A 461,373-nucleotide genomic window follows, 5' to 3' on the forward strand; every position below is an offset into this window, starting at 1 on the left:
TTGGGTACCAATAACCCGGAAGTTTCTTATAAATTTTATGCGCCGCTAATGGACGTGCTGGGATATCCTCTGGATGGTCGAAGTGAGAAAGGCGCCGCCTGGGGCACGTTTAAAAATAATAATTCCACAGGGCTATGTGTTGGCCTTCCCTTTAATCAACGTCCGGCAACATTTGGCAATGGCGTGATGGTGGCACTTAATGCCCCCTCCGTTGATATAATTAACAAGCTCTATGCCTTAGCGTTAGAAAACGGTGGCGAGGATGATGGTCCTCCTGGCTACCGCCCACACTATGGTGATGATTTTTACAGTGCTTATGTCCGCGATCCTGACAAGAACAAAATTGCTTTTGTTTTTTACGATCCGACAAAAAAATAAAGCCCACTGTATTTGATATGTGCCTGCTCTGCCTCAACGTTTATCGTCTGCGACCTTTTATGGCTCTACAGGCCATCCGTTGATTCATTAACTTAGCTGAAACATCCTGACACTCTGCATGAATAAGCAAAGTGTCAGGATGTTATCTCAGTGTGAAAATAAACATCACATTGTAACAGACCAGGATTAATACCAGGAAAACGCTATTATTCTGATTTATTGGAATTCTGTGCAATCAGACGCAGATACTCATTGTTTTTAAACGCAATCATAATAAGTTCAAACATGACGCGACAGCCAACCAGACTAAAAGCCGTGCCAAATAATCCTGCAATGATTTGACCATTAAATATAGAAATCACGCCAACAACGGCCACTAAAACCATAAAAATCCAGTATAAAAACACCATGATTTTAGGAGTCAGCAGACTATCGAAACCCAGAATTACTTTCATTTGGCTATCCTTAATAAATAAAATTTGAAGAAAACTGCAAGAACAACATATATTATCTATTTCAAAATGTAAATACTGATTTATTAGTCTGGCTACTATTCTATTTCGTTCTATTGCGAGACAATTGAAGGTAAGAATTTTCCGTGAATAGCGTGATAATGATTTCAGGATTATAATATTAGCTAAGCATGGGATATAATTTCATGAAATAAATATTGGCATTTATTATTAACTAATTATTAATATTCATCTTACCGTTTCCTCTGCTGGGTAGAATAATCTGAAGGTAAAACGATAAGGGAGCCATGGGGAAGAAAACCGACCTATGAGGCAGATGTTTGTCTGTCCAGATAATAGAGAACCGGGCACGTGGCCCGGTTCGTCAGTCAGCTAAGAGAGCGTTGAGATTAATGCGCGGCTTCCGGCTTGTGCTTCTGCGCACTCTGGAAGCCATAGGTCAGTTCATTTTTCTCTTTATCCAGTGCCACGGTCACCTGTCCGCCGTCCACCAGCGAGCCAAACAGCAGTTCGTTTGCCAGCGGTTTTTTCAGGTTATCCTGAATCACACGCGCCATTGGACGTGCGCCCATTGCCCGATCGTAGCCCTTCTCAGCCAACCAGTTGCGCGCTTCCTGGCTGACTTCCAGGGAGACACCTTTCTGATCCAACTGAACCTGCAGCTCGACAATGAACTTATCGACAACCTGATGGATCACCTCAGTAGACAGGTGTTCGAACCAGATAATATTGTCGAGACGGTTACGGAACTCCGGCGTAAATACTTTCTTGATTTCACTCATCGCATCAGTGCTGTTGTCCTGATGAATCAGGCCAATCGATTTACGCTCAGTTTCGCGTACACCGGCGTTGGTGGTCATGACCAGCACCACGTTACGGAAATCGGCTTTACGCCCGTTATTATCCGTCAGCGTGCCGTTGTCCATCACCTGCAGCAGCAGGTTAAAGACATCCGGGTGCGCTTTCTCGATTTCATCCAGCAGCAGTACCGCATGAGGATGCTTGATGACCGCATCCGTCAACAGACCACCCTGATCAAAACCCACGTATCCCGGAGGCGCACCAATCAGGCGGCTGACGGTATGACGTTCCATATACTCGGACATGTCAAAACGCAGCAGTTCGATTCCCAGCGCTTTGGAAAGCTGTACCGTGACCTCTGTTTTCCCGACACCGGTCGGCCCGGCAAACAGGAAGGAACCCACCGGCTTATGCTCGTGTCCCAGACCCGCGCGGCTCATCTTGATGGCTTCGGTCAGCGCCTCAATGGCTTTATCCTGCCCAAAGACCAGCATTTTCAGACGGTCGCCAAGGTTTTTCAGCGTATCGCGATCGCTTTGTGACACGCTCTTTTCCGGAATACGCGCAATACGCGCGACCACAGACTCGATATCCGCCACGTTAACGGTTTTCTTGCGTTTGCTGACCGGCATCAGACGCGCACGCGCACCAGCTTCGTCAATGACGTCAATCGCTTTATCCGGCAGATGACGATCGTTGATATATTTCACCGCCAGCTCAACCGCCGCACGCACCGCTTTCGCGGTATAACGCACGTCGTGGTGCGCTTCGTACTTCGGCTTCAGGCCGTTGATAATCTGTACGGTCTCTTCCACCGACGGTTCAGTAATATCAATTTTCTGGAAGCGACGGGCTAACGCACGGTCTTTCTCGAAAATATTGCTGAACTCCTGATAGGTCGTGGAGCCAATCACGCGGATCTTACCGCCGGAAAGCAGCGGTTTAATCAGGTTTGCGGCATCCACCTGGCCGCCCGATGCTGCACCCGCACCAATAATGGTGTGGATCTCGTCGATAAACAGAATACTGTTGGTATCCTGCTCCAGCTGTTTCAGCAGCGCTTTAAAGCGTTTTTCAAAGTCACCGCGGTATTTGGTGCCCGCCAGCAGCGAACCGATATCCAGTGAATAAATCGTGCAATCGGCCATCACTTCCGGCACGTCGCCCTGCACGATACGCCAGGCCAGTCCTTCGGCAATCGCCGTTTTCCCGACGCCGGATTCCCCGACCAACAGCGGGTTATTTTTACGCCGACGGCACAGCACCTGAATGGCACGCTCCAGTTCTTTGTCGCGGCCGATCAACGGGTCAATACCGCCAACACGGGCAAGCTGGTTAAGGTTTGTCGTGAAGTTCTCCATACGTTCCTCCCCGCCAGCTTGCTCTTCGGTATTGGGCTGACTGCCGGGATCGGATGACTGACTCGGCTCATCTTTGCGCGTACCGTGAGAAATAAAGTTGACTACGTCAAGACGGCTGACCTCATGCTTACGCAACAGGTAGGCCGCCTGAGACTCCTGTTCGCTAAAGATGGCAACCAGCACGTTGGCGCCAGTCACTTCACTACGCCCGGAGGACTGAACGTGGAAAACCGCACGTTGCAGAACGCGCTGAAAGCTCAGCGTCGGCTGCGTGTCGCGTTCTTCTTCGCTGGCAGGCAGTACGGGTGTGGTTTGTTCTATGAAGGCTTCGAGTTCCTGACGGAGCGCCACGAGGTCCACGGAACACGCTTCCAGCGCTTCGCGGGCCGATGGGTTACTGAGCAGCGCCAGTAACAAGTGCTCGACGGTCATAAACTCATGACGGTGCTCGCGCGCTCTGGCGAAAGCCATGTTTAAACTGAGTTCCAGTTCTTGATTGAGCATAGGCACCTCCCCCAATTTTTATGCCTGCATTCAGGCTTTTTCCAGCGTACACAGCAACGGATGCTCGTTCTCCCTTGCATACGTGTTCACCATCGCCACTTTGGTCTCCGCGACCTCTGCGGTGAATACACCGCAAATGGCTTTACCGTGATAGTGAACCGCAAGCATCAGTTGCGTTGCACGTTCTACATCATAAGAAAAGAATTTTTGTAACACGTCAATAACAAACTCCATCGGAGTATAATCATCATTGACTAATATCACTTTATACATAGATGGCGGTTTAAGCGCGTCACGCACTTTATCTGCCGCCAGCTGGTCAAAATCCAGCCAGTCGTTCGTCTTACCCATTGTCAGTCGTCATCTTCAGTTACGGTTACCGGCAGAACAGTCTGCCGCTGACAAGAGCGGATGTGCACACTCAATCTACCTCAATTGATAGATAACTATCATCTATCACTGGCATCCGCGACATCTGTCACATTCCCGCCAATAGCGTTAACTGCTTCAAATTTTTGATTCATTTTTACCCACTGCCCCCCGTCAGATGCTTGACGCCCCGCCTGATTTCTCTAAATTGTAGTTTCGAGAGTTGGCGAGGTTTTGAACAACCCCCACTCCACCACCGGTTCATTCCATCTTACTTATATAAGATTTACGAAGGATGTCGAAGCATGGAAACGGGTACTGTTAAGTGGTTCAATAATGCCAAAGGGTTTGGTTTCATCTGCCCTGAAGGCGGCGGCGAAGATATTTTCGCTCACTATTCCACCATTCAGATGGATGGTTACAGAACGCTAAAAGCCGGACAGTCTGTCCAGTTTGATGTTCACCAGGGGCCAAAAGGCAATCACGCCAGTGTCATCGTGCCTATCGAAGCAGAAGCTGTTGCATAGCTCTTCTGTCTCATTGTGTACATCCCGCAGATAAAATGCCAGCCCGATCGGCTGGCATTTTTATTTCCCGCAACGTTACTCTCGCGCCAACGCATCGACCGGATCCAGTCGCGCCGCGTTGCGCGCCGGTAACCAGCCGAACAGAATACCGGTAAAGGTAGAGCACAAAAATGCCGTCAGCAGCGCTACCGGCGAGAAGCCAATCTCCCAACCGGGCAGGAACAGCTGCAGCGTGAAGGCGATCAGCATCGACAGGCTGATACCCAGCGCGCCGCCGACCAGGCAGACCAGCACCGCTTCAATCAAAAATTGCTGCAACACATCGCTGGCGCGTGCGCCAACTGCCATCCGGATACCTATCTCCCGCGTACGCTCCGTGACCGACACCAGCATAATGTTCATCACGCCAATCCCGCCGACCACCAGTGAAATCACCGCCACCAGCGTCAGGAACAACTGAAGAGTACGTGTGGTCTTTTCGGCGGTTTTCAAGACACCGTCCATATTCCAGGTGAAGAAATCCTTTTTGCCATGACGCAGCGTCAATAGTCGGGTGAGTTGCTGTTCGGCCTGCGCACTATCGAAGCCCTCCTTCACCCGCACGGTGATCGAGTTCAGCCACGACTGCCCCATAATGCGCCCGGACATCGTGCTGTAGGGCAACCAGACGCGTAGAATTTTGCTGCTGCCAAACATCGACTGCTTCTCTTCTGCCACGCCAATCACCGTCGCAGGCATGTTGCCCACGAGGATCACTTCGCCCACCACGTTCGCCTTATGCGGGAATAACTGACGTCGGGTGTTGCTGTCGAGCACCACGACCTGCGCGCGGCCATTAAGCTGTTCGCGGTTAAAGGTGGTTCCTTCACTGAAGGTCATGCCGTAGACGTTAAAATAGTCGCCGCTCACCCCGTTTGCACTGGCGGCAACATCGGTGTTGCCGTAGCGCAAGCGCAGATTCTGCGACACGGCGGGCGTGGCGGAGGTTACCCATGGCTGTTTCTGGATAGCGGCGAGATCGTCGTATTTCAGCGCCTGCTGGTACTGCGGGTCGTCGTCACCAAAATCTTTGCCGGGGTAGATATCAATGGTGTTGGTCCCGATGGCGCGGATGTCCGCCAGCACCAGTTGCTTCGCCGCATCACCGACGACCACAATCGACACCACCGACGCGATACCGATAATAATCCCGAGCATCGTGAGCAGCGTGCGCATTTTGTTGGCCGCCATCGCCAACCACGCCATCGTAAGCGCTTCACGGAATCCGCTGATAAACTGACTCCAGCCGGACGCCGTTTTCACCGTCGGTTCCTGAATCCCCTGTCCCTGAACGGCACGTTTTGCGGGCGGATTACGCACAATTTCGCCATCATGAATTTCAATCACCCGTTCCGCCTGGGCCGCGACCAGGGGATCGTGGGTGACGATAATCACCGTGTGCCCGCGATCGCGCAGCTGATGCAGGATAGCCATCACTTCTTCACCGGAACGGCTGTCGAGCGCGCCCGTGGGTTCATCGGCGAGGATCACCTGTCCGCCGTTCATCAGCGCGCGGGCAATACTGACGCGCTGCTGCTGACCGCCGGAAAGCTGCGAGGGTTGGTAATCGACGCGATCGCCCAGGCCAAGCCGCTGGAGCAGTTCCTGCGCACGCACCAGACGCTGTTTCCGCTCCGTTCCGGCGTAAACGGCGGGGACTTCGACGTTTTGCGCCGCCGTCAGGTGAGACAGCAAATGATAGCGCTGGAAAATAAAGCCGAAATGCTCCCGGCGCAGCTGCGCCAGCGCGTCACGATCCAACGTTGATACATCGCGTCCTGCCACCCGATAGGTGCCGCTGGTGGGTTTATCGAGGCACCCCAGGATATTCATCAGCGTGGATTTGCCAGAGCCAGACGCCCCCACGATCGCCACCATTTCGCCGGCATTGATCTGTAGCGTGATGCCTTTCAGCACCTCCACCTGTTCTTCTCCGGAGGGGTAACTGCGACGAATATTGCTCAGCTCAAGCAATGCCGTCATTGTACGGCTCCCGGTTTACCCTCGCCCGTCACCACTTCATCCCCGGCTTCCAGCCCTTTCACAATCTCCACGTCGGTGTCATTGCGCGCGCCAATTGACACCTCACGTTCACGGGTTTCGCCGTTACGCAGCAGAGTCACCTTGTAGCGATTGTCCCCGACCGGATCGCCCAACGCGGAAAGCGGGATCGTCAGAACGTTTTTTACATCGGTTAGCTGAATGTGGACCTGCGCGGTCATCTCCAGTCGCAGAATGCCTTTTGGATTGGGCACTTCAAAACGGGCGTAATAGAAAATGGCATCATTGACCTTTTCCGGCGTCGGCAACACATCTTTCAGCGTCCCTTCGTAACGGGTTTGCGGATCGCCCAGTACGGTAAACCAAGCCTTTTGTCCCGGTTTAAGGTGAATCACATCGGCTTCAGAAACCTGCGCTTTCACCAGCATCGTGCTCATATCCGCCAGCGTCAGAATGTTCGGCGCTTGCTGCGCGGCGATCACCGTCTGACCTTGTAGGGTGGTAATCTGCGTGACTTCTCCAGCCATCGGCGCGACGATGCGGGTGTAGTCGAGATTGGTTTTCGCGGTATCCAGAGACGCCTGATTACGCTTGATCTGCGCATCGATGGTGCCGATTTGCGCCTGCTTCACCGTCATCTCCGTCGCGGCGGTGTCCAGATCCTGTTGCGATACGGCCTGGGTTTTTGCCAGCTGCTGCTGGCGAGAGAGCGTTACCCGCGCCAGTTTCCACTCAGCTTCGGCCTGCTGGCGTTGGGCGCGCAGTTCCATTAGCGTCGCTTCCACCTCTTTGATCTGGTTTTGTGCCTGTTCAGGGTCGATAACGCCAAGCAACTGGTCTTTCTTCACCTTGTCGCCAATCGCCACCGACAGCGTTTTGAGCTGACCGCTCACCTGCGCCCCCACATCCACTTTACGCAGCGCGTCGAGTTTGCCGGTTGCCAGCACGCTTTGCTGCAGATCTCCCGGACGCACAATCAGCGTCTGATAATTTGGCACTGGCGCATTCAGCGTCCGCCAAAGGGCAAATGCCCCCAGGATGAGAATGAATATAAGCAGCAGATAGCGCTTTTTAATTTTATTTCCCTTAATACCCATAGCGATCCTGATGGTAAGTTTTCAGCTGAAATTCAACAGTATCTAAACAAACCGCAAGCGGAAAGGACAGCGCTCAGGGCATTGACGATTGGTTAAGATTCAGCGTGTTTCAATTTTCGCAATCATCGCATTGCGGATTATGATCATGTCACAGATTACTGATAATACCTTTTACACTTCAGACGTTGCGTCTCCTTTACAATTATTTATGCGCCTGACGCGTGGTCAATTACTGCCGGGTAAATTCTGGCGGAAAGCCAGCTTTCGCCGTAAGTTTTTAATTCGCTCGCTGCTGATGCCAAGAGCCACCCGTCAACTGCTGGAAAATCTGACCCAGTGGCCTGAGCTGAATACGTTACTGACACGGCAACCCCGGTTACCTATCCGTCTGCATCGCCCGTATATGGCCGTAAATATTAAGCGCGATACCGCGCTGACTGCGCTCTGTAGCCATTACGATCTGCTGCGTCAGTTGTTCAGCCGCGAACAACTGGCCTGTTATTTAAGTCAGGGCGGTCTCAACCTGGCAAAAATTGAGGCTAAAGATGGTACGCCATTCCAGCTTGATTTAGTCAGTCTGGTCTCGCTGGATAAAGAAGGGGAAAGTACCGTTGTGATCCGCGACGATCGGATGCGTATTCTGGCAGAAATTACGTTCACATTCTGCACGTTAAACGGAAAACGCACCCTGTTTATCGGGGGCTTGCAGGGCGCGGCCAATGATGTCCCGCATGATGTGATCCAGCAGGCCACCAAAGCCTGTTATGGCCTGTTCCCCAAAAGAATGGTGATGGAAGCGCTGTGTCAGTTTGCGCACATCGCCGGGGCGGAGCAGATTCTGGCGGTCAGCAACGCGGTACATGTTTATCGCAGTTGGCGCTATATGGATAAAAAAACGCAAATGCATGCCGACTACGACGCCTTCTGGACGTCACTGGGCGGTGAAAAGACCGAGGGGGAATACTTCTCTCTGCCGCTGACCATTGCACGGAAAAGCGAGGCGGATATTGCCAGCAAAAAACGGGCTGAATACCGCCGTCGCTATGCGCTGCTCGACAGCGTCGTCACGCAGGTTCCGCAGCGGTTACAGAGTTAATCCGCTCGACCGCGCGCCAGCCACAGCACCCGGGAGAACATATGTCTCAGCAGCGTCGGCACCGCATCCACACCCCGCCGCCCGGCTTCCATCGCCACTTCGATGGCTAAGTCGGGCTTCGATGAGCGATGGATCGCCTTCGAAATGATTTTACGCATATTCATCGGCACGTTTTCCGGGATTTGCGCCACCCGGTGAAAGACATCGGAAAATCCTTGCCGGTACATAAAGTGTTCCATATCCAGCGCGGGTAGCGTGGTCAGGTGCTCTCGCTCTTCCTCCCGGTCGTTATTCAGCAGGCTTCGCACCGTGGCGGCATATTTTTTCCCGGCTTCATCACCATCCACCAGCACATGCCACTCAATGCCCATCCGCCGGGCGAATTTCACCAGCGGCTTGAGACCGGACTGCGCAAATTCGATCACCTTAATCCCTTCGGCGTCAAAATGATGGCCGCACTGGCGGGCCAGTTCGTTAATCACCCAGGTTTCTGTTTCTCCTTCCACCAGCAGCCAGCAGCGGGCAAACAGCGAAGAGGCGCGGTTAAAGCGAATGTGAAAGGCAATGCGTCGGCCATCCTCGGCGCTCAGACCACCCGGCCCCAGACGCCAGGCCGCTACGCGCGAAGATTCACGCACCAGACGACAGACATGCTCCACGGGGGTCAACGAGAGTAATTCGCCCGAGTTAGTGGTCGTGATACGCTGAAGCGGCAGCAGATTCAGCAACTGCCACGCCACTGACAGCATAATAGGATGCAGGCGCGTTTCCGGGTCTTCCACCAACAGCAACGGCCTGGCATCTTTATGCAATCTGACCGTGCCCTTCGCCTGCAATAGCGTGGAGAACAGTCCCAGCAGAATCACCCGGTGAGTACGCCCGCCAGGTTTGTCAATCATCCGGTTGATGATATCGAGATAGCGCCAGCTTCGCTGTTCGTTGGCGGAGCGTCGGCGCATTAAGCGGTGGCGGGACTGTGAAGTACCCTGCTCGGTAAAATAGTGCTCCAGCAGTTGCACCATCGCCGAAAGCCCCTGGCGAATCTGTCCGTCGGTGAGATTCTGCGGGCGCATCGCCAGTTCCCGGGCGAGAAAATCCAGTTGCCGGGCGGTGACTTCCACATCGTCAACCTCCGGCACCGTACCGTTACGGATGCGGCGCATAAACCGTGCATCGCGTAAGCGCAGCACCGGCATCAGGCGCACCAGATGTCGCGCCTGTTCGTTGATATCGTCCACCGCCAGCGGGTGCCCGTCGCCGTCGAGAAAACTGCGCAGCGTCATCACGCTGCCGTCTTCTCCGCATTCGCCTTCAAGGCGATAAAAGATGCGCTGAAAGCCATCGTGGCACGGCGCCCAGCACGCCTCCAGCGACCGGTAGCGTCGAACCCGGTAGCGACCGGGTTGCGATTCACGAAACGTCAGCACGATATGCAGGTGATGTTCACGGCCTTTCATATCGCCAGGAGGAAACCAGAAATCGTCACGGTCAAAATGATACAACTCTGATTCGGGTGACAGCAGCAGCGTTAACGCATCCAGTAAACTCGATTTACCCCAGGCGTTCTCACCAATCAGGACGTTGTTCTGCTCGAGCATCAACGACAGTCGATTGATACCGCGAAATCCCACTATCTCAACGCGTTCGAGAATCATGTTTCCTCCAGAAAACCTTCACTTTTCCTTTAAGCTCCTCGCAGTATAACTGCAAAAGCCGGCGCGGGACGTGATATGGACATTATTACGCTGGCTAACTGTACGAAGGGTGAACGATTTATTCTTTTCTCTTTCATTCGTAATAGAGAGCAGGCATGTTTGGCAGGACATAAATAAATCCGTTTGCGTTAATTCTCCTTCATATGACTATGCGCTACACTTTCCCCTAAGAGAAATCTATGGAAGGAATGACGCCGCATTGCCCTAAATCAAACTAACAGGCTTTATTTGACTAGAGAACGGATGACGATCGTTTTTAAAATAGCGAGCTATTTATTTTGTCGTCATTCAGGCGAACAGTAAATATCAATTACCGCAACGCTTTTGCGGTTATTTTTACATTGAGGTGGATATGTTTAGAAAATTAGCAGCCGAATGTTTTGGTACATTCTGGCTTGTTTTTGGTGGCTGCGGCAGCGCCGTACTGGCAGCAGCGTTTCCGGAATTAGGTATTGGTTTTGCGGGTGTCGCACTGGCATTCGGCCTGACCGTATTAACCATGGCTTTTGCCGTTGGTCATATTTCCGGCGGGCATTTTAACCCGGCAGTGACATTAGGCTTATGGGCCGGCGGTCGTTTCCCGGCAAAAGACGTCATTGGCTACATTATTGCCCAGGTGGTGGGCGGTATTATTGCCGCAGCGGTACTGTATCTGATTGCCAGCGGTAAAACCGGCTTTGATGCGACGGCCAGCGGTTTCGCCTCCAACGGTTATGGCGAGCATTCACCGGGTGGTTACTCCATGCTGTCTGCGATCGTTATCGAAATCGTGCTGACTGCTGGTTTCCTGCTGGTGATTCACGGTGCCACTGACAAACATGCACCGGCGGGCTTTGCGCCAATCGCTATCGGTCTGGCATTGACCTTGATCCACCTGATCAGTATTCCGGTGACCAATACGTCTGTTAACCCGGCGCGTAGCACCGCGGTCGCCATCTTCCAGGGCGGTTGGGCATTAGAACAACTGTGGCTGTTCTGGGTGATGCCGATTATTGGCGGTATTCTCGGTGGCCTTATTTACCGTACGCTGCTCGAAAAACGCGATTAATGAGAAAACGTCCGACGGCATATGCCCGCCGGACCAAACACTCTTCAGCCGGATAAGGCATCGTCCCTGTCCGGCTTTTATTTTGCATCTTTACTGAACCCGCGTTATTGGGTAGTGTCATGGCGCTGTCTCGCTAATTCAAAGGACCCGGCTGTTCATGTTTTCAGGACTACTCATCATTCTGCTCCCGCTGATAGCAGGTTATCTCATTGTGCTTCGGCACACCGCGGCATTAAAACTGATCAATCGGCTCTTAAGCTGGATGGTTTATCTGATTCTCTTTTTTATGGGGATCAGCCTGGCCTTTTTAGATAACCTGGCGAGCAACCTGCTGGCGATATTTCACTATTCCGCCGTCAGTATTACCGTTATTTTACTGTGTAATATTGCCGCATTACTGTGGCTGGAACGCACGTTACCCTGGCGTCACCATCACCAGCAGGAGAAACTGCCCTCCCGTATCGCGATGGCGCTTGAGTCGCTGAAGTTGTGCGGCGTGGTCGTGATCGGCTTTCTGCTGGGCTTGAGCGGTCTGCCCATTTTGCAACACGCCACAGAGGCGAGCGAATATACGCTGATCCTGTTACTGCTGTTGGTCGGGATCCAGTTACGCAATAGCGGTATGACGTTAAAGCAGATCGTCCTGAACCGGCGTGGCATGATTGTGGCGGTCGTGGTCGTCGCCAGCTCCATGATTGGCGGCCTGATCAACGCGCTGATTCTCGACCTGCCAATGAAAACCGCGCTGGCGATGGCGTCGGGGTTTGGCTGGTACTCCCTGTCGGGTATTTTGCTGACCGAATCCTACGGTCCGGTGATCGGCAGCGCCGCGTTCTTTAACGATTTGGCGCGCGAACTGCTCGCGATTATGTTGATCCCGGGACTGGTGCGCCACAGTCGCTCTACCGCGCTGGGACTGTGTGGCGCCACATCGATGGACTTTACCCTGCCGGTGTTACAGCGTACCGGTGGGCTGGAGATGGTTCCGGCGGCGATTGTCCACGGCTTTATCCTCAGTTTGCTGGTGCCCATTTTGATGGCCTTTTTCTCCGCTTAACTCCCTCTCTGGCGGTAGGGTTCTGCCGCCAAAATTGAGCTAAATCAATCTCCCTGTAAATTGTATCAGAAATACCTTTTCTCCCTTTACGCACAGGCATAACCTTAAACATGTATATTAAATATAACTTTAAAAGGTGTGACCATGTTTTGTGTGCAATGTGAACAAACCATCCGTACTCCGGCAGGAAACGGCTGCTCTTACGCGCAGGGTATGTGCGGTAAAACGGCTGAAACCTCTGACCTGCAAGATCTGCTGATTGCCTCCCTACAAGGCCTATCTGCATGGGCGGCTAAAGCGCGTGAATATGGCATCATTAATCATGACGTCGATAACTTTGCGCCGCGTGCTTTCTTCTCCACGCTGACCAACGTTAACTTCGATTCCCCGCGTATCGTCGGCTATGCCCGCGACGCTATCGCGATGCGTGAAGCGCTGAAAGCCCAGTGCCTGAGCGTTGACGCCAATGCGCACTGCGACAACCCCATGGCTGACCTGCAACTGGTGAGCGACGATCTGGGCGACCTGCAACGTCAGGCTGCCGAATTTACCCCGAATAAAGACAAAGCCGCCATTGGCGAGAATATCCTCGGCCTGCGTCTGCTGTGTCTGTACGGCCTGAAAGGTGCGGCGGCCTATATGGAACACGCACACGTTCTCGGTCAATACGACAACGACATCTACGCGCAGTACCATAAAATTATGGCGTGGCTGGGCACCTGGCCTTCCGATATGAACGCTCTGCTGGAGTGCTCAATGGAAATCGGCCAGATGAACTTCAAAGTGATGAGCATTCTGGATGCGGGTGAAACCACCAAATACGGTCACCCGACGCCAACACAGGTCAATGTCAAAGCCACTGAAGGCAAATGCATCCTGATCTCCGGCCACGACCTGAAAGATCTGTACAACCTGCTGGAACAAACCGAAGGTACCGGCGTTAACGTCTATACCCACGGTGAAATGCTGCCGGCGCATGGCTATCCGGAACTGCGTAAGTTCAAACATCTGATTGGTAACTACGGCAGCGGCTGGCAGAACCAGCAGGTCGAATTTGCCCGCTTCCCGGGGCCTATCGTGATGACCTCAAACTGCATCATCGACCCGACCGTGGGCAGTTACGACGACCGTATCTGGACCCGTAGCATCGTTGGTTGGCCAGGTGTGAGCCACCTGGAAGGTGACGACTTCGGTCCGGTTATCGCACAAGCGCAGCAAATGGCGGGCTTCCCGTACAGCGAAATTCCGCATCTGATCACCGTCGGTTTCGGTCGTCAGACGCTGCTGGGCGCGGCGGACACCCTGATCGATCTGGTGAGCCGTGAAAAACTGCGTCACATCTTCCTGGTTGGCGGCTGCGACGGCGCGCGCGGCGAACGCAACTACTTCACCGATTTCGCCACCAGTGTACCGGACGACTGCCTGATCCTGACCCTGGCCTGCGGTAAATACCGTTTCAACAAGCTGGAGTTCGGCGATATTGAAGGTCTGCCACGTCTGGTCGATGCCGGTCAATGTAACGACGCTTACTCCGCCATCATTCTGGCCGTGACGCTGGCAGAAAAACTGGGCTGCGGCGTGAATGACCTGCCGCTGTCTCTGGTGCTCTCCTGGTTCGAACAAAAAGCGATTGTCATTCTGCTGACCCTGCTCTCCCTGGGCGTGAAAAACATCGTGACCGGTCCGACCGCGCCAGGCTTCTTCACGCCAGATCTGCTGGCGGTACTCAACGAGAAATTTGGTCTGCGTTCTGTGACCACCGTTGAAGAAGACATGAAGCAATTGCTGAGCGCGTAAGGAGTTAAGACATGACAATGCCAACGAATCAGTGCCCATGGCGGATGCAGGTTCACCACATCCATCAGGAAACGCCGGATGTATGGACAATTTCGTTGCTGTGCCACGACTATTATCCGTATCGCGCCGGGCAGTATGCACTGGTGAGCGTGCGTCATTCAGCGGACACGCTGCGCGCTTACACCCTCTCTTCAACGCCGGGCGTCAGCGAGTACATTACGCTGACCGTTCGTCGGATTGATGATGGTGCGGGCTCAAAGTGGTTAACCCGCGACGTGAAGCGCGGCGACTACATCTGGCTGTCCGATGCGATGGGCGATTTCACCTGCGAAGATAAAGCCGATGATAAGTTCCTGATGCTGGCGGCCGGTTGTGGCGTCACGCCGATCATGTCGATGCGTCGCTGGTTGGCAAAGTACCGTCCGCATGCGGATGTCCAGGTTATCTTCAACGTGCGTTCGCCGCAGGATGTCATTTTCGCCGAGGAGTGGCGTCAGTATCCGGTCACGCTGGTGGCGGAAAATAACGCCACCGACGGTTTCGTGGCCGGTCGCCTGACCACGGAACTGCTGCAACGTGTTCCTGACCTGACGTCTCGTACCGTGATGACCTGTGGTCCGGCACCGTATATGGATTGGGTCGAGCAGGAAGTGAACGCGCTGGGCGTGACGCGCTTCTTTAAAGAGAAGTTCTTCACCCCGGTGGCAGATGCAGCAACCAGCGGTCTGAAATTTACCAAACTACAACCGGCGAAAGAATTTTACGCGCCGGTCGGTACGACGCTGCTGGACGCGCTGGAAAGCAACCAGGTGCCGGTGGTTGCCGTCTGCCGCGCCGGTGTCTGCGGATGCTGTAAAACAAAAGTCGTGGATGGAAATTACACGGTGAGCAGCACCATGACGCTAACAGAGGCGGAAATTGCCGACGGCTACGTGCTGGCCTGCTCCTGCCATCCGCAGAGTGACCTGGTTCTCGCCTGACAGCAGATTGCCGCATGACGCTGCGCTTATCCGGCCTACGAGAACAATGGTAGGCCGGATAAGGCATTTACGCCGCCATCCGGCAATTTCTCACCGCCACGCCGAATTGCCAGCAACCGAAAACCGTCCCGCCCCTAAAAAAGCCACCGCCAGCGCGCCGATAAAGAAATAGACCAGGCTTTCAATCGCCCATGCCCCGGTTTTATCCAGCGCCCAGGTTTCATTGATCCCGACCATCAGCCACGCCACAATCATGGTGAACGCCAGTACCAGCGCCGCCGGACGCGTCAGGATCCCGAGAATAATCAGGCAAGGCGCAATCACTTCGCCCACCAGCACACCGTACGCAATAAAGCCCGGTAGCCCTTTGGCAATCAGCATTCCGCTGATGCCATCAATGCCGGCAAACAGCTTATGCAGCCCGTGAAACAGCATTAATCCCCCAACCGCCAGGCGTAATAAAAACTTGCCAAAATCCTCGTGCGTCAGCATCCGATTCACTGCATTTAACAATGTTGTAAGCATCTGAGTTTACTCCTGGTTCGCCCTGATTTTTTTTCACGCTACGCGTTATCCCCCCTGAAAGGAAGCTGCTGAAAATAAGGGGGTGCCACGCAGCGTAATCAGTATCTTCATCTAAACTTGTAACCGGTATCACAATTAAGGAGATGGAAAACCATGAAACAAACGGTTGCCGCTTTTATTGCTAAAACACTGGAACAGGCGGGTGTGAAACGTATCTGGGGCGTGACGGGCGATTCGCTGAACGGCCTGAGCGACAGTCTTAATCGCATGGGAACGATTGAGTGGATGTCGACCCGTCATGAAGAGGTGGCCGCCTTCGCGGCGGGTGCGGAGGCACAGCTAACCGGCGAACTGGCGGTTTGTGCAGGCTCCTGCGGCCCCGGTAACCTGCACCTGATCAACGGCCTGTTTGACTGTCATCGCAACCACGTCCCGGTGCTGGCTATCGCCGCCCACATCCCTTCCAGTGAAATTGGCAGCGGGTATTTTCAGGAAACGCACCCGCAGGAACTGTTCCGCGAATGCAGCCACTATTGCGAGCTGGTTTCCAGCCCGGAGCAGATCCCTCAGGTACTGGCGATTGCCATGCGCAAAGCGGTGCTCAATCGCGGCGTCTCGGTAGTGGTCTTACCGGGCGATGTGGCGTTAAAACCCGCGCCAGAAAGCGCCAGCACCCACTGGTATCACGCGCCGTTACCGATCGTCACGCCAGCGGAAGAAGAGTTAAGAAAGCTGGCCCAACTGCTGCGTTATTCCAGCAATATCGCCCTGATGTGCGGCAGCGGCTGTGCGGGGGCGCATAAAGAACTGGTCGAGTTCGCCGCCAAAATTAAAGCCCCCATCGTTCACGCCCTGCGCGGCAAAGAGCATGTCGAATACGACAACCCATATGATGTGGGAATGACCGGGCTTATCGGCTTCTCTTCCGGCTTCCATACCATGATGAACGCCGACACGCTGGTGCTGCTCGGTACGCAGTTCCCCTACCGCGCGTTCTATCCAATCGATGCCAAAATCATTCAGATTGATATCAACCCTGCCAGCATCGGCGCGCACAGCAAGGTCGACATGGCGCTGGTCGGCGATATCAAAGCCACGCTGACGGCGCTTCTGCCGCTGGTGGAGGAGAAAACCGAGCGTAAGTTCCTGGATAAGGCGTTGAGCGATTATCGCGATGCGCGTAAGGGCCTTGATGACCTCGCCAAACCCAGCGAAAAGGCGATTCATCCACAGTACCTGGCGCAACAAATCAGCCATTTCGCCGCCGATGACGCCATCTTTACCTGCGACGTCGGTACGCCGACGGTGTGGGCCGCCCGCTACCTGAAAATGAACGGCAAGCGCCGACTGCTGGGCTCGTTTAACCACGGCTCAATGGCTAACGCGATGCCGCAGGCGCTGGGTGCTCAGGCCACCGCCCCGGGACGTCAGGTGATCGCCCTGTGCGGCGATGGCGGATTCAGTATGCTGATGGGGGATTTCCTGTCGGTGGTCCAGATGAAGCTCCCGCTTAAAATCGTGGTTTTTAACAACAGCGTGTTGGGCTTTGTGGCGATGGAGATGAAAGCGGGCGGTTATCTCACCGACGGCACGGCGTTGCACGACACCAACTTCGCCCGCATTGCCGAAGCGTGCGGCATCACCGGCATTCGGGTGGAAAACGCCGCCGACGTTGATGAAGCGCTGCAGCGTGCCCTGTCGATTGACGGTCCGGTGCTGGTGGATGTGGTTGTCGCAAAAGAAGAGCTGGCCATTCCGCCGCAGATCAAACTGGAGCAGGCCAAAGGTTTCAGCCTGTACATGCTGCGTGCCATCATCAGCGGTCGCGGCGATGAGGTTATCGAACTGGCAAAAACCAACTGGCTCAGGTAAAACAATGCACATCGCCTTTCAAACAATAGGGATGTGCAATGATAGATCTACGCAGTGATACCGTCACCCGTCCGGGTCGCGCCATGCTCGAAGAAATGATGGCCGCCCCGGTCGGAGACGACGTGTACGGAGATGACCCTACCGTTAACGCGCTCCAGCAATACGCCGCTGACCTTTCTGGTAAAGAAGCGGCGTTATTTTTACCCACCGGTACCCAGGCCAACCTCGTGGCGCTACTCAGCCACTGCGAGCGCGGCGAAGAGTATATCGCCGGTCAGGGGGCGCATAACTATCTGTATGAAGCCGGTGGCGCGGCAGTGCTCGGCAGCATTCAACCGCAGCCCATTGACGCCGCGGGCGATGGTACGCTGCCGCTGGATAAAGTCGCCGCAAAAATTAAGGCCGATGACATCCATTTTGCCCGTACCCGCCTGCTGAGCCTGGAAAATACACACAACGGCAAAGTGCTGCCGCGTGAGTATCTGCGCGAGGCGTGGGAGTTTACCCGTGAGCGCGGTCTGGCGCTGCACGTTGACGGCGCGCGTATTTTTAATGCCGTCGTGGCCTACGGGTGTGAACTCAAAGACGTCGCGCAGTATTGCGACTCCTTTACCATCTGCCTGTCAAAAGGGCTGGGAACGCCGGTGGGATCGTTACTGGTCGGCAGCCGCGATTATATCAAGCGCGCCACGCGCTGGCGCAAAATGACCGGCGGCGGCATGCGTCAGGCCGGTATCCTGGCGGCGGCCGGACTGTATGCCCTGAAAAATAACGTTGCCCGTCTGCAGGACGATCATGACAACGCGGCCTGGCTGGCAGAACAACTGCGGGAAGCCGGGGCGGACGTGATGCGTCACGACACCAACATGCTGTTTGTCCGCGTGGGTGAAGCCAACGCGGCGGCCCTGGGCGAGCACATGAAGGCACATGGCGTGCTGATCAACGCGTCGCCGATTGTCCGTCTTGTGACCCACCTGGACGTCTCACGGGAACAGCTTGCCAATGTTGTCGCCCACTGGCGCACGTTCCTGAATCGTTAAGGAGAGAGATGTGCCGCAACGCATAGTGGTTCTTGGCGCCAGTGGTTACATTGGTCAGCATCTGGTGCAGGCGCTCAGCCAGCAAGGACACCAGGTGCTGGCGGCGGCACGTCGCATTGAGCGACTGGAAAAACAACAGTTACCCAACGTCAGCTGTCATAAGGTCGACCTGAACTGGCCGACGCATCTTTCTTCTCTGCTGACAAATGTCGATACCGTCTACTATCTGGTGCATGGTATGGGAGAAGGCGGCGATTTTATCGCCCATGAACGTCAGGTCGCGCTTAACGTACGTGACGCCCTGCGGGAAACGCCGGTCGGGCAGTTGATTTTTCTTAGCTCCCTGCAGGCACCGGAGCACGAGCAGTCCGACCATCTGCGGGCCCGGCAGATAACCGCCGATACCCTGCGTGAATCTGGCGTGCCGATGACGGAACTGCGCGCCGGGATTATCGTCGGTGCCGGTTCCGCCGCTTTTGAAGTGATGCGCGACATGGTCTACAACCTGCCGATACTGACCCCGCCGCGCTGGGTTCGTTCGCGCACCACGCCCATTGCGCTGGAAAATCTGCTGTACTATCTGGTGGCGCTGCTGGAGCACCCTTCCCCGACGCATCGGATCCTCGAAGCCGCCGGGCCGCAGGTGCTCAGCTACCAGGAGCAGTTCGAACATTTCATGGCGGTGAGCGGCAAACATCGCTGGCTTATCCCCATCCCCTTTCCGACCAGTTGGATTTCAGTCTGGTTCCTGAACGTCATCACCTCGGTGCCGCCGACCACCGCGAAAGCGTTGATACAGGGCCTCAGACACGACCTGCTGGCCGATGACAGCGAGCTACGGGCATTGATACCCCAGAAGCTTATCGCCTTTGACGACGCCGTACGCAGCACGCTAAAGGAAGAAGAGGAACTGGTGAATTCCAGCGACTGGGGCTATGACGCACAGGCGTTTGCCCGCTGGCGACCTGAATATGGTTTTTTCGCCAAACAGGCCGGATTTACCGTGAAGACGCACGCCAGCTTGTCGGCATTGTGGCGAGTCGTGAACCGTCTGGGCGGCAAAGAGGGCTATTTCTTCGGCAATGCCTTGTGGAAGATCCGCGCGGCGCTGGATCTGTTAGTCGGTCATCGGCTGGCAAAAGGTCGTCCTGAACATGAACTGCTTCAACCGGGCGATGCCGTAGACAGTTGGAAAGTGATTATCGTCGAGCCGGAAAAACAGCTCACGCTGCTGTTTGGCATGAAGGCGCCGGGGCTGGGACGGTTAAGTTTTACCCTTGAAGATAAAGGTGACCATCGCGAGATTGACGTCCGTGCCTGGTGGCATCCGCATGGTATGCCGGGGCTATTCTACTGGCTGCTGATGATCCCGGCGCACCTGTTTATTTTCCGGGGGATGGCAAAAAAAATTGCCAGACTTGCAGAACAAATCACAGATAAATCGTAAAAACTTACTGTATTGTTTCACGTTTCCCATTGCATACCGACGTAATTCACGGAAGAATGCGCACGACGTTTTATTAAACACAGTGGACTGATATGAAGGTACTGGTTACCGGCGCAACCAGCGGCTTAGGACGAAACGCGGTTGAGTTTTTGCGCAACAAAGGCATCAGCGTCAGAGCGACCGGTCGCAACGAAGCGATGGGTAAACTGCTCGAGAAAATGGGCGCGGAGTTTGTGCATGCGGATCTGACCGAGCTGGTCTCTTCGCAGGCGAAAGTCATGCTTGCAGGCATTGATACGCTGTGGCACTGCTCAAGTTTCACCTCCCCCTGGGGAACCCAGGAAGCCTTTGATCTGGCAAACGTTCGTGCGACCCGCCGTCTTGGCGAATGGGCCGTCGCATGGGGTGTGCGTAACTTTATCCATATCTCCTCCCCGTCGCTTTACTTCGATTATCACCATCATCGCGATATCAAAGAAGATTTTCGCCCGCATCGTTTTGCTAACGAGTTTGCCCGCAGCAAAGCCGCCGGAGAAGAGGTCATCAGCCTGCTGGCCCAGGCCAATCCGCAGACGCGGTTTACGGTGCTACGCCCGCAAAGCCTGTTTGGTCCGCATGACAAAGTGTTTATCCCCCGTCTGGCGCACATGATGCACCACTACGGCAGCGTGCTGTTGCCGCATGGCGGCAGCGCGATGGTTGATATGACCTATTATGAGAACGCTGTCCACGCTATGTGGCTGGCGAGTCAGACACTGTGCGACACCCTGCCTTCGGGTCGGGTGTACAACATCACCAACGGTGAGCCCAGAACCCTGCGCAGTATCGTGCAAAAACTGATTGATGAACTGAACATCCACTGCCGGATCCGCTCAGTGCCCTACCCGATGCTGGATATGATCGCTCGCAGCCTGGAGCACTTTGGTAATAAGTCAGCCAAAGAGCCGGCGTTAACCCACTATGGGGTGTCGAAGCTGAATTTCGACTTTACGCTGGATATCAGTCGCGCCGAAGAGGAACTGGGGTATAAGCCGAGGGTGACGCTGGATGAAGGCATTGTGCAAACCGCCGCGTGGCTACGCGACCACGGAAAACTGCATCGCTAGCCCTGCCCGTACTTCTCCAACAGCGCCTCAGCAATCGCCTGCGTTTCGGCATCGGCAACGCCGTTCCATAGCGTCGGGCGGAAATGCATCTGGAACGCCATCACCACGCGCTGCTGCTCACGTGCGGTCATTTCAGGCTTCACCTCATAACCATAACGCGACAACAGGTCCAGCAGTGATGCCATCTCAACAGGGGCGTTCGGTGCCCGTCCGGCAAGATAGAAATTGACCCGCTGCGCATCAGGCCAGGCGCCAATACCCTGCTCTGCCAGCGCCTGCCAGGGAAACCGCGGGCCGGGGTCGTCTTTTCGCTGCGGGGCGATGTCCGCATGCGCAACCACGTTCTGCGGCTTAATGTCATAACGGGCGATAATGTCTTTCGCCAGCGGTATCAGTGCCTGAATCTGCGCGGTTTCAAACGGGAAAAAATACTTTCCACCCGCCGATTTTTGCCAGCCGCGATTTTCCAGTTCAATGCCAATTGAGGTGTCGTTAATGCGCGTCGCACCGCGCCAAAAGCTGATGCCCGCATGCCACGCCAGATCCTGTTCCGGTACCAGTTGCCAGATACGCGGTATACCCCGATGTAACGGCGGCACCGCCGGGATCAGATAATGCGAGCTGACGTTTTTATCCGTCAACGTCGCCAGCGAGCCATCGAAATCGTCCGCCGTATAGTGGATCACTAACACTTTGATGCGAGGATACGCCGCCTGCGCCTGATGACGGGTATCGAGCTGGTAGCCTTCTCTGTCAACAATCCCCTTTTCACCCGTACACCCCGTTAACAGCAGTGCCAGGGCCACCAGCCACAGCCATGTCTTCATCGGCGGGTTTTCACCGCAGTCCCGCTCACGCTGACCATCAGCATGCTGCTGTCTTTGCCGACCGTTTCGTAATCGATATCAATGCCGACCACCGCGTCAGCACCCAGCGCTTTCGCCTGCTCACCCAGTTCTGCAAAGGCAATCTCACGCGCTTTACGTAACTCTTTTTCATAAGCGCCTGAACGACCGCCGACGATATCGCGAATACCGGCAAAAAAGTCCCGGAAGATGTTCGCGCCCAGAATGGCTTCGCCGGTGACCACACCGCAGTATTCCACGATGCTCTGTCCTTCAAGCGTGGGGGTTGTCGAAAATTGCATGATGTCTCTCCTGGTTACATTCAGCACATTATCAGCGCCATACACTATCATTGAAAGGATATAATTGATTATCGTAGATGACTGTTATCTTAGAAGACTCATGGCAGAAAGCTTATAAGGAAATCACTATGCGCTATTCGAAACTCTCCCTGCTTGTCCCCTGCGCGCTGCTGCTCAGCGCCTGCACCACCGTCACGCCAGCCTACAAAGACAATGGGCCGCGTACGGGTGCCTGTGTGGATGGCGGCCCGGACAGTGTGGCTCAACAATTCTATGACTATCGTATCCAGCACCGCAGTAATGATATCACCGCCCTGCGCCCTTACCTGAGCGACAACCTGGCGAAACTGCTGTCGGATGCCAGTCGGGACAGTGCGCATCGTCAACTGATGAGCAGCGATCCGTTCTCCAGTCGCGCAACGCCGCCGGACAGCGCCAGCGTTGCCAGCGCCTCGACCATACCGAATAGTGATGCACGCAACATTCCGCTGCGCGTTGCACTGAAACAGGGCGATCAGAACTGGCAGGATGAAGTGCTGATGATCCGCGAAGGTCAGTGCTGGGTCATTGATGACGTGCGTTATCTGGGCGGCAGCGTGCATGCCCCTGCCGGTACGCTTCGCCAGTCGGTAGAAAACCGTTAATCCCGCCGCTTTACCGCGATAAAAAACGTAACCCCCGTAAATTGTCTGGCATTCTGCATGGAATGCCGACAATTGTTCTTACCGCGCTTTGCCCTCGCTATTTTGTGCTATGTTTAAGGGGAAATGCGCGCTATATTTAACTTTTAAAGCATAAATATTGCATAACTATTCTGTCAAAGGTACTATCTGCGGCTTCAATAGCTATCAGACGGCCAGTATACGAGTATCAATGAGTATTCAATTAAACGGCATTAACTGCTTCTACGGCGCGCATCAGGCGCTGTTCGATATCACGCTGGATTGCCCGCAGGGTGAAACACTGGTGTTACTGGGTCCAAGCGGGGCCGGTAAAAGCTCACTGCTGCGGGTACTCAATCTACTAGAGATGCCGCGTTCAGGTACGCTCAGCATTGCGGGAAACCAGTTCGACTTCCGCAAAACGCCGTCAGATAAAGCGATTCGCGAACTGCGTCAGAATGTCGGAATGGTCTTTCAGCAATACAATCTGTGGCCGCACCTCACCGTGCAACAGAACCTGATTGAAGCGCCCTGCCGCGTGCTGGGCCTGTCAAAAGATCAGGCGTTAGCTCGTGCGGAAAAATTGCTGGATCGCCTGCGTCTGAAACCTTACAGCGATCGTTTTCCGCTGCATCTTTCCGGCGGTCAGCAACAGCGTGTGGCCATTGCCCGTGCGCTGATGATGGAGCCGCAGGTGCTGCTGTTTGATGAGCCCACCGCCGCGCTGGATCCAGAAATCACCGCGCAAATCGTCAGCATCATTCGTGAACTGGCGGAAACCAACATTACACAAGTGATCGTAACGCACGAAGTGGAAGTGGCGCGTAAAACCGCCAGTCGCGTCGTGTATATGGAAAACGGTCATATCGTCGAGCAGGGTAATGCAAGTTGCTTTGCCGACCCGCAGACCGAAGCATTTAAAAACTATCTCTCTCACTAAGATTCGGGACAACACAATGAAAAAAGTTCTGATTGCCGCGCTTATCGCAGGCTTTAGCCTTTCTGCTACAGCAGCCCAGACCATTCGTTTTGCGACCGAAGCGTCCTATCCTCCGTTTGAATCGATGGACGCTAATAACAAGATTGTCGGCTTTGATGTCGATCTGGCCAATGCGCTGTGTAAAGAGATCGACGCGACCTGTACCTTTACCAACCAGGCGTTTGACAGCCTGATTCCCAGCCTGAAATTCCGTCGTTTCGATGCGGTGATGGCCGGGATGGATATCACGCCTGAGCGTGAAAAACAGGTGCTGTTCACCACCCCTTACTATGACAACTCCGCACTGTTCATTGGTCAGCAGGGTAAATTCGCCAGCATTGATCAGTTGAAAGGTAAGAAAGTGGGCGTGCAGAACGGCACCACTCACCAGAAATTCATCATGGATAAACACCCGGAAATCACCACGGTTCCGTATGACAGCTACCAGAATGCGAAACTGGATCTGCAAAACGGCCGCATTGACGGCGTATTTGGTGATACGGCGGTGGTCACAGAGTGGCTGAAAGACAATCCGAAGCTGGCCCCGGTTGGCGACAAAGTGACGGATAAAGATTACTTCGGCACCGGCCTCGGCATCGCCGTCCGCCAGGGCAACGCGGAACTGCAGCAGAAATTCAACACTGCGCTGGAAAAAGTGAAGAAAGATGGGACTTACGAGACCATCTATAACAAATGGTTCCAGAAGTAAGCCTTGATGAACGAATTTTTCCCACTTGCAAGCGCCGCCGGGATGACCGTCGGCCTTGCCGTTTGTGCACTGATCCTCGGCCTGGCGCTGGCGATGCTGTTCGCCGTCTGGGAGTCAGTGAAATGGCGTCCTGTCGCGTGGACGGGTTCCGCGCTGGTCACCATTTTACGCGGCCTGCCGGAAATTCTGGTGGTGCTGTTTATCTATTTCGGCTCCTCTCAACTGCTGCTGATGCTCTCTGATGGCTTTACTGTCAACCTGGGCGTGGTGCAGATCCCGGTACAAATGGAGATCGAAAACTTCGACGTCAGCCCCTTCCTGTGCGGCGTGATTGCCCTCTCTCTGCTCTACGCGGCCTATGCGTCACAAACGCTGCGCGGCGCGCTGAAAGCCGTACCGCTGGGTCAGTGGGAGTCCGGTCAGGCGCTGGGACTGTCGAAGACCGCCATTTTCTTCCGGCTGGTGATGCCGCAGATGTGGCGTCACGCGCTGCCAGGGCTGGGCAACCAGTGGCTGGTATTGCTGAAAGATACTGCGCTGGTGAGCCTTATCAGTGTCAACGACCTGATGCTGCAAACCAAGAGCATTGCCACGCGAACTCAGGAACCGTTTAACTGGTACATTATTGCGGCGGCGATCTACCTGGTGATTACGCTGGTGAGTCAGTACATTCTCAAACGCATTGACCTGCGCGCGACACGTTTTGAGCGGAGACCGGGCTGATGCTTGAGTATTTACCTGAACTGCTTAAAGGGCTGCACACCAGCCTGACGCTGACGGTTGCGTCCATTGTCGTCGCCCTGATTCTGGCGCTGATTTTTACTATCGTTCTGACGCTTAAAACGCCGGTTGTGGTCTGGCTGGTTCGTGGCTATATCACGCTGTTTACCGGTACCCCGCTGCTGGTGCAGATTTTCCTGATCTACTATGGACCGGGGCAATTCCCGACGCTGCAAGAGTATCCGGTTCTGTGGCATCTGCTGTCGGAGCCGTGGCTGTGCGCGCTGATTGCGCTGTCGCTCAATAGTGCAGCCTATACCACGCAGCTGTTCTACGGCGCGATCCGCGCAATTCCGGAAGGCCAGTGGCAGTCCTGCGGCGCGCTGGGGATGAGCAAGAAAGACACGCTGGCGATCCTGTTGCCATATGCCTTTAAACGCGCCCTCTCCTCGTATTCCAACGAAGTGGTGCTGGTGTTCAAGAGTACCTCTCTGGCTTATACCATTACCCTGATGGAAGTGATGGGATACGGTCAGCTGCTGTATGGTCGCACCTACGATGTGATGGTGTTCGGCGCAGCGGGCGTCATCTACCTGGTAGTCAACGGCCTGTTGACGTTAATGATGCGTCTTATCGAGCGCAAAGCGCTGGCTTTCGAACGCCGCAACTAAGCATTATATTGCATAAAACACAATTCAAAAGACGGACAAGTTTATAACCTGTCCGTCTTTTTTTATTTTTAACAAAATAGTTAATCGTTTTTATTGCATATAAATTCAATTGCTGGCATTGTAAATCCATGCCGCAGAAACGGCGCCTCATCATAACGGGAGTCCAATCATGAAAAAGTTAGTTCTGGCCGCATTACTTGCCTCTTTTGCCGTCGGCGCCTCTGCCGCTGAAAAAATCAGCTTCGGCGTCTCTGCGACCTATCCACCGTTCGAATCTATGGATGCGAATAACCAAATCGTCGGTTTCGACCTCGATCTGGCAAAAGCCTTGTGCAAACAGATGCAGGCAGAATGTACTTTCACCAACCATGCGTTTGACAGTCTGATCCCGGCACTCAAATTCAAGAAATATGACGCGGTGATTTCCGGTATGGATATCACGCCGGAGCGGAGCAAGCAGGTGGCGTTTACAGCCCCCTACTATGCCAACTCGGCGCTGGTAATTTCGAAGAAAGGGACTTACAAAACCTTCGCCGATCTGAAAGGCAAACGTATCGGGATGGAAAACGGCACCACCCACCAGAAGTACTTGCAGGATAAGCATCCGGAAGTGAAAACGGTGGCCTATGACAGCTATCAGAACGCGTTTATCGACCTGAAAAATGGCCGTATTGATGGCGTGTTCGGTGATACCGCGGTGGTGAACGAGTGGCTGAAAACCAACCCACAACTGGGGCCAGCAACCGAGAAAGTGACCGATCCGCAGTACTTCGGCACTGGTCTCGGCATCGCGGTTCGCCCGGACAACAAAGTGCTGCTGGAGAAACTGAATGCGGCACTGGTGGCCATTAAAGCTGACGGGACTTACCAAAAAATCAACGATCAGTGGTTCCCGCAGTAAGTCGAGTCGCTGGTGGTAGAATGCCTGATGACGCTACGCTTATCAGGCCTGGAATATCTGCACCGCTCATAGGCCGGATAAGGCGCCAGCGCCGCCATCCGGCAAACCGTGACTAGTCCCTCAACAACAATGTCAGCACTTCATAATGCGCGGTATGTGGGAACATATCGAACAGCTGTACCCGTTCAATACGGTAGCCCGGCAACGCGGCAATGTCTTTTGCCATCGTCTGCGCATTACAGCTCGAATAAATAATGCACTGCGGCGCCATCTGTCCCAGATAATCGCAGAGCGGTTTGCCGATACCGCGCCGCGGCGGATTCACCAGCACCAGTTCCGGCACCGCCCCTTGCCCGGTGGCAAACTGCGTGGAATCCAGCGCCTGAAAATGAAGATTGGTTAAGCCCAGTTCCAGCGCAGATTGTCTGGCACAGGCAATGGCTTCCGGCGCGATTTCAATTCCAGTCAACTGCATGTCCGGCGTCGCGCAGTGCAGGCCAAAACCACCAACGCCGCAGAACAGATCCCACATGTGGTTCACCGGCAGCTGTCGCACCCAGTCACGCGCCGTCGCATACAACAGGCTAGCCACCGCCGGATTGGTCTGGAAGAAACTTTGTGGGCGAATCCACAGCGGCACGTCGTTAAACCGCTCCGCCAGCGCCTGCTGTTCGGTCAGGAAGATTTCCGTCTCCCCTTCCATAATCGCCATATGCACCGGCTGGAGATTAACGCTGATGACCTTCAGCTGCGGCAGTTGCGTCTGCAACCACGGCAGCGCAGCGCGTAACTGCGCCAGTTTGCTTTCGGAACGCAGCACAAAGCGCAGCATCATACCGCCATCAAACTGGCTTTCCGTCAGCAGGAGGTACTTCAGTTCCCCACGCTTGCGCGCCACGTTATAAGGGGTTAATCCGGCGCGCGCAATAAACGGTTTCAGCACGGCAAACACTGGCGCAAACGAGGCGGGATAGAGCGGGCAATCGCACAAATCTTCCGGCGTCCCGTCGCGGTGCAGCATCCCCAGCAGCGGTTTCTCCACGCTGCCACTGACCACCATTTTCGCTTTATTACGAAACGCCTTTTCCGGGCCGCTAACCGGTGCGCACCATTCTCCGACCGAAAAACCGGCAAGCAGATTTTTCAGATCGGCGGTTTTGGCGGCGTGTTGCTCGCCAACGGGCTGCGTTATCCACTGACAGGAGCGACAGCGACCGGCGTCATAGAGTGCGCACTGCATACAGAAACCTTTATCTAAACAGGGGCGAGGATTATACACATTATTGTAAGCGGAAGAAGCGACGACTGGCCGCGGGCACAAACAGTAATAACAGCACCAGCATATCGGGCAATTTTTGCATCACCAGCGTACGCAGAATCTCCCGCTTTGACTCACCGGCAATGCTGAACAGCTCGGGATAGCCGTAGCCCAGCGAGGCCGCCCACAAATAGCCTGCGGCAATCACCTGTGTGAGGAGATATAGCCACCGCGCCCAGTTGCGCCCTTTCACCAATGAAAATGCGCAGCCTATCTCAACAAACACCAGCACCAGACTGCCCAGAAAAACCAGCGTCAAATTCCAGGTTTGTACGCTGCGATGGATAAACTCAACCAGTCCGCGGACGCCGAGCGTGTTAAAGATCATCAGCAGGTCGAGCCCACGGATCATAATAATGGCGAGCGCCGCCACCTGAACCAGCGCAGGCACGTTCAGGCGGGCATGTGATGAGGATGATTTTTTAAAAAATCCCAACGAGTCGTCTTCCATGAAAACAATGCCGCGACGAGCGCGGCATTGTGTAGCCAGGTTGACCGATTTTAGTGTCTTCAGTCGCGTCTTGCACGTTGGATATCGCGGATCCGCTGTTTTTCCGTACGAGCCATCAGATACCAGGCGATAAAACCGACAATTCCGACCACGCCGAGGATCAGCGTCGCCAGGGCGTTGATTTCCGGATTAACGCCCATCCGCACGCTGGAGAAGACCAGCATGGGTAACGTGGTTGCGCCCGGCCCGGAGACAAAGCTGGCAATGACCAGATCGTCCAGCGACAGCGTGAATGCCAGCAGCCAGCCGGAGACCACCGCCGGCATAATCATCGGCAGCGTAATCACAAAGAACACCTTCAGCGGCGTCGCCCCCAGATCCATCGCCGCTTCCTCAATGGAGCGATCCAGTTCGCGCAGGCGCGATGAAATCACCACCGCCACATACGCCGTACAGAACGTGACGTGCGCCAGCCAGATGGTCAACATTCCACGATCCGACGGCCAGCCAATCGCGTGGCCCAGCGCAACAAAGAGCAGCAGCAGTGAGAGCCCGGTGATCACATCGGGCATAACCAGCGGCGCGGTTATCATAAAGGCAAAGCCGTTCGACCCGCGAAAGCGGCCAAAGCGCACCATCACCACCGCGGCAATGGTGCCGAGTATCGCCGCCATGGTCGCTGCACAGGCGGCGATAGTCAGACTCAGCCCCACCGCGCTCATCATCGCGCTGTCGCGGAACAGTTCGCCGTACCAGCGCGTTGACCATCCTGCCCACACCGTGACCAGTTTGGAACTGTTAAACGAGTAGATGACCAGCATCAGCATCGGCGCGTACAGGAAAGTAAACCCGAGCACCAGAATCACAATACGCCAGGGTGAACGAATTACCGGTAAGTTGTTCATCCGTGGACCCCTCCGCTTTTTTGCTGATGTTTGTGGAACCACATAATCGGTACGATCAACAGCAGCAGCATGACAATCGCGACCGCAGACGCCACCGGCCAGTCGCGGTTGTTAAAGAACTCTTGCCACAGCACGCGCCCAATCATGATGCTGTCCGGCCCGCCGAGCAGTTCCGGGATAACAAACTCCCCAACCGCCGGAATGAACACCAGCATAGAACCGGCAATAATGCCGCCTTTGGTCAACGGGACAATCACGCTAAAGAAGGTTTTCAGCGGGCGCGCGCCCAGATCCAACGACGCTTCCACCAGCGAATAGTCAATCCGCGTCAGTGCGGTATAAATCGGCAGCACCATGAACGGCAGATAGGCGTATACAATGCCGATATACACCGCCAGATTGGTGTGCAGAATGGTCAACGGCTGGTCGATCACCCCCAGCCACAGCAGAAAGTTATTCAGCACGCCATTATTTTTCAGGATCCCCATCCACGCATACACGCGGATCAGAAACGAGGTCCACGATGGCAGGATCACCAGCAGCAACAGAATATTACGCGTTGACGGCTTGCTGTGCGCCACCGCCCATGCCAGCGGATAGCCCAGCAGCAGACAACAAAGCGTCGAAATCCCTGCCACCTGTAGCGACTGCAAATAGGCGTCAAAGTAGAGCGGATCGTCCGTTAGCTGCAGGAAGTTACCGAGATTAAGGGTGACAGACAGTTGGCCGTCGGCCCACGCCATCAGTTCGGTATACGGCGGGATCGCCCGCGCCATTTCCGCGAGACTGATTTTAAAGACGATCAGAAAAGGCAGCAGAAACAGCAGGATAAGCCAGACGTAAGGCAGCGCAATGACCAGCTTGCGCCCGTGTTTCATCTGCACGCGCGCCAGCCAGAGCGTAAAGCCGCCCGGCTTTTCCACGCGTGCCGGAGGTTTAAATGTACTCATCTTCGCTCCTTAAACCGTCAGCACCACACAGCTGTCCGCATCCCAGCACAAACGCACCTCATCGCCCCAGGTCGGCAGACCTTTGCGATAACGGTGGGCATTCTGCAACTGAGCACTGATCATCTGTCCGCTTTTCAGGCGAACGTGATAAATGGAGAGATCGCCAAGATAGGCAATGTGCACCACTTCTCCCACGGCGAAGTTAAATCCGTCGGCGGGCGGCTCGTCGCACAGCATGATTTTTTCCGGGCGCAGCGCCACGTGCACCGGCACGTTGTCCACCACCGACGCATCCGGATCGACCTTCAGTGGATGCACCAGACCTGGGGAATACAGCACCAGACCGTCATCCTGCCGCTCTTTGATAACCCCCTCAAAAACGTTGACCGAGCCGATAAACTCCGCGCTGTAGCGGGTGGTCGGATGCTCATAAATCTCTTCAGGCTCACCGATTTGCACGAACTTGCCACGGTTCATGATGGCAATACGCCCGGCCATGGTCATCGCCTCTTCCTGATCGTGCGTCACCATCACGCAGGTCGCGCCGACGCGCTCAAGAATATCGACCACTTCAAGCTGCATACGGTCACGCAGTTTTTTATCCAGTGCGCCCATCGGCTCGTCGAGTAACAGGAGTTTGGGACGTTTTGCCAGACTTCGCGCCAGCGCCACGCGCTGACGCTGACCGCCGGAAAGCTGATGCGGTTTGCGTTTGGCGAACTCCTGCATATGCACCAGACCCAGCATCTCTTCAACCCGGCTGGCGATTTCCGCTTTCGGCAATTTGTCCTGCTTCAGGCCAAAGGCGATATTCTGTTCCACCGTCATATGAGGAAACAGCGCGTAGGACTGAAACATCATGTTGATGGGCCGCAAATAAGGCGGCACCTGGGACAGGTCGACGCCGTCCAGCATGATTTGTCCGGTAGTGGGTTGTTCAAACCCTGCCAGCATGCGCAGCAGCGTGGATTTTCCACAGCCGGATGCGCCCAGCAGGGCAAAGATTTCGCCTTTATAAATAGTCAGACTCACGTCATCAACCGCGTGCTGACCGTCGAAAGATTTGGTCAGATTGCGGATTTCGAGGAGCGGCGTCAGCGCTTTACGGGTTTTCGCCTGCGGGCGTGGGGTGGCATCATTCACGGGGTGCTCTCCGGCAGAAACAAATCATGGTGCAAACGCACCCAAAAGGTGCGTTTTGCCGGGCAGCGCAGCGCATACCCGGCGCTTCAACGGCGGATTATTTACCGCTCTTCACCTTGGTCCAGGCACGCGTACGGACGCGGTCAATCTTCGGATCCTGAACTTTCAGGGTAAACATTTTCGCGCGCACGTCGGCTGGCGGATAAATGCCTGGATTATCACGCACTTCAGGGCTCACCAGCGCCGTCGCCTCTTTGTTAGCATTGGCGTAGAACACGTGGTCAGAGATATGGGCAATCACGTCCGGGCGCAGCAGATAGTTGAGGAACTGATAGGCCTCGTCTTTATTTTTAGCATCTGCCGGCATCGCGAAGACGTCAAAGAAGGCCATTGCCCCTTCCTTCGGAATTGAGAAGGAGATATTGACGCCATTTTTCGCCTCTTTCGCCCGGTTAGCCGCCTGCCAGACATCCCCTGCCCAGCCAATCGCCACGCAGGTATCGCCGTTAGCCAGGTCGTTGATGTATTGCGAGGAGTGGAAGTAACGGATATTCGGACGCAGCTTAAGCAGCAGATCGGTGGCAGGCCCCGTGTAATCGTCCGCTTTGGTGCTGTTCGGATCTTTACCCAGATAGTTCAGCACGGTAGCAAACACCTCTTCCGGCGCATCGAGGAAAGAGACGCCGCAGCTCTTCAGCTTTTCGAGATTTTCCGGCTTCAGCACCAGATCCCAACTGTTGACGGGCGCATCAGCACCGAGTACCGCTTTCACTTTATCGACGTTATAGCCAATACCGGTGGTCGCCCACATATACGGCATGGCGAATTTATTGTCCGGGTCATGTTTGGCGACCAGTTTCAGCAGTTCCGGATCGAGGTTTTTCCAGCCCGGTAGTTTGCTCTTATCCAGCGGCTGAAAGACACCTGCCGTCAACTGACGCTCAAGGAAGCTCGCGGAAGGCACCACCAGGTCAAAACCGGTGCTGCCGGCCATCAGTTTGCCTTCCAGCACTTCGTTGGAGTCAAAGACGTCATAGACCACTTTGATACCGGTCTCTTTCTCAAAATTAGCCACCGTATCCGGCGCTATATAATCAGACCAGTTATAGATATGGAGTGTTTTTTGTTCCGCAGCGAGCGTGCCGACAGAGACGGCCATCAGAGCACCCGCAACCAGACCCGATAGCCATTTTTTATTTAAGGCGGTCATAATCTCTTTCCTTATCAAAGTTCGTTAACAAACGAACCAAAAAGTTGCACTCAATGCTATGCAAGAAACGTGCATAGTTTGTCATTCGGCAAAAACCAGGAAGAGTGGACGCTCCCCCGACCGTTATTGCTCGCTGTAATTAAGCTTCGCAAGAATAACTTTAGCCAGGGTTTCAGGCTATAGCCCAGATTAAAAAACGCCTTTTATCAATTTTTTATGCAATTTATGTCTATGTGATAAAGCGAAACGGCGGGAAAGGAGGTGAATAATTCTTTAAAGAAAGGTTAAATGCAGTATAAAAGAACGTAAACCGCAGCCGCTCTGGCAGCGACTGCGCTATACGGTCAGACTTCAAGTTGAAATCAGTGAAGAAAATGGCTCTCAGCGCTACTTTTTTGCGTGTCTTCTTCGGCGGTAAACAGCATCTGGTGCGCGCCTGCTTCCAGAATGACCATGGATATCTGCTCTTCGCTCTGGCGTACGAACCATTCGAACTGCGCGTAAGTCACCCCCTGCATAACGGATAAAGACTGGCAAACCACCAGCTTTGGCAGATTATCATCCTGCATATCCAGAAACGCTTTTACGGTGAGGGAGCTGGCATTAATGGCAGACAGATCCGCCGCCAGTGGCAGTAACGCAGAAGGCCTCACTTCCGCCATCGCAGAAAACAGCAGCGTATTGTCGACGAGATCTAATTTTGCATCATAGATGCCGTCAAAATTTTGCATGTGAGGTAAATGCAGTGCCTGACAGGTATCACATTCAAAAAAACTCATGCCCAGGTCGTCGAGCCATTGCCGCAACGTATCCAGAGTGGGAACGACCAATTCTGTCATAATAATGTGCTACCTCTTACGATGAAAAAATACCGGCACAGCTTACGCAAAAAGCGTTCGTCATTCCACGATCATCGGCGATATTAAGACTAGCCGCCCGTTTTGAGACAAAATTCAGCCGTCGCGTGGCGTTCGATCCACTGAATCATCCGCCCGGCGATATCGATGCCGGTGGTTTTTTCGATCCCTTCCAGACCCGGAGACGCATTCACTTCCATCACCAGCGGGCCGCGCTCGGCGCGTAAAATATCGACACCGGCGACGTCAAGCGCCATCGTCTGTGCGGCTTTTATCGCAATCTCTCGCTCACGGGGGGTAATGTTGGCAATGCAGGCCACGCCGCCGCGATGAAGATTAGAGCGAAAATCGCCGTCCTTCGCCCGTCGCTCAATGGCGGCAACCACCTCATCACCCACCACCAGGCAGCGAATATCGCGACCTTTGGCCTCTTGAATATATTCCTGCACCAGAATATGGGCGTTAAGCCCCCGAAAGGCATCCACGACACTCTCAGCGGCCTGACGGGTTTCTGCTAACACCACGCCAATCCCCTGCGTTCCTTCCACCAGCTTCACCACCAGCGGCGCACCGCCGACCATATCGATCAAATCGCTGGTGTCATCGGGCGAGTGCGCAATGCCGGTAATCGGGAGATCGATGCCCTGCCGCGCCAGCAACTGCAACGAGCGCAGTTTATCGCGCGCGCGGGTAATCGCCACGGATTCATTTAGCGGATAGCTACCCAACATCTCAAACTGGCGCAGCGCCGCCGTGCCATAAAAGGTGATAGCCGAGCCGATACGCGGGATGACGGCATCAAAATGAGGCAACTTGCGTCCTTTATAGTGAATCGAGGACGCAGCCGGATTGATGTTCATATAGCAAGAAAGCGGATCGAGTATTTCGACCAGATGGCCACGCTTCATCGCTGCTTCACGCAGGCGCTTACACGAGTAGAGCGTTCCATCCCGGGACAATATGGCAATTTTCACCCTGCACCTCTCTGCATAACCCGATCAAAAAAAATCCCGAGTATCATACACAGCGGCGGAATTTTTAGCGCGTGGCCCAACCCTGTTTATGCAAATATTCCAGGATAAAGGGACGATTTTCCTTAATCAGCGTGCGGCGAATATGATCGCTCCAGGTGTCACGGCGATTATTGCTGCCGCGGCTGAGATAATATTGCGCGAGCTGTTCGTCATAGTCCGCCAGCGCGTCTGTGTCGAGCGGCTGATAGTGGTTCTCATGCATCACAATCGCCGCAGGCAGGCGCGGCTTCAGATCCGGATTATCGGCAGGCCAGCCCAGACACAGCCCAAACAGCGGCAATACGTGTTTTGGCAGCGCCAGCAATTCAGTGACGGCCTCGATGTTATTGCGCAGTCCACCGATATAGACACCGCCCAGCCCCAGCGATTCCGCCGCCGTCAGCGCGTTTTGCGCCATCATCGCGGTATCCACCACCCCCAGCAGCAGTTGCTCTGCAAGACCTAATTGCGCTTCAGGGCAAATCTGCAGATGGCGATTGAAATCCGCGCAGAAGACCCAAAACTCAGCAGCCTGCGCGACGTGCTGCTGCCCCCCGGTTAATGGTACCAGCGCGTCACGTAGCGCCGGATCCGTAATACGAATTATTGACGTGCACTGCAAAAAACTGGAGCTGGACGTCGCCTGAGCGGCGGCCAGAATCGCCTCTCGCTGTTCAGACGTAATCGGTTGATCGGTGAAATGACGAATCGAACGGTGATGACGCAGAAGGTTAATGGTTGGAGTCATTCTCTTTTTCTCTGTCTGAATGGGATGAATTAGATGGGGCCTTCATTAGCTGTGGCGCGAGCCGCTGCGCGACTTGCCAGACAAACGCCAGCGCGGCGGGGATCATCAACAGTACACCCAGAAAAAGCATGACAACGACCGCGAGCGAGGTGTTAAACGGTGCGGGTAGTGTCAGGTAGTGGTTCAGCGACAGCAAAGCCAGCGCCAGAAGCACCATCCCCACTATTTCCAGGATCAATACACTTTTCGGTAACGCGCCAATTGTACGCACAGGAAGCCCTCTTTTGTGAGACATAGTGTAAGGCGTTCAGCGTGAATGTATTTAACAGATATAGACTAAATGTATTGAAGTAAAAGGTGCAACCTACTGTTCAAGGCTGACGATTGGCGTCATCATAGCAGTCATTCGCCGTCAGGCTTTGAGTTCGAGGAGAGAGACTACAATGTTCACCGTTATTTTTGGTCGCCCGGGTTGCCCTTACTGTGTTCGCGCAAAAGAACTGGCAGAGAAACTGAGCAACGAGCACGAAGATTTCAACTATCGCTACATCGACATCCACGCGGAAGGTATCACCAAAGCGGATCTGGAAAAGACCGTTGGCAAACCGGTTGAAACCGTACCGCAGATTTTTGTTGATCAGAAACACATTGGCGGTTGTACCGATTTTGAAGCCTGGGCGAAAGAGAATGTGAATCTGTTTGCTTAACCGCAGTGACAGATGCAAAAACGCCCTCTCAGGAGGGCGTTCGTTACTTTAACGCTACCGCGGTCTGAACAGACTGCTGATGAACAGGAAACACAAGGCACCCAGCGCACACCAAAACACCGCGCTGAATAACCATGCCATCTCCTGCCACAGCGAGCGAGTGGGCGTAAAGAAAAACCGCATGAGTAGCAGGCAACAAGGCGCTGCAACCATCGCACCGAGAAGCGGTTTGACTATTTCCCGACGTTGAGAGCAGTAGCTGGCCACCGCACCTGGCAACGTAAAAAACAGTAGCCCCATTTCTGGATGCCCGGTTGCCCGGAATGCCCCCCTCATGTGCATTGCCAGTGAAAGGCAGACGACCACAAAGAGCACAAAGCAGCAGACCGCGCTTGCCCAACCATGTTTATATTTCAATCATTTCTCCTGACACTGTCTCTATCAAGCACACTTTTCGCCAATGGCGTCCAGTCAGATAAAGCCGTTCAGCATTCCGTGCTAAAATACGCCAACACGATTCTTATAGCCGTTGATACGTAATGAGATTAAACTAGCCAAATATATTGTTGTGTTGCTTATATTCGGGGTGTGGATATGTCACAATCCCCTTAATTGATGGCAAAAACAGTAGCCCAAATTACTATTTCTTTCAACAGCTTACTCGTAAACAAGAAGTTAGTCTCCGTGAATATAAACGTCGCCGATTTGTTAAATGGGAATTACATCCTGTTATTATTTGTTGTACTGGCTCTTGGCCTGTGTCTCGGTAAATTGCGCCTGGGTTCTGTCCAACTGGGTAATTCCATTGGCGTTTTAGTCGTCTCTCTCTTATTAGGGCAACAGCATTTCACTATTAACACCGATGCACTAAATCTGGGCTTCATGCTGTTTATTTTTTGTGTCGGCGTCGAAGCGGGTCCTAACTTTTTTTCCATTTTTTTTCGGGATGGGAAAAATTACCTGATGCTGGCTCTGGTAATGGTCGGCAGTGCGCTGCTGATCGCCCTGGGGCTGGGTAAGCTGTTTGGCTGGGACATCGGCCTAACGGCCGGTATGCTGGCTGGCTCAATGACGTCCACCCCGGTTCTGGTCGGTGCTGGCGATACGCTACGCCATTTTGGGATGGAAAGTGCACAGCTTTCCCGGGCGCTGGATAACCTGAGTCTGGGCTATGCGCTAACTTACCTGATTGGTCTGGTCAGTCTGATCGTCGGCGCACGCTATCTGCCTAAATTACAACATCAGGATCTGCAAACCAGCGCCCAGCAGATTGCCCGTGAACGCGGTCTGGACACCGACACGAACCGGAAGGTGTACCTGCCGGTCATTCGCGCTTACCGTGTCGGTCCTGAACTGGTGGCCTGGACCGACGGAAAAAACCTGCGTGAGCTTGGCATTTACCGCGCGACCGGTTGCTATATTGAACGCATCCGGCGCAATGGTATTCTGGCAAACCCGGATGGCGATGCGGTATTGCAAATGGGCGATGAGATTGCGCTCGTCGGTTATCCGGATGCCCATGCCCGTCTCGACCCCAGCTTTCGTAACGGCAAAGAGGTCTTCGACCGCGACCTGCTCGACATGCGGATCGTTACGGAAGAGATCGTGGTGAAAAACCACAATGCAGTGGGACGCCGTCTTGCCCAACTGAAGCTCACCGACCACGGCTGCTTCCTGAACCGCGTGATTCGTTCGCAGATTGAAATGCCAATTGATGACAACGTGGTACTCAACAAAGGCGACGTATTGCAGGTCAGCGGCGACGCGCGTCGCGTGAAAACAATCGCAGACCGTATCGGCTTTATCTCAATTCACAGCCAGGTGACCGATCTGCTGGCCTTCTGCGCATTCTTCATTATTGGTCTGATGATCGGCATGATCACCTTCCAGTTCAGCAACTTCAGTTTCGGCATTGGTAATGCGGCAGGGTTGCTGTTCGCCGGGATCATGCTGGGCTTCCTGCGAGCCAACCATCCCACGTTTGGTTATATCCCGCAGGGCGCGCTGAATATGGTGAAAGAGTTCGGCCTGATGGTCTTTATGGCGGGCGTTGGCCTAAGCGCGGGCAGCGGCATCGGCCATGGTCTGGGGGCGATCGGCGGTCAGATGCTGATTGCCGGGCTGGTCGTCAGTCTGGTGCCGGTGATCATTTGCTTCCTGTTCGGTGCCTATGTTCTGCGCATGAACCGGGCACTCCTTTTTGGTGCCATGATGGGGGCACGTACCTGCGCACCGGCGATGGAAATCATCAGCGATACCGCGCGCAGCAACATTCCGGCACTCGGTTACGCGGGCACCTACGCGATAGCCAACGTGCTGCTGACGCTGGCAGGGACACTCATCATCATCATCTGGCCAGGCTTAGGATAAAACTGAAGTTGCCCCTTAAGCGAAAATTTTTTGCAGATACGTAGAACTTTTCCTCAAGGCGTCAGTCATAACTATTGCCACTGCTTTTCTTTGATGTCCCCAATTTGTGGAGCCCATCAACCCCGCCGTTTTGGTTCAAGGTTGATGGGTTTTTTGTTGTCTGAAATTCATCCCCCGTCCTTGCACCCCGCCATTCATCACCCATACTTCCTGATTATCGGCCCGTGAAGGTGAATGCCTTATGTTGCTTAAAAACAAAGTCGCTGTGATTTTTGGCGGTAGCGGCGCTATCGGAAGCGCCGTGGCGCGGAATATGGCGCGTGAAGGGGCGCGGGTTTATCTGGTCGCTCGCGGTCAGGAAAAACTGGATCGCGTGGCGCATGAAATTCGTGCCGCAGCAGGAACCGTTGATACCGCCCTCATCGATGTTCTCGACGAGCAATCGATGAGGACGCAAGTAGCAGAACTGGCGAGCAGGAGCGGCGGCTTCGATATTGTCGTCAATGCCACCGGTTTTATGCACGACCAGGGTAAGGAGGTCGCGGAATTAACCCTGGACGAGTTTATGCAGGGGATCCGCCCCTTCCTCACCGCTCAGTTCACTATCGCAAAAGCCGTTACGCCACATATGGGAGGTCAACGCGCGGGGGTGATTCTCAGCGTCGTCGCGCCCGCAGGTGCGATGGCGATCGCAGGCCATTCAGGTCACATTGTGGGCTGTGCAGGAGCAGAAGCGTTTGTTAAAGCTCTGGCTGCCGAACTCGCCCCCAGAAATATCCGCGTCATCGGTATTCGTTCCCATGCGATCGTCGATGCCGTTAAGGCCGGTTCTTATACCGGTGAGATTTTTGCCGCAAAGGCGCAGGAAATGGGATTAACAACAGAAGAATGGCTGGGAGGGGCAGCGCAAAGCACAATGCTCAAACGCCTGCCAACGCTTGCAGACATCGCCGCGCTCATGAGCTTTCTGGCCTCGGATAACGCCAGCGCCATGACGGCAACCATTGTGAATATGACCGCCGGCGCCACGACAGGATAACGGAACCTCACCCGGCGATACGTTTAACCATCAGTAGGATCTCTTCGCGCGTCATCGGTGTCCGGTCGGTCACAAAATGCAGCGTCATCCCTTCAATAAAGGCGTCCAGCGCACGCGCAGTACCCGGTTCGAACCACCGGGAGAGCGTTTGCTGGCTGCGCTGCATCCAGTTTTGCATCACCGTTTTTAACGCAGGTTTGCGATTGGCAAAGGCATACAGTTGATACATCAGTTCCATATTATCCGGCGTGGTAACCTGAGAACTGTAGATCATGTCGGCGATCGCGTGACACGCCCCCTCTTCGTCCGGAACCTGCGTAAAAAAGTCCTGATACTGCACGGACATCGTCTGCGTAAACTGCGTGAATGCTTCGGTCAGCAACTCTTCGATGCCGGAAAAATAGTAGGTCAGCGATCCCAGTGGCACGCCGGCCATCGCGGCGATTTTTCGGTGCGTCACTGCATGAATGCCATGCACTTTCACTGCTTCCAGCGTCGCGGCAACGATTTTCTCTCGCCGCTGCGGATCGTTAGCACGTCGCACGTTTATTCCTCTCAACAGGTTTATGTACAAATGTACACAAGCTTGATAATGTTGTCTTCTCTCTTTTATGCCGATCTGGAATTATGACTGCCATCTCTTCACGCAAAGCCCTGCAACGCCGAACCTGGGCACTTTTTATGTTCTTCTTTTTGCCCGGCCTGCTTATGGCCTCCTGGGCCACACGTACGCCAGCCATTCGTGACACGCTCTCGGTCTCGACGGCGGAAATGGGGGCGGTGCTGTTTGGCCTCTCAATAGGTTCGATGAGCGGTATCCTTTGTTCGGCCTGGCTGGTGAAACGATTTGGCACGCGCAAAGTGATTCGCACTACGATGTCCTGCGCGATTGTGGGGATGCTGGTGCTGAGTCTGGCGCTATGGTTGACCTCCCCACTGTTGTTTGCGCTGGGTTTAGGTGTGTTCGGTGCCAGTTTTGGCTCCGCGGAAGTGGCGATCAATATTGAAGGGGCGGCCGTCGAACGGGAGATGAACAAAACCGTGCTGCCGATGATGCATGGATTTTACAGCTTCGGCACGCTGGCGGGCGCGGGCGTCGGGATGGCACTGACGGCCTTTGGCGTCGCGGCAACCACCCATATTGTGCTGGCCTCGCTGGTGGCGATTGCGCCGGTTTTTATTGCGATCAAAGCCATTCCCGACGGAACAGGCAAAAACGCCAGTGACGGTTCTCATCCCGAAGAGAAAGGCGTTCCCTTCTGGCGTGATATTCAGTTGCTGCTGATTGGCGTTGTGGTGCTGGCGATGGCGTTTGCTGAAGGCTCCGCCAACGACTGGTTACCGCTGCTGATGGTGGACGGCCACGGGTTTAGCCCAACGTCAGGTTCACTGATTTACGCGGGCTTCACGCTCGGGATGACCGTCGGGCGCTTTACCGGCGGCTGGTTTATTGACCGCTACAGTCGCGTGGCGGTGGTGCGCGCCAGCGCCCTGATGGGAGCGCTTGGAATCGGTTTGATTATTTTCGTCGACAGCGCCTGGGTGGCAGGCGTCTCCGTGGTACTGTGGGGCCTGGGGGCATCGCTCGGCTTCCCGTTAACGATTTCAGCGGCCAGCGACACGGGGCCGGATGCGCCCACGCGCGTCAGCGTCGTGGCAACCACCGGCTATCTGGCATTTCTCGTTGGCCCTCCGCTGCTGGGCTACCTCGGTGAGCACTACGGCTTACGCAGCGCCATGCTGGTGGTGCTGGCGCTGGTGCTGCTGGCCGCAGTTGTCGCCAGAGCCGTTGCTAAACCACATTCAACTACGCAATCTGCGATGGAGAAGGGATAAATGGGTATTAAGTTAATTGCAGTCGATATGGATGGCACCTTTCTGAGCGATCAAAAGACCTATAATCGCGAACGTTTTCTGGCGCAGTATCAGCAGATGAAGGCACAGGGTATTCGTTTTGCGGTCGCCAGCGGCAACCAGTATTACCAGCTTATCTCTTTCTTTCCCGAGATTGCCCATGAGATCTCCTTTGTCGCGGAAAACGGCGGTTGGGTGGTGAGCGAAGGTCAGGATATCTTCAATGGCGATCTGGCGAAGTCCGACTTTACCGCCATTGTCGATCATCTGTTGACCCGTGCCGACGTAGAGATCATCGCCTGCGGTAAGAACAGCGCGTATACCCTGAAAGCGTACAACGACGAGATGAAAGCCACTGCGGGTATGTACTATCACCGCCTTGAGTTCGTGGATGACTTCGACAATATCAATGATGTGTTCTTCAAATTTGGCCTCAACATCTCTGACGATCGGATCCCGGAAGTTCAGCAAGCCCTGCACGACGCCATTGGCGATATCATGGTACCCGTTCACACCGGCTATGGCAGCATCGATCTCATTATCCCCGGCGTACACAAAGCGAACGGTCTGCGCCTGCTCCAGCAGCGTTGGGGAATTGATGATAACGACGTGGTGGTGTTTGGCGACGGCGGCAACGATCTTGAAATGCTACGCCAGGCGGGCTTCAGTTTTGCGATGGAAAATGCGGCGGATGTGGTGGCGAAGGCCGCGAAATACCGCGCAGGCTCGAACAACAAAGAAGGTGTCCTGGACATCATTGATTGCGTGCTGAAGAACGACGCGCCGTTTAATTAACGCCTGCCAGGTCTAAAATAGCGTCATTCACCAGGCCGGATAAGGTGTTTACACCGCCATCCGGCTTTATTGCCTGATAGCGGGCACCATTACCCTTCCCGCGTATTTCCGACCTGTTTATCTTTCAGGAAGATAAACATCAGCAGCAGCCACAGGATACCGTTTGCCAGGTTAAACAGGCTGAACAGGCCGTTTCCTCCGCCCAGCCAGGCGTATTTGCTCAGCTCAATTCCGACGGTAAAGATCAGCATTTGCAGCATCCCCATCGCCGCAGAAACCGTGCCTTTACTCATGTCGCTGGCGAACAGCGTGAGGCGCACCAGTCCGGCGTTTGCCACGCCGATGCCGAAAGCGTAAACGCTCAGTCCTGCCGTCATCCACAGGTAGGCGTGAGACGCGACCACCGTTGCCGCTGCGGCGATAACCAGCCCGAGCACAATCGGCCAGCCGCCCATGATGATGAGCGAACGCACCGTACGTCGCGAGGTCAGGCGCGCCAGCACCAGATTCCCTGCAATCAGCGCACCAAAAATCGGTACCTGTAGCAGGCCATACTCGTAGCTACTGAGCTGCTCACCGCTGATGATGATAATCGGCGACTGGGCAATCCAGGCCAGCAGCGGCAGGCTGACAAATCCCAGCGCCAGCGCGCCGGCGACAAAGCGACCATTCTTCAGCACCAGTTTGTAATCGCTGCCCAACGCCTTCAGGGACAGCGGTTCGCCGATTCGTGTGGCCGTCTCCGGCATCGCACGCTGCAGGCCAAAGAAGGCGACTGCCGCCAGTGCCGCGAACAGCACAAACATGCCTTCCCACGGCAGGACATGCACCCAGGCGGCCCCCACCAGGGGTCCCAGCAGCGGCGCTATTAGCGCGACGTTCGCCATCAGCGCCGTGATTTTGATACACACCGCCTCTTCAAAGGACTCCTGAATGGCCGCATAGCCCACTGCGCCAATGAAGCACAGGCTGATACCCTGCAAAAAACGCAGCAGCGTAAACTGTTCAATGCTTTGCGCCAACAGCGTGGCCAGACAGGTCACAATAAACCACACTACGCCCGCTAACATCACCGGACGGCGACCTATTCGATCCGACAACGGCCCTAGCAGCCATTGCAGAAACATCCCCCCGGCCAGATAGGCGGTCATGGAGGTCGGAACCCAGTCTATTCCCGCCTGAAATTGTTCCACCACCGCCAGCATGCCGGGTTGGATCATATCGTTGCCAATGTAGGTGGAAAATTCGTAGAGCACCAGACAGAGAGGGAAAAGCAGCGCCTGACGTCCAAGACGGGCACCTTGTTGTAAACGGTTTTGCATGCAATCTCTTCGACAGTAAAAATCGCGCAAAGTGTAATGAAAGTGCCTCACCTGAGATAGTGAATTATGTCTGGTAAAGGCAAAATGCGCACATTTTTACACGCTCATTGAAAATCCGCCCCTGGGTTTAAGGTTAATCTAAGTTACTGCTGCTACTCTGGGGTAAATCGCGAGCGGTGTCTGAAACACCTTCAATTTACAGGTAAATAAGACTATCCCTCTTTACCCCGAGGATGGACACTTTTATTCTCGCCCTGCCTGGATATTCATTAAACGTACTGAGTCTGAATGCTATGCTGGAAAATATTAACTATTCGCTGTTCTACTTAATCAATGCCACGCCGGACTCGGCATCGTGGATGATTTCCCTTGCCATTTTTATCGCCAAAGATCTGATTAACAGCGTCCCGCTGTTAGCCGTTGTCCTCTGGCTGTGGGGACCGCGCGAACAGGTTTGCGCACAGCGGCAGATGATCGTCAAAATGGCGATGGCGCTGGTGGTCAGCCTGCTGGTGTCCTGGGTAATGGGACATCTGTTCCCGCACGACCGTCCGTTTGCCGATCACATTGGCTATAATTATCTCCAGCATGCGGCTGATGACTCGTTCCCCAGCGATCATGGCACGGTGATTTTCACCTTCGCGCTGGCGTTTTTGCTCTGGCATCGTCTCTGGTCCGGCGTTCTGCTGATGGCGCTGGCCGTGACCATCGCCTGGTCCCGAGTGTATCTCGGCGTACACTGGCCGCTCGACATGCTCGGCGGACTGCTGGCGGGGATGATCGGCTGTCTGAGCGCGCAGATTTTGTGGCAAAAATTCGGCCCGGCCCTCTATCGTGGCCTGCAATATTGTTACCGTATCTGCTTCGCCCTGCCGATTCGTAAAGGCTGGGTGCGTGACTAAACGAAGGAAAAAAGAGTAATATTAGGCACTCTGTAGCGGACAGAGCGCTTAATTATTCATCCAGGGGAATTATGGAAACACGTCGCGAAGAGCGTATTGGTCAATTGCTGCAGGCGCTGAAACGCAGCGATAAGCTCCATCTTAAGGAAGCCGCGACCCTGCTGGGCGTCTCTGAAATGACCATTCGTCGCGACCTGAATAACAACAGCGCGCCGGTGGTGCTGTTAGGTGGTTATATTGTGCTGGAACCCCGCAGCGCCAGCCACTATCTGCTCAGCGATCAAAAGTCCCGTCTGGTGGAAGAAAAGCGTCGCGCGGCGCAACTGGCAGCAAATCTGGTGCAGCCACATCAAACGCTGTTTTTTGACTGCGGCACCACCACACCGTGGATCATCGAAGCTATCGATAATGACATCCCGTTTACTGCTGTCTGCTATTCCCTGAATACGTTTCTGGCGTTGCAGGAAAAACCGCTCTGTCGGGCGATCCTCTCTGGCGGCGAATTCCACGCCAGCAATGCGATTTTCAAACCGCTTGATGCCAGGGAAACGTTAAACACGATCTGTCCGGATATTGCCTTCTACTCGGCGGCGGGCATCCACATCAGTAAAGGGGCGACCTGTTTTAATCTGGAAGAGTTGCCGGTGAAACACTGGGCGATGTCGATGGCTCAGTACCACGTGCTGGTGGTTGATCACAGCAAATTTGGTAAGGTCCGTCCGGCGCGGATGGGGGATTTAAAGCACTTTGACGCGGTGATCAGCGACAGTTGCCCTGACGATGAATTTGTCAGCTTCGCCAAAGCACAGCGGATTACGCTGATGTACTAATTGCCGCTTGCCGGACAGGCGTCAGCGCTATCCGGCAATCCACAAACGCTTAAGAGAACCAGCTACCGAACCACTGATGGAATTTCATCAGCACGAAATCCCACATCCGGCCAAAGAACCCGCCCTCTTCTACCGCTTCCATCACGATCAGCGGACGCTGTTCAATCGACTTGCCGTTCAGTTGGAAATCAATGGTCCCAACCACCTGGCCTTTTTTCAGCGGCGCGGTGAGTTGCGGTTCGGTCAGCGTAAAGCTGGCTTTCAGGTTTTTCAACTGACCACGCGGAATGGTCACGGAACCGGCTTCACCCGCCCCCAGGTTCACCTCACTCTTGTCACCAAACCAGACGCGCTGGGTCACAAAGGTGGCATCCGGTTTGATAGGCGTTACGGTCTCAAAGAAGCGGAAGCCCCAGGTCAGCAATTTTTCTGATTCATTAAAACGGATACGGTCGGTTTTGGTGCCCAGCACAACCGAAATAAGCCGCATATCCCCCTGGGTGGCCGACGCGACCAGGTTGTATCCGGCTCCCGCCGTGGTGCCTGTTTTCATGCCATCAACGTTAAGGCTGGAACTCCAGAGCAGACGGTTACGGTTGGGCTGGCGAATCTTGTTAAAAGTGAACTCTTTCTCTTTATGAATCGCATACTCTTCCGGTACATCATGGATCAGCGCTTTACCCAGCAGCGCCATGTCGCGCGCGGTGCTGAACTGGCCCGGCGCATCCAGACCGTGTACCGTCTGGAAAGTGGTGTTTGTCAGCCCGAGCTTTTTCGCATAGCCGTTCATCAAACCGATAAACGACTCCTGGCTGCCCGCAACATAGTCTGCAAGCGCGATACAGGCGTCGTTGCCGGACTGAATAATCACGCCTTTATTGAGATCGGAAACCGCCACCTGATCGCCAGGTTTCAGGAACATGACCGAGGAGCCGCGCAGCGCCGGGTTACCGGTCGCCCAGGCGTCTTTGCCTATCGTCACCATGTCGGTCAGTTTAATTTTCCCTGCTTTTAGCGCCTGTCCCACCACATAGCTGGTCATGATTTTCGTCAGACTGGCAGGATCCAGCTTCTCATCGGCATTGCCTTCTGCCAGTACCTTACCGCTGGAGTAATCCATTAAAATCCACGCGCGCGCATCGACGCCTGGCGCGTCAATCGTCTGTTCCGCCGCCATCACCGTTGGCGCGAAGAGAAATAAAAGTGCTGAACCCGCTGCGAAATTACGAAGGGAAGAAACGTATTGCGTCATAAATGCCACCCGAGTATCCATTCAAAAAATATACGTCATACCACCGTATAATAAGTGCGGTGAGTAATAACGCACTAAGAAGCGTAAGGGAACCGTAAGTTGGTAAAGTTTTTAAAGTTTATGCAATAACCCCTCGCTACGCTGCAACTGAGAGGAATTTTTTGTTGGCTGTTGCGTAAATGTTGGGTTTATCTCACCATGTGGAGTGAACGCAGCCCTGAGGCTGTCCATTTTTGAGGGGTAATTATGATTACGCTGTGGGGCAGGAATAACTCAACCAACGTCAAGAAAGTGTTGTGGACGCTCGAAGAACTGGAATTGCCGTTTAACCATATCCTGGCGGGAGGACAGTTTGGCCTGAACCACGACGCAGACTATCTGGCGATGAACCCAAACGGTCTGGTGCCTTTGCTGCGTGATGATGAAAGCGATCTGCTGCTGTGGGAATCCAACGCCATCGTACGTTATCTGGCTGCACAGTATGGACAAAAACGTCTGTGGGTCGAGTCTCCGGCGCGTCGGGCGGAAGGCGAAAAATGGATGGACTGGGCTAATCAAACCTTGAGTCCGGCGCACCGCGTGGTGCTTTTTGGTTTAGTGAGAACGCCGCCGGAACAGCGCGATCGCGCCGCCATTGATGCGGGAGCGAAGCGCTGCGACGAGCTGTTTGCAATCCTCGATGCAGCACTGGCTAACCAGCCCTGGTTTTCAGGTAACGAGTTTGGCACCGGTGATATCGCCATCGCCCCGTTCGTCTACAACCTGTACAACGTGGGGCTGACGTGGACGCCGCGTCAGCATCTTGAGCGCTGGTACCAGCAACTCAGCGAACGCCCGGCATTTCGTAAAACGGTCATGATTCCGGTCAGCTAAGTCATTCAGGTGCGCGGTCTGCTGCCGCGTGCCTGTGTTCCGTCAAAATCATCATTCACGCTTATCATTTTTTTCTTTATATTTCATCACATTATCCTTCCACGACTCCCTCTCAGAATACGGTACTGAATTCGTGAAGCGCTTTGCAGAAAGTCGCTGCGGCCATTGCCGCAAATTCGAAACTCATAAACATTAGCGAGCAAACTATCTGCATGGAGACCAACGATGCCACAACAATGGAGTACCGCCCGGGCGCAGTCCTGGTATCAACATCATGGATGGGCGTGCGGGTTCAATTACCTGCCACGAACCGCCGTCAACTGGAACGAGATGTGGCAGGCCGACACTTTCGATTTACCGGTCATTGAGCAGGAACTCGCCTGGGCGGAACGCTACGGCTATAACGCCTTACGGACCAACCTGCCGTTTATCGTCTGGCAGCACGACCGGGAGGGGTTACTGTCACGGATTGACGCGTTTCTGGAAGTCGCCGCGCGTCACCAGATTCAGGTGATGATGACGCTGATGGACGACTGCGGCTTTTCTGGCGATGAACCGTGGTTCGGTCCGCAAAAAGCGCCTACGCCGGGAGTGCATAACAGCCAGGCGGCGGCCAGCCCAGGCAGAGCCATCGTGATGGATCCCGACCAGTGGCCGCAGGTTGAAGCTTACGTTCACGATATCCTCACGCACTTTTCCCGCGACACGCGCATTGCAATCTGGGATTTGTACAATGAACCCGGCAACCGGGGGATTTTCCTCTCCCCGCAAGAGTATGCCGAAGCGGATGTGGCGCTGGAAGAGTATGCTCTGCAATTGGTGCGAGCCGTTTTTCGCTGGGCGCGCAGCGTGGATCCGTTGCAACCGTTAACCGTCGGTGCATGGCATGTGGATCATGAACGCTGGGGAACGCTTAAGCACCCGATCGACGTCGCTGCGCTGGCGCTCTCGGATATCATCAGCTATCACGCCTACGTGCCTGCCGCCAGGCAGTCGGACATTTTGCGCGCCCTTTCGCAGTTTAATCGCCCGGTGCTGTGTACCGAGTGGCTTTCACGCCATACCCACTGCGTGTTCAGCGAACAGCTTCCCCTTTTTAGCGCTTTTGATACAGGTTGTTATCACTGGGGACTGGTGCAGGGAAAAACCCAGACCTGGATCCCCTGGCCTGGTGTGAATCAATCTCATCCGGTTCCGCAATCACTGTGGTTTCACGATGTTCTGAAACCGGATGGCACGCCCTGGTGTGAGGAGGAAATGCAACTGGTGAAACGGCTTACGGATTCCCGGCGGAACGGGGACTGACTTTAAGTAACTCGCCGTCGGACTCGTCGGTTAACACGTACAGATAACCGTCAGGCCCGACGCGTACATCACGGATCCGCTGCCTCCGTTCTCCCAGAATACGTCCGTCTTCAGTCACCTTATTGCCGTCAACGCTCATCACAATCACATCCTGATCCTTCAGTGCACCAATAAACAGTTTCTTGTGCCATTGGGGGAACGTCTCGCGGTTATAAAATGCCATTCCGCTGACGGCAGGTGATTTCTGCCAGTAGAAAATGGGCTGTTCGGTGCCTGCTACCTTTTCGCCCTGCGCTTCCGGGATCTTAAGCCCGCTGTAGTTGATACCCCAGGTCGCCAGCGGCCAGCCATAGTTTTTCCCTTTTTCAGGGATATTGATCTCATCCCCGCCGCGCGGCCCGTGTTCGTTCAGCCACAGCACATCGCTCCACGGATTCATCGCCATCCCCTGCGGGTTGCGAATGCCGTAAGACCAGATTTCCGCACGCGCCCCCGGCTGATTGACAAACGGATTGTCCTGCGGGATTTTCCCCTGTTCGGTCAGACGCACCACTTTACCCTGCAATTTATCGAGATCCTGCGCGGTCGACCGCTGGTTGTTTTCTCCCAGTCCAATGAACAGGTAGCCCTTGCCATCAAAAACCAGCCGCCCACCGAAATGGTTGCCGGTTGACAGTTTTGGCATCTGGCGGAAGACGGTCTGGAAGTTTTCCAGTCGCGAAAGATCGTCGCTAAGTCGACCATAGCCCACCGCGGTTCCTGCCTTACCCTGCGTATCGGCCTGCGCAAAACTGAGCCAGACGCGTCGCGACTGGCTAAAGTCCGGCGCCAACGCCACGTCCAGAAGGCCGCCCTGACCGTTCGCCCAGACCTTAGGTACGCCAGGGATCGGATCAGAAAGCCCTTTACCTGCCTGCCAGTGGCGCAACTGTCCGCCCTTCAGGGTGATAAGCATGCCGTTGTCGCCTGGCAGAAAGGCCAGCGCCCACGGATGGTCAAGTTTGGTTTGCAGCACCTCGACATTAACCCCAGGCGTTTCAGCCTGCGTAAACCAGGGAATAATGCACAATGGAATTAAAGGGATAAGCGAGCGACGCATAACGCCTCCTTGTTGACTCTGGTTAAAGCGTAGTCAGCGAGGAACGTCAGGTGGGCATTTTTACAAAAACTTAACGATGAAGGGGGGAGTCGCCTCCCCCCGAAAATCAGGCATTTTCAAGCGTTGAATGAGCCTGCAAACTCTGAATGCTCAGCGTTAAGGCTGTCAGGCAGGTATTGAGTTTTTCTGCATTGACGGCAATAAAAGTCGGACAGTCGTGGTGTCCGCTCATCAGGCACACCGCCGCAGCGGCGAGTGCACCTTCGGCATGGTGCAATGCATCCCACTCTTCTTGATCGAGATGCAGATTCAAGCGCAACGATTTATCGTGCAGCTCGCGGTTCAGTTCGAAAAAGTTCTCACGTAGATGATCATTCTCGCTGACTGACATGTATCCTTTCGCCATCCTTAGCTGCAGATACGCAGCGAGGTCGATCCTGGCGTTGATGAGCTTATTCAGCAGATCGGTTCTCAGTCTGTCAACGAACATACTTCGTTCCTCCTCTTCCAGCCATGGTGCAACTTAATAGTATGGCTATTTTTTGTACAAAAGGATGCCTGGGATCAACAATTCACTCAGAATTAACATTATTTACATACTAGTTATAAGCCGATGCAGCTTTCCCCTCACCGATCGGGTGAGATAGCAATACAATTTTTGTGCGGAACTCTGTAGAATCCCTGCCCTGAACATTCCAATAACTGAACAATTTTTAAGCTATGAGCAAAGTAACCCACCAGCCGAAAATCGGCTTCGTTTCCCTCGGCTGTCCGAAAAACCTCGTCGATTCGGAACGAATCCTGACTGAACTGCGTACCGAAGGCTACGATGTTGTCCCGAGCTACGACGACGCCGATATGGTGATCGTCAACACCTGCGGCTTTATCGACAGCGCAGTGCAGGAATCACTGGAAGCCATTGGCGAAGCGCTGAATGAAAACGGTAAGGTGATCGTCACCGGCTGTCTGGGTGCGAAAGAAGATCAGATCCGTGAAGTCCATCCGAAAGTGCTGGAAATCACGGGTCCGCATAGCTATGAACAGGTTCTGGAACACGTCCACCACTACGTGCCGAAACCGAAGCACAATCCGTTCCTGAGCCTGGTGCCTGAGCAAGGCGTGAAGCTGACTCCACGCCATTATGCCTACCTGAAAATTTCTGAAGGTTGCAACCATCGCTGCACCTTCTGCATCATTCCCTCGATGCGTGGCGATCTGGTCAGCCGTCCGATTGGCGATGTGCTGAGCGAAGCAAAACGTCTGGTCGATGCGGGCGTCAAAGAGATCCTTGTAATTTCACAGGATACCTCCGCCTACGGCGTAGACGTGAAGCACCGCACCGGGTTCTATAACGGTGAGCCGGTGAAAACCAGTATGGTCAGCCTGTGCGAACAACTGTCAAAACTGGGCATCTGGACGCGTCTGCACTATGTCTACCCGTATCCGCATGTCGACGATGTCATCCCGCTGATGGCGGAAGGCAAGATCCTGCCATACCTGGATATCCCACTTCAGCACGCCAGCCCGCGCATTCTCAAACTGATGAAGCGCCCTGGCTCGGTCGACCGTCAACTGGCACGCATTAAACAATGGCGCGAAATCTGTCCGGAACTGACCCTGCGCTCGACGTTTATTGTCGGTTTCCCGGGGGAAACGGAAGACGATTTCCAGATGCTGCTCGACTTCCTGAAAGAAGCGCGTCTTGACCGCGTAGGCTGCTTCAAATACAGCCCGGTAGACGGCGCAGGTGCCAATGAACTGCCGGATCAGGTACCGGAAGAGGTTAAAGAAGCGCGCTGGAACCGTTTTATGCAACTGCAGCAGCAGATCTCCGCTGAACGCCTGCAGGAGAAAGTGGGTCGCGAAATTCTGGTGATCGTCGATGAAGTCGACGAAGAAGGCGCGATTGGCCGCAGTATGGCCGACGCACCGGAAATTGACGGCGCAGTCTATCTGAACGGTGAAACCAACGTGAAACCGGGCGACGTGATCCGCGTGAAAGTGGAAAACGCCGACGAGTACGATCTGTGGGGCACGCGCGTTTAATGTTTTAACGCCCTGTACTTCAGCCCTCTTCATACAGAAGAGGGCTATTGCAAGGCGCCCTTATCGTCCGAGCGCTTTTTCCATCTTCGCCACCAGCGCATTATCAATTTTAAAATAACACACGGTGACAGCCAGTAACGCATGCAACACGCCAGGAATCACCGTCGAGAGCAACGTGATACCCGTCAGCGAAGCTGTCGTTTGATTTTCCATTCCTGAGCGATAAGAAACCGCCATCAGTGTCAGGCTAATAATTACGCCTGCTATTGCCCATGCCAGCTTGACAAAAAAAAGATTGAACGCGAAATTCATCCCCGAGGAACGTCGCCCCGATTTCCATTCGCCGTAGGTATCAGCGAAAGTCACAAGCGTAAAATGCATCGGCAAAATAAATCCCAGAACCATGCAGCAGATAAACACCAGTATCAGCCACAGCGTGGCGGCATTCCCTGGAACAAACCAGACGATAAAATGCGCGACTGCCAGCACCACGTTGACCCAAAAATAGATGCGGCGAATTTCAAAATGCCGCGTCAAATATTGAACCAGTACCGACCCAATAATCCCACCAAGCGTTGCCATACCAAAAAATAATGAGGTGTAAGTTGCATCCCCATGCAACACATAAGTGATGAAATACATTGCCGCACCGCCTTTAGTATTGAAGATGCTGATAATCAGCAACGACATGACAAAAGTCAGCAAGAGCTGTTCGTTATGACGAATGCTTTTTAAACTCTCCTTAAGGTTGAAGGTGTGACGAGTGCGCGTGGCGCTCCGCTCTTTTACGCCGTAAAAGCAGACTAAAAACATCAGAATCGCCAGCAAGGCTAATACGCCAACGCCCCACTGATATCCCTGAGCCTGATCCCCGCGACCAAAGTATTTCACCATCACCGGCAAGCCCACAGAGACCGCAAATCCAGCGACACCACATAATGCAAAGCGCCAGGATTGACACGAGACAAGCTCCACCGGATTTGAGGTGATTTTTGTGACCAGCGCGCAATAAGGAACATTATTGAGCGAATAGAGCACAGACAATGCAAAATAGGTCGCTATGGCGTAAACCACTTTCCAGTGATAAGCCAAATCAGGGACGCTGAAGGTCAAAAACGCAATAAGTCCAAGCGGCACTGCCGTCCAGAGAATAAAAGGGCGAAACTGTCCCATTTTTGTGGATGTCCGGTCTGCGGCAATACCAATAAGCGGATCGGAAATCGCGTCAATGACTCTCAGGACCAGAAACAGCGTCCCGACAATGGCGGGCGTTAAACCAAAAATATCGGTGTAGAAAAAGGTCAAAAAATTGGAGATCAATCCAGTGACAATCGTTCCCCCCGCATCGCCGAGTCCATAGCTGACTTTTTCCGCGATCGAGAGTTTTTCCGGGACAACGAGTCCCTCAGCTTGTTCTGTATTATCTGAGAGTTCACTCATTTTCCTCTCTCCATGCAGTCAGTAATGCCAGGATATCGGCTCCTTCACGAACAAACAGCGGCAGCACATCGATAGGTGCTTCCACACTGACTTCTTGCCCCCCTTCATAACGCGCGCCTGAATTGGCATCTATCCATATCGTGTCGCCCGGCAACCAGACAAGGCGACGGGTCTCTCCTGCGTGAACCACCGGGGCCACCAGCAGTTCTTCGCCAAACAGATACTGATCTGTCACTTCCCAGGCGTTGGCATCCTGCGGATAGTGATAAAACAATGGGCGCATGAGCGGTTCGCCTGTTTCATGCGCCTGCGCCATCAATTTGCGCAGCCATGGGCGTAAACGTTCCCGAAGAGACGCATAACGGCGGAGAATGGCAAAGGTGGCGTCGCCAAAACTCCAGAGCTCGTTCCCTGCCCCCGTATTACACTGGGCAATGCCATCGCGATGTGCGCTCTCAGGCTCTGTTATCGGGTCACGATGCCCGTGCATACGTAAAACGGGACTAAATACCGCCCACTGGAACCAACGAATCAACAACTCGTGGAACGCAGGATCGTCAACATCACCACCGTGAAAACCCCCGATATCTGTTGTCCACCAGGGAATCCCCGCCATCCCCATACTTAATCCCGCGCAAATCTGGTTACGCATGGACTCAAAAGAAGAGTGAATATCCCCTGACCACACCAACGCGCCATAGCGCTGACTGCCAGCCCAGGCACAGCGCACCAGATTAACAGGGGTTTCCAGCCCCGTATCACGCAGCCCTTCATAGAACGCTTGCGTATAATGCAGCGGATAAATATTGCCAGTTTCTACTGTATTGCCAATGTGATAGCGGTAGTTATCAAAGTCATATACCCCGAATTCAGGTTCAGCTTCATCAAGCCAGAAGAGGTCGATGCCTTGATCAAAATAGTTCTTCTTGCAAACCTGCCAGACGAATTTTCTCGCGTCGGGGTTTGTGGGATCGAAAAAGCGTGTGTTGCCCAAAAAATCGAAATTGATATTGAGCCCTTTGCGCGTATTGACTAAAAAACCCTGCTCGTTCATGTGCGCATAGTTTTCGCTTTTTACGTCAACGGTTGGCCAGATGGAGACCATGAGTTTCGTCCCCATCGCGTTTAACTCCGCAGTCATCGCGGCGGGGTCTGGCCATTCTCGCGCATCAAAACGCCAGTCTCCCTGCACTGGCCAGTGGAAAAAATCAGCAACGATTACCGCCAGCGGAATTCCTGCATCACGATACTGGCGCGCCACCGACAGCAGTTCGTCCTGAGTACGGTAACGCAATTTCGATTGCCATAAACCCAGTGCAAATTCCGGCATAAGTGGAGGGGTTCCGGTCACTGCCGCATACTGGCGAACAATCTCCGCCGGGGTATCTCCTGCGGTGATCCAGTAATCAATTCGCCTTGCGGCTTTCGCGCTCCAGCGTGTTTCATTGCGAGCAAAAACTACCTCACCCACTGCCGGGTTGTTCCATAAAAAACCGTACCCCAGGCTCGATACCATAAACGGTACACTGGCCTGTGAATTGCGCTGCGCCAACTCCAGTGCGCAACCTTTTAAATTAATAAACGGCTGCTGGTACTGCCCCATTCCGCCTATTTTTTCTTGTGGTCTGGATTCGAAACGCACGTTAATTTCCACGGCGTTTCCGGCAAGCGGTTTACATTCCCTTCCCGATATTTTTAAGGCGCTTATTTTCTTTTTTTGCTGTTGCCCGACATTCCAGAATTGTTCGCCATTATCCCGTTGTCGCCATAATTCCTCGAGCAGGCAATCATGATGTTGATTATAAAAAGTAATACGACCTTGCAAATCAACCGTCGCGCTCATTTTGCCGTTGATGATGGTCAGTGCGCTCTCTTCTTGTATAAATTTGACATCGCAATCAGGTGCAGGAAGCAGCGCCCATAAGGGTGGCGTGCTGGTATCTGGCTGGATCCCAGACAATATGCGCAGGCTGTTCTCTCCCCACGCCATGATTTTAAGATACTGCCCGTTCCACGCCCAACATAGCGTATTCTCTTTTATTTGTAAGGTATTCATTAAGCCCTCGGATAAATTTTTACAGGATTTAACATTGATTCCGGAAACGTTTCCGATCCTGTTTAAAATCTTTTCTTCTGTCAATGGGCAACACTCACCAGGAGCCAAAATGAAATGAATAATGTGATCGAAGATTTAATTTTGACGGCTTTTTAATTCAGCGCGTTATATTTATGAGAAGATTATCTCAATTGGCTAATGTGAGCAGAATAAGATATATATACAGTCATGTTTTCCATGTCGTATAAAGGGAACAAATGAATATCAAAGAGTTGGCGAAAAAACTGGATCTTTCCATTGCCACCGTTTCCAGGGCGTTAAACAGCCACCCGGAAGTGAGTGCAGCCACACAAAAACGCGTACGCGACGCGGCGACCCTGTATGGTTATTCTCCCAATGCCGCCGGGCGAAACTTACGTAAAGGGAAAGCGAATACGGTGGCTTTGCTTTTGCCTCCTGGTGACAGAGACAACTTTTACACGGCTCCATTTTTCATGCGTGTGGCGGCCAGTTTACAGCGAGAATTACGCACGCAAGATATCGATACCATTTTGCACCTCGCCCTTGACGAAGCCGATGAGAAATTGTGGTTGCGCAAGATCATTGAGCAGCGTAAAGCCGATGCCGTGATCCTGACCAATACGACCCTCAATGACTCCCGCATCGACTATCTTAATCAACAGCAGTTTCCATTTGCCACTCTGGGACGCAGTAATGCGCTTAACGGCAATTTCAACTGGGTGGATCTGGATTTTGCCACCGTGGCGGAAACCGCTGTCGAGCAGGGATATCAGGCTGGCTATGCTCGCCATGCATTAGTTACGCTGGGAAATGACAGCATGCAGGGACAGATATTCACCGAGACATGGCGCAATGCCCTATCTGCTCGCGGACTGCCCGTTAATGAATCGTGGGTCTATTATGGTGATATCAGTGAAGCAGCGGGTTTTGACGCGTTACGCTATTTCCATTCGCTTGCTGTACCACCCGAATACGTCATTTTCTTGAGCGATCTCCAGATGCTGGGCGCTACGTTCTGTGCACAGGAGTCAGGCTGTCACTATCCGTTTTTTGCCGGTGTATTCAGCAGCGATATCTCCTCATTTCTCCCCCAGAAACCGACGGGCTTCGAGATCCCCTATACGCAACTGGGTGAGAATCTGGCTAAAGCGACCTTAAATGCCATGCAAAACAACCCGAATGCGGTGCAGTCATTACCTGCGCTCACGCTGGTTAATCAGCGTGAGCATAAAATGGCTTAGCCCTTAATCTTCGGATCCAGCGCGTCGCGCAGGCCATCGCCGAGCAGATTAAATGCCAGTACCGTCAGAAAGATGGCCACTGCCGGGAACAGCGCCACGTGCGGTGCTATTACCATATCTGCCCGCGCTTCATTTAGCATCGCGCCCCACTCCGGCGTCGGCGGTTGTGCGCCCAGCCCCAGAAATGACAGGCTTGCCGCTGAGATTATCGAGGTGCCAATGCGCATGGTAAAAAAGACCACAATCGACGAGACGGTTCCTGGCAGGATATGGCTGAAAATAATCGTCGCATCGCTGGCACCAATGCTGCGCGCCGATTCGATAAACGTCTGCTGCTTCAGTACCAGCGTATTACCGCGTACCAGACGGGCGAACGCCGGGATGGAGAAAATCGCCACCGCGATAATCACGTTTGCGATGCCGCTACCCAGCACCGCCACCACGGCAATCGCCAGCAGGATCCCTGGAAACGCAAACAGCACGTCGCAGATACGCATGATTACCCGGTCCCACCAGCCTTCATAGTAGCCCGCCAGCAGTCCCAGTACGGTGCCAATGGCCGCGCCAATCAATACCGCAAACACGCCTGCCGCCAGCGAGATTTGCGCGCCAACCAGCACGCGGCTGAAGATGTCTCTGCCCAACGAATCCACGCCGAACCAGTGCATCATCGACGGTCCGTCATTCAGCCTGTCGTAATCGAAATAGTTTTCTGCATCGAAGGGCGTCAGCCAACGAGCGAAGACTGCCACCAGGATAAGCAACAGCACAAACAGACCTGCAATCAGCGCCACATGCTGACGACGAAAACGTCGCCAGAATTCGTGCCACGGCGTGCGCACCCGTTCGGGTTTCACCATCGGCATGGCATTTAAAATCGCCTGACGGCGCCAGTTAAGTAATCGCATCCTTACTTGTACCTGATAGCCGGGTTAATGGCGGCATACAGCACATCCACCACTAAGTTGATAAGAATAAATTCCAGTGAGAACAGGAGGACTTCCGCCTGAATCACCGGATAATCACGCATCTCCACGGAGTCCACCAGCAGTCGTCCGAGACCAGGCCAGTTGAAGACCTTTTCGACCACGATAGAACCGCCGAGCAAAAAGCCGAACTGTAACCCCATCATGGTGACGACAGGGATCATCGCATTGCGCAGTCCGTGTTTGAGCACCACCCATGTTTCACTGACCCCTTTCGCCCGGGCGGTGCGCATATAGTCTTCATTAAGCACATCGACAAACGAGGCGCGGGTAAAGCGCGCCATCACCGAGGCCACCGCCGCACCGAGAGTGACAGATGGCAGAATATAGTGCTGCCAGCTATCGGCCCCGACGGTCGGCAACCAGCCTAACTCCACGGAGAACACCTGCATCAACAACATCCCCAGCGCGAACGCCGGAAAGGAGATCCCGGTAACGGCCAGCGTCATGCTGAGGCGATCCGGCCAGCGATTACGCCATACCGCCGCGACAATCCCCGCCGCCATACCGAACAGAACGGCCCAGATCATACTGGTCAACGTCAGCCACAGCGTAGGCATAAACCGGCTGGCGATCTCCTCCGAGACAGGTCGGCGAGAAACCATCGAGAGTCCAAAATCGCCCTGCAACACATTCGTCATGTAATGCCAGAACTGGACGTGCAGCGGCCGGTCGAGACCGAGCTGCTGACGAACCAGTTCAATCACCTGCGCGTCGGCTTCCGGCCCGGCAATCAGCCGCGCCGGGTCACCCGGCAACAGGTGGACAAATAAAAACACCAGCACCGCAACAATGAACAGGGTCGGAATCAACCCCAGCAGGCGCTTGATAATATAGTTAAGCATCAGGTTTCCGCTGTGGCTTATTTCAAATCTGCATCATCAAAGCTGAACCCCGTATCTGGCATGATCCAGAAACCGGTCAGTTTGTTACTGTGCGCCGAGACCAGTTTTTCCACCACCAGCGGGATCCACGGCGACTCTTTCCAGACGATATCCTGCGCCGCTTTGTACAGCCGCGCTTTCTCTTGCGGATCGGTTGTTTTCAGCGCATCGGCAAGGTCGGTATCAACCTGCGGATTGCTGTAAAACGCGGTGTTAAACAGCGTTGGCGGCCAGTTTTGCGAAGCAAACAGCGGCGACAGCGCCCAGTCCGCTTCACCGGTCGAGGCCGACCAGCCGGTGTAGAACATTCTCACACCGCTCTCTTTCTGTCCTTTCCCTTCAACTTCAGACGCGCGCTGACCGGCATCCATCGCCGTCACCTGCACTTTAACCCCCACCTGCGCCAGCTGCTGCTGGGTAAACTGCAACACTTTCTGGGCGGTACTGTGATTGTGCGATGACCACAGCGTAGTGCTAAAACCGTTCGGGTAACCCGCTTCTTTCAGCAGTTCACGTGCTTTTGCCGGATCGTAAGGCCAGGCCGTGAAGCTTTGCGCATACGCAATCGACGGCGGCACCACGCCGGTCGCCGGGGTCGCGTATCCCGCAAACGCCACTTTCACCAGCGCCTGGCGGTTGATAGCGTAGTTTAACGCCTCGCGGACTTTCGGATTGTCGAACGGCTTTTGCGTCACGTTCATACTGATGTAACGCTGCATAATCGACGGACTGGCGACCAGTTGCAGATTTTTGTTTTTCTCTAACAGCGCCGCCTGCTCGTAGGGGATCGGGAAGGCAAACTGTGCTTCTCCGGTTTGCAGCATCGCCGCACGGGTGTTGTTATCGGTGACCGGGCGCCAGGTGATGCTATCCAGCTTCGGCAATCCCGACTGCCAGTAACCGGCAAATTTCTTCACCTTCACAAAATCGGTTTGATTCCAGGTATCCAGCACGTAAGGACCGGTGCCTACCGGGTGGAAGCCAATCTCTTTCCCGTATTTCTCCAGCGCGGCCGGTGAGATCATCGCTGTCGCCGGGTGCGCCAGGATATTAATAAACGCGGAGAACGGCTGCTTCAGGGTGATTTTTACCGTTGCGGGATCGACGGCCTCTGTTTTGGCGATGTTCTTATACAGGTTATAACGCTTGAGGCTGTTGGCGGGATCGCTGGCACGGTCGAGGTTAATTTTCACCGCCCCGGCGTTAAAGTCGGTACCGTCCTGGAATTTTACCCCCTGACGCAGTTTGAGGGTATACACCAGACCGTCGTCAGAGACGGTGTAACTCTCCGCCAGCACGTTCTTCAGCTTCATCTCTTTATCCAGACCAAACAGTCCCTGATAAAACGACTTCGCGACCTGCTGCGATAACGTGTCATTCGCATCATACGGATCGAGCGTGGTGAAGTTGGACCCCACCGCCACTACCACATCTTTCGCGGCAAACGCCGGGGACGCAGCCAGCGCGGTCGTCGCGCCTAATGCCAGCAGCCAATGTCGGGCGAGCAATTTTGTCATCTTTTTTCTCCTGAACCCTGCCTGAATGTTATAAGCGCGATAGCGCATTTTCTCGTTGTGGACGCGCGACATAATGTCCGGGCCCGACTAACTGCAATGAAACAGGTGCTGGCGCTTCACCGCGCCGGTAAATGTTGCTCGGCAGCTCATCCGACAGCAGCACCCGCTGCGGTCGGGGATGTCCGGGGTCGGCAACCGGAACCGCCGCCATGAGCTTACGGGTATACGGATGCTGCGGATCCTCAAACAGCGCGGCGCGCGGACCAATCTCCACAATCTGCCCCATGTGCATCACCGCAACGCGGTGGCTGATCCGCTCAACAACGGCCATGTCATGCGAGATGAACAGCCAGGCGATCCCCAGTTCCCGCTGCAAATCGAGCAACAGGTTGATGATTTGTCCGCGAATCGACACATCCAGCGCGGAGACCGATTCATCGGCAATAATGACTTTAGGATTGAGCGCCAGCGCGCGGGCAATGCAGATCCGCTGACGCTGCCCGCCGGAAAACTCATGCGGGTAGCGCCACGCATGTTCAGGTTGCAGCCCGACGCGCTCCAGCAACCACGCCACGCGATCGGCCGCCGCCTTACCCTGCAATAAACCGTGGACGCGCAGCGGCTCCATGATGGAATACCCCACGGTTTGCCGTGGGTCGAGCGAGGCGTAAGGATCCTGAAAAATAAACTGAATATCGCGGCGCAAAGGCTGTAATTGACTGTCGGACAGCGTATCGATTCGCTGACCGTTAAAAATAATCTCGCCGGACTGCGATTCCACCAGGCGCAGTAGCGCACGTCCGGTCGTCGATTTGCCGCAGCCCGATTCGCCGACCAGCGACAGCGTCTCACCGGGCCAGAGATCAAAGCTGACATTTTCCACCGCGTGTACTTCGCGGGTCACTCGATTAAGAACGCCGCTGCGTAACGGAAAACGGGTGACCAGGTTGCGAACCTGCAAAATGGGCTCTCCCTCAACCACCGTATTTTGATCGACGGGTCGCTCCTGCTTTTCCGGCGCACTCAGGGAGATAACCGGGAAGCGGCGCGGATAAGGCAGACCTTTCATCGCCCCGAGTTGTGGTACCGCCGCTAATAACGACTGCGTGTAGGGATGCTGCGGCGAGCGGAAAATCTGTTCCACACTGCCGGTCTCCACGCCCTCCCCCTGGTACATTACCAGCACACGGTCGGCGACATCCGCCACCACGCCCATGTCGTGAGTAATGAAAATCACCCCCATCGACATCTCTTGTTGCAGAACTTTGATCAGTTGCAGGATCTGCGCCTGAATCGTGACGTCCAGCGCGGTTGTCGGTTCATCGGCAATCAGCACCGCCGGACGACAGGAGAGCGCCATCGCAATCATCACCCGCTGGCGCATACCGCCGGAAAGCTGATGGGGGTAGCGCGAAAGAATTGCTTTCGCCTCTGGAATGCGAACCTGATCGAGCATCCGCTTGGCCTCCGCCATCGCCGCTTCACGCCCCGCCCCTTGATGCAGGCGGATGGACTCGGCAATTTGCTCTCCTACGGTAAACACCGGGTTGAGCGACGTCATTGGCTCCTGGAAGATCATGGCGATATCGGCACCCCGCACCCGCTGAAGCTGCGACGTGCTCTGTTCGCCCAGTTCAATCACCTCACGGTTACGGCGGCGCAGCAGCATCTGCTCACACTGAACCTCACCACCAGACTGTTCAATCAGTCGCATCAGCGACAGCGCGGTGACCGATTTTCCCGAACCGGACTCACCGACAATCGCCAGCGTCTCGCCGCGCCTGAGACGAAACGACAGGTTCCGCACCGCCTCAGTACGCTGCTGGTCCTGTTGAAAGGCAATATTCAGATTGCTGACAGCCAGCACGTCGCTGACGTCAAGCGCATCACTGTGTGGCAACGGTGTCCCCTTTTTCCCGGTAGATCCCGGTCGTTGGTGTATCCCCGGCATAACCCCAGGCGCGATACATTCCTTCGCAATTAAACGGCAAGGCCACATTTCCCTCATGATCGATGGCGATAAGCCCGCCACTCCCACCCAGCGCCGGTAATTTCTCCATTACCACCCGCTCGCAGGCCTCCGATAAGCTCAGACCACCGTAGTCCATCAACGCGGCAATGTCATAGGCGGCCAGCGCGCGGATGAACACTTCACCCGTACCGGTGCAGGAAACCGCCACGCTGGCATTATTGGCATAACAACCCGCGCCCACGAGCGGACTGTCGCCGACGCGCCCCGGTAGTTTGTTGGTCATGCCTCCTGTCGATGTCGCCGCCGCCAGATTGCCGTGGACATCCAGCGCCACCGCGCCCACGGTGCCCATTTTTTTGCCTTCATCGAGCGGTGCGCCGCTGTGATCCAGCACGGTTTCGCCGCTCGAACGCGCGGCCAGCAGTTGTTCATAACGTTCAGGCGTTGAAAAGAGATCCGCAGAGACAAGTTCCATCCCCTGCCTGGCCGCAAATTTTTCTGCCCCCGCACCAATCATCATGACATGCGGGCTGTGCTCCATCACCAGTCGGGCAGCGAGAATCGGGTTACGCAAATGGCTGACTCCCGCCACTGCCCCGGCTTTCAGGGTATTGCCATCCATGACGCAGGCATCCAGTTCATGGGTCTCGTCACGGGTATACACCGCGCCGATCCCGGCATTAAACAGCGGGCACTCTTCAAGCAGTCGCACGGCTTCGGTGACCACGTCCAGCGCGCTTTCTCCCGCTTCCAGCATCTTTTGCCCGGCGTCGACAATGTCGGAAAGCGCCTGGATATAGCGTAATTCCTGCTCCTGGCTCATCTGCGCGCGGGTAATCGCCCCGGCGCCGCCGTGAATTGCAATAACTGCTTTGCCCATGTTTGTCGTCCGTCTTCTACAAATATCAGAATTTTGTAGACTTATTGATTCGATTTTTGACTATAGAAAGATGCGATTAGCATGTAAAGCGTTCACATTCTTTCTAAGTCCGAGGTGGCATACAGTCCCCTCGTGTTTTCTGACATAATAGGCGGATTCGATTTTGCCCCGCAGGAGTGTTTTCATGGAATTTACCGCCGGACTGATGCCGCTGGAAACGGCGCTTACCGAAATGTTATCGCGTGTTACCCCACTGACTGCCGTTGAGACGCTGCCGCTGGTGCAGTGCTTTGGCCGTATTCTGGCGACCGACGTGGTTTCGCCGCTCGACGTGCCGGGTTTCGATAACTCGGCGATGGACGGCTATGCGGTGCGACTGGCCGATCTCGCCAGCGGACAGCCGCTGTCGGTCGCCGGTAAAGCGTTCGCCGGTCAACCGTTCCAGGGAGAATGGCCTGTGGGGAGCTGCATTCGCATTATGACCGGCGCGCCGGTACCGGCGGGATGTGACGCCGTGGTGATGCAGGAGCAGACGGAACAGACTGATGACGGCGTGCGTTTTACCGCCGACGTCCGCGGCGGGCAAAACATCCGCCATCGTGGCGAAGACATTAAACAAAATGCGGTGGTTTTCCCTGCCGGTACGCGCCTGACCACCGGCGAACTGCCGGTGCTGGCATCGCTCGGTATTGCCGACGTCCAGGTCGTGCGGAAAGTCCGCGTCGCGCTGTTCTCGACCGGTGATGAACTGCAGCTGCCGGGACAACCGCTCGGCGAAGGCCAGATTTATGATACCAACCGCCTGACCGTGCATCTGATGCTGCAACAGTTGGGTTGCGACGTGATCAATTTAGGCATCATCCGCGATGACCCGCACGCTCTGCGCACGGCGTTTATCGAAGCCGACAGCCAGGCGGATGTGGTGATTAGCTCCGGCGGCGTGTCGGTGGGTGAAGCCGATTACACCAAAACCATCCTTGAAGAGCTGGGCGAAATCGCCTTCTGGAAGCTGGCAATCAAACCCGGCAAACCGTTCGCCTTCGGCAAACTGAGCAACAGTTGGTTCTGCGGATTGCCGGGTAACCCGGTGTCAGCGGCGCTGACGTTCTACCAACTGGTTCAGCCGTTGCTGGCGAAGCTGAGCGGCAACGCGGCCAGCGGGTTACCTGCACGCCAGCGTGTGCGTACCACCTCACGGCTGAAGAAAACGCCGGGTCGTCTCGATTTCCAGCGCGGCGTGCTCCAGCGCACCGCCAACGGCGAGCTGGAGGTGAGCACCACGGGTCATCAGGGTTCACACGTCTTCAGTTCCTTCAGTCAGGGGAACTGCTTCATTGTGCTGGAGCGCGATCGCGGTAACGTTGAAGCCGGTGAATGGGTGGAAGTCGAGCCCTTCAATGCGCTGTTCGGAGGCCTCTGATGGCGGAACTCAGCGATCAGGAGATGCTGCGTTACAATCGGCAGATAATCCTGCGCGGCTTTGACTTTGACGGGCAGGAAGCGCTGAAGGAAGCCAACGTGCTGGTTGTCGGTCTCGGTGGGCTGGGCTGCGCGTCCTCGCAGTATCTGGCGAGCGCTGGCGTCGGCCACCTGACGCTGCTCGATTTTGACACCGTGTCGCTGTCGAATCTACAGCGCCAGACGCTACACAGCGATGCGACCCTCGGCCAGCCGAAAGTGGAATCGGCGCATGCGGCGCTGAGCCGTATTAATCCGCACGTGGCTATCACTGCGGTTAATGCGCTGCTGGACGAGACCGCCCTTCGGACACTTATCGCCGAACACGATCTGGTGCTGGACTGCACCGATAACGTCGCGATTCGTAATCAGCTCAATGCCGGTTGTTACGCGGCAAGAGTCCCGCTGATTTCTGGCGCGGCGATCCGCATGGAAGGTCAGGTTACCGTCTTTACCTACAAAGAGGGTGAGCCCTGCTATCGCTGCCTGAGCCGTCTGTTTGGTGAAAATGCATTAACCTGCGTGGAGGCGGGGGTGATGGCGCCGCTGATTGGCGTGATTGGGTCGCTACAGGCGATGGAAGCCATTAAGCTGCTGGCGCATTATGGTCAGCCAGCGTCGGGGAAAATCGTCATGTACGACGCCATGACCTGCCAGTTCCGCGAAATGAAGCTGATGCGAAATCCGGGCTGCGAGGTGTGTGGGGAAGCCTCATCCTGATCGGATTGTAAGCCGGATAAGCGTCGCGCCATCAGGCAATGACGGCGCGAATTGCCGGATGATGGCGTTGCCTTATCCGGCCAACAACGACAACTTACAGCGACGAACGCCCAAAGGCGCTCTGCCAGTCGTGCTCAAACTTCGCCACCGCCGCATCGACAGCCGGAGAGCTAATCAACTGTTGGGCAACGTCCAGCGGTAAGGTGATGGATTCACAGCCCGCCAGCAGACAATCCAGTGCCTGACGCGGCGTCTTGAAACTGGCTGCCAGCACTTTGGCATGCGGCGCGTGCATCTTCAGCAAATTCTGCAAATCGGTAACGGTCTGAATGCCATCGCCACCCTGCGCATCCACGCGGTTGACGTAAGGCGCAACATACTCCGCCCCCGCCAGTGCCGACAGCAGGCCCTGTGCCGCACCGTACACCGCCGTTCCCAGCGTCGGAATACCTTCCTCTTTAAGCAACTTGATCGCCGCCAGACCTTCCGCCGTGACGGGCACTTTCACGACGATATCAGGAATGATCCCACGCAGTTTACGCGCATCACTCACCATCCCTTCTGCCGTTGTCGCCATCACCTGAGCAAATAAACGCCCCTGCCCCCCCATTGCTTCATGCAATTGTGGCAGTAAGACGTCCAGCGTTTTTTTACCCGCCGCAACAATACTGGGGTTTGTGGTCACGCCCGCCAGCGGGAAAATTCGCGCCAGTGCTTTCACCGCGTCAACGTCGGACGTATCCAGATAGAGTTCCATAATCATTCCTCAACGACTAGTTTGCATAAAAGAAAGATACCACGGCAAAACCTCTCGGTTAGTTGACGCACGTCAACATAACTTTCATTCGAAAGTTATTTAATCTTTATACGAAACACGAGAGGCCGTTTATGATTTTCAATATTCAGCGCTATTCTACTCACGATGGCCCCGGTATCCGCACCGTGGTGTTCCTTAAAGGATGCTCTCTGGGCTGTCGCTGGTGTCAGAATCCGGAAAGCTGGGCACGCACGCAGGATCTGCTGTTTGACGCACGTCTGTGCCTCGAAGGCTGCGAGCTTTGCGTCCAGGCGGCACCGGGCGTTATCGAACGCGCGCTGAATGGCCTCCTTATCCATCGCGAAAAACTGACTGACGCGCATCTTGCCAGCCTGATCGACTGCTGCCCTACTCAGGCTCTGACCGTCTGCGGCGACGTTAAAAGCGTCGATGAGATTATGACCACCGTCCTGCGCGATAAACCTTTTTATGACCGCAGCGGCGGCGGTATTACGCTTTCCGGCGGCGAACCGTTTATGCAGCCAGAGCTGGCGGCATCACTTTTAAAAGCAAGCCATGAGGCGGGCATTCATACCGCGGTCGAAACCTGTTTGCATGTGCCGTGGAAATACATTGAACCGTCACTGTCCTGGATCGATCTGTTCCTTGCGGATTTGAAACACGTCGCCGACGCGCCGTTTAAGCAATGGACGGATGGCAGCGCGTCACGCGTGCTGGAAAACCTGAGAAAGCTCGCCGCCGCCGGGAAAAAAATCATCATCCGCGTTCCGCTGGTTCAGGGGTTTAACGCCGATGAAGAAAGCATTAAAGCGATTACCGATTTTGCCGCCGATGAACTGCACGTTGGCGAGATTCACTTTTTGCCCTACCACACGTTAGGCATCAACAAATACCACTTACTCAGCCAACCCTACAACGCGCCGGACAAGCCGCTGGATGCACCCGATCTGCTCGCCTTTGCGCAGCAGTACGCCTGCACGAAAGGTTTGACCGCGACATTACGAGGATAATCTCATGACCCAACTGAAACTGGATACGCTCAGCGACCGAATCAAAGCGCACAAAACCGCGCTGGTGCACATCGTCAAACCGCCGGTCTGTACCGAACGCGCGCAGCATTACACCGAAATGTACCAGCAGCATCTGGACAAACCGATTCCGGTACGCCGCGCGCTGGCGCTGGCGCATCATCTGGCAGAGCGGACCATTTGGATCAAACACGACGAGCTGATCGTCGGCAACCAGGCGAGCGAAGTGCGCGCCGCGCCGATCTTCCCGGAATACACCGTCTCGTGGATTGAAAAAGAGATAGACGCCCTGGCGGACAGACCGGGTGCGGGTTTTGCGGTCAGTGAAGAGAACAAACGCGTGTTGCATAGCGTTTGTCCGTGGTGGCGCGGCCAAACCGTTCAGGATCGCTGCTACGGCATGTTTACCGATGAGCAAAAAGGGTTGCTGGAAACCGGTATTATCAAAGCCGAAGGCAACATGACCTCCGGTGACGCGCACCTGGCGGTCAACTTCCCGCTGCTACTGGAAAAAGGCATTGACGGCCTGCGGGCAAAAGTCGCGGAGCGCCGTTCACGCATTAACCTGACCGTTCTCGACGATCTGCATGGCGAGCAATTCCTGAAAGCTATTGATATTGTGCTGATTGCCGTCAGCGATCACATCGCCCGCTTCGCCGAACTGGCGCGTAAAATGGCGAGCGAAGAGACACGCGTCAGCCGCCGTAACGAGCTGCTGGCGATGGCGGAAAACTGCGATCTTATCGCTCACCAGCCGCCGCAGACTTTCTGGCAAGCGCTGCAGCTGTGCTACTTCATCCAGTTGATTCTGCAAATTGAGTCCAACGGTCACTCGGTGTCGTTCGGGCGCATGGACCAGTATCTTTATCCGTACTACCGCCGCGATGTGGAACTGAACCAGTCGCTGGACCGCGAACACGCCATTGAGCTGCTGCACAGCTGCTGGCTGAAACTGCTGGAAGTGAACAAAATCCGCTCCGGCTCGCACTCTAAAGCCTCCGCAGGCAGCCCGCTGTATCAGAACGTTACCATTGGCGGACAAAACCTGGTCAACGGTCAGCCGATGGATGCGGTCAATCCGCTCTCCTACGCGATCCTCGAATCCTGTGGGCGTCTGCGCTCCACCCAGCCTAACCTCAGCGTGCGTTATCACGCCGGGATGAGCAATGATTTCCTCGACGCCTGCGTACAGGTGATCCGCTGCGGCTTTGGTATGCCAGCCTTTAACAACGATGAAATCGTGATCCCGGAATTCATTAAGCTCGGTATTGAGCCGCAGGACGCCTACGATTACGCGGCGATTGGCTGCATCGAAACCGCCGTGGGCGGCAAGTGGGGCTACCGCTGCACCGGCATGAGCTTTATCAACTTTGCCCGCGTGATGCTGGCTGCGCTGGAAGGTGGTCGGGACGCCACCAGCGGGAAAGTTTTCCTGCCACAGGAAAAAGCGCTCTCCGCCGGTAACTTCAACAATTTCGACGAGGTGATGGCGGCGTGGGATACCCAGATCCGCTACTACACGCGCAAATCGATTGAGATCGAGTATGTGGTCGATACCATGCTGGAAGAGAACGTGCACGATATCCTCTGCTCGGCGCTGGTGGATGACTGCATCGAGCGGGCAAAGAGCATTAAGCAAGGCGGGGCGAAGTATGACTGGGTATCCGGCCTGCAGGTCGGTATCGCGAACCTCGGCAACAGCCTGGCCGCGGTGAAAAAACTGGTCTTTGAACAGGGGGCAATCGGTCAGCAACAGCTGGCGGCTGCACTGGCAGATGATTTTGACGGCCTGACCCACGAGCAGTTGCGCCAGCGTTTAATCAACGGCGCGCCGAAGTATGGCAACGATGATGACTCCGTCGATACCCTGTTGGCCCGTGCTTATCAGACCTATATCGATGAACTGAAGCAATACCATAACCCGCGTTATGGACGCGGCCCGGTCGGCGGTAATTACTACGCGGGTACGTCGTCTATCTCGGCAAACGTGCCGTTCGGCGCAGCGACCATGGCGACGCCTGATGGTCGTAAAGCCCATACCCCGCTGGCTGAAGGGGCAAGCCCGGCATCCGGTACCGACCATCTTGGTCCCACGGCGGTGATTGGCTCCGTCGGCAAGCTGCCTACCGGTTCGATTCTGGGCGGCGTGCTGTTGAACCAGAAGCTGAACCCGGCCACGCTTGAGAACGAGTCCGACAAGCAGAAACTGATGATCCTGTTGCGAACTTTCTTTGAAGAGCACAAAGGCTGGCACATTCAGTACAACATCGTCTCGCGCGAAACCCTGCTGGACGCGAAAAAGCATCCGGACCAGTATCGTGATCTGGTGGTCCGCGTAGCCGGTTATTCCGCCTTCTTCACCGCGCTTTCACCGGACGCGCAGGACGATATCATCGCCCGTACCGAACATATGTTGTAATCCCCATGGCCCGGTGGCGCTAACGCTTACCGGGCCCACAAGCCTCTCTCCGTAGGCCGGATAAGGCGCAGCCGCCATCCGGCGCTTTTGCTTTCATTCGAAATTAAATTTGTGCTTTAGGTCACATTGTTATTAGAATGTTGCTAGCCACAGTAATATTCTGGAGAGAAATGTATGACCGTAAAAGTTATCGTCACTGATATGGACGGAACTTTTCTCAATGACGCCAAAAAGTACGATCACGCACGTTTTATGGCGCAGTACCACGAGCTAAAGAAACGCAACATCGAGTTTGTCGTCGCCAGCGGCAATCAGTACTTTCAGCTCATCTCTTTCTTCCCCGAACTCAAAGACGAGATCTCTTTCGTTGCCGAAAACGGCGCGCTGGTGTTTGAGCATGGCCAACAGCTTTTTCACGGCGAACTTACCCGTCATGAATCACGGAGCGTGATCGGCGAACTGCTCAAGGATAAACAGCTCAACTTTGTCGCCTGCGGTCTGCAAAGCGCTTACGTCAGTGAACACGCCCCGGCGTCCTTTGTTGCGCTCATGGCAAAGCACTATCACCGCCTGAAGCCGGTGAAGGACTATCACGACATCGACGACGTGCTGTTTAAGTTCTCTCTGAATCTGCCGGATCAGCAGATCCCGTTGGTTATCGACAAGCTGCATACGGCGCTGGACGGCATTATGAAACCTGTGACCAGCGGTTTCGGCTTTATCGATCTGATCATTCCGGGGCTCCACAAAGCCAATGGCATCAGCCGGTTGTTGAAACGCTGGAACCTTTCACCGAAGGAGGTGGTCGCCATTGGCGACAGCGGCAACGATGCAGAAATGTTGAAAATGGCGCACTACTCTTTCGCCATGGCGAATGCCACCGACAGTATCAAAGCGCTCTCCCGCTATCAGACGGATGACAATAACCATCAGGGTGCGCTGAACGTGATCCAGGCTGTGCTGGATAACACGGCCCCCTTCAACGTGTAATGCCTGAATGCGGCGACTGGAGAATATTTTAATCCGGATGCCGCATTCAGATTATTATTATTAATATTAGGATTTTTGATAATAATAATGGAAAGTTTTTTTGTTATTCCTTTATATAGATATCTTCAGGCTGGTAAAATTCTTAATTCTTTTGGATTAGCATCGCAACAGGTTTCTTTTATAACACTCGACCTCTGGCAACTACTTTACAGCAATAGATAGCTTTATATTTTTACGGATAACCAATATCACCGTAAGCCAAAAAAATTCATTATTAACTCATTGATAAACATACAAAACAATCACAACGCAATTAAAGTGATGTCTATTTTATTTTCATACACACACAAATCATTTAGACTATTAATTGACAAACAGAAACCTTTGTTTGCCCCACTTATTAAATGTTAAATTTTTTATTATAATTTAATCATTATGGACAAGTTAACATGGATTACACTCTGAAATTACACCAGGCCAGGAATTTCACGTTTCTTTCGGGAAATTTTAATAAAACTTTTCTCGCTAGCGCCATTTTATTGGCAGCCCACTCTGCTTACGCAGATGACTGTAATAACCTGGCACTTCAAGCTGGAGTGAGTTGCGTACAAAACGGTAACCAACTGAATATTGATATTCATGCAGATATCGACAACCCTACCCCATACCCTGCCTACTCATTCAACGCTCAGAACGGGATGCAGTCTGATAAGGTCGTCATCTCTCTGGACGCGGGTAAGACGCTCACGGCCGCTCAGAATGGGATACAGGCCCAAGGCAATCCCCTTGCTCTTGATGAAATAGAAGTCAGCACATCGGGAAACATCTATACCGGTAAGGTAACCGACAACGATGCGGCGGATCCGCTTGCACCGATTACGGGCCCTTCTGGTGGCATAATTTTTGATAAAACCAATATCCGGGATACGCAGCACGCTGGGATTTATCTGGCCGGCGCATCCGGCGGGCTGTTAGCTATTGGTTCAGTTCTTCAGCAGTCCGGAAGCCAGATCGTTAACAACAGCGCGAGTAAAGATACCGCAGCTATCTATTCGCAGGCGCTGGAATCGCGGATTACCAGCTCAGGCGTGATTCGTTCCCAGGTCGGTGATGCCATTCGCATAGAAAGCACCCCGCCTGAATATACCTGGTCCAGCGGCGGTTACATCATTGTCGATCCGCAGGGCGTGTTTGATGTTCACCTGAAGGCCGACAGCGTTGTCGAGGGGGGGAGCGAAGGCGCGGGTATCAAAACCACGGGGGGAACGCAGTCCACTGTGCAAATCGATCAAGGTGCCACGCTTGGCGCGCTATCCGATGTGGCAATCGACGTGGCAGGTTTTGACGGTTTTTATTTGCGCGATCCCGCCATGCCCAATTTGCCGCTAGACAGTACTCATTATAGCGGAGCAGAAACCCGCATCATTAACGCAGGGGCCATGACGGGCGTCGTACGCCTCTCCAGCGGTCGGGATACGGTGATTAACGACGCTACGGGTGTCTGGAACGTGCGGCAGTGGTTTGATTCGGATCGCGACGGTATCCGGGATACCGTCGCGCCTGTAGCGACCAGTGATTTTGGCGGAGGCACAACGGAACTTGTCAACCGTGGCGTAATTTCCCTCACCGCGCGCCCGGACGGGACAGCCAATCATGCGTTATTTGATAACCTGGCGACGTTTCGAAATCAGGGTAGCCTGCAGTTAACCAATAATGTCGCTGGCGATCGCTTTACCCTTAACGGGGATTATGTCGGAGACGGCGGCGTTATTGCGCTTGATACGGTTCTGGGTGACGATAACTCACTGACCGACCAGCTCATTATTAACGGCTCAACGTCAGGCCAAAGCGTGCTGTCCATCAATAATCTCGGTGGCACCGGGGCACAAACCCGTGAAGGCATTAAAGTCATTGAGGTCAATGGCGATTCATCAGGGGTGTTCACGCAGAGCGGGCGTATTGTCGGAGGAGCATATGAATACTATTTACACAAAAATAGTCTCAGCGTTCAGGACGGCGACTGGTACTTGCGCTCCGAACTGCCTTCGGTCACGCCGGATCCCCAGGATCCTGAACCCGTGCAACGTCCGGAAATCGGCAGCTATATGGTTAACCACATGGCCGCCAATACCCTCTTCCAGACACGTCTTCACGATCGCCTCGGTGAAGCGCAGTATACCGATGCGTTAACCGGGGAACAGACAACCAGCCTGTGGCTTCGTCAGGTCGGTGGGCATAACCGCTCTCAGGACAGTTCTGGTCAGTTTAAAAACCAGGGAAATCGCTATGTCGCGCAAATTGGCGGTGACATTGCGCAGTGGAGTTCCGATCAACGGGATCGCTGGCATCTGGGTATCATGGCGGGCTACGCCCGGCAAAGTAACAATACCGAATCCAGATACTCACACTATCAATCCAAAGGCTCGGTCAAAGGCTATAGCGCGGGTTTATACGGAACCTGGTATGCCAACGATGAGAAAAAAACCGGTAGCTATGTCGACAGTTGGGCGCTCTACAACTGGTTTGATAACGAAGTGAAAGGCGATCAGCTGGCGTCCGAGAAGTATAAATCTCGCGGCATTACCGCCTCGGTAGAAGCGGGTTATACTTTTGAATTAGGCAGCAGAGAAACGGATGCAGTGGGATATTACATCCAGCCTAAAGCCCAGCTTATCTGGATGGGCGTCAGATCCAGCGATCATACTGAACGCCAAAGCAGCGGCGGTTCACGTGTCTCATTCGAGGGCGATGGTAATCTTCAAAGTCGATTGGGTGTCCGTGCCTATCTGCAAGGACACAGCACGGTAGACAAGGGCAAAAATCGCGAGTTCCAACCCTTCATCGAAGCAAACTGGATCCATAACACCCGTGATTTTGGGGCCAGTATCAATGGCCAGGGCAATGAAATTGCCGGCACCCGCAATATTGGTGAAGCCAAAATCGGGGTTGAGGGACAACTCTCCCGACAACTGGATATGTGGGGTAACGTGACGCAGCAAATAGGGAACAGTGGTTACAGTGATACTCAGGCAATGATAGGGATCAAATACCGTTTCTAGCCAGTAGCAGGGCCCTGGCAGACGGATAATATTGTCCGTCTGCCTCCCTGACGATTTATACCAAACGCATTTGATAACAGGAATGGTCATGCAACCACGCGTTTTAATTGTCACCACCGAAGCCCCTGATGTGCTGTTCAGTGGCCTGGGTTTTTTCAATCAGCATTTCTGGCAGGAATTAACGCGCCGTCGCTACCCCTTCAGGGTGTTATACCTGAACAATCAGAAAACCCGGGCGTCAACACTGGCTGATTATGAGATTGCCGTTGAACCTACATTGCCTTTTGACTCCTCCCTGGAATCACTGAGCCTGAATGTGGCATGGAGTACCGCGCAAAAAATTCAGCCCATACTCAATGAGTTCAAGCCCGATATTATCTCAGTGCACGAAAACTCACCTCTGTTACCGTTTTACTTTGAGTTACACAGAGTGCAATTCACGCTCCATTCCAGCTATATCGGCATGCAGCACTATCTGACCCGAACCCAGAAAGGTATGCAGCATTACTGGGAACAGCGAATCGCGGTACGTCAGAGTGGCGCGGTAGTGCTTCACAGCGACTGGGCGCACCGTTCAATTATTCAGCATGTCTCCGCCGATATTGTCCCCCCCGATATCTTCCCTATCGGTGTCGATTTCGCCGATTACCCGGAAAAAAAAATCCGCCATCCGCAAGGTAAAGTGGTCATCAGCTTCTTTGGGCGATTCACCGATATTGTGAAAAACTTCCAGATTTTTCGTGAGTCGATCAATACGCTGCCAGAAGCCTATCGCAACCGGGTTGAGGCCAGGGTTTATGGGCCAGAGAAGATCCCTGACTACATGGAAAAAGAAGGCTTTAAAGGTCTGACATTTGTTCAGGGTGAGGAAAAAAAACGGGCTTTTGCGGAAACTGACATTGTGGTCTTCCCCAGCATTCAGGAGAGTTTCGGTATTGTCGGACTGGAAGCCTTGCTCTCAAACTGCGCACTGATCGCGACGCCAGGACTGGGTATGGATGCATACATGCCTTCTGATTACGCCTGCGAACCTACCGTTGCCGCGCTACAGCAGCGCATCGTCCACTATCTCTCACATACTGAACAACTCTGGCGCGATCAGGATAACCAGGTGTTTCGCCAGAGCGTAAATCATCCGGAATTAACGCTCAGTAACATGACGGAATCCTATATTGAAGTCTGGAAAAAGTTGCACCAAAAGTTAGTCAGCTCAGCGACTGCCGCGAAGTAAGCTGTTCCCCTGCCCTTTATGGCGCCGTCGGGCGCCACAATCCAATCATCAGACCTCTGGTATGCGTTGTCCTGGACAAATGGCGCGACGATCTCACCAGCAAACATTTAAACTTGCATTAACTTTTTTATAACTTACATTATCAACTGTAAGTTAAATAAGTTTCGAATGAAAGTTATGCGAGGTGGTTATGGCTTTTACCTTCACAAGCGACACATTACCGGTCGATCACAAAGCGGCTATCCGTCAGATGAAGCAGGAACTGCGGGCGCAGCTTGGCGACGTTGATCAAATCTTCGGCCAGATTAGCGATGCCATTGCCACCCGCGTGGCGGAAATCAACGCGCTCAAAGCACAGGGCGCGCCGGTCTGGCCTGAGCTGTCCTATGCCGATATCAACGCTGGCACGATCGCAGCGCAGCAGCGTGAACAGATCAAACGCTGCGGCTGTGCGGTTATCAAAGGTCACTTCCCGCGCGAGCGGGCGCTGGCCTGGGATCGGTCGATGCTGGACTATCTGGACCGCAACCGCTTTGACGAGGTGTATAAAGGGCCTGGCGATAACTTTTTTGGCACCCTCAGCGCCTCCCGTCCGGAGATCTATCCGATCTACTGGTCGCAGGCGCAAATGCAGGCGCGGCAGAGTGAGGAGATGGCGAACGTGCAATCGTTCCTCAACCGTCTGTGGACCTTTGAAAGCGAGGGCAAGCAGTGGTTTAACCCGGATGTGAGCGTGATCTACCCGGACAGGATCCGCCGCCGTCCGCCGGGCACCACCTCAAAAGGGCTGGGTGCGCACACCGATTCCGGCGCACTGGAGCGCTGGTTGCTGCCGGCGTATCAGCGCGTTTTCGCCAGTGTCTTTAACGGTAATCTGGCGAAATACGATCCGTGGCATGCCGCTCATCGCACCGAGGTGGAAGAGTATACCGTGGATAACACCACCAAATGTTCGGTGTTCCGCACCTTCCAGGGCTGGACCGCGCTGTCGGATATGCTGCCCGGTCAGGGCTTGCTGCATGTCGTGCCCATTCCGGAAGCCATGGCGTATGTGCTGTTACGTCCGCTGATGGATGATGTCCCGGAAGACGAACTGTGTGGCGTGTCGCCGGGCCGGGTGCTGCCAATATCCGAACAGTGGCATCCCCTGTTGATTGAGGCGCTCACCAGCATTCCGCCACTGGAAGCCGGCGATTCCGTCTGGTGGCATTGCGATGTGATTCACTCCGTGGCGCCGGTCGACAATCAGCAGGGATGGGGAAATGTGATGTACATTCCCGCCGCTCCCCTGTGCGAGAAGAATCTGGCCTATGCGCACAAAGTAAAAGCGGCGCTGGAAAAAGGGGCTTCGCCAGGCGATTTCCCGCGTGAGGATTACGAAACAGACTGGGAAGGACGCTTTACGCTGGCGGATTTGAATATCCACGGCAAGCGCGCGCTGGGGATGGCGTAACGCTAAATCGTGACAGGTGTGGTCAACACACCTGTCACATGAAAGGCAATGGGGAAATTAGCCGTCAATGCCTTTACTGCGCAGATAATCTTCGTAGTTACCGCTGAAGTCCACCACGCGATCGGGGGTTATCTCCAGCACGCGGGTTGCCAGTGAACTCACGAATTCACGGTCGTGAGAAACGAAGATCAGGGTTCCCTGATACATCTCCAGGGCCATGTTCAGCGATTCGATGGATTCCATATCAAGGTGGTTGGTCGGTTCGTCCATCACCAGAATGTTTGGCTTCTGCATCATCAGCTTACCGAACAGCATACGACCCTTTTCACCACCCGAAAGTACCTTCGCCGGCTTTTTGATGTCGTCCTGGCTGAACAGCAGACGACCGAGGATGCTGCGCACCGCCTGTTCGTCATCGCCTTCTTGCTTCCACTGGCTCATCCAGTCGAAGACCGTCAGATCGTTTTCAAACTCATATTCGTGATCCTGCGCGTAGTAGCCAATGCGCGCGTTTTCAGACCATTTCACCGTACCGCTATCGGCGTCCAGATCGCCCACCAGCGTTTTCAGCAGCGTCGATTTACCCACGCCGTTGGTTCCCAGTACCGCCAGCTTTTCACCGACTTCCAGCAGCAGGTTGACCCCTTTGAACAACGGGCCGTTATCAAAGCCTTTGCTGAGCGCTTCCACTTCCAGCGCGTTACGGAACAGTTTCTTGTCCTGCTCGAAGCGGATGAACGGGTTCTGACGGCTGGACGCCTTCACTTCGTCGAGTTTGATTTTATCAATCTGACGGGCGCGAGACGTCGCCTGACGAGATTTAGAGGCGTTAGCGCTAAAACGGCTGACAAAGGATTGCAGGTCGGCAATCTGCGCTTTTTTCTTGGCGTTATCCGCCAGCAGACGTTCGCGCGCCTGCGTCGCGGCGGTCATGTATTCGTCGTAGTTGCCCGGATAAATACGCAGTTCGCCGTAGTCAAGATCCGCCATGTGCGTACACACCATGTTCAGGAAGTGACGGTCGTGCGAAATGATGATCATGGTGCTGTCACGTTCGTTCAGCACCTGCTCCAGCCAACGGATGGTATCGATGTCCAGGTTGTTGGTCGGTTCGTCAAGCAGCAGAATATCCGGATTGGAAAACAGTGCCTGCGCCAGCAGTACACGAAGCTTCCAGCCAGGGGCAACTTCGCTCATCGGGCCGTAGTGTTGCTCTACCGGAATCCCCACGCCGAGCAGCAGTTCACCGGCGCGCGCTTCAGCAGAGTAACCGTCCATCTCGCCGTATTTCACTTCCAGATCGGCCACTTTGTAGCCATCTTCTTCGCTCATCTCCGGTAACGCATAGATGCGATCGCGTTCTTGCTTCACTTCCCACAGCTCACCGTGGCCCATGATGACCGTGTCGAGCACCGTGAACTCTTCAAAAGCGAACTGATCCTGGCGCAGCTTACCGATACGCTCGTTGGGATCGAGAGAAACGTTACCCAGCGTCGGTTCGAGGTCGCCGCCGAGAATTTTCATGAAGGTGGATTTACCGCTACCGTTAGCGCCAATCAGGCCGTAACGGTTGCCGCCGCCAAATTTGACGGAAATGTTTTCGAACAGCGGCTTACTGCCGAACTGCATGGTGACGTTGCTGGAAACTAACACGGACGTATCCTAAAGAATATGTGACAAACCTCATATTATGCCACAAGTCTTAAATAAGATCGCGCCCTGTAGCAAACGACTACACTGGGGGAACAGGAAAAAAATGTGATTTCGTACACATCTGAATTCCCTGTTAACAGGAATGCACATATAATGCGCTCCCAACACTACAGAATTCTCAACCCAACAGCCTGCCAGGCAATGAATCTCGCATAACATGAATATGAAATTAACAACGTTTTTCGCGGCAGCACTCGCGGTAGTCGGCTTTTGCAGTACCGCATCCGCTGTCACCTATCCTCTGCCAACGGATGGTAGTCGCGTCATTGGTCAGAATCAGGTCATCACCATCCCGGAAGGTAACTCGCAGCCGCTGGAGTATTTTGCTGCTGAATACCAGATGGGGCTTTCCAACATGCTGGAAGCCAACCCGGGCGTGGATACCTTCCTGCCGAAAGGCGGCACCGTGCTGAACATTCCGCAGCAGTTGATTCTGCCGGACACCGTGCATGAAGGCATTGTGATCAACAGTGCGGAAATGCGTTTGTACTACTACCCGAAAGGCACCAATACCGTGATCGTCCTGCCAATCGGTATCGGCCAGTTAGGTAAAGACACGCCAATCAACTGGACCACCAAAGTAGAACGTAAGAAAGCCGGCCCGACCTGGACGCCAACGGCGAAAATGCACGCTGAATATCGTGCCGCAGGCGAACCGCTGCCCGCTGTCGTGCCTGCCGGTCCGGATAACCCGATGGGTCTGTACGCCCTGTACATTGGCCGTCTGTACGCCATTCACGGTACTAACGCGAACTTCGGTATCGGCCTGCGCGTGAGCCACGGCTGTGTGCGTCTGCGTAACGAAGACATCAAATTCCTGTTCCAGAATGTGCCTGTTGGAACGCGCGTACAGTTTATCGATGAGCCGGTAAAAGCAACGACGGAGCCAGATGGCAGTCGTTACATCGAGGTTCACAACCCGCTGTCGACCACCGAAGCGCAGTTTGAAGGCGGCGAAATCGTACCGATCACGCTGTCGAAGAGCATTCAGAACATCACTAACCAGCCTGATGTTGACCAGAGCGTGGTGGAACAGGCGGTTCAGAACCGTTCAGGGATGCCCGTTCGTCTGAACTGATTGTTTTGGATTCATCAAGTTAATGAAAAAGGGCTCATCCACTGAGCCCTTTTTTAATGGTAGCGCCAGGCGGTAAGAAAGGTTTGAACCGCCGAGTGCGCAAGTTGCTCCAGCACACGGCTATCCATTGGTTGTTGATCAATCAATGCGGCTGGTAATGGGTATCCCATTACCGCACCGAGAAAGGCGGTCGCCTGAAGTGTCGGGTTATCAAGCTGTATTCTCCCCTGCTCCTGATATCGCTTCAGTATCTCTGCCAGCGCCTGTAATACGCGTCCTGTTGGACGCTGCTTAAGCGTGGCGTAAAGCTCCGGTTTCTGTACCAGAACCTGAATTAACAAACGCTGGAAATGGATATGCTCAGGGGCATAGAAGTGTTCTTGTACCACTTTCGCGAAGCCGAGTAGTAATGCTGGCAGACAGTCCGCGTTATCCGTCATCATCTGCTGGAGCGGCGGCTGCATCCTGTCATTGAGAAAGGAAAACGCTTCAACCAGCAGCGCGTCTTTCCCCCCTGGGAAATGGCTATACAGTGTAGGCCTGGAGATCCCGGCAGTGGCGACGATGGTGTCTAACGACACATCAAGTCCCTGTTCAAGAAAAAGATCGCAAGCAGCCTGTAAAATGCGAGGGCGCGCTTTCATCGGACGCCCACGTTGATTTGCCATTAAAACTGTCCTTAATGATTTATCGATGAAATCTTACGTCTTCAGATACCGTAACCCTTGTCGAATAAGGATGAAAAACAGCGGCACAAAAAGCAGCGTTAATACCGTACCTGAAAGCATTCCCCCAATGACGGCGGTACCGATCTCTATTCGGCTGGCTGCGCCCGCCCCGGTAGAGAGTACCAGAGGGATAACGCCTGCCACAAATGCCAGTGAGGTCATGATAATGGGACGCAAACGTAACCTTGCGCCCTCATACGCCGCTTGTGTGATATCAAGACCGTCGGCGATACGCGACTGAGCAAACTCGACAATCAAAATCGCGTTTTTTGCCGACAATCCCATGGTGGTCAATACGCCAACCTGGAAATAAATATCGTTATTGAATCCGACGAGCATTGAGGCAGTCACCGCCCCCAGAATTCCCAGTGGGATTATCAACATGACAGCCAGTGGAATTGACCAGCTTTCATACAAAGCGGCAAGACAGAGAAAAATAAAGATGAGTGACGCCATGTACATCCAGAGAGTCTGCGCGGACGACGCTTTTTCTTGATACGACAAACCACTCCATTGCAAACCCAGACCGGGCATTTCCTCTACCTTCTCTGCCATCACGTCCATCGCATGACCGGAGCTGGTGCCTGCTGCGGCATTCCCCTGAAATTGAACCGCGGGCAAACCGTTAAAACGTTGCAGCATCTGTGGACCCGTTGTCCATCTGAATGACGCGAAACTCGCGATAGAGGCCATATTGCCACTCGCGCCTTTCACAAACCAGGCGGCAAGATTCTCAGGGTTTGCCCGCCACTCGGCATCCCCCTGCATATACACCCTTTTAACACGTCCACGATCGATAAAATCATTGATATAAACGCCCCCCAGGGCAGCGGAAAGCGTTTCATTGATATCAGCGTGAACAACGCCTTGCGCACCGGCTTTCAGTGGGTCAATTGCAACCTGTAGCTGTGCCTTTTCTTCCAGGCTGTTAATTCTGACCGCAGTGAGATGTTCACTGACACTGGCCTTGCGTAAAAGCGCCTGCTGCGCCTGCAACAGCGCCTCATATCCGCTGGCCGATTGATCCTGAAGCCACATTTCAAATCCGCTGGACTGTCCAAGCCCGCGGACCGTCGGTGGGGACATCGCGTTAATTGATGCCAGAGGTACCGTTTTGAAGTATTGGTTCGCACGGGAAATGATCGCTCTGGCACTATTCTGTTCCCCGCTTCGCCTGTCCCAGTGCTTTAATTCCGCAAAAGCCATTCCGACATTTTGGCCGCTACCCGCATTATTGCGCCCCGTGACCATGAAGATAACACTGAGATTATCTTTCTCTTGCGTCAGAAAATAATCGGTAATGGAATCACCCACGCGTTGGGTCATAGACAGTGGCGATCCGGTAGGGAGCGCAAACTGAATCATCACCGCCCCCTGATCCTCATCAGGAAGAAAACCTGTCGGCAATCGTTGATATTCCCACACCATAAACAGCACCAGTAACGTCGCCATAATGCATGAACGTAAGGGGCGCGAAACTATCCGTCGCAGCGTGGCTAAATAACGCTGCTGGCTCTTTTCCACCCCCTGGTTAAAGCAGATAAAAAAGGCCCCTTTCTTCGGCTGCTCTTTTTTCAGCAAATGAGCACAAAGGGTCGGCGTCAATGTTAATGCCACCAGCGCGGAAAGTGCCATTGCCGCCGCAATGGTTATGGTGAACTGACGGTAAATTATTCCCACTGAACCGCCAAAAAAAGCCATTGGAACAAAAACGGCAGCTAACACCAGTGCGATACCAATCAGCGCACTGGTGATTTCCCTCATTGAATGCAATGTCGCTTCCTTAGGCGTCATATCTTTTTCGGCCATCACTCGCTCAACATTTTCGACAACCACGATAGCGTCATCGACTAACAGACCAATCGCCAGCACCATGGCAAAAAGAGTCAGAGTATTCATGTTGTAGCCCAGGACACTTAAAATGCCGAACGTACCGAGCAGGACGACCGGTACAGTGATCGCAGGAATAAATGTGGCGCGCCAGTTTTGCAAAAACAGATACATCACCACAATCACAAGGATGATCGCTTCAATTAACGTCCATACCACGCCTTCAATGGAAACGGTCACGAACGGCGTACTGTCACGCGGGTAAGCGCTGATCACCCCTTGCGGAAACTGTACACTGAGACGCTCCACTTCAGCGCGAACATTTTCAGCTGTCGCCAGGGCATTCGCCCCTGAAGCTAACTGAATGGAAATCCCGGCGGCCGGATAGCCGTTGAGAGTCGTCTGGTTCTGATAATTTTCTGCCCCCAACTCTATGCGGGCAACATCACGTAAATAGATGACAGAACCATCACCATTAATACGAACGACAATGTTTTCAAATTGTTTGACCGTTTCAAGTCGCGACTGCGCCATCACGGTCGCATTGAGATATTGCCCCTCTACTGCAGGCAATGAGCCTATCTCGCCCCCGGTGACCTGGGCGTTCTGAGCTTCAATAGCAGCCCGGATATCAGATGGCATCAACCCATAACTGGTGAGCTTGTAAGGATCCAACCAGATGCGCATCGCATATTGCGCGCCAAAAACGGTGGTTTCGCCAACGCCATCAACCCGACTGAGAGGATCCTGCAATGTGCTAATGAGAAAATCGTTAATATCCAGACTGCTTAGCTGCCGGGTTTCATCATAAAGCGCGACCACCATCAGGCTATCCCCCTGCGATTTGGTCACGGTAATTCCTTGCTGCTGCACTTCCGGCGGCAGGCGTGTTATCGCCTGGTTGACCGCGTTTTGTACCTGGACCTGTGCCATATCGGGGTTTACCCCCTGATTAAAGCTGAGGCTGATTCGGGCCTGGCCAGCAGAACTGCTGCTTGATGAGAAATAGAGCAGCCCGTCAATCCCTTTGATCTGTTGTTCCAGAACCTGGGTGATGCTGTCCTCAACGGTCTGTGCAGATGCCCCTGGGTAGTTCGCTGTGATATTCACGCCCGGAGGAGCAATATCGGGATACTGCTCAACGGGTAACAGAAACAGCGCAAGCGTTCCTGCGGCCATGATTGAGATAGCCATCACTGCGGAAAAAACAGGTCGGATAACAAAAAAACGTGCCAGCATGAGCCACTTCCCCCATCAGGGTCCGCTGAACAGAGGCCGCACAAGCCAACAATCTTGTGTCCATTATCTGCTCAGCTTGTTTAATCACCATTTATTTACTTTACAGTAAAGTAAATAAATAGATCAAACAAATCCATTCAATCAGGAGATGGATTTGCTTTTGTCAGAATGGAGTGGCAATCGCGACTAAAACTTAAGCAGAACAAATCCTACAGCCGCAGCCCATATCAACATGGGTACCGAATAGAGATGGAAGCGCCACCAGATGCGTCGATCATTCGCCATCCGCAGGGCAATCAGATTCGCCAGCGAACCCGGCAACAGGCCGAATCCACCCACGTTAACCGCCCAGGCCAACAGCACGCCAGGAGGGACATAGTTCAGCAGTAAGATAGTGCTGGGAACATTACTGATCGCTTGCGACAGGCCAATTGCCGTCAGCCACAGTCCGGGTTCAGACAACGTACCAACATGACTTAGCACCCCCTGCAACGCCGGCAGTTGGGTTAGCAAATGGACATCAATAAACATGGACATAAACACCAGCAGCAGCGTCCAGTCAACACTCAACAGCACGCGGCGTGCCAGCAACAGGAAACCGAGGGCCACAATCGCCAGCCCAACCAATTCCTGCTTAAGCTCCAGCGCCGTCAGAAAAACGATGTACAGTCCCAGACAGCCCCACACCAGCCGGGGTAGCCACTCTGGCTGACTTGTCCCGGTATGGTATTGCAGCGGTTTATTGGGGAAGCAAAACCAGCAGAGCACCAGCAGCGTCAACATCATCGCAACGGCCAGCGGTGCCATCTGACCGATAAACGCAACAAAGGAGAGACCAGAACGCCCCCACATCAGGATATTTTGCGGATTCCCGATGGGTGTAAGTAAGGAACCCGCATTCACCGCCAGCGCTTCAAAAATAATGAGACGGTTGACCGGTATTGCGCACAACTTTTTCAGGGTAATGGTCAGAGGGACGACGATAAATAATGCGACATCGTTCGTCAGGAACGTCGAAAGCAGCGCCGCCGCCAGCACCATGAACATCGACAGACGGCGCTCCGTCGCAAGACGCCGGGTCATTTTACGGCCCAGGACATCAAAGTAACCGCTCAGCTCGACGCCTTTGGTCAACATCATCAGACCACTGAGGGTAATAATGGTGTGCCAGTCAATTGCGCCGGGCCAGGTCTGTGGCGTGAACGGAACCCACACACTCAATCCAACACCCACCACTATCAGTAAATGGAAAAAACGGTCGCGTTTCAGCGCCCGTAAAAAAGGCAGGCTCATTCAATAGAGTTTCCGTGCTGTTGCGTAAAATGACGGAAGGCTTCCAGCGTTTCCTGGCTTACGTGGTGCTCCATCCCTTCCGCATCACGTCGGGCTATCTCCGGGCTTACGCCCAGTACCAGCAGGAAGTTTTCCACAATCTGATGGCGTTCACGACTTTCCTGCGCCAGCTTCTCCCCTTCCGGGGTTAAAAAAACGCCGCGCCAGGGGATCATTTCTATCAGTCCCACCGAGGCCAGACGCTTAAGCATCTTGGCTACCGTCGGTTGGGACACCCCGAGACGGGCCGCCATATCCACCTGACGCGCTTCGCCGACTTCAATAATCAGGTCAGAAATCAACTCAACATAGTCGTCGATCAGTTCGCGGCGATGAGCCTCTCGCACCTGACGAAACCCTTCAACGTGTTCCTCAACGTTCACTAACTGCGTCACTTTTTTTGTTGTTGGCATACCTGCGCGACGACTCATTCTGCTTCCTCATTCCTGTGACGCATTAACAGCATCTAATTGGAGAGCGCTCATTGTAAACCAGAGTTGCCCGGGCACAAAAAATTAACGTTTTAGCAATAGCTATATAATATAGCCTGTGCTATATCTGTATGTAATGCAGTCATCCCTCATGGACAGAGGGACCAGAAAGTCAGGAGGTCAATATGAACGAATTCAAGAGGTGTATGCGCGTGTTTAGTCACTCTCCCTTTAAAGTCCGGTTAATGCTGCTCTCGATGCTGTGCGATATGATCAACAGCAAACCAGAGCAGGATAAACCCTCAGAAAAATAATGCGGCGTCGCGGTACGCCGCTTCATCGGGTTGTCATATTCAGCCGTTACACTCCTGTTCATGTCAAAATAGCCCCTCTTTTTGTCGGATTTGCTAACCCCTTCGCAAAACAATTTCTTTCTGCCAGTTGACCTTCACATTCACACGCTCTATCTTCTTGCAGCCCTGCCTAACTTGCGGCTCGCAGATGCGGACCTCTTCCCCTCTTCACGCACTCTCAGCAGGTAATGACCCTTGGCGCCAGGGTAAGCACATGGCGTTTTTGCGATAGTGGTATATGAATTTAACCCTTAAAGACTCGCTTCTTGCCCGCAGCCGGGCCCTTAGCCCGTGGACTGGCTTTTATGTTTTGCAGTCCCTGCTGATAAACCTGGCGCTGGGCTATCCGCTTAGTCTGCTGTATACCGTTGCCTTTACCTGCATATTACAGTTGCTCTGGCGGAGTGCGCCGAAAGCGCAAAAGGTTCTGATCGGCGTTTGCTCGCTTGTCGCAGCCTTCTACTTTCCTTTCGGTCAGGCTTATGGGTCGCCAAATTTTAATACGCTGCTGGCGCTGCACTCGACCAACATGGAAGAGTCCACTGAGATCCTGACGATTTTCCCCTGGTACAATTACCTGATGGGCGTGTTTATCTTTGCCCTTGGCGTGATTGCCGTGCGTCGCAAACCCAGCGAAGAGAAAAAGCGCTGGAATAAATATGACACCCTGTGCCTGCTGTTCAGCGTCGTCGCTTTTTTTGTCACCCCCGTGCAGAACCTGGCCTGGGGCGGCGTGTTTAAATTGAAGGATACCGGCTATCCGGTGTTCCGTTTCGCCAAAGACGTCATCGTCAATAACAAGGAAGTGATTGACGAGCAGGAACGCATGGCGAAGTTCGCCAGCATGAAAGACACCTGGACCGTCACCGCCGTGAAGCCGAAGTATCACACCTACGTGGTGGTGATCGGTGAAAGCGCGCGCCGTGATGCGCTGGGGGCGTTTGGCGGTCACTGGGATAACACCCCGTTTGCCAGCAGCGTCAACGGCTATCTGTTCGCCGATTACGTCGCGGCCAGCGGGTCAACGCAAAAATCACTCGGACTGACCCTTAACCGGGTTGTCGACGATAAGCCACAGTATCAGGATAACTTTGTCACGCTGGCAAACCGCGCCGGTTTCCAGACCTGGTGGTTCTCGAATCAGGGACAAATCGGCGAATATGACACCGCCATCGCCAGTATCGCGAAGCGGGCTGATGAAGTGCATTTTCTGAAAAGCGGCGACTTCGAAGCTGACAAAAACACCCAGGACGACGCGCTGTTAAAAATGACCGCGCAGGTGCTGGAAACCGAACGTACCCAGCCGCAGCTGATTGTACTGCATCTGATGGGTTCTCATCCGCAGGCTTGTGACCGCACCAAAGGGAAGTACGACACGTTCGTACAGTCGAAAGAGACCTCCTGCTATCTCTACACCATGACCCAGACCGACGACCTGCTGCGAAAACTGTACGATCAGCTTCGCAACAGCGGCGGCAGTTTCTCGTTGGTGTACTTCTCCGATCACGGTCTCGCCTTTAAAGAGCGTGGGAAGGAAGTGCAGTATCTGGCGCATGACGACCAGTTCCAGCAAAACTTCCAGGTCCCGTTTATGGTGCTCTCCAGCGATGATAAAGCGCACAAGGTCGTCAAAGCGCGGCGCTCCGCCAACGATTTCCTCGGTTTCTTCTCACAGTGGACAGGGATCAGCGCAAAAGAGATTAAGACGAAGTATCGTTTTATCTCCGAACAGAAGGCCGGACCGGTGTATATCACCAACTTCAAGTTGCAGAAGGTGGATTACACTCACCTGGGAACCGACATTTTTAGCACCACATCGCGCTAAACCGTCGTGAAAAACAGCCAAAAAAAATCCGCCCCTTGAGGCGGATTTTTTATATCACCGAAGTGATTAGAAGCGGTAACCAACGCCTGCGATCCAGGTGCCAACGTCAACGCTACGAATACGGCTCTGCTCGTAAGAGAAGTCCAGCGCAACGTTTTCGATCGGGTTGAACTGCAGACCTGCGCCATAAGAGAAACCATAGTCGCTGGTATCATCTTTATGGGTCGGGTAGTTGGTGTCCTGGAATTTACCGTAACCGACACCCACAACACCGTAGATGCTTGCCCAGTCGTTCAGACGGTAAGCCGGACCCGCAGTGATGCCGTAGTACTGAGTTTTGTTGTAATCGCCTGCACCGTTAGTACGATCTTTTTCGGTGTAAGTGAAGGAACCGATTACGCCCAGCGGGTTGTTGTCCTGCTCATAGCGATACTTCAGGTTGAAACCGTTCATTTTGTTCGCCGCGCCCTGAGCATCGCTCTGAGCATAACCACCGGTAACGGTAGAAGTCGCAGCGACAGCAGAACCTGCGGAGATAGCCAGAACAGCGGCCAGTGCTGAAAGACATGCAATTTTTTTCATAACCACCTCAAATGTGCTTCAAATAAGTCCTAAGTGTTAAATATATCAAAAATTGATGAGAAACTCTTTGCGATTAGTGATGTCTAACGGGCCATTTCGTGTAACAGAACGTTTCAACGAGCCGCTATCTCTTTCAATTAACATCACTTTTCTGGATTTTCGTCCCATTATTACGCGCATAATAAAGAACATTCATCCAGATTATTCCTAATTCGCCAGCGTATTAATCCATCAACCTGCCGCTATTTTACGGTTTTCCGGGAATTTTTTTTCAACGAAGACTCAACCGCAGGAGGTTATTTCCATTACACTGCCTCTTTTACTTTTCTATACACAAGTCAGGCAAGTTGCTGGATGCCGTGTATCTACAGTCATTGTCGGGAGAAAGGATGCCAGGGTCGTCACGTAAAACGCCAGTTTGGTTGCCCATTTTAGTACTGCTTATCGCCATGTCCTCGATCCAGAGCGGCGCATCGCTGGCAAAATCACTGTTCCCGCTGGTTGGCGCGCCCGGCGTGACCGCCCTTCGTCTGGCCCTGGGCACATTGATCCTTATTGTCTTCTTCAAACCCTGGCGTCTACGTTTCGCCAAAGAGCAGCGCCTGCCGCTGCTTTTTTACGGCCTGTCGCTGGGGGGAATGAACTACCTCTTCTATTTGTCGATTCAGACGGTTCCGCTGGGGATCGCGGTCGCTCTGGAATTTACCGGGCCGCTGGCGGTCGCCCTGTTCTCGTCTCGACGCCCCGTTGATTTTATCTGGGTAGTGCTGGCCGTTCTCGGGCTCTGGTTCCTGCTGCCGCTGGGGCAGGACGTTTCGCATGTCGATTTGTTCGGTGCCGCCATGGCGCTGGGTGCGGGTGCCTGTTGGGCTATCTATATTCTTAGCGGTCAACGCGCCGGTGCTGAGCACGGCCCAGCCACCGTCGCGGTAGGCTCGCTGATTGCCGCTCTGGTTTTCGTTCCACTTGGGGTGGCACAGGCCGGAGAAGCGCTCTGGCACTGGTCGGTGATTCCGCTGGGTCTGGCGGTTGCGGTGCTGTCGACAGCGCTCCCCTACTCGCTGGAAATGATTGCCTTAACCCGTCTGCCTACGCGCACCTTTGGTACGTTGATGAGTATGGAACCGGCGCTGGCCGCGGTGGCGGGCATCCTGTTTCTGGGCGAAACGCTGACGCCAGTCCAACTGCTGGCGCTCGGCGCGATTATTGCCGCCTCAATGGGCTCGACGCTGACCATTCGGCGGGAGAGCAACATAAAAGAAGTTGATGTAAATTAATTTTACATTTCTGCATGGTTTGCATAACCATGCAGAATATCTTCCCGCTGTTTTCCTGATATTTTCCTGATATTTCTCCACGGTTCATCGGCTTCGCCTCGCCTATTTATTCTCATTCCGATGTCACAGTGAGAATATTGATATCTCAATCTTTTACGTACGCAACCATATGAATAGTAATGCAATTAAATGCAGATGTTGTTAAGTGCTATTAAAGCGATAGGCAGAGCCAGAAAAGCAGGAACGATAACCGGTGCTATACTGAATCCCGTAAATTACTGGGACATAACATCAAGAGGATATGAAATTATGAGTACCGCTAAATTGGTAAAAACAAAAGCGTCCAATCTGCTTTATACCCGTAACGATGTCTCCGACAGCGATAAGAAAGCAACAGTTGAGTTGCTGAATCGTCAGGTGATCCAGTTTATCGACCTGTCGCTGATCACTAAGCAGGCCCACTGGAACATGCGCGGTGCGAATTTTATTGCCGTTCATGAGATGCTGGATGGCTTCCGTACGGCACTGACCGATCATCTCGACACCATGGCAGAGCGTGCCGTGCAGCTGGGTGGCGTTGCCCTGGGCACCACGCAGGTTATCAATAGCAAAACGCCGCTGAAAAGCTATCCGCTGGACATCCATACCGTCCAGGATCACCTGAAAGAACTGGCAGACCGTTATGCTGTAGTGGCAAATGATGTCCGTAAAGCCATCAGTGAAGCGAAAGACGAAGATACCGCAGATATCTTTACCGCCGCTTCCCGCGATCTCGATAAATTCCTGTGGTTCATCGAATCCAACATCGAATAATCGCATCATAAGTATTCCCTCTATAACCCTCGCCACGGCGGGGGTTTTGCACTTTTATGGTGCACAACATCGCTTTTCCCCCGCTGTAAAGTAAAATATTTGTAATAATCACCTCACACAATCGTTAACGAAAGATTGTTTTATCAACGATCTTTGCGCTAAATAGGCAAACCATTCGCACACCCTTTGTGGTGCACTAAATCAGTGCCCCACTATGGTGCAAAAAGCGAGTTTTGCTCCGCTAACTGTGCAAAAGAGTGCGATACCCTCTTGTGAAAACAAGGGGTTGCAAAATTGGCACGATTCTTTCATTACACTTATCGTTCTCGCAGGGGATCGCCCCGTGGATAAAAAAGGAAATGCTATGAAGTCTGTATTAAAAGTTTCACTGGCAGCACTTACCCTGGCTTTTGCGGTGTCCTCTCATGCCGCGGATAAGAAACTGGTTGTCGCGACCGACACCGCGTTCGTCCCGTTTGAATTCAAACAGGGCGACAAATACGTTGGCTTTGATGTGGACCTGTGGGCCGCCGTAGCAAAAGAACTGAAGCTGGATTATGAACTGAAACCGATGGATTTCAGCGGCATTATCCCGGCACTGCAAACGAAGAACGTTGACCTGGCGCTGGCGGGCATCACCATTACTGACGAGCGCAAAAAAGCGATCGATTTCTCTGATGGTTACTACAAAAGCGGCCTGTTAGTGATGGTGAAAACCAACAACAACGACGTGAAAAGCGTAAAAGATTTGGACGGTAAAGTCGTCGCAGTGAAGAGCGGCACCGGCTCCGTTGATTACGCGAAAGCCAACATCAAAACGAAAGATCTGCGTCAGTTCCCGAACATCGATAACGCGTACATGGAACTGGGCACCAACCGCGCAGATGCTGTTCTGCACGATACGCCAAACATCCTGTACTTCATCAAAACCGCGGGTAACGGCCAGTTCAAAGCGGTTGGCGAATCACTGGAAGCACAGCAGTACGGTATCGCATTCCCGAAAGGCAGCGACGAACTGCGCGAGAAAGTGAACGGCGCGCTGAAAACGCTGCGTGACAACGGTACCTATAACGAAATTTACAAAAAATGGTTCGGTTCTGAACCTAAATAATAAGACGTTTTGCCTTCAGATGTTGCCCGGGGGCGCTAAGCGTACCGGGCATTTGATTTTTTTCACCACGGTAACAGGAACAACATATGCAGTTTGACTGGAGTGCCATCTGGCCCGCCATTCCGATCCTGCTTCAGGGTGCCAAAATGACCCTGTGGATCTCCATCCTTGGTCTGGCTGGCGGGATCATCATCGGCTTGCTGGCGGGATTAGCCCGTACCTATGGTGGTTGGATAGCCAATCACGTTTCTCTTGTCTTCATTGAGATCATCCGTGGCACGCCGATCGTCGTCCAGGTGATGTACATCTATTTTGCCCTACCGATGGCCTTCCCGGACTTGCGTATCGACACCTTCAGCGCCGCTGTTATCACTATCATGATTAACTCCGGCGCCTATATCGCCGAAATCACCCGTGGTTCAGTTCTGTCGATCCATAAAGGGTTTAGCGAAGCCGGTCTGGCATTGGGGCTTTCCCGTCGCGAAACCATTCTCCACGTGATCATGCCGCTTGCGCTGCGCCGTATGCTGCCGTCGCTCGGTAACCAGTTAATCATCAGTATCAAAGATACGTCGCTGTTTATCGTGATCGGCGCAGCCGAACTGACCCGTAGCGGTCAGGAGATTATTGCCGGTAACTTCCGCGCCCTGGAGATCTGGACCGCGGTGGGGGTTATCTATCTCATTATCACGCAGGTCCTGAACATCGTGCTTCGTAGTCTGGAAAGAAGGATGAAAATCCTGTGATTGAATTTAAAAACGTCTCAAAGCATTTTGGTCCAACCCAGGTGCTGCATAACATCGATCTGAACATTAAGCAGGGCGAAGTGGTGGTGATTATCGGACCATCAGGCTCCGGTAAATCCACGCTGTTGCGCTGTATTAATAAACTCGAAGAAATCACCTCCGGCGATCTGTTCGTCGATGGGCTGAAGGTTAACGATCCGAAGGTGGACGAGCGCCTGATTCGTCAGGAAGCCGGAATGGTGTTCCAGCAGTTCTATCTTTTCCCTCACCTGACCGCGCTGGAAAACGTCATGTTCGGTCCACAACGCGTGCGGGGGACGAAGAAAGACGCGGCCGAAAAGCAGGCGAAAGAGTTGCTGGCGAAAGTGGGTCTGGCCGAGCGCGCTCACCACTACCCTTCTGAACTTTCCGGCGGTCAACAGCAGCGTGTGGCCATCGCCCGCGCCCTGGCGGTAAAACCGAAGATGATGCTGTTTGATGAGCCTACCTCTGCGCTCGATCCAGAACTGCGTCACGAAGTATTGAAAGTAATGCAGGATCTGGCGGAAGAAGGGATGACGATGGTCATCGTCACGCACGAAATCGGCTTCGCCGAAAAAGTCGCCTCACGTCTGATCTTCATCGACAAAGGCCGTATTGCCGAAGACGGCCATCCGCAAACCCTGATTGAAAACCCGCCCAGCCAGCGCTTGCAGGAGTTTTTGCAACACGTTTCCTGACGGTCCACCTCCCTTCCGCCTGGAAGGGAGGTTTTTCTACGACTCTTCCCATTTCGAATCGCCGCTCCTCCAGCAACTATACTTATCTTTTTGTTCTGTTTTCTCACTGGAGGAGTCATGCGGTGGATCCTGTTCATCCTCTTTTGCCTGCTGGGCACACCCGCCCAGGCGGTGACCATCCCCGGCGTCACGACCGGTACAGACGCTGACGCACAAACCACTCCTGCGCCAGAACCTGACGTCGAGCAAAAGAAAGCCGCTTACGGGGCGCTGGCCGATGTACTGGAAAATGACACCTCGCGCAAGGAGCTGATTGACCAGTTGCGCAGCGTTGCGGCCACGCCGCCGCCGGACCCGGTGCCCAAAATCACGCCGCCGGTGGTGGTTGAAGAAAAAACCGTACTGGAGAACGTCACCGAACTCAGCCGCCATTACGGCGAAGCGCTGTCTGACCGCTTCGCCCAACTCTATCGCAACATCACCGATGCGCCTCACAAACCGTTTAACAGCCAGACCTTTAATAATGCCCTTAGCCACTTTCTGATGCTGGCCGCGGCGGTGTTCGGCTTCTACTGGTTGATTCGTCTGTGTGCGCTACCGTTGTATCGCAAAATGGGTAACTGGGCGCGACAAAAGAACCGTGAGCGCAGCAACTGGCTCCAGCTACCGGCAATGATCGTTGGCGCCTTTATTATCGATCTGCTGCTACTGGCGTTGACCCTGTTTGTCGGTCAGTTATTGAGTGACAGACTGAACGCAGGCAGCCGCACCATCGCGTTTCAGCAAGGGCTGTTTCTGAACGCCTTTGCGCTGATCGAATTTTTCAAAGCCATTCTGCGGCTGATTTTTTGTCCAAACGTGGCGCAACTACGACCCTTTAATATTCAGGATGCCAGCGCCCGTTACTGGAACCGGCGATTAAGTTCACTCAGCAGCCTGATTGGCTATGGACTGATCGTTGCGGTTCCCATTATTTCTAATCAGGTGAACGTGCAGGTTGGCGCAATGGCCAACGTGGTCATCATGCTGTGTATCACGCTGTGGGCGCTGTATCTGATCTTTCGCAACAAGAAAGAGATTACCCAGCACCTGTTGAATCTGGCAGAACGATCGCTGGCCTTCTTCAGTCTGTTTATCCGCGCCTTTGCGCTGGTCTGGCACTGGCTGGCGAGCGCCTATTTCATCGTCTTGTTTTTCTTCTCGCTGTTCGACCCTGGCAACAGCCTGAAGTTTATGATGGGGGCGACGGTGCGCAGTCTGATGATCATCGGCATTGCGGCCTTCGTTTCCGGGATGTTCACCCGCTGGATCGCCAAAACGATTACTCTCTCCCCGCATACGCAGCGCAATTATCCTGAACTGCAAAAACGGCTTAACGGCTGGCTCTCTACCGCGTTGAACGTGGCGCGGATCCTGACGGTATGCGTTGCCATCATGCTGCTGTTAAACGCATGGGGGCTGTTTGATTTCTGGAACTGGCTGCACAACGGCGCCGGAGAGAAGACGGTCGATATTCTGATCCGTATTGTGCTGATCCTGTTTTTCTCAGCGGTGGGCTGGACGCTGCTTGCCAGCCTGATCGAAAACCGGCTGGCCTCCGATATTCATGGTCGTCCTCTGCCCAGCGCACGTACCCGCACGCTGTTAACGCTGTTTCGCAACGCGCTGGCGGTGATCATCAGCACGATCACCATCATGATTGTGCTCTCGGAAATTGGCGTTAACATCGCCCCACTGTTGGCCGGGGCCGGGGCGCTGGGGCTGGCGATTTCATTTGGTTCGCAAACGCTGGTGAAAGATATTATTACCGGGGTCTTTATTCAGTTCGAGAATGGCATGAACACCGGGGATCTGGTGACTATCGGACCGTTGACCGGGACAGTAGAACGGATGTCGATTCGTTCCGTTGGCGTGCGCCAGGACACCGGGGCGTACCATATTATCCCGTGGTCATCGATCACCACCTTCGCCAACTTTGTCCGCGGCATTGGGTCGGTGGTCGCCAATTACGATGTGGATCGCCATGAAGATGCCGATAAAGCCAATCAGGCGCTGAAAGAAGCAGTCGCTGCGGTGATGGAAACCGAAGAGGTTCGTGGGCTGATCATTGGCGAGCCGTCATTTGCCGGGATTGTCGGATTAACCAACACGGCATTTACGCTGAGGGTATCGTTCACCACGCTGCCGCTGAAACAGTGGACGGTCCGCTTCGCGCTGGACAGCCAGGTGAAAAAACATTTCGACCTCGCTGGCGTTCGCCCGCCGGTGCAAACTTATCAGGTACTGCCCGCCACGCCAACGACACCGACAACGCCGACCGCACCGGCGCCGCTGCCACCCGGCGAGCCGACCCTCTAGCGTTTACGCGTGCTAAAACGGCGGCGCTGGTCGTCATCCATAAAGGTCCAGGCGATAAAGCGACTCTGCTTTTGTCCCTGGGCCATCTCTTTTTTCACCACCCTGACCGCCCCCACGTCTGTCAGCGCACGATAAAGTGGCGGCAGGTTTTCACCGCGAGACACCAGCGTAGTAAACCACATGACCTGACGGCCAAAGGCCTGGCTTTCAGCAATCATCGTTTTGATGAATGCCACTTCGCCACCTTCACACCACAATTCCTGCTGCTGACCGCCGAAGTTCAACGCATCGTCTTTGCTCTGTCCGAGGTTGCGGCGTTTGCGCTCGCTCCCTGCCCGGGCAGACGCGGCAGAGTCATGAAACGGCGGGTTGCACAGCGTTGCATCATATTGCTCATTCTTATGAATGATGCCGTTAAAGATAGCCGCAGGGGTTTTCTGCCGACGCAGGCGAATCGAACGCGTCAGTCCCGGATTGGCACTGATAATCGCCTGCGCGCTGGCGAATGCCTGCTCATGCGTCTCGCTGCCCGTAAAGCGCCAGCCATACTCATGCACGCCAATCAGCGGATAGATACAGTTCGCGCCGACACCGACATCCAGGATAGTGGCCTGGGTTGGCACACTTCCCGACGTCTCAGCAAGAAGATCGGCCAGGTGGTGGATGTAATCTGCACGCCCTGGCACGGGCGGACACAGAAACCCTTCAGGAATATCCCAGTTTGCCACCCCATAGAAATGCGCCAGCAGCGCCTTGTTCAACGCTTTTACCGCCAGTGGATTGGCAAAATCAACGCTTTGCTCGCCTGCGGGAGTCAGGACGAGATACTGCGCCAGCTCAGGCGTGCCTTTGCAGAGCGAGGCAAGATCGTAGCGGCTGTGATGACGGTTACGCGGGTGTAGGCCCGGTTTCTGGGGGGACATAGCATTCTCCTTTTAACAGCGGCGTAAGATACCCGCATAACGCAACGCGGTAAACCAGGTTGATGAGAAACAACCGCTTCGCTGCGGCGTATCAGAACGAAAAATGGGGCGAAGCAGCATAAATCACCCGAAAATCAGTGATATGCATGTCATTGATTTGTCAACATACGTCAATATTTATCGTTCAAATTTTAAGCAGATCATCATCGATTTTTTACGCCATTTCCGCCGCACTGACGACCTAAACTTATCAGGCACTACACGTTGTTTCACTGAGGAGAGCATCATGAAAAAATGCCTCGCATTACTCGTCGCTACCACGCTTGCCGGTGTGGCATTCGCGGCATCAGCAGTACAGCCTCTCAATAGCCCCGATACTGGTCAGCTACGCGCGTCAGGTACCGTCTCTGCGACTGGCGCAACCAACCTGAGTGACCTGGAGGATAAACTGGCGGAAAAAGCGCAAGAACAAGGCGCGAAAGGCTTTGTGGTTAATTCCGCAGGCGGTAACAACCAAATGTACGGTACAGCTACCATTTACAAGTAATCTTCCCCACGACCTGCCCGATAGCGACTTCGCTTATCGGGCAATACCTCCCTTGACTGAGCAATTTTTGACCCCATCTCGGTTATAATAATCCCTGTCATAAAGCGTGAGGAGAATATCGCTATGGCCTCCGGTTGGGCAAATGATGACGCCGTGAACGAACAGATCAACAGTACAATTGAAGATGCTGTCGCCCGTGCAAGAGGTGAAATTCCGCGCGGTGATAGCCTGTATGAATGTGAAGAATGTGGCGACCCCATACCCGAAGCGCGTCGACAGGCGGTGCCCGGTGTAAGACTGTGCCTCAACTGCCAACAGGAGAAAGATTCAAAAAATGCATCTTACACGGGATATAATCGCAGAGGTTCAAAAGACAGCCAGTTACGCTGACCTATTTTTACAGAGATATAAAGAACATGCCGTTTCGCTTACGCTCACGTTAAATCGCATTCTGCGTAGCAAAACGTGCCGTTCACCGCTCAACTGTAAAGCGAACGTCGAAGAACCGTAAATTCATCTCGCGAATTAATTAATAATCAATAAGTTATTTGTCATTCAAATTATTTGATGGATGTTGTCAATTCTCTTCGATTTTATCTCTCAAGCAAAAGCGTGATACTTATCACATCGACGAAACATCGTCTTCCTTAAAGAATAACCTGCGAGAGATTAACAATGAAAACTATCAAATACGCTATTGCCGCTGTTGCCCTGTCTACCCTGTCTTTTGGCGTTTTCGCTGCCGAACCTGTCACGGCTGCTCAGGCGCAAAGCATGAATAAAATCGGTGTGGTTTCTGCAGAAGGCGCAACCACGCTGGACGGCCTGGAAGCAAAACTGGCTGAGAAAGCCGCTGCAGCTGGCGCGAGCGGTTACAGCATCACCTCTGCCAACAACAACAACAAAATGAGCGGTACTGCTGTTATCTACAAATAAGTTTTACCCCGTCTGCTGCCAACAGACACCCTGCTCCAACCCTCATTGAACCTGAATTACCCTTATTTGCCCGTCCGCCACTGGACGGGCTTTTTTTTATCTGTCGTGCTAAAAACTGTCGTTCACCCGCGCCAGTCCTTCCTCGAGTGTTGACACTGCTGCCGTTGCCACCAGGCAACAGGCCATCTGGATTTTCAACGATGCCGGTACCGGCTCGCTTCCCGCCAGACAGCGTTCGATCCAGCGCGCAGTCGTCTCGGGATCCTTTGCCGCAGGCAGCGGTACGGGTTCGTCGGGCATTTCGCTTTGTCGGTTCTGTAACACCCGCGAGCCGGTACTATCAATCAGGCTAATCTGCGGACAACGCTGCGGGTTGGCGTAGACCTCACCTTCAGTTCCGTGCATCAACAGCCCACGCCCGCCAATATCACTAAAGAATTTCGCTACGCGCGGCACATATTCCGGATGTGACACGCTGGCAAGACGCAGCGCGGCGTCCTCAGCAAACGGTGTCGCCAGCTTCGCCAGCGTATGTGCGCTGTTACGCACGCCCAGTCGCCAACGCATTGCCAGCTGTTTTTCCAGCGGCGGGCAGAGCGTACTCACCGGAATAAAGACCGGCTGATGTCCATCCAGCTTCGCCTGCGCTTGTCCAGCATGCCACGTCGGTGCAATCCCCATCAACTCAAAAATGGTTTCCGTTAGCACGCGGGTCGGATCTTCACTCACCCCATGCACCACCACCGGGAAACCCAGTTTGTGTAATAAAATGGCCAGCAGCGGCGTCAGATTCGCCTGTTTACGCGCGCCGTTATAGCTGGGAATGACAATCGGCATCGGTTTCGCAACCGGAGGGGTTAGCTTAATAGAATGGTTTTGCATCGCCTCATAAAAGCCCAGCATTTCGGCTTCCCCTTCCCCTTTAATACGCAGCGCAATCAGCACGCCGCCCATCTCCAGTTCAGGCACGTCCCCGTTGAGCATGTGGGTATACAGACCGCGGGCGGTGTCCAGGTCCAGATCCCGGGCGTGGTTTTTGCCCCGGCCGATCTCTTTAATAATTTTGCGGTAATCCATCGAAAACTCCTTGCCTCACACTCACGTTATTTACGCCGACGGCGCGCGGGTTTCGCTTTTTCTTTTGCCTTTACTATAACGTCTGGCACAGCGGGTTGCTCTATGGGAAAAACAGGTAATGCATCCAGTAAACGCTTGCCATAATTTTTGGTCAACAGACGCTTATCATAAATCACCACTTCTCCCCAGCACCCGTGGCTACGGATCAGGCGTCCCACCTGCTGAATGAGATTAAACGAGGCGGCGGGCAGGCTTTGCACCTCAAACGGATAGCGATTGAGGCTTTTGAGCCATTCGCCTTCGGTGATCACCACCGGGCTGTCAATGGGCGGGAACGCTATTTTATGAATATGCACCTGGCTGAGCAAATCCCCTTTCAGATCCAGCCCCTCGGCGAAAGATTGCAGCCCAATCAACACGCTACGCTCGCCGTTCTCTACTCGCTTACGGTGCAACTCCACCAACCGATAGCGCGGCTGGTCACCCTGGACCAGCAACAGCAGACGCAAATCCGTGACGTGTTCCAGAAATCGCTGCATTGCCCGTCCGCTGGCAAACAATACCAACATGCCAGTGTGCTTTTTGCTTTCCAGTTGTTCGCGAAAATAGGCGGCCATCTCCGCGATATGCTGCTCTTCGGTATCAATTAGCGGCTCATAGCGCATCTGCGGAATTATGATTTTGCCCTGTTCAACGTGGTTAAACGGCGAATCGAGCGCGACAAAACGGTCTCCGGCTTTCTCCTTCAGACCGCTCATCTCCTGCAGGCGTGAAAAACTGTTAAGCGAACGCAGCGTGGCGGAGGTGACGATAATATGCGGCACGCTGCGCCAGAGTAGCCGCTCCAGCTGATCGCTCACGCGGATCCCCACACAGTGAAACCAGACGTGAGGCTGCCCGTCGCGCACATCGCGCGTCGTCCATTTCGACACCGGCGCACCGGACGACTGGGCCAGTGAGGCCAGCCGCCACAGTTTGCTTTGTGCCTCAAACATCCCCAGCGCACGGTTCATCTGCAAAATAGCCCGGTGCAGACGCACAACATCGTGGCTGCCGGTTTTCTCGCTGAGATCGTTTAAAAATAGCTCCGCCAGACCGCGCAGCGTTTCGGTGAGCTTCGCCAGACGCTGGCAAATCTCCATCACTTCATCCGGCAGTGTTCCCATCGCAAAGCGATGTTCCGCCTCCTGCCTGGCGGGCATGTACAGATTGAGAATGCTATTAAGCGAGGCGATAAGCTCATACAACTCTTCGCAATGGGCGTTCAGACGCTCCGGATTCGCCAGCGGCGGCGTGGTTTTGGGACGAAACTGCTCCATGCAGGTCGCCACCAGTTTGCTGAACAGATCCAGCTGCAGGCGATACCAGGGTGCGGTAATTTCGGCACTCATTTCCAGCGCATCGCGGGCGACGTCCGGCAGGTGATGGCCTTCATCCAGCACCAGCAGCAGGTTTTTCGGATCCGGCAGCACTGCTTCACTTTCCATCGCGGCCATCACCAGCGCATGGTTTGCCACCACCACTTCCGCTTCCTGAATCTCACGACGCGCCACAAAGAACGGGCACTCACGATAGTAATGACAGTTGCGGTTCAGGCAGCTGGCTTTGTCGGTGCTCAATCGCCGCCAGAGGTCGTCATCAATGGCGATATCCGTATGATCGCGCAGGCCGTCCCACTTGTAGCTGTCGAGGGAGTCTTTCAACTTTGCGCAACGCTTCTGTTCTTCCTGGTTGTTCGGCGTGAGTTCATCATCAAGAAACGCGAGCAGATCCTGCTGCGTGGGTTCAGTACTGGCCAGCGCCGTCAGATTTCGAGGACACACATAGCGACCGCGACCAAACGCGGCGGTAAAGCGAAGATCGGGAATGATTTTGCGCAGTAATGGCAGATCTTTACTGTAGATCTGATCCTGCAACGCCACGTTGGCGGTACTGACCACCAGCGTTTTTTGCTCTTCCCGCGCAATGGCAATACCGGGAATGAGATAAGACAGGGTTTTCCCCACCCCGGTGGGTGCTTCAATCGCCAGATGACGCCCTTCTTCTCCGGTCAGCGTTTTCGCGACATCGGCAATCATCTGCCGCTGCGGCGCACGGGGGATAAAGTCGGGGATCTGTTCCTGAAGCGCCTTATACCAGGCGGCGATTTGCGCTTTGAGCGCAGCGGTTAATGCCATGAGAAAACCTGAAATACTGTATAAACAGCCACTATTGTGGCACATTTCAGGCCTGGAACGTACCTTTTTTGCCGGTTCTGGAAAGCGCTTCGCAACCTGGAGGCGAATTGCCGGATGGCGGCTTGCGCCTTATCCGGCCTACGTTTAAGCATACTCCGGGCCGGATAAGCGCGTAGGCCTGATAAGCGCAGCGCCATCAGGCAGCTGCGCTATGACTTAATAGTACCCCAGCAGCTTCCACCACAACATGCCAACCGCGAAGATGATGATCACATTAAACGTCACCACGCACAGGTTGATTCGGTAAAACCGCGGTCGCTCGAAATAGCCTTGCGCAAAGTAAATAGGGCCGGGTCCACCACCGTACTCCGTGTTCCCCCACATCAGGTTACTGAAGATACCGAAGCAGATTGCCACCATCATCGGCGGCGCTCCGGCCGCAATCGCCGTTGCGGCAAACGGCGCGTACAGCGCGGCAACGTGCCCCGTGGCGGTGGCAAACAGATAGTGGACATAGATGTACAGGACCCCGAGCACGATAAAGGCTTCCATCGCGCCGAATCCCTGAATCCCGCTGCCCAACTTCACCGTCATCCATTTGATGAATCCCAGATCCGCCAGACCCGTCGCCAGGCTGATGATCACGCTAAACCAGATTACCGTATCCCACGCGGCATGGTCATTAAGGAGACTTTTCCAGCTTACCGCACCGGTCGCAAACAAATAGGCCGCCAGACCCAGCCCGACCGACGTCGCGGAGATCCCGGTGATCAGGCTGGTTCCCCAGCCTACCAGCGCCAGCACAAAGCCTACCGCCACTTTTTTCTCATTACTGCTCATTCCGCCCAGTTCGCTGAGCGACTGTTTGCCCATCGCTTTGGCTTCCGGAGTGTGCTTCAGTTCCGGATCCAGCAGCTTGTAGACCAGCAGCGGCATCAGGCAAAAGCAGACCATCGCCGGTACTACGGCGGAAATAAACCATCCGCCCCAGGTGATATCCAGACCCAGCGTGGATTTTGCCAGGCTTGCTACCAGCGGGTTTGCCGCCATCCCCGTCAAAAATATCGCCCCGGTGATCGGCGTGAACTGAAAGCAGACCATCGTTAAGAAATCACCAATCCGTTTACCGGTCGCGCCGGGTGCCGAGCCGAGTACGTCGTTGATTGAACGGGCGATGGGGAAAATAATCCCACCAGAACGCGCCGTCACGGAAGGCATTGCCGGAGCCATAATCAGGTCGGAAACGCCGAGCGAATAGGCAATTCCCAGACTGCTTCCACCAAACAGCGACAGCATTTTATAAGCAATGCGTTTCCCCAGTCCGGAGGTCACAAATCCCAGTGAGAGCACGTAGGCGCAGAATATCAGCCACACGGTGCCAGAGGCAAAGCCCGACAGCGCCTTTGCCTCGGTCAAGGTTTTACTAAAGATAACCACGCAAAGCGCAATCAGCATGACCGCCCCCGAAGGGAGCGGTTGGGTCAGGATAGCCGCAATGGTCGCGGCAAAAATCGCAAACATATGCCAGGCCGCCGGCGTTAGCCCGTCAGGGACGGGAATAAACCAAATGACGGCGCCAATCACCAGCGGGATCAGAAATGAGATAACTTTCTTTCCCGCGACAGAATTCGTAGACATAGCAATATCCTTATTCCGTTAACACGAGAACGTTCATTTCCGTGACTGATACTTGGCCAGCACCTGATCGACCATTTCAGGCGCCATTCCCAGGTAATTTGCCGGATCGGTCAGTTGGTGAATCAGTTGCGGATCCAGTCGCTGTGCAACTGTCGGCATGGCGTTCAGCACGTCTGCCAGGTGACCGCCCTTCTCATTGACGATACGACAGGCGTCATAGACGACATCGTGGGCATCCTGGCGACCGATGTACGGAGCCAGTCCCATCATCACGGCTTCTGCCACAATCAGTCCATTGGTCATTCCCAGATTGCGCAGCATCGCCGCTTCATCGACCTCCAGTCCCGCCAGCATAAAGTTGGCCTGATGCAGCGCGCCTGCGCTCAACACGAAACTTTCCGGGATCGCAATCCACTCCGCATGCCACGGCCCGGTCGCGCGTTCCAGATCCTGAACCATCGCATCCAGCATCAGTCCGGCCTGTTGACGAACGCCTTTTGCACAGGCCAGCATCAGTTCGCTGGAGATAGGGTTGCGTTTTTGCGGCATGGTGCTGCTCGCACCGCGTCCTTTTACGAACGGTTCATACAGTTCGCCAAACTCGTTCGACGCCATCAGCATCACGTCATACGCAATCTTCCCTAACGAACCGGTCATGACCGCCAGCAGGTTCACCGCTTCGGCAAAGCCGTCGCGCGCCACGTGCCAGGTGGAAGTGGGAACATTGAGGCCCAACTCTTCCATCAGCGCTTTTTGTACCGCCAATCCTTTATCGCCCAGCGACGCCAGCGTGCCGGCAGCCCCGGCAAATTCACCGACCAGCACGCGGGGACGCGCCTGTTGCAGACGTTCGGCATGGCGTTCAAACATGTCCAGCCAGATGGCGGCTTTATAGCCAAAAGTCACCGGCAGCGCCTGCTGTAAGTGGGTGCGTCCGGCCATCGGCGTATCACGATAGCGCAGCGCCAGGTCAGCCAGCGTCGCACGCAACCGGTCCATGTCCGCCTCGAGCAGTTCAAAGGCATCACGAATTTGCAGAACCACCGCCGTGTCCATAATGTCCTGCGTCGTCGCTCCCCAGTGCACGTAGCCGCCAGACTCGCCAGCCTGCTTTGAAATCTGGTGAACGAGCGGCAGGATCGGATAACCGACGATTTCCGTCTCATGGCGCAGCAAATCGAAATCCAGCGTATCGGCATTGCACTTCTCGGCGATCTCTTTGGCTGCCGCTTCCGGGATCACCCCACATCGCGCCTGCGCTTTGGCGAGCGCGACCTCCACTTCGACATATTTGCGAATGAGTTCGTAGTCATCAAACACCGCACGCATTGCCGGTGTACCAAAAGAATCTCTAAATAAAACAGAATCCATTACATTCGAAGCCATAAATCCCCCGGTTTAATCCGATAGTGATAAGATGTGTGTCTGCCCCGGTTTACACCTCAGCCGGGACAGCTTAAATGTCCGAACATAAAACAATGTCCGTACATTTTAAATGTACGGACATTTATAATAATCATGATGAATGTATGGAATAGCCCGTACACATTTTTGTGACTGTGATCATTAATTATTTGATGAAACTGCGATGAAAGAATCTCTGTACAAGCGGATAGCCCGTGAACTGGCCCATCAAATCTCGACGGGAACTTACCCACCGGGTTCACTGTTTCCGACAGAAATGGAACTGTGCGAAACCTGGCAGGTGAGCCGTCACACCATGCGCGAAGCGTTGCGGGAATTAACGGAACAGGGGCTGATTTCGCGGCGTAAAGGCGCAGGTACGCGCGTATGTGAACCGCAGGCGAGCGGGGTTAACCATCCGCTGTCGCATCTGGAAGATCTGCTGCTGTTGGCGAAGAACAACCTGCGGGTGATTAAGAAGATCGATGAGATTGTGGCGGATATTGAGCTTTCTCAGCTGATAGACTGTCCGCCAGGCTCACGCTGGCTACATATCGCCAGTATTCGCGAGGATGCGCAAAACCCGGACGCCCCCATTTGCTGGACGGACAGTTACGCCAGCACCGATTACTCCAGGCTGCGCACGTTTATCCGTGACGATCCGCACTCGCTGATTAGCGATCTGATCGAAACGCACTACGGGATTAAGAGCCACGAAGTACATCAGACGATCACCGCCGTTGGTGTGCCAAAGAAAATCGCAAAGATACTGAATGTCGAGCCCGATTCTCCGGGGATGCGCATCGTGCGACGCTATCGGGATCGAGACGGAAAGGTGTTCGAGACCACGATTTCAATTCACCCGGCGGGAAGGTATACCTGCTCTATCGTGTTGAAATCGCAGAATTCGGGGGAATGAGGGGGAATTTTGCATACCCTTTTAAAGTGAATATGACACCACCTGTAACAGGTTCCGTTCACCTCATGTTCGCAGCTTGTCTGGCACCCTTGCTCCTGTGAACGTGTTAAGGAGGCTCGTCGCCGCCTCCTTAACAATCCAGGCTCCCGGCAGGAAAATTGTCGCTTCGCGAATTATTCTCACCATCCATGGGGCTCCCCCCTTCGGGGCCAGCACAAGTGCTGTTCAAAATTGCTCCCGGCAATTTTGTCCTCCGCTTATTCCTTCAGGCTATCGGGTCGGGTGCGACTCAGCATCCCTGCTTCGCGCGCCCTGAACCCGCATCCCTGCGGGTTCCCCCGGCCTTACGGAAACACGTCGGCAATTTTCAGCCGGACCACTCCACACCTGACCCTCTCAGCGGTTTGCTTTTTTGGCAGCAACATAAATTTATCCGGGAGGGAGGATGTTGAAGCGATGCCGTTGATCCGGCCTGAAAATCGATGAGGCGTTGACGGCTGACCGGGTCCGCCCGCAGGGAAGCGGGCGGAGGGGACGGCCTGCAGGGATGCAGGCTCGACCCCGACCCGACAGGCAGACGGCATAAGACGAATGCACCACGAAGTGGCGATTTTCCTTGCCGGGAGCCAGGGTTGCAAGGGAGGCGGCGGAGAGCCTCCCTTGCACGTTCACGTGTGCTGTAGTTTCAGAGAATCACTGAATACAAAGTGAACGTAAAATTTCTCAGAGTATCAGGTTCCCCTGACCCCTTACTGTACTGGCGTAATTCTGCGTGGACGACGCGGCGGACGGGGCTTTTCGCCAGCCGGTTTCGCATCGCCTGTGCGGCGTGAAGGTTTAGCGCCGACTTTTGGCGCGCCACCGTCCTGACGACGCGGCTGCTGAGCGCGACCCGCGCCCTGCCCTTGCCCCTGACCACGGCCTCGACCGCCGCCGCCGCCACGCTGCTGGCGACCATTCTCGATCGGCTCTGCTTTAATCGATGGATCCGGCTCATAGCCTGGCATGGCAATACGTGGGATCTCTTTTTTCAGCAGTTTTTCGATATCACGCAGCAGTTTGTGTTCATCAACACAGACCAGCGACAGCGCCTCACCGGTAGCCGCCGCACGCCCGGTACGACCGATACGGTGCACATAATCTTCCGGAACATTCGGCAGCTCGTAGTTCACCACGTGCGGCAGTTCTTCGATATCCAGACCACGCGCGGCAATATCCGTTGCCACCAGCACGCGAATTTCACCTGATTTAAAATCAGCCAGCGCACGGGTACGCGCCCCCTGGCTCTTGTTGCCGTGGATCGCCGCACTGCGAATGCCATCTTTGTTCAGTTGTTCCGCCAGATGATTGGCGCCGTGTTTGGTACGGGTAAACACCAGCACCTGCTGCCAGTTCCCCTGGCCGATCATCTGCGATAACAGCTCACGTTTGCGTTTCTTATCCACAAAATGCACGTGCTGCGTGACCTGTTCTGAAGCCGTGTTGCGGCGTGCCACCTCAATTTCCAGTGGGTTATGCAGCAGCTTTTCGGCCAGCGCCTTGATCTCATCAGAGAATGTCGCAGAGAACAGCAGGTTCTGACGCTTCGCTGGTAGTTTCGCTAACACACGGCGAATATCGTGAATAAAGCCCATATCCAGCATACGGTCCGCTTCATCCAGCACCAGAATCTCAATCTGGTCCAGTTTCACCGCGTTCTGGTGTTCCAGGTCCAGCAAGCGGCCCGGCGTTGCAACCAGCACATCGACGCCGCCGCGCAGTTTCATCATCTGCGGGTTAATGCTCACGCCGCCAAAAACGACCAGCGAACGGATGTTCAGATACTTGCTGTAATCACGGACGTTTTCACCAATCTGCGCCGCCAGTTCACGCGTCGGCGTCAGGATCAGCGCCCGTACCGGACGGCGCGCTTTGTTGTGCGGCTGTTTAGTAATAAGGTGCTGTAACAGTGGCAGCGTAAAGCCTGCCGTTTTACCGGTACCAGTCTGCGCACTCGCCATCAGGTCGCGACCTTCCAGCACGGCAGGGATTGCCTGCTGCTGAATAGGGGTAGGTTCACGGTAACCCTGCTCGGCAATGGCGCGCAGAATATCAGGGTTCAAACCCAGGGAATCAAAAGACATAACTACTCCGAACCGCCCCGACCGTTCCCGGTGTCGTTTTCAGGGAGATACATACAATTTGGGAATGACAAAAACCACAATGTCATGAAGGGGCGGAGTGTAGCAGTTTTTGTGACGCACCGCATAAATTATCCCTGTTACTGGGCCAGACAAAATACGCCATCAGACTGGACAAGGATGATTTTCAGTCATAATCTTAATCAATCGATTGATTAAGATTTAGGTCGCGTGATGAATACTCCCACTATGACCACCAAAGGTGAACAGGCCAAAAGCCAGCTGATTGCCGCCGCACTGGCCCAGTTTGGCGAGTATGGCCTGCATGCCACCACTCGCGACATTGCCGCGCTGGCCGGGCAAAACATTGCCGCCATTACCTACTATTTTGGCTCAAAAGAGGATTTATACCTCGCCTGCGCCCAGTGGATTGCCGATTTCATTGGCAGTCAGTTTCGCCCGCACGCGGAAGACGCCGAACGTTTATTCGCCCAGGCCCATCCCGACCGTGCCGCCATGCGCGAGCTGATTTTGCGCGCCTGTAAAAACATGATCATGCTGTTAACCCAGGATGACACCGTGAATCTGAGCAAATTTATCTCGCGCGAACAGCTCTCCCCTACCGCGGCGTATCAGCGGGTGCACGAGCAGGTTATCGAGCCGCTGCACAGTCATCTGACCCGTCTCATCGCCGCGTATACCGGTTGCGACGCCCACGACACGCGCATGATTCTGCATACCCACGCGCTGCTCGGCGAAGTGTTGGCATTCCGTCTCGGTAAAGAAACCATTCTGTTACGTACCGGCTGGTCGCAGTTTGATGAAGAAAAAACGGCGCTGATTACGCAGACCGTGACCTGTCATATCGATCTTATTCTGCAAGGTTTATCGCAAAGGAGTCTGGACTGATGAAAAAGCCTGTCGTTATTGGCCTGGTGATCGCGGCGCTGCTCGCGGTGATTGCCGGTGGCACATGGTGGTATCAAAGCCGGCAGGACAACGGACTGACGCTCTACGGCAACGTGGACATCCGTACCGTTAACCTCAGCTTTCGCGTCGGTGGTCGACTCGCATCACTGACGGTGGATGAAGGCGATGCCATTAAAACAGGACAGGTGCTGGGCGAGCTGGATCATGCTCCCTATGAGAACGCCCTGATGCAGGCAAAAGCCGGTGTTTCCGTCGCGCAGGCCCAGTACGATTTGATGCTGGCGGGCTATCGTCAGGAAGAGATTGCCCAGGCAGCGGCAGCGGTGAAACAGGCACAGGCCGCCTATGATTACGCGCAGAATTTCTACAACCGTCAGCAGGGATTGTGGAAAAGCCGCACCATTTCCGCTAACGATCTGGAAAACGCCCGCTCTTCCCGCGACCAGGCGTTGGCAACGTTGAAATCCGCACAGGACAAACTGAGTCAGTACCGCTCCGGTAATCGTGAACAGGATATCGCCCAGGCGAAAGCCAGCCTTGAACAGGCGCAGGCACAGCTGGCGCAGGCGGAACTCGACCTCCATGACACCACGCTTGTCGCCCCGGCGAACGGCACGCTGTTAACCCGCGCGGTTGAGCCCGGCAGCATGCTCAGCGCAGGGGGTACCGTGCTGACGCTCTCCCTCACCCGACCGGTTTGGGTGCGCGCCTACGTCGACGAACGTCATCTTTCTCAGGCACAGCCGGGACGCGAAATCCTGCTGTACACCGATGGACGTCCCGACAAGCCGTATCACGGTAAAATCGGCTTTGTCTCCCCGACCGCAGAATTCACCCCGAAAACGGTAGAGACGCCGGACCTGCGTACCGATCTGGTTTACCGCCTGCGTATTGTTGTCACCGATGCCGACGACGCCCTGCGCCAGGGCATGCCGGTGACGGTGAAGTTCGGCAACGAGGCTGGACATGAATGACGCCGTCATCACGCTGAGCGGGCTGACTAAACGTTTTTCCGGACTGGAAAAGCCGGCAGTCGCCCCGCTCGACTGTACGATTCACGCCGGATACGTGACCGGTCTGGTGGGACCGGACGGTGCAGGGAAAACCACGCTGATGAGAATGCTGGCGGGTTTGTTGAGGCCGGACGGCGGCAGCGCAACGGTGATTGGCTTTGATCCGATTAAAAACGACAGCGCGCTGCACGCGGTGCTGGGTTACATGCCACAAAAATTTGGCCTGTATGAAGATCTCACCGTGATGGAGAACCTCAACCTATACGCCGATTTACGCAGCGTTACAGGCGATGTGCGGGAAAAAACCTTTGCCCGCCTGCTGGAATTCACCTCGCTCGGCCCGTTTACCGGTCGTCTGGCGGGAAAACTCTCCGGCGGGATGAAACAGAAACTGGGGCTGGCCTGTACGCTGGTCGGTGAACCCAAAGTACTGTTACTGGATGAACCCGGCGTCGGCGTTGACCCCATCTCACGGCGCGAACTATGGCAGATGGTGCACGAACTGGCGGGCGACGGGATGCTGATCCTGTGGAGCACGTCGTATCTGGATGAAGCCGAACAGTGTCGGGACGTTCTGCTGATGAACGAAGGCGAACTGCTGTATCAGGGCGAACCGACTCAACTGACACAAACCATGGCCGGGCGCAGTTTTCTGATGCACAGCCCACAGGAAAACAACCGTAAATTGCTCCAGCGGGCGCTGAAACTACCGCAGGTCAGCGACGGCATGATCCAGGGGAAATCGGTTCGTCTGATCCTGAAAAAAGAGGCCACAGCAGACGATATTCGCCGCGGCAACGGCATGCCGGCGATCGATATCAGCGAAACCGCGCCACGCTTCGAAGATGCGTTTATCGATCTGCTGGGCGGGGCTGCCACCTCTGAATCGCCGCTGGGCGCCATTTTGCACACCGTCGAAGGGACACCGGGCGAAACGGTGATTGAAGCGAAAGCCCTGACCAAGAAATTCGGCGATTTCGCCGCCACCGATCACGTTGATTTTGCCGTCCAGCGCGGGGAAATTTTTGGCCTGCTGGGCCCCAACGGCGCGGGAAAATCCACGACCTTTAAAATGATGTGCGGCCTGCTGGTGCCCACTTCCGGCAAAGCGCTGGTGCTGGACATGGATCTGAAAGTCAGCTCCGGTAAGGCGCGTCAGCATCTGGGCTATATGGCACAAAAATTTTCGCTGTACGGCAACCTGACGGTGGAGCAAAACCTGCGCTTTTTCTCCGGCGTTTATGGCCTGCGAGGACGTGCGCAGAACGAAAAAATTGCCCGCATGAGCGAGGCGTTTGGCCTGAAAAGTATCGCCTCGCATGCCACCGATGAACTCCCACTGGGCTTTAAGCAGCGTCTGGCGCTGGCCTGTTCGCTGATGCACGAACCCGACATTCTGTTTCTCGACGAACCCACTTCTGGCGTCGATCCCCTCACCCGCCGCGAGTTCTGGCTGCATATCAACAGCATGGTGGAAAAAGGCGTGACGGTGATGGTGACGACGCACTTTATGGACGAAGCGGAATATTGCGACCGTATCGGCCTGGTCTATCGCGGGAAGCTGATTGCCAGCGGCACGCCGGACGACCTGAAGGCGCAGGCGGCCGATGATGACACGCCGGATCCGACCATGGAACAGGCATTCATCCGGCTGATTAATGACTGGGATAAGGAGCACGGCAATGCGTAACCGCCTTCTCTCCTGGCGCCGCGTGCGGGCGCTGTGCGTCAAAGAGACGCGACAGATCGTCCGCGACCCCAGTAGCTGGCTGATTGCTGTGGTCATCCCACTGCTGCTGCTGTTTATTTTTGGCTACGGCATTAACCTCGATTCCAGCAAGCTGCGGGTAGGGATCCTGCTTGAACAGCAAAGCGAAGAGGCGCTGGACTTTGCCCACACAATGACCGGTTCGCCGTACATTGACGCCACTATCAGCGATAACCGCAAGGCGCTGATTGAAAAAATGCAGGCCGGGCGCATTCGTGGGCTGGTGGTCATTCCGGTCGATTTCGCCCAACAAATGGCGCGCGCCAACGACACCGCACCGATTCAGGTGATTACCGACGGCAGTGAACCCAATACCGCCAACTTCGTACAGGGCTATGTGGAAGGCATCTGGCAAATCTGGCAGATGCAGCGAGCGGAAGATCGCGGGGAAACGTTTGAACCGCTGATTGAAGTGCAGACCCGCTACTGGTTCAACCCGGCGGCCATCAGTCAGCATTTTATTATCCCCGGCGCGGTGACGATCATCATGACGGTGATCGGCGCGATCCTCACCTCGCTGGTCGTCGCGCGCGAATGGGAACGCGGTACGATGGAAGCATTGCTCTCCACCGAAGTGACGCGCGCCGAGCTGCTGCTGTGTAAACTCATCCCCTACTATTTCCTCGGCATGCTGGCAATGCTGCTGTGTATGCTGGTATCGGTGTTTATTCTCGGCGTCCCGTATCGCGGATCGTTACTGCTGCTGTTTTTCATCACCAGCCTGTTTTTACTCAGCACGCTGGGGATGGGGCTGTTGATTTCCACCATCACCCGCAACCAGTTTAATGCCGCCCAGGTGGCGCTTAACGCCGCTTTTTTACCGTCGATTATGCTGTCAGGCTTTATTTTCCAGATAGACAGCATGCCCGCGGTGATCCGCGCGGTGACCTACATTATTCCGGCGCGTTACTTCGTCAGCACGCTGCAAAGCCTGTTTCTCGCTGGTAATATTCCGGTGGTGCTGATTGTCAACGTGCTGTTTTTAATCGCTTCGGCGGTGATGTTTATTGGTCTGACGTGGATAAAAACCAAACGTCGGCTGGATTGATGATTTGCCGGATGGCGCTTTCGCATATCCGGCAAACTGCCTGATGGCGCTGCGCTTATCAGGCCTACGGAGTGCTTCATCGGGTATAAGTCACCGTAGGCCGGATAAGGTCTTGTGCTGTCATCCGGCAAACTGCCTGATGGCGCTGCGCTTATCAGGCCTACGGAGTGCTTCATCGGGTATAGGTCACCGTAGGCCAGATAAGGTCTTGTGCCGTCATCCGGCAAACTGCCTGATGACGCTGCGCTTATCAGGCCTACGGAGTGCTTCATCGGGTATAGGTCACTGTAGGCCGGATAAGGCCTTGTGCCGTCATCCGGCAAACTGCCTGATGACGCTGCGCTTATCAGGCCTACGGAGTGCTTCATCGGGTATAAGTCACCGTAGGCCGGATAAGGCCTTGTGCCGTCATCCGGCAAACTGCCTGATGGCGCTGCGCTTATCAGGCTTACGAAATGCTTCATCGGGTATTAAGGGCAACACTATGTTTCATCGTTTATGGACGTTAATTCGCAAAGAGCTGCAGTCGCTGTTACGCGAGCCGCAGACCCGCGCGATCCTGATTCTGCCGGTGCTGATTCAGGTGTTTCTGTTTCCCTTTGCGGCGACCCTGGAAGTGACTAATGCGACCATCGCCATCTATAACGAAGACAATGGGAAGCATTCGGTTGAGTTGACCCAGCGCTTTGCTCGCGCCAAAGCCTTTACCCATATTCTGTTGCTGAAAAGCCCGCAGGAAATCCAGCCCACGATCGATACGCAAAAGGCGCTGCTGCTGGTGCACTTTCCGGCGGATTTCTCGCGCAATCTGGATACCTTTCAGTCTGCGCCCATGCAGTTAATTCTCGACGGACGTAACTCGAACAGCGCGCAGATCGCCGCCAACTATCTCCAGCAAATCGTGAAGAACTATCAGCAGGAACTGATGGAGGGCAAACCGAAGCCTAACAACAGCGAGCTGGTGGTGCGCAACTGGTACAACCCTAACCTCGACTATAAGTGGTTCGTGGTGCCATCACTGATCGCGATGATCACCACCATTGGCGTGATGATCGTCACCTCGCTGTCCGTGGCGCGCGAACGTGAACAGGGTACGCTGGATCAGCTGCTGGTCTCCCCGCTCACCACCTGGCAAATCTTTATTGGTAAAGCGGTTCCCGCGCTGATTGTCGCCACCGGACAGGCCTCTATCGTGCTGGCAATCGGTATCTGGGCGTATCAGATCCCGTTTGCCGGGTCGCTGGCGCTGTTTTACTTCACGATGGTGATTTACGGACTGTCACTGGTGGGCTTCGGGCTGCTGATATCCTCGCTCTGCTCCACACAGCAGCAGGCATTTATCGGCGTGTTCGTCTTTATGATGCCGGCGATTTTACTGTCGGGGTACGTCTCCCCGGTCGAAAATATGCCGGTCTGGTTGCAGAACCTGACATGGATAAACCCTATCCGTCACTTCACGGATATCACCAAGCAAATCTATTTGAAAGATGCGAGTTTGCAGATTGTCTGGGGAAGCTTGTGGCCGCTACTGGTGATAGCGACCACGACGGGATCAGCGGCGTATGCGATGTTTAGACGCAAAATTATGTAGCTTTTTGTCCTTCGCCAGCAGCGAAACCACAGCGGGTCCGGCCAGGATTGCCAGTCCCGCCAGCGCCAGCAGGATGTTGTTTTGTAAAACCCGGGACAGCAGCCACAGCACGATCAGCGCTGCACCGAAATACCAGGTGGTGGTGAGTTCTTCCAGCACGTCAGCGACTTCGCGCCAACGCTGCTCATGATGACGCTGTAACGCCAGCATCAGTAATACGGTCACGCCATACACTACGCATAATCCCAGGCCGACGTGCACCAGCGTGCCGCTCATCCAGCCCATGACCAACAACGCCACGACCAGTAAATGCAACATAATCTGCCAGCAACTTAACCCCGTTGCGACACGAACACGTTGTTGCCACCTCATGGCTTTTCTCCTGAAGGATTTTTCTCTAATTACTCAGAGTACCGCACTTTACGGAAAATTCCGTAACGCCGCACCTTTTTGTGACGACGACTACACTATTTCAATCAGAAGAGTGACGCCAACAGGAGAAAAATGACTCAATCGACGCGAAATTTTTCATTTAACGTGCTCACTATTAATACGCATAAAGGCTTTACCGCCTTTAACAAGCGCTTCATTTTACCGGAACTGCGCGATGCCGTTCGTACGGTTGGCGCCGACATCGTCTGTCTGCAGGAGGTGATGGGCGCGCACGAGGTGCATCCGCTGCACGTCGAAAACTGGCCGGATACCACCCACTACGAATTTCTCGCCGACACCATGTGGAGTGACTACGCCTACGGGCGCAACGCCGTCTATCCGCAAGGGCATCATGGCAACGCGGTACTGTCACGCTATCCTATTGAACATTATGAAAATCGCGATATCTCAGTCGGCAGCAGTGAAAAGCGCGGCGTACTCTATTGTCGCATTGTCCCCCCGCAGCTTGGGAAACCGATTCATGTGATGTGTGTTCACCTCGGCCTGCGCGAAGCCCACCGGCAGGCGCAGCTCACTCTGCTGGCAGACTGGATCAATGCCCTGCCCGACGGCGAGCCGGTGGTGGTGGCCGGTGATTTCAACGACTGGCGGCAGAAGGCAAACCGTCCCTTAAAAGCCGCCGCCGGGCTGGATGAAATCTTTACCCGCGCCCGCGGTCGCCCGGCGCGGACTTTTCCCGCCAGCCTGCCGCTGCTGCGCCTCGATCGTATTTACGTGAAAAATGCCCATGCCAGTTCGCCGACAATGCTGCCGCTGCGCAACTGGCGGCATCTCTCAGACCATGCCCCTCTTAGCGCGGAGATCCATCTATGAAATGTGGCTGGCGTGAAGGTAATCAGATCCAGTTACTGGAAAACGGCGACCAATATTACCCCGCCGTGTTTGCGGCGATTGCCGATGCGCGGCAGAAAATTATTCTGGAAACCTTCATCTGGTTTGAAGATGAAGTGGGGAAACAGCTTCATGCGGCGCTGTTATCCGCGGCGAAACGCGGTGTGAAGGCGGAAGTACTGCTGGACGGCTACGGCTCGCCGGACCTGAGCGACGCGTTCGTCGGCGAACTGACCTCGGCAGGCGTGGTGTTTCGCTACTATGACCCCCGCCCTCGGGTGTTCGGCATGCGTACCAACGTCTTTCGCCGCATGCATCGCAAGATTGTGGTGATTGACGACCGGGTGGCATTTGTCGGCGGGATTAATTATTCCGACGAGCATATGTCCGATTACGGGCCCGAGGCCAAGCAGGATTACGCGGTACGAGTGGAAGGCCCCGTCGTCGCCGATATTCTACAGTTTGAGGTGGAAAACCTCCCCGGACAGAGCGCGGTGCGCCGCTGGTGGCGTCGCCATCATCGTGCTGAAGAGAACCGCCAGCCCGGCGAGGCGCAGGCGCTGTTCGTCTGGCGCGACAACGACGAGCACCGCGACGATATCGAGCGTCACTATTTGAAAATGCTCACTCAGGCGCGGCGGGAGGTGATTATCGCCAACGCCTACTTCTTTCCCGGTTACCGGTTGCTGCATGCCATGCGCAAAGCCGCCCGACGGGGCGTGCGCGTGAAACTAATTGTGCAGGGTGAACCGGATATGCCGATTGTGAAAGTGGGCGCTCGCCTGCTGTACAACTATCTGGTGAAAGGCGATGTCCAGGTTTACGAGTACCGACGTAAACCGCTGCATGGCAAGGTGGCGCTGATGGATGACCACTGGGCGACGGTCGGATCCAGTAATCTCGACCCGCTCAGCCTGTCGCTCAATCTGGAGGCCAACCTGGTCGTACACGACAGAGCGTTTAACCAGACGCTGCGCGACAACCTCAACGCGATCGTTGCCGAAGACTGTAAACGGGTGGACGAGTCGATGCTGCCGAAACGCACCTGGTGGAACCTGACCAAAAGCGTACTGGCGTTCCACTTCTTACGCCACTTCCCGGCGCTGGTCGGCTGGCTTCCGGCGCATACCCCCCGTCTGGCGCAGGTTGATCCGCCAGCACAGCCCGAGATGGAAACGCAGGATCGGGTGGAGGTACAGAACACAGGAGCGAAACCCTGATGGCAAAATCACACCCGCGCTGGCGAGTGGCGAAAAAGATCCTCACCTGGTTGTTTTTCATCGCCGTGATTGTGCTGCTGGTTGTCTACGCCAGGACAGTCAACTGGGAGGATGTATGGACGGTTATTCGCGATTATAACCGGGTGGTATTACTGAGCGCCGTTGGACTGGTGATCCTCAGCTATCTACTCTATGGCTGCTATGACCTGCTGGGACGCGCCTATTGCGGTCACAGACTGGCAAAGCGGCAGGTGATGCTGGTGTCGTTTATCTGCTACGCCTTCAACCTGACGCTCAGTACCTGGGTCGGCGGCATCGGTATGCGCTACCGGCTCTATTCCCGCCTCGGCCTGCCGGGTGGCACCATCACCCGTATTTTCTCCCTGAGCATCACAACCAACTGGCTGGGTTACATTTTGCTTGGCGGGATCATCTTCACCTTTGGCGTGGTGCAACTGCCCGCACACTGGTATATCGACGAAAGCACTCTGCGTATTCTGGGCGTGGCGCTGCTGCTAATTATCGCCATTTATCTGTGGTTCTGCGCTTTCGCCAGACATCGCCATATGACCATTAAGGGACAAAAGCTGGTGCTGCCGTCATGGAAATTTGCACTGGCTCAGATGGCTATCTCCAGCACCAACTGGATGGTAATGGGAGCGATCATCTGGTTGTTGCTGGGTCAGGAGGTGAACTACTTTTTCGTGCTCGGCGTGCTGCTGGTCAGCAGTATCGCGGGGGTGATTGTCCACATTCCGGCGGGGATTGGCGTACTGGAAGCGGTCTTTATCGCGCTGCTGGCGGGAGAACAGACGTCGCAGGGCATCATCATTGCCGCGCTGCTTGCGTACCGCGTGCTGTATTACTTTGCCCCGCTTTTGCTGGCGCTAATGAGTTATCTGCTGCTGGAGAGTCGGGCGAAGAAACTACGGGCGAAAAACGAAAAGGCGATGGCGAAGTGATAAATCGTTGCCTGATGGCGCTACGCTTATCAGGCCTACAGGATCATTTTTTGTAGGCGATAAGGCGTAGCCGCCATCCGGCACAGCAAACTCAGCGACGGTTGCCTAAGATACGCAGCAGCATCAGGAACAGGTTAATAAAGTCCAGATACAGCGTTAGCGCGCCGAGAATAGAATATTTACGCAGGTTAGAACTGTCGCGCACATCGATCTGCTCACCGATATTTTTTAGCTTCTGGGTGTCGTAGGCGGTCAGCCCGACAAACACCACCACCCCGATATAGGTCACTGCCCACATCAGCGCTTCACTCTTCAGCCAGAAGTTCACCAGTGAGGCCAGGATGATGCCAATCAGCGCCATAAACAGCATGCTGCCCCAGCCGCTCAGATCGCGCTTCGTGGTGTATCCCCACAGGCTCATCACGCCAAACATCCCGCCGGTGACCACAAAGGTGCTGGCAATGGAGGACGCGGTATAAATAATAAAAATGCTGGAAAGCGTCAGACCGGTCAGGACTGAATAGAGCATAAACAGTGTGGTCATGACGCCCGCACTGAGTCTGTTGACCAGACCCGATAACACAAATACGACTGCTAATTGTGCAATGACAAGGCCAAAGAAAAAGATTCTGTTGGTATAAAGCAACTCCATGAACGCACTGGAATTCGCCGCATACCACGCAATAAACGCGGTTAGCAGCAGCCCGACAGTCATCCAGCCGTAGACCTGCGCCATATAGGTTTGCAGGCCGGAACGGGCCTGCACGATTGATTCGGATCGTGGAAATCGGTCCATGATAATCTCCTGATTGAAAGTGACTACACGGGATAAGCGTATCACAATTTCCGGCTACCAGCGTTGCGCCGCCTGACGATCGCTGTCGCGGGCTTCCACCCAGCGCTCGCCTTCCGGCGTGGCTTCACGCTTCCAGAACGGCGCGCGCGTCTTCAGATAGTCCATGATGAACTGCCCGGCCTCAAACGAACTGCTGCGGTGCGAACTGGTGACGCCGACAAAGACGATTTCATCGCCCGGCCACAGTTCGCCAGTCCGGTGAATCACCGTGACGCGTCCCAGCGGCCAGCGCGCCCGCGCTTCATCAACAATCTCCGCCAGCGCTTTTTCCGTCATCCCCGGATAGTGCTCCAGCGTCAGCGCCTTCACGCTGTCGCCAAGATTATGATTGCGCACTTTACCGGTAAAGGTCACCACCGCGCCGTCTTCGTCGCGTTCCGCCAGCCAGGGATACTCTTCCCCCACGCTGAACGGCGCAGGCCCGACAACAATTTTCGTTTCAGCCATCTCAGCCTCCCGTGACCGGTGGAAAGAAAGCCACTTCATCACCCGCCGTCAGCGGATGATCAAAACTCACCAGCGTCTGGTTTACCGCCGCCAGCAGTTTGCCGTCTTCCAGGGCCAGCGCCCACCGGTTGCTGTTAGCCGCCAGATGCTGACGCAGCGCTTCTACCGTCGGGAAATCTGCCGCGACGTCCAGCGCATCTGTACCCACCAGTTCACGAACCTGGGCGAAGAACAAAACCTTAATCATTCGAATCCGCCTTAAAATCGCCAGACTTGCCGCCGCTTTTCGCCAGCAGGCGTACCGGGCCAATCACCATATCTTTCTGCACCGCTTTGCACATGTCGTAAATGGTCAACGCGGCCACTGACGCCGCCGTGAGCGCTTCCATCTCCACGCCGGTTTTTCCCGTGAGGCGACACAGCGACTCAATACGCACACGATTGTGTTCTGGCTGTGCCTGCAGTTGTACTTCCACTTTGCTCAGCAGCAGCGGATGGCACAGTGGGATCAGCTCCCAGGTACGTTTAGCCGCCTGAATCCCGGCAATGCGCGCGGTGGCGAACACGTCGCCCTTATGGTGGCTACCGTCGATAATCATGGCCAGCGTTTCGCTGTGCATGGTGACAAAAGCTTCGGCGCGCGCTTCGCGGACGGTCTCTGCTTTCGCGGACACATCCACCATATGCGCTTCACCGGCGGCGTTAATGTGAGTCAGTTGCGACATACTTATTTCTTCAGATGTGGGTGAAAATTACAGGGATGCGTACGGGCATCCAGTTGCGGCGCGATGATATTGTCCCACGCAGTGCGGCAGGCTTTGGTAGAACCCGGCATCGCGAAAATCAGCGTTTTGTTGGCCACGCCCGCCACCGCGCGCGACTGCAGCGTGGCCGTGCCAATCTCTTCAAACGACAGCATGCGAAACACTTCGCCAAAGCCTTCCACTTCTCTGTCAAACAGCGGCAGCAGCGCTTCCGGGGCCTGGTCGCCTTCAGTCAAACCCGTGCCACCGGTTACCAATACTATCTGCACTTCATCACTGGCAATCCACGCCGAAACCTGCGCGCGTATGGCGTAGCGGTTCTCTTTGACAATCGCTTTATCGATGATCTGATGTCCCGCTTCCTGCGCGGCATCACGCAGGAAATGGCCGGAGGTATCGTCCTCTTCGCCACGACGATTCGATACCGTCAAAATAGCAATGCGGGTCGGGATAAATTCAGCGCTTACCTGACTCATGGCAAACTCCTTGTTCAAAGCGGTGTTAACCGCCTATGTATGAGAGGTTCTGGGTAATACCCGTATTGTTCTGGTGCAGGAAATGGGTCTGCTTTTTCTCACGCAACGCCAGCGAGATACGCTCTTCCAGCGCGTCTTGCTGAGCATCGTCTTCCAGCAGATCGCGCAGGCTGACGCCGCCTTCACCGAACAGGCAGAGATGAAGTTTACCCACGGAGGAGACGCGCAGACGGTTGCAGGTGGCGCAGAAGTCTTTTTCATACGGCATGATGAGGCCGATCTCACCCTCATAATCGGGGTGGCAGAAGACCTGTGCCGGGCCATCGCTGCGCTGGCGTAGCTGGTGGATCCAGCCGCGACGCAGCAGTTCATCACGCAGCACCTGACCGGAGATATGGTGTTTACGGAACAGCTCGCTGCCCTCGCCCGTCTCCATCAGTTCAATGAAGCGCAGTTGAATGGGACGCGTCTGGATCCAGTCGAGAAAAGTATCGAGCTGATGGTGGTTCACATCGCGCATCAACACGGTGTTCACTTTGACCTTTTTAAAGCCGGCATCAAACGCAGCGTCAATACCCGCCATCACCTGCTGGAATTTATCCTGCCCGGTAATCGCGTGGAATTGACGCGCATCGAGGCTGTCGACGCTAACGTTAATGCCGGTCAGGCCAGCATCGCGCCAGTGGGCAGCATCACGCGCCAGACGGTAGCCGTTCGTGGTCACCGCCAGCTGACGAATCGCGTCGTTTTCACGCACGGCGGCAATGATGTCAGTAAAGTCGCGACGCAGGGAGGGTTCGCCACCGGTCAGGCGCACTTTTTCAGTGCCCAGGTTGGCAAAGGCGCGTGTCACCCGACGAATTTCATCGACGGTGAGAAAACCTTTATTAGTGACGCCGCCGGGCTTGTAGCCATCCGGCAAGCAGTATGTGCAACGAAAGTTACACACGTCGGTAATCGACAGACGCAAGTAGTAAAACTTGCGCGCGAAAGCATCGGTCAGTTGTGAGGCCATGTACACCTTTCCAAATATGGGAGGCGAAGTCATTTCTTCCTGCGCCCTGGTGGCAATGCGTTTGCATTGTCACGGCCAAAGCACCGTATCATTTGACCCAGGTGCAGAGGCTAGAGTGTTTACTGTGGTTATGCCGATACTAGCGTGTAAACGCGCATTATGCCATTCACACTTAACGCTGTATAATCATGTATATAGCGTCATGATCGTGCTATTTCGCTACAGAATAAGCGAAAATAGCACTTTTGCATTGATGTACATCATTTCGCTGTCAGGCGCGCATCACCATAAAGAGGTAGTGTGGCAGAATTTATTTTCTCAACTCGCCGCTGGCGAATTGCTGAAAAGCCCCTGTTTGCGCTACTGTAGCGCGGTAAATCTGACTTCAGGAATTTTTATGCGCAATCGTACGCTGGCTGACCTGGATCGTGTCGTTGCTCTCGGCGGAGGGCATGGATTAGGACGCGTTCTCTCTTCCCTCTCTCCCCTGGGTTCGCGCCTCACCGGTATCGTGACCACCACCGATAACGGCGGTTCGACGGGCCGTATTCGCCGTTCAGAAGGGGGAATCGCCTGGGGCGATATGCGCAACTGTCTTAATCAACTGATTACCGAACCGAGCGTCGCCTCCGCCATGTTTGAATACCGTTTTGGCGGTAATGGCGAACTTTCCGGCCATAACCTCGGAAATCTGATGTTAAAGGCGCTCGATCACCTGAGCGTGCGGCCTCTGGAAGCCATCAATTTAATTCGTAATCTGCTGAAGGTAGATGCACATTTAATCCCCATGTCGGAGTTGCCTGTTGACCTGATGGCGATCGACGATCAGGGGCATGAAGTTTACGGTGAAGTGAATATCGATCAGCTCACCTCACCGTTGCAGGAGCTGATGCTGTCGCCGAAGGTACCGACCACCCGGGAAGCGGTGCAGGCGATTAACGATGCCGATCTGATTATTATCGGCCCGGGCAGCTTTTACACCAGCCTGATGCCGATCCTGCTGCTGGATGATCTTGCGCAGGCGCTACGGCGCACACAGGCGCCCATGGTCTACATCGGCAATCTGGGCCGGGAACTGAGCATCCCCGCCGCGAGCCTCACGCTTCTCGATAAGCTAACCATTATGGAGCAGTATGTTGGCAAGAAAGTCGTTGATGCGGTGATCGTGGGGCCGAAAGTGGATATCTCTGCGGTCAGTGATCGGGTGGTGATTCAGGAAGTGCTGGAGGCCAGCGATATTCCCTATCGCCATGACCGCCAGTTATTACACAGCGCGCTGGAGAAAGCAGTGCAAGCTTTGGGATGAGTATTTTATTGCCGGATGGCGCTTCGCTTATCCGGCCTACAAAGCCTGGCCTGGACTACGACGCGGCGATAAACAGTTCACGCAGCTGATGCAGTTGATCGCGGATCTGCGCGGCCTCTTCGAACTCCAGGTTCTGCGCATGCTGCATCATCTGCCCTTCCAGCTCGTGAATCTTCTGCTGCAGCGCTTTTGGCGTCATGTCCAGTTCGACCACATCCGACTTCGCCGCGGAACGCGACTTGCCTCTGCCCTTCGCCTTGGTTTTCGCGATGTTCTGCCCCAGCGCCAGAATATCGACCACTTTTTTATTCAGGCCCTGCGGGATAATGCCGTGCTCTTCGTTGTACTGCTGCTGTTTCTCGCGACGGCGTTCGGTTTCGCTAATCGCCTTCGCCATTGAGGCCGTGATTTTGTCGCCGTAGAGAATCGCCTTCCCGTTGATGTTACGCGCCGCACGACCGATAGTCTGAATCAGCGAACGTTCGGAACGCAGGAACCCTTCCTTGTCGGCGTCGAGAATCGCCACCAGCGACACCTCAGGCATATCGAGACCTTCGCGCAACAGGTTGATCCCCACCAGCACGTCAAACTCGCCCAGACGCAGGTCACGAATGATTTCCATACGCTCCACGGTATCGATGTCCGAGTGCAGATAGCGCACCCGCTCGCCGTGCTCTTCCAGATATTCGGTAAGATCTTCCGCCATCCGTTTGGTCAGCGTGGTCACCAGCACACGCTCGTTGATCTGCGCGCGCTTGCGGATCTCAGAAAGCAGATCGTCCACCTGCGTTGCCACCGGACGCACTTCAATCACCGGATCCAGTAACCCTGTCGGACGCACCACCTGATCAACCACATCGCCGCCGGATTTCTCCAGTTCGTAATTGCCCGGCGTCGCAGAAACGTAGATGGTCTGCGGTGCCAGCGCTTCAAACTCTTCGAACTTTAACGGCCGGTTATCCAGCGCCGACGGCAGACGGAAACCGTATTCCACCAGCGTCTCTTTACGCGCGCGGTCGCCACGATACATCCCACCAATCTGCGGGATAGTCACGTGGGATTCATCCACCACCAGCAAACCGTCGGCGGGCAGATAGTCAAACAACGTCGGCGGCGGCTCACCCGGTCCGCGTCCTGAGAGAAAGCGCGAGTAGTTTTCAATTCCCGAGCAGTAGCCCAGCTCGTTCATCATCTCCAGATCAAACTGGGTACGTTGGCTCAGACGCTGCTCTTCCAGCAGTTTGTCATTAGCGAGCAGGACTTTACGTCGTTCAGCCAGTTCGACTTTGATCTCTTCCATCGCCTGCACAATGCGCTCACGCGGAGTCACGTAGTGCGTTTTCGGGTAGATGGTGTAGCGCGAAATGGTGGACTCCACCTGCCCGGTCAGCGGGTCAAACAGCGACAAACGCTCCACCTCTTCGTCAAACAGCTCAACGCGCAGCGCAATGTCGTCGGATTCCGCCGGGAAGATGTCGATCACTTCACCGCGCACGCGGAAGGTCCCGCGCTGGAAAGCCTGATCGTTGCGGGTATATTGCAGTTCGGCCAGTCGACGCAGAATGGCGCGCTGATCGATGATCATGCCCACCGTCATGTGCAGCATCATCTTCAGGTATAAATCCGGATCGCCCAGACCATAGATGGCAGAAACGGATGCCACGACGATCACGTCACGGCGCTCCAGCAATGCTTTGGTGGCGGACAGACGCATCTGCTCAATGTGTTCGTTCACCGACGCATCCTTTTCGATAAAGGTGTCAGAACTGGGAACGTACGCTTCCGGCTGATAGTAGTCGTAGTAGGAGACGAAATACTCGACGGCGTTATCCGGGAAAAACTCTTTCATTTCACCATACAGCTGCGCCGCCAGCGTTTTGTTGGGTGCCAGTACCATCGTCGGGCGCTGTAGATCCGCAATCACATTGGCGATGGTGAAGGTTTTCCCTGACCCCGTTACGCCAAGCAGCGTCTGATGCGCCAGGCCGTCCTCCAGTCCCTCTTCCAGACGTCGTATCGCCTCGGGCTGATCGCCGGAAGGTTTAAATGCGGAATTCAGTTTGAACGGTTTACTCATGAGCAGCTACCTGAAGGAATGGGCGGGCAGGTGTGTAATTTTACTCGCAGAGGATAATATTGCCAGTAAAATATACTGGATGAAAAAACAGTAACGCCTCATAATATTTGTGTTACGCGTGATAAAATCGGTTCGCAGGCGGCCAAAATTTCACCGCTGACAAGATATTACACTATGAAGCGGGTTTATCCCCAGACCATTGACTTCGTTAACATTGTCAAGATGTGTTATGAAAGTTTTATTGCATTCAATGACCGGGATATGACAGCCATTGATTTTATCTAACGAGCTGTAAAACAACGACTATTTCGTAAAGCCGTCTTTCGCGCCAATTCAGCTGGAAGCCGCGTATTCTCTCGCTTGCCTTGTGTTTTCTAACTCTAATACACAAGGTTATCCACAGGAATGGTGGATAACTGCCTGCAGGCCGTATGGCCTGCCGCCTGGCAAATTCCCGGTCCGGCCCACCAGGACGCACATAAAAAAAAATTATCGCTAAATTTTGATTTTTATCAGCTAACGAAGCGCCCCTGGCAGGCGAGATCTTGCTCGCAATTTCGCCTTTTACTCGTCCACGAGCAAAGAGAGATCCAGATATTGTCCTGTGACCGCGTTTTCGGCTCCAGCGTCAAGCCACGGGATTTCGCCTAACAGCGGCGCAGGGATGACCCGCTGAAGCGTCGTCATATACTCGTGGTGGCGTTTCCCCGGCGGCGTGACGTCATTCGCCACCCATCCGGCAAGCCGGAGTCCTGCCTGCTGTACCGCCTGCGCTGTCAGCATGGCATGGTTAATACATCCCAACTTTACGCCGACGACCAGGATAACCGGCAACCGCTCGTGCTGCACCCAGTCGGCGAAGGTAAAATCCTCCGCAAGCGGGGTAAACCAGCCGCCTGCACCTTCGACCAACAGCCACTCCGCCTGGGCATCCAGCGCGCGTAATCCCTCTGACATCACGTCAGCATGAATCGGCCTCCCTTCATCAGCGCTGATGATATGCGGTGAGGTGGGTTCCGCGAAGGTGTAAGGATTCACCGCCGCATAGTCCAGCGCCAGACTGCTGTTGCGCTGAAGCGCCAGGGCATCGCTGTTGCGCAGTCCTTCTGGCGTCATTTCACTGCCTGAGGCGACGGGTTTATAGCCAGCCGTCCGGTAGCCCAGACTGCGCGCCGCCTGTAGCAGCGCACAGCTGGCGACGGTTTTACCGACTTCCGTGTCGGTGCCGGTGACAAAATAACGTTTAGTCACGTGTAATCACTCCTGCAAAAAGATGGTAGGTCAGAGGATATTTCCCCTGCCGCTGGGGCCAGGCCAGTTGAAGCTGCTGCAACTGCGAGCGGGTTAAGACGCGCGACGTGCGCCCCTCGTGCAAATGGGTCGCGCCGATACCTTTCAGCGAGCGCATGGCGCTCAGAGCGTCATCAAATTCCAGCGTCAGGGAGATCGATTGATGATGCCCCTGCCAGCCGCGCATCGCGTCACACAGCGCCTCACGGGATAAAAACCGGTTGCCATGCGCCCGGTCATCCACCGCGCGCCAGGCCTGATGAAGCTCCGGCAGCGAGTCCTGGGCCAGCGTGGTGAAGGCCACACGCCCGCCGGGACGCACGACCCGGTAAAGCTCGCTTAGCGCATGATGCAGACTGTCACACCACTGCACGGCCAGATTGCTCCAGGCCAGGTCGAACGACGCGGTGGCTAACGGTAGCGACTCGATGTCACCGGCGAGATAGTGATGCGCCACATTCTGACGACGCGCCTCGTCCAGCATCCGGGCAGAGAGATCCAGCGCGGTAACCTGGCTGCCCTGCTCGCGCCAGTAGCGACTCAGACGACCCGGCCCGCAGCCGGCATCCAGCACCTGCGAAAACGGGCGTTGCGGCAGTTGCGCCAGCAAGGCGTCTGCGCTCAGACGCTGCAATGTGGCGTGCTGCTCATAGTGCGCTGCCGCACGGCCAAACGCCGCCGCGACAGCCTGCTTATTCACTTGCCCCATGCAGCACCTCCAGCAAACGATCGATATCCTCGGGCTCATGCGCCTGGGTTAACGTCAGGCGCAGACGGGCCGTCCCGGCGGGCACGGTCGGTGGACGGATAGCCGTGACCCAGCATCCCTGACGGCGCAGGGTGTCCGCCAGCCGTAGCGCGCGTGCATTTTCGCCGACAATCAGCGGCTGGATGGCACTGTGCGACTGCGCCAGGGTGAAATCGGCGTGATTGACTGATGAACGAAAGCGCTGGATAAGCGCAGCCAGTTTCTCCCTGCGCGCGTCACCTTCCTGACTGCGAATCACCGAAAGCGACGCCTGTAGCGCCATCGCCTGCGCAGGCGGCATGCTGGTGCTGTATATCAGATGACGGGCGAACTGCAGCAGATAATCGGCAACGCTTTCGGAGCACAGGATCGCCGCTCCGCTGACGCCAAACCCTTTGCCAAACGTCACCACCAACAGCGCCGGTTTTACCCGCTGCTGCCAGCAACTCCCGCGCCCCTCGTCCCCGCACACGCCAACACCATGAGCGTCATCCACCAGCAGCCAGGCCTTGCGGGTCTGTGCGGCGCGCTGAATTTCCGCAAGCGGCGCGCTGTCGCCATCCATGCTGAACACGCCCTCGGTCACCACCAGCTGTCGCCCCGAACAGGGGACATCAAGCAGGCGCGTGAGATGCGACGCGTCGTTATGGGTAAAGCGGCGAAGCTGCGCCGGACTTAGACTGGCCGCTTCCAGTAGCGAAGCATGGCTGAGGCGGTCAGCGACAATCCGGTCATCCTTTTCCATCAGCGCGGTAATCACCGCCTGGTTTGCGGCGAAACCGGAGATAAACAGCAGCGCGCGCGGATAGCCCAGCCAGTCGGCCAGTTCTTCTTCCAGTTGCTGATGGGCGATGGAATAACCGCTGACGTGACCCGAGCCGCCGCTGCCGACGCCAAACCGTTCCGCCCCCTGCTGCCAGGCGCGAACGATGCGTGGATGGTGGCTTAAGCCCAGATAATCATTGCTGGAGAAATTGAGATAGCGCTGGTCGTTCGCCTTCAGCCAGCGACCGGCCCCCTGCACGACCGTGTAACGGCGGCGCAGGGTGTCAGCCGAACGACGCGCCGTCAGCGCATCGTCGATTTTCCGTTGCCAGATCATACGGCAGCCGCGTTGTAGTAATCGTCGGTATCCGGCGTCAGCAGCGCCTGCTCCAGACGCGCACGCTGCTCGTTATCCCCCGCAAGCACCGACGTCTGCTGTGGATTCAGTCCCAGCTTGTGGAAGAGCTGGAGATCTTTGTCCTCTTCCGGGTTTGGCGTGGTGAGCAGTTTGCAGCCGTAGAAAATGGAGTTGGCCCCGGCCATAAAGCACATGGCCTGCGTTTGCTCATTCATCTGCTCGCGACCGGCGGACAGACGAACGTAAGAGGTCGGCATCATGATGCGCGCCACGGCAATGGTGCGAATAAAATCAAACGCGTCAACGTCATCGTTATCCGCCAGCGGCGTGCCCTTCACCTTTACCAACATGTTGATCGGCACGCTTTCCGGCGGAGTCGGCAGATTTGCCAGTTGCAGGAGCAGCCCGGCACGGTCTGTCACCGTTTCGCCCAGACCGACGATGCCGCCAGAACAGACTTTGATCCCGGCCTCGCGCACTTTGTCCAGCGTATCGAGACGCTCCTGGTAGGAACGGGTGGTGATGATGTTGCCGTAGAATTCCGGCGACGTATCGAGGTTGTGGTTGTAATAGTCCAGCCCCGCCTCCGCCAGTCGCTGTGCCTGCGATTCATCGAGCGTGCCGAGCGTCATGCAGGCTTCCAGCCCCAGCGCTTTCACCCCCTGAACCATTTGCTGCAAATACGGCATGTCACGCTCGTGCGGGTTCTTCCACGCCGCCCCCATGCAGAAACGGGTGGAACCCGCGTTTTTCGCTTTGCGCGCCGACTCCAGCACCTGCTCGACTTCCATCAGCCGCTCAGATTCAAGGCCCGTTTTATAGCGCGAACTTTGCGGGCAATATTTGCAGTCTTCCGGGCAGGCGCCGGTCTTGATCGACAACAGCGTGCTGACCTGTACCTGACGAGGGTCAAAATGCTGACGGTGAATTTGCTGTGCCTCGAACAGCAGATCCAGCAGCGGTTTTTCAAATAATTCGGTGACTTGCGACAGCGTCCAGCGAGAATGAGTGGTCATAATTTTATACTTTTTGTGGTGATAAGGGTGTAGACTTGTAAACCTAAAACTTTTTAATTTGGTTTACAAGTCGATTATGACAACGGACGATATCACTTTTGATCAGCGCCACATTTGGCACCCCTACACCTCTATGACGTCCCCGCTGCCGGTCTATCCCGTTGAACGGGCTGAAGGCTGCGAACTGATTTTATCCAGCGGTGAGCGCCTGATTGATGGCATGTCGTCATGGTGGGCCGCGATTCACGGCTACAATCACCCACAGCTCAATGCGGCGATGAAAACGCAGATTGACGCCATGTCACACGTGATGTTCGGTGGGATCACGCATGCCCCCGCCGTCAACCTGTGCCGTAAACTGGTCGCCATGACGCCCGCGACGCTTGAGTGCGTATTTCTCGCCGATTCCGGTTCCGTCGCGGTGGAAGTCGCGATGAAAATGGCGCTGCAATACTGGCAGGCGTTGGGTGAATCACGTCAGCGCTTCCTGACGTTCCGTAACGACTATCACGGCGATACTTTCGGCGCGATGTCGGTCTGCGATCCGGACAACTCCATGCACAGCCTGTGGAAGGGCTATCTGCCGGAAAACCTGTTTGCCCCTGCGCCGCAAAGCCGGATGGATGGCGAGTGGGATGAGCGTGACATGGTGGCCTTCGCGCGCCTGATGGCGGCGCATCGTCATGATATCGCGGCAGTTATTCTTGAGCCGATCGTCCAGGGAGCGGGCGGTATGCGCATGTACCATCCGGAGTGGCTGCGCCGTATCCGCAAAATGTGTAACCGGGAAGGCATTCTGCTGATTGCCGATGAAATCGCGACCGGATTTGGCCGCACGGGCAAACTGTTTGCCTGCGAACACGCCGGGATCGCGCCTGATATTCTGTGTCTGGGCAAAGCGCTGACCGGTGGGACGATGACCCTCTCCGCCACCCTGACCACCCGCCAGGTGGCGGAAACCATCAGCGACGGCGAAGCGGGCTGTTTCATGCACGGCCCCACGTTTATGGGCAATCCGCTGGCCTGCGCGGTGGCAACCGCCAGTCTGTCTCTGCTGGAATCCGGCGACTGGCAGGCACAGGTATCGGCCATTGAAACCCAACTCCGTCAGGAACTCGCCCCGGCGCGGACGTCGCCGTGGGTAGCGGATGTGCGCGTGCTGGGGGCGATCGGCGTGGTGGAAACGACGCATCCGGTCAACATGGCGGCTCTGCAAAAATTCTTTGTGCAACAGGGCGTGTGGATCCGTCCGTTTGGCAAGCTCATCTACCTGATGCCGCCGTATCTCATTAAGCCAGCGCAACTGCGCCGTCTGACACAGGCAGTGAACGACGCTGTGCGCGAAGAAACGTTTTTTAACGCATAATTAACGGTAAGCTGTGGAGTTTCTGGCAACACTTTTTGGCAAGAATGAAGGAGAGTGCATGAAATTAATCAGCAACGATCTGCGCGACGGGGAAAAGCTTCCCCAGCGCCATGTCTTCAACGGTATGGGCTATAACGGCGATAACCTTTCTCCGCATCTGGCCTGGGATGAGGTGCCTGCCGGAACGAAGAGTTTCGTGGTGACCTGTTTTGACCCGGATGCGCCAACCGGTTCCGGCTGGTGGCACTGGGTAGTGGCCAATATTCCAGCCGACACCCGGGTGCTGCCGCAGGGCTTTGGCTCTGGCCTTGTCGCGCTGCCAGACGGCGTTATCCAGACGCGTACCGACTTCGGTAAAGCGGGCTACGGCGGCGCCGCGCCGCCAAAAGGGGAAACCCACCGCTATATCTTTACCGTTCACGCGCTGGATGTGGACAAGATTGACGTCGATGAAGGTGCCAGCGGCGCGATGGTAGGATTTAACGTCCATTTCCACTCGCTCGCCAGCGCGTCGATTACCGCGATGTTCAGTTGATCGTGTTGTGCCGGATGACGACGCTCACGCGTCTTATCCGGCCTACGGGAGGAATTTGTAGGCCGGATAAGCGTCAGCGCCATCCGGCGCTGTTCAAAGAAACTCCGGCACAAGCTGCAACAAGGTCCCCTGCGCAAGCAATTCTGTCGCACGCTCAATATCCGGGGCGAAGAAACGGTCCTGGGTATAATGCGCGACCTGCTCACGTAATGCGGTTCGCGCCTGCTCCAGTAGCGGACTTGACGTTAACCCTTCGCGTAAATCGATCCCCTGACAGGCTGCCAGCCACTCGACGGCCAGTACGCCGCGAGTATTCGCCGCCATTTCCCACAACCTGCGTCCCGCCGCCGGTGCCATCGATACATGATCTTCCTGATTCGCCGACGTTGGCAGACTGTCCACGCTGTGCGGATGCGCCAGCGCTTTGTTCTCACTGGCGAGCGCTGCCGCCGTCACCTGGGCAATCATAAAGCCGGAATTCACCCCACCGTTTTTGACGAGGAAAGGCGGCAGTTGCGACATGTGTTTATCCATCATCAGCGCAATACGGCGTTCGGAAAGCGCGCCTATCTCGGCAATGGCCAGCGCCAGATTATCCGCCGCCATCGCCACCGGTTCGGCATGGAAGTTACCGCCGGAGATGACGTCCCCCTGCTCAGCAAAAACCAGCGGGTTATCGGAGACCGCATTGGCTTCCGCCAGCAGCACGTCCATCACCTGGCGCATCTGCGTCAGGCACGCGCCCATCACCTGCGGCTGACAGCGCAGAGAATACGGATCCTGCACCTTTTCACAATTGTGGTGTGACGCCGACAGCGCGCTGGTCTCCGTCAGTACGTGGCGATACAGCGCCGCCGCGTCAATCTGCCCACGCTGCCCGCGCGCGGCGTGAATGCGCGCATCAAACGGGCGGCGTGACCCCAGCACCGCTTCGGTGGTTAACGATCCGCACACGATGGCGGACGCGAACAGCTCCTGCGCTTCAAACAGCCCGCGCAGCGCAAACGCCGTCGACGCCTGCGTGCCGTTAAGCAGCGCCAGCCCTTCTTTCGCCGCCAGCGTAATCGGCTCCAGCCCGGCTTTTTTTAACGCTTCCGTCGCGGGTAGCCATTCGCCCTGCCAGCGCGCCTTCCCTTCACCTAACAGCGTGAGCGACATATGGGCCAGCGGCGCCAAATCACCTGATGCGCCCACCGACCCTTTCGCCGGAATGTGCGGCCAGACTTCGGCGTTAACCAGCGCAATCAGCGCGTCTATCACGCTAAGGCGAATGCCGGAGAAACCGCGCGCCAGGCTGTTTATCTTCAGCACCATGATCAGGCGCACCAGCGCGTCATCTAACGCGTCGCCCACGCCTGCCGCATGCGACAGCACCAGCGAACGCTGCAGGTTTTGCAGATCGTCATCGGCAATGCGCGTTTGCGCCAGCAGGCCAAAACCCGTGTTAATGCCGTAGGCCGTACGCCCTTCAGCGACAATCGTGTTGACGCAGGCCACGCTGGCGTTAATGCCGTCGATGGCGCTGGCGTCGAGGCTCAGTTTAACCGGCCGCTGCCAGACTTCGCGCAGCTGTGAAAAGCTCAGATGGCCCGGCGTTAAGGTCATGGTGTTCATATCAGCATTTCCCCTGCGTTGCCGCAACCATCGGTAGATTCAGACCTTGTTCCACAGCGCACTCCACGGCGATGTCGTAGCCCGCATCCGCATGACGCATCACGCCGGTCGCCGGATCGTTATGCAGTACCCGGGCAATTCGCTCGGCCGCTTCATCGCTGCCGTCGCAGACAATGACCATCCCGGCGTGCTGTGAGAAGCCCATTCCTACGCCGCCGCCGTGGTGCAGCGATACCCAGGTGGCTCCGCTCGCCGTGTTGAGCAGCGCATTGAGCAGCGGCCAGTCGGACACCGCGTCAGAACCGTCGCGCATCGCCTCGGTTTCGCGGTTCGGACTGGCGACAGAGCCGGAATCCAGATGGTCGCGACCGATCACAATCGGTGCAGAGACTTCACCACTGCGCACCATTTCGTTGAACGCCAGGCCGAGTTTTTGCCGCCATTCAAGACCCACCCAGCAGATACGCGCTGGCAGCCCCTGGAAATTAATCCGCTCCCGCGCCATGTCCAGCCAGCGATGGAGGTGCTCGTCATCCGCCACAATCTCTTTCACTTTGGCATCGGTTTTATAAATATCCTGTGGATCGCCGGAAAGCGCCACCCAGCGGAACGGTCCGATGCCGCGACAGAACAGCGGGCGAATATAGGCCGGTACGAAGCCAGGAAAGGCAAAGGCGTTTTCCACACCCATCTCTTTTGCCATCTGACGGATATTGTTGCCGTAATCAAACGTAGGTACGCCCATGTCGTTGAACGCCAGCATGGCCTCGACGTGTTTCGCCATCGAACGCTTCGCTGCCTCTACGGTTCCCTGCGGATCGGAGAGCGCTTTCTGCTGATAGGTCTCCCAGTCCCAGCCGGAAGGCAGATAGCCATGCAAGGGATCGTGGGCGCTGGTCTGGTCGGTGACCATGTCCGGGCGTACGCCGCGTTTCACCAGTTCGGGCACGACGTCCGCCGCATTGGCGCACAGGGCAATCGAAACGGCTTTGCCTTCGCGAGTATATTTTTCGATACGTGCCAGCGCGTCATCAAGGGACGTCGCCTGTTCATCGACATAGCGGGTGCGCAGGCGGAAATCGATGCGGCTCTGTTGACATTCAATGTTCAGGGAACAGGCGCCAGCCAGCGTTGCCGCCAACGGCTGCGCGCCCCCCATGCCGCCGAGTCCGGCGGTTAACACCCAGCGCCCGCGCAGATTGCCGTCGTAATGCTGGCGTCCCGCTTCAACAAACGTTTCATAGGTGCCCTGCACAATCCCCTGACTACCGATATAGATCCAGCTTCCAGCCGTCATCTGGCCGTACATCGCCAGCCCTTTTGCATCCAGTTCGTTGAAATGCTCCCAGGTCGCCCAGTGCGGAACGAGGTTGGAGTTGGCGATGAGCACGCGCGGGGCGTTCTGATGGGTTCTGAATACGCCAACCGGTTTGCCGGACTGAACCAGCAGCGTTTCATCCGCTTCCAGTTGAGTCAGGGCATTGACAATCGCGTCATAGCACTCCCAGTTACGGGCCGCGCGCCCTATACCGCCGTACACCACCAGCTCATGCGGGTTTTCGGCGACGTCGGGATCCAGGTTATTCATCAACATGCGCAGCGGCGCTTCGGTCAGCCAGGATTTGGCCGTCAGCGTTGTCCCTCGCGGGGCGCGGATATCTTGCTGGCGATACTTGCTATGAGACATAACAACGACTCCTCACGGACGTGCCGGATACTGTTTATCCGGCATAATGGAATGATCGGGTGTGAGGTAAATATATACTTGTCTATACAAGACATAACAAGGCAGTAATTAACAAAAAAGATACATTTTTGTTATATTGCGTCAGCAATCACGCTTTTCAGTTCGCGTGATTCAGGAGGAGAAATGGCCCTGCAACCGGTAGCGAGACCCCGGGAAGAGCAGTCGCGCATGGGAAACGATCTGCGTGGCGGACCAGGTGGTACGACGAATCAGCAGACAAGGATCGGTCTCGCCAATATCCAGTAAGGCACACTCTTGCGCCGTAGCGCGCACTGCTTCAACAATGTGCTCCCCTTCCGTCAGCGGGGCAATCAACGACAGATAGGCATGTGGCGTGGTCTGACTGTAATCCTGCGCCAGATACGCCGGGACAATGTCGGCATTCACACAGCGATCTTCTATCTGTACCGGCTGGTCGTTTTCAAAATGCACCATCACAGAGTGGAAAATCGTCGTCCCTTCACTGACCTTCAGCACCGCCGCCTGTCGCGCATTGGCCGGTTTTTTTTCCAGAATCAGCACCTCGCAGTGATGCCGATGCCCCCGGGAGGCGATTTCGTCGGCAATACTGCGAATTTCAAACAGTGCAGACTGGCCTTTCGGCTCCGCGACAAAGGTTCCCACCCCCTGCAGGCGCACCAGCATCCCTTCGTCGGTCAGTTCGCGCAGCGCCCGGTTGATGGTCATCCGACTGAAGCCGTACTGCGCCACCAGCTCCGCCTCCGACGGAATGCGATCGTGCGGCTGCCAGACGCCGCTGGCGATCTTTTCGCTAATCTCGCGTTTAACCGTCTCATAAAACGGCGCGGGAGCAGAACGAGGGCGAGAGAGTGTCATGGGAATGTTTTACCTTATCAATCGATTACTGCCACCAATGGGCGATTTGCCAGCCAAGCCGCGCAGCCACGCGTGCCGACCTGCCATCATTATCAAAGCGAGGATTAAATTCAACCATATCCACCGCCTGGAGCTTACCGCTGCGACAAATAGGCTCAATCACCGTCAGCAGGGTCGCCAAGGGCACGCCCAGCGCCGCCGGAGCCGACACCGCGGGCATCTCGGCAACAGGCAGTACGTCGAGATCGACCGTCAGATAGAGTTTATCTACCTCGCTGATAAACGCCGCCAGCTGGGCGTGGGCTTCGCTGCACTGCAAATCTTCAACCACCAGCACGTTGCGCTTTTGCGCCTCATCCCACAGCGCCTGAGTATTTGCCGCCCGACTGACGCCGATGCAGGCGTAGCGGAACTCGCGCTGCTGCTGGTCGCAAAGCTGTGCCAGTTGGCGAAACGGCGTACCGGAAGTCGCCCGCCCGGCGTTGCGCAGATCCAGATGTGCGTCGAGGTTAACGATCCCTACCCGCTCGCCGGGGAACGCGTCGAAAATACCCGCCCCGTGGCCGAATGCCGTCTCATGTCCGCCGCCAAGAACGAAGGTGCGCATCCCGGCCTGATGACATCGAGAGACCGCATCACGCAGCGCCTGTTGCGCCCCTTCCAGATCCGCCGTCGGGGCCAGTAGATTCCCCATATCCACCAGTCGCTCATGCCCCGCGTGGCTCGCCAGGTTCGCCAGCGCACAACGCAGCGCGTCAGGCGCGCCGGCGGCACCAGGACGCCCTTGATTACGCTTAACCCCCTCATCGCAGGCAAAGCCGAGCAGCGCTATTTTGTCGCGATAATGCTCTGGCGAAAACGTCTGGCTGCGCGCTGTGGTCTGAAACAGACGCAGCGCGTTTGCGGCTTCACCGCTGTCATCTCGCCCCTGCCACAGATCAGGGGCAGCAGCTTCCCATTGCGTCATGTCATTTCTCCTCGAAATATGCGTTGATACAGCGGGTTGCGCCCTGGTTCATAGAGGATCTCCACCGGGTTTTGCGCATCCCAGACGTTAAAATCGGCAACGTAGCCCGCTTTTAGTTGTCCGTGCGTCGTCTGGCGTCCCAGCGCCTGAGCGGCATGACGGGTAACGCCCGCCCACGCCTCTTCCGGTGTCAGTCCAAACTGAACGCAGGCCATGTTCATCGCCAGGTGCAGGCTGATAAAGGGACTGGTGCCGGGATTGAAATCGGTCGCTACGGCCATTGGGATCTGGTAGCGACGCAGCAATTCAACGGGCGGACGCTGTGTCTCTTTCAGAAAATAAAACGCCCCCGGAAGCAGTACGCCAACGGTGCCGCTGTGACGCATCGCCGCCACGCCTGCTTCATCAAGATATTCAATGTGATCCGCAGAAAGCCCGTGATAGCGACTGACCAGTTGCGTCCCGCCAAGCAGAGACAATTGCTCAACATGCCCTTTGACCGGGATGCCTGCCGCCTGCGCCGCGTGCAGTACCCGCTCGCTCTGGGCCAGGGTAAACCCTACGCTCTCGCAAAACAGATCGACCGCTTCAAACAGCCCCCTTTCCCATAACTGCGGCAGTATCGTTTCGCAGACGTGGGTGATATAACCGTCAGGATTGTCCCGATATTCAACCGGTACGGCATGCGCCGCCAGCAGCGTGGGGCTGATTTCGATGAGATTCTCTTCGGCCAGGCGGGCCGCAACGCGCAGCATCTTTTCTTCTGCTGCCACATTCAGACCGTAGCCGGATTTCACTTCCAACAGGGTCACGCCCTCGCGTATCAGACGCGCGATCCGCGCCTGTGCAGAGGCAAAGAGCGTCTCCTCTGTTGCGGCACGCGTTGCCGACACGGTAGCGTTAATACCACCGCCCTGCGCGCTGATCTGCTGGTAAGAGACACCGTTCAGCCGTTGTTCCCACTCGCTGGCGCGGTTGCCGCCAAACACCAGATGCGTGTGGCAGTCAATCAGTCCGGGCGTCACCAGACGCCCCTGCAGGTCATGCGTATTGGCGTGCGCTGTCGGGAGTGATGTCTCCGGCACAATCGCCAGCACGCGCCCCTCGCGGATAATCAACGCATGACGGTCCAGCATGCCATACGGCGTCGGCTGCTCCGGGTCGAGCGTCGCCAGACGAAGGTTTCGCCAGAGCGTATCATCAGGTAACAGGTGTTGCATGCCCTCTCCCACTTGTCTTAGGTTGTATAGACATTTATTTGAGATCGCGCGCGGGAAGTCAATCATCCAGGGCAAAAATGTTACTTAATTGTGACGTTCGCGGTATCAGGATCCGCGAGGAGTGGTTTAAAAAACAACTTTTTAGCTTTTCGCCTTCCCGTTTTGCTCAACTTAGTATAAAAAAGCAGGCTTCAATGGATACTTTTATAGCCCGGAGCAACTCGTGAACACATCATCAGTTTCCCGTCTGGCGCTGGCACTGGCTTTTGGCGTGACGCTGACCGCCTGTAGCTCTACCCCGCCGGATCAAATTCCTTCCGATCAAACCGCGCCTGGAACCTCCTCGCGCCCCATTTTGTCGGCGAATGAAGCGCAGAATTTTGTCGCTAAAAACTATTTTTCTTCCCTGACGCCGAACACTGCGCCGTGGACGCCGTCCTCGATTTCTCTGCCCGCGCAGCCTGACTTTGTCGTCGGCCCGGCCGGTACGCAAGGCGTGACCCACACCACCATTCAGGCGGCAGTGGATGCAGCGATCACCACGCGCACCAACAAACGTCAGTACATTGCCATTATGCCGGGTGAGTATCAGGGAACCGTCTATATCCCTGCGGCACCGGGCAGCCTGACGCTATACGGAACGGGTGAAAAACCGTTAGACGTGAAGATTGGCGCGGCGATTGACGGTGAAATGAGCACCGCTGACTGGCGTCATACGGTGAACCCGGGTGGGAAATATATGCCAGGTAAACCGGCCTGGTACATGTTTGACAACTGCCAGAGCAAACGCGGCGCGAACATTGGCGTGATGTGTTCAGCCGTACTGTGGTCACAGAACAATGGCCTGCAGTTGCAGAATCTGACCGTTGAAAACAATCTCGGCGACAGCGTGGATGCGGGTAACCACCCGGCCGTTGCGTTACGCACCGACGGTGACAAAGTTCAGATCGACAAGGTAAACATTCTGGGCCGCCAGAACACCTTCTTTGTGACCAACAGCGGCGTGCAGAACCGTCTGGAAAATGACCGTCAGCCGCGCACCCTGGTCATCAACAGCTACATCGAAGGTGATGTGGATATGGTTTCCGGTCGCGGCGCAGTGGTGTTCGATAACACCGACTTCCGCGTGGTGAACTCCCGTACTCAACAAGAAGCGTACGTCTTCGCACCGGCAACGCTGTCGAACATTTACTACGGTTTCCTCGCCACCAACAGCCGCTTCACCGCCGCCGGTGACGGCGTGGCGCAACTGGGCCGCTCACTGGATGTTGACAGCAACACCAACGGTCAGGTCGTGATCCGCGATAGCGTGATCAACGAAGGCTTTAACATGGCGCAGCCGTGGGCTGACGCGGTGGTCTCGAAGCGTCCTTTCGCGGGCAATACCGGCGCGAAAGATGATAAAGGCGAAACCCAGCGTAACCTGAACGACACCAACTTTAACCGCATGTGGGAATACAATAACCGCGGTGTGGGCAGCAAAGTGGTGGCGGCACCGAAGCAGTAAGCATAAAAAAACCGGCATCCTGCGATGCCGGTTATTCTTTTTACTTGCGGGTTAAAAATCTACCCAAATTAATACGCGTTAACCACTACCCACATCGGGCCCTGGCCTACCGCATAACGTCCCTTTTCCGTCAACAACCCCTGCTCACCGGCAATCTCGTACACCGCAATATGGTGCGACTTCTGTCCGGCGGCAATCAGGTATTTCCCACTATGGTCAACGTTGAAACCGCGCGGCTGCGTTTCGGTTGGCTGGAAGCCCTCTTTGGTCAACACGCTGCCATCTTCTGAAACGCTGAATACGGTAATCAGGCTGGCGGTGCGGTCACAGGCATACAGATGACGACCATCGGGCGTAATGTGTATGTCCGCCGCCCAGCGGGTGTCAGAGAAATCAGCCGGCATCATATCCAGCGTTTGCACGCATTCGATGTCGCCGTGCGGATCTTTCAGCTCCCAGACGTCCACAGAACTGTTGAGCTCGTTGACGCAGTACGCATATTGCTGATTCGGATGGAAAGCCATATGACGCGGACCGGCCCCTTCAACGGTGGTCACTTCTGCTGGCTCTTGCGCCACCAGCTTACCGTCATCGCTGAGGGTAAACAGGCAGATGCGATCCTGCTTCAGCGCAGGCACCCACAGGGTGCGGTTGTCCGGAGAGATATTGGCAGAGTGACAGCCATCCATCCCTTCCACCACATCCACAAGCCCGGCCGGCAGGCCGTCTTCCAGACGCGTCACGCTGACGTTGCCCGCATTATAGGAGCCGACAAAGACGAAACGCCCATGATGATCGGTTGAAATGTGTGTTGGGCTGCCCGGCAGTGCGGATTCTGCGGCAAACGTCAGCGCACCATCATCCGGCGCAATCCGGTAAGCCAGCACGCGGAATTCAGGACGCACGCCCACGTAGAGATAGCGTTTATCCGGGCTGACCACCATCGGCTGAACCTGCCCGGGCACATCAACCACCTGTACCAGCTTCAACGCGCCATCATGACCCAAGCTCCAGACGTGGATCTGTTGGCTTTCAGGGCTGGCGGTATAAACGGTTTGCTTCATGAATGCTCCTCTGCTTTAGGCAACTGGCTGCAATAATGGAATACAGCTTAACGTAGTCGCTTTTAACGGTGAATGCTGAATCTATATCCGTCATACTTCAAGTTGCAGCCAACGCACCTGCAACTCGAATTATTCAGGGTATACGTACTAAATTTTGCCTGCTCCCCGTCCCGGTGTACCATTCAGGCAGACAAAATTTTCAATGTTAATCGGGATGACGATATGACCACTCGCGTGATTGCCCTGGATTTAGATGGAACCCTGCTGACCCCGCAAAAGACCCTGCTCCCCTCGTCTGTCGAAGCGCTGTCACGCGCCAGAGCGGCGGGTTACCAACTTATCATCGTCACCGGGCGTCATCACGTTGCGATTCATCCTTTTTATCAGGCACTGGCGCTGGATACACCTGCAATTTGCTGTAATGGCACTTATTTGTATGATTATCACGCAAAAAATGTTCTTAAGGCCGACCCCCTACCGGTTGACCAGGCGCTGCAGCTTATTACATTGCTGGAATCGCATCAGGTTCATGGTCTGATGTATGTCGATGACGCCATGCTGTATGAGCATCCGACCGGCCATGTCATTCGCACATCAAACTGGGCGCAGACGCTGCCACCGGAACAGCGTCCGGTCTTCACTCAGGTGCCTTCACTGGCGCAGGCGGCGCGCGATGTCAACGCGGTCTGGAAATTCGCCCTGACAGACGACGATATCCCTAAACTGCAGCAATTTGGCAAACATGTCGAACAGCAACTGGGCCTTGAATGCGAATGGTCGTGGCACGATCAGGTCGATATCGCCCGTCAGGGTAACAGTAAGGGCAAACGCCTGACCCAGTGGGTCGAATCTCAGAGCAGTTCGATGGAAAACGTGATTGCCTTCGGGGATAACTACAACGACATCAGCATGCTGGAAGCGGCCGGTACCGGCGTGGCGATGGGCAATGCTGACGACGAGATCAAAGCACGTGCTAACGTCGTCATCGGCGACAACACCACCGACAGCATTGCGAAGTTCATCTATAGCCAACTGCTGTAATCAGGCGGTTATGGATACGCTCTTGATTTGCGCGTACAGCCACAGGCCAGGTTTGATCCCCAGTTCATCCCTGGCCCACGGGCTTATGCGCGCCCACAGCGTTTTGCCCCCGACCTCAAGCTGAACTTCCACCTGCCCGTTATCGTCGTAGCAGTGGGTCACCTTCGCGCGCAAAATATTGCGGATACTGGTCTGCTGCGGCGGTTGTAGCACCAGTGAAACATCCGACGCCTGAATACGAATGCGCAACGAGGCTTGCAGCGGTTCATTGAGCTTATTGACCCACAAATGCTGGTCGCCCAGCGCCAGTGCCGTCATGGCGTAATGCGGATGATGCTCCAGCACGCTCACCTTCAGGATGCTGCTCTGCTGTTCTTTCGGCAGCCACGGATGCATCACGCTGCTGCTCCAGACCTCTTCGAGCGCACCAAACGCCTTCACCTGACCGTCTTCCAGTACCATCACGTTATCGGCCAGATGGAGAATCTCGTCGAGCGAGTGGCTGACGTAGAGCATGGGAATGTTGATCTCCCGCGCCAGGCGTTGCAGATAGGGCAACAGTTCGCGCTTACGCGGAATATCCAGCGAGGCGAGCGGTTCATCCAACAGCAGCAATTCCGGCGCGGTCAGCAGCGCCCGGCCAATCGCCACACGCTGTTTTTCACCACCGGAGAGGCCGCCCGGCAGTCTGTCGAGCAGGGGCTCAATACCTAACAACGCCACCAGCTTATCAAACTGACCGGCCATGCTTTTCGCCATGCCATAACGCAGATTGCCGCGTACTTTATAATGCGGAAACAGGCGCGCATCCTGAAAAACGTAGCCTACCCGACGTTTTTCCGGCGTCAGACAAATATGTTTTTCCGTGTCGTTCAGCACCCGTCCGTTGAGCACAATGCGCCCTTTCTGCGGTCGAGTCAGGCCACTGATGGCATTGATGAGCGAGGTTTTTCCGGAACCGGAGACGCCGAAAATCGCGGTGATACCGCTGGCGGGCAGCGTTTCGTTGAGCGTGACGCAATGGGTGCCCAGCGTCTGGGAGAAATTGAGTTCCAGCATGATTATCGCCCCGCCCGCTCGCGGCTGAGCCGCGCCAGCCATTCAGAAATCAACAGTGAAATCAGCGCCAGTACGATGGAGATAAGGCACAGTCGCGCCGCTGCGCTTTCACCGCCAGGCGTCTGGATCAGGGTATACATCGCCGAAGGAATGGTGCGCGTTTCTCCGGGAATGTTGGAGACAAAGGTAATCGTAGCGCCAAACTCGCCCAGCGAGCGGGCAAATGCCAGCACCGTGCCGACAATAATGCCAGGCAGCGTTAGCGGGAGAGTAATGGTGAAGAAGACGCGCCAGCGTCCAGCGCCCAGCGTCCGGGCGGCTTGTTCCAGCTTGATGTCCACCCCTTCCAGCGCCAGCCGGATGGCGCGCACCATCAGTGGGAAAGACATCACTGCCGCCGCCAGTACCGCGCCGCGCCAGCTAAAGGCAAAGGTAATACCAAACCAGTCGTACAGCCACTGACCGATAAATCCGCGCCGTCCCATCGAGACCAGCAGCAGATAACCGACCACCACCGGCGGTAACACCAGCGGCAGATGCAGCACGCTATCCAGTAAGGCTTTGCCTGGGAAGGTGCAGCGCACCAGCAGCCAGGCAAAGAAGATCCCAAACGGCAAACTAAACAGCACGGCCAGGGAAGACACTTTCAGGCTCAGGAAAACGGCCTGCCATTCGGGATCGGTCAATATCATTACTTGGTCGTAAATCCGTAGCGTTTAAAGATTTCAGCAGCCTGCGGTCCTTTCAGGTAATCATAGAACGCGCTGACCGTAGCGTTTTTATGTCCATCGACAATCGCGATGGGGTATTCCACTTTTTTGTGCGAGTCTTCCGGGAAGGTGGCCACGACTTTAACCCCTTTGCTGGCAACCGCGTCAGAACCGTAAACGATGCCCAGCGGCGCTTCGTTACGCTCGACCAGCGCCAGCGCGCCGCGCACATCTTCTGCTGGCGCCAGTTTCGGTGACAATGTTTCCCAGGCACCCAGTTTCTGCAGAGCTTCTTTCGCGTAGATCCCCGCCGGAACGTGTTCCGGATCGCCCACCGCCAGACGTCCACCGTTCAGCAGCGTCGTCCAGTTGGTTTTACTGTCGATCGTAAAATCTTTCTGCTCACTGGCTTTTGGCGCAACCACCACAAGGCTGTTGCCCAGCAGCGTCTGACGCGATGCCGTATCAATCGACTTTTTATCTACCGCGTAGTCCATCCATTTCTGATCGGCAGAAATGAACAGATCCGCTGGCGCACCGGCTTCTATCTGGCGAGCCAGCGTCGAAGATGAAGCAAAAGAGGAGACCACGTCGACATTCTTCTCTTTTTTGTATTCTGCCGCGATATCCTGCATCGCGTTAGTCAATGACGCCGCTGCAAATACCGTGATTTTCCCTTCATCCGCCAGCGCATGTCCGGCAACAGTCAGTGATAATGTTGCCCCAGCAAACAGGCGTAACCATGTACGAGCCATCTGTAACTCCTTTCGAGTGTCGTTATGTAGACGCAAATATAACGACAAAGCAACGTTTTTCCCAGAAGTTATTGATACCTATAAGAGGTTACGCAAAGAAAATATCGGCAGGAATGAGGAGAACTTGAGAAACAATCCCCATTGGATTTCGGGTTGCATTAGGGCGGCAAATCTTTGAGCGATCGGGCGCGGCCAACAAAAATGCGGCCTGAAAGACGAAGGAGACAAAAACGCCCGACTGAGCGGGCGTTTGAAATCAGTGATTCTGTCTGGACTGGTCTTTCTGACCGATACCGGAGAAAATGTTGAACACTTCACCGAGACCGTAAATCAGACCCAGGATGATGGCCATCACCACAGGTACCATGATTACGGCGAATACCAGACTTTTCAATAACTCTAACATGGTCAACTCCTGATATAGTCCTTGTAGTATTCTAACCGCATCACTGAGAAAAGCACTCCCCTTTTGTGCGGTCGGCTTTGCGTCTCTGTGGTTTTCCGTCACAATAACCTTTTTACCAGGATCTTGTTATGCAAGCCGAAATCCTTCTTACCCTGAAACTTCAGCAAAAACTGTTTGCCGATCCCCGACGCATCTCTTTGCTCAAGCATATTGCACTTTCCGGTTCCATTAGTCAGGGCGCGAAAGATGCAGGCATCAGCTATAAGAGCGCCTGGGACGCCATCAATGAAATGAACCTCCTCAGCGAGCAGACGCTGGTCGACCGAGCGACAGGCGGCAAAGGCGGTGGTGGCGCAGTGTTGACCCGCTACGGGCAGCGCCTGATCCAGCTTTACGATCTGCTGGGGCAGATTCAGCAAAAAGCCTTCGATGTCTTAAGCGACGATGACGCGCTGCCTCTCAATAGCCTGTTAGCGGCGATCTCGCGTTTTTCCCTGCAAACCAGCGCGCGTAACCAGTGGTTTGGCACCATTACCGCCCGCGATCGCGATCAGGTGCAGCAGCATGTCGATGTGCTGTTAGCCGATGGTGAAACGCGGCTGAAAGTGGCGATTACCGCCCAGAGCGGCGAGCGACTGGGGCTTGATGAAGGCAAAGAAGTCCTCGTACTGTTGAAAGCGCCGTGGGTGGGGATCACCCAGGACGACGCCATCGCCCAGGCGGCGGATAACCAACTCCAGGGCATTATCAATCATATTGAACGCGGCACAGAACAGTGTGAAGTATTAATGACGCTGCCGGACGGTCAGATACTGTGCGCCACCGTACCCGTGGATGATGCCGCATCGCTGTCCGAAGGCGCTAACGTTACAGCGTATTTCAATGCCGACAGAGTGATTCTCGCGACATTGTGCTGAGTATCGCCGCAGCAGTATAACGGCGGGAAGTTACTCGCCGTTATTTTTTCTTTGAAATTCATTACAAAATGAATAATCCCACCCGGCAAAAAACGACGCATCGTTGGCTATTTTTTGCTGGCGACAGGGGGCATTAAAAAGCTCATCGTACCCGCAATACCCTCTTTTTATTGCGGATTACGGAGCAAAAAATGTCAGACTTACCGGAGTGGCAGACACTCGCCAACAAGGAGCTCAGCCGACGGGGAAAAACCGTCGAGTCGCTGGTTAAACAGACAGCGGAAGGCATTGCCATCAAGCCGCTGTATACCGAAGCCGATCTCGATAAACTGGAAGTCACCGGCACCCTTCCCGGTCTGCCGCCTTACGTACGCGGACCGCGCGCAACCATGTATACCGCGCAACCGTGGACTATCCGTCAGTACGCCGGTTTCTCTACCGCCAAAGAGTCTAACGCTTTCTATCGTCGCAACCTCGCCGCCGGACAGAAAGGCCTTTCTGTGGCTTTCGATCTCGCCACCCACCGTGGTTATGATTCCGATAACCCACGCGTCGCGGGCGATGTCGGCAAAGCGGGCGTGGCGATAGATACCGTCGAAGACATGAAGGTACTTTTCGACCAGATCCCTCTGGATAAGATGTCAGTGTCGATGACCATGAACGGCGCGGTACTGCCAGTGATGGCGTTTTACATCGTCGCGGCGCAAGAGCAAGGCGTGACGCCGCAGCAGCTAACCGGAACCATTCAGAACGATATTCTGAAAGAGTACCTGTGCCGCAATACCTACATCTACCCGCCAACGTCCTCAATGCGAATTATCGCCGACATCATCGCCTGGTGTTCGGACAACATGCCTCGCTTTAATACCATCAGCATCAGCGGCTACCATATGGCCGAAGCGGGTGCCAACTGCGTGCAGCAGGTCGCCTTTACGCTGGCCGATGGCATTGAATACATCAAAGCCGCCCTTTCCGCCGGACTGAAAATTGACGACTTCGCGCCCCGCCTTTCGTTCTTCTTTGGCATAGGCATGGATCTGTTCATGAACATCGCCATGCTGCGCGCGGCGCGTTATCTGTGGAGCGAAGCAGTTAGCGGTTTCGGCGCAACCGATCCGAAATCCTTAGCGCTTCGCACCCACTGCCAGACCTCTGGCTGGAGCCTGACCGAACAGGATCCGTATAACAACGTGATCCGTACCACTATCGAAGCGCTCGGCGCCACGCTTGGCGGCACCCAGTCGCTCCATACCAACGCCTTTGACGAAGCACTCGGTCTGCCCACCGACTTTTCCGCCCGCATTGCACGTAACACGCAGATAATCCTTCAGGAAGAGTCAGAAATCTGCCGCACCGTGGATCCGCTTGCCGGATCATACTATGTGGAATCGTTGACCGATCAGGTAGTGAAACAGACGCGGGAGATTATCAGGCAGATCGACGAGGCTGGTGGGATGGCAAAAGCTATCGAAGCCGGGCTGCCGAAACGGATGATCGAAGAGTCCTCTGCCCGCGAACAGTCGCTGATCGACCAGGGCAAGCGCGTGATTGTCGGCGTCAACAAATACAAGCTGGAAAAAGAAGACGCAACGACCGTACTGGAGATAGACAACATTAAGGTGCGTAACGAGCAGATCGCCTCGCTGGCGCAGGTCCGCGCGACCCGCGATGATGCCGCAGTTAACGTCGCGCTGGCGGCGTTAACCCACGCCGCACAGCATCATGAGAATCTGTTGGCCGCCGCCATTCATGCGGCGCGCGCACGCGCCACGCTGGGTGAAATCTCCGACGCGCTGGAATCCGCATTTGACCGTTATCTGGTGCCAAGCCAGTGTGTCACTGGGGTGATTGCGCAGAGCTACCATCAATCCGAGAAATCGGCCTGCGAGTTTGACGCCATCGTTGCGCAGACCGGGCAGTTCCTCGAAGACAATGGTCGCCGTCCCCGCATTTTGATCGCCAAAATGGGCCAGGATGGTCACGATCGCGGTGCGAAAGTGATCGCCAGCGCCTATTCCGATCTCGGGTTCGATGTCGATCTCAGCCCGATGTTCTCCACCCCGGAAGAGATCGCCCGTCTGGCGGTAGAAAACGATGTACACGTCGTCGGCGCCTCATCGCTGGCGGCCGGTCACAAAACGCTCATCCCTGAACTGGTCGCCGCGCTGAAAAAATGGGGGCGTGACGATATCTGCGTGGTCGCCGGCGGCGTGATTCCCCCCCAGGATTATGCCTACCTGCAGGAGCTCGGCGTAGCGGCAATTTACGGCCCCGGCACGCCGATGCTGGACAGCGTACGCGATGTGCTGAGGCGGATAAGCCAACATCATGATTAACGAATCCACGCTGGCTGACACCGTGAGGCTATTACGGCAGGGAGAACGGGCCACGCTCGCCCAGGCCATGACGCTGGTGGAGAGTCAACATCCTCGCCATCAGGCGCTGAGCGCACAACTGCTGGATGCCATTATGCCTTTCACCGGCAACGCGCTGCGCCTGGGCATCACGGGCACGCCGGGCGCCGGGAAAAGCACGTTTCTGGAGGCTTTCGGTACGCGTCTTACCCGCGACGGACTGCGCGTGGCGGTGATTGCCGTCGATCCCAGCAGTCCTGTCAGCGGTGGCAGCATTCTTGGCGACAAAACGCGAATGACCGAACTGGCGCGATCGGATGCGGCCTTTATCCGCCCGGCGCCCTCGCGTGGTCATCTGGGCGGTGCCTGCCTGCATGCCCGGGAACTGGTGCTGCTGTGCGAAGCGGCGGGGTTCGACGTTGTGATCGTTGAAACCGTCGGCGTTGGACAGTCGGAAACGGAAATCGCTCACATGGTGGACTGCTTTGTGTCGTTACAAATAGCCGGTGGCGGCGACGACCTGCAGGGCATCAAAAAAGGGATCATGGAAATGGCGGATTTGATTGTCATCAACAAGGATGACGGTGAAAACCACAACCACGTCGCCATCGCCCGCCATATGTACGAAAGTGCACTGCATATTTTGCGCCATAAATATACCGAATGGCAGCCGCAGGTACTGAGCTGTAGCGCACTGGAAAAGCGCGGTATTGACGAGGTCTGGCAGGCCATCTGCGATTTCAGAACCCAGTTAACCGCCAGCGGACGACTGCAGCAGGTGCGCCAGTTGCAGGAAATTAACTGGTTGCAAAAACAGACAGAAGCCGAGGCGCTGCGGCTCCTGTTCTCCCGTGACGACTTCGACCGCTATTACAACCTGACGCAGCAGGCCGTCAAAAATAACCATCTCTCGTCACGCGCCGGTCTTCAGCAAATCAGCGAATACCTTCTGAATCATTACTTTGAATAAAGAGAAAAATATGTCTTATCAATACGTTAATGTTGTCATTATCCGAAAAGTGGCAGTCATTGAGTTCAACTATGCCCGCAAGCTGAACGCCCTGAGCAAAGTGTTTATTGACGATCTCATGCTGGCGCTCAGCGATCTCAATCGCCCGGATATTCGCTGTATTATCCTGCGTGCACCAGCCGGTGCGAAGGTATTTTCCGCCGGTCACGATATTCATGAGCTCCCCGCTGGCAGGCGCGATCCGCTCTCTTATGACGATCCGCTACGCCAGATCACCCGCATGATTCAGAAGTACCCAAAACCGGTTATCTCCATGGTCGAGGGCAGCGTCTGGGGAGGCGCATTTGAGATGATCATGAGTTCCGATCTGATCATCGCAGCCAGTACCTCCACGTTCTCTATGACTCCGGTCAACCTCGGCGTTCCGTACAATCTGGTCGGTATCCACAACCTGACTCGCGATGCGGGTTTCCATATCGTCAAAGAGCTGATCTTCACCGCCTCCCCTATTACCGCACAGCGTGCGCAGGCGGTCGGTATCCTCAACCACGTTGTCGCCGTCGAAGAGCTTGAGGATTTCACGTTGCAGATGGCGCACCATATCTCGGAAAAAGCGCCGCTTGCCATCGCGGTGATAAAAGAAGAGCTACGCGTGCTTGGCGAAGCGCACACCATGAATTCCGACGAGTTCGAACGTATTCAGGGAATGCGCCGTGCCGTTTATGACAGCGAAGATTATCAGGAAGGGATGAACGCGTTTATGAATAAACGTAAACCCAATTTTGTCGGCCACTGATACCGGGAAGGGACACAATATGAAAGACCCCTGGGCACGGATGAGCGCCGACGACGCGGCGCAGATTATTGAACATAATGCGATGGTTGCCTTCAGCGGCTTTACCCCCGCGGGTTCTCCCAAAGCACTCCCTGCGGCTATCGCCCGCCGCGCCAGCGAACTCCATCAGGCGCAAAAACCGTTTCAGATTAGGCTGCTGACGGGGGCGTCTATTAGTGCTGCCGCCGATGATGTACTGTCCGAGGCTGACGCCATCTCATGGCGCGCGCCGTATCAGACGTCAGGCAGCCTACGGCAAAAAATCAATCAGGGTCAGGTACGCTTTGTAGACTTACATCTGAGCGAAGTGGCACAGATGGTTAACTATGGCTTCTTTGGTGATATTGACGTCGCGGTGATTGAAGCGTCAGCCATTACGCCTGACGGACGGGTCTGGCTTACCAGCGGGATCGGCAATGCCCCCACCTGGCTGCTGCGGGCAAAAAAAGTCATCATTGAGCTGAATCACTACCACAACCCACGCGTCGCTGAACTGGCTGATATTGTCATTCCCGGCGCGCCGCCGCGTCGCAACAGTGTGCCCATTTATCATGCGATGGATCGCGTTGGCACCCGGTATGTGCAAATCGATCCTGACAAGATTGTGGCGGTGGTTGACGCTGAACTGCCCGACAGCGGAAACGTACTGGATAGCGCCAACCCTGTCTGCCAGCAAATCGCCGATAACGTCGTGACTTTTCTGCTGGAAGAGATGGCGCGCGGGCGCATTCCACCCGAGTTTCTGCCGCTGCAAAGTGGGGTTGGCAATATCAATAATGCCGTGATGGCGCGGCTTGGGGAGAATCCGGACATTCCGCCCTTTATGATGTATTCAGAGGTGTTGCAGGAGTCGGTCGTCCATCTGCTGGAAACGGGAAAAATCACCGGAGCCAGCGCCTCCAGCCTGACGGTATCCGCCGATTCCTTGCTGAAGATTTACGACAATATGGACTTCTTCGCCAGCCGTATTGTGCTCCGCCCGCAGGAGATCTCCAATAATCCGGAGATTATCCGCCGTCTTGGGGTGATAGCCCTGAACGTGGGGCTGGAATTTGATATCTACGGTCACGCCAACTCGACACACGTGGCCGGAGTGAATCTGATGAACGGCATTGGCGGCAGCGGTGATTTTGAACGCAACGCCTATCTGTCTATCTTTATGGCACCGTCCATCGCCAAAGGCGGCAAGATTTCCACCATCGTCCCGATGTGCAGCCACGTTGACCATAGCGAGCACAGCGTGAAGGTGATCGTCACCGAACAGGGGATCGCCGATCTTCGCGGGCTCTCACCGTTGCAACGGGCGCACACGATCATCGACAACTGTGCCCATCCACTTTACCAGGACTATCTGCACCGCTATCTCGATAGTGCGCCAGGCGGGCACATTCACCACGATCTCAGCCACGTGTTCGATCTGCACCGCAATCTGATTGAATACGGTTCGATGCTCGGCTAATTCACCTCTGTGCCACGATCTTCCGCAATTTGCTGAAGCATCGTGGCGGTATAGCGGTGGTTTTTCAACGAGTACAGGTATTCCTGCATATACATCGGACGGCCGGGCGCATCGAAATACTTCAGTGTCGCCGGGTTCACCAGACGCCACGCAAAGTATGGGATCACGGTCAGAAACTGCCCGCGCTCCACCGCGCTGATCTTCGCCATAAAGCTGTAAGGGCGGTAGATAATCGTCGGGTTAATGCCGCATGGCCGCATATGTGCTTCCAGTATTGCCTCAAAATTGGCCCGATTCTGAAAACGCATTTGCAGCCAGGGCAGTTCACGTAGCAGATCCTGCGGCTGTTTACCCTCGTAGCGACGGGAAACGAGGAACCCCAGACGCAGCGGCTTCAACTCACTGATGGTCAGATTATCCAGTTCCTGCACGCGGGCCGAAACATACTGCGGCGAAATGATAAAATCGAGTTGACGGCCAAACAGGTTATCAATGACTTCGTTTTCGCTGAACTCAATAGACTTAACGGTCACGCCGTCGTACTTGTCGCCCAGGCTAATCAACTGGTCGAAAATAATCGTCGGATAGGTGTTGTCTACGCCAATCACAATATTGCGCGAACCGCGCACAGAGTGATGAATTTCATTATCGATCGCCGACAAGGACTGATAAATCGGAAACAGTTTCTGATACAACTCCTGCCCGGCCTTGTTCAGACTTATGCTGTTATCCTTGCGGGTAAACAGCGTATAGCCAATCTGATCTTCCAGCGCCGAAATACTTTTGCCAAACGGCGATGCCGTCATGTGTATTTTTTCAGCCGCTCTGGCGATATTATTGGTTTGCGCCAACAGGATGAAATTACGCATTTTTTTCGAGATAAAAATATCCACAAAATACTCCATCATTAATCGCCATGACATCTCTACTGGCTGCGAAAAAATACTGGATAACGCGTCGCCCTTTTTTGCAGTGGTTCACAAAATAGCGATAGTTCTGTCGCCGTAACCGCCACATGGCACAGATACCTACATCGATTTTAAAGCGCCGTTTTTTTACCCGCAGTCGCGCTAATCACATTGACATTCCTTCCCGGAACACGTATCCCTGTCATTCATTGCTGCAAAAAATGGGATACAAAATGTCATCGTTGCATATTTCGCAAGGCACGTTTCGTCTTAGCGATACAAAAACGCTTCGCCTGGATTCCGTGACATTAAACGCGGGTGAGAGTTGGGCGTTTGTCGGCTCGAACGGAAGCGGGAAATCGGCGCTGGCGCGCGCGCTGGCCGGCGAGTTACCGCAGCTCAAAGGCGAACGCCAGTGCGCATTCTTGCGAATGACCCGTCTTTCATTTGAGCAACTGCAGAAACTGGTCAGCGATGAATGGCAACGCAATAACACCGATATGCTCAGCCCCGGCGAAGAGGATACCGGACGCACCACGGCTGAGATCGTTCAGGACGAGGTGAAAGACCCGGACCGCTGTGCGACGCTGGCGCGGCAGTTTGGTATCACTCATCTGCTCGATCGCCGCTTTAAATACCTCTCTACCGGCGAAACGCGCAAAACATTACTCTGTCAGGCGCTAATGTCTGAGCCTGATTTGTTGATTCTCGATGAGCCATTTGACGGCCTGGATGTCGCCTCCCGCCAGCAGTTAGCAGCACTGCTTGAAACGCTGCACCAGTCCGGCATCACGCTGGTGCTGGTGCTGAACCGCTTTGATGAAATTCCGGCGTTCGTTCAGTATGCCGGCGTGCTGGTTGACTGCACCTTAACGGAAATCGGATCGAAAACGGACTTACTCCAGCAGGCGCTGATCGCCCAACTTGCCCATAGCGAGCGACTGGAAGGGGTGGCGCTGCCTGAAGCAGACGAGCCTGCTGCCCACCCCGCCCTGTCTGCCGAGACGCCGCGGATCATCCTCAAGAATGGCGTCGTGTCGTACAACGATCGTCCTATTCTCGATCGCCTGAGCTGGCAGGTAGATCCCGGTGAGCACTGGCAGATTGTCGGCCCCAACGGCGCCGGAAAATCCACGTTGCTCAGCCTGATAACCGGTGACCACCCACAGGGATACAGTAACGATTTGACGCTGTTTGGCCGTCGTCGTGGCAGCGGTGAAACCATCTGGGATATCAAAAAACACATTGGCTATGTCAGTAGTAGCCTGCATCTCGACTACCGGGTGAGCACCACGGTGCGCAATGTGATTTTGTCAGGATATTTCGACTCTATTGGGATCTATCAGGCCGTGTCAGACCGTCAGCAGAAACTCGCGCAACAGTGGCTGGATATTCTGGGACTCGATAAACGTACCGCCGACGCGCCGTTTCATAGCCTCTCCTGGGGACAACAGCGACTGGCACTGATCGCCCGGGCGCTGGTTAAGCACCCGACCCTGCTGATTCTGGACGAACCTTTACAGGGGCTGGACCCGCTGAACCGCCAGCTCATCCGTCGTTTTGTCGACGTATTGATTAGCGAGGGCGACACGCAGCTACTGTTTGTTTCCCATCACGCTGAAGATGCACCGGCCTGCATTACCCACCGTCTGGAATTTGTGCCAGAGGGCGAGACCTATACCTATCAGCAAACGCCGTTGCGTTAGTTTTCATCCGTGGGCGCGAAAGCGCCCTTTTTTTTCGGATAAAAGGCGCAATCATTCTTAAAGCTTATGATTTATAATCGAATAATTGATGGCTCAGCGAGAGAATTCGCGAGTGTAAACGATTCCACTATTTTATTCCATGTCACACTTTTCGCATCTTTGTTATGCTATGGTAATTCCATACCATAAGCTTAACGGAGCGAATTATGAGAGTTCTGGTCACCGGTGGTAGCGGTTACATAGGAAGTCATACTTGTGTGCAGTTACTGAAAAACGGTCATGACGTCATCATCCTTGATAACCTCTGTAACAGTAAGCGCAGCGTACTGCCTGTTATTGAACGTCTGAGCGGCAAACATCCGACGTTTATCGAAGGCGATATCCGCAACGAAGCGCTGATAACCGAAATCCTGCACGATCACGCGATTGACACCGTCATCCATTTTGCCGGGCTGAAGGCCGTCGGCGAATCTGTCGCAAAGCCGTTGGAATACTATGACAACAACGTCAACGGAACGCTGCGACTGATTAGCGCCATGCGCGCCGCCGGTGTCAAAAACGTCATTTTCAGCTCGTCGGCAACCGTCTACGGCGACCAGCCGAAAATCCCTTACGTCGAAAGCTTCCCGACCGGTACGCCGCAAAGCCCTTATGGCAAAAGCAAATTGATGGTCGAGCAGATCCTCACCGATCTGCAAAAAGCGCAGCCGGAATGGAGCATCGCGCTGCTGCGCTATTTCAACCCGGTTGGCGCACATCCATCAGGTGACATGGGCGAAGACCCGCAGGGTATCCCGAATAACCTGATGCCGTACATCGCGCAGGTGGCGGTGGGCCGTCGCGACTCCCTGGCCATTTTTGGCAACGACTACCCGACCGAAGACGGCACTGGCGTACGCGATTACATCCACGTGATGGATCTCGCTGACGGTCACGTTGCCGCGATGGAAAAACTGGCGGACAAACAGGGCGTCCATATATACAACCTCGGCGCGGGGGTCGGCAGCAGCGTGCTTGACGTGGTCAACGCCTTCAGCAAAGCCTGCGGTAAACCGGTTAACTATCACTTTGCTCCGCGCCGTGATGGCGATCTGCCTGCCTATTGGGCGGATGCCAGCAAAGCCGACCGCGAACTGGACTGGCGCGTGACGCGCACGCTTGATGAGATGGCACAGGATACCTGGCACTGGCAGTCGCGTCATCCGCAGGGATACGAGGATTAAGAAACCATCATGAGTCAATTCAACCCCGTCGATCATCCGCATCGCCGCTTTAATCTCCTCACCGGACAGTGGATTCTGGTCTCGCCGCATCGTGCTAAACGCCCCTGGCAGGGGGCGCAAGAAACGCCCTCAAACGACGCGCTGCCGGCACACGATCCGGACTGCTTCCTGTGTGCAGGCAATACCCGCGTCACTGGCGATAAGAACCCGGATTACCGCGGGACGTTCGTCTTCACCAACGACTTCGCGGCGCTGATGACCGACACGCCTGACGCGCCGGACAGTCACGATCCGCTGATGCGCTGCCAGAGCGCACGCGGCACCAGTCGCGTTATTTGCTTTTCGCCGGATCACAGCAAAACCCTGCCGGAGCTTAGCGTTCCCGCCCTGACAGAAATTGTGAAAACCTGGCAAGAGCAAACCGCAGATCTCGGGAAACACTATCCCTGGGTGCAGGTTTTTGAAAACAAAGGTGCGGCGATGGGGTGCTCTAATCCCCACCCCCACGGACAGATTTGGGCCAACAGTTTCCTGCCAAACGAAGCCGAACGCGAAGATCGTCTGCAAAAAGCCTGGTTAGCTGAGCAGGGGTCACCGATGCTGGTCGACTACGTACAGCGCGAACTGGCTGACGGCAGCCGTACGGTTGTGGAAACCGATCACTGGCTGGCGGTGGTGCCTTACTGGGCGGCCTGGCCGTTCGAAACGCTATTGCTGCCGAAAGCGCATGTACTACGCATCACCGATTTGACCGACGAACAGCGCGCAGACCTGGCGCTGGCGTTGAAAAAACTGACCAGTCGTTATGACAATCTCTTCCAGTGCTCTTTCCCGTATTCGATGGGCTGGCACGGCGCGCCGTTTAACGGTGAAGAGAATGACCACTGGCAATTGCACGCGCACTTTTATCCGCCGTTACTGCGCTCCGCGACCGTCCGTAAATTTATGGTCGGTTACGAAATGCTGGCAGAGACCCAGCGCGATCTCACAGCGGAACAAGCGGCAGAACGTCTGCGCGCGGTCAGCGACATCCATTTTCGCGAATCCGGAGTATAAAAATGAGTCTGAAAGAGAAAACACAATCTCTGTTTGCAGAAATTTTCGGCTACCCTGCGACCCACACCATTCAGGCACCAGGCCGCGTCAACCTTATCGGTGAGCATACCGATTATAACGACGGCTTTGTGCTACCCTGCGCCATTGACTATCAAACCGTCATCAGTTGCACTGCCCGCAACGACCGCCTGATCCGCGTCATTGCTGCCGATTACGATAATCAGACTGACGAGTTCTCCCTTGATGCCCCCATCGTGACTCACGACAGCCAGCAATGGTCAAACTATGTGCGCGGCGTGGTGAAACACCTGTTAAAACGTGACAGCAGCTTTGGCGGCGCGGACCTGGTCATCAGCGGTAATGTTCCGCAGGGCGCGGGCCTGAGCTCTTCCGCCTCGCTGGAAGTGGCGGTCGGTACTGTGTTCCAGCAGCTCTATCATCTGCCGCTGGACGGCGCACAGATTGCGCTTAACGGTCAGGAAGCGGAAAACCAGTTTGTCGGTTGTAACTGCGGAATTATGGATCAGCTCATCTCCGCGCTGGGTAAGAAAGATCATGCCCTGCTGATCGACTGCCGGACGCTGGGCACCAAAGCGGTCTCGATGCCAGAAGGCGTGGCGATTGTGATCATCAATAGCAACTTTAAGCGCACGCTGGTCGGCAGCGAGTACAACACACGCCGCCAACAGTGCGAAACGGGCGCACGTTTCTTCCAGCAACCGGCATTGCGCGATGTCAGCCTCGAGGCTTTTAACGCCGTGGCGAATGAACTGGACCCACTGGTTGCCAAACGCGTCCGTCACGTGTTAACTGAGAATGCGCGGACGGTAGAAGCTGCCAGCGCGCTGGAAAAAGGCGATCTGCACCGCATGGGGCAACTGATGGCGGAATCGCACGCATCAATGCGTGATGATTTCGAAATCACCGTGCCGCAGATTGATACGCTGGTTGACATCGTCAAAGCCACGATTGGCGACAAAGGCGGCGTGCGCATGACCGGCGGCGGGTTTGGCGGCTGCATCGTCGCACTGATGCCGGAAGCGCTGGTCCCAGCGGTCCAGCAGGCCGTCGCCGAACAGTACGAAGCCAAAACCGGTATCAAAGAAACTTTCTATGTGTGCAAACCATCACAAGGAGCAGGACAGTGCTGAATGAAACACCTGCACTGGCACCCGATGGTCAGCCGTACCGCCTGTTAACCCTGCGCAATAGCGCAGGGATGGTGGTCACGCTGATGGACTGGGGTGCTACATTACTCTCGGCCCGCATTCCCCTTTCCGACGGCTGTGTGCGTGAGGCGCTGCTGGGCTGTGCCAGTCCGGAGCATTATCAGGAGCAAGCGGCGTTTCTGGGTGCCTCAATTGGTCGTTACGCCAACCGTATCGCCGACAGTCGCTACGTCCTCAACGGGGAAACGGTGACCCTGCAACCAAGCCAGGGCGTTAACCAGTTGCACGGTGGGCCGGACGGATTTGATAAACGCCGCTGGCAAATCGTTAACCATAACGAGCGTCAGGTTCTGTTTGCCATAAGCTCAGACGATGGCGATCAGGGGTTTCCGGGCAACCTTTGCGCCACGGTGCAGTATCGTCTGACCGATGACAACCGCATTTCCATTACCTATCGCGCGACGGTGGACAAGCCGTGTCCGGTGAATCTGACCAACCACGTCTACTTCAACCTCGACGGCGATCAGACCGACGTGCGCAACCACAAGTTGCAGCTTCTGGCGGATGAGTATCTGCCGGTTGATGAAGGCGGGATCCCACGCGATGGTCTGAAACCGGTCGCCGGAACCTCATTTGATTTCCGCACCGCGAAAGTTATCGCCAGTGAGTTTCTTGCCGATGACGACCAGCGCAAAGTGAAGGGTTACGATCACGCCTTCCTGTTGCAGGCACAAGGCGACAGTAAAAAGCCGGTTGCCCTGCTCTCTTCTGAGGACGGGAAGTTGCAGATGGAAGTCTACACTTCGGCCCCGGCGCTGCAATTTTACTCCGGTAACTTTCTCGGCGGCACCTCTTCACGCGGACCGAACGCCTACGGCGATTATCAGGGTCTGGCGCTGGAGAGTGAATTCCTGCCGGACAGCCCGAACCATCCGGAATGGCCACAGCCAGACTGCGTTCTGCGCCCCGGCGAAGAGTACACCAGCCTGACGGAATATCGCTTTATTCCTGTTTGACGTAACATGTAACATGCCCGATGGCGCAAGCTTATCGGGCCTACAGAATCTGTTTTGCTCAAATCCCCACCACTCAAAGACAAAATCGCAACTCAGAGTTCACAAGAACCTTACACTGCTGCACTATTTTCGCTATGGTTATGCGTAAGCATTGCCGCTGACCTGTTACGGCAATATAATGAGAATTATTATCATTCGATAAAGCTTGAGGAGTGAGAGTATGGCTGTAACTAAGCTGGTTCTGGTACGCCACGGCGAAAGCCAGTGGAACAATGAAAACCGCTTCACCGGTTGGTACGACGTTGACCTGTCCGAGAAAGGCGTGGGCGAAGCGAAAGCGGCAGGCAAACTGCTGAAAGCTGAAGGCTATAGCTTCGATTTTGCTTATACCTCCGTGCTGAAACGTGCCATCCACACGCTGTGGAACGTACTGGATGAACTGGATCAGGCCTGGTTGCCGGTGGAGAAATCCTGGAAGCTGAACGAACGTCACTACGGTGCGTTGCAGGGTCTGAATAAAGCGGAAACCGCTGAAAAGTACGGTGACGAGCAGGTTAAACAGTGGCGTCGTGGTTTCGCGGTGACCCCGCCGGAACTGACCAAAGATGACGAGCGCTATCCGGGCCACGATCCGCGTTATGCCAAACTGACCGAAAAAGAGCTGCCGCTGACCGAAAGCCTGGCACTCACTATCGATCGCGTTATCCCTTACTGGAATGACACCATTCTGCCACGCATGAAGAGCGGCGAGCGCGTAATCATCGCGGCGCACGGTAACTCCCTGCGCGCGCTGGTAAAATACCTCGATAACCTGAGCGAAGAAGAAATCCTCGAATTGAACATCCCAACCGGCGTACCGCTGGTGTATGAATTCGACGAAAACTTCAAGCCGCTCAAGCGCTACTATCTGGGTAATGCTGACGAGATCGCCGCAAAAGCCGCTGCCGTCGCCAACCAGGGTAAAGCGAAGTAATCTGAATGGCCCGGTGGCGAATGCTGACCGGGTCATTTTTCTTAAACTCCAGTCACCCCATCCAGCACCACCTGCGCCCTGCCCTGCGAGCAGCGCTCCACGCGAGCCTGTACGTTATACACTTCCGCCAGACTTTCCGTGGTGATGACCTTTTCCGGCTCGCCGCTGGCGACCCGCTTTCCGGCTTTCAGCATCAGCACATGTTCACAATGGCGTAGCGCAATATTGATGTCATGTACTACCACCACCGTGACCATATTACGTAGCCGGGTTTCACGGCGAACGAGATCCATCACATGAAACTGGTAGTTCAGATCCAACGCGCTCAAAGGTTCATCGAGCAACAACAGCTCTGGACGGCGGATCAGCGATTGCGCCAGCCCCACAAGCTGCCGTTGCCCTCCCGAAAGCTGATCAAGATAGTGCAATGCCAGATGGGCAATCCCCAGTTGTTCGAGAATCGCCAGCACCTGTTCATCATCGCGTTTACCCAGCGCCCGCTGCGCGACATGGATCGACTCCAGAACATGCAAATGTACCCCTTGCGGCAGTGACTGGGGCAAAAACACGACGTTGGCGGCCCGCTCAGCCAGCGACAGCGCCGACAGGTTTTTTCCCCCAAGCATCATCTCACCCTGCGCTTTACTCAATCCGGCCAGCGCGCGTAACAAGGTGGACTTCCCGCAGCCGTTCGGCCCCAGCAGCGCGGTAATTTTACCGCGCGGCAGTTCGTCGACATGAAGATCGTCAATCACCGGTCGTTTTGGGTAGCCCGCAGTGACGCCCCGCAGGATCAAGCCACTCATGACATGCTCCCCCGGTGGCGCAAAATAATGCTCAGAAAGAACGGGACGCCCACCAGCGAGGTGACAATGCCCACCGGAATGATGATACCGGGAAGGATGTTCTTCGAGGCGACAGAGGCCAGAGAGAGCACCAGCCCGCCCGTCAGGATGCTGCCAGGCAGATAGAAGCGGTGATCTTCACCAAACAGCAGACGTGAGATGTGCGGTGCCACCAGGCCGATGAAGCCAATCGGGCCGACGAAGGCCACTGAGAGTGCGGACAGCAGGCTGATGCGCAACAGCGACGACAGACGTAAGCGGCGTACGTCGATGCCAAAACTCATCGCCCGATCCTCCCCCAGTCGCAGCGCGGTCAGTTGCCAGGCGCTGCGCATTGACCACGCGCCGACGCAGATAAACGCCAACGCCAGTACGGCCAGCTTTTCCCACGACGCCCGTGCCAGACTGCCCATTGTCCAGAACACCAGCCCCTGTAACGTATCCTCATCGGCCACAAACTGCATCATCGACACCAGCGCATTAAAGGTAAACACCAGTGCAATACCAAACAGCACCACGCCAGAGGTCGCCACGCGGGTCCAGCGGGTTATGCCGTCGAGCAACAGTGCAGAGAGCAACGCAAAAATGAAGGCATTTGCTGGAATGAACCACGCGTCAGGAATACCAGGAATGCCGATCCCCAGCACAATCGCCAGCGCCGCGCCAAATGCCGCTGCCGAAGAGACGCCCAACGTGAACGGACTCGCCAGCGGATTATTGAGGATGGTCTGCATCTCAGCCCCGGCCAGCCCCAGTGCCATGCCCACCAATAGCGCCATGAGGGTGTAAGGCAGGCGGATTTCCCAGACGATAACCCGGGTGCCGCCGCTGGCGCTCATTGGATGAATCAGCGTTTGCCAGAGCTCGCCGATTGGCAAACCTGACGGGCCAAGCGTGAAATCCAGCAACAGCGAGCCGACAATCGCCAGTACGCTCATCAGCACCAACAGCACACGCGTGCGGATGATCCTGCGATATTGCGCATTAATGGCATCATCAATGGGTGTCTGAGAAAGAAGAGACATAGCGGGTAACGGGAGTTGGCGAATGAAGGCCGAATTATAGCGCACTTGCCACACGCTATATAAGAAATTATATCTCGATAGATTGTTAGACGACGAAGAGACAAAAAAGCCGACTCCTGGAGTCGGCTTTTCAGGTTTAGGACGTTTTATCCGCGACGCGCTTTTACCGCATCCGCGAGTTGGCGCAGGATAGTGTCGGTATCTTCCCAGTTAATACAGGCATCGGTAATGCTTTTCCCGTACACCAGCGGTTCACCACTGTCCGGATTCTGATTACCTTCAACCAAATGGCTTTCAATCATCACGCCCATAATGGCTGTCTCACCGTTGGCGATTTGCTGACACACATCGGCCCCGACTTCCATCTGCTTTTTAAACTGCTTACAGGAGTTGGCATGGCTGAAATCAATCATGATTTGCGCAGGCAGACCCGCTTTCGCCAGACCTTCTTTCACCACCGCTACGTGTGCAGCGCTGTAGTTCGGCTCTTTGCCGCCGCGCAGAATGATATGGCAGTCGCCGTTACCGCTGGTGTTCACAATGGCGGAGTGACCCCATTTGGTGACCGAGAGGAAGCAGTGTGGCGCACCGGCAGCGTTAATGGCATCAATCGCCACTTTGATGGTGCCATCGGTACCGTTCTTGAAGCCAACCGGACAGGAGAGACCCGACGCCAGCTCACGGTGAACCTGAGATTCTGTGGTACGCGCGCCAATCGCGCCCCAGCTCATCATGTCCGCCAGATATTGCGGGGTAATCATATCGAGGAATTCACCAGCCGTCGGCAGGCCGCTGTCATTGATATCCAGCAGCAGCTTACGCGCAATACGCAGACCGTCATTAATCTGGAAGCTGTTATCCATGTGTGGATCGTTAATCAGCCCTTTCCAGCCAACGGTCGTACGCGGTTTCTCAAAGTAGACACGCATGACGATTTCCAGCTCGCCTTTCAGTGCTTCGCGCAGCGCCAGCAGGCGACCCGCGTACTCTTTCGCCGCGACGGGATCATGAATTGAGCACGGCCCAATCACCACCAGCAGGCGATCGTCATTCCCTTTCAAAATTTTGTGAATGGCTTTACGCGCATGGGCAACCGTGTTGGCGGCATTTTCTGTAGCGGGGAATTTTTCCAGCAGTGCGACAGGGGGTAATAACTCGTTGATCTCTTTAATACGTAAATCGTCGTTCTGATAATTCATGATTATTCCAGCGTTGCCATACTTATCTAAATGAATGCAATCCCTCCAATCTATATCCTCAGTCTAAAAGTGTAAACGGGCTTTTACACTTCGGACGGATTAATCCTGGAATTTAGCTGAAAAACGCCAGAAAGTAGCGGGAAACGAGATCTAACCTACAATTTTTAACTACAACCACTCTGTTTGTGAATTTTTTCAAGATTCTCTACTGAGCTATTGTGCTCATCTGGGATCTTCAACCATTGCCTGACCCTTTGACTGGCATATGCACTGTTGGAAGACGTTATCCGACATCTCAACCAAAACAGGAGCATCTTATGAAAATGACAAAATTGGCTTCACTTTTTTTGACCGCCACGCTCAGCCTCGCCAGCAGCGCTGCACTGGCCGCCGAATCCAACACCCAGAGCAATAATGGCCAGGCGAACGCCGCCGCCGACGCCGGCCAGGTTGCCCCGGATGCAAAAGAAAACGTCGCCCCGAATAATGTCGATAACGACAACATCAACTCTGGCGGCACGATGCTGCATCCAAATGGCTCATCCATGAATCAGGAGGGAATGACCCAGGATGAAGTACACAAAAACACAATGTGTAAGGACGGGCGCTGCCCGGACATGAACAAAAAAGTGGAAACCGGTGATGGTATGAACAACGATGTTGATAGCAAAACCGATGGTACCACCCAGTAAAACTGAAAACCGGACTAATAATGGGAGAGCGCTGGCTCTCCTCTGATTGCAGACAAAGAAGGAAAAAGCGTGGTTTTTTCCTTCTTTATGGTTATCAGCCGAAAATCAATAAATTGATTTTTCCGTTTTTTAATTAGGCGATCTCTGCTTGTCCGGTATCGGCATGAGGTTGGTCAACACTTTCGGGAGAGCCCTGGCTCTCCTTTTTATTTTATTCGTCCAGAAACGGTATGATGTCATACAGTTAAGATAAGAATAACCAAGGGATGACATTATGGCGCACTCACACTCTCATTCTGCCCCGCACCTGCCCGAGGATGGCAACGCCCGCCGACTGCTGCTCGCATTTTGCATCACGGCGGGCTTTATGTTGCTGGAGGTAGTGGGAGGAATTTTATCCGGATCGCTGGCGCTACTCGCCGATGCCGGACATATGCTGACCGATGCCGCCGCGCTGTTGTTTGCACTACTGGCCGTCCAGTTTGCCCGCCGACCACCAACTATCCGCCACACCTTCGGCTGGCTGAGGCTGACAACGCTGGCCGCCTTCGTCAACGCGATTGCGCTGGTGGTCATTACGATTTTAATCGTCTGGGAGGCGATTGAGCGCTTCTACACGCCGCGTCCGGTGGCAGGCGGTATGATGATGATCATCGCCGTCGCTGGCTTGCTGGCAAACATCTTTGCCTTCTGGATCCTGCATCGTGGCAGCGAAGAAAAGAACCTCAACGTACGCGCTGCGGCACTGCATGTGATGGGCGATTTACTGGGGTCGGTCGGGGCTATCATCGCGGCGGTAATTATTATCTGGACCGGCTGGACGCCCGCTGACCCGATTCTGTCAATACTGGTCTCGCTGCTGGTTCTGCGGAGCGCGTGGCGCTTATTGAAAGATAGCGTGAATGAGTTACTGGAAGGTGCCCCGGTTTCGCTGGATATCGCTGCCCTGCAACGCCACCTCAGCCGGGAGCTTCCCGAAGTGCGTAATGTCCATCACGTGCACGTGTGGATGGTGGGTGAAAAACCGGTCATGACCCTGCATGTACAGGTGATTCCGCCGCACGATCATGACGGGCTACTGGAACGCATCCAGCACTTTCTGATTCATCATTACCAGATTGAACACGCCACCATTCAGATGGAATATCAGCCCTGTCACGGACCGGACTGCGATCTGAATCAGAAGGCATCCGGTCATTCACATCATCACCACTAATGGGACAGCGCGTGCGAGCCTCGTTCGCGTGCGCTGTTAATCCACATCCTGCTGCCGTTGAGCGCAATGAAGGTCAGGATCAAGTACTCCAGCGACATCGCATAAACCCCCTGCAGGGCAAAGATCACGACGCTAATCACATTGATAACCACCCACAACAGCCAGTTCTCGACGTATTTGCGAGTCATCAGGATCATCGCCACAATCGATAGCACCATCATACAGGAATCCCAGAACGGGAAGGCATCTGGCTGCAATTCCGGGACGGCGACCTGCAAGCCCAGCATCTGCATGAGCGTCACCGCAATGCGGGTCAAAAAGGCAAAAACCGGGTCGATATAAACCGTCATCAAACCGATCGCCACCACGCAAACCGCCAGCCAGCCCAGCGCCTTAGGCAGGGGCAGCCAGCGAATTTTGAGTTCCGCCTCGTTCTGCGTGGTCTGCCGCGACCAGGCGTACCAGCCGTAAATGTTGGCAGCGAAGAAGAAAAGTTGCAGCAGTAGGCTGGCGTAGAGTTGGATCTGAAAAAAGATGATCGCAAACAGCGTGACGTTAATCAGGCCGAAAGCGTAGTTGCTGATCTTCTCCATGCTGGCAAGGCCAATACACAGCAAACCGGCGATGGTGCCCACCGCTTCGATCCATGACAGATCGTACCCCCCTGCGCCGATTGGAATATGTACCAGAATGTTCTGCGTGCTAAAAAAGTCCATCTTTTCCCCCAGAGCGTTTGATTATCTACGCACGTAGTGTAGCCGCAAATTTCAGCATGCGGTTTAACGGCACGAGTGCGCCTTCTCGCAGCGCCTCATCAACGTGTATCTCATGGGTCTTCCCACCCTGCTCCAGGCCTTCAGCGATCGCTCTGAGGCCGTTCATCGCCATCCACGGACAGTGCGCACAGCTGCGGCAGGTGGCCCCTTCACCGGCAGTGGGGGCTTCCAGCAACTCTTTGCCCGGTACCGCCTGCTGCATTTTGTAGAAAATACCCCGATCGGTGGCGACAATAAGTTGCTGATGCGGCAGGGTTTTAGCTGCATTAATGAGCTGACTGGTCGAACCGACGGCATCGGCCATGTCCACTATCGACTGTGGTGATTCCGGATGAACCAGGATCGCGGCATCCGGGTATAGCCCTTTCATGCGGCTCAGCGCCTGCGTTTTGAACTCATCATGGACGATGCATGCTCCCTGCCAGCAGAGGACATCCGCCCCCGTCTGCTTCTGGACATATTTCCCGAGATGGCGATCCGGTGCCCAGATGATTTTTTCACCCAAACTATCCAGATGCTCAATCAGTTCAACCGCAATGCTGGACGTCACCACCCAGTCGGCGCGGGCCTTAACCGCCGCGGAGGTATTCGCGTAGACCACGACAGTGCGATCCGGATGGGCATCGCAGAACGCGCTGAACGCGTCAATCGGACAGCCGAGATCTAACGAGCATTCCGCCTCAAGGGTTGGCATTAAAATGGTTTTTTCCGGGCTGAGGATTTTGGCCGTCTCGCCCATAAAGCGAACCCCTGCGACAAGCAGCGTGGAGGCGGGATGATTCGCGCCAAAGCGGGCCATCTCCAGTGAATCAGAGATACAACCGCCGGTCTCTTCAGCCAGTTGCTGGATTTCAGGGTCGGTGTAATAGTGCGCAACCATCACTGCATCACGCTCCTTCAGCAGGCGCTTGATCTTTTCGCGGTAGAACGCCTTTTCATCGGCGCTCAGCGGTACCGGCTTCGGGGGAAACGGATAGATTGCGGCTTCAGGGTCAAACATCACGCTCATCATGCTTTCTCGTTTTACTGGCTTAACGAAACAACCGACTTAAGGCGCGATGCATGCCATGTTCGGTCATATTTGTTTTATATGCTAAACAAGATAGCGGATTGAGCGGCAAAAGTCACAACAATTGCGCTTGCTAACGCCGGATGGCGACTGACGTCTTATCCGGCCTGCAAGGGCGTAGCCATTGACCAGATCAATCATTGTAGGCCTGATAAGCGAAGCGCCATCAGGCATGACACAGGTTCGAATCATTAAATTCTGCGCATAGCAAAAAGGCGCCGCCAGCGCCCTCTTTTACACTGGTGGGTCGTGCAGGATGACTCGCTTCGCTCGCCCTTCGGGGCCGTCGCCGCCAGCGGCTCCGTTGTTTCGCTACGCTCAACACCGAACCTGCTGCAGGTTCGAATCATCAAATTCTGCGCATAGCAAAAAGGCGCCTTTAGGGCGCCTTTTTACACTGGTGGGTCGTGCAGGATTCGAACCTGCGACCAATTGATTAAAAGTCAACTGCTCTACCAACTGAGCTAACGACCCATATGGGGTTTACTGCTTTATTCTTTTCAGGAACCCACTTTGATATTGGTGGGGCGTGCAGGATTCGAACCTGCGACCAATTGATTAAAAGTCAACTGCTCTACCAACTGAGCTAACGCCCCATTCGGGTGTTACCTGAAAGATTTTTACTCGGCACCAATTCGATATTTAATATTAAATTGGTGGGTCGTGCAGGATGACTCGGCTTCGCCTCGCCCTTCGGGCCGTTGCTGACGCAACGTTATCCTTCACGTTCAACATCTGAGTACGATGTTAAATTGGTGGGTCGTGCAGGATTCGAACCTGCGACCAATTGATTAAAAGTCAACTGCTCTACCAACTGAGCTAACGACCCGAGTGGTGGGTGATGACGGGATCGAACCGCCGACCCCCTCCTTGTAAGGGAGGTGCTCTCCCAGCTGAGCTAATCACCCGATACAACGCTGGATACTACTGACTAACTTTACTAGTGATGGTCATGCAGGATGACTCGGCTTCGCCTCGCCCTACGGGCCGTTGCTGACGCAACGTTATCCTTCACGTTTAACTATCGCTTTCCACCGTAACGATTGGTGGGTCGTGCAGGATTCGAACCTGCGACCAATTGATTAAAAGTCAACTGCTCTACCAACTGAGCTAACGACCCACTTTTGCGTTGTTTTCAGGATGTTTGATATCCCGTGGCAACGGCGGCATATATTACTGATTTCAGAATTGAGCGCAACAAAAATTTCGATGCAGATCACTCAACTGCTTAGGAATCGCACGACACGACCAGAAATAATTCGATTTCTGGTCGCATGCTGTGCATTACATCGCACCAAGACGTTTCTGCGCTTGTTTCGCGCCTTCGGTGCCTGGGTATTTGCTGATAACCTGCTGATATACCGCTTTTGCTTTCGCACTGTCACCTTTGTCCTGCATGATCACGCCGACTTTATACATCGCGTCTGCAGCCTTAGGTGACTTCGGGTAGTTCTTCACCACCGAAGCAAAATAAAACGCGGCATCATCTTTTTTACCCTTGTTGTAATTCAACTGACCGAGCCAATAGTTGGCATTCGGCTGATAGGTCGAATCAGGGTACTTTTTGATGAAGTTCTGGAATGCCACAATCGCATCATCCTGGCGGGATTTGTCCTGTACCAGGGCAATTGCTGCATTGTAATCGGTATTCGCGTCACCGCTTTGTACAGGCGCTCCCGACGTCGCAGCACCCGCATCAGGCGCAGGTGTCGCTGCCCCCGCGGCTGCTCCGCTCTGATCGCCGCTTGCAGGCTGCGCGGCAGCGCCACCGCTGCTCAAACTGTCCATCTGCAGCAGGATCTGCTTCTGACGCTCAACGACCTGATTCAGTTGATACTGACTTTCCTGAATTTGACCACGCAGGGAGTCGATATCGGCCTGATTATCAGAGAGTTGCTGCTGGAGTTGGGTTAAAAGCTGGCTGTGAGCGTTAGAAATACGCTCGAGTTGAGTGACACGGTCTTCGACCGAGCCTGAGCCGACACTACTGATTGGCGCCTGAGCAAAAGCGGCCCAGGGGGCCGCTATGCCAACCAGTAACGACAGACTCAACAGATGATGTCTGAAGTTACTGCTCATGCAATTCTCTTAGTAAACCAGTACGGCACGACGGTTTTTGGAGTAAGCCGCTTCGTCGTGACCCAGTACTGCAGGTTTTTCTTTACCGTAAGAAACGATGGAGATCTGGTCAGCAGAAACGCCTTTACCCTGCAGGTACATCTTAACAGCGTTCGCACGACGTTCACCCAGGGAGATGTTGTACTCAGGAGTACCACGTTCGTCCGCGTGACCTTCTACGGTGACTTTGTAAGACGGGTTGCTACGCAGGAAGTTAGCGTGTGCATCCAGCATTGCAGCGAAGTCAGAACGGATATCGTACTTGTCCAGATCGAAGTAAACGATGTTGTTCTGCTGCAGTTGTTGCATCTGCAGACGCGCTTGCTCTTCGGAGGACATGTTGCCGCTGCCGTTTGCATCCATACCAGTGCCGGCACCCAGCATGCCTTCGCTGCCGTCATTGCTGGCGTTCTTGTTAGAAGAACATGCCGCAATAGCCATAACAGGCAGAGCAATCATCAGCCCTTTCAGCACTTTGTTCAGTTGCATTTCAATGATTCCTTTATTAATCAATTATTTATTATCACAGATACGGCGACCAGGCAGGGAATTTAACCTGTCCATCAGTTGCCGGAAGACGCGCTTTGAAACGCCCATCTGTAGAAACCAAATTCAGCACGGATCCCATCCCCTGAGAAGAGCTGTAGATTACCATAGTGCCGTTAGGTGCCAGACTTGGCGTTTCGTCCAGGAACGTTGACGACAGAACTTGTACGCCACCCGCTACCAGATCTTGTTTGGCAATGTGTTGTTGCCCACTATTTGAGCTTACCATTACCATAAATTTGCCGTCGCTGCTGACATCAGCATCCTGGTTTTGTGAACCTTCCCAGGTAATACGCTGCGGAGCACCGCCGTTAACATTAACTTTATACACTTGCGGACGACCCGCCTGATCCGACGTAAAGGCCAGGTTCTGGCTGTCCGGGAACCAGGTCGGCTCCGTATTGTTGCTGCGACCATCCGTCACCTGACGGATCTGACCAGAGCCGATATCCATCACATACAGGTTCAGGCTCCCGGTTTTAGACAGGGCAAATGCCAGTTTGCTGCCATCCGGAGAAAACGCCGGCGCACCGTTGTGACGCGGGAATGATGCAACCTGACGCACCGCCCCGTTAGACAGCGTCTGGATAACCAGCGCAGAACGGCCACTTTCGAAGGTGACATACGCCAGTTTTGAACCGTCCGGAGACCAGGCCGGAGACATCAACGGCTGCGGTGAACGGTGAACCACAAACTGGTTGTAGCCATCATAGTCAGACACGCGCAGTTCATACGGGAACTGGCCGCCGTTAGTCTGGACAACATACGCGATACGGGTACGGAATGCGCCTTTAATGCCGGTCAGTTTCTCAAACACTTCGTCACTGGCAGTATGGCCGGCATAACGCAGCCACTGCTTGTTCACTTTGTAGGAGTTCTGAGCCAATACCGTACCTGGTGCGCCACCGGTATCAACCAGTTGATACGCGACATTGTAGGAACCGTCCGGGTTCGGCGTCACCTGACCGACCACAACCGCATCAATCCCCAGTGCAGACCAGGCAGCAGGTTGTACTTCCTGCGCAGTCCCTGGTTGCTGTGGCAAACGAGACCGGTCTAACGGATTGAATTTACCGCTGTTGCGCAGGTCTGCGCCAACGATACCACCAATATCTTCAGGTGCAGCACCCGGCCCTGCCCACTGGAATGGCACAACGCCAATCGGGCGCGCCGAGTCCACCCCCTGGGTTATCTCGATACGAACTTCTGCGTGCAGCACCGCTGCCCACAGCATTAGAAAACCAAATGCTACTCGTAATGCCTGCTTCATCATATCTCCCTTATCCAGGCGATCAGCCCACGATAATTTAGCAGAATGTTAACAAACTCAAATACACAAAACTACCAGAACCCAGCGACTACCGCAGATTGTTTTCCCCGCCATGACGGGGAAAGTTTAGCTTACGGTTTAAAGTCCAGAGGTGCGTTTTTAAACACTTCATATACCGCCTGGCTCGGTGGTTTTGGAATCTTCGCTTGTCGGGCTGCAGCAAGCGCTGCCTGACAAAGCGCGGGATCGCCACCTTCAGACTGGATATCGAGCAGCATACCGTCAGAAGCCAGTTTTATCCGCAGCGTACAGGTTTTACCTGCATAAGACGATGCGTCGTAGAACTTGCTCTCAATGGCTGATTTAATCTGCCCGGCATAGTTGCTGATATCTGCGCCTGATGCGCCATTATTTTTAGTATTACCACTCCCCGCAGGAGAAGCGTTGTTCCCTTTTGCTCCACCGCCGGTTTTCGGCGCATTCTTACCGGAGCTGAGATCGCCAAGCAGATCGTCAACGCCAGATGCCGCAGCCGCTTTTTCCGCCGCTGCCTTTTTGGCCGCTGCGGCTTTTTCTGCTGCTGCTTTCTTATCGGCAGCGGCTTTCTCGGCTGCAGCTTTTTTATCAGCGGCAGCCTTTTCCGCAGCCGCTTTTTTCTCAGCGGCGGCTTTTTCGGCTGCTGCTGCTTTCTTCGCAGCGTCCGCCTGAGCCTGCTTAGCGGCCTCTGCCTCGGCTTTCTTCTTCGCGTCAGCGGCAGCCTTAGCCGCTTCTGCTTCCGCTTTCTTCTTCGCATCAGCAGCGGCTTTTGCTGCTTCTGCTTCGGCTTTCTTCTGTGCATCCGCCGCCGCTTTCTTGGCGGCTTCGGCAGCTTCTTTCACCTGCGCGTCAGCTTTCGCTTTGGCATCCGCTGCGGCTTTCTGCGCCGCTTCTTCTGCCTGTTTCTGCTGTTCCTGCGCTTTCTTCGCGTCAGCTTCAGCCTGCTTCTGCTGTTCCTGAGCCGCTAAACGTTCTTTCTCAATCTGCTTAAGCCGTTCCTGTTCGGCAGCCTGCTTCTCACGAAGCTCTTCCGCCTGCTGCTGCTCCAGTTTTTCACGTTGCTCTTTGGCACGCTGCGCACTTGACTGTTGCTGCTGCTGACGTTCGTACTGCTGAACCACGGCGCCAGGATCAACCATCACGGCATCGATGGAGGAACCACCGCCGCCGCCGGCTGAAGCCTCTATATGCTCATCGAACGAACTCCAGATCAGGACTGCAAATAGAATGACATGCAGTACCGCTGAAATAATTATCGCCCGTTTGAGCTTGTCGTTTTGTTCGGTTGCCTTTGACACTCTCGGTTCCCAAAAACTGTTCGCCTGTTACACGCTCTCTTTCAAACCAGAGACGCAAATGATCAGATAGGCTGCGTCATTAAGCCAACCGACTTCACACCCGCACTGTGCAACAAGTTCAGCGCTTTAATTATTTCATCGTAAGGCACGTCTTTCGCGCCTCCGATCAAGAAGACCGTTTTCGGATTGGACTCCAGGCGGCTTTTCGCTTCGGCGATCACCTGTTCCGGCGGCAGTTGATCCATACGATCTTTCTCAACCACCACGCTGTACTGCCCCACTCCGGAAACTTCAATAATAACCGGCGGATTGTCGTTACTGCTCACAGCCTGCGACTCGGTCGCATCCGGCAGATCAACTTCCACGCTCTGCGTAATAATCGGCGCTGTCGCCATGAAGATCAGCAGAAGCACCAGCAGGACGTCGAGCAACGGTACGATGTTGATTTCGGACTTGAGTTCGCGACGACCTCGTCCACGCGATCTGGCCATGGTTTACCCCTTGTTACTCTCGGTGCTGGTAAACGCCTGACGGTGCAGAATCGCGGTGAACTCTTCCATAAAGTTGTCGTAATTCAGTTCCAGCTTGTTAACACGCTGATTCAGGCGGTTGTAAGCCATGACCGCCGGGATTGCGGCGAACAGACCGATAGCGGTCGCGATCAGTGCTTCTGCGATACCCGGTGCAACCATTTGCAATGTCGCCTGTTTTACCGCCCCGAGAGCGATAAACGCATGCATGATCCCCCACACGGTACCGAACAGACCGATATACGGGCTGATGGAACCCACGGTGCCGAGGAACGGAATATGCGTTTCCAGCGTTTCAAGTTCACGGTTCATTGAGATCCGCATCGCACGAGATGCACCTTCAACCACCGCTTCTGGCGCATGGTTGTTTGCCCGATGCAGTCGCGCAAACTCTTTGAACCCGCTATAGAAGATTTGTTCCGAACCCGACAGATTATCACGGCGTCCCTGGCTTTCCTGATACAGACGAGACAATTCGATACCGGACCAGAATTTGTCTTCAAACGCTTCGGCTTCACGCGCTGCAGCGTTAAGAATACGGGTCCGCTGGATAATAATGGCCCAGGATGCGATTGAAAAACCAATCAAAATCAACATGATAAGTTTAACCAGAAGGCTTGCCTTCAGGAACAAATCAAGGATATTCATGTCAGTCACTGCTTAAACTCCGCGACAATAGACTTGGGAAGCGCACGAGGCTTCATTTTGAGTGGGTCAACGCAAACAATCAGAACCTCAGCTTCATTGAGCACGGTGTTCTCTGCGTTGACAATGCGTTGCGTGAAAACCAAAGCGGTCCCACGCATTGACGTAATTTCTGTTTGGATTTCGAGCATATCGTCGAGTCGCGCAGGCGCATAATATTCCAGCGTCATTTTACGCACCACGAAAGCAACTCGCTCAGCCAACAGTACCTGCTGGCTGAAGTGATGATGACGCAGCATCTCTGTGCGTGCTCTTTCATAAAAAGCGACGTAACTGGCGTGATAAACCACACCACCGGCGTCGGTGTCTTCGTAGTAGACACGTACCGGCCATCGAAACAGCGTTGTATTCACTTTACATCCCGGTAATGCAATTAAGTTGTGGCCTGCCATTGTTCACGGATGGCGCTGAGCACAATGGCAGGCCACAACCTCAAGTTAGTGCTTTTAAACGTTGCTACTATACGCGCGCGATTGAGGCTTGGGAATGGGAAGAGGTTAAGGGAGAGTAAAAATTTATGGGCTTATGCAAGCCCATAGATCATTAAGGATGTTTCTTATTCAAAAGAAGAAGAAAATCAGACCGACAATAAGCACGATATCGGCGATAAGAGGCGAGAAAATCCCCTGCCAGTGTGTGGCACGAGGACGAAAACCCACGCCATGAATGATGCCCGCACAGACCGCCCACATCAGCAGCAGACCATGCCAGATCTCCAGCCCACTGGTTTTAGCCGCGAAGCGGGAGGGATCCCAAAACATACATCCTGCTAACACTAACGCCATCAGCAAAGAAAGCGCCCGTAACGGGCGCTTGTCCATCGCGTTATATTGCATCGCGATAAGGCTGGTCATCAGTGTTCTTCTTGACCGTCTTTGCTTGCCTCGACGTGCTCAAGGGCCAGCGCGGTGATGATCCCAAATGCACAGGCAAGAAGCGTTCCCAGAATCCAGGCGAAATACCACATAGTTTTGCTCCTTACTTAGTACAGAGAGTGGGTGTTGCTTTCAATATGTTCTTTGGTGATGCGGCCGAACATTTTCCAGTAACACCAGGTGGTGTAGATGAGAATGATCGGTACAAACACCGCAGCAACCCAGGTCATCACATTCAGCGTCAACTGACTGGAGGTCGCATCCCACATGGTCAGGCTCGCGTTCATCATGGTGCTTGAAGGCATCACGAACGGGAACATCGCGATACCGGCAGTCAGAATGATGCAGGCCAGCGTCAGAGAAGAGAACAGGAATGCCCATGCCCCTTTCTCCATACGGGAAGTCAGAATGGTCAGCAGCGGCAGCGCCACACCCAGTGCAGGAACCAGCCACAGGATCGGTGCATTGTTAAAGTTGACCATCCAGGCACCCGCTTCACGCGCGACTTCTTTGGTCAGCGGGTTAGATGCCGCATGATGATCAACCGCAGAGGTCACCACGTAACCGTCGATACCGTACATCACCCAGACACCCGCCAGCGCGAAGCAGACCAGAGTGACCAGCGCTGCAATCTGCGATGTCGCACGGGCACGCAGGTGCAGTTCACCCACGGTACGCATCTGCAGATAGGTCGCGCCCTGAGTAATGATCATTCCTACGCTCACTACGCCTGCCAGCAACCCAAACGGGTTCAGCAGTTGGAAGAAGTTACCGGTGTAGTAAAGACGCAGATACTCATCGATATGGAACGGTACGCCCTGCAACAGGTTGCCAAATGCCACGCCGATCACCAGCGGCGGCACAAAACTCCCCACGAAGATGCCCCAGTCCCACATGTTACGCCAGCGAGTGTCTTCAATCTTGGAGCGGTAATCAAAACCGACCGGACGGAAGAACAAGGACGCCAGCACGAGGATCATCGCCACATAGAATCCGGAGAACGCCGCGGCATAGACCATCGGCCAGGCAGCAAACAGCGCGCCGCCCGCGGTGATAAGCCACACCTGGTTTCCGTCCCAGTGCGGGGCGATGGAGTTAATCATAATTCGACGCTCGGTGTCGTTACGACCGAGGAAACGGGTGAGCATGCCCACCCCCATGTCGAAGCCATCGGTGACCGCAAAACCAATCAGCAGAATGCCAACCAGCAGCCACCAGATAAAACGTAGTACTTCATAATCGATCATTTGACGACTCCTGTCTTAGCGTGCCGGCTGAGTAGTCGCGGTGGACTGCTCAAAGTGATAGCGACCGGTTTTCAGGCTGCTTGGGCCAAGGCGTGCGAACTTGAACATCAGGAACAGTTCAGCCACCAGGAACAGGGTATACAGGCCACAAATCAGGATCATGGAGAACAGCAGGTCACCGACGGTCAGCGACGAGTTCGCCACTGCGGTTGGCAACACTTCACCGATCGCCCACGGCTGACGGCCATACTCGGCGACAAACCAGCCGGCTTCTACAGCAATCCACGGCAGTGGAATACCGTACAGCGCGGCGCGCAGCAGCCATTTTTTCTCACCGATGCGGTTACGAATCACGCTCCAGAAGGAGAGCGCAATGATCGCCAGCAGCAGGAAGCCACATGCCACCATGATACGGAATGCGAAATACAGCGGCGCAACGCGTGGAATCGAATCCTTCGTCGCCTGCTGAATCTGAGCTTCAGTCGCATCAGAGACGTTCGGGGTATAGCGTTTCAGCAGCAGACCATAACCGAGGTCTTTCTTCATGTTGTTGAACTGATCGCGAACCGCCTGGTCGGTCGAACCGGCACGCAGTTGCTCCAGCAGCTCATACGCTTTCATCCCGCTACGGATACGCGCTTCATGCTGCACCATCAGGTCTTTCAGACCGATAACCGGCGTATCAACAGAACGCGTGGCAATAATGCCCAGTGCGTAAGGGATCTGAATCGCCAGTTTGTTTTCTTGCGACTCCTGGTCCGGAATACCGAACAGAGTAAAGGCAGCCGGAGCAGGCTGAGTCTCCCACTCTGCTTCAATTGCCGCGAGTTTGGTTTTCTGCACGTCGCCCATTTCGTAACCGGATTCATCACCCAGAACAATAACAGACAGCACGGCAGCCATACCGAAACTGGCAGCAATAGCGAAAGAGCGTTTTGCAAAAGCAATGTCGCGGCCTTTCAGCAGGTAGTACGCGCTGATACCGAGCACGAACATCGCACCAGTCACATAGCCAGACGCCACGGTGTGCACAAATTTCACCTGAGCGACCGGGTTAAGGACCAGTTCAGAGAAGCTCACCATCTCCATACGCATGGTTTCGAAGTTGAAATCCGATGCGATAGGGTTCTGCATCCAGCCGTTGGCGACCAGGATCCACAACGCTGACAGGTTAGAACCTAAAGCGACCAGCCAGGTGACCGCCATGTGCTGAACTTTGCCCAGACGATCCCAGCCGAAGAAGAACAGACCTACAAAGGTGGATTCGAGGAAGAAGGCCATCAGACCTTCGATCGCCAGCGGCGCACCGAAGATATCCCCAACGTAGTGGGAATAGTAAGACCAGTTTGTCCCGAACTGGAACTCCATGGTCAGCCCGGTTGCCACACCCAGAGCGAAGTTGATACCAAACAACTTGCCCCAGAACTTAGTCATATCTTTATAAATCTGTTTGCCGGAAAGGACGTAGACCGTTTCCATAATGGCCAGCAAGAACGCCATACCGAGCGTCAGTGGCACAAAAAGGAAGTGGTACATCGCGGTCAAGGCAAACTGTAAGCGCGACAGTTCGACTATATCTAACATCATGACTCCTTGCTCATCGCATGAAGACTCCGAGAGTGACCCCGTTAGAAAGGGTCACACGCATGCCCCAATACAAATTTATCTGCACACTCTCACCGTTAACCGTTTTCCTGAAGAAGGAAACAGAAAGTGCGAAAGGTTACAAACATGTTAATAAAAAACTCAAATTGATCCCGCAATTATATTACGCCGCAAAATCCTTACAATAAACAGGTTTTTATTGAGGAAGATTTGCATTTTTCGACAGTGATCAATTTATAGCGAATTTATCACCTTTCCACCAATTTGATCGGCGACAATTTAACGTGTTTCACACGCTTTTACCAACGTTTAAACATTGATTTAAATCAAAAACAGTGCTTTTTGTTAATCGTGTTTAAATTGAGTGATCGTAGTGAAAAACATGTTGCTAACATGTATCTTTGCGGGTGGGGATGGTTACTAAGTGAAAATGTCTATATAAAAAGACAGTGCTTTAATTAACGCGGTAACGGCATTTTCCGTGGCCCTGACCCGCTCAATTTAGCGTAGTCAATTTTCAGTTATTTTCCAGAGACGAAGAATCTGCACGTTGTTATTCACAATTATTTTACTTTTACAGAAAAATGAATTAACACCACATTGTTATTATTCCGTTAACAATAAAATGACGCTGTGAGCAGCGCCGATCTGTTTGCTGATTATTCCGCCAGGTATGCTGCTGCCCGTCCAGCAGGTTGACGAAGAATCGTTCTCCTCCCCTGGCATGAACTCTCATTTAGCCTGGTTCAGCGCCCCGTCAATCCGACATGATACGTTTGCGGAACTGACTCACCTGAAACAACAAGAAATGACCAGAATGTGACACGGTGTTGCCTGGAATGGTGTACAGCTTAATTGAATAATACAAACGCACTCGGAACAAATTATTATCTTTTCATTAACAGTTATTTTTATGTCTATATTAAGGGGTCAGTTAATTCCGTTATCTATCTCACACTTCTTCTTCTTAAATTATTTAAAGGCGCCTTTCGCCAACAGACAAATAAACAGGATTCAGATCACAAACATGAAACTCCGTTTAATAGATACCTTTTTATTAAAATATTAATGCGCTGAAACCACAATCGCAACTATATGAAAGTAAAGATATTTTAATTTTACTTCATAGAACAGTCATTTTTCGAAAGATATTTTGAAAATAGATCAATTGCATCCATCGCGCCTCCCCACGACACTCCGTCCCTATTAAAACATTCAAAAACATTTTATTTCTTACCCTGAGTCCTGGAGAGGATTACCCATGAAAAAATCAACACTCGTTATTGGCGTCATTGGTGCTGACTGCCATGCAGTAGGCAATAAAGTTCTGGACCGCGTTTTTACTGCCCATGATTTTCGCGTAATCAATCTGGGCGTAATGGTGAGCCAGGATGAATATATCGATGCCGCGATCGAAACCGGCGCCGATGCCATTGTCGTCTCCTCTATTTATGGCCATGGCGACATTGACTGCCTGGGGCTGCGCGAGCGCTGCATCGAACGAGGCATTGGCGATATCCTTCTTTACGTCGGCGGCAACCTGGTCGTCGGAAAGCATGATTTCGCAGACGTCGAAGCCAAATTTAAAGAGATGGGCTTCCAGCGTGTCTTCGCCCCAAGCCACGATCTCGAAGATGTTTGTCAGTTGATGGCAATGGATATCAACAAGCGCCACGGTATCGAACAGCGTTGTCTGGAAGAGGCTATCTGATGCAAACCGTCTCTGTCGATATCGGCTCGACGTGGACCAAAGCTGCCCTCTTCGCAAAGGAGGGGGATGCGTTAACACTGGTTAACCACGTTCTGACTCCGACGACGACCCATCATCTGGCGGACGGTTTTTTCGCCAGCCTGAACCAGGTGCTGAACGTTGCCGATGCGCGCCCACTGCTCAACCGCGGTGAAGTGACACTGAAATACTCCTCATCGGCAAAAGGCGGCCTTGCCGTCGCCGCAATGGGACTGGTGCCGTCGATCACTCTGGAATCGGCAAAAGTCACGGCACATTCCGCCGGGGCCAAAATCGCCCAGTACTACTCGTATAAGCTGAATCGTCATGACATTAAGGCGCTGGAAGCCACGCCGCCGGACATTCTGTTGTTTACCGGCGGAACCGATGGCGGTGAAGAGAGCTACGGTCTGGCCAACGCGCATGCGCTGGCAGAGTCCAGTCTCGACTGCGCCATTATCTACGCTGGAAACCGCGACATTCAGGACGATGTCCAGGCGATTCTGGGACACAAAGATCTGATCACGGTAGACAACATTCTGCCCGACCTCGATCACCCGAATCCCTTCGCCGCCCGCAAGGCGATTTGTGATGTCTTCCTGTCCCGCATCGTGAAAGGCAAAGGACTGGATGTGATTGTCGGTGAAACCGGCGAAGAGCCCATGCCGACGCCCTGGACGGTGTACGAACTGGTCAAAGCCATCAGCGAAGTCGACAGCGCGTGGAAAGAGTTCATGCTCATCGACATGGGCGGCGCGACCACCGACGTCTATTCCGCCAGCGCCAATACCCTCTCGCCCGACACCGTACTGCACGGCGTCCCGGAGCCGTTCGTTAAGCGCACAGTGGAAGGCGATCTCGGCATGCGCGTCTCCGCTGTGGTGGTAGGCGAAAGCACCCATGAACTGGTGAAGGTGGTATTCGCTCAGCAGCCGGCGCGCCAGGAGGCCTTTTATGGCTACCTGCGCCATCTGGTAGCACATCCCGATTATCTGCCGCAAAGCGAGGAAGAGAAATACTTTGATTCTCTGTTAGCCGGACTGTGTGTTGGTTACGCCGCCGAGCGTCACGCTGGCACCAAAAAGCAGGTCTGTACCTGCGTTGGCAACGTCGATTTACAGATGGGACGCGACCTGACCACCGTGCGCAAAGTGGTCGGCTCGGGCGGCTGGCTCTCCCGCGCCAGTCAGTTTGATATCCATCACTGGCTCAAATATCGCGAACTGGACGACGACGGCAGACGCATTCTTTTACCCACTCAGTTTGAGTACTACCGCGATGCAAAAGGTCTGCTCCCGCTGCTGGCAAACGTTGCCAGACTGGATCCCCAGGCCGCTGCGCGCACCAGCATTCACTGTTTAACCCTATAAAACCTAAGGCAGCGACGAATGGAACTTCGAAATAAGAAATTAACCCATGACGAATTTATGACTGAGCGGCATCAGGTGTTGCAGACGTGGCATACCGGCAAAGACGTCGAACATTTTGAAGATGGCGTGAAGTACCAGCAGACCATTCCTGAGAAAAAACGTTTCTCTCATGCCTTGCTGAAGGCTGACCAGGAAGGGAAAACCCTGAGCCAGCCGCGCGCCGGCGTGGCGCTGATGGATGAGCATATTGAACTGCTGAAAACCCTGCAGGCAGAGTGTGACCTGCTGCCCAGCACTATCGATGCCTACACCCGTCTGAATCGTTATGAAGAAGCCGCCATTGGGATCCAGAAATCCATTGAAGCCGGGACGTCGAAGCTCAACGGGTTGCCGGTGGTTAACCACGGCGTGGCGGCCTGTCGCCGAATGACCGAATCGCTGGAGAAACCCATTCAGGTACGTCACGGTACGCCGGATGCGCGTCTGCTGGCAGAGATTGCCATGGCCAGCGGCTTCACCAGCTACGAGGGCGGCGGTATCTCCTACAACATTCCTTACGCCAAGCGCGTCACGCTGGAAAAATCCATTCGCGACTGGCAGTACTGTGACCGTCTGATGGGGCTGTATGAAGAACACGGCATTCGCATTAACCGCGAACCGTTCGGCCCGCTGACCGGCACGCTGATCCCACCGTTCATGTCTCATGCTGTGGCGATTATCGAAGGTCTGCTGGCGCTGGAACAAGGCGTGAAATCCATCACCGTCGGCTACGGCCAGGTGGGCAGCCTGACGCAGGATATTGCTGCGATCCAGTCACTGCGCGAACTGTCCCACGAGTATTTCCAGAATTACGGTTTCAATGATTATGAACTGAGCACCGTCTTCCACCAGTGGATGGGCGGCTTCCCGGAAGACGAATCCAAAGCATTCGCCATTATCTCCTGGGGCGCAGCGGTCGCCGGCATGTCCGGTGCCACCAAAGTGATCACCAAGAGCCCACATGAAGCCTTCGGTATCCCGACGGCCGCGGCTAACGCCCAGGGACTGCGCGCATCGCGTCAGATGCTCAATATGGTCAGCGACCAGAAATTCCCGCCGTGCGCCGCAGTAGAACAGGAAGTGGATCTGATTAAGAGCGAAGTTCGCGCAGTCCTGAAGAAAGTGTTTGAGCTGGGCAACGGCGACGTTGCGCGCGGGACGGTGCTGGCCTTTGAAGCTGGCGTCCTGGATGTGCCTTTCGCTCCGGCCTCCTGCAACGCCGGGAAAATCCTGCCGGTTCGCGACAACTCCGGCGCTATCCGTATTCTGGAAGCCGGCTCGGTTCCACTGCCAAAAGACATTCTCGCCCTGCACCACGACTATGTGGCCGAGCGTGCGCAATACGAAGGACGTAAACCCTCATTCCAGATGGTTGTTGATGACATCAACGCTGTATCCCACAGTCAATTAATAGGAAGACCATAATGAAAATTAAACAGGCGCTTTTCACCGCTGGCTACTCCTCATTCTATTTTGATGACCAGCAGGCGATCAAAAATGGCGCAGGTCATGACGGGTTTATTTATACCGGCGATCCGGTCACCCCAGGCTTTACCTCTGTGCGTCAGGCCGGTGAGTGCGTTTCCGTACAGCTGATTCTGGAAAACGGCGCGGTGGCGGTGGGTGATTGTGCCGCGGTGCAGTACTCCGGTGCCGGTGGCCGCGATCCGCTGTTCCTGGCTGAACACTTTATTCCGTTCCTCAACGATCACATTAAACCGCTGCTTGAAGGCCGCGACGTGGATGCGTTCCTGCCGAACGCCCGTTTCTTCGACAAACTGCGCATCGACGGTAATTTACTGCATACCGCCGTTCGTTACGGTCTGTCACAGGCACTGCTTGACGCCACCGCGCTGGCCTCAGGTCGCCTGAAAACGGAAGTCGTGTGCGACGAATGGCAATTGCCCTGCGTACCGGAAGCGATTCCTTTATTTGGTCAGAGTGGCGATGACCGCTATATCGCCGTCGACAAGATGATCCTCAAAGGCGTTGATGTCCTGCCGCACGCGCTGATCAACAACGTCGAAGAAAAGCTCGGTTTCAAAGGTGAAAAACTGCGTGAGTACGTACGCTGGTTGTCCGACCGTATTCTCAGCCTGCGCAGCAGCCCGCGCTACCATCCGACGCTGCATATCGACGTGTATGGCACCATCGGTCTGATCTTCGATATGGACCCGGTCCGCTGCGCCGAGTACATCGCCAGTCTGGAAAAAGAGGCGCAGGGCCTGCCGCTGTACATTGAAGGTCCGGTCGATGCGGGCAACAAGCCGGATCAGATCCGCATGCTGACGGCCATCACCAAAGAGCTGACCCGTCTGGGTTCCGGCGTGAAAATTGTTGCGGACGAATGGTGTAACACCTATCAGGACATCGTGGACTTCACCGATGCCGGCAGCTGCCACATGGTGCAGATCAAAACCCCGGATCTCGGCGGCATTCACAACATCGTTGACGCGGTGCTGTACTGCAACAAACACGGGATGGAAGCCTACCAGGGCGGTACCTGTAACGAAACCGAAATCAGCGCCCGTACCTGCGTACATGTGGCTCTCGCCGCACGTCCGATGCGTATGCTGATAAAGCCAGGTATGGGCTTCGATGAAGGTCTCAATATCGTGTTTAACGAAATGAACCGCACCATCGCGCTGTTGCAGACTAAGGATTAAGAGATGGCACGCACATTTAAGATCTTATCGCCGACGGCTATCCTGGGTTATGGCTTCCCGGAAGAGAGCTTTCGTAAAGCCATGGAAGAGTCACCGGATCTGATCGCGGTTGACGCAGGCTCCTCCGATCCTGGCCCCCACTATCTGGGGGCGGGTAAACCGTTTACCGACAGGGCCGGGGTGAAACGCGATCTGCGTTATATGATCACGGCGGGCGTTAAGAACAACATTCCGGTGGTGATCGGCACCGCCGGGGGATCCGGTGCTGCACCGCACCTTGAGTGGTGTCGGCAGATTATCCTTGAGATTGCGCAGGAAGAAAAACTGTCCTTTTCAATGGCCCTGATCCCATCGGATGTGAATAAAGAGGTGGTTCATCAGGCGCTGGATAACGGCAAAATCACCGCGCTGGACTTTGTTCCGGCACTGACCCACGAGGCGATCGAAGAGAGCACCTATATCGTGGCGCAGATGGGGATCGAGCCGTTCCAGCGTGCGCTGGAAGCGGGGGCGCAGGTGGTGCTGGGCGGACGGGCTTACGATCCGGCCTGCTTCGCGGCACTGCCAATTATGCAGGGCTTTGATGAAGGTCTGGCGCTGCACTGCGGCAAGATCCTGGAATGTGCGGCCATTGCCGCCACCCCAGGTTCCGGTTCCGACTGCGCGATGGGGATTATCGACGACAACGGCTTTACGCTTAAGACGTTCAATCCAAAACGCAAGTTCACCGAAACGTCGGCGGCGGCGCACACCCTGTATGAGAAGTCCGATCCCTACTTCCTGCCAGGCCCTGGCGGCGTACTGAACCTGAAAGGGTGCAGCTTCACCGCGGTAAACGATGGCGAAGTGTACGTCAGCGGTTCCCGTCATGAAGAAACGCCGTATGCGCTGAAACTGGAAGGCGCGCGCCAGGTGGGCTTCCGCTGCCTGACCATTGCCGGTACCCGCGATCCGATCATGATTGCTGGCATCGACACCATTCTCGAAGAAGTTCAGGCAAGCGTTGCCCGCAACCTCTCACTGAATGATGACAGCATCCGCATGACGTTCCACCTGTACGGTAAGAACGGCGTGATGGGCAATCATGAACCGATGCAAACTGCCGGGCACGAACTGGGCATTTTACTGGACGTGGTCGCGCCAACGCAGGATATCGCCAACAGCGTCTGTTCGCTGGTGCGCTCTACCCTGCTGCACTACGGCTACGAAAACCGGATCGCCACGGCAGGCAACCTCGCCTTCCCGTTCTCGCCATCCGATATTCAAAGCGGGCCGGTGTATGAGTTCTCAATCTATCACCTGATCGAAGCCAGCGATGCACTGCGTTTTGACTTCCATATCGAACAGGTGACGCCAGAAGGAGTTCAGGCATGAAACACGCTATTTGCACCCTGGCGCAGGTGATTCGTTCCAAAAACGCCGGACCGTATGAACTGGTGTTAGATATTTTATTTAAAACGCGCGAAGACTATCAGCGGGTAAAACGTTCTGAGCAATTAACTCCGCAGTTAATTGCCCGCTTATATAACGTTGAACCTAATTTTATTCATCGCATCGTCTGGTTTGACCCTGCGAATGCCGTAAAAATCGTGATGCCTCGCGATATTATTTCCGGCAACGTCGGTGACAATGATGTTTATGGCGCGCAGCAGCATGCACCGTTATTAAGTATTGAGTTCGATCTGTAATTAAAAAATACAACAACGTCCATTGGCGTACAGGATTTCGCTGTATCACTGTATTCCAGATAATTCATGCGGTTGGTCATAACAGGCGTGCATCTGAGCTGCTGTCCGCGCTCAGGCGCACGCCGCCCTACATAATTTTACAGACTAGCCTTGATCCGATGGAGTAAACATGAAGAAAATAAGTCTAACAAAAATGATCATATTAGGCCTGATACTCGGCATGATTGCCGGGGTGGCTATTAATAATATGGCATCGGCAGATACAGCAAAATCATACGCGCAGGATATTTCTATTTTTACCACTATCTTCTTACGTATGGTAAAAATGATTATCGCGCCGTTGGTTATTTCAACCCTGGTCGTTGGTATCGCGAAAATGGGCGATGCCAAAACGCTGGGCCGTATATTCTCGAAAACCTTTTTCCTGTTTATCTGCGCCTCACTGTTGTCGATTGCGCTGGGTCTGGTCATCGTCAATCTGTTCCAGCCGGGTGCGGGCATTAACTTTGTCGCCCATGACGCTGCGGCAGTGGCTGGCGTGCAGTCAGAACCGTTCACGCTGAAAGTGTTTATCTCTCACGCCGTGCCGACCAGCATCGTGGATGCGATGGCGCGTAACGAAATCCTACAAATCGTGGTGTTCTCGATTTTCCTCGGTTGCAGCCTGGCCGCCATTGGCGAAAAAGCCGAGCCGATCGTGAAAGTGCTCGACTCGCTGGTTCACGTCATGCTGAAGCTGACAGGTTACGTCATGCTGTTCGCACCGTTAACGGTGTTCGCCGCCATCTCCGGGCTGATCGCTGAACGCGGACTGGGCGTGATGGTAAGCGCCGGGATCTTCATGGGTGAGTTCTACCTGACGCTGGGCATGCTGTGGGCGATCCTGATCGGCCTGTCAACGGTGATTGTCGGTCCGTGCATCAGTCGTCTGACGAAAGCGATCCTCGAACCGGCACTGCTGGCGTTTACCACCTCCAGTTCTGAAGCCGCATTCCCTGGCACCCTGGATAAACTGGAGAAATTCGGCGTCTCATCCAAGATTGCCAGCTTTGTGCTGCCTATCGGTTACTCCTTTAACCTGGTGGGTTCAATGGCCTACTGCTCGTTTGCCACCGTCTTTATCGCGCAAGCGTGCAACATTGAACTGAGCATGGGCGAGCAGATCACCATGCTGCTGATCCTGATGTTGACCTCCAAAGGCATGGCGGGCGTACCGCGTGCCTCGATGGTGGTCATTGCCGCGACCCTCAACCAGTTCAACATTCCGGAAGCGGGTCTGATCCTGCTGATGGGCGTCGATCCGTTCCTCGACATGGGCCGTTCTGCGACCAACGTCATGAGTAACGCCATGGGTGCCGCCATTGTCGGTCGTTGGGAAGGTGAACACTTCGGTTCAGGCTGCCGGGGCACTGCGCCGGTCAAAACGCCAGAACAGGAGCGTCCTGCAACTGAACCGTCAGAAGTGGTGATGTCCTGATGATATAAGGTTGCCGGGTGGCGCTATTGCTTATCCGGCCTACACATTGAGTATTAACCTGTAGGCCGGATAAGGGGCTTGCGCCGCCATCCGGCAACATGCCAATCACACCAACAAGGTTGCACCATGAACGTAAAATTCTTCGGCGCGAGCATGTTAACCGCCAGCCTGTTTTTTAGCGCCGCCACGCTGGCGCAAACGGTGCCGGACTACGCCGCATTGATCGAACAGGCACACCAGAAATACAAAAGTAACCACGACGGCAACGTCGCCGACTATATCCCTGCCCTTGCCGCATACAGCCCCAACAACTTCGCCATTACCCTCGCTACCGTTGACGGCAAAATTTACCAGGCTGGAGACATCAGTAAAGCGTTCCCGATGGAGTCGCTGAGCAAAGTCTTCACCCTCGCGCTGGCAATGGAACAACGCGGGCCGCAGGAAGTGCTGGATAAACTCGGTGCGAACGCCACCGGCTTGCCCTTTAATTCCGGCCTCGCCGTCGAACTCACGAAGGGCGCGCCGGAGAATCCGCTGGTCAATGCCGGTGCCATGAGTACCGTCAGCCTGATTGATGCTAAAGACAAAACCGACCGCTGGAACAAAATCCTCGCCAACCTGAACGCCTGGGCCGACGCCACGCTCACGGTTAATGAACCGGTGTTCAGATCGGAAATGGAGACCAATCAGCATAACCAGGCGCTGGCGCAACTGATGGCATCGTACAACAGCTTCTACGGCAATACGCAGGATGCCGTGGAGATCTACACCCGCCAGTGTTCAGTGGATATCACCGTTGAGCAGCTCGCCAAAATGGGGGCTGTGCTGGCCAATAAGGGCAAATCGCCGTTCAACGGCAAACAGTTGCTGAATGAACGCTATGTGCCGCAGGTGCTGGCAGAAATGGCCATCGCCGGCCTCTACGACGGCAGCGGCAAATGGCTGTATACCGTCGGTATTCCGGCGAAAAGCGGCGTCGGTGGCGGGATGGTCGCAGTGGTTCCGAGGCAATATGCCATCGCCGTTTACTCACCGCCGCTGGATAGCGCCGGGAACAGCGTGCGCGCCCAGCAGACCATTGAATATGTTGCCCATGCAACGCAGGCCAATCTCTTTATGGCGCATTAAGCAGATGCCGGCGAGCGCTCATGCACATCCGGCCTACGAATCAGGCATTTTTGTTGGTCGGATACGGCGCGACGCCGCCCTCCGGCGATATCAACCTTAACGTGAGAAGTAACATGTCTAAACCCTTTGTCTGGCAAGAACTCTTTGTACAAAGCAAAGAGAGTACGGAATACGAATTACTGAGCAATCAGCATGTTACGGTGACTGAATTAGATGGCGAAGAGGTCATCAAAGTGGCGCCGGAAGCATTAACGCTGCTGGCTCAACAGGCATTCTATGAAGCATCGTTCTTCCTGCGCACCGGACATTTAAAGCAAATAGCCAGCATCCTGCACGATCCGCAGGCCAGCAGTAACGACAAATACGTCGCCCTACAGCTGTTACGTAATGCGGAAGTGTCGGCGAAAGGCGTGCTGCCGAACTGCCAGGACACGGGCACGGCGACGGTTGTCGCCAGCAAAGGTCAACAAATATGGACCGGCGGCGATGATGCTGAAGCGCTCAGCAAAGGGATTTATGCCACCTTTAAAGACAATAACCTGCGCTATTCGCAAAACGCCCCGCTGGATATGTACAACGAGGTCAACACCGGTACTAACCTGCCCGCGCAGATAGACATCAGCGCCACGCCGGGTAACGAATACCGCTTCCTGTTCGTCAATAAAGGCGGCGGCTCGGCTAACAAAGCGGCACTGTTCCAGGAGACGAAATCTATCCTGCAGCCGGAAAAACTCACCGCATTTCTGATCGAGAAGATGAAATCACTGGGCACGGCCGCCTGCCCGCCGTACCACATTGCCTTTGTGGTCGGTGGTCTCTCCGCTGACCAGGCGCTCAAGGTCGCCAAACTGGCCTCAACCAAGTATTACGACAACCTCCCCACCAGCGGTAATGAACTGGGCCAGGCGTTTCGTGACACGGCGCTGGAGTCCACGCTGCTTAACGCCAGTCGTGAATTTGGCATCGGCGCACAGTTTGGCGGGAAATACTTCGCCCATGACATTCGCGTGATTCGTCTGCCGCGCCACGGCGGCTCTTGTCCGATCGCGATGGCTCTCTCCTGCTCCGCCGATCGCAATATCAAAGCGAAGATCAACAAGCACGGGATCTGGCTGGAAAAACTCGAGCATAATCCAGGCAAATTTATCCCTGAATCCAGCCGCGTCGAGAACAGCGCACAGAGCGTAAATCTGGATCTGAACCGTCCGCTGCGCGAGATCCTTCATGATTTATCCGCCCTGCCTGTCGGCACACGACTTTCGCTAAACGGCCCGATTGTCGTCGCCCGCGATATCGTGCACGCCAAACTCAAAGAGCGTCTGGACAACGGCGAAGCGATGCCGGCGTATATGAAAGATCACATTGTCTACTACGCGGGCCCGGCTAAAACACCAGACCAGATGGCTTGCGGCTCGCTCGGGCCAACCACCGGCGGGCGCATGGACGGCTATGTCGATGCCTTCCAGGCCGCTGGCGGCAGCCTGGTCATGCTGTCAAAAGGCAACCGCAGTCCGCAGGTGACCGAGGCCTGTCATAAACACGGCGGATTCAACCTCGGCAGTATCGGCGGTGCCGCCGCCTTGCTGGCACAGCAATATGTGAAAAGTCTGCGCTGTCTCGAATATCCCGAACTGGGAATGGAAGCGGTCTGGATGATGGAAGTTGAAAACCTGCCAGCCTTTGTGCTGGTGGACGACAAAGGCAACAACTTCTTCAGCCAGTTTGAACAACAGCACCGTTGTGCATCCTGCCCGGCAGGACATTAAGGAGCGTTTATGCAAGCGCGAGCCAATAGCGACCGTCATCGTCAGCGCCAGCAAAAGCTGAAAGAACAGGTTGATATCCGCGTGGCTGCCGCCACGGAACAAAAAGGGATTGTGATCGTTTTCACCGGTAATGGAAAAGGGAAATCCACGGCCGCCTTTGGCACCGCCACGCGTGCGGTGGGACACGGCAAAACCGTTGGCGTCGCGCAGTTTATCAAAGGCCAGTGGGATAATGGCGAATACAACACCCTGCATCCGCTGGGCGTTGAGTTTCACATTATGGGCACCGGGTTTACCTGGGAAACGCAAAACCGCGAGTCAGATATCGCGGCGGCGCTTGCCGTCTGGACAGAGAGCAAGCGTATGCTGGCCGACGCGCATTACGATCTGGTGGTACTGGACGAACTCACTTACATGCTGGCGTATCACTATCTTGATACCGAAGAGGTGATTGCCGCCATCCGGGAACGTCCGGCCCAGCAGAGTGTGATTGTGACTGGACGAGGTTGCCATGCGCAGTTACTGGAGCTTGCCGATACCGTGAGCGAGCTGCGCCCCGTGAAGCATGCGTTTGACAACGGTATTCAGGCACAGGCGGGAATTGACTGGTAGTCACGTAGTTGCCGGATAGCGCACGCGCTTATCCGGCCTACCGTTCGCCTGCCAACCGGCATCAGCGTTCCAGAGGTGACACCACCGATTTTTGCAACAACCACTCGCGGAAGACCTGTAAATGACGGGATTCCGCTTTTTCTTCCCGCCAGGTCATGATGAAGCGATTACCTGTACGCATAGGCACATCACAGGGGATCACCATGTCACCGTTATCCAGATCGTGCTGGATAGCAAAGCGCGGGAGCAGCGCGACCCCCAGATTAGACCGCACCGCCGCGATCAGCATCGACAGCAGATCAAAACGCGGGCCTTTGTTGGCCAGTGGACTACTGACATCTGACAGGGCGAACCACTCCTGCCAGCCGTTAATTCGTGTACTTTGATGCAGCAACGGAAACTCATTGAGCAGCTCTTCGACCGCCAGTTTCTGGTTGGGCTGCGACAGCAGACTGCCGCTACAGACCGGTAGAATTTCCTCTTCGAACAGATACTCCACTTCTGACCACGGCGAACAGAAGTCCTCTCGCATAATGGCCGCATCATATTCACGGTTGAGAAAATCACCAATGTTCGCCAGTGAGTGAATATTGACGATAATATCGGGGTTACGTTTATTGAATTCACGCAGATTGGGGATCAGCCAGTGGGTGCTGAACGTCGGATTGACCGCCAGTTCAATGACCTCCACCGTGGGCTGCCAGGTCATAATGGTGTTGGTATCACGCTCAAGTTTATTTAGCGTTTCCTTAACAATGCTCAAATAATGCTTCCCGGCCGCGTTTAAAAAAATCCGCTTTTTGGCATGACTAAATAATGCAGTATGCAGAAAATCCTCAAGTGCATTCACCTGGCGAAATACGGCACTTTGCGTTAATGCTAACTCCTCCGCCGCACGCGTATAACTTTCATGACGTGCCACTACTTCAAACGTCACCAGTAATTCAGTCTTTGGTATCTTTCCTCTCATAACGTCTTCCATATGCCGCGTACAAAAATAGTTTAAATTATAAAAAATAAATGCAACCGACTCCCGATTGGCCTGAGAGTTATATTTTATTTCCTACCTGGATGTCATTGATCCACTCCATGGTTTATTCACACAGAAGGCGAACAAATAATGACCGATAATACGCAAGGCTGGCCATAAACACAATTTAATTAAGGTTATTTTGCGACAAATAGCGCCAATAAGTTCTTAATAATTTTTCAAGACAACTTGTTTATCGGAGAAAAAACTTTGCGGGGTTAATCAATATTATTTACTTATTATTTCAGGAGAATTCAGTTCACTTAACGATAAGCAAACGATGGCGTTTTTCCATCCGTTTTTACTCTTTTTACCGTTTTTCCCGACAATAATTAAGGACGACATATGAAAAATTCCGGAAAAGTCTGGCTGGTTGGCGCAGGTCCTGGTGATATCACCTTACTGACCCTCAAAGCCCTGCAGTGCATTCAACAGGCTGATGTCATTATTTACGATCGGTTGGTCAACCCTAAAATACTCGACGGGTGCTCAGTGAACTGTACCTGTATCAATGTCGGCAAAAGTCCGGGCTATCATTGCGTTCCTCAGGAGGAGATCAATGCCCTGCTTATCCAGCATGCGCGGACGCATCGGAACATTGTCCGCCTGAAAGGCGGCGATCCTTACGTGTTTGGTCGTGGTGCCGAAGAGGTGGAGTGTCTGGTCGAGGAAGGTATTGCCTTCGAAGTGGTGCCGGGCATCAGTTCCGCCATTGGCGGGCTGGCCTGCGCCGGGATCCCGGTCACCCACCGCGACCTGGCGTCGGGTTTTCATGTCGTGACGGGACATACCCGCGAAGGCAATCAGCAGCAGGACTGGCGGCAGCTTGCGAAGCTCAACGGCACGCTGGTGATCGTTATGGGGATAGCGAATCTGCCGTTTATCTGTGAAGAGCTATTGATGGGAGGCAAATCACCAGACACGCCCGCCGCCATTGTCATGTCGGCCACCCGGGAAAATCAACGGCGCTTAACCTGTACGCTCGGCACATTGCTCACCAAAGCGCAGGAAGCGAATATTGTGCCGCCGGCGCTGATTGTGGTCGGCGATGTTGTCCGTCTGAGCGACCGACTCTCTTTTATTCCAGAGGTGATGGAACGCGTCTACAGCGAGAGCTGTTCATGACGGAATGACTGCGGAGAAGTCTGGTGAGCAGCCCGGAATACCCGACAAAAGTAGCTGGTCTGCGCATACTGAAGTTTCCGGGCGATACTGTCGATAGAGTTCGTCGGATCGCACAGTAACTCGCTCGCCCGCTGCATTTTTTTCTGACTCACCCAGGTTTTAAAATTCACTCCCTGCCGTTTCTTAAAGAAGCGGCTAAAGTAATTGGCGCTTAAACAGACATGTGCCGCCACCGACTCCAGCGTCAGTTCCTCGTATAAGTGTTCATCGATATAACGCAGTGCGGCGACCAGTTTCTTTTCGTGACGCGAAAGCTCCATTGCCGACAACCGCAGGTCGCTCAACTGTACATCTGCATTGCTCAGCGTTGAACTCTGGACTGGATTGATATTATTAATAATAAAACTAAGCAGGTTTGCCGCCGCCACCAGATGATTATTTTCAACAATGGCAACCTGATTCCAGGCTGATTTAATTTTGGGATCAAAAACCCATTGCCGATCGTCATCAATGACAATCGTTTTATATTCTGGATACTTTGCGCGCACCTGACCACAAATAATAAATCCCAGCAGATGCCCTTGACGAATTAATGGCATCGAGAAAAAACTCAACCCTGCATGACAGCAGAGTATTCTGATTTTTTCTTCTTTCAGTCCTTCAAAAGCACAATATTTATCACATTTCTGACAACTTTTTTGATATCGCGGATCGGTGCGCAGTAATGAACAGAAAGAATTAAAATTATGACAGGCGGAAATTTCCCGACCATTAATGTCCACCACCACGGCGGCAAGCCCTGTCGCCTTAGAAAACACCTCGGCCAGTGAGTAAAAACTGTGTAAGACATCGTCCTGAATATGCTGAGGCACGTTACGCTCCGCCCGTGGTCTGGATAACGTTGCTAATATGCAAAATTTATCCTGGGGAAAGAATGACCCTGACCGCAAAAAATAATCTCATTTATTCAGGTGATTATGATCAAATTGCAAGAGCGGCGTCCCGTCTCCTCTAAACCTGTCCCGCGGCTGTTGTGACAACATTTCCCAAAGATTAACGAATCTTCACATCACTCTGTGAGCATTATTTCAATGTGAATTGAAATTTTATCTATTGTTTTCATAAAGTTATTAAATATTCATACAATTTTATGATGTGCTTATTTGTGAGAATCATCATGTGAATGTGAAACGTCCTCCTGAATAATAGGCTCAATTACCAGACAATCTGAACGGAGTGGATGTATGCCCGTCACGACAGGTGTTATCGCCGACGACTTTACTGGCGCAACGGATATAGCAAGTTTTATGGCTGAGCAAGGCTGGCGAGTCGCACTGCTGCCCGGTATGCCAGACGCCGCACAGCCGTGGAATGAAGAGGTCGACGCGATTGTCATCTCGCTTAAAAGCCGTTCTCTGGCGGCTGACCAGGCCATCGATCAATCATTACGCTGCTGGCAATGGCTGCACAACACAGCCGGTGCGCAGCAGATTTACTTCAAATATTGTTCCACCTTTGATTCCACCCCTGCCGGTAATATCGGTCCGGTCAGCGATGCGCTGATGGAAGCCATGCACACGCCGTACATCATTCACTGTCCTGCCCTGCCGCAAAACGGACGGACAGTGATCCACGGCCATCTGTTTGTGAATGGCGTATTGCTGAACGAATCCGGCATGGAGAAACATCCGCTCAACCCGATGACCGACGCGAACCTGATTCGACTGCTTGCGGCACAAACCCCCCGTACCGTCGGACGCATCGATCTCAGCACGATTCAAAGAGGTGTGGAAGCGGTCACTCACGCCCTGGACAGCTGTCAGTCTGAAGGTGTACGCCACGTGATCGTGGATACGTTCAGTGAAGCCGATCTGCAAACTCTCGCTCAGGCCTTGCGTCATACGCCGCTGCTGGCGGGCGGTTCCGGTCTGGGCGGTGCACTGGCCGCGTGCGCCACCCCGCAGCGTGGACAGGAGGCGGCACATCCTTTCCCGCAGCCTGCAAAAACGGTGGTCTTTTCCGGAAGCTGTTCCACCATGAGCAACCGCCAGGTGAATCGCTATAAAACGCGGGCCGCGTCCCGTTTACTCGACGTGGCGCGCTGCCTGGCAGACGCAGAAGATTACAGCGATGAGCTGTCGCTGTGGGCGATGGCGCATGTCGATGACGCGCTCGCCCCGCTGATTTACGCCACCCAGCCGCCGGAAGCACTAAAACGCATTCAACAGGAGTATGGCGAGCAGCCTGCCAGCCGGGCGATTGAACATACCTTTGCCAGACTGACGGCCAAACTGCAGGCTGCAGGTGTGAACGGTTTTATCGTTGCGGGCGGCGAAACGTCCGGCACCGTAGTGGAAGCGTTGCAGGTATCGCGACTGGCGGTCGGTAAAGCCATCGCCCCCGGCGTCCCCTGGGTGTTTTCCGCCGAACCACCGTTAGCGCTGGCATTGAAGTCAGGCAACTTCGGTGATGAAGAGTTCTTTTTTACCGCGCAGGAGTACACATCATGAACCCGCTTACCGAACAGCAACTCCGCGAACAGCTGGTGCATTATGGCCGCTCTCTGTTTATGCGCGGCTTCAGCAGCGGCGGCTCGGGCAACCTGAGCGTAAGGCTGCCGGACGGCGGCTATCTGGTCACACCGACCAACTCCTGCCTGGGAGAGCTGGACGCCGCCACGCTCAGTAAACTGGATGCCAACGGCGTTCACCTGAGTGGTGATAAGCCATCAAAAGAGGTGCCTATGCACCTGGCCTGGTATCGCCATCGTCCGGCCTGCGGCGCGGTGGTCCATCTGCACTCGCCGTGGCTGACCGCCCTTTCCTGTCTGCCGTGCAGCACGCCGGAAAACTGTCTTCCGCCGTTAACGCCGTACTACGTGATGCGCGTCGGGCAGTTGCCGCTTCTGCCCTATTTCAAACCTGGTTGCCGCGCGCCAATCAAATCGCGACACATTGACAAATAACATTGGATCGCCTGCGTGATCGTGATTTATATGTCAGACGCTGGAAACTTTTTATACAGCGTAGAAATTCCAACATCATAGATGATTGCTACACGCTGCCGCGTTTCTCCCGCAGCCAACAGTCTTCCTGCTTGCGCCCATTGTTCAGGCGTTAATTTTGGTCTCCTTCCACCTATTCGTCCTTTTTCGCGAGCTGCGGCAAGACCAGCAAGGGTTCTCTCGACAATAAGCTCACGCTCCATCTCTGCCAGTGCGGACATGATGTGGAAAATAAACCGTCCCATCGGACTCGATGTGTCGATGCTGTCTGTGAGACTGCGAAAGTGGATGCCGCGCTACCGCAGCTCATCGACCAATAACACGAGGTTGCGCATACTCCGTCCCAACCGATCCAGTTTCCAGACTACGAGTGTATCTCCCTCTTTCAGAGTGCGCAGGAGCTTTTTTAGCGCTGGTCTATTAGCAATTGTTCCGCTCATTTTTTCCTCAAAAATCTGTTCACATCCTGACCGTTTAAGAGCTTCCCTCTGGAGATCAGTGTTTTGGTCATTTGTTGACACCCGTACGTAGCCAATTTGCATAAATTTTAATCACTCTGTCGTGTGTAGTAATGGTGATTTTATCGGCATATTAATGAGGCTCTAAAGCCTCTTAAACGTTGGTTTGGGAACAGCGGCGCTGCGGGATGTCGGAACAGGGGAAAACCAGATACCTGATATGTCGGCCTTTAGTTATTTGACCCCCGGTGCTGGACAGCCAGGCTACACATTCTTACCGAATGGCATTTTATTGCAGTGGGGGACAATCCTGCCGTCTGCCAGTGATATATCAACATCGTTTCCTATTCTTTTCCCTACAACTATTTTTGCCGTATTAGCGACATCGGGGTATACCGCTGGGGCAGGAACAACAGGAGTGTCTTCTATAGGCGCAGCAATTAATCCATCTGTTCGCGGCTCGTTTGTATCACGTAATACCAGTCCGACGCTGGGTGGACGATTTCTTGCCATAGGAAACTGATATGAAAATTTACTATTACAGCCCAAGCGAAAACGGCTTTATGCCGGGTAATGAAAAAGGCAAATACGTAAATGCCGGGACATGGCCAGGTGATGCCGTTGAGGTGGATGAGGCGACGTTCGCCACCTTCACCCAGACACCACCAGAAGGAAAGATGCTGGGGGCTATAGATGGTTTGCCAGCATGGGTTGATCTCCCACTACCAACGCGAGAAGAAGCTATCGCGACAGCAGAGCAGAAAAAATCAGAGTTACTGATTGCTGCACAGGCCACGATCATAAACTGGCAGAGCAAACTACTCTTGGGAGTCATCAGCGATGATGAGAAGACCAGCCTGATAGCCTGGCTGGCCTATATTGATGCACTGAACTCTGTTGATACTGCCAATCCTAACTGGCCAGATCCTCCGGAAGCGTAGGCCATTCGGGTTTTGCTGTATCGACACGCATCAGTAAGACCCGATATTTTTTCCAGTCAACCAGCGCGTTAGTCTCCTCATCCGTCGCAATACCGGCGTCAACAGCATCCTGTCGCCAGGCAATTTCAGAATCTGCGTTAGCCTTCAGATTCAACTTAATTGCTTCTGCGGCGGCTATTTTTTCCTCATATGTTGGGAGAGGAATATCAACCCATGCTGGCATGTTATCAACAACACCCCGCACTTTGCCTTCAGGCGGCTTCCCGTTAAATTCAGCCACAACAGAATCATCAATATCAATTAAATCACTAAGGTCATCCCATGACGATTGATAAGCAGGGAGTATTTCAATCGGGAAAAACGCGTTATATTTTGCTGACCATTTATATTTATTCATTTTATTCACCTATGCAGAACCAGTTAAATCGCACCTGCGCACCCGCACGACGAAAGAAAAACGATGTTTTTGATAACGAGTTATCGTCCTGGAGAACGTAGGCAATAGATCCCGCATCAGCACTGGTCCCTGATAGAGACATAATTACTCGCCCTACTGAAATCGGGAAAGGAACCGGAAAATTTATGGTCCCTGTTGTTGCAGAGCCAGTGTAAGTCCCCCACTGCAATAATTTCCCGTTTGGTAATTGGCTCCATCCTGAGCCAGCACCAAAGCTGGACATATCCGGTATCTGATTTTCGCCAGTGCCGACATCTCTTTTCGCGGCTTCTCCCAATTGAAGGTTTGAGAGAGCCGTTGCAATCGCCTCTGGACCATCCTGAGCGATGTCTCCGAATGGATTATTGCGTTGCAGGAACAACATGCCGAGTGCAGCCAGTAATTGCGTACTGTCCATTTTGTCAGGGGAAATCCCTGCGGTTCTGACAACATTAAGCAATTCGCTCTGAACGATGTTAAACCAGTCGGGGCCGGGGTACGTCGGAGGGGTTCCATTACCACCTTCAGTAAAGAACAGTTCAGCCTCACTGGTGACAGGGGACGGTTGTGGCATAACCGGAACACCGGTCGAATTATCTACGTGAAACATCAGTTATCTCCTGAAGAATAAAAATATTCGTATGCTGTACCGCCGAGGCGATATTTAGTCAGCACACACTCCAGCTCTCTGGCGCGTTCGCTAAGAAGTGGTGTCATGACATTATCGATACAGGTAAAGCGTCCACCTTTGATGTCGAGTACATCAATCTGTAAAGTCCAGCGATAACGGGCCGGGTAAAGGGGATACATGCAGCTACGCATGCAGTGATGAGGAAGAATGACGGTGACCCGGATAGTAAACCCAAGCGCTGCGGCTACCGCTTCAATCTGCCACGGGGCAAGCCCCCCTTTACGATGATATTTCTCCACAACAGCCCGACGTCGGTCTTCTACAGTTCCGCTTAACTGCCCACACTCTGGTAGTTCAAGGTATTTTTCCCATTCCTCCAGCAGCAGGAATGTTGTCTCTGGCCGCATCTCCGGAAGCAGGCTCTCTGCATCAAATTCCGTCTGACTTAAACGTCTGGCTAACGCCCGTAAAAAACGGTTTAAATCTCCGTCTTCATCCCGTGACCAGGCTTTACCACGCGGCATGATCTGCCATAAAGCACCCAGCCATTCATCTACGCTGTGGGCCATGTCAGTTCCCCGATAGTGATAAGTTCATTCTGATCGCAGGGAATGTCAGCAGTCAGATTCAGTGTGTAATCGGTCACACCAGATGCTGTGCCGATTGCAGTCCTGATTGCTGAAATGGGTAGCGTATGCCCAGGTTGCAGCGTCTTCTGGAGCGTCAACAGACGAGACTGGACAGCCTTACGCGTAGCGGGCGTATCCGGCGTTATGTCAATAATCATATCGACCGGGCGAAGTACCAGCTCAACGGGCCATACTTCTATTCCGCCTGGTTTGCCAACCCATACACCAGTTGCCGGGTCGGGATGACGGAAAAGATAATCCTCCATATTTTTCCGGTCCTGATATCCGGGGGTAATCACTGTACGATCGTCATAAACCCATGCCAGCCCGATTGTGCATGGGCCATGCCAGGCATCAAATGCCCATGCCCGACTTACGCCAGCCATTTCACGTGCCCAGATAACATAATCATGCACCGCGCCGCCAACGGGTGGATTGCGCTTACGAAATAAAAGCCGGTCAAGAAGTTCAGCGACAGGTTCAATATCTGCACCTCCCGTGATGCCTCCCGTTCCCGTTGAACCGATGCTCTCCACACCGGGAACGGGGGATAACAGTGTCAGACTCTCACCTTCAGGAAGGTTTCCGGATACGCCGGCATCGCTTGCCTGAATGGTTACTGTCATCACACCATCCACAGGAACTCCGGAAGCCGTCACGGCATAAACAACACCGGAAGCGGTCTGCATCTCCGCATCCTCCGGTAATGGCGTGGTCCCTTTAAATACAGCCGGCCCCTTCGCAAACGCGGACTGTTTTCTTATGACGCCTTCACTGGCCGCAGTTTCGATAATGGTTTCATCATCAGATTTAACGGACGGAATAATCTGGTCTTTGATCCAGCTCTGGTGGTCGTATAAATCACGCACCTGATTACTGAATGAGGTATTAAGTGCCTTCTCAACACCTACTGGTGGAAGTTTTTGCAGCCCCAGTTCAAAGGCAATATCTTTTTCGCCGTCAGTAATAAGTTTGCGCAGTGCGGGAACGTTATAAGTCATTAGCGGTGGACTCCCAGCGTTTACTTATTTCAATCCGGAGCGTTGTTTTATCCGGGCGGGTAAGGATGACAATAAAATTAATCCGATCACTGCCGCTTATCGTGGCCGTCACCGTTGCATTACGTGCATATCCGGAACGTAAAAGAGGCTGCATGGAGAGCAGCGCATAATCTTCCACTCGCATTCTGACGGTTTCCGTCAGTTTTTCGCGGTCCAGTAGCCAGAGTTTTGACCCCCACGGATAATCACTGAAGGTGTCACCGGGCCAGCCTCGCGGGTCAGATGAATTATCGGGGATAATGTCATCGGTATCAGCACGGACGTCTGTAAAAAGACAAATCAGAACCAGTGTGACCATACCTTCATCACGCGATAAACCATCATGGTTAATTGTCAGTTCACCTCTGGAGAGTTGATTATTCCAACTGATACCAATAGTCATTTCATCTCCGATGTTTTTTCGTCATCTCCGTCAATATGGAAATGCTCAAGCACAGATTTACCGGCAACCTGAATATCTTCTGTAAACTGGGTAGGGCCGTTAACTTTTAACTGTTTTGTAGTTATCTCAAACATATCGAGGACATCGTAATTAACCGATTTCCCTTTAACTTCGATAACGCCATTCTTTTTCAGGGTGATATATGACTGACCATCGCCGTGATATAACCTGACCTCTCCATCCTCCAGACCTTTAGGACGACAGCGCTTGTCTTCAACAGCGATTGCCACCAGTCCTTCTCGACGTCCCCCTACCGCCAGAATGAGTGCTTCTGAACCGACAGGCGGAACGGATGTCAGACCGTAATTCTGGAAACGCTCAACGTCATCATTGGTTGAGTCAGCCAGAGACTGGATCTGGAGATTCTGGCGACCAAGACTGTCGGTAACGATACGGACGACAGCTCTGTCAACGAGCAGCCGCAGCCGGCGTCCAATACCTTCAAGTGTGCGACCGATGTTTGCCGGATTCAGTCCCATGTTGCCACCGTCTTTGCCTTTGATTTTTTGCCTTTCTTACCCGTTTTCTTCGTGCCGGTTTCAGGCATGTCCATTGATTCAGGAGGAACCAGTGTCAGAACGCAGATACGCCCGTTATCACCTTCAGTGAACGTCACGCTCTTAATCAGCCACGTGGCCTTCAGGTTCTGTATCGGGTCATCAATATCGACGAGTCTGTTTTTTTGCCATAACGGGCTGTCATCGCCATTTTCGCGCCACCCAGCCAGCGTGATTTCGGTGCTGTTGGCTTCGCCCATCATCCGGGCTTTGTACCATTCACCACGTGTACTCGCACCGCCGACGGTCAGGCTGTCTTCATTCACCAGGATTTTCGGGCGGTAGCGGTTGATATCACCATCATCAACAATGGTCTGACGTCCACCTGTCACTTTCGCTGGCTGAGCGTCCCATGTGCTTCCACCGGCACTGGACGTGCCTTTTACGATGTACTGGCTGTTTCGCTCTCGCCAACTGAACCGGCCACGGGCGGCAAGAATATTGGTCCCGAAAATCAGAGGAACGCCGGCACGCTTTGTTGATGCACGGGTGATGATCAGATTACCCAGGCCATCAGCAGTAAGCAGAACGCCGCGTTGTTTAGCCAGGCGGTCAAGAAGATCGAAAGCGGTCTCTCCCTGTTCAAGCACCACGCTACCGAAGGTTTCACCAGTGTCAGTTTCACTGATAACACTGATGCCGTAGGGTTTGCAGATTTCCGTTGCCAGTTGCTCCAGTCGAACACCTTTCCACTGGCCGGACTTATGCACCACAGAGCTGTCAACAAGATCGCCGGTTTTATCCCGGCCCATGACGCGAATACTCATGTTCTCTGCGTCATAGCTGGGAATAAAATCATCGATATATCCTGTCAGAACCGTATCCTTTCCCAGCCTGACGATGCAGGGCATACCCTGCTTAATGATTCGCGGTGATGCTTCTGACCATTGCGTGGTGACAGTGAGATCAAATTCGCCGGCAACAGCCTCCAGTGAGGAAGTGATGGACATCTCGGTCCATCCGTCCCACTGCTGGCCGTCAACCTCAAGCACAACCATTTCCATTACTCTGTTACCTCGACAGGTTTACCTGGAAGAATGAAAGCCGGGTCACGCAGCCGGTTCCGTGTGGCAATGGCGTCACGGTTCTCTGTATTACCGGTCTCACGCCATGCAATCAGGGATACAGGGGATGTCGTAGTCAGGGTGACTATCCGGGCCTGTGGCAACTGAGCGCTCCTGACCCGCACGTCATTGACGACGGCAAAACGCAGCTCACGCAGGGCATGCCACAAATCCCGCTGGCCGTTTTCCACGGCGTACACCGCCTGTTCATTCAGTTGCTCAGCCAGCGTGTCGCCCGTACTGATGGCTTCCTCACTACTTCTGAACTCAGTGCTGGCAATGGTCTCTGCTTGTCCGATAAGACTGGCAACGACGATCAACTGACGAAAATCAGTGATGTTAGCCTGCATAGAATCCGTCAGTTCAGGAACGACATCAGGAAGGCTGCTGGCAAAGCCATAGGTCCCGTCAGTAACAGAACCCGGTGTAACTGACATGTACTTGGGTAACTGGTGAAGTGCAGCAGCTGTCGCACGGTCATTTGTATTTGTGACCGAATCAGGCGATGACCACGGCGAAGAAGATGAACCGGAAAACTGTTCTCCCTGCCACCGGCTGCGGAGCTGATCGTAAACCCGCATTGACCACAGAGGTTCGGTCACAGTCTCACGGACGCCGCTTACAAGGTTCAGAACATCATTGATAAATCCGGCAGGTTTCGCGACGGCCAGCTCAATTAACCCACGAAAACGCCCGAGGCGATCAGTCCATTCAGTAATCGCGGAGGGGAGCGTCAGCACACCCACCACCAGATTTTCCATATCGTCCATCCATGTATCGGCCATCTCACCAAGACCATCCAGCAGGGCAAAGACATCGCCGTTCGCCAGAGCGTCTTTGACCTTATCTGCCGCGCTCATTACCGTCAGACTGGTATTTTCAGCGGCGGATGGAAACAGACGTTCACCCGCTTCGAACACTTCAAAATCGACATAGGCAATGCCGCCTTCTTCTGTGCTCAGTCGGTGCGAAACCTTGCCAACCTGAACCTTCTGAATGCCGAACCACGGATGAATAAGTTCGCCAGGGCCTGGTGTGTTCAGGGCGCGGAGAAGTGCCTCCAGTTCGCTCTGGTAGTTCTTTCCAATCAGCTTGCCGTTGATTTGCTGTTGGGTCAGGACGGCACCATTATCCTCGGTCCAGCCCACTTCTTTTTTAGGGTAGGCCCGTGGGATGGCACGACGTCCGCCAGTGCCTTCGTTGTTCACCAGCCAGAACGCCACGCCACGAAATGAAGCATCGCGCAGGTCTTCCCATCGGGTAACGGCCATCAGCTTTGCTCCACGCTGGACACGCCAGCCGATGCGCTGAGTTTGATACCCGGCTGGTTCATGCTGACACTTTTAACGCGTCCGCCACCTTCGAGGATGACACGGATCTCACCCTGCATTTTTTGTACGGTTGTTGGCAATGCTGGTGGCTGAACTGGCTTATCGAATGCGTTTTTGTTTTCAATGGCGGCATTGGTGCCACGCAGGAAATCAACGATGACACCAAACAAAGAATGGTCATTCGTTTCAGGACGTGGTGTTTCTGCCGGGTGATTGTTTGACGCAGGAACGAACGGCGTCGCCGGCGTCAGTGATGCCCACGGGCGCGGATCAATAACCGGTTTCTCACTCGCTTTGCGATTAGCGCGATCCTTTGCCCACTGAACCATACTGTCCTTGTCGTCATCGGTCAGCGGCGGTTCTTCATAAAGGTATGGGATAGTTGACGCCAGCATTGTCGGACCAACCATCCAATTCAGCCCACCAAGACGTCTTGGGCCTTTAGGTTTGCGGGGATTTTTCCCGTCTGGTCCAGACGGGACCATATCACCCGGACCACCCATACCGCCTTTGCCCATGTTCACGACATAAACCGGCATGACGCCGGAGCCAAAAACATCGGAGACGCCTTTAGGGATACCTTTACCGCCTTTTTCTGGCTGAAGAAAATCCCATGCACCTTTACCGATTTTAAAAGCCTTACGTGCCGCGATGACTCCGGCAGTAGCAATAGCTATTTTCTTGCCGATTTCAAGCCAGTTCTGAACCGTCTTTTGATCAACGGAATTGATAGCATCAGCCAGTTCCTGTACAGGACCGGCAAGATTGTTGTTAGAAAATTTCTTCCATGTGACACTCAGACTGGTCAGCGCCGAAGTAAAATCCTTCGCCGCATATTCGGCGTCTTTCATGATGCCTGTACCGTCTCCGACAACTGACTGGTATCGCTTAAGATTTTCCGCCCCTTTGCCGGAGGTGACGCTACTGATAAGTAAAATACTGTCCTGATTAAAACCGGCTTCCAGAAGTCTTTTGTTCTGCTCTTGCGCCCCCTTGCTACCGGATGATTTCGCTACTTCAGCCAAGAGCACTGAAAGCGAACGCATCTTTCCGTCCTTGTCATAAACGTTAATCCCGGCTTTCTGCTTGAGGGTGTCAACGACCTTTGGTAATTGCAGATCTCGAATCAGGTTTTCAGTCGCCGTGGCTGCTGTATCGCGATCACCCGTAGCATCCCTTGCCGAGTTCAGAACCACCAGCCCCTGTTTGATTCCTTCGACGCCTTTCCCTCCAGCAGCTGCGTACATTGATAACGCCCTGGTTGCTTTCTCCGCTGCATCTTTCAGTTCGAATGCGCCTTCTTTGCCCAAGTTGTTGGCAATATCCATTGCCTGAAGGTTCTCTTGGGCATTCTTTGTCTGAAACTTCTGAAAAGTTGCAAACAATCCACCAATTGCTTGGCCGTCAGAACCCGATGCAGCGATAGAGGCAGCTATCATGTCCTTATTCTGAATACCAAAATCCAGATCACCGGTCGTTTTATTGACATTCTCCAGAGCCGCCAACACCTCCGAGTCATCGACACGGAATTTGATGGCTGTATCCTGGATACCCGCAAAAATATTGCGCATCTCATCGCGAGTTTTACCGGCAGCAATACCCAGACCTGTTAATTGTCTGTCTGTTTTAGCAAACTCTTTCAGTGCGGCACCACTGGCAAGGCCGGCAATCATCGTGGTGTAACGGTTGCTGAGCATATCCAGACCACGTCCCGCAGATTCCGACGCGGCTTTAACAACAGACATTGCTTTCTGGTTACGGCTGGCAAACTCGCTCATATTAGCGCCGTACTGGCGGGCTTTCGCCGTCAGGTTCCCGGCAAGGTTAATCAGAATTTCAGTGCTTAGGCGGTTTGTCATATTGCTTCCTCAGTTGCCTGACCTGAATAAGCAACTGCCGCAGGGGCAGTTGCTCAAGCCGGTTAACATCGAAACGCTGAGAGAGGTTAATCAGCAGTAGATTGAGTGCCGCTGCCATCGGCATCATGTCGCCCCCGTTCGGCAGTCTCCCCGAGCATGTCGTCCATAGCCTGACCCTTTTCTGTCAGCAACTTCAAATCTTCCGGATGCAGACCATAGATTTGATTCATGTCCAGTGGGCCGGGGATTTGACCAATCTGCTTAATCTGCCGGCGCATCATCTCCAGCCCCATCATCACCTCAGAGCAGTACGCGACAGCCTTGCCGTGATCACCGATAACAACGCGCTCAGAGGCCAGTTGCGATTCGATAACGTCACGGGATGTCAGTTCACGCAGTGTCACATCCTTGTGAAGCATTTCATCGACGGTGCCTTTGCCGGTACGCAGACCGTGTTTCAGAGTGAATGTCAGTTCAGCCATGTCTTACACCTTCACACACTTGACGCCGATGAAGTTGGCCGAAACCGTACCCGCGTCTTCGTCCAGTTCTGCCGGGTTATCGGTGGCCGCACCGGTCATCATGTAATTGAGACCGTTGTCACCGTAGAACATGACAGTCACATCCTCCCAGTTACTGATTTCAATCACATCGACGTCGCGATCCGCAGCAATGGTCAGCTTGATGGAAGGGGCGGCCATCTTGCGGGAATTACCCCAGACCTTGCCACCGCCCATATGTTGCTGGCGGGCATAGCCACCCGGATTCAGCACGGATTTCCCTTCAGTTTTGATTTCGCGGCCATTAACACGAATAGCCGCCATACCCAGAATATTTGCCATGCTGGCTCCTTAAAGTTTGAACTGGATGAGACCGGCCAGAACGCGCAACTGATTCACCAGATTCGGGTGACAGATAAAGTTCAGGCGGTTCGGATCGTTGCTGTCGATGGTGACATCAAGCGTGTCTTTGTAGTCCTCGAAGTCCTCCACCAGCCCTGCCGGGATAAGCTCAGTCAGTGCAATATCCAGCAGCTCAGCGGTTGCAATTTTCGGTGTCATCACTGGCTGACCGGCATCGAGCAAATCGAGCACGTCATCACCCGCCAGCTTGTGCCGTGGGTAGCGACTGGTGAAACGGTTTTTGATGACATACCGGATGCGGCCAAGCGTTGCCGGCGACTGCACATCGAGATACGAAATATCGGTATCACCATAGCGGTTAACGCGGTACATGGTGATTTCGCGCTCAATACAGACATTGTCACCCGCATCGACAAAGTGCGTTGCGATACCGTCATGCAGCAACAAATTACGTTCCGGCATGTCCCAGCGAATGCCGCTTTTCGGTGCTTTGATGCCGGTCAGCACCAGTGTCTGGAGTGGACGGGCCGGGTCAAGAGCAAGCTGGTAGGCCGCTGTCGCACCATAACTGGCAGCCCACAACCATGACGGTTCCGGCGCGATGTTGGTGCCGATACAGGAAATCAGCCAGTCATTACGGGTATGACCGAACGTGCCGCTCTGGGCATGCGTACCGCGAAAAGCAGTCCACAACAGAGCCTCCATCATCTTGAGTGGCCCCCAGCGCTCCAGCAGTTCGTCACGAATGGTGTTCAGACTTTGCGTGTCGTTGTACGGAAAGATGATATCCGTATACCAGTCATCACCCAGCGCGGCGACAACCGCCTGAATATCAGGTGTACCCGAGCCGCCCGTAAAGGCTGTCAATGTGGCACTGATACCCGCAGGTGTTTTTTCACCTGGATAAAAGTTCAGACGCACATCGCTGTCATTCCCCGTGATGCCTTTCCAGTTCACTGTCAGTACTACGGTCGCGGCGGCATCAGCCTTTAAAGTGGCCGAGACCTGCGTTGCAGGTTTTGCTGTTACCTCTGTGATGATATTGCCGGCAATGGCTTCGGCGTCATCACCGATGCTGACGCCCACCTGGACAGACACACCATTAATCATCAGTGCCAGCGTACCGGCCTGAGTCGCAGTACCGAGCATCGTGACGGTGGCGCTCGCAGTTGCACCCTGGGCAATGTCAGCCATACCCATCGCATACATCTCGGTATATTTGTTGGCCTTACGGACTGTCTTTGCCATTTCACCCAGCATGGAGCCGCGTCCGTAAAGCTCATCGGCCATACTGTCACCGGTAATACGGTTCAGTGCCAATGGCTCAGCAGTCGCGCTGGCGAGTTGCTGACCTATCACCAGAATTTTACGGGACTGTGCCGGCGCGGCACTCATCGCCATAGAGTTATCGATATCGATCCAGACCAGCGGGACACGAGTATCATCAGGAATATTACCGATGGACATCATGCCTCCTTATCGGTTTTAGGTGTGCGGGACTTCGGCAGCTCAGTGATGATCACATCGCCTTCTTTTTCACGGCGCAGCCAGTAAGCATTTGCCGGCAGTGCCTCGCCATCAGCATCAAGGTGACGGCCATCAGCCTTACGGACGAGCAGGCCCGCCCGCGATGGCTTAATCATTTTCTTACTCATCAGACTGTCCTTCTCTTACGTTTATGATTTCCGGCACATCGCTTACCGGTTGACCGTTCACCACAATGCTTGCACCCAGTCGCAGGAATTCCGGCAGTGTGGACAGGTCGATCTCATCATCAAGCCGAAACTCCTGTTCCCATGTGACGGCCCACATGGTGATACCGAGATTTTCCAGCCCCCCCGACCAGAGATTTTCAGCGTAAATATTTTCGGCCATCCGCTCAGCCTTCATACCCGCAGCCGCTTCACGGCAACTGATACGACGGGCAAGTCGTCCGGCGATAACCTCACAGCGAGCATCGCGCGGGTATCCCCAGAAATCAGCCATCATGATGTAGGCCGCCCAGGTCACAAGGCCGGTCATACCGTTACGGTTACGAATGTTCCTGACCCGCAGGGCTGCAATCCGGATACTTCCACCACGCCCGGACATAAAGCTTTTGACCTGGTCCGGGGTATTAAACTGACCGATGTGACGTTCCACCTTTTCTACCCGGTCAGGTTTTTTTTCACCTTCCAGCTCGATTTTTAGCCAGTTAACAATGTTCTCGGCAGCACTGACCGTACTGCCCAGAGTGACGAACTCCGGACGCTCATTCATTGCAGAACCTCATTCCAGAAATCCCCGATGACGTGCAGCAACTCCTGACTGTTCCCGGAGGACAGACCGAGGAATTCACGCTGCGGAATGTTTAACATACGTTTATGCGCTCCCACGGTTTGCCATACACCGTGCTTAAGCGCCCGACCAAACGCCTGTGAGATGAGCCGCTTATGGGCTGACACGGACACCGAGCCGGAAAATCCTTCGTTGTGCGTCCGGCCATAATCAAGCGGTGTACCCACACGAACGACTGAGCCGCTGACCACATACTGGATACTGTCGAGCAGATCGCCGTTGCCCTGTAACAGACTCTGGTTGCTGTGTCGGGTTTTCGCGTAGCTGTCAGACCAGTCCTGCCACTTCTCACCGGCAGGGCTGGATTTTTCGCTGGCGATGCGCCGGCGGGTTTGTGACTCCACAACAGCACCAATGCTCTCCAGTAGCTCCTGTTGCAGTGACTGGTCAGCCAGCCGCTCAATCGCGCGACGAATGTCCTGAAGCTTCTGGTCGCCTCTGACCTCGACAGTAATTCCCATCACAGCACCCCTTTCAGGTTGTTACGGGTGAACAGACGGCGGTTTTCACTGACAATGATCAGCTTTCCGGTGTCGGTCTCAGGAACCGGGGTGTCAGACGGCACACCGAGGTCACGGGTGCCGTTAGCAATTTCACGCAGGGTGCGAAGGGCTTCGTCGTAACGCTTCTGGATTTCATCGGTGATCTGATGGTCCCGGTCAGACAGCCAGTAAAACGCGATAGAAACCGCAGCACGGCGCAACGGACTCGGCAGGGTCGGAAGATTCAGCGGCAACTGATAACGTTTCGCCAGAAAGGAATTAATTTCTGCATCAGTGTCATCAATCGCCCGCTGGATCTTTTCTTCGTCGAGCTGCTGCGTCTCTTTGTTGATTGCCATGTTCCAGACACGGTCACCATCGGTTGCCAGCAGGTCTTCACGCGTTACGTAAATGCCCATTATTCGCTCTCCGCACCGGTTTCAGGTTCGGTAACAGCCTCCAGTTCGGTCACAATCAGCATCTTTTCAGCCTTCAGACGTCGGGCTGTATCGGTGCTGATCACGCAGCCATGCAGCGGTTTACCACCGGCATCTTCCAGAATCTGTTCATCCGGGTTGTCGCTGACGAAAACATGCACAGGAACGTGCGGCCAGAACCGGCCAGCGCGATGAAAGCCGTTTTCCGGAATGGCGCGGACTTCCAGCACCACGACGTTTTCAGTAATGCGAACAGCTTCTGTATGGTCACGTTCCAGCGTCTCCCGCCAGAGATGGTTTCTCAGCTCATCACCAGTGAGATTGCCCTTATCAACCTGTACAGTGATAAGGCCGGACGGTTCCGGAGTGACGGCTATTCCACCATCACCGGATGCAGGTTCCGGGTCAGATGTGACACCTGTAGCTGTAACCGCCGGTTGTGATGTCTGACCGTCATCAGTAATAACTGGTGCCACCGGTGCCGGTTGCGCCTGGACAGTCGTATCCTTCGTTGCTTTGTCGTCTTTCTTTTCCGTAGCGGTTCCGGTCTTGCCAGCGGCTGATTTATTAGCTTTTCCACTCACTTTTTAAACCTCGTTTACGGTACGTTTGAAGGAGGGATAACCCCTCCTTAATCCGGAGTTACGTCATTTATTACGTAACGACATCACGCTTTGACGTAAGGTGAAACCAGCAGATCAACATCCTTGTAATAGATGTTCGAACCACCACCATCAGCCATGACCGCTTCAATCAGCGCTTTAGCCGCACCACGGTTATTTTTACCGACAACCAGCAACGTCGGATTCATGCCCAGTGGTTCGCCGTTAGAGTCAGTGATACCCATCATTGCGGAGACGGCGGCTTCATAGTTCGCTTTGTTCAGCGTTGCTTTTGACCCGACACAGGTCTGCCAGAAGCCAAATCCAACGTTGCTACGGCCATCGGTTCCGTAGGCGAATTCGTTCTGAAGGAACACACGTTCACTGGTGAGATCGTCGAGGGCGGTGAAATTAAACGGACGGCGCTCCTGGTAAATGATGGGCAGCAGCGCATGTGTGGCATCAATCAGGAACCACGGCTCGCCAGCATCTGTCGTCGGGTCGCCCACAACGTTCGATTTGGTGAGTGCACCAACAGGGTGATCGGTATCAAAGAAATACTGACCGTCCCAGCACAGCGTATTGAAGCCTTTGCACAGCAATTCAAACGACAGCTTGTCCGGGAAAATAGTGGTGTCGCGGCCAAGCTGTTCAGCAATCACGGAATACTGACCAATCTGGTCGTCTTCGATTTTTTCACGCTTAACCTTGACCGAGTTTTCCCAGGTTTTGTTGGTAATGACATACCCGGCCTGAGCCAGCTCTTTCAGTTGACGTTCCCCGATCCATTCCTTGATGGTCGGAAAGTCCTCAACCCAGCCATAAGTGTTAGATGCGCCGGAACTGGGGATGACAGTGGCAATGGTTCGATATTGCGGATTGACCCGCCCGACACCTCTGGTAAAAGCGGCACTCAGGGCCGTCGTCAGCGCATGCAATATTTCTGCGGATACCTGCATGGATTATTTCTCCTGGTTACGAACGGAAAGAAATTCTTCCTGGCTGATGCCCATGTGACGGCACATCGCGAGGTCTTCATCGGAGAGTGAAGTGTTGCCAGCGTCGCTCTCTTTTTTGGTCGTCGTTTCTTTGTTCACGATGACCGGTGCCGCTTTCACAAACTCAGCAAACTGCTTACGGCCTTCTTCTGAACGGCAGGTGGCGAGATACATTTCGCGGTTCGCCGGGGCGACCTTTCCGGCTTCAATGGCGCTGTCCACCAGTGCTTCTGATTCTTTGATGGCAATCTCATTGAGTTTGCCTTCAGCGCTCTCCGCACGATTCAGTGCAAGCTGGTGCGTTTCAACGGGAATAAACTTCGTCAGGTCAGGATTCTCAGCACGGTTAAGCGCCACCTGCTCGGCGGTCTTAATCTGCTGAATGGCTTTTACTGCATCGTCTGCTGTGGCAGTGGCCGCAAGGCCAAGCACTGTCACAATCTGGACAGGTACTGTCATCGTGTTTTCCTCAGAGTTGAGTGCGGGTAAATCAAGGTTGGGTTTGTTGGTCAGTCCTGCGCTGGACAGGCGGGTCACCTGACCGTCAGCGGTGTATCCAAAGGCCGGACTGTAATAGCGGTATTTCTTGCCACGCAGCTGCGCCACACCGTCATCAGTCCATTCAACATGCGCTTCCACCACGCCATTACTGACGCGATAGCCGTCAATCCAGCCGTAAGCCGGAGCTTCTTCGCCCTTCGGTCCTTTCAGCTCGGTTGCATGCTCAATATCAAACGGGAGTTTCGGATAGCTCATCGATGCACGAATAATGGCTTCCGGGTTGTTGTTTACCCACGAACGGCCATCACGACCCGTGAAGGTTCCAGCCGGTATCATCGGCAGCCATTCCGGCAACGCATCATCAGTAAGGTCCGGAAGCTGAAAGCAGAGCGCCAGCAGTTCCGTATTGTTCGGGTTCATGGTGTTGTCCGGTCACGTTGTTTACTTCCGGACAGTGTGGAGGGGAACGGGTCAGAAGGTGGATTAACCGGCTTCACTGTAAACGCTGCATGAAACCGCGTTTAAAACACGTTTAAAAACGCTGTGGCGCGTTTAACGAATTTTTCACGTGTCATCATGACGCGATAATCGTTAATGCCACCACGCGTATTATGGGATGGTTTTTATCTCTCTGGCGAATAACTGTTAAACGCATCCTGTTTGCTGCGTAGCTGTTCCTCCAGTTCGCGGGGTCGGGATATGCCGGGGTTATACGCCCAGCCTGGGTCAATACCCTCCGGAATGGTCTCTTCCTCGCCAGTGCGTTTGTTAACCCACCTGACTGTACGGATTTCCGGTGCTTCAGTGTTGATAGTGCCGTTTGCCTTCATCTGCTCATACTCATACCGGCTGATTTGCCGCGTACCACATTTGCACCCCCAGCCGTTTGGCCCCATGTGTGTTCGCCAGAACGGATGATCAACAGGCAGACAGACATCCTTCCAGCGCAGATGCTCAGCGCGGTGCTCACGTGAAGGGCCGACGGTATAGACCAGATAAGGCATCGCCCGCTGTGTGCGTTCAATTCGCTGCCATTGTCCCGCTGCACGGGCAGTTCGCATGTTGGTGTCATAGATAACACGCATCCGGCGATCACTGCCGAGCTGGACAATACGGGTTTCACCAGTCAGTGGGTCATCCATCAGTTGCTGCCCCCACCATCCACGTTTCACCAGCAGGGGTTTAAGAGACTCGCGAAACTGCTCAAAGGTCTGGCCGTTCTCCAGTGCATCCTCCACGAGCTGGCGAACGTCAGCGAGCAAATCGAGTTGCGTCATCTTTGCCACAGTAAAGCCGATGCTGTGTTCTTCCATCCAGACATCGCGGTAATCAAATCCCGGCTTCAGCTTTTTCGCCTTCAGCCAGGCCAGCGCTTCCTGGGGAATAATGCTGTATTTATCGCTGACCGGCTTAGCCATCGTTTACATCTCCCAGCGACCGGGCTTTAAAACAGAGCATCGCCAGCTGCGTCGCGAACTCATCTGCATCAAGTTCTTTCTGAAGCGCCGGCAGGCCAGCGAGAAAAGATTCAAAGCTGTCAGATTTCTTCGCCAGTTCCAGCACCGGACTGGTGAACGCATCACCGGTACGCTGCCAGTCTTTCATAGCATCATCGACCATCAGATCAAGGGTATCAGGCTGACTGCGGTTAAGCGCGGTCTGCTCGCGGTTCATGGCAACGGATGGCTCAGCCATTTTCATCTCAGGCACCAGGATCTTTGCGCCTTTCTCCGGTTCAGATAGTCCGAATTTGTCACGAATCTCTGACATCTGAACTTCCATCCCACGGTCAATCAGTGGCGACAGTGCATCCACCAGTACCTTGAGGTCTTCCGGCTTGCTGATGCGCAGAACGACACGGGGGTAATGCTCCTGTGGACCGTAATTCATATCCACATAGGGACGGACAAGGAACTCAGACAATGTGTTGGATAGCTGCCAGGCATCCCATTTTGCGATGTCCATACGGACACCATTATGGACTTCCGCCTGAGCGCGTGAACTGCCGTCATCGGTGGTCATGGTCTGCCCCAGAACGGCCTTACTAATCTGAGCATCACACCATTCCGCCATCTCCTTAAACAGTGTGCCACCAGTATTACGGCTGGCCGCTTCCTGCATTTCCAGTTTCATGGAATCAGGAATTGCGCAGCCGGCATCGGAGGCCAGTGATGAAATCGCATCCAGCAGCGTCTGGATTTGTTCCGGGCTGGCGTTGTTACCGTATTTCCCCACCACAATCGGGATGCCAAATTTTTCAGCGAATGCCCACCAGTCCCGGACGGTGTAGGACTTGAGCATATACATGACGGCCACCAGACGCGCCAGACCATTACGCAGCGGCAGACCTGATTTCAGGCGTGGTTTATGGACGATAAATTTCCCCGGTGACAATGGCTCGCCGTCGATGGGATTTTTGTCTGTCAGCAATCTGAAATCACGCAGTGTTTCCCGGTCAGGTTTCAGAAAGCGTGGATCTACCCATTCGTAATCGCGGGGCTTCCAGAGTGTGGTGCTGGTATTCCAGAGGATTTCGCAGACACCGACACCTTTACCAAGACCATCAAGCAGATCGAACAGTAACTCGGGAACCTGCGGCTGTGACATCAGGTTACGGATATCATCCGCAATCTCAACGTCCCGTGGGGAATCACTCCCGGCCTCAACGGAAGGTTCAATCCCGGAAACGGTCAGCTTACGCGTACGTAAAACACTGGCATAGTGCAGATCACGTTCCTCCAGTTCTTCCGCCATGATGAAAAAATCACGGGCATGACCATCGGCGGCATTACGTAAAATCCCGGCAAGTCTGCCGGGACTCAGCGTACTGGCAACGCTGATGCCTGCCGAGGGTGAACGTACACTCATTACCGCCGCTGCGGATTGCGTCTGCCTGAGTTCGTCCTTGTTCACGGTGACCACTTCCCCCGTGGCAGGACTGAACAGCCGGCGAACGGCTCCGGATAATTGTTTAAACATCAGAGTAATCCCCGTTGGTTTTTAAGACCCCGCGTGATGCGAACCTGCCGGTGCTCGTTGCGCTCATCGGGGCGGGAGGGTTTCTTTAACTTATGGACTTCATAACGGCGGCAGTCCTCACGGCTGGCGAGGAAGCCCAGAAAGATAGCGATGGCGGAGTCACCATGACGCTTGCGACCATCGGTGCCGGTAGTTCGTGCATCATCAATACCTGGTACGCCGCGATAAAGCTGAATAGCGCCGAGGTCAGTGATCACATCTTCATGTTTTGGCAGTACCAGTTCATTGTCTTCAAATGCCGCACGGAACCGGGGCATGTTCTCCCGGTAGTACTTGACGGAAAGTTGCACCTGCTCAACTTCATCACCATATTTTTCCGCCGCCTGTTCTGCCAGGTACTGGCCGTTACCACGGGCATCAAGCTTTATGCCGTCGCGGCGGGGGAGACGATCGCAGATATAAAACAGCGCCTGTTCCTGCTGTTTAAACGGCACGTTGCTGAGTTCCACCAGAAACGGAACATTACGCGTCGTATCATCGTTGACCGTCATCGGCGCAAACACTGTCAGGTCACCGTTACGGGCAAAGTCTTCCCCCAGACAGTGTCGCAGGTTCTGCGGCAGTTTCTCCAGTTCGGGAAGAACAACGGTCTCCAGCCATTCCTGCATGTCCACACGGCGCAGCCCGTCTGGCATGGCGTTATAATCTGCCGTACCGGTAAAGCGAAGTACAACGGTCGGGCCTCTGGCCGCACGTTCGCGCAGAGAGCGGGCAATATACACACCGCCGCCGTTCTTCGGCTCGCAGTAGTATTCCTCGCGGGCATCTTCTTCAGTGGCTGTGTCGCTCAGAAGGTTAGCCAGCCATTCCGCCTCAGCCTCCACAGACCAGTCTTTTTTGGTGACCTGACAGATACGCTGATACAGCCCCTCAGCAATGGCCGTTTCAATATCCACGTGATGGACAGAGTAACGTTTTTTTCCGGCCCGGCTGTCGGTGATGATGGTATTGAACAGGTTATCGATACCGTTATGGGTGGAGATAAGACGGACATTATTCCCCCACATTGTCAGCGCCAGTGCCGCCTTGAGCACGGCGGCAAGGTCAGCCTGGAACGCGGCCTCATCAATGATGACGTTACCCTGCATACCGCGCAGGTTCGACGGATTGGATGACAGCGCCTTGATTTTATAGCCACTGGCGAACTGGATGACATAGACCAGAATGTCCTTGTCCTCATCCTTCAGCACTTCTTCACCAATGTCAGATGCGGCACGATCATAGGCTTTGGCCCACATGGCGCAGGCATCAATGAATTCACGCGCCATGTCTTTCGTCGTACCGACGTAAAACGTATCGCAACCGCCAGCCTCAACTGACATTGACCCGTTCAGCGCGGCGTCAGCAGCCTCTGCCCAGGTCAGACCGGTACGACGAGACTTCTCGGCAATCTTCAGTTGAGAGGTGTCAGCAATCCACCGCTTCTGATAAGGAAGCAGCAACTGGCTTTTGTCGAACGTACCCGACAGGATCGCCGCTGCGGACTGACTGGTGAGTGTTCTGGCCGTCGACATAGCTGTCATTCTGCAATCCCCAGAATCTGACGTTTGATATCGGCAGCCGTCTCAGCCGACAGTCCGGCAGAACGCGTGATTTTTTCCGCCTGCTCAGCGGCTTTCTTCGCGAACTCCTGCTGGATCTCTTTCTCACGTTTATGGCTTGCCATCGCAGCGGCTTCCAGTCGCTGGGCAACAAGCGCAAGCTGCCCCAGCGCTTTTGGCTCAACTGTCTTATCGCTGTTAGCCATATCCATTGAGGTTTCAAAGGCGAGCGTCTTGACGAACTCCAGCAAAAGTTTGCCGACATCGGACGTCGGTGCGGAACCAAGTTTTGACGCCCAGATTTCAGCCATCTCGCGGGATGCACGAATCTTTGCCCCGAACTCTTCCATGCGGCTTGCGTAACGGTTCAGACCGGTACGACTGAGCTGCATGTCTTCCGGAAGGTTATGCTCGTTAATCAGTTCATTAATGGCTTCACGTATTTCTTCCTGGGTATGCCGCTTGTCACGCAGCATCTGATGCAGTTGATCACGAACCATATCCGGAAGCAGATCAATCTTTGACGGACGCCCGCGCGTCTGGCGTTCACTTGCCATTCTCCCTCCTGAGACGCTCAAGAAAGTCACGTTCGTGGCGGTTTTTGTCCTTCAGCAGCAACGTCCAGACACGTTTGTATTCCGGGTTGTTGTTGAGAAAGGTGTTCAGATATGACTGCGCTGATTTGGCGTCGTACTTTTTACCCGTCGATTTTTCAAACTGAGGCGCAATGGCCCTGGCTTCAATTTCTGCGCAGACAAGGATGGCAGCCATTTTTCTGATGATGTCACGCTGGCCGGTGCTCAGTGGTTTAATAGACATGGCCGGGGTTCTCCAGGTCGAAAATACGTGATGTCACGTCTTCAATAGCATCCGTAAAACCAAACGCGCTACTCCACTCCGGTGGTGCGCCTGTCACTGCTTCATACATGCTGTCCAGTGCGGCGATAACCTGATCACGCTCCGCAATCAACTGAGTTTCAGAGCGGTCCAGGCGTGCGATCCCTTCAATGGCGCGTTCAGTGGCATTACACAGTGCGTCAATCACCACGCCGGCCTGAAAGAGTGCAGGCCCGGACATCCCGATTTCACCAGACTCACGCAGGTCAGCCAGTCCGGCGAGACGACGCAACTGCTCAGCCTGCTGGCGACAGTTGATCAGAACCCGGGTGATTTTTTCTTTTTCCATAATCATTCCCTCGCTCGTGGCTTTTTAACGCCCGGACAGCTCGCCATCCCGAGCGCTACATCTTCACCCCGGCCCTTGATTTCGGCGACATAACATCCGGATACATCGTTGAGACTGACCAGTCCCTGCTCACGCAGCCATGCAAGATGGGTACGAACCACATCCCGTGATACCCGGTGGCCGTAAGTCTGAAGACAGGTCTGGAGAATGGATTCATTTGCGCTGGCACCGCATTCCATCAGGGAACGCAGAATGACCAGACGCTGGTCGCTGTCGAGAATTTCACGCATGCTCATACTCCTTAACTCTTTTCCTTCAGTTCGTTTTCAAGCAACAGATCGCTGATACGGGCAGCCTGTCGCAGCGTTCCGGAAAACTCCCGTATTTCACCGCGCAGGTTGCTCATATCAAGTTGCAACTGGTGGAGTTCGTGCCGCGACGGCATACCGTCAATGGCCTTCTCCATTGCGCTCATACGGTTGTTTACTTTTTCCATCTCTTCACGACGGGCGTACGTTTTCCCCAGCAGCAGATGGATAATATTGATACCGGACATCAGGACGGCCCAGATGACAGCCCAGTTGCTTCTTACCGTCTCCCATTCCATTTATGCGGTCTCCCTGAGTGTCTGGCAGTCAATGCAGGTCACTGCATCCGGCATGGCCGCCAGACGTTTCGGGTCAATTTCATCACCGCAGTCGTTACAGAATCCGGGATGCTCAGGGCGTTCTTTAACCCGGTTTAACTGAGCATTTAACGCATGTTCACGCGTAGCCATCTCAAGGCCGCTGGCCTTGTCCAGTTCATCCGTCATTTACCTGCCGCCATCGTTTTGTGTTTACTGGATTTGCTGTACCGCGCGAACCCGTCAAGGGTACGAAAACCGAGATATCCGAGCGCCGGCGTTGCCAGCATCAGCGCGATATCCCAGTCCGGTGACGGCATGGAAAACGCATGGCCGAAGGCCGCAGAGACAGCACCGGCCTGCTGACCCAGGGACATCAGCATCACGTATGCAATACAGCTGTAGAGTGACAGGCGGGCCATCAGCGGGCGGGTCTGCCGGACATATTCATCCGTGGCGTTGTCACCGTTGCGAATAGTATCCTGTTGTTCATGGTGTGCCGCCTGACGGTCAGCCAGAACAGCCTTATCCCTTTCCATCTGAATCTGCTCAACCTGGACTTTCAGGGACTGGAGCTGGACGAACTGCTCTGGGGGAAGCGTGGCAAGTTTCTGCTCAAGCACCCGTTGCTGGTCCTGTGGATTAATGACGTTGTTGACGTTCTCAACAATCCCGGCCACAGAGTCTGCCGTTTTTGCCGTATCACCGCCAAACCACCCACCCACGGTTCGCAGCAGCGCTGGACCCGCTTTCATCAGAACGCTGGCAACGGTAGAGATGGTTACTGGATCCATGCAAGAAGCCCCTTACGTTTAACCCACATACAGATAAGACCGCCGGTAGCAGCACCAACTGGTGAAAGAAAAATCAGGTATAGCGGGCTGGCATAAAGCTGGCTCAGAAGGAGAAGAAAACCGCCAACAACCAAGATGACCCACGACCAGAAACGGGCATGCCGGCTGATATGCATCTCAGGTTTAAGAAGCCTGTACGGCAGATTGCCGAGAAAGATGCTGAATCCGATCAGTACCACACCGGAGAGTGCCAGCCACCAGACCATAAATGCCTGGCGACCTGTGAAACTACAGATGAACAGCGACAGGCCGACGAGAATGACAATGCTCCATCCGGAGCGCAAAACCTGTACCAGCGCCTGTTTTAACCAGTCGCAGCTAAACGATTTAAACATTATGTTTTTCCTTATATCGCTGGCACTGCCAGACGATGTCTCTGATATCGACGGATGACCAGCCGCGCATGTAGTAGCTGCCGTGCGTCCCGTCATGACCTTCATAACTTGTCGGTACAGGGACGGGACCACCGGCCATACGATGAAGAACTTCCTGCCGCAGTCGGTCACGTCGTCCCAATTTCAGCGAAGCGTCCCATCCCTTACCCATATCAGCTCCGGGCAACCGAATACTGGACGCCAGAAATCTCACGGCAGGCGTCAGCGAGATTATCCAGGCGGTTAAACCAGCCGTTGAGGAACTTACCCTGTGAAGGGTTTGATTTGATGATGTCGGCGTAATACCGGGAACGGCGCAGGTACAGCCGGTTCATCAGCCAGTCAGGGTCAGCACTTTCAACGGCAGCGCGGGTATTTTTACCGGCGATGCCGTCCACGCTTTTTCCTGTGAATCCGACAGCTTCCTGAAGCAACTGAACAGCCTTTTTTGCGCCGTGCTGGACGGAAGAATCAAAGACGAACAGGGCCACTTCATCCGGCCATAGCGGGCAATACGCGGGATACCAGTAGTCACGAAAGTAAATCTGTCCGGCCTGTTCAACGGTCAAATCACGAATGCGGGTATCAGGCTTCCCATCACCATCAACATCGGTCTTGCCATCGGCCACGCCGTCACGTTTATCTGAAATGCCGAGGTTGGTTTCGCCGCCACGGTCAGTGGGGTCGTTGACATATCCGCGCTCTGCGCTGAGCACGAATGTAAGAGCATTTCGGAATGCAGGAGAATCGGGGGTGTTGTTCATAAAACGGCACCTTTGGAAGTGGATTAGATTTCCCTTCCATCATGTGCCGGACGAAAAAAAAGCCGGATTAACCGGCTTCATTCAATAAATATAATTATCAAATCCACTCACTATGCTTTTCGTAAATCACAGGAGTAAGTTACTGACTCCATAATTTTTCGAATAGTTGCTCGTAATTCCATTCCAGATGCAAAACCTGATGCTGAGTAAGAATCGTCTTCTTTCCTGTTTGCCGTCGCTTTTGTAAAAATCTCAGCGACTTGATTGAGTGAAGTTTCTGGGTCTTTCTTTCCCGTCACCCCCTCCACAAGTTTTACACATTGATTAACGGCGGCCAGTGACTCACCGTCAATATCTTTACCACTTGAAATCACCATTGCTGTTACTGTATCTGCACCTAATGCCCAAACGGTACTTACAACGTTATCTTCAGTGGTCGCTGTATAACCCTGAACACCGTCAACGATGGCTCCTTTTTTCCAGTCTGTTTTTTTCAAGACTCCCATTTTATCAAATTGTGAAATAAGTTTTTCATTACCGGTGAGTTCATCTTTATCAAAAAAATAGTAATACCCCCCAACTAAAATAACAGCCAGTATTAATGCATCAGTAAATTTCATATTTCACTCCCAGCCAAATAAATCCAGTTGATGCTTGCGGTGCTCAAGTTTACGCATACGTCTTATGGCTTTATACACCGTTTTATAGGTAACACGGTAGCGCTCAACCAGCTCTGTGATGTTTCTGCCGTTGAAATCCCTCCAGATTTTCATATCACGAATCAGTGACTCAAGAGTCTGGCCGCGTGGGAAATAAATCTGCATGCCTCCTATCTGACAGCTAATCGCGTAAACCAATTCCAGAGAAATACGCGGATCAACCCCATGCTTTGTCAATTCCCCACGCAGTAGCGTATTCAGTTCTGTCAGCAATGCCGGGAAACGTACAGTCTCCGCCGAGGTATCATCGTCAAGATGTTCCAGAATGCTGTCGTCCTGGATATCACCAAACAGGTCATTCTGTTTTTCGCTCATATGATTACCTTTCTTACCTTACGGGAATACAGGCTGTTGATGGCGTCATAACCACGATTGTCCTGAAAAGCCAGGTCTCGTGGACTCAGCGCCTCCGTCATTTCTCTCAGATGCCACTGTTTGAGACTTTCCAGCACCGTCAGAAGATTGTTTCCACGACACCACGCCAGACTGGCTATACCTTTACCTTTGTTGGTTCTGACAGTCATCTTCGCAACGAACGCATCCAGTCCACTATCACTACCGTCATGGATGAACCCATCAAGATGCATCTGCCTCCAGATGCTGCGGACCTTTGCTGTTATATCCGTTTCACGATGACGACGGGCCGGAGAACGGGGGCGGGTGCGTTTGAATCCTTTATCTTCCAGCGTCTTCAGCACATCCTCCAGTTGCCCGATCCTCAGATCACGACAACTGAGTTTTCCTGTCACTCGCATCAGTACAGAACGATAAGTGTCGTCGTCCAGCTGTAGTTTGCGACGGGCAACATGGATTAGTTTTATCAGATTGGCACGGCTCATAACCCCCCCTCGTCACCAGCATCAATAAACGTTGTATCCTCGCTGCCCAGCACACCATTTTCTTTTATAGCGGTGAGCCTGCAAGCGGCGTCATATCGGTTTAGTGAGTAGAAAAAAGCGGTATTTCTGATGCCGTCGATCTCGAACTCAACAGCAGTGCGATACCACCACTGACCCAGCTCAAAAACCTTTTCAGGGAACTTGATCACCATTCTCATTCACTCCTGTGAATCCGGTAGGTTCGGTGTCCAGCGCCATCCGGATGGTATTTCCAGAAGGAGCGTGGCCGTGCGACAGGATTCCGGCGGTGTGAACCCTATGACCTGATCACCATCAGTGACCAGGCGAATCAACATAGCCAGGTTATCGATGAGTTCACCTTCAACATTCGCCCATGTCTCCCGGCCTTCGACATAATGAATTACGGCTTTGATCACTTCGCCGCTTTCCTCGGCAACTTTATTCAGCACATAGTTCGGCTGCGGATACTTACGCATTGCCTTTTCAGCCCGAAAACGCGCTGCGAAAACCAGTGATGCAAAGTAATCATCAGGGCCATCCATCGGTGATGCCTGTTTTCGCTTCAGTTCTTCGTTTTCTTCAACCAGGGAGCATGCCGCTTCATGGTCTACTGCGGCGGTGTGCGTAACAACTTTCAGTTCATCCAGCAGCGCTTCCACAATCTCTGGTGTGAAGCTGCGTTGCGTCTCCTGAACTATTTTGAGGCGGTCAATACAGGTATCAGGGCCAAACTCAGGCATCGCTTTACGTCTGGCAATATCATCATGAATCTGTTGGATATTGATGGTGCTATGGTTAGACATTTATTTAAACTCCTTCTTTGGCTGCCTGCGGGTGCACGAAGCCCCGGCAGGCATGCCGTATTAAAAAGTTGAGATTTAAAGAGAGTTAATTAATCAGTTACACTTTGTTCAAATGGGATTATTTCGAAATCCTCCACATCTGTTTTAATTGTTATTCCGGCGATACCTTTTACTTCATCTCGTGCCGCCAGAATTGCCTCCTTATTAATCTCCTCTTTATTGCGAAGAAATTTCCCCAGACTTAACTTCTTAAGCATCGCAATAACATCTTCAATCTTGCGAATACTGACGCTGGGCGGACGTGTACGCCAGCGAACTTCACCTGTCGTGAGGTTAGCCGTCTTGGTCTTGCCGTCTTTCGTCAGCTCAGCGCGGTTTGCTTCACACCATGTCTGGACGCCTTTTTGCAGACGCTCAAGCTCTTTTTTAAGCGCTTCAATACCAGGTGCAACATCATTCGTCAGCATGGCAATTTTGTCATTCAACTCCGTCTCGCGGCGCAGAATGACACGGGTAATATCGCCAATTTTACGGATGTCGCCAATTACGTCCTCTCGGGATTGAGGAACGTTCACAACCGCAACGGATTTTGCGCGAGTCTTTTTAGGTGCTTTCATATAAACCTCAGTGTTTAACAATCTTACGGTTATCCAGGTCAACCTTCTTTTTCGCAAACTCAGTGACCTGCTGGATAGCCATTGGAAAAATAGCCGACAGTCCTTCCGCAACCAGATATGAAAATGAACCATCATCATCGGCGTTGTTCAGGTGAAAACTAATTGCGAGTTTTCCGGAGTTCTCGTCGATTTTGACAATTTCCCCATCCTTAATTACGGCATCATCCTCAAGGATGATTGTGATTACTTGTTTTGCCATGTTTATCTCCAGATAATCCGGCAGCCTTCCAGACTGGCTACCCAGACGGAACGGGTGCCACCGTTGTGTGTTTCCGATATACGGGATGCACTGCGTACCAGTTCTGACGGCGGGCAGGTAATCTCCAGCAAAGGGCGACGCATGAAAACCCGAACGTCAGTGACACGGCTACCACGGGAGCGAAGCCAGCTTTGCGCCGCTTCAGCCATGCTGATGTGTTCCGCAATACGTTCAGTAATCATGATGTTATTCCTCACTCAGATTGCTGTGACCCAGCTCTAGCATTGCCGACTGGATGTGCGATGTGCCGATGGTTTCCCCCTTGCCCTGCGCGTAAATTCCGGCCAGCGGAAGTATGTGCGACAAAGAACGGAGAGCGCCGGGACGACGGGCGATCATCTTCAGCAGCTTCCGTTCCTCCTGTCCTCCGACTTGCCACGCATCACAGAAACTGTCCACGTCACCGGCAGATACGGTATTGATGACGTATTTTTTTGAGACTCGGGAGAACAGACGCGCGAAGTCAACACTGCGTTGTCCACCAGTCAGACGATCGTAGACTTTATGGTTTCCGACCAGAGCCAGACCAACACCGCATTCTTCCTGGAGAATACGCAGTTCTTCCACTGCATCCAGACTCAGCCAGTCGGCCTCATCCACGACTATCAGACCCCGTGTCTCCGGCAAACGCTGGCGCAACAGGCGGGACAACGCACCACGACGATATGGCGCATCAGCAATACCCATTTTCAGCGCCAGTTCGTACAGCGTTTCCAGTTCGTTACTGCGGGACTTGCTGGCGGTGATATGCCAGACATTATTGCCACTGGCTGCATACTGCCTGATGGCTTTGGTTTTACCCACGCCGGGGTTTCCATAAACCAGCACGATCGTCCCGGCAAGCTGCGCCCACGTCAGGGTCGCCAGTATTTTTTTGGCCGTTGGTGTTTCAACAAAGTCAGGGGCCACGGGTAATGTGGTACTGGCTGTATTATGATTTTCCAGCCATGTTGCCAGACTGGCGGCGACTGCATCATTGTCACCTTTGTATTTCTCATTCAGGAACTGAGAAACCGTCGCTGTGGATGTACCGATTTCACGTGCAAGAGCTGCACCGGTAATCACTTTATTGTCGATTAATACGCGGATGGAGTTACGCACGTCATTATGAGTAAATTGCGCCATGATTTTTTATCCTGTATGTTTAATTTGCTGTTCACGGTTTTTGATTAATTAAAAGGCGACGATTCCAACGTCGCTTTTTCATTTCCGCGACCGTTTCGCCTGATTAACGAATGTCTCAAAAATCACATCATTCTCATTCTGTGTATCCTGTATTTCCTCCACACGCCGGACGGTATTCCCCATATTGAACACGCGCTCCACAACATGGCGTTCTGGTTGTTCCGCATGCTCTGTTTTTGGCAGCAGGTCATTCACTTCAATCGCTGTCATGCGGTTGAGTGCCTTGGTCGCTTTCTTCGTACTGCGCATCATTTCACGGCGGGCACGGTTATGTTCACGACCAGCCTCGGTGTCGCCAAACGCCACTGCGGCGCGGCATTCCGCCATGCAGAGGAAACGGCCATCAAGGTCATAACAAGCCACTTCGCTGTGAAGGTTGCGCGGATCAAAACGGACTGTGATTTTGCGGCTGCGATGGCTGACAAGCTGCTCGCTCCAGTAGGTATTCTTACGGCCAAACAGGGAGCCGCCGCTTTCCATCGTAAATTCTCCTGTTGGTTTCACGCGAACAGACTCTGCTGGCAGCATGAACTGACGGATCTGTTCTTCTGTTAAACGGGTGATTACAGACTGGCTGTAACTCTTCTCGAAAGCCTGATCAAATGACAGTTCACCACGGCACATTTCCGTTTTGCGCTGAGTCTTCCTGTTAAACATGGCGACACCTTCACTGATAATTTCCATAAAGGTCTCAACATCAACAGCCCTGCTGCCATAGTTCTCTGGCTTGGAACTGACATTTTCACCGGCAAATGCGCCAGCCAGTGCCGGGTGTTTATCGATGTATTCCCCCAGGCCGCCCACACCGAAGGCTCGTTCAACGGGTTTGGCCTGGCCCCAGCCTTTACCACCAATAACGCCTGTCCAGTGCAGCTTGATACCCAGCAGTGGGATGATCCCCATCGGGTCATCTTCACGGACTTTGAAGCGATAGCGGTTAGGAACGCCACCTGACAGCCATTTGTTCGCCGCTGCACGTGTGTTGTCTATCGTTATGTGCTGTGGCTTCCCGTAGGTTTTCAGTGTATCCATGAGTGACAGACGGATACTGTCGCTGTTTTCTGATACATCAGCCCGCCAGCCAACAATTTTGCGGCTGTGGACGTCCTGCCAGAACCATGTTTTAGGGCGAATGATTTCACCGTTAAACCAGCGGACAAACACGTTGTGCTGATAGCCGTCACCGTTAATCCATTCCATCGCATGCAACTGTGCGACAGTGCGCTGTTGTGACGGATGCATCTGCGCCAGTGCGTTTTCACCTTCACGAGTGGCAACGACAATACGCGGGTCAACTTCACGTTCCAGTTTACGGCGCAGGGTGCGTTCGGCAGGAATGGTCCAGCCATGTGTTTCTGCGGCGATTTCCAGGCGCTCATAACATTTGGAGAAAAATGGCGCTTCATTACGCAGGTAATCCCCCAGGAGGAACTGCCAGGCATCATCAGAGATTTCAGCAGAACGCCCTGTAACGCGTTTTTCGCGAACCCGGCGATCAAGCAGAACCGGTCCCCAGAGGTCGGGACTGAAGTCCTTCACTTTGTAGTACAGGTTGCGCAGTGTTCCCTCACTGATTTGCAGTTGCTTTGCTGCAAGGGTAATTGCCTTGCGATTGCCAATGCCCGACGCCATCAGCTCAGCCACCAGCGCGGCAGCTTTAGTGCGACGTTCTGCATGCAGTCTCTGTTCGCCAGTCGCTTTTTCCCATGCTGACCAGAGACGCTGACGATTAAGGTCATCGGCAGCAACACGTTCAGGCTCTTGCGGTAAAGTAATGAGTCCGGATGAGGTTTCAATCAGCCCACAGGTAGCCAGCAATTCAGCACGAACTTCCGGTGGTAAAACTGATATGTGGTATTCAAATGCTTTGGTGCCGGCACGTTTACGGCGTAGCTCGCTGCGACCTGCGACCAAAGCTTCAAGACGATTACGGATACCTGGCTCAGTGGTAGGCATCGAGGATAACTCCATACTTTCTTTTACTGTAATCCACAGTTCATTCATTTACGCCACCGCCTTTTGAATCGTACTTTCATAGCGACTCGGCCATATATCACTGGCCTTGAGCCCTAAGAATTCTGCAATTATCTTTTCTCCTTTAGGCCAATGATTGCGGAATACATTACGAAGTGTTGATTCCGCTAACCCATTCATTCGAGACAACTGACTAGTCGTCATGCCTCGTTTTCTAATCGCTGCTTTGATGTCTTCTGGGTGCCAGTCTTGGCTTTTGGTCACCATTCTGCGATCCTTAAATGTTTACACACTCCGTTTAACCGGATGGTTAAACGCTACGTGTAACAGAATGGCACACAAAAGAAAGCGTGTAAAGTAAGTCACTTTCTTTGTGTGTTTGGGTGTGGGAGTGCATTTCATTGTTAATGCGTTGATTTTAAATAAAAAATTCAAAAGAAAACAAATAAAAAGTTGTTTTCTTTTTTCTTACACAAAAAGAAAGGATGGCGTTATGGCAAAAGAATGGGTGACTGTCCAAGAGTGTATGGGGATTCCAGGGTTTCCTAACACCGCTCCTGCTGTACGAAAACGACTGGAAGATTTAGCCTCTGGGATTGAGGGGAGTAAGAGGAAAAAACCTGGTTCAAAAGCATTTGAGTACAGCACAAAAATACTTCCGAGATATGCGAGAAGTGTTTTTGATAACAGCTTGGAAGTTGATGAGAATGATGCCAGTGATGATATTTATCGTACTGATTTACTTGAGTTTTGGATAATGATTTTTAAACTATTGACACCTAGACAACAAAAAGAGTGCATCGAACTTTTTAAAAATCGGGGCATTCAAGCATTGCTACCCGCGATCTTAAATTCAGATGATAACAAAGAGATTTTTGAACAATGTGATTCAGATGGACAGGTTCAGGTCGCGCCAGGGCTGAGCACGCATAATAAAGCCGGCTGATTGCGGCGGTGCTCAATTGGCGGGCTTTATCTTCGCACCTCCTGTGGGTATGTTTTAAGCTACTTTTAAATCCCGTTAAATGCTTTAAAATTATCCGCAATGCGATCCAAATCTATATGACACAAAACTGTTATTACTATCTGATGATCTAATGTTGACGATCTGTCTGATTTTCAACTCATCGAATAGCCCATTGCTGTGCGAAGCCTCACAACTCAAGACTTCCTCCCGCTTATTCTCATGAATTCCCGGTTGTTTCCGGGTTCTCAGTTTGATCCATACATCACTGTCACTACTCACTGGTCATGAAGGCATTGCCAGCGCACTTAGCGAAATTGCGGCGGACCATACTGCGGCGCTCCTGGCCAATCATGGCCCGGTAGTCAGTGGTCGCTCACTTCGTGAGGCGGTTTTTAATGCCGAAGAGCTGGAAGACAGCGCCCGCATCTGGCTGACCTTAAAACCCCTCGGTTACGTGCCGCTCACGGCGGAAGCGGTGGCTGAACTCGAACAATCCCAGCGAGCATGAGGTGAAATGATGATCCCCGAACAACGACGTGATTTTATCTACCGCTACGTGCATGAAAAAAACGTCGCCTCGTTTAATGAGCTGGCGGATCTGATGAGCGTGTCACACATGACCGTGCGTCGCGATATTCAGTTGCTGGAAGAAGAAGGCAAAGTCATCTCGATTAATGGCGGGGTGAAACTCAACAATCTGCTGAAATCGGAGCTGCCGTGGCGGGAAAAGGCCGAACTGCATCATGAGGTGAAGCGGCGGATGGGACAGCTTGCCGCAATGCTGATCGAACCGGGGCAAACGCTGTATCTGGATGCCGGCACCTCACTGTTTGAAGTGGCGAAAGCGGTCGCCGCCAGCCACTGCTTCAACCTGACGGTGGTAACGAATGATTTTTCCATCAGCCACTACCTGATGGACATGCCGCACATCACGCTGTATCACACCGGAGGTCTGGTGGATCAGCGCAACCGTTCCTGCCTTGGGAAAAGCGCTGCCAGCTTTCTGCGCACGATTAACATCGACGTGGCGTTTCTCAGCTCGTCCTCATGGGATACCGAACGCGGTATGTCGACCCCCAGCGAGGGCAAAGCCTCGGTGAAAGAGGCGGTGCTCACCGTCTCCCGCCGTCGGGTGCTGGTCTGCGACAGCAGTAAATTTGGCAAATACGGGATGTTCCACATCTGCTCGCTGGATCAACTGACCGACATTATTTCGGATAACCAGTTACCCGATGTGGCGCAGGACACCATTGCCAGCCAGGGCGTGAAACTGCATCTGGTTGATTGCCGGGAGGGAACGCACCATGCTGAAGTTAGCGGCTAACCTCGACTGGCTGTTTTGTGAACACCCCATTGCCGGACGCTTTCAGGCAGCTAAGGCGGCGGGTTTCCACGGCGTTGAAGGGCTGTTTCTCTGGCAGCATTCGCTGGACGTTCTACTGGCAGCGCAGCAGGAAACCGGCCTGCCAGTAGCGTTGATGAACGCCCCGGCGGGTAACTGGCAGGCAGGTGAACGTGGGCTGGCATCCCTGCCTGAGCGTGATGAGGAATATCAGCGCAGTCTGATGATTGCCCGCGATTACGCCACGGCGTTAGGGTGTCGCAAGGTGCACGTCATGGCCGGACTGCGCGTGGACACGCTTTCCGCCAGCGCCCAGCGCGAACGATTGACTGACAGACTGCGTATCGCCTGTGACGTCATGGTCGAGGCCGGAATCGACGTACTGATTGAACCCCTAAATCCGCAAGATATGCCAGGTTATTTCGTCGACAGCTTTCCTCTGGCCGAAAGTCTGATTAACGAAGTGGACAGAAAAAATATCGGCTTACAGTTTGATATTTATCACTGCCAAAAAATACACGGTAATGTTGCGCATTTTATTGAACGCTATTTACCGATAATTAAACATTTTCAGATTGCTTCTGTGCCTGGTCGCCATGAGCCAGGAACGGGAGAATTAAACGAAGCATGGCTCTTTGATTTTATTAAGCAGACAGGTTATCAGGGCTGGATGGGTTGTGAATACAAACCGTCAACACCAGGGCCCGAATCGTTACGCTGGATGACACCGTACTTATAATTTTAATATCTCTGTACCGGAATACCGGAGGAACACATGTCGGATACTGTTATTATCTCGTTGGCACCCGTTGCCGCGGATTGCCCCAGAGTTATACCCGAAGAACTGGCGCAGGAAATATTGGCCAGCGTCGAACATGGTGCGGCAATAGTGCATTTACACGTTCGCGATAAGCAGGGTCGCCTGACGCCGGACACCACGGATTTTCAGGCGACAATCGATGACGTCATGCGCCATTCTGACCTGATTATTCAGGCCTCTACCGGTGGTGTCTCCGCTATGTCGATTGCCGAACGCTGCGCGCCGCTGGATTGCCCCGGCGTCGAAATGGCCTCGCTGAACGTCGGCTCCGTTAACCTCGGCGATGCCGTGTATTTTAATCCCGGACCGGACGTCGAATATTGTTCCCAACAAATTACCCAGCGTTCAATTATTCCTGAATTCGAAGTCTTTGAAATAGGGATGATTAATAACATCCTGGCGCTGGAAGAAAAAATTCAGTTCAGAAAACCCATGTTATTCAATATTGTTCTCGGACATCGTGGAAGTTCCCCGGCGACGGTTGATGCGTTAATTGCCTTGCGGAGTATGATTCCACGTGACGCTTTGTGGGGAATTACGCATTTTGGCCGTAAGAACTTCGATATTATTGCAGCAGCGGTCGGAATGGGTGCCAGTGAAGTGAGGATTGGTTTTGAAGACAGCTATTATTTAAGCGCAGAAGAGAAAGCCCAGCATAATTATCAGCAAGTTGCCAAACTCGCCACGCTTATTCGCAGTATGGATAAAAAGGTCGCCACGCCAGATATTGCGCGGCAAATGTTAGCTATTCCACCACGACAGTAATAACGAGAGAAAGGACATTTCATCATGACTATCACGACCGTTATTCACAAAACCGGACTGGGCGTCTGCATCGCCGGTGGCGCACTGGCGGCAATTGGCGCGCTGATGCAGTCTCCTGCCCTCTGGCAGCCGGGGCTGGTGATGCTGACAGCAGGCTTCGCGGCAGGCGCGGGTTATTGGCCTGGTCTTCGCAGCTATCAGTTTACCCTGTGGATCATCGCCGGCTTTGTCGCCGCGATGACCTGGTCAACCGATCTGATCGTCTGGGGCGGATTCAACATCACGCATAAGTGGATCGTCTTCTTAGTGATCCAGGCGACCATGTTCAGTATGGGCACCAAACTCACGATTCAGGATTTTATCGACGTTGCCAAAATGCCATGGGCGGTGTTCATCGGCACCTTCTGTCATTTCGTCATCATGCCTTTGCTTGGCCTGAGCATCACGCTGCTCTTTGACTTCCCGCCGGAAGTGGCAGTGGGCATTCTACTGATTGGTTCCTGCCCCAGCGGGCTCTCCTCCACTGTGATGGTGTATATCGCTAACGCCAACCTGGCGCTGGCGGTCTCTATTGCCGCCGTCTCGACGCTGGCGGCGACGGTGATGACGCCGCTGTGGGTGAATCTGCTGGCTGGATCGATGATCGACATCCAGCTCACCGCGATGGTGATGGACGTGGTGAAAATCGTGCTGATCCCAATTGGCGCGGCGATTTTACACGACTACCTGAAAACCTATGCCGGTGTGCAGGGGCGTCGTACCGTGCAAATTCTGGCCGGGATCAGCGCCGTCTGGCTGCTGTATATGATTGCCGGCGGTTGGGACTCGCTGTTTGGCAGCGCCAGCGCTGACGCACAAATGTACGCGGTCGTGCTGAACTTTGTGGCAGGCGGGATTATCTGGTCGCTGTTCTACAACTGGCTGTACAGCCGCGTGGACGGCGTTAAGAAAGTCATGCCGACCATCTCAATGATGGGCATCATTTTCTTTACCACCACCGCGGCGGCTGCCGGACGCGACAACCTGGTGCAGGTCGGTTTCCTGCTCTGCTTCGCCATGCTGATGCACAACCTCGGCGGCTTCCTGATTGGCTATCTGATGAGCCGCTGGATCTTCCGTATGGATGTCCAGTCTGCGCGGACGGTGGCCTTCGAAGTCGGTCTGCAAAACGGCGGTATGGCGTCGGGTCTTGCTGCCGCGATGGGCAAACTGGCGACCGTCGGTCTCGCCTCTGCGGTCATGACGCCGCTTGGCAACGTCAGCGGCTCGCTGCTGGCTAACTACTGGCGCAAAAAAGATGCCCGACAAGCACAGGCCCTGAGTCAAAACACACCTGCTCAGCCAATATCAGAACCTCTGTCAAAAGGATAACCAGCAATGATGACGTTAACTCTGGAACAGGCACGACGCGCGGTGGACTGTGCGCTCGATCTCGCCAATACCCGTTATACGCAACGTCCGCTCAGCGTAGCAGTGTGCGACGCCAACGGTGAATTACTGAGCTTTGCCCGTATGGATAACGCCAAACTGTTAACCATTGAGCTGACACAGCGCAAAGCACGCACCAGCAGCCGTTTAGGCTGCACCACACAGGCGTTCCTACAACGCCTGCAAAAAGAGTCGCTGGATATCAGCTACTTTGCTGACCCACGTTTTACCGCGCTGCCCGGCGGTGTACCGATTCTTCACAACGGTAAATGCCTGGGGGCCGTCGCGGTCGGCGGACTGTCCGCGCAGGAAGATCACGATGCGGCCATGGCCGTTGCCGAAAGTTTGCTCAAGGAGATCGCAGAATGAAAAAGATCGCTATGCTTCACACCAGTTCCGCCACGCTCGCCATGATGCAGCAACTGATCGGGGACATCATGCCAGAGGCGGAAGTGATGCACCTGGTCGAAGAGTCGATGATCAAACAGGTGATGAAAGCCGGGGGCGTTACGCCGAACATTGCGGCACGCATTGCCGACTATGTTCACATTGCCGAAAAAGCAGACTGTGAGATTTTCATCACCGCCTGCTCGTCCATTGGCACAGCGGTAGAGCAGTGCCAGTTTATGACGCCGCTGCAACTTGCCCGTATCGACTGCGCGATGGTGGAAAACGCCATTAGCCTGGGTGAAAACATTGCCGTACTGGCCACCGTCGCCACCACGATGAAACCGACGCTGGAGTATGTGCAGCGCAAAGTACAGGCCAGCGGCAAGCCATGCTCGGTGACGCCGATATTGATGGAGGAGGCCTTCCACGCCCTGCTGGCGGGTGATATGGAGACCCACGACCGCATCGTCAGTGAAGGATTACACAGCGCCTATAAACAGGCCGATGTTGTGATGCTGGCACAGGCGTCGATGGCGCGCGTTCTGCAACAGCTTCCTCCTCCGCCCGTCCCGGTGATGACCTCACCAGAAAGCGGTATTCGCTGGCTGAAAACGCTGGCTGAAAGCGCGTAATGCTGGACGCCGGCTAAGCGGTAATCGCTGGCGGTGATTTTACACAAGAACGTTATCATAAGGTTAACTCTGGGCCCTGGCCTTTCAGGGCCCAGAAAAGACAGACACGATTACGCCTGCGTCTGTATGAGTGCGAATCACTTTTTCGCTACGATTCGATATCGCATAAAATCACGCACATGACTTATGGTCTATTCCTGCCTGCCAATGTCAATCAGGACTTTCACAAAGGGGTATTCGCGCTGGTAAAGACCCGGGAAGGTTGCGGGTGCATCCCTGAGGGCAATCCTTTTGGAGATGAGCGGCTTGATATCTATTTGCCCCGTATTCAGGTAGTGCGCTGATGTTTTCCATTCGCTGCCGGGAAACGGTGCCGAAATTGAATTCCATGAACCCAGCACTTTTAGCTCGCTACGAATGATCTTTTCAAAATTGAGTCGTGGGAAAGCAACGTCCCCATAGGGGATCCCCAGCAGAACAACGGCGCCGCCTTTTGCCGCCAGTAGTAGTGAACTGGCAATACCTGCTGCATTACCAGAGGACTCAATAACGACATCAACACCCAAGCCTTCTGTTAACGCATTAAAACGTGAGAGGTAATCCTCATCCTGAACAGTGAAAACATGATCTGCACCTGTTTCGCTGGCGATGGAAAGCTTATGTTCATCAGTATCAAATGCAAAAACTTCAGTTGCCCCGCTTATTTTTGCCCATTGCACCGCCAACAACCCGATGGTGCCACAGCCCACGACAGCAACACGGCTGCCTGCTTTTACATCGACCTGCCGAAAACCATGCACCACAACACTTGAAGGTTCGATAAAGCAGGCGGTTGCAAAATCCATCTCTTCGGACAATTTCAAAACGTTACGGGCCGGGACACAAATATACTCAGCAAACGCCCCTTTTATATGCCCTCCCAGTACTTTAAGGTCGACGCATTGCGAGTAGCGCCCCTGCTGGCAGAATGTACATTCAAAACAAGGGAAACAGTTGCAGGCAGTCACCCTGTCGCCATTTTTCAGGTCGCTAACAGCCGCTCCCACATCAACCACCACGCCAGAAAATTCGTGTCCCCAGGTGAGACCTGGATTATAGGAACCCAGCTTGCCAAAACGGGAAATATCAGAACCACAAATCCCCGCCACCTGAACTTTTATTAATACATCGTCTTCATTTTTTAAGAGCAGGTTTTCTGTTTCTTCATATCTGACATCCTGGACAGAATAGAGATTTAATGCTTTCATCTAATCACCTTTTTGTAATTAAAATGAATAAAAAAAGAATAGGGTATCCTGCGGGTAAATCCGCCATGCGTCATTAATACCTATATTGTTAATTCAGCTAAGCGCCCAGCAGGCGGTTCGGGTTTTACTCTTTTTCGCCGAAACCATCAGCAAAAGCGAGCTTTAACTCATTCATTAACTCATGTTCATCTTCACCATTGCAGATAAGATCCACCATCGTGTTACCTTTAACCCCGGCACCGAGAATACTCATCATACCTTTAATCTGAATTTCCTTACCGTTATTAATTAACGTTAATGACGAGGTATATTTCTTCACAATTTTGGCAAGGGATGCCGCTGGCCGCGCATGCAACCCGGTACTATTTACAACCTTGACACTTTGTCTAATCATTTTCGTCACTCATTTTCTGTTCAGGATGCTTTACGGAGAAATTGATGGCCTTTATTCATCATAAGGATTTTAGAATACACATCCTCTTCCACAGCCTGCTTGGCTGAGGACATAACGCGCGCCAGGTTGGCTTCATTATTATTTTGCTCATAGGCTTTACCGACAGAAGTGATAAACGCTTTGCGCAGATCGCTGGCGATATTTACCTTAGCCACATTGTAATTAACGAAACTGCGCAGCGTGTCTTCATCAATACCAGAGCCGCCATGGATGACCAGAGGGACAGGAGAGACTTCTGCAATTCTCTGCAACAATGGAATATCAATACGCGGAACATCATCCAAACCATGTACGTTGCCGATTGATACCGCAAGCATGTCGCAGCCCGTTTGCTCAACGAAGGTACGTACTTTTTCTGGTTCGGTTTTACAATCAGCCTCACTGACATGATCGTCTTCCTTACCTAAAATTGCCCCCAATTCAGCTTCAACGGGCACACCGTAAGACTTACAGAAATCAACTGCTGCGGCGGTAAAGGCAATATTCTCCTCAAAAGAAAAAGCTGCGCCATCAATCATAACGGAGGTAAATCCTGCACGAACAGCCTGTTTCACATCTTCAAATGTCTTTCCGTGATCGAGGTGAAGACTGACGGGCACGTCCATCTTATCGGCATGACGTTTTACAATCTCATAAATATAGTCATAGCCAGAAAGCTGCGCATTTGTCGGGGCAATCTGAATAAAGTTGGGTAGACCTGACCGTTCAATTGCATTAAGAATTGAGATTGTAGTTTCCAGATTCGTGGTATTGAACGCACCGGCAAGTACGCGCTTCTCACGGATACGGTCGAGCAAAATTTTTCCGTTAACTAATGGCATAGCATTATCCTCTATCGTCGTTGTAGAATAGTTCCTAAATAGTATTTATCCGATTTAAGCCAGACATTACCTAAATCAAACGGCATTTTATTTTCGAGAAAGACAAGTTGTTCCAGGTGCAAAACAGGTGCATCTTCATTAACCTCAAGATAATGTCCACGTTCGCTACCCACAATTTTCGCAGCATACCGACTTTCGGAATAAACAATTTTTTGTCCGGAAAGTTCTTCCACTGTAGGAAACAAATTTTGTTTATTAAAATCGATATCGGCGATGCCAGGACAAAGCGCCATATTGATTCTGTTCTCAATCAACATCACTCTTTCACCATCAACACTACGCACACGTTTCAGGTAGAGAATGGGAGCCCCTGGCTCAATTTTTAGTTTTTCAGCAACACTTTTTGACGCTTTCTCGATATATGAATCGATAACTTCGGTGGTAAAGGAGATATGCTGACTTTCAAGTGATTCAGCAAAAGAGAGTAACCCTTCACCCAGTGCATAAGAGATATTTTCTTTTTTGACAAACGTGCCCTTGCCCTGAACCTGAACGAGCAATCCTTCATTGACCAACATCGAGACCGCTTTTTTCACCGTTCCGCGACTGACGTGAAGGATGTCCATGATCTGATTTTCAGAAGGGATACGATCTCCTTTCCCCAATTCACCTTTGTAAATATTTTCGCGAATCCACTCCGACACCTGCATATACAGTGGAATTTCTGAATCTTTGAGTACTGAACTCATGTTGTGCTTCTCCTGTGTAGATCATCTGTATACAAGTATGAACAAGTCACGATATTACAGAGTTTTTGTCGAGATAACACTATGATCAACTCCACAGTTTTGAGCCTAACTCCCTGATGTCCATGTAACAAAAGATAATGAATTCCACGTACCCTGCCAGTAACCGGGGCGACTTATGTCATGCGTCAGCTTTGATAATGACTTTCAGAACGTCATTTTCCGGGTTTGCAGCAAACTTAATCGCGTCCTCCATACGGGAAAGAGGCCACGTATGCGTGATCATGTCTCGCGTATTGATCTTGTCTTTCTCCACAATCTCAATCGCTTCTTTCATTTCATAAGGCGTCAGTGAATAAGTCCCGACGATGGAAATCTCATCACGGAACAGACGTCCGGCATCGATCTCAACGACCGGATCCTTATCAAAGGGAGAAAAAACCACGATTCGACCACCGCGACGCACAACATTGACGGCCTGGGAAACCAGTGATGATACGCCAGCGGCAATAATCACTACATCCGGTCCTTTCCCTTGCGTTAATTCTGCAACCCGTGTTTCCAGATCTTCATTTGCTGGATCAATCGCGTAAGTCACCCCCACTTTCAGCGCCAACTCACGCTTAAACCGTGAGAGATCGGAGACAATGACCGTTGATGCCCCTTTCAGCGCCGCAAGCTGTGCGCTAACCAGGCCAATTGTGCCGGATCCCAGGACAAGGACGGTATCCTTCGCATGGAGGTTGGCCGATTTCAGTCCATGTAAGCAGCAGGCAACTGGCTCAATCATTGCCGCGCGATCCCAGTCGAGAGAGTCGATAATCCGGTGTGTTAAGTGTTCGACGTGCATCCGGGGGAGACGAATGAACTCGCTAAAACCGCCGGGCTCGAAACTGGTTTTTTTAAACTGATCGCAGAGGGTGAAAAATCCGCGGTCACAGTAATGGCAGTTAAAGCACGGCACATGAATTGCCGTAACGACGCGCTCCCCTACTTTATAGCGTGTGACCTCTTTTCCGACTTTCACCACTTCGCCGGAAACCTCGTGGCCGAGAATAATCGGCCCCGTGACAGTTTGATGCTGCGCTTTATGAATATCGGTGCCGCACAGGCCGCAGGAGTGCATTTTAATGAGCATGTCGCCGTCCCCCACTTCCGGCACATCGACATCTTCATAACGAATATCATCTTTGCTGTAATAAACGCTGGCTTTCATTAGTTAACTCCATAACAAAGATGCTCAGTCCGCATCTTGGATTCATAAAGCGGTTTATAAACCTGGGTATACATCTGCTGATAATGCGCAACGCAAGCAGACTCAGGGTGGTAACGTTTCTGCCGTTCTGGTGCGGTGATAGCCTCACTCTCGATATTCACCCCGACTGCTTTTGCTGCAAGAATCGCCGCACCTTTACTGACCGCCTCATCGACATTACAGGCAACAATCTCGCGATTGAGAATATTGGCCTTAAGCTGTAGCCAATACGGATTCTTACAAGCAGCCCCGATGACGTTAACCTCCGGATAAGTCCGTCCGGTTAAGGTTTCATAGAGCTCGAGAAGGTTACGTAATTCAAAGCACAGTCCTTGAAATACAAAGCGCAAAATATCTTCCGGACGGGATTGATCATCGAGGCCGTAGATCAATGCTCTGGACCCGGTATTTCTGTCCGGTGGCCCGCTTCCACGCAGGTGAGGAATGAAGATGCCATCCATTTTCTTCGCGGTGGCCAGATCTTTATCGTTACGCAGGGTATCGACCATTCTCAAAAATTCGGCCATATCAAGCTCAAACAGATTTCTGAACCATTCAATGGCATATCCCGCCGACGGCAACGAGGCATAAAGTGAATGCAATCCAGGCAGAACATGAACCCCATTCGATACACGCGCCTGGAAGAAATGTTCGGTGTTGTTAACCGTGTCTGTCACGACCAGCAACCCCTCGGTTGTGCCGGTAGAGTTGAGGATCTGACTTTCATTACACAGCCCTACGGCAACCGAGCCACACATATGGTCGTGTCCGGCAATCGCGACGCAGGCCTCTTTTGGTACTCCAGTTAAAACAGAAACTTCTTGTGTCAAATGGCCTATCGCCTCTCCAGCCTGAACCAGAGGGCTGAACAGTGAAGAAGAGAGATCAACGGCAGCGAGCAGTTTGTCGTCCCACGTTTTCTGAGTGATATTCAGCGCCATCGTGCGTGAGGCAAGAGAGTATTCGGAGCGCTTCACGCCTGATAATTTGAACGCGATGTACTCGGCAAGGCAGAGCCATTTTTTGCCCTGCCTGGCCTGTTCAACATTGTCATGCAGCCATTTAATCTTATTGATGCTGTAGTTAGAATGCGCCGGAATACCGGTAATCTCATAGATACTTTTCATCTCCAGCGCTGCCAGAATCTTTTCCAGTTGCGGCTGAGGCCGTGTGTCGTACCAGGTCAACGCGGGGCCAATCAGATTATCCGATTCATCAAGCAACACCCCGGCTTCGCCAACGCTGGCAACCGCGATAGCTTTTATATTGAACGTATCATTAATCCTGTCGGTGATGGTTTTCAGACCGTGAACCACGCCGTCCCATATCAGGCGAACATCAAACACAGCGTTATCACCCTCGATATTTTTTGGCGTTTTAAAACTGTACTCATTAACCAATTCAAGAGACGGAAACTGGAATAAACAGACCTTACAATTCGTTGTGCCAATATCGATTCCGATCGTATACATCACTCTCCCCTTCTTTTGGGCAAGGGACTTCATTTATTTATATTCTGAAGCAGAAAGTATTCTGCTTCAGAATAGGTTGAGTTATTTTATTACCGGTACATCCGTGGTCGTTGATTGACTATTTTCTGCGGCTTCATCTGCCTGGAGTTGTTTTTTGGTCACCCGATACAACCATAAACAGAGCAGGAAGATAACCGGAATTAAGGCCAGCGCAATACCATTACCTTCAAAGACTTTTACCGCCCAGAACCGATAGGGATTACCGCCGTCCAACAGACTTGAAATTTCACCATCCGTTTTAATCGGGAAATTCATATCTTTGGCTATTTTCGTCAGAATTGGTGCTGCCGCCGAAGCCACATAAAGATTCACAGCAAGGCAGGGAATACCAATAATAAATGCCCGCACTATATTGCCACGACACGCGAGCACCACCATTGAGATAGGCACCCAAATATTGGCAAGGTCACCTAACGGAAGCAGTCGGTTACCCGGTAAAACAACCGCCAACAGTACGCCAACCGGAATTAACAACAATGCGGTGGACAGAACCGATGGATGACCAACCGCAACAGCGATATCCAGGCCGATGTAAAGATCATGACGGTCAGGGTAACGCTTGCGCAGGAAGGTACGAACGGCGTCCGACAGCGGCAGCAATCCTTCCATTAACAGTTTTACCATTCTCGGCATGATCAACATGACGGCACCGAGGCTCATCGCAAGGTTGAGTACGCCCTTCAGATCATATTCTGCCAACAGGCCAATCCCTGCCCCCAGAATCACGCCCAGCATCATTGGCTCGCCAAAAACACCGAAGCGTTTCTGAATCTGATCCGGGTCTGCATTCAGTTTGTTAATCCCCGGTATTTTGTCGAGGACCATATTTCCCAGCACACCAATCGGGAAAAAGATCACGGATGAGAGCGTTGGCAGTGAAATTCCCGGCAAATTGAAATACTTCTGAATCATTGGCGCGCACCAGTCAGCCATCACGAACGTTAAGGCAGCAGTCGCACCGGCAATCAGCAAACCAAAGAAGAAGTTGCCCGTCACGCCGTACACCATCGCGCCAACCATCGAGAAGTGCCAGAAATTCCAGACATCGATATCGACCGTTTTGGTCCAGTTCAGCGTCAACATCAATATGTTAATACCGATAGTCATAGGAACAACAAACGGCGCAACCTGTGATGCCCAGGCAATAGCCGCAAGCGGCGTCCAACCCAGATCCACCACGGGAAGATCAATCCCTGTATGGCTGACCATCTCTTTTGCTGCTGGCCCAAGGCTGTCGATGAGTAAGCCAAAGACCAGAAAAATACCGATAAACCCCATGCCAATAGTCAACGCCGAACGTAAGGCTCGGCTAAACCCTGTTTGCAGACACATTGCCATGATAAAAATGATTATCGGCAACATGATCGTCGGACCTAATCCCAGAATAAACTGGACGGCGGAAAATACTTTATCCATCATGCTTACCTTTATTGTTTAAGGATGGCGACGATCTTTTCCAGTAATTCCTCTTCCCCGAATCCGGTCAGAAGCGGAAGCCCATTAAGAACGGGGGTTTTTAATTCCGTTTTAACGGCAGAAGTCACAATAATTAAATCTGCCATTCCATCCTGTTTGTTAATAGTGCCGATATTGGACTGAATAGGTTCGATATTAATTCCGTTGTTTTTGCAATACTGAACCACTTTTTCTGTTGCAACGGCTGATGTAGCAATACCGCTAGTGCATGCAAAAATAATTTTCTTATTCATAACAATCTCCGGGTACAGTTATTAAAATGACGACCTGTACGCAAAATCATTCAAGTTGCATCAAGACGGCAAGTGAACGAATCCCGATGAGCTTACGCAAGTAAGTGATTCGGGTGAGCACACGCAGCCAACGCAGAGACAGGTTGAAGGATGACGCGTATATTTTAATTAATGACTTCTTCGAGTAATTTCTTTACCTCATCAGGTGAATGGGTTTTTAGAATGGCATCCATTTTCTCGGTTTGTCTGAATAAGCCGATAAGCTTCATCAGAAAGTCAATGTGGGCATCTTTCTCTTTCAGGAGCAGGAAAAAAATAACGTGCACGGTCATCTCTTCATCAGGATCTTCAGCCTGCTTAAACGTAATCCCTTCCGGGCAGGTGACCACAACAAGTTGTTCGCGCTTCACATGTTCAATATCAACATGCGGAATGGCGACGCCCATCGTCTCCAGTTGCATCGCCGTGGGATTGTTCTCTTCTCGGTTGATTAACGCCTGTAAGTAAGTTCCCTCTACAATATTTTTCTCACATAACAATGAGTTAACTTCATAAAATAATGCTTCACGGTTCACAGATGGAGAGTTTAAAAGGATAAAATCACTGTCAAGGCTGGTGGCAATCGACATAAAAACACCTCTGCTCCCTTAAAAATTTTCATTTAACATATCTACTGTCGGTCATGGTTGTACATAGACAACTATGTTCAAGTGACTTAAAGCTATACCTCGTACGATTTCGCTTCAATAGTAGCGACGTTTTTTTGTGCGGTGCTTCACACTAAAAATTCCCCCTGTTAAGGTAGTCATTTTTTTCATCTAAAAAACAATGCATTAAAAACAATCGCCATCAGTTCTGTCGCTTAACCACGAAGGCAGATCCTGTCAGACAAGTCGATTCCGTTAGGAACACGCTGCAGTGATGCGAGTAAAAGACCGTTCGGGTTTACTGACAATCGATACTGACCGGCTAGTTCAGAGATAGATGAGAGGTGATGAATGAGAAAAGAAAATGGTGTACCTGCTTTTCCGGATTACAACACATTCAAAAATAAGGACAAAAAAAAGGCCATCATCAGATGGCCAACCATGTCGAAACTGGACCAGTCTTTGCCCCTTCATCACGGGTAAATGAAGGGGAGTAGACTGTTTTATTGCTTATTTGAGTCTTACTTAATCACGGCTTTCAGCGCTTCGCCGATATCGGCGAGGCTGCGAACGGTTTTCACGCCAGCAGCTTCCAGGGCAGCAAATTTCTCATCTGCTGTCCCTTTACCCCCAGCGATGATGGCCCCTGCGTGACCCATGCGCTTGCCTTTCGGCGCGGTCACACCGGCGATGTAGCCAACCACCGGTTTGGTGACGTGATCTTTAATGTAAGCAGCCGCTTCTTCTTCTGCGCTACCGCCGATCTCACCGATCATCACGATCGCTTCGGTCTGCGGATCTTCCTGGAACAGTTTCAGGATGTCGATAAAGTTAGAGCCCGGGATCGGGTCGCCGCCGATGCCCACACAGGTGGACTGGCCGAAACCGTAGTCGGTGGTCTGCTTAACCGCTTCATAGGTCAGCGTACCGGAGCGGGAGACGATACCCACTTTACCTGGCTTATGGATGTGACCCGGCATGATGCCGATTTTGCATTCGCCAGGGGTGATAACGCCCGGGCAGTTCGGCCCGATCATGCGTACGCCGGCTTCATCCAGTTTCACCTTCACGGTCAGCATATCCAGCGTTGGGATACCTTCGGTGATAGTGATGATGAGTTTGATACCTGCGTCGATCGCTTCCAGAATGGAGTCTTTGCAGAACGGTGCCGGAACGTAGATAACCGTTGCGGTTGCGCCCGTTGCTTCAACCGCTTCACGCACGGTGTTGAACACTGGCAGACCCAGGTGCGTGGTACCGCCTTTACCTGGCGTTACGCCGCCAACCATCTGCGTACCGTAAGCAATCGCCTGTTCGGAGTGGAACGTCCCCTGGCTACCGGTAAAACCCTGACAGATAACCTTGGTGTTTTTATTGATTAAAACAGACATTATTTCCCCTCCACTGCGGCAACAACCTGCTGAGCTGCATCCGTCAGACTTTTCGCTGCAATAATATTCAGGCCGCTGTCAGCCAGTTTCTTCGCGCCGAGTTCGGCGTTGTTGCCTTCCAGACGAACCACGACCGGTACGTTAACACCCACTTCCGCTACCGCACCGATGATGCCGTCAGCGATCAGATCGCAGCGCACAATACCGCCGAAGATGTTAACCAGAACCGCTTTAACGTTGTCGTCAGAGAGGATAATTTTGAACGCTTCGGTCACACGCTCTTTGGTTGCGCCGCCGCCAACGTCAAGGAAGTTAGCCGGTTCGCCGCCGTGCAGTTTCACGATGTCCATGGTGCCCATCGCCAGACCCGCGCCGTTAACCATACAGCCGATGTTGCCATCCAGTGCGACGTAGTTCAGTTCCCACTGCGCAGCCTGCGCTTCACGCGGATCTTCCTGAGACTGATCGCGCATTTCACGCAGATCCGGCTGGCGGAACAGCGCGTTGCCGTCAGCGCCCAGTTTGCCGTCGAGGCAGATCAGATCGCCCTGCTTAGTGATAACCAGCGGGTTGATTTCGATCAGCGCCAGGTCGCGCTCAAGGAAAATCGTCGCCAGACCCATGAAGATTTTGGTGAATTGCTGAACCAGTTTGCCTTCCAGACCCAGTTTGAACGCCAGCTCGCGTCCCTGATACGGCATTGGGCCGGTCAGCGGATCGAGCGCAACTTTGTGGATCAGGTGCGGGGTTTCTTCCGCGACTTTTTCAATTTCTACGCCGCCTTCGGTGGAGGCCATGAAAACCACGCGACGGGAGCTACGGTCAACCACCGCGCCCAGGTACAGCTCTTTATCGATATCGGTCGCTGCTTCAACCAGAATCTGGTTTACCGGTTGACCGTTGGCGTCTGTTTGATAGGTCACCAGACGTTTGCCCAGCCAGTGTTCAGCAAAAGCGCGAATCTCTTCTTTGCTTTTGACCACTTTCACACCGCCCGCTTTACCACGGCCACCCGCGTGAACCTGACATTTTACTACCCACGGACCTGCACCGATTTTCGATGCCGCTTCTTCAGCTTCACGCGGAGTAGTACAGGCATAACCCACCGGCGCCGGTAAGCCATAGCGGGCAAAAAGTTGTTTTGCCTGGTATTCATGTAAGTTCATGTGTTCTGTCCATCCTTCAGGTAATCGTTATCTTTAAACCGTAGGCCTGATAAGACGCGGGAGCGTCGCCATCAGGCATCTCATCAATGCCGGATGGCGGCGTAAACGCCTTATCCGGCCTACGGGCAGGTGATACTCTTGTTTACTACACGTCCAGCAGCAGACGTGTCGGATCTTCCAGCAGTTCTTTAATCGCCACCAGGAAGCCCACGGATTCGCGACCATCGATCAGGCGGTGATCGTAGGACAGCGCCAGGTACATCATCGGCAGGATTTCCACCTTGCCATCTACCGCCATCGGACGATCTTTAATCGCGTGCATCCCGAGGATCGCGCTCTGCGGCGGGTTGATGATCGGCGTGGACATCAGGGAACCGAACACACCACCGTTGGTGATGGTGAAGTTACCGCCCGTCAGATCTTCTACCGTCAGCTTGCCGTCACGACCTTTGATTGCCAGCGTCTTGATGTTTTTCTCGATGTCAGCCATACCCAGCGTATCAACGTCACGCAGAACCGGGGTCACCAGACCGCGCGGCGTAGAAACCGCCATGCTCACGTCGAAGTAGTTGTGATACACCACGTCGTCGCCATCGATAGAGGCGTTCACTTCCGGATAGCGTTTCAGCGCTTCCACCACGGCCTTCACGTAGAAGGACATGAAGCCCAGACGGATGCCGTGACGTTTTTCAAACGCTTCACCGTACTGCTTACGCAGATCCATAATTGGCTTCATGTTGACTTCGTTGAAGGTCGTCAGCATGGCGGTGGAGTTTTTCGCTTCCAGCAGACGCTCGGCAACGCGTTTGCGCAGACGGGTCATCGGTACGCGTTTTTCGCTGCGCGCACCCAGAACTGGCTGTGCAGCTGCAGCAGGCGCGGCTGATGCGGCTTTGGCCTCGGCTTTCGCAGGCGCTTTTGCCAGGTGCTTATCCACATCTTCACGGGTGATGCGACCACCTACACCGGTGCCTTTGATAGCACTGGCGTCGAGGTTGTGCTCAGCCAGCAGGCGACGGATCGCCGGGCTCAGCGCATCGTTGTTTTGTTCTTCCAGAGAGGCCTGCTGACGCTGCGCCGGGGTGGACGCTTTTTCTTCAGACTTCGCGCTGGTTTCTTTACCGGCGCTGTTGCCTTCACGCAGGCGACCCAGGATCTGGCGCGAAGTCACGGTCGTGCCTTCATCTTCCAGAACCGCATCCAGAATGCCGTCCGCTGATGCCGGTACTTCCAGTACCACTTTGTCAGTTTCGATTTCTACCAGCACTTCGTCACGAACCACTGCATCACCCGGTTTTTTGTGCCAGGTGGCAACAGTCGCGTCCGCTACGGACTCAGGCAGGTCGGGAACAAGAATATCTACGCTACTCATTATTTATCCTTTAATTAATCGACGTTCAGCGCGTCATTAACCAGATCTTGTTGCTGTTTCTGGTGAACGGACATATACCCTACCGCCGGAGAGGCGGAGGCCGGGCGACCTGCATAACGCAGAGCGGACCCAAATGGAATTACTTCACGGAAATGATGCTGGCTGCAGTACCATGCGCCCTGGTTGAGCGGCTCTTCCTGGCACCAGACAAAATCATGTACGTGAGCGTACTGTTTTAATACTTCCTGCATCGCCTGATGCGGGAAAGGATAGAGTTGTTCGATGCGCACAATGGCGACATCTTTCTGGTTGTTCTTGCGACGCTGTTCCAGTAGGTCGTAATAAACCTTACCAGAACACATCACCACGCGCTTCACGCCTTTCGGATCGAGGTCATCAACTTCGCCGATGGCCGGCATGAAGGTGCCGTTAGCCAGTTCATCCAGACTGGAGACGGCCAGCGGATGGCGCAGCAGCGATTTCGGCGACATGACCACCAGCGGACGACGCATTCCGCGCAGCGCCTGACGACGCAGCATGTGATACACCTGTGCCGGGGTAGACGGTACGCACACCTGCATGTTTTGCTCGGCGCAAAGCTGCAGATAACGTTCCAGACGCGCGGAGGAGTGCTCCGGCCCCTGCCCTTCGTAACCGTGCGGCAGCAGCATCACCAGGCCACACATCCGGCCCCATTTCTGCTCGCCGGAGGAGATGAACTGATCGATAACCACCTGTGCACCGTTGGCGAAGTCACCGAACTGCGCTTCCCAGATAGTCAGGGTACGCGGTTCCGCCGTGGCGTAGCCGTATTCGAATGCCAGTACCGCTTCTTCAGACAGCACGGAGTCCCAGACGCGGAAGGAACCCTGTCCGTTATGCACATGCTGCAGCGGGGTATAGGTTGAACCGTTCGCCTGGTTGTGAATAACCGCGTGACGGTGGAAGAAGGTGCCGCGACCTGAGTCCTCACCGGACAGACGAACCGGAATACCTTCATCAACCAGCGTGGCGTAGGCCAGATTCTCGGCGCCGCCCCAGTCGAACAGCTTCTCACCGGCGGCCATCGCCTGACGATCGCCGTAAATCTTCGCGACGCGTGACTGCATTTCCACCGCTTCCGGCACCGTACTGATGCGTTTCGCCAGTTCCTGCAGACGCTTCATCTCCACCTGGCTTGGGTAGTTTTCATCCCACTCGTGGTTGAGGTACGGCGACCAGGTAAAGGAGTGCATGTTCATCGGACGCCACTCTTTCACCACGCATTCGCCCGCGTCCAGCGCGTCGCGATACAGGTTGACCATTTCAGTGGCATCTTCCAGCGTCGCGACCTTATCCGCTTCCAGCTTATCAGCGTAGATTTTGCGCGGGGTCGGATGCTTTTTGATTTTCTGATACATCAGCGGCTGGGTTGCGCTCGGCTCGTCGGCTTCGTTGTGGCCGTGACGGCGGTAGCACACCAGATCGATGAAGACGTCGCGTTTGAAGGTGTTACGGAAGTCCAGCGCCAGACGCGTCACGAACGCGACCGCTTCCGGATCGTCCGCATTCACGTGGAAGATAGGCGCCTGTACCATTTTACCAATGTCGGTGCAGTACGGGGTGGAGCGGGCATCCAGCGGGTTAGAGGTGGTGAAGCCCACCTGATTGTTGATGACGATGCGAACGGTACCGCCCACTTCGTAACCCCGCGCTTTCGACATGTTCAGGGTTTCCTGAACCACGCCCTGCCCGGTGACCGCGGCGTCCCCGTGAATGGTGATCGGCAGGACTTTGTTGCTGCTGGGTTCGTCCAGTCGGTCCAGACGTGCACGCACGGAACCAATCACCACCGGGCTGACGATTTCCAGGTGCGACGGGTTAAACGCCAGCGCCAGGTGAACCAGACCGCCTTCGGTTTCGATATCTGACGAGAAGCCCATGTGGTACTTCACGTCACCGGTGCCGAGATGTTCTTTATGTTTGCCCGCAAATTCGTCGAACAGGTCCTGCGGTTTTTTACCCAACACGTTGACCAGTACGTTCAGACGACCACGGTGCGCCATCCCCAGCACCACTTCACGGGTGCCGCTGTTGCCAGCATGGCGGATCATCTCTTTGAGCATTGGAATTAACGCATCGCCGCCTTCCAGCGAGAAGCGTTTCGCCCCCGGGAATTTCGCGCCCAGGTAACGTTCCAGACCTTCTGCTGCGGTCAGTTCGCTCAGGAAGCGTTTTTTCTCTTCACCGCTGAATGCGGCGCGACCGGATTCGATCCGCTGTTGCAGCCAGCGTTTCTCTTCGGTGCTGGTGATGTGCATGTACTCAGCGCCAATCGGGCCGCAGTACGTTTGTTTGAGCGCAGAAATCAACTCACCCAGCTTCATCGTCTCTTTGCCGCCGGCAAAAGAACCTACGTTAAAGCTTTCCTGGAAATCGGCCTCTGTCAGATCGTGGAAGGAGGGATCCAGATCGGCCACAGTTTCTTGCTGCCACAGTCCCAGCGGATCGAGATTCGCATGCTGGTGACCACGGAAGCGATAAGCGTTAATGAGCTGCAGGACTTTTACCTGCTTCACATTGGTGTCAGGGTCGGAAATTGAAGAAGAGTAACGTGAGGCATCCTTCGCCAGACGACGGAAATAATCACGTGTTTTGGAATGGAATTGATCCGGTTTGACTCCGGTGCCAGGTAACTGCTGGAACGTCGAACGCCAGTTAGCGTCTACCGAGTCAGGATCGGTTAAGAAGTCTTCATAGAGCTGTTCTATCCAGCTCTGGTTTGCGCCAGAGAGGTAAGAAGAGTCCAACCAGGCTTTCAAAGCGCTGTTCTGCATCGTGATCCCTTAAGCATTTATATGCTTACTTCGCCGTGGATACTACCACGCATACGCCGTATGCGTGCCGGGGTTCACTTGTTACGGACTGTCGTGTGATCTGCGTCCGCTAAGGAACCTTTAAAAACTGTCAAACATAGGGGGCAGTTTTTAGAGGTTTCCTGCACTCATTTGCCGGATGGCGACCCCGTAGGCCTGATAAGCGAAGCGCCATCAGGCAAAATGTGCCGGAGGGCGACGTAAACGTCTTATCCGGCCTACAGGATTGCCACCGCGGGCAATGTCTACTTACGCACTACGTTGCAACAGCATCGACTTAATATGGCCGATGGCGCGCGTCGGGTTCAGTCCCTTAGGACATACACTGACGCAGTTCATGATGCTGTGACAGCGGAATACGCTGAATGCATCACTTATCCCTTCCAGACGGCTGTCGGTTTCAGTATCACGGCTGTCGATCAGGAAGCGATACGCAGCTAACAGACCTGCCGGGCCGATAAACTTATCCGGATTCCACCAGAAGGATGGGCAAGATGTTGAGCAGCATGCGCACAGAATACATTCATACAGCCCATCAAGTTTTTCACGCTGCTCAGGCATCTGTAAATGCTCGCGAGCTGGCGGATTTTGCCCATTATTCAATAAGTAAGGCTTAATCTTCTCATATTGTGCATAGAATTGCCCCATGTCTACTACCAAATCGCGGACCACCGGCAATCCGGGCAGCGGACGGATAACAATTTTCTTACCAGGCTGAACCAGCGCTGACACTGGCGTAATGCAAGCCAGACCGTTCTTCCCGTTCATGTTCACGCCGTCTGAACCGCACACGCCTTCACGGCAGGAGCGGCGGAAAGAGAGCGTGGGGTCTTTCTCTTTGAGCTGCATCAACGCGTCCAGCAGCATCATGTCGCGCCCTTCTTCGCCTTCCAGGGTGTAATCCTGCATGCGCGGAGCGTCATCAACATCCGGGTTATAGCGATAAATTGAAAACTCGAGTTTCATTGTCCTGTCTCCGCATTAGTAAGTACGAATCTTCGGCGGGAATGCCGGGCGCAGTTTCGGTTCCATGTTGACTTCACGTCGGGTCATGGATTCCGTCTCTGGCAGATACAGGGAATGGCACAGCCAGTTTGCATCATCACGCTCCGGGAAGTCGAAGCGGCTATGCGCGCCACGGCTTTCGGTACGGAAGTTGGCGGACACGGCGGTCGCGTAAGCCGTTTCCATCAGGTTATCCAGCTCCAGACACTCAACGCGCTGGGTGTTAAATTCGCTGGAGGTGTCGTCCAGACGGGCATTTTTCAAACGCTCGCGGATAGCTTTCAACTCTTCCAGCCCTTTCGCCATCGCATCGCCTTCACGGAAGACCGAGAAGTTATGCTGCATACATTCTTGCAGCGCTTTGCGAATCGCCACCGGATCTTCACCATCACGGTTGTTGTTCCAGCGGTTCAGACGCGCCAGGGAAGCATCGATTTCGTCTTCTGTGGCGTCGCGCAGTTCGCCCTGCTCGGCGATAGATTCCTGCAGATGCAGACCTGCCGCACGACCAAACACCACCAGATCCAGCAGCGAGTTACCGCCCAGACGGTTAGCACCGTGTACCGATACGCAGGCGATTTCACCCACGGCAAACAGCCCTGGGATCACCACGTCTTCACCCTGCTCGTTCACCGTCAGCGCCTGACCGGTCACTTTGGTCGGAATACCGCCCATCATATAGTGACAGGTTGGGATAACCGGAATCGGCTCTTTCACCGGGTCAACGTGCGCAAAGGTACGGGACAGTTCCAGGATACCCGGCAGACGGGATTCAAGAACGTCTTTACCCAGATGGTCGAGTTTCAGTTTAGCATGCGGGCCCCACGGGCCGTCGCAGCCGCGACCTTCACGGATTTCGATCATGATGGAACGCGCCACCACGTCACGACCCGCAAGGTCTTTCGCATTCGGGGCATAACGCTCCATAAAGCGCTCGCCGTGTTTGTTCAGCAGATAACCGCCCTCGCCGCGACAGCCTTCTGTCACCAGAACGCCCGCGCCGGCAATACCGGTGGGGTGGAACTGCCACATTTCCATATCCTGCACCGGCACGCCCGCGCGGATAGCCATACCCACGCCGTCACCGGTGTTAATGTGGGCGTTAGTGGTGGACTGATAGATACGGCCTGCGCCGCCGGTCGCCAGCACCGTAGCGCGGGCTTTGAAGTAGACCACTTCACCGGTTTCGATGCACAGTGCGGTACAACCGACCACCGCGCCATCGGCGTTTTTCACCAGATCCAGCGCATACCACTCGGAGAAAATCGTGGTGTGGTTTTTCAGGTTCTGCTGATACAGCGTATGCAGCAGCGCGTGACCGGTACGGTCAGCCGCCGCCGCGGTACGTGCCGCCTGCTCGCCGCCGAAGTTTTTCGACTGGCCGCCAAACGGACGCTGGTAAATTTTGCCATCGTCAAGACGGGAGAACGGCAGCCCCATGTGTTCCAGTTCCAGAATCGCTTCCGGGCCGGTTTTACACATATATTCGATCGCGTCCTGGTCACCGATGTAGTCCGACCCTTTAACGGTGTCGTACATGTGCCATTCCCAGTTATCTTCATGGGTATTACCGAGCGCAACGGTGATGCCACCCTGCGCGGAAACGGTATGGGAACGGGTCGGGAACACTTTGGACAGCAGCGCACAGGTCTGGCCGCTTTGGGAAATTTGCAGCGCTGCGCGCATACCTGCGCCGCCTGCACCAATGACTACAGCATCAAATTCTCTGACTGGCAGTTTCATTACACACCCCACACCACAACGAATCCATAAATCACGTAAACCACCAGTGCAACGACGATAGCCAGCTGCAGCGGCAAACGAATTGCCAGTGGTTTAACGTAGTCGGTCAACACCTGCCACATGCCGATCCAGGCATGAATCAAGATGGAGAAAAGTGCCAGCAGGGTGAAGACTTTGGTGAAAGCCGATGAGAAGAAACCGGTCCAGACTTCCCAGGTAAGTGAGCCGCTTGTAGCGAAGAAACCCACCATATAGATGATGTATAGCGTCAGAACGATAGCGGTAGCACGGACCAGGATGAAGTCATGTACGCCATTGCGTCCTAGTGCGGAGGCGTTGCTTACCATACGAGGACTCCTGCGAGAAGTGAAAGCACGACAGTGATAACAAAAGAGATTTTGGCAGAGCGTTTACCCGCTTCGAATGTTTCTTCCAGATAACCAAAATCCATCATCATGTGACGCACGCCGACCACGACGTGATACGCCAGCGCGGTGAGGATGCCCCACATAATAAATTTAACAAAAAAGCTACCCATGATGGCGGATGCCTGTTGGAATCCTTCAGGGGAAGAGAGGCTGGTGCCCAGTAACCACAACAGGATCCCGACCGCCACAAAGGTGATCACTCCGGAAACGCGATGGAGAATGGACGCTATCGCCGTGATTGGGAACCGGATCGTTTGTAGATCCAGATTGACAGGTCTTTGTTTTTTCACATTTCTTATCATGAATAACGCCCACATGCTGTTCTTATTATTCCCTTTGGACTTCGGGTACAGAGAGTGAATCTCCTGTAGCCTGAAAGACGACGGGATTTCCTTCCTCCGGTCTGCGTGCGGGTCAGACAGCGTCCTTTCTATAACTGCGCGTCATGTAAAACACTGCTTCCAGATGCTAAAACGACACGTTACAACGCTGGGTGGCTCGGGATTGCAGGGGTTTCCGGAGACCTGGCGGCAGTATAGGACGTTCACAAAATCATTACAATTAACCTACATATAGTTTGTCGGGTTTTATCCCGAACAGTGACACAGGTCACGATAACAACATTTATTTAATTTTTAATCATCTGATTTGACAATCATTAAACAAAGTTGTTACAAACAACACCAGAAAAAGCATATAATGCGTAAAAGTTATGGGGTCACTCTTTAACCTGCAAATAAGTTATGCAACAGTAGGAAGATATTGACCGATCCCTTCAGTACAGTTAATAGTGATAGACAGGTTGAATAATTCGGATTGCTAAGTTGTTGATTTGTTGCTAATTCACCATGAGTTAACTGATTTACCTGCAAGCGCCCATTGCTCTGTACCCTGGTTTTCTCCTCTATCCAGAGCGGCGAGCCGAATAACAAACTGGTAACGGTTGATTGATGTATCGATGGCAAATCTCACCTGAGTAGTCTTAAGCAATAAGGCGCTAAGGAGACCGTAAATGGCTGACACAAAAGCAAAACTCACGCTAAATGGTGATACTGCTATTGAACTGGATGTGCTGAAGGGCACGCTAGGTCAAGATGTTATTGATATTCGTAGCCTGGGTTCAAAGGGGATGTTCACTTTTGACCCTGGTTTCACCTCTACTGCATCCTGCGAATCAAAAATTACGTTCATCGACGGCGATGAAGGAATTTTGTTACATCGCGGCTTCCCGATCGATCAGTTAGCCACCGAGTCTAACTATCTGGAAGTATGTTACATCCTGCTGAACGGTGAAAAACCGACGCAGGCAGAATACGACGCGTTCAGAACCACCGTGACCCGCCATACGATGATCCATGAGCAAATCACCCGTCTGTTCCACGCTTTCCGCCGCGATTCACATCCGATGGCGGTGATGTGCGGGATCACCGGTGCGCTCGCCGCGTTCTATCACGACTCTCTGGATGTTAACAATCCGCGCCACCGCGAAATCGCAGCATTCCGTCTGCTGTCCAAAATGCCGACGATGGCGGCGATGTGTTACAAATATTCTATCGGCCAGCCGTTTGTTTATCCGCGTAATGACCTCTCCTACGCCGGTAACTTCCTGAACATGATGTTCTCCACGCCGTGCGAAACTTATGAAGTGAACCCGGTACTGGAACGCGCAATGGACCGTATCCTGATCCTGCACGCCGACCATGAACAGAACGCGTCCACCTCGACCGTACGTACTGCCGGCTCGTCTGGCGCGAACCCGTTTGCCTGTATCGCGGCGGGTATTGCTTCCCTGTGGGGACCAGCACACGGCGGCGCGAACGAAGCGGCGCTGAAAATGCTGGAAGAAATCAGCTCGGTTAAACACATTCCGGAATTTGTTCGTCGTGCGAAAGACAAGAATGACTCTTTCCGCCTGATGGGCTTCGGTCACCGTGTTTACAAAAACTACGATCCGCGTGCGACCGTGATGCGTGAGACCTGCCACGAAGTACTGAAAGAGCTGGGTACCAAAGATGACCTGCTGGAAGTGGCGATGGAGCTGGAACACATCGCGCTGAACGACCCGTACTTCATCGAGAAGAAACTCTACCCGAACGTCGACTTCTACTCCGGTATCATCCTGAAAGCGATGGGGATCCCGTCTTCCATGTTCACGGTTATCTTCGCGATGGCGCGTACCGTTGGCTGGATTGCGCACTGGAGCGAAATGCATACCGATGGCATGAAAATCGCTCGTCCGCGTCAGCTGTATACCGGCTACGACAAGCGTGACTTTAAATCTGACCTTAAGCATTAATCGTCAGACTGCCGGATGGTGACGCTACCGCGTCTTATCCGGCCTACGGTTGTCAATTCGTAGGCCGGATAAGCGTTAGCGCCATCCGGCAACTTCCCTACCTTTTCTTGACCCTCGTTATATTAATCTTCTTTGCCCTTCTCTATGATTTACGGATAGTTTGTTCATTTTCTTCCGGGAGCACAGGATGCCAGTTCTGCAGTGGGGCTTGTTGTTTTTGCTGTCACTCCTTCTGTCCCTGCTCTTTCTCAGCATTCATCTTCCGGCGGCGTTACTGCTCGGCCCGATGATCACCGGTATTCTGTTTAGTCTTCGCGGTATCTCCCTGCGACTCCCTCGCTGTACGTTCCTCGGCGCGCAGGCCATTCTTGGCTGTATGATTGCGCAGAATTTGTCAGGCTCATTATTAACGACGCTGGCGGCAAACTGGGTAGTGGTTCTGGCGGTGCTGCTGGTGACGCTGCTCTCCAGCACGGTCGTCGGCTGGCTGCTGGTGCGCTACAGTTCGCTACCGGGTAACACCGGCGCGTGGGGCTCATCGCCTGGCGGCGCGGCGGCGATGGTTGCAATGGCCCAGGATTACGGCGCGGACATCCGTCTGGTCGCCTTTATGCAGTATCTGCGGGTGCTGTTTGTCGCCGGAGCGGCGGTGCTGGTGACGCGGTTTATCATGGGCGAAAGCGCGGAAGCCGTCAGCCAACAGATTGAGTGGTTCCCGCCGCTGAGCGGCAATTTGTTCACTACGCTGCTGCTAGCGGCGGTAGCCAGCGTTATTGGACGGGTGCTGCGCATTCCCTCCGGTACGATGCTGGTGCCGATGCTGGTCGGCGCAGTGCTGCACGCGAGCGGCGTGATGGTAATTGAACTGCCGGAATGGCTGCTGGCAATAGCCTATATGATTATAGGCTGGCAGATTGGTCTCGGGTTCGACAAGCAGGTATTTATTATGGCACTGCGACCGTTGCCGCAGATCCTGGTCTCTATCTTCGCCTTACTGGCGATTTGTGCGGCGATGGCCTGGGGGCTCGCCCACTATATGCAGATTGACTTTTTAACCGCCTATCTCGCCACCAGCCCAGGCGGGCTGGATACGGTTGCGGTGATTGCCGCCGGCAGTCACGCCGATATGACGCTGATTATGGCGATGCAAACCCTGCGCCTGTTCAGTATTCTCCTTACCGGCCCGGCCATCGCCCGCTTTATTTCAGCAAAGGCGCCACGACAGGCGCATTAATGCTGGCAATGTGGACACCAATAAAACGGGCGGGAAGAGAGCGTGGTTTTTGCGATGATCCCGCCGCAGCGCTCGCAGGGTTCACCGTCGCGGTGGAACACCTTAAAACGAAACAGCGCGCCATGATGTTTGTTGTCATCCGCCTGACCGCGCGTGGTATACGACAGGCGCGGAATATCCAACAGCGCATGCGATAACGCTTCCAGTTGCACCTCGCTGAGATCGCGGGCTTTATGCTGACCGGTTAATCCCACCTGCCAGAGGATCTCCACCCGCAGATAGTTCCCCAGCCCGGCAAGAAAGGCTTGATCCAGCAGCAAACCAGAAAACTGGCGGTTGCGAAAACGCGGTGAGAGTAACCGGGTTTTCACCTCATCAGGCGTCAGGCGCGGGTCCAGCACGTCCGGTCCGACCCGCTGCAGAAAGGGATGGGTGGTCAGTTGCGCCGGCGTCAACATTTCAATATCAGACGCGCTGTAGAGCAGAATGGTTTTGTCCGCCGTTTGCAGTTTAACGCGCAGAACGCGGGTGGTTTGCGGCGTGTCGCCACTGTCCACCACGCGCCAGACGCCATACAGCTGGTTATGGCTGTAGAGCGTCAGGCCATCGGAAAAATGGGTCAGCAGCGCTTTGCCGCGCGTCTCCATCGCCGTGACGGTCTGCCCCACCAGCGGGGATTGATACGGTTTTAACTGCGCAAAGGCAAACCAGACATCCGTCAAGGGTTTGCCTTTGATCGCCGCCTCCAGGTTATCCGCCGCGCGGCGGATTTCCGGGCCTTCAGGCATGGTTCTGTCCTTATCTGAGAAGATTAGTGCGTGGCACCACCCGTCACGGCGATGTCATCGTCGACCTGTAATGCGGTGGCGATCGCCACCTCCAGCGCCAGACGCACCGTTTCCGCCGCCATACTGGGTGCCCCCGGATGCGCCGCCGCCTGCTGCGGCAGATAAGGGATATGGATGAATCCCCCCTTCACCTCCGCACTGCCGCTCAGTTTGTGCAGCAATCCGTACATCACATGGTTGCAGACAAACGTCCCCGCCGTCTGTGATACCGACGCTGGCACGCCGGCTTCACGCATCGCCGCCACCATCGCTTTGATCGGCAGCGTGCTAAACCAGGCCGCAGGCCCGCCGACAACAATCGGCTCATCCACCGGCTGTTGGCCTTTATTGTCCGGGATACGGGCGTCGTCGACGTTGACAGCCACGCGCTCAACGGTGATATCCGTACGTCCGCCCGCCTGACCGATCGCCAACACCAGCGACGGAGAGAGCGTATCAATGGCCGAGTTCAGCACACTGAGCGCGTCGCCAAACACACACGGCAGTTGGCGTGCCACCACGCGACACTCCGCGATGATAGCATTGTCGAGGCGAGAGACCACTTCCCAGGAAGGGTTAACCTGCTCGCCGCCGAAGGGCTCAAACCCGGTAATTAAGACTGTTTTCATCCGTCCTCCTTACAGGAACATCAGGAAATACATCAGGAACACGTTAACGAGCAGTAACAGCACACCGGTCGGCACCTGCGCTTTAATGACCGCGTTTTTATCCGGCAGTTCCAGCAGCGCGGCGGGCACAATGTTAAAGTTCGCCGCCATCGGCGTCATCAGCGTGCCGCAATAGCCGGAGAACATCCCGATGGCCGCCATCACCGCCGGATTCCCGCCGTGCTGGAGCACCAGAATCGGAATGCCAATCCCCGCCGTGACAATCGGGAAGGCGGCAAACGCATTGCCCATCACCATCGTCAGCAGGGCCATCCCAACGGTATACACCGCCACCGCAATGAAGCGGCTGTCGACGGCCAGATACTCTTGCGTAAGATATGAAATTCCGCTGCCGACGCCTGCCGCCGTAAACAGCAGCCCTAACGTCGCGAGGATCTGCGGCAGAATAAATGCCCAACCGATGGAATCCAGCAGGCGGCGCGCCTCCTGGACTGGCTGATGCACCTTCTCATGGGTCATTTTAATCGCCATACCCAGACCAATCAGCGAGCCTGCGGTCATCGAGAACAGCGTCACCAGCGTGGCGTGATTGCCCGGTCCAAACAGGGCATCCTGCAATCCCGGAATATGGTTGAACATCAGCACACCAATCACGGTGACAACCGGAATGGCCAGCGCCGGATAAAACAGGCGGTTCCCCAGACGCGTGGCGCTCTCTTCACGCTGCTCGCGGGTACGCTGATGATAACTCCCCAATTTCACGCCGCCAAAGCCGGCGATCAGCGCCATTAACACCACCGCGACGCCCACGGCAATGTTGACCGTACGTTTGTCGCCCACCAGTTGATATGTCCAGTCGCCCAGTAAGAACAACAGCCCGTAGACGCCCCAGAATAGCCCCGTCGTCAACCGACGCGGATTGGCTTTGTCCTGCCAGGACATGATGGCGACAATGAGCAGAACGATCCCCGCCAGCCAGTAGAGGTAGCTTTGCTGAAAATTCATTGCGCCTCTCCTTTGCGGGTGTCGACAGAACCGGCTTTCGCCATCTCGCGTTGCAGATAGTTATCCAGTCGCCACAGTCGCGTACCGTGGATCACAAAGGCGCACAGGGCCGTCGGGATCCCCCACAGGGCAATGTGCAGCGGCTCGGTCTGAATGCCGCCGGACTCCAGCATAAAGTTGTGCATGAAGATAATCGCGCCGAACGCCACGAAGATATCCTCACCAAAGAAGAGTCCCACGTTATCCGTCGCCGCCGACATCGCCCGCAGGCGGTAGCGCACCGCGCCGGGCAATGTCCCGTACGTTTTCTCCGCTGCCCCTTCCGCCATTGGCGCTAACAGCGGGCGCACCATTTGCGGATGTCCGCCCAGACTGGTCAGCCCCAGCGCAGCGGTAGCCTCACGAATGAACAGATAGACAATCAGCAGGCGACCTGACGTGGCGCTTTGAATTTTGGCAATCCACGCCTGAGCGCGTTCTTTCAGACCGTGACGCTCGAGCAGGCCAATAACCGCCAGCGGGATCAGCAGGATAAACGGCAGGTTGCGGGTGTTGAGAAAACCTTCGCCCAGCTTTTCGAGGATCGTGGCGAACGGCATTTGCGCCGCCAGTCCAGTGACGATTCCGGCGACAATGACCACCAGCACCGGGTTAAAACGTAAAAGAAATCCAACCACAATGACGGCGATGCCCATCAGTGGCCAGAGAGTTATTGCATCTCCCATAATCCATTCCTGTATGTTGTGTTTTGTTGTGGTGTTTTTATATGCACAGCCCCTCAGTGGGGGCTGCGTCAATTCTTATGCGACAATCTTGATACCGCGTGATTCAAATGCCGAGCGTAAACGACGGGCGAAGGCCAGCGCGTGTTCGCCATCGCCATGAATACAAACCGTCTGCGCGATGACGCTTGCCCATTCACCGGTGAGGCTTTTTACGCGTCCGCGCTCAACCATCTCCAGCGTTTGTGCCAGCGACTGTTCTTCGTCTTCAATTAGCGCGCCCGGTTGGCTGCGCGGCACCAGGCTGCCATCCGCCAGATAACCACGATCGGCGAACACCTCCTGACGCGTGGCGAGACCGTAGCGCTCACCCGCGCGGATCAGTTCGCTTCCCGCCAGGCCGACCAGAATCAGCGCCGGATCGCAGGCGTGCACCGCCTTCGCAATGGCATCCGCCAGTTGCGGATCTTTCGCCGCCTGGTTGTAGAGCATGCCGTGAGGTTTCACATGACGCATGACGCCGCCCTCCGCCCGGGTCATTGCCGCCAGCGCGCCGATTTGATACAGCGTTTGTGCGTAGACCGTTTGTGCAGGCAGCGTCATCGCCGTGCGGCCAAAGTTTTCCCGATCCGGAAAGCTCGGATGCGCGCCAATGGCAACGCCATTTTTCAGCGCTTCACGCACGCTTGCCAGCATGGTTTGCGCATCGCCGGCATGAAATCCGCAGGCAATGTTAGCCGATGAGACCAGCGTCAACAGCGCACCATCGCTGGCGCAGCCTTCACCGAGGTCCGCATTTAAATCAATGTTCATCGTTGAGTCGCCATGTGAGTTGTTCCAGATAGCGCTGTTGGTCCTGACGCGCTTTCAGCGCCTCCTCCAGCGAACACTGAACAAAGTGAATGGGTTGACCGAGCGGGATCTGCGCCAGATGGTACATGTCAGCCTCGATAATACAGGCGATGCGCGGATAGCCGCCGGTCGTCTGGGCATCATTCATTAACACAATCGGCTGGCCGTTGTGCGGTACCTGAACCACACCAGGCAGCAGACCGTGCGACACCAGTTCCCGATCCGTCGTTCGCGTCAACGGCTGCCCCTGTAAGCGGTAGCCCATCCGGTTACTCTGCGGACTGAGATGCCACGGCGATCGCCAGAACGACTCCTGCGAAACCGCGTCAAATTCGTGATACTCCGGCCCCGGCAGCGCCCGAATGCGGTTCCCCCACAGCAGCTGTTTTACCCCCAGCGCCTCCCTGAACGTGCGTCGGGGTTTGCCGATGGCCAGCCGGTCGCCATCTTTGAGCAGACGACCTTCCAGCCCGCCAATGCCCACTTTGAGATCGGTACTGCAAGACCCCATCACTTCCGGCACGTCGATGCCGCCCGCCAGCGCAAGATAGCTGCGCATACCGTGCTGCGGACGCTTCAGCGCCAGACGCTGGCCCGCTTTTACCGGCAGACGCCAGCCTGTCCAGACGGGGTGATTGTCCAGTCGCGCTTCACATCCCGCACCGGTCAGGGCAAACCAGCCGTCGGTTTCAAACTCCACCACTAACTGCCCAAGGGTAATTTCCAGTACTGGCGCACTGGCCTCATTGCCCACCAACAGGTTGGCGATTTGCATCGCGGGTTTATCCAGCGCGCCGCAGTGGCTGACGCCTGACTGACGAAAACCGTGCCGACCGCCGTCCTGAACCGAGGTGTACAGTCCCGCGCGAATAATATTCAGCATACCCCCTCCTTCTGCGGGATAAAGCGCACGCTATCGCCGGGGCGCAGGAGAACCGGTTGCTCTTTTTTCGGGTCGAACAGCGGCAGCGCGGTGTGTCCGATCAGTTGCCAGCCGCCGGGGGTTGGCAGCGGATAAATCCCCGTTTGCGGCCCGCCGATACCCACCGACCCCGCCGGAACGATCAGCCGCGGCTCAGCGCGTCTTGGCGTGTGCAGTTGTTCCGGTAAGCTGCCGAGATACGGGAATCCGGGCTGAAAACCTAAAAACCAGACCACGTACTCGACCGACGCGTGCAGTTCCACCACCTGCTTTTCGCTCAGACCGCTGTGGCGGGCAACGTCTGCCAGATCGGGACCGCCAGCACCGCCGTAGGTCACCGGAATTTCGATATAGCGCGAGTCAGGCTCCAGCGCCTCACTCTCCTCCCACCAGCGTTGCAGGCGTTCAATCGCATCCAGCGCCAGCGTTTGCGGGTCGCGCAGGATCACGGTGATATTGTTCATTCCAGGAATAGCCTCAACAACGTTTGGTGTCTCAACCAAACGCTGGGCCAGTCGCCAGATACGTTTCTGGCTCGCCAGCGTCACCGGCGGCTCAAGCTCCAGCACCACCGCCGTTTCACCTAACAGATAACAACGCGCTCGTTGCACTTGCGTTCCTCTTGTTCTTACCACCCGCTTCATCAGGCGTTATTGTCGCAGCCAGTCTGGACTCGGACAGCACGCAAAAACCGGAGCGTACAGGGAGTACGTGAGGATTTTGAGCACTGCCCAGGGCCAGAATGGCAAGTAAAATAGCCCTTATGAGGCGGGTTATGCAGGGTTGGGAATATCAATAAATGTCACATCCAAATCGGTGTTCTCCGTCAGCCATTCGCTGAGCGCACGGATCCCGCCGCGTTCGGTAGCATGGTGTCCGGCGGCGTAGAAATGCAGCCCCTGTTCACGGGCAGAGTGGATGGTTTGTTCAGAAACTTCGCCGGTGATAAAGGCGTCGACGCCAGCCTGCGCGGCGCTGTCGATGAAGCTTTGTCCACCGCCGGTGCACCAGGCAACACGTTTAACGGTATCCGGCCCGGTATCACCGCACCACAGCGGCTTGCGTCCAAGACGCGCTTCAATCCACGACGCCAGTTCCAGCCCCGGCACCGGAATCGCCAGTTCGCCCCAGGGAACCAGCGGCTCGATTTCCCCCAGCACGGTGATGCCCAGCAGGGACGCCAGCTGTGCGTTGTTGCCCAGTTCCGGATGCGCATCCAGCGGGAGATGCCAGCCGTAGAGGTTAATGTCATTCGCCAGCAGTGTTTTCAGGCGATTGCGCTTCATTCCGCGAATCACCGGGGACTCGCCTTTCCAGAAATAACCATGATGAACGATGACCGCATCGGCCTGCAAACGCACCGCTTCATCCAGTAACGCCTGACTGGCGGTCACGCCGGTGACAATTTTCTGCACCGTCTCTTTGCCTTCAACCTGTAAACCGTTTGGCGCGTAGTCGCTGATGGCGGCGCTGTTCAGTTTCTCGTTGATCAGTTGCTCCAGTTCGGTGTTTTTCATCATCGATCCCTTGTTTATTTATGCACTCCGTTAACATAGCGTCCCTGTGCCTGTTCGTCGATAGACAATTATTAGCCATATTAAGAAACCATCGCCCCGCATTAAACCATAAAAAAGAGGACGGGTTTACACGCGTCCTTCTGAATATTTATGGCGCCAGACCGCATAGTCACCGTCAGCTTTTTCGCGCGGCCTCATACGCGGCAAGCGTCTCCACGCGCGCCTGTTTGTGATCGACAATAGGCTGCGGATAGTCGAGCGTGATGCCCGCTTTTGTCGCCCATTTCCACGGTTCGTGTATCGCCTTGCCCGGTACATCGCTCAGTTCTGGGATCCACTGGCGGATAAACTCACCGTCGCAGTCGAACTTTTCACTCTGCGTCGTCGGGTTAAAAATGCGGAAGTACGGCGCGGCGTCGGTTCCGGTGGAGGCCGCCCACTGCCAGCCGCCGTTATTTGCGGCGAGATCGCCATCAATCAGTTGCGTCATGAAATAACGCTCGCCTTTACGCCAGTCGATCAGCAGATCTTTCACCAGGAAGCTGGCCGTAATCATCCGCAGGCGGTTATGCATCCAGCCGGTGGCGTTCAGTTGCCGCATCGCCGCATCGACAATCGGATAACCCGTTTTTCCTTCTTGCCAGGCCTGAAAATGGGCCGCGCTGTCCCGCCAGCGCACGCGATCGGTCCAGAGGATAAAGGGGCGGTGTTTGCACAGTTTGGGATGGTACGTCATCAGATGACGATAAAACTCGCGCCAGATGAGTTCGTTCAGCCAGACGCTGCCCGTGCCGCCGTCCAGCGCCTGCGGCTGTTCCGCCAGCAGGCGATGCAGGCACTGGCGTGGCGACAAGCCCCCCGTTGCCAGACTGGCGGACAAACGACTGGTGCCCTCAATCGCCGGGAAGTCACGTCGTGCTTCGTACTCGCCCGCGCCCTGCTGGCAAAACTGACGCAGCCGGGCAATCGCAGCTTTCTCGTCTACCGGGAAAAGGGTCTGGTCAAAATCCTGCTGCGGATAGTTAAGGTTAATCGGAGGCAGCGATGTCGAAACCTCATGCCCTTCACGCCGTTCGGGCGCGGGAACACACACCGGCATCCCCTCCTTCAGCCGTTTTAGCCAGGCGTTTTTAAACGGCGTGAAGACTTTATACATCTCATGATTTTCCGTCATCACCGAACCTGGCGGCAGGATCACGCTGTCATCAAACCCTTCGCAAACCACATCAGGTAACGCGCGTTCCACTGCCGCATCGCGCTCACGCTCATTCACTTCGTACTGGTAGTGGTAGAACAGATGGCTGACGTCCTGCTGTTCACACACCGATTTCACCACGTCGATGCTGGCCGCAAAATCATCGACCTCCTCAAACAGTAACGGAATGCCCTTTTCCGCCAGCGCCTTTTGTAAGGCGGTCAACTGGGCCTGGATAAAGGCGGCCTGCCGCGGTGACATTTCATGGTTCGCCCACTGTCCAGGCGTGGAGATGAACAGCGCCACGACGCGCGCGGAGCGGTGGCGACAGGCGGCGGCAAGGGCAAGATGGTCATGCAGACGGAGATCGCGGCGAAACCAGACCAGATGGGTGGACATAACACTCCCGAAAGAAAAAATCAGCTCCCGTAGCGCAGCCGCAGGGCTTCCGGCCAGGGATCAAAATAGCGTTGCCCGGAGAGATACGCATCCGGATATTCCGCCATATAGTGTTTGAGCAGCGTGACTGGCGCAAGCAGTGGTTGCGTAGCGCGTCGGTAGCCGTCAATGAGGGAAGCCAACTCCTGCCGCTGACGGGCATTGAGCTGTTTGCGAAAATAGCCCTGAACGTGCATCAGGACATTGGTATGGTTACGCCGGGTGGCAGGATGGGACAGCAGTTTCATCAGGCGCAGACGATATTCAATGAAAAACGCATCCAGGTTTTCCCATTCGTGGATAGCAGCGACAAAGCGCCCCAGTTCGCGGTATTCCGGCTGTGAATGAGCCAGCAGTAACAGTTTATAGCGGCTGTGATAGTTAATCAGCGCGCCGCGCGTCAGTCCTTGTTGGCGAAGACCATGCAATTCATGCAGTGCATAAATCCGCGCGACAAAATTTTCTCGTAACTGTGGATCGTGCAGTCGCCCGTCTTCTTCAACCGGGAGACACGGAAAGCGCGCCATCAGCACTGCGGTATAGATACCGCGCCCGGCCTTACGGTTGTTTTTTCCTTCCGCGTCATACACGCGTACGCGTTCCATGCCGCAACTGGGGGATTTCGCACAGACGATATAACCACAAAGGTGTTCGAAACGACTGACACGTTCTTCACTGAACGCGGTCATCATCTGGGTTAAATCGCCCTCCCGCCGATCGCTGAAACGCAATGCAATTGCCTCTTCCATTTTGACTAAACGCAGTGCAGGACGCGGCACCGCCAGGCCGATCGCCATTTCCGGACAAACGGGTTCAAAGTGCACCCACGGTGAAAGTTCTTCGACTGCAAAGGTCAGGCGCTTATGTCCACCATCAAAGCGAACCGCCTCCCCTAACAAACAGGCGCTAATGCCAACAGGGATTTTCTCGCTCATGATGTCTCCTTTTCCATTCCTGAAATAAGTGTAGACACAGAGACATAAAAAAACCGCCACATTGCTGTTGGCGGTTTTTCTGAACGCGATAGGCTTAGTAGAAATCGCCGGTGGCTTTTTCAGCCTGATCCATCCACACCGGTTTATCGCTGGTTTTTGACCACACACGGTGTAAATAGCTATAAAAACGGGCGCGGTCTTTCCAGAACAACATGACCGGCAGCGCCAGCACCCCAGCCACGACGGCGAAAGTACGGCGTAACAATACAACATGTGCTGGATATTCTTTGTACAACCCCATGATTCTCTCCCCTTTATCTGGCCGGTAATCATCACCGGTAAAGTCAAATTGGTTATCTGCTGAAAATAGTACCGCTTTGCGTGTAATTTTACTACTCATCCGACCACTTATTTTTAGCTATTTACGCTTTGTTTATCTTTATCGCGTAATTAAGTTACATAAAGGTTAAATTAATACTAATCATTAGTTAAATGATGGTCTTTGCCATTTTTATACTTTTTTTACACCCCCGACGCCGATTTTTGCGAAATCTTTGCAGCCAGATATTTACGCTTTGTTTATCTCATTTATGCCACTGGAGGTGCACTGTGAGTGCAGGCGTGATAATCGGCATCGTGCTGATTTTCTTATTATTAGGTTACCTGGTGTATGCATTAATCAATGCGGAGGCGTTCTGATGGCTGCGCAAGGATTTTTACTCATCTTCAGTTTCCTGGTGATTTTATTCGTACTCGCAAGATCGTTAGGCACGGGCCTGGCGCGGCTGATCGGCAATAACTCGCTACCCGGTACGGCAGGTATTGAGCGCCTGATCTGGCGCGGGCTGGGCATTTCGTCACGCGAAATGAACTGGAAGCAGTACCTGCTGGCGATCCTCGCGCTGAATATGCTGGGGCTGACCATCCTGTTTCTGTTGTTGTTGTGGCAGAACCTTCTGCCGCTGAATCCACAGCAGCTGCCTGGCCTGTCGTGGCATCTGGCGCTCAACACCGCGGTCAGCTTTGTGGCTAACACCAACTGGCAGTCCTACAGCGGGGAAACCACCTTAAGCTACTTCAGCCAGATGGCCGGACTGACGGTACAAAACTTTTTATCTGCCGCAACCGGGATCGCCGTGGTATTTGCCCTGATCCGCGCCTTTACGCGCCAGAGCATGAGCACGCTGGGCAATGCGTGGGTCGATCTGGTACGCATTACGCTGTGGATCTTATGCCCCATCGCGCTGGTGATTGCGCTGTTCTTTATTCAGCAAGGCAGCCTGCAAAACCTGCTGCCCTATCAACCCTTCACCACCCTTGAAGGCGTGCAACAACTGCTGCCGATGGGGCCAGTGGCCTCGCAGGAAGCCATCAAAATGCTGGGGACCAACGGCGGCGGTTTCTTTAACGCTAACTCTGCGCATCCATTCGAAAACCCCACTGCGCTGACCAACATGGTGCAAATGCTGGCGATCTTTTTAATTCCAGCCGCACTCTGCTTCGCGTTTGGCGACGCGGCAGGCGATCGTCGTCAGGGACGGATGCTGCTGTGGGCCATGTCGCTCATCTTTATCGTCTGCGTTGCGGTAGTGATGTGGGCAGAAGTTCAGGGCAACCCGCATCTGCTGCAGTTTGGCGCAGATTCCAGTCTCAATATGGAAGGTAAAGAGAGCCGCTTTGGCGTGCTGGTGAGCAGTCTGTTTGCCGTGGTCACGACGGCGGCCTCTTGCGGCGCGGTGATCGCCATGCACGACTCGTTGACCGCGCTGGGCGGCATGGTGCCGATGTGGCTAATGCAAATTGGTGAAGTGGTATTCGGCGGCGTTGGTTCAGGTCTTTACGGCATGCTGCTGTTCGTGCTGCTGGCGGTGTTTATCGCCGGGCTGATGATTGGTCGCACACCGGAATACCTGGGCAAAAAAATTGATGTTCGCGAGATGAAAATGACCGCGCTGGCGATTCTGGTCACCCCTGCGCTGGTTTTACTCGGTACCGCGCTCGCCATGATGACCAATGCGGGACGTAGCGCCATGCTCAACCCCGGTCCACACGGCTTTAGTGAAGTGCTGTACGCCGTCTCTTCAGCGGCCAACAACAACGGCAGCGCCTTTGCCGGTCTGAGCGCCAACACCCCGTTCTGGAACTGCCTGCTGGCATTCTGCATGTTTGTCGGCCGCTTCGGGGTCATCATCCCGGTGATGGCGATTGCCGGCTCGCTGGTGGCGAAAAAAAGCCAACCGGCCAGTCCTGGTACGCTGGCGACCCACGGCGCGCTGTTTATCGGTTTACTGATAGGCACTGTGCTGTTAGTCGGCGCCCTGACCTTTATTCCCGCACTGGCGCTTGGCCCAGTCGCTGAACATCTTTCCTTACGCTGAGCAATGCGGAGCAGAATGTTATGAGTCGCAAACAACTGGCGCTGTTCGAACCCTCTCTGGTCGCTCAGGCGCTGATGGACGCAGTGAAAAAATTAAGTCCACATACCCAGTGGCGCAACCCGGTGATGTTCATCGTCTGGATTGGCAGCCTGCTGACTACCGCTATCGCGCTCGCGATGGCGACGGGACAGATGGCGGGCAGCGCGCTGTTTACCGGGGCAATCAGTCTGTGGCTGTGGGTCACCGTACTGTTTGCCAACTTTGCCGAAGCGCTCGCCGAGGGGCGCAGTAAAGCGCAGGCCAACAGCCTCAAAGGGGTTAAAAAAACCGCCTTCGCGCGCAAACTGCGTGAGCCGAAGTACGGCGCGAAGATGGACCACGTCCCGGCCGATGAGCTGCGCAAAGGCGATATCGTGCTGGTGGAAGCAGGCGATATTATTCCCTGCGACGGCGAAGTCATTGAAGGCGGTGCCTCCGTGGATGAAAGCGCCATTACCGGCGAGTCCGCGCCGGTAATTCGTGAGTCCGGCGGCGATTTTGCCTCGGTAACCGGCGGGACGCGCATTCTCTCCGACTGGCTGGTGATCGAATGCAGCGTGAACCCTGGCGAAACCTTCCTTGACCGGATGATCGCCATGGTCGAAGGCGCGCAGCGCCGTAAAACGCCCAACGAGATTGCCCTGACTATTTTGCTGGTCGCCCTGACGATTGTCTTTTTATTGGCAACCGCCACGCTGTGGCCGTTTTCAGTCTGGGGCGGTCACGCGGTCAGCGTCACGGTACTGGTCGCCCTGCTGGTTTGTCTGATCCCGACGACTATCGGCGGGTTGCTCTCCGCCATTGGCGTTGCCGGGATGAGCCGTATGCTCGGCGCGAACGTCATCGCCACCAGCGGACGCGCAGTGGAGGCCGCAGGCGACGTGGACGTACTGCTGCTGGACAAAACCGGCACTATCACGCTGGGCAACCGTCAGGCCTCGGACTTCCTGCCTGCACAGGGCGTGGATGAAAAAACGCTGGCCGACGCCGCACAGCTCTCTTCATTAGCCGATGAGACGCCGGAAGGCCGCAGCATCGTAATCCTCGCCAAGCAGCGGTTTAACCTGCGCGAGCGTGACGTGCAGTCGCTGCATGCCACCTTTGTTCCCTTTACCGCCCAGAGTCGCATGAGCGGCATTAACATCGACAACCGGATGATTCGTAAAGGCTCTGTCGATGCTATCCGTCGCCACGTTGAGGCCAACGGCGGCCAGTTCCCGGCGGATGTTGAGCAGAAGGTGGATAGCGTCGCCCGTCTGGGTGCCACACCGCTCGTGGTGGCGGAAGGTTCCCGCGTATTAGGCGTGATCGCGCTGAAAGATATCGTCAAGGGCGGGATAAAAGAGCGTTTTGCCCAGTTGCGTAAAATGGGTATCAAAACGGTGATGATTACCGGCGATAACCGTCTGACCGCCGCAGCCATCGCCGCCGAAGCGGGCGTAGATGACTTCCTTGCCGAAGCGACCCCGGAGGCTAAACTGGCGCTCATCCGCCAGTACCAGGCTGAAGGTCGCCTGGTGGCAATGACCGGTGATGGCACCAACGACGCCCCGGCGCTGGCCCAGGCCGATGTCGCGGTGGCGATGAACTCCGGTACGCAGGCGGCAAAAGAAGCAGGCAACATGGTGGATCTCGACTCCAATCCCACCAAGCTTATCGAAGTGGTGCACATCGGCAAACAGATGCTAATGACGCGCGGTTCGCTGACCACCTTCAGTATCGCCAACGACGTGGCGAAGTACTTCGCGATCATTCCGGCCGCGTTCGCCGCGACCTATCCGCAGTTGAATGCGCTGAACATTATGCGTCTGCATTCGCCTGATTCGGCCATCCTGAGCGCGGTAATTTTTAACGCCTTGATCATTGTCTTTCTGATCCCGCTGGCGCTGAAAGGCGTGAGCTACAAACCGCTTTCCGCGTCAGCCATGCTGCGTCGTAACCTGTGGATCTACGGTCTGGGTGGTCTGGTTGTGCCGTTTATTGGCATCAAAGTGATTGATTTACTGTTGACCCTGCTGGGTCTGGTGTGAGGTGTCTGATGAGTGGTTTACGTCCGCTGTTCTCAACAATGATGTTCCTGATGCTGCTAACGGGCGGCGTGTATCCGCTGCTGACCACTGCGCTTGGGCAATGGTGGTTCCCGCATCAGGCCAACGGTTCACTGATTCTGGATGACCACGGGGTGCGCGGTTCTGCGCTAATCGGGCAGAACTTTACCTCTGAAGGCTATTTCCAGGGACGGCCTTCGGCCACCGCTGAAATGCCCTATAATCCGATGGCTTCCGGCGGCAGTAATCTCGCCGTCAGTAACCCGGAACTGGATAAACAACTGCAAAGCCGGATCGCTGCCCTGCGCGCCGCCAACCCGCAGGCTAGTCGTAGCGTACCGGTGGAACTGGTCACCGCCTCCGCGAGCGGGCTGGACAACAACCTGACGCCCGCCGCGGTGGCGTGGCAAATCCCTCGCGTGGCGCAGGCTCGCCATCTCACCATTGAACAGGTGACGCGACTGGTTGCAAAATACACGCAGAAACCGCCGGTGAGCTTTATCGGTCCGTCGGTGGTCAATATTGTGGAACTCAATTTAGCGCTGGACGGGCTCTGATGGTTGATGATGACGTTTTACGCCCCGATCCCGATCGCCTGCTGGAGCAGGCGGTTGCCCCGCATCGCGGAAAACTGAAAATTTTCTTCGGTGCCTGTGCGGGCGTCGGAAAAACCTGGGCCATGCTCGCCGAAGCCCAACGCCTGCGCGCACAGGGACTGGACATCCTGATTGGCGTGGTGGAAACGCACGGACGCAAAGAGACCGCTGCCCTGCTGGACGGTCTCAGCATCCTGCCATTGAGGCGGCAGGCACGCCACGGACGACATATCAGCGAGTTCGATCTCGATGCGGCGCTCGCCCGTCGTCCGGCGCTGATCTTAATGGATGAACTGGCGCACAGTAATGCGCCAGGCTCACGTCATCCCAAGCGCTGGCAGGACATTGAAGAACTGCTCGATGCCGGTATTGATGTCTTTACCACCGTCAACGTGCAGCATCTTGAAAGCCTGAACGACGTGGTCAGTGGCGTGACGGGAATTCAGGTACGCGAAACCGTACCGGATCCGTTTTTTGACGCTGCCGACGAGGTGGTGCTGGTCGACCTGCCTCCTGACGATCTGCGTCAGCGCCTGAAAGAGGGCAAAGTCTATATCGCCGGACAGGCCGAGCGCGCTATCGAACACTTCTTCCGCAAGGGCAATTTAATCGCGCTACGCGAGCTGGCGCTGCGCCGTACCGCCGATCGGGTGGACGATCAGATGCGCGCATGGCGGGGCCGTCCAGGTGAAGAAAAGGTCTGGCATACCCGTGACGCCATTCTGCTCTGCATTGGTCACAACACCGGCAGTGAAAAACTGGTGCGCACCGCCGCGCGACTGGCATCTCGACTGGGCAGCGTCTGGCACGCCGTCTACGTCGAAACGCCGGCGCTGCATCGTCTGCCCGAAAAGCAGCGGCGTAATATTCTGCATGCCCTGCGACTGGCGCAAGAGTTAGGCGCGGAAACCGCCACGCTGTCCGACCCCAGTGAAGACAAAGCGGTGGTTCGCTACGCCCGCGAGCACAATCTGGGAAAAATTGTGCTGGGACGCCCGACCACGCGGCGCTGGTGGCACCGGGATTCGTTTGCCGACCGGCTGGCGAAACGCGCGCCGGAACTGGATCTGATGGTTGTTGCCCTGGACGATCCGCCGGTCAGGGCGCTGACGTCTGTGCCTGATACCCGCGCCTTTAAGGACAAATGGCGGGTGCAAATTCAGGGCGGTCTGGTCGCTGTCGCACTCTGCGCCCTTACCACCTTTATTGCCAGCCAGTGGCTGGCCGCCTTTGATGCCGCTAACCTGGTGATGCTCTATCTACTTGGCGTGGTGGTCATCGCGCTCTTCTATGGCCGCTGGCCGTCGGTGTTTGCCACCTTTATTAGCGTGGTCAGTTTTGACCTGTTTTTCATTGCGCCACGCGGCACGCTCGCCGTCTCAGACGTGCAGTATCTCCTCACCTTTGGCGTCATGCTGACGGTGGGCCTGATCGTCGGTAACCTGACGGCGGGGGTGCGTTACCAGGCCCGCGTCGCGCGCTATCGGGAACAGAGAACGCGTCATCTTTATGAGATGTCGAAAGCGCTGGCGATGGGACGCCGTGCACACGATATCGCCACCACCAGCGAACAATTTATTGCCTCCACGTTTCATGCCCGCAGCCAGATTTTGTTGCCGGATGAAGAGGGTAAACTGAGCGCCCTCACCCACCAGCAGGGAATGACGCCCTGGGATGATGCCATTGCCCGCTGGAGCTTTGATAAAGGGTTACCGGCGGGCGCCGGCACCGATACCCTGCCCGGCGTGCCGTACCAGATCCTGCCTTTACGCAGTGCCGACAAAACACACGGACTGGTGGTTGTTGAACCGGGCAATTTGCGCCAGTTGATGATCCCCGAACAGCAGCGACTGCTGGAAACGTTCACCCTGCTGGTAGCGAATGCGCTGGAGCGCCTGACCTTAACGGCCAGCGAAGAACTGGCGCGGATGGCCAGCGAACGTGAAAGCCTGCGAAACGCCCTGCTCGCCGCGCTTTCTCACGACCTGCGTACCCCGCTAACCGTGCTGTTTGGTCAGGCGGAAATCCTCACGCTCGACCTCGCCAGCGAAGGCTCGCCCCATGCCAGACAGGCCAGCGAAATTCGCCAGCATGTGCTGAATACCACCCGCCTGGTCAACAATCTGTTGGATATGGCACGCATTCAGTCGGGCGGTTTCAACCTCAAGAAAGAGTGGCTGACGCTGGAAGAAGTGGTCGGCAGCGCGCTGAAAATGCTGGAACCCGGCCTGGTTCATCCGGTGAATCTTTCCCTGCCCGCGCCGCTGACCCTCATTCATGTCGATGGCCCGCTGTTCGAGCGGGTGCTGATTAACCTGCTGGAAAATGCCATCAAATATGCCGGACCGCAGGCGGAGATCGGTATCGACGCACACGTGGCAGACAAACATCTGCAACTTGACGTCTGGGATAATGGGCCGGGCATTCCGCAAGGTCAGGAGCAGCGCGTTTTCGATAAATTCGCGCGGGGGAACAAAGAGTCAGCGGTGCCGGGCGTTGGGCTGGGGCTGGCCATTTGTCGGGCGATTGTGGAAGTGCATGGCGGGACAATTGCCGTCTATAATCGCCCTCAGGGCGGTGCCTGTTTCCGTGTTACACTGGTGCAAGAAGCCCCGCCAGAACTTGAAGATTTTCATGAGGATATGTGACAAACGTTCTGATTGTTGAAGATGAGCAAGCCATTCGCCGCTTTCTGCGTACCGCGCTGGAAGCCGATGGTCTGCGCGTGTACGAAGCCGAGACCCTTCAACGCGGCTTGCTGGAGGCGGCAACGCGCAAGCCCGATCTCATTATTCTCGATCTCGGCCTGCCGGATGGTGATGGTATTGATTTTATTCGCGACCTGCGACAGTGGAGCGCCGTCCCGGTGATTGTGCTCTCTGCCCGTAGCGAAGAGAGTGACAAAATTGCCGCGCTGGACGCGGGTGCCGATGACTATCTGAGCAAGCCTTTTGGCATTGGCGAGTTACAGGCGCGCCTGCGCGTTGCCCTGCGCCGTCATTCCGCCACCCCCTCCCCCGAACCGGTGGTGCGCTTTTCCGATGTGGAGGTAGACCTCGCTGCACATCTGATTCATCGCGGTGAAACGGAAATCCACCTGACGCCGATTGAGTTTCGCCTGCTGGCCGTATTGCTTAACAACGCCGGAAAAGTGCTTACCCAGCGCCAGTTGTTGAACCAGGTCTGGGGACCGAACGCCGTCGAGCACAGTCACTATTTGCGTATTTATATGGGCCACTTGCGACAGAAACTGGAGCATGATCCCGCCCGACCCCGCCATTTCATTACCGAAACCGGCATTGGCTATCGTTTTATGCCCTGAATGGTTATTCATTTATTTTAAATAAAACAAAAATAATATCTTTATTATTTTTTGTGTCACAATAGATATATTTCCCATCACAAGTAAAATCCTAAAAAAATAATAAAATACATTTATATAACATATAAATAACAATGTGATATCTTATCGCACGATATGCATAAACAGCGACTAATTATTTTGAAAATGATCGTTTATTATTGATCCCCTTCACAGAATGATGCCATTTCCTGGATAAAATACCCTCACCTTCCACTCATCCAGTAAAGGTAAGCAAAATGGAAAATAATAGCCGTACAATGCCCCATATAAGGCGGACAACGCATATTATGATGTTTGCCCACCGTAATAGCTTTGACTTTCATTTCTTTAATGCCCGTTAGTCTTTCGACTATGGGCACTCCAGCATACAGGTCTTCCTGACTCGCTGTATCACAGGCTCACGCCTGTATTCCTCAGTGCTCACTCTGCTTAAGCCTTGATTCGCCTGTGACCGGACAGGTAAGGTTTTTTGCATCCTAAAAAAAGCAATTTACTGATTTATTTATCAGGGGACACACTTTGCTTTTATTCCGGAGTTATCAGTTTCTCATTCGAGAAATTGAGGACCTGCTATTACCTGAAAATAAAGAGATGAAAATGTCTGAATTAAAAATTGCCGTGAGTCGTTCTTGTCCTGACTGTTTTTCTACACAACGCACGATTGTGAATGTTGATGAAAGCCATTTTATTGATGTGGCTGCAGTGGTGTTATCTGTCAATGATATTGAACGTGGAAAACTCGATGAAATTGACGCGACCGGCTACGGTATTCCCGTCTTCATCGCAACGGAAGAGGAAGAGCGCGTTCCGGCAGAATATCTACCACGCATTTCGGGCGTATTTGAATGTCACGAAGCCCGTACCGCTTTCTACGGTCGTCAGTTAGAAACGGCAGCCAGCCATTACGAAACGCAATTACGACCCCCGTTCTTCCGCGCGCTGGTTGACTATGTTAACCAGGGGAACAGCGCCTTCGACTGCCCAGGACACCAGGGTGGCGAGTTTTTCCGCCGTCACCCGGCTGGCAACCAGTTCGTGGAATATTTTGGCGAAGCGCTTTTCCGCTCCGACCTGTGTAATGCCGACGTGGCAATGGGCGATTTGCTGATCCACGAAGGCGCGCCGTGCATTGCCCAGCAGCATGCCGCGAAGGTGTTTAATGCCGATAAAACCTACTTTGTGCTGAACGGAACCTCTTCGTCCAACAAAGTGGTGCTTAACGCGCTGCTCACTCCGGGCGATCTGGTGCTCTTCGACCGCAACAACCATAAGTCAAACCATCACGGCGCGTTATTGCAGGCGGGCGCAACGCCGGTCTATCTGGAAACGGCGCGTAACCCGTACGGTTTCATCGGCGGGATCGATGCTCATTGTTTTGAAGAGAGCTATCTGCGTGAGTTAGTTAGCGAAGTGGCACCACCACGTTCCCGGGATGCACGTCCGTTCCGTCTTGCCGTCATCCAGTTAGGGACCTACGACGGCACGATTTATAACGCGCGTCAGGTGGTGGATAAGATTGGTCACCTTTGCGACTACATCCTGTTCGACTCCGCCTGGGTAGGCTATGAGCAGTTTATCCCGATGATGGCGGATTGCTCACCACTCCTGCTGGAACTGAACGAAAACGATCCGGGTATTCTGGTGACGCAGTCGGTTCACAAGCAGCAGGCAGGCTTCTCCCAGACCTCGCAAATACACAAAAAAGACAGCCATATCAAAGGCCAGTCGCGTTATGTACCGCATAAACGCATGAATAATGCGTTTATGATGCACGCCTCCACCAGCCCGTTCTATCCGCTGTTTGCGGCGCTGGATATTAACGCCAAAATGCACGAAGGCGTCAGTGGTCGCAATATGTGGATGGATTGCGTGGCGAACGGTATCGACGCCCGTAAGCTGATCCTCGATAACTGCCATCATATTCGCCCGTTCGTTCCGCAATGGATTGAGGGTAAACCGTGGCAGTCTTACCCTACCGCGGAAATTGCGAATGACCTGCGCTTCTTCCACTTCGTCCCGGGCGAACGCTGGCATGCGTTTGAAGGGTACGCCGAGCATCAATACTTTGTTGACCCCTGCAAACTGCTGCTGACCACGCCGGGGATCAACGCACATAGCGGCGAATACGACACCTTCGGCGTCCCGGCAACCATCCTTGCCAACTTCCTGCGTGAAAATGGCGTGGTGCCGGAAAAATGCGACCTCAACTCGATCCTGTTCCTGCTGACCCCGGCGGAAGATATGGCAAAACTGCAACAGCTCGTCGCCCTGTTGGTGCGTTTCGAGCGGTTGCTGGAGTCTGATGCGCCACTGGCTGATGTACTGCCGTCGCTCTACAAACAGCACGAAGCGCGCTATGCCGGTTATACCCTGCGCCAGCTGTGTCAGGAGATGCACGACCTGTACGCACGCCATAACGTGAAGCAGCTGCAAAAAGAGATGTTCCGTAAGTCGCATTTCCCGCGCGTTAGCATGAACCCTCAGGAAGCCAACTACGCGTATCTGCGTGGTGAAGTGGATCTGGTGCCTCTGCCAGAAGCCGAAGGCCGCATTGCCGCTGAAGGCGCGCTCCCTTACCCGCCAGGCGTGCTGTGCGTGGTTCCGGGGGAAGTCTGGGGCGGCGCGGTACTGCGTTACTTCAGCGCGCTGGAGGAAGGGATCAACCTGCTGCCCGGTTTTGCGCCGGAGCTTCAGGGTGTGTACGTCAAAGAGTGCGATGGTCGCAAACAGGTGTGGTGCTACGTGATTAAACCCCGCGAAGCACAGACTGGCCTGTTGAAAGGAGAAGCATTATGAGTAAAGCCAAATCCAATAAAATGGGCGTGATGCAACTCACCATCCTGACCATGGTCAATATGATGGGTTCCGGGATCATCATGCTGCCGACCAAACTGGCTGAAGTCGGCACCATTTCGATTATCTCCTGGCTGGTTACCGCCGTCGGTTCCATGGCGCTGGCCTGGGCGTTCGCCAAGTGTGGCATGTTTAGCCGTAAATCCGGCGGGATGGGTGGCTACGCGGAATATGCGTTTGGTAAATCCGGCAACTTTATGGCGAACTACACCTACGGGGTGTCGCTGTTGATTGCCAACGTCGCCATCGCGATTTCCGCCGTGGGTTATGGTACCGAGCTATTTGGCGCTAGTCTTACCCCGGTGCAAATCGGTCTCGCCACCATTGGCGTGCTGTGGATCTGTACGGTTGCTAACTTTGGCGGTGCGCGCATTACCGGACAGATCAGCAGTATCACCGTCTGGGGCGTCATCATTCCGGTGGTCGGTCTGTGTATCATCGGCTGGTTCTGGTTTAGTCCAACCCTGTATGCCAACTCCTGGAACCCGCATAACGTACCGTTCTTCACGGCGGTCGGTTCGTCTATCGCGATGACGTTGTGGGCGTTTCTTGGTCTTGAATCGGCTTGTGCTAACGCGGAAGTGGTGGAAAACCCTGAAAAGAACGTACCAATTGCCGTACTGGGCGGGACGCTGGGCGCGGCGGTGATCTACATCGTCTCCACCAACGTCATTGCCGGGATTGTGCCTAACATGGATCTGGCAAACTCGACCGCCCCGTTTGGTCTGGCGTTTGCGCAGATGTTCACGCCGGAAGTGGGTAAAGTGATCATGGCGCTGATGATCATGTCCTGCTGCGGCTCGCTGTTAGGCTGGCAGTTCACGATTGCCCAGGTCTTTAAATCCTCTGCCGACGAAGGTTATTTCCCCAGGATCTTCTCTCGCGTGACTAAAGTCGATGCGCCCGTTCAGGGAATGCTGACGATTGTGGTCATCCAGAGCGGCTTATCGTTGATGACTATCAGCCCGTCGCTGAACAGCCAGTTTAACGTGCTGGTCAACCTGGCCGTGGTAACGAACATCATCCCGTACATCCTGTCGATGGCCGCGCTGGTGATCATTCAGCGAGTGGCGAATGTTCCGGCGGCGAAAGCAAAATCGGCAAACTTCGTGGCGTTCGTGGGCGCGATGTACAGCTTCTATGCGCTCTACTCGTCAGGTGAGGAAGCGATGCTGTATGGTTCCATCGTGACCTTCCTCGGCTGGACGCTTTATGGTCTGGTCTCACCGCGCTTTGAACTGAAGAATAAGCACGGTTAAAACCCTGCCCGGTGGACGTATTGCTATACGACAGTCATAAAAGGCGCCCTGTGGCGCCTTTTTTTCACTTCTGCAAAAGAAGAAGGTGAGCACAGGAAAGCGTAATCCGATCAGAGCGAGAACGTTTTTCACAGTCTGTGATGTTCATCATTAAAACATCGTTTTATTTTTAATGAATGCATGTTCTATTTACATCCTGAATGTTTCGACAGAATTTCATTAGGTTCAGGGGCCGACTGAGGCCAAAAATTTCTATCAGGAGATGAACATGAAAAAAGCATTTTGTATGGCGCTCTTGCTGTTAAGCAGCTCTTGCTTTGCACAGAGTACAGACGTTAAAGCGGTGACAGATGCCGTAGAAAGCATGCGTCAGGCGATGCTGAGCGGTGAAAAATCCAGTCTGGAAAAAGTGGGAACCGCCTCCCTGAGCTATGGCCATTCCAGCGGAAGAATTGAAAATAACGCCGAATTTGTTGACGCTATCGTGACAGGAAAATCACAATTCAAGACCTTAAATCTGAACGATCAGACTGTTCAGATTGATGGCGATGTCGCGATCGTCCGCCATATTCTGGAGGCGAAAACAAACGACAGCGGCAAACCAGGCGAAGTGAAAATCGGCGTGATGCTGGTGATGAAAAAAGACAGCGCGGGTGACTGGAAGTTATTAGCGCGTCAGGCGTATAAGCTCCCCCAATAACCACGCGAACTTCCAATATCGTGCGAGCGTAGGCCTGATAAGCGAAGCGCCTTCAGGCAATAAAACAACGCCGGATGGCAGCCTACGGGAAAGCGTGCGGGAATAGAAAAAGGAGCCAATCGGCTCCTTTTTAATGCGACTTTTTAACTCAGGCGTTTTTCAGCACTTCGCTGACAATTTCGACGGCTTCTTTCTCGATCTGCTTGCGATGCTCTTCACCGAGGAAGCTCTCGCAATAGATCTTGTACGCATCTTCCGTACCGGACGGACGCGCGGCGAACCAGCCGTTGTCGGTCATCACTTTCAGACCGCCAATCGACGCACCGTTACCCGGTGCTGCGGTCAGACGCGCAGTGATCGGGTCACCTGCCAGCGTGCTGGCGCTGACCATCTCCGGAGACAGTTTAGACAGCGCCGCCTTTTGTGCGGACGTTGCGCCTGCCTGCAGACGGTTGTAGCTCGGCGCGCCAAAACGGGCAGCAAGCTCGTTGTAGTGCTCCTGCGGGTTCTTCCCGGTGACGGCGGTAATTTCTGCCGCCAGAAGGCACATGATGATCCCGTCTTTATCGGTAGACCACGGCGTACCGTCGAAACGCAGGAAGGATGCCCCCGCGCTCTCTTCACCGCCAAAGCCGAAGCTGCCGTCAAACAGACCATCAACAAACCATTTAAAACCAACCGGGACTTCTACCAGTTTGCGACCCAGATCGTTAACCACGCGGTCGATCATGGCTGAAGAGACCAGCGTTTTACCGACGGCCACCTCTTTACCCCACTGCGGACGATGCTGGAACAGGTAGTTGATCGCCACCGCCAGATAGTGGTTCGGATTCATCAGCCCCGCCGGGGTGACAATACCGTGACGGTCATAATCGGGGTCGTTGGCGAACGCCAGGTCGAACTTGTCGCGCAGCGCGAGCAAACCGGCCATCGCACACTCAGACGAGCAGTCCATACGGATCGCGCCATCTTTATCGAGATGCATAAAACGGAAGGTTTGATCAACCTGATCGTTCACGATGGTCAGGTTCAGTTTGTAATGCTCCGCGATACGCTTCCAGTATTCAATACCGGAACCGCCCAGCGGATCCACGCCCAGCGTCAGACCGGCTTTCTGGATAGCAGCCATGTCGACGATGTCCGCCAGCCCTTCAACGAACGGCTGTACCAGGTCCTGTTCTTTGACATGACCGGACGCCAGCGCCGCATCCAGAGAAATACGTTTCACGCCTTTGAGGTCATCAGCCAGCAGCGCATTCGCGCGGTCTTCCACCACTTTCGTGACGTTAGTATCTGCCGGGCCACCGTTAGGCGGGTTGTATTTAATGCCGCCATCTTCCGGCGGGTTGTGGGACGGGGTAATGACAATACCGTCAGCCAGCGGGCCGCCTTTTTTGTTGTGGACCAGAATTGCATTCGATACTGCTGGCGTTGGGGTAAAACCGTTGTTCTCCTGAACAATCACGTCGACACCGTTCGCTGCGAGCACTTCCAGTACGGAGATAAACGCCGGTTCGGACAGCGCATGGGTGTCTTTACCCACATAGCACGGACCCGTAATGCCGTTTTTCGCACGCTCTTCCGCGATAGCCTGCGCAATCGCCAGAATGTGGGGCTCGTTGAAGCTATGACGACCTGCACTGCCACGGTGTCCGGAAGTGCCGAACTTCACCGCGTGTTCCGCATTTCCTTTTGCGGGCTTCAGTACATAGTATTGTGCCGTCAGTTGAGCGACGTTAATCAAATCACTTTGTTGCGCAGGCTTGCCTGCACGGTCGTGGATTGCCATTGCCTGGTCCTTTTCTGCATGGATTAAATTGTTCCGCAAACCTTTTCAATCAATTCCGCCGGGAATTGCATTGACTGCATGATGTGTTCGATCATGCTGCATTTACGGCCGGTGTTGGTGTTGGTGATCACCCAATAAGGCGTGCCGGGCACGTGTTTTGGTTTGGTTTGATTACCGTTTTTCAGTAGCGTCTGTTCATCAGCCGCAAAATAGACACGCGTACGGCCATGCAACGATTCCGTTGCTTCAGCAAACGCGTGTTGATCCAGTGTATAAAGTGTAGTCAGCACCAGCATAAAGCGGTTAACCGCTTTCTTCTGTTCCGCATATTCATCGGACAGAAGCAGTTCACGCATCGCGCGCACTTTATCTTTGACAAGATTGACGGGTTTCGCCTCTGCAACCACCGGTTGCGCAGTGCGAACCTCTTTTGTCACTGGCGTGACGGGCTGTGATGCGGCGGAAAACTTCAACATACGCCGTAAAATCTCGGATGCGCTCTCGCCGATATGCTTCGTGTGGCTGGCAATATAGCTATAGAGTTCATCATCAACTTCAATCGTTTTCATCTTAATCCAGTGCGGTGTCTTATCTGATCTGAAATACAAATCGTTGGGAGTATAGGGGCAAATCCCAACGGCGAATAGCGTCAAACCTGGCTGAACAAAAAACTCGGAGAAAACCGAAGTGGTTGCAGCCCAGTGGCAGAATGGTCAACATAATACCCTAACCCGACAGAGCGAAAAAAAGAACTTTGCCATGAAATTGAATATCCGAGCGCAATCCGCACAAAACCTGCACAATAATTCTCCCATCGTACTGGTTCACGGTTTATTTGGTAGTCTGGACAACCTGGGCGTGCTCGCACGCGACCTGGTGAACGACCATGACATCATCCAGGTCGATATGCGTAACCACGGTCTCTCTCCTCGCGACCCGGTGATGAACTACCCGGCGATGGCACAGGATCTGCTGGATACGCTGGAGGCACAACACATCGAAAAAGCCACCTTTATTGGTCACTCGATGGGCGGTAAAGCGGTAATGGCGCTCAGCGCGCTGGCCCCGGAACGCATCGATCGTTTAGTGGCAATAGATATCGCCCCGGTGGACTACCCTGTCCGCCGCCACGACGAAATTTTCGCTGCCATCAACGCGGTGACGGCATCAGAGGCAAAGACCCGCCAGCAGGCGGCTGCGGTCATGCGCGAATATCTTAATGAAGAAGGCGTGATTCAGTTTTTGCTGAAATCATATGTTGACGGCGAGTGGCGTTTTAACGTGCCGGTGCTGTGGGAACAATACCCGCATATCGTCGGCTGGGAGACGATTCCGGCCTGGGATCATCCGGCGCTGTTTATCCCCGGCGGCAACTCCCCTTATGTCACCGAGGCGTATCGCGCCGATTTACTGGCCCAGTTCCCACAGGCGCGTGCGCATGTGATTGCCGGGGCGGGTCATTGGGTGCATGCCGAAAAGCCGGAGGCGGTGCTGCGCGCCATCCGTCGTTATCTCAACGAGACGGCTAACTGATTAAAAACTCAGCGTCCGTGCGCGATTACACGTACGAACGTTGGCGCGCCTCATCCGCTGATGTATGATGGCGCGCTATCCATCCGGGCAGAGGCCTGGCTGATTGTTTCCCCGAAGTCACCAAAATCATGGCCAAAGAACAAACGGACCGTACGACACTAGATCTGTTCGCGCACGAGCGTCGCCCGGGACGACCGAAAACCAATCCGCTTTCGCGCGATGAACAACTGCGCATTAACAAGCGTAATCAGCTAAAACGCGACAAAGTTCGTGGTCTTAAGCGTGTCGAGCTCAAACTCAACGCGGAAGCCGTTGACGCGCTAAATGAGCTGGCGGAATCCCGGGAGATGAGCCGCAGCGAACTGATTGAAGAGATACTGATGGCCCAACTGGCGGCGCTACGCGGCCAGGATCTCGCCTGAAATCACCCCATTCCCCACTTTCGTGTAGCATGGAGTGCACTCGTATGCGTTTGCTATTTCCGCATACCTGACTGTTCTGCTATGATTGCCGTTATCTGTGGGCAACTCGCCACCACCATTTCAATAAGTTTCAAGAGGTTACTTTACTCATGGCAATCACTGGCATCTTTTTCGGCAGCGACACCGGGAATACCGAAAATATCGCAAAAATGATTCAAAAACAGCTTGGTAAAGACGTTGCCGATGTGCATGACATTGCAAAAAGCAGCAAGGAAGATCTCGAAGGCTATGACATTCTGCTGCTTGGTATCCCAACCTGGTACTACGGTGAAGCGCAGTGCGACTGGGACGACTTCTTCCCGACCCTCGAAGACATTGATTTTAACGGCAAACTGGTTGCGCTGTTTGGCTGCGGCGATCAGGAAGACTATGCTGAATACTTCTGCGACGCGTTAGGCACAATCCGCGATATCATTGAGCCGCGCGGCGCAACCATCGTGGGTCACTGGCCGACCGCAGGCTATCATTTTGAAGCGTCCAAAAGTCTGGCGGATGACGACCATTTTGTCGGTCTGGCGATTGACGAAGACCGTCAGCCGGAACTGACCGCCGAGCGCGTGGAAAAATGGGTGAAGCAGATTTCTGAAGAACTGCACCTCGACGACATCATTAACGCCTGATGTACGGCGGCGCAGACAATGTTTGCGCCGCATCAATAGACAGAACCAATCAAAATAATTGCTACAAATTTGTAACTTTCTTGCCCATCCCTGTACAATGTGCGGGAGTTTTTAGGTGGCGCTCTCATTTCCAGGCAATACCGACTATTTATTAACATTTGCCAGAGGCTTGCGGTTTTCATTTAGACACGGCAGTCCTATAATGAAACGCATTATCTCGAGTGCAATTTCTGTCACTTCTTGTATGAAGTGAATCGTTTAGCAACAGGACAGATTCCGCATGACTGACAACAATACCGCATTAAAGAAGGCTGGCCTGAAAGTAACGCTTCCTCGTTTAAAGATCCTGGAAGTTCTTCAGGAACCGGAAAACCATCACGTCAGTGCGGAAGATTTATATAAACGACTGATCGACATGGGTGAAGAAATTGGTCTGGCGACCGTGTATCGCGTGCTGAACCAGTTTGACGACGCCGGGATCGTTACCCGCCACAATTTTGAAGGCGGTAAATCCGTTTTCGAGCTGACCCAGCAGCATCATCACGATCACCTTATTTGCCTCGATTGCGGCAAAGTGATCGAATTCAGTGATGATTCTATTGAAGCGCGTCAGCGTGAGATCGCGGCGAAGCATGGCATTCGTCTGACGAATCATAGCCTTTATCTGTACGGCCACTGCGCTGAAGGCGATTGTCGCGAAGACGAACACGCGCACGACGCGAAATAATTTGTATTATTCTGAAAAGCCAACCTGCCGGTTGGCTTTTTTTATGCGTGTTATTCCCCACGCCGCGCTTTCTTCTGACAGCATGTTGCTTTAATGTAAAATCTCACCCTGCCTTGTCCGGAGAATCGAAATGGAACTTCGCCAGCTACGTTATTTTGTCCGTATTGTGGAAACCGGGAGTATGGGCAGCGCGGCGCTCGATCTCGACATCGGCGTTTCCGCGCTCAGCCAGCAGATGACACGACTGGAAAACGAACTCGCGATTCGTCTGTTGCAGCGAACCTCACGTGGCGTAACGCCAACCAACGCCGGTCTGGCCTTTTACTCACAGGCGCAACTGGCGCTGCGTCACGCTGATGACGCCATTCTGGCCGCGCGCGATGCGCGTCTGTCCGGACACGTCAGTGTCGGCATGGCCCCCAGCACGGCCTCTGTCCTGGGAATGCCGTTTATTCATGCTATGCGGGAACATTACGCCGACGTACGCTTGCATGTGGTGGAAAGCCTCTCGGGCAATCTGGAACGGATGATCAACACCCGTCAGATTGATCTGGCCGTCGTTTTTCAAAAAGAGAAGATCCTGCGCTGGAGCGCCAGGCCGGTTCTCGAAGAGCGGCTTTTTCTGATTGGCACGCACGAGCTGCTGGCGGATATTCAGGATGACATCATAACCCCTGCTCAACTGGCGAATATTCCCCTGATCATGCCCAGCCTAGGTCACGGACTGCGCGGCCGACTGGAGGCCATCTGCCAGGAACACGGACTAAAGGTTGATATCGCCACGGAAATTGACGGCCTGACGTTACTGATGCATGCCGTTCGCAGCGGACTCGGTGCCACGCTGCAACCCGGAGCTGCCATTTCGCACCTTGAGAGAGACGCGCTAAGAGTGATCGGTGTCCACAATCCTGTACTTAGCCGCCCCAATTTTCTGGTCAGCCTGTCTGACGATGAACTCACCCCCGCCGGGCTCGCCGCCCGCGTGATGCTCACAAAAGTCATGCGTGAACTTGTTGAAACCGGCTGTTGGCCGGGTGCAACCCTTTACGCTCACTAAACAGGTCTTTAGCTTTTCGTCATAGCGCCCATACAACCCGTACGTATACATTTCAATTACAAATTTAACAAATAGTTAAATGGTAATGGAGTATACGATGGTGGATGTACTGGTGATTGGCGGCGGTAATGCCGCGTTATGTGCCGCCTTAACCGCTCGCGAGGCAGGAGCCTCCGTGTTGCTGTTAGAGGCTGCACCACGGGAATGGCGCGGCGGCAATTCTCAACATACGCGCAATTTACGATGCATGCACGATGCGCCACAGGATGTGCTGGTCGAGAGTTATCCCGAAGAGGAATTCTGGCAGGATCTCTGGCGTGTCACGGAAGGCAACACCAATGAAGCGCTGGCGCGTCTGGTGATCCGCACCTCATCGCAGTGTCGTGACTGGATGCGCCAGCACGGTGTTAACTTTCAGCCTCCACTCTCTGGCGCACTGCACGTGGCGCGTACCAATGCCTTCTTCATGGGCGGCGGTAAAGCCCTCGTGAACGCCTATTACCGCAGCGCAGAAAAGCTGGGGGTTCAGATTCGCTACAACTCGCCGGTACAGGCGCTTGAATTGCGCAACGGTGAATTCGTCGCCGCCCTGGCAGGGAACGAGCGCATTGAGGCCAAAGCCTGCGTCCTCGCCGCTGGCGGGTTTGAATCCAACCGCGAATGGCTGCGCGAGGCCTGGGGGGAAAACGCGCGTGGCGAATGGCCGGCCGATAACTTCCTCATTCGCGGCACCCGCTTTAATCAGGGCGTCTTGCTCAGATTTATGATCGATGCCGGGGCTGACATCATCGGCGATCCGTCCCAGTCCCACTGTGTTGCCATTGATGCCCGAGCCCCGCTGTATGACGGCGGCATTTGTACCCGCGTGGATTGCGTCTCGCTTGGCGTGGTGGTCAATCGGGACGCGGAGCGCTTTTACGATGAAGGCGAAGATTTCTGGCCGAAACGGTATGCCATCTGGGGGCGTCTGGTTGCCCACCAGCCCGGCCAGATTGGCTACTCCATTATCGATAGCAAAGCGATCGGCCACTTTATGCCGCCGGTTTTCCCGGGTGCGCAAGCCAACACGCTGGGTGAACTGGCCCGCCAGCTGGGGCTGGATACCGAACGCTTTACCCATACCGTGGAGCAGTACAACCAGGCCTGTCAACCGGGCCAGTTTGATCACACAACGCTGGATAACTGCGCGACGCAGAACCTGACGCCACCCAAAACCCACTGGGCGCGGCCTATCGATACACCACCCTACTACGGCTATGCCCTGCGTCCGGGGATCACCTTTACCTATCTGGGACTGAAAGTGAATGCACACGCTGCGGTCCACTTCGCTGGTGCCCCCAGCCGTAACCTGTTCGTTGCCGGTGAGATGATGGCAGGCAACGTGCTGGGCAAGGGTTATACCGCCGGTGTCGGCATGTCCATCGGCACCACGTTCGGGCGGATCGCAGGGAAAGAAGCCGCACGGGCGGCACGTAAGGAGGCGCGCCATGAAGCAGCTTGAAAAATTGATTATTGAAGCCAAAATTCTCACCGAGCCGGAGGCGGAAGTCGAGCGGGTGATGCAGGTTTGTAACGCCTGCCGCTATTGCGAAGGGTTTTGCGCCGTGTTTCCGGCAATGACTCAACGACTGGAATTCGGCAAAGCCGACATCAACTATCTTGCTAACCTGTGTCATAACTGCGGCGCCTGCTTACATGCCTGCCAGTATGCCCCGCCGCATGAGTTTGCTCTCAACGTGCCGAAAGCGATGGCGGAAGTACGCCTGGAGACCTATCAACATTACGCACAGCCTGCGGCCTTTGGCGCACTGTATCGCCGGGCAGGCGTCACCGTGACGCTGGCGCTGGTCTTTAGTCTGATCCTCTTTTTACTCCTCGCGATGGGGCTGAAAGGATCGCTGCGCCACCCACCGCTGGCCGGTGATTTCTACCAAATCTTCCCGCACAACCTGCTGGCATGGATGTTTGGTTCCGTTTTCGTTCTGGCGATCGGTTTACTGATGGCGGGCGTGATCCGCTTCTGGCGTGAGATATCGCCGGTCGGGCCACGTCCGGCGGAAATTGCCGAAGCCTCGCACAATGCGCTGACGCTGAAATACCTCGACGGCGGACATGGCAAAGGCTGCAACGACGCTGACGACGCCTTTACGCTGATGCGCCGTCGTTTCCATCATTTCACCTTCTACGGCTTTATGCTCTGTTTCGCCGCGACCGTGGTGGCGACCGGCTACCACTATTTTGCCGGATGGGAAGCCCCCTACCCGTTCTTTAGCGTGCCGGTCATGCTTGGCACGCTCGGAGGCGTCGGTTTAGTCGTCGGTCCGGCAGGCCTGCTGTGGCTAAACCTTAAGCGTTCGCCTCTGCATGGTGACGCGCGGCAGAAACCAATGGATCGCGGATTTATTTTACTGCTGCTACTGACCAGCCTGACCGGTCTGGGCTTGCTGGCGGGAAGAGACACCTCATGGATGGGGATCCTGCTTGCCATCCATCTTGGCGTGGTCATGGCACTTTTTTTGACCATTCCGTACGGAAAATTTGCCCACGGATTTTACCGCTGCGCGTCTTTACTCAAATGGGCGATTGAGAAGCGACGCGGAAAACAGGCGGGGGTCGCAGGCGACTGACCCGCAAACTCTTACCTCTATAAATATTATGATAAGACAGTGGAGCAACCTCAATGACTCAACAACCATCGCGCGCCGGCACGTTCGGCGCAATACTGCGTGTGACCAGCGGTAATTTTCTCGAACAGTTCGATTTTTTTCTGTTTGGTTTTTATGCCACCTATATCGCAAAGACGTTTTTTCCTGCCGAAAGTGAGTTCGCCAGCCTCATGCTTACTTTTGCCGTTTTTGGCTCCGGCTTTTTAATGCGTCCCATCGGGGCGGTAATACTGGGGGCATATATCGACAGGATCGGCCGGCGTAAAGGACTGATGGTCACTCTTGCAATCATGGGCTGCGGCACGCTGCTGATAGCCCTCGTTCCGGGTTATCAGACCATCGGCCTGCTGGCCCCCGCGCTGGTCCTGCTGGGGCGCTTGTTACAGGGATTCTCTGCCGGCGTCGAACTGGGTGGCGTCTCTGTTTATCTTTCTGAAATTGCAACGCCTGGCAACAAAGGCTTTTACACCAGTTGGCAATCGGCCAGTCAACAGGTCGCGATCGTTGTCGCCGCGCTGATTGGCTACGGCCTGAATGTCACGCTGGGACACGATGAGATCTCTGAATGGGGTTGGCGAATCCCGTTCTTTATTGGCTGTATGATTATTCCGCTGATTTTTGTTCTTCGACGTTCACTACAGGAAACTGAAGCCTTTTTACAACGTAAGCACCGCCCCGACACCCGGGAGATTTTTACCACCATCGTTAAAAACTGGCGCATCATCACCGCAGGTACCTTACTGGTGGCGATGACGACCACGACCTTTTATTTTATTACCGTTTATACCCCTACATACGGGAGAGCCGTTTTGAACCTGAGCGCGCGTGACAGCCTGATAGTCACCATGCTGGTGGGGATTTCTAACTTCATCTGGCTGCCAATTGGCGGCGCCATCTCTGACCGGATTGGGCGTCGCCCGGTGCTGATGGGCATCACTTTGCTCGCCCTGATCACCACCTGGCCGGTAATGAACTGGCTTACCGCCGCCCCGGATTTCACCCGTATGACGCTGGTGCTGCTCTGGTTCTCGTTCTTCTTCGGCATGTACAACGGCGCGATGGTTGCCGCACTGACCGAAGTGATGCCGATTTATGTGCGAACCGTGGGGTTTTCGCTGGCCTTTAGCCTCGCCACGGCGATTTTCGGCGGCCTGACGCCCGCTATTTCCACGGCGCTGGTCCAGTTGACCGGCGATAAGAGTTCTCCGGGTTGGTGGCTCATGTGCGCAGCGCTCTGTGGACTCGTCGCAACCGCAATGCTGTTTGTCCGTCTCAGCCGCGGTTATCAGACGGCAGAGAATAAGCTCTGAAACGCAAACGGGCGGAGAAATCTCTCCGCCCGTTTTATGTTGTTTCTGACGCTTACTTCGCCGTATTGTTGCTGCGAATTTCCTGCCAGATCTTATCGCAATCGGCTTTCACGGCCTGATCGTTACCGGTGCGCGTCGCCTGAATACACTGCTGGTAATCCAGCACCCTTACACTCTCCTGATTCGCAAACTGCTGATGCTGTTTCTCTTTTTTCAGCACATTCAACACGCTCTGACAGGCTTCGATTTTCTCTGGCGAACCCTGCGCCGTATTGATACAGGCGCTGTACGCCTCTTTCAACCGGCTGTCTTCTTTCGGGGCCGTTGACGGCGCGCAGGCCACCAGTCCCGAGGCCATCACGGCGATGAGTATCAGTTTTTTCATAGCATGGTCCTCAACGGTGCGGCAGGCGCAGGGCCTGCCGCTGTTGGCATTAGAAGATGGTGAACGGCGCAATCACGATGAACTTCACGTCGCGCTCATCCTGGAAGATGTTGCCATAACCGCCACCCCAGCTCGGGATGTTGGAGTGGTTGTCATATTCGGTGAAGTGCAGTTTAAACATGGTGCCTTTCGCACGACCGTCCTGCAGCGTATAGACTGCATCCAGGCTGTAAGATGACTCTTCGATGGTACGGTTTTTGTCGTAGTACGCATCCGGGCTGCTCTGCCAGGTAGACGGTTTCGCGTCCCAGGCATACACATAAGAAGCCCCGACCGCCCAGCCAGGCAGATTCCAGTTCTTCAGGTCATACATTGCACCGAAGAAGACCGCTTTTTCACCGTTGGCGTTGAAGTCCGAACGGTTATCCCACCAGATATCCAGACGACCGTTGGATGACGCATAGGTCGGTGTCATACGTTGCAGGAAGAACCCTTGCTGACCATCGGCCTTAACCCAGGTCCCTTCCAGACGCAGGTCAACAACTTCCGCCACCTTGTAGCCGAAGGTCAACGCCTGCAGCCAGGCCGTACCGTCATAAATGTCGCTGGCACTGCGGTCATCGACTTTGTCACGCGCCCCGTAGAACTGGTAGCTGGTGGAGAACGGATTGCCACCTAAATCGAACTTGTAGCTGGCTTTGGCGAAGTACTGATCGACATAGCCTTCGGACTGACCAAATGCCGCTTCCAGCACCAGGTCATTTTTGAAATCATATTTTGCGCCGACAGAGTGGAGATAATCGACTTTGGTCTTTTTATCGCCCTGGTAGAATTTATCGACTTCGGTGTGCCACGGCGCTTTATATTCATTGGCCCACATGTAGGAGAAGCTCAGTGCGCCCGCGTCGCCGTAATCAAAGTTAGCGCCAGCTTCGGCACCCTGATAGGTACCCGGCATAAAGCTCCAGTGCGGCGCTAACAGCGTTTGACCGGTAGGTTGAATATAACCGGCACGTGCCCAGGCGGGACCATATTTGAATTTCGCGGCGGCCTTATACAAACTAATTCCGCTCTTATCACCGGAGTAGTCTTCGTCATAGCCTTTGTTCTTTTTCGAGAAAGCGATTTCGTTTGGATGTCCGCTGTCGCCGTTTTCCGCCATTTCAATTGCAGTAAACGCCGCCACATCGAGACCAAACATATCCGCCGCATAGCCGGACTGGAAATCCAGGTTGGCGTTCCAGGTCGCGTGAGAGAGGTTAGTTTTGTATTTGTCGTCGTCGGTGACATCTTTACGGTCGCGCTCACGCTGCCAGTAATAGATGCCGCCGGTCAGGGTTGAATCATCGAAAAAGCCTTCGGCCTGTGCCTGCGGAACAACGACCAGACCCGACAGTGCTGTGATACCGGCGATAGCCAACGCCAGCGCACTACGTTTGCCACTAAACGTACGCATATGTTAATCCTCTTTGACGTATAAATTGCTGTTGCCAAAGGCAAAACAGCGAAAAAAATAAAAATTTAAAAGTAGCTGTGAGAGAAACCTCACTGACTACAGTGATAGACTATTTTTCGCGACGCGAATTATCAATCTCTTTCTGTAACGAGAATGTAAGAGTATGAGCAACCGCACATATTTCATCGCTTTCTGTTACATTTCATTCATTGGTTAATAAATGACAGTAAATATAAAAATTTTCTATGTTTTCCAGAAAGATGAAAGCTATTTCTTGTCATAAGCGGTTTATTACATAAGTTAGCGAAAACAAGCGTTTGTTAATGGCTTTATTTTTTGAATGGGAATTAATTCGCTTCGCAAAGTGAGATTTATCGGCGAAAAAAAACGCCGCAGAGTGCGGCGTTTGAAAGGGTCGTTGCGACGGCTTATTCGCCGACTTTCGCCCAGGTGTCACGCAGGCCAACGGTGCGGTTAAACACCAGTTTCTCTGCGCTGGCATAACGGCAGTCCAGGCAGAAGTAACCTTCGCGCTCAAACTGGTACGCTTTCCCTGCTACCGCAGCTTTCAGCGACGGCTCAGCAAAACCCTGTTTGATCACCAGTGATTCCGGGTTCATCACGGACAGGAAGTCTTCCGCAGCCCCCGGGTTTGGTACGCTGAACAGACGATCGTAGAGACGGATCTCTACCGGCAGCGCGTGTGCGGCGCTAACCCAGTGGATAACGCCCTTCACTTTACGTCCGTCGGCCGGATCTTTGCTCAACGTATCCGCATCATAGGTACAGAAGATAGTGGTGATATTGCCTTCAGCATCTTTTTCCACGCGTTCTGCTTTCACCACGTAGGCGTTACGCAGGCGCACTTCTTTGCCCATCACCAGGCGCTTGTACTGCTTGTTGGCTTCTTCGCGGAAGTCAGCGCGATCAATCCAGATTTCACCGCTGAACGGAACCTCACGCGTGCCCATTTCCGGTTTGTTCGGATGGTTAGGCATGGTGACCATTTCGCTTTCACCCTGCGGGTAGTTCTCAATAACCAGTTTTACCGGATCGATAACCGCCATCGCACGCGGCGCGTTTTCGTTCAGATCTTCGCGGATACAGGATTCCAGCGACGCCATTTCGATCGTATTGTCCTGCTTGGTCACGCCAATGCGTTTGCAGAATTCACGGATTGCCGCCGCGGTATAGCCGCGACGACGCAGACCGGAGATGGTCGGCATACGCGGATCGTCCCAGCCTTCTACATGTTTGTCAGTCACCAGCAGGTTCAGCTTACGCTTGGACATCACGGTGTATTCCAGATTCAGGCGCGAGAATTCATACTGGCGCGGGTGAACCGGAATGGAGATGTTGTCCAGCACCCAGTCGTACAGACGACGGTTGTCCTGGAACTCGAGCGTACACAGTGAGTGGGTAATGCCTTCCAGCGCGTCGCTGATGCAGTGGGTGAAGTCATACATCGGGTAGATGCACCACTTGTTGCCGGTCTGATGGTGCTCAGCAAATTTAATGCGGTACAGAACCGGATCGCGCATCACGATAAACGGCGATGCCATGTCGATCTTCGCACGCAGACAGGCTTTACCTTCTTCAAAGCCGCCCGTACGCATTTTTTCGAACAGTGCGAGGTTCTCTTCGATGCTGCGATCGCGGAACGGACTGTTTTTGCCTGGCTGAGTCAGCGTGCCACGGTATTCGCGGATCTGCTCCGGCGTCAGTTCATCGACATACGCCAGACCTTTGTTGATCAGTTCAACCGCATAGGCGTGCAGCTGATCAAAGTAATCGGAAGAGTAGCGAACGTCGCCAGCCCAGTGAAAACCTAACCACTCAACGTCGTTTTTGATCGAATCAACGTACTCGATATCTTCTTTTACCGGATTGGTGTCATCGAAACGCAGGTTGCACTGGCCCTGGTAATCTTGCGCGATACCAAAGTTCAGGCAGATAGATTTCGCGTGGCCAATGTGCAGATAGCCATTTGGCTCCGGCGGAAAACGGGTATGGATCGTGGTGTGCTTACCACTGGCCAGATCTTCATCGATGATCTGACGAATAAAGTTACTCGGGCGGGCTTCAGCCTCACTCATCGTGGATTCCTCAAAGCGTAAACAACGTATAACGGCATATGATCTTATAAGCCGGACAGACTGACAACCTTTAGTTACTGAAAAAGTGGTGTTGAAGAAAAATAGGAGGGAATTTGCTGCAAAAAAAAGCGGCGGAGGTTTTCCCCCGCCGCTTCATGTTGTCGGATGGCGGCTTACGCCTTATCCAACCTACCCTTTAATGTCATACAGTGGCGTTTGACCGGCAACCACATGACCGTCGGCTTTGATCACCAGGCCGCTGAAGTCGTCGATGTTGCTGCACACCACAGGACTTATCATGGAGCGCGCGTTCGCGTTCAGGTAGTCCAGATCCATTTCCAGAATCGGCTGACCAGCAGTCACTTCCGCGCCCTCTTCCACCAGACGCTTGAAGCCCTGGCCGTTCAACGCGACGGTATCGATACCCATGTGGACAACGATTTCCGCGCCTTTCTCGGTTTCCAGGCAGAACGCATGGTTGGTGTTGAAGATTTTCACAATGGTGCCCGCTGCCGGAGAAACCACGGTTTTATCCGTTGGTTTTACCGCAACGCCGTCGCCTACCGCTTTGCTGGCGAACGCTTCGTCAGGCACCTGCTCCAGCGCAACCACATCACCGGTCACTGGCGAGACCAGTTCAGCAATGGTCACCGCATTCGGCACCGCCTGCGGTTTTGCCGCCGCCTGGGCAGCAGGTGCAGCAGAGGCTTCAGCCGCCGCAACCGGTCCCGTTGTTTTCATCGCGTTGGCGATTTTCTCAGCCACGAAGCCGACAATAATCTGCACGCTGGTTTTGTTCAGACGAATCACACCAGAAGCACCCAGACGTTTCGCCAGGCTTTCATTCACCAGCGACGAGTCTTTTACGCTCAGACGCAGACGGGTGATGCAGGCATCGATACCGGTGAGGTTGTCAGAACCGCCGATGGCTGCGATGTACTGACGCGCCAGGGCTGAAACGTCTTGTTCTTTATCGCTGCTCACATTCAGGTCCTGACCATCCGCTTCGCTGCCAGCCACGGCCAGTTCGCGACCCGGAGTCATCAGGTTGAATTTGGTGATAACGAAACGGAACACCACGTAGTAGATGGCAAAGAACACCAGACCTTGTGGGATCAGCATCCACCACTGGGTTGCCAGCGGGTTACGGGAAGAAAGCACCATATCCACCAGACCCGCACTGAAGCCGAAGCCGGCAATCCAATGCATGCTCGCCGCGATGAATACGGAGATACCGGTCAGGACAGCGTGAATCACATACAGAACCGGCGCAACGAACATGAAGGAGAATTCCAGCGGTTCGGTGATACCCGTAAAGAACGCCGCAAACGCACCGGCCATCATGATACCCAGCACTTTCGCCTTGTTCTCAGGACGCGCGCAGTGGTAGATAGCCAGCGCCGCACCCGGCAGACCAAACATCATGATCGGGAAGAAGCCCGCCTGATAACGACCGGTAATCCCCACAACTGCTTTGCCCGATTCGATAGACTGGGCACCGCCGAGGAAGTTAGGAATGTCGTTAATCCCCGCAACGTCAAACCAGAATACGGAGTTCAGCGCGTGGTGCAGACCCACCGGAATCAACAGACGGTTGAAGAAGGCGTAGATACCCGCACCGGTTGATCCCAGCTTCTGAATATGCTCACCGAAGTTCACCAGACCGTCGAAAATCACCGGCCAGATGTACATCATGATGAACGCGACGATGATCATCACGAAAGAGGTGAGGATCGGCACCAGACGGCGACCGCTGAAGAAGGAGAGCGCTTTCGGCAGTTCGACGCTGCTAAAGCGGTTGTACAGCTCGGCAGAGATAATACCAACGAGGATACCCACGAACTGGTTGCTGATCTTACCGAAAGCGGCAGGAACCTGGTCAGCAGGGATCTTCTGAATCATGGAAACCGCAGCCGGAGAACAGAGTGTGGTCAACACCAGGAAGCCCACAAAACCGGTCAGCGCCGCAGCACCGTCTTTATCTTTGGACATACCGTAAGCCACACCGATAGCAAACAGCACGGACATGTTATCGATAATGGCGGAGCCGGACTTAATGAAGAACGCCGCAAGTGCGTTATCTCCACCCCAACCTACCGGGTCGATCCAGTAGCCGACCCCCATCAATATTGCCGCCGCTGGCAGCGTGGCGACCGGCACCATTAGCGCACGGCCAACCTTTTGCAGATAACCTAGAATACTCACTTTCTTCCCCCTTTGAGACCCCGTTAAGGCTCGCTTTAAGCTGTGTTTTTATTTTGTCACTAACTTATTGAAATTCAGTTGTTGCTTTACTGGCATTGTGAGTGTGTAAAAATTTAATTCGTATCGCAAATTAAAAGCGTGTTTTTTGTGAGTTTAGTCACCAAATATCGTTATTATCACTCCCTTTTACTGGCTATGTGGGAAAACTTATTTTATCATTCAAAAAATCAAGACAGATTGACCCAACCGATGCATGCCAGGTTACGCTTTACTATGCACCGACGCGCAATCCGTCAACGGCTTACATTTACTTTCTGAGGTGAAGAATGAGACTGATTCCCCTGACTTCCGCTGAACAGGTCGGCAAATGGGCTGCACGCCATATCGTTAACCGCATCAATACGTTCAAACCGACAGCCGATCGTCCGTTTGTGCTGGGTCTGCCGACGGGCGGCACGCCGCTGACTGCGTATAAAGCCTTAGTCGAAATGCACAAAGCGGGCCAGGTTAGCTTCAAACATGTCGTGACGTTCAACATGGACGAATATGTCGGCCTGCCAAAAGAGCATCCGGAAAGCTACCACAGCTTCATGCATCGTAATTTCTTTGACCACGTTGATATTCCAGCAGAAAACATCAACCTGCTCAACGGCAACGCGCCAGATATCGACGCCGAGTGCCGCCAGTATGAAGAAAAAATCCGTTCCTACGGTAAAATCCACCTGTTCATGGGCGGCGTGGGTAATGACGGCCATATCGCGTTTAACGAACCCGCTTCTTCGCTGGCCTCTCGTACCCGAATCAAAACCCTGACGCATGATACCCGTGTGGCAAACTCTCGTTTCTTTGACGGCGATGTGGCTCAGGTACCGAAATACGCACTGACCGTTGGCGTGGGTACTCTACTGGATGCCGAAGAAGTGATGATTCTGGTGCTGGGCCATCAGAAAGCACAGGCGCTGCAGGCTGCGGTTGAAGGTAATGTTAACCACATGTGGACCATCAGCTGTCTGCAACTGCATCCGAAAGCGGTTGTGGTGTGTGATGAGCCGTCCACGATGGAACTGAAAGTTAAGACACTGAAATATTTCAACGAGTTAGAAGCAGAGAATATTAAAGGTCTGTAATGTAGTCTCCGCCCTGCCACCGTGTTCAGGGCGGCATTTTTTGAAATCGGGGGTCGGAATGTATGCTTTAACCCAGGGTCGGATCTTTACCGGCCACGAAATTCTTGATGACCATGCGATTGTTGTCGCCAATGGCCTGATTGACCGCGTTTGCCCTGTGGCAGAACTGCCGCCAGAGATCGAACAACGTTCAGTGAACGGGGCCATTCTTTCCCCCGGCTTTATCGATGTCCAGCTTAACGGTTGCGGCGGCGTGCAGTTTAACGACACCGCAGAAGCTGTCACCGTTGAAACGCTGGAAATCATGCAGAAGGCCAACGAGAAATCGGGCTGCACCAACTATCTGCCTACGCTGATTACCACCAGCGACGATCTCATGAAACAAGGTGTTCGCGTGATGCGTGAATACCTTGCGAAACATCCGAATCAGGCGCTGGGTCTACATCTGGAAGGCCCCTGGCTAAACCTGGTGAAAAAAGGGACGCACAATCCGCGTTTTGTCCGTCAGCCTGACGCTGCGCTGGTTGATTTCCTGTGCGATAATGCCGACGTTATCACCAAAGTGACGCTGGCGCCGGAAATGGTCCCGGCGGAAGTGATCGGTAAGCTGGCGAACGCCGGGATTGTGGTCTCTGCCGGTCACTCGAACGCCACGCTGAAAGAAGCGAAGGCCGGATTCCGTGCAGGTATCACCTTTGCCACGCATTTGTTCAACGCCATGCCGTATATCACCGGACGTGAGCCGGGTCTGGCGGGCGCGATCCTGGATGAAGCCGACATTTATTGCGGCGTGATTGCAGATGGTCTGCACGTTGATTATGCCAACATCCGCAACGCCAAACGACTGAAGGGCGACAAACTGTGCCTGGTGACAGATGCGACTGCGCCGGCAGGGGCAAATATTGAACAGTTCATTTTTGCTGGTAAAACAATATACTACCGCAATGGACTTTGTGTAGACGAAAACGGGACGCTGAGCGGTTCATCATTAACCATGATTGAAGGCGTGCGTAACCTGGTTGAACATTGCGGCATTGCACTCGACGAAGTGCTGCGCATGGCGACCCTCTACCCTGCGCGCGCCATCGGTGTTGAGAAACACCTCGGCAGTATCGCGGCGGGTAAAGTGGCAAACCTGACCGCTTTCACACACGACTTTAAAATCATCAAGACCATCGTTAATGGTGACGAGGTCGTTACTGAGTAAGAGAAAGTATGACACCAGGCGGACAAGCTCAAATAGGTAATGTTGATCTCGTAAAACAGCTTAACAGCGCGGCCGTTTACCGCCTGATTGACCAGCATGGGCCAATCTCGCGGATCCAGATTGCCGAGCAAAGCCAGCTTGCCCCCGCCAGCGTAACCAAAATTACGCGTCAACTGATTGAGCGCGGACTGATCAAAGAAGTCGATCAACAGGCCTCCACCGGGGGGCGCCGCGCCATTTCTATCGTCACCGAAACCCGCAGTTTTCACGCCATTGGCGTGCGTCTTGGCCGCCACGACGCGACCATCACCCTGTTTGACCTGAGCAGCAAAGTACTGGCGGAAGAACACTATCCGTTGCCCGAACGCACGCAGGAAACGTTGGAACACGCGCTGCTCAATGCCATCACCGCCTTTATCGACAACAACCAGCGCAAGATCCGCGAACTCATCGCCATTTCCGTGATCCTGCCGGGACTTGTCGATCCGGAAAGCGGCAAGATCCACTACATGCCGCATATCCAGGTAGAGAACTGGGGACTGGTTGAAGCGCTGGAAAAACGTTTTCTCGTCACCTGTTTTGTCGGCCACGATATCCGCAGCCTGGCGCTGGCGGAGCACTACTTTGGGGCAAGTCAGGACTGCGAGGACTCTATTCTGGTGCGCGTCCACCGCGGGACGGGTGCCGGTATTATCTCTAACGGCCGGATTTTTATTGGTCGTAACGGTAACGTTGGCGAGATTGGCCACATCCAGGTTGAACCGCTGGGCGAACGCTGCCACTGCGGTAACTTTGGCTGTCTGGAAACCATTGCCGCGAACGCGGCAATTGAACAGCGCGTCCTCAATCTCCTGAAGCAAGGCTACCAGAGCCGCGTTCCGCTGGAAGACTGCACGATCAAAACCATCTGCAAGGCGGCAAATAAGGGCGACAGCCTGGCCTCAGAGGTCATTGAGCACGTTGGGCGTCATCTGGGTAAAACCATTGCGATCGCCATCAACCTGTTTAATCCGCAAAAAATCGTGATTGCCGGTGAGATAACCGAAGCCGATAAAGTGCTGTTACCCGCCATTGAAAGCTGCATTAATACGCAGGCGCTGAAGGCGTTTCGCACAAATTTGCCGGTGGTGCGCTCCACACTGGATCACCGCTCCGCCATCGGTGCCTTTGCGCTGGTAAAACGCGCCATGCTCAACGGTATTTTGCTCCAGCATTTGCTGGAAAACTGATGCGCTCTTATAGTATCGGATTATTAACATATTTCCTGGGTAGTTCATGACCATCAAGAATGTCATTTGTGATATCGACGGCGTGCTGATGCACGACAACGTCGCCGTACCGGGTGCGGCGGAGTTTTTGACTGGCGTAATGGAGAAAGGCCTGCCGCTGGTGCTGCTGACCAATTACCCGTCGCAGACCGGCCAGGATCTGGCAAACCGTTTCGCAACCGCTGGCGTTAATGTACCGGACAGCGTGTTTTATACCTCGGCCATGGCGACCGCCGATTTCCTGCGTCGTCAGGAAGGGAAAAAGGCGTATGTTGTCGGCGAAGGCGCGCTGATCCACGAACTGTATAAAGCCGGTTTCACCATTACTGACGTGAACCCGGACTTTGTCATCGTCGGCGAGACCCGTTCCTACAACTGGGACATGATGCATAAAGCGGCCTTCTTTGTGGCAAACGGCGCGCGCTTTATTGCCACCAACCCGGACACCCACGGCCGCGGTTTTTATCCAGCCTGTGGCGCGCTCTGCGCGGGTATCGAGAAAATCTCTGGTCGTAAACCGTTCTACGTCGGTAAACCGAGTCCGTGGATTATCCGCGCGGCGTTAAACAAAATGCAGGCGCACTCGGAAGAGACGGTGATCGTCGGCGATAACCTGCGCACCGATATTCTTGCCGGCTTCCAGGCGGGGCTCGAAACCATCCTGGTGCTCTCCGGCGTTTCCACGCTGGATGACATCGACAGTATGCCGTTCCGCCCGAGCTGGATTTATCCCTCCGTCGCCGAAATCGACGTTATTTAACCCAGACCACGTCCCAGGACGTGGTTTTTCATTTTTGCCCACCAGAAAAATAATCTCATTCAACGAAATCAGCAAAAAACTGATAATTCATCAATGAATATGCTCAAACCATAATCTTTTTTCACTAATCGGCAATGACCATTGCGTTTTTTCTTTTTCAGACCGCAAACCCCTTGCGCCTCCAGTTCCTTTGCGGCATTTTCTTTAGCAAGCAAACACAAAAAGCATTACGCAACAGGTTAACGGAGAAGGTTATGTGTTCAATTTTCGGCGTATTCGATATTAAGTCAGATGCAGGTGAACTGCGTAAAAAAGCCCTTGAGCTGTCACGCTTGATGCGCCATCGCGGTCCGGACTGGTCCGGCATTTATGCCTGCGATAAGGCCATTCTGGCCCACGAACGTCTGTCAATTGTCGACGTCAACGCTGGCGCGCAACCGTTGTATAACGAAAAGAAAACCCACGTGCTGGCCGTGAACGGTGAAATTTACAACCACCAGGCGCTGCGTGCAGAATATGGCGATCGCTACGCGTTCCAGACCGGTTCTGACTGCGAAGTGATCCTCGCGCTGTATCAGGAAAAAGGCGTGGAATTTCTCGACGATCTGCAAGGAATGTTTGCCTTCGCGCTGTACGACAGCGAACAGGATGCATATCTGATTGGCCGCGACCACATCGGCATCATCCCGCTGTATATGGGTTATGACGAGTTCGGCAACCTGTACGTCGCGTCAGAAATGAAAGCCCTGGTGCCGGTGTGCCGCACCATTCAAGAGTTCCCGGCGGGAAGTTATCTCTGGAGCAAAGACGGTGAAATCCGTCAGTATTATCAGCGTGACTGGTTCGATTTTGACGCGGTAAAAGATAACGTTACTGACAAAAACGAACTGCGTCAGGCGCTGGAAGACTCCGTCAAAAGCCATCTGATGTCTGATGTACCTTACGGTGTACTGCTCTCTGGCGGCCTGGATTCCTCCGTTATCTCGGCGATCACCAAAAAATTCGCCGCCCGTCGTGTGGAAGATGACGAACGTTCTGAAGCCTGGTGGCCACAACTTCACTCCTTCGCCGTCGGTCTGGAAGGGGCTCCGGATCTGAAAGCCGCGCAGGAAGTGGCGAACCACCTGGGGACCGTACACCATGAAATTCACTTTACGGTACAGGAAGGGCTGGACGCGATCCGCGACGTGATTTATCACATCGAAACCTATGACGTAACCACCATTCGCGCCTCGACGCCGATGTATTTAATGTCGCGTAAGATCAAAGCGATGGGTATCAAAATGGTGCTGTCCGGCGAAGGGTCTGATGAAGTGTTCGGCGGCTACCTCTATTTCCATAAGGCACCAGACGCCAAAGAACTGCACGAAGAAACCGTACGTAAGCTGCAGGCGCTGCATATGTTTGACTGCGCCCGCGCTAACAAGGCCATGTCAGCCTGGGGAGTGGAAGCTCGCGTCCCGTTCCTGGATAAGAAGTTCCTCGACGTGGCGATGCGCATTAACCCGGAAGATAAAATGTGCGGCAACGGCAAGATGGAAAAACATGTCCTCCGTGAATGTTTCGAATCCTATCTGCCGGCAAGCGTTGCATGGCGTCAGAAAGAGCAGTTTTCCGACGGCGTGGGCTACAGCTGGATCGACACCCTGAAAGAGGTGGCCGCTGAGCAAGTTTCCGATCAGCAACTGGAAACCGCCCGCTTTCGCTTCCCGTACAATACGCCGTCTTCAAAAGAAGCGTATCTGTACCGCGAGATCTTCGAAGAGCTGTTCCCGGTACCGAGCGCCGCAGAGTGTGTCCCGGGCGGTCCCTCCGTCGCCTGCTCTTCAGCTAAAGCGATCGAATGGGACGAAGCGTTCAAAACCATGAACGATCCATCGGGTCGCGCAGTGGGTGTTCACCAGTCCGCTTATCAATAAGCAACACTGATGAAAAAGGGCCTTTCGGGGCCCTTTTTTGATCGTGAAAAACAGTTCAGAAAGCGATTAATAACCAATAATTGCCGAATATTGCGTCACGCTGTTCGCAACCTAACCAAACAGTCACATTCCGGCCGTTTTCGATGAAAAAGGGGTTGACGCTTCAAGGCTCAATACGCATAATGCGCCCCGCAACGCCGATAAGGTAACGCGCGAAAAAAGAGGGCTACGTAGCTCAGTTGGTTAGAGCACATCACTCATAATGATGGGGTCACAGGTTCGAATCCCGTCGTAGCCACCATCTTTTTTGCGGGAGTGGCGAAATTGGTAGACGCACCAGATTTAGGTTCTGGCGCCGCAAGGTGTGCGAGTTCAAGTCTCGCCTCCCGCACCATTCCCATAAAAGCGTTGCACGGATGGGGTATCGCCAAGCGGTAAGGCACCGGTTTTTGATACCGGCATTCCCTGGTTCGAATCCAGGTACCCCAGCCATCTTTCTTCGAGTTTGCGGATTGCCGCGACGGTCATTGGGGTATCGCCAAGCGGTAAGGCACCGGTTTTTGATACCGGCATTCCCTGGTTCGAATCCAGGTACCCCAGCCATCGAAGAAATGCAGTATTTGGCTACGTAGCTCAGTTGGTTAGAGCACATCACTCATAATGATGGGGTCACAGGTTCGAATCCCGTCGTAGCCACCATATTCAGAACACGTTAGTTCGTTTTAACGGGTTCAAAAACAATTTGTTGGGGTATCGCCAAGCGGTAAGGCACCGGATTCTGATTCCGGCATTCCGAGGTTCGAATCCTCGTACCCCAGCCAAATTTGCAAGACGTTCACGATGTGAATGCAAGAAGTGCCTGAAATTTTAAATTGGGGTATCGCCAAGCGGTAAGGCACCGGATTCTGATTCCGGCATTCCGAGGTTCGAATCCTCGTACCCCAGCCACATTAGAAAAGCTCGCTTCGGCGGGCTTTTTGCTTTTCTGCGTTTATTGCCTGATGGCGCTACGCTTATCAGGCCTACGATCGTAGGCCTGGATTAAAATTACAACCCTAATGCGTATTTCAGCGCCTGACGTTTTAACACGCCAGCGCGTTCTGCCGCCATCAGCCCGAGGTTGCGGATAATCCGCAGCGGCTGCAGGTCATTGCTGAATCCGGCGTAGAACAGATCCATCCCGCTTTGCATGATGAAGTTATCCGCCATGCGTCGGGTCTGATAACGCTTCAGTACCGGCTGGCTCGCCCAGGACTCGCCATAACTGCGGGCATTAATCAATACATCGATCAATACATCCACATCGCGATAGCCCAGATTAACCCCCTGCCCGGCCAGCGGATGGATGGTGTGCGCCGCATCACCAACCAGCGCCAGACCCGGCTGCACATATTGCAGGGCGTGACGACGCGTCAGCGGAAACGCGCCTGCTGCGACGGGCATCACCTGTCCCAGACGTGTCGGGAAGTGCTTTGCGATCTCCGTCTGAAGCTGCGACATATTCAGCCCCTGCAACTGACGGATCCGCGCCGGTGAGTCATACCACACCAGCGACGCCCAGTGGTCGAACAATGGCAGAAACGCGCGCGGGCCGTCCGGGGTGAACTGCTGCCAGGTACTGTTGCCAGGGTCGTTCTCGCACTGCACGGTAATCAGCATGCAGGATTGCGCATACTGCCAGGCGTGAATGCCGATGCCAGCCATCTGCCGCACCTGCGAATTTGCGCCATCCGCGCCAATCACCAGTTTGGCGGTGACTCGTTCGCCACCTACCAGCTCAAGCTCATGACGATCGTTATGACGATGCAGCGCAATCAGCGAGGCCGGAACCCGCAGCGTCACTTTGGGGTGTACTTCCAGCGCCTGCCAGAGCGCCCGTTGCAGAATGTTGTTCTCGACCATATACCCAAGCAGTGGCAGCTTCAGTTCGCTGGCATCAAACACCACATGCGCGTTTTCCCACTCCCAGGTTTCCAGCCGCCGATACGGATGACTGCGCATCCCCTGCACAACATCCCAGACGCCAAGCCCTTTCAGTAGAGAAACTGAGGCCGCGCTGATCGCCGAAATACGCACATCCGGCTGGCTGTTTGCGACAAACGGCGCAGGCGCGGCATGTTCGATCACGGTGACCGTGAATCCATGCTGTGCCAGCCCCAGCGCCAGCGCGCCACCGACCATCCCCCCGCCGACAATGGCAATTTCCGTTGGTTGATTTGTCATGGTCAATCATCCTGTTACATGTATTGTGTAAGTTTACAGGATTTTTTACCCCTTGAGGCTGATAACGGTCATACTGGTCACCAGGGCAGCAAAGCATTACACTATGCGCCCTGCAATTCAGCCACTATTTCGCAAGAGCAAGTCGATGACCAAAAAACTCCATATTAAAACCTGGGGCTGTCAGATGAACGAATACGATTCATCGAAGATGGCCGATCTGCTGGATGCCACTCACGGGTATCAACTGACCGACGTGGCGGAAGAAGCGGATGTGCTGCTGCTGAATACCTGCTCAATCCGCGAGAAGGCTCAGGAAAAAGTCTTCCATCAGTTGGGTCGCTGGAAACTCTTAAAAGAGAAAAATCCCGATCTGATTATCGGCGTCGGCGGCTGTGTGGCGTCTCAGGAAGGTGACCACATTCGCCAGCGCGCGCACTATGTCGATATCATCTTTGGGCCGCAAACGTTGCACCGCCTGCCAGAAATGATTAACTCCGTTCGCGGCAACCGTAGTCCGGTTGTTGACATCAGCTTCCCGGAGATCGAGAAGTTTGACCGTCTGCCGGAACCGCGCGCGGAAGGTCCGACCGCCTTTGTCTCAATTATGGAAGGCTGCAACAAATATTGTACTTACTGCGTGGTGCCTTACACCCGTGGTGAGGAAGTCAGCCGCCCGTCTGATGACATCCTGTTTGAAATCGCCCAGCTTGCTGCTCAGGGCGTGCGTGAAGTCAATCTGCTCGGCCAGAACGTTAACGCCTGGCGAGGACAAAACTACGACGGCACCACCGGCTCATTCGCCGACCTGCTGCGTCTGGTTGCCGCCATTGATGGCATTGACCGCATCCGCTTCACCACCAGCCATCCGATCGAATTCACCGACGACATCATCGAAGTCTATCGCGACACGCCGGAGCTGGTGAGCTTCCTGCACCTGCCGGTACAGAGCGGTTCGGATCGCGTGCTGAACCTGATGGGACGTACCCACACGGCGCTGGAATATAAAGCAATTATCCGTAAGCTGCGTGCGGCGCGTCCGGACATTCAGATAAGCTCCGACTTCATTGTTGGTTTCCCGGGTGAGACCACCCAGGACTTCGAGCAGACCATGAAGCTGATTGCCGACGTCAATTTCGACATGAGCTACAGCTTTATCTTCTCTGCACGTCCGGGAACGCCGGCTGCCGATATGGTGGATGACGTGCCGGAAGAAGAGAAGAAGCAGCGTCTGTATATTTTGCAGGATCGCATTAACCAGCAGGCGATGGCCTGGAGTCGTCGCATGCTCGGCACCGTTCAGCGCATTCTGGTGGAAGGAACGTCGCGTAAGAGCATCATGGAGCTGTCTGGCCGTACCGAAAATAATCGCGTGGTGAACTTCGAAGGCGCACCGGAGATGATCGGTAAATTTGTCGATGTGGAAATCACCGACGTCTGGACCAACTCACTGCGCGGGAAAGTGGTGCGCACCGAAGACGAAATGGGGCTGCGCATCGCAGAAACCCCGGAATCGGTGATTGCCCGTACCCGTAAAGAAAATGAGATTGGCGTTGGATTCTACCAGCCTTAATTCTGCTCAAAACGTCAAAATTCCCGATGGCGCTGTGCTTATCGGGCCTACTGGAGCACGACGCTTCATAGGCCCGATAAGGCTCTTGTATTTCCTCTCTACGCCCCCATCTTGATACCAGTGCTTGCGCCTTTACCCCGTGGCGTGAATAATTTCCTGACAGGCCGGTGAATGTTCATCTTCCGGCTCCCTATGCATAAGAGGAACAGTTTGAACACAGACACTCGCGAAATTACCCTTGAGCCGGCAGATAACGCCCGTCTGCTGAGCCTTTGCGGCCCGTTTGATGACAACATTAAACAGCTGGAACGCCGTCTCGGCATCGAGATTAACCGCCGTGACAACCATTTTAAACTGACCGGTCGCCCGATTTGCATCACCGCTGCGGCGGATATTTTACGCAGCCTGTACGTCGATACCGCGCCAATGCGCGGCCAGACGCAGGATATCGAACCGGAACAAATCCACCTCGCGATTAAAGAAGCACGCGTGCTTGAGCAAAGCGCCGAGAGCGTCCCCGAGTTCGGCAAAGCGGTCAATATCAAAACCAAGCGTGGCGTGATTAAGCCGCGTACGCCTAACCAGGCACAGTACATCGCCAACATTCTCGACCATGACATCACCTTCGGCGTCGGTCCTGCCGGTACGGGGAAAACCTACCTCGCCGTTGCCGCTGCCGTGGATGCGCTGGAGCGTCAGGAGATCCGCCGTATTCTGCTGACCCGTCCGGCGGTCGAAGCGGGTGAAAAGCTGGGCTTCCTGCCGGGCGATCTGAGTCAGAAGGTTGATCCGTACCTGCGCCCACTGTATGACGCGCTGTTTGAAATGCTCGGCTTCGAGAAAGTCGAAAAGCTGATTGAGCGCAACGTGATTGAAGTGGCTCCGCTGGCCTATATGCGCGGCCGTACGCTAAACGATGCCTTTATCATTCTTGATGAGAGCCAGAACACCACCATCGAACAGATGAAGATGTTCCTGACTCGTATCGGCTTTAACTCGAAGGCGGTAATTACCGGCGACGTCACGCAGATTGACCTGCCGCGCAACATTAAATCGGGCCTGCGCCATGCCGTTGAGGTACTGGCGGAAGTCGAAGAAATCAGCTTTAACTTCTTCCACAGTGAAGACGTCGTGCGCCATCCGGTGGTTGCCCGCATCGTTAACGCCTATGAAGCATGGGAAGAAGCCGAACAAAAACGTAAAGCTGAGCTTGCTGCAGAGCGCAAGCGTGAAGCTCAGGAACAGGAACAGAAATGAGTCAGGTGATCCTTGATTTGCAACTGGCATGTGAGAACCACAGCGGTTTGCCAGAAGAGAGCCGGTTTCAGACCTGGCTGAATGCGGTCATCCCGCAATTTCAGGAAGAATCAGAAGTGACGATTCGCCTGGTGGATGAAGCCGAAAGCCACGATCTCAATCTGACCTACCGCGGGAAAGATAAACCGACCAACGTGCTCTCTTTCCCGTTTGAAGCCCCGCCAGGTATTGAGCTACCGTTGCTCGGCGATTTGGTCATCTGTCGTCAGGTCGTTGAACAGGAAGCGCAGGAGCAAGGCAAGCCGCTGGATGCCCACTGGGCGCACATGGTCGTCCACGGCAGCCTGCATTTGCTGGGTTACGATCATATCGAAGATGACGAGGCTGAAGAGATGGAAGCCCTCGAGACAGAGATTATGCTTGCTCTGGGCTATGAGGATCCGTACATTGCCGAGAAGGAATAAGCGACCGGGCGAATGCCCGGTGGTTTCCAGTGCTGCCGTGCGCTGAGTTTGCGCGCATTGAGCAAGAGATTAACTAACAAGAGAACCCATACGACGCCATGAGCGACGACAATTCACACAGTAGTGACACGTTAAGCAACAAGAAGGGATTTTTTTCCCTGTTACTGAGCCAACTTTTCCACGGTGAACCGAAAAACCGTGATGAACTGCTGGCGCTGATCCGTGATTCCGGGCAGAACGACCTTATCGATGAAGATACGCGCGACATGCTCGAAGGGGTGATGGACATTGCGGACCAGCGCGTTCGCGACATCATGATTCCCCGCTCCCAGATGATTACCCTGAAACGCAACCAGACGCTGGACGAATGCCTCGATGTCATTATCGAGTCTGCCCACTCGCGTTTTCCGGTGATAAGCGAGGACAAAGATCACATTGAAGGGATTCTGATGGCCAAGGATTTGCTGCCGTTTATGCGCAGCGATGCCGATGCCTTCAGCATGGAGAAAGTGTTACGCCAGGCCGTTGTCGTCCCGGAGAGCAAACGCGTTGACCGTATGCTCAAAGAGTTTCGCTCCCAGCGTTACCATATGGCTATCGTCATCGACGAATTTGGTGGTGTCTCCGGTCTGGTGACCATTGAAGACATCCTGGAGCTTATCGTCGGTGAAATCGAAGATGAGTACGATGAAGAAGATGATATCGACTTCCGCCAACTCAGTCGCCACACCTGGACCATTCGCGCGCTCGCGCCGATCGAAGACTTCAATGAAGCCTTCGGCACCAGCTTTAGTGACGAAGAGGTCGATACCATCGGTGGTCTGGTGATGCAGGCGTTTGGTCACTTGCCCGCACGTGGTGAAACTATTGATATCGATGGTTACCAGTTCAAAGTGGCAATGGCCGACAGCCGTCGTATTATTCAGGTTCACGTCAGAATTCCGGATGACTCCCCCCAGCCAACACTGGACGAATAACACCGAACGGGAAGAAGAACTCAATGGCTTTTGCCTCATTAATTGAACGCCAGCGCACTCGCCTGCTGCTGGCGTTATTATTCGGCGCCTGCGGAACGCTGGCTTTTTCTCCTTATGACATCTGGCCCGCGGCGATAGTCTCGCTGATGGGCTTGCAGGTATTAACCCTGAATCGTCGCCCGCGCCAGTCAGCCGCTATTGGCTACTTCTGGGGACTGGGACTCTTCGGGACGGGAATCAACTGGGTTTACGTCAGTATCGCGCAGTTTGGCGGCATGCCAGGCCCGGTGAACGTTTTCCTTGTCGTGCTGCTCGCGGCGTATCTTTCTCTGTATACCGGGCTGTTTGCCGGCGTACTGGCGCGTCTGTGGCCGAAAACCAGCTGGCTGCGGGTTGCCATTGCCGCGCCGGTGGTCTGGCAGCTAACCGAATTCCTGCGTGGCTGGGTACTGACCGGATTTCCATGGCTGCAGTTTGGCTACAGCCAGATAGACGGCCCGCTGAAAGGCCTGGCGCCGGTAATGGGTGTCGAAGCCATTAACTTCCTGCTGATGATGGTCAGCGGACTGCTGGTTCTCTCGCTGGTCAGCCGTAACTGGCGTCCGCTGGTGGTCGCCGTTATCCTTTTCGCACTCCCCTTCCCGCTGCGCTATATCCAGTGGTACACGCTGGAGCCGGAAAGAATGACCCGGGTGTCGATGGTTCAGGGTGATATCCCGCAGTCGTTGAAGTGGGAAGAAGGTCATTTGCTGAATACGCTTAAGACCTATCTGGATGCGACGCAGCCCGAAATGGGGAAATCGCAGCTGATCATCTGGCCGGAATCCGCTATTCCGGATCTGGAGATCAACCAGCAGCGTTTTCTGGGCATGATGGACGATTTGCTGCGTGCGAAGAACAGCTCGCTGATAACCGGTATTGTCGATGCGCGGCTGAACAAACAGAACCGCTATGACACCTACAACACCATTATCACGCTGGGGAAAGACAATCCTTACCGCTATGACTCAACCAACCGCTACAACAAAAACCATCTGGTACCGTTTGGTGAGTTTGTGCCGCTGGAATCCATTCTGCGCCCGTTAGCGCCGTTCTTTGACCTGCCGATGTCCTCGTTCAGCCGTGGTCCGTATGTTCAACCGCAGCTGCATGCGCATGGTTTAGCGCTGACCGCCGCGATTTGCTACGAGATAATCCTGGGTGAACAGGTGCGCGATAACTTCCGCCCGGATACGGACTATCTGCTGACCATCTCCAACGATGCCTGGTTTGGTAAGTCGATTGGCCCGTGGCAGCACTTCCAGATGGCGCGGATGCGTTCCCTGGAACTGGCGCGACCGCTGCTGCGCAGTACCAATAACGGTATTACGGCGGTGATTGGTCCACAGGGTGAGATTCAGGCGATGATCCCGCAGTTTACCCGTCAGGTATTGACCGCCGATGTGACGCCAACGACAGGCTTAACGCCGTACGCCCGAACCGGCAACTGGCCGCTGTGGTTCATTACCGCGCTGTTCGGTTTTGCCGCCGTGTTAATGAGTTTGCGTCAACGTCGCAGATAACACAGTGCACCATCAAATGTAGGCCGGATAAGGCGGTACGCCGCCATCCGGCGGTTGTGCCACATCGTGCCTGATGGCGCTACGCTTATCAGGCCTACAAACTACCATTCTCCCTCCCTTCTTCCATTCTGGCACGCTCATTGCTTTGTTAAACAAGGCAAACCTGTTTTTGACGTTTAGCGCAACTTAGTCGCACTAAAGCAGTTCACTGGTAGCACCGAAACGGTGCAATGAGAGATTTTTGCCTCTAAACGGTGCGGCGCACTTCGCAAAAATAAACAATAACGCAGCAAAATCTTTACATTAAGCCAGACTAAATGTTAACAAACAGGTAAAACACTGCACGCTTAAGTTGCAGGTGATAACAACACAGACACTCACAATAAGTATCACTGCGTCGACGGCGCAGACGATAAGGAGTTGGATATGCAATTACGTAAGCTAGCCACAGCAATGCTGGTTATGGGACTGTCAGCCGGTCTGGTACACGCGGAAGACGCAGCGCCAGCCGCAGGCAGCACGCTCGACAAGATCGCCAAAAACGGCGTTATCGTCGTCGGTCACCGTGAATCCTCCGTGCCGTTTTCTTATTACGACAATCAGCAGAAAGTGGTGGGTTATTCTCAGGATTACTCCAACGCCATCGTTGAAGCCGTGAAGAAGAAACTCAACAAGCCCGATCTGCAGGTTAAGCTGATCCCGATTACCTCTCAGAACCGTATTCCGCTGCTGCAAAACGGCACCTTCGACTTTGAGTGCGGTTCCACCACCAACAACCTTGAGCGCCAGAAACAGGCCGCCTTCTCTGACACCATCTTTGTCGTCGGCACGCGCCTGCTGGCGAAAAAAGGCGGCGACATTAAAGACTTCGCGGACCTGAAAGGCAAAGCGGTTGTTGTGACGTCAGGAACCACCTCTGAAATTCTGCTGCACAAGCTGAACGACGAACAAAAAATGGACATGCGTATCATCAGCGCTAAAGACCACGGTGACTCTTTCCGTACTCTGGAAAGCGGTCGCGCCGTTGCCTTTATGATGGATGATGCCCTGTTGGCCGGTGAGCGTGCGAAGGCGAAGAAACCAGATAACTGGGAAATCGTCGGCAAACCGCAGTCTCAGGAAGCCTACGGCTGCATGCTGCGCAAAGACGATCCTGAATTCAAAAAGCTGATGGATGACACCATCGCCCAGGCGCAGACCTCAGGTGAAGCCGCGAAATGGTTTGATAAGTGGTTCAAAAACCCGATCCCACCAAAAAACCTGAACATGAATTTCGAACTGTCGAACGAAATGCAGGCGCTGTTCAAAGAACCGAATGATAAAGCACTTAACTAATTAAAACTAAATGGGGCGGGGACTCCTTGCCCTCTCGATTGCTATACAGCACGGACAGACTATAGGCCTGATGGTCGTTCCCCATCAGGCCTGAAAACCGAAGTACGCTGGATAACAATCTTCGAGGGTAGCGCTGCTACCCTTATTTTTTCGGAGTAGATGTATGTCAATAGACTGGAACTGGGGCATTTTTTTACAACAAGCCCCATTCGGCAACACCACCTATCTCGGCTGGCTCTGGAGCGGCTTTCAGGTCACCGTCGCCTTATCCATCACCGCCTGGATCATTGCCTTCCTGGTCGGTTCTTTGTTCGGCATTTTACGCACCGTCCCGAATCGCTTCCTTTCCGGGCTCGGCACCCTTTATGTAGAACTGTTCCGCAACGTTCCGCTGATCGTCCAGTTCTTCACCTGGTACCTGGTCGTGCCTGAACTGCTGCCGGAAAATCTTGGTATGTGGTTTAAAGCGGAACTGGATCCCAACATTCAGTTCTTCGTCTCTTCCATGCTCTGTCTGGGGCTTTTCACCGCAGCACGCGTCTGCGAACAGGTTCGCGCCGCCATTCAGTCACTGCCACGCGGCCAGAAAAACGCGGCACTGGCGATGGGGCTGACCCTGCCGCAGGCATATCGCTACGTGCTGTTGCCTAACGCCTATCGCGTGATCGTCCCGCCGATGACCTCTGAGATGATGAACCTGGTGAAAAACTCCGCCATCGCCTCCACCATCGGTCTGGTCGATATGGCAGCGCAAGCCGGTAAGCTGCTGGATTACTCGGCGCATGCCTGGGAATCGTTTACCGCCATCACCGTGGCGTACGTGTTGATTAATGCCTTCATCATGCTGGTGATGAGTGTGGTGGAACGTAAAATCCGCCTGCCTGGCAATCTGGGAGGCAAATAATGTACGAGTTCGACTGGAGTTCTATTGTCCCTTCCCTGCCGTATCTGCTGGACGGGCTGCTCATCACGCTGAAGATTACCCTGACAGCGGTGGTCATCGGTATTGTCTGGGGAACGTTGCTTGCGGTCATGCGCCTTTCCAGCTTCGCGCCTGTCGCCTGGTTTGCTAAAGCGTACGTTAACGTTTTCCGCTCCATCCCGCTGGTGATGGTACTGCTGTGGTTCTACCTGATCGTACCGGGATTACTGCAGGACGTTCTGGGGCTGTCACCGAAAACCGATATTCGCCTGATTTCGGCGATGGTCGCCTTTTCGATGTTTGAAGCCGCTTATTACTCCGAGATTATCCGTGCGGGTATCCAGAGCATTTCCCGCGGACAATCAAGCGCGGCGCTGGCGCTGGGCATGACCCACTGGCAGTCAATGAAGCTCATCATTCTGCCGCAGGCGTTTCGCGCGATGGTACCGCTGCTGCTTACACAGGGCATCGTTCTGTTCCAGGATACCTCCCTGGTGTACGTCTTAAGCCTCGCGGATTTCTTCCGTACCGCTTCTACTATTGGCGAGCGTGATGGTACACAGGTCGAAATGATCCTGTTTGCCGGGGCCGTCTACTTTGTTATCAGCCTGAGCGCGTCGTTGTTGGTCAGCTATTTGAAGAAAAGGACAGTTTAATGATTACCCTGAAAAATGTTTCTAAATGGTATGGTCACTTTCAGGTGCTGACCGACTGCTCCACGGAAGTGAAAAAAGGGGAAGTGGTGGTGGTCTGCGGCCCGTCGGGTTCCGGAAAATCCACGCTGATCAAAACCGTTAACGGTCTGGAGCCGGTACAAAAAGGTGAAATCACCGTAAACGGCATTATGGTCAATGACAAAAAAACCGATCTGGCGAAGTTACGTTCTCGCGTCGGGATGGTGTTCCAGCACTTTGAGCTGTTCCCGCATCTGTCGATTATCGAAAACCTGACTCTGGCGCAGGTGAAAGTGCTGAAGCGTGATAAAGCCCCGGCGCGCGAAAAAGCGCAGAAGTTGTTGGAGCGCGTGGGCCTTGCCGCGCATGCCAATAAGTATCCGGCCCAACTTTCCGGTGGCCAGCAGCAGCGTGTGGCGATAGCCCGCGCGCTATGTATGGATCCTATCGCCATGCTGTTCGATGAACCCACCTCCGCGCTCGATCCGGAAATGATCAACGAAGTACTGGACGTCATGGTTGAACTGGCCAATGAAGGGATGACCATGATGGTGGTGACCCATGAAATGGGCTTTGCGCGCAAAGTGGCGAACCGGGTGATCTTTATGGACGAGGGGAAAATCGTTGAGGACTCGCCGAAAGAGGAGTTCTTCGCCAACCCGAAATCCGAACGTGCAAAAGACTTCCTTGCCAAAATCCTGCATTAACTTTTCCGGCGCGCATGTCAGAATGCGCGCCATTTCACGCTTTCTTGTCTCGCTCCTCGAATCATTTTCATCCCGGCGTTACCCTTGCCGCAAAGTAGCATTCATAAGGAGCAACAATGGCACTGCCAATTCTATTAGATTGCGACCCGGGTCATGATGACGCTATCGCAATTGTTCTCGCCCTCGCCTCACCGGAACTTGACGTTAAAGCCATCACCTCATCCGCAGGTAACCAGACACCCGATAAAACGCTGCGTAACGTATTACGGATGCTGACGTTACTGAACCGCATAGACATTCCGGTAGCGGGCGGCGCAGTGAAACCCTTGATGCGCGGGCTAATCATTGCCGATAACGTCCACGGCGAAAGCGGACTGGATGGCCCGGCGCTGCCGGAACCCGCCTTTGCGCCTCAGGCCTGTACCGCCGTTGAGCTGATGGCGAAGACGCTGCGCGAGAGCACACAGCCGGTCACCCTCGTCTCTACCGGGCCGCAAACCAACGTTGCGCTGTTGCTGAACAGCCATCCTGAACTGCATGACAAAATCGCTCGCATCGTGATCATGGGCGGCGCAATGGGGCTCGGCAACTGGACGCCTGCCGCCGAATTCAATATCTATGTTGACCCAGAAGCCGCTGAGATCGTCTTCCAGTCAGGCATTCCGGTGGTAATGGCCGGCCTGGACGTCACGCATAAAGCGCAAATTCACGTCGAAGATACCGAACGCTTCCGCGCTATTGGCAACCCGGTTTCCACTATCGTTGCGGAGCTACTCGATTTCTTCCTTGAGTATCATAAAGACGAGAAATGGGGATTCACCGGCGCGCCGCTACATGACCCGTGCACCATCGCCTGGCTGCTAAAACCCGAACTGTTTACCACCGTCGAACGCTGGGTTGGCGTGGAAACGCAGGGGAAATATACCCAGGGGATGACCGTGGTGGACTATTACTTCCTGACGGGCAAAGCACCCAACGCCACGGTAATGGTGGATGTGGATCGCCAGGGGTTTGTTGACCTGCTGGCAGAACGGCTAACGTTTTACGCGTGATCAATGCCGGATGGCGCTGACGCTTATCCGGCCTACATAATAGTCACCGTAGGCCGGATAAGATGCGTCAGCATCGCCATCAGGCTATATTACGGTTCAAACGGTCGACGCTGGAACTGGTCGTGTCCGCATTTTGGACACAATGGCAGCACGTCCGGCGTATACACCGCCAAGTGAAAATGGCACTTCTCGCAGACCAGATTGCCCAACCCCACCACTTCGCCACTGTGATAGACCCCGTGATGACTCAGGTCCTGAAAGACTTCGCGCCATTCAAGCTGCGTTTTGTCCGTGATATCCGCCAGCTCCTGCCACAGGCTCTCTTTGATCACCCGCATAAAGACGCTGTCGGATTCCTCTTCCTGACTCTCCTCATAGCTCACGGCGAACTCTTCCAGGTCACGCCTGACGGCGCGTGTCAGTTCGTCCACTTCGGTTCGCGTTAACTCCCCGGCCTGCAAAACCCGCTGCCGCGCCTGTTCCACCAGCGCATCGATATCGCGCTCGCCATTGCGCAGACGTTCACTTAATGACGCCACCAGTTCACGGTAATATTGAGCAACCTTGTTCATCGTTTCGCCTCCTGGGTCGTTAACTGTCTATAATAATAGACGTTATTTAGGCCGCGCTTTGCAAGACTGCCCACAGAGTGTGTAAATTCGTGCAAGGATTGTCATGGCGTGAATTCGAACCTGAATGCGCGAAAGGCTGTTTTGACGCGGGCGTTTGGGCTATGCTATGCGGATCTGAAACACCACATCGAAAGCTACGTTTGTAGCTGTATTGAAAACAGGACCACTGGCTGCCATGCAAGAGCAATACCGCCCGGAAGAGATAGAATCCAAAGTACAGCTTCACTGGGATGAGAAGCGCACATTTGAAGTTACCGAAGACGAGAGCAAAGAGAAGTATTACTGCCTGTCTATGCTTCCCTATCCTTCTGGTCGACTACACATGGGCCACGTACGTAACTACACCATCGGTGACGTGATCGCTCGTTATCAACGCATGCTGGGCAAAAACGTGCTGCAGCCTATCGGCTGGGACGCCTTCGGCCTGCCTGCAGAAGGCGCGGCGGTGAAAAACAACACCGCGCCGGCACCGTGGACCTACGACAATATCGCCTACATGAAGAACCAGCTCAAAATGCTGGGCTTTGGCTATGACTGGAGCCGTGAACTGGCGACCTGCACCCCGGAATACTATCGCTGGGAGCAGAAATTCTTCACTGAGCTGTACAAAAAAGGTCTGGTCTATAAGAAAACCTCAGCAGTCAACTGGTGCCCGAACGATCAAACCGTACTGGCGAACGAACAGGTTATCGACGGCTGCTGCTGGCGCTGCGACACCAAAGTTGAGCGTAAAGAGATCCCGCAGTGGTTTATTAAAATCACCGCCTATGCCGACGAACTGCTCAATGATTTGGATAAGCTGGACCACTGGCCTGACACCGTGAAAACGATGCAGCGCAACTGGATTGGCCGTTCTGAAGGCGTGGAAATCACCTTTAATGTGAACGGTTATGACAACACGCTGACCGTCTACACGACCCGCCCGGACACCTTTATGGGTGCCACCTATCTGGCGGTTGCCGCCGGTCACCCGCTGGCGCAGAAAGCGGCAGAGAGCAATCCTGAACTGGCGGCCTTTATCGACGAATGCCGTAACACCAAAGTGGCCGAAGCCGACATGGCGACCATGGAGAAAAAAGGCGTCGACACCGGCTTTAAAGCGGTTCACCCCTTAACCGGCGAAGCGATCCCGGTCTGGGCGGCTAACTTTGTGCTGATGGAATACGGCACCGGCGCGGTCATGGCCGTACCGGGTCACGATCAGCGCGACTACGAATTTGCCACCAAATACGGCTTAACCATTAAGCCGGTTATCCTGGCAGCCGACGGCTCTGAGCCGGATCTTTCCGAACAGGCGATGACCGACAAAGGCGTCCTGTTTAACTCCGGCGAGTTTGACGGTCTGGCTTTCGAAGCGGCCTTTAACGCCATTGCTGATAAGCTGGCAGCGAAAGGTGTCGGCGAGCGTAAGATCAACTACCGTCTGCGCGACTGGGGCGTTTCTCGTCAGCGTTACTGGGGCGCACCGATCCCGATGGTCACACTGGAAGACGGCACCGTGCTGCCGACGCCGGAAGATCAACTGCCGGTGATCCTGCCGGAAGATGTTGTGATGGACGGTATTACCAGTCCGATCAAAGCCGATCCTGCGTGGGCAAAAACCACCGTTAACGGCCAGCCTGCGCTGCGTGAAACCGACACCTTCGACACTTTTATGGAGTCCTCCTGGTACTATGCGCGCTACACCTGCCCGCAGTATCAGGAAGGGATGCTGGATTCCAACGCAGCAAACTACTGGCTGCCGGTAGATATTTACATTGGCGGTATCGAACACGCCATCATGCACCTGCTCTACTTCCGCTTCTTCCACAAACTGATGCGCGATGCCGGCATGGTGAACTCTGACGAACCGGCAAAACAGCTGCTGTGTCAGGGAATGGTACTGGCGGATGCGTTCTACTATGTCGGCGAAAGCGGCGAGCGTAACTGGGTTTCCCCGGTGGATGCGATCGTTGAACGCGACGAGAAAGGTCGCATCGTGAAGGCGAAAGACGCGGCGGGCCATGAACTGGTGTATACCGGCATGAGCAAAATGTCCAAGTCGAAAAACAACGGTATCGACCCGCAGGTGATGGTTGAACGTTACGGCGCGGATACCGTGCGTCTGTTTATGATGTTCGCCTCTCCGGCTGATATGACGCTGGAATGGCAGGAGTCCGGCGTGGAAGGCGCTAACCGCTTCCTGAAACGTGTCTGGAAACTGGTGTACGAACACACTTCCCGTGGCGATGTTGCGCCGCTGAACGTTGACGCGCTGACGGAAGATCAGAAAGCGCTGCGTCGCGATGTTCACAAGACTATCGCCAAAGTGACCGATGATATCGGCCGCCGTCAGACCTTCAACACCGCGATTGCCGCCGTGATGGAGCTGATGAACAAGCTGGCGAAAGCCCCGCAGGATGACGAGCAGGATCGCGCGCTGATGCAGGAAGCCCTGCTGGCGGTGGTGCGGATGCTTAACCCGTTTACCCCACACGTTTGCTTTACGCTGTGGCAGGCGCTGAAGGGCGAAGGCGACATCGACAACGCGCCGTGGCCGGTCGCGGACGACGCCGCAATGGTCGAAGACTCCACGCTGGTTGTAGTCCAGGTTAACGGCAAGGTGCGTGGCAAAATCACCGTTCCGGTGAATGCGACAGAAGAACAGGTTCGTGAACGCGCGGGCCAGGAACATCTGGTCGCAAAATATCTTGATGGCGTTACCGTACGTAAAGTGATTTACGTGCCGGGTAAACTCCTCAATCTGGTCGTTGGCTAAGCGCGGGAGGAAGCGTGCGATATCTGGCAACATTGTTGTTATCTCTGGCGGTGTTAACCACCGCCGGGTGTGGCTGGCACCTGCGCAATACCACGCAGGTTCCGGACACAATGAAAACCATGATTCTGGACACAGGGGATCCGAATGGTCCGTTAAGCCGTGCAGTGCGTAATCAACTGCGTCTGAATGATATTGAGCTACTGGATAAGAGTACGCTGCGTAAAGACGTACCGTCTTTACGTCTGGGTCGGGTCAGTATTTCGAAAGATACCGCGTCTGTCTTCCAGAATGGTCAGACTGCGGAATATCAGATGATTATGACGGTCAGTGCGTCGGTGTTGATTCCTGGTCACGATATTTATCCTATCAGCGTCCGGGTATTCCGTTCGTTCTTCGACAACCCGCAGATGGCGCTGGCGAAAGATAACGAGCAGGATATGATCATCAAAGAGATGTACGACAGAGCGGCGGAACAGTTGATTCGTAAACTGCCAAGCGTACATGCTGCCGATCGTCTCTCATCGCAAGAAGAGGTTGCCGTTGACGATAAAGAAGCGGCTCCCGCTTCCTCTTCAACGCGTGTCTCCAGCACGCTGGGTAACTGATGATTCGGTTGTACCCTGAACAACTCCGCGCGCAACTCTCTGAAGGGTTGCGCGCGGCGTATCTGCTACTCGGAAACGATCCTTTGTTGTTGCAGGAAAGCCAGGACGCCATCCGTCAGGTTGCGGCAACTCAGGGGTTCGACGAACACCATACTTTTACTCTCGACAATAATACCGACTGGAACGCGTTGTTCTCGCAATGCCAGGCAATGAGCCTGTTCGCCAGTCGTCAGACGCTGCTGTTGTTACTGCCCGAAAATGGCCCGAATGCCGCCATTAATGAACAACTGGTTACGCTGGTTCAGTTGCTGCATGACGATCTGCTGCTGATCGTGCGCGGAAATAAGCTCAGTAAGGCGCAAGAAAATGCCGGCTGGTTTAGCGCGCTGGCCGAGCGAAGCGTACAGGTCAGTTGCCAGACGCCGGAACAGGCGCAACTTCCCCGTTGGGTAGCGGCGCGCGCAAAGCAAAATAATTTGCAACTGGACGACGCGGCGAATCAACTATTGTGCTATTGCTATGAAGGTAACCTGCTGGCTTTGGCGCAGGCGCTGGAACGTTTATCCTTATTGTGGCCAGACGGTAAGCTCACCCTGCCCCGCGTCGAGCAGGCCGTTAACGACGCCGCCCACTTCACCCCGTTCCATTGGGTGGATGCGCTGGTCATGGGCAAAAGTAAGCGCGCACTGCACATTCTTCAACAGTTACGTCTGGAAGGCAGCGAACCGGTTATTCTGCTGCGCACCCTGCAACGTGAGCTGTTGCTGCTGGTCACGCTAAAACGCCAGTCGGCCCACACCCCGCTGCGCACGCTCTTTGATAAGCACCGCGTCTGGCAAAACCGCCGTGGCATGATTGGCGATGCGCTGAACCGGCTTAGTCCGGCGCAGTTACGTCAGGCGGTGCAATTACTGACACGTACGGAATTAACGCTGAAGCAGGACTATGGCCAGTCGGTCTGGGCAGAGCTTGAAGGGCTCTCACTGCTGATTTGCCACAAAGCGCTGGCTGAAGTTTTTATTGATGGCTGATATGAAATCGTTACAGGCTCTCTTTGGCGGCACCTTTGATCCGGTGCACTATGGTCACCTCAAGCCCGTGGAAACGCTGGCCAATCTGATTGGTCTGTCGCGGGTCATCGTGATGCCCAATAATGTTCCCCCTCATCGCCCGCAGCCGGAGGCGACCAGTGCACAGCGAAAAACCATGCTTGAACTGGCGATTGCCGACAAGCCGCTGTTCATCCTCGATGAGCGCGAACTGCGGCACGACACGCCCTCCTATACGGCGCAAACGCTGAAGGCCTGGCGTGAAGAACAAGGTCCGGATGTCCCGCTGGCGTTTATCATTGGCCAGGACTCATTACTGACCTTCCCGACCTGGCATGACTACGAAACGATTCTCGACAATACCCATCTGATTGTCTGCCGCCGTCCCGGCTACCCGCTCGAAATGGCGCAGGAACAGCATCAGCATTGGCTGGATCAGCATCTGACGAATACGCCAGACGATCTGCACCTGCTGCCAGCCGGGAAAATTTACCTCGCCGAAACGCCGTGGTTCAATATTTCCGCCACGATCATCCGCGAACGACTGGAAAACGGCGAGCCGTGTGACGACCTGATGCCGCAAGCCGTGCTGGACTATATCAATCAGCACGGGTTGTATCGCTAAGCGCCTCGGTTAACGCCGCCAGCAGGCGGTTGTTCTCTTCCCGACTACGTATTGCCACACGGAAATAGCGTCCATCAAGACCAGGGTAATTGGCGCAACTGCGGATCAGAATATGCCGCGCCAGCAAAGCACGCTGAAGATCGGTTTCACTGCGCAGCAGGAGATAATTCGCCTGGCCAGGATACACCGTCAGCCCTGGCAGCGCGCACAGTTGCTGATAAAAGCGTCCGCCCTCTTCCCGCAGCCACCGCCATGTCGCTTGTTGATAGGCGGTATCCTGCAGAACCTGTTCCCCTGCCAGCGCGGCAAAGGCGTTGATCGACCACGGCATCTGTCGCGCCCTCATCGCCGCCACCGCCTGCTCATCGCTGTTGATGAGATACCCCAACCGCAGCCCCGGGATAGCATAGAATTTTGTCAGCGAACGCAGAACCCAGATATGCGGGTTATTCTGTAGCAGTGGAATAAACCCCGCCTCGTCGGCAATAAAATCGATAAACGCTTCATCAAGAATCAGCGCAATATTCAGCGCCCGGCAGCGCCCGGCAATCGCTTCGAGTAAACCCCGTTCCGGCAGTAATCCGGTGGGATTGTTAGGTGTGCACAAAAACAGACAGTCCAGTTCTGCCGTCAAGGCATCGAGGATCGCCCCGGTCAACTGCCAGCCGTCCTCTTCACGCAGCGCGAACGTATCGATGACGCATTCACCCCACTGTAACGCACGTTGGTATTCGGCAAATCCTGGTGTGACGATCATCGCCCGACGCGGATGCAAACCGTTCACCAGGGTAAAGATTGACTCGGTCTCACCGTTGCCAGCGAGGATCCAACCGGCTGGCACCTGATGATGTCGGGCCAGCGCCTGGTGCAAATGGCGGTAATCGACGTCGGGATAACGCTCGGCAAGGCGTAAATTGTCGACGATGGCGCGTTTTACCGTTTCGGGCATACCCAGTGGATTAATATTCGCGCTAAAATCCAGCAGCTTCTCGGGCGAGATCCCGAGGAGTTCGGCAGCCTCACGGATGTTACCGCCGTGGGCGCTTTTGAATAGAGACATTGTGCCGCTCCTGGCAAAAGAGGCTATTTTAGAGAAAATAGCGCGCGCATTCAGGGCGAATATCATGTTTTGCGCGAATACGTATCACGAGGGGAAAATGCGACTCTGGTTAGTTCGTCATGGTGAAACCGAAGCCAATGTGGCGGGATTGTACAGTGGTCATGCTCCCACGCCGTTGACCGGGCGCGGCGTTGCGCAGGCGCAAACGCTGAATACACTGCTCAGCCAGGTTCCCTTTGAGCAGGTGCTGTGTAGCGAGCTGGAACGCGCTCAGCACACGGCGCGTTTAGTGCTTCAGGGGCGTGAACTGCCGCTGCAGGTGAAGCCCGAGCTCAATGAGATGTTCTTTGGCGATTGGGAGATGCGCCATCACCGGGAGCTGACCCACGAAGATGCCGAGAACTATGCGGCCTGGTGCAACGACTGGCAAAATGCCGTTCCCACCAATGGAGAAGGGTTTCAGGCCTTCGCCCGGCGCGTTGAGCAGGCGATCGCATTTCTTGCCGATTATCAGCACCATGCGCATGTGCTAATGGTCAGCCATCAGGGCGTCCTCAGCCTGCTGATTGCCCGGCTGCTTGCCTTACCCGCCGCCGCAATGTGGCATTTTCGCGTTGAGCAAGGCTGCTGGAGCGCCATTGATTTTACTGGCGATTTTGCCACGCTTCGGGTTCTCAACAGCAGAGCGATATGGACACCTGGCGAGTAAAATGTCTGTTTTTTATCGCCAGAAACGCTCCGCCCATTGACACGCCAGGACAGGCTGCTATTCTCCGCTGCCAGACTTTCCCCGCCCTTCAGCGTTTTGCAGAAATTGTTTTACAAAAATGGCGATGCATTCTGTTGCATGGGGTGGGATGATAGCCCACTTTCAAAAACCGTCGGTGACATTTGTCCCGAAAGGACGGTGGGTTCAGGTATACTGACAGGCTTATTCATACTCATTCATGCACCCAGGGGGAAAACTTGCAGGGTAAAGCACTCCAGGATTTTGTAATCGACAAAATTGATGACCTTAAAGGTCAGGACATCATCGCCTTAGACGTTCAGGGCAAATCCAGTATCACCGACTGCATGATCATCTGTACCGGCACTTCCAGCCGTCACGTCATGTCTATTGCTGACCACGTCGTTCAGGAATCTCGCGCTGCGGGAATGCTGCCGTTGGGTGTGGAAGGTGAAAGCGTCGCCGACTGGATCGTCGTTGACCTGGGTGAAGTGATTGTCCATGTTATGCAGGAAGAGAGCCGTCGCCTGTATGAGCTGGAAAAACTCTGGAGTTAATGCGTGAAGCTTCAACTTGTCGCGGTAGGCACGAAAATGCCCGACTGGGTACAAACCGGTTTTACCGAGTACCTGCGGCGTTTTCCCAAAGACATGCCTTTTGAGCTGATCGAAATTCCGGCCGGCAAACGCGGCAAGAACGCGGACATCAAGCGTATTCTCGACAAAGAGGGTGAACAGATGCTGGCTGCCGCAGGCAAAAATCGCATTGTCACCCTGGATATTCCCGGTAAGCCCTGGGACACGCCGCAACTGGCAACCGAACTGGAACGCTGGAAACTGGACGGTCGTGATGTCAGCCTGTTAATCGGCGGGCCGGAGGGATTATCCCCTGCCTGTAAAGCAGCGGCAGAACAAAGTTGGTCGCTCTCTGCGCTAACACTTCCTCATCCGCTTGTCCGGGTGCTGGTGGCAGAGAGCCTGTATCGGGCGTGGAGCATTACCACTAATCACCCTTATCACCGTGAGTGATCACTGAGCTTGAGTAGACTAAGCAGCGGATGAAATTACAGAATTCTTTTCGCGACTATACGGCTGAGTCCGCGCTATTTGTGCGCCGGGCGCTGGTCGCTTTTTTGGGTATCTTACTGCTCACCGGCGTGCTTATCGCCAACCTGTATAATCTGCAGATTGTCCGTTTTACCGATTACCAGACTCGCTCGAATGAAAACCGGATTAAGCTGGTGCCCATCGCCCCCAGCCGCGGCATCATTTATGACCGTAACGGCATTCCTCTCGCCCTGAACCGTACCATTTACCAGATCGAAATGATGCCCGAGAAGGTCGATAACGTGCAGCAAACGCTGGATGCGCTGCGCAGCGTCGTCGACCTGACCGATGACGATATTGCGGCATTCAAGAAAGAGCGCGCACGTTCGCACCGCTTTACCTCTATTGCCGTCAAAACTAACCTGACCGAAGTCCAGGTTGCGCGTTTTGCCGTTAACCAGTACCGCTTCCCCGGTGTTGAAGTAAAAGGCTATAAGCGCCGGTTCTACCCGTACGGTTCTGCGCTCACCCATGTCATTGGCTACGTGTCGAAGATTAACGATAAAGACGTTGAGCGACTGGATAAAGATGGCAAGCTGGCTAACTACGCTGCCACCCATGACATCGGGAAACTGGGGATTGAGCGCTACTACGAAGACGTGCTGCACGGTCAGACCGGCTACGAGGAAGTCGAAGTCAACAACCGTGGCCGCGTTATCCGCCAGCTCAAGGAAGTTCCGCCGCAGGCCGGACACGATATCTACCTGACGCTGGATCTCAAACTGCAGCAGTATATCGAAACGCTGCTCGCCGGCAGTCGTGCCGCCGTGGTGGTCACCGACCCGCGTACCGGCGGCGTGCTGGCGCTGGTCTCTATGCCAAGTTATGACCCGAACCTGTTCGTCGACGGCATCTCCAGCAAAGATTACGCCGGTCTGCTTAACGATCCGAACACGCCGCTGGTCAACCGCGCAACGCAGGGGGTTTATCCGCCAGCATCAACGGTGAAGCCGTATGTCGCGGTGTCTGCGTTAAGCGCGGGCGTCATCACCCGCAATACCAGTCTGTTTGACCCAGGCTGGTGGCAGTTGCCCGGTTCAGAAAAACGTTATCGCGACTGGAAGAAATGGGGTCACGGGCATCTGAATATCACTAAATCGCTGGAAGAATCTGCAGATACTTTCTTCTATCAGGTCGCCTATGACATGGGAATCGATCGCCTCTCTGAGTGGATGGGCAAATTCGGTTACGGTCACTATACCGGCATCGATCTGGCGGAAGAGCGTTCCGGCAACATGCCTACCCGCGAGTGGAAGCTCAAACGCTTCAAAAAGCCCTGGTATCAGGGCGATACCATCCCGGTCGGTATTGGTCAGGGCTACTGGACGGCAACGCCGATTCAGATGAGTAAGGCGCTGATGATTTTGATTAATGACGGCGTGGTGAAGGTGCCTCATCTGCTGATGAGCACCGCAGAAGACGGCAAAAAAGTACCCTGGGTGCAGCCGCAGGAGCCACCGGTTGGCGACATTCATTCTGGTTACTGGGAACTGGCGAAAGACGGTATGTATGGCGTCGCCAACCGTGGCAACGGGACCGCGCACAAATATTTTGCCAGCGCACCGTATAAAATTGCCGCTAAATCCGGTACCGCGCAGGTCTTCGGTCTGAAAGCCAACGAAACCTATAACGCGCATAAAATTGCCGAGCGCCTGCGTGACCATAAACTGATGACTGCATTTGCGCCGTACAACAACCCGCAGGTAGCGGTCGCCATCATCCTGGAAAACGGGGGGGCAGGCCCGGCGGTGGGGACCATTATGCGTCAGATTCTTGACCACATCATGTTGGGCGATAACAACACCGATCTGCCAGCTGAAAACCCGGCGGTTGCAGCGGCGGAGGATCAATAACCATGACGGATAATCCGAACAAAAAAACATTCTGGGATAAAATCCATATCGATCCCACCATGTTACTGATTTTACTGGCGCTGCTGGTTTACAGCTCAATGGTTATCTGGAGCGCCAGCGGCCAGGACATTGGCATGATGGAACGTAAAGTCGGTCAAATTGCGATGGGTCTGGTGATCATGGTGGTCATGGCGCAGATCCCGCCCCGCGTCTATGAAGGCTGGGCGCCGTATCTCTATATTTTCTGTATTATTCTGCTGGTGGCGGTCGATGCCTTCGGCGCGATCTCCAAAGGCGCACAGCGCTGGCTGGATCTCGGCATCGTACGTTTTCAGCCTTCTGAAATCGCCAAGATTGCGGTTCCTTTGATGGTCGCACGTTTTATCAACCGTGACGTCTGTCCGCCGTCCCTGAAGAACACGGCCATCGCGCTGGTGCTGATTTTTATGCCCACGCTGCTGGTGGCGGCGCAGCCTGACCTTGGAACGTCGATTCTGGTCGCGCTTTCCGGACTGTTCGTGCTGTTCCTCTCTGGCCTGAGCTGGCGTTTGATTGGCGTCGCCGTGCTGCTGGTTGCGGCGTTTATCCCGATCCTGTGGTTCTTTCTGATGCATGATTATCAGCGTCAGAGGGTGATGATGCTGCTTGACCCGGAAACCGATCCGTTGGGTGCCGGTTACCACATCATTCAGTCTAAAATTGCAATTGGTTCCGGCGGTCTGAGCGGCAAGGGGTGGCTACACGGTACCCAGTCACAGCTCGAATTTTTACCCGAGCGCCACACCGACTTTATCTTCGCCGTACTGGCGGAAGAGCTCGGTCTGATCGGGATACTGATCCTGCTGGCGCTGTATATTTTGCTTATTATGCGTGGTCTGTGGATTGCCGCCCACGCGCAAACCACCTTTGGTCGCGTGATGGCCGGTGGCTTAATGTTGATTTTATTCGTTTATGTCTTCGTTAATATTGGTATGGTGAGTGGGATTTTGCCTGTTGTAGGCGTTCCGCTTCCGTTGGTCAGTTACGGAGGCTCAGCACTGATCGTGTTGATGGCCGGGTTCGGGATTGTCATGTCGATCCACACCCACAGAAAAATGTTATCGAAAAGCGTGTAAGGGGTGCGCAATGCGTAAGCAATTGCCTGGAGTCTGCGTCGCAGCAGGAATTATGCTGCTCGCGGCATGTACGAGTGATGATGGTCAGCAACAGAATACCGTCGCGCCACAGCCAGCGGTATGTAATGGGCCCGTCGTTGAAATCAGCGGGGCCGATCCGCGTTTTGAACCGCTCAACCCGACCGCTAATCAGGATTACCAGCGGGACGGTAAGAGCTATAAGATTGTGCAGGATGCCTCACGCTTTAGTCAGGCAGGATTCGCGGCGATCTACGATGCCGAACCCGGTAGCAATCTGACCGCCTCAGGTGAAGCGTTCGATCCAATGCAGCTCACCGCAGCACATCCGACGTTACCGATCCCGAGCTATGCGCGAATCACTAACCTCGCCAACGGGCGGATGATCGTGGTGCGCATTAACGATCGCGGGCCCTATGGCAACGATCGCGTGATTTCACTGTCACGTGCTGCTGCCGACCGTCTGAACACCTCCAATAACACCAAAGTACGCATCGATCCCATTATTGTTGCGCAGGATGGATCGCTGTCCGGTCCGGGTATGGCCTGTACCACCGTGGCCAAACAGACTTATGCCCTGCCCTCACGTCCGGATCTGAGCGGGGGGATGGGCAGCGCCTCCTCCGCACCGCAAGCGATGCAGCCACAGGGTGACGTTCGCGCCATCAGCAATTCCACGCTGCAAAGTGAAGATAACGCTGGCGCACCCGTTCAGAGCAGCGGCTTCCTCGGTGCACCGACGACCCTGGCCGCAGGCGTACTGGAAGGCAGCGAACCGACGCCAGCACCACAGCCTGCGGCTGCAACTCCCGCTAGCGCGCCAGTCAGTGCACCGGCAGCGACACCCGCCGCGACGGCTGCGCCTGCCGCAGCGTCCGCCAGCGGCAGTTACGTAGTGCAGGTGGGGGCGGTGAGCGATCAGGGGCGCGCCCAGCAGTATCAGCAGCGCTTAGGCCAGCAGTTTGGCGTGCCGGGACGCGTCACGCAGAACGGCGCCGTGTGGCGTATTCAGCTCGGGCCGTTCGCCAGCAAAGCACAAGCCAGTGCGCTACAGCAGCGTTTACAATCTGAAGCCCAATTACAGTCCTTCATTACCGGCGCGCAATAACGTAACAAGGGCATCTGAAGTGTCAATTTCTGTAAATGACGTTAACTACGTTAACAAAGTCGTGCGGAAAGTCAGATGCCTGCCGGTATTGCATTTGCTATAGTAGGGCACTTTTTTTAATTCCATCACGGACGTCGTAGTTCAGACCATGAAGACCACTTTTTCCGCTCGTTTCCTGCAGCGCATGGCGCTCACCACGGCTCTTTGTACAGCCGCTATTTCAGGCGCGCATGCCGATGACCTGAACATCAAAACCATGATCCCGGGTGTTCCGCAGATCGACGCGGAGTCCTATATCCTCATTGACTATAACTCCGGTAAAGTGCTGGCGGAACAGAACGCCGATACGCGTCGTGACCCGGCCAGTCTGACCAAAATGATGACCAGTTACGTTATCGGTCAGGCAATGAAAGCGGGTAAGTTCAAAGAAACGGATTTGGTCACTATCGGTAATGACGCCTGGGCCACGGGTAATCCGGTCTTTAAAGGTTCATCGCTGATGTTCCTGAAACCTGGCATGCAGGTTCCGGTGTCGCAACTGATTCGCGGGATTAACCTGCAGTCCGGTAACGATGCCTGTGTCGCGATGGCTGACTTTTCTGCCGGCAGCCAGGATGCGTTTGTCGGGCTGATGAACAGTTACGTGAACGCGCTGGGCCTGAAAAACACCCACTTCCAGACGGTTCACGGTCTGGATGCCGACGGTCAGTACAGCTCCGCCCGTGATATGGCGCTGATTGGTCAGGCGTTGATCCGCGACGTTCCTAACGAGTACTCCGTCTACAAAGAAAAAGAGTTCACCTTTAACGGCATCCGTCAGTTGAACCGTAACGGCCTGCTGTGGGACAACAGCCTGAAGGTGGATGGTATCAAGACGGGTCACACTGACAAAGCTGGCTACAACCTCGTTGCTTCGGCGACTGAAGGTCAGATGCGTTTGATCTCAGCGGTCATGGGCGGACGCACCTATAAAGGGCGTGAAACAGAAAGCAAAAAACTGCTGACCTGGGGCTTCCGTTTCTTCGAAACGGTTAATCCGCTGAAAGCAGGCAAAGAATTCGCATCTGAACCGTCCTGGTTTGGTGATACCGATCGCGCCTCCTTAGGGGTCGATAAAGATGTGTATCTGACCATCCCGCGTGGCCGTATGAAAGACCTGAAGGCCAGCTATGTGCTGAACAGCACGGAGTTGCATGCTCCGTTGCAGAAAAATCAGGTGGTCGGTACCATCAACTTCCAGCTTGACGGTAAAACCATTGAGCAGCGTCCTCTGGTCGTACTGCAGGAAATCCCCGAAGGCAACTTCTTCAGCAAAATCATTGATTACATTAAGTTAATGTTCCATCACTGGTTTGGTTAAAAATTGAACACTTGAAAGTGTGATTTCCATCCCCATATACTAAGCATCAGTAAAACTCCCGCCCTCTGGCGGGAGTTGTTATTTATTTACGTTACGCCGGAGCTGACATGAAAACCAAACTTAACGAACTGCTTGAATTCCCTACTCCTTTTACTTACAAAGTCATGGGGCAGGCGTTACCTGAGCTGGTTGAACAGGTGGTTGAAGTGGTACAGCGCCATGCGCCAGGTGATTACTCCCCGACGGTAAAACCCAGCAGCAAAGGCAATTACCACTCGGTTTCAATTACCATCAACGCGACCCATATTGAGCAGGTTGAAACCCTGTACGAAGAGCTCGGTAACATCGAAATCGTCCGTATGGTTCTGTAATACAGGTTCGGGCCCCGACCTTGTTCGGGTGCCCACCTCGCCTTCTCTTCGCTGTGATATACTTCTCTCCCCCATTGGTTACTTCTCTACGGAGATGCTGTTTTGTCTCAGGATAAAATACTGGTCCGCCAGCTCGGTCTTCAACCCTACGAACCCGTCTCCCAGGCCATGCACGACTTTACCAACACCCGCGATGAACATACCGCCGATGAAATTTGGCTGGTTGAGCACTACCCTGTTTTCACTCAGGGTCAGGCAGGCAAAGCAGAACATGTTTTAATGCCAGGGGATATCCCGGTCATTCAAAGCGATCGCGGCGGACAGGTGACTTACCACGGACCGGGTCAGCAGGTCATGTATGTGCTGCTGAACCTGAAGCGGCGTAAACTGGGCGTACGGGAACTGGTCACGCTGCTGGAACAGACCGTGGTGAATACCCTGGCAGAACGGGATATTGACGCCCACCCGCGTGCGGATGCCCCTGGCGTTTATGTCGGTGAAAAGAAAATATGTTCTCTCGGTTTGCGCATTCGTCGCGGTTGTTCTTTCCACGGACTGGCATTAAACGTTAATATGGATCTTTCACCTTTCTTACGAATTAATCCATGTGGCTATGCAGGTATGGAAATGACAAAAATATCTCAATGGGATAACGAGGCCACGACAGATAATATCCGACCACGATTATTAGCCAATATTTTAGCGCTGCTAAATAATCCCCCTTACGAATATATCCCTGCTTAACTCATTGAATGCAATGGCCCAAAAATTCGCGGGCCATTCCCTCCTTCCCGCTCAAATGCTTTACAATGCCTCCGGGTTTCTATATTTTCTGTCTATCTTAGCTTGAATTTTTAACGCCTTTACTCCGTCATTTAAAAAAATGACGTAGGATTTTTCTTTATACAAACGTTAAACCTTCAATCAATTGCCATAAAATGGTTATCGATACCGCGAGATGAACAATAGTGGTGAAAAACGCATACTCATAACAAATACAAAACACCACTATTATTTATAATGTGAATTAAATTGGAGTTAGAACGTGAGTGAGAAAAGTAAGCCGAAAGGACATTTCTATGAACATCGCCCCGAAGATAAGCCGCAAATTTTCAGAACGCTGAGAAATATAGACCTGAACCTGCTGACTATTTTTGAAGCCGTTTATGTTCATAAGGGGATCGTCAATGCTGCGAAAATTCTTAATCTGACACCCTCCGCGATCAGCCAGTCTATTCAAAAATTACGCACAATATTTCCCGACCCTTTGTTTATCCGAAAAGGCCAGGGCGTGACACCCACTACCTATGCCACTCATCTACACGAGTATATTAGCCAGGGGCTGGAGTCCATTCTCGGGGCCCTGGACCTCACCGGCAGCTACGATAAACAACGGACGATTACTATCGGGACCACACCGTCTATCGGCGCGCTGGTGATGCCGACCATTTATCACGCCATCAAAACGCGCCATCCGCAACTGCATCTGCGTAACATCCCCGTTCATGACGCCGAAACGCAACTCAGCCAGTTTCAGAGCGATTTGATTATCGATAACCACATCTACAGCAACCGTGCGGTAGAGAATCATGTTCTGTTTTCTGACAAAATCGAACTGGTCTGTCGTCAGAACCACCCTTCCCTGACGCGCTCCCCGGCCCCTGAGGCCCTCGATGGCGCGGAACATAGCTTGTTAATGATCGAAGGGCAAAGCTTCACGCTCCTGCGCCAGCGTATCCAGGAACTGTTTCCCGACAGGCAAATCAGCTTTAGCAGTTACAACATTTTCACGCTGGCATCGCTCATTGCGCACAGCGATCTGGTGGGTATTATGCCTGCGCGCTTCTTCACGCTGTTCAACCACTGCTGGCCGCTTCAGCGGATCCCTCACTCGTCCCTGAACCAGGAAAAAATCGACTTCTCACTGCATTACAACAAGCTGAGCTTACGCGATCCGGTACTGGAGAATGTCATCACGGTGATCCGCGACGCATTCTGAAAAAGAAATGTTGCGACCTGGTCAAAACTGATGCTGAGCAAATGGCACAAAACAACAACTATTTTACATTTTGCCGGCCACTCAGGCTGCTTTAAGACCCGTTTCAATGATATACTGCGTGTCGTTAATTCAAAAATAGTTGATAAATACAACATTCCCTTGAATTGAAACGCTTTCCCTCGTTATTCGCAACTGGAACATGCACGCTATGAGTAAACCCATTGTGATGGAACGCGGTGTTAAATACCGCGATGCCGATAAGATGGCCCTTATCCCGGTCAAAAATGTGGCTACAGAGCGCGAAGCCCTGCTCCGCAAGCCGGAATGGATGAAAATTAAGCTTCCAGCAGACTCCACTCGTATCCAGGGTATCAAAGCGGCAATGCGTAAGAATGGCCTGCATTCTGTTTGTGAAGAAGCCTCTTGCCCAAACCTTGCGGAGTGTTTCAACCACGGTACCGCCACATTTATGATCCTCGGCGCCATTTGTACCCGTCGTTGCCCGTTCTGCGATGTGGCCCATGGCCGCCCTGTGGCACCGGACGCCAACGAACCGGTTAAGCTGGCGCAAACTATTGCCGATATGGCCCTGCGCTATGTGGTGATCACCTCCGTTGACCGTGATGACCTGCGTGATGGTGGCGCTCAGCACTTTGCCGATTGCATTACCGCTATTCGTGAGAAAAGCCCAACGATTAAGATTGAAACGCTGGTGCCCGACTTCCGTGGCCGTATGGATCGCGCTCTGGAAATTCTGACCGCCACTCCGCCGGACGTTTTCAACCATAACCTTGAAAACGTACCGCGCATTTATCGTCAGGTGCGCCCGGGTGCAGACTATAACTGGTCACTCAAATTACTGGAACGCTTTAAAGAAGCGCATCCGGAGATCCCAACCAAATCTGGTCTGATGGTTGGTCTTGGCGAGACGAATGCCGAAATCATTGAAGTCATGCGTGATTTGCGTCGTCACGGCGTGACCATGTTGACGCTGGGCCAGTATTTGCAGCCAAGTCGTCACCACCTGCCGGTTCAACGCTATGTCAGCCCGGACGAATTTGAAGAGATGAAAGCGGAAGCGATGGCGATGGGCTTTACCCATGCTGCCTGCGGACCGTTCGTCCGTTCGTCTTACCACGCTGACCTGCAGGCAAAAGGGATGGAAGTGAAGTAATTTCGAAATAAATACTTACATTTCGCCCATAAAAAACCCGCTTAATCGCGGGTTTTTTCACGTCAGAGTAAGACGGATGAGCCTTTAACTCCGGGTATTACTCTTTATGAGAGAGTTTTTCAGCCTGAATGTTGCCGTCTGCGTCTTTTTTCGCGCCCGCATCTTCATCATTCATCGCTTTTTTGAAACCCTTAATCGCCGTGCCCAGGTCTCCACCCAGTGTACGTAACTTCTTGGTACCAAACAGCAGAACGACCAGTGCAGCCACCACCAGCAGTTTGGTAATACTAATCTCACCCATAGATACCTTCTTAACTTAAAACAGGCGGCGTAGCGCGCCCTTAGTAACCTGAGAATATTAACGGTCATTTGACGCGCGCACACAATAGCAATCTGTAACAAGGTGAATCAAGCAGTGTTTAAAAAAACGTCATAATAATTGCGGTGGCACAAATCTGCGGTTACGTAATACCGGTAACTGTGCCCGCACCTGGCGGATCCGCTGTGCGGAAATCTCCGCCATAACAAGCGTCGGAACTTCTGCCGCAGCCGCAATTGTCACGCCAAAGGGGTCGATGATACGACTCTGACCAATGTTTTTGTTACCGCACTCCCCTGCGGCAATCATATAACAGGTGGTATCAAGAGCGCGGGCCGCCAACAGTGTTGACCAGTGGTGTTCCTTCAGCGCCCCTTTGACCCAGGCTGCCGGCAACACCAGGACTTCCGCGCCCTGCAACGCAAGCGCCATCGACAATTCGGGAAAGCGCAGGTCATAGCAGGTCATCAACCCTACCCTGAGCCCCTCAACGTCAAGCAGTGGCGCGATGGCGTTGCCAGCGTCAACGTTACGGGACTCCTGAATGGAGAAGGCATCATAAAGATGCAGCTTGCCGTAGCTTGCCACGATTTTCCCCCCGCGCAGTGCCACCAGCGTGTTCACCGCACGACCGGGTCGCGAAGGGACATGAAGTGTGAGAATGGTGGTCATCGTATTCGATGCGCTTTCCCGCAGCAGCTGTTTCAGGAAATCCCCCTCTAAATGCTGGGCGGATTTCACCGACAGGTCGGGATCCGAATCGTCTCGCGCCAGCAATGCCTCCGGCAGAACCAGCAACGATGCGCCGTTTTCCGCCGCCTGCGACATGAGTGCGACGCAGGTATCTGCATTCTTTTCCCACACAGGACTGACGGCAAATTGCCCAGCAGCAACTAACATAACTCCTCCGGTCAGGTTTATCACACTCGCCAACAATGATTATTCGGCGTTACACTTATCTTATATACCAACCAAATAGCAGGATTATGCAGTGTTACAACTTCTTTTAGCGGTTTTTATTGGCGGTGGCACAGGAAGTGTAGCGAGATGGATGCTCAGTATGCGGTTTAACCCTATGCATCAGGCGATTCCGATGGGAACCCTGACCGCAAATTTACTTGGCGCGTTCATCATTGGTATGGGTCTGGCATGGTTTAGTCGCATGACCAACATCGATCCCATGTGGAAGGTGCTGATCACAACCGGCTTTTGTGGCGGCCTGACGACATTCTCTACCTTTTCGGCGGAAGTGGTCTTTCTGCTTCAGGAAGGACGACTGGGCTGGGCAATGCTAAATGTGTTGGCCAACCTGTTGGGATCCTTTGCGATGACGGCGTTGGCGTTCTGGCTGTTTTCCGCCTCCAGCGCGCACTAGAGACCAAAAAAAACCCGCTAATAAGCGGGTTTTGAAATCTTGCTGACGTAAGCTTACAGAGCAGTTACGTTTGCAGCAGAAGGGCCTTTGGCACCGTTAGTGATTTCGAACTCTACACGCTGACCTTCAGCCAGAGTTTTAAAACCATTGGTCTGGATTGCAGAGAAGTGTACGAACACATCTTTGCTGCCATCTTCCGGAGTAATGAAACCGAATCCTTTGGACTCATTAAACCACTTAACGTTACCTTTAATCTTAGACATCAAAATTACCTTTACATGAAAAATAGACACAAATGCTGTGTCGGGTACCAGTACACCAATTGTGGTTCACTTTGTCCAGTCGAACTTTGGCAAAAAGTGATAAAAGTCGCGTTATTTTTTAGCATAAGCTTATAACGCTATGTTTTATATTACGTTTATTGCCATTCATTGGTTCAGAACTGAAAACGCATCCACGCAAAGTAGACGTTACCGTTGTTATAGGTACCAGGGATATAGGTCATCTGAAACGTCGCAGGACCGTAGCCAATGGAAGCTAACGGCAGCAGGACCGGAAGAGGAATGTAGTTCCAGTTGTCACGTGCCGTCACCCCGGCGGTAAAACCGAGTCCCAAATGGAAATTGTCATCCGGCAGAGGTCGCCAGGTACTCTCCCAGCCATAACCGCCAATCGGTTCCCATTTATTCCAGGAATCTTTGAAGGCCATAATGTACAGGCCGTGCCAGTTTCCCTTTTCATCCCAGCGCGACTGACCAAAACCGCCGCCCCACGGACGCTCGTTATAGCGGTCCGTTTTTTCCTTATCATAGGCAAAACGCGCGTGCCACGTAATAGCGGGAATATACAAATCATAATGCTCAGGCTGCTGCCAGGTTTCGGCAACATTGTCGGTAAAGGTATTAAACCACCCTTTTTCTTCCGCCACCGCCTGCGGCAGCATCGCTAACTGAATAAAAAGAAATGAAAAAAAGAGAAAATATTTTTTAGCTGCGCTCACAACATTTATTACCATTCTTAAGTTCAGTCTTTATTGTATCAAAAATAACTTGAATGAAACCTTAACAGCGGTAGCACTGACATGAATCAGATTGTTCTAAGATTTTGAATTCATCAATTAAACCACGTTCTTTGTAATGTTATTTATCGCTGAATTATCAGTCAGATATTGTCTGACTTTAACACAATTGCGGTAAAAACACTCTTCAACCCTTATCAATTAACAATGATAAAACAAAAACAAAACAAATCACAAACAACCAGGCATTTTCCGGAAAACAGGAAAATAAAATATTCCGTCTTCATCACCCTAACGTAAAAATAGCCGCTTACCGACAGTTAATCGTTCTGTTTATTGATTTTAATCAGCAAGTAGCACGCACTTATTCGGCACATTTTCACACCAACAATTGGCATTTTCTTAATTTTACTTCTGGTGTCCACGCGACAGGGGAAACAATGTTGACTTTTATCGAACTCCTTATTGGAGTTGTGGTTATTGTGGGTGTAGCGCGCTACATCATTAAAGGGTATTCGGCTACCGGCGTGCTCTTTGTTGGCGGTCTGGCGCTGCTGATTATCAGCGCCCTGATGGGCCATAAAGTGCTGCCCTCCAGCGAAACGTCTACGGGCTATTCCGCAACGGATATCGTTGAGTACGTCAAAATCCTGCTGATGAGCCGTGGTGGCGATCTCGGTATGATGATCATGATGCTCTGCGGTTTTGCCGCCTACATGACCCACATCGGCGCGAACGATATGGTCGTGAAACTGGCTTCTAAGCCGTTGCAGTACATCAATTCACCTTATCTGCTAATGATTGCCGCCTATTTTGTCGCCTGTCTGATGTCCCTGGCTGTCTCTTCCGCCACCGGGCTCGGCGTGTTGTTGATGGCAACGCTTTTCCCGATCATGGTTAACGTGGGAATTAGCCGGGGGGCCGCTGCGGCCATCTGTGCCTCGCCTGCGGCGATTATCCTTTCCCCCACCTCCGGTGATGTGGTGCTGGCTGCAAAAGCGGCCGAAATGCCGCTGATCGATTTTGCCTTTAAAACCACGCTGCCGATTTCCATTGCGGCGATTATCGGGATGGCGATTGCGCACTATTTCTGGCAGCGCTATCTGGATAAAAAAGAGAATGCTGCCCATGAAATGCTCGACGTGAATGAAATCACCACCACGGCACCGGCGTTCTACGCCATTCTGCCGTTTACGCCGATTATCGGGGTGCTGATTTTTGACGGCAAGTGGGGGCCACAACTGCACATCATTACGATTCTGGTGCTCTGCATGCTTATCGCTGCGGTACTGGAATTCGTCCGGGGTTTCAACACTCAGAAAGTGTATTCAGGACTCGAAGTGGCGTATCGCGGCATGGCCGACGCTTTTGCAAACGTGGTAATGCTGTTAGTCGCGGCAGGCGTGTTCGCGCAGGGTCTGAGCACGATTGGCTTCATCCAGAGTCTGATCTCCATCGCCACCTCATTTGGATCGGCGAGCATCATCCTGATGCTGGTACTGGTGATTCTGACTATGCTGGCAGCAATGACTACCGGCTCCGGTAACGCGCCGTTCTATGCCTTCGTTGAAATGATTCCTAAGCTGGCGCAATCATCGGGCATCAACCCGGCGTACCTGTCGATTCCAATGCTGCAGGCGTCCAACCTGGGCCGTACGATCTCCCCGGTCTCCGGCGTGGTCGTGGCGGTGGCGGGGATGGCAAAAATCTCGCCGTTCGAAGTGGTAAAACGCACATCCGTACCGGTCATGGTCGGGCTGTTGATCGTTATCATCGCGACTGAAGTGATGGTTCCAGGTTCATCTTCCGCGGTGACGGGAGGCTGATTCAGGGCCAATGCCGGATGGTGGCGCTGTGCGTCTCATCCGGCCAAACCGTCATTAACCGTGGTAAATACGCTGTGGTCTCCCCACTTTACCATGCACAATTTCCGCAATAATCAGATGCCGACTGGCGCAGTATTCGAGATACCGTCTGGCGGTCGTACGGCTGATGGTCAGCGCCTGCGCGACGGTTTCAGCAGTGTGCTGTACCTGCGGGTCAGCAAACAGCTTTTTAACCGCATTGAGCGTTAAGGCATCAATACCGGTGGGTAATTCATCTTTCGGCTCACCTCGCGCGTAGGCATTAAACATCTCATCAATTTGTCGCTGGCTGGCACTGTCGTTTTCTGCCAGCATCCGTCTACGCTGTTGATAACGGGTGAGCGTCTGTCCCAGGCGCTCATAAGCGATAGGTTTGATCAGATAATCAAACGCCCCGCTGCGCACGGCGTCCGCCACCGTTTCCATATCGCTGGCTGCGGTGGTAAAGACCACCCCGCCGGGATAATGCGACGCCGTCAACTCATGCAGCAGCGAGATCCCCTTCCCGTCCGGAAGGTAGTTATCCAGCAAAATGAGACCCGGTTTGAACCGTTCAATCATCATTCTTGCCTGCGCCAGATTACCGGCTAACCAGATCTGATGAAAACCAGGAATATGGCGAATGTACTCGGCATGCATCTCAGCAAGCAACATTTCATCTTCAACGATTAATAGGGTTAATGGTTCCGTCATTGTTCTTTTTCACTTTCGGAATAAAAAGAGAGAATAAGGTGCCGCAGGGATTATTATCTTCCAGAGTAATCATTCCGCCACAGCGCCCCACATAACTTGCAATCAAATACAGTCCGATGCCGTGCTCACCTGGCTCATCGGAACGGGTGCTCACACCTTGTTCGAATATTTTTTCGCGCAATGCTTCAGGGACACCGCATCCCTGGTCGGCAACTTCGATCACCACATCATCGCCTTCATCGCTCAGGTACAGTTCCACAACCTTATTCCCTTGCTCGGTACGCAAGCTGGCTTCAAACGCGTTATCGAGAAGATTCCCGACAATCGCCGCAAACTCGGTACTGTCCAGCCCTTCCGGCAGTTGCTGAAGCTGGCTTCCGGGAACGATCGTCATTTTGAGACCCAGTTCGCGCGCGCGCTGAACCTTACCAAACAGCAGACCCGCCACCTGGCGATCGGCAAACGCCTCGCGCAGGCTGTCGATCAGCTGCTGCTGTGCCTGCGACTCCCCCTGTACCATCTCCCTGACCCGATCGTATTCTTTCATTTGCAGCAGGCCATTGAGCGTTGACATCCAGTTCAGATGTTCATGTCGTAACGTTCTGAGGCTCTCCACATATTGCCTAATCTGTGTCAGTTGCGCGTTCAGGGTGGCGATTTCGTCTTTGCTGCGGAAACTGATGATCGCCCCCAGCAGTTCATTGCCTGAACGGATCGCCTCGCGGTTGGCGATAACGCTCAGGCCATTGAAGTTCACCATTGCGTCCACACGCCTTTCAGCAATCTGTTCGGTAAAGAAATCCGACGGGCTCACCACTTCATGAATCGGTTTACCCAACCATTGTCGGCCCGGCGAACGCAGACCGAGCATCTTTCTCGCACTGCGGTTAATGGCCGTAATATAGCCGTCCGGATCGACAGCTATCAGCCCTTCATATACTGAGCTGAACAACGCTTCCTGCTGACGAACCACCCGGGCAATTTGCTTGGGTTCCATCCCCATCATCTGGCGACGGATGTGGGCGGCAAAAAACCAGGAGAGTAGCATCAGAACCACCAACAGCAGAACAAACACGCCAGCCATCGGCAGAATGAAGTCCAGCCGCCAGCTGTCAATTTTGCTGATCAGATAGCCAATGGAGACCACGCCGATGATGTTACCGTCATCATCAAAGATGGGCGTTTTTGCCCGCATCGCCAGCCCAATCGACCCCGTCCCGGTAATGAAATAACTCTCCCCTCTCTCCAGCGCGCCCGGTTTAGTGAACTGCATCGGGTAACCGATTTTCTCCGGATTAGGGTGATAAAGTCGAATAGAGTGACTATCGCCAATCACCACATAATCAAAATCGGTATCGCTCTGCAGTTTACCGGCAATGGTTGCCAGCCGTTGGTAATCGCGTGCCTTCACTGCCGCAATGACGCTGTCGTTGGCGGCAATAATCTTCGCCTGGTTCATCGCCATATCGCGGACATGTGTACTCAAATAATCCTCAAAACTGGCGGAAAAATACTGTGCCAGTGCGGCAATAATGAACACTGAGAAAACGAGAATAAGCAGAAAAATGCGTAACGGAAATGCCAGTCGGCGAAAAAAAGAAAACGGCTTTTTATTTTTTTGAACCAACATGACTGTTCCTTAATGGGCATTATTCGGTATAGTTAGCCAGCAAATGTAATAAAAATGTTCTATCCAAACACAGAAATAATAAAGACGATCGTTACAGATTCACCACATTAAATCAATTAAGTCATTTAACTCCACGTCACAATCTGCAATAAGAATAATTAAAAAACTTAAAACCATTAAACTCATAAAAACCATCTAAGCCTTTGTGAAATAAATCAAAATTTATCTCCGAAATACTCCTTACGATGTATGCATTCGGGAAAAAAAGAAATAGACCTTTGCAAAATCGTCTTTTTCCCGGAATGAAAACAAAACGTTATCAAATAGTATTCTCATACAACATACGCACAATACTGGCAACAACAATATATCTTCAGGACTCATCCACTATGTTTGGTAATAATGTGTTCACGCGCGTCAAACGCTCAGAAAATATAAAAATGGCGGCGATCACGCAATTCCTGAAAGAAAATGATCTGAGCGTCGATACCACCGTTGAGGTTTTTATTACCGTTACCCGCGACGAAAAACTCATCGCCTGCGGCGGTATTGCCGGAAATATCATTAAGTGCGTTGCCATTAGCGAATCGGTACGCGGTGAAGGTTTAGCGCTCACGCTGGCGACAGAACTCATCAATCTCGCCTACGAAAGACACTGCACGCATCTCTTCATTTATACCAAAACAGAGTACGAAACGTTGTTCAGGCAGTGCGGATTTTCCACCCTCACCAGCGTTCCCGGCATCATGGTGCTGATGGAAAACAGCACCACGCGTCTGAAACGCTACGCGGAGTCGTTGAGCAAACTGCGTCATGACGGAAAGAAAATCGGTTGTATCGTGATGAATGCCAACCCGTTCACCAATGGTCACCGCTATTTGATCAAACAGGCAGCGGCGCAGTGTGACTGGCTTCATCTGTTTCTGGTGAAAGAAGATACCTCGCGTTTCCCGTATGAGGACCGACTCGATCTGGTGCTTAAAGGCACGTCGGATATTGCGCATCTCACCGTCCATCGCGGTTCGGAATACATCATTTCGCGTGCCACATTCCCGTGCTACTTCATCAAAGAACAGAGCGTCATCAACCATTGCTACACCGAAATTGATTTAAAAATTTTCCGTCAGTATCTGGCACCCGCGCTGGGGATCACCCATCGCTTCGTCGGTACGGAACCGTTTTGCGGCGTAACCGCCCAGTATAACCACGATATGCGTTTCTGGCTGGAAACGCCGACCCTCCCCGCCCCGCCCATTGAACTGGTGGAAATAGAGCGACTGTGTTTCCAGGAGACGCCGATCTCCGCCTCTCTGGTGCGCAAACTGCTCGTGAAAAAAGATCTCACGGCTATCGCGTCGCTGGTGCCTTCAGCCACTTTGCAGTACCTGCAAAGCATGCCTGAACGCGCGCCCGCTCCCGCGACAGTCCGCCAAAAGACCCCCGCATTAGTAACAGGTGAAAAATGAAAATAAATCAGGCTGCCGTCGCAGGCACACTTGAGTCCGGTGATGTGATGATACGCATCGCCCCTCTCGATACGCAGGATATTGATCTGCAGATCAACAGCAGCGTTGAGAAACAGTTTGGCGAGGCCATTCGCGCCACCATTCTGGATGTTCTGGCGCAGTATGACGTGCGCGGCGTGCAATTGAATGTCGATGATAAAGGCGCGCTGGACTGCATTTTACGTGCACGACTGGAAGCATTACTGGCACGCGCCAGCGGCATCCCGGCCCTGCCCTGGGAGGATCGCCAATGATTTCCGCTTCTTTACAACAGCGCAAAACGCGCACTCGCCGCAGCATGCTGTTTGTTCCCGGCGCCAATGCCGCAATGGTCAGCAACTCTTTCATCTATCCGGCAGATGCCCTGATGTTTGACCTGGAAGACTCCGTCGCACTGCGTGAAAAAGACACCGCGCGTCGCCTGGTCTACCACGCGCTGCAGCATCCGCTCTACCACGACGTCGAAACCATTGTGCGCGTAAATGCGCTGGATTCCGAATGGGGGATCAACGATCTGGAAGCGGTCGTTCGCGGCGGTGCTGACGTGGTTCGGCTGCCGAAAACCGATACCGCTCAGGATGTTATCGATATCGAAAGCGAAATTCTGCGTATTGAAAAAGCCTGCGGTCGCGAGCCAGGCAGTACAGGTCTGCTGGCCGCCATCGAATCGCCGTTAGGTATCACCCGCGCCGTAGAAATTGCCCACGCCTCCGAGCGTCTGATCGGGATCGCGCTGGGAGCGGAAGACTACGTACGCAACCTGCGTACAGAACGTTCACCAGAGGGCACTGAATTACTGTTTGCCCGCTGCTCGATTTTACAGGCCGCACGCTCCGCCGGGATTCAGGCGTTCGATACCGTCTATTCCGATGCCAACAACGAAGCGGGCTTTCTGCATGAAGCGGCCCACATCAAACAGTTGGGCTTTGACGGCAAATCGCTGATCAACCCACGCCAGATTGAACTGCTGCACAACCTGTATGCCCCGACGCAAAAAGAAGTGACGCATGCGCGTCTGGTCGTGGAAGCCGCAGAAGCCGCCGCCCGCGAAGGCCTCGGGGTGGTCTCCCTGAACGGCAAGATGGTCGACAGCCCGGTGATCGAGCGCGCACGTCTGGTGCTCTCCCGCGCAGAACTTTCCGGCATCCGCGAAGAATAAGGCAAAAACAATGACCCAGAAAAACGAACAGTTTCAACGACAGGAACGGGTAGCAGCCTGGAGTCGCCAGGCCGAAAGTGACCTTTCCACCTATACGAGCACCGCGAAACAAGCTCTGCAGGCACAAAAACCGCGTGACCAAAAACTGTGCGCGAGTCTTGAAGAGGCGATCCGCCGTTCCGGTTTACAGGATGGCATGACCATCTCCTTCCACCACGCGTTTCGCGGCGGCGACCTGACCCTCAACCTGGTGATGGCAACCATTGCCAGCATGGGATTTAAAAACCTGACGCTGGCCTCCAGTTCCCTGAGTGACTGCCACGCACCGCTGGTCGACCATATTCGTCACGGCGTCGTCAGCCGCATTTATACTTCCGGTCTGCGCGGACCGCTGGCAGAAGAGATCTCTCGCGGCCTGCTGGCAGAGCCCGTCCAGGTTCACTCCCACGGCGGGCGCGTGCATTTGGTACAAAGCGGCGAACTCAGCATTGACGTGGCCTTCCTCGGCGTCCCGTCATGCGATCCTTTCGGTAACGCCAACGGCTATACCGGTAAAGCGTGCTGCGGCTCACTCGGCTATGCCCGCGTTGACGCGGAAAGCGCCAACCAGGTGGTGCTACTGACGGAGCAACTGCTGCCTTATCCACACAACCCGGCCAGCATCACCCAGGATCAGGTTGATCTGATAGTGCAAATAGACCAGGTCGGTGATGCCGATAAAATCGGGGCCGACGCCACCCGAATGACCACTAACCCGCGTGAACTGCTGATTGCCCGCAGCGCGGCCGAGGTCATCGCCCACTCCGGCTATTTCAAAGAAGGCTTTTCACTGCAAACCGGTACCGGCGGTGCCTCGCTGGCGGTCACTCGCTTCCTGGAAGACAAAATGCGCAGCCGCAATATCCGCGCAGATTTCGCCCTGGGCGGCATCACCGCCACTATCGTCGACCTGCATGAAAAAGGTTTGATTCGCAAACTGCTGGACGTACAGAGCTTTGACCGCAGCGCCGCTGAATCTCTGGCGCGCAACCCGAATCACATCGAAATCAGTGCAAATCAGTATGCCAACTGGGGTTCAAAAGGGGCCTCCGTTGACCGTCTGGACGTGGTCGTGCTGAGTGCGCTTGAAGTCGACACCCAGTTTAACGTCAACGTGCTGACCGGTTCTGACGGCGTCATTCGCGGCGCGTCCGGCGGTCACTGCGATACCGCCGTCGCCGCTGCGCTGTCAATCATCGTCGCGCCGCTGGTACGTGGCCGTATTCCGACGCTGGTAGATAACGTGCTGACCTGCGTCACACCGGGTTCCAGCGTCGATATTCTGGTTACCGATCATGGTATTGCGGTTAACCCGGCGCGTCCGGAACTGGCAGAACGCCTGAAAGACGCGGGGATGAAGGTCGTCTCGATTGAGTGGTTACGCGAACGTGCACAGCAACTCACTGGCGAACCTCGTCCAATCGAATTCACCGACCGCGTGATTGCCGTAGTGCGCTATCGCGATGGTTCAGTGATCGACGTTGTTCATCAGGTGAAGGAATAAGCCATGCACCTGCTCCCTGAACAGGCCACCCGCCACGCAGTTTCAATTCCCGAGCTACTCGTCAGTCGGGATGAGCGACAGGCACGGCAACACGTCTGGCTGGCGCGCCATCCTATTCCACTGGTCTCCTTTACCGTGGTAGCGCCTGGCCCGATTAAAGACAGCGAGCTCACCCGTCGCCTCTTTAATCATGGCGTGACCGCCCTGCGTACGCTGGCGGCGCAGGCGGACTGGCCTATCAGGGAGCAGGCTGCACTGGCCTCAGCCAGCGGGCCAGAAGGCATGCTCTCGATTGAGGCACCGGCCCGTGACATCAAGCTCGCAACCATTGAGCTCGAACAGACTCATCCTCTGGGACGTTTGTGGGACATCGATGTGCTCACTCCCGGAGGCGAAATTCTCTCCCGCCGCCATTTCGCGCTTCCCCCTCGCCGCTGTCTGCTGTGCGAACAGAACGCGGCGGAATGCGCGCGTGGGAAAACCCATACGCTCTCCTTTCTGATCAACCACATGGAGGCGCTACTGCATGCTGCCGATTCCCGATATGCCCGTTGAAACCACCGCCCTTCCCCACACGCTGGTTGACGCGTACGGCCATCTGGCGTGGCGCGCAATGCTGACGGAAGTCAACCTGACGCCAAAACCCGGGCTGGTCGATCGTCTGAACTGTGGCGCGCATAAAGACATGTCGTTGACGGATTTTCACCGCAGCGCGCTGGCCATTCAGGCCTGGTTGCCGCGTTTTATTGAATACGGTGCCTGCTGCGCGCAAATGCCAGCCGACGCCGTATTAAACGGCTTACGCCCGTTAGGTATGGCCTGTGAAGCCGACATGTTTCGGGCCACCGCGGGTGTGAACACCCATAAGGGCAGCATTTTTTCTCTCGGCCTGCTGTGTGCCGCCATTGGCCGTCTACATCAGCAACGGCAATCTGTTACACCGGAAACGATCTGCACTACCGCCGCCAGCTTTTGTCGCGGTCTGACCGAGCGCGAACTGCGCAATAACAATCAACAAATCACGGCAGGTCAGCGACTTTATCAGCAACTGGGATTAACCGGCGCACGTGGCGAAGCCGAAGCGGGATATCCATTGGTTATCCGCCATGCGCTTCCACACTATCGCGCCCTGTTAGCTGAGGGGCGCGATCCCGAGCTGGCACTGCTCGACACCTTACTCCTGCTGATTGCGCTCAACGGCGACACCAACGTTGCCTCGCGTGGCGGTGCGGCAGGACTGCGCTGGATACAGCAGCAGGCAAACGCATTGTTACAACAAGGGGGCATCCGAACCCCCGCCGATCTCACTCATCTGCATCAGTTCGACAGCCACTGCATTGAACGCAATCTCAGTCCTGGCGGCAGTGCCGACCTGCTGATCGTAACGTGGTTTTTGGCCCAGATTTCTCAAATTAAACATTTACACAATTATTGAAAAGATCCTTTCCGGAGAATCACTTATGTCTTTATCGAAAGATACTATATGGAAGTTGTTTGCCCCCTTGATAATCATGGGCGTCATGTTTCTTATCCCCGTCCCGGACGGCATGCCCCCTCAGGCATGGCACTACTTCGCCGTTTTCGTGGCGATGATCGTCGGTATGATTCTGGAGCCCATTCCGGCTACCGCAATCAGCTTCATCGCGGTCACCATCTGCGTGATTGGCAGCAACTACCTGTTGTTTGATGCCAAAGAGCTGGCGGATCCGGCATTTGACGCCGGTAAACAAGCGCTGAAATGGGGTCTGGCAGGTTTCTCCAGTACCACCGTCTGGCTGGTGTTCGGCGCGTTCATCTTCGCTCTCGGCTATGAAGTCACCGGTCTTGGCCGTCGTATCGCGCTGTTTCTGGTGAAATTCATGGGTAAACGTACCCTGACGCTGGGCTATGCGATTGTCATCATCGACATTCTGCTGGCGCCGTTTACGCCATCCAACACCGCGCGTACCGGTGGCACCGTGTTCCCGGTAATCAAAAACCTGCCACCGCTGTTTAAATCGTTCCCGAACGATCCGTCCGCACGTCGTATCGGCGGTTACCTGATGTGGATGATGGTCATCAGTACCAGCCTGAGTTCTTCGATGTTCGTCACGGGTGCGGCGCCAAACGTGCTGGGTCTGGAGTTTGTCAACAAAATCGCCGGTGTGCAGATAAGCTGGCTGCAGTGGTTCCTCAGCTTCCTGCCGGTCGGTATCATTTTGCTGATCGTTGCGCCGTGGCTCTCTTACGTTCTCTACAAACCTGAAGTCACACACAGTGCGGAAGTCGCCGCCTGGGCGGGTGATGAACTTAAAACCATGGGCACTCTGACGCGCAAAGAGTGGACGCTGGTCGGTCTGGTTCTGCTGAGCTTAGGCTTGTGGGTCTTCGGCGGCGAAGTGATCGACGCCACCGCCGTCGGTTTGCTCGCCGTTTCTCTGATGCTGGCACTGCACGTGGTGCCGTGGAAAGACATTACCAAATACAACAGCGCCTGGAACACGCTGGTGAACCTTGCCACCCTTGTGGTGATGGCAAGCGGTTTAACCCGTTCCGGGTTCATCGACTGGTTCGCGGGTACCATGAGCACCCATCTGGAAGGTTTCTCGCCTAACGCGACGGTGATTGTGCTGGTGCTGGTGTTCTACTTTGCCCACTACCTGTTTGCCAGCCTGTCGGCGCACACGGCGACAATGCTGCCGGTTATTCTGGCGGTCGGTAAAGGTATCCCGGGCGTGCCGATGGAACATTTGAGTATCCTGCTGGTGCTGTCCATCGGGATTATGGGTTGTCTGACGCCATACGCAACGGGTCCTGGGGTGATCATCTACGGCTGCGGCTATGTGAAATCCAAAGACTACTGGCGTCTTGGCGCCATCTTCGGGGTTATCTACATTGCGATGCTGCTGCTGGTTGGCTGGCCGATTCTGGCGATGTGGAGCTAGTCCTGACGTAAAACGCTGAATGGATCAAGGCCCGCGGGGTAAACACACCTCGCGGGCTTTTTTTATGGTTAAATAGATACTATTCAGATTTTATATAAGTTCAGAACCATCATGAAACCGACCTGGCAAAAATGGGGGTGGCTCGCCGCCTCACTCCTCCCTCTTTCTTCGGCAACCGCCAACGAATTACAGCCCACGCAGTACGGCGATTTCGACCGTTACGTGCTGGCACTCTCCTGGCAGACGGGATTTTGCCAGAGTCAGCATGAGCGCGACCGCCGCGAGCCTGATGAATGTCGCCTGCAAAAAGAGACCGCTAACAAAGTCGATTTCCTGACCGTTCACGGTTTGTGGCCAGGATTGCCGAAATCCATCGCGTCGCGCGGGGTCGATGAACGCCGGTGGATGCGCTTTGGCTGCGCCACGCGTCCCATCCCCAATCAGCCAGAAGCGCGCGCCAGCCGTAAATGCGCGGCACCCGAAACGGGCCTGTCGCTGGAAACGGCCGCCAAACTCAGTGACGTGATGCCGGGTGCGGGCGGACGTACTTGCCTTGAGCGCTACGAATACGCAAAACACGGTGCCTGTTTTGGCTTCGACCCGGATGCGTACTTTGGCACGATGGTGCGGTTGAACAAAGAGATCAAGGCCAGCGAGTTAGGGGTATTTCTCGGTGAAAATTACGGCAAGAGCGTGAGTCGCCGCGCCTTCGATGCGGCGGTGGCCAGGCGCTGGGGAAAAGAGGCCGTCAGCGCAGTGAAACTGAGCTGCCACGGTAATCCGGCTTACCTGACGGAGATCCAGTTCTCACTGAAGGCCACGACCATCAACGCGCCGCTCTCCGCTGACTCGTTCGCCCCGCAACCCCATCCGGGGAACTGTGGTAAACAGTTTATCATCGACAAAGTGGGTTACTGATTCACTGTCCCGGCGCGAAATCCGCGCCGGCGACAGCGTCAACGTTTCGCGCGAGCATCCGGACGCACCAGGTCAAAGCGGTGCGACTCGCTGATCGCATAGTAGGCCGTCGGGCCACCGGCGCGCAGCACGGGCTGTGCTTTTGCGGTCTGGTAAACGCCCTCTTCCAGCAGCGTTTCAGCGATGTGAATCCCCACCACTTCGCCCAGAATCAGCCAGGTTTCGATGGCTTCCCCTTGCGCGGTCATGAGCTGAATACTCTGCGACAGGCGACATTCAAAATTCACCGGACTTTGTGCAACGCGTGGCGCTTTCACCAGACGACTTTCCGCCTTCGTCAGCCCGGCGGCAAAAAATTCATCTTCGCCATGTGGCAGACTGGCGGAGGTTTCATTCATCGCGCTGGCTAACTCTCGCGTGGTCAGGTTCCAGACAAACTCGCCGGTTTCCATGATGTTACGTACGCTGTCTTTCCAGCCGGTGCTGGCAAAACCGATAATGGGCGGATGATAATTGAAACAGTTGAAGAAGCTGTAGGGTGCCAGGTTATCCCGACCAGCGGTATCCTGAGAGGCGATCCAGCCAATAGGCCGTGGACCAACAATGGCATTAAGCGGGTCGTGTGGCAGGCCGTGTCCCTGCGAGGGTTGATAGAAATACATAGTATTCTCTGATGAATGTGACGTCGGCGAAGCACGAATTGCGCTCCGCTCATCCCCCTAATAGAAGAGGATCAGCGTAGAGTAATCCGTTAAAGATTACGACTGAATAAAGTTAAGCAGATCCTGATTTATCTGCTGTTTATGGGTGGTGCAAATGCCATGGGAACCGCCCGCATAGACCTTCAGTTGCGCGTCAGGCAGTATTTCCGCTGCGACTTTGCCACAGGTCTCAAATGGGACAATTTGATCGTCATCACCATGAATAACCAGTGTTGGGATAGTCATTTTGCGCAAGTCTTCACGCAGGTCCGTTTCCGAGAACGCCTTGATGCAGTCGTACAGCGCTTTTATTGAGCCCTGTAATCCCTGCTCCACAAAGCTTTCCCGCACCGCTTTCGACTCTTTCGCGCCCGGACGGTTATAGCCATAGAATGCAGCGGTCAGCTCATAGAAAAAGGCGGCACGGTCATTGACAACCCCTTCACGAATGCCGTCGAAAACCGCTTCCGGCACACCGTTTGGGTTGAACTCGGTTTTCACCATAATGGGCGTCACCGCGCCAATCAATACCGCTTTTGCCACCCGCTGCGTCCCGTGTCGCCCGATATAACGCGCCACTTCGCCACCGCCGGTTGAGTGACCAACGTGCACCGCATTTTGCAGATTCAGGTGTGCGGTCAGTTCAGCCAGATCGTCCGCATACTGGTCCATATTGTGCCCCTCCCACGGCTGGGCTGAGCGACCATGTCCGCGCCTGTCGTGGGCTATCACCCGAAATCCTTTCGAGCCAAGAAAAAGCATCTGATCTTCAAAGGCATCAGCCGTTAACGGCCAGCCGTGGCTGAAGACAATCGGCTGGCCACTGCGGTTACCCCAGTCTTTAAAATACAGATAACTGCCATCTTTGAGAGTAATTTTGTCGTACTGGCTCATGAGATCTCCTGTAATAGAACACTGAGAGAGTGACGCGCCGCGGCGCGTGCTTAAAAAGCATAATGCAAATTTGAGAACGATCACGTTTATCGAATAAAATTCATACTAGTGATGCTTTTTTAGCTATTTACCCGAATGTGAACTAAATCACTTCAAACCCGGGGTAAGTCTCAGTATCATCTGGAGAGTTAAACCCTTGCCGCCAGACGGTGAGGGTTTTCTTTTGGGAATATTACCTGCGGCAAAACGCAGTACTGACGACATGGAGTAAAAATGTCCAGACCAACTATCATCATTAACGACCTTGATGCAGAACGCATCGATCGCTTACTGGAACAACCCGCGTATGCAGATTTACCCATTGCCGACGCGTTGAATGACGAGCTGGATCGTGCCCAAATGTGTTCGCCGGAAGCCATGCCGCATGACGTCGTGACCATGAACAGCCGCGTTAAATTCCGCAATCTCAGCGATGGCGAAATTCGCGTGCGTACGTTGGTGTATCCTGCGGCGATGACCGACAGCAATACGCAACTTTCAGTGATGGCCCCCGTCGGTGCTGCGCTGTTAGGCGTGCGTGTGGGCGACACCATTCACTGGGAACTTCCGGGCGGCGCATCCACCCACCTCGAAGTGCTGGAGCTGGAATACCAACCCGAAGCAGCAGGCGACTTCCTGCGTTAATCCCATCTGCATAAGCGACTTTCCGCTTTACCCAGAGGATGCGTTCGCATCCTCTTTCCGCCACTTTGCGTAAAATCACCCATTCTTCCTGGTTCGCCTTTCGCCTGACTCGTCCACACTGAATCGGTTTCATTGACAGGTGCGGTCATGAACGAAACATTCAGCATATTACTGGGATTCCTCATCATGGCGGCGATCATCGTCGGGGCCGTGCTTTACCTGGAGAATCACTGGTAGCGAATGCACAAGGAATCGCCGCACAATGCGAAAAATCCCCTGCAGAAAGCAGACAGAATTATTATTATATGCTTGAATGATTTGAGTATTAATTAACAGGGAGAAACGGGTATGTATAAGACAATCATTATGCCGGTTGATGTTTTTGAAATGGAACTCAGCGATAAGGCGATTCGCCACGCTGAATTTCTGGCGCAGCAGGATGGCGTCATTCATCTTCTGCATGTGCTACCAGGTTCTGCCAGCCTGAGCCTGCATCGCTTCGCCGCCGACGTTCGTCGTTTTGAAGAACATTTACAGCATGAAGCCGAAACCCGACTGCAAACGATGGTCGGTCACTTCAGTATCGATCCTGCCCGCATCAAGCAGCATGTCCGCTTTGGCAGCGTCCGCGACGTGGTCAATGAGCTCGGCGAAGAGCTGAATGCAGACGTGGTGGTCATTGGCTCACGTAATCCGTCAATCACCACACACCTGCTGGGTTCTAACGCCTCAAGCGTGGTACGTCATGCGACCCTGCCGGTACTGGTTGTGCGCTAAATTGCGCCCGAATACCAACAAGCCCTGTCAGCAGGCAGGGCTTTTTTCATCCGCATCAGAACAGATGACCAATGTTCACAATCGTACTCACGGTATCGCCAAAAAAGACCAACCGACTGAAGAACATCCCGACAAACAGTAGCCCAAACAGCACAGCCCCGCGGCGCTCACCACCGCGCGTCAGAACAAATGCCAGCAACAAACACGCCAGACTTACCAGATAAAGCGGAGACGTCAGCCACGCATGCGCTGTCATCTGCATGATGGTACCGCCAATGAGCCAAATCATCGGTGCGGCGATCAGCACCGCCAGACAAACCACAATCGCCTGGCGCAGCGCGGATAATGACGGTTTTAGCTTCAGCAATGGAATCGTCGCACATCCCATCACCCACACTGTGATCAAAAACAACAGCATCGTCAGACCGTTGGCGATAGCCACCATCGCCGGTGCAGCATAGGTCATCCCCTGCACCACCACCAGCGCAACCCCAAGCATCGACGTCAGAATAGCCGGAACTTTGTGCCCTTTAGTCAGAAATGTAATGCCTATCGCCACACCATACAGCGTAGCACCGAGGATCTCCCGACTCAGCCAGGCGTGTTTCAGGTTAATCAGCGCATTATACGCTCTGTCCGGATGTGCCAGATGCAGTACCGCCGCGACAGATGCCACCACAAGAATTAACCCCGTAACCAGCCAGTACACACGTTTTCCTTCCAGTTCGCCACGGAGTGAACGCAGCGTCAGGATCAGCGTCATCCCTACTGACGTCTGGCTTAATAAGGTAAAGATCACCAAAGGCAGTTCATATTTTTCCATTACTTGTCCTCCGGTTGTTTGGGCTGACGGGCGAGGATAAAACGCGTGCCAGGGTTAAGTTGCGGCATCCGCGGGAATCCTGGCGGATATTGCACCGCATTGGTCGGAATGGAGTCTGCATCGAGATCGATCAGGGTCAGCGCCCCCACCGGGCAGGCATTGACGCAGGCCGGGTTCATGCCGATGTCCAGTCGCTCATAACACATGCTGCATTTTTCCGCCTTGCGCGTCTCTTCGTTAAAGCGCGGCGCGCCATACGGACAATTGCGGATGCAGTTTTTACAACCGATGCAGCGCTCTGGGTTATGCACCACCACGCCATCTTCCCGTTTGGTGTACGCTTCTACCGGACATGCCGCAACGCAGGCCGGTTTTTCGCAATGGTTGCAGGCCAGCGAATAAAATGCGCGCTCCTCGTGCGGATAGATCTCTTTATCCAGCGGATATACGTAGCGCCAGAAGCGCTCCGGCTCCAGTTGGTTAAAGCTTTTACATGCCATTGCACAGCCACGGCAGCCGATGCACTTATCACTATTCACTAAAAACGCGCGTCTCATGCTGTGGCTCCTTCACTGTCCAATCGAATGATATCGACAAATTGGCTATGAATAGCGGCGCCTGGCGCGCCCGTTGCCATTTTTCCCATATCCGCAGGCGTATCCTTGACGACGTTTTGCACGTTATAGCGCAGCTTGTTAAACCACGACTCGTACATCACCAGGAAATCATCCGGCACGTTGGTGGTAATTTTGGCGCGCAGTTCCACATGCCCCGCCTCATTGAAGACCTTGACGAGATCGCCTTCAGCAATGCCTTTTGTTGCAGCGGCTGACGGATGAATGTAGACAAAAGGCTCAGGCCAGAACACCTGCATCCAGTCAAGATTCATAAACTGCGAATGCAGGCCATACTGCAGATGCGGGGTGAACAGATGGAACGGCAACGCCCCTTGCGCGGCGGGTTTGTATTCCGGTAGCGCGGTGTGGCCGTTTTGTTCGCAACGTTCAGATTTGAACTCATATTTCCCGGATGGCGTTTTGAATTTGCGATCGTACCAGGCGGCAGTGCTGGGCATTTTAGCTTTGCGTGGACCGTCACGCAGATCGTCCCAGCCGCTGATGGCAAACAGCTTGCCCATGCCGTCGTTGAACTCCTTATCCAGCCAACGCTTCGCATCAAACTCCTGCGGGAACGTACAGGAACCAGGCTCCAGTTGGTTGATGGTTTTAGACAACAGCGCAGCAATTTCAGGATCGCTTTTACACTCATAAAGCGGCTTAATGGCCGGCTCGTTGATCGACAACCAGTAGTGCCAGTAAGACGAACAGACATCCCACTGCTCGAAAGTGGTCGTGACCGGCAGCACGATATCGGCATGCTGAACAGTTTCATTGAAGAACTGATCGACGCAGACTACCATTTCCAGTTTTTCGAACGCTTTCTCCATCTTGTTACGATCGAAATCCTGCGCAAACGGGTTCTTGGACGCCACCCATAGCATGCGGACAGGCGGTTCGCTGGCGTCGAGAATACCCTGCGCCGTCTGGTTGATATTCAGCGCGCGATCGGAGTATTCACTCTTTTCACCGCTGTCGCTGACAAACTCGCCGACAGGACCGCCCGCCCCTTTGATACCCACAGAGCCTGCTGGCGGTTTTTGCATCATCCCGGCATAGTTATAACCCCAGGTCTGCAAATGCCCGTAGCGCGCACCACCGCCTTCCAGACCTATATTGCCGGTCATCGCGACAAATGCGTCAATGGCGCGCACATTCGCACCGCCGTTGACATGACGCTGCATGCCATAGCCAATCCATACAGTGGCAGGCTTAACGGCAGTAAACTCTTCCGCCAGTTCGCGAATCACCGCTGCAGATAGGCCGCACTGTTCCGCCGCCCATTCAACGGTAACGTGGCTGCGTAGATAAGCTTCGAACTCCGGGTAACCATGAGCATAATTATTAACGAAATCCTGGTCGACACGCCCGGTATCGAGCAGGTGACGCGCCATACCCAGCGCCAGCGCTCCGTCAGATCCAGGACGCACACGCAGGAACAGATCGGCCTTCGCCGCCGTTTGGGTTAACAGGGGATCGATAACGACCACCTTCGCCCCTTGCTCACGCGCCTGATAGATGTACTTCATGGTATGCATGGAGCACCAGGCCGGATTTGCGCCCCAGATGATGATGTATTTGGCCTTCACAAAATCTTCCGGGTCGTTACACCACATATCGCCCATATCATAATTTTGCGCATCAATACCTGCAGGCCAGCACGGCGTACCGGCAAAACGCGTGGTATAGCCGAGTGAAGACATCATCCCCTCAACGGCATAGCCCATCACGCCCAGATTGCCTGAATATTTGGACAACGCCAGTCCGAGCATCGAACCGTCTCGCTTTTTAATTTCCAGCATTTTGCGGGCGATACGCTGCATTGCATCTTCCCAGGAAATACGACGCCATTTACCGGTACCTCGCCCATCCTGAATCATGGGATACTTGATCCGATCGGGGCTGTAGACCCGGCGGGGATAGCTCAACCCTTTCACACACGGCGTTCCATGGGTAAACGTCGACTCCGATGCCCCCTCCACAAAGGTAATCACCTCGTTTTTGACCCAGGTTTTCAGGCTACAAGTGTCGTAGCAGTTGCGTGGACACGCATTGCGATAGATTTTGTAGGTTTTTGGGTTAAATGGAATGGGCGGTTGCGCCAGCGCGCAGCGGGACGTCAGTAATCCACCCGGTAACGCCGCGACGGTACCGAGGGCAATCAGCCCTTTTAAAAAAGAACGTCGGTTAAGAAGTCCTGGTTCATTGCTCATAAAGATAATCTCGTTTTAATTCATCAATCCAGTAAGATAACTTTTCCGCCACCGCATGCAGCGTTGCGGTTTGGGCATAACGTTTTATCCTTGCGATAAATTCAGGGACCCATAACGCAACATAGTCATTGATATAGCGCGCCAGCATGTCACGATATTGCGGGGACTGTCTGACATTCGCCGATAACACGATCGCGAGTTCTATAACATATGAAATATGATCGTCCGGTATATTATTTTCGCTATTTATGGACAACCCAATACTTGCCATAAAATCCCTTATCGTCCTCGTCGTTTTTCCCATGACAAGGCCTTCTTCTTCCAGATACACCGAAGCATATGGCGCGGCCTTTAGCGCGCAGGGCCCGATAAACAGGGCATTGTAGTCATACTCAACCTCCTGCCACGCCGACGCGGTCATGACAAACACCGCCGGAGGATCAAGGGCAATACACGCGGCTTTTAACGACTCACCGTCACGGGAATGAAAAAAATCACGTAATAGCAGTCCTGACGATTCACTGTCCGTCAAAGTATTATTAAATAAATCCATAAATGCCCAGTTTTTAATTCATGAGGTAAATATATAAATAAAACAGAGAGGGTATAATAACGAAATATGTCGTCCATTCTTTGATTAAAGGAAGGATTAATTGTATTTAATGGGACGTGAATTATTTTTATTGTTTCAAAAGCTAACAATGGATGGCAAAAGACATAAAAAAACCGCCTGTGGTTAACAGGCGGTTTCGGTATTGCAGGTGTAGTCTTACTTTCTTTTTTATGCCGTTTTCGTACGAATCAGGTAATCAAAGGCGCTCAGAGACGCTTTCGCTCCTTCGCCGGTCGCGATGATAATCTGTTTGTACGGCACGGTGGTACAGTCGCCCGCGGCGAATACGCCCTTCACGCTGGTTTCGCATTTCGCGTCGATGATGATTTCACCCATCCGGTTGCGCTCAATCGCCCCTTCCAGCCAGGTGGTGTTTGGCAACAGACCAATCTGAACAAAGATGCCCGCCAGCTCCACGTTGTGAACATCGCCACTCACGCGGTCGCGGTATTCCAGACCAACCACTTTCGTGCCATCGCCTTTCACTTCCGTCGTCTGGGCGTTCAGGATGATGTCGACGTTTTTCAGGCTGCGGACTTTATCCTGCAAAACCTGGTCGGCCTTCATTTCTGGGGCAAATTCCAGCAGGGTTACGTGTTCCACGATCCCGGCGAGATCAATCGCCGCTTCCACGCCGGAGTTACCGCCGCCGATCACCGCCACGCGCTTACCTTTAAACAGCGGGCCGTCGCAGTGCGGGCAATAGGTTACGCCTTTAGTACGATACTGGTCTTCACCCGGTACGTTCATGTTGCGCCATTTCGCACCGGTGGCGATGATAATGCTGCGCGCTTTCAGTACCGCCCCGGACGCCGTTTCAATCTGATGTAAACCGCCTTCGCTGGCCGCTGGCACCAGTTTACTGGCGCTCTGACTGTCTATCACATCGACGTCATAATCATCGACGTGGGCCTTGAGTGCGCCGGCCAGTTTCTGCCCTTCTGTTTTCGGTACAGAAATGTAGTTTTCGATATCCACGGTATCGAGCACCTGACCGCCGAAACGCTCGCCCATCAGGCCGGTACGAATGCCTTTACGCGCGGAGTAGACCGCCGCTGCCGCGCCCGCAGGGCCGGAACCGACGATCAGAACATCATAGGCATCACGCTGACTCAGTTCTTCGGCGGCGCGTTTTTCAGCACCGGTATCCACTTTCGCCACGATTTCCGTCAGCGTCATGCGGCCCTGACCAAACTCTTTACCGTTAACGTACACGGCCGGAACGCCCATCACATTACGCTCGGTGATCTCGTTCTGGAACGTGCCGCCATCAATTGCCGTATGCTTAATGCGCGGGTTCAGCACCGCCATCAGGTTCAGCGCCTGCACCACGTCCGGGCAGTTATGGCAGGAGAGTGAGTAATAGGTTTCAAACTCAAAATCACCGTCAATATCGCGGATCTGCTCAAGCAGAGACTGCGCTTCTTTTGACGGGTGTCCACCGGTCCACAGCAGTGACAGAACCAGTGAGGTAAATTCGTGGCCCAACGGGGAACCCGCAAAGCGCGGCCCCTGATTTGAACCCGGATTGGTAATCAGGAAAGAGGGCTTACGTACGGCTAAGCTGTTGTCTTCTTTAAAGGTGACTTTCTCTGACAGTTCGGCGATTTCAGCCAGCAGTTCCTTGATTTCTGCCGATGTAGCGCTGTCATCCAGCGTAGCAATCAGCTCAACAGGTTTGGTCAGTTTCTCAAGATAGGCCTTGAGCTGGGTTTTCATATTTGTGTCGAGCATTCTTCTTCCCTCTCTGAAAACATCATCATGCAAGCTGCCTTAATCGGGCTGCGTGAATGCAACTTGCATCATGGGGTTTGGAATAAAACGGGTGCGTGATGCACCCGTTTGTTGCCGGGTGGCACTTCGTTTACCCGGCCTACGATGTTGTAGGCCCGATGTGTAGGCCGGATAAGCGCAGCGCCATCCGGCTTCGAAGCGCCTTAAAGGCTTAGATTTTACCAACCAGGTCTAAAGACGGTGCTAAAGTCGCGTCGCCTTCTTTCCACTTAGCCGGGCACACTTCGCCTGGGTGAGAAGCGACATACTGAGCGGCTTTGATTTTACGCAGCAGGTCAGAAGCATCACGGCCGATACCTTCAGCGGTAACTTCGATCGCCTGGATGATACCCTGCGGGTCAACAACGAACGTTGCGCGGTCTGCCAGACCTTCATCTTCACGCATGTTGTCGAAGTTACGGGTCAGGGCGCCAGTCGGGTCGCCGATCATCGCGTATTTGATTTTGGCGATGGTGTCAGAGCTGCTGTGCCATGCTTTGTGGGTAAAGTGGGTGTCGGTAGAGACAGAGTAAACGTCTACGCCCAGTTTCTGCAGCTCTTCGTAATGGTCTGCAACGTCGCCCAGTTCGGTCGGGCATACGAAAGTAAAATCAGCCGGATAGAAGAAGAAGACGCTCCAGCGGCCTTCAGTATCTTTCTCGGTCACTTCAATGAATTCACCGTTTTTGAACGCCTGGTTTTTAAAAGGTTTAATTTTTGTATTAATCAAAGACATCTGTACTTCCTCCGTGTTTTCGTTGAGGGATACGTTACCGAAGATTGACCGACAGGGCTAATGCGTTTCCTTTATCAAATCAATAAGCGTTAACTAACAAACCTCTCAATTCAACGTTGTGAACGTGCGATGACGCAAAGTAAAAAGGGCCGCCTTTGCAGGCAGCCCCGTTACCTGAACTACCCGTGGGTAACTTCAGCGCCAGTGAAACTGGCTATGTGTTGCGCTCTACATTACCTTAACAAAGGCTGTAACAGCGAGAAGGATTACACCACCCCACTCCTGAAAGGGCAATGTTCCTGGCTGAGGTCTTACCTATGGCTGTGATAGGTTTTCTCACCTCACTCGCAATCGCTCTGATTTATAAGGATAAAAGATGTTAAAACGTACGTTTTTGCTCTCCCTCTTCCCTCTCTTTGCCTGGGCCGAAGACCTGCCTGCGCCGGTCAAAGCGATAGAAAAACAAGGCATTACTATTATCAAGTCGTTCGATGCGCCCGGCGGGATGAAAGGTTATCTCGGGAAATACCAGGATATGGGCGTCACTATCTACCTGACACCTGATGGCAAACAGGCCATTTCAGGCTACATGTACAATGAAAAAGGGGAAAACCTGAGCAATCAGTTGATAGAGAAAGAGATCTATGCGCCCGCCGGGCGAGAAATGTGGCAGCGCATGGAAAAAGCCAACTGGTTACTGGATGGCAAGAAAGACGCCCCGGTGGTGCTCTATGTTTTTGCTGACCCATTCTGCCCGTACTGTAAACAGTTCTGGCAACAGGCGCGTCCGTGGGTGGAGTCGGGTAAAGTACAATTACGTACGCTACTCGTCGGCGTCATCAAGCCAGAGAGTCCTGCCACTGCCGCGGCCATTCTGGCGTCGAACGATCCGGCGAAAACCTGGCATGATTACGAAGCCTCTGGTGGAAAAATGACGCTCAATGTGCCCAAAGCGATTTCGCCGGATCACATGAAAACCCTCAATATGAACCAGAAAATCATGGATGATTTAGGCGCGAACGTCACACCCGCGATTTATTATATGAGTAAAGATAACGTCCTTCAGCAGGTCGTTGGCTTACCCGAAAAAGCGCAGCTGGATGCCATGATGGCGCAACCATAATTAATATGGGTAATTATATTCAATAAAATATAATTACCCTGAATAATTTTAACCGCAAAATTTAACTCTTCTCGCAACGTAAACACGGCATAAAGAAATTTTCTTTTGTATAAACCCCTTTTGTTAACCACGTCGACTCACATAGCGGACTTTTGATATCAATTACAATATATTCATAATTAATATATTAATTATGAATTAATTAACTTGTTGAATTTATTTAACCATTGCGCACATACAAAAAAGACTTATATTATAGAGGGATATCTATTCCAGACGTACGACTTTAACGTTTAAGGATAAGCGATGCATGTCTGTTTATAAAATATCATTAAACCAAAATGTTCTGGAAGCCGCTGAAGAACGCATCATCTGGACTCTCGAAAATCTTCCCCGCGTGTGTGTTTCCTTTTCCGGTGGCAAAGATTCCGGACTGATGTTGCATCTGACGGCAAATCTTGCACGTAAGCGACACAAAAAAATCAGCGTATTGTTCATTGACTGGGAAGCGCAATTTTCCTGTACCATTAGTTATATTAGCGCCTTGCGCGAAATGTATGCCGATGTCATCGACCATTTCTATTGGGTTGCCCTTTCGCTTACCACCCAAAACTCACTGTCTCAGTTTCAACCTGAATGGCAGTGCTGGGAACCCGATACCCAGTGGGTTCGCCAGCCGCCGCCAGACGCTATCACCGATCCGGGCTATTTTTCCTTTTATCAACCCGGCATGACCTTCGAACACTTCGTGCGTGAATTTGCCGACTGGTTTTCGAATAAACGCCCGGCGGCCATGATGATAGGCATCCGGGCGGATGAGTCTTACAACCGTTTTGTGGCGATCGCCAGTTTACGCAAACAGCGTTTTGCCGATGACAAACCCTGGACGACCGCCGCACCTGGTGGACATACCTGGTACATCTATCCGCTGTATGACTGGAAAACGGCCGATATCTGGACCTGGTTTGCTCGCACGAATCTGCCCTGTAATCCGCTCTACAATCTGATGTATCAGGCCGGTGTCCCGGCCCGTTACATGCGCATTTGCGAACCATTTGGTCCCGAACAGCGTCAGGGATTATGGCTCTATCACGTTGTTGAACCCGAAAGGTGGGCGGCAATGTGCGCACGTGTCAGTGGCGTCAGAAGCGGTGGGATCTACGCAGGGCAGGATAATCACTTCTATGGCCATCGAAAAATACTCAAGCCCGACCATTTGAGCTGGCAGGATTACGCCATGATGTTACTGCTCAGCATGCCGGATAACACCGCTGAGCATTACCGTAACAAGATCGCCGTCTATTTACAGTGGTACAAGAAAAACGGCCTCGGCGAGATCCCGCAAACGCAGCCTGGCGATATTGGTTCGAAAGATATCCCCTCCTGGCGACGCATCTGCAAAGTGCTACTGAACAATGATTACTGGTGCCGGGCACTCTCTTTCAGTCCAACCAAACCGAAAAGTTACCAGCGTTATAGCGAACGCATGAAAGCGAGACGCAAGGAGTGGGGAATTTTATGCAACAACGATTGACACAGGATCTCATTGGCTTTCTCTCTGGCCTGTCTGAAGAAGAAAAAATCAAGGCTATCAATGATTTCAGAATGGCGATTCACAGCGTCAGTCCGTTTCGTGACGAACCGGTTGATTGTGTACTGTGGATAAAAAACGAGCACATTTCACCTAACGATTACAACCCCAATAACGTTGCTCCGCCGGAGAAAAAGCTACTGCTGAAATCCATCGAGACGGATGGATTTACCCAGCCTATTGTTGTCACCCAGTCCAGCGCGGAGGAGTACGAGATAGTCGATGGCTTTCATCGTCATGAACTGGGGAAAGGCAAAGCTTCGCTCAGGTCCCGTCTCAAAGGCTATTTACCTATTACCTGTCTGGAGGGAAGTCGCCACGACCGCATGGCAGCGACCATTCGCCATAACCGCGCCCGTGGACGGCATCAGATCCACGCGATGTCTGAAATCGTGCGTGAACTGGCGTTGCTGGGATGGGGGGACGAAAAAATCGGTAAAGAACTGGGGATGGACGAGGATGAAGTCTTGCGCCTGAAACAGATCAACGGTCTTCAGGAACTGTTTGCCAGTCGGCGGTTTTCAAAAGCCTGGACGGTAAAATAATCGGCTTGTGCCGGATGACGCGCTTATCCGGCCCGAATTTTCTCACACTCAACAGCAGCGCGCCCCACCTTTTCCGCCATAGCGAGCATCCTGCCGCTCGCGGAAAAACTCCTCGTAGGTCATTGGCGTCTGATCCGGATGGGTCATCCGCATATGCTCAACGTAGTTGTCATAGTCAGGCACACCGATCATCAGTTTCGCGGCCTGGCCCAGATATTTCCCGGCTTTCGAAAGCGTATCAAACATCGTTACCACCTGTCAGAAAACCCCTCTCCCGGCAGGAAGAGGGGGATTGATTACACGTTAATGCGCGCCTTTGGCCTGCGCAACGATCTCTTCCACATTTTCCGGCATCGGCTCATACGGCGTCTCTTTCGCCGTTGGTTTGTCCTCTTTAAGTGCGGCAAGCGCCGTCTTAATGGAGAATAGCGCCAACACCACGACCACCACCATGAAGAAGATAGTCAGGCCCGCATCCAGACGGTTGTTAAACACCAGTTGCGCCAGCTGCGATTCGGTGTACTGCGGCGGGATATTACCGCTGTCGATCATCGCCTGGAACTTATTGGCAATCGCCAGGAAGCCCACTTTTGTATCCGGACTGAACGATTTCTGCCAGCCCGCCGTCAGAGTACAAATCAGCAGCCATGCGGTCGGCACCAGTGCCACCCACGCATAACGCTGACGTTTCATCTTGAACAGGACAACCGCACAGAGCATCAGTGCCATACCCGCCAGCATCTGGTTGGCGATACCAAACAGCGGCCACAGGGTATTAATGCCGCCTAATGGATCCACCACGCCCTGATGCAGGAAGTAACCCCACGCCAGCACGCACAATGCGGTCGCCAGCAGGTTGGCAGGCAATGAGTCCGTACGTTTAAGGCCAGGAGATACCACGCCCAGCAGGTCCTGAAGCATAAAGCGCGCCGCACGCGTCCCCGCATCGACCGCCGTCAGAATAAACAGCGCTTCGAACAGAATGGCGAAGTGATACCAGAAGGCGACATCCATCATGCCGCCCAACGCGCCGTGCAGGATATAGGCCATCCCCACCGCCAGCGTTGGCGCACCACCCGCACGAGAGATAATCGACTGCTCACCCACTTCGTTGGCAATCTGATGCAGCGTATCCGGCGTAATGGCAAAGCCCCAACTGCTAACCACCTGAGCGGCAGAAGCCACCACGTCAGTGGTGCCGGCAGGAGCCAGCACGGCCATTGGGCTGTTCATGGCAAAATAGACGCCCGGATCGATGATACAGGCAGACACCAGCGCCATGATGGCGACGAACGATTCCATCAACATCCCGCCGTAGCCGATAAAGCAGGCCTGGCCTTCGTTCGCCAGCATCTTCGGCGTAGTCCCGGAGGAGATCAGCGCGTGGAAACCCGAAACGGCGCCACAAGCGATGGTGATAAACAGGAACGGGAACAGGTTACCCGTCCACACCGGTCCGGTACCATCGACAAATTTAGTCAGCGCAGGCATCGTCAGCGTCGGGCGCATGATCAAAATACCCACCGCCAGACCGACAATCGTACCGATTTTCAGGAACGTAGAGAGGTAGTCGCGCGGAGCCAGCAGCAGCCACACCGGCAGTACCGCCGCCACGAAACCATAGCCCACCAGCATCCAGGTTAACTGGACGCCGGTGAAGTCAAAGTACGGTGCCCAGGTTGGACTTTCCGCGACCCAGCCGCCGGAAATAATGGCAAAAACGAGGAACACCAGACCGATAACCGACACTTCGCCGATACGCCCCGGACGCAGGTAGCGCAGATAGATCCCCATAAAGATCGCCAACGGGATGGTGAACGCGACGGTGTAGGTTCCCCACGGACTGTGGGTCAGCGCTTTCACCACGATCATCGCCAGCACCGCGAGGATAATCACCATGATCATGAAACAGGCCACCAGCGCAATTACCCCTGCGGTTGGCCCCATCTCTTCTTTGACCAGTTCACCCAGCGAGCGGCCATCGCGACGGGTTGAAACAAAGAGCACCATGAAATCCTGAACCGCCCCGGCTAAGACCACGCCGGCCAGCAGCCAGATCATGCCCGGCAGATAACCCATTTGTGCCGCCAGTACCGGTCCGACTAACGGACCCGCGCCGGCAATCGCCGCAAAATGGTGACCGAACAACACTTTCTTGTCGGTGGGCACATAGTCAAGCCCGTCGTTATGGCGTACCGCAGGCGTCATACGCGTCGGGTCAACCGCCAGCACATTTTTGGCAATGTACAGACCGTAGAAACGATAGGCGATGAGATAAACACAGACCGACGCCACGACTATCCACAGCGCGTTGATCTGTTCCCCACGGTTTAGCGCAATATAGCCCAGAGCAAATGCACCCATTACCGAGAGCACTGTCCAGATGAGGTATTTCCCTGATTTATTCATGGTTGTTATCCGTTTGCGTGTTCCAGAGAATAGAGATGTTACATTTTGTTTCTATAACATCTTTTCTGGCTTTAACAACCTGACAACCCAATAAACCTGAAGTATCACCGACTATTTACATTGCATTGTTAACTGGATCACTTCATTCACCAGCTAACGCTGCAATCTCATGACATTACGCGCGCTCAGCCCAGTACCATCGTTCCCAGTCGGCAGGTACAGCACCGCCGACCTTGTTCATCAAACACCGCGATTTCCCAGCTCTGGCTTTGCCGCCCCAGATGCAGCGGCTGACAGACTCCGCGCACCTTGCCCTGCGAAACCGCCCGGTGATGAGTGGCATTCAGTTCTGTCCCGACGACGCACTGCCCGTCGCGAGTCATCAGATAACCTGCCATTGAACCTAACGTTTCGGCCAACGCCGCCGAAGCCCCGCCGTGCAGTAAACCAAACGGCTGATGCGTGCGGGTATCCACCGGCATTTCCGCCTCCAGCACGTCATCACCGAGTCGGGTGTAGACAATGCCCAGATGCGCCACCATCGTGTTCTGGCTGGTGGCGTTCAGTTCGTCGAGCGTTAAGTGACGTTTCCAGATCATCGTTACGCTCCCAACGTGGAGCCGCCGTCCACTACGATATCCTGCAACGTAATGTGGCTGGCCAGATCGGAAGCGAGGAACAGAATAGTGTTGGCGATTTCCTGAGGCCGGGCAATCTTGCCCAGCGGAATACCGAGCTTGAACTGCTCACCAAAGCCGCGAATACGCTGCTGTTCCGCGTCATCACTGACCCACAGCGTGCGCTGCATGTCGGTATCCGTGGAGCCGGGTGACACCAGATTACAGCGTACCCCGCTGCCCGCCAGCTCCAGCCCGACGGTCAGCGCCAGACTTTTCAGTGCTGCCTTCGACGCGCCATAGGCGCTCATGCCGATGCGTGGCGTATGGGCGGCATCAGAAGCCACAGTCACTATCGCCCCGCCCTGCTGACGGCGAAATTGCGCCATTGTCTGCTGGAACAGATTAAAGGCGCCGCCGACGTTAACCGCAAACGTCTGCTGCCAGTCATGCGGGCTCAGCGCGTCAGTTGCGCCCATACGTAAAATCCCGGCAGCGTTTACCAGCACATCCAGCCGTTCGGTGTGCGCCAGCACGCGCTGGCATACCTCAGCCACCTGTCCGGCGTCTGCCACATCCATCACTTCAGTGGTAAACGGATAATCCTGCAAAGCGAACTCACGATCGAAGCCCGTGACCTGCGCCCCGGCCTCGACAAACGCCAGCGCCGTTGCGTAACCAATGCCTTTACCCGCGCCAGTGACCCACACCGTTTTGCCGCGAAAATCGAATCCGGCCATTAACACACCTCACGGGAAAGCAGTGCCCACCAGGCATCAATGGTCGGATTTTTCGCCAGCATCACAAAGTCGATATCGCCATGCACTTTACGCCAGCGCGCCGCCAGCGCCATCATCCGCACAGAGTCCAGACCGTAGTCGATCAGGTTCTCATCATCCATCGGCTCATCAGACTCATCAAGCAGCGGTAAAATCTGCGCCCGCAGTTCATCTTTGCTGGCCGGTACCGGCGAGGGCAGTAGCTCCTGAGTCATCACGACGCGACCTGAACGTCCTGCAACATACTTCAGCGACATGAGGTGCTCCTCACGGCTGAAATCAGCCAGCGCATCCGCCACCATAAACGGCTTGATATCGCGCATAAAGGCGTCCGTCGCCGTGGTCATGCAGCCGATGTGCGCATACACCCCGGTGATAATCAACTGGTTGCGTCCGGTCTCTTTCAGCATCAGTTCAAGCGGGGAACGGTGAAAGGCGCTGTAGCGCCATTTCACCAGCACGTTATCAGCTTCATCGGGTGCCAGCGCGGCGACCACTTTTTGCTGCTCCGGCGAGCGCGTGAGTCCCGGTCCCCACATGTCGTTAAGCAGGGCGCGATCTTCGTCGCTTTGATCCTTCGGCTGCGCGGTGTAATAAACCGGAATGTTGTGCGCTTTACAGTAACTGCGCAGGGCGGCGATATTGGCGATCACCTGCGCCATCATCGGACAGTTTTCACCCCAAAAGCTGACGAAGTAGTCCTGCATATCGTGGATCAGCAGCGCCGCACGCTCCGGGTCAAACGCCCAGTTGACTTTATTAACCGGAACATCAAGCGCGGTTGGCAGCGCGTAAGCCTGCAGTTTAGGAATTGCCATTGCGTGTTCTCCTTCAGGCCGAACGTGTTGCCAGCCACTGACGTAATTGTTTTTTATCGACTTTCCCGACCGGGGTCAGAGGCAGCGCCTCAACGGTTTCCACCCGGTCCGGTAACTTGAATTCAGCAACGCCCTGCTCACGCAGGAAACGGCGCACCTGTACCGCGCGTAGCGGTTCTTTTACCACCAGATACGCGCAGCTTTTCTCACCCATCAGTTCATCTTCCATACTCACCAGCGCCGCATGGATCACCGCCTGATGACGCAGTAACAGGTTTTCTATCTCTTCGGCTGCGATCTTCTCGCCGCCACGGTTGATCTGATCTTTCTCCCGTCCCTGCACGGTGATGTAGCCATCCTCGTCGATAGAGATAAGATCGCCTGAGCAGTAGAAACCGTTGGCGTCAAAGGCGCTGGCGTTATGCTGCGGGCTCTTGTAGTAGCCACGAAAGGTGTACGGGCCGCGCGTCATCAGCCGCCCGATTTCTCCCTGCGGCAATGGGTTGCCATCGGCATCCGCCACCCACACTTCATCATCCGGACACATCGGACACCCCTGGGTATTAACGATCCGCTCCAGGCTGTCGTCGAGACGGGTGTAGTTCACTAAGCCTTCCGCCATGCCGAAGACCTGCTGCAGCTGGCAGCCAATTTCGGCCGGGATCCGCGCCGCCAGCGAGGCTGACAGACGCGCACCGCCAACCTGCAACAGCGTCAGCGAAGCCAGTTGCGCGTTACTGCCCCACTCGTTAATCGCCTGTAACCACAGGCTGACCGCAGGCGGCACCAGCGCCGTCGCGTTAATCTGATGTTTTTCAATCAGCGGGAAGCACAGCGTGGCGCTCGGATCCGCTGCCAGTACCACGGTGCCACCGGCGAGAAATACCCCCAGCGAGCCGGGAGAACTCATGGCGTAGTTATGCGCAGCAGGGATCGCACATAAAAAACGCGTATCGGCAGTGAAGTGACAGATTTCATTACTGCGGCGTACGCTGTAGTAGTAGTCGTTGTGGGTTCGCGGGATAAGCTTCGGCGTCCCGGTCGTGCCGCCGGAAAGCTGGAAGTAGGCCACTTCATCCGCGGGCGACGGCGTGGCGACAAACGCGTCTGCCGGTTGATTTATCGCCGCTTGCAGGCAGTGCTCACCGCTGTCATTGAGCAGATGCACCACCCGAATAGTCTTATGTTGAGTAATGAAGGCGTTCAGAAAATCATTGTCGGCAAACAGCGCGTGCTGACGATCGGCAATCAGCAGCGCGGGTTCGATTTGCGTCGCATACGCGGTAAGTTCTGTGCGTTGATGGCTGAACAGGGCGAGAACGGGCGCGACGCCAAGCTTCAACAGCGCAAAGAACGTGATGTACAACTCCACCACATTGCCCAACTGCACCAGCGCGGTTTCACCGGGTTTGATCCCCTGGCGGCGCAGCGTACAGGCGAGGTTGTCCGCTGCCTGGTTCAGTTCACGGTAGCTCAACTGACGCTCGCCTTCGATGACCGCCATATGGTCGTTTTCCGCATGGCGGGTCAAAATGTCCGTTAGCGGCAGATCCTGCCAGTAACCTTTTTCACGGTAACGACGGGCAAATTCGTCAGGCCACCGGGTGAAAGGGATGTTCATCATCGCTCCTTAATGCAATCCAAAAACGTTCAACATGGTGGAAAGTTTGACGCCGGTTTCACGCCACTCTCCCACCGGTGAAGAGGCCGGGACGATCCCTGCGCCCGCAAACAGGCGGACCTGGTTTTTACGTAACGTCGCACAGCGGATGGTCACCACCCATTCACCGTTGCCTTCGGCGTCGCACCAGCCGACGATGCCGCCAAACAGTTCGCGATCGAACGGCTCCAGTTCAGCAATCAACTGTTTCGCCGCCTGATGCGGGAAGCCGCTCAGCGCAGGCGTCGGGTGCAGCAGACAGGCCAGCGTCAGGGCGTTTTCTCCGGCATTGGCTTTGCCTTCAAACGGTGTGCCGAGGTGCCAGAGCGTTGGCGTGGTGATGAGCTGCGGAGAAGACGGCAGTTGCAGACTCTGGCTGCGACCGCGCAGCACGGTTTTCATCGCCTGCGTAACCAGCTCGTGTTCATGGCGATCTTTCTCAGAGGCCAGTAGACGGTTTCCGGCTTCCCGGTCCAACACATCATCAGGCTGACGGCGCGCGGAGCCCGCCAGCGGCAGAGAACTAAAGCAATCGCCCTCTTTGCGCAGCAGCAGTTCCGGGCTCGCGCCGAGCAAAACGCCACCATCGTGCAACGGGACATGGAAGTTGTAACTAACCGGGTTTTGCGCCACCAGACGCTCAAGCAGCGCACCGCTGTCGATCTCGGCATCGGTGGTGATATCAATCAGTCGCGACAGCACCACCTTGTCGACTTCCGGCGTCGCCGTCAGCGCGGCAGCGCGCGCGACCATCTCTTCAAACGTCTCCTGCTCGGGGATCGCTTTGCGCGCCGTAACGTTCAGCGCCTGATGGTCGGTGAAGTAACGTGATGACTGTTGTTTTTCCTGGCGAGAAAAGGACTGCCAGCATTGGGGAATAAACAGTGACGATGGCTGACGGGTGTCAAACGGAATAGCCCCCACCATGACCGGGTTTGCGATACCCTGCGCTTTGGCATCGGCGAACATTTTTTGTAATTTTTGTTGGAAGGGGCTGTCTGGCGAATCGCCGTTCACGGCAGGTTCATCGAAGCGGGCGAAGCATCCTGACGTCGTAAAGCTCCGATACGGCGACATAAAGAAAAAGCGATGGGGTGCAAGTGTTGCCATAGTCTGCTGAACTTCCTCGGCCAAAGACGTATCCATATCATCCTCCAAAAATGATAAAGGTTTTAATAATGATTATCATTTATATTTTCGGGCGCTAACCTAAAAGCAAACAGGCGACATGTCAACTCTTGAGGTAGCACAAAGTGCGACTAACGCTTGCATCCCTTACGCTTAATAATGAAAATGAGAAGCATTAATAACTCAGCACAGGAACTGATTTGTGAGACTGCCTTCTCTGCCCGGCCTGCTCGTTACGCTCTTCGTTTTCGGATTCTCCTCAGCCCACGCCGCGGAATGGCCGCGTCAGGTGACTGACGTTCGCGGCAGCCACACGCTGGAACACAAACCTGAACGCATCGTCTCTACCAGCGTCACGCTCACTGGTTCATTGCTGGCGATTGATGCGCCGGTGATCGCCAGCGGGGCAACGACGCCAAACAATCGCGTGGCTGACGATCAGGGATTTTTGCGTCAGTGGGGCGACGTGGCAAAAGCACGCAAACTGACCCGCCTTTATATCGGCGAGCCGAACGCCGAAGCCGTGGCTGCGCAGATGCCCGATCTCATTCTGATTAGCGCGACCGGCGGCGACTCCGCGCTGGCCCTGTACGATCAGCTCTCCCCTATCGCCCCGACGCTTATCATTAATTACGACGATAAAAGCTGGCAGTCGCTGCTGACGCAGTTGGGCGACATCACCGGCCAGGAGAAACAGGCCGCCGCGCGTATTGCGGAATTCGATAAGCAACTGACCGTCGTTAAACAGCAGTTGGTGCTGCCGCCGCAACCGGTGAGCGCGCTGGTTTACACCGCTGCGGCCCACAGAGCCAACCTGTGGACGCCAGAGTCCGCGCAGGGACAAATGTTGGAACAACTCGGCTTTACGCTGGCAACGTTGCCTGGCGGATTGCAGGCCAGCCAAAGCCAGGGGAAACGTCACGATATCATTCAGCTTGGTGGTGAGAATCTGGCGGCCGGACTGAACGGCGAAGCGCTGTTCCTGTTTGCCGGTGACGAGAAAGACGAGCAGGCAATTTACGCCAACCCACTGCTGGCGCATCTGCCGGCGGTACAGAACAAGCGCGTTTACGCCCTGGGCACCGAATCTTTCCGCCTTGATTATTACAGCGCGATGCGAGTGCTCGATCGTCTCTCCACGCTGTTTTAATCGCCATTGCCGGATAGCGGTTAACGCCTTATCTGGCCTGCCTCACATTATGCCGGTTCCGGCGGCGTCTGCCGGAATCGACGTAACTCACTGAGCAACAGCAGTAGTAGCAGTCCCACAATGACCAGGCCGAAACCGCTAACGCTCGCCGAAGCCACCGGCGTCATGACGGCTCCCAGACCGCCTAACAATGCCGCACCGATGGCATCTCCCGTGACGTTCTGCGCTGTCCACAGACCGTTGATGCGCCCTAACATATTTTCCGGCGTCTGCGTTTGCAGCATCGTGTACTGCAACAGCGAGCTGATGGCGCTCAGCCAGCCGAACAGCGCCAGACAGACCACTCCTAACCCCCAGACAGGCATCAGGGCAAACACCCCAATCGCCAGAAACGCCCCCACGCTCGAGGCCAGCATGATCAATCCCGGACGCACGCTGTGCGCCAGTTGCCCGCTGGTGAGTGCGCCAATCGCCGCCCCGAGCGGAATAGCGGCGTACAACATGCCAATCTGCGCCGCCGACATCTGCCAGTTAATTGCCAGCGCCGGATAGAGCACGCGCACGGCGCTTGCCATCGTCAGCAGACCGCCAAGCAGCGCAATGCCGCCGATCAGCGGACTGGCAAGCAGGAAGCGAAACGCCGCCAGCAGCGATTTCAGCGGATGTTCACGTTGCTGTGGTGGAGGCGGCAGCGTCGGAAGGCTCAACAGCGGCAGTAAGGTGATAAAAGTGCCCGCCGCCGCCAGACCGTAGTTCCAGACCACGCCACCGGTGGCGAGCAGCAGTCCGCCCAGCATAGGCGAAATCACCGAGCCCAGACGTACGGTCAGCATGGTAATTGCCCCTGCCTGCATCAGATTTTCACGTCCTACCAGCGCAGGCGTCGCCGCCAGCAATGCCGTCACGCCCAGTGAGGCAAAAAAGCCGTCCCACAGGCCCAGCAGATAAATGGCGATCAGTGAGGGTTCTGGCAGCATCGCGTTCAGACACAGGCCGATGAAGCCAATGCCGCAGGTGCCGCGTGCCAGCAGGATCACTTTTTTGCGTTCATAGCGATCGGCCAGTACGCCGCCTACCATTAGCCCGACAAACATCGCGCTGCCGGTCAGCGTCACCGAGAGACCCACCTGCCAGGTGGAATGCGTCATCATCTGGATCTGTACGGGAACCGCAACGCCGAGCAGTCCGAGCGAGACAATAGAGATAAAACGGGCGAGGAAGACAGCGCGAAATGCCGGGTGTGTCTTCAGCAAACTGAGGTTGAGCAGCCAGGATTGTCGATTCATTACAACGCCTTAATGCGATCTTTTTTTCATTATCCATTCAATGGCTGCACATGCTAACATAATCAAATAAGATCGATAACGATAATTACTATCATTATCAGGGAAGTTGATATGTCATGTTCTGTTTCCGTGACGCGTGCCATTGCCGTGCCCGGATTGTTGTTATTACTGGTTATCGCCACGGCATTAAGTCTGATCATCGGCGCAAAATCCTTGCCCATCTCCGTGGTTGCACAAGCGCTCACCGGTACCTGTCAAAGTGCTGATTGCACTATCGTGCTGGATGCCCGTCTGCCGCGAACGCTGGCGGGACTGCTGGCGGGCGGTGCGTTGGGACTTGCTGGCGCGTTGATGCAAACGCTCACCCGTAATCCGCTGGCCGACCCGGGTCTGCTTGGCGTGAACGCCGGAGCCAGTTTTGCCATTGTGTTGGGCGCGGCGCTGTTCGGCTTTTCCACACCGCAGGAACAACTGGTGATGGCCTTTATCGGCGCGCTGGTGGCATCGCTGGTTGTGGCATTTACCGGCAGCCAGGGCGGCGGTCAGTTAAGTCCGGTGCGCCTGACGCTGGCGGGCGTTGCGCTCGCCGCCGTTCTGGAAGGTCTCACCAGCGGTATCTCCCTGTTAAACCCGGACGTCTACGATAGTCTTCGCTACTGGCAGGCCGGTTCACTGGATATCCGCAACCTCCAAACGCTCAAAGTGGTTATTGTGCCGGTACTGATTGCCGGTGCTACTGCGCTGATGCTCAGCCGGGCGCTGAACAGCCTGAGTCTGGGAAGTGATACCGCCACGGCGCTTGGCAGCAAAGTCGCACGCACGCAGCTCATCGGCCTGCTAGCCATCACTGTCTTATGCGGCAGCGCCACGGCGATTGTCGGACCGATTGCGTTTATCGGCCTGATGATGCCGCACATGTCGCGCTGGCTGGTCGGCGCCGATCACCGCTGGTCGCTCCCCGTGACGCTGATCGCCACTCCTGTTCTGCTGCTTTTTGCCGATATCATTGGCCGCCTGATTGTTCCCGGCGAGCTGCGCGTGTCGGTAGTGAGCGCCTTTATTGGCGCCCCGGTGCTGATCTTTCTGGTTCGTCGTCGTCCGCGAGGTGCCGCATGATGTACGTATCGCGTCGCCTGCTGATCGCGTGCCTGTTACTGACGGTCGGCTGCCTGTTCTTCGCTCTCTGGGGCCTGCGTAGCGGTGCCTTGCCGCTGGAAATTCCTCAAATTATTGCCGCCTTAACCGGCGATGCGCCGCGCAGTCTGACGATGGTCGTGACCGAATGGCGCCTGCCGCGCGTGTTGATGGCGCTGCTGATTGGCGCGGCACTCGGCGTCAGCGGCGCGATTTTTCAGTCCCTGATGCGCAACCCGCTCGGCAGCCCGGACGTGATGGGCTTTAATACCGGAGCCTGGAGCGGCGTACTGGTCGCAATGGTGCTGTTTGGTCAGCATCTGACCGCTATCGCGCTGGCGGCGATGGCCGGCGGTATTCTGACGTCGCTGGTAGTCTGGCTGCTGGCCTGGCGCAACGGTATTGAAACCTTCCGCCTGATCATTATCGGCATCGGCATTCGCGCCATGCTGTTTGCGTTTAACACCTGGCTGTTGTTGAAGGCTTCGCTGGACACTGCACTGACCGCCGGATTGTGGAACGCCGGGTCGCTTAACGGCCTGACCTGGGCGAAAACCTGGCCTTCCGCACCGATCATTATCCTCATGCTGGTAGGTGCCGGACTGCTGGTGCGCCGCATGCGTCTGCTGGAGATGGGTGATGACAGCGCCTGCGCGCTGGGCGTCAGCGTGGAGCGCTCGCGACTCGCCATGATGCTGGTCGCCGTGGCATTAACCGCGGCAGCCACCGCACTGGCCGGCCCCATTTCCTTTATCGCGCTGGTTGCGCCACATATCGCCCGTCGCCTGAGCGGCACCGCGCGTTGGGGATTAACCCAGGCCGCACTCTGCGGCGCGCTATTACTGCTGGCGGCCGATCTGTGCGCGCAGCAACTGTTTATGCCTTATCAGCTTCCGGTGGGTGTGGTCACCGTGAGCATCGGCGGTATTTACCTTATCGCCTTGTTAATTCAGGAGTCCCGCAAAAAATGACCGAATCAGTAGCCCGTTTGCGTGGCGACCAGTTAACGCTGGGTTATGGAAAATTCACCGTTGCCGAAGACCTTAACGTCACCATTCCCGATGGCCATTTCACGGCCATTATCGGGCCAAACGGCTGCGGGAAATCGACGCTCTTGCGGACCCTCAGTCGGCTGATGACGCCGACAAACGGTCACGTCTGGCTGGACGGCGAGCCTATCCAACGTTACCCGAGTAAAGAAGTGGCCCGGCGCATCGGCCTGCTGGCGCAAAATGCCACGACGCCGGGCGATATCACCGTGCAGGAACTGGTGGCGCGCGGACGCTATCCGCATCAACCGCTTTTTACTCGCTGGCGTAAAGAAGATGAAGATGCCGTGACGCAGGCAATGCGCGCCACCGGCATTACGCATCTGGCCGGTCAAAGCGTGGATACGCTGTCCGGTGGTCAGCGCCAGCGCGCATGGATAGCGATGGTGCTGGCGCAGGAAACGTCGATCATGCTGCTCGATGAACCGACTACCTGGCTTGATATCAGCCATCAGATTGATCTGCTGGAATTACTGAGCGAACTGAACCGCGAGAAAGGCTATACCCTCGCCGCCGTGCTGCATGACCTCAACCAGGCCTGCCGCTACGCCACCCATTTGATCGCGTTGCGGGAAGGAAAAATAGTCGCTGAGGGGGCACCAAAGGAGATCGTCACGGCGGAATTGATTGAGAAAATCTATGGGTTACGCTGCATGATTATCGACGATCCAGTGGCGGACACACCGCTGGTGGTGCCGCTGGGCCGTCGTTAATCGATCGCCGGAAGGTGCTGAACCTTCCGGCCGTCTGTCAGACCAGACGTTCTTTGACAGTGGCGTCATCCATTTTACGCGCGACCATCGCATGCTGGAGAAGCACGCCAGCACAGGCCACGATTCCTCCCATGATTGCCGCCAACACGACCACGATCGTTCTACCCGGCCCCTGTTTTTTCACCGGTAATGATGGCTCAAGCTGGTATTTGAACGGCGAGAACTTCACGTCGTGGATATTGACGGATTCCAGTTGCTCAACATAATACTGCCGGTTTTTTAATTCAGCATTCAGTTCAGCCACATCCGTTACCGATTTTTCAATTTCCAGCTTTCGCTGGATCCCATCGGCGCCCAGAGAAATAGAAAAATCAGGATCGTCTTTCACCGCCTGGCCATTGCTGTAAACCGGTTTTTTAATTCCGGCTGCATTGGCAATCTCCAGTGAATAATTGAGTCGTTTAATATTTGTATCCAGTTGATTTTTAAGTTTCACGCGGTCCAGTGCCAGACGTTCTTTCTCAAAACGTGTTTTGACCTCCAGCTGATTGCGGATATTTTCCAGCGAATTCTGCACCACAATATCAGCAATAAACCGGATATACCCCGCCAGAACCTGCTGTGCCTCTTCTTTGACCGGGGCCGTAAAACTCAACACCCAGGACGTATACAGCGCCGTTTCATTTTTCTTTCCGGCATTGCTGTCCACCGCGTTCATCTTTTCACTCAGCGCGACGATGGCCCGATGCAATTCCAGTTCATTGATTTCCGCGCCTTTTAATTGATCCATTACATATGGAGATGAGCGTAAATATTGCTCCAGTAGTGAAGACGACTGAAATTTCTTGATAAAGAGATTGAAGGTGTGACTACGATCGACTTTGATATCAAGGTCCAGAACACGTAATCCCGTCAGCGTTCTCTGCAGATCCTGCCACTGGATTGATTCGGCAGGCGTCACCACGGCTTCACTGGTCCAGCGCTGCGGCAAAAAGAACGTGACGAATAATCCCACGCACGCAAACGCGAGCGTACACGCAATAATACGTTTTTTAGCCTGCCATAAAATATCAATCAGCTTTAATAAATCGATTTCATTACTCTGAGAGTGGGGCAACGGAAAACCAGTAAACTCCGTATTTTTGCTCTGCTTAATATTAAGTGACGGCATACTGTACGTCCTGTTGCATGTTCCATGAAAGCTAATTCCTGCTAACAGCGTAACAAACCCCCATAATATTCCGAAACACTAATGCATGGCTAAAGCTAAATTCAGAAGTTACCCTCCTGAAGGTAATATTCTTAATACAAGGAATTATCGCAATAAAAGATCCCCCGTAACTATGACGCGTTGTTGGCGCGTTGTTACGAGGGATGCTTAGAAATCGAATTATTAATCAGCTATACTTATATTTATCACAGCACGCGGCGATGACAGGGCCGATATTTTCAAAGGCGGATGGGGAGATAATCTCCACATGCGCGCAGTCCTGACGATACACCTCCAGCTCCGCAATCCACGGCGCCCAGCTGCGTTCCGGGCTTACGCCATCCGGCAGAGTACGCTCGGCAACAAACAGCGTCGCGCGGCCATCAAAGGGGACGCTGTGCGCGCTGGTGAGTAAGCGGACGGCATCAGCGTAATTCCCTTCAATGGTGCTAAACAATTCGCCCGACGCGTTCCCCTGCTGCGCGGCCAGAAACGCCTCCCGCTCACGATCAATTTCCGCCAGCACTTCCGGGTCGAGTCCATTGGCCTCTTTTTCTGACCAGTTTTGCGTTTCCGGCGGCCAGGTATCCAGCAGACCGAGGAAAGCGACCGCTTCACCCCGCGCCCGCAGACGTGCGGCAATACCCTGCGCCAGCGTGCCGCCAAGCGAATAGCCCAACAGGTAATACGGGCCATGCGGCTGTTGTTCAAGGAGCGTCGCCAGATGGTGTTCGCAGACCGCGTCCAGATTGGCTGACGTCTGCATCGGCCCCTGTGGACGCGGCGACTGAATCCCCGTAATCGACCACTGTGGACTGAGATAGCGCGACAGTACGCTGAACTGCCAGGCAAATCCCGATGCCGGATGGAAGCAAAACAGCGTCGGGCCGTCGCTTTTACGCAGCGGCAGCAGCGTTTCAAACCCAAGACGCTGCGTCTGTGCGTCATCGTCCGCATCCAGCAGCGCCGCCAGCTGCGCCACCGTTGAAGCCACCATGACCTGCCCCGGCGTCACCTGACGGGCGAAGGTCCGGCTCAGTTGCGCTGCCAGCTTCATGGCCAGCAGCGAATGCCCCCCCAGCGCGAAGAAATCAGCCTCAACGTCGTTGACGTCACAGCCCAGCAGTTCACTGAATGCCTGAGCCACCGTCGTTTCGCTGCCCGGCTGCGGGGCTCTCCCTCTGGCACGCGGCGTTAATTCCGGCATCGGCAACGCTTTACGATCCAGCTTGCCGTTGGCGCTGAGCGGCAGTTGCGCCAGTTGCAGTAACACCACGGGTACCATATGCAACGGGAGTTTCTCACGCAACTTCGCCTGGAGAGTGGGAATATCGAGCGGAAGGCCTGACTGCGAGACCAGATACCCTACCAGTTGGCGGGCATCGCCCCCCGTTGCCGCCGCCTGATTAAAGACACAGGCGTGAACCACCGCCTGTTCAACGTCAGGCAATGCCTGCATGACACGATCGATCTCGCCCAGTTCGATACGCTGACCGCGGATCTTAAGCTGATCGTCACTGCGTCCCAGATACTCCACCGCCCCGTTTTCCAGCCAGCGCGCAACGTCTCCGGTGCGGTACATCCGCTCTCCTGGCGCAAACGGATCGGCGATAAAGCGACTCGCCGTGAGGTCCGGTCTGCCAAGGTAACCCTGAGCGAGTTGGATACCGGTCAGGTAGAGATCGCCCGCTACACCGATGGGGACCGGATGCATCATCGCATCCAGGATCCGCAGTCCGGTATTCCACACCGGGAAGCCAATCGGTACGCTACTGCCGGTGACCTTTGCCAGTTCATCGCCCCAGGCTGGATACCAGCTGACATCAACCGCCGCCTCCGTTGGACCATACAGATTATGCAGCGGGGCATGCGTCAGTTGCTCCCACTCACGGCATAAATCGGCGGGTAAGGCTTCGCCGCTGCAAAAGACATGCTTTAACGTTGCACAGCTTTCACCGGCGCTCTCTGGCGTCAACGAGGCGACGAATGCCGCCAGCATCGACGGCACAAAGTGGGTCGTCGTTACCCCGTAGTGGGCAAAGAAACGCTGCATGGCAAGCGGATCGCGGTGTGCTTCCGGCTCAGCCATCACCAGCTTCGCCCCGGCAATAAACGGCCAGAAGAATTCCCACACCGAGACGTCAAAGCTGCATGGCGTTTTCTGCGCTACCACGTCCTTCGCCGTCAGCCCGTACTGGTTTTGCATCCACAGCAGACGGTTAACGATGGCGGTTTGCCCGACCATCACCCCTTTCGGTCTGCCCGTTGAACCAGAGGTAAAGATAATGTACGCCGTATGCTGCGGTTGCGATAACCCCAGCGGCGCGCTATCGCCTGCCGCCAGCGGTTCGTTATAGCAGAGGCTTTCCAGTCCCGGAATGTCGCTAAAGCGCGATAGCTGTTCCGCCGTGGCGATCAGCAGCTTCGGCTGCGCGTCTTCCAGCATCATCCGTAGACGATCGTCCGGATAACCGGTGTCTAACGGTAACCAGGCCGCGCCGGCTTCAACAATCCCGTGCAGCGCCAGCGTCAGAAATACGGAACGCGGTAAGGCCACCGCGACGCTGTCGCCCGGTTGCACACCGCGTTCGCGCAGCACACCGGCGAGCGCCACCACCTGTTCGCGCATTTCGCGGTAGCTGAACTGATAGCGGGCATCCGCCAGCGCGGGAGCGTCCGGCGTTCTGCTCGCCTGTTCCGCTACCAGCGCACTCAGCGTCGTGGAAGGGATATCAACCGCCGTGGCATTAACCTGCGCAATCTGCTGATATTCAGCCGGAAGCAGCAGATCGGCATCACCGCAGCACAGAGCAGGGTTGGCGGCAAACTGTTCGATTAGCGCCATCAGACGTGATGCATGCTGTTTGAGCGTCGCTTCATCATAACGTTGCTGGTTGGCGAGAAGCTCAATGCTCAGGCCCCCCTCTTCATCCGGGAACAGTGCCAGTTCCAGATCGTTCACCGGCCCCGTCGCCAGCGTATGGGTTTGCGCTGAAACACCCGGCATGTCCAACTGATAGTCGAATACTTTGACGTTAAGCACCGGGCCAAACAGCGGTTCTTCCCCCGCAGCCCGTCCGCTGTCGCGGACGATTTGCTCTGCATCATAACGTTGATGACGGCGCATTTTCTTAAGCTGCTCGGACAGTCGTTTTGCCAGTTCCGCCAGACTTTCTCCGGCATCTATACGCACGCCCAGCGGTAACACGTTGAGTACCGGTCCGGTGGCAGTCAGCGCTGCCGATCCCATGCGGCGCATAAAGATAAAGCCTGCCGCATACTCCATCCGGCTGCACAGGCGTCCCAGCCAGAGCGCTACCAGCGCCAGCGCCAGATCGGTTCGCTGTACGTCAGGCAGTTGCGCTGCCAGGTGGCGAAACGCGCCTTGTGGCGCATTCAGCTTCATACGGTAAATTTCTGACGTTGCCGCACGCCCGGGCAGCGGAGTCGGTGAAAGCGATGCCGGTGGCGGAAGCTGTTTACGCTGCTCGGCCCAGAACGCGGCGTCACGCTGCCAGGCTTCACTCTGGCGATACTGCTGATACTCTTCCACGACCTCGGCAAACGGCGTGAAGGGGGAATCAGGCGTCGCTTCACCCCGACGCCATGCGCTGTAAATTGCGGTAATTTGGCGGGTAATCGCCGGAAAACTGAAGCCATCAACCAGTAAATGATGATAGCGCTGATACCAGTACCACTGGCGATCGCCGACCTGAATCAATTGATGATGCGCCAGCGGCTTACCGCCGTCGACGCGCAGATTTTGCTGGAGATCGGCCTGCATCAGCGCCAGCGCGGCGTCATGTGGGTTCGCTGCAGTGCGGAGATCGAGAATCAGCGGTTCGGCAAACGTAAAAGATTCATCCACCCATTGCCAGACGTCGCCGTTATCCTCGGTAAAACGCATCCGTAACGTATCGGCCTGCTGCATGCCAGCGGCCACCGCGCGCGCCAGCATCTGCGCATCCAGTTCGCCAGTTAATGCCACATAGTGTGCGACGCTCCAGGCGGAAGGTAATGTGGAGAGTTTTTCGGCCATCCAGATGCCAGGCTGTGCGGCGACAAGCGGTAAACGTGGGCTCATTGCGCCTCCTGAGAAACGGCATAATGGCCGGGAATTAACGTGGTCCAGTGACGCGCCAGCCACTGCTCGCAAGCTTCCTGAGACTGCGGTTCGCACGCCACCTGCCAGCCGGCAGGTAATGCGCAGTGCTGTGGCCAGAGGCTAAACTGCTGCTGCGAATTTTGCAGAATGTAGAACTGTCCCTGCGGATTATCGAAGGGATTACTGAATTCCATACTCAACTCCTGTCGTGGAAAATCGCTCGCTCAGAGCAGCGGCTTCCAGAGGTCAATTAACCCCTGCATCAGACCGCCACGCCAGCAAAGCGCATCATGTCCGCCGTCAACCTGACGCCAGAAAACCGACTGCTGTGTCGTCTGTAGTTGCGCGTAAAGCGCCTGATTTGCCCGGAAGATAACCGGTTCACGGACTCCCGCTTCGAGGACAATCCGCAGTCCCTGCGCGGACAGCGTGCCGGCGTTAAGCTGTTCAATAATCAGTCCGTCCTGGTGGCCACCGCGATGGGGCCACCAGTAAGAGCCGGACTGGCTGAGCACGCAGCCAAAGCGTTCCGGCCAGTGCAGCCCGGCAAACAGCGATGACAGGCCACCGAAGCTTTGCCCCGCAACGATCGTGCGTTCCGGACGATCGCTGAACGGCGCGATGGCCCGGACCTGCGGCAATAACTCGTGTTGAACCGCCAGCCAGAAATCCGCATTGCAGGGCAGTTCACGACCGCGGTGCGCGGTATCAATGGCATCAATAAGCAGATACACCGCCGGTGGAAGTTGACCACGCCGGGTAAGTGAAGTGAGCGCGGGCCAGACGGGCATACTCTGCGCCCAGAATTGCCCGTCGAGAAGAACCGCCAGAGGGCGTTCGCCTGGTTGCGCATCGCCCGTCGTAAAGACCCACACCCGGCGCGTATTACCCAGGCGCGCGCTGTTCCAGTGCAGAACCACCGGCGATGACGCAGGCGTTTGCGGGTAGTCCCAGCCCGGTTGCGCAGGGGCCTGCGGCATCTCGAGCGCCGAAACAGCGTGCCCTCGCCCGCCTTTCCAGCTAACAGGATTAAGCGGATCGGCAATCGCCTGCGGTAACAGCTGTCGCCAGCCTTCGCGTAACGCCGTGCGATCCAGCGCTTCATCCGCCTTCAGCGACGCAAACGTATCGTCCCGCGTAGAAGGAATAAAGCAGTAGCTACCGCGCCAGTTGGCGCTTAAAACGGTCTGCCACTGCCAGACATCCGTTCCGGCAACGCGCTGCATCGTCTGAGGAAAGACATTCTGGTGATGGTCGGTAACGCCGGTGATATACACCCAGACTCGCTGAATGGCTGAGTGAAATTCACTCCCCTGCGGGTCGCGCCACCAGAAGGTCACCCGGTAATTTCCGTCTGCTTCACGCGCCCATTGCGGACCGTTTTTTGACTGCCACCAGGCCTCACTGCCTACCGTTAACGCCGTCACCGTCATAACCCCATGTTTACTGTGAATTTTTTTATTAATAGATGAAATATATTGATAATATTATTGATAACTATTTGCATTTGCAATAGCGTATTGACGCGCTGTGGGAAGCGCGAACAGTTTTTAACCAACCGCGCTGCGGGCTTTTCTGGAATGGAGGGTTTTCGCAGAGGCGGGCGACATCGGGCCGGATACCGATCTCAGGCGTCTGGTACACGTGGCTAAAGAAAAGCAGGAAATACAATGAACAAGAAGATTCATTCCCTGGCCTTATTGGTCAACTTAGGGATTTACGGGGTAGCGCTGCCTGCGATGGCAGAAGAAACAACAGATAGCACCGCGGTCTCTCATGAAGATACCATCGTGGTCACCGCCGCCCAGCAGAACTTGCAGGCCCCCGGCGTGTCGACTATCACCGCAGATGAAATTCGCAAAAACCCTCCCGCTCGCGACGTCTCTGAAATCATCCGTACCATGCCTGGCGTAAACCTGACCGGTAACTCAACCAGCGGTCAGCGCGGCAACAACCGTCAGATTGATATTCGCGGTATGGGACCCGAAAACACCCTGATTCTGATCGACGGTAAACCGGTGACCAGCCGTAATTCCGTGCGTCTCGGCTGGCGCGGCGAGCGTGATACCCGTGGCGATACTTCGTGGGTCCCCCCCGAGATGATCGAACGCATTGAAGTCCTGCGCGGGCCTGCCGCCGCGCGTTACGGTAACGGTGCCGCCGGTGGCGTGGTGAATATCATCACTAAAAAAGGCAGTAACGAGTGGCACGGTTCCTGGAACACCTATTTCAACGCGCCGGAACACAAAGAGGAAGGGGCGACCAAACGCACTAACTTTACCCTCAATGGCCCGCTGGGCGGGGATTTCAGCTTCCGCCTGTTCGGTAATCTGGATAAAACACAGGCCGATGCGCGTAACATCAACCAGGGTCACCAGTCTGAACGTACCGGCACCTATTCCGACACGCTGCCAGCCGGTCGTGAAGGCGTCATCAATAAAGACATTAACGGCGTGGTGCGCTGGGACTTCGCACCGATGCAGTCGATTGAACTGGAAGCCGGTTACAGCCGTCAGGGTAACCTGTACGCCGGGGACACGCAGAACACCAACACCAACCAACTGGTGAAAGATAACTATGGCGAAGAGACCAACCGTCTCTACCGCCAGAACTACTCTCTGACCTGGAACGGCGGTTGGGATAACGGCGTCACCACCACCAACTGGGTTCAGTACGAACACACGCGCAACTCCCGTACGCCGGAAGGCCTCGCGGGGGGAACTGAAGGGATCTTCGACCCGAAAGCGTCACAGAAATATGTTGATGCCGACCTGAACGACGTCACGCTGCACAGTGAAGTCAGCCTGCCGTTCGATTTCCTGGTTAATCAGAACCTGACGCTGGGCACCGAATGGACCCAGCAGCGCATGAAGGATATGCTCTCCAATTCGCAAACCTTTATGGGCGGTGAAATTCCGGGCTCCAGCAGCACCGACCGCAGCCCGTATTCGAAAGCGGAAATTTTCTCGCTGTTTGCTGAGAACAACATGGAGCTGACCGACAGCACCATGCTGACGCCGGGTCTGCGTTTCGATCACCACAGCATCGTGGGCGACAACTGGAGTCCATCGCTAAACCTGTCACAGGGGCTGGGCGATGATTTCACCCTGAAGATGGGCATCGCGCGGGCTTACAAAGCGCCAAGCCTGTATCAGACCAACCCAAACTACATTCTGTACAGTAAAGGCCAGGGCTGTTACGCCACGGGCGCCGCAACCGGCATCGGCTGCTACATGATGGGTAACGACGATCTGAAAGCGGAAACCAGCGTCAACAAAGAGATTGGTCTTGAATTCAAACGTGATGGCTGGCTGGCGGGTGTGACCTGGTTCCGTAACGATTATCGCAACAAGATTGAAGCCGGTACGGTACCCATGGACCGCACATCGATTACCAACAAAGGCAAAACCACCTACACCGATATCTATCAGTGGGAGAACGTGCCTAAAGCGGTAGTCGAAGGGCTGGAAGGGACGCTGAACGTACCGGTAAGCAGCACCGTTAACTGGACCAACAACATCACCTACATGCTGCAGAGCAAAAACAAAGAGACCGGCGAACGCCTGTCGATTATTCCGGAGTACACGCTGAACTCAACGCTGAGCTGGCAGGTACATCAGGACGTTTCTCTGCAATCCACCTTTACCTGGTATGGCAAACAAGAGCCGAAGAAATACGATTACCAGGGTAAACCGGTGACAGGCTCGGATAAACAATCCATCAGTCCGTACAGCATCGTGGGTCTGAGCGCGACCTGGGACGTGACCAAAAATGTCAGCCTGACCGGCGGCGTGGATAACGTCTTCGATAAACGTCTATGGCGTGAAGGCAATGCGCAGACTACCGGCAGTACAACGGATGTTTCTTATATGCGTGGCGCGGGTGCGTACACCTATAACGAACCGGGCCGTACGTGGTACATGAGCGTTAACACGCACTTCTGATGTCCACTCCCCTCCTCCACCCGGAGGAGGGGTTTTGGTTTTAATGACGCGATGCAGACAACTCACTCCCTTCTCACTCTGGCTTACCACACGTTGCATTGTGTGACCTTCGAACCGGACACCTTCCACGAGCACGATCTGCTGTGGCTTCCTCATTATGCGCAACTGGCACATGCCGGGCGTAAGCGGAAAGCCGAACACCTGGCTGGTCGTATTGCCGCCGTCCATGCGCTACGCGAGTTGGGGCATAAAAACGTGCCGGGAATGGGCGAACAACGGCAGCCGTTATGGCCGCAAGGTCTGTTTGGCAGCATCAGCCACTGCGCGACTACCGCACTGGCGGTGGTTTCCCGCCAGCCTGTCGGGGTGGATAGAGAGGAAGTATTTACGACGCAGATAGCGGCAGAACTGGCAAACAGTATCGTCTCGGAGGCAGAAAAAGCACGACTTGCAGAGAGCGGATTACCTTTTGAACAGGCGCTCACGCTGGCGTTTTCCGCCAAAGAGAGCGCCTTTAAGGCAACCCAGGGGCTATCGCAGACAGGCTGCGGATTCATGCACTATCGCATTCTGGACGTTCAACATGACCAGATGAGATTACGGGCGTTCGACCAGATCTGGCGTGTACAGTGGCTCGCTTCCGATAGCCATGTCGTTACCGTAGCAACGCGTTAACCTTCAAAGCATTTCCCGCGCCTGGGCCGCAATCGACTGTGCATCAAAACCGTGGTGCTGGCGCATCCAGCCGCGGTCAGCCGCCGCCGCGTATTCACCATCCGGGATCCCTAAGCGCTTCAGAACCGCGCCAGTGCCTGCTTCGGCCAGGACTTCCGCCACCAGGCTTCCCAGTCCACCGTTGATATTATGCTCTTCAACGGTGATCACCGCTTTACAGCCTTTCACTGCCGCTAACAATGCCTGGGTATCACATGGACGAATGGACGGTACGCTTACCACCGTCGCCTGAATACCGGAATCGGCTAACAACGCGGCCGCATCAACAATTTCGTGGACGGTAGAACCTGTCGCCACCAGCGCCAGCGAGTCGCCTTCACGCAAGGTCACTACGGCACCCGGCACAAAACGATAGCTCTCGTCATGCAGTTCAGGGAGCGCTTTTCCGTCCATGCGAATGTACACCGGCCCCTTGTAGCCAAGGGCATAGTCGATTATCTGTCGACACTCTCGCGGTGAAGAGGGGGCGAAGATCTGGATATTGCCAAATCCACGCATAATGGCGATATCGTCAATCGCGTGGTGCGTGCTCGCCAGCGGACCATAGCTGGCCCCCGCATTCAGACCAAACAGCTTCACGTTGGTATTGTTGTAGCAAACGTCAACTTTGATTTGCTCATTCGCGCGGGAAATCAGGAATGGCGCCGCGTTACAGGTGACCGCAACCTTTCCGCCGAGCGCAAGCCCTGCCGCCGTCCCGACCATGCTTTGTTCGGCAATCCCCACGTTGACCAGCCTGTCCGGGAACTGCTTAATGAAGGGGCCTATTTTCGCGGTGGATGTTGAGTCAGCGACGACCGGCACCAGATCAACGCCATTTTCTACCGCATCGATAAACGCCTGAACCATGACGTTCGCGAGGTGTTCTGCATTACTCATCTTTCAACTCCTCCAGAGCCAGTTCAATCTCTTCACCTTTCGGCACCCGGTGGTGCCACTCAGGACGCCCCTGGATAAACGAGATACCTGCGCCTTTTGTGGTATTGGCAATCACGACGTTTGGTTTCCCTTCCTGCTTCAGGCCTTCCAGCGTACTGACGACCGACGCCATATCATTTCCCTGGCATTCAGTGACCTGCATGCCGAAGGCACGCCATTTATCCGCAAGCGGATCGGTGTTCATGATTTCACGCGTGGGTCCGGCCAACTGGAGATTGTTCTTGTCATTGATGATCACCAGGTTATCCAGTCCATAATGCGCCGCTGCTAGCGCAGCTTCCCAGTTGCTACCTTCTGCCAGCTCACCATCGCCGGTAATTAAGAAGATACGACGGGCACTGTTGCTTTTCTTCGCCGCCAGCGCCAGCCCCACCGCGACAGGCAAACCGTGACCCAGCGCGCCGGTGTTCAGTTCAATACCTGGCGTTTTCTGGCGCACCGGATGGCCCGGAAGATGAGAATTGGCATGTTGGTATGTGCTCAGCCAGTCAACAGGGAAAAACCCCGCCTCCGCCAGAACACAGTAGTAGCAGCCTACCGCGTGGCCTTTGGACTGAATGTAGATGTCACGCTCCTCATCGTCGATGCGATCCGGGGCGACATTCAAAATGCGGAAATAGAGTGCGGTGAGCAGTTCAACCTGAGACAGGTCCGCACCGGTATGCCCTCCTGCCGGGCTGTAGGCGTTTAATTTGACGATGTGACGGCGCACCGCTCGCGCTGTGCGCTCAAGAGTCTGGATATCATAGTGCCAGGGATTCATTTAACACCTCTGAATTTATTTTCAATATGGAATATTTATTCCATCAGGGACTAAAAAAACCAGAAATCCCTTTGCTTCGCATCACACGGCTTACGCCACGGTCTCTTACTCAGGAACATTCTGCCTCCTCACCGCGACCACATTGACGTCGGGAATAATCAGTTGACCTGAAATCACTATGAATATATATTCACAAATGATTCTTTATTCAATTATGCAACCACATTTCCGTATTTGTCCATCCCTGTTTTTGAGGATTGGTTAAAGTTAGAGCTTTATCACACTTACCTGGCTTTTGTTTTCGCGTATGATAAAAGTTTCTAAGATAATGGCTGTACGTAAATGATTTTCGGGGAAATATATGGCTAAGCAGGACGAACAACGGCTATTGGTTAAAATCGCCACCCTTTACTATCTTGAAGGACGTAAACAGTCCGATATCGCTCAGCTTCTCTCGCTTTCTCAGTCGTTTATCTCCCGAGCCATTACCCGCTGTCAGAAAGAAGGGGTGGTAAAAATCAGCGTCGTACAGCCCTCAAATATCTTCCTGAATCTTGAGAAAGGGATCGAAGATCGTTACGGACTCAAACAGGCGATCGTGGTGGATACCGAAGACGATGCCACCGACCACAGTATCAAACGCGCCATCGGTTCCGCCGCCGCCCATTATCTTGAAACCCGCCTGCGGCCCAAAGATCTGGTGGGCGTCTCCTCATGGAGTTCAACCATCCGGGCAATGGTTGACGAAGTGCATACCCAGAATCTGAAAGCCGGCGGCGTTATCCAGCTACTCGGCGGCGTCGGGCCAAACGGCAATGTGCAGGCCACCATTTTAACCCAGACGCTGGCGCAACATCTTAACTGCGAGGCCTGGCTGCTCCCTTCGCAAAGCATTGAGGGATCGGTTGAGGAGAAAAATCGGCTTATCGCCAGCAAGGATGTCGCCGAGGTGATCTCGCGTTTCGATAATGTCGATATCGCCATCGTGGGGGTGGGGATCCTGGAACCGTCCCAGTTGCTTAAAACGTCGGGTAACTACTACCACGAAGATATGTTACAGGTACTGGCCGATCGCGGTGCCGTAGGAGATATCTGCCTGCACTACTACGACAAAAACGGTCAGCCGGTCTTACAGGATGATGAAGATCCGGTCATTGGCATGGCGCTAGATAAAGTCAAAAAATGCCCCAATGTCGTGGCGTTGGCGGGAGGAACTGACAAAGTTGCTGCCATCAAAGGAGCGCTGAACGGGGGCTATATCGACGTATTGATCACCGATTATCCTACCGCGCGGATGTTAGTAACAGCCTGATCCCTCCCACATATTCGGTCTTTGCGAAAAAAGAGTTCGCCGCAAAGACCGTATAAAAATCCCTATATTTCAACAAACTGAAAGGATTCACCTCCGCGCTACTATCGCGTGAACCTGATATTCTTCCCGCTGTGTAAGTGTGATTCTCAGCACAATTGATGATTTTTTCTATAGCCCAACTGAAAGATTCTGGCTAAGGTATTAAATAAATAATCAGCATCGAATATATATTCAGACAGTAAAAATACACGATGTCACAATCAAGCCTGATTAAGTAATGACGCGACAGTGAGGGAGGCCCTTTTCCCTTTAACGCCGGGACGCAATGTGACTCAGGAGATAATCAATCTATGTGTGCAGCAAAGAAAGAGTTCATCATTGCGCTGGATGAAGGTACCACCAACGCCAAAGCGGTCGCCCTGGACGCTCAGGGCGTGGTGGTCGCCAAATTTTCTCAACCGCTGGCCATTCAGACTCCGCGTGAAGGCTGGGTTGAACAATCCGGCGAGGTATTGATTGATGCATCGCTCGATGTGATTGCGAAAGCAATAAGTCACGTCGGCGCCGACAACGTCGTGGCCCTGGCTATCAGTAATCAACGTGAAACCGCCATTGGCTGGTATCGCCAGACGGGTAAACCGCTGAATTCCGCCATCACCTGGCAGTGCACACGCAGTGCGGCGTACTGCGAAGAATTGCGTCACGAGCACAAAGAACACCTGATCAAGACCACCACCGGCCTGCCAATTGCGCCGCTTTTTTCCGCCTCAAAAATGCGCTGGCTGCTGGAGTCGGTAGCGGATGGCCCGCAGCTTGCGGCCCAGGGGAAAATCTGTCTGGGCACTATCGACAGCTGGCTGCTGTGGAATTTAACCGGCGGCGAGGCCTTCAGCTGCGACTACTCTAACGCGGCCCGCACCCAGTTGCTCAATCTGCACACCGGGCAGTGGGATGACACTATGCTGGAACTGTTCCACATCCCTCGCGCCGCGCTACCGGAAATTAAACCCTCCAGTGGATTATTTGGTTATACCCGTGGCCTGAACGGCATTCCGGATGGTATCCCGGTGATGTCGATGGTCGGTGACTCGCACGCCGCGCTGTTTGGTCATGCCCTCGGCGAGATGGGGTGCGTCAAGGCCACTTACGGCACCGGATCCTCCGTAATGGCGCCGGTGACTTCTGCCCAGTGCGATATTGGCGCGCTGGCGACCACCATTGCCTGGCACGATGGTGAGAACATCATTTACGGCCTGGAAGGCAATATTCCGCACACCGGCGATGCGGTGGCGTGGATGGCAGATAGCACCGGCCTGAGCGAACTTTCTGACGCCGAACTGGCTCATGAACTGAATACGCTCCCCGCCTCCGTTGAGTCAACCCTGGGCGTGTACTTCGTCCCGGCATTAACCGGGCTCGGCGCCCCCTGGTGGGATGACAGCGCGCGCGGCGTGATCTGCGGACTGAGTCGCGGCGTCAAACGAGCCCATCTGATCCGCGCGGCCCTTGAGTCGATTACCTATCAAATCGCCGATGTCGTGGTCGCCATGCAGCAACATGAAGACTTCAGTTTGTCGGCGCTGATGGTTGACGGCGGCCCGACAAAGAATGACTGGTTAATGCAGTACCAGGCAGACCTGCTGGGTTGTCCGGTGATGCGCAGCGATGTGCCTGAACTGTCGGCCATTGGCGCCGCGTTACTGGCACGCAAAGCGCTCCACCCTGGCTCGCTCACTGATTTAAAAGCCTTTTTAACCGTACACAGCGCATTTCAGCCCGATATGGCCCGCCATCATCGCCTGCAAAAAAGATGGCAGGAGTGGCGTAATGCGGTGAACAGAACACTATGGAAACCGGCCCCGTCCGCCTGACGCCTCACCAGGGAAGATGCGTGACACCCCGACTCATTAACAGAAGGAGAACTCCGGACCATTAGCCCTGCTTTATAAGAATTCATGCTTTACGTTGTTTCACCGTACCCGACAATAACAACACAGAGAGAACATTGTCATGAAATTACGTTTAACGCTGTTAACCGCTGCAACCCTGACCGCTTTGTCTTTTACTGCCCATGCTGCAGAGAAAGGGACAATTATGATTATGGTGAATTCACTGGATAATCCGTATTACGCGTCGGAAGCCAAAGGCGCCAGTGAAAAAGCTCAGGAGTTAGGCTACAAAACCACAATTTTGTCGCACAGCGAAGATGTAAAAAAACAAAATGAATTGATTGATACCGCTATCGGCAAAAAAGTTCAGGGCATCGTTCTGGATAATGCGGATTCAACGGCCAGTGTTGCAGCCATTGAAAAAGCGAAAAAAGCCGGTATTCCCGTCATATTAATCAACCGCGAAATTCCCGTTGATGATGTGGCGCTAGTGCAAATTACCCATAATAACTTCCAGGCAGGTTCTGAAGTTGCCAACGTTTTCGTTGAGAAAATGGGGGAAAAAGGGAAATACGCCGAGCTGACCTGTAACCTCGCCGATAATAACTGTGTTACCCGTTCGAAATCTTTCCACCAGGTTATTGACCAGTTCCCGGATATGGTCAGCGTCGCCAAACAGGATGCGAAAGGCACGCTTATCGACGGTAAGCGAATCATGGACAGCATTCTGCAAGCCCACCCGGATGTGAAAGGCGTCATCTGCGGTAACGGTCCTGTTGCGCTGGGCGCAATCGCCGCGTTGAAAGCCGCAAATCGCAATGACGTTGTGGTCGTCGGCATTGACGGCAGCAACGATGAACGCGATGCGGTGAAAGCCGGTACATTGCAGGCCACCGTCATGCTGCAGGCTCAGGCTATCGCCGCACAAGGCGTGACCGATCTGGATAACTACCTGCAAAAAGGGGTGAAACCAGAGAAACAGCGCGTCATGTTCCGCGGCATTCTCATCACCAAAGATAACGCAGATAAAGTACAGGATTTCAATATCAAGTCCTGATCTCGGGTAGTTGCGCCTCTTAGGAGGCGCAGAGGAGAACATTATGTCTAAAAAAGCCTGGCTGGCGCTGGTCGTATTGACCGTAGGGGGATGCCGCATTGTCTCGCAGCAGGAGCTTGCGGATCTCAAATCTCCGCCTAATCCCCATATGTCCAATATAGACCAAACGTGGCAAAACAAAATTGTGCCGCAAATTGTTGGGCAGGCTCGTCCGGTGGCAGATTTAATGGCTGCTTTACAGGCCGAGAAGGATTTCGATAGTGCCTGTAAAAAGCTGGGCTATCGCGCTCAGGAAGAGAACCCCTGCATCTTTTACGTCAAAGTCGAAGGCAAAATTGGCACGATCGATACCGCCTCCCGCAGCGGGAAAATGACCGTCGCGGATAAAAGCGGTAGCAATATTATTGTTCAGATTGGTCCAACGCTACGCGGCACACAATTACGTGACGCCTATAAAGGCGCGACTTATGGTGATTTTAACGACCAGGTCTTATTTGGCGAGTATGGCCGCGCCATTAACGACCAGGCGATAAAAATGATTCAGGCAACCCAACTTAAAACCGGCGAACCCACGCAAGTGTATGGCGTATTTTCTGCCTGGGATATTCCTCAGACGATCCCTGATATTACGCCCGCAAAAATTGAACCGGCAGGAGGACAATAACATGCAACAGCAAGATATCGTCGCTCCCCAGCCCGCCGAATCGGAAGTGATTATCGAAACCCATAGCCTGTCTCGTGTCTATCCTGGCGTGGTGGCATTAGATAACGTCAATTATCGGGTATATCGGAATAAAGTGAATGTTCTGATCGGAGAAAATGGTGCGGGTAAATCCACCATGATGAAAATGCTTGCTGGTGTCGAAACCCCATCCTCCGGTCAAATTTTTCTGGATGGTACCCCTGTTTCGATGAATTCGACGCATCAGGCCGAAAAATTGGGTATCAGTATTATTTTTCAGGAGTTGAATTTATTCCCGAATATGAATGTCATGGACAATATTTTCATGGCTAATGAGTTTTTTCAGAAAGGGAAAATTAATGAAAAATATCAGTACGCGCTGGCGCAAAGCCTGCTCAAGCGACTGGAACTGGATGTTGATCCGTATACACCCTTAGAAGAACTGGGGATCGGCCATCAGCAACTGGTCGAGATTGCCCGCGCGCTCTCGAAAGATACGCGCGTCTTAATCATGGATGAACCGACCTCCGCGCTGAGCCAGTCTGAAGTCAAAATCCTGTTCAACGTGATTGAACAGCTCAAGCGCCGCGGCGTCACCATTATCTATATTTCCCATCGCCTGGAAGAACTCATGGAAATTGGTGACTACATCACCATTTTCCGCGACGGCCGTTTTATTAGCGAGCGTCCGGTCAGCGATGCCAGCATTCCGTGGATCATCGAACAGATGGTGGGTGATAAGAAAAAACACTTCGATTATCAACCGGCCCCGCAAGGCGACACGGTTCTCGCGGTGCAGGGACTGACAGCGCTCCATTCCAGCGGCGGCTATAAGCTCAATGACGTGTCGTTTAGCCTGAATAAAGGCGAGGTGATTGGGATCTACGGTCTGCTGGGCGCCGGACGTACCGAACTGTTCAAAGGTCTGGTGGGCCTGATGCCCTGCCAGAGCGGCAGCGTTCAACTCAACGGCGAGTGCATCGATAACGCCCACTTTCAGTCACGACTAAAAAAAGGGCTGGCGCTGGTGCCGGAAGACAGACAGGGCGAAGGCGTCGTTCAGATGATGTCGATTCAGTCCAATATGACGCTCTCTGACCTCAGCCTGCAGGGTTTTCGCCGGGCCTGGAAATGGCTGAACCCGCACAAAGAACAGGACAGCGTGAAGGAGATGATTCAGCAACTTGCCATCAAAGTGAGCGATCCCGAACTGCCCATCACCTCACTCAGCGGTGGAAACCAGCAAAAGGTGGTGCTGGGTAAAGCGTTAATGACGCAGCCGCAGGTGGTGTTCCTTGATGAGCCGACCCGCGGCATCGACGTGGGGGCGAAAACGGATGTGTATCACCTTATCGGCAAAATGGCGCAACAAGGGCTGGCAGTGATGTTCTCTTCATCAGAGCTGGACGAAGTGATGGCGCTGGCGGACCGCATTCTGGTGATGGCTGATGGCCGGATCACCGCTGATGTCCCCCGTCATGCAGTCACCCGCGAGAAGTTGATCGCGGCTTCTACACCGCAAGATTAATCAGGCTGGAATCCATCATGAACCAGAAATATATGATTTACATGTACCTGCTGAAGGCCAGAACGTTTATCGCTCTGCTGCTGGTCATCGCATTCTTCAGCGTGATGGTACCGAATTTCCTGACCACATCTAACCTGCTGATTATGACCCAGCACGTTGCCATTACCGGCTTACTGGCGATTGGGATGACGCTGGTTATCCTGACTGGCGGCATTGACCTGTCGGTCGGCGCCGTTGCCGGCATCTGCGGCATGGTGGCGGGCGCGTTACTCACCAATGGTTTGCCCATCTGGGGCGGGAACATCATCTTCTTCAACGTGCCGGAAGTTATCCTCTGCGTCGCCATCTTTGGCGTTCTCGTTGGATTCGTCAATGGCGCGGTCATCACCCGCTTTGGCGTTGCGCCTTTCATCTGTACCCTCGGCATGATGTACGTTGCCAGGGGCTCTGCCCTGCTGTTTAACGACGGCAGCACCTACCCCAACCTTAACGGTATGGAGGCGCTGGGCAATACCGGTTTTGCCACCCTGGGCTCCGGCACGCTGCTCGGGATTTACCTGCCCATCTGGCTGATGATCGCCTTCCTGGTCCTGGGCTACTGGATAACCACCAAAACCCCGCTCGGTCGCTATATCTACGCGATTGGCGGTAACGAATCCGCCGCGCGACTCGCCGGCGTGCCTATCGTCAAAGCGAAAATTTTCGTCTACGCCTTCTCCGGGTTGTGCGCCGCCTTTGTTGGGCTGATTGTCGCGTCTCAGTTACAAACGTCGCACCCGATGACCGGCAACATGTTTGAGATGGACGCCATCGGGGCCACCGTTCTGGGTGGAACCGCACTCGCCGGCGGTCGCGGACGGGTATCCGGATCCATCATCGGGGCCTTCGTCATCGTCTTTCTGGCCGATGGCATGGTGATGATGGGCGTCAGCGATTTCTGGCAAATGGTCATTAAGGGCGTCGTTATTGTCACCGCCGTGGTTGTTGACCAGTTCCAGCAAAAGCTACAGAACAAAGTCATTCTGATGCGTCGCCATGAAGAGAAACAGGCGACTGCACCCTCGGCAAATACCGTATCCAGTTAAGTAGCATCACTGCGCCGGGCATCGACTGTCCGGCTTATACAGGGGAAAGAAATATGCAACGTGATTTTCATGGTAAGACGGTCGTCATCACCGGTGCATGCCGGGGGATTGGCGCAGGCATCGCCGAACGTTTCGCCCGGGACGGCGCGAACCTGGTGATGGTCTCCAACGCTGAGCGCGTTCACGAAACGGCAGAACAGCTGCGCCAGCGTTACCAGGCTGACATTTTATCGCTACAGGTTGATGTCACTAACGAAGAGCAGGTACAGGCATTGTATGAGCAGGCGGCTGCGCGCTTTGGCTCGATTGATGTCTCCATCCAGAACGCGGGCGTGATCACCATCGATTACTTTGACCGAATGCCGAAAGCGGATTTTGAGAAAACCCTCGCCGTCAATACCACAGGCGTATGGCTCTGTTGTCGGGAAGCGGCGAAATATATGGTTAAACAGAATCACGGCTGCCTGATTAATACCTCTTCCGGCCAGGGACGTCAGGGCTTTATCTATACCCCGCACTACGCCGCAAGCAAAATGGGCGTGATTGGCATCACGCAAAGCCTGGCGCATGAACTGGCACCGTGGAACATTACCGTCAACGCCTTCTGTCCGGGGATCATCGAAAGCGAAATGTGGGATTACAACGACCGCGTATGGGGGCAGATCCTCAGCACCGATGAAAAACGCTATGACAAAGGTGAACTGATGGCGGAATGGGTTAAAGGCATCCCCATGAAACGCGCGGGTAAACCAGAAGATGTCGCCGGGCTGGTCGCCTTCCTCGCTTCTGACGATGCACGCTATCTTACCGGACAAACCATCAACATTGATGGTGGCCTGATTATGTCGTAATACCCGACGGGGTATTTGTGAAGAGAGTTATCACTATGATCGCAAAAGATTTTGCTCAACAACTGTTTAACCTGCAAGGACGCGTTGCTTTCGTCACTGGCGCAGGGAGCGGCATCGGTCAGACCATTGCCTGGGCGCTGGCCAGCGCGGGCGCGCGGGTCGTCTGTTTTGATCTGCGCGAAGACGGCGGACTGAAAGAGACGGCTAATCATATCGACGCGATTGGCGGCCAGGCGGCGCTCTATACGGGAGATGTTCGCCAGCTTAGCGACCTTCGCGCCGCCGTCGCCCTGACCAAAGAACGGTTTGGTCGTCTGGATATCGCGGTGAATGCCGCCGGTATAGCCAACGCCAATCCGGCGCTGGAAATGGAAAGCGAACAGTGGCAGCGCGTTATCGACATCAACCTCACGGGCGTATGGAACTCCTGTAAGGCCGAAGCAGAACTGATGCTGGAATCTGGCGGCGGCTCAATCATCAACATCGCCTCGATGTCCGGAATCATCGTTAACCGTGGTCTTGAACAAGCGCATTACAACAGCTCGAAAGCGGGGGTTATTCATCTCTCGAAGAGTCTGGCGATGGAATGGATTGAGAAAGGCATTCGCGTGAACTCAATCAGCCCAGGATACACCGCCACGCCGATGAACACCCGCCCTGAAATGGTTCATCAGACGCGTGAATTTGAGAGCCAGACGCCAATCCAGCGAATGGCAAAAGTTGAAGAGATGGCCGGTCCGGCGCTGTTCCTCGCCAGTGATGCGGCCTCATTTTGTACCGGCGTCGATCTCGTCGTTGATGGCGGATTTATCTGCTGGTAAACAGAAATTCGCCCGCAGCCGTAACTGACTGCGGGCGATGTGATAAAGCGGGTGCCGTCTCATCCAGACCTGACAAGCGGATATGCGGGGATAGCTCCCCGCATAACGGCTACTTCTTCGATTCGTAAGCGAGAACGGCCTTAAACTCAATACCACGCTCCCTGACGCTGAACTCACAGAGTGAATCCCGCACGAGGAGTGTGAATCCCAGCACTGTAATGCAGAGTGCGATGACTGCCATTAAGGCATATTTCGTCAGCATGTATTGCCTCCATGCGAAGAAGAGACTACCATCCGAATTGTTCAGGTTTGGATTGGTAGCCTCAAGGTTGATAGCACTATCTCCTTGGGGCTTTCTTCTTTCCAGACCTCAGCAACGGCCTGAAGCTGGAAAGCATCAGGCACCCGCCGTTATCGTACTCTTCTTCTATCCCGACACTGTATATTTACACAGCTAAACTTCATTTTCGGAAAACATTTAGACAGTCCTACATACCCGGGAACAGCACGCCATTTCCCGGCGCTTCGCGATCCAGATGGATGAAGTTCAGATGGCGTTCATACTGGTCGAGAATATCGGTAATCACCTGCTCTTTGCTGTAGTCCATCAGGTCATTACCCTGACTGCCTTCCAGCAGGAACGTCTCCAGACGGTAATAGGTCGATTTCCCGCTGCGCGCGCGATAGGTAAAGCCCGGTATCGCATATTTCTGCGGCCAGATTTGGTAGATAAAGTTACGTTCATCGCCCATGTGCACCCGCAAATCGAGGTGTCCCAGACTTTCGCCTTCCACAGGCGGCAGACTTTTCAGTTCGACATGCGCGCCACGCAGTGTTAACTCCTGCGCCACCTCTTCCATCGCCGGGAAGCACACGTTCTCCATCATTTCGCGGGTATAGCGCGTACCGGGATAGTTCATCAGCCGCGACAGGCGTTTTTTCCAGCTCAACCGATCCTGCACGCCCATGGGTCGCGGCGCAGTATTCCGGTTAGCGCTCTCACGGCGATAATCTTCCACCTTCAGCGACTTATACAATCCCGCCATAATAAAGAAAATGACAAAGCTGAACGGCAGTCCCATGATCACCGTCGTGTTCTGCAAGGCTGAAATCCCGTTCGTCATCAACATTCCCAGCGTCAGCAAACCGATCGCCACCGACCAGAAGACGCGCAGCCATGACGGGGCATCACTGTTGATATCCTTCAGTTTCGAGGTGAAATTCCCCAGCACCAGCGCGCCGGAATCCGCTGACGTGACATAAAACAGCAGGCCCGTGATGGTGGCCACCGACGCGCTGAAGGTAAACGCCGGATACTGCGCCAGCAGGCTGTAGAATCCGCGTTCCGGATGCGCCATCGCCTCCTGGGCAAAGCCCGCATCGCCGTGAATGATTTCATACAACGCGCTGTTGCCGAACACCGATAGCCACAGCAGGGTAAAGGTGAACGGAATAATCAGCGTTCCGAAGACAAACTGACGGATGGTACGCCCACGCGAGATTCGCGCAAGAAACAGGCCGACAAACGGCGACCAGGCCACCCACCACGCCCAGAAAAACAGCGTCCAGTTATTCATCCACTCAACCGGGCGATCGAAGGCAAAGCTGTTGAGCGTCATGCCCATAAAGCGATTCACATAGTCGCCCACGTTCAGCACCAGGGCATTGAGCAGGAATGAGGTATCGCCCATAAACAGGACGAAAAGGATCAGCCCCAGCGCCAGCAGAACGTTAAGCTCTGAAAGCACGCGGATGCCCTTATCCACCCCGGAAGTGACCGAAATCGTGGCAATCACCACCGACAGCACAATCAACGCCGCTTTCGCCGCCATCGAATCCGGAATATCAAACAACACGCTCAGGCCATAGTTGAGCTGAACCACACCAATTCCCAGCGTCGTGGCGATACCAAAAATGGTGCCAATGACGGCGGCGATATCAACGCTATGCCCGATCGGCCCGTTAATGCGTTTACCAAAGATGGGATAGAGCGCGGAACGGATAGTCAACGGCAGGTTATAGCGATAGCTGAAGTATCCCAGCGCCATGCCCATCAGGGCATACATCGACCAGCCGGTCAGGCCGTAGTGGAATAACGTCCAGACCATCGACTGACGCGCCGCTTCAATCGTCTGCCCCGCGCCTTCCGGCGGCTGCATATATTGTGTTACCGGCTCCGCCACGGAAAAGAACATCAGGTCGATACCAATCCCGGCGGCGAACAGCATGGCGGCCCAACTGAGCAGGCTGAATTCCGGTTTCGACTGCTCCGGCCCGAGTTTGACCGAGCCAAAGCGCGAGCAGGCGATGAAAACAACAAAGACGATGTACAACGTGGCCGCCAGCAAATAGTACCAGCCGAAGGTTTTTGAAACCCAGTTCAACGTCCGGCCAATCCAGACGGCGGAGAAATCGCTAAAAAAGATGGTGGTCAGGGAAAACAACAAAATCAGCCCGGCGGACGTGTAGAAAACCACCGGATTGATTTTGTCCTTTTCTCTGCACTGTGGAAGGTCTGACATCCAGTATCCTCACATTTTTTGTAACTATTAAAAATCAAATTCGCAACAATTAAGACACATTTTATATTGAACGTCCAATCAAAAACCGCTTTAATGGTTAAACAAAACTGATGAATGGAGTCCCAAAATGCCCAAACTGGGGATGCAGCCGATACGGCAGCGGCAGCTGATTGACGCCACGCTGGAAGCGATAAATGAAGTCGGGATGCACGATGCGACGATTGCGCAAATCGCCCGTCGCGCCGGGGTCTCAACCGGGATCATTAGCCATTACTTTAAGGATAAGAATGGATTGCTGGAGGCGACGATGCGCGACATCACCAGCCAGCTGCGTCACGCCGTTTTGCATCGACTCCATGCGCTACCGGGGGCGCGCGCGGAACTACGATTGCGCGCCATCGTGGCGGGAAACTTTGACGAGACCCAGATAAGTCATGCCGCAATGAAAGCCTGGCTGGCGTTCTGGGCCAGCAGCATGCACCAACCGATGCTGTACCGACTGCAACAGGTCGCCAGCAAACGCCTGCTGTCGAACATTGTTGCCGAATTTAAGCGCGAGCTGCCGCGTGAACAGGCGCAACAGGCGGGTTACGGATTAGCGGCGCTGATAGACGGGCTGTGGCTCCGTGCGGCATTAAGCGGTAAGCCGTTTAACCTCAGTCTCGCCCAGGCGCTGACCACCCATTTCATCAGTCAGCACTTACAAAAAAGCCACTGACTCAGTGAGGAGAATGCATGTCCCGAATGGCAGAACAACAGCTTTATATTGATGGTGGTTATACGGCCGCCACCAGCGGTCGGACTTTCGAGACGATCAACCCTGCCAGTGGTGAGGTCCTTGCCACCGTACAGGCCGCAGGCCGTGAGGATGTCGACCGCGCGGTGAAAAGCGCGCAGCGCGGACAAAAAATCTGGGCGGCGATGACCGCCATGGAACGCTCGCGCATTCTGCGTCGGGCGGTGGAGATACTGCGCGAGCGCAATGACGAACTGGCGAAGCTGGAAACGCTGGATACCGGCAAACCGTTCAGCGAAACCGCCAGCGTCGATATCGTGACCGGCGCAGATGTACTGGAATACTACGCCGGGCTGATCCCCGCGCTGGAAGGAAGCCAAATCCCCCTGCGCGAGACCGCCTTCGTTTACACCCGACGTGAGCCGTTGGGCGTCGTCGCCGGGATTGGCGCATGGAACTACCCGATTCAAATCGCGCTGTGGAAATCCGCGCCGGCGCTGGCGGCGGGCAATGCGATGATCTTCAAACCCAGCGAAGTCACTCCGCTAACCGCCCTGAAGCTGGCGGAGATCTACAGCGAAGCCGGTTTACCGGACGGCGTCTTTAATGTCCTGCCGGGTGAAGGGGCGGAAACGGGCCACTATCTGACCGAGCATCCGGGCATTGCCAAAGTCTCCTTCACCGGCGGCGTCGCCAGCGGTAAAAAAGTGATGGCGAACTCTGCCGCCTCCTCGCTGAAAGCGGTGACGATGGAACTGGGCGGTAAATCGCCGCTGATCGTTTTCGAGGATGCCAACGTTAATCTCGCCGCCGATATTGCGATGATGGCGAATTTCTACAGCACGGGCCAGGTCTGTACCAACGGAACTCGCGTGTTTATTCCGGCGCGGATGAAAAGCGCGTTCGAGCAAACCATTCTGTCTCGCGTGGCGCGGATCCGCGCAGGCGATTTATTCGATCCCGCCACCAATTTTGGCCCGCTGGTCAGCTTCCCGCATCGCGAAAATGTCCTGCGCTATATCGAAAGCGGTAAAAACGAAGGCGCAACGCTGCTTTGCGGTGGCGATGTGCTGAAGGGCAGCGCGTTCGACCACGGCGCCTGGGTTGCTCCTACGGTGTTCACCGACTGCCACGATGAGATGACCATCGTACGCGAAGAAATTTTCGGCCCGGTAATGGCGATCCTGACTTACGAGAGCGAAGACGAGGTCATTCGCCGCGCCAACAACACCGATTACGGTCTGGCGGCGGGCGTCGTCACCCAGGATCTCAACCGCGCACATCGCGTCATTCACCAGCTTGAAGCCGGGATCTGCTGGATCAACACCTGGGGCGAATCCCCCGCAGAAATGCCGGTTGGCGGCTACAAGCATTCCGGCATCGGGCGTGAAAATGGCGTAATGACGCTGCAAAGCTACACCCAGGTGAAATCCATCCAGCTCGAGATGGCGCCCTTCCAGTCTGTATTTTAAGCAGGAGGTTTCATTGCATTTTGACTACATCATTATTGGTGCCGGCTCCGCTGGCAATGTACTGGCAACACGACTGACAGAAGACAGCAATACCACCGTTCTGCTTTTGGAAGCAGGCGGTCCGGATTACCGTGCAGATTTCCGCACCCAGATGCCGGCAGCGCTGGCCTTCCCGTTGCAGGGAAGGCGCTATAACTGGGCGTATGAGACCGAACCTGAACCGCACATGAACTACCGCCGTATGGAGTGCGGACGTGGCAAAGGGCTGGGCGGTTCCTCGCTGATTAACGGCATGTGCTACATCCGTGGCAACGCCCTGGATCTCGATCGCTGGGCGGAAGAACCCGGACTTGAGCACTGGAGCTATCTCAACTGCCTGCCCTATTACCGCAAAGCGGAAACCCGCGATGTGGGTGCCAATGACTATCACGGCGGCGATGGCCCGGTCAGCGTGACCACGTCAAAACCGGGGGTAAACCCGCTGTTTGCAGCGATGATCGAGGCGGGTGTCCAGGCGGGTTACCCGCGAACCGATGACCTGAACGGCTATCAGCAGGAAGGCTTTGGCCCGATGGACCGCACCGTGACACCACAGGGGCGTCGCGCCAGCACCGCCCGGGGTTATCTGGATCAGGCGAAAAAGCGCCCGAACCTCACTATCGTGACTCATGCCCTGACCGACCACATCATTTTTGACGGTAAAAAAGCGGTCGGCGTGGAGTGGCTCGAAGGCGACAGCACCATCCCCGTCAGCGCGACGGCCCGAAAAGAAGTGCTGCTGTGCGCGGGCGCGATTGCCTCGCCGCAGATCCTGCAACGCTCCGGCGTGGGTGATGCCGCGCTGTTAAAAGCGCATGCGATTCCGCTGGTTCACCATTTGCCTGGCGTCGGTGAAAATCTACAGGATCACCTGGAGATGTACCTCCAGTATGCGTGTAAAGAGCCGGTCTCTCTCTACCCTGCCCTGCAGTGGTGGAACCAGCCAAAGATCGGTGCCGAATGGCTGTTTGGCGGGACTGGCGTTGGGGCCAGTAACCATTTTGAAGCGGGCGGATTTATTCGCAGCCGTAAAGAATTTAGCTGGCCGAATATTCAGTACCATTGCCTGCCGGTAGCCATTAACTATAACGGTTCGAACGCGGTGAAAGAGCACGGTTTTCAGTGTCACGTCGGCTCGATGCGCTCGCCGAGTCGCGGTCATGTGCAGATAAAATCGCGCGATCCGCGCGAGCATCCGGCGATTCTGTTTAACTACATGTCAACGGAGCAGGACTGGCAGGAATTCCGCGATGCGATTCGCCTTACCCGTGAAATCATCAACCAGCCGGCGCTGGATAAATTCCGTGGGCGGGAGATAAGCCCAGGCATTGACTGTCAGAGCGACGAACAGTTGGATGCGTTTGTGCGTAACCACGCGGAAACCGCGTTTCACCCCTGTGGCACCTGTAAAATGGGCGTTGATGAGATGGCCGTGGTCGATGGCGAAGGCATCGTGCACGGCGTGGAAAATCTGCGCGTGGTGGATGCGTCGATCATGCCGCAAATTATCACCGGCAATTTGAATGCCACGACCATCATGATTGGCGAGAAAATCGCCGATGCCATTCGCGGTCGCGCACCGCTGGCAAAAAGCACCGCGCGCTATTACGTGGCGGGCGATGCGCCGGTACGCAAACCGGCACTGCGCTAATCGTGATTTCCGCTCTGATGGCAGAGCGGAGTTTCGCTTATCGCTACCGACACTGCGCCAGGGTCTGCCGTTGTTGACCGTGTTCGTCAAAATTCTCCGGCGCTAACCAGCGCTGCAATGCGCGGTCACACACAGGCCACTCACCATCAATCATCGACAACCAGTCGCTGTCCCGATTGCGGCCTTTGCGCACAATTTTCTGGCGAAAGCGGCCTTCGAATACAAACCCTAACCGCTCTGCCGCCCGACGCGACGCCAGGTTCAGAGAGTCACATTTCCACTCCACGCGGCGATACCCCAGCGCAAACGCATACCGCAACAAGAGCCAGACGGCTTCCGTACCCAGTACACTGTTTTTCATCCGCGGCGACCAGGTGACATGGCCGATTTCAACGCTGCCGTGCTCCCGTTCGATCGCCATAAAGCAGACCAGCCCCACCGCACGTTCAGCGCGGGTATCCACGACAGTGAAAGGCACCAGCGCGTCATCGTTCGCTTTCCCGCAAAGCCAGTGGAACGTCGCCGCAACGCTGTCGGGCCGACTGCTCGCCAGCCACGTCCAGTCCCGCTCGTCGTCGGCCTGCGCATAGGCGTCGAACAGATCGCCAGCATGACGTTCCGGGTCAAGCGGCTCAAGACGACACCAGCGGCCTTCCAGCACGGTTCGTTCCAGAACCGACGCGCCATGCCAGTCCGGCAGCGCGTCGCCAACCGTCTGACCATACTGATTCATTTCCGGCACAGCTCACTCCTTACGCAACGATAAAATCTGGTTATAGCAGTTCCCGATTCGTCTTCAAAGCGCCACTTTCAGATTTCTTCTACCGCTGCGGATCTCCCCATCGCTTCTATACTGAAAGCAAATCACCTGGGAAACGAACGCCATGCCACTACCCGATTTTCACGTCTCGGAACCGTATACCCTCGGAATTGAACTGGAAATGCAAGTGGTGAATCCACCAGGTTATGACCTGAGTCAGGACTCTTCGACGCTGATTGCCGCGGTGAAAGACCGGGTGAGCGCCGGAGAGGTGAAGCACGATATCACTGAAAGCATGCTGGAGATGGCCACCGACGTCTGCCACAGCATCGATCAGGCCGCCACGCAGTTTTCCGCCATGCAGCAGGTGATCCTGCAGGCGGCGGCTGAGCATCACCTTGAAATTTGCGGCGGCGGCACACATCCGTTTCAGAAATGGCAGCGCCAGCAGGTATGCGACAACGAGCGCTATCAGCGCACGCTCGAACGCTTTGGCTATCTCATCCAACAGGCCACCGTGTTTGGACAGCACGTCCACGTCGGCTGTCCCAGCGGAGATGACGCCATTTATCTGCTGCACGGGCTGTCACGCTTTGTCCCACACTTCATTGCGCTCTCGGCGGCGTCACCCTATATGCAGGGATCTGACACCCGCTTTGCCTCGTCGCGCCTGAATATCTTCTCCGGCTTTCCCGATAATGGACCGATGCCGTGGGTCAGCAACTGGCAGGAATTTGAGGGTTTATTCCGGCGACTCAGCTATACGAACATGATCGACAGCATTAAGGATTTGCACTGGGATATTCGCCCCAGCCCGCATTTTGGTACCGTCGAAGTGCGGGTGATGGATACGCCGCTGACCCTGTCACATGCGGTAAATATCGCCGGATTAATCCAGGCTACCGCCCACTGGCTGCTAACCGAGCGTCCGTTTAAGCATCAGGAACGAGATTACCTGCTGTATAAATTCAACCGCTTTCAGGCCTGCCGCTATGGGCTGGAAGGCATTCTGACCGATGTGCATACCGGCGATCGCCATCCGTTGTCAGAGGACACCCTGCGCCTGCTGGAAAACGTGGCGCCATCGGCAGATAAAGTGGGCGCGACCAGCGCCATCGAGGCGTTAACCCGCCAGGTGAAAAACGACCTCAATGAAGCGCAGACAATGCGTGAGTTTGTCACCGGGGGCGGTTCGCTCATCGGACTGGTGAAAAAACATTGTGAGATCTGGGCAGGGTAAGCGGAGCGGGTTTGCGTTAGCCGGGAAGATCCCGGACAATGGCTTTTTTAACTCAAGTTTAACAATGCCATGAAACACCCGCTTGAATCCCTGATGACCGCCGCCGGTATTCTGCTGCTGGCTTTTCTCTCCTGCCTGCTGCTTCCGGCGCCGTCGCTGGGACGGGTACTGGCGCAAAAGCTGGTTGCGACCTTTCATCTGATGGACCTCAACCAGCTCTATACGCTGCTGTTTTGTCTGTGGTTCTTAGCGCTTGGCGCTGTTGAATATTTCGTGCTTCGCTACGTCTGGCGTCGATGGTTTTCGCTGGCTCGCTAAGCCGGTGAAATCCCGCATTCCATAGACCAGCGCTTCACACCACGCGGCATAGTCGTGACCGCTTGACCACGGGTGAAAGCTGACCGTGTAGCCTTTCTCCCGGAGCACCTTTTCAAACGCCAGCGTATTGCGATAAATCCCGCCGTTTGGCCCCTGCGTTTCAAAGCGTCCGGCCTGCAACCAGAATTTCACCGGATAACGCGGCGACGCCTGATACTGCTGCGTCAGCCAACTGGCCTCCTCTCCTTTGGGTGCCCACCAGTAGGAAGGCTCAGCACGTTGCCAAACAAGCGCGGATGGCGCAGCGCCACCCATGACGACGCTAATCCGCCATAGCTGGAACCCGCCAGCACCGTTTTTTGTCGCGGGAGAGCAATACCCTGCTGGCGTAGCCAGGGCACCAGTTCGTAAGCCATAAAATCGGCAAACGTCGGGTTTGGCGGCAGCTCTTTACCGCGCCGTGAGTGATCGAGAGAATCCACAAACACTACGTTGATGGGCGGGAGTTGATGGCGGGCAATCAGTCCGTCGATAACCCGGTCGACATGGTATTCATCCAGATAGGTCTTGCCGTCAAACAGGATCAGCGTCCAGCGCGCGGGTTGCGCGGTGCGAGGGCGATAAACGGCCACTTCACGCGTATTGCCCAACCGCGCGCTGGTGAGCATTTTTCGCGTCAACGCGCCGTGACGCAACGGCTGCGAGATGGCCTGCGCGGAACAAAAACGGGATGGACTGAGATCGAGCAAAGACGACTGATTCCAGCGATCGGCAGACTTCGCACCGATCGTCAGCGGATTGAACGGATCGGTCTGAGCGCTGATCGCGTGGCGAGCCGCTGACCCGCGGAACATCCGGCGCCAGCTTATACTGCATAACCGTATCCGCCGGGACAACATAGCTACGGAACCAGACGTCGGAATGGCCTAAGCGGAACAGCGGCTCGTGATCGCCCGCCGGTGAGCCAAAAAGAAAAACGTTCTGTTTTGCGCCACGCCAGAGAAAGGTCACGCGCTTATGATCGGCATCAAAGGGTTCCACCAGCGGTGTACCGTAACGCTGACGGTCCTGCCAGAATTCCGTGGTGCCTGCTCCCGCCTCAAGGGCTTTTTCCAGTTGCTGCAAAACGGGACTGACCGGGGCCACACGCTGAGTACGCGGTAATGGCGGCGTCTCTTTCATCTGCCAGGAGAAACGCCAGCGCATCCCTTCGTTGCCGTGCAGCACCAGCGAGGTAACCTGTTGTTGAGGCAGTGAAAACAGCAGTTGATGCTCACCATCGGCAGGACCACCTTCCAGCAGGGTACGAATGCGTCGATTTTGACCATCGAGCAACCGGGCATCGGTAATGCCGGAAAGCGTTGCGGAGACATAGTTTTCATTCAGGGCGGGGAGAACAAAACAGATTTCCCCACTGGCATCAAACTTCCCTTGCTGCTCCCCCTGCACCGAGGGTGTCGAACACGGCATTGCCTGAGCCGACACCGTCCCCAGCCCAAGAAGCAAACCACTCCATGCCATCTTCATTGGCCAACCATTCCTTATGAAATTTGTTAGCCACGCTAATGTAAATGGGAATTATTTGCAATAATATTTAGGCAAGTGCAGAGACGCTAAGGCAGGGGAAACCTTTCCTGATAGCTCTCGCTACCAGGAAAGGATCAGTGCGCCCGACTGTGGTTTTTTTTGCGGTAGGCACCCGGCGGCTGGTTAAACGTGCGGGTAAAATACGGGTAAAGGTCTGCTGGGAGTCAAACCCGTAGCGCAGACAAATGTCATACACTTTTGCGTCGGATTCGCGCAGATCCCGCGCCGCCAGCAGCAGTTTACGCTCGCGAATGTAGCGCCCCAGGCTCTCCCCTTTGTACTGCAAAAACAGACGCTGCAAGTGCCACTTGGAGTAGCCCGCATGCCGTGCGATCTCGTCAATACGCAGCGGCTGATTCAAATTATCATCAATCCACTCGACAATGCTGTCGATAACCTGAGCAGAAATGGTCATTCGGAACTCCTCTCCTGCAAATGTGTTGCCTTTTCCCACCATGTTGTGAACCGTTGCGCTGAATCGTCCAGCTTCACCGGTTCACCCTGCATCGGGGTAAGCAGACGGTACGCTTTATTTCGACTGGCCAGTGCCAGACGTTTGTAGGGGTCATCCCAGCTATGCTTTGCCAGCACAAAGCGTCCGGCATGACCGGGTAAAATCGCTTTTGCCCGCAAATCCAGAGCGGCCTGCGCGGTCTCTTCCGGCATCATGTGAATGTACTTCCAGTCCTGATCGTATTGGCCGTTCTCCATGATGGCGAGATCGATGCCGCCAAACTGTTCGCCAATTGCCCTGAAATGCGGCCCATAGCCCGAGTCGCCGCTGTAATAAATTTTCTGTTCCGGTGTTTCGAACAGAAAACTGGCCCACAGCGTCTGATTGCGCTTGATACCGCGCCCGGAGAAATGCCGCGCGGGCAGCACGTGAATCATCAGTGAATCGTCGACCCTGACAGACTGATTCCAGTCACGTTCTTCAATAATGTCGCCATTCATTCCCCAGTAACGCAGATGCGAGCCAACGCCCAGTGGCGTGAGCACGCGCTTCACCTTCGGCATTAACGCGGTGATGGTGGCGTAATCCAGATGGTCATAGTGATCGTGAGAAATGATCAGCAGGTCGATCTCCGGCATCGCCTGCGCCGTCCACGGATACTCCCCGGCGAACGCTTTGTTGAGAAACGAAAACGGTGCGGCATAGCTGCTGAAAACCGGGTCAATCAGAATACGTTTGCCGCCCAGTTGCAGATACCACGAGGAGTGCCCCATCCAGATCAGGGTATTCTGCTCAACCGGCAGGCTGGCGAGATCGGTGGCAACCAGGGGTAATGGCCGGGCTGGCCGCGCATTTTCACGCTTCGCGACCAGAAACTCCCACCATGCTGCGAGCATACTTTTGTTTCCGGTATAGCCCGGCGTTGGCACCTGATTATGAAATTGCCCATCACGGTAGTTCGCAGATTGCTCTACCTGACTAAGCTGAGCGCCCTGTGGCGCCTGGCCGAAGCCCGCATTAAGGACAAACGGTAACGTTGCTGCACTGGCAATGAGCATAATAACGACCACACACACGGAGAGAGGCTTCATATCCTGACCTGTAAAACGCGCCCCTGTCCGATGGTTTGCGCGGCTGACTCTTGATTATGAGTGAGTAAGCACTCATTATAGAAATCGGAAGTTTCGCGTCAAGATGATTTTCAATCTTTGACATTCACCGTTGCGGCGCTGCAAAGGCCGTGTTTCAATCATCTTTTTAAACAATCTTAAGGGTAAAGTGTAGTGGCTCGTCCGAAGAGTGAAGACAAAAAACAGGCATTACTGGAGGCTGCAACCACGGCCATTGCGCAATCCGGGATCGCGGCATCGACCGCTGTGATAGCCCGCAACGCAGGCGTGGCAGAAGGAACGTTGTTTCGCTATTTCGCGACAAAAGACGAGTTAATCAACGAACTTTATCTTCATCTTAAACAAGGTCTTTGCCAGTCGCTGATCGAGAACCTCGATCGTTCACTGACGGATACCAAAGTGCTGACCTTTTACATCTGGAGCAACTATATCAGTTGGGGTCTCAACCATACGCTGGGGCATCGCGCCATTCGCCAGTTAGCGGTCAGCGAAAAAATCACCAAAGAGACGGAACAGAAAGCCGACGATCTGTTTCCTGAGCTACGCGATCTCTGCCACCGTTCGGTGCTGCCGGTCTTTATGTCCGATGATTATCGCGCCTTCGGCGATGCGCTATTTTTAACGCTGGCAGAAACGACAATGGAATTTGCCGCTCGCGAACCGGCTCGCGCCAGCGAATTTATCTCCCTGGGCTTTGAAGCGATGTGGCGCGCCCTCACCCGTGAGGAAGCATAATGGATGAAAAAACGCTGTACGAATGCGCGCGCCGTCTGGCGCTGGCGTTTCCGTTTACCGAACACTGCTGGCCGTTCGGTCCGGAGTACGACGTGTTTAAAGTCGGCGGCAAGATCTTTATGATCGTTACCGAATTTAACCGCCGCGCGGTGATTAATCTGAAAGCCGATCCGGAGAAATCGCTGCTAAATCAGCAAATTTACCCCAGCATTACCCCCGGTTACCATATGAACAAAAAGCACTGGATTTCCGTCGCCCCCGGCGATGATATCAGTGAGTCATTACTGGACGAACTGGTTAATGATTCGTGGAATTTAGTGGTCGATGGCCTGGCCAAACGCGACCAAAAACGGATCCGCCCTGCCTGATTGGTCGCGAAAGCCGATAACTGTTTTCGCATTTTCTCTCTTATCATCTTCCAGAGAACCTTGTAACCTGCGGGTATTAAAACCAACCGGGAGTAGTTATGGATATCGTTTCAGTGGCCTTAAAGCGTCACTCCACCAAGGCATTCGACCCTAGTAAAAAACTGACCGCTGAAGAAGCAGAAAAAATCAAAACGCTGCTGCAGTTCAGTCCGTCCAGCACTAACTCTCAGCCGTGGCACTTTATCGTTGCCAGCACCGAGGAAGGCAAAGCGCGCGTGGCAAAATCTGCCACCGGTAGCTATGTCTTCAACGAGCGTAAAATGCTCGATGCCTCGCACGTTGTGGTGTTCTGCGCTAAAACGGCGATGGACGATGCGTGGCTGGAGCGTGTAGTCGATCAGGAAGAGGCCGATGGTCGTTTTGCCTCTGCCGAAGCGAAAGCCGCCAACCACAAAGGTCGGACATTCTTTGCCGACATGCACCGTAAAGACCTGAAAGATGATGCGCACTGGATGGCAAAACAGGTTTATCTGAACGTCGGTAACTTCCTGTTAGGTGTTGGCGCACTGGGTCTGGACGCGGTACCGATCGAAGGGTTCGACGCCGCCATACTCGATGCGGAATTTGGCCTGAAAGAAAAAGGCTTCACCAGTGTGGTCGTGGTTCCTGTGGGTCATCACAGCGTCGAAGATTTCAACGCCTCGCTGCCAAAATCTCGCCTGCCGCTGGAAACCACGCTGACAGAGGTGTAATTCACCCAGCGCCCTGCATTTGCATAATTTCCCCTCAGCGGTCATCATTGACCGCTGTTTTATAAAGGAGAAATTATGCAGGAATTAATTACCCAGGTTGAAGATTTAGCGGGTATTGAAATGAATCACACCACCTCGCTGGTGGTGATTTTCGGTATTATTTTTCTCACCGCCGTCATTGTGCATATTATTTTGCACTGGGTGGTACTGCGCACATTCGAAAAACGTGCCATCGCCAGTTCCCGTCTGTGGCTACAAATAATTACCCAGAACAAGTTATTCCATCGTCTGGCGTTTACCCTGCAGGGGATTATCGTCAATATTCAGGCGGCGCTATGGTTGCAAAAAGGCAGTGAAGCGGCAGAAATTCTGACCACCTGCGCGCAATTGTGGATCATGATGTATGCCCTGCTGTCGCTGTTTTCATTACTGGATGTCATCTTAAATCTGGCGCAAAAATTCCCAGCAGCCTCTCAGCTTCCGCTCAAAGGCATATTTCAGGGTATTAAACTGATTAGCGCGATTATCGTTGGCATTCTGGTGATCTCGCTGTTAATGGGTCAGTCCCCGGCGATTCTGATTAGCGGTCTGGGCGCGATGGCGGCCGTGCTGATGTTAGTATTTAAAGACCCGATTCTTGGGCTGGTTGCCGGTATTCAGCTTTCCGCTAACGACATGCTGAAACTGGGTGACTGGCTGGAGATGCCGAAATACGGCGCTGACGGCGCGGTGATTGATATTGGTCTGACAACGGTGAAAGTCCGCAACTGGGACAATACCATCACCACCATTCCCACCTGGTCACTGGTTTCTGATTCCTTTAAAAACTGGAGCGGCATGTCGGCCTCCGGCGGTCGGCGTATTAAACGTAGCATCAGTATTGACGCCACCAGCATTCATTTTCTGGATGATGATGAAAAGCAGCGACTGTATAAAGCGCGCCTGCTGAAGCCTTATCTGGATACGCGCCATCAGGAAATCGACGAATGGAATCAACAACTGGATGCGCCAGAATCGGTATTAAACCATCGCCGGATGACCAATATCGGGACTTTCCGCGCCTACCTGAACGAATATCTGCGCAACCATCCGCGCATTCGTCAAGATATGACCTTAATGGTGCGTCAACTGGCACCGGACGATCACGGTCTGCCCATCGAAATTTACGCCTTTACCAATACCGTCGTCTGGCTGGAATATGAAAGTATTCAAGCCGATATTTTCGACCATATTTTTGCGGTGGTGGAAGAGTTCGGCTTACGTATTCACCAGTCGCCCACCGGCAATGACATTCGCTCGCTGGCGGGAGCCTTCACCCAATAGATCAGGTACTGGCGCGCGAAATAAAGCGCCAGTCCATCATGACCCTTTCCGTTGGGGCATCCGGATTATCAATTTTGTTGAGCAGTAAGGTGACCGCTTTGCGGCCAATCTCCCGCGACGGCTGTTCAATAGTGGTAAGCGACACCATCTCAGACAGTTCAGTGCCGTCAAACCCAACCACGGCAATATCCTGCGGTACGCGGAGTCCCGCCTGCTCAATAGCGCGCAACGCCCCTGCCGCCAGCGTATCGGAAACGGCAAACACCGCATCCGGCGGGTTCTCCTTCAGCAGCTTTTGCATCGCCGCCATTCCGGCCGCTGAGCTGAGGTCGCTGGCATATTCCACCGCCTGATAATCCAGCTCGCGCAGATGAATCACGCTCTTATAACCGCGCTCGCGCAGACGGGCATATTTGTAGCTTAAGTCGTGATTAATCAAGGCAATCCGCGTACGCCCGCTGTCGGCGAGCTGACTCACCACATACTGCGACGCGTCCACATCGTTGATCCCGACACAGGAAACGCTCCCTGCATCGGCATACTCCGCACACTGAACCCAGGCAGCGTTACCGATTAACTCGGCAAGTTCCGGCAGCCGGGAGAAGGCGTCCATGGTGATAATACCGTCGACGATTTTACCCGATAGCAGGCTTAACCCTGAGCGGGAACGATCGATATCAGAACCTGAATTGCACAACAGGATACGGTAGCCGTTTTTCTCGGCCTCCGCTTCAATGCCCTTGACCACCTCCGCGCAGAACGGGTTGGCGATGTTGGACACCATCACCAGAATCATATGGCTACGCGCGGTGCGAAGTTGACGTGCCAGCAGATTGGGCTGGTAGTTACTCTCCTTGATTGCCTGCAAAACCCGCTCACGGTTTTTCGCTTTCACACTGTCGCTGTTGTTCAACACACGCGACACCGTCGCCACCGAAACCCCGGCCAACTGAGCGATTTTCTGAATAGACATAACGACGACACATCCTGCGGTTAGCGTTTTATGCAGGCTATCATAAATTTGTTGCCCGGCGAACCGGGCAACGCGTCATCGCTCAATGCGCACCCAGCGCTGCTGCTGATGGCTTTTCACTATCGCATCAATGATATACATCACATCCGCACCGTCGTGGAAGGTGGCAAACTGCGGCGTTTTCGCCATTTCGCCTGCCTGAACGGCCCGGTAGAACTGCGCCATCATATTTTTGAAGGCATCAGGCCAGCCTTCAATATGCCCACCGGGGAAATGGGCGCTGTCGGCGACATCACGGTTCATCAGTGCAGGATCATCGGTCAGGATCTGATTCGCCTGCGCGCGATGCCCCACCCACAACTGCTGCGGTACCTCCTGATCCCACGCCACGGACCGCTCGCTGCCGTTGATTTCAAACGTCAGGCGATTTTTACGCCCGGCGCTCACCTGTGAGACGCGAAAACTGCCCTTGCTGCCATCGTCAAAGCGGAACAGCACCGAGCCGAAATCTTCCGTGTTCACCGGTTTATCTTCATACCGGGCGTTCGGGTCGTGAGCAAAGGTCTGGTTACCCGCGACGTTCTCCTTGCGCGTCGGCCAGACAATCGCGAGATCGGCCATCACCTCCGTGATGCGTCGTCCGGTAACAAACTGCACCGTGTCACACCAGTGGGAACCAATGTCCGCCACCGCGCGCGACGCCCCGCCGAGTGCGGCGTCCACGCGCCAGTTGTAGTCGGTTTCCAGCAACATCCAGTCCTGCAGATAGCTGCCATGAGTAGCAAACAGTCGCCCGATGCTTCCTGCGTGCATCATGCTGGCCGCCTGGCGCACCATGGCAAACTGGCGATAGACAAAGCTGACGCCATGTACCACGCCAGCCTCTTCCGCCAGCGCCACCAGTTCGCGCGCCTCTTCTGGCGTCATGCACAATGGCTTTTCAGAGAAGACATGCTTGCCTGCCTGCACTATCTGCCGGTTGATCTGCGCATGCAGATGGTTTGGCGTGCAGTTATGCACCACCTGCAGATTCGGATGCGCAAGCAGTTCCTCAACGCTGCCGTAGGCATACGGCACGTTCAGCGCCAGTGCTTTTTCCTGGGCCTGGGAAAGACTGCCGTCGCACAGCGCTACCACCTGCACAAACCCGAGTCGGCGCAGCGCGTCGATATGCGCTGGACCGATAAATCCGCTGCCAATAATGCCGACGTTAATCATTGGCACCCCCGGCGGCAAAATCATCAAACGCCCGTCCGGAGACCGGAATGATATGGCGGCGGATAAATTCGCTGCCTTCGCTGGCCCCGGTATCACTGTCTTTCAGGCAACACTCCCACTCCAGCACCGCCCAGCCGTCAAAGTCATACTGCGTCAGCTTGCTAAAAATACCGTTGAAGTCGATCTGCCCATCCCCCAGCGAGCGAAATCGCCCTGCCCGGTTGATCCACGACTGATAGCCGCCGTATACCCCACTGCGCCCGTTCGCCCGGAACTCCGCATCCTTCACGTGAAACGCTTTGATACGCGAATGGTAGATGTCGATAAAGGCCAGGTAATCCATCTGTTGCAACAGCATATGGCTGGGATCATAAAGAATGTTGCAGCGCGGATGGTTGTCCAGAAGATGCAAGAAACGTTCGAACGTGACGCCATCGTGCAAATCCTCACCAGGATGCAGCTCAAAACAGACGTCCACCCCGTGCGCATCGAAGGTATCCAGAATCGGTCGCCAGCGGTTTGCCAGTTCGCTGAATGCTTCCTGAAAACGCGCTTCATTGTGTGGTGGCCACGGGTAGAAAAACGGCCAGGCCAGCGAACCGGAAAACGTAGCATGCGCGCGGAGCCCCAGCTTTGCCGATGCGGCCGCCGCCTGTTTCAGCGTCTTCGCGGCCCACGCCCGGCGTGCCACATCGTTGCCACGCACCGCCGCTGGCGCAAAGTGGTCGAAGGCGTCGCTGTAAACCGGGTTTACCGCCATCAGTTGCCCTTCCAGATGGGTCGATAGTTCGCTGATGACCAGACCGTGCTCCGCCAGCTTACCGCTTATGTCGTCGCAATAGGCCTGACTCTGCGCCGCCTTTGCCAGATCGAAAATCTGCGGCTGATGGCAGGGGATCTGCACCGCTTTATAGCCCTTGCCGGCCGCCCAACCTGCCAGCCCCTCCAGCGAGTTAAACGGCGCTTGCTCCCCGATAAACTGCGACAGAAAAATACCCGGCCCTTTAATCGTCCTCATACCACCTCCAGAAAATTACGCCTTGTCATCGTCATACTTGAACGAGAACAGGAAAATCAGGGCAATCACCGCGGCCGCCACCGCCGGGATCCACCAGAATGTCACCCATGCCTGCGGCACGGTTTGTCCGGCAACCAACCGGTTATACAGCGCGCCGGAGATCTGCGAGCCCAGCAGCATCCCAATACCGTAGGTAAACATCACGATCATGCTCTGCGCCTGGCCTTTTACCTTTTCACCCGCCACGCGGTCGGTGTAGATAAAGCCGACAACAAAGAAAAAGTCATAGCACACACCGTGCAGCAGAATGCCGAGATACAGCAGGAAACGCCCCTCTTCACTCACGCCAAGCGCAAAAAACGCATAGCGAACGAACCACGCCAGCATGCCGATCAGCAGCATGTATTTCACGCCCAGGCGGCGGAACAGCAGCGGGATCACCAACATGAAGACGATTTCTGACATCTGCCCGAACGACATGGCGGTGCTAACATCCGCAATACCGGCATCCGCCAGATAAGAGGCGGTGTAAGCGTAATAGGTGCCGAGCGGTACCGAGATCAACATCGCGCAAAGCGAAAAGATAAAGAAGTGGCGCGTTTTGAGCAGCGCAAACGCATCGGCGCAGAACAGATCGCGCACCTGTACCGGCAGTCCCTTCGCAGGGGCTGGCGTATGCGGCAGCGTCAGACTATACAACGCCAGTATCACGGAACTGACCGCCGCCACCTGGAAGATGGTAATGCTGGACGCAACGCCGGTGACGCCGATAAAAATCCCCGCCACGATCCAGCCGATCGTGCCGAACACGCGCACCACCGGGAAGGTTTTATCGACATTCGTCAGGCTGTGAAACGCGATGTTATTGGTCAGCGCCAGCGTTGGCATATAGCACAGCGTATAGCCGAACAGCAGGCCAATCAGCAGCGCACCGTTTTGGGCAATCAATGCCCCCGGCACAAACCACAGAATCACCGCCCCGGCCAGATGCATCACCGCCATCACCTTTTGCGAGGCAAAGAAGCGATCCACCAGCATACCGAGCACAAACGGTGAAAGAATAGAGGCGATCGGCCCTGCGGAAAACGCATCGCCAATCAGTAAAGACATGTCGTGCTGCGTCATGACCAGACCAAGCGTCACCGACCAGCTTCCCCAGATAAAAAACTGTAAGAACATCATCAGCGACAGTCGGGGTACCAGCAGCCGGTGCTGCCCTATCGCCTTTCCACTACTTTCCGTTGTTGACACCATTTTGAGCCTCGCCCTTTAAAAAGTAATCGATTACAAATTGCCATCAGATGAAAAGTAATCGATTACAAAATAAAGATCCTGTGGATCGAAACAGAATTGAGAGAAGGGTCACGATAAAGGTGGAGAGCGGTGGTGGCGGGTAACAGTTTTGTCTGCCCGGCAAGCAAAGCGCCACCGGGCATCAACAGGGTTACTTTTTGCGGGAGAGCTTAAACGCCACAAACAGGAAGATGACCCACACCGGCAGCAGCATGGCTGACAGACGCATGTCGTCGATAGTGCACATCAGCACGAGGATCATCGCCAGGAAGGCAATACAGATGTAGTTCCCCGCCGGATAGAGCAACGCCTTGAACTGGGTGTCGCGCCCTTTGCGACGCATCGCAGCACGAAAACGAAGATGCGCCAGACAGATCATGATCCAGTTCAGCAGCAGCGTTGCCACCACCAGTGCCATCAGCAGGCCAAAAGCCTCTTTCGGCAGCAGGTAGTTAATCAGCACCACCAGCGAAGTGATAGCGCCCGAGAGCAGCAGTGAGTTCACCGGCACGCCACGACGGCTGACGCGGGTCAGAAATTTCGGGGCGTTGCCCTGAACTGACAGACCAAACAGCATACGACTGTTGGAATAAACGCCACTGTTATAAACAGACAGAGATGCCACCAGAATCACGAAGTTCAGTGCTGAAGCCACCACGTTGCTGTTCAGATCGTGGAAAATCATCACAAACGGGCTACTGTCGGATTTCACTTCCACCCACGGATAGAGCGCCAGCAGAACCACCAGCGAACCGATGTAAAACAGCAAAATACGGTACACCACCTGATTGACGGCTTTGGGGATGCTTTTATGCGGATCACGGGCTTCTGCCGCAGTGATCCCGATAAGCTCCAGCCCGCCAAAAGAGAACATAATGACCGCCAGCGACAGAATCAGCCCCTTCCAGCCCGTCGCCAGAAAACCGCCGTGCTGCCACAGGTTGTCGATGGTCGCCCGCTCGCCGCCGTGACCCGAGAACAGCAGCCACAGGCCAAAGCCGATCATGCCGATAATCGCCAGTACTTTAATGAGCGCAAACCAGAATTCAGTTTCGCCGTACAGACGGACGTTCACCAGATTGACGGCGTTAATGATAATAAAGAAGGCCGCGGCCCAGACCCAGGTGGGAACGTCGGGTAACCAGTACTGCATATAGATACCGGCGGCCGTCAGTTCAGCCATCCCGACCAGCACAAACATCACCCAGTAGTTCCAGCCTGACAGGAAGCCCGCAAACGGCCCCCAGTATTTATAGGCAAAGTGAGCGAAAGAGCCCGATACCGGCTCTTCGACGACCATTTCGCCGAGCTGGCGCATGATCAGAAAGGCAATAACCCCGGCGATGCCATAACCCAGCAGTACTGCCGGACCCGCCATCTGAATCGCCGGACCGATACCCAAAAACAGCCCGGTACCAATTGCGCCGCCGAGGGCGATTAACTGGATATGTCGATTTTGCAAACCACGTTGCAGCGTCGGAGTCTGTTCCGACGACGCTTCAGAACGACCGTTGCCTGAAGCGGATGACGCGTCTCTCACGTCCTACCCCTGTCTCTTTTTTAGAAGGGGCACGTTTTAACACTTCATGCTGGAGGTAGCAAGTTAAAGGCGTGGGAATGGATGGGGCATCCTTGCCCCTGATAACGAGGTGGAACTCAGAACTCGTAACCAACGGACACTTTAACGGTGCGCGGTTCGCCCTGGGTGACGTACGTGCCGGAATCATCAACACTGGCCCAGTAGTTTTCGTTGGTGACGTTGTCGATGCCCGCGCGAACGGTCATCTGATTTTGGTTCTGGTTAAGCGCGAAGCGATAACGCATGCCCAGATCCAGAGTGGTGAAGCTGTCGAGCTTTTTGGTATTGGCCAGGTCTGCATACTGAGAACCAGAGTGGTTCACGCGAGCCGTGGCGGTCAGCCCCTCAATCGGTTTGATGTCATACTCGGCGCCCAGCACGGCGTAAAAGTTCGGCACGCCGATAACATCGTTGCCCTGATTCAGGCCATTGTTGGTTTTGGTCATCTCCGCCTGCAGCCAGGTGGCGCTGGCGTTCAGACGCATTCCCAGCATTGGTTCGCCGAAGACATTCAGCTCAACGCCACGGTTACGCTGTTCAGCATCCAGACCATAATGTTTGGTTTCACTGTCAAGGATCGCCGAAGGCATCTTGATCTCAAACAGCGCCAGCGAGCCGCCTACGCGCCCGAAGTCCGCCTTCACGCCCACTTCATTTTGTTTAGAATGGACGATACCGGTGCTCTGGCCATAGTTGGTTGCGGTGTTGGGCGCCGTTTTACCCGGCTGCAGCGCTTCGGTGTGGTTGGCGTAGAAAGCGATCTCCTCCCACGGTTTGTAGACGACACCGTAAGTAGGCATCCAGCGGCTACCGTCGAAACCGTCGGCGACATTTTCCGCGCCGGTGACTTTGTCATAACCCCGGATGACCACTTTCTGATGGCGTGCCCCGACGGTAAACAGCAGTGTGTCATCCAGCACGCCCAACGTATCACTTAGCAACCAGCCCTGAGTGCGGGTACGTCCGCTGGTCAGTGGATCGCTATAGTTGCCGCCCTTGCCGTTTGAGTTGGTACTGGCTGGCGCATCAACGCCGCTGTTATGGTAGATGTTGGTATACGGGTTATCCGCCGCTTTGGACATCTTCCACGCGATTTTTTCGTTTTTGCTTTGCGCCGAGTAGCCGACGTTCACTTTGTGCGAGACAAAGCCAGTATCGAAGTTGCCGCGAATCCCCGCCATGCCGCTCACCGTGTCGCTGATACGGTTAGTATCAAGACGGCTGGCAGTGGCCGTACCGCTCTTATCCAGCAGTTTCGGCGCGCTGTAGAGACCTTCCTCGTGCGCGTGCTGAGCGCCAAGACCGGTATAGGCAGTCCAGTTGTCGGTGATGTCGTATTCACTACGCCACATACCGAACTCGTTTTCGATATCGCTGTACGCCCACTTCTGCGAGAAGTTGCGGTCATTTTTCGGCGGCGTCGGGATGAAATCGACCGCAGAAATGTTGACGCTGGTTGGGCTGCCGTGGAAGGTTTTCTTCTGATAACCCACGTCCAGCGAGGTGCGGAAGTTATCGCCTTTGTAGTCCAGACCGGTGGAGAGCAGCGTAGTACGGCGGCGATCGTCCTGAATTCGGGTTTCGCCTTCACGGTGGACCAGATTCACCCGTGCGCCAAACTGGTCGTTGTCGCCAAAGCGACGACCGGCATCCAGCGTGGTGCCAATCTGTGAATCTGAGGTGTAATCCACGCCCACTTTGGCCTGCGGGATATCGCCTGCATGTTTCGGTTCAAGGTTGATCATCCCACCGACGGCGGAGCTTGCAGCACCGTTCATCAGGGCGTTTGCCCCTTTGAAGATTTCGATGCGATCCACCATCTGCGCATCCACCACCTGACGCGGTAAGATGCCGGAAAGGCCGCCAAAGGTCATGTCATCGCCATCAAACTTCAGGCCGCGGATACGGAAACTTTCCGCACTGTTGCCGTAGCCCTGGACATACTGCACGCCCGCATCGTTTGCTACGACATCGGCGATGGTTTTTGCCTGCTGATCTTCAACCAGTTTAGAGGTGTAGCTGATGACGTTGAAGGGCACATCCATCGCGCTCTGTTGGCCTAGCATCCCCAGCCTACCGCCGTTGGCAACCTGCCCGTCGAGAAACGCGGGTAGCAGCGTGTCGCCACCCGGTTTGAAATCATTATTGGTTGTCGCCTGGACCACGATGGTCTCTTCCGCTTTTTTCGCGGTGTCCGCCGCCCAGGCCGTGCCAGAGATCGCGCCAATCGTCAGCGCCAGAATTGTTTTGGTGTTGTTCATGTGAATGCCATCAAAAGGAGTCAATGTGCCGGGGGGCGACAGGCGTCCCCCGGCTGGTTTTTATTATTTATTCAGCTCAATACGTACGACGCTGTCCGGCGCATCGGTTGAGTGATCTTTATTAAATTTCTGTTTCACAGTGACATACAGCGTCTGACCATCAGCTGAGAGCAGCAGGCTGTTTGGATTCGGCGGCAGATCCCAGCTTTTCTTCACGCTGTAATCGGTCGCGTTGAGGCTAAGCAGTTTCCCGGAATCACGCTGGGTGATGTAAATCTCGTGGCGTTTGGCGTTGAATTTAACGGATAGCGAGTCACCCACTTCCAGTTGTTTCAGCACCTTGCCGGTGTGGATATCGAGCACCAGCGTGGTTTTCGCTTTGGAATTGTCGGTCACGAACAGACGCCCGGTTTGCGGATCTTCCGCCATATTCAACAGCAGCGCCGGTTTGTCGCCCAGCGGCTTCCAGCGTTTTTCAACGCGCTGGTTACGCGGGTTGATGACCAGGATCTCGCCACCGCCATTCGCGGCGTAGATGCGCTGAGTCGTTTCGGAGTAGTGCAGACCGGTCATCCATTTACCGGTGTTTTTGATGCGCGTTTTCAGCTTCAGCGTTTCGGCATCGACCACCCAGATCACTGCGGGATCGGCGACCGCGCCGATATACAGCAGACCGTTATGCAGCAGCACCTGACGGGCGCCATACGGGAAACCTTCCGGGTTCCGCTCCGGGAACAGGACGCGATTTTTGACTTTGCCGTCCGCGGTATTCAACGCGCTCAGGCCACCGTCCAGCGAGTTGGTGACGTACACCGTTTTGCCGTCTGGTGAAATGGCCATGCCAAAGTTTTTCAGATCCGTATGGCTGCGCCCGATTGTCTTAAGCGTTTTGGCATCCAGTTTATAGACCACCCCGCCCTGAACATCTTTAAAACCTTCGGCACTGGCGACATACAGCGCGTCCCCGGCTGGATTTAACGCCATCTCATACAGGCCATCCGCCAGAGCGCGTTTTAACGTATCGGTCGCCACTGCTGGCGTCTCCACTTTTTCAACGGTATTTGTCGCCGTGGTGGCGGGCGTTGTGGCCGCGCAACCGCTTAATGCCGCCGCGATCAGCACTGCCAGGGCGGTTATGTTTTTTTTCATTCCTGGGTTCCTTACCAAAAAAAGATACGCATTAAACAATAAAGAGAATGAGAACTATACTTATTCTCTTTTTCGAAGCAAGCGTATTTCGCACAAAAAATACCCTTAATGAAACAGAGGTTCGAATTGTGAGAGCTCAAACGAAAATGGTAGATGAACGATAATTTCTGCGAATTATTCTGGACGAACAGGCCCCGCAGGCCACAGAATGCGATTTGCACTTTTTTTATATTTTTCAAACGAATGACTTAACCTAAATATTGTCATTCATGTGTCGGTCACGCCAGGCAACGGTGTCATGAATAAAATCATCAAACGACTCGAAATCATTAAAAGCGCCATCGAACTTGAGGATGAAGAGATAATCCAGCAGCAGCTTGTGCATCTGCAGCGGGAATCTGGCGATCCCGTAATAACGGCAATTGCCCAGGCTATCGAGACGCGCCGATTCAGTGATGCAATGCGTGAAATTGCCACCTGGTTGCAAAATCAGCGCGCAATAACCAGCTGGCAGGATCCGGCGATTGCTGCCAGCAAACTGGAGCTTAAAGCGCTGGAAAGTCAGTTGCGCGAGCTGATCGACACCCGCAATACCCGTATTCAGATTCTGGATGAATTCAACGACCAGTATCATTTGCGCCTCGGGCCGTTAATGAGCCGTATTCTGGAGCTGCGTAAACAGCTCGCGGCTAGCGCCCAGCGCCGACAAGAAGCGGAGCGCAGACGCCGCGAGAAAGATTACCTCTCCTGTCAGCAGTACATCTCGCTGGCAATCGATCGGTTAGCACAGCTCAAGCAGCAGTGGATGGGCATGGACTCGACCTCTCGTTCTGCGGTCGACATTCGTCAGCGCATCCAGCAGCAAACGGAGCTGATTACCGATCTGCTCGCCGAGATCCGTGAACTGGAAGCCGATTTTTCCCGCCAGGACGACAGTGACACGCGGCAGGCGCAGGAAGAAGCGGCGCATGAATATGAGGAATATCAGGAACAGCAGCAGGATGCCCAGCACCGCTTCGCACGCGATCAACGTCTTTCCGCAGACGAGCGCAATGAACTTAAGCGCCTGTGGCGTCAGGCCAGCCGTCTGTGTCATCCGGACGTTGTCGCCGACGAACTGAAAGAAAAAGCGCATCAGATGATGGTGCAGCTTAATCTGGCACGACAAAACGCCGATCTGGCGGCCATTCGTGCCCTGCTCACCCAGCTACAAAGCGGTCTTGAGCCGATGATGGCCAGCGATCGGCTGAACAATCTCGACCATCTGCGGCAGAAAATCCAACAGTTGCGGATCCAGATTGACGCGCTGCTGAAAGAGATAGCCGAGCTGGAAGCGGAAAATGCCTGGCGTCTGGCGACATCGCTTCGCGATAAAGAGGCGTACTTTTCGGAGCAGGAGCGTGCACTGGCTGAGCTGCGCGACACGCTGGAGAATCAGGTCAAACACGTTGAGCAGGATCTGTTGGCGGGTTAAGGCCTGCCTGCTCAGCACAAATAATCAAAAACAAAGCTTAATCATGATAATCACGATAATTTAGAAATTTAATTTCACATTAAAAGTAATTTACCAAAACAATCAACCAATAAATGTAAAATATTCAACCGTTACCACCTATCTGAACTTCTCCATTGCAACATTAACCAGGAATATTCTTAACGCACGATACTCTGGATCGTCACGCTTATCCCACCCCACCTGACAGCGCACCTTCCCTCCTCTTTTGTTTCCGTTATTTTTTAAGACAACCCCGCATATTCCTCATTATTTTCCCTCCTGTTTACATCAATCAATAAGTGAAAACTATCAATCATTCTCCCGAAGTCGAAATAAACGATTTATCTTAAATTTTAACAAAGCGTAATATTTCAATTGAGAATAATCCCAATAAAAAATGTGAATTTAAACTGATTCCCGGACAAGGGAATAAACCCTTTTCTTTAATGTCAAGAGGGGCAGGATGCTATAGCCAATTCAAGGAGAATTTTATGTCAAAAGCTATTTTCTTCGGTGACAATTATTACACCTGGCTTGGCATGAAAAATATCCTGCGCGGGACATCAATCTATTATGGCATGCAGTATTACGCAACCCACTTACCGCCCTCCTCTATTCCTTCGGTCCAGAATAATGATTACCTCATCATTCATCCCGAACGGACAGATATTCTGAAATACGCCAGCATCATTCGCCGTCTCTCCTCGCGTTCATCATTGATGCTTTTCGTGCTGACGGATGCCGAAACCTTTGCGGTGTTCCAGGCTATTTGCGGCATGCAGATGCATTTTCTCGACCACGCGTTGAGCCTTGACGCACTGCACCGCCGGGTGATTCACCTCATTAGCAGCAAGAACACGAACGTGAGCCGTCCGCTGGACAATGCCATGAGCATTAATGAATTTAACGTCATGATGATGTATTCCCGGGGCTGGTCGCTGACCAGAATCGCCAATATTGCACATAAAAGCGAAAAAACAATCGGTACTTATAAAAGCAATATTGCCAAAAAACTGGGTCACAGCAACACCCATCTGAAATACAGGCTTTTCCATTATCGTTAACCATCAACCGAGGAAATAAGACACGGACGAATGACGATTATTTAAGGCGCGTTCAATCACTAAGAATTATTCCGCCCTGCGGAAGGGTCTCCTTTTCCCAAAATTTGACAACCCAGGCAGCACTCATCGTGAGCCAACCCTAACCACAAGCGTAGCGCACCAACCAACAAAAAAACAGAAATGCAGACGAGGTTATTATGAATAAGGTTTACAATATTATATGGAATGCGGCACTCGGGCTTTGGGTTGTCGCCTCCGAATTATCAAAGGGGAAGAAAAAAAGTCGCTCACGTAAAACCGGACTGCAGATCGTTGCCGGTTTATTCGCTGGCGTTTCGCTCACAGCCGTCGCTGCGCCGATCGTGACCGATGGTACTCGCGATATCGCCGTGGATTACCAGGATGGCATCTCCGCCGGCGTCCATCAGGACGTCTTCAACTACGGTTTTTTATATGAAAACCACACCGGCGGCAGCGAACTGAATGTTACCGGCGCGATCCCCAACATCGCCTACGGACAGACCGGCATTGTGGAGTCGTCCACCATCCGGGATCTGCTGGAAAGCGGCAAAATTACGCTCACCGCCACCAGCCTCACCAACGAGCAAAAATCTATCACCACCATTGAGGAACTGGCGGAATACCTCAGTCATACACAGTCGTCTACCCCACAGCAAAGCGTGGAATTTCAGGTGATTGACCCGGCCGATCCAGAAAAAACCTCAACCCTGAAGGTGTTTGATACCGCAAGCCTGGCAAGTTTCATTAGCGTCTCGCAGATTGGTGATGCGGTGCTCAACACGTTTGATGCCAATGTGTCGCAAATCTATAAGCAGTTTGGCTTTGCCCTTGCCAAAAATGGCGCAACCGCCAATCTCAACATTGGTGATAACACACTGAAAGTAAGAGAAAATGATATCCGTCTGCTGGCAAAAGACTCTTCTCTGCTCAAAGCACAGGAACCAAACAGCAAGGTCAACTGGCAATCCGATAACTACATCCAGTTTGGTGCGGCACCGGTCGTACCGACCAAAACCTACGCCGGCTCAAAACAAACCACCGTGTTTGGCGAAGACATTACCTTAATGACCTACGGCTACGATGAAGAAGGCAAGGTTGTTGAAACAGGTAACCGCACCTTTTCCATTAAAAACACGGCGGATCTGGCGAATTTCAACAACTGGCTGATTGGCGCTGGCAGTGAGAGCGCCAAAACACCCGACGGGCAAAATATCAGCCAGATCCAGCTGTGGCTGGATTCTGGTGCAATCAGTAAAGTTTCTGACGCACAGACTTACTACGCCAGTCTCATCAATCAACTGCTGACCTCCAGCACCAATGCCGACCTGTTAACCTGGGATTACGATGTCTGGACTGACGGGCTGGCACACACCAACAACACCACGGCAGGCACAGGGGAACTGCATGCTATCTACGCCAATGGACAAAACACCACCGGCACATTGGCCCCGGGAGCAATTCTGGCTGTCGATGGCAGTATCAATGGGGCAATGAAGGCCGATGACGGTGGTTCTATCTTCAATGAGGGTGCACTGAACGTTCTGCGGACCTCTACCGGGCAGGGGCTGGCGATTGGCATGCTGGCCAGTGACGCCAGTGCCACGAACCGTGGCACGATCAATTCCGGATTGTTTATCGATAAAGATGGTAATCAGAACGTAAACAGTTACGGCGCCTACGGCATGCAGGGGCTGGGAAACAGCACCGTGGTAAACGAAGGGACGATTAACCAGGCGATTACGACCAACAACTACGGGACTGCGGCGGCAGCCGATCCGTGGTCTACGGATAAACCCAACAGTTCTCTGACGCTCGCTATCGGTATGCAGTTATCCGGTGAAACCCATGGGACCAACAAGGGTGAGATTAACGTCGTGGAGGGACGGAGTAACGGCGACGCTTTCGGTAAGGGGACGGCTTACGGCGTTGAAGTGTCTGGTAATGCCACCTTCGCAAACGCTCCTGGTGCCACCATTTATCTTGGGCGTAAGGCCAGTGACCTCTCGCAGGATGTCAATATGGCAGGCGGCGCAAGTCCCAGCGCCGGGATCCTGACCAGAAGCTCAGGCGATGTCACCAATGACGGAACGATCACCCTTGGAAAAGGGGTACGTAACGCCGCCGGGATCCTGGTCGGCAACGCCACCGGGAACGTGATCAACACGGGTAAAATCACCCTCAATGGTGACTCGTCGTCCGGCACCAGCCCGAACTTCGGTATTTCGGTACGCGACAGCGGCAGCGAAAACGGCCAGCAGATCCGCAACGACGGCGAGATTAACGTCAATGGCCACAACAACATCGGTATCCATCTGACCGCCAGCTCGAAGAACGCGCATGTCACGTCCAGCGATACGGGAACAATCACGGTTGCAGGCGACGGCGGCACGTCGAACCGTAACTATGCGATCTGGGCTGAGGGGAGTACGACTTCTCAGGCTGTCGTCGATGTGCTTTCCACGATCACGCTGGAAGCCATCGGCAATATTGGCGTTCACGTCCGCGATAATGCGGTGGCAAACATTAACAGCACCAGCAGTCCGTTGTTCAAAAATAGCGATCAAATTGGCTACTACCTGTACGGCAACGGTGCGACCGCCAATATCGGCAAAGCCGATATGAATGACAACGGCCAGGCGCGCACGACGCTGTTCCGCATTGCTAACGGTGCAAACTTTGCCGGCGATACGATCAATCCGGAGAATAATCAGTCGTCTACACTCAAGATGACCTTAACCGGTGAAAAATCCATTGGCGTCTATGCAACCGGTACAGGCAGCACCGTAGATACGGGTGAAGCGACGTTCACCGTTAGCGGTAACGGGGCTGCTGCCCTGCTGCTGGAAGGGGGCGCAGCAGGTACCATCAGCGATAAGACCCTTATCGAACTGACCGGCTCAAACACCACCGCCGGGATTGTCGATGGGCAGGCGCATCAGTTGAACGGTAGCAAACAGAACGCCCCCGTCGAGACCGTTCTCAACACCAGTGCCACCATTCGATCCGCCGTGGATGGGCTGAACGTCATCGCCTATGTGGCGAAAAATCTGGGCAATATCGTTCTGCAACAGGACGCGGTTATCGATCTCGCCAGTAAAAACAGTATCGGCGTCGACGTGCAGGAAGGGGGACGGTTGAGCAACAACGCCTCCCAGGTATTGCACGTCAGCAACGGGATTGGCGTTCGCGCCTCCGGTAAAGACGCACAAATCAAAAAGCTGGGTGCAATAGAGGTCGATGACGGCACTGCTGGCGTGCTGCTGACCAATGGCGCAACGCTGAATATGACTGCGGGAAGCGGTGGCTTAGCCGATACCATTACGACCAACGGCACGGCGGACGGTATTCGTCTTGAAGCGGGGGCCGGATCGCTGACGGCCAAAGGCGTCACCATCAGCGCATTGGGCAGCGGCGCAGGGATTCAGAACCATGCCGAAAGCTCGGATATCACGCTAAACGACGTCACGATTAACGCCAACAACGGCCCAGGGATCCGCACCAGCGTGGCGCTGAACGTGAAAGATGGCGCCAACAATATGCTCAACGTCACCGGCTCTGGTTCAGGCTTTGCCTTCATGAAGGAGAACGGCGACAACGCTACCGGCGATTTGACTATCGGCACCGGTTACACGGTACTGGTGCACAACGACAACGACGATGCCACAGGGAACGGGATCGATGCTCGTACCAACGGCAGTCTGACCACCCGCGCCAATATCACCGTTCAGGACGCGACGGGCGGTTCGGCGATTCTGGCAAAAGACGTTTCCACCCTTACCAACAGCGGCAACATCACCTCCAACAGCCTGAACGGTCCGGTGGTGGATGCCAGCGGTAACAACGGCAAAACTATCACCAATACCGGGACGATCCTCGCCGCTACAGACCAGGCCGTCGCGATTCAGTCCGGCAACGGCAACGACACCATCAACATCAGCGGCGGCAATACGCGCGGCGTCATCAATACCGGTGCCGGTAGCGACCGCTTTATCTGGAACAGCGGAACGTTTGCCGGAGAGGTGAACTTCGCGGGGACAACCAACAACAAGGCCAACATCGGTAATGTATCGCTGACGAACACGCGTCACATCACCACGCTCGCCGGGACGGGCAACGCCCTCACCTTCACGAATACCACGGGTAATGTCGGTTCGCTGCTGGCGGATGACCTCAGCCTGGGAACCAACATCGGCAGCGGCTGGAATACGTTAACGCTGACGGGCGCGCAGGCGGATATGCGTATCGTTGAAAGTCTGACGCTGACCGACGGCACCCTCGCCGTTAACAACGGTGCGACGCTGCGCACAGGTGACCATCGGGACGTGAGTAATACCAGCGCAACCATTGGCAACTACAACATCACCACCAGCGGCAACGCCAGCAATATCATCTTTGATACCCAGGGCACTGGTGCCGACAGCCAGATTTATCAGGGGACTATCAGCGGTAGCGGCAACTTTGTCCGCGCAACGGGCGGCACGACGGTTTTCACCACCGACAACAGCTACAGCGGTTCGACCACCATCAATCAGGGCGGTGTATTACATCTGGGTCAGGGAGGCACGACGGGCGGTATCAACCCGGTTTCGCAGATCGTTGATGACGGTATTCTGACCGTTAACCGCAGTAACAACGTTCTGCTTAACGGGGTGATTTCCGGTATCGGCGCGCTGGAACAAATCGGTAAAGGCATTACGCGTTTAACCGGCGCCAACCGCTATAAAGGGGAGACCACCGTCGACAACGGCACGCTGTTGATCAACGGTAATCAGTCAGCCGCAACGGGCATGACAACCGTGAATGGCATTGCAACACTGGGTGGCACCGGAACCCTCGGCGGCGACGTCGTGATGAATGATGCCACCACGCTCAGCGCAGGCGACGGCGGCGCGGGTACGCTGAAGATCAACGGAAGCCTGCAACTGGGCAACAAAACCACCTCTGCATTTGAGCTGGGGCAGGCCTTCGTGCCTGGCGGCGCACAAAACGATCTGGTCGATGTTGCCGGCAATCTGCTGCTTGACGGGACGCTGAACGTCAGCCAAAGCGCTGGCGGCACGTTTGGACCGGGCGTCTACCGTCTCTATAACTATGGCGGCACGCTCGACAACCAGACGCTGGAGCTTGGCGACGTCCCGGCGGGTCAGGATAAGAGCAACATTTTTGTCCAGACGGTGCTGGATAAACAGGTCAACCTGGTCAATGCCAACGGCGTCACGCTGCAGTTCTGGGACGGCGCGCAGACGGGTGAAAACCACGGTAAAACCGGGATTGAAGGCAACGGAAAAATCGACGGTGGCGATGGCAAATGGATGGCGATCGGAAGCCAGGGCGATAACAACTGGACGCAACAGGACGGAATCGGCAACGCACCGTGGGCGCAAAAAGCCTTCGCCGTCTTTACCGGCAACGCCGGCACGGTCGAGGTCGACAGGAGTGCGGGTAACGTTCAGTTCTCCGGCGCACAGTTTGACGCGGACGGCTATATCATCAAAGGCGACGCGCTGAACGCGTGGGCGACCACTGCGGGCAGCGATGAGCTGATGCTGCGCGTCGGTTCTGGCGGTGCGGGTGCAAACTTTACCGCGACGATCGAATCAACGATCCGCGAAGGTGACAGTGCGGATAGTCTGGTGCTGGTCAAGACCGACCAGGGCCGTCTGATTCTGAGCGGTGACAACACGTATCGTGGCGGCACGCGCATTGACGGCGGTACGCTGCAAATCTCGGCGGATAACAACCTGGGCCAGACCGGGACCGGCGTCACCATCAACAACGGTTCAACGTTACAGCTGGGCGCAGATTTCACCACCCAGCGCACCCTCACCCTGGGCACCTCTGGCGCGGCTGCCGTGTTCGATCTGAATTCGCATCACTTCTCCCCTGTCGGCGAGATAGTCGGTGCAGGCAACCTGAAAGTCACCAGTAGTACCCGTGATGCGGCCAGCACGCTGTCGCTCGATCGGGCCAACAGCTACCAGGGCACGACGCTGATTGAAGGTACCGGTGAGACTCATAACGTCACGGTGAATGCCAGCCAGACCGGCGTATTTGGCAGCAATGCCAGCAGCACGGTGAGCGTGACGAAAGGCGCAACGCTGAACGTCAGCGGCGCAGCAACCAGCCTGCAATCGCTGACGCTGGATATTACCAACAGCCTGTTAACGCTGAAAGACACGGTCACTGCGGCAGGTGCGACGCTGAATCTGAATGGCAAAGCAAAGGCGCTGATCGCAGACAATGCAACGGCAGGACAGTCGACCATTAACGTGTCTGAAGAGAGTACGCTGGCGCTGGAAGAGAATGCCAGCGGCGGTAATGCAACCGTGACCAACCACGGACTGATGTCCTTTGCCGGTCGCGCGCTGGCACAAATGACCACGGTGAAAAACCAGTCCGGCGGCAACGTCGATGTCAGCCACGTCGACAGCGCGACCGCTATCGGTTCGCTTTCCGGCGCGGGTAACGTTGAACTGGGCGATAAAACCCTCTCCCTCGGCAATCTGGCGCTGGATGACACCATCAGCGGCATCATCAGCGGTGACCACGGCAACCTGGTGAAAATCGGTGACGGGACGCTGACCGTAACGGGCGACAACACTTACACCGGCACCACATCGGTCGATGAAGGGGTACTGCTGGTCAACGGTAACCAGGCGGCGGCGACCGGTGACGTAACGGTCAAAACGGGTGCGACGCTCGGCGGTAACGGCATTATTGGCGGCGCGGTGAACGTGGCGGATAACGGCCATATTACAGCCGGTTCCACGATCAACAGCGTCGGCAAACTGACCACCGGTTCGCTGACCCTGAATGACCTGTCGCAACTGGACTATCAGTTTGGTCAGGCGTACACCCCAGGCGGCGCCTTCAACGACCTGATTAACGTCAACGGCGATCTGGTGCTCGACGGCAAGCTCAACATTGCAACCTCACCCGGCGGCAGTTTCGATGTCGGTGTTTATCGCGTCATTAACTACTCCGGCGCGCTGACCAACAACGTAATGGACATTGCCAACGCCCCGGCGGCGGCGGACAGTTTGTACGTGCAGACGTCGGTGAAAAATCAGGTCAACCTGGTGAATCACGGCGGTCTGACCCTGCGTTTCTGGGACGGCACCGGCGGTGAAAACGGCGAACTGAAAAACAACGGCGTGATCAACGGCGGCGATGGTATCTGGCAATCCAGCCATGGCAACGACAACTGGACCACCGATGAATCCACGCCGGAAGGCGCCCTGAACGCCCCGTTCACCGATGCCGCTTTTGCCGTCTTCCAGGGGGAGGCAGGCAACGTCACCGTGGATAACAGCCTGAGCGATGTGATCATCAGCGGCGCGCAGTTTGCCACCGATGGCTATCGCGTGGCGGGTGATGCCATCACCACCGACACCGCCAATACGCTGATTCGCGTCGGCGACGGCACCGTCGATGGCGCAGGCTATACCGCCACCATCGACAGCCAGATCCGCGGCACTGGCGGCATCAATAAGAGCGATCTTGGTACGCTGATCCTGACCGGCGATAACCTTTACGGCGGCGGCACGACCATTACGGCAGGGACACTGCAGGTTTCCGGCGATAAAAACCTCGGCGCTGCCAATACCGGGATCGCCTTTAATGGCGGCACGCTGAAATATGGCGATGCGTTTAATACCGCGCGTCAGGTGACGCTGGAATCCGGCGGCGGGACCTTCGACACCAACGGCTTCAACGTCGCGCTGTTGACCGACGTTGAAGGCAGCGGTCAGTTAACAAAAACGGGTCAGGGCACGCTGATGCTCACGCTGGACACCTCCTACACCGGCGGTACCCACGTCGTGCAGGGAACGTTGCAGTTGGGTAACGGCGGTGAGATCGGCAGCGTACAGGGCGATATCATCGCTGACGGCATACTGAATGTGAAACGCTGCAACAGCTACACCCTGAGTGGCAACATCAGCGGCGAAGGACAGTTCCACCAGACCGGCAGCGGCACCACCACGCTGGAAGGAACGAATAGCTACAAAGGGGCAACGCTTGTCGCCAGTGGCGTTCTGCAAGCCGGTGGCGCCAATACGCTGAGCGCCGCGTCTCATCACTATGTGGCAAGCGACACCGCGCTGAAAACGCAAGGGTACGACCAGACGGTCGCCGGATTAACCAACAGCGGCAACGTGTCGCTGACGGGCGTGGCGGTTGGCTCCGCGTTAACGGTAAAAGGCGATTACAGCGGCAAAAACGGGACGCTTGAATTAGCCGCCGCGCAGAGCAACAGCGGTCAGGGCATTGCGGATCGACTGGTGATCGATGGCGGTAAGGTGAGCGGCAGCACGCTGCTGAAGGTGGACGGTTCCGGATTGGGCGCACCGACGGTAGGTGACGGGATCGAAGTGGTGACGGCGAAGAACGGTGCCACCACCACGGCGCAATCGACCCGCGACGGTTTCCATCTGGCCAGTCACCGTATGTCCGCCGGGGCGTTTGAATACCAGCTGTACGCCGGCAACACGAAGGGACAGGGCGAAAACTGGTATCTGCGCAGCGCATATCGTCCGGAAACCATGCTCTACTCGGGTCTCGCCAGCGTGGTGCGTCAGGGTGACCTGAGCCTGTTAGGTAACATGCACCAGCGAATGGGGGATGATGTGCGACCGGGTCTGGATGACGACAACCGAGCGTGGGCGAGAATGATCGGCTACTCCGGTAAAACCAAACTGGACGATGTCACCGGCACGCAAACCACCAGCCACACGATGGGGATTCAGGCGGGGGTTGACCTCTACGCGGATGCCAGTTGGAAAGCCGGTGTGTACACCAGCATTCTGGATATCGACAGCAGCGTCAAAGGCAGTAAGGCGGGCAGCGCGGGTAAAGGCGGTAATATTGACGACAACGCGTTTTACCTGGGCGGTTATGCCACCTGGTTCTCCACTAATGGCATGTACATTGATAACGTCCTGCAATACGGAAACCATGATGCTCGCCTGTCAGCATCCGGAAACAATGGTTCCCATACCGTGAAGGGCCACACGCTGACCGCCTCGACGGAAATCGGAAAAGCGTTCCGTTTAGGGGCAAGCGCGTGGAGTCTGGAACCACAGGCGCAGTTGATCTATCAGTACAGCGATTTTGATGACAGCACGCTGGGCGGTGCGACGAAGACGAAAGTCAGACTCGATACCGCCGATGCCTTTACCGCCCGCGTAGGGTTGCGACTGAAGGCCGACTATGACACCCGCCACGGCAAGATTCAGCCTTATGGTCGCGTCAACCTGTGGCAGGGACTGGGATCGAAAGACAAAACGCACTTCAGCAATGCGGTTGCGACCACGACGCTGGAATCCTCGCAGCAGTATTCCAGTACCGAAGTGGCAGCGGGTCTGAGCTGGAACATCGACCGCGACCTGCAGGTGTACGGCGAACTGGGAACGCAGTTCAACAACGGTGGGCATAAGTCGCAGGTGGAAGCGCCAGTCAATGCCTCCATTGGCTTTAAAAAGTCGTTCTGATAGCGTCTGATATGAAAAATCCCTCTGTGATACGGAGGGATTTCAGATTGCTGACAACGTGTCGAACTGGGACTATGCCTTACCCGGCCTACAGGCTTTGGAATATCAACACGTTACTCGTGACACCTGTAGGCCTGATAAGCGAAGCGCCATCAGGCTGATAACAAACTCAGGATAAAAAAGACAACGGATGGTTGAATCTGACGATCTGTTTATTCAGTGCAGTAGAATGGGCCAGACCCAACTTAACAATGATCCTCATTTTATGGGTCTGTATCGTTTTATAGCTCACGCTGATCAGATCCGATATCTCGTTTGGCGAATACCCGCTCACCAACAAACTGAGGATTTGTTGTTCACGATCGCTGAGTCGTTTTTGCGAACGGAATACGCGGGGATTCCAGCACTCCTCCGTCAGGGTTGTCAGTCGACCAAAATCACGCAGTGGTGATTTATCGGTCAACACAATGGCCTTTTCGACATACAGCAACTCAATGCACAACGCGGCCAGACGGCTATCAGCAATCACCACCACCGCATTATCGTAGAGTTTAAAACGGCTCTTATTTAAATAACTCACAAAATCCGCGTAAGACTGTTCGTGGCTGATGATATTAAAAATCATCAACCGATGGCGATAACGTGCGGAGTAATCCACCATCACCTGCCAGGGTACACTCGTCACCTCAGCATTTTTACTCTTTAAATACGTTGAAACACTGCTGCCGACGAAATCTTCATTTCCACACATCAACATAAAGTTCACCCTCCCTTATAAACTTTTCAATTTGTTACTCATCAAAAAATGAATAATAACCTTCTCGACATCCAACGCCTCACGGGGATGTTTAAATTCAAATTTGCAGGAGATCTGCTGACAGGAATAAAGCTGATTATTATCATCAAATTCATTAATGGTAACGACATTGACAACCCGGAGATCGCTATGCAGACAACCAAATTGTTCAAAATCGAGGGATGCCCCTTTGATCAGCGCATTTTTATAAAGAAAGCGGGCATTCACTTTTTGTGCAATCAGTGCACAACCGCCGCGAGAGATATTTTTAATCTGCAGCGAGTAATTCTCACCATTTTTATAGCGCCCAGAACAGTAAAATTGATACCCTTTTAAAAAGGAGAAGCGTTGGTGCTGGCGGCGCTGAACTAATAAGATCACCTCCGGGATGCGATACGCCAGCCCGCACTCCAGTTTATCGGTCAGTGACTGACTGAATCTGGCATTAAACCTGATAATGCCGCTGTTACTGTGCAAGATAAAAGACTGAATGGGAGAGAGTGGGATTTCGCTATTGTTGGCAATCACAAAGTAGTCGAAGTCAACCTTTTCTAATTGAGTGACCACGCTGGTATCTTTAAATTTCAGTTCCACCTTGGTTTTTCTGAGAAGCTCTTCACGAATAATGGCCACGATCTCAAATTTATTGTCCTTTGCCATCCCAAATCCCATAGTAAAATCCTTATTTTATATTTCAGGTATTTCTCATTCATGTTTAATGATAAATGGCTAAAAATGACTCCGATTCATGGTTTTTGATTACCATAAGGGATTATCTTTCAGATATTTCGCATGATATTAAGTTTTTAGCTATTTTTACTGATTAATTGATATGTAAAAACATTCAGAGAAGTGTAAAAGTGGCCCGCATTATGCGCAAAAGAGGACTAACTTAACGAAAATTTGATAATAAAAATGGGTGATGCTGCCAACTTACTGATTTAGTGTATGATGGTGTTTTTGAGGTGCTCCAGTGGCTTCTGTTTCTATCAGCTGTCCCTCCTGTTCAGCTACTGACGGGGTGGTGCGTAACGGCAAAAGCACTGCCGGACATCAGCGCTATCTCTGCTCTCACTGCCGTAAAACATGGCAACTGCAGTTCACTTACACCGCTTCTCAACCCGGTACGCACCAGAAAATCATTGATATGGCCATGAATGGCGTTGGATGCCGGGCAACCGCCCGCATTATGGGCGTTGGCCTCAACACGATTTTCCGCCATTTAAAAAACTCAGGCCGCAGTCGGTAACCTCGCGCATACAGCCGGGCAGTGACGTCATCGTCTGCGCGGAAATGGACGAACAGTGGGGATACGTCGGGGCTAAATCGCGCCAGCGCTGGCTGTTTTACGCGTATGACAGGCTCCGGAAGACGGTTGTTGCGCACGTATTCGGTGAACGCACGATGGCGACGCTGGGGCGTCTTATGAGCCTGCTGTCACCCTTTGACGTGGTGATATGGATGACGGATGGCTGGCCGCTGTATGAATCCCGCCTGAAGGGAAAGCTGCACGTAATCAGCAAGCGATATACGCAGCGAATTGAGCGGCATAACCTGAATCTGAGGCAGCACCTGGCACGGCTGGGACGGAAGTCGCTGTCGTTCTCAAAATCGGTGGAGCTGCATGACAAAGTCATCGGGCATTATCTGAACATAAAACACTATCAATAAGTTGGAGTCATTACCTAAAAATGAATGAAATGCGATGAACAGCACGATCCTGAAATATAAAATAGAGGTTTACACCTTTCGTAATAAAAGATGAACGTTTGTGTTTTTTATGCACAACCTGCTGAGGAGTAACGGTAAAATTAAATATCAGGGGAATAAGAAAATAATAGATGGGGATTCAGAAAGGGATAAACGTCATCATCAGAAAAAGCATCTTACAGTATTGCGGAATATGTCGGATAGAATAAAAAGTATACCATAAGGTGTGATTTTATCCGGCCTGCTCGATTACAACAGGCCGGATAATGCAGGTATTAATGTGATATTTTGCGGTGACGACGCATCCACATCAACTTATAAGCTGCTGGGATAATAAACAGCGACAGCAACGGAGCCGTAATCATGCCGCCGATCATGGGCGCAGCAATCCGGCTCATGACTTCCGAACCGGCCCCTGTGCCCCATAAAATAGGCAGCAGACCGGCAATGATCACCGCCACGGTCATCGCTTTGGGCCGTACCCGTAACACCGCGCCGTGATACAACGCCTCATCCAGTTTCTCTGCGCTAAACGTCTGCGGATTGTCCAGCGCCGGATCGGCCTCAATGGCATGGCGCAGGTACATCAGCATTACCACGCCAAATTCCGCTGCCACCCCCGCCAGCGCGATAAACCCGGTTCCTGTCGCGACCGACAGATGGAACCCCATCCAGTACAGGAACCAGATCCCGCCCACCAGCGCAAACGGCACGCTGGTGATGATCAGCAGCGCTTCCCCGACGCGGCGGAACGCCAGATACAACAGGACGAAGATGATCATCAGCGTCATGGGTACCATCAGCTTCAGCTTATGGTTCGCCCGCTCCAGCAACTCAAACTGACCAGAAAACGCGACGCTGGTACCGGGCTTCAACTGGACGTTATCGGCAATCGCCTTTTTCAGGTCGTTGACCACGGAAACCATATCCCTGTCACGCGCGTCAATGTAGATCCAGCCGGTGGGTCGTGCATTCTCGGTTTTCAACATCGAGGGTCCCGGCTTGATGTTGATTGTGGCCACATCTCCCAGCGTAATTTGCTGCTTCATCGGCGTCAGGATCGGTAACTGGCGCAGCGCCTGCGGGCTGTCACGGTAGCTTTGCGGATAACGTAGATTGATGGGATAACGGGCAATCCCCTCAACGGTCTCCCCCACCATCGCCCCGCCGATGGCGGAGGTAATAAACAACTGCACGTCCCCCACCGTCATGCCGTAACGGGCAGCCTTTTCACGGTTAATGTCGATGTTGAGATAGCGACCGCCTTGCAGACGCTCGGCCAGCGCGGACGTCACGCCAGGAACGGTTCGGGCGACCTCTTCAATCTGCTCGGCCATTGCATCAATATCGGCCAGTACGTTACCGGAGACTTTAATCCCAATCGGACTCTTAATCCCGGTCGAGAGCATATCAATACGGTTACGAATCGGCGGCACCCACAGGTTTGCCAGCCCCGGCAGACGGACGGTTTTGTCCAGTTCCTCAATGATTTTGTCCATCGTCATGCCCGGACGCCACTGATCCTGCGGTTTAAGCTGAATGGTGGTTTCCACCATTTCCAGCGGTGCCGAATCCGTGGCGGTCTCCGCTTTCCCGGTTTTACCAAAGACTCTGGCAACTTCCGGAACGGTCATGATAAGCCTGTCGGTTTTCTGTAACATACTTGCCGCTTCTGCCGCCGAAATCCCCGGCAGCGTGGAAGGCATGTACAGCAGGTCGCCTTCGTTAATCTGCGGTAAGAACTCGCCTCCCACTTTACTCAGCGGCCAGGCAACCGTCAGGATCGAGAGCACCGCCACCAGCAGTGTGGTTTTCGGCCAGTGCAGCACTTTCAGCAATAGCGGATGGTAGATGCGGATCAAAAAACGGTTGAGCGGGTTGCTGCTTTCCGCCGGAATTTTACCGCGGATCCACAGCCCCATCAGAATAGGGATCACCACGATCGCCAGAAACGCCGCGCCCGCCATTGCATACGTTTTGGTGAACGCCAGTGGACCGAACAGGCGTCCTTCCTGCCCCTCAAGGGTAAAGATGGGAATAAAAGAGAGCGTGATGATCAGCAAACTGATAAACAGCGCCGGGCCAACCTCCACGGAGGCGTTGGTGATCACCTTCCAGCGCGTCTCGTTATCAAGTGTTTCGCCCGGATGCAGATGTTCCCACTCTTCCAGTCGTTTATGCGCGTTTTCGATCATCACAATGGCGGCATCCACCATTGCCCCCACTGCGATTGCGATCCCACCAAGCGACATAATGTTGGCGTTCAGCCCCTGGAAATGCATCACGATAAAAGCGATGCACAACCCCAGCGGTAGCGAGATGATCGCCACCAGCGCGGAACGCACGTGCCAGAGAAACAGCGCGCAGACCAGCGCCACGACGATAAACTCTTCCAGCAGCTTAGTGCTGAGGTTGTCGATGGCGCGGTCAATCAACTGACTGCGATCGTAGGTGGTCACCACTTCCACGCCTTCCGGCAGGCTACTTTTCAGCGTCTCAAGTTTACTTTTAACCGCCGAAATCACCTCACGCGCGTTTTTACCGGAACGCAATATGACCACCCCGCCGGCCACTTCACCATCACCGTTGAGTTCAGCGATCCCCCGGCGCATTTCCGGGCCAATCTGCACTCTCGCCACATCGCGTAGATACACCGGCACACCGTTTTCCCCTGACTTCAGGACGATGTGATTAAAGTCATCCAGCGTTTGTAGATACCCACTGGCGCGGACCATGTATTCCGCTTCCGACAGTTCCACCGACGAGCCGCCCGCCTCCTGGTTAGAGGCATCCAGCGCGCCCTTCACCTCCGACAGGCTGATGCCGTACTGAGCGAGTTTCATCGGGTCGATCACCACCTGATACTCTTTCACCACGCCGCCTACGGAGGCCACTTCAGACACGTTGGGGATGGTTTTCAACTCATATTTCAGGAACCAGTCCTGCAGCGATCGCAGCTCCGCCAGGTCGTGCTTACCGCTGCGATCGACCAGCGCATACTCGAATATCCAGCCCACGCCGGTGGCGTCCGGCCCCATTTCCGCGCTGACGCCCGCCGGGAGCTTACCCTGCACCTGGTTGAGATATTCCAGCACGCGCGAACGGGCCCAGTACGGATCGGTGCCATCTTCAAAAATGACATAGACATACGAGTCGCCAAACTGCGAGAAGCCGCGCACCGTCTTCGCGCCCGGCACGGACAACATGGTGGTGGTCAGCGGATAGGTGACCTGATTCTCGACAATCTGCGGCGCCTGCCCCGGATAGCTGGTTTTGACGATCACCTGCACATCGGACAGATCGGGCAGCGCATCCACCGGCGTATTGACGATAGTCCAGGTGCCCCAGACGCTGAGAAAGAGCGCGCCAATGATCACCAGAAAGCGGTTGGCAACCGAGCGACGAATAATCCATTCAATCATCTGCGTTCTCCTCAGTGCGCATGGGCCGCATGAACGGGCGTCGCCGACGGCTGCTGTGCGCGCATGCGATCCAACGCACCGGAGATGTTGGCTTCTGAATCAATCAGGAACAGGCCGCTGGCAACCACCTTCTCGCCTTCGTCCAGCCCGGAACGGATCGCCGTCATCCCCTGCGAAGCCTGGAAGACAGAGACTGTCTTCGGAACAAAACGGCCTTCACCGTCCACCGTGATCACCCGCTGTTCGCTGCCAGTATCGATCAGCGCTTTAGACGGGATCAGCAACATCGGCTCGCTGGCCGTTTGCAGATTGAGCCAGGCGTTCATCCCCGGTTTCAGCGCTTCGTCAGGATTCTCTACTTCCAGACGCAGTTGCAGCGTTCGGGTGGTGGCATCAGCACTGGGCAGCAGCGTCCACTTGCGGACGGTGAATGACTTATCCGGACGCGCCGGAACGGTCAGCGAAAACTGTGACGTGTCCTTAATCAGCCACGCGATGGATTCAGGCACGGCGGCAGTGACCCACACCGGGTCCATCCCCTGAATTTTCGCCACTACGTTATCTTTGGCGATGTTCATGCCGGCGCGTAAATCAAAGGCGGTAATCACCCCGTCAATGGGTGCCGTAAGGGTAAAACGGGTCTGAATTTTGCGTGTTGTGGTCAGACGCCGAATATCCGCATCCGGCATCCCGGCCAGACGCAGTCGCTCCAGAATCCCCTCAACCTGGGTTGCCGTACCGCCGGTCTCTTTGAGCAGCAGATATTCACTCTGTGCTTCCACCCAGTCAGGAATGGTGAGCTCGAGCAGCGGCGCGCCTTTTTTCACCTTATCGCCCACGGTCAGCGGCCAGACTTTATCGATAAATCCGGCGGCCCGCGCCTGCATGATGACAAACTGATACTCGTTGAAGCTGACGTTGGCCGGGAACGTTTGTGCAAACGTGAGAGGACCCCGGCGCACGGCCTCGGTTTTCACACCGAGGTTTTGCGTTTGCGTCGGATCGATCCGGACTCCCGGCGCAGCGGTGCTGGCAGACTCTTCATCGGCATATTTCGGTACCAGATCCATATCCATAAAGGGCGATTTGCCGGGTTTATCGAAGCGGGTATTCGGGTACATCGGGTCGTACCAGAACAGCACGTTGCGGGCTTCTTTTTCCGCGGCAGGTGGTGTATTCGCCGACGGGTGCGCGGCGGCGAAATACATATAGCCGGCCACGGCGATAATGCCGCCCGCCATCATGCTGCCGATAATTAGCGCGATATTTTTCATGAGGTCATGCTCAACGTTAAAATAAGAGAAAATTACTGGCTTTTAATATCCTGCAATAAAGAGAGATTGCCCTGCTGGATAAACGTAAACGCCACGTTATCGCCCGCTTTTATATCGTTGAGCTGCGTTTGCGGCGTGATGGTAAAACGCATGGTCATTGCCGGCCAGTTCAGCGCGGGAATGGGACCATGTTCAATGGTGACTTTTTTACTTTCCATATCAACGCTTTTCACCACGCCGCTGGCGCTGACCACTGGGCTTTGTTCAGCGGCAGGCATGGCGCTCATCATATCGCCGTGATGATGTTCATTGGCCTGGGCGTTAATCGCCAGCGTAGAGAAAACCGCGAATACGACTGCTTTAAATACCGTGTTCATTTTTAATCTCCCATGATGTCATTTGATTTATTCCAGCCAACCGCCACCAAGCGCGGTATAGAGCGTAATTTCGTTAACCTGCCGGGCGTAATTAAGGTCAAGCAGGGTTTGTTGCGTCGCAAAGAGCGAACGTTCGGCGTCCAGCACTTCGATATAGCTCACCGCCCCGTTGCGATAGAGCGCTCTGGCACGCTGAAGGGTGATTTGTAGCGAAGACAGGTAACGCTGCTGACCGCGAATCTGATCGGCCAGGCTCTGGCGCAGCGCCAGCGCATCGGCAACCTCTTTGAAGGCGTTCTGGATCTTCTGCTCGTAATTGACCACCGACTGCTGCTGGCGGATTTCAGCCAGATCGAGGTTGGCCTGATTACGCCCGGCGTTGAAGATGGGTAACTCCACCTTCGGAATGAAATTCCACATCCCGCCTGCCGCTGAAAACAGCGTAGAGAGATCGCTGCTGCTGCCGGAGATCCCGCTGGTCAGCGTAATAGAGGGAAAAAATGCCGCCCGCGCCGCGCCGATATTGGCATTCGCCGCCATCAGCGCATGTTCGGCTTCCATAATGTCCGGACGCTGCAACAGGATTTGTGATGAGAGCGACGGCGGTAACGTCACGCCGTTGAGATCGCCGACGTTGTGTCGCGTATCGTCCGGCAGCGTGCCGTAGCTCCCCAGCAACAGCTGCAACGCGTTGTTTGCCTGCGCCAGTTCCCCCTGACGCCTGGCGATGTCACTGCGGGTACTTTCGATCACGCCGCGCGCCTGCTCCAGCGCCAGCACGTTAGTACTGCCGGTGACCAGCTGTTTTTCCACCAGCGCATACGCGCGCTCGTAATTACTCAGCGTTTCTTGCGCCACCTGGAGCTGTGCAAAGGCCAGACGCTGATTGAAATAGCTCTGCGCCACGTTGGACACCAACAGGATATGCACCGCCCGGCGCGCCTCTTCGCTGGCAAAAAAGTTCTGTCGGTCGGCTTCACTCATGTTTTTCAGTCGACCAAAGAAATCCAGATCAAAGCTCAGATTCAGCCCGGCCTCGTATTCACGCGTACTGCGGGTGTCGCCCTTGAGCTTTCCACTCCATTTCCCGCTGCTTTCTGCGTTCAGTTGCGGATAGCGATCGGCATCGGTCACCCGATATTGCGCCCTCGCCTCCTGCACTTTCAGCGTCGCCATGCGTAAATCACGGTTGCTGCGCAGCGCCTCATCAATCAACGTTTTCACCTGCGGATCGACGAAAAACTGCCGCCAACCGCTGTCCTGATAACCCGCTGGCGACGCCACCAGTTGGTTCTGACTCAGAGAAAACTGTTGCGGCACCGGGAGCGCCGGACGCTGATAGTCTGGTGCGAGTGAACATCCTGCCAGCAGTAACGCCATCGAGAGCGTGAGGAGCTTAAAATTACGCATAAGCCTGATTTTCATGTGGGTTGATATCAGCAACTTTACCTGGTGCTCTCTGTTCAACCCGTGACAGCAAAATGACAAAGCTGTCATTTTCCCAGAATGCGATTGCTATCCGATCTGGCTTCTCTAGAATTGAGGGGCCCCATGACATTCGCGTGGTGAAGGAGGACGTGTTGAAGATTTTGATTGTCGAAGATGAGAAAAAGACCGGTGAATACCTGACCAAAGGGCTGACGGAAGCAGGCTTTGTTGTCGATCTTGCCGACAATGGTCTGAATGGTTACCACCTGGCGATGACCGGTGAATACGACCTGCTCATTCTTGACATCATGCTGCCCGACGTCAACGGCTGGGACATCGTCCGGATGCTGCGCACCGCCAATAAAGGTATGCCGATTCTGCTGCTTACCGCGCTGGGCACGATCGAACACCGGGTGAAAGGACTGGAGTTAGGGGCAGATGATTATCTGGTTAAGCCATTTGCTTTTGCCGAACTGCTGGCGCGCGTCAGAACGCTGCTGCGCCGGGGAGCGGCGGTGATTGTCGAAAGCCAGTTTCAGGTGGCCGATCTGACGGTTGACCTGGTGAGTCGCAAAGTGAGTCGTAGCGGAACGCGCATCACGCTCACCAGCAAAGAATTTACCCTGCTGGAGTTTTTTCTGCGCCACCAGGGAGAGGTGTTGCCCCGCTCGCTGATTGCCTCTCAGGTGTGGGACATGAATTTCGATAGCGACACCAACGCCATTGACGTGGCCGTGAAGCGTCTGCGCGGTAAGATTGATAACGACTTTGAACCTAAGCTGATTCAGACCGTGCGTGGCGTGGGGTATGTGCTCGAGGTGCCGGATGGTCAGTAAGCGACTTTCCCGACCTTTTTCGCTGGCGACGCGTCTGACTTTTTTTATCAGCCTCGCGACCATTGCCTCCTTTTTTGCCTTTACCTGGATAATGGTCCAGTCAGTAAAAGTGCATTTTGCCGAACAGGACATTAACGACTTAACCGAAATTAGCGCCACCCTTGAACGTATCCTCAGCCCTTCCGACGAACCGGAATCCCGTCGTCTGGAGATCCTGAAAAACGTCGTGGCCGGTTACTCAAACGTGATCATTTCGCTGGAAGATGCCAACCAGCAGGCGCTCTTTCATTCCCCTCATGTGCCGGATATCCGGCAGTTTCTTACCCAAGCCACGCCGGATAAAACTGTTCCGGGTGGCAATGTTTATTTAATTAATGGTCCGTCGATGCAGATGGCAGGCCACGGTACGCATTCCACCTGGCGCATGATCCGCCTGCCGGTCGGGCCGCTGGTTGAGGGTAAACCGGCCTATACCCTGTATCTGGCGCTATCGATCGATTTTCATCTGCATTACATTAACGACCTGAAAAACAAGCTGATCATGACCGCCTCGATCATCAGCATGTTGATCATTTTTATCGTGCTGTTTGCCGTTTATAAAGGCCACGAACCGATCCGCAGCGTCAGTCGGCAAATTCAAAACATCACTTCGAAAGATCTCGACGTACGTCTGGATCCCCAATCGGTCCCTATTGAACTGGAACGGTTGGTGCTCTCTTTTAATCACATGATCGAGCGTATTGAGGACGTTTTTACCCGCCAGTCCAATTTCTCTGCCGATATTGCCCATGAGATCCGAACCCCTATCACCAACCTGGTGACGCAGACGGAAATTGTTCTCAGCCAGCCCCGTAGTCAGAAGGAACTGGAAGAGGTGCTCTATTCCAACCTCGAAGAATTTAGTCATATGGCGAAAATGGTCAGCGATATGCTGTTTCTGGCGCAGGCCGATAACAACCAACTGATCCCGGAGAAAAAAGCGCTCAATCTGGCAGATGAAGTCGGTAAAGTGTTCGACTTTTTTGAAGCGCTGGCGGAAGAGCGGGAGGTCGGACTGCATTTTGAAGGGAGTCCCTGCCTGGTTTCCGGCGATCCCGGTATGCTGCGCCGGGCGATAAGCAATCTCCTCTCCAACGCGATGCGTTACACGCCGCCGGGTCAGACGATCACCGTCCGACTGAAAGAGGCGGACGACCAGGTGCACATCATCATTGAAAACCCGGGAACGCCTATTCCCGCCGAACATCTGCCACGGTTATTTGATCGCTTTTATCGCGTCGATCCGTCCCGCCAGCGCAAAGGAGAAGGGAGCGGTATTGGCCTGGCCATCGTGAAATCCATTGTGACAGCGCACCACGGAAAAGTGTCGGTGACCTCGGATGCCAGCGTTACCCGTTTTATTCTGAGTTTGCCGAAAGAGCAGGTCTGACTGGCCTGCACCTCTTCACGCTGCGCCCATCTTAAGCACTGTAGACTCCAGGATTCATCCTAAAAAAACAGCCGCTTATCTTGACTCATTTTTCATCACTACATTTTTATCACATTTAAATCACATTCTGACCTTTGCAAATCAGCCTCTGTGGCAACGTGGTTGACCGTCATTCTTCGCTCTTCTGCCCGAGAAAAATTGCACGGTATCCAGCGGGCAATCCCTGCCCTGACGGTACTTCATCGCCAAAACTTCAAACTACTGCACAAAATTTTTTACTGAAAAAGAAAAAAAATCCGAAAAATTACTCTTTTAATAATCCTTAAGCATCCTGGGAAAAATTATCTCAGACCTTGCAATGAACAATCAGGAGCTTACTATTCAGCCCTCTTTTTTTTCATTATTGTTAATGTTGCGTTGATATTTTTTAAATAGATGAAATTTTAATTATTGCAACCAAAATAAAACATAGTTTGTTTTTCATTGTGGAATGAATCGCTGAATGGTACCGTTGCAATACATATTAACAGTGATAAATACAAACAGGAGATTACGTGAAAGATTATGCAATATAACCTCCTGTGGCTTGTTTGGGGGCTTTGGCTTTACCTCATTATACATTACGGCGTAGGTGATCAACACTTTTACATCACGTTAAAATCGCGATGGAAGATTATTGCTGTAATTATTTTAAGCTGCGGTTTAATTTATGCCGTTTATTTACTTTCATCATCGATGAGGATCCGAACCATGTTTAAACGTAAAGCGCAAAACACAGCGTTTGCTGATACCAACGCAGATATTAACATTGCATCTTCTCTTGATTCATCCCAGGTTTCCTACCTGGGCGACGACGTTGAACTCACCGTAAAACCCTCGCACAATGTGCAGATGAGTCCCTCCGTTGCTGTCATTCCTGAAACCTGCATTATTAAGGGCGAACTGAACTCAACCAGCGATATTCACGTTAACGGTCGTATAGACGGCATTATTCGCTCAGAGAAAACTGTCCATATTCTAAAAAGTGGACACGTTGAAGGTGACATTATTGCTTACGCTATCGCCGTTGATGGCGTGCTGAATGGAAACTGTATTGGTGGCGAGGTCAGTATTAATGCACAGGGTGTTGTGAATGGTCAGGTGAAAAGTGATTCTCTGGCTATCCATAAAAATGGGCGTTTTTACGGTAACTCTCTACCGCGTGCGGAAGAGGAAGATCATGAAAATGCGTTTATTTCTGCGATGGATGCAGTGAAAGAAAATACGATCGATATCTCAAATTTTCATAGAGAATAATGTATTTATCGGTATGCCGGATGCCGGCGACGCCTTATCCGGCCTACGCAGCCCAGAAAGACAAGCCCTACCTCTTTCCAGTTTAGACAACAACGGATTGATGAGTAATAGCAAAACCAAATACCCCTGACCCCACCAGAGGCCTCTTGGGTAACGGATAAGATCTTACGCTAAGACTTCTTATACAGGTCGCATTGAGCGAGAAGCCTATGTTAATACCCCCTCTACGAACAAATCGCCTGGCAACAACACCGATCCCCCTCCTTTTCTTTTGCTCTGCAGCAGAATCAGCCCAGGTATCATCCTGAAATGAGGTGGCTCCACAGCGTTGTTAATTAAACGCGATACCCGTCTCTTGTAAAGGAAGCCAACGGTACCCGTGTTGAAGGCAAAGGCGATGGTAATTTGCAGTCTCATGTCGGCGTCCGTCTGTATGGTCACGGTCACAACAGGCTGGATGCGGGCAAAGACCGCAACGTCCAGCCGTTTGTGGAGGTGAACTGGATCCACAACACCAAAGACTTCGGCGCCTCGCTGAGCAGTCAGGATGTGAATTTAGCCGGCAGCCGCAACATTGGTGAAGTGAAAGCCGGTGTTGAAGGCCAGTTGACTAAAAATGTGACGCTGTGGGGTAACGTTGCGCAGCAGGTGGGTGATAAGGGCTGTAGCGATACCTCAGCGATACTGGGCATTAAAGCGTCGTTCTGATAAACGACATTGATGAACCAGGGGGCGGATCCTTCGCCCCCTCTTCATTGCGGGTCAAAGGGGGTTTATCCGCATGAGGTATAAAAAGCGGGTTATGCCGTCTTGATTATTTGCAATGGGCATACCTGTCAGGCAAATGCGCACACAATTTCGTTTCTTCGTGATAAAAGTCCGACAGGTTCCGTTGATAGTCGGATGGCGTTACCCCACAGAGCGCTTTGAAGTCTTTGGTAAAGTGAGCCTGATCGTGATAGTCCAGATCACAGGCAAGAGTTCGGAGCACATCCCCTCCCCGATTGATGCGACGACACGCTTCGTTGATTCTGAGGATTCTGACAAACGACTTCCACGACAAGCCGATTCTCGCCTGGCATAACCGATTGATATGTCGGGTGCTGTAAGATGTTATATCGCTCAGAGCATTAAGACGAAGCATGCCATACACGGAGGAAGAACAAGCAAGTACCTGCTGCAATAGCATGTTTTCAGTGGCTATGCCTGCATGACGGACTAATACTTCGTCGATGGCCTGAAGCAGAAGCGGGTAAGATTCGTGATGCAATTCGATAACAGGAAGAAATAACCGTTCCAGAGAAGGGGCGATGGTCCCCAGAAGATACTGCCTGTTTTGTAATTCATATAAAGGCATACTGCCCAAAAGCCCAAACGCGCCACCGGGCAGAAACTCAACCAGAATCCGCATGGCGATCGTGTTGAAGTCCCGCGAAACCTGGTGCGGTTGGCTGCCAGGCCCCCAAAAGAGCTGCTGGAGACGCCCGTTAGTTAGAGTGAAAACAAGGCAGCCGCTGGCGTCAGGAACAATCGTCAATGGCTGCTGTGGCTGTGGCTCACAATCGCAGCGTAATTGCACGGTATAGTGGGAAACGATGTGACGTAACGGCTCAGACGGCGCGAAAAAGAGCTGCGTCGCCGCGCAGTGTCGGTTACCGACAATGTGTTTCAGTCCGCCTGAGAAGGTGTTCATTGCGGTTCAGATGACGCGGTAGCAACGCGTTGTTGATGCAGCCTCTGGGCGGCGACGCGGTAAATTTTGATATTCCCTCATAGAAATGTCCCTTTTTTACAACGAGGAGTCAGGATTATATTGTACCTTTCTCCTCATCAACTGCAGAAATTTTATTATTGTGCGGTTCGTGCATAACAATGTAATCACGCTTCAAAACTATGAGGTGACTATGTCCAGCATCCTGAAAGGAATTAATGTGTTATTTGTCGCCGGGTTTGGTCCCGTCACGACAAATCCAGAGGAAAGTGCGTCTTTATATAAAGACATACTGCAACTGCCGCTTGAAACTATTGACGGTTATGACGGATATCTGCATTCGCAAAACATCCCTGGCATGAAGTATTTTGCCGTCTGGCCGCTGGATAAAGTGGCCCTCTCTTGTTTTGGTTCATCTGAATGGCCTGCCAGTTTACCTGTTCCCCAGGCCTGGCTCGAATTTGAAGTTGACGACATACAATCCGCCTCCGATATTTTAAAGGAAAGTGGATGTAACTTGTTGACCTGTATGCAGGAGGAACCCTGGGAACAAACGGTCACCCGCTTTCTCAGTCCGGAAGGGATCATCATGGCAGTATCGTATACCCCGTTTTTACGCAAGGCGTCAGAACCGGAATAGCGAGTAAATGCGGGCTACGTGCCTCTATATCTCCAAAGCGCAAAAAGACTATCCGGTTTTCCGGATGGTCTTTCTGTCATGGTGATGAACGTTTAACTCTCCGTATTAATAGGAACAGATAAGAAATCGCCGAAAGATAAAATTGAGATTTGTTTTTTCCTGATAAAGAATAAATACCAGCAAAAATGACGGTAAAAGGAAGGGAAATGAATTTATGAAAACGTATCAACTCCATCGTGGCAGACTTATCGACCATATCCAGCTCGTGGTTAACGACTTTAACGCCAGCAAAGCGTTTTACACTGCCGTCCTGGCGACACTGGAAATCCCGATCGTAAGCACAACGGACGATTATTTCTGGGCAGACGAACTGGTCGTATCGTCGGTGAAAAGCGCAGGAGCACTGGGAGTACCGACAGGACGTCATCATCTGGCCTTCCAGGCCAACGATCGTGAGATGGTGGATGCCTTTTATCATGCAGCAATGACGCATGGGGGACGTGACAACGGAGCACCTGGCGAACGCCGTTACCACTCTGGGTACTACGCGGCTTTCGTACTTGACCCGGATGGTAACAACATTGAAGCCGTCTATCATGGTGAGGCGCAGCGCAGTACACCATCAGTGGAAATCAGCTTCAGCCTTTAGGTATCAGGTTCAGGGTTGCTCAGACCGTGTTTCCCAAATGGAATTGGATAAACTGGAGGTCTTAGACGGTTTCGAGCCTCAAGTTGACTCGATTTTAACGACGATGCCCCAAATATGTCCCATGAAGGAAATATGGAGGCTGGAGGAAATGGTTTAATCGTTGAGTTCTAATGGCGCCCCTACAGGATTCGAACAGAAAACATAATAATATGGTATGCGGCCCATTACAGTCCTGCCAGAAATGATAAAGATTACAGCAATCAGACACTGCAATGACGTCATAACGTTGTTAAAAAATGCCCGTCCGAAAAACCATTTAAGAAATGGAAATTTGATTTATATCATGAAATCAGCAATAAATTACTCTGTTTTGTATCCATTTATTTGAGAACGTTAATCATTATTACTTTTCCTTTCCGCGCTCCTGCTGTCGTGTTTTTCACCAATACCTTCCCTTACATTCCACCGGACAGCGTGGCTGCTCGTAATGGTTATCCGTGGAATATTTTATCTGTACTGACTCCTGTATTTTAAGGGGTTACAGAGTGTGACTTAAGAAATTACACCATGGTTTTTATTAAATAATTTTGGCTATTTTATAAGATTTTTCCATGTTATTTTCTCATTTGTAATCGGTTTTTTTTAGCTCTTAAAATAATCGACTATAACGATCGATAGTCGCAGATCGATATGCGTTAACTATTGCATAGGTAAGTATCGATCGTTTAAAACGATTGTTAAATTCGCAAATTATCGTTTTACACTTCCGTCTGAAAATCCCTGACACAGGGAAAATTACGGGCAGGGAGAATTATAATGGAATATCACTTTATCTCTGATGATTCTTTTTTTCTTCAGGGCGTTTCTGGAATTAATCTCCCCGGAAGAAAAAAGCGCATTCTTCATCACGCAGGTATGTTATCTGATAAAAAACACCCACAGAGCGGTGATGTTGTGGTCGTTAATATTGCTGATATTACCCGACGGCAACACATATTGCAGTCACCCTGGGTAGCATACTGTCGGGTGATTATTCTGCTGCGGACTAAAAATGATGGACGGTATCAGAATCAAAGGAAATTCCCCTGGGTAATTCCTTTTCGTACCGGACAATATACCCTGGCAGATATTCTTTCCCGCGCAGCTGCCAGCGAACCTATTCAGCGGGGTATTACGCAGTCACAGCGCCTTCTGTTTCACTATCTGTGTCGCGGATATTCACTTCCTCTCCTCAAGGAGAAAATGAAAGTGACCACGAAATACCTCTACGCGCTGAAACTCAGCACCATGAAAACGTATGGTCTCAGTGACGGCCACGCCACCGGCGTTCTGCTATGCCGGGATATGACAGGGATTTTCTGCCAGGAATGTTGTTTCATCACCAGCAGATGACGGGAATTATCCGACGTTAACCGGAAGATGCTTCTCGCAGGCATCCGGAATATGTTACCCGCCGGAACCGTCTCCGGCAGGTAATTTGTGTGTGTTAATAACATGGAGTTTGTTTTATGAAATTGACGAAATATCTTCTGGCCACCGCCATTACTACGACCCTGGGCAGCGCCGCTGTTCAGGCAGCGGACGGCACCATCACCTTTAACGGTACAGTGACCAACTCGGCCTGTACTGCCATCGCTTCTGTCACGGCAGACTCCACTGTGGCCGGCACACCGGGCACGCCCATCAACGCCACGCTGACGCTGCCACCAGTCACTGCCGACACGCTGAACACGGCAGCCGGCACTTACGCCGGTCAGACCCCGTTCTCCATCCAACTCACCGGCTGCGCCGCGATTGCGGGTCTGAACAACGTCCGTACCCTGTTCACCACCGCCAGTAGTCCGGCAGGTGATGCACACGTAATGGCTAATACGGCAGCCACCACTCCGGCCACCAATGTTGCGGTGGCCATTATGCAGCAGAGTGGCGTCACCCAGATTGACCTGAACGGCGGGACGAACACCGACCCGGGTCTGGCCCTGCCGGTCGGTACTCCGGGACCGCTGACACTGAACTACAAAGCGGCCTACAAGTCACTGTCAACTGGCGTCACTGCCGGGAATGTCACCGGCGTGGCGGATTTCGTGATTTCTTATTTCTGACAGGCGTAACCACGACACATACCCCGGGGTGGTCAGTTGACTACCCCGGCGGCAGAGGACAGGACAAGACTCGTGAGGGAGTAAGTGCATGACTCAGGGAAGCTCAGCTGCCAGGCACACACTGTCATTATTGGCTGCATCCGTATTGCTGTCGTTTTCTTGTGTCGCCCAGGCGGAGGAAAGCGACCGCGAGTATGAGAGTATTTTCCTGCGCCGGGATAAAAACGGCGCATCGCCGGATATCTTTCGCTACAAAAACACGCTGACGCCAGGAATGAAGCACGTCGAGGTGGTGGTGAATGACCGCATTGTGGACGCCCGCGATATCCGTTTTGTCGCTGACCACGAATCCGGGGAGGTCAGGCCCTGCCTGACCCGCTATCTCCTTAGTGAAGCAGGGGTGAAGACGGAGCTGTATGACAACTGGCAGACCAAACTAAAAGAGGACGATAACGACGATACCCGCCCCGCCGTCTGCGACGATCCCGCACAGCGCATTCCTGCCGCCCGGGTATTCTACGATGATGCGCGCCAGCAACTGCGCCTGACCCTGCCCCAAGAAGCGGTCAGCAGTCAACGCTTTCAGATGGTGCCGCCAGTCCTCTGGGATGACGGCACGCCGGCGCTCAGAACGGCTTACAGCGGGTATTTCTACAGCAGCCGACAGAAAAATTCGAGGCATTCTGACGATCACAATACCCGCAATAGTGCCTTCGTGAGCCTGAATAGCACGGCCAGTGCCGGCCCCTGGCGATTGTACAGTTTTGACACCTTCATCAAAAATCCCTGGCAGGGTTGGCAGAAAAATCACGACCGGCTGTATGCGGAGCGCAACATCATACCCTTGCGGGCACGACTCTCCGTTGGTGATATCTACACGTACACCGCCGGCAATATCATGGGGGTCATTCCCCTGCGGGGCGTCACCCTGCGGACCAGCGAGCGCATGATGCTGGAATCGCAGTTCAGTTATGCCCCCGTTATCCGCGGAACCGCCCGCACCAACGCCCGACTTATCATCCGCCAGCGAGGACACATTATCGACAGTCGGACGCTGACGCCCGGTCCCTTTGCCATTGATGACATGTACGCCGGACAGACGGGGGCCGACCTCGAAGTGACGGTGGAAGAAACGGACGGCACTCGCCAGCAGTTCACCGTGCCCTATACCTCGCTGCCGAACATGATACGACCGGGGGCAATGCGTTACAGCTTGTCCGCGGGGGAATACCGGAACAGCGGCGGGAGTGACCGCCCCTTGCTGGGGGCAGTCAGTCTGGAGCGGGGGTTTGAAGCATTCACGCTCAACACCACTGGACTGGGGGCGGCGCATTACCAGTCCCTTGCCGTGGGAGTTGCCTGGAACGTGGGGCGCATCGGCGCTTTCGCGCTGGACCTGGCGCAGTCGCGTTATTCCCTGGCACTTACTCGGGGAGAGGACAGGGAAACCCGTAACGGCAGTGCGGTACGCATGCTGTATGCCAGACAGTTTGACAGCACAAACACCGGTCTTCGCATTCTCGGCTACCAGTACCGCTCTGAGCACTTTCTCTCCTTTGACGAATTCACCGGCCGCAATACGTACCGTAAGCGGGAACCCGCATACGGCTACGATGGGACCCTTTATAAGCCGGATGAATACTACGAGTCGGGGGATGCCCTGTGGAACAAACGGCGCCGGAGCCGGCTTGAGGTCAACATCAACCAGGGGATGCAGGACTACGGCAGCCTGTATCTTACCCTGAGTCAGGACCGTTACTACGGCACCTCGCGTCGGAGTACCAGCGCGTCTGCCGGTTATGGCTTCATGCTGGGAAAGGCGAGTGTCAGCCTGTCATATTCGTATACCAAAAACGGCGGTGACTATGATGACAATATGCTCAACCTCAGCGTCAGTATGCCGCTGGGCCGGGGAAGCAGTAACGTCCAGGCCAGTTACAACCTTGTGCGTGACAGTGACCAGCACTACAGCCAGTCACTGGGGTTGTCAGGCAGCAGCCAGACCAGCCCCTTCAACTGGGGGCTGAATGTGCAGAAGGACCCGCGTAACCGTTACAGTGAATCCGCCTCACTAGGGTACCGCACATCCCTGGCCTCATTGAACTCCACACTCAGCCACAGTTCATACGCGGACCAGTTCTCGGCGGGGATGTCGGGCGGGGTGCTGCTGTATAAGGGAGGCGCAATTCTGGCACCGCGGATGGGGGACACCATCGGTATTGTGGAGACGCCGGGCGCAGCAGATATCGGTGTGCCGGGGGGGAACAAAACAGACCGGTGGGGCCGTGCGATCATCAACCATCTGAGTCCTTATCGTTATAACACTGTGAGTCTGGACACCACGGACGCGCAGACGGTTGAACTGCCGGAGACCGGACGGAAGGTGGTGCCAACGGAGGGGGCGGCGATCCTGCTGCGCTTCGCCACACGTGTGGGCCGCCGGGCGATGGTGGTTATCGGCGGGTCGCACACGGTGCCGGTGGGTGCCATGGTCAGGGTGGAAGGTCAGAATGAAGAGGCGGGCATTGTGGGCAATAACGGGCTGACCTACCTGACGGGACTCGATGCGCGGCGGGATGAGACGCTCATTGTGTCATGGGGTCAGGAAAAACGGCAGTGCCGGTTCAGTCTGCCGAAACCGGCAGCAGAACAGTGGCACACGCGGATACCGGTGAACTGCCGGTAACGAGTCAGAACGGATGAAAAGCGGGAACCCCGTGGCAGGGTCAGTAAAGGAGGAAATGATGTCACAGACAACGGTAAACAGAATGAAGAAGGCGGCAGGTATTGCCGTTCTGACAGGCGTATGGATCCTTCCGGCAGATGCTGCGGCGGCGGTGCGGCCAGCACTGACGCGGATAGTGGCGTATGCCGCAGACAAAGAGACGGCAATAGAAGTGAAGAACGAGAGCCAGGAAAGCTATCTCGTCCAGTCCTGGCTGGAAGACCTGAAGGGAAACGAGAACAACCTGCCCCTGGTCCTGACGCCGCCGGTGATGAAGGTGGGTGGGGGTCAGGACGGACGTCTGCGCCTGGTAGTGCTCCCCGCGGAAATCCCGCAGGACCGTGAGTCGGCGTACTGGTTGTCGATACAGGAAATCCCGCCGAAGGCGAAGGACAGTAAGGATAACAAGCTGATTATCGCCATCCGTAACCGACTAAAGGTGTTTGTGCGTCCGGCGGGACTGAAGGGAGAGGCGTCAGAGGCAGTGAAGTCGTTACGCTGGACGGTGGAGGATGGTGGTAGCTGCCTGAAGGCGGACAATCCAACACCGTACCATGTGAGCTTCGGTCGCCTTGAGTTGAAGGCGGGCGGAGGTGCGGGGGTGACGCCGGAGGACAGAATAGAGATGACACTGCCGCTGGGAAGCCGATGTTACACGGTGCCAGAGAGGCTAAAGGGAAAACGGGCGACGCTGACATACAGTGCGATGAATGACTACGGCGGTGAGACGGATGTGCTGACAACAGAGGTACAGTTATGAAGGACGCAGGGATGAAGCTGTGGCGGCGGCCGGCACGGGCGCTACTGCCGGTACTGATACTGGCCGGGTTGTGCAGGGAGACTGTTGCGGCTTATACCTATCATTTTGATTATACCTGGGATGACAACCAGTATCCCGCCGCCTATGGACAACCTGCCGGTAGTTGCACGTTTACCTACCCCAGCAACAGGCCTTTCGAGCGGCCGCTGGCGCTCATTGTGGATAATCACCTACCTGTCGGAACAGTACTGCACTCCTGGGGATACGAGGAATTTTTACCCCGGTTTGGGTTTGAGTGTCAGTCTTCCGGTGTGACCAGTGGCTCAAATACTGTCAGGTCGAATACCGGAGTCCGAACGAATTCTCCTCGTTTTTTTATAACAGGTTTATTAATTAATGACAGTAGTATCCTGTCATCTCCGGGCATCTACAAAACATCAGTGGACGGTATCGGTTTAAAAATTTATGTAAAAATATCAGAGGATACGTATTACCAGAATAATAACTTTGCAATGACGGGCGGAGGATATGAGGCAGGTCTCGATATTAGAGATTATAATAGCGTGGACCTTCACAATCCCTCTGCGGGTAGTGAAATTATACTAAACGGTCTCAGAGGTTATTTTTTGGCGGAACTGCACTCCGGTACTTTTGCAGCCAGCAACGTTCCCGGCAGTCCTTATAATATAACGCAAATATTATCAGGTCGCGTTTATTTCTCGGTCAGGGGTGAACTGGTTAAAACAGGAAATGTTACGTACTCAGGTCCTTTAAGTATCCCGGGGGCCGGGGCTTTATCATTATCTCCGACGGAGCATGGATTCACTAATCCAGGTGTTTATCTTGGTGGCGCTGGTATTACGATACAACTTCCATCATGCAGACTACGTGGTGCAACGGACTATCAGGTGAATATAGGATACTGGGTGAACAGAACGTCTCCCGCTGTTTCTGTCGGAGGTGGGTTACCCTTTACCGGCGACACCACGCCAGTCGGCATTAACCTTGAGTGCTCCGGTAAAGTTGATAATGTGGAATTCAGCTTTCAGGATACCGGGGCCAGCCCGCTTTCAAACCGCAATATCAGTCTGTATGACAGCGCAGGCGGTCAGCCAATTGACGGACTGGAACTGGAGATGACCTACGGCGGCAACCGACTGGATGTCCACCAGACAGGTCAAGCTCCCACTGTATATAGAACCAATGTCGGGGCAAAAGGTAACATAAAAACAGACCCGTCTGATACCGGATTCACCAGTCCGGACACGGCTTCTTTCGGGGTGCGCTATGTCCAGCGGGGACCCGTTACTCGCGGTGGCAATAACTACACCGGCCCGGTGACCGGAAAGGTGAATATGTTTGTGACCTATTATTGATGGCATGTAGACGATAACGTTTCAGATATTATCCGGTCGCTCAATGCCTGCGGCCTCAGTCATCTTTCACTTGTAAAGAGCGGCTAAAATATTTTTGTCATCAGACTACCAAAACACTTTATTCGGCAGTACTGCATGAAGCCGGAGTTTATATTTCCTCGAATGACAACGGGGCTGAGGTTCCAGGGATGACCGAATTTAACAAATATGAAAGTTTTTATATCACCACAGCAGAGATTTTACAGGATTTAATCACCGAAACAATGACAGAGAGACAATCTTCTGGCAGGGGATGCTGTGACAAATATCAAGCTGGTTATTTGACGGCACTGTACAGAGTGGACGCTGCAGTTAAGCGACAGGCGTATTTATTTGATATCACCTCAGAAGAGGTTACCAATGGTGCAAAACCGACTCTTTCGCAACTTAGGTGCAAGAAAACCAATGAAACATTTTAGTTAACAAGGATCTAAGCTGTTTTAAAATGGAACCCTCGCGCCTTATTCTAAGGAGGGAATGACCACTAACGTTTGTTCGAAATGGCGCCCCCTACAGGATTCGAACCTGTGACCGACGGCTTAGAAGGCCGTTGCTCTATCCAACTGAGCTAAGGGAGCAGTGAACTGCAATGCGGACTGATACAAAACTGGTCGGTATTATACGTTCACAACCTTAACGGTCAATGGCTTTCCTCTCAACTGCTTGAGTTGTGAGCATCCTGCTTTTCCTGTCCCCTCCCCCTCCAGGCGGATCGCCGCTTAAAACCACCCTGACAGAAAGCGGTAACTGACAACCGTCTTCACTTCTGACAAAATAGCGCCATCCCCTTTGACGTGTAGTAACAGATGGAATCCTCTCTCTGATGGCAGCAAAGATTATTGACGGTAAAACGATTGCGCAGCAGGTGCGCTCTGAGGTTGCTCAAAAAGTTCAGGCGCGTATTGCCGCCGGACGTCGAGCCCCGGGCCTGGCTGTAGTCCTGGTAGGCAGCAACCCGGCCTCACAGATTTATGTGGCAAGCAAGCGTAAAGCCTGTGACGAGGTGGGATTCGTCTCCCGCTCGTATGACCTACCGGAAACCACCAGCGAGGCGGAACTGCTTGAGCTGATTGATACGCTCAATGCCGACAACACCATCGACGGTATTCTGGTGCAGTTGCCGCTTCCGGCAGGCATCGATAATGTCAAAGTGCTGGAACGTATCGATCCGGATAAAGACGTGGATGGTTTTCATCCGTACAACGTCGGTCGCCTGTGCCAGCGCGCCCCGCGTCTGCGCCCCTGCACGCCGCGCGGGATTGTCACTCTGCTCGAGCGTTACAACATCGATCTCTACGGTCTGAATGCGGTCGTGATTGGCGCCTCTAACATCGTGGGGCGCCCCATGAGCATGGAGCTGCTGCTGGCCGGTTGCACCACCACGGTGACCCACCGCTTCACCAAAAATCTGCGTCACCACGTTGAGCATGCCGATCTGCTGATTGTTGCCGTCGGTAAACCGGGCTTTATTCCGGGTGAGTGGATCAAAGAAGGCGCTATCGTGGTTGATGTCGGCATCAATCGTCTGGAAAATGGCAAGGTTGTCGGCGACGTAGTGTTTGACGACGCTGCCGCGCGAGCCTCGTACATTACGCCCGTACCGGGCGGCGTGGGACCAATGACGGTCGCCACCCTTATCGAAAACACGCTACAGGCGTGCGTTGAATATCACGATCCTCAGGACAACTAACATGGCGACATTTTCTTTAGGCAAGCATCCTCACGTTGAACTGTGCGATCTGCTGAAACTGGAAGGCTGGAGTGAAAGCGGCGCCCAGGCGAAAATTGCCATTGCCGAAGGGCAGGTAAAGGTTGATGGCGCGGTGGAAACCCGCAAACGCTGCAAAATCGTGGCCGGTCAAACCGTCAGCTTTGCCGGCCAGACGATCACCGTAACGGCCTGAGCTATCTTACACCTCACCCGATCTCTCCTCCGGGATGTCGGGTTGAGGCCCCTCTTCTCTTTCTTTATCTCCCTACGACCATAACGGTTAATTATCGATCAACTTCAAAGAATCACCATTTCATTTGATGAAGCGTGAAATTTAAGTTGCGCGAAACTCACTCCTTCAGCACGATAAGTAGAACGTTCTACTATAACGTTCTACTTACAATAACAGCGCTAAAAAAGCGCTACTCGGGGGAAATCAGCATGAGTCTGATATCAGGGTTTGTTAAATCGTTGTCTAAATTATCGATGATTGGCCGCGCTTTAATGCTGCCAATTTCACTGCTTCCTGCTGCGGGCCTGCTGCTGGCCTTCGGGGATAAATTCCATCTGCCGCTGATGATGAACGCGGGCGGCGTTATCTTTGATAACCTGCCGATGCTGTTCGCCATCGGCTCTGCCGTCGGTCTTGCCTCTGAATCGGGTATCGCGGCGCTGTCGGCGGCGGTCTCGGTGTTTGTCACTAACATCACCATCAGCACGGTGCTGAGCATCACGCCGGAGATGGCCTCCCAGGGCGGAAAATACGCCATGGTGGTCGGTATCCCAACCCTGCAAATGGGCGTCTTTGGCGGTCTGATCTGCGGTATTCTCGCCGCCTGGTGTTATAACCGCTTTCACACCATGCAATTGCCGGAGTTCCTCGGTTTCTTCTCCGGTAAACGTTTTGTGGCGATCGCCACCGCGTTTCTCTCCTTTGTGCTGGGACTGCTGCTGCCCTACGTCTGGCAACACATTCAGTCCGGTATCGATGCGCTTTCGGTGGTCGTCAACGGCGATAATCAGGCGGTCTCAACCTTTATCTTTGGCCTGGTTGAACGTGCGCTGATCCCGCTCGGGTTACACCACATCTGGTATCCGTCCTTCTGGTACTCCTTTGGGGATTACACCACTCAGGCCGGTCAGGTGATCCACGGCGACCAGACAATCTGGTTCAAAATGCTGGAGGAAGGGGTCAAATCTTTCAGTAGTGATACCTATCAGAACGCCGGTAAATTCATGCAGGGTGAATTCCCGCTGATGTTGTTTGCCCTGCCTGCGGCCTGTCTGGCGATGTATCACGAAGCGCACACGAAGAATAAGAAAATTGCGGCCGGTATTCTGTTTTCGGCAGCGCTTACCTGCTTCCTGACAGGGATTACCGAGCCGGTTGAATTCACCTTTATCTTCGTGGCGCCAATTCTGTACGTCTTCAACGCCATTATGGCGGGGCTGGCCTATATGACCATGTACCTGCTGCATGCGCATATTGCCAAGTCGTTCTCTGCCGGTTTCATCGACTACCTGTCGTTTGGCATCCTGCCCTCCTTCAATGGCTATCAGACCAACTTCCTGAACGCCATTATCATCGGCGTGCCGATGGCGTTGATTTACTACTTTACCTTCCGCTTTGTTATTCGCCGTTTCGACATCAAAACACCAGGCCGTACCGAAGTGACCGCCAATGCGAACGACAAAACGGATACAGAAATTGCCACTGAAATCATCGGCCTGCTGGGCGGCGCGCAGAACATCGACTCCGTCGGTTCCTGTATCACCCGTCTGCGTCTGGAAGTGGCGAAAAGCGACGAGGTCGATAAAGACGGTCTCAACGGCCTCGGCGCGCGCGGCGTGGTCTTTGTCGGCGACAACGGCATCCAGGTGATTTTCGGTGCGAGAGCACAGTTTATCGCCCAGACCATGTCCACGATGATTGGCAAATAATAAGATGCCTGAATGACACGTCTCCTGTACGCTGGGAGACGTTGTCGTATCTGGCTGATAACCGGTAATTTTCAGGGAGCGATTTTGAAGAAAGTCAGCATTATTGATGTCGCAAAGCAGGCGGGCGTCTCGGTTTCGACCGTCTCGCTGGTGTTACGCCAGAAAGGGAAAATCTCAGAGGCAACGATTGAGAAGGTCCATGCTGCCATCAATACGCTTGGCTATGTTCATAACATCGCCGCAGCGAATCTTCGCGCCAGCACGTCCAATCTGATCGGCCTGATCCTGCGCGATTTCAGCGACAGCTTTTCCATCAAGGTGATGGCAAGCATTGTTCAGGAGCTGGAACAGCAAGGCTTTATGGTTTTCCTGGGTCAGCCACAGGATGATCGGACAAGCCTGGAGCGCTGTTTTCTCTCTTTCAAGCAGCAAGGTGTGGCTGGCGTCATTTATCTGTCGTCGGACCCCACCCGTACAGCGCTACCTGAACAGGTGCGCCAGTGCCCTTTACCATTAGTTGTCGTATCGCAATCGCTGATTGAAGAAAACTGCAATCTGGTAATGCGCGATAATCGTCAGGCGGCGAGCCTTGCCACTCGCTATCTGATTGAACGCGGGCACCGCAGCATTGGCTATATTGGCGGTCGACCAGACTGTCTGATTCGCCAACAGAGATTACAGGGGTTTCGCAATACGCTGGCACAAAATGGCATGGTCTATAAAGAAGAATCGACTCCTGCTTGTGACGATGATACCCACGCCGCCAGCATTGCCACCCGCCATCTGTTGGAACAAAATAACACGATCACCGCTCTGCTTTGCCACTCACCCGCGGCGATGATTGGCTCTATCTCCGGCATTCATCAGGTTGGACGTACCCTCGGTAAAGACGTATTTTTGACCCAGCAGGTGGCGCTGATTGGTTTTGAAGATATGCTGCACGTAAATCTGACGTCACCGTCATTGACCTATGTTTCATCGGCCAGTGAAGAGACCGGACGCCAGGCGGCGGTCCTTATGATGCGCAAACTGAAAGAACCAGATCTACAAATCCAGCGTATTACGCTTTCTGGTCAACTCGTTGTGCGCGAGTCGGCATAAATTCGGAATTCACCACCCACGCCTCCACGCCTGTCGCTGCTATATTGCTATGATTTGCCAGGGATAATGACAATGCCAACCATTATTACCCACGCCGCCGTCCCGATTTGCCTTGGACTGGGTCTGGGGTTGAAAGTGATCCCCCCACGTTTACTGTTTGTCGGGATCGCTCTTGCGATGCTGCCGGATGCCGACGTGCTTTCGTTTAAACTCGGGGTGTCCTATGGAAACGTGTTCGGACATCGCGGATTTACCCATTCGCTACTGTTCGCGTTACTGGTTCCGCTACTCTGCGTGTGGGTGGGGCGACGATGGTTTAAAGCCGGGTTAATGCGCTGCTGGTTATTTTTGACGGTTTCGCTGTTGTCGCACAGCCTGCTGGATTCGGTAACCACCGGTGGCAAAGGCGTAGGCTGGCTGTGGCCGTGGTCAAACGAACGCTTCTTCGCGCCGTGGCAGGTGATTAAGGTCGCGCCGTTTGCGTTATCACGTTATGCCACGCCGTACGGGCACCAGGTGATATTTTCGGAATTATTATGGGTATGGCTACCGGGAGTGATGATGATGGGTGTGCTGTGGTGGTATAGACGTCATTAATAGTGCCTGATGGCGCTACGCTTATCAGGCCTACCGATCATTCCATCGTAGGCCGGATAAGGCGTTAGCCGCCATCCGGCAATTCAGGTAATTACTTACGACGCCAGGTGGTTCCCTGCGGACCATCTTCCAGCACAATGCCCATCTCATTTAGACGATCGCGCGCCGCATCCGCAGCCGCCCAGTCTTTGGCTTTACGGGCATCCAGGCGTTGTTGAATCAACGCTTCAATTTCTGCGACTTCTCCGTCGTCCGCCTGTGCGCCGCTTTGCAGGAACAGCTCCGGATCCTGTTCCAGCAGCCCCAACACACCAGAAATCTTACGCAGGTGAGACGCCATCGCATTTGCTGCGGCCATATCCTCTGCCTTCAGACGGTTCACTTCACGCGCCATGTCGAACAGCACGGAGTATGCTTCGGGCGTGTTGAAATCGTCGTTCATCGCCTCAACAAAACGTGCTTCAAACGCCTCGCCACCGGCGGGTGCGACAGACTTATCCGTCCCGCGCAGCGCGGTGTACAGACGCTCCAGCGCAGAACGCGCCTGCTTCAGGTTTTCTTCACTGTAGTTCAACTGGCTACGATAGTGGCCGGACATCAGGAAGTAGCGCACGGTTTCCGCGTCGTAGTATTTCAGCACGTCACGCACGGTAAAGAAGTTACCCAGCGATTTGGACATCTTCTCGCGGTCAACCATCACCATCCCGGAGTGCATCCAGTAGTTCACATACTCACCGTCATGCGCGCAGGTGGACTGGGCAATTTCGTTTTCGTGGTGCGGGAACATCAGGTCAGAACCGCCGCCGTGGATATCAAAGTGATTACCCAACTGTTTGCAGTTCATTGCGGAACACTCAATGTGCCAGCCAGGACGGCCTGCGCCCCACGGTGACGGCCAGCTCGGCTCGCCCTCTTTGGACATTTTCCACAACACGAAGTCCATCGGGTTGTGCTTCACATCCACCACGTCCACGCGCGCACCGGCCTGCAGTTGATCCAGATCCTGGCGTGACAGTTGCCCGTAGTTCGGGTCGGTCGGGACATCGAACATCACGTCGCCGTTGTCCGCCACATAGGCATGGCCTTTGGCAATCAGCTGTTCAGTGATTTCGATAATTTCGGCGATATGGTGGGTCGCGCGCGGCTCCAGGTCCGGACGCAGAATATTTAACGCATCAAAATCGTTGTGCATCTCGGCGATCATACGATCCACCAGTGCAACAAAGCTTTCGCCATTTTCATTAGCGCGCTTAATGATTTTATCGTCGATATCGGTGATGTTACGCACATACTTCAGCTTGTAGCCCAGGAAGCGCAGATAGCGAGCAACCACGTCAAACGCCACAAACGTACGGCCATGACCAATATGACAGAGATCGTAAACGGTAATACCACACACGTACATGCCGACTTCCCCGGCATGAATAGGTTTGAATTCCTCTTTTTGGCGCGTCAGTGTATTAAAGATTTTTAACATCGAAGATTCCGTGTAAGACGTGTGTGGATAACAAAGTCTGTATAATACCCATAATTGGGACGGGAAGCAGCACACTTTGCGAGGTGATCGCAGCGTGCGGTTATGCTATAACACCTCCCTAACTCTGACCCTTCGTTGGGTTAAAGCACCACTATATCGGAACAGGATGCAAAAATGGTTACTTTCCACACTAATCACGGCGATATCGTAATCAAAACGTTTGATGATAAAGCGCCTGAAACAGTTAAAAACTTCCTGGACTACTGTCGCGAAGGTTTTTACAACAACACCATTTTCCACCGTGTGATTAACGGTTTTATGATTCAGGGCGGCGGTTTTGAACCTGGCATGAAACAGAAAGCCACCAAAGACGCTATCAAAAACGAAGCTAACAACGGTCTGAAAAATACCCGTGGCACGCTGGCAATGGCGCGTACTCAGGCTCCGCACTCCGCGACGGCGCAGTTCTTCATCAACGTAGCCGACAACGATTTCCTGAACTTCTCCGCCGAAAGCATGCAGGGCTGGGGCTACTGTGTATTTGCAGAAGTGGTTGAAGGTATGGACGTTGTAGACAAAATCAAAGGCGTGTCTACCGGTCGCAGCGGCATGCACCAGGACGTACCGAAAGAAGACGTGATTATCGAAAACGTGACCGTCAGCGAGTAATTGTGACGACACTGTTTATTGCAGATCTTCATCTCTGCACGGAAGAACCGGCGATCACCGCCGGTTTTCTGCGTTTTTTAGCCGGTGAAGCCCGTCAGGCTGACGCGCTGTATATCCTGGGCGACCTGTTCGAAGCCTGGATTGGCGATGACGATCCCAACCCGCTACACCATGAAATGGCCGCCGCCATTAAAGCGGTTGTCGAATCCGGCGTCCCCTGTTTTTTCATTCACGGCAACCGTGACTTTCTGATTGGCAAGCGCTTTGCCCGTGAAAGCGGCATGACGCTGCTCCCCCAGGAAAACGTGCTCGATCTGTACGGTCGACGGGTACTCATCATGCACGGCGATACGCTGTGTACCGACGATGCGGGTTATCAGGCGTTTCGCGCGAAAGTCCATCAGCCCTGGCTGCAAACGCTGTTCCTTGCCCTGCCGCTGTTTATACGTAAGCATGTGGCCGCCAGGATGCGAGCCAACAGCAAAGCCGCCAATAGCAGCAAATCACTGGAGATCATGGACGTCAACAAACATACGGTTGTCGCTGAGATGGAAAAACACCACGTCCAGTGGCTGATTCACGGTCATACCCACCGCCCTGATGTTCACGCGCTCACCGTCAACGGCGAACCCGCCTTCCGCGTCGTATTAGGTGCCTGGCATAGTGAAGGATCGATGGTCAAAGTCACGCCGGACGATGTGGAGCTGATCGCTTTCCCGTTTTGAAAAAAACATCCTCATTATAAAATAATGACCCAGATCATTACCCTCTAAGTCTGGATGGCTATGCTAAAACAAATTTAAGAATTAAGGGTAATGATGAATATTGATCAGGATTTTATCCGTACTACGGTACTTAGTTTTCATCGGAGCTTAATGAGAGATGGTTTTTTATGTGACCATTCAGAACTTTTACCTTTAAATGGTAACTATGATGACGAGGTATACCAAAAAATATATGCTTTAAAATACCTCCCTGCTTATTATTTTGAGTACTGTATTTTAGCCAACTCACTTCAGAAAAGGCTAAGTAAAAATAACGTAACCGACGTCAATATTGCCTCTATGGGGTGTGGGTTATATCCCGATTACTTTGCCCTCCTTCATAACCTTGATGGCATTAACTTTAACTATTATGGCTATGATGTATGTCGCTGGAAAGCTCGGCGACTACTGCCAGAAGGAAATGACAATTTATATCTGACATTGCGTTCTGTTAATCAAATCAGCACTAAGATTCTGGGGAAATTTGATGTGTTTATTTTCCCGAAATCAATTAAGGATATTGAGCAGTCATCAGATATTGAACACCTCGCTCAGGAAATTTCAAAAACTAAAAAAGATAAACTCTACTTCCTCAATTCTTATGTCAATACTTCACTTGATCAAACCAGTGCACATGTCAATATTTTCGAACACATCCATAATGAATTAATCCGCCATGATTTTCAGACAGCGGATAAACACACCGTCACTCAATACATGGGGCATGCCAATACGGGTTTAAAAGCGATAGATGTCCACTTTGATTATCCAAAAGAATGTATAGTACTTTGCCAGGACAAAGATAATGAATGTAGATGCAAGGTCAGAGATTATCCTATCTTAACGAACAGATATCTTGACTATCAAATACTGGAATATACGCGATGATCATTAGCGCCAGCCGTCGCACCGATATACCCGCTTTCTACAGTGAGTGGTTAATGAACCGCATTCGCGCGGGTTTTTTGCTGACCCGGAATCCCTTTAACTATCACCAGGTCTCTCGGGTGTCATTGCTTCCTGAAGATGTTGATGCGATCGTATTCTGGACACGCAATCCTACGAAACTGCTCCCTTATCTTGATGAACTCTCGGAGATCGGCCACCGTTTTTACTTCCAGTTCACCCTCACCGGATATCCGCGGTTGATTGAGTCTAAAACCTTAAATCCGCATAAAGCACTCGAGGTTTTTAAACGACTGTCAGAAAAGATTGGCGCTGAAAAAGTCATCTGGCGTTATGACCCTATTCTTTTTTCAAACCTTCTTCCTTTTGACGAACATGTTCGCCTGTTCAGTAAGATCGCCACCGAATTAGAAGGTCATACCCGACGCGTCGTGATTAGCTTTGCTGATTTTTATCAAAAGACGGAAAAAAACCTTAAGGCTATTGATTCGCTCATATACAGCGATATCACACAAAACCATGAACTCTGTTTAACGCTGTCGCAAAGATTATCAGAAATTGCCCGACAACACGGACTGGATATCTACTCCTGCGCCGAAGAAGTCAATCTTACCGGGCAAGGCATTCAGCACGGTAAGTGTATTGATGAGGCGCTAATTAATGACTTATTTGGCTTATTCATACCTAATAGCAAAGATTCAGGTCAACGTGAGGCCTGTGGATGTGTGAAGAGCATAGACATCGGTACCTACAACACCTGTCTGCATGGATGTCAGTATTGCTACGCGACCTACAATCAGAATCAAGCCAACAGCAATTTCAAAAAGCACTCTCCAGAGAGTCCTTTTTTGTTAGGGGGTACAGATGGGGTTGATCCGCTTCTGCTAGAACCGGTACGTTTCCAGCCAACACTATTTTGACGCCGTCAAAGGCCTTAAAATCCAGGCACGCAACCGTTTTCCTTGCCGATATAACGTGCTATTCTTTGTGGCCTCAAAAGCAGTGTGTCCCGCACCACAGGAGTTTTCAGACGCATGTCTTCCCGCAATAATCCGGCGCGTGTCGCCATCGTGATGGGGTCCAAAAGTGACTGGGCTACCATGCAGTTCGCCGCCGAAATTTTTGAAATCCTGGACGTCCCGCACCACGTTGAAGTGGTTTCTGCCCACCGCACCCCCGATAAACTGTTCAGCTTTGCCGAAAGCGCTGAAGAGAACGGCTATCAGGTGATTATTGCTGGCGCGGGTGGCGCGGCCCATCTTCCAGGTATGATTGCGGCGAAAACGCTGGTGCCGGTACTGGGTGTTCCTGTACAAAGCGCGGCGCTAAGCGGCGTCGACAGTCTGTACTCTATCGTACAGATGCCACGCGGCATTCCGGTCGGTACGCTGGCGATTGGTAAAGCGGGTGCGGCTAACGCAGCACTGCTGGCAGCGCAGATCCTGGCGACGCACGATAAAGCACTGCATCAGCGCCTGACCGACTGGCGCAACGCGCAAACGGATGAGGTGCTGGAGAATCCGGATCCGCGAGGTGCGGCATGAAACAGGTTTGCGTACTGGGCAACGGTCAGTTAGGACGTATGCTGCGTCAGGCTGGTGAACCGCTGGGCATCGCCGTCTGGCCAGTTGGCCTGGATGCGGAACCGGCCGCCGTCCCTTTTCAGCAGAGCGTAATCACCGCAGAAATCGAGCGCTGGCCGGAAACCGCCTTAACGCGTGAACTGGCACGTCATCCGGCCTTCGTGAACCGCGATGTCTTCCCGATCATTGCTGACCGTCTGACGCAAAAACAGCTTTTCGATAAGCTCGACCTGGCGACCGCCCCGTGGCAACTGCTGGCGGACAAAAGCGAATGGCCCGCCATTTTTAACCGTTTAGGCGAACTGGCCATTGTGAAACGTCGCGTCGGCGGTTATGACGGCCGTGGTCAGTGGCGTTTACGCACCAGTGAAACCGATCAACTGCCGGATGACAACTACGGCGAATGCATTGTCGAGCAGGGTATCAACTTCTCGGGTGAAGTGTCCCTCGTCGGCGCGCGCGCGCATGACGGCAGCACGGTGTTCTACCCGCTGACGCGTAACCTGCATCAGGACGGCATTCTGCGCACCAGCGTCGCCTTCCCGCGGGCTGATGCGAAACAGCAGGCGCAGGCCGAATCGATGCTTTCCGCTATCATGCAGGAACTGGGCTACGTCGGCGTGATGGCGATGGAGTGTTTTGTCACTCCGGAAGGGCTGCTGATCAACGAACTGGCCCCGCGCGTGCATAACAGCGGTCACTGGACGCAAAACGGTGCCAGCATCAGCCAGTTTGAGCTGCATCTGCGGGCGATTACCGGTCTGCCGCTACCGGCACCGGTGGTCGACAGTCCGTCGGTGATGGTGAATCTGATTGGCAGCGACCTCAATTACGACTGGCTGAAACTGCCGTTAGTGCATCTGCACTGGTACGACAAAGAAGTGCGTCCGGGGCGCAAAGTCGGTCACCTGAATCTGACCGACAGCGACACTGCGCGCCTGAGCGCCACGCTGGAAGCGCTCTCCCCGCTGCTGCCGACGGAATACGCCAGCGGTATCCTCTGGGCACAAACTCAGCTCAAATAAGCCTTATATCGCGGGGAAGTTTAACTTATGCTTCCCCGCCCTCTCCTTCAGCGCGTAAAATCCCGCCCATTGCTGTTTGTTTTTTTCAGGATTTAACATGAACGATGGAACGGACTATCGCGCGATCCTTACCGCCGATACGCCTTTAATCGATGTCCGCGCGCCGGTTGAATTTCAACAGGGCGCAATGCCGGGTGCGATAAATTTGCCTTTAATGAATGATGACGAGCGCGCCGCCGTGGGTACCTGCTATAAACGCCAGGGGCCGGAAGCCGCGCTTGAACTCGGCCATCAACTTGTCTGCGGTGACATTCGCCAGCAGCGTCTGGATGCCTGGCGCGAAGCCTGCCGGCAACACCCGCAGGGCTACCTCTGCTGCGCCCGGGGCGGTCAGCGCTCCCACATTGTCCAGCAATGGCTACGCGAGTCAGGCGTGGATTACCCGTTGATCGAAGGCGGCTACAAGGCGCTACGCCAAGCCGCGATTGCCGCCACGGAAGAACAGGTGCAAAAACCGATTGTGCTGATTGGCGGCTGCACCGGCAATGGCAAAACGCAGCTGGTGCAACAGCAGGAAAATGGGGTGGATCTCGAGGGCCTGGCCCGTCATCGCGGCTCCTCTTTTGGCCGCACCCTGGAACCCCAGCTCAGTCAGGCAAGTTTCGAAAATCTACTGGCGGTGACGCTTCTCAAAAAGCAGGCCACGCGCTGGGTGCTGGAAGATGAAGGCCGGATGATTGGCTCTAACCATCTGCCGGAATGTCTGCGCGAGCGCATGGCCCAGGCCATTATCGCCGTGATTGACGATCCGTTCGAGCGGCGTCTTGAGCGCCTGCGTGAAGAGTATTTTGTGCGAATGCATCATGATTTCACCCATGCGTATGGTGAAGAGCAGGGATGGCGGGAATACAGCGACTATCTGCATCATGGGCTTTGTGCAATTAAGCGGCGTCTGGGTTTACAGCGATTCAACGAGTTGACCGCAAAGCTGGACGTGGCGCTGGATGAGCAGCGTCGAACCGGCAGCACCGAGACGCATTTCAGCTGGTTAGTGCCGCTGCTGGAAGAGTATTACGATCCGATGTATCGCTATCAGTTGGATAAGAAAGCCGGGAAGGTTGTTTTTCGCGGGACATTTGAAGAGGTTGCTCAGTGGCTGAGCCACTAAAAATTGCCGGATGGCGACGCGCACGCGTCTTATCCGGCCTACAAATCACCACAGTCCTGTAGGACAGCGTCATCCGGAACACAAATCACTACCGCCCTCCAGTCCTCCAGGCCCGGTAAGCGTCAGCGTCACCGGGCACAGCATCAGACTCAGAAGTCGTAACGCAGACGCACCAGGTTCATATCACCCAGGTTGTCGGTGCTGGAGGTAAAGACGTGTTCGTAATCAACACGGAAACCGTAATCCAGCTGGAAGCTGATACCCACCCCGTTGTCGGTACGCAGGTAATTGCGACCATTCACGTATTCAATGCGATCGCCCATGAAGTACGGCTGAACGGATTTCAACGCATACTGGTTGATTGGGAATTTATAGCCTGCAAAGTATTCCAGACCCCACGCATCACCGGCAAAGTAATCGTTAACAGACACTTTTTTGGTGGTCATAAAGTTCTGGTACCAGCCGCCGCCCAGGGAGAAGGTCCAGTTATCCGGCGTCCAGCTCAGTGCGGTACCCACGATGTTCTGATCGTACGTTTTGTTGCTGTTACCACGTATTTCCGCACGGGTGTAGTTCCACGCCGTACCCCAGCTCAGATCGTCAGTAATATGATAATCCGCACCCAGTGAACCGCCACCTTTACGTTTGTAGTTCAGACCATTGTTCGGGTTGTAGTCATCGCTGAACAGGTAAGAAGCGTAGAGATCAACATCGCCAACCGTTTTCTTATATTTCAGCATCTTGCGGGAACGGTAAGAACCGTCGTAGTCGCCGTTAATCCCGTTACCCGGTGCCTGACCAATCATGTCGTAGTCCCAGATATCGGTTTTTGCACCGACCACATCGTAGTAGATGCTGTTCTGTTGACCGAAGGTCAGCGTACCCCAGGTATTACTCTTCAGACCGGTGTACAGCATACGACGGGTGGTGTCGTGTGCGCCGTCTGCATAGTGGTTGTCCCAGTTGAACTGCGCCGGAATGTTGAATCGCCACGGGTTTAACAGACACCTCAGAGTCATTTAAGATGGCTTAAAGAGAGGTGCCCATGAGCGGTAAGCGTTATCCCGAAGAGTTTAAAATTGAAGCAGTCAAACAGGTTGTTGATCGCGGTTATTCTGTTGCCAGCGTTGCAACACGTCTCGATATCACCACCCACAGCCTTTACGCCTGGATAAAGAAGTACGGTCCGGATTCTTCCACTAATAAAGAACAGTCAGATGCTCAGGCCGAGATCCGCCGTCTTCAGAAAGAGCTGAAGCGGGTTACCGACGAACGGGACATATTAAAAAAAGCCGCGGCGTACTTCGCAAAGCTGTCCGACTGAGGTACGCCTTTATCCGTGACAACACCTGTTGCTGGCCTGTTCGCCTGCTCTGTCGGGTGCTGGATGTTCATCCCAGTGGTTTTTACGCCTGGCTTCAGCAGCCGCATTCACAACGCCATCAGGCAGACCTGAGACTGACAGGACAGATTAAACAGTTCTGGCTGGAATCGGGATGCGTCTATGGTTATCGCAAAATCCATTTGGATCTGCGGGACAGCGGGCAACAGTGCGGAGTGAACAGAGTCTGGCGACTGATGAAACGTGTCGGGATAAAGGCTCAGGTCGGATACCGGAGCCCGCGGGCACGTAAAGGCGAGGCCAGTATCGTGTCGCCCAACAGGCTCCAGCGACAGTTCAATCCGGATGCTCCGGATGAGCGTTGGGTAACGGACATAACCTACATCAGGACCCACGAAGGCTGGCTGTATCTTGCCGTGGTTGTTGATCTGTTCTCACGCAAAATTATCGGCTGGTCCATGCAATCCCGGATGACAAAGGACATTGTCCTGAACGCACTGCTGATGGCTGTATGGCGGCGTAATCCCCAAAAACAGGTGCTGGTTCATTCGGATCAGGGCAGTCAGTACACAAGCCATGAGTGGCAGTCGTTCCTGAAATCACACGGCCTGGAGGGCAGCATGAGCCGTCGCGGTAACTGCCATGATAATGCGGTTGCAGAAAGCTTTTTCCAGTTGTTGAAACGCGAACGGATAAAGAAAAAGATCTACGGAACGCGGGAAGAAGCCCGCAGCGATATTTTTGATTACATCGAAATGTTTTATAACAGTAAGCGTCGGCATGGTTCTAGCGATCAGATGTCACCGACAGAATATGAAAACCAGTATTATCAACGGCTCGGAAGTGTCTAGATTATCCGTGGCGATTCATGTTAACGCCCAGCTCGTAGAAGCTGATCCAACTGATGTCATCAAACAGATAGTAATCTGCCGCGAAGCGGAAACGAGTGCCGCCGTCGAAGCCATTACGCTTATAGCCATTTGCGCCGTCATCGCCCGTCATGTTCTGGAACTGAGGACGAATACTCCCGCCAACGGTAAAGTTGAGACGGCTCAGCGGATTGCCCGCCTGCGGATCTTGTTTCAGAACGGTGATTTCCGCCTGAGAGGCGAAAGACGTCAATGCCACTGCTGCGCCGATCGATGCCGCCAGCGCTGTTGTTTTTATAGTCATTATTTTTCCTTGATAGA

424 protein-coding genes, 13 tRNA genes, 1 other RNA gene, 14 pseudogenes and 1 riboswitch (1 of these 453 running past the window's edge) are annotated in these 461,373 nt (G+C 54.1%); of the genes and pseudogenes, 225 read left to right on the forward strand and 227 right to left on the reverse strand.

What is annotated here, in order from left to right:
- A protein-coding gene (locus GBC03_21130) for a VOC family protein (protein ID QFS72522.1) crosses the window boundary here: on the forward strand, positions 1–378 show its 3' portion. It extends 18 nt beyond the left edge of the window; the window shows 378 of its 396 coding nt (coding positions 19–396); its start codon lies off the left edge, out of view; it ends in the stop codon at positions 376–378.
- Positions 379–584: 206 nt separating this feature from the next.
- Here GBC03_21130 and GBC03_21135 read toward each other — a convergent pair whose 3' ends face one another.
- The 3 genes from GBC03_21135 to clpS form a co-directional block, all read right to left on the reverse strand.
- The gene (locus tag GBC03_21135; protein ID QFS72523.1) at positions 585–833 is read right to left on the reverse strand and encodes a DUF4282 domain-containing protein; all 249 of its coding nucleotides are present in this window, start codon (positions 831–833) and stop codon (positions 585–587) included.
- A gap of 407 nt (positions 834–1,240) precedes the next feature.
- On the reverse strand, positions 1,241–3,517 hold the full coding sequence (gene clpA / locus GBC03_21140; protein QFS72524.1) for an ATP-dependent Clp protease ATP-binding subunit ClpA: 2,277 nt from the start codon (positions 3,515–3,517) through the stop codon (positions 1,241–1,243).
- 30 nt (positions 3,518–3,547) lie between these two features.
- A complete protein-coding gene (gene clpS / locus GBC03_21145; GenBank protein ID QFS72525.1) occupies positions 3,548–3,868 on the reverse strand; it encodes an ATP-dependent Clp protease adapter ClpS in 321 nt (106 codons plus the stop codon).
- Between the two features lie 323 nt (positions 3,869–4,191).
- Here clpS and cspD point away from each other — a divergent pair, with 323 nt between their 5' ends.
- A complete protein-coding gene (cspD, locus tag GBC03_21150; protein ID QFS72526.1) occupies positions 4,192–4,413 on the forward strand; it encodes a cold shock-like protein CspD in 222 nt (73 codons plus the stop codon).
- Between the two features lie 75 nt (positions 4,414–4,488).
- On the opposite strand, the gene macB is transcribed toward cspD, so the two are convergent.
- Together macB and macA are read right to left on the reverse strand one after the other, a co-directional pair.
- Positions 4,489–6,435: a macrolide ABC transporter ATP-binding protein/permease MacB gene (gene macB, locus GBC03_21155; protein ID QFS72527.1), complete on the reverse strand. Its 1,947-nt coding sequence runs from the start codon at positions 6,433–6,435 to the stop codon at positions 4,489–4,491.
- Positions 6,432–7,550, reverse strand: coding sequence for a macrolide transporter subunit MacA (gene macA / locus GBC03_21160; GenBank protein ID QFS72528.1), 1,119 nt, complete (start codon positions 7,548–7,550; stop codon positions 6,432–6,434). The genes macB and macA overlap by 4 nt, the downstream gene beginning before the upstream one ends.
- A gap of 145 nt (positions 7,551–7,695) precedes the next feature.
- On the opposite strand from macA, the gene GBC03_21165 reads away from it, so the two are divergent.
- Positions 7,696–8,646, forward strand: a complete 951-nt coding sequence (locus GBC03_21165) for a DUF535 domain-containing protein (protein ID QFS72529.1) — start codon at positions 7,696–7,698, stop codon at positions 8,644–8,646.
- On the opposite strand, the gene GBC03_21170 is transcribed toward GBC03_21165, so the two are convergent.
- Entirely contained in the window at positions 8,643–10,301 is a 1,659-nt protein-coding gene (locus tag GBC03_21170) for a DUF2813 domain-containing protein (GenBank protein QFS72530.1), read from the reverse strand. The two genes, GBC03_21165 and GBC03_21170, sit on opposite strands and share 4 nt — an antisense overlap.
- A gap of 412 nt (positions 10,302–10,713) precedes the next feature.
- On the opposite strand from GBC03_21170, the gene aqpZ reads away from it, so the two are divergent.
- From aqpZ to GBC03_21190, 4 genes are all read left to right on the forward strand, one after another.
- On the forward strand, positions 10,714–11,409 hold the full coding sequence (gene aqpZ, locus GBC03_21175) for an aquaporin Z (protein QFS72531.1): 696 nt from the start codon (positions 10,714–10,716) through the stop codon (positions 11,407–11,409).
- Between the two features lie 157 nt (positions 11,410–11,566).
- Positions 11,567–12,466, forward strand: coding sequence for a DUF340 domain-containing protein (locus GBC03_21180; GenBank protein QFS72532.1), 900 nt, complete (start codon positions 11,567–11,569; stop codon positions 12,464–12,466).
- 144 nt (positions 12,467–12,610) lie between these two features.
- Positions 12,611–14,263, forward strand: coding sequence for a hydroxylamine reductase (gene hcp / locus GBC03_21185; GenBank protein ID QFS72533.1), 1,653 nt, complete (start codon positions 12,611–12,613; stop codon positions 14,261–14,263).
- Positions 14,264–14,274: 11 nt separating this feature from the next.
- On the forward strand, positions 14,275–15,243 hold the full coding sequence (locus GBC03_21190) for an NADH oxidoreductase (protein ID QFS72534.1): 969 nt from the start codon (positions 14,275–14,277) through the stop codon (positions 15,241–15,243).
- Positions 15,244–15,333: 90 nt separating this feature from the next.
- Here the strand turns inward: GBC03_21190 and GBC03_21195 are convergent, their stop codons facing one another.
- Complete coding sequence (locus GBC03_21195; protein QFS72535.1) at positions 15,334–15,768, reverse strand: DoxX family membrane protein; 435 nt, start codon at positions 15,766–15,768, stop codon at positions 15,334–15,336.
- Between the two features lie 153 nt (positions 15,769–15,921).
- On the opposite strand from GBC03_21195, the gene poxB reads away from it, so the two are divergent.
- The 4 genes from poxB to GBC03_21215 all read left to right on the forward strand — a co-directional run bounded on the left by poxB (position 15,922) and on the right by GBC03_21215 (position 21,233).
- Positions 15,922–17,640, forward strand: coding sequence for a ubiquinone-dependent pyruvate dehydrogenase (gene poxB, locus GBC03_21200; GenBank protein QFS72536.1), 1,719 nt, complete (start codon positions 15,922–15,924; stop codon positions 17,638–17,640).
- A gap of 38 nt (positions 17,641–17,678) precedes the next feature.
- Positions 17,679–18,680 (forward strand): low-specificity L-threonine aldolase, encoded by a 1,002-nt coding sequence (gene ltaE, locus GBC03_21205; GenBank protein ID QFS72537.1) that lies wholly within the window; start codon positions 17,679–17,681, stop codon positions 18,678–18,680.
- A 10-nt stretch (positions 18,681–18,690) separates the two neighbouring features.
- Positions 18,691–20,127 (forward strand): DUF2867 domain-containing protein, encoded by a 1,437-nt coding sequence (locus GBC03_21210; GenBank protein ID QFS72538.1) that lies wholly within the window; start codon positions 18,691–18,693, stop codon positions 20,125–20,127.
- Between the two features lie 92 nt (positions 20,128–20,219).
- A complete protein-coding gene (locus GBC03_21215) occupies positions 20,220–21,233 on the forward strand; it encodes an SDR family NAD(P)-dependent oxidoreductase (protein QFS72539.1) in 1,014 nt (337 codons plus the stop codon).
- Here the strand turns inward: GBC03_21215 and GBC03_21220 are convergent.
- Positions 21,230–22,060: an N-acetylmuramoyl-L-alanine amidase gene (locus GBC03_21220; protein ID QFS72540.1), complete on the reverse strand. Its 831-nt coding sequence runs from the start codon at positions 22,058–22,060 to the stop codon at positions 21,230–21,232. The genes GBC03_21215 and GBC03_21220 overlap by 4 nt on opposite strands.
- Positions 22,057–22,380, reverse strand: a complete 324-nt coding sequence (locus GBC03_21225; GenBank protein QFS72541.1) for a heavy metal-binding domain-containing protein — start codon at positions 22,378–22,380, stop codon at positions 22,057–22,059. The genes GBC03_21220 and GBC03_21225 overlap by 4 nt, the downstream gene beginning before the upstream one ends.
- 128 nt (positions 22,381–22,508) lie before the next feature.
- On the opposite strand from GBC03_21225, the gene GBC03_21230 reads away from it, so the two are divergent.
- From GBC03_21230 to GBC03_21255, 6 genes are all read left to right on the forward strand, one after another.
- Entirely contained in the window at positions 22,509–23,024 is a 516-nt protein-coding gene (locus GBC03_21230; protein ID QFS72542.1) for a lipoprotein, read from the forward strand.
- A gap of 229 nt (positions 23,025–23,253) precedes the next feature.
- Positions 23,254–23,982, forward strand: a complete 729-nt coding sequence (gene artP, locus GBC03_21235) for an arginine ABC transporter ATP-binding protein ArtP (protein ID QFS72543.1) — start codon at positions 23,254–23,256, stop codon at positions 23,980–23,982.
- A 16-nt stretch (positions 23,983–23,998) separates the two neighbouring features.
- Positions 23,999–24,730, forward strand: a complete 732-nt coding sequence (locus tag GBC03_21240; GenBank protein QFS72544.1) for an arginine ABC transporter substrate-binding protein — start codon at positions 23,999–24,001, stop codon at positions 24,728–24,730.
- Between the two features lie 6 nt (positions 24,731–24,736).
- A complete protein-coding gene (artQ, locus tag GBC03_21245; protein ID QFS72545.1) occupies positions 24,737–25,453 on the forward strand; it encodes an arginine ABC transporter permease ArtQ in 717 nt (238 codons plus the stop codon).
- The gene (gene artM, locus GBC03_21250; GenBank protein QFS72546.1) at positions 25,453–26,121 is read left to right on the forward strand and encodes an arginine ABC transporter permease ArtM; all 669 of its coding nucleotides are present in this window, start codon (positions 25,453–25,455) and stop codon (positions 26,119–26,121) included. Before artQ ends, artM begins: the two co-directional genes overlap by 1 nt.
- 169 nt (positions 26,122–26,290) lie before the next feature.
- The gene (locus tag GBC03_21255; protein ID QFS72547.1) at positions 26,291–27,022 is read left to right on the forward strand and encodes an arginine ABC transporter substrate-binding protein; all 732 of its coding nucleotides are present in this window, start codon (positions 26,291–26,293) and stop codon (positions 27,020–27,022) included.
- A gap of 112 nt (positions 27,023–27,134) precedes the next feature.
- Here GBC03_21255 and rlmC read toward each other — a convergent pair whose 3' ends face one another.
- From rlmC to GBC03_21305, 10 genes are all read right to left on the reverse strand, one after another.
- On the reverse strand, positions 27,135–28,262 hold the full coding sequence (gene rlmC, locus GBC03_21260; protein QFS72548.1) for a 23S rRNA (uracil(747)-C(5))-methyltransferase RlmC: 1,128 nt from the start codon (positions 28,260–28,262) through the stop codon (positions 27,135–27,137).
- A gap of 40 nt (positions 28,263–28,302) precedes the next feature.
- Positions 28,303–28,791 (reverse strand): DUF2593 family protein, encoded by a 489-nt coding sequence (locus GBC03_21265; protein ID QFS72549.1) that lies wholly within the window; start codon positions 28,789–28,791, stop codon positions 28,303–28,305.
- A 59-nt stretch (positions 28,792–28,850) separates the two neighbouring features.
- A complete protein-coding gene (gene potI, locus GBC03_21270; GenBank protein ID QFS72550.1) occupies positions 28,851–29,696 on the reverse strand; it encodes a putrescine ABC transporter permease PotI in 846 nt (281 codons plus the stop codon).
- The gene (gene potH / locus GBC03_21275; protein ID QFS72551.1) at positions 29,693–30,646 is read right to left on the reverse strand and encodes a putrescine ABC transporter permease PotH; all 954 of its coding nucleotides are present in this window, start codon (positions 30,644–30,646) and stop codon (positions 29,693–29,695) included. Before potH ends, potI begins: the two co-directional genes overlap by 4 nt.
- 9 nt (positions 30,647–30,655) lie before the next feature.
- Complete coding sequence (gene potG, locus GBC03_21280; GenBank protein ID QFS72552.1) at positions 30,656–31,789, reverse strand: putrescine ABC transporter ATP-binding subunit PotG; 1,134 nt, start codon at positions 31,787–31,789, stop codon at positions 30,656–30,658.
- A gap of 97 nt (positions 31,790–31,886) precedes the next feature.
- Positions 31,887–32,999, reverse strand: a complete 1,113-nt coding sequence (potF, locus tag GBC03_21285; GenBank protein ID QFS72553.1) for a spermidine/putrescine ABC transporter substrate-binding protein PotF — start codon at positions 32,997–32,999, stop codon at positions 31,887–31,889.
- A 362-nt stretch (positions 33,000–33,361) separates the two neighbouring features.
- The gene (locus GBC03_21290) at positions 33,362–33,838 is read right to left on the reverse strand and encodes a YbjN domain-containing protein (GenBank protein QFS72554.1); all 477 of its coding nucleotides are present in this window, start codon (positions 33,836–33,838) and stop codon (positions 33,362–33,364) included.
- Positions 33,839–33,927: 89 nt separating this feature from the next.
- Entirely contained in the window at positions 33,928–34,830 is a 903-nt protein-coding gene (gene rimK, locus GBC03_21295) for a 30S ribosomal protein S6--L-glutamate ligase (GenBank protein ID QFS72555.1), read from the reverse strand.
- A gap of 64 nt (positions 34,831–34,894) precedes the next feature.
- On the reverse strand, positions 34,895–35,617 hold the full coding sequence (nfsA, locus tag GBC03_21300) for a nitroreductase NfsA (GenBank protein QFS72556.1): 723 nt from the start codon (positions 35,615–35,617) through the stop codon (positions 34,895–34,897).
- Entirely contained in the window at positions 35,601–35,888 is a 288-nt protein-coding gene (locus GBC03_21305) for a DUF1418 family protein (GenBank protein QFS72557.1), read from the reverse strand. Before GBC03_21305 ends, nfsA begins: the two co-directional genes overlap by 17 nt.
- Before the next feature lie 172 nt (positions 35,889–36,060).
- Between GBC03_21305 and GBC03_21310 the strand changes: the two genes are divergently transcribed.
- Complete coding sequence (locus GBC03_21310; protein QFS72558.1) at positions 36,061–36,324, forward strand: GrxA family glutaredoxin; 264 nt, start codon at positions 36,061–36,063, stop codon at positions 36,322–36,324.
- A gap of 54 nt (positions 36,325–36,378) precedes the next feature.
- Here the strand turns inward: GBC03_21310 and GBC03_21315 are convergent, their stop codons facing one another.
- Positions 36,379–36,741 carry a hypothetical protein gene (locus tag GBC03_21315; GenBank protein ID QFS72559.1) on the reverse strand — a complete coding sequence of 121 codons (363 nt, stop codon included), beginning with the start codon at positions 36,739–36,741 and terminating at the stop codon, positions 36,379–36,381.
- Positions 36,742–37,008: 267 nt separating this feature from the next.
- On the opposite strand from GBC03_21315, the gene GBC03_21320 reads away from it, so the two are divergent.
- Together GBC03_21320 and GBC03_21325 are read left to right on the forward strand one after the other, a co-directional pair.
- Positions 37,009–38,694: a transporter gene (locus GBC03_21320; protein ID QFS72560.1), complete on the forward strand. Its 1,686-nt coding sequence runs from the start codon at positions 37,009–37,011 to the stop codon at positions 38,692–38,694.
- A 241-nt stretch (positions 38,695–38,935) separates the two neighbouring features.
- The gene (locus GBC03_21325; protein ID QFS72561.1) at positions 38,936–39,733 is read left to right on the forward strand and encodes an SDR family oxidoreductase; all 798 of its coding nucleotides are present in this window, start codon (positions 38,936–38,938) and stop codon (positions 39,731–39,733) included.
- 7 nt (positions 39,734–39,740) lie between these two features.
- Here the strand turns inward: GBC03_21325 and GBC03_21330 are convergent, their stop codons facing one another.
- Positions 39,741–40,277: a TetR family transcriptional regulator gene (locus GBC03_21330; GenBank protein QFS72562.1), complete on the reverse strand. Its 537-nt coding sequence runs from the start codon at positions 40,275–40,277 to the stop codon at positions 39,741–39,743.
- 83 nt (positions 40,278–40,360) lie between these two features.
- On the opposite strand from GBC03_21330, the gene GBC03_21335 reads away from it, so the two are divergent.
- Both GBC03_21335 and GBC03_21340 read left to right on the forward strand, forming a co-directional pair.
- Positions 40,361–41,569: an MFS transporter gene (locus GBC03_21335; protein QFS72563.1), complete on the forward strand. Its 1,209-nt coding sequence runs from the start codon at positions 40,361–40,363 to the stop codon at positions 41,567–41,569.
- Positions 41,570–42,382 carry a Cof-type HAD-IIB family hydrolase gene (locus tag GBC03_21340; protein QFS72564.1) on the forward strand — a complete coding sequence of 271 codons (813 nt, stop codon included), beginning with the start codon at positions 41,570–41,572 and terminating at the stop codon, positions 42,380–42,382.
- Positions 42,383–42,471: 89 nt separating this feature from the next.
- On the opposite strand, the gene GBC03_21345 is transcribed toward GBC03_21340, so the two are convergent.
- Complete coding sequence (locus GBC03_21345; GenBank protein QFS72565.1) at positions 42,472–43,704, reverse strand: MdfA family multidrug efflux MFS transporter; 1,233 nt, start codon at positions 43,702–43,704, stop codon at positions 42,472–42,474.
- A gap of 293 nt (positions 43,705–43,997) precedes the next feature.
- On the opposite strand from GBC03_21345, the gene ybjG reads away from it, so the two are divergent.
- Positions 43,998–44,606, forward strand: coding sequence for an undecaprenyl-diphosphate phosphatase (ybjG, locus tag GBC03_21350; GenBank protein QFS72566.1), 609 nt, complete (start codon positions 43,998–44,000; stop codon positions 44,604–44,606).
- 71 nt (positions 44,607–44,677) lie between these two features.
- Positions 44,678–45,436 carry a DNA-binding transcriptional repressor DeoR gene (gene deoR, locus GBC03_21355; GenBank protein ID QFS72567.1) on the forward strand — a complete coding sequence of 253 codons (759 nt, stop codon included), beginning with the start codon at positions 44,678–44,680 and terminating at the stop codon, positions 45,434–45,436.
- Between the two features lie 49 nt (positions 45,437–45,485).
- Here the strand turns inward: deoR and dacC are convergent, their stop codons facing one another.
- The gene (gene dacC, locus GBC03_21360; GenBank protein QFS72568.1) at positions 45,486–46,688 is read right to left on the reverse strand and encodes a serine-type D-Ala-D-Ala carboxypeptidase; all 1,203 of its coding nucleotides are present in this window, start codon (positions 46,686–46,688) and stop codon (positions 45,486–45,488) included.
- 246 nt (positions 46,689–46,934) lie between these two features.
- Between dacC and GBC03_21365 the strand changes: the two genes are divergently transcribed.
- Together GBC03_21365 and GBC03_21370 are read left to right on the forward strand one after the other, a co-directional pair.
- Complete coding sequence (locus tag GBC03_21365; protein ID QFS72569.1) at positions 46,935–47,561, forward strand: glutathione S-transferase; 627 nt, start codon at positions 46,935–46,937, stop codon at positions 47,559–47,561.
- A gap of 225 nt (positions 47,562–47,786) precedes the next feature.
- Positions 47,787–48,866, forward strand: a complete 1,080-nt coding sequence (locus GBC03_21370) for a 1,4-beta-xylanase (GenBank protein QFS72570.1) — start codon at positions 47,787–47,789, stop codon at positions 48,864–48,866.
- Here GBC03_21370 and GBC03_21375 read toward each other — a convergent pair.
- The gene (locus GBC03_21375; protein QFS72571.1) at positions 48,838–49,965 is read right to left on the reverse strand and encodes a PQQ-dependent sugar dehydrogenase; all 1,128 of its coding nucleotides are present in this window, start codon (positions 49,963–49,965) and stop codon (positions 48,838–48,840) included. The two genes, GBC03_21370 and GBC03_21375, sit on opposite strands and share 29 nt — an antisense overlap.
- 106 nt (positions 49,966–50,071) lie before the next feature.
- Positions 50,072–50,455, reverse strand: coding sequence for a biofilm formation regulator BssR (gene bssR, locus GBC03_21380; protein QFS72572.1), 384 nt, complete (start codon positions 50,453–50,455; stop codon positions 50,072–50,074).
- A gap of 230 nt (positions 50,456–50,685) precedes the next feature.
- Here bssR and rimO point away from each other — a divergent pair, with 230 nt between their 5' ends.
- Positions 50,686–52,011, forward strand: coding sequence for a 30S ribosomal protein S12 methylthiotransferase RimO (rimO, locus tag GBC03_21385; GenBank protein ID QFS72573.1), 1,326 nt, complete (start codon positions 50,686–50,688; stop codon positions 52,009–52,011).
- 60 nt (positions 52,012–52,071) lie between these two features.
- On the opposite strand, the gene GBC03_21390 is transcribed toward rimO, so the two are convergent.
- Together GBC03_21390 and GBC03_21395 are read right to left on the reverse strand one after the other, a co-directional pair.
- The gene (locus GBC03_21390) at positions 52,072–53,451 is read right to left on the reverse strand and encodes an MFS transporter (protein ID QFS72574.1); all 1,380 of its coding nucleotides are present in this window, start codon (positions 53,449–53,451) and stop codon (positions 52,072–52,074) included.
- Entirely contained in the window at positions 53,444–55,507 is a 2,064-nt protein-coding gene (locus GBC03_21395) for a family 31 glucosidase (GenBank protein ID QFS72575.1), read from the reverse strand. The genes GBC03_21390 and GBC03_21395 overlap by 8 nt, the downstream gene beginning before the upstream one ends.
- Positions 55,508–55,764: 257 nt before the next feature.
- On the opposite strand from GBC03_21395, the gene GBC03_21400 reads away from it, so the two are divergent.
- Positions 55,765–56,769, forward strand: a complete 1,005-nt coding sequence (locus GBC03_21400; GenBank protein ID QFS72576.1) for a LacI family DNA-binding transcriptional regulator — start codon at positions 55,765–55,767, stop codon at positions 56,767–56,769.
- Here GBC03_21400 and gsiD read toward each other — a convergent pair.
- The 5 genes from gsiD to iaaA are packed head-to-tail and all read right to left on the reverse strand — an operon-like array spanning position 56,766 to position 63,008.
- Positions 56,766–57,677, reverse strand: coding sequence for a glutathione ABC transporter permease GsiD (gene gsiD, locus GBC03_21405; protein QFS72577.1), 912 nt, complete (start codon positions 57,675–57,677; stop codon positions 56,766–56,768). The genes GBC03_21400 and gsiD overlap by 4 nt on opposite strands.
- 2 nt (positions 57,678–57,679) lie before the next feature.
- On the reverse strand, positions 57,680–58,600 hold the full coding sequence (gene gsiC / locus GBC03_21410; GenBank protein QFS72578.1) for a glutathione ABC transporter permease GsiC: 921 nt from the start codon (positions 58,598–58,600) through the stop codon (positions 57,680–57,682).
- A 17-nt stretch (positions 58,601–58,617) separates the two neighbouring features.
- A complete protein-coding gene (gene gsiB, locus GBC03_21415) occupies positions 58,618–60,156 on the reverse strand; it encodes a glutathione ABC transporter substrate-binding protein GsiB (protein ID QFS72579.1) in 1,539 nt (512 codons plus the stop codon).
- A gap of 28 nt (positions 60,157–60,184) precedes the next feature.
- Positions 60,185–62,056 (reverse strand): glutathione ABC transporter ATP-binding protein GsiA, encoded by a 1,872-nt coding sequence (gene gsiA / locus GBC03_21420; protein QFS72580.1) that lies wholly within the window; start codon positions 62,054–62,056, stop codon positions 60,185–60,187.
- Complete coding sequence (gene iaaA, locus GBC03_21425) at positions 62,043–63,008, reverse strand: beta-aspartyl-peptidase (GenBank protein QFS72581.1); 966 nt, start codon at positions 63,006–63,008, stop codon at positions 62,043–62,045. The genes gsiA and iaaA overlap by 14 nt, the downstream gene beginning before the upstream one ends.
- 184 nt (positions 63,009–63,192) lie before the next feature.
- On the opposite strand from iaaA, the gene moeA reads away from it, so the two are divergent.
- Together moeA and moeB are read left to right on the forward strand one after the other, a co-directional pair.
- Positions 63,193–64,428: a molybdopterin molybdotransferase MoeA gene (moeA, locus tag GBC03_21430; GenBank protein QFS72582.1), complete on the forward strand. Its 1,236-nt coding sequence runs from the start codon at positions 63,193–63,195 to the stop codon at positions 64,426–64,428.
- On the forward strand, positions 64,428–65,186 hold the full coding sequence (gene moeB / locus GBC03_21435) for a molybdopterin-synthase adenylyltransferase MoeB (protein QFS72583.1): 759 nt from the start codon (positions 64,428–64,430) through the stop codon (positions 65,184–65,186). Before moeA ends, moeB begins: the two co-directional genes overlap by 1 nt.
- 94 nt (positions 65,187–65,280) lie before the next feature.
- On the opposite strand, the gene fsa is transcribed toward moeB, so the two are convergent.
- Positions 65,281–65,943 (reverse strand): fructose-6-phosphate aldolase, encoded by a 663-nt coding sequence (gene fsa, locus GBC03_21440; GenBank protein ID QFS72584.1) that lies wholly within the window; start codon positions 65,941–65,943, stop codon positions 65,281–65,283.
- 131 nt (positions 65,944–66,074) lie between these two features.
- On the opposite strand from fsa, the gene GBC03_21445 reads away from it, so the two are divergent.
- From GBC03_21445 to GBC03_21470, 6 genes are all read left to right on the forward strand, one after another.
- Entirely contained in the window at positions 66,075–66,974 is a 900-nt protein-coding gene (locus tag GBC03_21445) for a glycyl-radical enzyme activating protein (protein QFS72585.1), read from the forward strand.
- A 4-nt stretch (positions 66,975–66,978) separates the two neighbouring features.
- Positions 66,979–69,411, forward strand: a complete 2,433-nt coding sequence (locus tag GBC03_21450) for a formate C-acetyltransferase/glycerol dehydratase family glycyl radical enzyme (protein QFS72586.1) — start codon at positions 66,979–66,981, stop codon at positions 69,409–69,411.
- A 174-nt stretch (positions 69,412–69,585) separates the two neighbouring features.
- Complete coding sequence (locus GBC03_21455; protein ID QFS72587.1) at positions 69,586–70,401, forward strand: Cof-type HAD-IIB family hydrolase; 816 nt, start codon at positions 69,586–69,588, stop codon at positions 70,399–70,401.
- Between the two features lie 698 nt (positions 70,402–71,099).
- Positions 71,100–73,460 carry an autotransporter outer membrane beta-barrel domain-containing protein gene (locus tag GBC03_21460; protein QFS74097.1) on the forward strand — a complete coding sequence of 787 codons (2,361 nt, stop codon included), beginning with the start codon at positions 71,100–71,102 and terminating at the stop codon, positions 73,458–73,460.
- 82 nt (positions 73,461–73,542) lie between these two features.
- On the forward strand, positions 73,543–74,691 hold the full coding sequence (locus GBC03_21465) for a glycosyltransferase (GenBank protein QFS72588.1): 1,149 nt from the start codon (positions 73,543–73,545) through the stop codon (positions 74,689–74,691).
- 190 nt (positions 74,692–74,881) lie between these two features.
- A complete protein-coding gene (locus GBC03_21470; GenBank protein ID QFS72589.1) occupies positions 74,882–76,144 on the forward strand; it encodes a DUF1479 family protein in 1,263 nt (420 codons plus the stop codon).
- 57 nt (positions 76,145–76,201) lie between these two features.
- Here the strand turns inward: GBC03_21470 and GBC03_21475 are convergent, their stop codons facing one another.
- Positions 76,202–77,797: an ABC-F family ATPase gene (locus GBC03_21475; protein QFS72590.1), complete on the reverse strand. Its 1,596-nt coding sequence runs from the start codon at positions 77,795–77,797 to the stop codon at positions 76,202–76,204.
- Positions 77,798–78,014: 217 nt separating this feature from the next.
- On the opposite strand from GBC03_21475, the gene ldtB reads away from it, so the two are divergent.
- Entirely contained in the window at positions 78,015–78,935 is a 921-nt protein-coding gene (gene ldtB, locus GBC03_21480; GenBank protein QFS72591.1) for a L,D-transpeptidase, read from the forward strand.
- Positions 78,936–78,988: 53 nt separating this feature from the next.
- Here ldtB and GBC03_21485 read toward each other — a convergent pair whose 3' ends face one another.
- From GBC03_21485 to mntR, 4 genes are all read right to left on the reverse strand, one after another.
- A complete protein-coding gene (locus GBC03_21485) occupies positions 78,989–79,603 on the reverse strand; it encodes a TetR family transcriptional regulator (protein ID QFS72592.1) in 615 nt (204 codons plus the stop codon).
- Positions 79,604–79,636: 33 nt separating this feature from the next.
- Positions 79,637–82,732 carry a multidrug efflux RND transporter permease subunit gene (locus tag GBC03_21490; GenBank protein ID QFS72593.1) on the reverse strand — a complete coding sequence of 1,032 codons (3,096 nt, stop codon included), beginning with the start codon at positions 82,730–82,732 and terminating at the stop codon, positions 79,637–79,639.
- Positions 82,733–82,918: 186 nt separating this feature from the next.
- Positions 82,919–84,025: an anion transporter gene (locus GBC03_21495; protein ID QFS72594.1), complete on the reverse strand. Its 1,107-nt coding sequence runs from the start codon at positions 84,023–84,025 to the stop codon at positions 82,919–82,921.
- Positions 84,022–84,495, reverse strand: coding sequence for a manganese-binding transcriptional regulator MntR (mntR, locus tag GBC03_21500; protein QFS72595.1), 474 nt, complete (start codon positions 84,493–84,495; stop codon positions 84,022–84,024). The genes GBC03_21495 and mntR overlap by 4 nt, the downstream gene beginning before the upstream one ends.
- A gap of 185 nt (positions 84,496–84,680) precedes the next feature.
- Between mntR and mntS the strand changes: the two genes are divergently transcribed.
- Positions 84,681–84,809, forward strand: coding sequence for a manganase accumulation protein MntS (gene mntS / locus GBC03_21505; protein ID QFS72596.1), 129 nt, complete (start codon positions 84,681–84,683; stop codon positions 84,807–84,809).
- Positions 84,810–85,086: 277 nt separating this feature from the next.
- The gene (locus GBC03_21510; GenBank protein ID QFS72597.1) at positions 85,087–86,673 is read left to right on the forward strand and encodes a sulfatase-like hydrolase/transferase; all 1,587 of its coding nucleotides are present in this window, start codon (positions 85,087–85,089) and stop codon (positions 86,671–86,673) included.
- A gap of 66 nt (positions 86,674–86,739) precedes the next feature.
- Here GBC03_21510 and ompX read toward each other — a convergent pair whose 3' ends face one another.
- Positions 86,740–87,255 carry an outer membrane protein OmpX gene (ompX, locus tag GBC03_21515; protein QFS72598.1) on the reverse strand — a complete coding sequence of 172 codons (516 nt, stop codon included), beginning with the start codon at positions 87,253–87,255 and terminating at the stop codon, positions 86,740–86,742.
- A gap of 389 nt (positions 87,256–87,644) precedes the next feature.
- Here ompX and rhtA point away from each other — a divergent pair, with 389 nt between their 5' ends.
- The 6 genes from rhtA (at position 87,645) to ybiO (ending at position 94,279) form a co-directional block, all read left to right on the forward strand.
- Complete coding sequence (rhtA, locus tag GBC03_21520; GenBank protein ID QFS72599.1) at positions 87,645–88,532, forward strand: threonine/homoserine exporter RhtA; 888 nt, start codon at positions 87,645–87,647, stop codon at positions 88,530–88,532.
- A gap of 309 nt (positions 88,533–88,841) precedes the next feature.
- Positions 88,842–89,345 carry a DNA starvation/stationary phase protection protein Dps gene (gene dps / locus GBC03_21525; GenBank protein ID QFS72600.1) on the forward strand — a complete coding sequence of 168 codons (504 nt, stop codon included), beginning with the start codon at positions 88,842–88,844 and terminating at the stop codon, positions 89,343–89,345.
- Between the two features lie 364 nt (positions 89,346–89,709).
- A complete protein-coding gene (gene glnH / locus GBC03_21530) occupies positions 89,710–90,456 on the forward strand; it encodes a glutamine ABC transporter substrate-binding protein GlnH (GenBank protein QFS72601.1) in 747 nt (248 codons plus the stop codon).
- 86 nt (positions 90,457–90,542) lie between these two features.
- Positions 90,543–91,202 carry a glutamine ABC transporter permease GlnP gene (glnP, locus tag GBC03_21535; GenBank protein QFS72602.1) on the forward strand — a complete coding sequence of 220 codons (660 nt, stop codon included), beginning with the start codon at positions 90,543–90,545 and terminating at the stop codon, positions 91,200–91,202.
- Positions 91,199–91,921: a glutamine ABC transporter ATP-binding protein GlnQ gene (glnQ, locus tag GBC03_21540; protein ID QFS72603.1), complete on the forward strand. Its 723-nt coding sequence runs from the start codon at positions 91,199–91,201 to the stop codon at positions 91,919–91,921. Before glnP ends, glnQ begins: the two co-directional genes overlap by 4 nt.
- A 117-nt stretch (positions 91,922–92,038) precedes the next feature.
- Complete coding sequence (gene ybiO, locus GBC03_21545) at positions 92,039–94,279, forward strand: mechanosensitive channel protein (protein ID QFS72604.1); 2,241 nt, start codon at positions 92,039–92,041, stop codon at positions 94,277–94,279.
- On the opposite strand, the gene rlmF is transcribed toward ybiO, so the two are convergent.
- On the reverse strand, positions 94,276–95,202 hold the full coding sequence (gene rlmF, locus GBC03_21550) for a 23S rRNA (adenine(1618)-N(6))-methyltransferase RlmF (protein QFS72605.1): 927 nt from the start codon (positions 95,200–95,202) through the stop codon (positions 94,276–94,278). The genes ybiO and rlmF overlap by 4 nt on opposite strands.
- A gap of 286 nt (positions 95,203–95,488) precedes the next feature.
- Here rlmF and GBC03_21555 point away from each other — a divergent pair, with 286 nt between their 5' ends.
- From GBC03_21555 to GBC03_21570, 4 genes are all read left to right on the forward strand, one after another.
- Positions 95,489–95,749 carry a DUF1471 domain-containing protein gene (locus GBC03_21555; protein ID QFS72606.1) on the forward strand — a complete coding sequence of 87 codons (261 nt, stop codon included), beginning with the start codon at positions 95,489–95,491 and terminating at the stop codon, positions 95,747–95,749.
- 123 nt (positions 95,750–95,872) lie between these two features.
- Entirely contained in the window at positions 95,873–96,139 is a 267-nt protein-coding gene (locus tag GBC03_21560; protein ID QFS72607.1) for a DksA/TraR family C4-type zinc finger protein, read from the forward strand.
- Positions 96,140–96,297: 158 nt separating this feature from the next.
- Entirely contained in the window at positions 96,298–96,531 is a 234-nt protein-coding gene (locus GBC03_21565) for a hypothetical protein (GenBank protein QFS72608.1), read from the forward strand.
- Positions 96,425–96,685 (forward strand): DUF1471 domain-containing protein, encoded by a 261-nt coding sequence (locus GBC03_21570; protein ID QFS72609.1) that lies wholly within the window; start codon positions 96,425–96,427, stop codon positions 96,683–96,685. The genes GBC03_21565 and GBC03_21570 overlap by 107 nt, the downstream gene beginning before the upstream one ends.
- Positions 96,686–96,793: 108 nt before the next feature.
- On the opposite strand, the gene ybiB is transcribed toward GBC03_21570, so the two are convergent.
- The 4 genes from ybiB to pcaB all read right to left on the reverse strand — a co-directional run bounded on the left by ybiB (position 96,794) and on the right by pcaB (position 102,963).
- Positions 96,794–97,762, reverse strand: coding sequence for a DNA-binding protein YbiB (gene ybiB / locus GBC03_21575; protein ID QFS72610.1), 969 nt, complete (start codon positions 97,760–97,762; stop codon positions 96,794–96,796).
- Positions 97,763–97,788: 26 nt separating this feature from the next.
- Positions 97,789–99,939: an ATP-dependent DNA helicase DinG gene (gene dinG / locus GBC03_21580; GenBank protein ID QFS72611.1), complete on the reverse strand. Its 2,151-nt coding sequence runs from the start codon at positions 99,937–99,939 to the stop codon at positions 97,789–97,791.
- A 216-nt stretch (positions 99,940–100,155) separates the two neighbouring features.
- Positions 100,156–101,577, reverse strand: coding sequence for a DASS family sodium-coupled anion symporter (locus GBC03_21585; GenBank protein ID QFS72612.1), 1,422 nt, complete (start codon positions 101,575–101,577; stop codon positions 100,156–100,158).
- 33 nt (positions 101,578–101,610) lie between these two features.
- Positions 101,611–102,963, reverse strand: coding sequence for a 3-carboxy-cis,cis-muconate cycloisomerase (gene pcaB, locus GBC03_21590; protein ID QFS72613.1), 1,353 nt, complete (start codon positions 102,961–102,963; stop codon positions 101,611–101,613).
- Between the two features lie 202 nt (positions 102,964–103,165).
- Here pcaB and GBC03_21595 point away from each other — a divergent pair, with 202 nt between their 5' ends.
- From GBC03_21595 to GBC03_21605, 3 genes and pseudogenes are all read left to right on the forward strand, one after another.
- On the forward strand, positions 103,166–103,900 hold the full coding sequence (locus GBC03_21595; protein QFS72614.1) for a GntR family transcriptional regulator: 735 nt from the start codon (positions 103,166–103,168) through the stop codon (positions 103,898–103,900).
- Between the two features lie 218 nt (positions 103,901–104,118).
- A complete protein-coding gene (locus tag GBC03_21600; protein QFS72615.1) occupies positions 104,119–104,352 on the forward strand; it encodes a hypothetical protein in 234 nt (77 codons plus the stop codon).
- Between the two features lie 70 nt (positions 104,353–104,422).
- Positions 104,423–104,494: pseudogene (locus GBC03_21605) on the forward strand (transcriptional regulator).
- Between the two features lie 155 nt (positions 104,495–104,649).
- On the opposite strand, the gene rhlE reads toward GBC03_21605, so the two are convergent.
- Positions 104,650–106,023 (reverse strand): ATP-dependent RNA helicase RhlE, encoded by a 1,374-nt coding sequence (gene rhlE / locus GBC03_21610; protein ID QFS72616.1) that lies wholly within the window; start codon positions 106,021–106,023, stop codon positions 104,650–104,652.
- Between the two features lie 231 nt (positions 106,024–106,254).
- Here rhlE and GBC03_21615 point away from each other — a divergent pair, with 231 nt between their 5' ends.
- The 5 genes from GBC03_21615 (at position 106,255) to GBC03_21635 (ending at position 112,370) form a co-directional block, all read left to right on the forward strand.
- Positions 106,255–106,929: a transcriptional regulator gene (locus GBC03_21615; protein ID QFS72617.1), complete on the forward strand. Its 675-nt coding sequence runs from the start codon at positions 106,255–106,257 to the stop codon at positions 106,927–106,929.
- Positions 106,929–107,924, forward strand: coding sequence for a secretion protein HlyD (hlyD, locus tag GBC03_21620; protein ID QFS72618.1), 996 nt, complete (start codon positions 106,929–106,931; stop codon positions 107,922–107,924). The genes GBC03_21615 and hlyD overlap by 1 nt, the downstream gene beginning before the upstream one ends.
- The gene (locus GBC03_21625) at positions 107,917–109,653 is read left to right on the forward strand and encodes an ATP-binding cassette domain-containing protein (protein ID QFS72619.1); all 1,737 of its coding nucleotides are present in this window, start codon (positions 107,917–107,919) and stop codon (positions 109,651–109,653) included. The genes hlyD and GBC03_21625 overlap by 8 nt, the downstream gene beginning before the upstream one ends.
- Positions 109,646–110,779, forward strand: a complete 1,134-nt coding sequence (locus GBC03_21630; GenBank protein QFS72620.1) for an ABC transporter permease subunit — start codon at positions 109,646–109,648, stop codon at positions 110,777–110,779. The genes GBC03_21625 and GBC03_21630 overlap by 8 nt, the downstream gene beginning before the upstream one ends.
- Positions 110,780–111,263: 484 nt before the next feature.
- Complete coding sequence (locus GBC03_21635) at positions 111,264–112,370, forward strand: ABC transporter permease subunit (GenBank protein ID QFS72621.1); 1,107 nt, start codon at positions 111,264–111,266, stop codon at positions 112,368–112,370.
- Here the strand turns inward: GBC03_21635 and GBC03_21640 are convergent.
- The gene (locus GBC03_21640; GenBank protein ID QFS72622.1) at positions 112,332–112,742 is read right to left on the reverse strand and encodes a hypothetical protein; all 411 of its coding nucleotides are present in this window, start codon (positions 112,740–112,742) and stop codon (positions 112,332–112,334) included. The genes GBC03_21635 and GBC03_21640 overlap by 39 nt on opposite strands.
- A 132-nt stretch (positions 112,743–112,874) precedes the next feature.
- On the opposite strand from GBC03_21640, the gene GBC03_21645 reads away from it, so the two are divergent.
- From GBC03_21645 to GBC03_21655, 3 genes are read left to right on the forward strand one after another with little or no spacing between them, the layout of a single operon-like run.
- Positions 112,875–113,636, forward strand: coding sequence for an EEP domain-containing protein (locus tag GBC03_21645; GenBank protein QFS72623.1), 762 nt, complete (start codon positions 112,875–112,877; stop codon positions 113,634–113,636).
- On the forward strand, positions 113,633–114,874 hold the full coding sequence (clsB, locus tag GBC03_21650; protein QFS72624.1) for a cardiolipin synthase ClsB: 1,242 nt from the start codon (positions 113,633–113,635) through the stop codon (positions 114,872–114,874). Before GBC03_21645 ends, clsB begins: the two co-directional genes overlap by 4 nt.
- On the forward strand, positions 114,874–115,836 hold the full coding sequence (locus GBC03_21655; GenBank protein ID QFS72625.1) for a UPF0104 family protein: 963 nt from the start codon (positions 114,874–114,876) through the stop codon (positions 115,834–115,836). Before clsB ends, GBC03_21655 begins: the two co-directional genes overlap by 1 nt.
- Before the next feature lie 91 nt (positions 115,837–115,927).
- Here GBC03_21655 and GBC03_21660 read toward each other — a convergent pair whose 3' ends face one another.
- The 6 genes from GBC03_21660 to moaA all read right to left on the reverse strand — a co-directional run bounded on the left by GBC03_21660 (position 115,928) and on the right by moaA (position 119,394).
- Positions 115,928–116,632, reverse strand: a complete 705-nt coding sequence (locus GBC03_21660) for a BAX inhibitor (BI)-1/YccA family protein (GenBank protein ID QFS72626.1) — start codon at positions 116,630–116,632, stop codon at positions 115,928–115,930.
- 54 nt (positions 116,633–116,686) lie between these two features.
- Positions 116,687–117,139: a molybdopterin synthase catalytic subunit MoaE gene (gene moaE / locus GBC03_21665; GenBank protein QFS72627.1), complete on the reverse strand. Its 453-nt coding sequence runs from the start codon at positions 117,137–117,139 to the stop codon at positions 116,687–116,689.
- 1 nt (position 117,140) lies between these two features.
- The gene (moaD, locus tag GBC03_21670; protein ID QFS72628.1) at positions 117,141–117,386 is read right to left on the reverse strand and encodes a molybdopterin synthase sulfur carrier subunit; all 246 of its coding nucleotides are present in this window, start codon (positions 117,384–117,386) and stop codon (positions 117,141–117,143) included.
- On the reverse strand, positions 117,379–117,864 hold the full coding sequence (gene moaC / locus GBC03_21675; protein QFS72629.1) for a cyclic pyranopterin monophosphate synthase MoaC: 486 nt from the start codon (positions 117,862–117,864) through the stop codon (positions 117,379–117,381). The genes moaD and moaC overlap by 8 nt, the downstream gene beginning before the upstream one ends.
- Before the next feature lie 2 nt (positions 117,865–117,866).
- A complete protein-coding gene (gene moaB / locus GBC03_21680) occupies positions 117,867–118,379 on the reverse strand; it encodes a molybdenum cofactor biosynthesis protein B (GenBank protein ID QFS72630.1) in 513 nt (170 codons plus the stop codon).
- Positions 118,380–118,404: 25 nt separating this feature from the next.
- Positions 118,405–119,394, reverse strand: coding sequence for a GTP 3',8-cyclase MoaA (moaA, locus tag GBC03_21685; GenBank protein ID QFS72631.1), 990 nt, complete (start codon positions 119,392–119,394; stop codon positions 118,405–118,407).
- Positions 119,382–119,524: riboswitch (molybdenum cofactor riboswitch) on the reverse strand. It overlaps the preceding gene by 13 nt.
- A gap of 267 nt (positions 119,525–119,791) precedes the next feature.
- Here moaA and yvcK point away from each other — a divergent pair.
- Positions 119,792–120,700, forward strand: a complete 909-nt coding sequence (gene yvcK / locus GBC03_21690; protein QFS72632.1) for a uridine diphosphate-N-acetylglucosamine-binding protein YvcK — start codon at positions 119,792–119,794, stop codon at positions 120,698–120,700.
- A gap of 55 nt (positions 120,701–120,755) precedes the next feature.
- Here yvcK and uvrB read toward each other — a convergent pair whose 3' ends face one another.
- From uvrB to bioB, 5 genes are all read right to left on the reverse strand, one after another.
- Positions 120,756–122,777: an excinuclease ABC subunit B gene (gene uvrB / locus GBC03_21695; GenBank protein QFS72633.1), complete on the reverse strand. Its 2,022-nt coding sequence runs from the start codon at positions 122,775–122,777 to the stop codon at positions 120,756–120,758.
- A gap of 564 nt (positions 122,778–123,341) precedes the next feature.
- On the reverse strand, positions 123,342–124,028 hold the full coding sequence (gene bioD, locus GBC03_21700; protein QFS72634.1) for an ATP-dependent dethiobiotin synthetase BioD: 687 nt from the start codon (positions 124,026–124,028) through the stop codon (positions 123,342–123,344).
- Complete coding sequence (bioC, locus tag GBC03_21705) at positions 124,021–124,776, reverse strand: malonyl-ACP O-methyltransferase BioC (protein ID QFS72635.1); 756 nt, start codon at positions 124,774–124,776, stop codon at positions 124,021–124,023. Before bioC ends, bioD begins: the two co-directional genes overlap by 8 nt.
- A complete protein-coding gene (gene bioF, locus GBC03_21710) occupies positions 124,760–125,917 on the reverse strand; it encodes an 8-amino-7-oxononanoate synthase (protein QFS72636.1) in 1,158 nt (385 codons plus the stop codon). Before bioF ends, bioC begins: the two co-directional genes overlap by 17 nt.
- Positions 125,914–126,954, reverse strand: coding sequence for a biotin synthase BioB (gene bioB / locus GBC03_21715; GenBank protein ID QFS72637.1), 1,041 nt, complete (start codon positions 126,952–126,954; stop codon positions 125,914–125,916). Before bioB ends, bioF begins: the two co-directional genes overlap by 4 nt.
- Before the next feature lie 76 nt (positions 126,955–127,030).
- On the opposite strand from bioB, the gene bioA reads away from it, so the two are divergent.
- Entirely contained in the window at positions 127,031–128,320 is a 1,290-nt protein-coding gene (bioA, locus tag GBC03_21720) for an adenosylmethionine--8-amino-7-oxononanoate transaminase (protein ID QFS72638.1), read from the forward strand.
- A 58-nt stretch (positions 128,321–128,378) separates the two neighbouring features.
- Positions 128,379–128,855, forward strand: a complete 477-nt coding sequence (locus GBC03_21725) for a kinase inhibitor (protein QFS72639.1) — start codon at positions 128,379–128,381, stop codon at positions 128,853–128,855.
- A 93-nt stretch (positions 128,856–128,948) separates the two neighbouring features.
- Here GBC03_21725 and hutH read toward each other — a convergent pair whose 3' ends face one another.
- From hutH to GBC03_21750, 5 genes are all read right to left on the reverse strand, one after another.
- Complete coding sequence (gene hutH / locus GBC03_21730) at positions 128,949–130,469, reverse strand: histidine ammonia-lyase (protein ID QFS72640.1); 1,521 nt, start codon at positions 130,467–130,469, stop codon at positions 128,949–128,951.
- Between the two features lies 1 nt (position 130,470).
- Positions 130,471–132,156, reverse strand: coding sequence for a urocanate hydratase (gene hutU, locus GBC03_21735; GenBank protein QFS72641.1), 1,686 nt, complete (start codon positions 132,154–132,156; stop codon positions 130,471–130,473).
- Between the two features lie 171 nt (positions 132,157–132,327).
- A complete protein-coding gene (locus GBC03_21740) occupies positions 132,328–133,053 on the reverse strand; it encodes a histidine utilization repressor (protein QFS72642.1) in 726 nt (241 codons plus the stop codon).
- A gap of 25 nt (positions 133,054–133,078) precedes the next feature.
- A complete protein-coding gene (locus GBC03_21745; protein QFS72643.1) occupies positions 133,079–134,020 on the reverse strand; it encodes a formimidoylglutamase in 942 nt (313 codons plus the stop codon).
- Positions 134,017–135,240, reverse strand: coding sequence for an imidazolonepropionase (locus tag GBC03_21750; GenBank protein QFS72644.1), 1,224 nt, complete (start codon positions 135,238–135,240; stop codon positions 134,017–134,019). The genes GBC03_21745 and GBC03_21750 overlap by 4 nt, the downstream gene beginning before the upstream one ends.
- Positions 135,241–135,463: 223 nt before the next feature.
- Between GBC03_21750 and GBC03_21755 the strand changes: the two genes are divergently transcribed.
- Complete coding sequence (locus tag GBC03_21755; GenBank protein QFS72645.1) at positions 135,464–136,747, forward strand: putative acyl-CoA thioester hydrolase; 1,284 nt, start codon at positions 135,464–135,466, stop codon at positions 136,745–136,747.
- A gap of 68 nt (positions 136,748–136,815) precedes the next feature.
- On the opposite strand, the gene GBC03_21760 is transcribed toward GBC03_21755, so the two are convergent.
- Entirely contained in the window at positions 136,816–137,811 is a 996-nt protein-coding gene (locus GBC03_21760) for a 6-phosphogluconolactonase (GenBank protein ID QFS72646.1), read from the reverse strand.
- Positions 137,812–138,033: 222 nt separating this feature from the next.
- Here GBC03_21760 and GBC03_21765 point away from each other — a divergent pair, with 222 nt between their 5' ends.
- Positions 138,034–138,852: a pyridoxal phosphatase gene (locus tag GBC03_21765; GenBank protein ID QFS72647.1), complete on the forward strand. Its 819-nt coding sequence runs from the start codon at positions 138,034–138,036 to the stop codon at positions 138,850–138,852.
- On the opposite strand, the gene modC is transcribed toward GBC03_21765, so the two are convergent.
- From modC to GBC03_21785, 4 genes are all read right to left on the reverse strand, one after another.
- Positions 138,853–139,911: a molybdenum ABC transporter ATP-binding protein ModC gene (modC, locus tag GBC03_21770; GenBank protein QFS72648.1), complete on the reverse strand. Its 1,059-nt coding sequence runs from the start codon at positions 139,909–139,911 to the stop codon at positions 138,853–138,855. It lies immediately after the preceding gene.
- A 2-nt stretch (positions 139,912–139,913) separates the two neighbouring features.
- Positions 139,914–140,603, reverse strand: coding sequence for a molybdate ABC transporter permease subunit (modB, locus tag GBC03_21775; protein QFS72649.1), 690 nt, complete (start codon positions 140,601–140,603; stop codon positions 139,914–139,916).
- A complete protein-coding gene (gene modA, locus GBC03_21780) occupies positions 140,603–141,376 on the reverse strand; it encodes a molybdate ABC transporter substrate-binding protein (GenBank protein QFS72650.1) in 774 nt (257 codons plus the stop codon). The genes modB and modA overlap by 1 nt, the downstream gene beginning before the upstream one ends.
- Before the next feature lie 256 nt (positions 141,377–141,632).
- The gene (locus GBC03_21785) at positions 141,633–141,782 is read right to left on the reverse strand and encodes a multidrug efflux pump-associated protein, AcrZ family (GenBank protein ID QFS72651.1); all 150 of its coding nucleotides are present in this window, start codon (positions 141,780–141,782) and stop codon (positions 141,633–141,635) included.
- A 128-nt stretch (positions 141,783–141,910) separates the two neighbouring features.
- Between GBC03_21785 and modE the strand changes: the two genes are divergently transcribed.
- The 5 genes from modE (at position 141,911) to GBC03_21810 (ending at position 148,317) form a co-directional block, all read left to right on the forward strand.
- Complete coding sequence (gene modE, locus GBC03_21790) at positions 141,911–142,699, forward strand: molybdenum-dependent transcriptional regulator (GenBank protein QFS72652.1); 789 nt, start codon at positions 141,911–141,913, stop codon at positions 142,697–142,699.
- Positions 142,700–142,890: 191 nt separating this feature from the next.
- The gene (gene scpA, locus GBC03_21795; protein ID QFS72653.1) at positions 142,891–145,035 is read left to right on the forward strand and encodes a methylmalonyl-CoA mutase; all 2,145 of its coding nucleotides are present in this window, start codon (positions 142,891–142,893) and stop codon (positions 145,033–145,035) included.
- Entirely contained in the window at positions 145,028–146,023 is a 996-nt protein-coding gene (meaB, locus tag GBC03_21800) for a methylmalonyl Co-A mutase-associated GTPase MeaB (GenBank protein ID QFS72654.1), read from the forward strand. The genes scpA and meaB overlap by 8 nt, the downstream gene beginning before the upstream one ends.
- Positions 146,024–146,033: 10 nt before the next feature.
- Positions 146,034–146,819 carry a methylmalonyl-CoA decarboxylase gene (gene scpB / locus GBC03_21805; GenBank protein ID QFS72655.1) on the forward strand — a complete coding sequence of 262 codons (786 nt, stop codon included), beginning with the start codon at positions 146,034–146,036 and terminating at the stop codon, positions 146,817–146,819.
- A gap of 19 nt (positions 146,820–146,838) precedes the next feature.
- Positions 146,839–148,317, forward strand: a complete 1,479-nt coding sequence (locus GBC03_21810) for a succinate CoA transferase (GenBank protein ID QFS72656.1) — start codon at positions 146,839–146,841, stop codon at positions 148,315–148,317.
- On the opposite strand, the gene GBC03_21815 is transcribed toward GBC03_21810, so the two are convergent.
- A complete protein-coding gene (locus tag GBC03_21815) occupies positions 148,314–149,210 on the reverse strand; it encodes a LysR family transcriptional regulator (GenBank protein QFS72657.1) in 897 nt (298 codons plus the stop codon). The two genes, GBC03_21810 and GBC03_21815, sit on opposite strands and share 4 nt — an antisense overlap.
- Positions 149,211–149,458: 248 nt before the next feature.
- Between GBC03_21815 and modF the strand changes: the two genes are divergently transcribed.
- From modF to gpmA, 6 genes are all read left to right on the forward strand, one after another.
- Complete coding sequence (gene modF, locus GBC03_21820; protein ID QFS72658.1) at positions 149,459–150,931, forward strand: molybdate ABC transporter ATP-binding protein ModF; 1,473 nt, start codon at positions 149,459–149,461, stop codon at positions 150,929–150,931.
- 206 nt (positions 150,932–151,137) lie between these two features.
- The gene (gene galE, locus GBC03_21825; GenBank protein ID QFS72659.1) at positions 151,138–152,154 is read left to right on the forward strand and encodes a UDP-glucose 4-epimerase GalE; all 1,017 of its coding nucleotides are present in this window, start codon (positions 151,138–151,140) and stop codon (positions 152,152–152,154) included.
- Positions 152,155–152,163: 9 nt separating this feature from the next.
- On the forward strand, positions 152,164–153,210 hold the full coding sequence (galT, locus tag GBC03_21830) for a galactose-1-phosphate uridylyltransferase (protein QFS72660.1): 1,047 nt from the start codon (positions 152,164–152,166) through the stop codon (positions 153,208–153,210).
- Between the two features lie 2 nt (positions 153,211–153,212).
- Complete coding sequence (gene galK / locus GBC03_21835; protein QFS72661.1) at positions 153,213–154,361, forward strand: galactokinase; 1,149 nt, start codon at positions 153,213–153,215, stop codon at positions 154,359–154,361.
- On the forward strand, positions 154,355–155,395 hold the full coding sequence (galM, locus tag GBC03_21840) for a galactose-1-epimerase (protein ID QFS72662.1): 1,041 nt from the start codon (positions 154,355–154,357) through the stop codon (positions 155,393–155,395). The genes galK and galM overlap by 7 nt, the downstream gene beginning before the upstream one ends.
- 220 nt (positions 155,396–155,615) lie before the next feature.
- A complete protein-coding gene (gpmA, locus tag GBC03_21845) occupies positions 155,616–156,368 on the forward strand; it encodes a 2,3-diphosphoglycerate-dependent phosphoglycerate mutase (GenBank protein ID QFS72663.1) in 753 nt (250 codons plus the stop codon).
- A 41-nt stretch (positions 156,369–156,409) separates the two neighbouring features.
- Here the strand turns inward: gpmA and GBC03_21850 are convergent, their stop codons facing one another.
- The 3 genes from GBC03_21850 to aroG form a co-directional block, all read right to left on the reverse strand.
- Entirely contained in the window at positions 156,410–157,174 is a 765-nt protein-coding gene (locus tag GBC03_21850; protein QFS72664.1) for an ATP-binding cassette domain-containing protein, read from the reverse strand.
- Positions 157,171–158,238, reverse strand: a complete 1,068-nt coding sequence (locus GBC03_21855; protein ID QFS72665.1) for an iron chelate uptake ABC transporter family permease subunit — start codon at positions 158,236–158,238, stop codon at positions 157,171–157,173. Before GBC03_21855 ends, GBC03_21850 begins: the two co-directional genes overlap by 4 nt.
- Positions 158,239–158,384: 146 nt before the next feature.
- Positions 158,385–159,437 carry a 3-deoxy-7-phosphoheptulonate synthase AroG gene (aroG, locus tag GBC03_21860; protein QFS72666.1) on the reverse strand — a complete coding sequence of 351 codons (1,053 nt, stop codon included), beginning with the start codon at positions 159,435–159,437 and terminating at the stop codon, positions 158,385–158,387.
- A gap of 317 nt (positions 159,438–159,754) precedes the next feature.
- Between aroG and GBC03_21865 the strand changes: the two genes are divergently transcribed.
- Both GBC03_21865 and zitB read left to right on the forward strand, forming a co-directional pair.
- Positions 159,755–160,129 carry a hypothetical protein gene (locus GBC03_21865; protein QFS72667.1) on the forward strand — a complete coding sequence of 125 codons (375 nt, stop codon included), beginning with the start codon at positions 159,755–159,757 and terminating at the stop codon, positions 160,127–160,129.
- A gap of 274 nt (positions 160,130–160,403) precedes the next feature.
- On the forward strand, positions 160,404–161,345 hold the full coding sequence (gene zitB, locus GBC03_21870) for a CDF family zinc transporter ZitB (protein ID QFS72668.1): 942 nt from the start codon (positions 160,404–160,406) through the stop codon (positions 161,343–161,345).
- Here zitB and pnuC read toward each other — a convergent pair.
- The 19 genes from pnuC to cydA form a co-directional block, all read right to left on the reverse strand.
- Positions 161,342–162,061 carry a nicotinamide riboside transporter PnuC gene (pnuC, locus tag GBC03_21875; GenBank protein QFS72669.1) on the reverse strand — a complete coding sequence of 240 codons (720 nt, stop codon included), beginning with the start codon at positions 162,059–162,061 and terminating at the stop codon, positions 161,342–161,344. The genes zitB and pnuC overlap by 4 nt on opposite strands.
- A gap of 25 nt (positions 162,062–162,086) precedes the next feature.
- The gene (nadA, locus tag GBC03_21880; protein QFS74098.1) at positions 162,087–163,130 is read right to left on the reverse strand and encodes a quinolinate synthase NadA; all 1,044 of its coding nucleotides are present in this window, start codon (positions 163,128–163,130) and stop codon (positions 162,087–162,089) included.
- 300 nt (positions 163,131–163,430) lie between these two features.
- Positions 163,431–163,566: non-coding RNA, RtT sRNA (locus tag GBC03_21885), on the reverse strand.
- A 22-nt stretch (positions 163,567–163,588) separates the two neighbouring features.
- Positions 163,589–163,664, reverse strand: a tRNA-Lys gene (locus GBC03_21890).
- 46 nt (positions 163,665–163,710) lie between these two features.
- A tRNA-Lys gene (locus tag GBC03_21895) sits at positions 163,711–163,786 on the reverse strand.
- A 157-nt stretch (positions 163,787–163,943) separates the two neighbouring features.
- Positions 163,944–164,019: transfer RNA gene (locus GBC03_21900), tRNA-Lys, on the reverse strand.
- Positions 164,020–164,022: 3 nt separating this feature from the next.
- Positions 164,023–164,098, reverse strand: a tRNA-Val gene (locus GBC03_21905).
- Between the two features lie 136 nt (positions 164,099–164,234).
- A tRNA-Lys gene (locus tag GBC03_21910) sits at positions 164,235–164,310 on the reverse strand.
- Between the two features lie 164 nt (positions 164,311–164,474).
- Positions 164,475–165,269, reverse strand: coding sequence for a cell division protein CpoB (cpoB, locus tag GBC03_21915; protein ID QFS72670.1), 795 nt, complete (start codon positions 165,267–165,269; stop codon positions 164,475–164,477).
- Positions 165,270–165,278: 9 nt separating this feature from the next.
- Positions 165,279–165,797: a peptidoglycan-associated lipoprotein Pal gene (gene pal, locus GBC03_21920; protein ID QFS72671.1), complete on the reverse strand. Its 519-nt coding sequence runs from the start codon at positions 165,795–165,797 to the stop codon at positions 165,279–165,281.
- Between the two features lie 34 nt (positions 165,798–165,831).
- Positions 165,832–167,124 (reverse strand): Tol-Pal system protein TolB, encoded by a 1,293-nt coding sequence (gene tolB, locus GBC03_21925; GenBank protein QFS74099.1) that lies wholly within the window; start codon positions 167,122–167,124, stop codon positions 165,832–165,834.
- Between the two features lie 131 nt (positions 167,125–167,255).
- Entirely contained in the window at positions 167,256–168,458 is a 1,203-nt protein-coding gene (gene tolA / locus GBC03_21930) for a cell envelope integrity protein TolA (GenBank protein QFS72672.1), read from the reverse strand.
- 62 nt (positions 168,459–168,520) lie between these two features.
- On the reverse strand, positions 168,521–168,949 hold the full coding sequence (gene tolR / locus GBC03_21935; GenBank protein QFS72673.1) for a colicin uptake protein TolR: 429 nt from the start codon (positions 168,947–168,949) through the stop codon (positions 168,521–168,523).
- Positions 168,950–168,952: 3 nt separating this feature from the next.
- The gene (gene tolQ, locus GBC03_21940) at positions 168,953–169,645 is read right to left on the reverse strand and encodes a Tol-Pal system protein TolQ (GenBank protein ID QFS72674.1); all 693 of its coding nucleotides are present in this window, start codon (positions 169,643–169,645) and stop codon (positions 168,953–168,955) included.
- Positions 169,642–170,046, reverse strand: a complete 405-nt coding sequence (gene ybgC / locus GBC03_21945; protein QFS72675.1) for a tol-pal system-associated acyl-CoA thioesterase — start codon at positions 170,044–170,046, stop codon at positions 169,642–169,644. Before ybgC ends, tolQ begins: the two co-directional genes overlap by 4 nt.
- Before the next feature lie 207 nt (positions 170,047–170,253).
- Positions 170,254–170,547, reverse strand: coding sequence for a cyd operon protein YbgE (gene ybgE / locus GBC03_21950; GenBank protein ID QFS72676.1), 294 nt, complete (start codon positions 170,545–170,547; stop codon positions 170,254–170,256).
- Positions 170,547–170,660, reverse strand: a complete 114-nt coding sequence (gene cydX, locus GBC03_21955) for a cytochrome bd-I oxidase subunit CydX (GenBank protein ID QFS72677.1) — start codon at positions 170,658–170,660, stop codon at positions 170,547–170,549. Before cydX ends, ybgE begins: the two co-directional genes overlap by 1 nt.
- A gap of 15 nt (positions 170,661–170,675) precedes the next feature.
- Entirely contained in the window at positions 170,676–171,815 is a 1,140-nt protein-coding gene (locus tag GBC03_21960; protein ID QFS72678.1) for a cytochrome d ubiquinol oxidase subunit II, read from the reverse strand.
- Positions 171,816–171,830: 15 nt separating this feature from the next.
- Positions 171,831–173,399, reverse strand: a complete 1,569-nt coding sequence (gene cydA / locus GBC03_21965) for a cytochrome ubiquinol oxidase subunit I (GenBank protein ID QFS74100.1) — start codon at positions 173,397–173,399, stop codon at positions 171,831–171,833.
- Positions 173,400–174,681: 1,282 nt separating this feature from the next.
- Here cydA and GBC03_21970 point away from each other — a divergent pair.
- From GBC03_21970 to cobO, 10 genes are all read left to right on the forward strand, one after another.
- Positions 174,682–175,131, forward strand: coding sequence for a methylaspartate mutase subunit S (locus GBC03_21970; protein QFS72679.1), 450 nt, complete (start codon positions 174,682–174,684; stop codon positions 175,129–175,131).
- The gene (locus GBC03_21975; GenBank protein ID QFS72680.1) at positions 175,131–176,519 is read left to right on the forward strand and encodes a glutamate mutase; all 1,389 of its coding nucleotides are present in this window, start codon (positions 175,131–175,133) and stop codon (positions 176,517–176,519) included. The genes GBC03_21970 and GBC03_21975 overlap by 1 nt, the downstream gene beginning before the upstream one ends.
- Before the next feature lie 18 nt (positions 176,520–176,537).
- Positions 176,538–177,983: a methylaspartate mutase subunit E gene (locus GBC03_21980; protein QFS72681.1), complete on the forward strand. Its 1,446-nt coding sequence runs from the start codon at positions 176,538–176,540 to the stop codon at positions 177,981–177,983.
- Positions 177,983–179,224, forward strand: coding sequence for a methylaspartate ammonia-lyase (locus tag GBC03_21985; GenBank protein ID QFS72682.1), 1,242 nt, complete (start codon positions 177,983–177,985; stop codon positions 179,222–179,224). Before GBC03_21980 ends, GBC03_21985 begins: the two co-directional genes overlap by 1 nt.
- Before the next feature lie 3 nt (positions 179,225–179,227).
- Positions 179,228–180,598: an acyclic terpene utilization AtuA family protein gene (locus tag GBC03_21990; protein QFS72683.1), complete on the forward strand. Its 1,371-nt coding sequence runs from the start codon at positions 179,228–179,230 to the stop codon at positions 180,596–180,598.
- The gene (locus GBC03_21995) at positions 180,595–180,912 is read left to right on the forward strand and encodes a DUF4387 family protein (GenBank protein QFS72684.1); all 318 of its coding nucleotides are present in this window, start codon (positions 180,595–180,597) and stop codon (positions 180,910–180,912) included. The genes GBC03_21990 and GBC03_21995 overlap by 4 nt, the downstream gene beginning before the upstream one ends.
- Positions 180,913–181,081: 169 nt before the next feature.
- A complete protein-coding gene (locus GBC03_22000) occupies positions 181,082–182,389 on the forward strand; it encodes a cation:dicarboxylase symporter family transporter (GenBank protein ID QFS72685.1) in 1,308 nt (435 codons plus the stop codon).
- Between the two features lie 126 nt (positions 182,390–182,515).
- Positions 182,516–183,517 (forward strand): glutaminase A, encoded by a 1,002-nt coding sequence (glsA, locus tag GBC03_22005; protein QFS72686.1) that lies wholly within the window; start codon positions 182,516–182,518, stop codon positions 183,515–183,517.
- A gap of 113 nt (positions 183,518–183,630) precedes the next feature.
- A complete protein-coding gene (locus GBC03_22010) occupies positions 183,631–185,283 on the forward strand; it encodes a class I fumarate hydratase (protein QFS72687.1) in 1,653 nt (550 codons plus the stop codon).
- 9 nt (positions 185,284–185,292) lie between these two features.
- Positions 185,293–185,895, forward strand: coding sequence for a cob(I)yrinic acid a,c-diamide adenosyltransferase (gene cobO / locus GBC03_22015; protein QFS72688.1), 603 nt, complete (start codon positions 185,293–185,295; stop codon positions 185,893–185,895).
- A gap of 61 nt (positions 185,896–185,956) precedes the next feature.
- Here cobO and GBC03_22020 read toward each other — a convergent pair whose 3' ends face one another.
- A complete protein-coding gene (locus GBC03_22020; GenBank protein ID QFS72689.1) occupies positions 185,957–186,865 on the reverse strand; it encodes a LysR family transcriptional regulator in 909 nt (302 codons plus the stop codon).
- Positions 186,866–187,270: 405 nt separating this feature from the next.
- On the opposite strand from GBC03_22020, the gene cobA reads away from it, so the two are divergent.
- Positions 187,271–188,050: a uroporphyrinogen-III C-methyltransferase gene (cobA, locus tag GBC03_22025; GenBank protein QFS72690.1), complete on the forward strand. Its 780-nt coding sequence runs from the start codon at positions 187,271–187,273 to the stop codon at positions 188,048–188,050.
- Here the strand turns inward: cobA and GBC03_22030 are convergent.
- Positions 188,029–188,922, reverse strand: a complete 894-nt coding sequence (locus GBC03_22030) for a helix-turn-helix domain-containing protein (GenBank protein ID QFS72691.1) — start codon at positions 188,920–188,922, stop codon at positions 188,029–188,031. The genes cobA and GBC03_22030 overlap by 22 nt on opposite strands.
- Positions 188,923–189,294: 372 nt before the next feature.
- Between GBC03_22030 and GBC03_22035 the strand changes: the two genes are divergently transcribed.
- The gene (locus GBC03_22035; protein QFS72692.1) at positions 189,295–190,560 is read left to right on the forward strand and encodes a hypothetical protein; all 1,266 of its coding nucleotides are present in this window, start codon (positions 189,295–189,297) and stop codon (positions 190,558–190,560) included.
- Positions 190,557–190,976 (forward strand): annotated as a pseudogene (locus tag GBC03_22040) (aldolase). The gene GBC03_22035 and the pseudogene GBC03_22040 overlap by 4 nt, the downstream one beginning before the upstream one ends.
- 65 nt (positions 190,977–191,041) lie before the next feature.
- Here GBC03_22040 and GBC03_22045 read toward each other — a convergent pair.
- A pseudogene (locus GBC03_22045) lies at positions 191,042–191,596 on the reverse strand (helix-turn-helix domain-containing protein).
- 440 nt (positions 191,597–192,036) lie between these two features.
- On the opposite strand from GBC03_22045, the gene GBC03_22050 reads away from it, so the two are divergent.
- Positions 192,037–192,453 (forward strand): phage tail protein, encoded by a 417-nt coding sequence (locus GBC03_22050; protein ID QFS72693.1) that lies wholly within the window; start codon positions 192,037–192,039, stop codon positions 192,451–192,453.
- On the opposite strand, the gene GBC03_22055 is transcribed toward GBC03_22050, so the two are convergent.
- The 43 genes and pseudogenes from GBC03_22055 to GBC03_22265 form a co-directional block, all read right to left on the reverse strand.
- Positions 192,425–192,850, reverse strand: coding sequence for a tail fiber assembly protein (locus GBC03_22055; GenBank protein QFS72694.1), 426 nt, complete (start codon positions 192,848–192,850; stop codon positions 192,425–192,427). The two genes, GBC03_22050 and GBC03_22055, sit on opposite strands and share 29 nt — an antisense overlap.
- 322 nt (positions 192,851–193,172) lie before the next feature.
- A pseudogene (locus GBC03_22060) lies at positions 193,173–193,499 on the reverse strand (integrase).
- Positions 193,499–194,089 carry a DUF2313 domain-containing protein gene (locus GBC03_22065; protein QFS72695.1) on the reverse strand — a complete coding sequence of 197 codons (591 nt, stop codon included), beginning with the start codon at positions 194,087–194,089 and terminating at the stop codon, positions 193,499–193,501. Before GBC03_22065 ends, GBC03_22060 begins: the two are co-directional and overlap by 1 nt.
- Positions 194,074–195,150: a phage baseplate protein gene (locus tag GBC03_22070; protein QFS72696.1), complete on the reverse strand. Its 1,077-nt coding sequence runs from the start codon at positions 195,148–195,150 to the stop codon at positions 194,074–194,076. Before GBC03_22070 ends, GBC03_22065 begins: the two co-directional genes overlap by 16 nt.
- Positions 195,140–195,592 (reverse strand): hypothetical protein, encoded by a 453-nt coding sequence (locus GBC03_22075; protein ID QFS72697.1) that lies wholly within the window; start codon positions 195,590–195,592, stop codon positions 195,140–195,142. Before GBC03_22075 ends, GBC03_22070 begins: the two co-directional genes overlap by 11 nt.
- On the reverse strand, positions 195,589–196,131 hold the full coding sequence (locus GBC03_22080) for a phage baseplate assembly protein V (GenBank protein QFS72698.1): 543 nt from the start codon (positions 196,129–196,131) through the stop codon (positions 195,589–195,591). Before GBC03_22080 ends, GBC03_22075 begins: the two co-directional genes overlap by 4 nt.
- Positions 196,122–197,213: a phage tail protein gene (locus GBC03_22085; protein ID QFS72699.1), complete on the reverse strand. Its 1,092-nt coding sequence runs from the start codon at positions 197,211–197,213 to the stop codon at positions 196,122–196,124. Before GBC03_22085 ends, GBC03_22080 begins: the two co-directional genes overlap by 10 nt.
- The gene (locus tag GBC03_22090) at positions 197,213–198,544 is read right to left on the reverse strand and encodes a multidrug DMT transporter (protein ID QFS72700.1); all 1,332 of its coding nucleotides are present in this window, start codon (positions 198,542–198,544) and stop codon (positions 197,213–197,215) included. The genes GBC03_22085 and GBC03_22090 overlap by 1 nt, the downstream gene beginning before the upstream one ends.
- Complete coding sequence (locus tag GBC03_22095; GenBank protein ID QFS72701.1) at positions 198,544–200,463, reverse strand: phage tail protein; 1,920 nt, start codon at positions 200,461–200,463, stop codon at positions 198,544–198,546. Before GBC03_22095 ends, GBC03_22090 begins: the two co-directional genes overlap by 1 nt.
- An 86-nt stretch (positions 200,464–200,549) precedes the next feature.
- Positions 200,550–200,945, reverse strand: a complete 396-nt coding sequence (locus GBC03_22100) for a hypothetical protein (GenBank protein ID QFS72702.1) — start codon at positions 200,943–200,945, stop codon at positions 200,550–200,552.
- A 3-nt stretch (positions 200,946–200,948) separates the two neighbouring features.
- A complete protein-coding gene (locus tag GBC03_22105; protein QFS72703.1) occupies positions 200,949–201,305 on the reverse strand; it encodes a phage tail protein in 357 nt (118 codons plus the stop codon).
- Positions 201,306–201,314: 9 nt separating this feature from the next.
- The gene (locus tag GBC03_22110) at positions 201,315–202,793 is read right to left on the reverse strand and encodes a phage tail protein (protein QFS74101.1); all 1,479 of its coding nucleotides are present in this window, start codon (positions 202,791–202,793) and stop codon (positions 201,315–201,317) included.
- The gene (locus GBC03_22115) at positions 202,793–202,981 is read right to left on the reverse strand and encodes a DUF2635 domain-containing protein (protein QFS72704.1); all 189 of its coding nucleotides are present in this window, start codon (positions 202,979–202,981) and stop codon (positions 202,793–202,795) included. The genes GBC03_22110 and GBC03_22115 overlap by 1 nt, the downstream gene beginning before the upstream one ends.
- A complete protein-coding gene (locus GBC03_22120) occupies positions 202,974–203,585 on the reverse strand; it encodes a hypothetical protein (GenBank protein QFS72705.1) in 612 nt (203 codons plus the stop codon). Before GBC03_22120 ends, GBC03_22115 begins: the two co-directional genes overlap by 8 nt.
- Positions 203,582–204,124 carry a phage morphogenesis protein gene (locus tag GBC03_22125; protein ID QFS72706.1) on the reverse strand — a complete coding sequence of 181 codons (543 nt, stop codon included), beginning with the start codon at positions 204,122–204,124 and terminating at the stop codon, positions 203,582–203,584. The genes GBC03_22120 and GBC03_22125 overlap by 4 nt, the downstream gene beginning before the upstream one ends.
- The gene (locus tag GBC03_22130) at positions 204,124–204,564 is read right to left on the reverse strand and encodes a DUF1320 domain-containing protein (GenBank protein QFS72707.1); all 441 of its coding nucleotides are present in this window, start codon (positions 204,562–204,564) and stop codon (positions 204,124–204,126) included. Before GBC03_22130 ends, GBC03_22125 begins: the two co-directional genes overlap by 1 nt.
- Positions 204,564–205,166, reverse strand: a complete 603-nt coding sequence (locus GBC03_22135; protein QFS72708.1) for a hypothetical protein — start codon at positions 205,164–205,166, stop codon at positions 204,564–204,566. Before GBC03_22135 ends, GBC03_22130 begins: the two co-directional genes overlap by 1 nt.
- Positions 205,167–205,249: 83 nt before the next feature.
- Complete coding sequence (locus tag GBC03_22140) at positions 205,250–206,143, reverse strand: phage head protein (protein QFS72709.1); 894 nt, start codon at positions 206,141–206,143, stop codon at positions 205,250–205,252.
- A gap of 3 nt (positions 206,144–206,146) precedes the next feature.
- Entirely contained in the window at positions 206,147–207,103 is a 957-nt protein-coding gene (locus GBC03_22145; GenBank protein ID QFS72710.1) for a peptidase, read from the reverse strand.
- Positions 207,104–207,306: 203 nt separating this feature from the next.
- On the reverse strand, positions 207,307–208,101 hold the full coding sequence (locus GBC03_22150; protein ID QFS72711.1) for a hypothetical protein: 795 nt from the start codon (positions 208,099–208,101) through the stop codon (positions 207,307–207,309).
- On the reverse strand, positions 208,094–209,662 hold the full coding sequence (locus GBC03_22155; GenBank protein QFS72712.1) for a DUF935 family protein: 1,569 nt from the start codon (positions 209,660–209,662) through the stop codon (positions 208,094–208,096). The genes GBC03_22150 and GBC03_22155 overlap by 8 nt, the downstream gene beginning before the upstream one ends.
- On the reverse strand, positions 209,662–211,245 hold the full coding sequence (locus GBC03_22160; protein ID QFS72713.1) for a hypothetical protein: 1,584 nt from the start codon (positions 211,243–211,245) through the stop codon (positions 209,662–209,664). Before GBC03_22160 ends, GBC03_22155 begins: the two co-directional genes overlap by 1 nt.
- Positions 211,242–211,820: a DUF3486 family protein gene (locus GBC03_22165; protein QFS72714.1), complete on the reverse strand. Its 579-nt coding sequence runs from the start codon at positions 211,818–211,820 to the stop codon at positions 211,242–211,244. Before GBC03_22165 ends, GBC03_22160 begins: the two co-directional genes overlap by 4 nt.
- Positions 211,810–212,082, reverse strand: coding sequence for a hypothetical protein (locus tag GBC03_22170; protein QFS72715.1), 273 nt, complete (start codon positions 212,080–212,082; stop codon positions 211,810–211,812). Before GBC03_22170 ends, GBC03_22165 begins: the two co-directional genes overlap by 11 nt.
- A complete protein-coding gene (locus GBC03_22175) occupies positions 212,072–212,449 on the reverse strand; it encodes a hypothetical protein (protein QFS72716.1) in 378 nt (125 codons plus the stop codon). Before GBC03_22175 ends, GBC03_22170 begins: the two co-directional genes overlap by 11 nt.
- Before the next feature lie 2 nt (positions 212,450–212,451).
- Positions 212,452–212,739 (reverse strand): ArsR family transcriptional regulator, encoded by a 288-nt coding sequence (locus GBC03_22180; GenBank protein QFS72717.1) that lies wholly within the window; start codon positions 212,737–212,739, stop codon positions 212,452–212,454.
- An 11-nt stretch (positions 212,740–212,750) separates the two neighbouring features.
- Positions 212,751–213,056: a DUF2730 family protein gene (locus GBC03_22185; protein QFS72718.1), complete on the reverse strand. Its 306-nt coding sequence runs from the start codon at positions 213,054–213,056 to the stop codon at positions 212,751–212,753.
- Complete coding sequence (locus GBC03_22190) at positions 213,057–213,263, reverse strand: TraR/DksA family transcriptional regulator (protein ID QFS72719.1); 207 nt, start codon at positions 213,261–213,263, stop codon at positions 213,057–213,059.
- Positions 213,260–213,868, reverse strand: a complete 609-nt coding sequence (locus GBC03_22195; protein ID QFS72720.1) for a hypothetical protein — start codon at positions 213,866–213,868, stop codon at positions 213,260–213,262. Before GBC03_22195 ends, GBC03_22190 begins: the two co-directional genes overlap by 4 nt.
- Positions 213,856–214,263, reverse strand: coding sequence for a hypothetical protein (locus GBC03_22200; GenBank protein ID QFS72721.1), 408 nt, complete (start codon positions 214,261–214,263; stop codon positions 213,856–213,858). The genes GBC03_22195 and GBC03_22200 overlap by 13 nt, the downstream gene beginning before the upstream one ends.
- Complete coding sequence (locus tag GBC03_22205) at positions 214,256–214,474, reverse strand: hypothetical protein (protein QFS72722.1); 219 nt, start codon at positions 214,472–214,474, stop codon at positions 214,256–214,258. Before GBC03_22205 ends, GBC03_22200 begins: the two co-directional genes overlap by 8 nt.
- 1 nt (position 214,475) lies before the next feature.
- Positions 214,476–215,066 (reverse strand): peptidoglycan-binding protein, encoded by a 591-nt coding sequence (locus GBC03_22210; protein QFS72723.1) that lies wholly within the window; start codon positions 215,064–215,066, stop codon positions 214,476–214,478.
- Positions 215,067–215,176: 110 nt separating this feature from the next.
- On the reverse strand, positions 215,177–215,686 hold the full coding sequence (locus GBC03_22215) for a hypothetical protein (protein QFS72724.1): 510 nt from the start codon (positions 215,684–215,686) through the stop codon (positions 215,177–215,179).
- A 3-nt stretch (positions 215,687–215,689) separates the two neighbouring features.
- Positions 215,690–216,100: a transcriptional regulator gene (locus tag GBC03_22220; protein QFS72725.1), complete on the reverse strand. Its 411-nt coding sequence runs from the start codon at positions 216,098–216,100 to the stop codon at positions 215,690–215,692.
- Positions 216,097–216,624: a DUF1018 domain-containing protein gene (locus GBC03_22225; GenBank protein ID QFS72726.1), complete on the reverse strand. Its 528-nt coding sequence runs from the start codon at positions 216,622–216,624 to the stop codon at positions 216,097–216,099. The genes GBC03_22220 and GBC03_22225 overlap by 4 nt, the downstream gene beginning before the upstream one ends.
- Entirely contained in the window at positions 216,621–216,836 is a 216-nt protein-coding gene (locus tag GBC03_22230) for a hypothetical protein (protein ID QFS72727.1), read from the reverse strand. Before GBC03_22230 ends, GBC03_22225 begins: the two co-directional genes overlap by 4 nt.
- A 78-nt stretch (positions 216,837–216,914) precedes the next feature.
- Positions 216,915–217,172: pseudogene (locus GBC03_22235) on the reverse strand (hypothetical protein).
- Positions 217,173–217,537: 365 nt separating this feature from the next.
- Positions 217,538–218,065, reverse strand: a complete 528-nt coding sequence (locus GBC03_22240) for a host-nuclease inhibitor protein Gam (GenBank protein ID QFS72728.1) — start codon at positions 218,063–218,065, stop codon at positions 217,538–217,540.
- A gap of 7 nt (positions 218,066–218,072) precedes the next feature.
- On the reverse strand, positions 218,073–218,324 hold the full coding sequence (locus GBC03_22245; GenBank protein ID QFS72729.1) for a hypothetical protein: 252 nt from the start codon (positions 218,322–218,324) through the stop codon (positions 218,073–218,075).
- A gap of 2 nt (positions 218,325–218,326) precedes the next feature.
- Entirely contained in the window at positions 218,327–218,566 is a 240-nt protein-coding gene (locus GBC03_22250; protein QFS72730.1) for a hypothetical protein, read from the reverse strand.
- A 4-nt stretch (positions 218,567–218,570) separates the two neighbouring features.
- On the reverse strand, positions 218,571–219,509 hold the full coding sequence (locus GBC03_22255; GenBank protein ID QFS72731.1) for an AAA family ATPase: 939 nt from the start codon (positions 219,507–219,509) through the stop codon (positions 218,571–218,573).
- Positions 219,510–219,587: 78 nt separating this feature from the next.
- Positions 219,588–221,573 (reverse strand): transposase, encoded by a 1,986-nt coding sequence (locus tag GBC03_22260; GenBank protein ID QFS72732.1) that lies wholly within the window; start codon positions 221,571–221,573, stop codon positions 219,588–219,590.
- Positions 221,574–221,810, reverse strand: coding sequence for a transcriptional regulator (locus GBC03_22265; protein QFS72733.1), 237 nt, complete (start codon positions 221,808–221,810; stop codon positions 221,574–221,576).
- 226 nt (positions 221,811–222,036) lie between these two features.
- On the opposite strand from GBC03_22265, the gene GBC03_22270 reads away from it, so the two are divergent.
- The 8 genes and pseudogenes from GBC03_22270 (at position 222,037) to GBC03_22305 (ending at position 227,887) form a co-directional block, all read left to right on the forward strand.
- On the forward strand, positions 222,037–222,489 hold the full coding sequence (locus GBC03_22270; protein QFS72734.1) for a hypothetical protein: 453 nt from the start codon (positions 222,037–222,039) through the stop codon (positions 222,487–222,489).
- A gap of 301 nt (positions 222,490–222,790) precedes the next feature.
- Positions 222,791–223,018: pseudogene (locus GBC03_22275) on the forward strand (aldolase).
- Positions 223,019–223,027: 9 nt separating this feature from the next.
- Entirely contained in the window at positions 223,028–223,834 is an 807-nt protein-coding gene (locus GBC03_22280; GenBank protein QFS74102.1) for a DeoR family transcriptional regulator, read from the forward strand.
- A complete protein-coding gene (locus GBC03_22285; GenBank protein QFS72735.1) occupies positions 223,815–224,591 on the forward strand; it encodes a TIM barrel protein in 777 nt (258 codons plus the stop codon). Before GBC03_22280 ends, GBC03_22285 begins: the two co-directional genes overlap by 20 nt.
- A 36-nt stretch (positions 224,592–224,627) precedes the next feature.
- Positions 224,628–225,437, forward strand: a complete 810-nt coding sequence (locus GBC03_22290) for a 3-keto-5-aminohexanoate cleavage protein (GenBank protein QFS72736.1) — start codon at positions 224,628–224,630, stop codon at positions 225,435–225,437.
- 24 nt (positions 225,438–225,461) lie between these two features.
- Positions 225,462–226,808, forward strand: a complete 1,347-nt coding sequence (locus tag GBC03_22295; GenBank protein ID QFS72737.1) for a bile acid:sodium symporter family protein — start codon at positions 225,462–225,464, stop codon at positions 226,806–226,808.
- Between the two features lie 6 nt (positions 226,809–226,814).
- On the forward strand, positions 226,815–227,234 hold the full coding sequence (locus GBC03_22300; GenBank protein QFS72738.1) for a heme-binding protein: 420 nt from the start codon (positions 226,815–226,817) through the stop codon (positions 227,232–227,234).
- Positions 227,231–227,887, forward strand: a complete 657-nt coding sequence (locus GBC03_22305; GenBank protein QFS72739.1) for an Asp/Glu racemase — start codon at positions 227,231–227,233, stop codon at positions 227,885–227,887. Before GBC03_22300 ends, GBC03_22305 begins: the two co-directional genes overlap by 4 nt.
- Positions 227,888–228,078: 191 nt before the next feature.
- On the opposite strand, the gene GBC03_22310 is transcribed toward GBC03_22305, so the two are convergent.
- The 17 genes from GBC03_22310 to sdhC all read right to left on the reverse strand — a co-directional run bounded on the left by GBC03_22310 (position 228,079) and on the right by sdhC (position 246,560).
- Positions 228,079–229,134, reverse strand: coding sequence for an alcohol dehydrogenase catalytic domain-containing protein (locus tag GBC03_22310; GenBank protein ID QFS72740.1), 1,056 nt, complete (start codon positions 229,132–229,134; stop codon positions 228,079–228,081).
- A gap of 124 nt (positions 229,135–229,258) precedes the next feature.
- Positions 229,259–229,528: an HPr family phosphocarrier protein gene (locus tag GBC03_22315; GenBank protein QFS72741.1), complete on the reverse strand. Its 270-nt coding sequence runs from the start codon at positions 229,526–229,528 to the stop codon at positions 229,259–229,261.
- 20 nt (positions 229,529–229,548) lie between these two features.
- Positions 229,549–230,409, reverse strand: a complete 861-nt coding sequence (locus GBC03_22320; protein ID QFS72742.1) for a class II aldolase — start codon at positions 230,407–230,409, stop codon at positions 229,549–229,551.
- A gap of 11 nt (positions 230,410–230,420) precedes the next feature.
- Positions 230,421–231,158: a UTRA domain-containing protein gene (locus tag GBC03_22325; GenBank protein ID QFS72743.1), complete on the reverse strand. Its 738-nt coding sequence runs from the start codon at positions 231,156–231,158 to the stop codon at positions 230,421–230,423.
- A 178-nt stretch (positions 231,159–231,336) separates the two neighbouring features.
- Complete coding sequence (locus GBC03_22330) at positions 231,337–232,371, reverse strand: alcohol dehydrogenase catalytic domain-containing protein (protein ID QFS72744.1); 1,035 nt, start codon at positions 232,369–232,371, stop codon at positions 231,337–231,339.
- Complete coding sequence (locus tag GBC03_22335) at positions 232,371–233,915, reverse strand: hypothetical protein (GenBank protein ID QFS72745.1); 1,545 nt, start codon at positions 233,913–233,915, stop codon at positions 232,371–232,373. The genes GBC03_22330 and GBC03_22335 overlap by 1 nt, the downstream gene beginning before the upstream one ends.
- 48 nt (positions 233,916–233,963) lie before the next feature.
- Positions 233,964–235,358, reverse strand: a complete 1,395-nt coding sequence (locus GBC03_22340) for a PTS galactitol transporter subunit IIC (GenBank protein QFS74103.1) — start codon at positions 235,356–235,358, stop codon at positions 233,964–233,966.
- 11 nt (positions 235,359–235,369) lie between these two features.
- On the reverse strand, positions 235,370–235,651 hold the full coding sequence (locus GBC03_22345) for a PTS sugar transporter subunit IIB (GenBank protein ID QFS72746.1): 282 nt from the start codon (positions 235,649–235,651) through the stop codon (positions 235,370–235,372).
- Positions 235,652–235,815: 164 nt separating this feature from the next.
- The gene (locus GBC03_22350; protein ID QFS72747.1) at positions 235,816–236,280 is read right to left on the reverse strand and encodes a hypothetical protein; all 465 of its coding nucleotides are present in this window, start codon (positions 236,278–236,280) and stop codon (positions 235,816–235,818) included.
- Positions 236,281–236,819: 539 nt separating this feature from the next.
- The gene (gene sucD, locus GBC03_22355) at positions 236,820–237,689 is read right to left on the reverse strand and encodes a succinate--CoA ligase subunit alpha (protein ID QFS72748.1); all 870 of its coding nucleotides are present in this window, start codon (positions 237,687–237,689) and stop codon (positions 236,820–236,822) included.
- Positions 237,689–238,855, reverse strand: a complete 1,167-nt coding sequence (sucC, locus tag GBC03_22360; protein QFS72749.1) for an ADP-forming succinate--CoA ligase subunit beta — start codon at positions 238,853–238,855, stop codon at positions 237,689–237,691. Before sucC ends, sucD begins: the two co-directional genes overlap by 1 nt.
- 145 nt (positions 238,856–239,000) lie before the next feature.
- The gene (gene odhB / locus GBC03_22365) at positions 239,001–240,227 is read right to left on the reverse strand and encodes a 2-oxoglutarate dehydrogenase complex dihydrolipoyllysine-residue succinyltransferase (protein QFS72750.1); all 1,227 of its coding nucleotides are present in this window, start codon (positions 240,225–240,227) and stop codon (positions 239,001–239,003) included.
- A 14-nt stretch (positions 240,228–240,241) separates the two neighbouring features.
- A complete protein-coding gene (gene sucA, locus GBC03_22370; GenBank protein ID QFS72751.1) occupies positions 240,242–243,043 on the reverse strand; it encodes a 2-oxoglutarate dehydrogenase E1 component in 2,802 nt (933 codons plus the stop codon).
- Positions 243,044–243,331: 288 nt separating this feature from the next.
- Positions 243,332–244,048, reverse strand: a complete 717-nt coding sequence (gene sdhB / locus GBC03_22375) for a succinate dehydrogenase iron-sulfur subunit (protein ID QFS72752.1) — start codon at positions 244,046–244,048, stop codon at positions 243,332–243,334.
- 15 nt (positions 244,049–244,063) lie between these two features.
- Complete coding sequence (gene sdhA, locus GBC03_22380; protein ID QFS72753.1) at positions 244,064–245,830, reverse strand: succinate dehydrogenase flavoprotein subunit; 1,767 nt, start codon at positions 245,828–245,830, stop codon at positions 244,064–244,066.
- Positions 245,830–246,177 carry a succinate dehydrogenase membrane anchor subunit gene (gene sdhD, locus GBC03_22385; protein ID QFS72754.1) on the reverse strand — a complete coding sequence of 116 codons (348 nt, stop codon included), beginning with the start codon at positions 246,175–246,177 and terminating at the stop codon, positions 245,830–245,832. Before sdhD ends, sdhA begins: the two co-directional genes overlap by 1 nt.
- The gene (gene sdhC / locus GBC03_22390; GenBank protein QFS72755.1) at positions 246,171–246,560 is read right to left on the reverse strand and encodes a succinate dehydrogenase cytochrome b556 subunit; all 390 of its coding nucleotides are present in this window, start codon (positions 246,558–246,560) and stop codon (positions 246,171–246,173) included. The genes sdhD and sdhC overlap by 7 nt, the downstream gene beginning before the upstream one ends.
- Before the next feature lie 710 nt (positions 246,561–247,270).
- On the opposite strand from sdhC, the gene GBC03_22395 reads away from it, so the two are divergent.
- Positions 247,271–248,554: a citrate synthase gene (locus tag GBC03_22395; protein QFS72756.1), complete on the forward strand. Its 1,284-nt coding sequence runs from the start codon at positions 247,271–247,273 to the stop codon at positions 248,552–248,554.
- A gap of 187 nt (positions 248,555–248,741) precedes the next feature.
- Positions 248,742–249,788 carry an AbrB family transcriptional regulator gene (locus GBC03_22400; protein ID QFS72757.1) on the forward strand — a complete coding sequence of 349 codons (1,047 nt, stop codon included), beginning with the start codon at positions 248,742–248,744 and terminating at the stop codon, positions 249,786–249,788.
- Here GBC03_22400 and GBC03_22405 read toward each other — a convergent pair.
- The 11 genes from GBC03_22405 to GBC03_22455 all read right to left on the reverse strand — a co-directional run bounded on the left by GBC03_22405 (position 249,785) and on the right by GBC03_22455 (position 259,131).
- The gene (locus GBC03_22405) at positions 249,785–250,576 is read right to left on the reverse strand and encodes an endonuclease VIII (GenBank protein ID QFS72758.1); all 792 of its coding nucleotides are present in this window, start codon (positions 250,574–250,576) and stop codon (positions 249,785–249,787) included. The genes GBC03_22400 and GBC03_22405 overlap by 4 nt on opposite strands.
- 23 nt (positions 250,577–250,599) lie before the next feature.
- Entirely contained in the window at positions 250,600–251,244 is a 645-nt protein-coding gene (pcp, locus tag GBC03_22410; GenBank protein ID QFS72759.1) for a pyroglutamyl-peptidase I, read from the reverse strand.
- A gap of 9 nt (positions 251,245–251,253) precedes the next feature.
- Positions 251,254–252,249: a DUF979 family protein gene (locus tag GBC03_22415; GenBank protein ID QFS72760.1), complete on the reverse strand. Its 996-nt coding sequence runs from the start codon at positions 252,247–252,249 to the stop codon at positions 251,254–251,256.
- Positions 252,246–252,974, reverse strand: coding sequence for a DUF969 family protein (locus GBC03_22420; protein ID QFS72761.1), 729 nt, complete (start codon positions 252,972–252,974; stop codon positions 252,246–252,248). The genes GBC03_22415 and GBC03_22420 overlap by 4 nt, the downstream gene beginning before the upstream one ends.
- Positions 252,975–253,049: 75 nt before the next feature.
- Positions 253,050–253,784 (reverse strand): 5-oxoprolinase subunit PxpA, encoded by a 735-nt coding sequence (gene pxpA / locus GBC03_22425; protein QFS72762.1) that lies wholly within the window; start codon positions 253,782–253,784, stop codon positions 253,050–253,052.
- Entirely contained in the window at positions 253,774–254,706 is a 933-nt protein-coding gene (locus tag GBC03_22430) for a 5-oxoprolinase/urea amidolyase family protein (GenBank protein ID QFS72763.1), read from the reverse strand. The genes pxpA and GBC03_22430 overlap by 11 nt, the downstream gene beginning before the upstream one ends.
- A complete protein-coding gene (pxpB, locus tag GBC03_22435; GenBank protein ID QFS72764.1) occupies positions 254,700–255,356 on the reverse strand; it encodes a 5-oxoprolinase subunit PxpB in 657 nt (218 codons plus the stop codon). Before pxpB ends, GBC03_22430 begins: the two co-directional genes overlap by 7 nt.
- A gap of 162 nt (positions 255,357–255,518) precedes the next feature.
- Positions 255,519–256,262: a type 2 GTP cyclohydrolase I gene (locus GBC03_22440; protein ID QFS74104.1), complete on the reverse strand. Its 744-nt coding sequence runs from the start codon at positions 256,260–256,262 to the stop codon at positions 255,519–255,521.
- Between the two features lie 175 nt (positions 256,263–256,437).
- Complete coding sequence (gene phrB / locus GBC03_22445) at positions 256,438–257,856, reverse strand: deoxyribodipyrimidine photo-lyase (protein ID QFS72765.1); 1,419 nt, start codon at positions 257,854–257,856, stop codon at positions 256,438–256,440.
- A 20-nt stretch (positions 257,857–257,876) separates the two neighbouring features.
- On the reverse strand, positions 257,877–258,830 hold the full coding sequence (locus GBC03_22450) for a DUF1722 domain-containing protein (GenBank protein QFS72766.1): 954 nt from the start codon (positions 258,828–258,830) through the stop codon (positions 257,877–257,879).
- A 94-nt stretch (positions 258,831–258,924) separates the two neighbouring features.
- Entirely contained in the window at positions 258,925–259,131 is a 207-nt protein-coding gene (locus tag GBC03_22455) for a DUF2517 family protein (protein ID QFS72767.1), read from the reverse strand.
- 308 nt (positions 259,132–259,439) lie between these two features.
- Here GBC03_22455 and kdpF point away from each other — a divergent pair, with 308 nt between their 5' ends.
- From kdpF to GBC03_22505, 10 genes are all read left to right on the forward strand, one after another.
- Positions 259,440–259,529 carry a K(+)-transporting ATPase subunit F gene (gene kdpF / locus GBC03_22460; protein ID QFS72768.1) on the forward strand — a complete coding sequence of 30 codons (90 nt, stop codon included), beginning with the start codon at positions 259,440–259,442 and terminating at the stop codon, positions 259,527–259,529.
- Positions 259,529–261,208, forward strand: coding sequence for a potassium-transporting ATPase subunit KdpA (kdpA, locus tag GBC03_22465; GenBank protein QFS72769.1), 1,680 nt, complete (start codon positions 259,529–259,531; stop codon positions 261,206–261,208). The genes kdpF and kdpA overlap by 1 nt, the downstream gene beginning before the upstream one ends.
- 20 nt (positions 261,209–261,228) lie before the next feature.
- Complete coding sequence (gene kdpB, locus GBC03_22470) at positions 261,229–263,277, forward strand: potassium-transporting ATPase subunit KdpB (protein ID QFS72770.1); 2,049 nt, start codon at positions 261,229–261,231, stop codon at positions 263,275–263,277.
- A gap of 8 nt (positions 263,278–263,285) precedes the next feature.
- On the forward strand, positions 263,286–263,852 hold the full coding sequence (gene kdpC, locus GBC03_22475) for a potassium-transporting ATPase subunit KdpC (protein QFS72771.1): 567 nt from the start codon (positions 263,286–263,288) through the stop codon (positions 263,850–263,852).
- Complete coding sequence (kdbD, locus tag GBC03_22480) at positions 263,852–266,539, forward strand: two-component system sensor histidine kinase KdbD (protein ID QFS72772.1); 2,688 nt, start codon at positions 263,852–263,854, stop codon at positions 266,537–266,539. The genes kdpC and kdbD overlap by 1 nt, the downstream gene beginning before the upstream one ends.
- Positions 266,536–267,213 carry a two-component system response regulator KdpE gene (gene kdpE / locus GBC03_22485; protein ID QFS72773.1) on the forward strand — a complete coding sequence of 226 codons (678 nt, stop codon included), beginning with the start codon at positions 266,536–266,538 and terminating at the stop codon, positions 267,211–267,213. Before kdbD ends, kdpE begins: the two co-directional genes overlap by 4 nt.
- A 278-nt stretch (positions 267,214–267,491) precedes the next feature.
- Positions 267,492–267,596, forward strand: a complete 105-nt coding sequence (locus GBC03_22490) for a DUF2618 domain-containing protein (GenBank protein QFS72774.1) — start codon at positions 267,492–267,494, stop codon at positions 267,594–267,596.
- Positions 267,597–267,852: 256 nt separating this feature from the next.
- Positions 267,853–270,051, forward strand: coding sequence for an ornithine decarboxylase SpeF (speF, locus tag GBC03_22495; GenBank protein ID QFS72775.1), 2,199 nt, complete (start codon positions 267,853–267,855; stop codon positions 270,049–270,051).
- A complete protein-coding gene (gene potE / locus GBC03_22500) occupies positions 270,048–271,367 on the forward strand; it encodes a putrescine-ornithine antiporter (protein QFS72776.1) in 1,320 nt (439 codons plus the stop codon). The genes speF and potE overlap by 4 nt, the downstream gene beginning before the upstream one ends.
- Before the next feature lie 268 nt (positions 271,368–271,635).
- A complete protein-coding gene (locus tag GBC03_22505; protein ID QFS72777.1) occupies positions 271,636–272,067 on the forward strand; it encodes a DUF4440 domain-containing protein in 432 nt (143 codons plus the stop codon).
- A 148-nt stretch (positions 272,068–272,215) separates the two neighbouring features.
- Here GBC03_22505 and GBC03_22510 read toward each other — a convergent pair whose 3' ends face one another.
- Positions 272,216–273,856 (reverse strand): alpha-D-glucose phosphate-specific phosphoglucomutase, encoded by a 1,641-nt coding sequence (locus tag GBC03_22510; GenBank protein ID QFS72778.1) that lies wholly within the window; start codon positions 273,854–273,856, stop codon positions 272,216–272,218.
- Between the two features lie 23 nt (positions 273,857–273,879).
- On the reverse strand, positions 273,880–274,425 hold the full coding sequence (gene seqA / locus GBC03_22515; protein QFS72779.1) for a replication initiation negative regulator SeqA: 546 nt from the start codon (positions 274,423–274,425) through the stop codon (positions 273,880–273,882).
- A gap of 190 nt (positions 274,426–274,615) precedes the next feature.
- Between seqA and GBC03_22520 the strand changes: the two genes are divergently transcribed.
- The 8 genes from GBC03_22520 (at position 274,616) to tcuC (ending at position 282,251) form a co-directional block, all read left to right on the forward strand.
- Positions 274,616–275,389 carry an esterase gene (locus GBC03_22520; protein QFS72780.1) on the forward strand — a complete coding sequence of 258 codons (774 nt, stop codon included), beginning with the start codon at positions 274,616–274,618 and terminating at the stop codon, positions 275,387–275,389.
- A gap of 128 nt (positions 275,390–275,517) precedes the next feature.
- A complete protein-coding gene (locus GBC03_22525) occupies positions 275,518–275,811 on the forward strand; it encodes a LexA regulated protein (GenBank protein QFS72781.1) in 294 nt (97 codons plus the stop codon).
- 149 nt (positions 275,812–275,960) lie between these two features.
- Positions 275,961–276,491: a flavodoxin FldA gene (gene fldA / locus GBC03_22530; GenBank protein ID QFS72782.1), complete on the forward strand. Its 531-nt coding sequence runs from the start codon at positions 275,961–275,963 to the stop codon at positions 276,489–276,491.
- Positions 276,492–276,771: 280 nt separating this feature from the next.
- The gene (gene fur, locus GBC03_22535) at positions 276,772–277,218 is read left to right on the forward strand and encodes a ferric iron uptake transcriptional regulator (GenBank protein ID QFS72783.1); all 447 of its coding nucleotides are present in this window, start codon (positions 276,772–276,774) and stop codon (positions 277,216–277,218) included.
- 130 nt (positions 277,219–277,348) lie between these two features.
- Positions 277,349–278,275 carry a tricarballylate utilization LysR family transcriptional regulator TcuR gene (tcuR, locus tag GBC03_22540; protein QFS72784.1) on the forward strand — a complete coding sequence of 309 codons (927 nt, stop codon included), beginning with the start codon at positions 277,349–277,351 and terminating at the stop codon, positions 278,273–278,275.
- Between the two features lie 97 nt (positions 278,276–278,372).
- Positions 278,373–279,776: an FAD-dependent tricarballylate dehydrogenase TcuA gene (gene tcuA / locus GBC03_22545; protein QFS72785.1), complete on the forward strand. Its 1,404-nt coding sequence runs from the start codon at positions 278,373–278,375 to the stop codon at positions 279,774–279,776.
- Entirely contained in the window at positions 279,763–280,902 is a 1,140-nt protein-coding gene (gene tcuB / locus GBC03_22550) for a tricarballylate utilization 4Fe-4S protein TcuB (GenBank protein ID QFS72786.1), read from the forward strand. Before tcuA ends, tcuB begins: the two co-directional genes overlap by 14 nt.
- 53 nt (positions 280,903–280,955) lie before the next feature.
- The gene (gene tcuC, locus GBC03_22555; GenBank protein QFS72787.1) at positions 280,956–282,251 is read left to right on the forward strand and encodes a tricarballylate/proton symporter TcuC; all 1,296 of its coding nucleotides are present in this window, start codon (positions 280,956–280,958) and stop codon (positions 282,249–282,251) included.
- Between the two features lie 52 nt (positions 282,252–282,303).
- On the opposite strand, the gene GBC03_22560 is transcribed toward tcuC, so the two are convergent.
- From GBC03_22560 to GBC03_22575, 4 genes are all read right to left on the reverse strand, one after another.
- Complete coding sequence (locus GBC03_22560) at positions 282,304–282,636, reverse strand: hypothetical protein (GenBank protein QFS72788.1); 333 nt, start codon at positions 282,634–282,636, stop codon at positions 282,304–282,306.
- 49 nt (positions 282,637–282,685) lie between these two features.
- Complete coding sequence (gene chiP / locus GBC03_22565; GenBank protein ID QFS72789.1) at positions 282,686–284,092, reverse strand: chitoporin; 1,407 nt, start codon at positions 284,090–284,092, stop codon at positions 282,686–282,688.
- Between the two features lie 428 nt (positions 284,093–284,520).
- Entirely contained in the window at positions 284,521–286,188 is a 1,668-nt protein-coding gene (glnS, locus tag GBC03_22570) for a glutamine--tRNA ligase (protein ID QFS72790.1), read from the reverse strand.
- A 189-nt stretch (positions 286,189–286,377) separates the two neighbouring features.
- The gene (locus GBC03_22575; protein QFS72791.1) at positions 286,378–288,393 is read right to left on the reverse strand and encodes a PTS N-acetyl glucosamine transporter subunit IIABC; all 2,016 of its coding nucleotides are present in this window, start codon (positions 288,391–288,393) and stop codon (positions 286,378–286,380) included.
- A 326-nt stretch (positions 288,394–288,719) separates the two neighbouring features.
- Here GBC03_22575 and nagB point away from each other — a divergent pair, with 326 nt between their 5' ends.
- The 4 genes from nagB to nagD are packed head-to-tail and all read left to right on the forward strand — an operon-like array spanning position 288,720 to position 292,755.
- Complete coding sequence (nagB, locus tag GBC03_22580) at positions 288,720–289,520, forward strand: glucosamine-6-phosphate deaminase (protein QFS72792.1); 801 nt, start codon at positions 288,720–288,722, stop codon at positions 289,518–289,520.
- 58 nt (positions 289,521–289,578) lie between these two features.
- On the forward strand, positions 289,579–290,727 hold the full coding sequence (nagA, locus tag GBC03_22585) for an N-acetylglucosamine-6-phosphate deacetylase (GenBank protein ID QFS72793.1): 1,149 nt from the start codon (positions 289,579–289,581) through the stop codon (positions 290,725–290,727).
- Positions 290,728–290,735: 8 nt separating this feature from the next.
- The gene (gene nagC, locus GBC03_22590) at positions 290,736–291,956 is read left to right on the forward strand and encodes a DNA-binding transcriptional regulator NagC (GenBank protein ID QFS72794.1); all 1,221 of its coding nucleotides are present in this window, start codon (positions 290,736–290,738) and stop codon (positions 291,954–291,956) included.
- A 46-nt stretch (positions 291,957–292,002) separates the two neighbouring features.
- The gene (nagD, locus tag GBC03_22595; protein ID QFS72795.1) at positions 292,003–292,755 is read left to right on the forward strand and encodes a ribonucleotide monophosphatase NagD; all 753 of its coding nucleotides are present in this window, start codon (positions 292,003–292,005) and stop codon (positions 292,753–292,755) included.
- Between the two features lie 68 nt (positions 292,756–292,823).
- Here nagD and GBC03_22600 read toward each other — a convergent pair whose 3' ends face one another.
- Entirely contained in the window at positions 292,824–292,970 is a 147-nt protein-coding gene (locus tag GBC03_22600; protein ID QFS72796.1) for a peroxiredoxin, read from the reverse strand.
- Positions 292,971–293,009: 39 nt separating this feature from the next.
- On the opposite strand from GBC03_22600, the gene GBC03_22605 reads away from it, so the two are divergent.
- On the forward strand, positions 293,010–294,674 hold the full coding sequence (locus tag GBC03_22605) for an asparagine synthase B (protein ID QFS72797.1): 1,665 nt from the start codon (positions 293,010–293,012) through the stop codon (positions 294,672–294,674).
- Here GBC03_22605 and GBC03_22610 read toward each other — a convergent pair.
- Positions 294,613–294,801: pseudogene (locus GBC03_22610) on the reverse strand (hypothetical protein). The gene GBC03_22605 and the pseudogene GBC03_22610 sit on opposite strands and share 62 nt — an antisense overlap.
- Positions 294,802–294,898: 97 nt before the next feature.
- Between GBC03_22610 and GBC03_22615 the strand changes: the two are divergent.
- The 7 genes from GBC03_22615 to GBC03_22645 all read left to right on the forward strand — a co-directional run bounded on the left by GBC03_22615 (position 294,899) and on the right by GBC03_22645 (position 295,622).
- Positions 294,899–294,975: transfer RNA gene (locus tag GBC03_22615), tRNA-Met, on the forward strand.
- Between the two features lie 8 nt (positions 294,976–294,983).
- Positions 294,984–295,068, forward strand: a tRNA-Leu gene (locus tag GBC03_22620).
- Between the two features lie 23 nt (positions 295,069–295,091).
- Positions 295,092–295,166: transfer RNA gene (locus tag GBC03_22625), tRNA-Gln, on the forward strand.
- A gap of 36 nt (positions 295,167–295,202) precedes the next feature.
- A tRNA-Gln gene (locus GBC03_22630) sits at positions 295,203–295,277 on the forward strand.
- Between the two features lie 19 nt (positions 295,278–295,296).
- A tRNA-Met gene (locus tag GBC03_22635) sits at positions 295,297–295,373 on the forward strand.
- A gap of 47 nt (positions 295,374–295,420) precedes the next feature.
- A tRNA-Gln gene (locus tag GBC03_22640) sits at positions 295,421–295,495 on the forward strand.
- 52 nt (positions 295,496–295,547) lie between these two features.
- Positions 295,548–295,622: transfer RNA gene (locus tag GBC03_22645), tRNA-Gln, on the forward strand.
- A 99-nt stretch (positions 295,623–295,721) separates the two neighbouring features.
- Here GBC03_22645 and ubiF read toward each other — a convergent pair.
- The gene (gene ubiF, locus GBC03_22650; GenBank protein QFS72798.1) at positions 295,722–296,897 is read right to left on the reverse strand and encodes a 2-octaprenyl-3-methyl-6-methoxy-1,4-benzoquinol hydroxylase; all 1,176 of its coding nucleotides are present in this window, start codon (positions 296,895–296,897) and stop codon (positions 295,722–295,724) included.
- Positions 296,898–297,042: 145 nt separating this feature from the next.
- Between ubiF and miaB the strand changes: the two genes are divergently transcribed.
- The 10 genes from miaB to rihA all read left to right on the forward strand — a co-directional run bounded on the left by miaB (position 297,043) and on the right by rihA (position 307,417).
- Positions 297,043–298,467, forward strand: coding sequence for a tRNA (N6-isopentenyl adenosine(37)-C2)-methylthiotransferase MiaB (miaB, locus tag GBC03_22655; GenBank protein ID QFS72799.1), 1,425 nt, complete (start codon positions 297,043–297,045; stop codon positions 298,465–298,467).
- A gap of 171 nt (positions 298,468–298,638) precedes the next feature.
- Positions 298,639–299,724, forward strand: a complete 1,086-nt coding sequence (locus tag GBC03_22660; GenBank protein QFS72800.1) for an AAA family ATPase — start codon at positions 298,639–298,641, stop codon at positions 299,722–299,724.
- Positions 299,721–300,188 carry an rRNA maturation RNase YbeY gene (gene ybeY, locus GBC03_22665; GenBank protein QFS72801.1) on the forward strand — a complete coding sequence of 156 codons (468 nt, stop codon included), beginning with the start codon at positions 299,721–299,723 and terminating at the stop codon, positions 300,186–300,188. Before GBC03_22660 ends, ybeY begins: the two co-directional genes overlap by 4 nt.
- A 98-nt stretch (positions 300,189–300,286) precedes the next feature.
- The gene (corC, locus tag GBC03_22670; protein ID QFS72802.1) at positions 300,287–301,165 is read left to right on the forward strand and encodes a CNNM family magnesium/cobalt transport protein CorC; all 879 of its coding nucleotides are present in this window, start codon (positions 300,287–300,289) and stop codon (positions 301,163–301,165) included.
- A gap of 23 nt (positions 301,166–301,188) precedes the next feature.
- Positions 301,189–302,727 (forward strand): apolipoprotein N-acyltransferase, encoded by a 1,539-nt coding sequence (gene lnt / locus GBC03_22675; protein ID QFS72803.1) that lies wholly within the window; start codon positions 301,189–301,191, stop codon positions 302,725–302,727.
- Between the two features lie 426 nt (positions 302,728–303,153).
- Complete coding sequence (locus GBC03_22680; GenBank protein QFS72804.1) at positions 303,154–304,062, forward strand: glutamate/aspartate ABC transporter substrate-binding protein; 909 nt, start codon at positions 303,154–303,156, stop codon at positions 304,060–304,062.
- Positions 304,063–304,225: 163 nt separating this feature from the next.
- Positions 304,226–304,966 (forward strand): glutamate/aspartate ABC transporter permease GltJ, encoded by a 741-nt coding sequence (gene gltJ, locus GBC03_22685; protein ID QFS72805.1) that lies wholly within the window; start codon positions 304,226–304,228, stop codon positions 304,964–304,966.
- A complete protein-coding gene (gltK, locus tag GBC03_22690) occupies positions 304,966–305,640 on the forward strand; it encodes a glutamate/aspartate ABC transporter permease GltK (protein ID QFS72806.1) in 675 nt (224 codons plus the stop codon). Before gltJ ends, gltK begins: the two co-directional genes overlap by 1 nt.
- Positions 305,640–306,365, forward strand: coding sequence for a glutamate/aspartate ABC transporter ATP binding protein GltL (gltL, locus tag GBC03_22695; GenBank protein ID QFS72807.1), 726 nt, complete (start codon positions 305,640–305,642; stop codon positions 306,363–306,365). The genes gltK and gltL overlap by 1 nt, the downstream gene beginning before the upstream one ends.
- A 116-nt stretch (positions 306,366–306,481) precedes the next feature.
- Positions 306,482–307,417 carry a pyrimidine-specific ribonucleoside hydrolase RihA gene (gene rihA / locus GBC03_22700; GenBank protein ID QFS72808.1) on the forward strand — a complete coding sequence of 312 codons (936 nt, stop codon included), beginning with the start codon at positions 306,482–306,484 and terminating at the stop codon, positions 307,415–307,417.
- Positions 307,418–307,506: 89 nt separating this feature from the next.
- Here the strand turns inward: rihA and GBC03_22705 are convergent, their stop codons facing one another.
- Positions 307,507–307,989: a zinc ribbon-containing protein gene (locus tag GBC03_22705; protein QFS72809.1), complete on the reverse strand. Its 483-nt coding sequence runs from the start codon at positions 307,987–307,989 to the stop codon at positions 307,507–307,509.
- Between the two features lie 235 nt (positions 307,990–308,224).
- Between GBC03_22705 and leuS the strand changes: the two genes are divergently transcribed.
- Genes leuS through nadD form a run of 4 tightly spaced genes read left to right on the forward strand, consistent with a single transcriptional unit; the run spans position 308,225 to position 313,086 of the window.
- Entirely contained in the window at positions 308,225–310,807 is a 2,583-nt protein-coding gene (gene leuS / locus GBC03_22710; protein ID QFS72810.1) for a leucine--tRNA ligase, read from the forward strand.
- Positions 310,808–310,821: 14 nt separating this feature from the next.
- Positions 310,822–311,412 (forward strand): LPS assembly lipoprotein LptE, encoded by a 591-nt coding sequence (gene lptE / locus GBC03_22715; GenBank protein QFS72811.1) that lies wholly within the window; start codon positions 310,822–310,824, stop codon positions 311,410–311,412.
- Positions 311,412–312,443, forward strand: a complete 1,032-nt coding sequence (gene holA, locus GBC03_22720) for a DNA polymerase III subunit delta (protein QFS72812.1) — start codon at positions 311,412–311,414, stop codon at positions 312,441–312,443. Before lptE ends, holA begins: the two co-directional genes overlap by 1 nt.
- Before the next feature lies 1 nt (position 312,444).
- Complete coding sequence (gene nadD, locus GBC03_22725; GenBank protein QFS74105.1) at positions 312,445–313,086, forward strand: nicotinate-nucleotide adenylyltransferase; 642 nt, start codon at positions 312,445–312,447, stop codon at positions 313,084–313,086.
- Here the strand turns inward: nadD and GBC03_22730 are convergent.
- Entirely contained in the window at positions 313,061–314,146 is a 1,086-nt protein-coding gene (locus tag GBC03_22730) for a threonine-phosphate decarboxylase (GenBank protein QFS72813.1), read from the reverse strand. The genes nadD and GBC03_22730 overlap by 26 nt on opposite strands.
- A gap of 97 nt (positions 314,147–314,243) precedes the next feature.
- Here GBC03_22730 and GBC03_22735 point away from each other — a divergent pair, with 97 nt between their 5' ends.
- The 11 genes from GBC03_22735 (at position 314,244) to lipA (ending at position 324,977) form a co-directional block, all read left to right on the forward strand.
- Positions 314,244–314,855 (forward strand): adenosylcobalamin/alpha-ribazole phosphatase, encoded by a 612-nt coding sequence (locus tag GBC03_22735; GenBank protein ID QFS72814.1) that lies wholly within the window; start codon positions 314,244–314,246, stop codon positions 314,853–314,855.
- A gap of 257 nt (positions 314,856–315,112) precedes the next feature.
- Positions 315,113–315,430 (forward strand): ribosome silencing factor, encoded by a 318-nt coding sequence (gene rsfS / locus GBC03_22740; protein ID QFS72815.1) that lies wholly within the window; start codon positions 315,113–315,115, stop codon positions 315,428–315,430.
- Between the two features lie 3 nt (positions 315,431–315,433).
- The gene (gene rlmH / locus GBC03_22745; protein QFS72816.1) at positions 315,434–315,901 is read left to right on the forward strand and encodes a 23S rRNA (pseudouridine(1915)-N(3))-methyltransferase RlmH; all 468 of its coding nucleotides are present in this window, start codon (positions 315,434–315,436) and stop codon (positions 315,899–315,901) included.
- 29 nt (positions 315,902–315,930) lie between these two features.
- Positions 315,931–317,832, forward strand: coding sequence for a peptidoglycan DD-transpeptidase MrdA (locus tag GBC03_22750; protein QFS72817.1), 1,902 nt, complete (start codon positions 315,931–315,933; stop codon positions 317,830–317,832).
- Between the two features lie 2 nt (positions 317,833–317,834).
- Entirely contained in the window at positions 317,835–318,947 is a 1,113-nt protein-coding gene (mrdB, locus tag GBC03_22755; protein ID QFS72818.1) for a peptidoglycan glycosyltransferase MrdB, read from the forward strand.
- Positions 318,948–318,957: 10 nt separating this feature from the next.
- Complete coding sequence (gene rlpA / locus GBC03_22760) at positions 318,958–320,073, forward strand: endolytic peptidoglycan transglycosylase RlpA (GenBank protein ID QFS72819.1); 1,116 nt, start codon at positions 318,958–318,960, stop codon at positions 320,071–320,073.
- A 148-nt stretch (positions 320,074–320,221) separates the two neighbouring features.
- A complete protein-coding gene (dacA, locus tag GBC03_22765; protein QFS72820.1) occupies positions 320,222–321,433 on the forward strand; it encodes a D-alanyl-D-alanine carboxypeptidase DacA in 1,212 nt (403 codons plus the stop codon).
- A 107-nt stretch (positions 321,434–321,540) separates the two neighbouring features.
- On the forward strand, positions 321,541–321,804 hold the full coding sequence (locus tag GBC03_22770; GenBank protein QFS72821.1) for a DUF493 family protein: 264 nt from the start codon (positions 321,541–321,543) through the stop codon (positions 321,802–321,804).
- Between the two features lie 102 nt (positions 321,805–321,906).
- Entirely contained in the window at positions 321,907–322,548 is a 642-nt protein-coding gene (lipB, locus tag GBC03_22775; protein QFS72822.1) for a lipoyl(octanoyl) transferase LipB, read from the forward strand.
- Positions 322,549–322,849: 301 nt separating this feature from the next.
- On the forward strand, positions 322,850–323,803 hold the full coding sequence (locus GBC03_22780) for a DNA-binding transcriptional regulator (protein ID QFS72823.1): 954 nt from the start codon (positions 322,850–322,852) through the stop codon (positions 323,801–323,803).
- A gap of 208 nt (positions 323,804–324,011) precedes the next feature.
- Positions 324,012–324,977, forward strand: coding sequence for a lipoyl synthase (gene lipA / locus GBC03_22785; protein ID QFS72824.1), 966 nt, complete (start codon positions 324,012–324,014; stop codon positions 324,975–324,977).
- Positions 324,978–325,074: 97 nt separating this feature from the next.
- Here lipA and tatE read toward each other — a convergent pair whose 3' ends face one another.
- On the reverse strand, positions 325,075–325,278 hold the full coding sequence (tatE, locus tag GBC03_22790) for a twin-arginine translocase subunit TatE (GenBank protein ID QFS72825.1): 204 nt from the start codon (positions 325,276–325,278) through the stop codon (positions 325,075–325,077).
- 129 nt (positions 325,279–325,407) lie between these two features.
- Complete coding sequence (locus tag GBC03_22795; GenBank protein ID QFS72826.1) at positions 325,408–326,196, reverse strand: deaminated glutathione amidase; 789 nt, start codon at positions 326,194–326,196, stop codon at positions 325,408–325,410.
- Between the two features lie 91 nt (positions 326,197–326,287).
- Between GBC03_22795 and crcB the strand changes: the two genes are divergently transcribed.
- On the forward strand, positions 326,288–326,671 hold the full coding sequence (gene crcB, locus GBC03_22800) for a fluoride efflux transporter CrcB (GenBank protein ID QFS72827.1): 384 nt from the start codon (positions 326,288–326,290) through the stop codon (positions 326,669–326,671).
- A gap of 53 nt (positions 326,672–326,724) precedes the next feature.
- Here the strand turns inward: crcB and cspE are convergent, their stop codons facing one another.
- Together cspE and pagp are read right to left on the reverse strand one after the other, a co-directional pair.
- Entirely contained in the window at positions 326,725–326,934 is a 210-nt protein-coding gene (cspE, locus tag GBC03_22805; protein ID QFS72828.1) for a transcription antiterminator/RNA stability regulator CspE, read from the reverse strand.
- A gap of 173 nt (positions 326,935–327,107) precedes the next feature.
- Complete coding sequence (gene pagp, locus GBC03_22810) at positions 327,108–327,686, reverse strand: lipid IV(A) palmitoyltransferase PagP (GenBank protein ID QFS72829.1); 579 nt, start codon at positions 327,684–327,686, stop codon at positions 327,108–327,110.
- Between the two features lie 443 nt (positions 327,687–328,129).
- Between pagp and dcuC the strand changes: the two genes are divergently transcribed.
- Positions 328,130–329,515: an anaerobic C4-dicarboxylate transporter DcuC gene (gene dcuC / locus GBC03_22815; GenBank protein QFS72830.1), complete on the forward strand. Its 1,386-nt coding sequence runs from the start codon at positions 328,130–328,132 to the stop codon at positions 329,513–329,515.
- A 54-nt stretch (positions 329,516–329,569) separates the two neighbouring features.
- On the opposite strand, the gene dpiA is transcribed toward dcuC, so the two are convergent.
- Both dpiA and dpiB read right to left on the reverse strand, forming a co-directional pair.
- Positions 329,570–330,247, reverse strand: a complete 678-nt coding sequence (gene dpiA, locus GBC03_22820) for a two-component response regulator DpiA (protein ID QFS72831.1) — start codon at positions 330,245–330,247, stop codon at positions 329,570–329,572.
- On the reverse strand, positions 330,216–331,877 hold the full coding sequence (gene dpiB, locus GBC03_22825; GenBank protein QFS72832.1) for a sensor histidine kinase DpiB: 1,662 nt from the start codon (positions 331,875–331,877) through the stop codon (positions 330,216–330,218). Before dpiB ends, dpiA begins: the two co-directional genes overlap by 32 nt.
- A gap of 389 nt (positions 331,878–332,266) precedes the next feature.
- On the opposite strand from dpiB, the gene citC reads away from it, so the two are divergent.
- From citC to GBC03_22865, 8 genes are all read left to right on the forward strand, one after another.
- Positions 332,267–333,343, forward strand: coding sequence for a [citrate (pro-3S)-lyase] ligase (gene citC / locus GBC03_22830; GenBank protein ID QFS72833.1), 1,077 nt, complete (start codon positions 332,267–332,269; stop codon positions 333,341–333,343).
- Positions 333,340–333,636 (forward strand): citrate lyase acyl carrier protein, encoded by a 297-nt coding sequence (gene citD / locus GBC03_22835; GenBank protein ID QFS72834.1) that lies wholly within the window; start codon positions 333,340–333,342, stop codon positions 333,634–333,636. Before citC ends, citD begins: the two co-directional genes overlap by 4 nt.
- Positions 333,633–334,541, forward strand: coding sequence for a citrate (pro-3S)-lyase subunit beta (citE, locus tag GBC03_22840; GenBank protein QFS72835.1), 909 nt, complete (start codon positions 333,633–333,635; stop codon positions 334,539–334,541). The genes citD and citE overlap by 4 nt, the downstream gene beginning before the upstream one ends.
- A gap of 10 nt (positions 334,542–334,551) precedes the next feature.
- Positions 334,552–336,084 carry a citrate lyase subunit alpha gene (gene citF / locus GBC03_22845; protein QFS72836.1) on the forward strand — a complete coding sequence of 511 codons (1,533 nt, stop codon included), beginning with the start codon at positions 334,552–334,554 and terminating at the stop codon, positions 336,082–336,084.
- A 3-nt stretch (positions 336,085–336,087) separates the two neighbouring features.
- On the forward strand, positions 336,088–336,639 hold the full coding sequence (gene citX / locus GBC03_22850; GenBank protein ID QFS72837.1) for a citrate lyase holo-[acyl-carrier protein] synthase: 552 nt from the start codon (positions 336,088–336,090) through the stop codon (positions 336,637–336,639).
- On the forward strand, positions 336,611–337,519 hold the full coding sequence (gene citG / locus GBC03_22855; protein ID QFS72838.1) for a triphosphoribosyl-dephospho-CoA synthase CitG: 909 nt from the start codon (positions 336,611–336,613) through the stop codon (positions 337,517–337,519). The genes citX and citG overlap by 29 nt, the downstream gene beginning before the upstream one ends.
- 25 nt (positions 337,520–337,544) lie before the next feature.
- Positions 337,545–339,008 carry a citrate/succinate antiporter CitT gene (gene citT, locus GBC03_22860; GenBank protein QFS72839.1) on the forward strand — a complete coding sequence of 488 codons (1,464 nt, stop codon included), beginning with the start codon at positions 337,545–337,547 and terminating at the stop codon, positions 339,006–339,008.
- 111 nt (positions 339,009–339,119) lie between these two features.
- Positions 339,120–339,926, forward strand: coding sequence for a ribonuclease I (locus GBC03_22865; protein ID QFS72840.1), 807 nt, complete (start codon positions 339,120–339,122; stop codon positions 339,924–339,926).
- A gap of 38 nt (positions 339,927–339,964) precedes the next feature.
- Here the strand turns inward: GBC03_22865 and GBC03_22870 are convergent, their stop codons facing one another.
- The gene (locus GBC03_22870) at positions 339,965–340,588 is read right to left on the reverse strand and encodes a flavin reductase family protein (protein QFS72841.1); all 624 of its coding nucleotides are present in this window, start codon (positions 340,586–340,588) and stop codon (positions 339,965–339,967) included.
- Between the two features lie 96 nt (positions 340,589–340,684).
- Entirely contained in the window at positions 340,685–341,521 is an 837-nt protein-coding gene (locus GBC03_22875) for an alpha/beta fold hydrolase (protein QFS72842.1), read from the reverse strand.
- 273 nt (positions 341,522–341,794) lie between these two features.
- On the opposite strand from GBC03_22875, the gene GBC03_22880 reads away from it, so the two are divergent.
- On the forward strand, positions 341,795–342,205 hold the full coding sequence (locus GBC03_22880) for a nucleoside diphosphate kinase regulator (protein QFS72843.1): 411 nt from the start codon (positions 341,795–341,797) through the stop codon (positions 342,203–342,205).
- A 348-nt stretch (positions 342,206–342,553) separates the two neighbouring features.
- Complete coding sequence (gene uspG, locus GBC03_22885; protein QFS72844.1) at positions 342,554–342,982, forward strand: universal stress protein UspG; 429 nt, start codon at positions 342,554–342,556, stop codon at positions 342,980–342,982.
- Positions 342,983–343,037: 55 nt separating this feature from the next.
- Here uspG and GBC03_22890 read toward each other — a convergent pair whose 3' ends face one another.
- From GBC03_22890 to ahpC, 6 genes are all read right to left on the reverse strand, one after another.
- Positions 343,038–343,805 carry a hydrogenase gene (locus tag GBC03_22890; protein ID QFS72845.1) on the reverse strand — a complete coding sequence of 256 codons (768 nt, stop codon included), beginning with the start codon at positions 343,803–343,805 and terminating at the stop codon, positions 343,038–343,040.
- Complete coding sequence (locus GBC03_22895) at positions 343,805–344,362, reverse strand: 4Fe-4S dicluster domain-containing protein (GenBank protein ID QFS72846.1); 558 nt, start codon at positions 344,360–344,362, stop codon at positions 343,805–343,807. The genes GBC03_22890 and GBC03_22895 overlap by 1 nt, the downstream gene beginning before the upstream one ends.
- Positions 344,359–346,635: a molybdopterin-dependent oxidoreductase gene (locus GBC03_22900; GenBank protein QFS72847.1), complete on the reverse strand. Its 2,277-nt coding sequence runs from the start codon at positions 346,633–346,635 to the stop codon at positions 344,359–344,361. The genes GBC03_22895 and GBC03_22900 overlap by 4 nt, the downstream gene beginning before the upstream one ends.
- Positions 346,625–347,188 (reverse strand): molecular chaperone, encoded by a 564-nt coding sequence (locus tag GBC03_22905; GenBank protein QFS72848.1) that lies wholly within the window; start codon positions 347,186–347,188, stop codon positions 346,625–346,627. The genes GBC03_22900 and GBC03_22905 overlap by 11 nt, the downstream gene beginning before the upstream one ends.
- A gap of 228 nt (positions 347,189–347,416) precedes the next feature.
- Positions 347,417–348,982 carry an alkyl hydroperoxide reductase subunit F gene (gene ahpF, locus GBC03_22910; protein ID QFS72849.1) on the reverse strand — a complete coding sequence of 522 codons (1,566 nt, stop codon included), beginning with the start codon at positions 348,980–348,982 and terminating at the stop codon, positions 347,417–347,419.
- 211 nt (positions 348,983–349,193) lie between these two features.
- Positions 349,194–349,757 carry an alkyl hydroperoxide reductase subunit C gene (gene ahpC, locus GBC03_22915; GenBank protein QFS72850.1) on the reverse strand — a complete coding sequence of 188 codons (564 nt, stop codon included), beginning with the start codon at positions 349,755–349,757 and terminating at the stop codon, positions 349,194–349,196.
- A gap of 376 nt (positions 349,758–350,133) precedes the next feature.
- Here ahpC and dsbG point away from each other — a divergent pair, with 376 nt between their 5' ends.
- The 3 genes from dsbG to GBC03_22930 all read left to right on the forward strand — a co-directional run bounded on the left by dsbG (position 350,134) and on the right by GBC03_22930 (position 353,016).
- Positions 350,134–350,880 (forward strand): thiol:disulfide interchange protein DsbG, encoded by a 747-nt coding sequence (gene dsbG, locus GBC03_22920; protein ID QFS72851.1) that lies wholly within the window; start codon positions 350,134–350,136, stop codon positions 350,878–350,880.
- Positions 350,881–351,190: 310 nt separating this feature from the next.
- Entirely contained in the window at positions 351,191–352,414 is a 1,224-nt protein-coding gene (locus GBC03_22925; GenBank protein ID QFS72852.1) for a DUF3440 domain-containing protein, read from the forward strand.
- A complete protein-coding gene (locus GBC03_22930) occupies positions 352,399–353,016 on the forward strand; it encodes a hypothetical protein (GenBank protein QFS72853.1) in 618 nt (205 codons plus the stop codon). Before GBC03_22925 ends, GBC03_22930 begins: the two co-directional genes overlap by 16 nt.
- Positions 353,017–353,064: 48 nt before the next feature.
- Here the strand turns inward: GBC03_22930 and GBC03_22935 are convergent, their stop codons facing one another.
- The 7 genes from GBC03_22935 to entC form a co-directional block, all read right to left on the reverse strand.
- Positions 353,065–353,262 carry a putative selenoprotein gene (locus tag GBC03_22935; GenBank protein ID QFS72854.1) on the reverse strand — a complete coding sequence of 66 codons (198 nt, stop codon included), beginning with the start codon at positions 353,260–353,262 and terminating at the stop codon, positions 353,065–353,067.
- 57 nt (positions 353,263–353,319) lie between these two features.
- Positions 353,320–355,425 carry a carbon starvation protein CstA gene (gene cstA, locus GBC03_22940; GenBank protein QFS72855.1) on the reverse strand — a complete coding sequence of 702 codons (2,106 nt, stop codon included), beginning with the start codon at positions 355,423–355,425 and terminating at the stop codon, positions 353,320–353,322.
- Between the two features lie 185 nt (positions 355,426–355,610).
- The gene (gene entH, locus GBC03_22945) at positions 355,611–356,024 is read right to left on the reverse strand and encodes a proofreading thioesterase EntH (GenBank protein ID QFS72856.1); all 414 of its coding nucleotides are present in this window, start codon (positions 356,022–356,024) and stop codon (positions 355,611–355,613) included.
- Between the two features lie 2 nt (positions 356,025–356,026).
- Entirely contained in the window at positions 356,027–356,782 is a 756-nt protein-coding gene (gene dhbA, locus GBC03_22950; protein QFS72857.1) for a 2,3-dihydro-2,3-dihydroxybenzoate dehydrogenase, read from the reverse strand.
- Positions 356,782–357,639, reverse strand: coding sequence for an isochorismatase family protein (locus tag GBC03_22955; protein QFS72858.1), 858 nt, complete (start codon positions 357,637–357,639; stop codon positions 356,782–356,784). Before GBC03_22955 ends, dhbA begins: the two co-directional genes overlap by 1 nt.
- Positions 357,640–357,652: 13 nt before the next feature.
- On the reverse strand, positions 357,653–359,260 hold the full coding sequence (gene entE / locus GBC03_22960; protein QFS74106.1) for a (2,3-dihydroxybenzoyl)adenylate synthase: 1,608 nt from the start codon (positions 359,258–359,260) through the stop codon (positions 357,653–357,655).
- Between the two features lie 9 nt (positions 359,261–359,269).
- On the reverse strand, positions 359,270–360,445 hold the full coding sequence (gene entC, locus GBC03_22965; GenBank protein QFS72859.1) for an isochorismate synthase EntC: 1,176 nt from the start codon (positions 360,443–360,445) through the stop codon (positions 359,270–359,272).
- 184 nt (positions 360,446–360,629) lie between these two features.
- Here entC and fepB point away from each other — a divergent pair, with 184 nt between their 5' ends.
- Entirely contained in the window at positions 360,630–361,577 is a 948-nt protein-coding gene (gene fepB / locus GBC03_22970) for a Fe2+-enterobactin ABC transporter substrate-binding protein (GenBank protein ID QFS72860.1), read from the forward strand.
- Between the two features lie 47 nt (positions 361,578–361,624).
- Here the strand turns inward: fepB and entS are convergent, their stop codons facing one another.
- Complete coding sequence (gene entS / locus GBC03_22975) at positions 361,625–362,863, reverse strand: enterobactin transporter EntS (GenBank protein ID QFS72861.1); 1,239 nt, start codon at positions 362,861–362,863, stop codon at positions 361,625–361,627.
- Positions 362,864–362,974: 111 nt separating this feature from the next.
- Here entS and fepD point away from each other — a divergent pair, with 111 nt between their 5' ends.
- Genes fepD through fepC form a run of 3 tightly spaced genes read left to right on the forward strand, consistent with a single transcriptional unit; the run spans position 362,975 to position 365,759 of the window.
- Positions 362,975–363,979 carry a Fe(3+)-siderophore ABC transporter permease gene (fepD, locus tag GBC03_22980; GenBank protein QFS72862.1) on the forward strand — a complete coding sequence of 335 codons (1,005 nt, stop codon included), beginning with the start codon at positions 362,975–362,977 and terminating at the stop codon, positions 363,977–363,979.
- Positions 363,976–364,968: an iron-enterobactin ABC transporter permease gene (gene fepG / locus GBC03_22985; protein ID QFS72863.1), complete on the forward strand. Its 993-nt coding sequence runs from the start codon at positions 363,976–363,978 to the stop codon at positions 364,966–364,968. Before fepD ends, fepG begins: the two co-directional genes overlap by 4 nt.
- Positions 364,965–365,759, forward strand: a complete 795-nt coding sequence (fepC, locus tag GBC03_22990) for an iron-enterobactin ABC transporter ATP-binding protein (GenBank protein ID QFS72864.1) — start codon at positions 364,965–364,967, stop codon at positions 365,757–365,759. The genes fepG and fepC overlap by 4 nt, the downstream gene beginning before the upstream one ends.
- Before the next feature lie 37 nt (positions 365,760–365,796).
- Here fepC and fepE read toward each other — a convergent pair whose 3' ends face one another.
- The 4 genes from fepE to fes form a co-directional block, all read right to left on the reverse strand.
- Positions 365,797–366,930: an LPS O-antigen length regulator gene (gene fepE, locus GBC03_22995; protein QFS72865.1), complete on the reverse strand. Its 1,134-nt coding sequence runs from the start codon at positions 366,928–366,930 to the stop codon at positions 365,797–365,799.
- Positions 366,931–367,156: 226 nt separating this feature from the next.
- The gene (gene entF / locus GBC03_23000) at positions 367,157–371,053 is read right to left on the reverse strand and encodes an enterobactin non-ribosomal peptide synthetase EntF (protein QFS72866.1); all 3,897 of its coding nucleotides are present in this window, start codon (positions 371,051–371,053) and stop codon (positions 367,157–367,159) included.
- Positions 371,050–371,268: an MbtH family NRPS accessory protein gene (locus GBC03_23005; GenBank protein ID QFS72867.1), complete on the reverse strand. Its 219-nt coding sequence runs from the start codon at positions 371,266–371,268 to the stop codon at positions 371,050–371,052. Before GBC03_23005 ends, entF begins: the two co-directional genes overlap by 4 nt.
- Positions 371,269–371,298: 30 nt before the next feature.
- The gene (gene fes / locus GBC03_23010; GenBank protein ID QFS72868.1) at positions 371,299–372,507 is read right to left on the reverse strand and encodes an enterochelin esterase; all 1,209 of its coding nucleotides are present in this window, start codon (positions 372,505–372,507) and stop codon (positions 371,299–371,301) included.
- 237 nt (positions 372,508–372,744) lie between these two features.
- On the opposite strand from fes, the gene GBC03_23015 reads away from it, so the two are divergent.
- Positions 372,745–375,018, forward strand: coding sequence for a TonB-dependent siderophore receptor (locus GBC03_23015; protein QFS72869.1), 2,274 nt, complete (start codon positions 372,745–372,747; stop codon positions 375,016–375,018).
- Between the two features lie 51 nt (positions 375,019–375,069).
- A complete protein-coding gene (gene entD / locus GBC03_23020) occupies positions 375,070–375,693 on the forward strand; it encodes an enterobactin synthase subunit EntD (protein QFS72870.1) in 624 nt (207 codons plus the stop codon).
- Positions 375,694–375,696: 3 nt separating this feature from the next.
- Here the strand turns inward: entD and GBC03_23025 are convergent, their stop codons facing one another.
- The gene (locus tag GBC03_23025) at positions 375,697–376,632 is read right to left on the reverse strand and encodes a transketolase family protein (protein ID QFS72871.1); all 936 of its coding nucleotides are present in this window, start codon (positions 376,630–376,632) and stop codon (positions 375,697–375,699) included.
- Positions 376,625–377,455, reverse strand: a complete 831-nt coding sequence (locus GBC03_23030) for a transketolase (GenBank protein ID QFS72872.1) — start codon at positions 377,453–377,455, stop codon at positions 376,625–376,627. The genes GBC03_23025 and GBC03_23030 overlap by 8 nt, the downstream gene beginning before the upstream one ends.
- A gap of 361 nt (positions 377,456–377,816) precedes the next feature.
- Between GBC03_23030 and GBC03_23035 the strand changes: the two genes are divergently transcribed.
- The 8 genes from GBC03_23035 (at position 377,817) to GBC03_23070 (ending at position 386,680) form a co-directional block, all read left to right on the forward strand.
- Positions 377,817–378,767, forward strand: coding sequence for a sugar-binding transcriptional regulator (locus GBC03_23035; GenBank protein QFS72873.1), 951 nt, complete (start codon positions 377,817–377,819; stop codon positions 378,765–378,767).
- 350 nt (positions 378,768–379,117) lie between these two features.
- Positions 379,118–380,638 (forward strand): carbohydrate kinase, encoded by a 1,521-nt coding sequence (locus GBC03_23040; protein ID QFS72874.1) that lies wholly within the window; start codon positions 379,118–379,120, stop codon positions 380,636–380,638.
- Positions 380,639–380,777: 139 nt separating this feature from the next.
- Positions 380,778–381,713 carry a substrate-binding domain-containing protein gene (locus GBC03_23045; protein QFS72875.1) on the forward strand — a complete coding sequence of 312 codons (936 nt, stop codon included), beginning with the start codon at positions 380,778–380,780 and terminating at the stop codon, positions 381,711–381,713.
- A 43-nt stretch (positions 381,714–381,756) separates the two neighbouring features.
- Positions 381,757–382,377: a DUF2291 family protein gene (locus GBC03_23050; GenBank protein ID QFS72876.1), complete on the forward strand. Its 621-nt coding sequence runs from the start codon at positions 381,757–381,759 to the stop codon at positions 382,375–382,377.
- A 1-nt stretch (position 382,378) separates the two neighbouring features.
- The gene (locus tag GBC03_23055) at positions 382,379–383,923 is read left to right on the forward strand and encodes an ATP-binding cassette domain-containing protein (GenBank protein ID QFS72877.1); all 1,545 of its coding nucleotides are present in this window, start codon (positions 382,379–382,381) and stop codon (positions 383,921–383,923) included.
- Between the two features lie 17 nt (positions 383,924–383,940).
- Positions 383,941–385,008 carry an ABC transporter permease gene (locus tag GBC03_23060; protein ID QFS72878.1) on the forward strand — a complete coding sequence of 356 codons (1,068 nt, stop codon included), beginning with the start codon at positions 383,941–383,943 and terminating at the stop codon, positions 385,006–385,008.
- A gap of 53 nt (positions 385,009–385,061) precedes the next feature.
- Positions 385,062–385,859, forward strand: coding sequence for an SDR family oxidoreductase (locus GBC03_23065; protein ID QFS72879.1), 798 nt, complete (start codon positions 385,062–385,064; stop codon positions 385,857–385,859).
- A 35-nt stretch (positions 385,860–385,894) separates the two neighbouring features.
- A complete protein-coding gene (locus GBC03_23070; GenBank protein ID QFS72880.1) occupies positions 385,895–386,680 on the forward strand; it encodes an SDR family oxidoreductase in 786 nt (261 codons plus the stop codon).
- Positions 386,681–386,789: 109 nt separating this feature from the next.
- On the opposite strand, the gene GBC03_23075 is transcribed toward GBC03_23070, so the two are convergent.
- Positions 386,790–386,942: a Hok/Gef family protein gene (locus GBC03_23075; protein QFS72881.1), complete on the reverse strand. Its 153-nt coding sequence runs from the start codon at positions 386,940–386,942 to the stop codon at positions 386,790–386,792.
- Between GBC03_23075 and GBC03_23080 the strand changes: the two are divergent.
- Positions 386,911–387,138: pseudogene (locus GBC03_23080) on the forward strand (hypothetical protein). The gene GBC03_23075 and the pseudogene GBC03_23080 overlap by 32 nt on opposite strands.
- 30 nt (positions 387,139–387,168) lie before the next feature.
- Here the strand turns inward: GBC03_23080 and GBC03_23085 are convergent.
- Positions 387,169–389,202, reverse strand: coding sequence for a BCCT family transporter (locus GBC03_23085; GenBank protein ID QFS72882.1), 2,034 nt, complete (start codon positions 389,200–389,202; stop codon positions 387,169–387,171).
- Positions 389,203–389,329: 127 nt separating this feature from the next.
- Between GBC03_23085 and betI the strand changes: the two genes are divergently transcribed.
- From betI to betA, 3 genes are read left to right on the forward strand one after another with little or no spacing between them, the layout of a single operon-like run.
- Entirely contained in the window at positions 389,330–389,920 is a 591-nt protein-coding gene (gene betI, locus GBC03_23090) for a transcriptional regulator BetI (protein QFS72883.1), read from the forward strand.
- Between the two features lie 17 nt (positions 389,921–389,937).
- Positions 389,938–391,410, forward strand: a complete 1,473-nt coding sequence (gene betB / locus GBC03_23095) for a betaine-aldehyde dehydrogenase (protein QFS72884.1) — start codon at positions 389,938–389,940, stop codon at positions 391,408–391,410.
- 13 nt (positions 391,411–391,423) lie between these two features.
- Complete coding sequence (betA, locus tag GBC03_23100; protein QFS72885.1) at positions 391,424–393,100, forward strand: choline dehydrogenase; 1,677 nt, start codon at positions 391,424–391,426, stop codon at positions 393,098–393,100.
- 43 nt (positions 393,101–393,143) lie between these two features.
- Here betA and GBC03_23105 read toward each other — a convergent pair whose 3' ends face one another.
- Entirely contained in the window at positions 393,144–393,842 is a 699-nt protein-coding gene (locus GBC03_23105) for a GNAT family N-acetyltransferase (GenBank protein ID QFS72886.1), read from the reverse strand.
- 142 nt (positions 393,843–393,984) lie between these two features.
- Here GBC03_23105 and GBC03_23110 point away from each other — a divergent pair, with 142 nt between their 5' ends.
- Together GBC03_23110 and GBC03_23115 are read left to right on the forward strand one after the other, a co-directional pair.
- A complete protein-coding gene (locus GBC03_23110) occupies positions 393,985–395,100 on the forward strand; it encodes a glutamate--cysteine ligase (GenBank protein ID QFS72887.1) in 1,116 nt (371 codons plus the stop codon).
- 69 nt (positions 395,101–395,169) lie between these two features.
- Positions 395,170–395,418, forward strand: coding sequence for a DUF1158 family protein (locus GBC03_23115; GenBank protein QFS72888.1), 249 nt, complete (start codon positions 395,170–395,172; stop codon positions 395,416–395,418).
- Here the strand turns inward: GBC03_23115 and GBC03_23120 are convergent.
- The 3 genes and pseudogenes from GBC03_23120 to GBC03_23130 all read right to left on the reverse strand — a co-directional run bounded on the left by GBC03_23120 (position 395,347) and on the right by GBC03_23130 (position 398,550).
- Positions 395,347–396,945 (reverse strand): annotated as a pseudogene (locus GBC03_23120) (DUF3327 domain-containing protein). The gene GBC03_23115 and the pseudogene GBC03_23120 overlap by 72 nt on opposite strands.
- Positions 396,946–397,079: 134 nt before the next feature.
- Positions 397,080–397,420 (reverse strand): annotated as a pseudogene (gene ramA, locus GBC03_23125) (RamA family antibiotic efflux transcriptional regulator).
- Positions 397,417–398,550 (reverse strand): RomA family MBL fold metallo-hydrolase, encoded by a 1,134-nt coding sequence (locus GBC03_23130; GenBank protein QFS72889.1) that lies wholly within the window; start codon positions 398,548–398,550, stop codon positions 397,417–397,419. Before GBC03_23130 ends, ramA begins: the two are co-directional and overlap by 4 nt.
- 192 nt (positions 398,551–398,742) lie before the next feature.
- On the opposite strand from GBC03_23130, the gene GBC03_23135 reads away from it, so the two are divergent.
- The 4 genes from GBC03_23135 (at position 398,743) to GBC03_23150 (ending at position 401,767) form a co-directional block, all read left to right on the forward strand.
- Positions 398,743–399,324 carry a TetR family transcriptional regulator gene (locus GBC03_23135; protein ID QFS72890.1) on the forward strand — a complete coding sequence of 194 codons (582 nt, stop codon included), beginning with the start codon at positions 398,743–398,745 and terminating at the stop codon, positions 399,322–399,324.
- Complete coding sequence (locus GBC03_23140; GenBank protein ID QFS72891.1) at positions 399,324–399,692, forward strand: MmcQ/YjbR family DNA-binding protein; 369 nt, start codon at positions 399,324–399,326, stop codon at positions 399,690–399,692. Before GBC03_23135 ends, GBC03_23140 begins: the two co-directional genes overlap by 1 nt.
- Before the next feature lie 98 nt (positions 399,693–399,790).
- Positions 399,791–400,444, forward strand: a complete 654-nt coding sequence (gene nfsB / locus GBC03_23145; GenBank protein QFS72892.1) for an oxygen-insensitive NAD(P)H nitroreductase — start codon at positions 399,791–399,793, stop codon at positions 400,442–400,444.
- Between the two features lie 75 nt (positions 400,445–400,519).
- A complete protein-coding gene (locus tag GBC03_23150) occupies positions 400,520–401,767 on the forward strand; it encodes a mechanosensitive ion channel (GenBank protein ID QFS72893.1) in 1,248 nt (415 codons plus the stop codon).
- A 1-nt stretch (position 401,768) separates the two neighbouring features.
- Here GBC03_23150 and GBC03_23155 read toward each other — a convergent pair whose 3' ends face one another.
- From GBC03_23155 to GBC03_23185, 7 genes are all read right to left on the reverse strand, one after another.
- Positions 401,769–402,740: a LacI family DNA-binding transcriptional regulator gene (locus tag GBC03_23155; protein QFS72894.1), complete on the reverse strand. Its 972-nt coding sequence runs from the start codon at positions 402,738–402,740 to the stop codon at positions 401,769–401,771.
- Between the two features lie 75 nt (positions 402,741–402,815).
- Positions 402,816–403,958, reverse strand: coding sequence for a gfo/Idh/MocA family oxidoreductase (locus GBC03_23160; GenBank protein ID QFS72895.1), 1,143 nt, complete (start codon positions 403,956–403,958; stop codon positions 402,816–402,818).
- Positions 403,951–404,976, reverse strand: coding sequence for a TIM barrel protein (locus GBC03_23165; protein ID QFS72896.1), 1,026 nt, complete (start codon positions 404,974–404,976; stop codon positions 403,951–403,953). The genes GBC03_23160 and GBC03_23165 overlap by 8 nt, the downstream gene beginning before the upstream one ends.
- A 15-nt stretch (positions 404,977–404,991) precedes the next feature.
- Positions 404,992–406,230, reverse strand: coding sequence for an MFS transporter (locus GBC03_23170; protein ID QFS72897.1), 1,239 nt, complete (start codon positions 406,228–406,230; stop codon positions 404,992–404,994).
- A gap of 190 nt (positions 406,231–406,420) precedes the next feature.
- A complete protein-coding gene (gene pheP / locus GBC03_23175; protein QFS72898.1) occupies positions 406,421–407,809 on the reverse strand; it encodes a phenylalanine transporter in 1,389 nt (462 codons plus the stop codon).
- A 116-nt stretch (positions 407,810–407,925) separates the two neighbouring features.
- Positions 407,926–410,109, reverse strand: a complete 2,184-nt coding sequence (locus GBC03_23180; protein ID QFS72899.1) for a TonB-dependent siderophore receptor — start codon at positions 410,107–410,109, stop codon at positions 407,926–407,928.
- 63 nt (positions 410,110–410,172) lie between these two features.
- Positions 410,173–411,258, reverse strand: a complete 1,086-nt coding sequence (locus GBC03_23185) for a hypothetical protein (protein QFS72900.1) — start codon at positions 411,256–411,258, stop codon at positions 410,173–410,175.
- A 298-nt stretch (positions 411,259–411,556) separates the two neighbouring features.
- On the opposite strand from GBC03_23185, the gene GBC03_23190 reads away from it, so the two are divergent.
- From GBC03_23190 to GBC03_23200, 3 genes are all read left to right on the forward strand, one after another.
- A complete protein-coding gene (locus GBC03_23190; GenBank protein ID QFS72901.1) occupies positions 411,557–412,732 on the forward strand; it encodes a DNA repair protein in 1,176 nt (391 codons plus the stop codon).
- A 512-nt stretch (positions 412,733–413,244) separates the two neighbouring features.
- Positions 413,245–413,817, forward strand: a complete 573-nt coding sequence (locus tag GBC03_23195; GenBank protein ID QFS72902.1) for a DNA-binding response regulator — start codon at positions 413,245–413,247, stop codon at positions 413,815–413,817.
- 197 nt (positions 413,818–414,014) lie between these two features.
- A complete protein-coding gene (locus GBC03_23200) occupies positions 414,015–423,329 on the forward strand; it encodes an autotransporter outer membrane beta-barrel domain-containing protein (protein QFS72903.1) in 9,315 nt (3,104 codons plus the stop codon).
- 169 nt (positions 423,330–423,498) lie between these two features.
- Here GBC03_23200 and GBC03_23205 read toward each other — a convergent pair whose 3' ends face one another.
- A complete protein-coding gene (locus tag GBC03_23205; protein ID QFS72904.1) occupies positions 423,499–424,086 on the reverse strand; it encodes a LuxR family transcriptional regulator in 588 nt (195 codons plus the stop codon).
- Positions 424,087–424,101: 15 nt separating this feature from the next.
- Positions 424,102–424,797: a pilus assembly protein PilZ gene (locus GBC03_23210; GenBank protein ID QFS72905.1), complete on the reverse strand. Its 696-nt coding sequence runs from the start codon at positions 424,795–424,797 to the stop codon at positions 424,102–424,104.
- Positions 424,798–425,098: 301 nt separating this feature from the next.
- Here GBC03_23210 and GBC03_23215 point away from each other — a divergent pair.
- Positions 425,099–425,796: pseudogene (locus GBC03_23215) on the forward strand (IS1 family transposase).
- A gap of 314 nt (positions 425,797–426,110) precedes the next feature.
- Here GBC03_23215 and GBC03_23220 read toward each other — a convergent pair.
- Genes GBC03_23220 through GBC03_23235 form a run of 4 tightly spaced genes read right to left on the reverse strand, consistent with a single transcriptional unit; the run spans position 426,111 to position 432,318 of the window.
- On the reverse strand, positions 426,111–429,257 hold the full coding sequence (locus GBC03_23220) for a CusA/CzcA family heavy metal efflux RND transporter (GenBank protein ID QFS72906.1): 3,147 nt from the start codon (positions 429,255–429,257) through the stop codon (positions 426,111–426,113).
- Between the two features lie 11 nt (positions 429,258–429,268).
- Entirely contained in the window at positions 429,269–430,531 is a 1,263-nt protein-coding gene (locus GBC03_23225; GenBank protein ID QFS72907.1) for an efflux RND transporter periplasmic adaptor subunit, read from the reverse strand.
- Positions 430,532–430,563: 32 nt separating this feature from the next.
- The gene (gene cusF / locus GBC03_23230; protein ID QFS72908.1) at positions 430,564–430,908 is read right to left on the reverse strand and encodes a cation efflux system protein CusF; all 345 of its coding nucleotides are present in this window, start codon (positions 430,906–430,908) and stop codon (positions 430,564–430,566) included.
- A 27-nt stretch (positions 430,909–430,935) separates the two neighbouring features.
- Positions 430,936–432,318 carry an efflux transporter outer membrane subunit gene (locus tag GBC03_23235; protein ID QFS72909.1) on the reverse strand — a complete coding sequence of 461 codons (1,383 nt, stop codon included), beginning with the start codon at positions 432,316–432,318 and terminating at the stop codon, positions 430,936–430,938.
- A 170-nt stretch (positions 432,319–432,488) separates the two neighbouring features.
- Here GBC03_23235 and cusR point away from each other — a divergent pair, with 170 nt between their 5' ends.
- From cusR to GBC03_23255, 4 genes and pseudogenes are all read left to right on the forward strand, one after another.
- The gene (cusR, locus tag GBC03_23240; GenBank protein ID QFS72910.1) at positions 432,489–433,172 is read left to right on the forward strand and encodes a copper response regulator transcription factor CusR; all 684 of its coding nucleotides are present in this window, start codon (positions 432,489–432,491) and stop codon (positions 433,170–433,172) included.
- A complete protein-coding gene (locus GBC03_23245) occupies positions 433,162–434,601 on the forward strand; it encodes a heavy metal sensor histidine kinase (GenBank protein QFS72911.1) in 1,440 nt (479 codons plus the stop codon). The genes cusR and GBC03_23245 overlap by 11 nt, the downstream gene beginning before the upstream one ends.
- 564 nt (positions 434,602–435,165) lie before the next feature.
- Positions 435,166–435,897: a hypothetical protein gene (locus GBC03_23250; protein ID QFS72912.1), complete on the forward strand. Its 732-nt coding sequence runs from the start codon at positions 435,166–435,168 to the stop codon at positions 435,895–435,897.
- Positions 435,898–436,260: 363 nt separating this feature from the next.
- Positions 436,261–436,605 (forward strand): annotated as a pseudogene (locus tag GBC03_23255) (autotransporter outer membrane beta-barrel domain-containing protein).
- A gap of 106 nt (positions 436,606–436,711) precedes the next feature.
- Here GBC03_23255 and GBC03_23260 read toward each other — a convergent pair.
- Entirely contained in the window at positions 436,712–437,086 is a 375-nt protein-coding gene (locus GBC03_23260) for a helix-turn-helix domain-containing protein (GenBank protein ID QFS74107.1), read from the reverse strand.
- 715 nt (positions 437,087–437,801) lie between these two features.
- Between GBC03_23260 and GBC03_23265 the strand changes: the two genes are divergently transcribed.
- The 8 genes from GBC03_23265 (at position 437,802) to GBC03_23300 (ending at position 446,318) form a co-directional block, all read left to right on the forward strand.
- Positions 437,802–438,248, forward strand: a complete 447-nt coding sequence (locus GBC03_23265; protein ID QFS74108.1) for a glyoxalase — start codon at positions 437,802–437,804, stop codon at positions 438,246–438,248.
- A gap of 214 nt (positions 438,249–438,462) precedes the next feature.
- Positions 438,463–438,897, forward strand: a complete 435-nt coding sequence (locus tag GBC03_23270; protein ID QFS72913.1) for a VOC family protein — start codon at positions 438,463–438,465, stop codon at positions 438,895–438,897.
- 816 nt (positions 438,898–439,713) lie between these two features.
- On the forward strand, positions 439,714–440,289 hold the full coding sequence (locus GBC03_23275) for a hypothetical protein (protein QFS72914.1): 576 nt from the start codon (positions 439,714–439,716) through the stop codon (positions 440,287–440,289).
- Between the two features lie 116 nt (positions 440,290–440,405).
- On the forward strand, positions 440,406–440,999 hold the full coding sequence (locus tag GBC03_23280) for a hypothetical protein (protein QFS72915.1): 594 nt from the start codon (positions 440,406–440,408) through the stop codon (positions 440,997–440,999).
- A gap of 88 nt (positions 441,000–441,087) precedes the next feature.
- On the forward strand, positions 441,088–443,685 hold the full coding sequence (locus tag GBC03_23285) for a fimbria/pilus outer membrane usher protein (protein ID QFS72916.1): 2,598 nt from the start codon (positions 441,088–441,090) through the stop codon (positions 443,683–443,685).
- 13 nt (positions 443,686–443,698) lie between these two features.
- Positions 443,699–444,484, forward strand: a complete 786-nt coding sequence (locus GBC03_23290; protein ID QFS72917.1) for a fimbria/pilus periplasmic chaperone — start codon at positions 443,699–443,701, stop codon at positions 444,482–444,484.
- Positions 444,481–445,860: a hypothetical protein gene (locus GBC03_23295; protein QFS72918.1), complete on the forward strand. Its 1,380-nt coding sequence runs from the start codon at positions 444,481–444,483 to the stop codon at positions 445,858–445,860. Before GBC03_23290 ends, GBC03_23295 begins: the two co-directional genes overlap by 4 nt.
- 188 nt (positions 445,861–446,048) lie before the next feature.
- Entirely contained in the window at positions 446,049–446,318 is a 270-nt protein-coding gene (locus GBC03_23300) for a hypothetical protein (protein QFS72919.1), read from the forward strand.
- Between the two features lie 82 nt (positions 446,319–446,400).
- Here the strand turns inward: GBC03_23300 and GBC03_23305 are convergent.
- Positions 446,401–446,477 (reverse strand) — tRNA-Arg (locus GBC03_23305).
- Between the two features lie 245 nt (positions 446,478–446,722).
- On the opposite strand from GBC03_23305, the gene folD reads away from it, so the two are divergent.
- The 5 genes from folD to GBC03_23330 all read left to right on the forward strand — a co-directional run bounded on the left by folD (position 446,723) and on the right by GBC03_23330 (position 451,249).
- Positions 446,723–447,589 carry a bifunctional methylenetetrahydrofolate dehydrogenase/methenyltetrahydrofolate cyclohydrolase FolD gene (folD, locus tag GBC03_23310; GenBank protein ID QFS72920.1) on the forward strand — a complete coding sequence of 289 codons (867 nt, stop codon included), beginning with the start codon at positions 446,723–446,725 and terminating at the stop codon, positions 447,587–447,589.
- Position 447,590: 1 nt separating this feature from the next.
- Positions 447,591–447,803, forward strand: coding sequence for a ribosome-associated protein YbcJ (ybcJ, locus tag GBC03_23315; protein ID QFS72921.1), 213 nt, complete (start codon positions 447,591–447,593; stop codon positions 447,801–447,803).
- A 248-nt stretch (positions 447,804–448,051) separates the two neighbouring features.
- Positions 448,052–449,551 carry a PTS N-acetylglucosamine transporter subunit IICB gene (locus tag GBC03_23320; GenBank protein ID QFS72922.1) on the forward strand — a complete coding sequence of 500 codons (1,500 nt, stop codon included), beginning with the start codon at positions 448,052–448,054 and terminating at the stop codon, positions 449,549–449,551.
- Positions 449,552–449,635: 84 nt separating this feature from the next.
- The gene (malI, locus tag GBC03_23325; protein QFS72923.1) at positions 449,636–450,652 is read left to right on the forward strand and encodes a Mal regulon transcriptional regulator MalI; all 1,017 of its coding nucleotides are present in this window, start codon (positions 449,636–449,638) and stop codon (positions 450,650–450,652) included.
- A 72-nt stretch (positions 450,653–450,724) separates the two neighbouring features.
- Positions 450,725–451,249 (forward strand): hypothetical protein, encoded by a 525-nt coding sequence (locus tag GBC03_23330; protein QFS72924.1) that lies wholly within the window; start codon positions 450,725–450,727, stop codon positions 451,247–451,249.
- Positions 451,250–451,340: 91 nt separating this feature from the next.
- Here GBC03_23330 and cysS read toward each other — a convergent pair whose 3' ends face one another.
- The gene (cysS, locus tag GBC03_23335) at positions 451,341–452,726 is read right to left on the reverse strand and encodes a cysteine--tRNA ligase (GenBank protein QFS72925.1); all 1,386 of its coding nucleotides are present in this window, start codon (positions 452,724–452,726) and stop codon (positions 451,341–451,343) included.
- Between the two features lie 174 nt (positions 452,727–452,900).
- On the opposite strand from cysS, the gene ppiB reads away from it, so the two are divergent.
- The 7 genes from ppiB (at position 452,901) to mnmH (ending at position 458,841) form a co-directional block, all read left to right on the forward strand.
- The gene (gene ppiB, locus GBC03_23340) at positions 452,901–453,395 is read left to right on the forward strand and encodes a peptidylprolyl isomerase B (protein QFS72926.1); all 495 of its coding nucleotides are present in this window, start codon (positions 452,901–452,903) and stop codon (positions 453,393–453,395) included.
- 2 nt (positions 453,396–453,397) lie between these two features.
- Positions 453,398–454,120: a UDP-2,3-diacylglucosamine diphosphatase gene (lpxH, locus tag GBC03_23345; protein ID QFS72927.1), complete on the forward strand. Its 723-nt coding sequence runs from the start codon at positions 453,398–453,400 to the stop codon at positions 454,118–454,120.
- Positions 454,121–454,210: 90 nt separating this feature from the next.
- On the forward strand, positions 454,211–455,047 hold the full coding sequence (locus GBC03_23350) for a hypothetical protein (protein QFS72928.1): 837 nt from the start codon (positions 454,211–454,213) through the stop codon (positions 455,045–455,047).
- Positions 455,044–455,985 (forward strand): DUF1848 family protein, encoded by a 942-nt coding sequence (locus tag GBC03_23355; GenBank protein QFS72929.1) that lies wholly within the window; start codon positions 455,044–455,046, stop codon positions 455,983–455,985. Before GBC03_23350 ends, GBC03_23355 begins: the two co-directional genes overlap by 4 nt.
- A 114-nt stretch (positions 455,986–456,099) precedes the next feature.
- Positions 456,100–456,609: a 5-(carboxyamino)imidazole ribonucleotide mutase gene (gene purE / locus GBC03_23360; protein QFS72930.1), complete on the forward strand. Its 510-nt coding sequence runs from the start codon at positions 456,100–456,102 to the stop codon at positions 456,607–456,609.
- Positions 456,606–457,673: a 5-(carboxyamino)imidazole ribonucleotide synthase gene (gene purK / locus GBC03_23365; GenBank protein ID QFS72931.1), complete on the forward strand. Its 1,068-nt coding sequence runs from the start codon at positions 456,606–456,608 to the stop codon at positions 457,671–457,673. Before purE ends, purK begins: the two co-directional genes overlap by 4 nt.
- A gap of 97 nt (positions 457,674–457,770) precedes the next feature.
- Positions 457,771–458,841, forward strand: coding sequence for a tRNA 2-selenouridine(34) synthase MnmH (mnmH, locus tag GBC03_23370; GenBank protein ID QFS72932.1), 1,071 nt, complete (start codon positions 457,771–457,773; stop codon positions 458,839–458,841).
- A 149-nt stretch (positions 458,842–458,990) separates the two neighbouring features.
- Here mnmH and GBC03_23375 read toward each other — a convergent pair.
- Positions 458,991–459,824 (reverse strand): annotated as a pseudogene (locus tag GBC03_23375) (porin).
- A 62-nt stretch (positions 459,825–459,886) separates the two neighbouring features.
- Here GBC03_23375 and GBC03_23380 point away from each other — a divergent pair.
- Positions 459,887–461,034 (forward strand): IS3 family transposase gene (locus GBC03_23380; GenBank protein QFS72933.1). Its coding sequence is split into 2 segments (ribosomal slippage): positions 459,887–460,124 and positions 460,124–461,034, totalling 1,149 coding nucleotides; the frame shifts between segments, so codons are not numbered across the junction.
- Positions 461,035–461,050: 16 nt separating this feature from the next.
- Here the strand turns inward: GBC03_23380 and GBC03_23385 are convergent.
- Positions 461,051–461,356, reverse strand: a pseudogene (locus GBC03_23385) (porin).
- Positions 461,357–461,373 lie beyond the last annotated feature (17 nt).

The organism is Citrobacter telavivensis, assembly GCA_009363175.1.
Lineage (GTDB): Bacteria > Pseudomonadota > Gammaproteobacteria > Enterobacterales > Enterobacteriaceae > Citrobacter_A > Citrobacter_A telavivensis.

Bases quoted from the DNA above. Each gene is read 5' to 3' on its own strand.
- cstA (QFS72855.1), bottom strand. From the start codon at position 355,425: ATGAATAAATCAGGGAAATACCTCATCTGGACAGTGCTCTCGGTAATG.
- dacA (QFS72820.1), top strand. From the start codon at position 320,222: ATGAAGACCACTTTTTCCGCTCGTTTCCTGCAGCGCATGGCGCTCACC.
- sucA (QFS72751.1), bottom strand. From the start codon at position 243,043: ATGCAGAACAGCGCTTTGAAAGCCTGGTTGGACTCTTCTTACCTCTCT.
- hlyD (QFS72618.1), top strand. From the start codon at position 106,929: ATGAAAAAGCCTGTCGTTATTGGCCTGGTGATCGCGGCGCTGCTCGCG.
- gltL (QFS72807.1), top strand. From the start codon at position 305,640: ATGATTACCCTGAAAAATGTTTCTAAATGGTATGGTCACTTTCAGGTG.
- dhbA (QFS72857.1), bottom strand. From the start codon at position 356,782: ATGGCCGGATTCGATTTTCGCGGCAAAACGGTGTGGGTCACTGGCGCG.
- GBC03_22525 (QFS72781.1), top strand. From the start codon at position 275,518: ATGGCCAAAGAACAAACGGACCGTACGACACTAGATCTGTTCGCGCAC.
- GBC03_22155 (QFS72712.1), bottom strand. From the start codon at position 209,662: ATGTTTAAACAATTATCCGGAGCCGTTCGCCGGCTGTTCAGTCCTGCC.
- zitB (QFS72668.1), top strand. From the start codon at position 160,404: ATGGCGCACTCACACTCTCATTCTGCCCCGCACCTGCCCGAGGATGGC.
- bioB (QFS72637.1), bottom strand. From the start codon at position 126,954: ATGACCACTCATTCTCGCTGGACGCTGTCGCAAGTCACCGAATTATTT.
- GBC03_21135 (QFS72523.1), bottom strand. From the start codon at position 833: ATGAAAGTAATTCTGGGTTTCGATAGTCTGCTGACTCCTAAAATCATG.
- GBC03_22395 (QFS72756.1), top strand. From the start codon at position 247,271: ATGGCTGACACAAAAGCAAAACTCACGCTAAATGGTGATACTGCTATT.
- GBC03_22450 (QFS72766.1), bottom strand. From the start codon at position 258,830: ATGAGCGAGAAAATCCCTGTTGGCATTAGCGCCTGTTTGTTAGGGGAG.
- ybgE (QFS72676.1), bottom strand. From the start codon at position 170,547: ATGACCAGCCTTATCGCGATGCAATATAACGCGATGGACAAGCGCCCG.
- GBC03_22405 (QFS72758.1), bottom strand. From the start codon at position 250,576: ATGCCTGAAGGCCCGGAAATCCGCCGCGCGGCGGATAACCTGGAGGCG.
- GBC03_21745 (QFS72643.1), bottom strand. From the start codon at position 134,020: ATGACGCAATGGGAAGCTGCTGCCCCTGATCTGTGGCAGGGGCGAGAT.
- folD (QFS72920.1), top strand. From the start codon at position 446,723: ATGGCAGCAAAGATTATTGACGGTAAAACGATTGCGCAGCAGGTGCGC.
- cobA (QFS72690.1), top strand. From the start codon at position 187,271: ATGAAAAATTCCGGAAAAGTCTGGCTGGTTGGCGCAGGTCCTGGTGAT.
- GBC03_21865 (QFS72667.1), top strand. From the start codon at position 159,755: ATGAAAATGACAAAATTGGCTTCACTTTTTTTGACCGCCACGCTCAGC.
- lipA (QFS72824.1), top strand. From the start codon at position 324,012: ATGAGTAAACCCATTGTGATGGAACGCGGTGTTAAATACCGCGATGCC.
- yvcK (QFS72632.1), top strand. From the start codon at position 119,792: ATGCGCAATCGTACGCTGGCTGACCTGGATCGTGTCGTTGCTCTCGGC.
- betB (QFS72884.1), top strand. From the start codon at position 389,938: ATGTCCCGAATGGCAGAACAACAGCTTTATATTGATGGTGGTTATACG.
- GBC03_23280 (QFS72915.1), top strand. From the start codon at position 440,406: ATGAAATTGACGAAATATCTTCTGGCCACCGCCATTACTACGACCCTG.
- GBC03_22750 (QFS72817.1), top strand. From the start codon at position 315,931: ATGAAATTACAGAATTCTTTTCGCGACTATACGGCTGAGTCCGCGCTA.
- ahpF (QFS72849.1), bottom strand. From the start codon at position 348,982: ATGCTCGACACAAATATGAAAACCCAGCTCAAGGCCTATCTTGAGAAA.
- GBC03_23300 (QFS72919.1), top strand. From the start codon at position 446,049: ATGACCGAATTTAACAAATATGAAAGTTTTTATATCACCACAGCAGAG.
- macA (QFS72528.1), bottom strand. From the start codon at position 7,550: ATGGGTATTAAGGGAAATAAAATTAAAAAGCGCTATCTGCTGCTTATA.
- fsa (QFS72584.1), bottom strand. From the start codon at position 65,943: ATGGAACTCTATCTGGATACGTCCGACGTTGACGCGGTGAAAGCACTG.
- tcuA (QFS72785.1), top strand. From the start codon at position 278,373: ATGGTGGATGTACTGGTGATTGGCGGCGGTAATGCCGCGTTATGTGCC.
- GBC03_21595 (QFS72614.1), top strand. From the start codon at position 103,166: ATGAAAGAATCTCTGTACAAGCGGATAGCCCGTGAACTGGCCCATCAA.
- gpmA (QFS72663.1), top strand. From the start codon at position 155,616: ATGGCTGTAACTAAGCTGGTTCTGGTACGCCACGGCGAAAGCCAGTGG.
- dsbG (QFS72851.1), top strand. From the start codon at position 350,134: ATGTTAAAACGTACGTTTTTGCTCTCCCTCTTCCCTCTCTTTGCCTGG.
- GBC03_21655 (QFS72625.1), top strand. From the start codon at position 114,874: ATGGCAAAATCACACCCGCGCTGGCGAGTGGCGAAAAAGATCCTCACC.
- GBC03_22605 (QFS72797.1), top strand. From the start codon at position 293,010: ATGTGTTCAATTTTCGGCGTATTCGATATTAAGTCAGATGCAGGTGAA.
- tatE (QFS72825.1), bottom strand. From the start codon at position 325,278: ATGGGTGAGATTAGTATTACCAAACTGCTGGTGGTGGCTGCACTGGTC.
- GBC03_23045 (QFS72875.1), top strand. From the start codon at position 380,778: ATGAAATTACGTTTAACGCTGTTAACCGCTGCAACCCTGACCGCTTTG.
- GBC03_22020 (QFS72689.1), bottom strand. From the start codon at position 186,865: ATGAGAGGAAAGATACCAAAGACTGAATTACTGGTGACGTTTGAAGTA.
- GBC03_22680 (QFS72804.1), top strand. From the start codon at position 303,154: ATGCAATTACGTAAGCTAGCCACAGCAATGCTGGTTATGGGACTGTCA.
- purE (QFS72930.1), top strand. From the start codon at position 456,100: ATGTCTTCCCGCAATAATCCGGCGCGTGTCGCCATCGTGATGGGGTCC.
- bioA (QFS72638.1), top strand. From the start codon at position 127,031: ATGACAACGGACGATATCACTTTTGATCAGCGCCACATTTGGCACCCC.
- cspD (QFS72526.1), top strand. From the start codon at position 4,192: ATGGAAACGGGTACTGTTAAGTGGTTCAATAATGCCAAAGGGTTTGGT.
- sdhD (QFS72754.1), bottom strand. From the start codon at position 246,177: ATGGTAAGCAACGCCTCCGCACTAGGACGCAATGGCGTACATGACTTC.
- GBC03_21195 (QFS72535.1), bottom strand. From the start codon at position 15,768: ATGCTTACAACATTGTTAAATGCAGTGAATCGGATGCTGACGCACGAG.
- ompX (QFS72598.1), bottom strand. From the start codon at position 87,255: ATGAAAAAAATTGCATGTCTTTCAGCACTGGCCGCTGTTCTGGCTATC.
- GBC03_21190 (QFS72534.1), top strand. From the start codon at position 14,275: ATGACAATGCCAACGAATCAGTGCCCATGGCGGATGCAGGTTCACCAC.
- GBC03_22055 (QFS72694.1), bottom strand. From the start codon at position 192,850: ATGAATAAATATAAATGGTCAGCAAAATATAACGCGTTTTTCCCGATT.
- GBC03_21460 (QFS74097.1), top strand. From the start codon at position 71,100: ATGCAGTCTGATAAGGTCGTCATCTCTCTGGACGCGGGTAAGACGCTC.
- citF (QFS72836.1), top strand. From the start codon at position 334,552: ATGACCCAGAAAAACGAACAGTTTCAACGACAGGAACGGGTAGCAGCC.
- GBC03_22115 (QFS72704.1), bottom strand. From the start codon at position 202,981: ATGAGTAAGAAAATGATTAAGCCATCGCGGGCGGGCCTGCTCGTCCGT.
- GBC03_22925 (QFS72852.1), top strand. From the start codon at position 351,191: ATGTCTGTTTATAAAATATCATTAAACCAAAATGTTCTGGAAGCCGCT.
- GBC03_21725 (QFS72639.1), top strand. From the start codon at position 128,379: ATGAAATTAATCAGCAACGATCTGCGCGACGGGGAAAAGCTTCCCCAG.
- GBC03_23285 (QFS72916.1), top strand. From the start codon at position 441,088: ATGACTCAGGGAAGCTCAGCTGCCAGGCACACACTGTCATTATTGGCT.
- GBC03_21635 (QFS72621.1), top strand. From the start codon at position 111,264: ATGTTTCATCGTTTATGGACGTTAATTCGCAAAGAGCTGCAGTCGCTG.
- fepC (QFS72864.1), top strand. From the start codon at position 364,965: ATGACCGAATCAGTAGCCCGTTTGCGTGGCGACCAGTTAACGCTGGGT.
- GBC03_23250 (QFS72912.1), top strand. From the start codon at position 435,166: ATGCAATATAACCTCCTGTGGCTTGTTTGGGGGCTTTGGCTTTACCTC.
- GBC03_21980 (QFS72681.1), top strand. From the start codon at position 176,538: ATGGAACTTCGAAATAAGAAATTAACCCATGACGAATTTATGACTGAG.
- aqpZ (QFS72531.1), top strand. From the start codon at position 10,714: ATGTTTAGAAAATTAGCAGCCGAATGTTTTGGTACATTCTGGCTTGTT.
- scpB (QFS72655.1), top strand. From the start codon at position 146,034: ATGTCTTATCAATACGTTAATGTTGTCATTATCCGAAAAGTGGCAGTC.
- GBC03_22455 (QFS72767.1), bottom strand. From the start codon at position 259,131: ATGGGGTTGTACAAAGAATATCCAGCACATGTTGTATTGTTACGCCGT.
- kdbD (QFS72772.1), top strand. From the start codon at position 263,852: ATGGTTGATGATGACGTTTTACGCCCCGATCCCGATCGCCTGCTGGAG.
- fur (QFS72783.1), top strand. From the start codon at position 276,772: ATGACTGACAACAATACCGCATTAAAGAAGGCTGGCCTGAAAGTAACG.
- entF (QFS72866.1), bottom strand. From the start codon at position 371,053: ATGAGCCCACGTTTACCGCTTGTCGCCGCACAGCCTGGCATCTGGATG.
- GBC03_21975 (QFS72680.1), top strand. From the start codon at position 175,131: ATGCAAACCGTCTCTGTCGATATCGGCTCGACGTGGACCAAAGCTGCC.
- GBC03_22875 (QFS72842.1), bottom strand. From the start codon at position 341,521: ATGAGCCAGTACGACAAAATTACTCTCAAAGATGGCAGTTATCTGTAT.
- citD (QFS72834.1), top strand. From the start codon at position 333,340: ATGAAAATAAATCAGGCTGCCGTCGCAGGCACACTTGAGTCCGGTGAT.
- GBC03_21490 (QFS72593.1), bottom strand. From the start codon at position 82,732: ATGCTGGCACGTTTTTTTGTTATCCGACCTGTTTTTTCCGCAGTGATG.
- ybeY (QFS72801.1), top strand. From the start codon at position 299,721: ATGAGTCAGGTGATCCTTGATTTGCAACTGGCATGTGAGAACCACAGC.
- mrdB (QFS72818.1), top strand. From the start codon at position 317,835: ATGACGGATAATCCGAACAAAAAAACATTCTGGGATAAAATCCATATC.
- GBC03_21445 (QFS72585.1), top strand. From the start codon at position 66,075: ATGATTTTCAATATTCAGCGCTATTCTACTCACGATGGCCCCGGTATC.
- sdhA (QFS72753.1), bottom strand. From the start codon at position 245,830: ATGAAACTGCCAGTCAGAGAATTTGATGCTGTAGTCATTGGTGCAGGC.
- aroG (QFS72666.1), bottom strand. From the start codon at position 159,437: ATGAATTATCAGAACGACGATTTACGTATTAAAGAGATCAACGAGTTA.
- GBC03_22705 (QFS72809.1), bottom strand. From the start codon at position 307,989: ATGAACAAGGTTGCTCAATATTACCGTGAACTGGTGGCGTCATTAAGT.
- GBC03_22505 (QFS72777.1), top strand. From the start codon at position 271,636: ATGAAAAAAGCATTTTGTATGGCGCTCTTGCTGTTAAGCAGCTCTTGC.
- GBC03_21335 (QFS72563.1), top strand. From the start codon at position 40,361: ATGACTGCCATCTCTTCACGCAAAGCCCTGCAACGCCGAACCTGGGCA.
- entC (QFS72859.1), bottom strand. From the start codon at position 360,445: ATGGATACGTCTTTGGCCGAGGAAGTTCAGCAGACTATGGCAACACTT.
- GBC03_22305 (QFS72739.1), top strand. From the start codon at position 227,231: ATGAAAAAGATCGCTATGCTTCACACCAGTTCCGCCACGCTCGCCATG.
- GBC03_21750 (QFS72644.1), bottom strand. From the start codon at position 135,240: ATGCAACACCTGTTACCTGATGATACGCTCTGGCGAAACCTTCGTCTG.
- GBC03_21215 (QFS72539.1), top strand. From the start codon at position 20,220: ATGAAGGTACTGGTTACCGGCGCAACCAGCGGCTTAGGACGAAACGCG.
- tcuR (QFS72784.1), top strand. From the start codon at position 277,349: ATGGAACTTCGCCAGCTACGTTATTTTGTCCGTATTGTGGAAACCGGG.
- artM (QFS72546.1), top strand. From the start codon at position 25,453: ATGCTTGAGTATTTACCTGAACTGCTTAAAGGGCTGCACACCAGCCTG.
- GBC03_21995 (QFS72684.1), top strand. From the start codon at position 180,595: ATGAAACACGCTATTTGCACCCTGGCGCAGGTGATTCGTTCCAAAAAC.
- GBC03_21960 (QFS72678.1), bottom strand. From the start codon at position 171,815: ATGATCGATTATGAAGTACTACGTTTTATCTGGTGGCTGCTGGTTGGC.
- mntS (QFS72596.1), top strand. From the start codon at position 84,681: ATGAACGAATTCAAGAGGTGTATGCGCGTGTTTAGTCACTCTCCCTTT.
- GBC03_21465 (QFS72588.1), top strand. From the start codon at position 73,543: ATGGTCATGCAACCACGCGTTTTAATTGTCACCACCGAAGCCCCTGAT.
- GBC03_21970 (QFS72679.1), top strand. From the start codon at position 174,682: ATGAAAAAATCAACACTCGTTATTGGCGTCATTGGTGCTGACTGCCAT.
- hutU (QFS72641.1), bottom strand. From the start codon at position 132,156: ATGTCTCATAGCAAGTATCGCCAGCAAGATATCCGCGCCCCGCGAGGG.
- dacC (QFS72568.1), bottom strand. From the start codon at position 46,688: ATGACGCAATACGTTTCTTCCCTTCGTAATTTCGCAGCGGGTTCAGCA.
- GBC03_21310 (QFS72558.1), top strand. From the start codon at position 36,061: ATGTTCACCGTTATTTTTGGTCGCCCGGGTTGCCCTTACTGTGTTCGC.
- GBC03_21570 (QFS72609.1), top strand. From the start codon at position 96,425: ATGAAAACTATCAAATACGCTATTGCCGCTGTTGCCCTGTCTACCCTG.
- speF (QFS72775.1), top strand. From the start codon at position 267,853: ATGTCTGAATTAAAAATTGCCGTGAGTCGTTCTTGTCCTGACTGTTTT.
- cobO (QFS72688.1), top strand. From the start codon at position 185,293: ATGCAAGCGCGAGCCAATAGCGACCGTCATCGTCAGCGCCAGCAAAAG.
- GBC03_21615 (QFS72617.1), top strand. From the start codon at position 106,255: ATGAATACTCCCACTATGACCACCAAAGGTGAACAGGCCAAAAGCCAG.
- nagA (QFS72793.1), top strand. From the start codon at position 289,579: ATGTATGCTTTAACCCAGGGTCGGATCTTTACCGGCCACGAAATTCTT.
- cusF (QFS72908.1), bottom strand. From the start codon at position 430,908: ATGAACACGGTATTTAAAGCAGTCGTATTCGCGGTTTTCTCTACGCTG.
- GBC03_22490 (QFS72774.1), top strand. From the start codon at position 267,492: ATGGAAAATAATAGCCGTACAATGCCCCATATAAGGCGGACAACGCAT.
- GBC03_21325 (QFS72561.1), top strand. From the start codon at position 38,936: ATGTTGCTTAAAAACAAAGTCGCTGTGATTTTTGGCGGTAGCGGCGCT.
- GBC03_22935 (QFS72854.1), bottom strand. From the start codon at position 353,262: ATGTTTGATACGCTTTCGAAAGCCGGGAAATATCTGGGCCAGGCCGCG.
- iaaA (QFS72581.1), bottom strand. From the start codon at position 63,008: ATGGGCAAAGCAGTTATTGCAATTCACGGCGGCGCCGGGGCGATTACC.
- GBC03_22035 (QFS72692.1), top strand. From the start codon at position 189,295: ATGCCCGTCACGACAGGTGTTATCGCCGACGACTTTACTGGCGCAACG.
- GBC03_21785 (QFS72651.1), bottom strand. From the start codon at position 141,782: ATGTTAGAGTTATTGAAAAGTCTGGTATTCGCCGTAATCATGGTACCT.
- miaB (QFS72799.1), top strand. From the start codon at position 297,043: ATGACCAAAAAACTCCATATTAAAACCTGGGGCTGTCAGATGAACGAA.
- GBC03_22350 (QFS72747.1), bottom strand. From the start codon at position 236,280: ATGTCGATTGCCACCAGCCTTGACAGTGATTTTATCCTTTTAAACTCT.
- gsiC (QFS72578.1), bottom strand. From the start codon at position 58,600: ATGCTTAACTATATTATCAAGCGCCTGCTGGGGTTGATTCCGACCCTG.
- sucC (QFS72749.1), bottom strand. From the start codon at position 238,855: ATGAACTTACATGAATACCAGGCAAAACAACTTTTTGCCCGCTATGGC.
- GBC03_21370 (QFS72570.1), top strand. From the start codon at position 47,787: ATGCCACAACAATGGAGTACCGCCCGGGCGCAGTCCTGGTATCAACAT.
- GBC03_22270 (QFS72734.1), top strand. From the start codon at position 222,037: ATGGCAAAAGAATGGGTGACTGTCCAAGAGTGTATGGGGATTCCAGGG.
- GBC03_23235 (QFS72909.1), bottom strand. From the start codon at position 432,318: ATGCGTAATTTTAAGCTCCTCACGCTCTCGATGGCGTTACTGCTGGCA.
- GBC03_23160 (QFS72895.1), bottom strand. From the start codon at position 403,958: ATGATTAACGTCGGCATTATTGGCAGCGGATTTATCGGTCCAGCGCAT.
- GBC03_21400 (QFS72576.1), top strand. From the start codon at position 55,765: ATGAATATCAAAGAGTTGGCGAAAAAACTGGATCTTTCCATTGCCACC.
- GBC03_22120 (QFS72705.1), bottom strand. From the start codon at position 203,585: ATGAATGAGCGTCCGGAGTTCGTCACTCTGGGCAGTACGGTCAGTGCT.
- nagC (QFS72794.1), top strand. From the start codon at position 290,736: ATGACACCAGGCGGACAAGCTCAAATAGGTAATGTTGATCTCGTAAAA.
- GBC03_21170 (QFS72530.1), bottom strand. From the start codon at position 10,301: ATGATTCTCGAACGCGTTGAGATAGTGGGATTTCGCGGTATCAATCGA.
- GBC03_23265 (QFS74108.1), top strand. From the start codon at position 437,802: ATGTCCAGCATCCTGAAAGGAATTAATGTGTTATTTGTCGCCGGGTTT.
- GBC03_23210 (QFS72905.1), bottom strand. From the start codon at position 424,797: ATGGGATTTGGGATGGCAAAGGACAATAAATTTGAGATCGTGGCCATT.
- GBC03_21765 (QFS72647.1), top strand. From the start codon at position 138,034: ATGACCACTCGCGTGATTGCCCTGGATTTAGATGGAACCCTGCTGACC.
- GBC03_22000 (QFS72685.1), top strand. From the start codon at position 181,082: ATGAAGAAAATAAGTCTAACAAAAATGATCATATTAGGCCTGATACTC.
- moaC (QFS72629.1), bottom strand. From the start codon at position 117,864: ATGTCGCAACTGACTCACATTAACGCCGCCGGTGAAGCGCATATGGTG.
- GBC03_21365 (QFS72569.1), top strand. From the start codon at position 46,935: ATGATTACGCTGTGGGGCAGGAATAACTCAACCAACGTCAAGAAAGTG.
- lnt (QFS72803.1), top strand. From the start codon at position 301,189: ATGGCTTTTGCCTCATTAATTGAACGCCAGCGCACTCGCCTGCTGCTG.
- GBC03_22870 (QFS72841.1), bottom strand. From the start codon at position 340,588: ATGTATTTCTATCAACCCTCGCAGGGACACGGCCTGCCACACGACCCG.
- GBC03_22070 (QFS72696.1), bottom strand. From the start codon at position 195,150: ATGACTTATAACGTTCCCGCACTGCGCAAACTTATTACTGACGGCGAA.
- modF (QFS72658.1), top strand. From the start codon at position 149,459: ATGTCATCGTTGCATATTTCGCAAGGCACGTTTCGTCTTAGCGATACA.
- GBC03_23290 (QFS72917.1), top strand. From the start codon at position 443,699: ATGAAAAGCGGGAACCCCGTGGCAGGGTCAGTAAAGGAGGAAATGATG.
- dpiB (QFS72832.1), bottom strand. From the start codon at position 331,877: ATGTTGGTTCAAAAAAATAAAAAGCCGTTTTCTTTTTTTCGCCGACTG.
- GBC03_21645 (QFS72623.1), top strand. From the start codon at position 112,875: ATGACTCAATCGACGCGAAATTTTTCATTTAACGTGCTCACTATTAAT.
- GBC03_21265 (QFS72549.1), bottom strand. From the start codon at position 28,791: ATGGAAGACGACTCGTTGGGATTTTTTAAAAAATCATCCTCATCACAT.
- glnP (QFS72602.1), top strand. From the start codon at position 90,543: ATGCAGTTTGACTGGAGTGCCATCTGGCCCGCCATTCCGATCCTGCTT.
- GBC03_23030 (QFS72872.1), bottom strand. From the start codon at position 377,455: ATGAATCCCTGGCACTATGATATCCAGACTCTTGAGCGCACAGCGCGA.
- GBC03_23055 (QFS72877.1), top strand. From the start codon at position 382,379: ATGCAACAGCAAGATATCGTCGCTCCCCAGCCCGCCGAATCGGAAGTG.
- nadA (QFS74098.1), bottom strand. From the start codon at position 163,130: ATGAGCGTGATGTTTGACCCTGAAGCCGCAATCTATCCGTTTCCCCCG.
- rlmC (QFS72548.1), bottom strand. From the start codon at position 28,262: ATGCAGTGCGCACTCTATGACGCCGGTCGCTGTCGCTCCTGTCAGTGG.
- GBC03_23025 (QFS72871.1), bottom strand. From the start codon at position 376,632: ATGAGTAATGCAGAACACCTCGCGAACGTCATGGTTCAGGCGTTTATC.
- nagB (QFS72792.1), top strand. From the start codon at position 288,720: ATGAGACTGATTCCCCTGACTTCCGCTGAACAGGTCGGCAAATGGGCT.
- ubiF (QFS72798.1), bottom strand. From the start codon at position 296,897: ATGACAAATCAACCAACGGAAATTGCCATTGTCGGCGGGGGGATGGTC.
- GBC03_22210 (QFS72723.1), bottom strand. From the start codon at position 215,066: ATGAACAACACCCCCGATTCTCCTGCATTCCGAAATGCTCTTACATTC.
- GBC03_21230 (QFS72542.1), top strand. From the start codon at position 22,509: ATGCGCTATTCGAAACTCTCCCTGCTTGTCCCCTGCGCGCTGCTGCTC.
- GBC03_21850 (QFS72664.1), bottom strand. From the start codon at position 157,174: ATGAGTGGCTTGATCCTGCGGGGCGTCACTGCGGGCTACCCAAAACGA.
- potE (QFS72776.1), top strand. From the start codon at position 270,048: ATGAGTAAAGCCAAATCCAATAAAATGGGCGTGATGCAACTCACCATC.
- GBC03_22890 (QFS72845.1), bottom strand. From the start codon at position 343,805: ATGGAAAAATATGAACTGCCTTTGGTGATCTTTACCTTATTAAGCCAG.
- betI (QFS72883.1), top strand. From the start codon at position 389,330: ATGCCCAAACTGGGGATGCAGCCGATACGGCAGCGGCAGCTGATTGAC.
- GBC03_21390 (QFS72574.1), bottom strand. From the start codon at position 53,451: ATGAGTGAACTCTCAGATAATACAGAACAAGCTGAGGGACTCGTTGTC.
- cspE (QFS72828.1), bottom strand. From the start codon at position 326,934: ATGTCTAAGATTAAAGGTAACGTTAAGTGGTTTAATGAGTCCAAAGGA.
- GBC03_22340 (QFS74103.1), bottom strand. From the start codon at position 235,358: ATGGATAAAGTATTTTCCGCCGTCCAGTTTATTCTGGGATTAGGTCCG.
- GBC03_21810 (QFS72656.1), top strand. From the start codon at position 146,839: ATGAAAGACCCCTGGGCACGGATGAGCGCCGACGACGCGGCGCAGATT.
- ybjG (QFS72566.1), top strand. From the start codon at position 43,998: ATGCTGGAAAATATTAACTATTCGCTGTTCTACTTAATCAATGCCACG.
- potI (QFS72550.1), bottom strand. From the start codon at position 29,696: ATGAACAACTTACCGGTAATTCGTTCACCCTGGCGTATTGTGATTCTG.
- GBC03_22185 (QFS72718.1), bottom strand. From the start codon at position 213,056: ATGGAATGGGAGACGGTAAGAAGCAACTGGGCTGTCATCTGGGCCGTC.
- GBC03_22065 (QFS72695.1), bottom strand. From the start codon at position 194,089: ATGGCCCACAGCGTAGATGAATGGCTGGGTGCTTTATGGCAGATCATG.
- GBC03_22010 (QFS72687.1), top strand. From the start codon at position 183,631: ATGTCTAAACCCTTTGTCTGGCAAGAACTCTTTGTACAAAGCAAAGAG.
- citC (QFS72833.1), top strand. From the start codon at position 332,267: ATGTTTGGTAATAATGTGTTCACGCGCGTCAAACGCTCAGAAAATATA.
- GBC03_23355 (QFS72929.1), top strand. From the start codon at position 455,044: ATGATCATTAGCGCCAGCCGTCGCACCGATATACCCGCTTTCTACAGT.
- GBC03_22190 (QFS72719.1), bottom strand. From the start codon at position 213,263: ATGACGGATGAACTGGACAAGGCCAGCGGCCTTGAGATGGCTACGCGT.
- cydX (QFS72677.1), bottom strand. From the start codon at position 170,660: ATGTGGTATTTCGCCTGGATTCTGGGAACGCTTCTTGCCTGTGCATTT.
- moeA (QFS72582.1), top strand. From the start codon at position 63,193: ATGGAATTTACCGCCGGACTGATGCCGCTGGAAACGGCGCTTACCGAA.
- GBC03_22095 (QFS72701.1), bottom strand. From the start codon at position 200,463: ATGACAAACCGCCTAAGCACTGAAATTCTGATTAACCTTGCCGGGAAC.
- GBC03_23200 (QFS72903.1), top strand. From the start codon at position 414,015: ATGAATAAGGTTTACAATATTATATGGAATGCGGCACTCGGGCTTTGG.
- GBC03_22895 (QFS72846.1), bottom strand. From the start codon at position 344,362: ATGAGACGCGCGTTTTTAGTGAATAGTGATAAGTGCATCGGCTGCCGT.
- moaE (QFS72627.1), bottom strand. From the start codon at position 117,139: ATGGCTGAAACGAAAATTGTTGTCGGGCCTGCGCCGTTCAGCGTGGGG.
- citE (QFS72835.1), top strand. From the start codon at position 333,633: ATGATTTCCGCTTCTTTACAACAGCGCAAAACGCGCACTCGCCGCAGC.
- mntR (QFS72595.1), bottom strand. From the start codon at position 84,495: ATGAGTCGTCGCGCAGGTATGCCAACAACAAAAAAAGTGACGCAGTTA.
- GBC03_21455 (QFS72587.1), top strand. From the start codon at position 69,586: ATGACCGTAAAAGTTATCGTCACTGATATGGACGGAACTTTTCTCAAT.
- leuS (QFS72810.1), top strand. From the start codon at position 308,225: ATGCAAGAGCAATACCGCCCGGAAGAGATAGAATCCAAAGTACAGCTT.
- deoR (QFS72567.1), top strand. From the start codon at position 44,678: ATGGAAACACGTCGCGAAGAGCGTATTGGTCAATTGCTGCAGGCGCTG.
- GBC03_22230 (QFS72727.1), bottom strand. From the start codon at position 216,836: ATGGTGATCAAGTTCCCTGAAAAGGTTTTTGAGCTGGGTCAGTGGTGG.
- GBC03_22255 (QFS72731.1), bottom strand. From the start codon at position 219,509: ATGGCGCAATTTACTCATAATGACGTGCGTAACTCCATCCGCGTATTA.
- GBC03_22195 (QFS72720.1), bottom strand. From the start codon at position 213,868: ATGGATCCAGTAACCATCTCTACCGTTGCCAGCGTTCTGATGAAAGCG.
- sucD (QFS72748.1), bottom strand. From the start codon at position 237,689: ATGTCTGTTTTAATCAATAAAAACACCAAGGTTATCTGTCAGGGTTTT.
- entE (QFS74106.1), bottom strand. From the start codon at position 359,260: ATGAACATCCCTTTCACCCGGTGGCCTGACGAATTTGCCCGTCGTTAC.
- GBC03_21220 (QFS72540.1), bottom strand. From the start codon at position 22,060: ATGAAGACATGGCTGTGGCTGGTGGCCCTGGCACTGCTGTTAACGGGG.
- GBC03_23165 (QFS72896.1), bottom strand. From the start codon at position 404,976: ATGAGGACGATTAAAGGGCCGGGTATTTTTCTGTCGCAGTTTATCGGG.
- glnS (QFS72790.1), bottom strand. From the start codon at position 286,188: ATGAGTGAGGCTGAAGCCCGCCCGAGTAACTTTATTCGTCAGATCATC.
- galK (QFS72661.1), top strand. From the start codon at position 153,213: ATGAGTCTGAAAGAGAAAACACAATCTCTGTTTGCAGAAATTTTCGGC.
- GBC03_21225 (QFS72541.1), bottom strand. From the start codon at position 22,380: ATGCAATTTTCGACAACCCCCACGCTTGAAGGACAGAGCATCGTGGAA.
- GBC03_21555 (QFS72606.1), top strand. From the start codon at position 95,489: ATGAAAAAATGCCTCGCATTACTCGTCGCTACCACGCTTGCCGGTGTG.
- purK (QFS72931.1), top strand. From the start codon at position 456,606: ATGAAACAGGTTTGCGTACTGGGCAACGGTCAGTTAGGACGTATGCTG.
- ybiO (QFS72604.1), top strand. From the start codon at position 92,039: ATGCGGTGGATCCTGTTCATCCTCTTTTGCCTGCTGGGCACACCCGCC.
- GBC03_23225 (QFS72907.1), bottom strand. From the start codon at position 430,531: ATGAAAAATATCGCGCTAATTATCGGCAGCATGATGGCGGGCGGCATT.
- GBC03_22175 (QFS72716.1), bottom strand. From the start codon at position 212,449: ATGGAAAAAGAAAAAATCACCCGGGTTCTGATCAACTGTCGCCAGCAG.
- sdhC (QFS72755.1), bottom strand. From the start codon at position 246,560: ATGATAAGAAATGTGAAAAAACAAAGACCTGTCAATCTGGATCTACAA.
- nagD (QFS72795.1), top strand. From the start codon at position 292,003: ATGACCATCAAGAATGTCATTTGTGATATCGACGGCGTGCTGATGCAC.
- corC (QFS72802.1), top strand. From the start codon at position 300,287: ATGAGCGACGACAATTCACACAGTAGTGACACGTTAAGCAACAAGAAG.
- GBC03_22900 (QFS72847.1), bottom strand. From the start codon at position 346,635: ATGAGCAATGAACCAGGACTTCTTAACCGACGTTCTTTTTTAAAAGGG.
- GBC03_21510 (QFS72597.1), top strand. From the start codon at position 85,087: ATGAATTTAACCCTTAAAGACTCGCTTCTTGCCCGCAGCCGGGCCCTT.
- GBC03_22510 (QFS72778.1), bottom strand. From the start codon at position 273,856: ATGGCAATCCACGACCGTGCAGGCAAGCCTGCGCAACAAAGTGATTTG.
- GBC03_23205 (QFS72904.1), bottom strand. From the start codon at position 424,086: ATGTTGATGTGTGGAAATGAAGATTTCGTCGGCAGCAGTGTTTCAACG.
- pxpA (QFS72762.1), bottom strand. From the start codon at position 253,784: ATGAACATTGATTTAAATGCGGACCTCGGTGAAGGCTGCGCCAGCGAT.
- GBC03_22245 (QFS72729.1), bottom strand. From the start codon at position 218,324: ATGGCAAAACAAGTAATCACAATCATCCTTGAGGATGATGCCGTAATT.
- moaB (QFS72630.1), bottom strand. From the start codon at position 118,379: ATGAGTCAGGTAAGCGCTGAATTTATCCCGACCCGCATTGCTATTTTG.
- GBC03_22240 (QFS72728.1), bottom strand. From the start codon at position 218,065: ATGAAAGCACCTAAAAAGACTCGCGCAAAATCCGTTGCGGTTGTGAAC.
- dcuC (QFS72830.1), top strand. From the start codon at position 328,130: ATGTTGACTTTTATCGAACTCCTTATTGGAGTTGTGGTTATTGTGGGT.
- citX (QFS72837.1), top strand. From the start codon at position 336,088: ATGCACCTGCTCCCTGAACAGGCCACCCGCCACGCAGTTTCAATTCCC.
- GBC03_22260 (QFS72732.1), bottom strand. From the start codon at position 221,573: ATGAATGAACTGTGGATTACAGTAAAAGAAAGTATGGAGTTATCCTCG.
- GBC03_21985 (QFS72682.1), top strand. From the start codon at position 177,983: ATGAAAATTAAACAGGCGCTTTTCACCGCTGGCTACTCCTCATTCTAT.
- GBC03_22880 (QFS72843.1), top strand. From the start codon at position 341,795: ATGTCCAGACCAACTATCATCATTAACGACCTTGATGCAGAACGCATC.
- dinG (QFS72611.1), bottom strand. From the start codon at position 99,939: ATGGCATTAACCGCTGCGCTCAAAGCGCAAATCGCCGCCTGGTATAAG.
- GBC03_21640 (QFS72622.1), bottom strand. From the start codon at position 112,742: ATGAGGTGGCAACAACGTGTTCGTGTCGCAACGGGGTTAAGTTGCTGG.
- GBC03_22795 (QFS72826.1), bottom strand. From the start codon at position 326,196: ATGTTAGTTGCTGCTGGGCAATTTGCCGTCAGTCCTGTGTGGGAAAAG.
- GBC03_22130 (QFS72707.1), bottom strand. From the start codon at position 204,564: ATGGGCATTTACGTAACGCGTGAAGACCTGCTGGCAACCGATGGTGAC.
- GBC03_21180 (QFS72532.1), top strand. From the start codon at position 11,567: ATGTTTTCAGGACTACTCATCATTCTGCTCCCGCTGATAGCAGGTTAT.
- GBC03_22300 (QFS72738.1), top strand. From the start codon at position 226,815: ATGATGACGTTAACTCTGGAACAGGCACGACGCGCGGTGGACTGTGCG.
- GBC03_22930 (QFS72853.1), top strand. From the start codon at position 352,399: ATGCAACAACGATTGACACAGGATCTCATTGGCTTTCTCTCTGGCCTG.
- fepE (QFS72865.1), bottom strand. From the start codon at position 366,930: ATGCCGTCACTTAATATTAAGCAGAGCAAAAATACGGAGTTTACTGGT.
- GBC03_22125 (QFS72706.1), bottom strand. From the start codon at position 204,124: ATGGGAATTACTGTCGAGGTCAGAGGCGACCAGAAGCTTCAGGACATT.
- ybiB (QFS72610.1), bottom strand. From the start codon at position 97,762: ATGGATTACCGCAAAATTATTAAAGAGATCGGCCGGGGCAAAAACCAC.
- GBC03_21495 (QFS72594.1), bottom strand. From the start codon at position 84,025: ATGAGCCTGCCTTTTTTACGGGCGCTGAAACGCGACCGTTTTTTCCAT.
- GBC03_23015 (QFS72869.1), top strand. From the start codon at position 372,745: ATGAACAAGAAGATTCATTCCCTGGCCTTATTGGTCAACTTAGGGATT.
- GBC03_23060 (QFS72878.1), top strand. From the start codon at position 383,941: ATGAACCAGAAATATATGATTTACATGTACCTGCTGAAGGCCAGAACG.
- artP (QFS72543.1), top strand. From the start codon at position 23,254: ATGAGTATTCAATTAAACGGCATTAACTGCTTCTACGGCGCGCATCAG.
- sdhB (QFS72752.1), bottom strand. From the start codon at position 244,048: ATGAAACTCGAGTTTTCAATTTATCGCTATAACCCGGATGTTGATGAC.
- GBC03_23195 (QFS72902.1), top strand. From the start codon at position 413,245: ATGTCAAAAGCTATTTTCTTCGGTGACAATTATTACACCTGGCTTGGC.
- ahpC (QFS72850.1), bottom strand. From the start codon at position 349,757: ATGTCTTTGATTAATACAAAAATTAAACCTTTTAAAAACCAGGCGTTC.
- GBC03_21485 (QFS72592.1), bottom strand. From the start codon at position 79,603: ATGGCAAATCAACGTGGGCGTCCGATGAAAGCGCGCCCTCGCATTTTA.
- macB (QFS72527.1), bottom strand. From the start codon at position 6,435: ATGACGGCATTGCTTGAGCTGAGCAATATTCGTCGCAGTTACCCCTCC.
- GBC03_22265 (QFS72733.1), bottom strand. From the start codon at position 221,810: ATGGTGACCAAAAGCCAAGACTGGCACCCAGAAGACATCAAAGCAGCG.
- artQ (QFS72545.1), top strand. From the start codon at position 24,737: ATGAACGAATTTTTCCCACTTGCAAGCGCCGCCGGGATGACCGTCGGC.
- GBC03_21470 (QFS72589.1), top strand. From the start codon at position 74,882: ATGGCTTTTACCTTCACAAGCGACACATTACCGGTCGATCACAAAGCG.
- citT (QFS72839.1), top strand. From the start codon at position 337,545: ATGTCTTTATCGAAAGATACTATATGGAAGTTGTTTGCCCCCTTGATA.
- entH (QFS72856.1), bottom strand. From the start codon at position 356,024: ATGATCTGGAAACGTCACTTAACGCTCGACGAACTGAACGCCACCAGC.
- uspG (QFS72844.1), top strand. From the start codon at position 342,554: ATGTATAAGACAATCATTATGCCGGTTGATGTTTTTGAAATGGAACTC.
- GBC03_22420 (QFS72761.1), bottom strand. From the start codon at position 252,974: ATGGGAGATGCAATAACTCTCTGGCCACTGATGGGCATCGCCGTCATT.
- GBC03_22110 (QFS74101.1), bottom strand. From the start codon at position 202,793: ATGTCCATCGGTAATATTCCTGATGATACTCGTGTCCCGCTGGTCTGG.
- rhlE (QFS72616.1), bottom strand. From the start codon at position 106,023: ATGTCTTTTGATTCCCTGGGTTTGAACCCTGATATTCTGCGCGCCATT.
- GBC03_23115 (QFS72888.1), top strand. From the start codon at position 395,170: ATGAAACACCCGCTTGAATCCCTGATGACCGCCGCCGGTATTCTGCTG.
- kdpA (QFS72769.1), top strand. From the start codon at position 259,529: ATGGCTGCGCAAGGATTTTTACTCATCTTCAGTTTCCTGGTGATTTTA.
- tolB (QFS74099.1), bottom strand. From the start codon at position 167,124: ATGAAGCAGGCATTACGAGTAGCATTTGGTTTTCTAATGCTGTGGGCA.
- GBC03_21290 (QFS72554.1), bottom strand. From the start codon at position 33,838: ATGACAGAATTGGTCGTTCCCACTCTGGATACGTTGCGGCAATGGCTC.
- GBC03_22290 (QFS72736.1), top strand. From the start codon at position 224,628: ATGTCGGATACTGTTATTATCTCGTTGGCACCCGTTGCCGCGGATTGC.
- GBC03_23245 (QFS72911.1), top strand. From the start codon at position 433,162: ATGGTCAGTAAGCGACTTTCCCGACCTTTTTCGCTGGCGACGCGTCTG.
- galE (QFS72659.1), top strand. From the start codon at position 151,138: ATGAGAGTTCTGGTCACCGGTGGTAGCGGTTACATAGGAAGTCATACT.
- GBC03_22215 (QFS72724.1), bottom strand. From the start codon at position 215,686: ATGAAATTTACTGATGCATTAATACTGGCTGTTATTTTAGTTGGGGGG.
- dpiA (QFS72831.1), bottom strand. From the start codon at position 330,247: ATGACGGAACCATTAACCCTATTAATCGTTGAAGATGAAATGTTGCTT.
- moaD (QFS72628.1), bottom strand. From the start codon at position 117,386: ATGATTAAGGTTTTGTTCTTCGCCCAGGTTCGTGAACTGGTGGGTACA.
- potF (QFS72553.1), bottom strand. From the start codon at position 32,999: ATGACCGCCTTAAATAAAAAATGGCTATCGGGTCTGGTTGCGGGTGCT.
- GBC03_21240 (QFS72544.1), top strand. From the start codon at position 23,999: ATGAAAAAAGTTCTGATTGCCGCGCTTATCGCAGGCTTTAGCCTTTCT.
- pcaB (QFS72613.1), bottom strand. From the start codon at position 102,963: ATGGCTTCGAATGTAATGGATTCTGTTTTATTTAGAGATTCTTTTGGT.
- GBC03_21450 (QFS72586.1), top strand. From the start codon at position 66,979: ATGACCCAACTGAAACTGGATACGCTCAGCGACCGAATCAAAGCGCAC.
- GBC03_22200 (QFS72721.1), bottom strand. From the start codon at position 214,263: ATGTTTAAATCGTTTAGCTGCGACTGGTTAAAACAGGCGCTGGTACAG.
- GBC03_23330 (QFS72924.1), top strand. From the start codon at position 450,725: ATGCCAACCATTATTACCCACGCCGCCGTCCCGATTTGCCTTGGACTG.
- GBC03_23085 (QFS72882.1), bottom strand. From the start codon at position 389,202: ATGTCAGACCTTCCACAGTGCAGAGAAAAGGACAAAATCAATCCGGTG.
- GBC03_22905 (QFS72848.1), bottom strand. From the start codon at position 347,188: ATGGATTTATTTAATAATACTTTGACGGACAGTGAATCGTCAGGACTG.
- GBC03_23130 (QFS72889.1), bottom strand. From the start codon at position 398,550: ATGAAGCCTCTCTCCGTGTGTGTGGTCGTTATTATGCTCATTGCCAGT.
- glnH (QFS72601.1), top strand. From the start codon at position 89,710: ATGAAGTCTGTATTAAAAGTTTCACTGGCAGCACTTACCCTGGCTTTT.
- GBC03_22050 (QFS72693.1), top strand. From the start codon at position 192,037: ATGAAAATTTACTATTACAGCCCAAGCGAAAACGGCTTTATGCCGGGT.
- GBC03_21375 (QFS72571.1), bottom strand. From the start codon at position 49,965: ATGCGTCGCTCGCTTATCCCTTTAATTCCATTGTGCATTATTCCCTGG.
- fepG (QFS72863.1), top strand. From the start codon at position 363,976: ATGATGTACGTATCGCGTCGCCTGCTGATCGCGTGCCTGTTACTGACG.
- GBC03_23075 (QFS72881.1), bottom strand. From the start codon at position 386,942: ATGCTGACGAAATATGCCTTAATGGCAGTCATCGCACTCTGCATTACA.
- cysS (QFS72925.1), bottom strand. From the start codon at position 452,726: ATGTTAAAAATCTTTAATACACTGACGCGCCAAAAAGAGGAATTCAAA.
- GBC03_22440 (QFS74104.1), bottom strand. From the start codon at position 256,262: ATGAAAAACACCGAACTGGAGCAACTGATCAACGAGAAACTGAACAGC.
- GBC03_23110 (QFS72887.1), top strand. From the start codon at position 393,985: ATGCCACTACCCGATTTTCACGTCTCGGAACCGTATACCCTCGGAATT.
- GBC03_23170 (QFS72897.1), bottom strand. From the start codon at position 406,230: ATGGTGTCAACAACGGAAAGTAGTGGAAAGGCGATAGGGCAGCACCGG.
- GBC03_23005 (QFS72867.1), bottom strand. From the start codon at position 371,268: ATGGAATTCAGTAATCCCTTCGATAATCCGCAGGGACAGTTCTACATT.
- rlmF (QFS72605.1), bottom strand. From the start codon at position 95,202: ATGTCCCCCCAGAAACCGGGCCTACACCCGCGTAACCGTCATCACAGC.
- clpS (QFS72525.1), bottom strand. From the start codon at position 3,868: ATGGGTAAGACGAACGACTGGCTGGATTTTGACCAGCTGGCGGCAGAT.
- mnmH (QFS72932.1), top strand. From the start codon at position 457,771: ATGAACGATGGAACGGACTATCGCGCGATCCTTACCGCCGATACGCCT.
- GBC03_21345 (QFS72565.1), bottom strand. From the start codon at position 43,704: ATGCAAAACCGTTTACAACAAGGTGCCCGTCTTGGACGTCAGGCGCTG.
- GBC03_22335 (QFS72745.1), bottom strand. From the start codon at position 233,915: ATGAAGTCCCTTGCCCAAAAGAAGGGGAGAGTGATGTATACGATCGGA.
- GBC03_23035 (QFS72873.1), top strand. From the start codon at position 377,817: ATGGCTAAGCAGGACGAACAACGGCTATTGGTTAAAATCGCCACCCTT.
- moeB (QFS72583.1), top strand. From the start codon at position 64,428: ATGGCGGAACTCAGCGATCAGGAGATGCTGCGTTACAATCGGCAGATA.
- GBC03_23270 (QFS72913.1), top strand. From the start codon at position 438,463: ATGAAAACGTATCAACTCCATCGTGGCAGACTTATCGACCATATCCAG.
- modB (QFS72649.1), bottom strand. From the start codon at position 140,603: ATGATATTGACCGATCCCGAATGGCAGGCCGTTTTCCTGAGCCTGAAA.
- fldA (QFS72782.1), top strand. From the start codon at position 275,961: ATGGCAATCACTGGCATCTTTTTCGGCAGCGACACCGGGAATACCGAA.
- GBC03_23350 (QFS72928.1), top strand. From the start codon at position 454,211: ATGATGAATATTGATCAGGATTTTATCCGTACTACGGTACTTAGTTTT.
- GBC03_23040 (QFS72874.1), top strand. From the start codon at position 379,118: ATGTGTGCAGCAAAGAAAGAGTTCATCATTGCGCTGGATGAAGGTACC.
- GBC03_22285 (QFS72735.1), top strand. From the start codon at position 223,815: ATGCTGAAGTTAGCGGCTAACCTCGACTGGCTGTTTTGTGAACACCCC.
- chiP (QFS72789.1), bottom strand. From the start codon at position 284,092: ATGCGTACGTTTAGTGGCAAACGTAGTGCGCTGGCGTTGGCTATCGCC.
- GBC03_23295 (QFS72918.1), top strand. From the start codon at position 444,481: ATGAAGGACGCAGGGATGAAGCTGTGGCGGCGGCCGGCACGGGCGCTA.
- GBC03_22660 (QFS72800.1), top strand. From the start codon at position 298,639: ATGTTCATCTTCCGGCTCCCTATGCATAAGAGGAACAGTTTGAACACA.
- GBC03_22225 (QFS72726.1), bottom strand. From the start codon at position 216,624: ATGAGCCGTGCCAATCTGATAAAACTAATCCATGTTGCCCGTCGCAAA.
- galT (QFS72660.1), top strand. From the start codon at position 152,164: ATGAGTCAATTCAACCCCGTCGATCATCCGCATCGCCGCTTTAATCTC.
- GBC03_21560 (QFS72607.1), top strand. From the start codon at position 95,873: ATGGCCTCCGGTTGGGCAAATGATGACGCCGTGAACGAACAGATCAAC.
- rimO (QFS72573.1), top strand. From the start codon at position 50,686: ATGAGCAAAGTAACCCACCAGCCGAAAATCGGCTTCGTTTCCCTCGGC.
- GBC03_23190 (QFS72901.1), top strand. From the start codon at position 411,557: ATGAATAAAATCATCAAACGACTCGAAATCATTAAAAGCGCCATCGAA.
- GBC03_22145 (QFS72710.1), bottom strand. From the start codon at position 207,103: ATGAACCCGAACAATACGGAACTGCTGGCGCTCTGCTTTCAGCTTCCG.
- GBC03_22955 (QFS72858.1), bottom strand. From the start codon at position 357,639: ATGGCAATTCCTAAACTGCAGGCTTACGCGCTGCCAACCGCGCTTGAT.
- GBC03_22320 (QFS72742.1), bottom strand. From the start codon at position 230,409: ATGCCATTAGTTAACGGAAAAATTTTGCTCGACCGTATCCGTGAGAAG.
- bioC (QFS72635.1), bottom strand. From the start codon at position 124,776: ATGGGGCAAGTGAATAAGCAGGCTGTCGCGGCGGCGTTTGGCCGTGCG.
- GBC03_22560 (QFS72788.1), bottom strand. From the start codon at position 282,636: ATGAAAAAACTGATACTCATCGCCGTGATGGCCTCGGGACTGGTGGCC.
- gsiB (QFS72579.1), bottom strand. From the start codon at position 60,156: ATGACAAAATTGCTCGCCCGACATTGGCTGCTGGCATTAGGCGCGACG.
- GBC03_21625 (QFS72619.1), top strand. From the start codon at position 107,917: ATGAATGACGCCGTCATCACGCTGAGCGGGCTGACTAAACGTTTTTCC.
- entD (QFS72870.1), top strand. From the start codon at position 375,070: ATGCAGACAACTCACTCCCTTCTCACTCTGGCTTACCACACGTTGCAT.
- tcuB (QFS72786.1), top strand. From the start codon at position 279,763: ATGAAGCAGCTTGAAAAATTGATTATTGAAGCCAAAATTCTCACCGAG.
- GBC03_22865 (QFS72840.1), top strand. From the start codon at position 339,120: ATGAAACCGACCTGGCAAAAATGGGGGTGGCTCGCCGCCTCACTCCTC.
- GBC03_22325 (QFS72743.1), bottom strand. From the start codon at position 231,158: ATGAGTTCAGTACTCAAAGATTCAGAAATTCCACTGTATATGCAGGTG.
- GBC03_22105 (QFS72703.1), bottom strand. From the start codon at position 201,305: ATGGCAAATATTCTGGGTATGGCGGCTATTCGTGTTAATGGCCGCGAA.
- GBC03_22085 (QFS72699.1), bottom strand. From the start codon at position 197,213: ATGGAAATGGTTGTGCTTGAGGTTGACGGCCAGCAGTGGGACGGATGG.
- meaB (QFS72654.1), top strand. From the start codon at position 145,028: ATGATTAACGAATCCACGCTGGCTGACACCGTGAGGCTATTACGGCAG.
- GBC03_22735 (QFS72814.1), top strand. From the start codon at position 314,244: ATGCGACTCTGGTTAGTTCGTCATGGTGAAACCGAAGCCAATGTGGCG.
- moaA (QFS72631.1), bottom strand. From the start codon at position 119,394: ATGGCCTCACAACTGACCGATGCTTTCGCGCGCAAGTTTTACTACTTG.
- poxB (QFS72536.1), top strand. From the start codon at position 15,922: ATGAAACAAACGGTTGCCGCTTTTATTGCTAAAACACTGGAACAGGCG.
- GBC03_23065 (QFS72879.1), top strand. From the start codon at position 385,062: ATGCAACGTGATTTTCATGGTAAGACGGTCGTCATCACCGGTGCATGC.
- GBC03_22170 (QFS72715.1), bottom strand. From the start codon at position 212,082: ATGTCTATTAAACCACTGAGCACCGGCCAGCGTGACATCATCAGAAAA.
- bssR (QFS72572.1), bottom strand. From the start codon at position 50,455: ATGTTCGTTGACAGACTGAGAACCGATCTGCTGAATAAGCTCATCAAC.
- rlpA (QFS72819.1), top strand. From the start codon at position 318,958: ATGCGTAAGCAATTGCCTGGAGTCTGCGTCGCAGCAGGAATTATGCTG.
- glsA (QFS72686.1), top strand. From the start codon at position 182,516: ATGAACGTAAAATTCTTCGGCGCGAGCATGTTAACCGCCAGCCTGTTT.
- GBC03_22080 (QFS72698.1), bottom strand. From the start codon at position 196,131: ATGGGACTGAATCCGGCAAACATCGGTCGCACACTTGAAGGTATTGGA.
- GBC03_22140 (QFS72709.1), bottom strand. From the start codon at position 206,143: ATGCAGGTATCCGCAGAAATATTGCATGCGCTGACGACGGCCCTGAGT.
- GBC03_22310 (QFS72740.1), bottom strand. From the start codon at position 229,134: ATGAAAGCATTAAATCTCTATTCTGTCCAGGATGTCAGATATGAAGAA.
- GBC03_22345 (QFS72746.1), bottom strand. From the start codon at position 235,651: ATGAATAAGAAAATTATTTTTGCATGCACTAGCGGTATTGCTACATCA.
- fes (QFS72868.1), bottom strand. From the start codon at position 372,507: ATGACGGTGACGGCGTTAACGGTAGGCAGTGAGGCCTGGTGGCAGTCA.
- holA (QFS72812.1), top strand. From the start codon at position 311,412: ATGATTCGGTTGTACCCTGAACAACTCCGCGCGCAACTCTCTGAAGGG.
- citG (QFS72838.1), top strand. From the start codon at position 336,611: ATGCTGCCGATTCCCGATATGCCCGTTGAAACCACCGCCCTTCCCCAC.
- nadD (QFS74105.1), top strand. From the start codon at position 312,445: ATGAAATCGTTACAGGCTCTCTTTGGCGGCACCTTTGATCCGGTGCAC.
- rihA (QFS72808.1), top strand. From the start codon at position 306,482: ATGGCACTGCCAATTCTATTAGATTGCGACCCGGGTCATGATGACGCT.
- hcp (QFS72533.1), top strand. From the start codon at position 12,611: ATGTTTTGTGTGCAATGTGAACAAACCATCCGTACTCCGGCAGGAAAC.
- GBC03_22295 (QFS72737.1), top strand. From the start codon at position 225,462: ATGACTATCACGACCGTTATTCACAAAACCGGACTGGGCGTCTGCATC.
- GBC03_21760 (QFS72646.1), bottom strand. From the start codon at position 137,811: ATGAAGCAAACCGTTTATACCGCCAGCCCTGAAAGCCAACAGATCCAC.
- dps (QFS72600.1), top strand. From the start codon at position 88,842: ATGAGTACCGCTAAATTGGTAAAAACAAAAGCGTCCAATCTGCTTTAT.
- GBC03_22205 (QFS72722.1), bottom strand. From the start codon at position 214,474: ATGGGTAAGGGATGGGACGCTTCGCTGAAATTGGGACGACGTGACCGA.
- GBC03_22100 (QFS72702.1), bottom strand. From the start codon at position 200,945: ATGGCTGAACTGACATTCACTCTGAAACACGGTCTGCGTACCGGCAAA.
- GBC03_23320 (QFS72922.1), top strand. From the start codon at position 448,052: ATGAGTCTGATATCAGGGTTTGTTAAATCGTTGTCTAAATTATCGATG.
- GBC03_22430 (QFS72763.1), bottom strand. From the start codon at position 254,706: ATGCTGAATATTATTCGCGCGGGACTGTACACCTCGGTTCAGGACGGC.
- modA (QFS72650.1), bottom strand. From the start codon at position 141,376: ATGGCTCGTACATGGTTACGCCTGTTTGCTGGGGCAACATTATCACTG.
- GBC03_21585 (QFS72612.1), bottom strand. From the start codon at position 101,577: ATGTCTACGAATTCTGTCGCGGGAAAGAAAGTTATCTCATTTCTGATC.
- GBC03_22415 (QFS72760.1), bottom strand. From the start codon at position 252,249: ATGAATTTTCAGCAAAGCTACCTCTACTGGCTGGCGGGGATCGTTCTG.
- GBC03_23155 (QFS72894.1), bottom strand. From the start codon at position 402,740: ATGTCTATTCAGAAAATCGCTCAGTTGGCCGGGGTTTCGGTGGCGACG.
- potH (QFS72551.1), bottom strand. From the start codon at position 30,646: ATGAGTACATTTAAACCTCCGGCACGCGTGGAAAAGCCGGGCGGCTTT.
- odhB (QFS72750.1), bottom strand. From the start codon at position 240,227: ATGAGTAGCGTAGATATTCTTGTTCCCGACCTGCCTGAGTCCGTAGCG.
- clsB (QFS72624.1), top strand. From the start codon at position 113,633: ATGAAATGTGGCTGGCGTGAAGGTAATCAGATCCAGTTACTGGAAAAC.
- tcuC (QFS72787.1), top strand. From the start codon at position 280,956: ATGACTCAACAACCATCGCGCGCCGGCACGTTCGGCGCAATACTGCGT.
- pcp (QFS72759.1), bottom strand. From the start codon at position 251,244: ATGAAAACAGTCTTAATTACCGGGTTTGAGCCCTTCGGCGGCGAGCAG.
- ldtB (QFS72591.1), top strand. From the start codon at position 78,015: ATGAATATGAAATTAACAACGTTTTTCGCGGCAGCACTCGCGGTAGTC.
- GBC03_22330 (QFS72744.1), bottom strand. From the start codon at position 232,371: ATGAAAGCCAGCGTTTATTACAGCAAAGATGATATTCGTTATGAAGAT.
- GBC03_22075 (QFS72697.1), bottom strand. From the start codon at position 195,592: ATGACTATTGGTATCAGTTGGAATAATCAACTCTCCAGAGGTGAACTG.
- GBC03_23050 (QFS72876.1), top strand. From the start codon at position 381,757: ATGTCTAAAAAAGCCTGGCTGGCGCTGGTCGTATTGACCGTAGGGGGA.
- gsiD (QFS72577.1), bottom strand. From the start codon at position 57,677: ATGCGATTACTTAACTGGCGCCGTCAGGCGATTTTAAATGCCATGCCG.
- GBC03_22400 (QFS72757.1), top strand. From the start codon at position 248,742: ATGCCAGTTCTGCAGTGGGGCTTGTTGTTTTTGCTGTCACTCCTTCTG.
- entS (QFS72861.1), bottom strand. From the start codon at position 362,863: ATGAATCGACAATCCTGGCTGCTCAACCTCAGTTTGCTGAAGACACAC.
- GBC03_23070 (QFS72880.1), top strand. From the start codon at position 385,895: ATGATCGCAAAAGATTTTGCTCAACAACTGTTTAACCTGCAAGGACGC.
- GBC03_22520 (QFS72780.1), top strand. From the start codon at position 274,616: ATGAAATTGAATATCCGAGCGCAATCCGCACAAAACCTGCACAATAAT.
- GBC03_23275 (QFS72914.1), top strand. From the start codon at position 439,714: ATGGAATATCACTTTATCTCTGATGATTCTTTTTTTCTTCAGGGCGTT.
- GBC03_21630 (QFS72620.1), top strand. From the start codon at position 109,646: ATGCGTAACCGCCTTCTCTCCTGGCGCCGCGTGCGGGCGCTGTGCGTC.
- seqA (QFS72779.1), bottom strand. From the start codon at position 274,425: ATGAAAACGATTGAAGTTGATGATGAACTCTATAGCTATATTGCCAGC.
- GBC03_22165 (QFS72714.1), bottom strand. From the start codon at position 211,820: ATGGCAAGTGAACGCCAGACGCGCGGGCGTCCGTCAAAGATTGATCTG.
- cpoB (QFS72670.1), bottom strand. From the start codon at position 165,269: ATGAGCAGTAACTTCAGACATCATCTGTTGAGTCTGTCGTTACTGGTT.
- ltaE (QFS72537.1), top strand. From the start codon at position 17,679: ATGATAGATCTACGCAGTGATACCGTCACCCGTCCGGGTCGCGCCATG.
- tolR (QFS72673.1), bottom strand. From the start codon at position 168,949: ATGGCCAGATCGCGTGGACGAGGTCGTCGCGAACTCAAGTCCGAAATC.
- GBC03_22770 (QFS72821.1), top strand. From the start codon at position 321,541: ATGAAAACCAAACTTAACGAACTGCTTGAATTCCCTACTCCTTTTACT.
- GBC03_23180 (QFS72899.1), bottom strand. From the start codon at position 410,109: ATGAACAACACCAAAACAATTCTGGCGCTGACGATTGGCGCGATCTCT.
- uvrB (QFS72633.1), bottom strand. From the start codon at position 122,777: ATGAGTAAACCGTTCAAACTGAATTCCGCATTTAAACCTTCCGGCGAT.
- GBC03_22160 (QFS72713.1), bottom strand. From the start codon at position 211,245: ATGACAGCTATGTCGACGGCCAGAACACTCACCAGTCAGTCCGCAGCG.
- GBC03_21990 (QFS72683.1), top strand. From the start codon at position 179,228: ATGGCACGCACATTTAAGATCTTATCGCCGACGGCTATCCTGGGTTAT.
- fepD (QFS72862.1), top strand. From the start codon at position 362,975: ATGTCATGTTCTGTTTCCGTGACGCGTGCCATTGCCGTGCCCGGATTG.
- GBC03_22315 (QFS72741.1), bottom strand. From the start codon at position 229,528: ATGATTAGACAAAGTGTCAAGGTTGTAAATAGTACCGGGTTGCATGCG.
- GBC03_22180 (QFS72717.1), bottom strand. From the start codon at position 212,739: ATGCGTGAAATTCTCGACAGCGACCAGCGTCTGGTCATTCTGCGTTCC.
- gltJ (QFS72805.1), top strand. From the start codon at position 304,226: ATGTCAATAGACTGGAACTGGGGCATTTTTTTACAACAAGCCCCATTC.
- kdpC (QFS72771.1), top strand. From the start codon at position 263,286: ATGAGTGGTTTACGTCCGCTGTTCTCAACAATGATGTTCCTGATGCTG.
- modE (QFS72652.1), top strand. From the start codon at position 141,911: ATGCAAGCCGAAATCCTTCTTACCCTGAAACTTCAGCAAAAACTGTTT.
- GBC03_21660 (QFS72626.1), bottom strand. From the start codon at position 116,632: ATGGACCGATTTCCACGATCCGAATCAATCGTGCAGGCCCGTTCCGGC.
- GBC03_23260 (QFS74107.1), bottom strand. From the start codon at position 437,086: ATGCTATTGCAGCAGGTACTTGCTTGTTCTTCCTCCGTGTATGGCATG.
- GBC03_21340 (QFS72564.1), top strand. From the start codon at position 41,570: ATGGGTATTAAGTTAATTGCAGTCGATATGGATGGCACCTTTCTGAGC.
- GBC03_23150 (QFS72893.1), top strand. From the start codon at position 400,520: ATGCAGGAATTAATTACCCAGGTTGAAGATTTAGCGGGTATTGAAATG.
- GBC03_21255 (QFS72547.1), top strand. From the start codon at position 26,291: ATGAAAAAGTTAGTTCTGGCCGCATTACTTGCCTCTTTTGCCGTCGGC.
- GBC03_21165 (QFS72529.1), top strand. From the start codon at position 7,696: ATGTCACAGATTACTGATAATACCTTTTACACTTCAGACGTTGCGTCT.
- cydA (QFS74100.1), bottom strand. From the start codon at position 173,399: ATGTTAGATATAGTCGAACTGTCGCGCTTACAGTTTGCCTTGACCGCG.
- GBC03_21395 (QFS72575.1), bottom strand. From the start codon at position 55,507: ATGAATACCTTACAAATAAAAGAGAATACGCTATGTTGGGCGTGGAAC.
- ybcJ (QFS72921.1), top strand. From the start codon at position 447,591: ATGGCGACATTTTCTTTAGGCAAGCATCCTCACGTTGAACTGTGCGAT.
- GBC03_21740 (QFS72642.1), bottom strand. From the start codon at position 133,053: ATGACACTCTCTCGCCCTCGTTCTGCTCCCGCGCCGTTTTATGAGACG.
- rhtA (QFS72599.1), top strand. From the start codon at position 87,645: ATGCCAGGGTCGTCACGTAAAACGCCAGTTTGGTTGCCCATTTTAGTA.
- GBC03_22280 (QFS74102.1), top strand. From the start codon at position 223,028: ATGATCCCCGAACAACGACGTGATTTTATCTACCGCTACGTGCATGAA.
- scpA (QFS72653.1), top strand. From the start codon at position 142,891: ATGTCAGACTTACCGGAGTGGCAGACACTCGCCAACAAGGAGCTCAGC.
- GBC03_23220 (QFS72906.1), bottom strand. From the start codon at position 429,257: ATGATTGAATGGATTATTCGTCGCTCGGTTGCCAACCGCTTTCTGGTG.
- kdpB (QFS72770.1), top strand. From the start codon at position 261,229: ATGAGTCGCAAACAACTGGCGCTGTTCGAACCCTCTCTGGTCGCTCAG.
- GBC03_22090 (QFS72700.1), bottom strand. From the start codon at position 198,544: ATGGCCGTTACCCGATGGGAAGACCTGCGCGATGCTTCATTTCGTGGC.
- GBC03_22220 (QFS72725.1), bottom strand. From the start codon at position 216,100: ATGAGCGAAAAACAGAATGACCTGTTTGGTGATATCCAGGACGACAGC.
- clpA (QFS72524.1), bottom strand. From the start codon at position 3,517: ATGCTCAATCAAGAACTGGAACTCAGTTTAAACATGGCTTTCGCCAGA.
- GBC03_23140 (QFS72891.1), top strand. From the start codon at position 399,324: ATGGATGAAAAAACGCTGTACGAATGCGCGCGCCGTCTGGCGCTGGCG.
- GBC03_21855 (QFS72665.1), bottom strand. From the start codon at position 158,238: ATGTCTCTTCTTTCTCAGACACCCATTGATGATGCCATTAATGCGCAA.
- nfsA (QFS72556.1), bottom strand. From the start codon at position 35,617: ATGACTCCAACCATTAACCTTCTGCGTCATCACCGTTCGATTCGTCAT.
- nfsB (QFS72892.1), top strand. From the start codon at position 399,791: ATGGATATCGTTTCAGTGGCCTTAAAGCGTCACTCCACCAAGGCATTC.
- modC (QFS72648.1), bottom strand. From the start codon at position 139,911: ATGCTGGAACTCAATTTCTCCCAGACGCTGGGCACCCATTGCGTCACG.
- ppiB (QFS72926.1), top strand. From the start codon at position 452,901: ATGGTTACTTTCCACACTAATCACGGCGATATCGTAATCAAAACGTTT.
- hutH (QFS72640.1), bottom strand. From the start codon at position 130,469: ATGAACACCATGACCTTAACGCCGGGCCATCTGAGCTTTTCACAGCTG.
- phrB (QFS72765.1), bottom strand. From the start codon at position 257,856: ATGTCCACCCATCTGGTCTGGTTTCGCCGCGATCTCCGTCTGCATGAC.
- pal (QFS72671.1), bottom strand. From the start codon at position 165,797: ATGCAACTGAACAAAGTGCTGAAAGGGCTGATGATTGCTCTGCCTGTT.
- GBC03_22250 (QFS72730.1), bottom strand. From the start codon at position 218,566: ATGATTACTGAACGTATTGCGGAACACATCAGCATGGCTGAAGCGGCG.
- GBC03_23185 (QFS72900.1), bottom strand. From the start codon at position 411,258: ATGAAAAAAAACATAACCGCCCTGGCAGTGCTGATCGCGGCGGCATTA.
- pagp (QFS72829.1), bottom strand. From the start codon at position 327,686: ATGGTAATAAATGTTGTGAGCGCAGCTAAAAAATATTTTCTCTTTTTT.
- GBC03_22730 (QFS72813.1), bottom strand. From the start codon at position 314,146: ATGTCTCTATTCAAAAGCGCCCACGGCGGTAACATCCGTGAGGCTGCC.
- pnuC (QFS72669.1), bottom strand. From the start codon at position 162,061: ATGGACTTTTTTAGCACGCAGAACATTCTGGTACATATTCCAATCGGC.
- gltK (QFS72806.1), top strand. From the start codon at position 304,966: ATGTACGAGTTCGACTGGAGTTCTATTGTCCCTTCCCTGCCGTATCTG.
- bioF (QFS72636.1), bottom strand. From the start codon at position 125,917: ATGATCTGGCAACGGAAAATCGACGATGCGCTGACGGCGCGTCGTTCG.
- GBC03_22150 (QFS72711.1), bottom strand. From the start codon at position 208,101: ATGGCTAAGCCGGTCAGCGATAAATACAGCATTATTCCCCAGGAAGCG.